Genomic DNA, 456351 nt, shown 5'->3' on the forward strand with positions numbered 1-456351 from the left:
ATGGCCAAGGCGAGGTCCAGATCATGTCGCGATGGCTGGGAAAACAGACGCAGCCGCTTGGCGCGCCCCATCATGACCATCTCGACGGCGGTGTAATTAAAGGCCGTATCGAACAACTGGGGAACGAACGCTATTTCGCCCTGACTGGTGATGTTTCCTTCTGACGGCTTCATCGCACCGATCAGCAGCTTTAGCAGCGTCGTCTTGCCTCTGCCGTTCGGACCCAGCACGGCGGCGACCCGACGTTTTCCGAAGCAGGCGTTGCAGCCGCGGACGATCCATTCTCCTGGCTGATAGGCATAGCTGACGTTGTTCAGCGTAACTGCGTTTTCGGTTGTTGAGATGTCATGCATCGATGCGCGCCGTTATCCTTTGAGAAGCGTGGACTATATACGATTCAGCCGCGTGAGGAATTGGGGGTAGGCCCGGGAGCGCCGTCTAGAGCCTTTCCGCTTCTGATGGAATCAGAAGCGGAAAAGGCTCTACATTTTGATTTGACGCGTTTTCTTGACGCGAACCGGTAGCCACTTCGCTTGAAAACGCTCTAGTTGCTGAACCGATCTTGTCCAGTCCTCAAGAAGCGCGCATACCCGGCCGATGCCCTGTTTTCCTCGTCGCGGAGCGCCCATGCGAGGTTCGTATCGTTCAAGGGGTAACCATAGACGGTTGCGTATGCCGTCGTATAGCTCTCCCGCGTATGTTCCTCGTTGCCTCCTGAACGGAAGACGTCAACCAGCCATTGCGCCAACAGCGGCTCGTCGACCGGGGCATTGTAGGTCGACTGTGTCGGCATGGTGTATACGCGTCTCTGCCGTACCGCGCGAACTGCGCGCCAAACGCGATTCTCATAGAACTCGGCCGGAGATGCACCGCCCGGTGTATTCAACAGCAGGATGACGTCGGGATCATAGCTGAAGATCTGTTCGGCATCGGCCGGACCATCCGTGGGTACGGCGGCAGCCGCATTCACGGCACCGATGAGGTTCAGCAGGCGGTTTAGGTAGAAACGGCCGCCGCCGACGCGCCAATGCCCGCGTATGGGAATGATCACAATTACACGCAAGGGCCGTGACGCCGCATATTCCGTTTCGATCGCGTCCATCCTTTGATGATAGGCATCCATCAGACCGTAACTTCGAGCCTGTTTTCGCAGAACCTGCCCCAAAAGCTGCCATGTCTCACGGAGAGCAGTCCCAACCTCGGCGCCGGGTCGGCGAATCTGCAGGACGTTCGGGAAGCCGATTTGTTTCAGATTACCGAGAACGCCTTGCCATGCAATGACGGTATCGACATTCAGAGCCATAATTCCCTCAGGATCGGGAATGGGGCTATTTCCTGTCGCGGAAATTGAGAGGAGAGAGGGGAAGACCCGGCTGATCAGGCTCTGCCGAACCCCGAGACGCAGATAGTCGGGCGCCGCGACAATACGCTTGGCGCTTTCGTCGATGGTTGCGATAGCTTCCAGGACAGACGCATAGGACACGATCCGATGCGGCGCGGCGATGGATGATGATCTGGCATCGTCACGCGCAAGATGCGGTACGGTTGGCGGGCGGAGCGCTATCCCCAACGCAAGGAGTGGAATGACGCCAAAGAGTGGTGGAAAAAGCTTCATTCCCGGTATCTGAACCTTTCCGGGGTGGGGCGGCTATCTGCAGCATCTTGATGCGCTCACGGACGGTCAAGCAAGGGCGTGTCGTCGTCCTTGACCCTTCGCTAATTGCCCAACTGCAGATGAGTGAGCTGACGCTCGAATTCGGTCGGATGCTCCTGTAAATGGCGGTCCAGCCACTTCATCTCAAGGCAACGCTCCAGCCCATAGATCATTGTTCCGTTGCGGTCGCCGTATCGTTCGCATAATTCCGATAGACCCGGAATGGCCGCATAAGCCGTCCGCGTACGCGTTTCGAGATCCCCAATGATTTCATCGCATGTCTGCTGTTCAAGACGTTCGATATTGTCTTCCGTCACGTTCAGAATGAGACCGTTCTTGCGCTGCGCGGGATCATTGCGAATGACTTCGATCCATTCGCGTTCCGACCGGCATTCCCCCTCGGCTGATCGTGCCTCGCGAAGCAGGCGATGCAGCCACGACGGCAACTCATCCCTTGTTCGCTCGTCGATGCGTTCCTCTTCGAGGCGGGATCCCCATCCGGCGTAGAAATACGGCACGGCATAACGGCAGTTATTCTGATGGTCCGGAAGGGTATCAAGGGTGTCATTCAGCTCCTGGAGCGTGGAAAGCGTGCTCTTCACGACAAAGAGCCGGGCGAGAATTGCCATCCCGATCTCGCCCGCGATACGCAGGGTCCGAACGATAAGATCGTAGTTCCCGCGCTGGCCGTTCCAATAGTCGTGCACTTCACCATGTCCCGCAAAGGATCCGTGCGCGGAGATGCATCCGAATTGTTGGCGTTCATGCAACCAGAGCCGCAGTTCTTCGTCCGTCCGTTTTCGCAGTCCTCCAAGCGAGATCCGCCTCAACGGCTCGTAGTCGCGCGGAAAGCGCTCGCTGAGATCCTTAAGATATTCGAGCGTAGCTCGATCATAGTCCGCGCTGTAATTGACGATATAGCCAATCCTCATGTCATGCGACGTCTCCCATTCCAGAAATCGCTCCAGGAGCGCGTGGAGTCTGCCAGGCTGAATCCGCGCAATCTTCTTTTTGCCCATCGAGCAGTACTTGCAGCTATGCGCACATGCCACGAGCTTGCTGTGGATATGAATGGCTTCGAATCGGATATGTTTTCCCATTCGCCTACCACTTTGGGTTAGAAACGCGTTTGCGCCGACAAGGCAAACGTGCGTGGTTGACCAACATAGCTCGGCGTCAGCCAGTAGTTCTCATTCGTGACGTTCTTCACGTCGAAGCGCAAAATAAGATCGTTGCCATAGGGCCTCAGCTTGGTTTGATAACGCAAGCCGAGGTCGGCGGTGACGAACGACGGTAGATATTCAGTGTTGAGGCGATCGACTGCTGCCCGTCCTGTGTAGTAAACGCCGCCGGTCAGCGTGAACCCGGGTGCGAAAGGCAGGTCATACTCTGCCGTGACCTTGGCGAGAGAATTCGCCACACCGGGCGGACGCAAGCCGTCGAGCGGGGGCATTGTCCGAGAGGACTGGCTCTGCGTGACCCGGGCATCGATCAGCGTGATTCCTCCGAACAGGCGGAAGCCGTCAAACACCGTGCCGATAGCGTTGAGCTCGATTCCGGTATTTTCCTGCCGGCCATTCTGGACGGCCGTGTAGGTCCCGTCGTTATTGTATTGATTGTATTGGAGCGCTTGATTGACCCTGAAGACGGCGAGAGTGACAAGCGTGCCGCCGATCTGTGTCTTTGCACCCGCCTCATAGGCCCGTCCTACATAGGGAGCGAGGATCTGGCCATTGTTGGTGAAGATCATCGAGCCGGCATTGCTGACCGGCTGCCCGCCCTGCAAGGACTCGCTGTACGTGACATACGTCGACACCCGCGGCAGCGGTTTGAAGATCAACGATGCGCTGGGTGACAATCTCGCCTGATCGTAGCCGGAGGTTTGCAGTCCTGTCGTCGTATTGAAGTTCCGGCCCGTCAGCATGGCATAGTTCGCGCCAATGAGCGCCGACCATTGGTCGGTGAATTTGATGTCGTCGCCGATGACGACGTTCCGGTTGTTGTTATAGCTGGATCGACGCACGGGCCCGACATTGGATGCGATGAAAGTCGGCTCGTTAACATAAGTAGGGGTCGTGAAATTGAAATTGTTGAACGTAAACGAATTGTAGCTCGTCGGCGCCTGACTCTGGGTAAAGTCATTTCCATAGAAGCCGGTCGTTACCTTGTGATGGACGGATCCGGTGTTGAAATCAGCGTCGAGGAATGTATAGCCGGTGTTTGCGCGATAGAAGAGGTCACTCCCATGCGTAACCGACTGAGAGTAGGTCCCGGTGTTGGCGTTGACGTTGTTGTTGACGAAGATATTGTCATGCACTGAAGCGTAGGCCGTTGCGATCGCGGACCTCAGCGTGAAAACGTCGTCTATCTTCCAGTTCAGATCGGCGCCGATCCGGTCCCGCTGCAGGTTGTAGCTGGTCCACGGCTGTCCAAAGTTCAAGGTGGGGTCGGGCGCGGTCGTGTGGAAGATTTTGCTCGACCCGTTAGGATTGGTCGCGAAGTTCCAGGCCGGATCGACGCCGTGCACGATCTGGTCGTGGTGCGAACCTATGACGGTGAGATTGAAATCTGAGTTTGGCTGGAAGGAAAATGCGCCGGTCACGAGATCGCGCCTGATCTTCTGGTTGTCGACGGCGGTCTCGCCGTCCTGTCCGAGCACGTTCAGCCGGTAAGAGAAATGGCCATCCTTGTCGATGGGTCCGCTGAAATCGCCATGAGCATAGCCGGAAAGCCCGCTGTAGTCGCCCAATGTGACGGATGCGTAGGGAACGGGAGTGGGCCGTTTGTAGACGTAGTTGATCAGCCCGCCGACGTTGTTGGCGCCATAGAGGAAGCTGGTGAGACCAGTATAGGTTTCGATTCGCGCCTTGTCTTCGAGAGGTTCCGCGAACAGGTTCTGAAACCTGAGCCCGTCCTCTGCGGTTCCGTTTCCATTCGGAACAAGAAATCCGCGCAAATAGGGATTGGCCGAGAAACCCCTGGTGCTCGTTGACGCCGTTTGAATGCTCGGATTGATCTTGTAGAAATCATCCTGTCGGAAGCTGAGCGTGTTCTCAAGCAGCGGAGCGGAGACCACATTGACCGAGTACGGGACATCCTCAATTTTCATTGTTCCGAGCGGTCCGACATTCGAGATCGTCGAGGGACGATATCCCGCAGCGACGCTTCCCTCGGCGGCTACTCCAGCCGGCGCAGTGACAGAGACATTGGGCGTCCGCTCCGCGTCGCGGCGCACTGCGCGCCCGGCGCGCTTTCGTTTTGCGTGGTGTCTCGAAGCCGATTGCGGAGTGACCGACGCTGACCGGTGGGAAGGTGATTCGACATAGACCGGTGGTAACGGCGGCTTCGACTGCTGTTCTTGACAGAAAGCGTGCCCGGAAAACGCCACGCTCATCACTGCGACGCAGGCCGTCTCAATACGCCGCGCGCTATCTCTGTATGATTTCGTCACTGAATCCCCCCCAAGCCCATTCTCGCGTTGACGCGGATTGGCACTTGGGAGGATAGCGCGCGGATCCATCGATGCGGCGCGCACATCACTCTTGAAATCAGCCGACCACTACTCCGCCTCCGCTGCGACGAACGCCATATGCGCTCGACTCGGCATCGACAGGAATGCGACCAGGTTAGCCTATCTAAACATGAAGTCAACATTATAATTGAAACCAGTGTGGAGATTCCTTCGCGACCCGCGATGGTGGCTTCGTTGTAGCACTGGCCTTTGGGGTTCAGACATGCGAAGCACCGGGGTCATCATGAGGCGATGCTTGGGGGTATTGCATGTCAATCTGGATGTTCCTCCGCATCGAGTGGGGATCCACGAATCCCGCGAATGAAATAATAGGTCCGCATCGAGCTAATATGCTCGAAGCCATCGACCGTCTTGGCTCGATATCGGCTGCGGCGCCGGCCGTCGATCTCAGCATTCGTCAGCTTCTGGCATCGGTGCATATCCTCAATTCGCTGTTTGATGAGCCGCTGGTGGAGCTCAGGCGCGGGCGCCATGGCGGCGGAGCGTCCCTGACCCCCATCGGCAAGGAAGTGCTGGCGAGATTTCGTGAGATGGAGCTGATCGCAAATAGGGCCCTGAAGCCCTACTTTCGCGCCTTTGAGAAACGGTTCGGGATCGATTCCACAACACCGCCGGCGATACCGCGCTACGCTCAAATCATCGGTCCGCACAATGTCCCTCCTTTGGCAAAGGAGCAGGCGCGGCAACGCAAACCGCGTCAGAAGACGAAGACGTCGGCGAAGCGCCTCTATTCCAGGAAGGAGGGGCGATAAGCCGATAAGAGCAGGGGACAATCTTCCCAACGGTGTGCTTATTCGTATATAACGTTGTTGTATAGCGTGAATGCGGTAGTATCGTAGGACGCTCGGTGGCGCCGTGAACGGAACGATGGCGGCCGCGCATCCGCCACCATCTCCTGCGGACATTTCCGGGGCAGCGTGACGATTCATTTCAACCTGGGGTGATGATGAGCACAGTGGATCTATCGCAGGCGGATTCTTATGTTCGCTCGACGATCCGGAGCGATCTGCTTCTGACCGTGCTGTTTCTGGCTCTCGTGGCGCTGATATTGATGTCGCTGACAATCGGGCGATATCCGGTGCCGATCGGCGAGGTGGCGCGAATCGCGTTCACGACACTGCCGTTTGATGCGGTCGGAAGTTATGACGACAAGAGCTGGGTTGTCGTCGAGATCATCCGGATGCCGCGCATTCTGCTGGTCACGATCTGCGGCATGGGACTTGCGCTGTCCGGAGCTGCAATGCAGGGCGTATTCCGCAACCCGCTCGTCGGTCCGGAAATCGCTGGCGTCACCTCCGGCGCGTCTCTTGGCGGTGTGATCGCGATAGTACTCGGATGGCCGACCGTTGCCCTGGTTGGGCTCGCGTTCGGCTCAGGTCTGCTCGCGCTGTTCTTCGCGTTCGCGCTGGCGACGCTCAGCGGGCGCGCCAGCACGCTGGCGCTGATTCTATCCGGGGTTATCGTGGGGGGCTTCTGCTCGTCGATCATCGGGCTTTTTCAAACTCTGGTCGATCCGACCGTCAAGTTACCCTCGATTCTCTATTGGCTGTTGGGCAGCTTTGTCGGCGCGACCTATGACAAGGTCGCCGTCGTTGCCGCCGTGACATTATTCGCGGGCACGTTGTTGCTTGCGCTGCGCTGGCGCATCAACCTTTTGTCGCTGGGCGAAGTGGATGCGCGGGCGCTCGGTGTCAACGTCGATGTGCTGCGCTGGGTCCTGATGGCTTTGGTTGCGCTGATTGTCGCGGCTCAAGTTTCCGTCAGCGGCGGCGTGGGTTGGGTCGGCCTGATCGTGCCGCATCTGGCGCGGCTTCTGGTTGGGCCCGATCATAACCGGTTGCTGCCGACAGCGGCCGTGCTTGGCGGCCTCTATCTTCTGGCGATGGACGATATCGCCCGCAGCCTGACCGATCAGGAAATCCCGATCGGCCTTCTCACCAGTGCGGTTGGAACGCCGATCTTCGCGTTCCTGTTCTGGCGCACCCAGGCGAAGGGATGGGTGGCGGATTGAGGGAGCCGAACGGCCAAACGGCGATGGTGGATTGGCATAGCGATGATCCTTCCCGTCTGTTGTGAGAATCTAGTTGGCAGCAAGCCAGTTGACTCTCAACCCGGCGATTTTCGATTTCGAGGTTGAGGGACCTTCCATTTGTGATTTCCAAGATGAGCGATACCATCGAGATCGTTTCCGGCGACGGTCGAAACCTTGATGCCCGCTATTGGCTCCGCGCGATCCCGGAGGTACAGGCCCGCCGACACCTAATTACCGAGCGGGCGGCATCGATCGCTCCGCGGCAATTTTCGACGGCATGCGGCGCCCTTGCGCCAGATGTTATTGCCTGCTCTCGCGCGATATCGATGCGAAATTGAATCACTAGTCCGTGAGAGACAATAAGAGGACGAACCGGAACGGTAGTCGGACCAACTACAAGCTAGGTCCTGCGGGACCATCAGCATGTTTAAGGGAGTCCTACCATGCCAGCCCATGCTATTCTTTTCGAGAACGTCGATTTTCAAGGCAACCACAAGCACGTATTCGACCATATCGAGAATCTCAGTACCCAAGTCGATCATTTCAATTTCAATGATAAGACGTCGTCGCTCGTTGTGCTCGAAGGCAACTGGCAGTTCTTCAGGGATTGGATGTGGCAGAACCCATGGCCGAAAATCGTAGGTCCAGGTGTTTACGTCACGCTCACCGAAGCGCTTGGTGTCAATGATGCCAACGACGCGATAACCGGCATGCGTCCGGTCGACTCGCTGGGCAGACCCATTCAAATTACGGGGTCGTCCCACAGCAGGTCACCTTAACGTCAGACAACAGCGCAGCGATACCCTCGTGTCCATAGATACACGAGGCGTACCGCAAAAATCAGGATTCGCTTCGCATGGCCTGAGTGCGGACGCGTCTACGCGGCACGCTTCTTTCTTCCGCGCGCTCTACGGACTTGCTTGCATCGATCACGCCGCGGCGATGGTCGGCCTTCATGCGCGGCCCCCCGCGTCAGGCGGCGTCATCGCCATGGCCGTCGCGATCCTGATGGCGACCATGTGCGCCAGCGGGGGCGCGATGTCGCCATCTATGCTCGGCGCGATCGGCGGAAGACGACGTAATCCGCGCCGCCGATCTGCCCGGCCCCCATGGCGTCGTGCTCCGCTGCTACGACCTGCGTCATGATGGTTTCCCGCATTTTCGTCCTCACGCCACCTTACCTTGACGTGTGCTTTCGCCGGGATGGTCGGAACTCCCCGAAAAGAAGAGGATCGTGAGCAGCAGCGATGTGTCTTCGATTCCCCGGATCGAGTGCGGGACGCCCCCTTCGAGATACACCCATTGGCCGCCTGAAAGTTCAAGTGTCGCTTCAGACAATCCGAGCAGAGCCCGGCCTTCCAGGCAATGCAGCGTGATGGGACCGTCAACTTGGTGCGTCTTGATATCCACGCCGGCGTGAACAATGAGGCGTACGACCTCGAATGCTTTCGATTTGACGATGGCGGTTGTCCGCGCGTCCTTCAGATTTGAACCCAATGGTGCGAGGTCAAAAACTTCTCCGGGGCGGGCATGGTGCATAGCCATTGCTGTCATCTCCCACTGCACCCGCCCTCGGCAGGTTTGCGCCGATCATTATCTTAGTTTCTCATTATGAGCAGTTTACTGGACGAAGGATAGGCTCGACGAATGGCCTAAGAGCGAGCCTAAGTCACCGGCACCCTTCGGCTACTCGATGCCCGACAGGCGCAAACTCGACCGCGTTATTGACCGTCGGCGTCTCGTCACGGCCCGCGTCAGCAGACGGCGATGTATGTTGACAGAAGAAAAACTAAGATGGGGAGGGAGTTTCTTCGCAAGTTGCGACGAAACGAAGCAAATGGCAGGGGGGAACGAGGGCGTCCAGAGGACGGAGTGGAGGCTGCTGCACGAGTGCTTGAAACAGGCAAGACTCGGCGCATCGAGCCAAGGGCCTCCTTACCGAAGGAGGCCGCGAGCGCGGCGCGCCATCTTCATCTTCACGACGCTGAGATGCCGATGCGTGCGGCAAAGGCGAGCGAAGAAGCTGGGAGACGGCACGGCGCCGCGGTCAGAAGCCCGAGTCCTAGGTCACTGACGTAAAAGCCAAGGCGGCAATCATTCCTCCGAAAGTTAGAACGACTCCGGCCACAAGCATTGGCACCAGGCTATCACCGGAACGTGGATCAGCCTGCTTGTTGGCGAAGTCTTCAGCGTCCTTTCGCGATTCGGCTGCTTTTTGAACTTGCTCGACGGTATTCATTGAAAACCTTTCTCGGTCCCTGTAGGGATCCGGCCGGTTTGGTACAGTGCATCAAACCAAGATCCCCGACCCAGGCAACCGTTTCAACTTCGTACCTCTGGATACAGAACGGGAGCGATCCGGTACCTACTGAACTCGTACCGGATCGCTTGGAAGTTTGCGGCGGGGGGAGGAACTCAGGACCCTCGCCACACGCAAACCCTACACCTCTCAAAAGAAATATCAAGAATATATCTTTACGACTTTCGTCTCCCCTCGTGCGTCATCTCCAGTAACCTCTTGCGCTATGCCGTCGCCATTTCCGCTTGCCTACAAGGTCGCGGCAGCCCCTTATCCGTCAGGGTAATCACGCCGCCTCTTCTGCCGTCCTGTTCACGACTCGGCCGCACTCCATTCATCGCCGCAGGCTGGACGATGAATGGAAAGCCTTGCCGGAACGAGACCTGTACAATTTTCGCTTATCGCGGCAATTCGAATGAACGCCCGCCGTGCTTGAATGCCGGTATGGCACGACTTGCGATACTAGTGTTGGTTGCTGCGGCGGCAGGCTTCACCGGGCAAGGCCTCTTGTCGGAGATGAGCAGCCATGCGGGCCATTCCGCGGTTGGAGCGACGAGCCTCGGCTGTAACATCAAAGGGAATATCAGCCTGAACACTGGCGAGCGCATCTATCACGTGCCCGGCCAGGAGTATTATTCCGCGGCGGTCATTACAACAAAGGAGAGCGCTGGTTCTGTTCAGAAGATGAGGCGCGCGCCGCCGGATGGAGGAAGGCAATGCGGTAGCTGCCTGGCTTCAGCCTGAGAGGGCGATATGGCAGGTTTTCGTACGTTATCTAGTTCAGGACGGACTTCGAGCGTTCAGGCGGCATTCATGGGCCCGGCGCTTTACTTCCCTCCGTTGTGATCCCGAAATTATATTTGCGTTCAGCCCGCCATGTCAGGCGGGCTTTTCGTGTCGACCGTTTGCGCTCAAGCGACCTTCGGGATTTTTCGCTGCCATGCGCAAGGAACCGGCCGCGGTCTCGTGCATTATCGACTCAGACGGGTACCAGTACCCCTCGTCTGGTAGGTGGAAGTCGACCCGCCGGTGACCCACATTGCCGGCGGGTTACGTCGTGCGTCGCCTGCGTTTGGTCCGAATTTTGGCCATGCCTCGCTTATGCCATGCCTCGCTCATGCGTTGTCCGGCCCGGACGGACGAGGCAATCCTCTTGCCGCTCGACGACAACGAATTCTCTTGAACTGGCGACTGCTCCCGAAACCAAAAAGAAAAAAGAGGGAAGCGTCAGGATGGAAATCGTGCATCGCTGTTGATCCGCGCCATCATTTCCTGCCGCCACACCGGCGCCTCTTCGGCATAAAGATTTATTTGCAATAAATGTTTAAAGCCCTAAGGTCATGTATCCCCCGAGCGTCGACGAAGAATCGATGGTGCATGGCTGTTGACGCCCGGCGTTGTTTGACAAGGAATCGAGAATGGCAAAGGCATTTGGCCCTCAGAAACTGGGGCCGCTAACGCCGCTGGTCGGCGAATGGGAAGGTGACGTTGGGGTCGACCTCTCGTATCACAACAAGGACGATGAAACGAGCAACACCACCTATTTTGAGAAAGCTTGGTTCAAGCCAATTCCAATCCAAGAAAACGGTCGACAGGAATTATGGGGGCTGAACTACGGAATGACCGCATGGCGCCACGGCGAAGAGGCGATGGACCCGTTCCATGACGAGGTCGGTTTCTTGCTATGGGACAAGGCCCATGGCGAAGTCATGCGTGCGGTCGTGTTCGGCCGTGGTATTGCGATCCTCGCGGGTAGCAGCGCTAAACCTCACGACAGAACGTTAACGTTCGACGCGAAGCCGGGGGCGCCGCACTACGGGGTCGTGCAGAACAAGTATCTTCTCGAACGCGCTGAAATCCGCGACTTCAAGAGCACTTTCACGATCAACGATGACGGGACTTTCAGTTATGTCTCCGATCTTGTTCTGAAACTCGCAGCGACCGAGGAAGAGATGCATCACACGGACAAGAATATTCTGCATCTTGTCAAGCGCTACCATCCCAGCGCTGAAACGCACACGGTGCGCTGAAGAACCATCGGTCACTCGACGCCCCGCATTGCTCGGTCTCCGGATCGCGAGGGATCGTTCGATCTCGCCTCGAGTTCGACCAACGACCGCGCGCGGGTTATCGCCGTCCATGATGCCGATGGTCGGGCGCGAGCGTATAGGCCCGCGTTGACGATGTGGACTGCTGCCGGTGGTCGCTGCTGCTCGTCCGCCCTCAACCTGAGGAGCGTGTCGCTCGTCTCGATCCGGCCGGACATGCGCGGCACGAAAGCTCGGGGGGCGTGCGCCGACAGGTACGGCCTGGCCTTGCAGTAGGAAAAACAGGCTGCGATCGAGAACCTTCTGAGGCAGCGATCACATTGGGGAGTTTTCTCTTATGCTCCGCGTCTGGTTGTTCACCAGGAAGTTGCGAAACGCCGAGGAACTGGACCCGGGAACTTTGCGTCGAAGTCTTTTGACCAATGTTGAACACAACGGATACCTGCGTCCCGCAAAACTGTGGTGACGCAAGTCCTTCATGTGAAAGTGAATGAATCTGCGACCGTGCAAAGGAGACCATTCTCCGTCCGGGACGTTGACCGTGCGACCAGAGGGGAGGGACAAATGGCCTATGCTCTATTTTATCACGATCAACGCATCGGGGCGGCGGCGCCGACCGAGATCGAGGCATGGAGGCGAGCGCTGCGTTCGGGACTGATCGCGGATATCCCGGTCTCGGACGAACGAGGCGGTCAGGTCTTGCCGCATGGTCTTCATGTGAAGCAGATTGTGCAGCCCGACCAGAGTGGCGGCCCGCGCGGGGACCAAGCCGGAGACCGCCCGGGCATTGAAGGGCGGGGCTAAGGCTGAGCTTGAACGGCCGACATTCGGGGACAGCGCGTATCACCAGGTGATACCTGCCGCTGGGGTTTGGGGGATTGCTGGCAGCACCCGCCGCGGCGCGGGGGCGCACGATGAATTATGCGCGCTGCAAAAAACCACGTTGGACGAAAGGTTTTTGAGCGTCGGCGTTCCTCAGGGTCTTTGTGTTGGGAAACGACCTGTTTCGGGCTCACGCTCCTGCCGCCAGAGCGAGCCTTTCCGCTTTCGATTCCATCAGAAGCGAAGAGGCTTCCAACGCGTATTAAGCGCGACAACGACTGCTGTACGTATCGGTTGTGCCGCTTGCGTCGTTACTGCAACGGCATCGGCGGCCGGGGGGCGCTGTCGTCGCCAGACGGCGGCGGAAGTCGGGAAGGCGCCGGTGCCCGTGCCGGGATGTAGGCGTTGCGTTGCTCGGGTTGTTGCGGGTGTATCCGCCCTTCGGCTGCCGGTCGCGGCGAAAGGACCGGGGGTGGACGGTGTGGAATTGATGCTTGAGGCGAGGTGCGTTGCCGTCGTGACGCAGCAGGCTTGGCCGGGTGCTGCACAGGCTTGGGATGCGCTTCGCGCTCGGCGGCCTTCGCAATCTCTCGACGCAATTGCTGTTCACCGGTCCGCAACTCGTCGACTGCCTGTTTTAGCGAGGCGATGTCGCTTTCCATTGTTTTGAGTGACTGTACCGTTTCGGCGGGAAGCGTGGCTTGGATGGGTGCAGCTTGCGTCGGAGCCGGGGCTGGATCTGTCGACGGTGTTGGCGGCTCGCGTGCAACCGTCGCGGCCGTTTGCGTGGGATCCGCTGTTGCGGTTGGTTGAGACGCGATCGCTTGAGCCGTCGCGCTCTGCGCTTCAGCCGCAGGAGTCTGCGTCAGAAAATGCGGTATAAAGCGTGAAAGGCTCTGTGTGGCCTGGTCGCGGTAGGAATGCCAGGCCATCGTCGCGGCAACGCCGGTACAGAGGGCCAGTAGCACGACGAAGATCCCGCGATGAGATCGCGCACGGGGAACTGCTACATTATGGAATGCATCAGCATTGTCATTCGACGGCGCGACCCGAACCGATGCGTCCTCAATTGACTGGGGTGCCGTTAAAGACGTCTCGTCATCTTGCGGCGTATGATTTTTGATCCGCGGAGCCAGATCACGCAGTTGTGCGATTATAACGTCGTGCGGATCGGCCTGAGAACCGGCAGCGGGTTGTGGTCTGAATAACATCGAAGCCCCCGAGTGACTTGTTACACGGCCGGGTTCCGACCAACCTGTCCCGTGAGAAGAAGACGCTGTGCTTTGACCTCAGCAAGGCAGCACAGGGGAAAGTGTAAGGCAGGAAAACGATGATCGCAGGCCGTTGGCCGCCAATGGCGTGCTGCGAGATAGATCTGATCGTTCACTGTGATGCTGTCACATAAGACGCAGTCCGCCGCTGGCGTGCTGCGGGAATCGGAAAAATTCAACTTATTTTGAGCCTATTTTGATGCCTCCCGCCGCTTGGGCTGGTCTAGTGTCCAGGCTGAGGCTCGCTCGCGAACCGGTCAGCAGAGGCGAAGTTTCGCGGGGATGCAACCCCGCACGAGATCAGATCGAGCATTCAACAACGCCTGGTTGAGACGATTGCTGGACGCCTATGACGATTGCTGGACGCCTATGATGTTCGCAGATTTGTTTGGGAACCGGAATGATTTGTCGTCCTACGACCTTCTGCAAAGAGTCCGGACTTCGAGTTCCGCTATTGGAACTACGGTTAGATTCCACCGAAAATTTGAACTTTCAGTTGGAAGGCCCCACTAAAACATTGTGGGTCGTTGGAAAAGGAGTGTCTTGCCGGCCCGCTACCTCTGCAGGAGTAGCCCCTAAGGAGTTTTTAAATCGATTTTCAAAGTTTCCAGTTGCGTGCTGACCAGGAGGGTCAAATGAGGAGGCATCAGTCCTTTGAAACATTTCTCATAGGAAAGAGCGTTTTAATGAGAGAAGGTATTGTCCGGATTTTACGCGCGGAGAACTTCCGTGTTCGGGCATCGGTATCATCTCCGGATGAATTGACAGGCACCTTTCGAGGACCTCAACTGCTGTTTCTGATCGTCCATACCGGAGATGATTTTGCTCTGGCGGTTGAACAGATCAACATTTTGAAAGATCAATATTCCAACGGGCGCATTGTCGTTGTGGTCGACGACTATAGGTCGACTGAACCGGATCTGGCGTTTCAGGTCGGCGCTGCGGGTTATCTCGTGAGCGCCATGTCCTGCGATGCCTTCGTAAAATCAATCGAATTGGTTATGATGGGTGAGGCGGTTTTCCCGCCCGTGTTCCAGACATCGGCGCCTAATGCCAGAAGTGAGCGTCAACGCAGTGCCGCGCCCCCTGACCAGGACACGATTTTCGTCACGTCGGAGGATGCGACTGCGCCGCAGCTTTCCCCGAGAGAGCTGGCGATTTTGCGTTGCCTTATCAGCGGCAACTCCAATAAGTGCATTGCGCGAAAGATCGATATCGCAGAAGCGACAGTAAAGGTTCACGTCAAGGCAATTTTGCGGAAGATACGAGTTCAGAATCGAACTCAGGCCGCGATTTGGGGAATGAATCATCCGCTGCTGGCACAGCCGGTAAATGGTCCCCCCCATCTTCCTGCCGCCAATGCAAACGAATCATTTTCAGATCCCGTCACGGTAATCTCCGCAATAAAGCGAATGGAGTCGTAAGACGGCAATTGGCGGCGGTATTTGATATTTGATGATTATGCGTCAGGCCGCATTGGCGAGCGGCCGCAACACGGTCAGCAATAAACAAGACTGGCCAATGAATGAATATCCGCTATCGCTCCCGTAGGGCGTCCTGCTTGTATCTTGCCAGCGGCGAGAGCAGGTAGCTGATGATCCTGCGTGAGCCTGTCTTGATCTCGACCGTCACGGCCATTCCGGGGCTTAACTTGACGCGCTTTTCGTCTATTTGCATCTCCGTGCGATCGAGCGAGACGCGCGCTGCATATTGTAATTCCTGCCCATGCGGTTCGCTGCTGCTTGTCGCCGCACCTTCAGCCCTGTCATTCGACCCGTTCGAAGGGTTGTCGCGAACGATGGCGTCGGAAGACAGACTGAGAACCTCGCCGTGAAGAAGTCCATAACGCGTAAAGTTGAATGTATCGACCTTGATTTCCGCTCTCTGGCCGGGATGGACGAACCCGATATCGCGATTTGACACCATGGCCTCGATCTCGAGAGGGGCTTTGGTGGGGACCACCACCGCAAGCACCTGGGCGGGGGTCACCACGCCTCCCACCGTATGAACGGCGAGTTGCTGCACAACCCCGTCGACCGGTGCGGTCAAGCTCTGGAGCTTGGTCCGCTGATCCGCCTTGATCACGTCTTGGGTGATGCTCGCGACCTTTTGCTCCGCCTTGGACAGCGCATCATAGACGGCGCGCCGATACTCCATGGCGGTCTTTTCTCTTGTCTCCCTCAGCAGAGCGATCGCCGCGTCGGCTTCACGCAGCTTGCTTTGCTGGACAGTGACGTCTTGTTGGAGTCCGACCAGATCCTGCAGTTCGGTAAGATAAACGACCTTCGACGCCAGTCCTTTGTCGAGGAGTGTCTTGTGAATGTTGACCCGTTCCTGCAATATCGGAATGGTAGCCTGGATTTTCGCGACGCTGGCGGAAATCGTCCCCCGCTCGGCTTCCTTCTGGTTTAGTTGACGTCCGATCTCCGAAAGCTTGGCGTCATGCTCGGCCTGCTCACTGATCAGTAGCTGGCGTTGTGTTTCGATTTTGGCGGGATCTGCGTCTCGAGGCGGATGGAACGCGGCGAGCGGATTGTCCGCCAGGGCAGCTCGACGCCGTGCGGCATCGAGTTCGGCGCCGACGAGATCGCTCTTTTGTCGCTCCCGGTCGGCGTCGGTCATCGTCGGATCCAGTTCAATCAGGACGTCGCCGGCCTTCACGGTCTGGCCGTCCCGCACGTGAATGGCACGGACGACGCCGGTCTCGAACGGCTGGACCAGCTTGGTTCGCCCTCCCGGCACGATCTTGCCAGTCGATGTGGCGACGATGTCGACGCTGCCGAGCGACGCCCATGCGAGCGCGACGCAGAAGATCGCGATGATGCTCGCTGCTATCGCGCGCCCGACCGGCGAGGGCGGCGTTTCCGCAATCTCGAGGGCCGCTGGCAGAAATGCGATTTCGGCCTCGCGACGGCGGATCATGGCTTTTGGAAAAGCGACAACGTTCTTGCTAGCTGGCGTCATGGATGCCCGCCTGTAGAAAGTGCAGCTTTGCGTACCGCCCGTTAGAGCGGATCAGGTCGTCGTGGCGGCCGTCCTCGACGATGCGGCCCCGCTCGATCGTAATGATGCGATCGGCCCGCCGCACCGTCGATAGCCGATGGGCAACGACAAAGACCGTCCGGCCTGCCGCGATGCGTTTCATATTCTGCTGGATTGCACGCTCGCTTTCGTAGTCGAGAGCGCTTGTCGCCTCGTCGAGAATGAGGATGCGCGGGTCCATGATGAGCGCGCGGGCGATCGCGATGCGTTGGCGCTGTCCGCCCGAGAGGCTGCTGCCTCGCTCGCCCACGACGGTGTCGTAGCCTTCGGGCAATTCGAGAATGAAGTCGTGAGCACCCGCAAGCTCGGCCGCTGCAATTATGCGCTCCATGCCGACGGCCGGATCAGCGAGGGCGATGTTCTCCCGAATCGAGCTGTTGAAGAGCACGTTCTCCTGGAGCACGACGCCGGTCTGTCGGCGCAGCCATGCGAGGTCCACCATGGCAAGATCGACGCCGTCGATCAGCACGCGCCCGCTTTCCGGCACGTAAAGACGTTGGATCAGCTTGGCGATGGTGCTCTTGCCGGAGCCCGATGAGCCGACCACGCCGACGACCTGACCGGGCTGGACGTTGAAGGACACGTCGTGCAGCACTTCGGGTCCGCCAACGCGATAGCGGAAGGTCACATGATCGAACGTGATCTGACCACGGATCGCCGGCAACGCGGCGCGTCCGGGGCTGAAGCTTGGCTCCGGTATTGTGTTGAGGATGTCGCCAAGCCGGTCGATCGACAGACGCGCTTGATGGAAATCCTGCCAGAGCTGCGCGAGCCGCAGCACGGGCATGCTCACGCGAGCGGCCAGCATGTTGAACGCGACAAGCTCACCCACGCTCATCTCGCCATCGATCACAAGCTTGGCGCCGAAGTAGAGTATTGCGGCGATGACCAGCTTGTTGATGGCCTGGACCGCCTGACTCGCTGAATTGTTCAAGCTGAGGACGCGAAAGCTTGCTGATACGTAAGCGGCGAGTTGCTCCTCCCAGCGGCGCTGCATCTGAGGTTCCACCGCCATGGCTTTAAGCGTTTCCACGCCGGTTACGCTCTCCACGAGGAAAGCCTGATTCTCCGCGCCGCGGTTGAATTTCTCGTCCAGGCGCCGGCGAAACAACGGCGCTGCACCAGCGGAAATACCGATATAGAACGGGAACGACGCCAAAACGACGAATGTCAACGAAATCGAATAATAGAACATCACTGCGAGAAAAACGAAGGTGAACAGGAAGTCTATCACGAGGGTCAGCGCCGAACTCGTCAGGAATTGGCGGATGTTCTCCAGCTCGCGCACGCGCGCGACTGAATCACCGACGCGTCTGGCCTGGAAATATGCGATCGGCAATGCCATCAGGTGCCGGAACAACCGGGCGCCGAGTTCGACGTCGATGCGGTTGGTCGTGTGCGCGAACACATAGACCCGAAGCGTGCCCAGAACGGCCTCGAAGATCGTCAACGAGACAAGACCGATGATCAGAACGTCGAGCGTGCTCATGCTCTGATGCACGAGTACCTTGTCGATGACGACCTGGAAGAAGAGGGGAGAGATGACGCCGAAAAGCTGAAGGAAGAACGAGGCGACGAGCACCTCGCCCAGAAGGCGACGGTACTTGTGAATTGCGCCGAGGAACCAGCTGATGTCGAAGCGTCGCGACAGGTCCGTTAACGACGCGCGCCGCGCCATCAGGATGATGTCGCCATCCCAGATGGCTTCGAGGTCGGCTTGCGTCATGGTTTCGGGCTGCGGAACCATTGGCCACTGGACCAGGAGCTTCTCGTCGGCGATTTTGCCGAGGATCAGGAATCCACCGTTTCGCAGAACCGCAATGCCCGGAAGCGGGGTGACGGAGAGCCGGCTCCAACTGGTCTTCTGTATCCGGGACTTGAGGCCGAAATCCTTGGCGCACCGCAACATGCTGGCGATGTCGACTCGCGTGACGCCAAGCTGGTGCCGAATTTGTGCTGGATCGGCCGCGACGCCGTGACACCGCAACAAGGTGACCAAGGCCATCAGTCCGGACTCGTCGTCTGCGTCGAAGTCTGCGGCGAAATCCGGCTCCGCGGCTTCGACGACAGTCTCGCTTCGGTCGAAGCGGTGCATCCGTTGACCCAGTCCGCGCAAGCGGTCGGCGAAGGCATGGCGAACCTGCGCTGCGAAGCTGCGTCCTCGTGTCGATATAACGCCAAGGACGAGCATCGCCAGGCTGCGCGCGCGGATAGCCGCATTGACCAGGGCATAACGAATACGCTGCATAAAGCTGATCGACCCGGCAAACACGACGCGGCCGTCCCAGATCGCTTCGAATTCCTCGCGCGTAATAAGCCTGGTATGCCCCGAGTTCGGATACCCCGACAATGGATGCATAACCAGCGCACCGTTGTCGTCTGCGCGTCCAAGAAGCAGAAATCCTCCGTCGCGCAACGACGCAATTCCGGGCAGCCGCATGCTGACCAGTTGCGTCCAATCCGTCCTGCGCGCGCCCATCGCGATCCCAAGCTGGGCGGCGCAACGGAGCATCGCCCGGATGCCTATCGTTGCCGTCGTTCCGCAGCGTTCGCGGATCTGGTCGATCGCGGCATTTACTCCTTGAAGACGCAGAAATAGCCAAAGGGCGAGAAGCCCGGCGTCCTCCGTCGCAGCGGTCTCATTGTGCGTCGCCATTCTAGCTCAGCTCTCAACAATGACATGGGGATTTCAAATGCCGCATGAATCGATGGCGCGCCCGGACACGAAATCCGTTCAGGGACGGAGCAGGGTGCCCGGGCGCGCCGGCTGGTTTAATGGCGAGGTCGGGTCAGGAACGACTCGTTCAGCCAGGCGGAGGCCTGTGAGAAGGCTGTCGCAATCTGACCGTGATCGATCTGCCCCGAGAATCCGCCGCCGGCCAGATACTGGTTCAGCAGAGCGAAGCTGTGATTTGCATGAGAATGCGAAGTCACAGGCGATGTAGCCGGAGGAGACGTCCCCGCGGATGAGGCCGGGGGATCGGTCACGGTGATGGTTTGTGCGGCCGATCTCGCGATGGCGCCCGTTGTAGGATCTTTTCCGGTTGCCGTTGCCGTGAGCGTCGCAACCGGGGCGCCGGAGCCTTTATAATCGGAATGCAGCGTCAATCCGCCATCGACCTGTGCGGCGGTCAAGGTGATATTGTCCCCCTTGAATGTATGGCCGTCGAGATTCGATGTTATCGTCTCGTATCGCGGCAGCCCCTTGATATTTACGGTCACGGTATCGTCCGGATCGGATGTCTTGACGCTGAGTCCCAGATCGACCGCGCCGCGAGCGTTCACCGACAGCGAGTGGTCCGCCACCGATAGAACAGGCGTGGAGACCGAAGGCTTGGTCGTTGGCGGCGTTGTCGTTGGCGGTGTCGTCACTCCGCCCGTTCCCTCTTCCGATGTGCTTACCGGCGACGGATCGACCTGAAGGCCGGAGAAGGTTTTCACCGCGCCAGAGAGGTTTGCGGAGAGGCCGTCCGCATCCTTGATGCTCGCACCGCTCGGAAGATTGACCTTTGTGATGGCGAGCGCGGAGGTGCTGGTGTTGGTGGCCGCCACGGTGGTTTGGAACGTGAGCGCGTTTGTTCCGGAGCCACCGACATAGGTGGCGGTGCCGCCGTCGTTGAGCGTCAGCGTGGGCTTGCCGGTCACTGTCACGGCTTCGCTGAAGCCGAGCGTCAGCGTGATCTTGTCGCCGACATGCTCAACACCGTTTCCAGGCGACGCCGTTGCCTGGGTCACCGTGGGCTGGGTTGCCGGCGGCGTGGTCACCGGAGGCGTGGTGACCGGCGTGGTTGTTTCGGGTGGCGAGGTCGATGCTGACGGGCTGACGTTGGCGCCCGTAACGGTGTTACCGCTGCCCGGTTTTTGATAGAGCTGGATTGAGTCGATCTGCATCTGCATCGACGACGGAGTCGAGTCGTTCAGGACCGTATGCCAGCCTGACGTGTTGGAATTAGCGACCTGATTGTCCAGAATCAGTTCCATCGGCTCGGTCGGAATCGGCACCTCGGCGCTGGTGACTTGCGCTATCTGCTTCCCGTCAAGATACCAGGTGATCGACTTGCCGGGTTCCCAGTCGATGGCATAGGTATGAAAGCCGGCTGTGAGATCGACGCCGGTGTCGACGACTTTGCCGAAAGTACCGTTCGGCGTGTGAAGATTGGCTGAGAATGCCTGATTTGCCGGTCCCTTGCCGGTGTACCCGCCTTCCTGGACATCGATCTCAAAATTGTCGCGGCTGTTGCCCGCGCCTTTACCCGGTAACAGCCAGATGCCCGGCCAGGCGCCGTCGCCGCTCGGCGCTTTCATGCTGACCTGAAGGTAGCCGCCCGTGAATTCGAAGTTGCCGTAGCTGCTGACAGCGCCGGATGTGATCGGGAAGGTCTGCGTCGTGCCCCGGTTATTGCCGGTTATGGGCGACTTGATCGCCGTGATGTTCAACGCGCCGTTGCTTACGGTTACCTGGCTCGGCATATTGTAGTCGGCGTCGTACTGCCCCCCCGGGCCGCTGCCGCCAGATCCGTTGCTATTCCAAGGTGCACCATTGGCGGCATTGCTCGTAATGTAATTGTGCCAGATGCTGTTGAGCGTCGTCCCGGAGAAGTCTTCCTGAAAAACCAAGTCGCTTGAGTCGTAGCCTGCAGGCGTAGATAGAGCCATCCCACTATCCCCATCGGTCTTTGAGCCCCCAATCCGCGACTGCTGTGGCCAGAAATGATGGCGACAAAATAATCGAGGAGAGTGGAAAATAAGGCGTCGATGCGGTCGGCTTCCGCGGGTGCAACGATCCGCTCCGGGCGAACCCGAAGCCGCCCGACGATTTCGTCTTAATTGAGAGAAGCTTGCGGTCCGGTCTTGTCGTTGCGGAGGAGGCTCGTGTGCCTGCCCTCGGAATCCGCTGCTTGATTTTTCGTCTTCAACTTTGATGTCAGCGGACTGAGCATCCAATCAAAAAGATAAGGCTGTGGATACCGGTTTGCGTGAGGAAAACGCGTCAAATCAAAACTTTAGAGCCCGCTCCTGGTTTTATCAGAAACGAAAAACGCGATGGAGGCCGATTCAACGAAGTTGGATCAGCCTTCAGGTATTCTGGTCCGGCACCGGATCGCTGGCAGTATGCAACGGCCTCAACCATTGACCGGTCGATTCCGCGTTTTCACTAACGCGCTGTTTTCAGGGGTGTGACGAGATACTCCAAAAGGGGTGCCCACAAAGGGGATTTGTGCTTCCGGTCCCGATACGTCAGCATGGCGAGCATAGAACGCCGCGCCTTACCCTTGCACCGCTTCGGGGCGGGTAAAGGCCACCGTAGAAAAATCGCCATAGCCAAAGAGGCGACGTGTCATGGGCGCCCAACGCGATTTCTTCCGAACCTGCCTTTCATCAATTTCATTATTGAAGGCGCCAAGAAGCATGTCCCCGTTAAATGCGTCTTCCCGCGGAAAAATAGTGAAGCCGGTTCTGCTCACGATCGGGTTGTACGGGCTTGGCTTCGTGCTGATGGACAGACCACTGCTGGACGGGGTTCTCATCGAGAGCAATAGGCTGCTCGGTAATATCTCAGGCGGCGTGGTGCAGAAAGTTCTTGCCGCCAGTCCGACCCCGCACGATCAGCCGCAGGAAGTGTTGGCTGGGTATGCCCCGCCCACCGTGGCGTCATCTGATAACCTGGTTCGTGTTGCAACCGATGCCGTCGCTGTCCAGCCCAGCCCCGAACCGGCCGGGCTGTCGTTCGGCGTCGGCGACAAGCTCAAGATCGCCTTCTACGAGCGGCTGAACGTCGAGGAGGACAGATGGGGTCGCCCCGCCTCTGCCTTGCGTGGCATCCAGGAGCGTCCGGAATTGAGCGGAGAATACACTGTCCAGGAGGACGGCACGGTTTCAATACCTTTACTCGGTTCAATTCCGGTCGCGGCTCGGTCGGCGCAGCAGGTGCATGCCGCCATGGACGCGGCTTTCGAGAAACTTCTGGGTCGCAAGGGGATGGTCAACATCGCGTTGGTGGAACGCGCGCCGATCTACGTTCTGGGGCCTGTGAAAAATCCGGGCTCTTTCAAATACGTGCCCGGCGCGACAGTGTTGCACGCCATCGCGATGGCCGGCGGCCTCGATCGCGGTGCGAACGATCCGTGGTCGAAGGTCGAAACCGTACGGGAAATCCAGAGGCGCAGCGGGGCCGCAGATTCGGTGGTGAAGCTCATGGCACGCGAGGCGGTTCTGAAGGCCGAACGCGACGGGACGGCGCCCAAGGTTCCGCTTCGGCTGATGGAGCTGGTCGGCGCGACTGCGGCGACACGCCTCGTCAATGAGCAAAGCAACGATCGCAAGGCCATCGTTCGGGCGCGTAAAGACCGCAGACGGGCGATCAAAAATGCTGTTGAGTCTGCCAAGCAGGATCTTCTTGAGTATGGCCACACGACATCGCTCGACAAACTCGTCAAGACGCGTCAGGACCGCGTCGACAACATGCGTGCGCTGATGGACCGCGGTGTTGCCACCAAGTCCCAGTTGAGCCAGGTCGAGGCCGAATTGGCCGATGCCGAGCAGCGTCGGCAGGATGCCATCAACCAATACGGGATGGCCAAGCAGCGGCTGGCCGCCCTCGAAGCGGAAGGGCTCAAGGTTCAGGCCGATCTTGAGAACGACGTCGCGGTTGAGATCGACGCGATCGACCGTCAGATCGCGGACAACGAGCGGGAGCTCAGCAGCAGCGAAGGAGTTCTGAAGAATTTGTCCGCGACAAGCGTTGCCTTCACGTCCTCGGAGGAGGCGAGCGGCGCCAGTTTTCAAATCGTGCGGCGGACGCCGAACGGGCCGGTCAACATCTCGGCCGATGGTATGACGCTGTTGCAGCCGGGCGATCTTGTCAATATCATTGTGGGAACAGGTGAGACAACCGGGCTGCCGGCGACGACGTTGGTTCCGTCAACGCCGGTCATGATCCCGCGCAAGAGACCACCGTCGGCCGGATCCAGTGCCAGCAATCAGAATGTCCGCGCCGTCGCGCAGGAGTAATGGCGAAGGGCGCCCCCCCCAAAAGACGATGCCGTCTCGGTTTATGGTTCAGGTTTTATGGGTTCGCAGCGTTAGAGCGTTTTCAAGCGAAGTGGCTTACCCGTTCGCGTAAAGAAAACGCATCAAATCAAAATCATAGAGCCCCGCTTGATTCCATCATAAGCGGGAAAGGCTCCAGGTGGCGCCTTAAGCGCTGCCTGAGCGCATCCATCGCAGCACATCTATCGCAGCACTTGGTAAGACGCTCCGCAAAATCGAAGATCTGATCGAGCGCTGCGTAGTTACCCACGCCGGGGCCATGCCGGTAGGCATGCGTTTTCGCCGTTCTGGAAGTTTCGTTTGAAGAGGCGGCGGGCTCCGTGGAGGCAAAGGCAACGCACGGAGGCCTTGCCGACAGATTTCACGTTTCAGGAATTGAGAGGTCGGGTTGCGACGATCAGAGTTGAAACGCCGAATTTTCGCAAGGGTGTCTTTTCGATCTGCGGCATGAGCCGTCGGTAGGCCGATATCACGCTCGCCGGTAGCCATTGGTAAAGTTCGAACACCGGCAACACATAGTCGACCTTTTGTATCTCGAAACCAGCCGCGGCCACGATGTTGCGCAGCTCATGGGGCCAGTAGTTCCGCGCGGCCATGGTGCGCGCGGTCCAAGAACTGGGCAGCCAGGGAAGGAGTGGGATCGGAAAGCCGAAATCACGGCCAAGAAGCCGCATGCCGTGCCCCTCGAACGGAAACCAGCGGTTCGGACTCATCACGACAAGATGGCCGCCGGGCCGCAGCACCCGCCGAATTTCATGCAACGTGGCTGCCTCATCGGCGACGTGTTCGAGAACCTCGTTCAACAGCGCCGCGTCGATGGACGAATCCGGCAGTGGAAAGTTATCTGTGCAGCAGTGATATTCGACAGCATCCCCCAGTCGAGTAATCTTTTCGTCGTTTGTCTGTTTGCGTGCGTTCGCCTCATCGATTCTTGATTGTTCGGGGTCGACACCAATGACTTTCTTCGCACCCCAGGCGACCAGGGCCTCGGTATAGCCGCCGTTCGCGCAGCCACAGTCGAGCCAGACGCCGTGCAGAAGTCCTAGGTCTTTCAATTTCCCGAGCCTGTAGGCGACATTGCTGCCGATCGCGGTTGAACTGCCGGGATGCGGGTAACGCGGCGCGGTACGCGCGCGCGACAGAGAAAGCTCGTTCGTCGTCATATGCCGGTTTCTCCCTTTGCGATGCTGGTCGAGCCAGATGATGATGTCTCCAGGCGCTCCAATTGCGGTCGATGATCTTTTGTCATGACGGGAGCTCCCCTAAATCCGGAGCGGCGGCGAGGCAACGAGTTCAGGAGAAGGGTTTGCGGAGATACCCAAGCTCGACGCAAAGGCCCAGAGGAGGCCCGCGAAAATCCCCTCGATGCTGACGGCGATTGTCCAGCCGACGACCAGGCCCTCAAGTCCGCCGAGTTTCGCTCCCGCGACCACGAGGCCCACCTCCAGCAACCCGCCGAGCGCGAACGGAAGGGACGCCCTGCGCATTGCATCACTCAATCGCGCCAGTGCGCAGGCATGGAATTTGAGTGTCGATCCCAGCAGACTGAAACCGAGGAGGCGCAGACTTGATCCCGCGATGTCCCGGTAGGCTGGATTGAAGATCTCCAGGATATTTTCCGAATAGACAAAGACGAAAACGGCACAAGCCAGCGAGAACAGCAACGACGCCGTGAGCGACACAAGGAAATGGCGCCGGGAGCTGTTTGGGCCTGCCCGGACGACGGGGAATAGAACCGTGGTCAGAACCGCGGGGATCACCGCGGCGGTAGAGACCAGCAGCCAAAGCGCTGAGAACGCCGCGGTCGCGGCCGGCGACAGGAGCACCAGCACGAGATAGGGCACGATGACGCTGGGGGCTTGCGACGTGACATCGAGCGCGTAGTGGCCAAATACTTTAAGTCGGAGCGTGTGAAGCAGGCGAAAGTCGGGAATTCCGACGAGACGCCGCGCGCCGCCTCTGGTCAGGAGGTCAAGCCCGATCCAAGATGCCAGCAGACCGGCTACCCAGGTCAGGATGATCGCAGTGCTGGAGGTCTGGCTGACGACGGCGGCGATGACGATCAGCATCAGCTTGAACACGGAGAAGAGCACCTGCTGGATCATTTTGCCGGCACTGTTCAGGCTGCCGACGAATGCCTGACTGACGACTACGGTGAAGGCGGTCAGAGCGCAGCCAAGCACGAACGCAACGCCTGCAGGCCATCCGTCGATCAGGTTGGCGGATCCGACGAGATGAGCCCCGGGAATGAAGGCCAGGGCCAGGACGACCGCCAGCGCGACTCCGATCGATGCCGCCGCGCCGACAAGGGCGGGCGCCTGCTTCGGATGGCGGACGATTTCGCCAATCAGCAGGGTGCCGAGCCCAGCGTCCCCGAGCAGGGCCACGAGACTGACGATAGACAGCAGGGCGGATGCGTTGCCGATCGCTGCCGGCGGAAATAGCCGGGCTGCCAGCCACCAATAGACAAAGCCGAGGCCAGCCGTTGCGACAGTACCGATCGCTAGGGCGCCCGAATTTATGACGAGCGTGGCGTTGTCCTGAAGCGCTCCGCGCACGCGCATCAAAGCCGCGGCGGCGATCATCCGCACGGTGGCCCTCCCGAGGTCTGGTGAACCGCCACCGGAGCTCGACGAGCCGCCGGGTGCAGAACGTTGCGGTAGACCTGCTCGATCCGGGTCACGACGGCGCTGGCCTTGAGACGCTCCACCCTGGCGAGGCTCGCCGCTCCCAGGCGTGTCAGCAGGGCGCGGTCATCGAGAAGCTGTTGCATCGCCTGGCGTAAAGCCAGCGTATCGCCGGCGGGTACGAGAAGACCTGTTTCGCCGCTGTCGACCAGGTCGGGCATGCCGCCAATATCGGTCGCGACAACAGCCTTGCCGCACGCCATCGCTTCCATGATGACCGTTGCGCAGGCTTCCGGCCCAACCGATGGTAAAACGCCGAACAACGAGCGCCGCCATGCGTGCATGATGGCGGAATGCGGCCACGTGCCGAGCGCATGGACGTTCGGGGGAAATTCGGCCGGCGTGTCGGGAGCTCTCCGCCCGAGGAGAATGAGAGGCGGTGCCCGCTTCAAGCCCGCATAAGCGTTCAGCAGAACGTCGATGCCTTTGAGGCGCATCATGTCGCCCACGAATAGAATGAAGCCTTCCGCAGGCAGTTGCGCGAGCAGAGGATCTTCCGGACCGGGCACGCCGACATCGTCGGGCACGAAGTTGGGGATGACCTCGTAAGGAATACGGCTCCCTGTGAGTCCTGTGTTGCGCGCGACCGCGTGGCTCACCGGGATGAAGCGGTCCACCATGCGCCGGGCTGCAAAGCTTGTCCCCATGTTGCCCAATGTGGTCACTGCCGCCTTCAAGGTGCCATAATGGCGCGCGGCGCAGGACAGGCACTTCGTCAGTGCCGGATCGCTGCACAGATGCGTGTCCTGGTGCATGAAGTTCTTCTTGGCGCAGACGAGGCCGTAATCGTGCAGCGTAACCACCAGCGGCGCGCCGCCGAGCGGCTTCACCGGAAGGAAGGAGGCGTAGATCCAATTGTGGGCATGGACAATGTCCGGCCTCTCTCGCACGACCAGCCGCTTCAAGGCTAACACCAGCTCGGGATCCGGGAATGGCGGAGCATGCCGCCGTTCGGAATCGGCATGAAGGTGGGACAGGCGCTGGAGCGTGCCGCGCAGGCGATGGACGCGCACCGCGCCATCCAATTCGATGTCCGGCGATCCGGGATGCATCGTGGTTCCGACGATCACGTCGTGTCCTCGTTGCGCCAGCGCGGCGCCGAGATTGCGAACGTGCCGCTCCTCACCTCCGATCACCGGAGGATAAAATTGAGAGAGCAGCAGGACGCGCATGAACCGATCTCCTTCAGCCTTTAACGCCAGGCACCAGCGCCGAGACGCTGCGATAGAGGCGGTTGTCTTTCGGCCGGTACAGTTTGGCTTCGGCTTTCTGGGTGGTAGCCAGGATGGGCACCGGAATATCCCGGGTCCAGGTGTCGCCTGGCGCGAGTACGAGCGAACGGAAGACAGCCAGCGGTTGCCCGTTGAGCGTGATTTCGAGATCGAACTGCTGGGTTTGAGCCTCGGCGCTGCGAACCCCGACCGAGAGTCGGGCTGGACCGGCATTGGCAGGCGGCAACATCCAGAGTTCGACGTATTTGAATTGCTGCTGGCTCGATTCGTCGCGGACGGCCAATGCATATGCTCCGGTCGTGACCAGCACCGCCAGAGCGAACGCAACCCCGTGCCATGGCCGAAGCCCCGCTTGTTGCGGCCATGACGGCAGATCGGCAATTTCGCGACGCTTCGCAGTTATCAACGACGCGCCGACCGTGACGGTCCAGAACCAGATCGCCCAGCCGAACGGGGTCAGGAAGCCCATGATGTTCAGGGCAAACCCGCCCGCGATTCCGGCGGCGAGACTTGTTCCGACGGCGTAGGCCAGGCGCTCGGCGAGCGACGTGGTTTTCACCCCGATGGCTCGCAGCAGCACATAGCCCGGAATGAAGAGCACCATGGGCACGCCTAGAATGGTGCGCCCCAGCACGCTGTCGGAAACCGTCACGGCCGCTACCAGCGCGGTCGCCCATACGCAGGCTGCCGAAAGGTCCCGATGGCTAGAAGCGTCCATGCAAACCCCTCACGTCGTAGATGACGATGTAGCCGTTGTCGTAAATGCGGGTGATGCCCTTGATGTTGTTGAATTTGAGCAGCGCGGCGGCGGACAGTGGCGTCGTGGGTTTTTGCTCCCACGGCTCGAAGTAGAAGCCGAGCACCGGGAGGTTCGTCGACAGCCGTAAATCCACCAGCAGGAATTCGATGTCGCCCTTCGCCAACGCCCAGTATTCGTCGGAGTCCAGTTTCGGCGCCCTGAACACGCGCCCGGCATCGACTCCTTGGGACACGGCGAGTCTCACGTCCTGCCGCCCGTAGCCCGCGAGCAGCAGACGGTTGATGCGGTCGGAGACGAAGCGATTGCCGGGGCCGAGCCAGGTCTTGGTCCAGCGCGCCGTTTCGATTCCCATGGGTTCGATGGACTGATCGTCGGCACCCACCTTGTAGCGGCCCTGGATGGGATTGAGCGTTGCACTTGTGATGCCGCCCAGAACGATGATCACAAGGGCAAGTGGCGGCGCGCTGCGGCGCCACCCATGCGACGGGCGACGACGCTGCCAGTAGTGGAGGATGCTCACGGCGACCACCAACCCGACGCCGAAGAATGCCAGCGTCCCCATGCGGTTGCCGACTTCCCAGCCGCCGCCGCTCAATCGGAAGGCGACCGAGACCGGGAATCCGAAGGCCAGGATGGTGAGGAATACAAGGCGGCTGTCTTGCCAACGCCGTCCGAGAATTTCCCTGATCGCAAGCCAGCCGGTCCGCCTCTCGCGCGGCGTCGCCAGGGCCAGCGACCGGAAGAATCCCGTCGCGAGCCCTGCGGCCGTCAGCAGGATCGCAAGCATGGTGATCAAACGCACGCCGAACGGCTGGTGCGGCACCGACGCAGTCTCGGTCACCCGATGCGTGGACAGCAAGCCATGGAGTATTCCAAGGACGTTTTTGACGCCGCCTTCGACGATCGGGCCGAGATAGTTGGCGATATGGGCACCACTAACCTCCATCCACAGGATCGGCAGGGCGACGGCAACGGTCGCAATGAAGACGGCGAACTTTGCCTCGGTCCGCGTCCATCCGTCCCGATGCATGATCTCGAGGAGCGCCACTGCTCCGAGATAGATGGCGGCATAGGCGGCCGAGAGGTGATGGGTCACCGCAAGCGCCGCCAGCAGCAAGACAATCAACCCGACGGCCTTCAATCTTGGCGGCCCTGCGAGAGTCCTGGAAGAGGCTTCGACCGCAAAGATCAGCGCACAGAGGACAATGCCGAGGCTCTCGTAGGAAAACATTGCCTCGAACAGGACGAAGGTCGAGCACCCCATGTAGACCAGACTGGCGATGGCTGCGAGGCGCGCCGATCCGGTGAGCTTTTCGTAAAACAGAAAGAGGGCCGCGACGAACGTTCCTCTCAGAACAGCCAGCAGCAACGTGCCGGCGGCAAAAATCGACAGTCCGGTCAGGTTGACGATCGCCGTCGTCAGGATTTCCAGAGCGGGATATGACGGTCCGATCTCGAGAAGCGGGTTGGAAAGGAACAAACGGCGCGCCGTCAGGAGATCGTCCGCCGCGATCCAGTGCAGGAACTCGTCATGGCCGACAAAGCTCGTCGGCGAATGCAGGATCTTGGAAAAGAACAGCGCTTCGACGAGCAGGAACAGAAGGAAGAACCGCTCGCCCCTGGCTACCCGCGGCCCAGCGATGCGCAGGCTGATCGGGATAACGAGGATGCCGACGCCGGACCAGAACAGCAGCAACGCCATCGTCCCGTCGCCGCGGCGCCCCGCCCCGTGTCCCTCCGCGATCAGGAGCAAGGCGGTAGCCGCCGTCAGACACAGGATGGCGATCAATCCGAAGTTTGCAGGCGGCGGCCGTGCATCGACGCCGTCCCCGTGAAGATCGGGGCCGATCACGGTGGAGACAAGCCGCACCCAGGTTTGAAAAGGCTTGGCGCCGTCGCCTGCGGTGAAATGGACCGGCATCAGCGGCATTGGGCGCCCGCCTCGGGAAGCCGCCGCGGAATGCCATGCGGCTCGGCTCGGCTCATAAGCCGACCGTTGAAGACATCTTCGTAAACGTCGCTCAGCGCTTGCGCGCAGTCATCCCAGTTCGGCAGCGCCAAATTCGGGATCTGGCGCCGGGCCTCCAGTTCATCGGCCATCGCGGCCGCGATGTCTTCGGGGTTGGCGTCGAGCGGAATCGCGCGGCAGAGACCTTTGTCGGCCAACTCTCCCAATCCGGACGTATCGCTGACGAGCACCGGCCGGCGGAGCGAGAGAGCTTCCATCACGGCGACCGGGTGGGCTTCGTAATCGCTGAACAGCACGAACAGTCCGGCGCTCGCCAGAAGGTCCGCCAGTTTCTGCCGCTCGGATCCGGGGATGGCTGCGATGGTGACGCGGTTCTCGAGTCCGAGTGAGTCGACAAGGCTGCGCAGCACTCTCTCGTAAGGGCCCGCTCCCGCGATATGCAGCCGCGCGTCAGGCACCCGGCGGATCAGATCCGGCATTGCCGCTATCGCCCGGTGATGGCCCTTGTAACGCTCCAGCCTGCCGCTCGAAACAATCAGGTTGGGTTCGACCGTGACATTCGAACTCGGAGCGGGCATGGCGGCGCCGTTCGGGATGACGGCGAAGCTCCTGCGGGGCACGCCCATCCTGGCGCTGAAGAAATCGGCTTCGAATTCGGAAACGCCGATCAGTCGCGCGGCTCTGGATATCATGGGACGTAGCAGCGCATGCTGGGTGCTGCGCACGGCGTTCCGCAGCCGCGAGGAATGTCCGCCGCTGTGAAAAGTCAGGACGAACGGAAGATCGCGGTGGAGCGTCGCCAGCAGCCCGATCGGCGTCACGAAAGTGCCATAGCCCTGAAAATGAACGAGATCCCAGGAGCCGCGATTGATCGCCGCAAAAATTCCCGGCGCCACGTAGAAGTCGCGATGCTTTGGCCATGCCGGCACGCGTTGCACGTTCATGCCCCGCACCGTCTCTTGAATCGGCCATTGGCCCGAAGGATCGGTGGTGAGCACATCAACCGTGTGGCCGCGCGCCACCAGGCGGGGACCTACCTCCTGGATGTGGGTTTCGATGCCGCCCACGAAGGGATGACACCGAGCGGCAACCATCAGGATGCGCATTGGCTCGTTCCATCCCCTCCCGGTCTCGATCGCCATCGCCGGCGCGACCAGCTTCCGCGCGATTGCGGAGCCGCGTCTACGGATATCCGTGTGAAACCAGCGAAACGGGCGAAAAAATCCTTTCGCGAAGGATCGTCTTGAAAACGCGCCAGCCGTCAGGAAGCGCGCGCAGATTGCTGAGGCCGCTGATGCGGGGGGCTTCGAAGCTCGCCACCTCGACGATCTTCAGCCGGTTCTTCAGAGCCCGCACGTTGATCAGCGTTTCGATCTCGAACCCGTCGCAGTCACAGTGAAGGGTCGCGACGTGCTTGGTCCAGAACGCGACATAGCCGTAGCAGAGATCGGAGAACGATCCTCCATAGAGCAGCCGCACCGCCCAAGTCAGCCCCCAATTGCCGAGCATTCGAAACAGCGACATGTCGTCGGTCCCCGCGCCCTGGAGAAAGCGCGAGCCCTTGACCATATCCGCGCCGGCCATGAGAACGCCGACGAAGACGATTGCCTCTTCCGGTTCCATCGATCCGTCGGCATCCAGCATCACGATGATGTCGCCCGTTACCGCATTGAAACCGGCCTGCAGGGCGGCGCCCTTGCCGCGCCTCGGCTCCATGACGATCTTCACATCGCTGCGCAGGCTGCGGGCGACCGCGACCGTGTCGTCGGTCGAGCGGCCATCGATGATGATGACCTCGTGAGCCCAGTCCGGAATGCGCGGTAGAAGCCAGGGCAGATTCTTGGCCTCGTTGAGCGTCGGCACGACGAAGCTGACCTTGGGCAGAGCCAGCGACCGCTCGGGCGGGAGCTTGATCGGCATTTGAACAGGCGTCGGCATGGCGCCGGCTTGGGCAAGAATACGCGGGACGGGAGCGTTCATGACAGCACCGTGCTTTCAACAGTTTTAAGTTTGGTCGTTGGTCGGATGCGGGGCGGGACTGCCGAGAGGTAGTGAGCGAGATGTCGGGCCGGGTGCGAGGCGCCGTACACGAACCGGCACACCGGACCGAAGCTGTTCGCAGCGACGGGGCCGATGAAATGCAGGCCGGGCACGGAGCTTTCATAGTGCGCCGACAGCAGAGGCGCTCGCTCGACGCGGCAGATCCGATTCAGCAGGCTTTCGTTCAGGAAAGCGAGCCGGGTGATGTCGATCTTGTATCCGGTCGCGAAGATGACGTGATCGGCCAGCAACGGCTGCCGTGAATTGCCGTCGTCCGCCACGAGGTCGAGCGCAACCTTGCCGTTGCGTGTCTCGAATCCCTGGATGGCTCGACCGAGCAACAGTGGTATTTTACCGACCACTCGGTCCTTCATGAACGCGCTGCTCGAAGGGCCGTGTATCTTGGAGTTTGCGAGGCGAACCCGCAGATCCTGGTTCAGGAGGCGGATCAATTGCGGATACTTGGCGCAGGCGGCCGTTGTCCAGCCATTGCCGATGCCGCTCATCGGGGCAGCGATACGTTCGAACAAGGCGCGCGGGCGAGGTCGGCAGGCGAAGTTCAGATACGACGCTCGCGTCACAAGCGAAACCGGGACGCCCTGCTCATGGAGCAGCGCCGCCAGATCGGTCGCGGACGATCCGGCGCCGACGACAATCACCTTTTTGCCCCGAAGCGATTCGATCGGGCCGTATTCGCCGCTATGCGAGCAAAGATCGGCGGGAAGATGCTCGGCCTCAGGCGGCAGGTGCTTGAAGGGATATAAACCGACCGCCACCACCACGCGGCGTGCATCGACTGTTTCGCCGTCGGCGAAACTCGCACGAAAGCCCGCCGGACCGGGCTCCAGCGCGGTCAACGTCTTGCGCTCCACGTTTGGCGCGTAACGCGCCTGGAAGGCCTCGCCGTATTCGACGAACCGGCTGAGAGGCAGCGGCATCAGTTCGTCGTGGTAGGGCAGGGCGCGTTCGGTGCAGTAGGTCCTGGCCGTGAACTCCAACCTCGGATCGGACAGGCTGGACGCCCAGGGATAGGATTTGAGCAGCATGCCGCTCGGCATGTTGCTCTTCCAGGGACCCATCGATTCCCCGAAAATCCGATGCTCGACGCCGCGCGATCTGAGATGCGCCGTCAGCGACAAGCCATAAGGTCCGGCTCCAATGACCGCTACATCGACGGAGCTGCCTAGTCTTGCCATACCGAAACTCCCGCAACCTCGCGTCGAAGCATCTCGGATGCTGCGCCGCATTGGAAGCGCGATAGGTGATTAGCTCCTTTGGGTTAGCTGTCCGTCCGACTCATCTTGGTTCCGCGCAGCAGGTCGGTTCCGCGCAGGGTGGCGCACACGCAGGATGCGCGGTGCCGATCTTGAAATTCGGGCGAACTGAGACGTCTTTAAGTCCGGAAGGATTCCAAGAGAGGTAACCCTTATAGGAGCTTCACTTTCGGTCGCTTACAACCGAAGCTCTCGATTGAAGCGCCGGCATTACCTGCGCGAGAAAGTTTCACGTCTCAGGCCATGAGAGGCGGTTAGCAGCTTGGCGTTGATTTTACCGGGGATCTGATCGTGTCATCCACATCTGCGGTCGACGCCGCGGTCCTTCACTTGCGGCCCACATTATCTCATGCATCGGGGGACGACCCGACCACACGTCACGATCGTGTCATCGACGTCAGCGTGGAGAGCCTGCGGGATCTTGCGGGAGTCGAGTCTTCATGGAAGGACCTCGAGTCGCGAGCCGATCACTCATTCTATTTGTCCTGGCTCTGGATCGGAACCTGGCTGAGGCATCTTCCGAAGGGGGTGAACCCGCATGTGGTCATCGCGCGGGCATCCGGCGCGATTGTTGGCTTGGCGATCGTCTGCCCGCGCAAGATATGGCACCTCGGGCCGCGCGAGCGGACTCGTTGGCTGCTGAATGAGACCGGAGATGCGAGCTTCGATCGGCTCTTTATCGAACATAATGGCGTTCTCGCGGACCGATCTTCGGCGGATCGTATCACGACGATCTGTCTTGAGGTCTTGACGCGCCGCTTGCGGTTCTCCGACGAACTGGTGCTGTCGGGCATTGGTCTGGAGGTCGAGACCATTGCCCGTCGCGCTGCCGCCGGACTTGCTATGGACGTCCGCGTAGCGGATAGCGCGCCGTGGATCGATTTTGCAGAAGTCCGCCGGAAGGGTGGGAACTATCGCGCCGCCCTGGGCCGCAACACGCGACAAGCCGTGAGCCGCGCCATGCGGCTTTACGTGGAGCGCGGGCCCATTAAGTACCTGACCATGGAAACGACGTCGGAGGCTCTCGCCGCGTTCGATGAACTCATTGACTTTCATTGGTCGCGATGGGGCCGCAAGGGGCCCTTCGCCAATCCGGGCTTTCGTCTGTTCCATGAGAATCTTATCGCGCAGGGAACTCCGATCGGTGCGGTACGAATCTCGCGGACCCTGGTCGGCGATCGGACGATCGGAATCCTGTATAATTTCGTGCATCGGGGCCATGTGTTCAATTACCAAAGCGGCTTTTTCTACGAAGACGACGGGCGGCTCAAACCCGGGCTCGTCAGTCACGTACTGGCTATCGAGGACAGCCTTCTGCGAGGCGAAGGTAGCTACGATTTCGGCGCGGGTCCTGCCGGGCATAAGTCTCGTCTCGCTAACGCGCAGCGTGCCATGACGTGGATCGCTGTCGGGAAAGACAGTCCGGAGCGTCGCATCGAGGCAAAGATTCGGCGAGCGCGGCAAAAGCTCCGAGCCATGGTGGCTGGCTGAGAGGACGGCCGGCCGTGCGCTCTTTGATAATTCCAGCTTGCGGCGGCTCGCCCACGCGATGAATGCTGGAGCCGAACCACGGGCGCATTCTGGCCAGAGCCGTAAGGAAATGCTCTCGATTAACAACTTGCGCGTATTACAAAACCGGTGTCCACGTTTGCAGAAGACGCGCTAGATCGCGATGATTTGGATCGAATCGATCCAAAGTCATGAACGTGATCGATTCCAATATTTTGAGAAGCGGGATGCGGGTGGAAAACCGCTCTAGGACCGTGTCGCCAGCCCAATGCCGAGTCCCGCCGGGAGCGCAGGTTCATCAACGGTCGCCGGGCTTCGCGTGTCTGATCCCAGCGGGACGTAAGAAACCGTGGCTTCCTGCAATCCGCCAACCTGACCGAAGATGTCGATGGTCTCGCAACCTGCGTGACGGTTATACGTGTGGCATCCGAATGATCCGGCTTCGATGCGACCAACCGGAACCTGGATGAAGTCGGAGAAGCTGATCGCGTCGATTCGGCAAAGTGTCACCGCCCCTCCATAGCCGCGAGAGCAGTCCTGAGCCGGGCGGAGGTAATGCCCATTCCGCTCGATCACGGCGCCGGCGGGGCGGCTGAACCTGGCGTCGATCAAAGCAGGCCCTGCGCCGTGACGGGTCCAGGATGCAGTCAGGCTGTCGGCATGGTAGAGATCAAGCATGTCCCAAGATGACGACGTCCACAGTCTGGGCGAGACGAAAAACCAGAAGCCGTCCTGATCGCGTAGCGGAGTGACGTCGTAACCTTCGATCTTCTCCATCAGACAGGCTTCGCGCGTCCACCGATACGGAAACTCGACGGCGCGATAGAGGGCGACATGACGGGCGGCTCCCGATTCGGGGATCATCCAGATCTGCCCCTCATGCGCGAACACGAACGGATAGGAGAGATGGTGCGACTCTTCCAATACGATACGGGGAGCGCTTGCTGCGCCGTTTCGGTCCAATGCAACCACCGCGATGCATCCGCGACTTTTCGAGTAAAGATACTGTTCGACGAATATGAAGTCTTGCCCGTTGTGTCGGAATGGAAAAGGGTCGGCGAGATAGCCGGAGGAGCCTCCGGAAAGAACTTGGAAGGGGGCTTCGCGCTTGTCGAAGAGGCTCGCCGTTTCATCGAAACGCCAACCGATCGCCCAGCACTTGCCACCCCGGATTATCTTGTCGAGAAGTCGTCCCGACTTCGCGGCGAAGCTGCTGGTTGCGAACCCAAGAGCCGACATTGGGCCGGATGAGCGTTTCGTCGATTTCGCGCGCGGAACGCCGTCGAAGTCCAATGATCCGTTTTCGTGGTGCAATGCCTTCAGAATCAGCGCGGTCGCGCAGGAAAGCGAAGCGTCGAGGCTTGCCGAGAACACCTCGCGATCTTGGCTGGCGGGGCGGGCCGTCCAGGGATTCGAGGGACGTGCCGTGTCGTGCAACTCGACGAGGAGATCCTGATCGTTCGCCAGCGCCGCCATGATTCCGATCTCGCTGGGCACTCCATTGAAGAAAGGCCTCAATATGCGTGGCGCTTCCGGAGAGGTTTCCTCTCCACTCAAATCGATGACGACGTCGGCCTGGCCAGCCTGCTGTAGCGGCAAGGACAGCAATGCAGATTCCATGCGATCCATGGCACCAAGTCCGCGAAAGCCATAGATCAAACGTTCGAGTTCGAACAGCAGCCGGCTGCCCGGCGGAAGCGGATAGCTAAGCGGGGCAAACGACCGCGATATCTGGCTGTCGGGCACTTCTGCGAGCGCGTGAGCCAACCACAAATGCCAGCGCAAGAGTCGGGATGGATCAAAATGCAGACAAATGCGCATGAGCGGTTGTTACCTTCCCCCGACGGATTCGCGTCTCCGGCCGTTGCCTCGTTGAAGTCCCGGATGAATCGTTGCGTTGCTCCGGTGACGGATAATTTACTGAAATGGTCCCGACGATATCAATTCTGTTAATATTGCAGCAGCCGTATCGAACCCACCATTACTCTAAAGAGAGAGGCTTGATTAAAACGGGGTCCGGACGGGGTAACTCATTTGTACTGTTGCATTCGGCGTCTGCCGTAGTCTGTTGACTCAATGAATATGAGTTGGCAGCGGCCGAAAGGCCGGTTGATCTCGGTAAGCATTTGTTCGCCGGGGCCTGATCTTATCGAACCGTGGAACGATCTCGCAGCACGCCTGGAAAGCAATGCATTCATGCATCCGGCGGCGTTACTCGCGGCGAAGGATACAGGTTTCGCGACGATTCATGTTTTTCTGGCATGGGACGAGGAAACCACGCCGCGACGCTGCGTCGGATTCTGGGCGTTGAGGGAACGGCACGATGTGCCGTTGATGCCGGCATTTCTGGAAGCGCTTCCCTACGACTACGCGTTTTCTTCGAACGCCGTGGTCGATTGTGATTGCGTCGACGACGTCGTGGCCGCCTTTTTCGATGCGATCAGGCGGGATGCGCGCCTGCCGAAGGTCGTAAGCTTGTCATGCTTCGAAGCTGATCCGATCGTCTACCCCGCGGTGCTCCGGCATTTATCGAGCACGGGGAAATATCGCGAGTTGTCTCGCGTCGAACGGCCGTTTGCAGATTGGTCGCTCGGACCTCGAAAAAAATCGACTTCGACTCGAAAGAAGCTGCGTCAGCTCTCATCGGTAGGAATTGTCGAGATTGTCAACGAGCGGACGCCGGACAGCACGCAGGCCGCGTTCGAGACGTTTCTGGAACTGGAGGCGGCGAGTTGGAAGGGGGAGGAGGGAACGGCGTTGCTGTGCGATGCGGGCGATGCCGCGTTCGCCCGTCGACTGATTGAGAATCTCGCGGCATTCGGTCTGGCTTCGGTCGCGCTGTTGTGCGTCGACGGCGAAGCGATTGCCGCTCAGGTCCTGTTTTACAGCGGCCAGCGGGCTTATACGTGGAAAACCGCGTTCAATGCCTCCTTCGCGCGATTTTCCCCGGGAGTCTTGTTGGCCGACAAGGCGATTCGAAACTTGGTTGAATCAGGTCAGATTGCAACAATCGATTCCTGCTCATTTCCCGGCGGATTCATGGCGCAGTTGCTCACCAGCCGAAGAATTCTGGTCGATGCGCTGATCGATGCTCGTCCGTGCAACTCATTGGCTTTCGCGGTGGAAGTGGCGCAGCACCAGGGCTACCGACTGTTTCGTCACGCGCGAAGGAGGGGGACTCGTGCAATCAAGCGATGGACGCGTCCGGGAGCGGAAATCTTCGCCCGCCATTCACAAGCCTAGGCTCGGTCCGCAAGATCACGAAAGCGCTGCGACCATCCTTCGGACGCGACGCGATCCGCGAGGGCGATCATGCCGAGCCGGCGAGCCGCGCCGATCGCTGCGCGGACGATGAATCGCAGGTTGCGCTTCAGCTTCCAGCTGAAACTGTCGTCGATCGACAGCGACCGCAATTGATAGGCAAATGATTCGGAGGCAGTGTCATAGCTGCGCTTGAGCGGATCGTCGTAGAACTGGGCGATCTTGCCCGCGGTCATGCCGGGACTTGCGAGCCAGTTCGGAATGTGAATGTTGCAAAGCCGCTCGACGTCGTTGAACAGCTTGCGTGTGCCTGACCCGGCGGCCGGACAGGACGTTGCGAATGCGTCCCCGACCAGGACGATGCCGGCCTGTCGATAACCTTTGCTGACATAAAGGTCGGCCGGCCGGATCTTGATCGGTCCGATAATCTCGATGTCTCCCGTGAGCCGCCGCAGTTTGGGCATCAGTGCGAACAGACTTCGCTCGGGGTCGTGGCGCACGTCCCGCAACCAGGGATCGTCCATGTTCCGATAGACCATCAGGTTCCCCCGCATCGATGCTCGAATGGGAAACAGCGTGAGATATGCCATCCGGTCGGTGGTGCGCTCGGGATAGTAGGTCAGGGCAGAGAAATCGAAAGCGCCATGACGCGGTTTGATGTCGAAGGCGAGGGTGATCGAATGACAGGGGCTGATAACGACCCGCTCGATGCCGATCTGATCCTTCAGGGCGACGCTCAATCCGTGAGCGAGCACGACCAGACGTGCGGAGATGCTGGCGCCATTCGACAGCAACACCTCCTGGCGATCGTCTCCCACCGTGATGCCGGTCGCCTTCGCAATAGTGAACGGCACGCTCGGGGGAATAGCGGCGCGCATCGCATTGACCAGGTCGTCGTAAAGGATGCCGTGCTGGCCACCCGGTTGCTTGTCGAGCAGGTATCCGGAGCGCGCGACCCAGGCCTTGCCGTCGCGGGTGTCGCCGTCGAACGTCGCTTTTGGCAAGATTGCATCGGCGAGGCCGGTCTTGCGCAAAATGGAGACCTGATCGTCGTCGAGTTTCTCGCAACGCAGGTCCGGTGGATAGACCTGATGAGGATCGATCAGCGCGGCGCGGATGCCCGCCCGCCCCAGCATGGCTGCGGCTGTCGAGCCGGCGAGGCCGCCGCCAATAATCACGACGTCGGTATCCGTGGTGGTGTCCGTCATGAGCAGGACCTGGGCCAGAGCCAATCAAGATTTCGAATGGCTGAACTCTGCTGATACTGGATCAGGCGCGGCCAGCCAATCACCCTGAAGAGGGTGGCGCCTGAAACCGGAAGGGGTAAGCCTTCCGTGCCGTTGCGCGCGGTCGTTGGAGGCGATCTCCTGCTCTGATGCAGAGACATTGGCAATGGGTGAAGAGATCGTCGCGCGGTTCTTGCCTTTTGCTGTTTGTGTTCATGTTCGCTTCGACTGCGGCAGCAAGTCGCCAGCCTGAAACCTCCTTCATCAAGACGTCCGGCACGATGTTTACCCTGGGTGGCCGGCCATTCTTTGTGACAGGCGTCAACAACCATTATCTCACTTTCGCATCGCCGAACGAAGTCACGCGCGTCCTGGACGACGCGGTGGCGATGGGCGCCAACGTCGTTCGCGTTATCCTCCAGCCGGTGATCGGCTCGCGGGACGGAAAGGTTCCCACGATTTGGGACTGGCGGAATCCGACCGCGGATGCGAGCAATCTCAACGTCGGCGGCACGATCCTGCTTTACTGGGATACAGAGAAGAACGCGATGGCGGTCAATGACGGCCCCAAAGGCATGCAGAAGGTCGACTTCCTCATCGCCGAAGCCGGAAAGCGCCATCTGAGACTCATCATCGCCTTTCTCGATTTCTGGGACTATACGGGCGGCGCCCAGCAGATGCGGGCCTGGTACGGAAGCACCGACAAGTCGACGTTCTTCTTCAGCGATCCGCGCACGAAGCGCGACTACAAAACCTGGGTCGCTCATGTCGTGCGGCGGGTCAATCCGCTCACGGGGCTTGCCTACCGCGACGATCCGACCATCATGGCCTGGGAACTGATGAACGAGGGCAATGCGCGGCCGGAATCCCTGAGGCTGGACTGGACCGCCGAGATGTCGGCTTACGTCAAGTCGCTCGACCCGAACCATCTGGTGAGTTCAGGGAACGCCAACGCTAAGGACGAGCCCAAAGTGGCCGACCTTACAATTCCCACCCTCGATTTCGGCACCTGGCACGGCTATCCGCTCTACTTCGGGCTCACCGTGAGCCAGTTCGGCAAGACGATCACCGATTACTGCCAGATCGCGGACCGTGTTCAGAAGCCTGTCCTTCTCGAGGAGTTCGGCTATGCGCGCTCCAACCGGGACTCCGCCGAAGCCTATGCGGGCTGGCTCGATACGCTCGTCCGCGACCCGGACTGCGCCGGCTGGCTCGTCTGGCGGCTGGTATCGCTGCAGGACCACGGCCACTATCCAGCGGACGAGCACGATCAGTTCGATGTTCACAACGATGCAAGCCCTATCTGGAATGTCCTTAAAGCCGCAACAGCTCGGGCGGCGAAGGTTCGCGGAACCGGTCCGATTCCAGCCAACAGCCTCCGGAAAACTCCATGATCGAAGCCTCCATCGTGATTTGCGCCCACACGCTCGAGCGCTGGGACGAACTTAACCGCGCGGTCGAATCCGTCCGCAACCAGACGCGCGCGCCACGGGAAATCATCGTGGTCGTGGATAATAATGAATCCTTGCGGGAACGCGCCGCGCGGGAGATCGAGGGCGTCACTGTCCTCGCAAACGCCAAGGAAGCCGGTCTGTCGGGCGGTCGCATGACCGGAGCGGAATGCGCGACGGCGCCGGTGATCTGCTTTCTTGATGACGATGCCGCAGCCGATCCGCGCTGGCTGGAGGAGCTGCTCGACGCTTACGAGGACCCGGCCGTGCTGGGCGCCGGCGGCCCGGTTGAGCCGCTCTGGCGCGCGCCGCCGCCCTCCTGGTTTCCTGACGAATTCCGCTGGGTCGTCGGTTGTACGTACGCCGGCATGCATGTGCGCGACGGGCGCATCCGCAACCCGATCGGCGCCAACATGTCGGTGCGCGCCGACGTGCTGCGCCACGCAGGCGGTTTCACGTCCGACCTCGGGCGCCGAAAGCTCGGCTTTTCGGTCAGCGGACGAGCCACGTTTGGCGGCAAGGCCGAAAGCTGCGAGGAGACGGAATTCTGTATCCGGGCCGCTCGCCTCCATCCCGGCGGCTATTTCGCGTATCGGACGGGAGCGCGCGTGCATCACGCCGTGCCGGTCCAGCGCATGACCTGGAGCTATTTCGTCCATCGTTGTCTGATCGAGGGCAACGCCAAGGCTGTCTTGGCTGGCCTTGCCGGATCAAGGGAGGGTCTCGGAGCGGAAGGGCGATACGTCCGCGAGGTGTTGCCGCGTGCCGTCATCAAGAATCTCACGGCGGCGATGCGCGGCCGGACCGGCGCCGCCCGGCAGGCCGGCGCGATCATCGCCGGGCTTGCCCTTACGGCCTTCGCCTACGCCAGAACACGCCTCGGCATCGCCGCCGAGGCTCGCTCCTCGCGTCCATTTTCGCGACGGGTGGGCGTCGGCCGTTGACGGCCCGACGGCTCGGTCGAGCCCGCGAATCATCGCTGTCTGTGATGCCGCCGTGTGATGCACGAACGCGTGACGCACGACTATGTATTTCTGATGGACCCGGCCGGGAAGTGATCCTGCCGGTTGCAGCATCCTACCTCCTCCTGACTACCTCAAGTGCCAAATCGACAAGCGACGGTAAACGGCGGTGTGATGATGCAAGTCATGCCTCGAAACCTGTGGCGCGATCCTTGCGACGGGAGATGCCAAGTTCTTCGACAGGAGATGCCAAGTGACGACATTGATCACTGGCGGCGCCGGGTTCATCGGCGGACATACGGTTCTGGCTTTCCTCGATCGGGGAGAAATTCCGGTTGTGCTGGACGATCTCTCGACCGGCCGCCGCGAGGCTGTGCCGTCGAACGTTCCTTTCGTTGTCGGCGACGTCGGAGATGCCGAGTTGGTATCGCGTCTTATACGACATTATAAGATTGACGCGATCGTGCATTTCGCCGCCAAGATCATCGTTCCGGAATCGGTCGCCGATCCGCTCAAGTATTATCTGAACAACACCGTCAAGACCCATACCTTGCTGCAAACTGCAGTGGAAGAAAACGTGAAGTATTTCGTTTTCTCTTCATCTGCGGCCATTTATGGCAACCCGATTTCCACCCCCGTGAGCGAGACAGCACTCCCGGCGCCGCTTTCGCCTTATGGAATGTCGAAGCTGATGTCGGAGCACATGCTGCGCGATACAAGCGCGGCATCCAGGCTGCGGCACGTGATCTTGCGCTATTTCAACGTCGCGGGCGCCGATCCGGCCGGGCGTCTTGGCCAGTCGACGCCCGGAGCGACGCATCTCATCAAAGTCGCGATTGAGACGGCGCTTCGCCGGCGTCCCTATATGAGCATCTATGGCAGCGACTACCCGACCCCGGACGGTACGTGCATACGAGACTATGTGCATGTTTCCGATCTGGCGCGTGCGCATCTCGTGGCCCTCGACCATCTGCGGAACGGCGGCGAGTCGCGGACGCTCAATTGCGGCTACGGACAAGGCTATTCAGTCAAAGAGGTTATCGAAGCGGTGAGGACGGTCACCGGAGCTGATTTTGAAGCGCGCCGCGCGCCGCGTCGGGCGGGAGATCCTGCCTCCGTCGTCGCAAACAGCGATCAACTCGTGAGCCTGGGATGGAAACCGGAATTGAATGATCTGCCGAAGATGATCGAGCATGCCTGCAACTGGGAGAAGGGGCTGGCATTCGTCGCGACGACCGGGCGCGGACGATCATCAAATGCAGCCAACGTCGAGAACCACGTCGGCCACGCTCCTGCAACTCCCTGATCTTCGTCTTCCGGATCCGTTGCTCTTGCGCCCATGATGTGCCGACAAGACCGGTCATGTCGCACCGCGGTATGTCCGACTCCTCGTGTGGGCGAGGGCCCCGTCTTTTCCCGGTCGTCCTTGTTGGCCGCTTTATTTACGAGCAATGATAATCAGCAAGATCGCGCGTGGGGTCGCCACGCTGTGACGAGAACTCTCGCAACGCCGGCGACCGGAGTCGTCTTCAGCGGTCAGTCGCAAATTGGCTGATGGCGGCCCATCCCCCTTGAAACAGACCGCATGCATGACGGCCGAAACACATTCCAAGGTCGATGCCGCTATCACGTTGTCGTACATAACGCTTTGAAAATAAAGGAGTTTATCTATTCTGGCGATTGACATGCATGTGGGGACGCCCCAATATTACCAGAGACGGGAGACTGATCCGTCGGGTCAATATGTCGGCTTGGAATTCCCTCTCGGGTCCTCAATAACGGCCGGGACCGCACGGCGTCCGTAAAGCCGATGGACTGACGAACGAACTCGATAACGAAAGGAAAGTCCCCAATGGCCAACACCACCGCGGAGCTAGAGGCGCTCCTTACGCAGCGTTCGCTGACCGACGCGCAGCTTCTGGCTGCGGCGGAGGCCGCGGCGGACTTCTCGATCCTGCCTGACGCCACGGTCCTCAAGATCGGCGGACAGAGCGTCATCGACCGCGGCCGCGCGGCGGTCTATCCGCTCGTGGACGAGATCGTCGCCGCCCGCAAGAACCACAAACTGCTGATCGGGACCGGCGCGGGAACCCGCGCTCGCCATCTTTACTCGGTCGCGGCCGGGCTCGGCTTGCCGGCGGGCGTGCTGTCGCAGCTCGGAGCTGCGGTCGCCAATCAGAACGCCGTCATGCTGGGGCAGCTTCTCGCGAAGTACGGAATATCGGCGGTCGACGGCGCCGGGCTTTCGGCTGTGCCGCTCTACCTCGCCGAGGTGAACGGCGTCGTCTTCAGCGGCATGCCGCCTTACGGCCTCTGGATGCGGCCTGCCGCCGAGGGCGTCATCCCTCCCTACCGGACCGACGCCGGATGCTTCCTTGTCGCCGAACAGTTCGGCTGCAAGGCGATGATCTTCGTGAAGGACGAGGACGGCCTCTACACGGCCAACCCGAAGACCTCGAAGGACGCCACCCTGATCCCGAAGATCTCCGTGGCCGAAATGAAGGCCAAGGGACTTCACGACTCGATCCTCGAATTCCGGATGCTCGACCTGCTCGAATCCGCGCGCCATGTCCGGCAGGTGCAGGTCGTGAACGGCCTCGTTCCCGGCAATCTGACCCGTGCGCTCGCCGGCGAGCACGTCGGCACTATCATCACCGCGAGCTAAGAGGGATCGTCATGGCCAACACAACCAACACCATCAAACACGTCGCCTCGCCGCTCGCGCGCCAGACCCTGCTCGACAGCGAACTCACCGATCCCGTCGCCGGCAAGCGGCCGATTAGGCTCCTGCCCTGGCTGCAGGTGGTGAAGATCGGCGGCCGCTCCATCATGGACCGCGGCCGGGACGCGATTCTCCCGATCGTGGACGAAATCCGGAAACTATTGCCCGAGCACCGTCTGCTGATCCTGACGGGCGCCGGCATCCGCGCCCGCCATGTCTACGGCGTTGGCCTCGATCTCGGCCTGCCGGTCGGGTCGCTCGCCCCGCTCGCCGCGACCGAGGCCGGACAGAACGGCCACATTCTGGCCTCGCTGCTCGCCCCCGAAAGCGTCTCCTATGTCGAGCACCCAACCATCGCCAACCAGTTGGCGATCCACCTTTCCGCGGCCCGCGCGGTCGTGGGAAGCGCTTTTCCTCCCTATCACCACCATGAATTCCCGGGCTCCCGGATTCCGCCCCACCGGGCGGACACCGGCGCGTTCCTGCTCGCTGACGCGCTCGGAGCGGCCGGTCTCACGATCGTCGAGGACGTCGATGGTGTGTATACCGCCGACCCTAACGGCTCCGACGGAAAGAAGGCGCAATTGCTTCGCGAAACGAGCGCCGCTGACCTTGCAAAGTTCAAGGGCACGCTGCCGGTCGACAAGGCGTTCGTCGAGGTCATCGCAACCGCGCGCCACATCGAGCACGTGCAGGTCGTGAATGGGCTCGTGCCGGGCCGGCTCACCGCCGCATTGCGCGGCGAGCACGTCGGCACCATCATTCACACAGGCGCGCACCAGGTCTGAGTTCGTTCCGCGTAGCGATCTGATGCCGCAGAACGGGTCGGAACAATCGTTCCGGCCCGTTTCCTGTTTGGATAAATTGTAGCGTTTTCAAGCGAAGTGGAATCCGGTTCGCGTGAAGAAAACGCGTCAAATCAAGAACCTGGAGTCTTTCACAGTTTACGTGAAACCGGGAAAAGCTCCGGGTTCGCCGATTTTGCCGCAAGCATTGACGGCCGGAGTTCCCTTCGGATGCCGGTGGCACCTTGCTTGCCGTTGAACGCCGCGCAGGCCAGCCGGCGTCCATGACTTTTCCGAAGCCTGATCGAACAACGAATCCCTGCTGCAAATCGACCTTTCGTTGCGCGGCAACGTGCGCTATCTATCACGGCTATATAACGCGAGCGAGCGTGGATGGCGATCGAAGCGCTTGTCACCTTGAAGAGCGAGAACCTTCCGGCCGTGGGTCGGGAGCGGCTGAAGCTGCTCGAGGCGGTCGCGCGCGAAGGCAGCATTTCGGCCGGCGCGCGGGCGATCGGCATTACCTACAAGGCGGCGTGGGACGGCCTCGATGCGATGGCCAATCTTTTCGGCAGGCCGTTGCTTGTCGGGCGCGCCGGCGGCCGCGCGGGCGGTGGCGCGACGCTGACGCCGACCGGTCATTCCGTCATCGAGGCTTTCAGAAGAATGGAAGCTGAGATGGCTCGCGTCTTGCGGACGATCGAGCCCGAACTCGCCGAAGCCGGCGTTTCTCCACTGGATCTTGTTTCGGGATTTCTGATGAAGACCAGCGCACGCAACGCGATCCGTGGCAGCATAACTAATATCGTGTCCGATACGCTGAGCGCCGAGGTCGAAATTTCGGTTTCGCCGGAAACGACGATCTATTCGCTTGTCACGCACGCCAGCATGGAAGATCTGGGACTCTGCCCGGGCCGATCGGTGACGCTACTGGTCAAGGCGCCGTTTGTAGCCATCGCCACAGGCAAGGCGGCGCCGAAGACGTCCGCACGCAATTGCATCAGCGGAATCGTAAGCCGATGCGAGACCTCCGCCGTAAGCGCCGAGGTCGTTCTCGATATCGGCGCCGGCAAGACGCTGGCATCGAGTATCACGGCGCAGAGCGCAAAATCGCTTCGCCTCTCTCCAGGAAAGCCGGCATTCGCTCTTTTCGATGCCGCGCACGTCATCATCGCCATCAACTGACACGAAGCCTTTCTAGAAAAATTATTTTTGCGCCGTCACGGAACGGCGCTGCTCATCGAGGCCAGCACCGTTTCCCGGTCCGAGAGACTTTCGCGCATCTTGCGACAGCCGGGCGCTATCGATGCGGTCGGCAGTAAAGCCGTTGCGCTTCTGCAAGATCAACACAACAGATCCCGACGCCTCCGCGGTGTTTTCCAGCAGGCGCTCCGACCCGTTTTAAGCAGGGCTCCGTTGTAGAATGGTTCTTGTCGGGACGGGGAGCAATCAAAACATCGAAAACTCATTCGGTGCCTTCATGCTGGGCGTTGCGAAGCCCGCTTTATCCGGTGCCGTGCCGCTCGATGCTCGCCGAATGAAACACGGCAAAGCCCGAAGTTGTCGCTTGCTTTGATGTGTCGATACCATATCTCATACTGTAGTGCCCAGGCTGGGAGCGAATTGTATGCTTAAAGATATTATTCTTCATCTGGAACACGACTCCTCTCGGGATATCGTTCGTGACTTTGCTGCTTCGATAGCTGAAACTTTCGCCGCGCATTTGACGGGAGTTGCATTCGCCTTCGCGGCAAACATTCCCGCAGATGCTCTTGGCGGTCTATTTGACGAAAGCGAAGCAGAGGCGCGGGGCGCGGTTGATCGCTTCGAGTTAGCCATGAAGCGCGACGATCTTTCGGCTGAATCGCGGCTTGTCCTTGGGACGCCCAGAACGTTTTCGGAGATGGCGCGGTGTTTCGATCTAAGCGTCATCATGCAATCGGACGATCGTAATGGCGTCGATAATAGCCTTCTGATCGAAGCCGCGCTATTTGACTCCGGTCGGCCGCTCATTATCGTTCCCAGCACCCAGAAGGATCGGTTGAAACTCGAACGGGTTGTGTGTTGTTGGGATGGAAGTCGCACCGCGGCGCGTGCCATCCATGATGCACTGCCGCTGCTGAAGAAAGCCAATGCCGTCGAGATATTTATTGTTGAAAATGAAAAGACCGCGAATGAGCACGTGCCGCGCGGGATCGAAATCAGCCGGCATCTCGCCCGACACGATATCAAGGTCGAGGTGAAAACGACGCTTGCTGCCGATTCCGATGTGGCGAACGCCATTCTGTCGCACGCTGCTGACGGCTCGACGAGCCTGCTTGTGATGGGCGGCTATGGACATTCCCGCCTCCGCGAATTCGTGTTTGGTGGAGCGACGCGCGGAATACTGTCGGCGATGACGATCCCTGTTTTCATGTCGCACTAGAACCTTTCGGCTTCTGATGGAATCAGAAGCGGGGCTCCGTGTTTTTGTTTTGACGCGTTTTCTTGACGCGAACCGGTAGCCACTTCGCTTGAAAACGCTCTAGCCGGCATCGGTCCAGAAAAGCCCCTCGGATCAATCTGGGGCGGGTTTCGTTCTATGCCAGTGCCACCAAAGCACGGCGCCGACCCCAAGCGACACGGATACAACCAGAACCACAATCAATGCGGAACTTTCAATCCACGCAATCGCCGGAATGCTCAGGGCCATGACGAATCCGAGAAGGCAGACCTGCCAAGAAGCGACATGGATGCCGGCGGTAAACGTACCAAGTGCAAGCACGGTGAAAATGGCAAGGCCGGTCACGTTGGCATTGAGGATCCTCTGCACGCTTGGTAGCAGCATCATGTTCATCACGAACAGAAATGCGCACCAATGCAGAACTTGCGTCCAGACCAACCGCCATCGCGCGTCTTTGTCGTCCGCGCTCTGCCATCCGGTGCCGACACAGACAATTCCAATCAGTACCGCCAGAACCTCCCAATAGAGGACGATCGGTTGTTTCAAGAAGCTCGTATAGGCGACGCCGAGGATGGTCAGCAGCAGAACGAGACTATAGGGCAGTTCTTTCATCCAAATGCTCGTCTGCCGCAACCCAACGGACATCATTCGTAGACCGGCCGGCGGCACCTGATGACTGCTCGCTTCTGCACGCATGTGTCCACTCCGTATCGAAGGTCATCGCCCGTTACGGTCAATTGAGGCCGGACAATATCCGCGCCTTTAGTGCCGGTGTCGCGTGTCCGGTCGGTCGTCCGCCCCTGTTAACGTCGGCATTCTCCGCGAGTTCCGGTCCCTGACGGTTGGGCTGAGGCTCTCAGAAATTTGTTTGAGGCGTCATATCATTTGTCGACGACGAAATTGAAAACTCATTCGCCGGACCGACGCGCGAATGTCCGGGGACGATTCAGACCGCGGGACGAAGCTATCGGTCCGACCGCTCGATGACGGCCATCAGTTCGGCGATCTTGCGGCGCTGATCGGCCTTGTTGCCGCTCGTGATCGCATGCTCGACGCAATGCGCCACATGATCCTTGAGCACTTCTTCCTCGACGCGCCGGAGCGCGGCGCGTACCGCCGAAATCTGCGTCACGATGTCGATGCAATAGCGGTCGTCATCGACCATTCGCGACAGGCCTCGCACCTGGCCTTCGATCCGGCTCAATCGTTTGCGGCAGGATGCCTTGAGGTTATCGCGCATACGCAGTATATACCCCTATAGGGTATTTGATGCAAGAGCCGAACGGGGAGAGTCCGGATGAACACAGCGGAACAGGCGGCGTCGAAGAAAGGCTGCGGCTGTGCGGATGAGACGCCGGCTGCACCGTCCGCCGGTGCATCGTCCGGATCGAGTTGCTGCGGCGGCGACGCCACGGCAGCCCACAGCCATGGTGCGCACGTACATCATGACGAGCAACACCAGCGTCACACCGTTGACGCGGATCAAGGAAAAGTCCTCGATCCCGTCTGCGGCATGAGCGTCGACCCGCAGACCAGCAAGCATCGCTTCGATCATCACGGCGCGACCTATCATTTCTGTTCCGCCGGCTGCCGGACCAAATTCGCCGCGTCGCCGCAGTCGTATCTCGACAAGTCCAAGGCGCCGCCGCCTCCCGCGAACCTGCCGAAAGGCACCATCTACACCTGTCCGATGCATCCGGACGTCCGCCAGGTCGGCCCCGGCGCCTGTCCGATCTGCGGCATGGCGCTGGAGCCCGAACTGGTGTCGCTGGATGATGCGCCCAATCCCGAACTTGCGGACATGTCGCGGCGTTTCTGGATCGGATTGATCCTCGCGCTGCCTGTGATCGTGCTGGACATGGGGGGACACATTGCGGGAGCGCATGGCTGGGTCGAACCGACGTTGTCGAACTGGATTCAGTTCGCCTTTGCGACGCCGGTGGTGGTCTGGGCCGGCTGGCCGTTCTTCGTGCGCGGCTGGCAGTCGCTGCTGACGCGCAACCTCAACATGTTCACGCTGATCGCGATGGGTACCGGCGTGGCCTATCTCTACAGCATTGCCGCCACCTTTGGGCCGGGACTGTTTCCGCCGGCCTTTCGCGGGCACGACGGCGCGGTCGCCGTCTATTTCGAGGCGGCGGCTGTCATCACGATCCTGGTGCTGCTCGGCCAGGTGCTCGAACTGCGCGCGCGCGAGGCGACATCGGGTGCGATCAAGGCGCTGCTCGATCTCGCGCCGAAGACCGCGCGCCGCGTCGACGAGTCGGGTGCGGACCACGACGTGGCGCTTGACGACATTGTCGTCGGCGACCGCCTCCGCGTGCGTCCCGGCGAGAAGGTGCCGGTGGATGGCGTCATCGCGGACGGCCGCCGTTCCTCGCTCGATGAGTCCATGGTGACCGGAGAATCGATGCCGGTCAGCAAGGAAGCCGGCGGCGAAGTGATCGCCGGCACCATCAACCGCTCGGGAAGTTTCGTGATGCGGGCCGAGAAGATCGGACATGACACGCTCCTGTCCCGGATCGTGCAGATGGTCGCGCAGGCGCAGCGGTCGCGTGCACCGATCCAGCGCCTGGCCGATCAGGTGGCCGGCTGGTTCGTGCCGGCCGTCATTGCCGCAGCCGTGGCGGCGTTCGCGGTCTGGGCTTTGGTCGGACCCGAACCGCGTCTCGCCTTCGGTCTGGTCGCCGGGGTGAGTGTGCTGATTATCGCGTGTCCCTGCGCGCTCGGCCTCGCGACGCCGATGTCGATCATGGTCGGTGTCGGGCGCGGCGCGCAGGCCGGCGTCCTGATCAGGAACGCCGAGGCGCTGGAGCGCATGGAGAAGGTCGACACGCTGGTGGTCGACAAGACCGGTACATTGACGGAAGGAAAACCCAGGCTCGTCGCCATCGAGGCCGCGGAAGGTTTTCACAAGGACGATCTGTTGCGGCTCGCCGCGAGCGTCGAACGATCCAGCGAACATCCTCTCGCGGACGCCATTATGGCCGCGGCGAAGCAACGCAATTTGGCGCTGAATGACTTGCAGGAGTTCGATGCGCCGGCCGGAAAGGGCGTGACCGGAAGGGTCGACGGCAGGACGGTACTGATCGGATCGGCCGCGTTTCTCGAATCCGCGCAGGTTGCCGTTGCCGCAATGACGCCCCGCGCCGAGCGGCTGCGCGCCGCGGGAGCGACCGTCGTCAACGTCGCAGTCGACGGCAAACTGGCCGGTCTGCTCGCGATCGCCGATCCAGTGAAGCCGTCAACGCCGGCGGCTCTCAAAGCGTTGGCCGACGACGGCATCAAGGTCGTCATGCTGACCGGCGACAATCGCACCACCGCCGATGCGGTCGCAAAGCAGCTTGGCATCGCCGAGGTCGAGGCGGATGTGCTGCCGGAGCAGAAGAGCGCCGTCGTCACCCGGCTTCAGAAGGAGGGACATGTCGTGGCGATGGCCGGAGACGGCACTAACGACGCTCCGGCGCTCGCTTCCGCCGATGTCGGCATCGCCATGGGCACCGGGACCGATATCGCCATGGAAAGCGCCGGCGTGACGCTGCTCAGGGGTGATCTCGGCGGCATCCTTCGCGCCCGTCGTCTCTCCGAGGCGACCATGCGCAACATCCGGCAAAACCTGACCTTCGCCTTCGTCTACAACGCCGCCGGCATCCCGATTGCGGCCGGCGTTCTTTATCCGGTCTTCGGCCTGCTGCTGTCCCCGATCGTGGCGGCGGCGGCGATGGCGCTGTCGTCGGTGAGCGTCGTCGGCAACGCGCTCCGGCTGCGCGCGACAGGGCTCTGAAGGCGGTGCCAGTCGATTCCGTTCTTCAGCGGTGGGAGCGCGTCCAGACTTCGCCGCCGCATAACCCGCCGACGCAGCCTTCCACGCGCAATGTGCCGGGCCCGGCGACAGAGATGTTACTGGCGTAGCTGTTGCCGTCGTCAGCGTTGTAGATCGTGCCCGACCATTTGTTGGGGCCGCTTTGCGACATGCCCTGGAACAGCGGCAGCCCGACCATCGGTCGCCGGGCCAGCGCCGGATTGCGGTTCTTGTCGTCGACGGCCGGCCGTCCGGTGGCGGGATCGATCGGGTTGCGCAGCCAGATCACCACGCCGCAAATTCCACCGCGGCATCGGCTGACACGAACCTTGGCGTCACCGGCTTGTGTCAACCAGACCCCGGTGGGGTCGGGCGCTGTCTGCGCATCGGCGACGGATAAGGCGGCGGCAAGGATTGCAACCGCAAAACCGGATCGCACGAGCATGACAACCTCCAGAGCCATCCGGTGTGCATAACAAAAAAACCGAGGCGTGCAACGCCCTATGGTTGGCGAAGCCATGTTCGCGACAGGATGTCTCAGCGATGGCGATATCGTATTTTCGAGCGAAGCGGCTACCGGTTCGTGAAGAAAACGCATCAAAATAAAATCATGGGCCTCGCTTCCGAATCCATCGGATTTCGAAAGGTTCTACCGGCGCGGCGGACATCGCCCGCGGCCGTGTGGCGTGGGGGCAACGGCAGTGTCGGGCGGGAGCAGATGTCGGCAGCCAGCCGCGCATCCCGTGAATACGCAGTCTGCAAGACTGGATACTCGGCGTTGACCGCCCTTATATTATGGTATGTAACGGCTATCGTAGTATCTACGGCGATGGAACCCTCATCGGAGTGGTCCCGTTACGCCCGCTAGCTCTCATCAATTCTTCCACCAATTCGGACAACAACCCATGACCTTCACGCTTCCGAACCTGCCTTATTCCTACGATGCGCTTGCGCCCCATATGTCCAAGGAAACCTTGGAATATCATCACGATAAACACCATCAGGCCTACGTGACCAACGGCAATAACGCGATCAAGGGGACCGAATTCGAGGGCAAATCGCTCGAGGATATCGTGAGGAATTCATACGGCAAGAGCGCGGCCGTGGGCGTCTTTAACAACGCCGGTCAGCACTACAATCACCTGCATTTCTGGCAGTGGATGAAGCCGAACGGCGGCGGCGGCAAGCTGCCCGGCCGCCTGGAGAAGAAGATCGCAGAGGATCTTGGCGGTCTGGAGAAATTCAAGGCCGCTTTCGCCGCGGCCGGCGCCGGACAGTTCGGCTCGGGCTGGGCCTGGCTGCAGGTGAAGAACGGCAAGCTCGAAGTCACCAAGACGCCGAACGGCGAAAATCCGCTGATTCACGGCGCGACCCCGATCCTCGGCTGCGATGTCTGGGAGCATTCCTATTACATCGACTACCGCAATCGCCGTCCCGATTACTTGAAGGCGTTCCTGGATCATTTGGTGAACTGGGAATATGTCGACGAGCTTTTGGGCAAGGCCACCTGAGGACACCTCCGTCGTAGTTGTGAGAATTCAAAAGGCGGCACGATGGTGCCGCCTTTTTTCATCGGCCCTTAAGCGCCTGATGGGGCGGCCGCCTTGCCGCGTCGAAGAATTTTCGGCAAGACACAACACACAAGACAATGATGACCGATTAGCGGGCGCGAGACTTTCAACGACAGGGACAAACGATGAACTATCTTCTGGTTTTTGTCGGCGGCGGTCTCGGCGCGACTTTTCGGCACGGAGTCAATTTATTGTGCGCCCGGGTTTTCGGGACGCATTTTCCGTTCGGCACGTTTCTCATCAATATTTCCGGTTCGATCGTGATGGGTTTGATCGCAGGCTATCTTGCGTTCAAGGGCAGCGCCGCGCAGCCGTGGCGGTTGTTCGTGATGACGGGGGTTCTCGGCGGCTACACTACTTTCTCGACATTCTCGCTCGATTCCGCGCTGCTGTATGAACGTGGCGAGATCGGCCTTGCTGCCCTCTATATGGTCGGCTCGGTCATGCTGGCGATCGCAGGGCTGTTTGCCGGCCTCGCGCTTGTTCGCCATCTGGCGTGAGGCCGGGGGCCCCACCGGACGCGGCTTGCGTCCCTGAGCTCCTTATGGACGTCCGGGAGCCCTTCTGCGCTGGACACCTGTGATGTTATAATATAACGATTACATCTGGATATTGGCGGTCTGACTCCTTGTCCCATTCCGGGATCGGAAAGCGTATCAAGTGCTCCATTCTCATGATCGCGACCATGGTCATGCCCACGACCATGGGCACACCCACGGTCCGTCCACGCCGCATCCGGCCCAGGCGGTGCCGTGGTCGATCCTGCGGATGGCGTTGATGATGCGGCTCGGCGCCGCGCTTGCGGTCAGCGCCGGGCTTTGGACCGCCGTGCTGCTGGCGATGAGGTGAGATGGCGGTACAACTGCAGTTCCGCGACGTCACCCTCGGCTATGACCGGCATCCGGCCGTTCATCACCTGAGCGGCGAAGTCGCGTCCGGCGCGCTGCTGGCGGTGATCGGTCCGAACGGCGCGGGCAAGTCGACGTTGTTTCGCGGCATCGTCGGCATCCTGAAGCCGTTGGCCGGGTCGATCTTGCGCGCCCAGCGCGACCTCCGCGACATCGCCTATCTGCCGCAGAGCGCCGAGATCGACCGCAGCTTTCCGATTTCGGTGTTCGATTTTACCGGCACCGGGCTGTGGCGCGTCACCGGCGCGTTCGGCGCATTGGGCCGGTCCGGGCGCAGCAAGATCGTGGAGGCGTTGGCGGCGGTCGGCCTCAACGGGTTCGAAAACCGTCCCATCGGCACGCTGTCGGGTGGGCAGATGCAGCGGATGCTGTTCGCGCGGGTGCTGTTGCAGGATGCGGCCGTGATCGTGCTGGACGAGCCCTTCAACGCGATCGACGCCAAGACGTCGGCCGACCTGCTCGCTCTGGTGCGGCGGCATGAAGAAAAGCGTACGGTGCTCGCGGCATTACACGACATGGATCTGGTGCGCGCGAATTTTCCGCAGACGCTGCTGCTCGCGCGCGGCGAGGTGGCGTGGGGCCCGACGGCGCAGGTGCTGACATCGGACAATCTCGCGCGCGCCCGGCAGATGTGCGAAGCCTTCGACGACGGCGCAGCCGCTTGCGCGGCGCACCTGCCGCCCCGCGCGGCCTGAGGCATTCATGGCCTACGACTGGCTGGTCGCTCCTTTCGCCGATTTCGAATTCATGCGCCGTGCGCTGGCGGCGTCGATCGCGCTCGCGCTCGGCGCCGCGCCGATCGGCGTATTCCTGATGCTGCGGCGGATGAGTCTCGTCGGCGATGCGATGGCGCATGCGATCCTGCCGGGCGCGGCCATCGGCTTCCTGCTGTCGGGCCTCAATCTGTTTGCGATGACAGCCGGTGGGTTGATCGCGGGATTCGCGGTGGCGATTCTGGCCGGCGTGGTGTCGCGCGTCACTGAATTGAAAGAGGATGCTTCGCTCGCGACCTTCTATCTTGCCTCGCTTGCGCTCGGCGTCACCATCGTGTCGGTCAAGGGCACCAACATCGATCTGCTGCATGTGCTGTTCGGCAATATCCTTGCGATGGACAATCAGACGCTGATCGTGATCGCGATCAACGCCACCGTGACGCTTGTGGTTCTCGCCGTGATCTATCGCCCGCTGGTGATCGAATGCGTCGATCCGCTGTTTCTGCGCACCGTGAGCCGCGCGGGCGCGCCGGCGCATCTGGCGTTTCTCGCGCTCGTCGTCGTCAATCTGGTCAACGGCTTCCACGCGCTGGGCACGCTGCTGGCGGTCGGGCTGATGGTGTTGCCGGCCGCCATTGCGCGGTTCTGGGTGCGCGACATCACCGGCATGATGATGGTCGCCGTCGTCAGCGCGATGCTGTCGGGGTACGCGGGACTGGTGCTGTCGTTCCACAGCAAGGTGCCATCGGGGCCCGCGGTCATTCTGGTCGCCACGGCGCTGTATGTGGTGTCGGTGCTGTTCGGCAGCGTCGGGGGAATGTTGCGGCAACTGTTTCCCGCGCCACATCTCGAAGCCTGAAGGTCGCCGTGATGCGGTTTCGCCGCTTCCTTTTCTGTGGACTGATCGTGTTCGTGCTGAACGGGCTTGCGCCGGCCCGCGCCGCGGATCGGATAGCCGTGGTCGCAAGCTTCTCCATCCTCGGTGATTTCGCCAAGGAAGTCGCAGGCGCGCGCGCCGATGTCACGACGCTGGTCGGGCCTAACGGCGACGTGCATATGTTTACCCCGACGCCGGCAGACGCTAGGAAGGTCGCAGCCGCGAAAGTTGTGATCGTGAACGGTCTCGGCCTTGAAGGCTGGTTGCCGCGGCTGGTGCAGGCGTCCGGCGGCCATGCGGCGATCGTGGTTGCCTCCGGCGGCGTCCGTTTGCACAGGGCCGATGGCGGGGATAGCCACGGCGCGCACCACGGCGAAGGGTCGCCGGATCCACATGCATGGCAATCGGTCGCCAACGCCAGGATCTACGTCGCCAATATTCGCGACGGCCTGATCGTGGCCGATCCCGCGGGTGAGGCGGTCTATCGGGCCAACGCCGCTGCCTACCTTTCAAAACTGGACGCGCTGGAGCGCGAGGTTCGCGATGCGGTGGAGCGGATTCCGCCTGAGCGGCGCAAGGTGATCTCGACCCATACTGCGTTCGGCTATTTCGAGGCGGCCTACGGTGTCGCTTTCATCGCCCCGCAGGGCGTCTCGACCGACAGCGAGCCGAGCGCGCGCGACATCGCCATGACGGTCAAGCAGATCAGAAATGCGAAGATCCCGGCCATTTTCCTGGAGAATCTCAGCGACGAACGGCTGATCCGCCAGATTGCGGCTGAATCCGGGGCGCGGGTCGGGGGGACTTTGTATTCCGACAGCTTGAGCGACGAAAAGGGCGACGCCCCCACTTACATTGCCATGGTCAGGCATAATATAAAGGCACTGACGAGCGCGCTGGCGGAATAATCGAGTGGTGCCTTCCTTGCCGTCCCTACCGGGAAGTCAGGGCTGTTCGCTGCTATCTGTGCGCGCCATTGAACCCCAACCTCTCCCGCAAGGGGAGGGGAGCAGCCGCGAGTTGAATTGATGTCCGATGTAAACGCCTCCGCTTCGACCAAAATCCCCGTGACCGTGCTCACCGGCTATCTCGGCGCAGGCAAGACCACGCTGTTGAACCGTATCTTGTCCGAAAATCACGGCAAGAAATACGCCGTGATCGTCAACGAGTTCGGGGAGGTCGGCATCGACAACGACCTGATCATCGGCGCCGACGAGGAAGTGTTCGAAATGAACAACGGCTGCGTCTGCTGCACGGTGCGCGGCGACCTCGTGCGCATTCTCGAAGGCCTGATGAAGCGTAAGGGCAAGTTCGACGCCATCATCGTGGAGACCACTGGCCTTGCCGATCCGGCCCCGGTGGCGCAGACCTTCTTCGTCGACGAGGACGTGCAGAACAATGCACGTCTCGACGCCGTCGTGACGGTGGCCGACGCCAAATGGCTGAGCGAGCGGCTCAAGGATGCGCCCGAGGCCAAGAACCAGATCGCGTTCGCCGACGTCATCGTGCTCAACAAGACCGATCTGGTGTCCAAGTCCGAACTGGCCGAGGTCGAAGGGCGGATACGCGGCATCAATCCTTACGCCAAGCTGCATCACACCGAACGCTGCCAGGTGGCGCTGTCGGATGTTCTGGAGCGCGGCGCGTTCGATCTCGACCGTATCCTCGAACTTGAGCCGGATTTCCTCGCCAAGGACGATCACGATCATCACCATGATCACGATCATCATCATGACCATCACGATCATGGTCACGACCACGACCATGATCACGAGCACGAGCACGGTCTGAAGCACTACCATGACGAAGAGATGCAATCGATGGCGCTGCGTTCGGACAAGCCGCTCGATCAGGACAAGTTCATGCCGTGGCTGCAGGAACTGCTGGCGGCGGAGGGGCAGAAGATCCTGCGCTCGAAGGGTATTCTGGCTTTCGCCGACGATGACGACCGCTATGTTTTCCAGGGCGTTCACATGATGCTGGAGGGCAGCCGCCAGCGCGGATGGAAGCCCGGCGAGAAACGCGAAAGCCGCGTCGTCTTCATCGGCCGCGAACTGCCGGAAGCGCTGATCCGCGAAGGCTTCCAGAACTGCATCGCCGCGTGATGACCGTCTCCAGCGCTCCGCAGCAGAACCCCATCACCACGGTCGGCGAACGCGTGCGTCCCCTCGCCATCGGCACGCCGGTTGCCGCCGTGTATTTCATCGGCGACCGCGCCGCCTTCGTCGGGGACGAGGAGACGATCACGCTGGTTTCCGGCGACGGCGAGAAGGTCGCGGCGACCGTTCACGGCGGCGCGATCCTGTCGTCGATTTCGGACGGCAAACGGATCATCACCGGGGGCGATGACGGCAAGGTTGTCGCGCTCGACATGAAGGGCGAGAGTTCGGTCCTTGTGACCGACGCGAAACGCCGCTGGATCGACAATGTTGCGGTTCATCCCGACGGCGCGATCGCGTGGTCGGTCGGCAAGACCGCGTTCGTGCGCGGGGCCAAAGGCGAAGACAAGTCGATCGACGCGCCATCGAGCGTCGGCGGACTCGCCTTCGCGCCGAAGGGCTTGCGGCTTGCGCTCGCCCACTACAACGGCGTCACGCTGTGGTTTCCGAATATGGTGGCGCAGCCGGAGCGGCTGGAATGGGCCGGCTCGCACCTCGGCGTCATGTTCAGCCCGGACAACAGGTTCATCGTCACCGCCATGCACGAGCCGGCGCTGCACGGCTGGCGGCTGGCGGACGCGCAGCACATGCAGATGACCGGCTACCCGAGCCGTGTCAAATCGCTGTCATGGAGCCCGGGTGGGAAGGCGCTGGCCACATCCGGAGCCGACCGGGTGGTGGTGTGGCCGTTCGCCAGCAAGGACGGCCCGATGGACAAGGAACCGCTGATGCTGGCGCAGTTGCAGGCGCGGGTCACCGCGGTCGCATTCCACCCCGCGCAGGACTTCCTCGCCGCCGGTTACGAGAACGGCACGATCCTGATGGTGAAGATCGCCAATGGCGCCAAGGTTGTGGTCCGCCGCGACGGCGATGCGCCTGTGGCCGCGCTGGCATGGAACGCCAAGGGCTCGATGCTGGCTTTCGCCCTGCAGAATGGCGATGCGGGATTGGCCGAGCTGTAGTAGCGCACCGGGACGAAACATTTCGATTATACCGTCATGGCCCGGCGTCGCGCGTCTTTGGTTCCGTGAGGAACTTTGCCAGCGCCGAGCCGTTGGTCCCGCGAAAAAGAAATTTGCGGTCAACCGATGCATGCGAACAAACGCGCCGATAGCGCCAGGAGACGTAACGCGAGAAAGGATCTGGCGGTCGCGACCCTGATCGTCGCGACCGGCATGGTTATGTCCGGCGTTTCCCTGATGCAACTCGCGCAAGGACAGACGCGGACGGAGATCGCGCAGCAGACTCCGCCGCAAATTTCCCCCGTCGTGCCTGCAGGCAAGCAGAACGGGCCAGCGGATGCCAAGCCGGGCGGCACGCGTCCGACTACGCCCGCGCCCGAGCCCGCACAACCCGATGCCGACGCGCAGAAGGCAGGCGCCCGACCGGCGCTCCCGCCTGCGCCGGCGGAGAAAACCGCGCCGCCGATCAAGGAAAAGTAGGCAGCGTCATTTCAGTGTTCCCGCGGACGTCGAAACACAAGCGCGATTCAGTATCCACGACCGTCATTCCGGAACGATACGCCAGCATCGAACCCGGTTTCCGGACCTGCGGGCAGCCACCCGCGTCCCGGAATTGACGATCATTGAATCACCGTACCAGAACGTTCCTGAACTGCCACGGATCCGAGCTGTCGATGTCTTCGGGGAAAAGACCCGGACGGTCGGCGAGCGGCGTCCAGTCGGTGTAGAAGCCTTTCACCGGACCGAGATAAGGCCGCTGGATTTCGAGGCAGCGGCGGAAGTCCAACTCGTCCGCCTCCACGATGCCGGCTTCCGGATTTTCCAGCGCCCAGACCATGCCCGCGAGCACGGCGGATGAGACCTGCAGGCCGGTCGCGTTCTGATAGGGCGCGACGCGGCGGGCTTCCTCGATCGAGAGCTGGGAGCCGTACCAGTAGGCGTTCTTGCCGTGGCCATAGACCAGCACGCCAAGCTCGTCGATGCCGTCGACGATCTCGGTCTCGTCCAGAATGTGCCACTTCGGCTGCATCCTGCCTTCGGCGCCGAACATCTCGTGCAGCGATAGCACGGCATCGTTTGCGGGGTGGTAGGCGTAGTGGCATGTCGGCCGGTAGATCACGTTCTGGCCATCGCGCACGGTAAAGTAATCCGCGATCGAGATCGATTCGTTATGGGTGACGAGAAATCCGTATTGCGAGCCCGGCGTCGGGCACCATGAGCGCACGCGCGTATTGCCGCCGGGTTGCAGCAGATAGATCGCGGCCTGGCATCCCGTTTCGTGCTTGCGGGCATTCTCCGGCATCCAGGTCTCGTGCGTGCCCCAGCCGAGTTCGGCCGGCTGCAGGCCCTCGGAGACGAATCCTTCGACCGACCAGGTGTTGACGAACACGTTCATCGGCTTCGGCGTCCTGGCGCGCTGGGTGTCGCGCTCGGCGATGTGGATGCCCTTGACGCCGAGCTTGTGCGCGAGCTGGCCCCAGCCTTCGCGGCTCTTCGGTTCGTTGAACTCCGTCCTGGTGTCGCGCGCGATATCGAGCAGCGCCTGCTTGACGAACCACGATACCATGCCTGGATTTGCGCCGCAGGTGGACACCGCGGTGGTGCCGCCCTCGCCCTTGCGCTTGGCGGCGAGCAGGGTTTCGCGCAACGCGTAGTTGGAGCGCTTCTCGGGACCGGCGCTCTTGTCGAAATAAAATCCAAGCCACGGCTCGACCACGGTATCGATGTAAAGCGATCCGATCTCGCGGCACATGGTCATCAGATCGACCGAACCGGTGTCGACCGAGAGGTTGACGCAAAAGCCCTGGCCGCCGCCCTGCGTCAGCAGCGGGACAAGGACGTCGTGATAGTTGTCGCGCGTGATGGCCTGCCTGATGAATTTGACGCCGTGCTTTTTCGCCAGCGTGTCGTCCGCGTGCGGATCGATGATGACGAAGCGCGACTTGTCGTATTCGAAATGCTTCTCGATCAGCGGCAGCGTGCCTTTGCCGATCGAACCGAAGCCGATCATCACGATCGGGCCGGTGATGCGCGCATGCACAGACGAAGCATTGGACGACATCGTGACTCTCCAGATTTTCGGGGATGGAGCGGGCAGCAAAAGCTTCCGCCGAGGCTCTCTTGAAAACGACAAAACGCGGATGAAATCAAGGTCTGGAACGTCGGTTCTGAGAGAATCAAACCGGCGTTCCAGATTTTTGTTTTGACGCATTTTCTTGATGCGAACCGAAATCCGCTTCGCTTGAAAACGCCATGAGCCGCTTTCGCGCTGTCATCGCACGGTCATATGAGCATGGACGTCATGTGATCAAACGACATGGTCGGGCGCGAGCGCGCAATCGACATCGTTCGATGTTTCGACTTGCAGCGTGGCGTGGCCGATGCCGAAACGTCGTTGCAGTTCACGGCAGGTTTCGATCAGGAACGCATCACCGGGGTTTTCCCCGGGCATGACAAGATGCGCGGTCAGTGCGATTTCGGTGGTGCTCATCGACCAGATATGGAGGTCGTGGATCGACGCAACGCCGCGATGCCCGGCGAGAAAAGCGCGCACCGCGGCCGGATCGATGCCGGAAGGCACGGCCGCCAGCGTCATTGCGGTGCTTTCGCGCAGCAGGCTCCATGTGCCCGCGACGATGACCGCGACGATGACGAGACTCATCGCCGGATCGAGCCAAAGCCATCCCGTCAACATGATCACCGCGGCCGCCAGAACGACGCCGAGCGAAACGGCGGCATCCGCCATCATGTGCAGATAAGCGCCGCGGATATTGAGATCGGTGTTGCGGCCCGATGCGAACAGCCACGCAGTGACGCCGTTGATCGCGATTCCGATCGCGGCGACGACCATCACCGTCGCGCTTGCAATCGGTTCGGGATGGATCAGCCGCTGGATAGCCTCGAGCAGGATCGCGCCGCATGCGACCAGTAGAAGGATCGCGTTCGCCAGCGCCGCCAGGATCGAGGTTTTGCGCAGGCCATAGGTCAGACGCGGCGTCGGCGGGCGTTTCGACAGCACGGCCGCGATCCATGCCACCATCAATCCCAGCACGTCCGACAGATTGTGCCCGGCGTCGGCAAGCAGCGCGGTGGAATTCGCTGCGAAGCCATAGGCTGCCTCAACGAGAACGAACGCGGTGTTGAGGCCGATCCCGATGAGGAACGCACGGCCGAAGTCCACGGTGTGAACATGACCGTGCGTGCCATGATGATGCCCATCAAGATCGCGTTCATGGCGCGCATGATCGTGATGGAGGTGGTCGTCGTGATGGTGGCCGCCATTCATGCACCGAGTCTAGGTCATCGACTCATTAAATCGCAACCAGATTCGGATTGAGGCGAGCTTGATGGCAGCGAGGAAGTTGTCGTCGCGCTTGTCGTAGCGGGTTGCGACAGCGCGATAATGCTTGATTTTGTTGAAGAAGCGTTCGACCAGGTTGCGCTTGCGATAGAGCCGCCTGTTGAACCTCAGGGCCATGACGCGATTTGGCATCGGCTTTACATTGGCTGTCGCGCCGCGCGCGGCCAGGGTCTGGCGCAGGGCGTTGGAGTCGTAGGCCCGGTCCGCCAGCAGCACGTCGCCGCGCCCAATCGTGTCGATCATGTCCTGCGCACTGCGCCCGTCATGCGCCTGGCCTTCGGTGATCTTGAGGACGATCGGCAAGCCGCACGCATCCACCAGCGCGTGGATCTTGGTGGTCAGCCCGCCGCGCGAGCGACCCATGCAACGGGATCGCGTCTGTTTTTTTGACCGTTGGCGGCGTGCTGGTGCACCCGGATCGACGATGAATCGATCATTTGAATGTCGCCCTCATAAGCCTTTGAAACCGCCGACAGAATTCGATCCCATACGCCGGCCTTGCGCCACCGGTTGAAGCGGTTCACGCAGGTCGTATGCGGGCCGTAGCGCGCCGGAATGTCCGCCCACGGCGCGCCGGTGCGCAGCCGCCAGAAAATCCCGTTCAGCACCCGTCGGTCGTCCACCCGTGCAACGCCGCGCGATTTGTTCGGCAACAGCGGCTGGATCACAGACCATTCAAAATCCGTCAGATCAAAACGCGCCATTCAATCCTCCCGTGCTTCGGAGATTGAATCACGCCTCCCGTCCAAACGGAATCCCATTTATGGGTTCGTGACCTAGCATCCGCCGCCGGCTCTGGCGACCGCGGCCGTGCGTCGTCATCGCGAAGATATTTTATAACGTAACGTGCTTCCCGTGCGCGCATGGATGAGCACGTCCTCGCCGCTATCCGTGACCCGGCGATGCCGGCCAGGACGATCCGACCCCGATCACCGTCAGCGAACGCCATCCGCCGGACGGCGTCTGAAACTCGATGCTCTGTCCCGCGGACAAGCCGATAAGGGCCGCGCCGATGGGCGTGAGGACCGAGATCCTGCCGGTGTCGACGTTGGCGTCTTCGGGATAGACCAGCGTGACCGTTCGCTTCTGGCCGCTGATGTCGTCAATGAACGTCACTTGCGACTGCATCGTCACGACGTTGCCCGAGGGCTGGTCGGCCGGAATGATCTCGGCGCGATCGATTTCGCGCGCCAGAAATTCCGCCGTCGCGGGATACTTTTCCATCGCAGCTTCGGCAAGATGGCGCAGGCGATCGATATCGCGCGCGCTGATGGCGATGGCGGGGAGGCGGGTCTGCAAATCGTCCAGCATGTTGTTCACCGGGGAATTGGCCGTGACGCGATCGATGCGATCACGACGCGGTTGGCACGGCTTGCGACGAACGACGCATCGCTCAACGTGCCGGGATGATGAAGTGTTCGGTTGGGGACGCAGTCGAATTATCCCGGACGGCACGGACGCGCGCGTCCGTCCGGGTCACCGTCCTGCTTGGAGGTGACCTGCGCGCAGCAACAAACGGTTATTGCAGCAAGCGTTCGACATCATCCGACAAAGGTAAGGCGGTCCGCGGGGAAGTCAATGCGCGGACCGCGACATCTTGGCGCGAGCAGCGGCGATCAAGGCATTGCTCGCCCATATCCGATGCCGTTCACGCCGCCCGCGTCAACGGCCGCCGGCGTGCATAATTCTTCCTTGCTCCCGGCGCCATAACACCGGTCGCTGTAATCAGGCCCGAGGCGCCTTCCAGCGCACCAGCGCGCAGTTCGAGCGCCAGCAGCCGCTCAGGCTCGAACGGGCCGGGCAGGGACAGATTGCCGGTCATAAGCGCGGAAAATCCGAAGCGCGAATAATACGGTGTATCGCCGAGCAGGATCACCGCGCCGTGGCCACGCGCCCGCGCGATATCGAGCGCGCGCGTCATCAACGCGGCGCCTGTACCAAGTTTGCGGCAGGATGCATCGACCGCCAGCGGCCCGAGCACCAGCGCCGGAACGCCTCCAGCGCTGACCTGCCACAGCCGCACGGTGCCGACCAGCCTGCCCCGACGCGTGGCCGTGAAGGCGAGACCATCGGCGGGCACACGTCCCTCGCGCAGGCGCTGGCAGGTGCGCGCGTGCCTGTTTTCGCCGAAGCTCGCGTCGAGCAGCGCCGCGCGCGCGGCGACGTCCGCAGGGCGCTCGGCGCGGATAACGAATGGAGCGGCATCGGTGTGATCGGCGATCTTGGTCAGAACAGCGGCCATGACGCATCAGTCCCCACTCCAGCGGACAGGTGACCGCGGAGTTGTCAGCAAAACGATTGTGACAGGGTGGAAGCCGGCGGCCCGGCTTCCGGTTCTCGTTCATCTCCCGCAACCGGGAGAGCTTGCGCCTCAGATGTGGTACGTCTTCAGCGGCGGGAAGCCGTTGAAGGCCACAGACGAGTAAGTCGACGTGTAGGCGCCGGTGCCTTCGATCAGCAGCTTGTCGCCGATCTCCAGCGTCACCGGAAGCGGATACGGCTGCTTCTCGTAAAGCACGTCGGCCGAATCGCAGGTCGGCCCGGCCAGCACGCACGGCGTCATCTCGGCGCCGTCATGCCGCGTCCTGATGGCGTAGCGGATCGATTCGTCCATGGTCTCGGCAAGGCCGCCGAACTTGCCGATGTCGAGATAGACCCAGCGGTTCTCGTCGTCGTCGCTCTTCTTCGAGATCAGGACGACTTCGGCCTCGATCACGCCGGCGTTGCCCACCATGCCGCGGCCCGGCTCGATGATGGTCTCCGGGATCTGGTTGCCGAAGTGCTTGCGCAGCGCGCGGAAGATCGACCGGCCGTACTGCACGACCGGCGGAACGTCCTTGAGGTACCTGGTCGGGAACCCCCCGCCCATGTTGACCATGGTCAGGTTGATCCCGCGCTCGGCGCAATCGCGGAACACCTGCGAGGCCATCGCGAGCGCGCGGTCCCACGCCTTCACCTTGCGCTGCTGCGAGCCGACATGGAACGAGATGCCGACCGGCTCGAGGTTCAGCCGCTTGGCCATATCCAGCACGTCGACCGCCATCTCCGGGTCGCAGCCGAACTTGCGCGACAGCGGCCACTCGGCGCCGGCGCAATCATAGAGGATGCGGCAGAACACCTTCGCAGCCGGCGCGGCGCGCGCGATCTTCTCGACCTCGGCGGTGCAGTCGACGGCAAACAGGCGAATGCCGAGCGCGTAGGCGCGCGCGATGTCGCGCTCCTTCTTGATGGTGTTGCCGAAGGAGATGCGGTCCGGAGTCGCGCCGGCGGCCAGCGCCATCTCGATCTCCGCCACCGTCGCGGTGTCGAAGCACGAGCCGAGCGAGGCCAGCAGGCTCAGCACCTCTGGCGCCGGGTTGGCCTTTACCGCGTAGAATACGCGCGAGTCGGGCAGCGCTTTCGCGAAGGTCTGGTAGTTGTCGCGCACGACGTCGAGGTCGACCACGAGGCAGGGCTCAGTGTCGTTGCCTTCGCTATGGCGGTTGCGCAGGAATTCCCGAATGCGTTCGGTCATAGCACCCTCCAAACGGTCCAGCGACGGACTCGTTCAAAATGATGTCGGTATGAACGTTCCGGCGGTGTCGCACGATGGAGGCGCGACAAGGCCTTGAGTTCAAACCAACTGTGCTGCCGTGGATTGGTTGGGATGATCCCGCCCGCACACCTGGCAATGAAGGACAAGCCTTTTCAGTAGCCCGCGCCGGCGGTGGAAGGCCGGTAGAGACCAAAAAAGCCCGCTCCGTCGTTGCTTTAAGTCGCGTCCCCCGTTGAGAGCGGGGTGCGCCGGTTCGCCTCCGGCTGCCAGTCACGGTTGCAAGGAGTGAAGTACCTTCGACGGCATCCCGGGAGAGAGATGCTGGCCACTCAGTCTCGATCGTTAAACCGACCTGAGCGGCCCTCGGCTCCTTCACCCTTGGCGGCTGTCCGGCCTCTTGTCCGGATACCTACCGACTGACACACGACCACAGGCACGTGCGAAATTGGGCAGAAGCGGAGATATGTCTTTTGACCGGGCTTCGCAACAACTTTCTTGGGTGGCGTGGTGAGGTTTCCCCACACGGCGGTGATATGACGCGCAGGGGTGCGCCGAAGATGAACGGATGTTAAAGTTGTTTAATGAACGATTAGGTGAGGACGCGCGCAGGCGGCAAGGTTAGCCCTGTGCCGCAGCGGTTTCTGTCAGGCGCGCCGCACGAAGGGTTCGACGCGCTTGGCGGCGCGGATGAAGTTGATCATCACAAATACGCCGACCGCGAACAGCACGGCCTGGAGGATGTGCGCTTCCATGTCGCTGAGCCCGAACAGGATGGCGAGCGCCCAGCCGCCGGCGAACGCCGCGCCAAAGACCTCCGCGCCGATCAGAATAGCCGCAGAGATGACGGTGATGACGCTTGGCCAGACGATCTGGCGCGAGGTCGAAGCGGAGGGTTGTGAACTCATCGTCAGGGGTCCCGTTGTCGGCGGCAATCTCTCCGAAAATGCCGCCCGCGGCAAGCGCCAATGGACCACAAAGGCGGCATCGCGTGTTATAAGTTTCGATGCCTTGCGGATAGCGGCAAAAATGTGCGGCAACGTTTAAGGCAATAACAGGAGCCTCATGTCAGACACGCCCCCATCGCCGCCTTCGACCTTAGCCCCGGATAACCCGCTGCTGAAGGCGTGGCAGACGCCTTTTCAGACCCCGCCGTTCGGCGAGATCGCGCCCGAGCATTTCCTGCCCGCCTTCGAGCAGGCGTTCGCCGATCATGCCGCCGAGATCGCCGCCATCACTCACGATCCCTCGGCGCCGGACTTCGCCAACACCGTCACCGCGCTGGAGCGCTCCGGCAAGCTGCTCGCGAAGGTGTCGGCGGTGTTTGACGGCCTGGTGTCGGCGCACTCCAATCCGGCGCTGCTCGAGATCGATCGTGATGTCGCCTTGCGGATGGCGCGGCACTGGAACCCGATCATGATGAACGCGGTGCTGTTCGGCCGCATCGCGCAGCTTCACGAGAATCGCGCGTCGCTCGCCCTGACGCCGGAACAGTTGCGTCTTCTGGAACGCACCTATGTCCGCTTCCGCCGCGCCGGCGCGGGCCTCGACGAGGCCGCCAAGACGCGGATGGCTGAGATCAACGAGCGTCTCGCGCAGCTCGGCACCACCTTCGGCCACAATCTGCTCGGTGACGAACAGGCCTGGTTCCTCGAACTCGGCGACGATGATCTCGACGGCCTGCCCGACAGCTTCGCCGCGGCGGCGCGCACTGCCGCCGAAGAGCGCGGGCTCTCCGGAAAGGCCGTCGTCACCACCTCGCGTTCCCTTGTGGAGCCGTTCCTCAAAAGCTCGCGCCGGCGCGATCTGCGCGAGAAAGTCTACAAGGCTTTCCTGGCGCGTGGCGACAACGGCAACGCTCACGACAACAATGCCGTGATTCCGGAAATCCTGGTGCTCCGCGAGGAGCGGGCGAAGCTCCTGGGCTACCCGACTTTTGCAGCCTATCGCTTCGAGGACTCCATGGCGCGGACGCCAGAAGCCGCCCGCAACCTCCTGGAGCGGGTCTGGAAGCCGGCGCGAAAACGCGCGCTCGCAGACCGCGACGCCTTGCAGGCTTTGATTACGAAGGAAGGCGGCAACTTCACCCTCGCGCCGTGGGACTGGCGCCATTATGCCGAGAAGCTGCGGCAGGTCCGCGCCGACTTCGACGACGATGCGATCAAGCCGTATCTGACGCTGGAGGGCATGATCGCCGCTGCCTTCGACTGTGCGCACCGGCTGTTCGGGCTCACCTTCTCCGAGCGCAAGGACGTCCCGGTCTGGCATCCGGATGTCCGGGTGTGGGAGGTGAAGAACGCAGCCGGCGAGCATCAGGCGCTGTTCTACGGGGATTACTTCGCGCGGGCGTCGAAACGGTCCGGCGCGTGGATGACGTCGCTGCGCGACCAGCAGAAGCTCGACGGCGACGTCGCGCCGCAGATCGTGAACGTCTGCAACTTCACAAAAGGCTCCGAGGGGGGACCGGCGCTGCTGTCGCCGGACGATGCGCGCACCCTGTTCCACGAGTTCGGCCATGGCCTGCACGGCATGCTCTCGAACGTTACCTATCCCTCGCTGTCGGGCACCAGCGTATTCACCGATTTCGTCGAGTTGCCCTCACAGCTCTACGAGCACTGGCAGGAGCAGCCGCAGGTGCTGCGGCAATTCGCCAGGCACTCCCGGACCGGCGAACCGTTGCCCGACGATCTGCTCAGGCGTTTCCTCGCGGCGCGGCAATTCAACCAGGGCTTCGCCACCGTGGAATTCGTCGCCTCGGCGTTTCTGGATCTTGAGTTCCATAGCCAGCCGGCATCAGCGGTTCACGATGTCCGGGCTTTCGAGCGTGCGGAACTGGAGAAGATCGGCATGCCCGTGGAAATCGCGATGCGGCATCGCCCGACCCAGTTCGGCCATATCTTCTCCGGCGATCACTATGCCGCCGGCTATTACAGCTACATGTGGTCGGAGGTGATGGATGCCGATGCGTTCGGCGCCTTCGAGGAGGCCGGCGACATCTTCGATTCCGAAACCGCGAAGCGGCTGCACGACGCCATCTATTCGTCGGGCGGTTCGCGCGATCCGGAAGAAGCCTACGTGGCGTTCCGCGGCCGCAAGCCGGAACCGGATGCGCTATTGCGCCGGCGTGGATTGCTCGAGACGCCGCGGGCGGCTTAGCGCCACTATGTATTATGTTGAGAGAGGCGTCCTAAGGTTGGTCATTGCCGGGCTTGACCCCGGCAATCCATCCTTCTCGAAAAGATGGATGCCCGGATCAAGTCCCGGTTTTGGCCGAGACTGACAAGCGGCAAGATCGGGTATCAATCGCGGGCCTATAGCCGGGTTTTCTGGTGTGGTCGATCCGGTCGAGGATGGTGCCAAGCTTGCCGTGCAGGGTGATGGAGAGGTCGCGACGCATTGGTTCGGGGGTAATGACGATGCGATCGATGATCTCGCGGATGGCTTCGGCTGCCTCAAGCGCGTTGTTGGGGTGTGCAAGCGCGGTGGTCAGGCGCTCGATCCTGCGCCGGTAGGTTCCCGCGATGCCTAGGTGGATGTCGGGGACGTCCTGCGGCGTGTCCGACAGCCAGGCTATGAGGCTGTCCTGTTTCGCTTCAAGCTCAGTCGGTCGGACAGGGCACGGTGCCAGCGCCTTGCTCGATGACGCGCACAATCTCGGCGATGGTCTTGGCCGTCTCGGCAAGCTCACGGCGCGTCGCGGCGGCCGTATTGCGGCGCTCGCGATTCAGCCGGTTGGTCTCTTGCGCATGGGCGCGCATCGCCTCTGCCACATATCCGGGGTCATCATGCGCTCGCGCAGGCTGGTTAGCGCGCAGGTCTCCAGAGCCCCGCGGGCGATGGTGCGGGCATTGTCGCAGCCGTTGCCGAGCACATGGTTGATGCAAGCGAAGCGATCCTGTCCACGCCGGGCATAGCTGTCGCCGCAACAGCCATAGAACAGTAGACCCGCCCAGGCCGTGCGACTCTCATAACCATTGCCCGCAAGATCGACGAAAGTGTTCGACGAGCTCAGTCGAGTAACATTGATGCCTTTACCGGCGAGGTCGAGAATGACGGGGCCGCGAGCTTGATCAGTCGTCCAGTCGCCAATACTTAAGGTAAAAATACGTGTATAGCGCTCCGCAGGCCGACCCTTCGGCTGCGAAGTAAATGCCTTCACTCAAAAGAAGCAAAGCAATGAACATCGCCCCCTTCGGCGCGAGAATATCGATAGGCGCTCCCCACTCCACGAAGTTGGCCGCAATCACAGGAACGATAAACAGAAGCACGCCAATCGCGATCGTTCCTCGGATTTGCGGCGGCCACAGTTTTTTTAATGCCCGTGGCGGCGGATGCTGCATCGAGTATTTATTTATGTTCCTTTTGAAGTAGGGAAGAACGCTGCAGAAGATCGATACAAAAAGACACGCTAGCAAGAACTGCGCGTTCTTAACCTGCTGATCAGACAACAATCCTTGTTTAAGCAAGATTTGAAAAACTCTCGTACTTTTTAATAGTTCCGCAGAAGGCAGCCAGCTCCATTTGTTCAACAATGCAAAGAACGGAAAGAGTAATGCCAGGACGAGACTGCACTGCCCCCAGCGGGAGTCGCCGGGTTTTGGAGCCACTAGATAGCCAGCTTCGTTATATTTGAGGCTATCTCCTGTGTTTGTGTGGTCGGGATCGATCATTATAGCTGACTTTCAGAAGGCTGAAGAACGCGTGACTCAATAACGCTGACAATTCATCTAGTCTATTTTGCCTCACACTCGATCGGCTTCTGTCCGGATTGGTAGCAACGCTCTGTCCTTGAACTCTCTGAATCTCACGTCCTTCAAGTTCGCGGGCTTGCACGCGTCCTTAATCTTTTGATCAATTCTGTCGTTTCGATCTTCGGTGGAGTCAGTCATGAACTCGCTCCCAAAAATTTAAGCTTCCGACCACTTACGTCCTAATGTCAGAGCAAATTGGACGCAGCCCAAAAGTCCCTCTGCTGACACGACCACACCGAAGACAAAGACGAACGCCTCCAGGCCGATTAACAATCGTGGAGACGAAAACAACATAAGCTTAGATAGAGGCATGGACTTTGCCATATCTACAGAAAGAGCTGTCCAGATGCTGCCAGGGCCAAGCAGCAGCACAATAAGTACAAATCTGAACCGAGATGAATTCGTCCTCTTGAGAATCTTTTGCCAATCAGTGAGATCGAAGAGAACAGGACCAGAAACCAATCGAAGCAAGGCTACAAAATTGAGAGGCAGGCAAACAACAGAAAAGTCTGTAATGAACATTGAGCTGATGGTGAAAGCAACGCATGCGTCGATAAGAATTCGTGCCAATCACTTAGGAAGAAAAACTTCGACGGCAGGAATTCACTTACTCCCGCAACTTCGATCGCAATCGGCCTCGCCAAGAGTAGCGCTAAGACAAGCACTGGAAACAACAGCATCTCAATAGCCAGCACGACTTTTGCGAATTTGCGAAACATCGATGTCGCCCTATAACTCAAAGGCCAAAATATGGTCTCGCATGTTTTCATTGATTAGATGGATCAGAAGAATGCTTCAACGGGTTTGCAAGCTTGAAAAGATAACCATCACAAGAAAAACAGCCGCCGCTATTTCCACCATCGCAACGAGCTGTTGCCTGGATAGGGCCAAGGCTTGAATCTCACTGTACCTGAATCGTTTCACCCAAAGCGCTGCTCGCTCTTTTATTAGCACCCCCACTAGGGTGTAGGCGAAATACCAACCTGAGTAGCGTTCCAGTCCTGCATCTTTTTTTTCGCTATCAAAATGTTGATATAAATCAGCGCGAAGCATGTGAACGCCAATGTTATGGGTAAGATGATCGACACTTGATTAGCGGACATAAAAAGAATCTTTGTTGAGCTGGAGAAAAGGGTAGTCGTCTGCGTGGTGAGATCGATGAACGGAATTCTCCAGTTGGCGCCGACTTGAACACCAGCATAGCCAATTCAATCGATCTCGCCCGTTGCTCCGTTAATAATAATGCCGCCCCCGAAGGAAGGGCCAAGCGAAATAACGTCTGGGAAAATCGAGAAGGGCACGGTACCGGTTAAAGCAAAATTATTGGCCATTTTAGCTCTCCTTTCTAGGAATTTGGCTTACCTCGGTCAGCGCGCAGCTACTTCTTGAACGAGAATCCCATGAGCAGGAAAAAGAGAAGGCCCCAACCGGCCACTATAAAAATAGCGACTCTGGTTTGTCGGCGCACAGCTAACACTTCGGTCGATAGATCGTCCGGCAATGGAGCAAAGATATCGACGTAATTAGGAAGCTGTCGAGCAAAAATTCGGATTTTGAAATTGGAATGAAAACCAATAATAACCGATATGCATCACTCGCGCCCCGAGCAGCTTATAAAGAGAGTACACCCTCCACTGCCAAAACGCCGCCGCGAGTATAGGAATAGGCAATGTGGTGAGGAAAATAGTTCCATTCATTGACATCGGTTATTCTCCAAATTCCAATGCCATCGGTTATCAGATATATTCGAAGCCAGTGCGCTGGCGATCGCAGAAGATCTCGAAGGCTTCACACGGCCTGTCCTTCGACAGCCCTGGGGATGCGTTCGTTCATCTCTCTCACCCCGCCTCGTCGCGATATCGCATCAAAGGCGATAGCAGATAGCTGATCACGCGCCGTTGCCCGATTTTGATCCCGGCAGTCATTGCCATGCCCGGCTCGAACAGCCTGAAGCCGTGCTCAATCTGGATGCCTTTCTCTGGAAGTGATACACGCGCAACGTAAGCTGTTTGCCGCCGCGCATTGATCATTCAGAAGATCGCCAAGCCGATCTACATCCTTGATACCGAAGTACACATTGCAAAAGGTCTCAGCCGGATGAAAGAAAACCACGCTACGGAAGTATACTTTCACGTACCGCCGCGCACGGCGGAAAACGGGTTCGGATTTATAGGTGTCCAAGTCGCCTCTGAGGCTTCCAAAGGTGCCGACTTTGTAAGAGACGCTCACATTCCCATAGCCCAAGGGGCCGGCATAGACACGAGCGCCGTTGAGATATCTCAAATCGTAGGCGGCGAAGCCATCCGCATCGGAAACTTTCTTGAAGTATTGAAATAATCTGACGAGCAATCTCGTCCGATCTACTTTTACCATCATCCGCTTCGTCGTAAGGATGTAGACAAAGGCGCCGCCCATGTACAGCGCGACAAAGTTAATAATGAAAGCAAAAAAGACTGTGAAACCGACCACCCCCCATCGCCACGCTATAAGCCCATCAATGGCGTACTGCGCGGCAGTTCGCACATAGAGACCGCGGTACAAGATGAACGCCGCAACGAGAACCGCTGGCATACCCCATGAATTTGTACAGAAAAAGCTGCTGAACCATCCTGGCGTGCCGATCCAGAGAACACGTTCGCCTTCACCCAGCTTGGGCGTGACTCCAGAGGCGTCGACCAGGTCATTAGGCGGATCGAAGATCGACAGGCCACGTTTAATCATTGATTGAGAGCTCGCGCTTAAAGGGCTTCCAGATAGGCTCAAGCATGCTCGCGATCTGCGGCGGATAGTTACTCTATGTGGGCCCCACAATAAGCTGAGTATCCAGCAGCATCCTGAGAATTTCCGTACGTTAGGCCGAACTGCTCGACTAAATCTATTCCGTAATAGGCAATGAAAACCTATTGGGGTTCATGTTGGATGACCCTCCCGAGTAAAAGGCTCCGACGCCGTCATTCTCTCGGCCACCAAATGCTGTAACCAGAACACCAGCGGATGCTGCACCGCTCGGTATTTGGCCGCCTAGACTAGACCATAAGAAAACCCAATTGGAGAATACGAAAGAGTTAAGCCTCGGAAAGCCATTGCGATCTCCATCCTTGCGTCTTTGGAAGCTATTCTCACTCAACCACTAGCCTTCATACGTTAGAGCTTTGCAGCCCATGATGATCGCCATGCTTATGAGAATCCAGAGGATCATCCCGAACCAACACAGCACCTGATATTTGGTTATGATTTTTGCCTGATCCTCGTCATACTCTCCCCACCGTTTCCATTTTTCAATTTGTCGTTGCCCAAAACTACCTAGCGATATGATGAATCAAACGTAGAGATTGCTATTCCATCTCGTTAACCTACGCTTGACCGCTGCGAGACAGGCCCAGATGACCAACCCCACCCGAAGAAACTCAGCAAAAAGCACAGGACAAGTAGACCGCCGTCGGACATCGAATTTTCCCTCCCTTCGGCCTGCTTTCCCGCCGCCTGCTTGTCGATCGAGGCCAGCTTCGCGGTGTGTTCGGCTGCCTGGGCTTCCATCTGACTAAGGAATGCTTCAGGAGAAGCCATGGCCAAGTACACTGCCGATGTGGTCTGGATGCTCGCTCCGGGCGACGACTTTCGCAGCGGACGCTATAGCCGCGGCCATAGCGTGAATTTCGATGGCGGCGTCACCGTGCCGGCTTCGGCCTCGCCGCATGTGGTCGGCAAGTGGGCGGTGGCCTCTGCTGTCGATCCCGAGGAGATGCTGGTCGCTGCGCTCTCGAACTGCCACATGCTGACGTTCCTGCATTTGGCGCGGCTGGCGGGCTTTAGCGTCACGTCGTATCGCGATCATGCCGAAGGCGTGATGGAGGAGATCGCGCCCGGCCGTCAGGCCGTCACTCATGTGACCCTCAGACCCGAGATCGCGTGGTCGGGCGAGGCGCCCAATGCGGCGCGGCTCGCGCAACTGCATCACGAAGCGCATGAGACCTGCTTCATCGCCAATTCGGTGAAGACCGAGGTGACGATTTGCTGATTTCGTATAGGGCCTTCCAGGGCGCATAGTCGCGAACCACAGATGCGCAATCGCATGTCTGTGATAGCTGCTTCGTGGCTTCCGGAAGTGACGATGAGATTTCCCGGCAGTCGTCAAGCCAACCAGCGGCGGAGCAGCGGCAGGAAGAAGATCGCGGTGTTGATCGCAAAGCCGAGGCCCCAGAGGATCGAGCGCAGCGTCGGCCGGTCGCCGATATAGGTGAAAACGTAGGCGGCGCGGACGATCAGGAACAGGATCGCCAGTTCGTCGATCAGATGCTGGGGCGCGGCGCGGAATTCCGCGAGCAGCACGGCGGCCGCGAAAAACGGAAACGCCTCGATGCCGTTGATGTGCGCCCCGAGCGCGCGGGCGCGCAGCGGATCGGCGTAGAAACCGGGGTCGCGCGGACGGGCGTTGTCGAAGCCGGGAGACCCCAGCGCCTTGAACGGCACGATCGTTACGAGGTACAGGACGACCGCCCCGAAGACGCACCATTCGGCGACCGTCATGGCAATTCCCTTCGCGGGCAGTTTCGAAGACAGTACCGGCAGATGCGCGGGCTTGACAAGACCGGGCAGGCGCGCGAATCCAGTCGGCATGACGGCCGTTATTCCTATCGAAAGAGCCAGGACCGCCGCGGGCGCGCCGCGCGGACGCGTCGGCGTCCTGCTTGTCAATCTCGGCACGCCGGACACCGCCGACGCCCGCGGCGTGCGCGTCTATCTGAAGGAATTTTTGTCCGATCCGCGCGTCATCGAGAAGCAGGGCCTGGTCTGGAAATTGGTGCTGAACGGCATCATTCTGAACACCCGTCCGCGCCGCAAGGCGCTCGACTACCTGAAGATCTGGAACACCGAGCAGAACGAGTCGCCGATCAAGACCATCACGCGCGCGCAGTCCGACAAGCTCGCGGCGGCGATCGCCGATCACGATCATGTCGTCGTCGACTGGGCGATGCGCTATGGCAATCCCTCGATGCAATCGCGCATCGCGGCGCTGACGGCCCAGGGTTGCGACAGGCTGCTGGTGGTGCCGCTCTATCCGCAATATTCGGCGGCGACCTCCGCCACCGTGTGTGACGAGGCATTCCGCGTGTTGAGCGACATGCGCGCGCAGCCGACGCTGCGGGTGACGCCGCCATATTACGACGATCCCGACTATATCGACGCGCTGGCGGTTTCGATCGAGAGGCATCTCGCCTCGCTCCCGTTCACGCCCGAGATCATCATGGCCTCGTTCCACGGCATGCCGCAGGCCTATATCGAAAAGGGCGATCCCTATCAGGGGCAGTGCGTCGCGACCACCGAGGCCCTGCGCAAGCGAATGGGGCTCGATGCATCCAAACTGATGCTGACGTTCCAGTCGCGTTTCGGTTTCGACGAGTGGCTGCAGCCCTACACCGACAAGACCGTCGAGAAATTGGCGAAGGACGGCGTGAAGCGCCTGGCCGTCGTCACGCCGGGCTTCTCGGCCGATTGTCTGGAGACGCTGGAGGAAATCGCGCAGGAGAATGCGCATATCTTCCGCCACAACGGAGGCGAGGAGTTCACTGCGATTCCATGCCTGAACGACAGCGATCCGGGAATGGACGTCATCCGGAAGCTGGTGCTGCGCGAGCTTCAAGGCTGGATTTAGAGCAGATTGTCATTAGCGGGGCGCGCGAGGCGCGACCCCGGATCCGGCCAGATCGAATGCGTCATTTGATCGCCGGATTCCGGATAGCCGCTCCGCGGCTTCCGGAATGACGGCGCTTTGTCGCCGCCCTCGTTTTTCTGCCAATCGAACCCTACATCTTTGAGCGGCGACCAACCAGCAATTCACCGCCTCGCGTTCCTCGAAGGGCGATCCTCCTGCGGAGATATTCATGACCGGGTTCGATATTTTCGCGATTGTTTTCGTGGCGCTTGTGATCCTGACGTTGCTGGCCGGCGTCAAGACCGTGCCGCAGGGCTACGACTGGACCATCGAACGGTTCGGCAAGTACACGCGGACGCTCGATCCCGGCCTCAATCTCATCGTGCCCTATATCGACCGCGTCGGGCGCAAGATGAACATGATGGAGCAGGTGATCGAAATTCCCAAGCAGGAGGTCATCACCAAGGACAACGCCACCGTCACCGTGGACGGTGTCACTTTCTATCAGGTGTTCGATGCCGCCAAGGCGAGCTATGAGGTGGCGAACCTCAACCAGGCGATCGTGACGCTGACCATGACCAACATCCGCTCGGTGATGGGCGCGATGGACCTCGACCAGGTGCTGTCGCATCGCGACGAGATCAACGAGCGGCTGCTGCGGGTGGTGGATGCCGCGGTGTCGCCGTGGGGCCTCAAGGTCAACCGCATCGAGATCAAGGACATCGTGCCGCCGGCCGACCTCGTGCAGGCGATGGGCCGGCAGATGAAGGCCGAGCGCGAGAAGCGCGCCGACATTCTTCAGGCCGAAGGCCAGCGCCAGTCGGCGATCCTCAAGGCGGAGGGCCAGAAGCAATCGCAGATTCTCGAAGCCGAAGGCCGCAAGGAAGCCGCCTTCCGCGATGCCGAGGCGCGCGAGCGGTCGGCGGAAGCGGAGGCCAAGGCGACGCGGATGGTGAGCGAGGCGATCGCCAAGGGCGACGTGGCGTCGCTGAACTACTTCATTGCCGACAAATACATCAAGGCCTTCGGTCAGCTTGCCAACTCGCCGAACCAGAAAGTCGTGATGCTGCCGCTCGAAGCCACCAGCATGCTGGCCTCCCTGGGTGGGATCGGCGAGATCGCCAAAGCGACTTTCGGCGAGAGCGCCGCGCCGGCTGCCGCCGCACGGCGAAGCGCGGTGCCGAACGCGGGCGCGCCGGCCCAGACCGTCCCGCCGCAGGGGTAGGATCAGGGAGCGTTTTTTATGGCCGACATGTTTGCGTCACTCGGAACCTGGAACTGGCTCATCTTCGGTCTCATCCTGATGGGACTCGAATTGCTGACACCGGGCGTGTTCTGGCTCGGCCTCGCCGCGTTCCTGGTCGGCGTGCTGTCATTCGCCCTCGATCCGGTGTGGCAGATGCAGATCCTGGCGTTCGCGGTTTTTGCCGTCGCGGCTGTGCCGCTGTGGCGGCGCATGGCGCAGGCCAAGCCGGGGGCCGACGACAACCCGTTCCTCAACAAGCGCGCCGACGCGCTGGTCGGTCGCGTCTTCACGCTGGAAAAGCCGATCGTCGACGGCACCGGCACCGTGCGCATCGACGATACCGTCTGGCGCGTGACGGGACCGGATGCGCCGGCGGGCAGCCGGGTGAAGGTCGTGAAGGCCGACGGCGCGCGTCTGACTGTGGCGGCGGCGTAGCAATCCAGCGCGGCGATTACGCCACGCCGGCGCGCAGCAGGTCGTGCAGATGCACGATGCCGACGGGCTTTTTTTCGTCGGTCACGATCAACGCGGTGATCTTCGACGAATTGAGGATTTCCAGTGTCTCGCCGGCCAGAAGGTCGCGTCCGATCGTCTTCGGATTTCGGGTCATGACATCGTCGACGCGCGCGGTTATCAGGTCCGGGCGCATGTGACGGCGCAGGTCGCCGTCGGTGACGATGCCGACGAGGTGCCCTCGGCCATCCACGATGCCGACGCAGCCGAAGCCCTTCGAGGTCATCTCGACCAGCGCCTCGGACATTTTGGTGCCGAGCGGCTTCAGCGGGACGGAGTCGCCGCTGTGCATGAGGTCGCGGGTGTATTTCAGCAGCGCACCGAGCTTGCCTCCGGGATGCAGCACGCTGAAGTCGACCGAGGTGAAGCCGCGGCCCTCCAGCAGCGCGATGGCGAGCGCATCGCCGAGTGCGAGCTGCATCAGCGAGGACGTTGTCGGCGCGAGATTGTGCGGGCAGGCTTCGCGCGCCTTGGGCTGCACCAGCACGACATCGGCGGCTTTGCCGAGCGTGGACTCGCGCTCGGCGGTCATCGCGATCAGGGCGATGCGAAAGCGCTTGGCATAGGTGATGAGGTTTTTCATCTCCGGCTGCTCGCCGGACCACGACATCGCCAGAATGACGTCGTCGGCGGTGATCATGCCGAGGTCGCCGTGACTGGCTTCTGCCGCATGGACGAAAAAGGCCGGCGTTCCGGTCGAGGCGAAAGTCGCCGCGATCTTGCGGCCGATGTGGCCGGACTTGCCGAGACCGGTGACGATCAGCCGCCCCTTGGCGCTGCGGATCATGTCGGCGGCAGCGGCGAATGCAGGACCGAGATCGGAGTTCAGGGCCGCGGCAAGCGCGCTCACGCCGCCGGCCTCCGCCTCGAGCGTTCGCAACGCGGACTCGATGGCCGCGTCCGCCTCTCCGGTGGTCGTCCGTGATTTGAGTGAGGTCATGCCCGTTCCATCGGGACGAAACAGCGTCGTTCGGCCCATGGGACTGTGCTTAGCACGACCGCTTGTGCGATGCGATGCGGCTTCGCCGTCTCAACGGCCCGTTAACCATAATTGTTTTAACTCCATTAACGCTAAGGTCCGCCGCGCCTGCCGGTGGGCCTTGTAAATCTATGCTTATGCTGGAGTTTTCGGATCGTGACTTGGGGTCCAGCGACGGGCCGCTGGCAACGCGCATCGACGTGGCGCGCGGTTTTGGCCTGCCTCGCCCTGATCGTTCTGGCGTGCCCGGCCGCCGAAGCGCAAACGCTCACCGGCGATCGCATAAGTCCGCTTCGTGGCGGCTTATTTCAGCCGCCGAATTCTGACCTGCGCCAGACCAGCGATGCCGGTAGCGATGATACCGCATCGGATTCGCCAACAATAGCTCCATCGCGCATCGGCAGCATTCCCACTTACGGCGTGTCCGCGGCGGCGGGAGCGGGCGACACCGGTTACGACGCGCTCAATCGCAAGCGCAAGAAGCCGAAGCCCTATCCCGGCACGCCGAAACCGAAACAGCCGCCGGGGCCGGGCAATTTCGTCGCCGTTCCACCGCCGCCGCCATTGTCGGTGCCGCCGTCGTCGACCGCGAACAAGCCTCCGGTCGCGCCGGCCATGGCGGGAAGCGTGGAGGGGCAGCCGGCGCGCCGCCGCCTGAAGCGTGACGACGATCCGTTCGGCGATGTGGGCAACTACGTCGGCGGTTTCCTCGTCAAGTCGGCGGTCGAACTGTGGGGCGGCTATGACACCAATCCCGGCCGATTCAACAAGCCGAAGGGTTCGGCATTCTATATGGTGTCGCCCGAATTCGTGGCCGCATCCGATTGGGAACGCCACTCGGTCATCGTTGATCTGCGTGGATCGTTCACCGGGTATGGCAGAACATTTCCGCCTGGCGTGGACAACTCCGGCCAGCCCGTCGTTTCGCCGGTGCCGACGAATGTGGATCGGCCCGATTTCACCGGCAAGGTCGATGGGCGTCTCGACGTGACGCACGAGACCCGCATCAATTCGGAGCTGCGATTGCGGATCGGCACCGACAATCCCGGCAGCCCCAATATCCAGGCCGGCCTCGAGAAGTATCCGCTCTACGCGACCACCGGCGGGACCGCCGGCATCGAGCACGATTTCAACCGGCTGCGGGTCTCGCTGGACGGGACTGCGGACCGCACGACCTATCAGGACTCGCGGTTGACGGATGGCACGTCGACGCCCAACGACGACCGCAACTTCAATCAATATGGCGCCGTGGCGCGCGCGAGCTACGATCTGCTGCCGGGCGTCAGGCCGTTCGCCGAGGTCGAGGCGGACACGCGCGTCCACGACACGCGGCTCGACCGCAACGGTTTCCAGCGCGACTCCAACGGCGGCTATGCCAAGGCCGGGACCAGCTTCGAGCTGACCCGCCTGCTGACCGGCGAAGCCTCCATCGGCTATGCCGCGCGGAGCTACGCGGACCCCCGCCTCAACCAGTTGACCGGCCTTCTCACCAGCGCGTCGCTGGTGTGGTCGGCGACGCCGCTGACGACAGCAAAATTCACCTCGATCACCTCGGTCGATGAGTCCACGCTCGCCGGTGTATCCGGCGTGCTGACGCGCACCTATACCTTCGAGGTCGATCACGATTTCCGCCGCTGGCTGACCGCGATCGGCAGGTTCACCTACGGCACGCAGGATTATCAGGGTTCAACCCGATCCGACAAGATCTACTCGATTTCCGGCGATCTCGTTTACAAGCTGACCCGGGAATTCCAGATCAAGGCCGAGGTACGCCGCGATATTCTGGCCTCGAACATTTCCGGCGCGGGTTCGGCCTCGACCGTGGTGATGCTCGGCGTCCGGCTGCAACGATAGAGACGATGGGGCATTCCAGCGTGTCATGGCAGCAAATAGCTCGAACAATGGAATCGCTTCGCTCGGATGGCTTCGTGTTTGAACGGAAACATCTCGATCACTGTCATTGCCAGGCCTGACCCGGCAATCGAAAGAAAGTGGTGCGCGGGTCATAGAGCGTTTTCGAGCGAAGTGGCTACCGGTTCGCGTCAAGAAAACGCGTCGAATCAAAATCATAGAGTCCCGCTTCTGATTCCATCAGAAGCGGAAAGGCTCTAGGCGCGCGAAAGCGACGCCGTTCTTCGAACGGGCTCGCGCATGACGGCCGAGATCAGACTGATACAATTACAACGGAAACGAATGTGGCTCTCCCGGCCCGCCGCCTCGCTTACGCGAGCCGCGACAGCGCCCGGCGATGTTCGTGCATCAATAGGAACGCACGATAGCGGCGCTCGAAGAAATCACGCGCCGCGGAGGCTGGCTGCACCGTGCGGCCGATCCGGGTCATCGTCGCCGCCGCGGCCGTAAGCGACGGATAAAGTCCGCAACCGGCGGCGGCGATACAGGCGGTTCCAAGCAGCACGCCGTCGGGTTGTTCGGGCAGGGACACCGCGACACCGGCGGCGTCGGCATAGAGCTGGACCAGCAGCGGGCTCGCCGCGTGGCCGCCGGTCAACCGGATCTGGTCAATGGCGTAACCGGCGCTATTCAGGGCGTCGATGATGTGTCGCGTTCCCAGCGCGATGCCGATTGCGGTTGCGAAATAGAGCCGGGTCAGCGAGCGCGCTGACGCATCGAGGCGCAGCCCGTGGATCACGCCGACTGAATCGGGATCGGCGAGCGGGGAGCGGTTGCCGTGAAAGTCCGGCAGCACGTGCAGGCCCGCGACGAATGCTAAACCGTCCGCGGCGCGTGCCGTCTCGATCCTTGCCGCCATCACCGCGTGCCGGTCCGCGCCGAGCGATTGTCCTTCCGCATGGAGGTCGAGGATGTAATCGAGCAGCGAGCCGGTGGCGGACTGCCCGGCTTCGTTCAGCCAGTAGCCCGGCAGCATCGCGTCGTAATAGGGACCCCATATGCCGGGGATTTGCCTGGGATCGGGCGAGGCCGCCATGTGGCACGAGGATGTGCCGGCGATCATGGCGAGCGTCCGGTTGAGGCCGGATGCGTCGAGCCCGCCCAGCAGGCCGATGCCGCCGGCATGCGCATCGATCGCGCCGACGCCGACGGCGCAGTCGGGCGGGAGTCCAAGTTCGCCGGCGCTTTGGGCGGTCAGGGGACCTGCGCTCGTTCCGATCGATTGCGCCGAGGCGGGAAGCGACGCCCGGTCCTGCAAGTCATCGAGCCCGACGCGCGACAGGAAATCGCTTTGCCAACCCGGCTTCTCGTGCGCGAGGTAGGTCCATTTGCATGTCACCGTGCAGGCGGAGATCGCGGCACGGCCCGTCGCCTTCCAGGTCAGGAAATCGGTGAGATCAAGCACGAGCCCGTAGCGGCGCCATGCATCCGGGCAATGCCGCTTCAGCCAGAGCAGCTTCGGAATTTCCATTTCCGGCGACATCACATTGCCGACGTGATCGAGCACGCGATGGCGGGTGGCCGTGATCTCGTCGGCTTCCGCGGCGGCCCGATGGTCGGCCCACATGATGACGTTCCAGCGATCCTCGCCGGTTACCGAAACCGTGACCGGCCGGCCGGCGCGGTCAAGGGCGACGAGCGAGCAGGTGGCGTCGAAGGCGATGCCCCTGACCTCTTCAGCAACGATATGTCCGGCTGCAAGGGCTCCGCGGACCGCATGGCAGACCGCGGTCCAGATTTCCTCCGAACTGTGCTCGGCGTGATCGGGTTGGGGATGAGCGGTTGCGAACGGAGCTTCGGCGCGCGCAAGCAGGACGCCACGCTTGTCGAACACGCCGGCGCGCGCGCTGCTCGATCCGACGTCCACCGCGATGACACGATCCGGCATGCCGGCATCTACAGATGAAACGCCGCCGCCGTGTCAAGGAAGTTATGCGGGCGGACACGCGGCCGTGCAGACGACGCCATCAGGGGAGAGGGCTCGCGGCTTTCCGGAACGGACGACTACTTGATGACTTCACAGACCGTCAAATGATCGGGTCGGCGCAGGCTGGTGTTGCGGGCCGACACCAGGTTCCACCATGCATCCAGCGATTCGCGGTCGCAGTGCAATTTGACCGTCATGCCGCCGGCGAATTTGATCCAGTCCGCGAAATAGTGGCTCGGCACCGCGATCACGACCGGGATATCGGCGCTGAGCGCATGGGCGATCAGATGAGCAAGACCCTTGCCCTCGCGCTCCTTCCGCCCGAAGCGGTTGACGACCAGGATATCCGCCCCTTCGTCGAGAATTCTCGCAATTCGCTCGCCGGCGCCCATCAACTGTCCGACGTCGAGCCGACAACCCGTCGAATAGGCGTTCATATCCTGAAATAGCCGAAGCTGCTCGCCGGTAGGCACCAGCGTTGCCGACAGGTCCGCATCGGGACAGTAGCGACCTAGCTGAACAATCCCCACGGCCCGGTGGCCGTTTGCGTTCAGATCGGAGGCGAACTCGTGTAAAATCTCGTCGGGATCCTGACCTTCCACATAAACCAAAGCGGCAAGATCGCACTGGGCGTCGAACATGGTCCGCCTCCTCTTCAAGGTCGCCGCGATGACGTCCTGCCAAGTCTGGAAAGACTGAAACAGGCGCCTGGCCTCTTCACCGTCACCCGGCTCGTGAACGATATATCTGCCTATATATCACGATGGAGAAAACCTGGCCATAGCGGCGTCAGTGGAAGCAAGGCAGGGACATGGAGGACGGCCGGACGGTCGGGCATGGCGCCGTCGACCGTTCGACATCGGGCTTGCTAACGGTCCGCGCCCTTTTTTGGGTGCCGGATATCGTTCCGCAGCGCTTCAAGCTCTTTATGAACCGCGTTTGCGGCGTCGCGCTCGATCTTGCGATAGCGTGCGACCAGGGAGACCCCGAACGGGGTCAGGACCGCGCCGCCGCCATTCTTGCCGCCGGTCTGCCGCGCGACCGCCGCTTGCCGGCAGATATGGTTTATCTCGTCGACGAGATCCCAGGCGCGCTTGTAGGACATCTCCATCGCACGCCCGGCGGCCGAAATCGAGCCGCAAGCCTGGATGCTCTCGAGCAATTCGATTTTGCCCGGTCCAATACGGCCCTTTGAATCGAGATCGATTCGCAAACTCAGCGAGGGTAGTGATCTGTTGGATGAAGCCTGCATTTCACGCCCGATGGGTATCTGGGAGATTGAAACTATACATCATTCCATATCGAACGTCAGCTTTCCAATAATCATATTGAGGGAGATTGCGTGAATTTAACCCATGGAAAGCACGGTCGTGCTGCAAAGACGGTTTCCTCGCGGCTCTTCCCAAGACGAGAGCGCAGGGCCGGACACTTTGATCGATTCGTGGCGTGGGTAGAGCCAGCCACAATCACTTTGCCGTGTGGGAGAACCGGTTCGCTCGAAGGTAACCGGCCCGCCTGTCTGTCCGGCCAGGCTGGACCGCAGTGACGGCGTTTTGCGGCGCTATGGTGCACCGGAGCGTTCGGCTCCGGCCAGTTCGCGCACGAGAGCTTCGATGCGATCGAGATCGCGCACATGCAGGTCCCTTTGAGGGTTTGGGAGGCCGATTCCCTCCTTGCGGAAGCGTTTGAGGATTTCGAGCCTGACCTCGTTGGCGGCGCCGGCGTCGATGCCGATATGCGCGACGTGAAAAAATACCGTGAACTCCAGGGCGTCGGCGCCGAAATTGCCGAGAACGGCAAACGGCTCGGGCGACTTCAGCGCGCGCGGATGGTGGGCGACGATATCGAGCAGGACTTCGATGACCTTGTCCGGATCGGCGTCATAGGAGGTGCCGACCGCCACCGACAGGCGGGCCGAATAGCTGCCATGCATCCAGTTGACCACCTGCCCGCTGATCAGGTCCGCGTTCGGCACGATCACCGAGACGTTGTCGTAGGTCGCGATCTCGGTGGCGCGCACGTTGATGCGTTTCACGACGCCCATGCGGGTGCCGACCTCGATGCGGTCTCCGACCTTGATCGGGCGCTCCACGAGGAGAATCAGTCCGGAAACGAAGTTGTTGATGATGGATTGCAGTCCGAAGCCGATGCCGACCGACAGCGCGCCGGCGACGATGGCGACGTTTTGCAGGTTGAGGCCGACATAGGACAGCGCGATCAGGGTGGCGAGAATGACGCCGGCATACCCAGCCCCCGTGCCGATCGAACTGCGAACGCCGACGTCGAGACTGGTTTCCGGCAGGAAGCGCTCCTCAAGCCATCGCTTGAGCGCGCGCGTCGCCGCGACGCCGATGATAAACACCGCAACCGCGCCTAGAATCACGGACGGCGCGATGGTGATATTGCCGATCTGGATGCTGAAGAACGCCGAAGACATCGACGCGACGAGGTCGTCGGAACGAATTCCCCAGGTGGTGAGCACGACGAAGGTTGTCAGTCCGATCAAGGACAGTTGGACAAGGCCGCCGAGCACCGCGGCGATCTGGCGGACCGCGCTGCTGCCCAGCCCCGCGGTTTGTCGCAAAAAGCGGCCGACCGCTCCATGAAACGCAAACGTCGTATTGACGAGAACCGCGGCGAACCGGCTCAGCAGCACGAAGCCCATCAGCGCGGCGATCACCACCACCATCTCGATCGTGATAAACCGGCCCAAGGCGACATATCCCGCGAGCGGTCCGAGAATCGCGGCCGTGGCCATCACCCAGCCGACCGGAATCAGCAGGCGCCACGCGGACTTGTTGACGGCGGTGGACGGTGACGGCGTGGTTTCGTCGGCCGCTTCGGTGGCGGCGGCAACGCGAAGCGCGCCCATGAAGAGCAGCGCCTTGGCGATGGCGATCACGCCCCGGCTTGCGATCGAAAGTTCGATCGGCGCCCTGATCGCGAGATTTATAGCGTCCACAACCACGCCGAACGCGATGACCATGGCGAGCAGCACCGCGAAGGATATCAGTCCATCGGCCGCGGCATTGTCCATTTCGATCAGACGCCAGGTCGGACGGCCCGGCGCCAGCACAGCGATCGTCAGGCGGACAAAGAAGAAGCCAAAAGTGATGCCGATGAACAAGGCGCGAACGATCGGGCTCACGTCGTCGGGCAGCACCCCGAGCATCACGAGCGCCTGATAGAGCACGAGCAGCGCGACGGCGGTGAGCGCGGTGTCCGCAAGGACGATGACGGTGGCGGAGCCGGTCTTCCGCAGCGGGCTCGGACTGGCGATCTCGGGGTCGCGTTTCGTCCAGCGCGACCACCAGCGCCGGCCCGGCGACAGGAAGAAACCGAGCACCACGAAGGCTGCGATCACGAAGCCCGATGCGGCGCGAAGCGGCTGTGACGCCAGCACGCGGGCCCATGTGGTGAGGAGATCGATGAACTGGCCCGCGGCAACCGGAACGGCGGTTGCGACCGTGACCCAGAATGTCGGATTGACCAGGCTTGCGGAGCGTTGCAGCACGGAATCGTTGAATATCGCACGACGTCGATCGGAGATCGCCTCGATTGTCTGCTGGGCCCGCACGTTGATAAGCTTGGCTTGCTGAATGATGCCCTGCCGGGCGGCAATTTCAGCCACCAGTTTGGCGCGCTCGAGCTTCACGTCGTCGGACTGCGGAGCATTCGCTTCGGGATTCGGCGCGAGTTCGGCGGCCCGCGCTGTCGCAGCCTCGAGTCGGGGCTGGATTTTAGATATCAGCTCGCGCGCTTCGCTCTGCGCCGCCGCGGTCCGATTCCGGAGTTCGTTCAGCATGGGATCGTAGATCACGCGCGCGCGCAGCGCCGCCTCGACCTGATCGAGCGTCTGCTTCCAGCCTTCGAGTTTCGACTGGGCTTTAGGGAACTGCGGCGGCGGTACGGACGGCAGATCTTCAGCCGGAGGTGGCGGTGGCGGGGGAGCGCCGACCGGGCTTGCCGGCTTGGAGGTCCCGGGTGCAGGCGTCGCGGCGTGCAAGGGCATCCACGAGAAAAACACGATGAAGAAAATTGCCGCGCGGATTGTCTTCATGACTCTCTTGCTTGTTGAAGCGGTGCAGGAATTGACGACGCGGCTCCGCAATGGCGGAGGATTTGCGCTGTCATTGGCCGTGCGCCGCACGTTAAGGGCGCTGTTTTGATTTTGCGGTACGATAAGCAGAAATCTGCCTATTGTGTGTATTGTGGCGCGGCCGCTGCCTTCCTGAATGACTCGGCCAACGGCGTCTCGTCAATGTTTGCATCGGTTCGTCAATACCTGGCCGATTCGCTGGCGCAGATAGCGGATCAGGGTCCGCGCCGCTGTTCCACCGGCAGGCGGGTTCGTCTTGTCGCGAATCGCGAGCGCATATCGCCCGTTCCGAACAAACATCTTTTTGATATTGCTACGATTTATTTGATTTTAGCTAAGTGATGAAGCTCACGGTTTTCCGGCCGCCGATCATCCAGGGTGCGGCATCGACAACGGCCGCGTCGTTCGCGGCCAACCCGAGGAGCTTCAGATGACCGTCGTTCGCACCGAGACCGTTCGTCAGATCGCCGCGACCCTGGCTGTCGCCGCCTCCCTCACCGCGCTGGCCAGCCCTGGTTATTCCTTCACCGCCGAAGCGCAGCGGCAGTGCACCGGCGATGCGTTCCGCCTGTGCAGCTCCGAAATCCCGAATATCAGCCGGATTACCGCCTGCATGGTCAAGAATCGCTCAAGCCTCAGCCCGGGCTGCCGCGTCGAACTCGACAAGGGTCTGGCTATGAAATCGCACAGGGTTGCCGAGCAGTAAGGCGGCCGAGCCTTTGGCGGGTTGCTGTCGGTTGTTGATCCTCGCCATACCCGCTAATAGTTGGTGAGTGGTCCGGTTCCAACATTCGCATCCCCTTTCAGCATGTGCCTTTGCGATGTTAGAGCCGCTGATCACCGGCGACTATGAGTTCTGGTGGAATCCTGGATTTGACGTTCGCATGGCACGTCCAAGGCGGGCGGCGGCGAATGTCAAATCCACTCCACGAGCGGCGTGGTTGCGAAGCTCGCTGCATTGTTCCGGCAATGCGGATAAGGGATCGTCAAATGGCAGGTATTGATTTCAGCCCGCCTGCGAATCCGTCGTCAGAACCGGATTCGAATGACGATTCCTATGCCGCCATGATGGCACGCGCGCGGTCGCTCGTGCCGCAATTGCGTGAGCGGGCCACGAGGACGGAAGAGTTGCGACGGCTGCCACCCGAGACCGAGAAGGATTTTCATGCGACCGGCTTGTTCAGGATTCTACAGCCCAAGCGGGTCGGCGGCTCCGAATTCGATTACGTGGCTCTCGTCGACTTCGCGGAAGTGATCGCCATGGCCGACGCATCCGCGGCCTGGACGCTGGCGAACCTTGCCAGCCATCACTGGATGCTCGGCATGTTCGACAGCCGGGCGCAGGATGCCGTCTGGAGCAAGGATGCAACCGCATTGATCGCCTCCTCCTTCGTGTTTCCTTCCGGCCGCGCCAGGAAAGTCGAGGGCGGCTACCGCCTGCACGGCGACTGGCCGTTTTCATCCGGAGTGGACTGCTGCGCCTGGAACATGCTCGCGGGAATCGTCTCATCCGACGATGAAGCCGATGGCATCGAGTACAGGATTTTTCTGCTTCCCCGCGAAGACTACCGCATCATCGATATGTGGAACGCCGCCGGCCTGAAAGGCACGGGCTCGAACGACGTCGCTGTCGAAGACGTTTTCGTTGAAGACTGGAAAACGCTATCGGTTGCGGACATTGCCGGCGGTCCGTCGCCCGGCAGCGCCGTCAATCCGAACCCCCTTTATGCGCTGCCGGTGTTTGCGCTGTTTCCCTTCGTGCTGTCCGGGGTGGCGCTCGGTAACGCCCAGGGCTGCCTCGATGACTACATCGAGGTCGCGCGCCACCGCGCAACCACCTACAGTCGCGCCATGCTCGGCGATCTTCAGTCCACGCAGATCAAGATTGCCGAAGCGTCCGCGAAGATCGACGCCGCGCGGCTCGTCATGCGTTCGACCTGCATCAAGGCGATGCAGGATGCCCGGCGTGGGCATATCCCGGACATGGCGGTCAAGACCGGATGGCGACGCGACGGTGCCTATGCGGTAAACCTGTGTACCGAGGCGGTGTCGCTGCTGGTTGCAGCGAGCGGGGCGCGGGGGTTGTTCGCCGGTTCTCCGCTGCAGCGGCAGTTCCGCGACGCGAACGCGATCAATTCCCATATCGCGTTCAGCTTCGATGCGGCGGGCACGGATTACGGGCGGGTTGCTCTTGGCCTGCCCTCGAAAAATCTGACTCTGTGAGGTCGTCTGATGGCGGGCGATCCTGAATTTTCCGGCGCGCCGGATCCGGCGAATGAACTGGCGAGCGGCGAGTCGTCCCTCGATCCGCGCGACTTCCGCAATGCGCTCGGAACCTATGCGACCGGCGTCGCCATCATCACGGCTGCCGACGACGCGGGAAAGCCTTATGGACTGACTTGCAACTCGTTCGCCTCGGTCTCGCTGAATCCACCGCTCGTGCTCTGGAGCCTGGTGGTCTATTCCCGCAACATGAGCGTCTTCCAGAACGCGAGCCATTTCGCCGTCAACGTGCTCGGCGCGTCGCAGCAGGCGCTGGCGGTCAAATTTGCCACGCCGTCGGGCTGCAAATTCGAGGGAGTCGATTGGAGGCCGGGCCTCGGCGGGGCTCCGCTTCTGTCTGGCACCGTCGCGCATTTTCAATGCCGAACCGTCGATCGCTACTATGGCGGAGACCACGTCATCTTCCTCGGCGCCGTCGAAGCCTACAGCTACAATCGGAACGACGCCCTGTTGTTTTCTCACAGCGGTTACGGCCGGTTCGTTGGCGAATGATGGCCGACGATTCTTGAGGCCATCGTGATCGATCCGATTCTGATTGTTGGAATTCCGCTCGATTTCATTCTCTTTGGGTTCATCCTGCTCGGCATTGCGCTGTTTCACCGCCATACGCTTCCGATCGCGCTGGTCGGCCTTGCTGTTATCATCGGCTACAAAATTGGCTTCACAGGGTTCAAGTCCGGCGCAGGGTGGGGCGGGTTCGGCCGCCACATGGCGCACGAGTGGGTCACGCTGGCGAACCTGTTCCTGCTGCTGATGGGGTTTGCCATTCTGTCGCGGCACTTCGAGGAAAGCCGGATACCGGACGAAATGCCCGCCGTGCTGCCCGATGACTGGAAAGGCGGCGTTCTTCTTCTCGTTATCGTTTTCGTGTTGTCGAGTTTTCTCGATAACATCGCGGGCGCGCTGATCGGGGGCACGGTCGCGCGCCACGTCTTTCGGGGAAAGGTCCATGTCGGCTATCTCGTCGCGATCGTCGCGGCCTCCAATGCCGGCGGAGCGGGAAGCGTGGTCGGCGATACGACGACGACGATGATGTGGATCGACGGCGTCAGCCCGCTCAGCGTCGTGGAGGCTTATGTCGCGGCCGTGGTGGCGCTCGCGATTTTCGCGGTTCCGGCCGCGATCAAGCAGCATCGCTTCTCGCCGATCGTGAAGAAGCCGCCGAGCGGATTGCGCGTGGACGGCGCCCGGGTCTTCATCGTAGCAGTCATCCTGATTGCTGCGCTGGTTGCAAACGTGACCGCGAACCTGAAATTCCCGGCGCTGCTCGATGCGCTTCCCGTGCTTGGGCTTGCAGTCTGGGCCGCGATTTTGCTGACCGCGTTCCTGCGCGCGCCGGATTGGACCATCATGCCCGAAACCTTCAAGGGCACGATCTTTCTTCTGGCGCTCGTGACCGCCGCCTCCGTGATGCCGGTGGAGACATTGCCGTCGGCGTCATGGCAAACGACGCTCGGCCTCGGCTTTGTGTCGTCGGTGTTCGACAACATCCCGCTTACCGCGCTGGCGCTCAAGCAGGGCGGCTATGACTGGGGGTTTCTTGCTTACGCCGTCGGCTTCGGCGGCTCGATGGTCTGGTTCGGCTCCTCGGCCGGCGTTGCGCTGTCGAACATGTATCCCGAGGCCAAATCGGTGGGCTCATGGCTCGGAAACGGATGGCCCGTCGCGGTCGCCTATGTCGCCGGCTTTTTCGTGATGCTGGCCGTGCTCGGCTGGCATCCCGACGCGCCCCATTGAAGGCGCCGTCATCGCTCAGACGTGGACGGGAGCGTGGACGCGGCCGGCATGTCCGAACACGCGCAGGTAGCGTTCGATCTCCGAGGGTTCGCCGGTCGCCTTCTCGGGATTGTCCGACAGTTTCACGGCGGGCCGGCCGTTGACCGACGTCACCTTGCAGACGATCGAGATCGGGTCGAGGTCCACGGTGCCGTCGGGCGAGCATCCCACGAAGTCGTTGGTCAGGTTGGTGCCCCAGCCGAAACTTAACCTGACGCGTCCGGCGAAATGCCGGTGCGTCTCCTCGATTGAATCCACGTCCATGCCGTCGGAAAACACCAAGAGCTTCTCCCTGGGATCGCGCCCCTTCTGCTTCCACCATTTAATGATCTCTTCGCCCGCCGCGACCGGCGGCAGGCTGTCCGGGCGGAAGCCGGTCCAGTCCGCCACCCACTCCGGCGCGTCCCGCAGAAAAGCCCGGGTGCCGAAGGCATCGGGCAGGGCGACCAGCAGGTTGCCCCCGTACGTGTGCCGCCATTGGTCGAGGATGCGATAGGGCGCCTGGCGAAGCGCGTCGTCGTCGTCGGCCAGCGCGGCCGCGACCATCGGCAGCTCGTGCGCGTTGGTGCCGATGGCCTCGAGATCGTTGTCCATCGCCAGCAGAACGTTCGACGTGCCGGTGAAAGCCGGCCCCAGCCCTTCCTTGGCGGCCTCGACGCACCAGCGCTGCCACAGAAAGCCGTGACGCCGCCTCGTTCCGAAGTCCGACAGCCACAAGTCGTCGAGCTTGCGCAATCGTTCGAGTTTGCCCCACAGCTTTGCCTTGGCGCGCGCATACAGCACATCGAGCGTGAAACGGCCCTGACCCCTGGTCACCTGGCGCGACCGCAACTCGTTGAGAATGGCGAGCGCCGGAATCTCCCACATCGTGGTCTGGGTCCACGGGCCGTGAAAATGCAGCTCGTACTGGCCATCGACCTTCCGCAATTCATATTCGCCAAGCTGGAACGTGGCGAGCCAGTTGATGAAGTCCGGCGAGAACATCTGGGTCTTGCCGTAGAAGGTATTGCCTGCGAGCCAGATCAATTCATTTTTGCTGAAGCGGATGCCGCGGGCATGGTCGAGTTGTGCGCGCAGTTCACCTTCGTCGATAACCTCGGCAAGCCGGACATGGCGGCTGCGATTGATGACGGAAAACGTCACATGCTCGTTCGGGTACAATTCACGGATCATCTGCAGCATCAGAAGCTTGTAGAAGTCCGTATCGAGCAGGCTGCGCACGATGGGATCGAGGCGCCAGCCGTGGTTATAGGTTCGCGTCGCGATATCCGTAACGGTCATGCCGTTAAACTATAATGCAGAAGAGTTTTTGCGAACAGGCCGGTTCTGCGGGACAAGGGAATTGACAGGGACAGTGCGGCAACATCTGTTAGTATTCGGGTTGCGTGGCCCGGGAGGTCGCGCGACGTTCGTTAAAACGCAGCCTTGATTGCCGGGCAGGAGACATAATGATGCGAAAGCTTTTGACGGTGCTGGCGGCGCTCGCCACCTTGAGCCTGACCAATTGCGGTTACAACGCCATCCAGTCGCAGGACGAGCAGATCAAGTCCGACTGGTCGGAGGTGGTCAATCAGTACCAGCGCCGTGCCGACCTGGTGCCGAACCTCGTCAACTCGGTGAAGGGCTTCGCGCAGCAGGAGAAGGACGTCCTGCTCGGCGTCACCAACGCGCGCGCCAAGGTCGGCAGCATCCAGGCGACGCCGGAAGTGCTCAACGATCCGGCTGCGTTCCAGAAATTCCAGGCCGCCCAGGGCGAACTCTCCAGCGCGCTGTCGCGCCTTCTGGTCGTCACCGAGAATTATCCGCAGCTCAAGTCGGATACGCTGTTCCGCGATCTGATGAGCCAGCTCGAAGGCACCGAGAACCGCATCACGGTCGCGCGCAACCGCTACATCAAGGCGGTGCAGGACTACAACGTCACCGTCCGTTCCTTCCCCACCAACCTGACTGCCATGGCGCTGGGTTACAAGGCCAAGCCGAACTTCACCGTCGGCAACGAGAAGGAGATCTCGACCGCGCCGAAGGTCGATTTCAATCCGGCGCCGGCAGCGCCGGCGAAGTAACCGGCACGGCCGGTGACGGTGATGCGCACCCTGAAGGCGGCGCTGCTGGCGCTGATGCTGTGCTGGATCGGCGCGGCGTTCGCCGATGTCGCGGTGCCGCCTTTGACCGGGCGCGTGGTCGATCTGACCGCGACGCTGAGCAGCGATCAGAAGGCGTCGCTCGAACAGGAGCTGAAGGCGTTCGAGGACCGCAAGGGCAGCCAGGTCGCGGTGCTGATCGTGCCGACCACCGCGCCGGAAACGATCGAGCAGTATTCGATCCGGGTCGCCGAACAATGGAAGATCGGCCGCAAGAAGGTCGATGACGGCGCGATCCTTGTCGTCGCCAAAAACGACCGCAAGGTGCGGATCGAGGTGGGCTACGGCCTCGAGGGCGCGCTGACCGACCTCACCTCGAAGCGCATTATCGACGAAGAGATCGTGCCGAAGTTCAGGAGCGGCGATTTTGCCGGCGGCATCTCCGCCGGCGTGGATCGCATGTTGCGCGTGATCGACGGAGAGCCGCTGCCTGCGCCGAAGCCGCAAGGACAGTATGCGAACAATTTCAGCATTGACGACCTTTTCAATCCGTTCGTCATCGTCGGCGTTCTCGTTCTCGGCGGGATCTTCCGGAGCGTCTTCGGCCGGCTGTTCGGCTCGACAGCGGTCGGCGGGATCGTCGGTTTCATGGCCTGGCTGTTCATCGGATCGCTCGCCGTCTCGGGTGCCGCCGGCGCGCTCGCGTTCGTCTTCACGCTGTTCGGCGACGCGATCGTCTCGGGCGTAGGCCGGGGCGGCGGCACCTGGATCGGCGGTGGCCGTGGAGGCGGGTCGTTTTCGGGCGGCGGCGGCTTTAGCGGCGGCGGCGGCAGTTTTGGCGGCGGCGGCGCGTCGGGGAGCTGGTAGGAATGGGCATCGGGCGAATCGGCAAGCATCTGCTCGGACATCGCTGGCGGGTGCGAAAGCATTTTCCGCCTGAGGCGATGGCCGCCATCGAACAGGCGATCCGTGCCGGCGAGACGAGCCATTCGGGGCAGGTGGTGTTTGCGGTGGAAGGCGCGCTCGACGGCATCCCCCTGTTCCGCGATCAACCGGCGCGCGAGCGGGCGCTCGACGTATTCGCGCATCTGAAAATCTGGGATACCGCGCATAACAACGGCGTCCTGATCTATCTGTTGCTCGCCGATAGCGATGTCGAGATCGTTGCCGACCGCGGCATTCACGCCAGGGTCGGTGCGGCGGTTTGGAAGACCATCTGTGCCGCGATGGAGGCCGAGTTCAAGCAAGGCCGCTTCGAAGTCGGCGTCGTCAAGGGCATCGAAGCCGTCTCACGGCGGCTTGCAGAACATTTTCCGAAGCAGGGGCCGGGTCCGAACGAACTGCCGGACGCGCCGGTTGTGATCTGACCGGTCGTGGACTCCTGAACGTCGGCCGCATGGCGGCGCGTCGAAGCCGATATCCGCTCTCCCGTCAGTCATTCTTGTAGATCACGCCGTCTTTCATGATGACCCGGAAGTTTTTCTGCGGATCGGCGAGGATGTCGATGTTGCTGAGCGGATTGCCCTCGACGAGGAGAAGGTCGGCGAGAGCGCCGACCTGCACGACGCCGAGCTTGCCGGGATAGGGCGCGCGCGGGCCGCTCAGCGCCAGCAGCCGGGCATTGTCGTAGGTCACCAAGCGGAGAATTTCGGCAGGGGAGAACCACGGCTTCAGCGACAGGATCAGGCGATTTTGTTCGGCGTTGAGATCCGGCTCGAAGAGGATGTCCGTACCCCATGCGAGCTTGACGCCGTACTTCTTCGCCAATGGCCAGATGCGCGCGTTGCCTTCCACGATGCCCTTGCGCTTTGCGCGCCGCTCCGCCGTCATGTTCGGCGAATCCGGGATCAGGTTCTGGGCGCTCAGCCAGACCCCTTTCTGAGCCATCAGCTTGATGGTCGGCTCGTCGAGCAATTGCCCGTGCTCGATGCACTTGACGCCCGCCTCCATCGCCCGGCGGACCGCGCGGGGCGTATAGGCGTGGACGGCGACATAGGTATTCCAGTCGGAGGCGGCATCGACCGCGGCCTTCATCTCGTCGAGAGTATATTGCGTGACGTCGATCGGATCGTAGGCCGACGACGTGCCGCCGCCGCCCATGATCTTGATCTGGCTTGCGCCCATTCGCAGGTTTTCACGCGTCGCGGTCAGGACCTCGTCGCGACCGTCGGCGATAAAGGTCGCGCCCTCCTCCTCGGCGCGGGAAGGCTTGCCGAAGAAGCGGCGCGATCGCTCGTCCGGCGTACGAAAGTCGCCGTGCCCCGAGGTTTGCGAGATGATCGCCCCCGATGGCCAGATGCGTGGCCCCCGAACCTTCCCGCTGTCGATCGCCCGCTTGAGCGGGAAGATCGGGCCGCCCATGTCGCGCACGGCGGTGAAGCCGCGCAGCAGCATGTCGGTCGCCGATTTCGCCGCGGCCGCGCCGAGCTGCTCGGCTGTCGTCTTCGGATCATGGAGTTCGCTCAGCAAAACCGCTCCGAACGTCAGGTGGACGTGCGCGTCGATCAGGCCCGGCATCAGCGTGCGGCCTTTGCCGTCGATGATTTCGGCCTTGGAATCGGCGTCCGCAGATGGTCCGATTGCGGCGATGGTATTGCCGAGGATCACGACGCTGGTCGGCGGGCCGAGACGACCGTCGACCACGTCCAGCACGCGCACGTTGCGGAAAATCGTCTCGGCCGGCGGTTGCTGTGCAACGGCGGGCGAGAGGGGCTGCGCGAGAAACGCGCTCAAGACCAGCGCGGCTCGACGATAGCGATCGATGCGCGATTTATCCAGAATGCCGACCATGCGCTCTCCCTGCCTGTGCTTCCTGTGGCCCGTATTGCCGCGTCACAAGCGGGCCCGTGCGCGTCTCGCCGGCCTTGGTAAAGCCGTCTTGTGAGTCGGAAAAAATCCTAAAATTTCCGCAATGGTCCCGAAAGTAAGGATTTTGCAAGCAATGAAAAGTTACCAAATGGTCAACCCTTTTTTGGAGTTTTTAACGTGAGCGACCATTCGTTTGATCGGACCAATCGCGGCCCCGCCGACAAATCTGCCGGGATGGAGATGTCGTCAGGCGCCAAATCTCCAGAGCTTGCGCCGGAGCAGGAATTATCCGCGCCGCCACCCGACGACATCGAGCCCGTGGCGCCGAAGGCGGAAGCACCCTTGACCGATTCCAGGATTGAGGCGGAGGCACCGAAGGCGGACGCATCTTTGATCGAGCCCAGGGTTGAAGCGAAGGCGGCGAAGGTGGATGCGTCCTTGATCGAGCCCAGGATTGATGCCGAACCTCCGAAGACGGAAGCGACCCGAATTGAGCCGGATGTTGAAGCTGAAACTCCGCAGACGGGTGCGTCGCGAGAAACCGGCAAGATCATGATCGTGCCGCCGTCACGCAACAAGTCTTGGGATGACAAGTCTTGGGATCGCGGGACCATCGATCAGGGTCGGGCGGCCGCCGGAGCTGCGCAGGCATCGGGCCGTTTCGGCAAACGGCGTCTCGCCGCAATTGCGGCGGTCGCGGCATTGGCTGCGATCACCGGTGCGATCGGTGGTTCGCTTGCGACATCCGGGCTCCGCCATAGCGTTGCGAGTGAACAGTCGTCGGCGACGGCTGGCCAGACCCAGGCTCTGGAAGCCACGATCAAGCAGCTCCGGTCCGAGGTTGCCACGCTGAAGACGGGCATCGACCGCTCGGCCAAGGGCGACGCCGGCCAGTTCGCCAGGATCAACGATCGCCTGGACCGGGTTGAAAAGGCGCATGCGGAGTCGGCGGTCAAGCTGACCAGGCTCCACGAGGCACTCGACAAGCAACATGCAGCCGCCGCGCCGGCTGCGCCTGCCGCGACGAACGTGACCGGGTCGATTCCGGCGACTGCCGCTTCAACTGCCGCCGCCGCTTCGGTGCCGCTGCCGGCGCCGAAACCGGCTGTCGCACGTCTGCCGGCGGTTGAAGGCTGGATCTTGCGCGATATCACCAACGGCGGCGCGTTGATCGAAGGGCGCGGCGGTCTCTATGAGGTCTACGCCGGCGATCCGGTGCCCGGGCTCGGCCGGGTCGATGCGATCCGCAAGCAGGACGGCCGCTGGGTCGTCGTCACCAGCAGGGGACTTGTCGTTTCGCACTGAAGGACGACAGCGCCTTGCGACCGGATCGGGCGCGCCGGAACTATTTCGTCCGTCGCGGTTTGATGCGCAACGATCTATCCGCGGGGCGCGCGCAGCGATGAACGAGCCGGAGCAGACCGAAAAAGAACGCAATCGCGAAATTGCTCAGAACGAGCGCGAGCGCGCGGCCGATAGTGCCGTGCGCCTCAGTTCGTGGGCCATCGGCGTTGCCGTTATTCTCGGGCTGATCGCGCTGGGTTTCGCGTGGCCGTGGTTGCGCCGCTAGAACGTTTTCAAGCGAAGTGGCTACCGGTTCGCGTAAAGAAAACGCGTCAAATCAAAATCATGGAGCCCCGCTTCTGATTCCATCAGAAGCGGAAGGGCTCGAGCGAAACTCCTTCGTCATTCCGGGGCGTCGCGAAGCGACGAACCCGGAATCCGGTAGTCAAATGATTCTGGGTTTACTGGATTCCGGATAGCCGCCATGCGGCTTCCGGAATGACGGAGAACTTTCGGTCATCGCTCGGGTAAACTCGCTCTCGCCACCGTCCCCGCGCACGCAGCGGTTTTGGCGTAGTCGTTGCCCCGATGGATGTTGGCTATCCTTCTCCGCTCATCAATGCGGCGTTGCCGCCGGCGGCTGCGGTATTCACCGTCACGGTCTGTTCGGTCGCAAAGCGCGCGAGATAGTGCGGGCCGCCGGCCTTCGGTCCGGTCCCCGACAGGCCGTGACCGCCGAACGGCTGCACGCCGACCACCGCGCCGATCATGTTGCGGTTGACGTAGATGTTGCCGACTTCGAGGCGGTCCACGATCGCTTCCACCGTGTCGTCGATGCGCGAGTGGATGCCGAGCGTCAGGCCGTAGCCGGTCTCGGCGATCGAGCGCAGAACCGCGTCGAGACCGGACGCGCGATAGCGCACGATGTGAAGGATCGGTCCGAACACCTCTTCGGTCAGTTGCCTGGCGTCGGCCAGCTCAAAGATGTGCGGCGCGACGAAAAGCCCGGACGCGGGCGCTCGCCCAGCGAAATGCACGCGGGCCTCGCGCGTCATGCGCGCGATATGCGCATCGAGCCGCTCCTTTGCCTCGCGGTCGATCACCGGGCCGACATGCGTGGCGGGATCGGACGGGTCTCCGATCTTCAGTTCGCGCGCGGCTCCCGCGATCGTCTCGATCATGCGGTCGGCCACGTCCTCCTGCACGAACAGCAGCCGCAATGCCGAACAGCGCTGCCCGGCCGAGCGAAACGCCGAGGTGACCACATCGTCGGCGACCTGCTCCGGCAGTGCGGTGGCGTCGGCGATCATGGCGTTGATGCCGCCGGTCTCGGCGATCAGCGGCACGATGGGGCCGTCCTTGGCGGCGAGCGCGCGATTGATCGACCGCGCCACTTCCGTCGACCCCGTGAAGACGACGCCGGCGATGTCGCGGTGCGCGACAAGCGCTGCACCTGTCCGTCCATCGCCCCGAAGCAGATGAAGCGCCGCTGTCGGAATGCCGGCCTGGTGCAGCAGGCGCACGGCCTCCGTTGCGACCAGCGGCGTCTGCTCGGCGGGTTTCGCGACCACCGTATTTCCCGCCATCAGCGCCGCCGTCACTTGTCCGGTGAAGATCGCCAGCGGGAAATTCCACGGCGAGATCGCGGCAAAGACGCCGCGCCCGCGCAATTGCAGCGTGTTGCGCTCGCCGGTCGGTCCGGGCATCGTTCGCAAGTCGCCGAACAGCTTGCGGCCCTCCGCGGCGTAGTAGCGGCAGAAGTCGGCCGCCTCGCGCACCTCCGAGACGGAATCGTCCAGCGTCTTGCCGCCTTCCCGCTGCAGCAGCGCGATGAAATGCGCCGCTCGCTGCTCCAGCAAATCGGCTGCGCATTCCAGCGCGGCTGCCCTGGCTGCAGCCGGCGTACGGCTCCATGCGGAAAAACCGTCGCGCGCCGCTGCAACGGTGCGGCTCACGTCCTCCGGCGCGTTGTGCTTCACCGTGATGGTGGACAATTTTTCCGCCGCGACGTCAGCGACCAGCCGGTTCAGCGCCATGCGCTCGCCGAATTCGATGCCCCGCGAATTGACGCGTTCGGGCCGGAACAGATCGCGCGGCAGCGGGATCGTCGCATTCGCCGCGCCGTCGGCATTGCCGACGATCTTGGCGGGCCGTCGAAGCAGCACGTTCGCCGATACATCTGGATCGGAGGCCATCGCGACGAAGGACGAGTTGGCGCCGTTTTCGAGCAGGCGTCGCACCAGATAAGCGAGCAGGTCGCGGTGACTGCCGACCGGCGCATAGATGCGGCAGGCGATGCCCGGGCGATCCTTCGCGAGCTGCGCGTAAAGCGCTTTGCCCATGCCGTGCAGCCGCTGGAATTCGTATCCTTCGTCGCCCTCGGTCAGTTCGAGGAGCGTGGCGACGGTGAGAGCATTGTGGGTCGCGAATTGCGGAAAGATCCGCGGCCGCAGCGCCAGCAGTTGCTTCGCGCAGGCGATGTAGTTCAGGTCGGTCATCGCCTTGCGGGTGAACACGGGATAGCCGTCAAGCCCGCGTTCCTGCGCGCGCTTGATCTCGGTGTCCCAATAAGCGCCTTTCACGAGGCGGACCATCATCCGCCGGTTCAGGCGTCGCGCGAGATCGTCGATATGGTCGATCACCGCCGAGGCGCGCTTCTGATAGGCCTGGATGGCGAGGCCGAAGCCGCTCCATCCGGCGAGCGAAGCGTCAGCGGCAACAGCGGCGATCACGTCGAGCGACAATTCCAGCCGGTCGGCTTCCTCCGCATCGACCGTGAAGGCGAGATCGCGCGCCTTGGCGCGCGCGGCGAGATCGACGACGCGCGGCACCAGTTCGGCCATCACACGTTGCCGGCTCACCGCCTCGAAGCGCGGATGCAGCGCCGACAGCTTGACGGACATGCCGGGACGGTCGGGCAGGGGGTCGTCGCCGGCGCGCTGGCCGATCGCCTCGATCGCGGCGGCGTAGGAGTCGAAATAGCGCTCGGCGTCCGCGGCCGTGCGCGCACCTTCGCCGAGCATGTCGAAGGAGTAGCGGGCGTGACCGGCCGAATGCGCGTGCGCCCGCTCCAGCGCCGCCTTGATGGTCTCGCCGAGCACGAAGTGATTGCCCATCAGCCGCATCGCCTGCCGCGTCGCCGCCCGCACCGCCGGAACGCCGATCCGCTTGGCGAGCCGACCGATGGTTCCCTGCGGCGTCTCGCCCGGCTGGATGACGAGCGCGGACAGTCCGAGCGCCCAGGCGGAGGCGTTGACAAGGAATGCGCTGGACCTGGTCTCGTGATGGATGAAGTCGCCTTGTCCGAGCTTGTCCTCGATGAACCGGTCCGCCGTTTCGGCATCGGGCACGCGCAGCAGCGCCTCTGCGAGCACCATCAGCGCGAGGCCTTCCCTGGTCGACAGTGAAAACTCGCGCAGCATGTCTTCGACGCCGCCGAGCGGATCGTCGTTCCGCCGGATGGCGTCGATCAAACCGCGCGCGGTGCGATCGATCCGCGCGTCGCGTTCGGGCGTTAGCTGCGCCTCGACCAGCAGCCGCTTCGCCATTGCTCGTTCGTCGGGGGCATAAGGAGCCGAAAACGACGATGGAAGAGGCGGCGGCATCGGCGATTCCTCGGCTTTGCGCAAAAACTGCCGTTTGAGAAGACCACGTGACTGCGCGTTCGCGACACACGAATCTGAAACGCTGTTGCGGCCGCGCGACCTTTTCTTCAACTCAATAAGCTAAGCTCGATCAGGCATAGCGCCAATGGGTCGAGCCAATGTGGGGCCGCCGGTATCGGCAATTTCATTGCGGGTTTTCAAATCGACGAATTGACGGATCGCACGCGTGCCGTATCTCACGGTTGTTTGCGACGGTGGCGATGCTGTTCATCGCGCCGGCCATGGACGGCTCCGTCGTGGCGGCCGAACTCAGCCCCGGCATTGCGCAGCTTTACACGTCCGTTTCAATCTATCCGCCGAGCGCGAAGTCCATGACAGTCTGCTACGGCTTCGTCTGCCGTCGCCGGAAGTCTCTCGATTTCACGTCCGCCGATCGCGGCGCGCTGACACGGATTCTGGCGGCAGGCCGGTCATCGGCTGCCGCGGAGCGCCGGGCGGTTCAAAAGGCGGTGGTCTGGTTCGACCGGCGCATGGGGCCAATCCTCGGGACCAACAGGCGTGTGGCACGGGCCGATTTCCGCGCCGGCGACGACAGCCACAACTTCGATTGCTGGGACACCACGCGCAACGTCACCAGCCTGTTGCTGGTCCTTCAGGATTGGGGACTTCTCAAGTTTCACAGCGTGGGAAATCCGCATTATCGCGGCAATACGCTCGTGTTGCAGACCCCGCATAATACCGCGGTGCTGGTCGAACGCGCCACGCATGCGCAATGGGTCGTCGACATGTGGCCGCGGGGTTACGCGCAACTGCCCGACGTCATGCCCCTGGATCGATGGATCAAGGAAAATTGATCGACGCGATGCCGCGCAGTCGCCGCTCGGGTGGCCGATCTTCGTCGCCGGCGGATCGAGTCCACGATGGCGCGGACCTGATTGCGTCGGCGGAGCCGATGTCGTTTGCCGCGGAGGGCGTCCCCATTGGTCGGGACGCGACTTTATCCGGGTCTTGAGGATCGCGTGGTCGCGTCAAACCTTGAGGTTTTCAGCCGAGGTCTTGCCGCGGTTGGCAACTTCCTCGAATTCAACCGTCTGACCTTCGTTGAGCGTTGAAAGGCCCGCTTTCTCGACGGCCGAAATATGGACGAATACATCCTTGCCGCCGCCAGCCGGCTGGATGAATCCATAACCTTTGGTCGGGTTGAACCACTTCACAGTACCCTTAGCCATTCCCAAGTCTCCGCAGGATTGAAACAGTCGTCGGTCCCCGGAAACCGGCTTGTCCGACAGCACACAAGATACGCGGTCTCGGCCCGGCTTGGTAGATCAAACACAAGGTTGAACTATCTGAACCAACTCTATCCCGAGGCGGTGCAATTTTGCCACAATTCTAGACATCTCACCCGTCAGGGACGGGCAAGGCAATGGCAATCCGCCGGCGGATTTCCGCTGGATTCGGCTTCCGACGTCAATAAGTCGCGGTCAGATAGTCCACGATCTTGCCGATATCGGCCTCCTCGATCTGCGCGCCATACACCTTGATCATCTTGTTGACCTCCGCCTGCCAGAAATCCTTCTTGAATTTCGGGCCGCGCGGTTGGGTCTGGATGTAGTCCGCCGAGTGACAGGCCGTGCAGTTGGCCTTCACAACGTCGAGATTGGGTCCGGGCTTGAACTCCGCCGCTTTATCCGGAAGCTTGTAGGAAATCGGCTTGGCGCTGGCCGCGGTGGGACCAAAAGCGCCGCTGCTCCCGGCCAGTCCGATGGCGGCGGCGAGAGCAAGAAGAGTTGGACGCTTCATGACTTTTCTCCCTCAGGCCGCCGTCACGTGGACGGTCTCGATGACGTTGCGCATGTAGCCGGCCGGATTCCATGTGGCCTCGGACGGTTGCACCTGGCCGCCGTTGCTGGTCGCGCGAACCTTCAATTCGTGCGGACCGGCGGTGAGCTTGACCGGAATCTTCCATTCGCGGAACGAGTATTTGCCGTAGTCCCGGCCGAGCCGCGCGGCCTTCCAGGTCTTGCCGCCGTCGATCGACACCGCGACTTCCCTGATTCCGGTGCCGCCGTCGAATGCGATGCCCTTCAGCAGCTTGCCGCCTGTCCTGAGTTTCGCACCGTCGGCGACATTGGTGATGAAGGAGCGGACGTTGAACCTGTTGATAGGGACAGTCGCCTTCGGCGCGGTGCCCGGCTCAACGCAGGCGCAGGCGTTGTCCGGAATGCGATAGGCCGTCTTCATCCAGAAATTGTCGTAGACGCTGTCGATGACGGTGATCCCGTTGAGATGCTTGACCCAGTAGGTGCCGTAATATCCGGGAACGACGAGCCGAAGCGGAAAGCCGTTCAAAAACGGCAAATCCCGTCCGTTCATGAGATAGGCCAGCATCACCTCGCCATCACGTGCATGATCGATGTCGAGCGCCTTGGCAAAATCCGGCGTCCTGTCGCTGACGGGACCGTCCATGCCGTCGAACACCACCTGCTTCGCGCCCTGTTGCACGCCGGCCTGATCGAGCACGGTCTTGAGCGGCACGCCGCGCCAGCGCGCGTTGCCCATCGCGCCATTGCCGGACTGGCCGCCGGCGACGCGCGGATTTGAGAATCCGCGGCTGTTGCCCGAACACTGATTGACGGCGACGATCTCCGTCGCCTTCATTTTTTTGATGTCCTTGAGCGACAGCTTGAGCGGACGGTCGACCTTGCCCTTGATCTCCAGCGTGAAGGTGTCGGGATCGATGTCGAGCGGAAGGCCGGCGAGGTGATAGCGGACAAAGAAGGCGTCGTTCGGCGTAATCGGGCCTTCGTTGAAAACCGAGAACGGCGTTTCGAGTTGCGGCGGCCGGCTGGTGAGGCCGATCATTACCCGCTTCTGCGGATACTTCACCAGCGGACGTTCGCCGTTTTCGAACGGCAGGGTCACGCTGTCGAGCGCAAAGGCCTTGAAAGGGGTCAGGCCGGCGGTTGCGCCGAGCGCCAGTCCGGCGCCGACGCGTTTCAGCATCTCTCGTCTGTCGAGCATGGCTTCCTCCGAAGCTTTACGGTCGAGACCCGTCATCACGGGTCATCGATCTGCGAAGTCTCGCACCGCGGGAGCGCAAGTCAATTGATGCTTTCGAGTGAGGGAAACGACGAAATTCGACGGCTTGCTCCGCCGGGTTTCTGCGCGGGCGGATGATACCGCCACCGACACGCAAAATCCCGGCGGCCGGGCAGCCGGGATTTTGACCGACCCAGTGGCGTGAATTGCCATTCGCGCCCCACCGGGCTGCGCGTCCCGGACGCGAATGTCAGATTCACGGCACTGGCAACTTATAATCGCTGGTGATCCTTCGATTCCAACATTCGCAACAAGGCTCGCTGGAAGCGGGATGCGAATGCCAGAATCGGAGCGCTAGAGCCATTCCGGCTTTGATGGAATCAAAGCCGGGCTCCAGCTTTTTGTTTCGACGCGTTTTCTTTATGCGAACCGGTATCCACTTCGCTTGAAAACGCTATAGATAGCGGATCAATCGCAGACGTTGATGGTGCGCAGACGGAAGCCGAACGGGGTCGGCACGCGCCGCACTACATAACAGCCGTCGTCATAGCCGCCGATATAGGCGATGCCGAAGTCGTGGCCGAAGTGATGACCGAAATGGCCGAAATGACCGAAGTGGTGATGACCAAAGCCGTGCGCGGAAGCGGCCGACGGCGCCAGCGCCATCGCACCGAGGGAAGCTGCGGCAACGAGTCCAAGAGCAAGTTTACGAGACATGGTCGTACTCCTTAAAGGAAGCGCGCGATGCGCGGGTTTGATTTCAAATCGAGTTCTGGTTTCCGTTTGCGGGCTTGTGCTGGTGTCGCTCTTGCCCGTCGCAAGTTCGTCGTACCCTCGAGGAATCGGGTTCGAACCGATGCAGTGCTAATTCGAAGAATTTTCTGAATGGATGTTCAGCCCTGCGATCGTCAGATTTGCGGCCCGCTCGGCCGGAGAACGGTGTAAGGAGGGCGCGACGAGGCGTAATCCCTTTCCGGACTCCAATGACGATCGCAGAGTCAGGCAATCCGCTACAGCCAGAGCGTCCGACGCTTTCGTCGCTGGCGTGGGTCGCGGCATTGATCGCTGCGATGACCGTGCTGCGATGCATCTTTGCCGCCACGCTGGATCTGCGGACCGACGAGGCCTATTACTGGACCTGGTCGAAGGAAAGCGCACTGTCCTTCCTCGATCATCCTCCGATGATCGCGTGGTTCATTCGTCTCGGCACCGCGATCTTCGGCGACACCAATTTCGGCGTCAGGTTCGCCGGACTGCTGGCGATGCCGATCTCGCAATTGCTGCTCGCCGATATCGTCCGCCGCGTCACCCGCGATATCCGCGCCGCCGTGCTGGCGGTTCTGATGATGGAAGCGGCGTTGTATTACGGCCTGCTGATGGCGAAGGTCGCGCCCGACGTCGCGCTGATCCCGTTCGAACTGGCGATGGTGTGGTCGCTGGTGCGGCTCACCGAGAGCGGCGACGCGCGCTGGTGGCTTGCCGCCGGTTTCTTCGGCGGCCTCGCGCTGCTGTCGAAGCTGACCGCATTGATGCTGGTCCCCGCCGTTGTTCTTTTCATTGTCGTGCCGGACTGGCGCTCACGTTGGCTGCGCAGTCCGTATCTGTGGGCCGCGCCATTGATTGCGGCTGCGGTGTTCTCGCCGGTCCTGATCTGGAATTGGATGCACGACTGGGCCTCGTTCAGGTTTCAGTTCGTGCGCGCGACCGCCGCGCATGGCGTCACGCTGCGCACGCTCGGCGACTATCTCGGCCTTCAGTTCGGTCAGGTCGGGCCGATCCTGCTGCCCGTGGTACTGGTTGGCGTGGCGGTCACGGCATGGCGCGGGTTTCGGCATCGCGATCCGGTTTCCGTGCTGCTGTCGGCGGCCGTGCTGGTGCCGTTCGGCTATTTTCTCTGGAAATCGCTGACGCTTCGCGTCGGCGACACCTGGCCGATGTTCATCTGGCCGCTGGGATTCGCCGCAACCGCAATCGACATCGCGAAGCGATCGCGCGAAAAATGGCCGGCGTGGATCGCAAGATCGTCCGCCTTCTGGGTCAACGCCGCGATCGCCTCGGGTCTCGTCCTCGTTGTCGCGGTGTTCCTCTATTACCGTCGTCAGCCCCTGGAATTTCATCGGCAAGACCGATCCGATCGGCGGCGAAGCCGGCTTCGCGCAGGTCGCGAGCCGCGCCGAAAGCGAATTGCAGGCCGCCGGGGCGACATGGATCGCGACCGACGATTACCGGACCTATGCGATGCTGCGCTGGCATCTGAAGGATCGCGTGCCGGTGATCCAGATCAACGAACGCAGCCGCTTCATGGGTTTCCGCGATCCCGGTTTCGAGCGGATTGCCGGGCATGCCGGGCTGTACATCGCCCGCGAGCAGGACGGTGCATCCCTTCTGGCCTCGACCGGCGCGGTGCTGACGCCGTTGGGTCGGGTTCAACGGACCTGGCGCGGCCGGATCATGGACACCTATGTTCTGGAAAAACTGACGGGCTGGACACCTGATCTCTCGCCGCCGCCGGATTCGCGGTTCTACAAATGGCGGCAACTGGCGAAGGGGACGACGCCGTCCGTTGAATCAGACTCTGGTCTCAAAATAAACCGCCATCGCCCGCGCAAGCGGACGATCCAGCAATCAGGGTGAGGCTGAGGGTTTCGTGCCGCTGCCGAATACGGGATGTTCCGCCTTCGCGGAGCACGACGGCTCTTATATCGCGACGCATGCGCCGCCGGTCACAGCACCTTGCGGGTCCAGTGGTGCGGGTCGGCCGCGCGGCCGTATTGTATGTCGACCAGCTTCTTGCGGAAGCCCATCGCGACCGGACCGGCGGCGCCGCCATTGATGATGAAATCGCCGTGCGCCGAGCATACCTTGCCGATCGGCGAGACGACCGCCGCGGTGCCGCAGGCGAATGCTTCCCGAAGCCTGCCGCTGGCGGCATCCGCGCGCCACTGGTCGATGGTATAGGGCTCCTCGCGCACGGGCGTGCCGGACTCCCTGGCGAGCGTGATGATCGAATCGCGGGTGATGCCCGGCAGGATGGTGCCGAGCGGCGGCGTCGAGAGCGAACCGTCGTCGAACACGAAAAAAACGTTCATGCCGCCGAGTTCCTCGATGTAGCGGCGCTCGATCGCATCCAGGAAAACGACCTGGTCGCAGCCGCGACCGATGGCTTCGGCCTGAGCACGCAGGCTGGCGGCGTAGTTGCCGCCGCATTTGACGGCGCCGGTGCCGCCGACCGCCGCGCGTGTGTAGTTTTCCGACACCCAGATCGAGACCGGCGCGGGGCCGCCCTTGAAATAGGAGCCGACCGGCGAGGCGATGACGGCGAAGATGTATTCCGCCGAAGGCTTCACGCCGAGAAACACCTCGTTCGCGATCATGAAAGGCCGCAGGTACAGACTGCCTTCGCCACCGGGAATCCAGTCGCGGTCCAGCCGCACGAGTTGCTCGATGGCCTCGATGAACAAGGGTTCGGGCAGCGGTGCCATCGCCATGCGCTCGGCCGAATTGCGGAAGCGTTTCGCGTTGGCGTCGGGGCGAAACAGGTTCACGCCGCCGTCGTCACGCTTGTAGGCCTTCAGGCCTTCGAAAATTTCCTGCGCATAATGCAGGACTGCGGTTGCGGGATCGAGCGGGAAACTGGCGCGGGATTCGACGCGCGCGCCGTGCCAGCCGTTTGCGTGATTGTAGCGCACCACGGCCATGTGGTCGGTGAACACCCGTCCGAAGCCGGGATCTGCGAGCTTTGCCTCGCGCGCGGTCGCGGGCGTCGGACTGGCCGTCGGCTGGACATCGAATGTCAACGACGTCGCGCCGTTGAACGTATCGAGCGAAACTCCCATGGATCTCCTCCCGCCTTTGCAGCAGTCCTCGTCCTGGCCCGCCCGTCCGAAGACCGGTTTCCGTTTTGGCGGAAGGCGCGAAGTCCAGTATGTTGACCGAAATGTCGCCCGACAATCATAGGACGATAGAGGTCTGGGCCGAACGGCCTTGTCGTTTCGAGTATCGGACTTTGTCGGGTCGATTCCGGACGATACGATATATTATTTCGTCTTGGATGGCGGACCTGTAACATTGAAACGCAAGATATGTCAATATGACTGACATAAATATCCCGGCCCGAACCGCTGTGATGGTCGCTTCCGGCTCGGAGGCGGCCGGGGCCCGGTCGTCGAGGACGCGCTGGGACATCATCGAGTTGCTGTTCTTCGCCTATCGCGATTTTGTCGGCGATCCCGATCATGTGCTGGAGGAATTTGGCTTCGGACGCGCGCATCATCGCGTGATGCATTTCGTCTACCGTTATCCCGGTCTCACAGTCGCCGACCTGCTCGACGTGCTGCGCATCACCAAGCAATCGCTGGGACGGGTTCTCAAGCAACTGCTCGACGAGGGCTATATCGTGCAGAAGGCCGGGGACGCCGACAGGCGCCAGCGCCTTCTTTTCGCCACCGCAAAAGGCGAGGCGCTGGTGGCGAAACTCGCAGGCCTGCAGACCGACCGCATCGTTCGCGCGCTGCAAGGCTTCGACGCGTCCGGCGCCGAGGCGGTGCGCAAGTTCCTGCTCGGGATGATCGATCACGACGATCCCGACAAGGTGCTGGAGGCGATCCTGCAGACCGACGGCGGAATGGTGAAGGCATGACGGTAACGCAAACGGCAGGGGTCGCGCGGTCGCTGGTGAAGCCGGCGGATGACGCCCCGCATCTGCTGCTGGTTGATGACGACCGGCGTATTCGCGATCTGTTGTCGCGCTTTCTGGCGGGGGAGGGTTACCGCGTCACCACCGCCATGAGCGCCAAGGCCGCCCGCTCGAAACTGCTCGGGTTGTATTTCGACCTTTTGATCCTCGACATCATGATGCCCGGCGAAACCGGTTTCGATCTCGCCCGCTTCATCCGCGCTTCGTCCTCGGTCCCGATCATCATGCTGACGGCGCGGCACGAGGCCGAGAACCGAATCGAGGGCCTGCAGATCGGTGCCGACGACTATGTCGCCAAGCCGTTCGAGCCGCGCGAGCTGGTGCTGCGGATCGGGAACATCCTCAAGCGCACGATGCCGCTGCCGACGGCGCGTACCGGATCGATCGCGTTCGGGCCTTACGTGTATCATCTGGAGCGCGGCGAACTGCGGCAGGGCGACGACGTCATTCATCTCACCGATCGCGAACGCGAGATGCTGCGGGTGCTCGCCGCCACGCCCGGCGAGACGGTTCGCCGCGGTGAGCTGAACGGCGGCGGTACCGTGAACGAGCGTGCCGTCGACGTGCAGATCAACCGGCTGCGTCGGAAAATCGAGCATGATCCGGCCAATCCGTTATTTCTCCAGGCTGTGCGCGGCGTCGGCTATCGTCTTGTCGCAGCGCCCTGAACTGCCGATCATGAGCACGCTCGGCGCCGGTCTGACGCTGATCCGCACGGCGTCCCGGCGTGTCTCGGTGGCCAATGGCCGGATCGGGCGAGCGTTCAAGAACTGGATGCCCAAGGGCCTCTATGCCCGCGCGCTGCTGATCATGATCGTGCCGATGGTGGTGCTGCAATCGGTGGTGGCTTTCGTGTTCATGGAGCGGCACTGGAACACGGTGACGCGCAGGCTGTCGGCGGCGGTGGTTCAGGATATCGCCGCGCTGATCGAGGTCTACAAAGATTACCCGCAGGACAAGGACCGCGCGACGATCAGGCGCATCGCGCAGCAGCGTCTCGGGCTCGTGGTCGATTTCCTGCCTTCGGGCGATATGCCGCCGCCCGGACCGAAGCCGTTTTTTTCGCTGCTCGATCAGTCGCTGTCGGTGCAGATCAGCCGGCAGATCGGCAAGCCGTTCTGGATCGACACGGTCGGCCGTTCCAGTCTGGTCGAGATCAGGATCCAGCTCGACGACGCGGTGATGCGGGTCTTCGCGCAGCGCAGCGCGGCCTATGCGTCGAACTCGGAGATTTTCATCTTCTGGATGCTGGGCACGTCGTCGATCCTGCTGTTCGTCGCGGTGCTGTTCCTGCGCAACCAGATCAAGCCGATCCTGCTGCTGGCGGATGCCGCCGAGCGCTTCGGCAAGGGCCGCGACGCGCCGAACTTTCGTCCGCGGGGCGCACGCGAGGTCCGCCGCGCCGCGCAGGCGTTCATCGAGATGAAGATGCGAATCGAGCGCAGCATCGAGCAGCGTACCGCGATGCTGGCCGGCGTGTCGCACGACCTGCGCACCATCCTGACCCGCTTCAAGCTGGAGCTGGCGCTGATCGGCGACAGTCCGGAAGTCGACGGCATACGCAAGGACGTCGACGAGATGCATGGGATGCTCGAGGCCTATCTCGCCTTCGCGCGCGGCGACAGCGGCGAGCAGGCGCAGCCCACCGACATGGCCGCTGCGCTGGAGGAGCTGCGCGGCGATGCCGAGCGCAACGGCCACTCCGCGACGACCAATTTTCACGGACTTCCCGTCGTCACCGTCAAGCCGGCCGCGCTCAAGCGCTGCCTCGGCAATCTGGTGTCGAACGCGGCGCGCCATGCCGACTCCATCGCGATCAACGGCCATCGCGATCACCGCTGGCTCACGGTCATGGTCGACGACGACGGTCCGGGCATCCCGCAGGACATGCGCGAGGAAGTCTTCAAGCCGTTTTTGCGGCTGGACCACGCTCGCAATCAGGACGAGGGCGGCTCCGGCCTCGGCCTCGCCATCGCGCGCGACATCGCGCGTTCCCATGGCGGCGACATCACGCTTGGGGACAGTCCGATGGGGGGCTTGCGCGCGATAGTGCGGGTGCCGGTGTAACGGCCGATTAGAGCGGGATGAGGTTTGATTGAATCGTCATGCCCGGCTTTATGCCGGGCATCCACGTCTTTGGAACTCTCAACCAAACAAGACCTGGATGGCCGGACGAGCCCGGCCATGACGGATTGAAAGGCTTCATCGTCAACTCATCCTGTTCTCGCGGCGGGTGGAGTCCGAGATCGATCGTTTGCCACTTTCCGGGACTATGCTCTGGCTTTCTCGCTTTGCCGCCCCACATTGTAATCAAGCCCGTTGCAACCAGGCCCGTTCCGGCGGGAGCGCGATCCTCTGCGGCCTCCGGACAGGTTCGAGTCGAGGGAGCGAGTGACATGGATGGCTCGGTTCAACTCGAAATGCGCTTCGGTGCCGCCAACTATGCGCCGATGCCGGTCACGCTCGCGCGTGGCAAGGGCGTCTATCTCTGGGATGAAAACGGGCGGCGCTACATCGACATGATGGGCGCCTATTCGGCGGCGAGCTTCGGGCACTGTCATCCGCGGCTGGTGCAGGCGCTTACCGATCAGGCGCGGCAACTCGACACTGTTTCCCGCGCCTATTTCAGCGATCGTCTCGGTGCCTTTCTCGGCCGTGCCTGCGCGCTGACCGGGATGGATCAGGCGCTGCCGATGAACAGCGGCGCGGAAGTGGTGGAGACGGCGCTGAAGGCCGCACGCAAATGGGCCTATGAGGTCAAAGGGGTGCCGGCCGACCGCGCCGAGATCATCGTGTGCGACGGCAATTTTCACGGCCGCACCATCGCCATCGTCGGCTTCTCGTCCGTACCGCAATATCGCGACGGGTTTGGGCCGTTTCCGGCCGGTTTCAGGTCGGTGCCGTTCGGCGACGCGGCGGCGCTTCGCGCGGCGATCACGCCGAACACGGCGGCCTTTCTGGTCGAGCCGATCCAGGGCGAGGGCGGCATCAACGTGCCGCTGCCGGGCTATCTTGCCGAGGTGGCGCGCATCTGCCGGGAGCATAACGTCCTTTTAATCTGCGACGAGATTCAATCCGGACTCGGTCGCACCGGACGGCTGCTGGCCTGCCAGCACGATGGCGTGAAGCCGGATGCGATGACGCTGGGCAAGGCGCTGGGCGGCGGTCTTCTGCCGGTGTCGCTGTTCCTGGCGCGCCGCGAGGTGATGCAGGTGTTCAAGCCCGGCGATCACGGCAGCACCTTCGGCGGCAATCCGATCGCCGCCGCGGTCGGGCTTGCGGCGCTTAATACGCTGATCGAGGAGAATTTGATCGAGCGCTCCGCCCGTCTCGGCGCGCATCTGCTCGCCCGGCTCCGCGCGATCAGGAATCCGATCATCCGCGAGGTGCGCGGGCGCGGGCTGTTCGCCGGCGTCGAGTTGAATCGCGATCTCGCCAGCGCGGCTGCGGTGGCGACGCGGCTGTTGCAGGCTGGCGTGCTGACCAAGGACACGCACCGCAACACCGTCCGCTTCGCGCCGCCGCTGATCATCGGGCAATCCGAGATTGATTGGGCGGTGGACCGCGTCGCCGAGGTGCTGGACGAATTCGCTCGCGCGGATGTTCATCCTTCGTGACATGAATACGACAATTCGCGGCGCCCGCTAGAGCCGTTCACGGCTTGATGGAATCGGAATGTCGATCTTCTTCACCTCTCCCCGCCGGGGAGAGGTCGGCACCATAAGCGCGGTTACGCGCGTCTTCGACGCGCTATGGTGCCGGGTGAGGGGGTTTCAAACTCGAGAGGTATTACCCCCTCACTTAACCCTCTCCGCATGGGAGAGGGAGTTCGCTATGCCCGGTGATGCGTTTTCATCTAAAGATGAATTTGCTCTAACCGATGTCGAAACGGACGCCCTGCGCGAGCGGAAGATCGTCGCCGTAGTTCACGGTGCTGGTGACGCGACGCATGTACGCTTTCCAGGCGTCGGAGCCGGCCTCGCGGCCGCCGCCGGTTTCCTTTTCGCCACCGAACGCGCCGCCGATCTCGGCGCCGGACGGACCGATATTGACGTTGGCGATGCCGCAGTCGGAGCCTTTCGCCGAAAGAAATTTCTCCACCTCGCGCATGTCGGTCGAGAAGATCGAGGACGACAGGCCGTGAGCGACGGCGTTGTGCTGCGCAATCGCCGCGTCGAGGTCGGTGTATGTCATGACGTACAGGATCGGCGCGAAGGTCTCGCGCAGCACCGGCCCGGTCTGCGCCGGCATGTCCACCAACGCCGGCCGGGCATAATACGCATCCGGAAACCGCTGCTCATCGACACGCTCGCCGCCGTGGACCCGCGCGCCGTGCGCGCGAGCCTCGTCGAGCGCCCGCTGCATGTTCCGGAATGCGGTTTCGTCGATCAACGGGCCGACCAGAACATCGTCGCTCGCAAGCGGGTCGCCGATCCGCACCGAGGCATAAACGCGTTTCAGTTTCGCCACGAACTCGTCGTGGATGCTGTCATGGACGAACAGCCGCCGCAGCGTGGTGCAGCGCTGGCCGGCGGTGCCCATGGCGGCGAAGGCGATGGCCCGCAGCGCCAGATCGAGGTTCGCCGAGGGGCAGACGATCGAGGCGTTGTTGCCGCCGAGTTCGAGAATGCTGCGGGCGAACCGCCGCGCAAGCTGTATTCCGACCTCGCGGCCCATCGCCGTCGATCCGGTCGCGGAGACCAGCGGCACCCGTGAATCGCCGACCAGGAGTTCGCCGACGTCGCGCCCGCCGATCAGCACCGTGGACAGGCCGTCCGGAATGTTGCCCGACTTTGCGGCGGCGCGCTCAAACAGCGCCTGCACCGCCAGCGCCGTCAGCGGGGTTTTTTCCGACGGCTTCCAGATCACCGGATTGCCGCAAACCAGCGCCAGCGCCGCATTCCACGACCACACCGCGACGGGAAAATTGAACGAGGTGATGACGCCGACCGGGCCGAGCGGATGCCATTGCTCCATCATGCGGTGATCGGGCCGCTCGCTGGCGATGGTGAGGCCGTAAAGCTGCCGCGACAGGCCGACGGCGAAATCGCAGATGTCGATCATTTCCTGCACCTCGCCACGGCCTTCCGAGACGATCTTGCCGGCTTCGATGGTGACCAGACGGCCCAACGCATCCTTGGCGGTGCGCAGTTCGTGGCCGAACAAGCGGACCACCTCGCCGCGTTGCGGTGGAGGGACCTGACGCCATTGGCGGAACGCTGCTTCGGCCAGCGCAATGGTCTCGGCGGCGCGCTGCGGACTTGCGTCATTGACGTGGGCGATGGTCTCGCCGGTCAGCGGCGATCGCACGGCGCGCGCGCCGCGCACGCGATCGGGAGCCACGCCGAGATGATCGAGCAGGGATGTAACCTCGTTTGCGAGCACGGCAGATTTTTTCTCGTCGAACGCTCGATGACTGCCGCCCCATGTTGCGGCATGTCACGACAATTCTTCAAGTCGGATGAACGTTCCGGCGGTATGTGGCGGAGAGACGTTACTTCGCCAGTTCCTTCGATCGCTCTGTCGCGGCGGCGACTGCGCGCGTCATCAAATCCTTCAGACCGCTCTCGCCCATCAGCACACCGAGTGCGGCTGCCGTTGTGCCGCCGGGCGAGGTGACGTTCTGGCGCAGCGTTGCGGCGTCGAGATCGGACCGGTGCAGCAGTTCGCCCGAACCCGCGACGGTCTCGCGGGCCAGCCGTGCGGCGAGATCGGCAGGCAGGCCGGCGGCGACGCCGGCGCGCGCCAGTTCCTCGGCGAGCAGAAAGACGTAGGCCGGTCCCGATCCCGAGACCGCAGTGACGGCATCCATCAGCGCCTCGTCGTCGATCCACTCCACTGTCCCGGTGGCGCGCAGCAGCGCGTCGGCGGTGGCGCGCTGCTGGTCGTTCACGCCCTTCGCTGCAACGGCGGCCGTGATGCCGCGGCCGATCGCGGCCGGCGTATTGGGCATCGCGCGGACGACGTTGCCGCCGCAGACGGTGTCGAGCACGGCGATCGTCGTGCCCGCCATGATCGATACGACAAGAGTCGCCGGTCCGATCAGCGGACGCAACGCCGGGCCGGCTTCGCCGAAGGTTTGCGGCTTGACCGCGAGCACGAGCGCCGCGACGTCGTCAGCCGTCATTGTCGCGGCGTTCAGCCGGACGCCGCGGGCGGCGAGCGCGCGGATCTCGTCGGAGGGATGCGGCTCGATCACGGCGACGCACTTCGGATCCAGCCCCTGCGCGAGCCATCCGCTCAGCAGCGCGCCGCCCATCTTGCCCGCACCGGCAAGAACCACGGTGCCGGAGATGTTTGCGAAAGAAGTTTGCGATTCAGCCATGACAATATTTCCGGCGCGAGCGAACAGCCGCTACACTATCACCGATATCTGCGTCATGGCCGGACTTGTTCCGGCCATCCACGTCTTTGACCCGGCGCTCAGGGCGAGAACGTCTGCGCAAAGGCGCGCTTCGCACCCAAGCCCAGTTGTGGAAAGGTATCTATTCGATGGCGCCGCCGGAGAAGGCTAAGCCTCGCCCTCGGTGTCGAACATCGCGGCGGTCATCGCTTCGGCCGCGGTCTTGCCGGCCCACACAACGAATTGCAGCGCCGGGTAATAGCGCTCGCAGGCATGGATCGCGCCGGCGAGCATATCCTCGCATTGTGCGTTCGACGCCGTCAGCCCGTCGGGAAGAACAAGCGCGTGGCGGTACATGATGGCGCCTGTCTGAGTCCAGATGTCGAAATGGCCGATCCACAATTGCTCGTTGATCGTGGCGATGGCGCGCTGGGCCTCGTTGCGGCGGGCCGCCGGAATCTTCATGTCGAAGGCGCAAGCGAGATGCAGCGCCTCGATCTCGCCCATCCAGGTGAAGGTGAGCTGATAGTCGGTCCAGTTGCCTTTCGAGACGATGGTGATCTCATCCTCGCCGGAACGCTCGAACACCCAGTTGTTGGTGGCGGCGATGTCCTCGACCACCGCCAGGGGGTTGTTTCTGGAATCGATAACGCCTTGGAGCAGCGACATGCCGTCCCGACCTTTGCTCTTGCTTGTGTTGATACGCACGCATAGGACGGCCGCGGTGCTGGCACGCCGCGGGACTTCGATCTCTGGCGATCCATCAAGCGCGTGGATCGGATGAAGACGATGTCCTGCGCGGATCAAGTGATGTGATTTGCGGAATCCGCGCAACGCCGCCCGGAGTCCGTCCACAGGCAAAGCGCGCGTCGTCCACAACTGATCAAACGGCGATACGACTTGCGGCCGTGAACAAAACGGAATCGGATTCGCGCCGTGCGAGTCCCGTGTCCCGGACTCGCTTGCCGCGAGTCTCGCATGATCGAGCCGGATGGAATCAGGGTTCGAGGCGGACCGTTTTTCAAAACGCGCGTTGCGAATGGCTGACGATCGTCGCCCGCATGCCCGCGTGTTCGTTTTAGATAAGCCCGCTCGATCGTCGGCCTTCGGGATTGACGCCGGGAGTTGAGAAGGGGACCCGTTGCGCCACAGGTTTCGTCGCGGTCCGTTGTTCCTGACGCCCGAGCGAGGCTCTCGCGACAGCCGGAGCCGGAAAGACCCTGCGGTTTCCTTGTTATTTCGGACGTTTTCGGCTAGAACGCCGCCACGTCACACGGCCCCCGCACCCCTGGAGGCTTGCCGGTGACGCGCAACGGGCCGCGATTGCGGCCTTTAACTTTTTGAAAAGCAAGGACTAAAACGATGGCGACCGTCAGGGAATTGAAGGCGACCGCGCGTCCGAAGAGCGGCAAGGGGGCCGCCCGGGCAGAGCGTCGCGCCGGCCGAGTGCCCGGTGTGATCTATGGAAACAACCAGCCCCCGGAGCCGATCTCGGTCGAGGAGGCGGAACTGCGTCAGCGCATTCTGGCAGGCCGTTTCCTCACCACGATCTTCGACGTCAGCCTGGAGGGCAAGAAGCATCGCGTGATTCCGCGCGACTTCCATCTCGATCCGGTCAAGGACATTCCGATCCATGTGGACTTCATGCGGCTCGGCGAAGGCGCCACCATCCGCGTCAGCATTCCCCTTCGCCTGCTGAAGGCGGACGTCGCTCCTGGCGTGAAGCGCGGCGGCACCGTCAACCTCGTGACCCACGCCATCGATGTCGAGTGCGCGGCCGACAACATTCCGCAGTTCATCGAGGCCGACGTCGGCGGACTGGAAATCAGCCACTCGCTCCATCTGTCCGATGTCAAGCTGCCGCCCGGCGTGAAACCGCTGGCGCGAGAGGACGTCACGCTGGTGACGATCGTGCCGCCGTCAGGTTACGCGGAAGAACTCAAGGCGGCTGCCGCTGCGGCCGCGGCCGGCACCGCGGCCCCTGCCGCCGGCGCGGCTCCCGCGGCGGGCGCGGCCGCCGCAGGAGCCGCTGCAGGCGCGAAGGCGCCCGCAGGCGGTGGCGACAAGAAGAAGTAAGCGACCGCTTGCGCCATGCGCCTGTTCGTCGGACTGGGCAATCCCGGCACGAAGTATCAGGGCAACCGGCACAATATCGGGTTCATGGCCGTGGACGAGATCGCGCGGCGTCACGGTTTCTCGCCGTGGCGTCGCCGCTTTCAGGGCGAGACGTCCGAAGGCACGCTCGATGGCGAGCGCGTCATTCTGCTCAAGCCCGCGACCTACATGAACGAGTCCGGCAATGCCGTGCAGGAAGCGGCGAGTTTCTTCAAGCTGGTGGAGGGTGACGTCGTGGTTTTTCACGACGAGATCGAACTGCCGCCGGCAAAAGTCCGCGTCAAGGTCGGCGGCGGCATCGCCGGGCACAACGGCCTGCGATCGATTTCGGCGCATATCGGCAACGACTATCGCCGCGTCCGGCTCGGCGTCGGCCACCCCGGCGTCAAGGACCTCGTGCATGCGCACGTGCTGAACGACTTCGCCAAAAGCGAGCGGCCATGGGTCGAGGCGCTGGTGGACGTCGTGGCGGAAAACGCAGCGCTTCTCGTCGCAAGCCGGGATTCGGCGTTCCAGAACAAGGTGCATCTTGCGATGCAGGCGAAGGGATTCGCCGAGAAGGGCGACAAGGACGATGGTGGCGGCAAATGAACGACGCCGTCATCGCCGGACCTGATCCGGCAATCCATCTTTTGAAGACGATGGATACGCGCCCCTCCTTGCACGAAGACGCACTTCGCGCTTTAGCCCGCGTATGACGCACTAACTCTGTTGTGCGATTTGCGCCAATCACCGGAATGAATCATGGGTTTCAAATGCGGTATCGTCGGTTTGCCCAATGTCGGCAAGTCGACCCTGTTCAATGCGCTGACGGAAACCGCGGCGGCGCAGGCGGCGAACTATCCGTTCTGCACGATCGAGCCCAATGTCGGCGCCGTGGCGGTGCCGGATCCGCGCCTCGACAAGCTCGCGGCGATCGCCAGATCGGCGCAGATCATTCCGACGCAACTGACGTTCGTCGACATCGCGGGCCTGGTGCGCGGCGCCTCCAAGGGCGAAGGACTCGGCAACCAGTTTCTCGCCAACATTCGCGAGGTCGACGCGGTCGCGCATGTGGTGCGCTGTTTTGAGGATTCCGATATCACGCATGTCGAAGGCAAGATTGCGCCGCTCGCCGACATCGAGACCATCGAGACCGAGCTGATGCTGGCCGATCTCGAAAGCCTCGAGAAACGGGTCGACAATCTTTCGAAAAAGGCCAAGGGCAACGACAAGGAGGCGAAGGAGCAGCTCGATCTGGTCGAGCGCGCGCTGAAACTGTTGCGCGACGGCCAGCCGACGCGCGGCATGGAGCGCAAGCCCGAGGAAGAGCGCAATTTCCGCATGCTCGGGCTGCTGACGTCAAAGCCGGTGCTCTACGTTTGCAATGTCGAGGAAGGCGCGGCGGCGAGCGGCAACGCCTTCTCGCAGGCCGTGTTCGAGCACGCGAAGAAGGAAGGCGCGGTCGCGGTTGCGATTTCCGCCAAGATCGAGTCCGAGATCGCCACGTTGTCGCGCGAGGAGCGCACCGATTTCCTCGAGACGCTGGGGCTGGAGGAAGCGGGTCTCGATCGGCTGATCCGCGCCGGCTACGACCTGCTTCATCTCATCACCTATTTCACCGTCGGGCCGAAGGAAGCGCGCGCCTGGACCGTCACTAAAGGCACCAAGGCGCCGGCTGCGGCCGGCGTCATTCACACCGATTTTGAAAAGGGTTTCATCCGCGCCGAGACCATCGCTTACGCCGATTATGTGGTGCTCGGCGGCGAAGCCGGCGCACGCGATGCCGGCAAGCTGCGGCTGGAAGGCAAGGAATACGTCGTCGCCGACGGCGACGTCATGCACTTCAGGTTCAATACGTAGTAAATCTGTTTCAATTCATCCGGTCATTCCGGGACGCGCGAGGCGACGGACGCTTGACGTTCGCGGCGATAGCGCGAACCCGGAATCCAGATAAGCGGGAATCCCTCAATTCTGGATTCCAGATCGGCTTGCATTGCAAGCCGTCCGGAAATGACGTCGAGGCTGTCTCTATCGCTTCGCGCCCTGATCGCGGATCGCGCCGAGATGCTCGTTGATGCGAAACACGATCAGGATGCATTCGGCCGCAATCCGCGAAAACACGATGCCAACCAGGATGCCGGCGATGTTCAAAAGGATCGTGATGAAGCCGCCGAATGGACTGACGGCCATCGCGGCGAGGCCCGAGGAGATGCCGGACAGTCCTGACAGGACAATCAGGGCAATGACCAGCCAGTAGAAGATCTTGATGATCGTGGGCGTGATGAAGCGATCCCACTGAAACAGATCCCGGAATTCAAACATCTGCCGCTCCCCCTCGCGTCGCGCCGCCGCCTTGAACCGGGCGGCGCTCCAACCCCATGACGGCCCGCCTCCCGGAAATCGCAGCCGCGCCATCCGGCGCATGGGTTGAGATTGCTGCAAATAACGGCCACAATCGGGCCGTACCTGTTACAGGTCCAGCCATGACCCTGACATTCGAGGATTTTCCCGTCGGCCGTTTCGGCACATTCGGGCCGCGGCATGTCAGCCGCGACGAAATCATTGCGTTCGCGTCGGAGTTCGATCCACAGCCCATGCACCTCGACGAGGAAGCGGCCAAGCGCTCCATGCTGCGCGGTCTGTCGGGCTCTGGCTGGCATTTGTGTTCGCTCATGATGCGGATGATGTTCGACGGCTATATCGGGCGGACTGCTTCGCTCGGCTCCCCCGGCGTCGATGAGGTGCGCTGGCTGGCTCCGCTGCGTCCTGGCGACGATCTGATGCTGGACGTCGACGTCGCTGCGGCGCGGTTGTCGCGCAGCCGTCCGGAGACCGGGATCGTGACCTTCGCGCTGCGCGTGCGCAACGCGTCCGGGCAGGTGCTGCTCGAGGCGGTGTCGCCGATCATCATCGGGCGGCGTGCGGCGGCGGCGGACCGCAGGGCTGACCCATGAGCTATTTCGAAGACATGGAAGTCGGACAGCGTCGCGATCTCGGGTCGTTTGTCTTCACCGCCGAACTTATCAAGGCGTTCGCGGCGCAATTCGATCCGCAGCCGTTCCATCTCGACGAGGAGGAGGGCCGCAAATCGCTGTTCGGCGGCCTGACGGCTTCCGGCTGGCATATCGCTTCGGTCTGGATGAAGCTGGCGGTGGCAGCCGGTCAGCGCGAGGCGGCGGACGCCCTGGCGCGCGGCGAGAAGCCTGCGGCGTGGGGACCGTCGCCCGGGTTTCGCGACCTGCGCTGGCTGAAGCCGGTACTGGCGGGCGACACCGTCAGCTATGCCAGCGAGGTCTGTTCGCTGAAAGCCTCCCGCTCGCGGCCGGAATGGGGCATCATGCAAATGCGCAATACCGGCACCAACCAGCGCGACGAGCTGGTGTTTTCCTTTCTGGGGGCGGTTTTCATACGGCGCCGGAATCCGCTGGATTGATGGCCCCGCTGGGTCCGGAGTCGTAATTTGGTGGTTCCGGCCGAATTTTCTTCAAGAAACCGGTATCCTATTAAGGAATCGTAAACCCTCAGCCGGTCTTGTCTATCCGCCTGGGGGGCAGGGGACGACAATGGCGGACCGCACCGGATTGAAAATCGTCGGCATTCTCTTCGCGACCGTGACGCTGGCTGTGACGCTGGCGACCTGGACGGTGGTCAAAGGTTATGCCGACGGCGTGTACTCACTTGAGAATGGCACGCCGGCGCGTATAGCGGTTCGCTGAGCCGGGCGGAAAGGTGAGCGGCTCAGCCGCCGCCGAGCCGGGCCTCGAGCGCCGCAATGCGCGTCTTCAGCGCCTCGTTGTCCTCGCGCGCGAGCCGCGCCATCTCCTTCACGGCCTCGAACTCCTCACGCTTGACGAGATCGAGATCGCGCATGATCTTCTCGGCCTGATTGCGGACGACCGCGTCGACCTCGCGCTTGACCCCCTGCGCCGCGCCGGCCGCGTCGTTCATCAGCCGTCCAATCTCGTCGAAGAACCGATTGCTGGTCTGGGTCATCTCACTGTCTCCGGTCGGCGGCATCGCCACGCGTCGACTTAGAGAATGGCAATCCGGACATGGCAGTTCAAGCCCGTTTGATGGTCCGCCCACGCCGCGAAGCCTTGTCAGTGCCGGATTTCCTTGCAATCGTGACCGGATCATTCAAGACGTGGATGCCCGCGGCAAGCGCGGACATGACGCTTTGGGTGGAATGACAACCGATGTTTCTCCTTATCACCTATCCGGTCTTCGATCCCGTCGCCATCTCGCTCGGCCCGATCGCGATCCGCTGGTATGCGCTGGCCTATATCGGCGGCATCACGCTTGGCTGGCTCTATGCGCGGGCGCTGCTCAAGAGCGAAAAGCTCTGGGGTGGACCGGCGCCGATCTCGGTGCTGCAACTCGACGACTTCATCCTTTGGGTGACGATCGGCATCATCCTCGGCGGCCGCACCGGCTATGTGCTGTTCTACAACCTGGATTTCTTCATCCGTCATCCCGCCGAGATCCTCGAACTCTGGAAGGGCGGCATGTCCTTCCATGGCGGCTTCATGGGCTGCGTCGTTGCGGTGATCCTGTTCTGCCGCAAGCACGGCCTGCCGGTCCTGTCGCTCGGCGACGTCGCCACCGCGGTCGGGCCGATCGGCCTGTTTCTCGGCCGCATCGCCAATTTCATCAACAGCGAATTGTGGGGCCGCCCGGCCGACCCGAACCTGCCGTGGGCGATGGTGTTTCCCAATGGCGGCCCGCTGCCGCGCCATCCGAGCCAGCTCTACGAGGCTACGCTCGAGGGTCTCGTTCTGTTCACGATCCTCGCGCTGATGATCCGGGCCGGCGCGCTGAAGCGGCCGGGCCTTGTCCTCGGCAGCTTCATCACGCTGTACGCGGTGGCGCGCATCACCGGCGAATTCTTCCGCGAGCCCGATCCACAGCTCGGGTTTCTGTGGGGCGGACTGACCATGGGAATGCTATTGTCGATCCCGATGATGATTGCCGGGCTCGCCGTTATTTACGCCGCATGGTCGCGCGGCTCGCAGGCGCCGGGCGCACAAACGATTTCGAATCCGGGCATTTCAACCAAGGCTGATCGTGACTGAAGCTTCTCCGCTGCTGGCCGAGATCAAAAAGCTGATCAAGACCTCCGGCCCGCTGCCGGTCTGGCGCTACATGCAGATCTGCCTGACCCATCCCGAACACGGCTACTACATTTCGCGCGATCCGCTCGGGCGCGAGGGCGACTTCATCACATCGCCCGAAGTCAGCCAGATGTTCGGCGAGCTGATCGGACTGTGGGCCGCGTCGGTGTGGCGCACGCTGGGTTCGCCGGCCATGCTGCAGTTGATCGAACTCGGGCCCGGCCGCGGCACCATGATGGCGGACGCGCTGCGGGCGCTGCGCGTGCTGCCGCCGATGTACGACGCGCTCAGCCTCCACCTGGTCGAGATCAATCCGGTGCTGCGGGAGAAGCAGAAGGCGACGCTGTCCGGTGCGCGGAACCTCCACTGGCACGCGAGCCTGGACGAGGTGCCGCAGGGGCCGGCGATCATTCTCGCCAACGAATATTTCGACGTGCTTCCGGTCCGTCAGACGGTCAGGTGTGACGACGGCTGGCATGAGCGCGTGGTCGATGTCGACGGCGGCGGCCAGCTCGTGTTCGGCACTGCCGCGGCGCCGATGCTGCGGTTCGACGTGCTGCTGCCGCCGTTGGTGCGCGCGGCGCCGGTCGGGGCCATTTTCGAGTGGCGGCCGGACGCGGAGATCATGTCCATCGGGACCCGCGTCCGCAATCAGGGCGGCGCCGCTCTGATCATCGACTATGGCCATGTGCGCAGCGATGCCGGCGATACCTTTCAGGCCATCGCAGGACACAGCTTCGCCGATCCGCTGAAATATCCCGGTCAGACCGACGTCACCGCCCATGTCGATTTCCAGGCGCTCGCCCGCGCCGCCGAGGATGTCGGCGCCCGCGTGCACGGCCCGGTGACGCAGGGAGCATTCCTGCAACGGCTCGGCATCGAGGCCCGCGCCGTCAGCCTGATGGCGAAGGCCAGCCCCGAAGTCTCGGAGAATATCGCGACCGCGCTGAAACGCCTGACCGAAGGCGGCCGCGGCGGCATGGGATCGATGTTCAAGGTGATCGGCGTCTCCGATCCCAGCCTCACCGAACTGGTGGGGCTGAGCGATCAGGAGCGGCGCGGCGGGGGCAGGGCGCCATGACGCTTGCATCCTCGCTGCTCTCCGCCGTTTCCGGCCTGCGGCACACATTTTTCACCCGCGAGGGTGGCGTCTCGCAAGGCATCTACCAGAGTCTGAATGCCGGCATCGGCTCGCGAGACGATCCAGCTCGCGTTGTCGAGAACCGGCGGCGCATGGCCGAGACCATGGGCGTTACGCCGGCGAACTTTCTCTCCCTCTACCAGGTCCACTCACCCGACGCCGTGATCGCCGACCGACCCTGGGACGCCGCGGCGCGGCCGCGCGCCGATGCCGTCGTCACGAAAACGCCGGGGCTTGCGATCGGCGTCACCGCGGCCGACTGCGGCCCCGTCCTGTTCGCCGATCCGCGGGCCCGCGTCATCGCCGCCGCACATGCCGGCTGGAAGGGCGCGCTGACCGGCGTGCTGGAAAAGACCGTCGATGCGATGGAAACGCTTGGCAGCAGACGCTCCGATATCGCCGTCGCCATCGGTCCGCTGATCCGGCAACGGAGCTATGAGGTCGGTGCCGAATTCGTGACGCGATTTACGGAGACGGATCGAGCGTATGCCGGGTTCTTCGTTCCGTCGGAGCGCGACGGCCATGCGATGTTCGATCTCGGCGGCTTCATCCGGATGCGGCTGGAGCACGCCGGCGTCGAGACGATCGATGATACCGGCATCGATACTTATTCGGACGAGCGTTTCTTCAGCTATCGCCGCTCGGTGCATCGCAAGGAGCCGGATTTCGGCCGCCACGTCCATGCCATCGTGCTGGAAGCCGAATGATTGAGCGGGCCGGACGCGACAGTCGAACGGAATCAGAACGTCGGCGCTGGCAAGCGGATTCTTCGCGCCGCCGCGACGCTCTGCCCTAGACGTTAACGCGTTTTAACGATATCGCTCGACGAAACGGGGACGTCAGCGAATGCCTTTCAAGAGCTTCCGTGCCGTTGCGCTTCTGGCGGCGCTGTGCGCGCTGGCGGGATGCGCGGGCAGCGGCAACGGCGGCGAGTCCTTCGCGCAAGCCGGCAGCGGCGCGACCCTCGCGTTCGAGTCCGTCGACGGACCGCCGCCGCAGGTGTTCGATCGCCTCGTCAACATCCTCAATTCGGAATCGCAGCTTCGCAATCTGTCCATCGTGTCGCGCGAGGCATCGGCCGCCTACCGGGTGCGCGCCTATCTCGCGGCTGAGGTCAACCGCGGCCGCACCACCATCGCCTGGGTGTTCGACGTCTACGATCGCAATCAGAACCGCGCCCTGCGCCTGAGCGGCGAGGAGCCCGGCGGCAAGGCTGGACGCGACGCGTGGGCCGCCGCCGACGATCTCACGTTGCGCAAGATCGCACAGGCCGGGCTGAGCGGATTGAGCAGCATGGTGAACGGCACGGCTCCGCCCGCGACGGAACCGGTGCCGCCGCCGTCCAGCGGCCCCGCAATCGCCAGCGCGGACGATCTTCCGCAAACGCCTGGCGCGCCGGTGAGCGCGCTCGGTTTCGCCGCGCAGTAAGCCATCCGTTTGCGCCGGAATCGACGGGGTTTTGCGCCGGAATCCGCGGGTCCCGTATTGCCAGACTTGGCTACTCCTTGATACACCGCCTCCGTCGGGGTCGGAGAGGTCTCTGGAGTCGGGATGTTGAACGTTGTATCCACCACATCGCGGGGAGACGCGTCGATGTCCGCCAAAAACGGCGCTATCAAGCTGGTCGCCGGCAACGCCAACCCGATGCTGGCGCGGGAAATCGCCAAATGGCTCGGGCTTGAACTCACCAAAGCCAGCGTGCGGCGTTTCGCCGACAACGAGATCTTCGTGGAAGTGCTTGAAAACGTGCGCGGCTCGGACCTGTACGTGATCCAGTCGACGTCGTATCCGACCAACGATCATCTGATGGAGCTTCTGATCATCACCGACGCGCTGCGCCGCGCGTCGGCGCGCCGCATCACCGCGGTCATTCCCTACTTCGGCTACGCGCGGCAGGACCGCAAGGTCGGCTCGCGCTCGCCGATCTCGGCCAAGCTGGTGGCCAACCTGATCACGCGCGCCGGAACCGATCGCGTGCTGACGCTCGATCTGCATGCCGGGCAGATTCAGGGCTTCTTCGACATCCCGACCGACAATCTCTATGCGTCGCCGGTGATGGTCCGCGACATCAAGGAGCGGTTCGACCTCGGCAACCTGATGGTGGTGTCGCCCGACGTCGGCGGCGTTGTTCGCGCGCGCGGTCTCGCCAAGCGCATCAATGCTCCGCTGGCGATCATCGACAAGCGCCGCGAGCGCGCCGGCGAATCCGAGGTCATGAACGTGATCGGCGACGTCGCCGGTTCGACCTGCATCCTGATCGACGACATCGTCGATTCCGGCGGCACGCTGGTCAATGCCGCCGACGCGCTGATCGCCAACGGCGCGAAGGACGTCTATGCCTACATCACGCACGGCGTACTGTCCGGCGGCGCGGCGGCGCGCATCGCCAGCTCAAAACTGAAAGAACTGGTCATTACCGACTCGATCCAGCCGACCGACGCCGTCAACAAGACCGCCAACATCCGCCTGCTGTCGATCGCCGGCCTGATCGGCGAGGCGATCAACCGCACCGCCGCCGAACAGTCGGTATCGAGCCTGTTCGACTGAGCGTTGTCTATGTGGAAGCGGCTGCTATGCGGCGGGTATAACTTGCGAAGTCCGCATCAATGCCTGTGGTTATAGCGGTTCGCTTCCCGACGGAAATACACGGATCGGTCATGGCCAGCCCTGTCCCGGCCATCCACGTCTTTCCTCGCTGAACTTCCAAAGACGTAGATGCCCGGCATAAAGCCGGGCATGACAGGTGATTCCGTCCGAGCCAAACCTGCTTTGAGCGACGCAAGCCTCGAAAATCGGAAACGTCAATCGTTACGCAGGTTCTCGGCGGTGCGCTTCCATTGCGCAACGTTCTCCGCGATCATCCGGGTCGACTTCATCGCAGCCTGGCTCAACTGGGCATAACCCGAGATTTCACGCTGGACTCGCTGTCCTTCCGCATGCAGCAGGTCGCGGAGGCTTTCAAGCTCGGTGACGAGATTCTCGATCTCGGCGAGCGAGGTTCCGGCCACGCGCTGAATCAGCGAGTTGACGTTGCTCACGGTCGCTTCCGTGCTCGGCTCCAGCTTGGTCTCGGTATTCGGAGTACCCGCGGCCGGCCGGCGCAGATAGGCGATGTCGTTGCGTACGAAATCGCGGATGCCCGCTTCGACTTCCGAGACGGCGGCGAGGTTGGTGTCGGCCTCGGTCGTGCTCGATTCGGTTTGTTCGGACGAAGTGGCTGGTGTGGCTGGAGTGGCGTTCATCGGCTTGTTCCCTGTTTCGCGTTGAGCGAGCGCGGATGTCCCCCCGCACGACGAGTCTCTAAATTCTATCAGTGCTGCCGATTTTGACAACATCGCGGCCGATCTGCGGCGGACCCCGTTCATACCCGGAAATCGGACGCGTCTTCGTTGCGCGTTCACCGGTTGCGTTTGAACGCGGCGATCGGGCTGGCGCTCAGGGAGCCGGCCGGCGTTTCGCTGATCGAACTGGCAACGCTGATCGGTTCGTACGAATTGGCGAGGGAATCGAGACGGAGCTGGTTTTCGCCGGTTTCGACGCCGCCATTTTGGAAGTTTTTTTCTTTGCCGCGGCCGGTTCTGCCGCGAGAGCCTCGGCCGCGCGCCGCATCGCGCGTGCGTAGCTGTCGGCGGCATTGTCGGCCGACATCTGCAACCGTCTTGCGGCCGCGGTGCCTTCCTCGAAGGCCTGCTTCGCCATCACGCGGAAGCGCTGCTTGCCGGCGGTATCCTTCGCCTTGGCGGCGAGGGCGAGGTAGCGTGCGCGCCGGGCCTTGACGGCCGCTGTCAGGCTTTTGTGCTGCTGCCTTGCAAGCTTGCGAATGATGACGTCGAGATCGGCGTCGGCCACGGTTTGAACCTCCTGATACGCAAGACGAGTTTTGTGATCCCCTATAGCGGTTTGGGTTTGATGGAAACACCCCGTTCCGTCATGGCCGGGCTCCGTCCCGGCCATCCACGTTTTTCTTCGCGTGGAAGATGTACGCGGATCACTCGCGGGCGGGTTGCCTGGTGAATGCGGCGGAGTGGCCTCGTTGACGATATGCGGCTTTACCTCTTCTTCCATCCGCCCCGCTTCCCGGGCGCGCCGCCTGAGGAGCGCGGTCGCGGACCGAATTCCGGGCCTGCTTCGCGGGATGAGGTCGGCTGATAGATTCGGCTTTCCGTGCCGGGTCCCATTTCGTCCAGCGTCGGTTTGCGCGGCTTCGGGCGTGCGCCGGTCGGCTTGACCTCGTGCCAGGTGGCGATGCCCATCTCGTCGAGCGATGGCTTGTGGATTTTCGACGAGGCGCGGGCCGGCAGGTTCGCCGCATCGCCATACTTCTTCTTGCCGGCGTAGCTGCCGGCTTTCGCCGCGACGCCGCGCTGCTTGATGGTGGGATCGTCCACCACCGCAAGTTCAGTGGCGCGCAGCCGCTTCACCTCGTCGCGCAGCCTTGCGGCTTCCTCGAAGTTGAGGTCGGCGGCGGCCTCGCGCATCCGCGTTTCCAGATCGGCGAGGACCGCCTCGAAATTGTGGCCGATCGCGATCGCGTCATCCGACCAGGAATTCCCCTTGCCGCCGTCGCCGATCTCCACCAGCACATGATCGCGCTCGTAGACGCTGTTGAGGATATCGCCGATGGACTTCTTGACGCTCTCCGGCGTGATGCCGTTGGCGGCGTTGTACTCCACCTGCTTCTCGCGGCGGCGATCGGTCTCGGCGATGGCGCGCTGCATCGATCCCGTCACCTGGTCGGCATAGAGGATGACGCGGCCGTCGACGTTGCGCGCCGCGCGGCCGATGGTCTGGATCAGCGAGGTCTCGCTGCGCAGGAATCCTTCCTTGTCCGCGTCGAGGATGGCGACCAGCGCGCATTCGGGAATGTCGAGACCTTCGCGCAGCAGGTTGATGCCGACCAGCGCATCGAACGCGCCCAGCCTGAGATCGCGGATGATCTCGATGCGTTCGATGGTATCGATGTCGCTGTGCATGTACCTGACACGAATGCCCTGCTCGTGCAGATACTCGGTGAGGTCCTCCGCCATGCGCTTGGTCAGCACGGTGACGAGCGCGCGATAGCCCTTGGCCGCGGTGGCGCGCACCTCGCCGACGAGGTCGTCCACCTGCGTCCGTGCCGGGCGGATGTCGACCGGCGGATCGATCAGGCCAGTCGGACGGATCACCTGCTCGACGAACACGCCGCCGCTTTCGTTCAGTTCCCATGCCGCCGGCGTGGCCGAGACCGCGACGGTCTGCGGCCGCATCATGTCCCATTCCTCGAAGCGCAGCGGCCGGTTGTCCATGCAGGAGGGCAGGCGGAAGCCGTATTCGGCGAGCGTCGCCTTGCGGCGGAAGTCGCCGCGGAACATGCCGCCGATCTGCGGCACGCTGACGTGGCTTTCGTCGGCGAACACCAGCGCGTTGTCGGGGACGTATTCGAACAGCGTCGGCGGCGGCTCGCCGGGCCGCCGGCCGGTGAGATATCGCGAATAGTTCTCGATGCCGGCGCAGCTTCCGGTCGCCTCCATCATTTCCAGGTCGAAGGTGGTGCGCTGCTCCAGCCGTTGCGCTTCCAGCAGGCGGCCCTGCGTGTGCAACTGGTCGAGCCGCTGTTTCAGCTCGACCTTGATGTTCTTGATCGCCTGCACCAGCGTCGGCCGCGGCGTCACATAATGCGAATTGGAATAGACCTTGATGAAGTCCAGTTCGTCCTGCTTGTGGCCGGTGAGCGGATCGAACTCCTCGATACTCTCGACCTCGTCGCCGAACAGGTTGACGCGCCAGGCCCTGTCCTCGTAGTGCGCCGGGAAAATATCGATGGTATCGCCGCGCACGCGAAACGTGCCGCGGGTGAAGTCGGCGCTCGTGCGCTTGTATTGCAGCGCCACGAGGTCGGCGATGAGCTGGCGCTGGTCGATGCGCTCGCCGCGCCTCAAGGCGAAGGTCATCGCGGTGTAGGTTTCGACCGAGCCGATACCGTAGATGCATGACACCGAAGCCACGATGATGACGTCGTCGCGTTCCAGCAGCGCCCGGGTCGCTGCGTGGCGCATGCGGTCGATCTGTTCGTTGATCGAGGAATCTTTTTCGATGTAGGTGTCGGTGCGCGGGACGTAGGCTTCCGGCTGGTAGTAGTCGTAATAGCTGACGAAATACTCGACCGCGTTGTCGGGAAAAAAGCTCTTGAACTCGCCGTAGAGCTGCGCCGCAAGCGTTTTGTTCGGCGCGAGGATCAGGGCCGGTCGCTGCGTCGCCTCGATCACCTTTGCCATGGTGTAGGTCTTGCCTGAGCCGGTGACGCCGAGCAGCACCTGAGTGCGGTCGTTGCGGTTGATGCCTTCGACCAGTTCGCGGATCGCCTGCGGCTGGTCGCCTTTCGGCTCATACTCCGACTTGATCTCGAAGCGGACGCCGCCTTCGCTTTTCTCCGGGCGCGGCGGGCGGTGCGGCGTCCAGACCTTCAGCGAGCCGTCGTCCTTTTTGAATTCGGGACGGCCGTCGCGCAGCAGCGCCTCCAGCGACTCGGCGGTCGCCTTGACGCCGAGGCCTTCCATCTTGCTGCGCGGCGGTCGCGCCAAAGCTTCTTCATCATCCTCCGCGGTCGGCAGACCGAGTTGCCGCGCCAGTTCCGGATCGAGTGCCGGAATCGTCGCTGAGGTGCCGTAAATTGCTTGTGGCGCCTCTCCGAAGCCGGGCCCGTTCTCCGTTGTCGCTTTGAAAGTTGCGCTCGTAGCTTCCCCCAGCCTCGACTCCTCGGCGCTCGCCTCTTCGCCCGTCGCCCCCCCGCCAAAGGGAGGGGAGGTAGCCGCATCCCGCTTCGCCGTCGCATCGCTCTTGCCGCGCGTCGATTTGCGCGCGCGGTGCGCCGCGGCTTCGCCGCCGGAGCGGCGATCCCAGGAATTATCCGGAGGCGGCTGCAAGCCGGTGCCGGAGCCGAGGCCGGCGTTGCCGCGGTTGATCGCCGGATTGAGCAATTCCGCGAGCGCAGGCCCGATCGGCTGCACTTCGGGACGATGCGCCTTCGATTTCGCGGGCTTGGATTTTGGACTCTTGGGCTCCGACATTTTGCCGGATTGCTTCGGGGAATCGGGAGTCTTCACCATGCCGGCAATATGGGGCGTCTCCGGCCCGCACGAAAGGGCACATTCCGGATGCGCCGACGCAGGTCATGCCTTCGGCGATGATGAATTAGCCGCAGCCGCCCTTCGCAGGCAGTCCCGGCACAGGCAATCGCCGCCTTGTGTCGGCATCGGCAGCCGCGCCGTTTCCTCGGCGCACCAGCAGTTCCCCGAGGGATCGCAGCCGAATTCCGTTCCGCAGCCGGAACATACGAGGCGGCGGGCAGTCTGCTGTCCAGTCTGATGTGTCATGAAGATGCCGGGTTCAGGAGAAATATACTGTCCGAATCGATGAAAATGAAATCCGATACTGCGTGAAGTTGGCGGCGCAAGGACGGCGACGGGCGTTGCCCGGTCACGCATGCATGGCCTTTAGTCAGAATCTGCGCGATTCCTCGCGTCAAACTTTCAAGGATGCGTGATGACGAGCATTGCAGAGAGCAATCTGAGCAAGGTGCCTGCGGTCACGTTGGGGTTCTGGGTTATCAAGATCGCCGCCACGACTCTCGGAGAGACAGCGGGCGACGCCGTGTCGATGTCGATGAATCTGGGCTATGCCATCAGCAGTACCATTTTCATCTGCATTTTTGCCGTGGCGGTCGCTATGCAAATCCGCATGCGCTCGTTTCATCCATTTTTGTATTGGGCCGTGATCGTTGCGACAACGACGGCGGGCACCACGATGGCGGATTTCGCGGACCGTTCGCTCGGCATCGGTTATGCGGGTGGCGCCTCTATCCTGTTCGTGCTGCTGATGGTGTCGCTTTATGTATGGCACCAGTTCGAGGGTTCCATTTCCGTCGACACCGTGACGACCCCACGCGTCGAGGGCTTCTACTGGGCCGCGATCCTGTTTTCCCAGACACTGGGCACGGCGCTTGGCGATTGGATGGCCGACACCAATGGATTCGGCTATGAGCGTGGTGCGTTGGTGTTCGGCGCGGCGCTGGTGGTGGTCGCGATCGGTTATTTCTTTACGAACATATCGCGCACGCTGCTATTCTGGGGTGCGTTCATCTTGACACGGCCACTCGGGGCAACCCTCGGCGATCTGCTCGACAAGCCCCTGAGCAAGGGCGGGCTCGACTTCAGCCGCTTCACCGCCTCCGCGGTTCTCGCGGTCTTTATTATCGTCTGCTTGCTGCTGTTGCCGCAGAGGGCCGGGCAGCATCCTGGCGAAAGCCCGAAGGCGCTTTAGTTTTGAAAGCCGGTTTTATGCTGCCGCTCGCGCTTGATGACATGTGCGTTGCAGTTTGCGAGCGAACGCTTCATTCCGCCGCGCGCAGATGATTGATCAGCGCGCGATGGCCATTGCCTCGCAGCGACAGATAGTAGTCGGCGTCGGCCGGGTCGTCGGTGCGACGCACGAGATCGGTCACGGGGGTATAGCTCAACATGCGGCCGCCGTCGGGGAGCGCCGTGCAACTGAAGCGCAGCACCTGGCCGTCCCTGAGCTTGATGTTGATCGGCGTCTGATCGCCCGCGCGCATCATCTTGGTGCGTTCGGCGATGAAATGGCTGAGTTCGTCCTCGGGCAATTCATACGCGCCGGTATCGCGTCCATGGTACATCAGCGCAATGAACGGCGGTTTGCTGTCGGCCTTCTCGTCCGGGAGCGAAAAAAAATTCCGGAAGGCGCGGTTGATGAATTCCGCGCGGGTGTCCGCGTCGAGCAGCACGATGCCGATGTCGATCTGGTCGAGGGCGGCGGACAGCCGTGCCGCCATCGCGTGCCGCTCGCGCCACCTGAGCGCATCCGCCAACCGTCGGCACCGCAATCCGACGATCGCTGCAACAACGCCGGTTGCCGCGGCCAGCAGCAGGAGGTGCGGAAGGGCTGGAAGTTCGGCGGGAAGCGCGGCCCCGTGACCCGACAGGAACAGGGCGGATGCAGCAACGGCGACGCCGGCGCTGACCAGGCCGGACGTCATTCCACCCAGCGATGCGGCGAGTGCGACAACGCAGACATACAGCGCCGACGGGTTCGGAATGGCAACGACATTACGATCGACAAAGATGGACGCGAGCGCCACCAGTGTCGCCAGAGCCGGGCCAGCCATCGTTCGCCAGTCAAAGCGCATCGTCTGTTTCCCGTAACGGGAATGAGGATAAGTCCGCTTTGATGACAAGTGGCTGCATCGCCGGAAGTCTTTTCGCTTCCAGCGTTAACGGCCACTCACGTGGCGAATGACGTTTTACGACGACTTGAAATCAAATACCGGAAATATTGCGGAACCTGTCGGTCCTCGTGGCTGAGAAGGAATCGCCCCGGCTCTGCAAGCCGGGGCGATCGACCGGGGCGATCTAATTCAAGCCCTCCCTGACCTGTAAGGGCATTTCCTAGAGCATGATCCCGAAAAGTGGAAACCGGTTTTCGGGAAAGATCATGCTCAAACAAAAAGATAAGCGACGAGTCTGATTCAACGCAGTTGAAACAGACTCTAGGGGCCGCCGCTGAACCCGGTATCCTGTTGACCCTTGGGATTCTTCGGATCGATTTTATCTTGCTCGACGGCCTTCCTGATGTCGGCCTTCCTCTGCTGATCGCTCGACTTTTGATTCTCGTCCTGTCGTTTCTCCTCAGATCTGTTCTGGTTGGGCATCTGGTTCGACATTGCAGATCTCCGGTTGCTTTTGTGAAACGCTTGCGGGTCCAACAGGTGAGCTTCGGTTGCGTTCCAACGAAATTGCGGTTTCATGTCGCGGATCCATGCGATCGACATGAGGCAAGCGATGCGTCATTCGCGACAGCGCGTTCGAAGGATCGGGTTGCGTCGCTCGCCGCAATTATGGCGTCCGTGTGACAGGTCCTCGCGCCGCGCGTTACATTCTGCAATGCTGTCGATCGGGAATCATTGTCGAGACGGGGATATCGATGAGCGGCCGGAACCTTCCATGGATACTGATGATCGCGACTACCTGCGTGTTGCGCTCTGGCGCGGCCCTGGCCCAGGACGTTCCCGGCATCGAAGTCTGCACCGCCGAAAAGAAGATGGAGCGGCGAACGAGCTGCCTGCAGAGCAACGTCAACTTCCTGCAAGCGAGCCTCAGCAGACTTGTCACCGATAGCGGACAGAAGATCGACGCCGCCGGCCGGCGGATCGCAGCGCTGGAGAGCACGGTCGCGGAACTGCAGAAGGCGGTTGCCGAACTCCGGGCGGCGCGGAAGAAACCGCCACAGTCGATGGAGAAGACAAAAGACGGCGTGAAGGAGAACGCGAAGTAGCTCGGGCAGTTTTGAAGTGATGGATTCAAGACCGGTTGTTAAGGTTCCACCGTCATAGTCCGGCTTTTCGACCGTCTGCGTATTCTTGCCGCCGGCCCGTCGCGACGCGGAGCCGGGTTCTCGCCCCTCGCAAATGACGGTACAAGTGTATGTAATGGAGTACACCATGGCCTGGCTGCAGCCCGTCACCCTCGAAGGGCGTCACGCGCGGCTCGAGCCGCTGTCCTACGATCACCGAGACGCGCTCGTCGAAGCGGTGAGAGACGGCGAACTCTGGAAGATCTGGTACACTTTTGTTCCCGCGCCGGAAAAAATGGGCCCCGAGATCGAGCGGCGGCTGTCCTTGCAAGCCGCCGGCACCATGCTGCCTTTCACGGTGCGGGACGCCGAGGGCAGGATCGCGGGCATGACCACCTACATGAACGTCGATGCCGCGAGCCGCCGTGTCGAGATCGGCTCGACCTGGTATGCGAGGCGGGTTCAGCGCACCGCCGTCAACACCCAGTGCAAGCTGCTGTTGCTCGCTCATGCTTTTGAAAAGCTGAACTGCATCGCGGTGGAATTCCGCACGCACGTTTTCAATCACGTCAGCCGCCGCGGCATCGAGCGGCTTGGCGCCAGGCAGGACGGCATCCTGCGCAACCATCAGATGTCGCCGAACGGGACGCTGCGGGACACCGTCGTCTACAGCATCCTTCCCGCCGAGTGGCCGACGGTGAAGGCGCATCTCGCCTACGAGCTAGATGAAAAGCCCCGATAGCCCGCCGCCAGCGGGCCCCGGGCGCCGCGCGCGGCAGAACGCGACAAGGCCAGGGGTCTTTTCGCTTCGGATGGAATCCGAGGCGACTCTAAGATTTTGAATTGACGCGTTTTCTCACGCGGACCGGCTCCATCCTCAGGGCAAGCCCGAGGACATGCTTCGCTCGAAAACGCTCGCAAGATGCGGTTCTTCCCCTCCCGTGCCGCTTGCCAAAATTGCGTGACCCGGGCAAAAGGCGACCGGTGTGCCCGTCCGGAGGCATTGCCGGAATGCCGGTGGCCGCACGGCACGGTTCAGGATGCCTTTCGTCATGACTGAAGTGGCTCGCGATCTGGCTGGGACTATCGAACAGCCGCTCGCGCCGCTCAGCGTTCGATCGAGAGCATTGCGCGGGTTGCGCATGATTGCCGGGCGGGATCTGTACGATCTCGGTTCGATCGTGCTGCTCGGCATCCTGGTGATCCTCGTCCTGACTACCTTCCGCAGCTATGCGATTACCAACGACGAATGGATTCAACATCGCTATGGCGAGCTGATCGTCGCCTACTACCGGAGTGGCTTCGCCGACCGTTCGCTTTTCCATCTGTACAATCTCTATCTCTACGGGGGGCTGTTCGATTCCGTCGCGGTCCTGCTCGACCGGGTCGTCCCCCTCGATGTCTTCGATCTGCGACACTTAATGAGCGCCCTTATCGGCGTCGGCGGACTCGGCGCGGCGCTGGCCACCGCGCGGCTGATCGCAGGTCCCCGCGCCGGATTTCTGGCGGGCGTGGCGCTGGCGGTGTGCGGATCGTGGTACGGCACCATGTTCCATCACACCAAGGATATTCCGCTCGCCGCGGCGATGGCCGGCGCGATCTACTTCCTGGCGCGGGCGGGGCGCGACCTGCCGCGTCCGCGGCTTCGACATGTGGTCGGCTTCGGCGCGCTGACCGGCGCGGCGCTCGGCATCAAGGTGCTGGCGCTCCTGCTCGTGTGTTACGTTCCCGTCGCGATCGCGCTCAATTCGCCAGCGCACTGCGCCCGCGCGCCTCGCGACGCGATATCATTCATGGCCGCATCGCTGCTGCGATTTGTGCCGGCCCTCCTGATTGCCTACGCGATCATGATCGTCGCCTGGCCGTGGTCGGCGCTGGCGCCGCTCAATCCGATCCGCGGGCTGATCAGCTTCGGCGATTTCTGCTACGACATCCGCACGGTGCTGGACGGGCATGTCTATCGCATGGCCACGGTGCCGCGCTGGTACGTGCCGGCCTATCTTCTCATCAAGGTACCCCTGCTGATGCTGGCAGGAACGGCGCTGGCGCTGATGTTCGCGGCCGTTCCCGTTTTTGTGCAGGAAGCAGCCTCGGATCGCCGCCGCCGCGACGTCGCGCTGATCGCATTCGCGGCCTTCTTCCCGCTGCTTTGCGAGGCGATCGCGCATGGCCCCGCATTCTGCGGTCTGCGTCACTTCCTGTTCGTGCTGCCGCCGCTGGCTGTTTTGACCGGGGTCGGGCTGGACACGGCGGTCGCGCGGGCCGCGGCCTGGCACCGACCGGTCGCGGCGGCGCTGCTGGCGGTGATCGCCGCCGGGTTTTCCTGGAATGCGCTCACGCTCTACCGGCTGCATCCCTATGAATACGTCGTTTATAACCCGCTCGTGGGCGGGCTCGCGGGCGCGTCGCGGCTCTATGCGACGGATTACTGGGCGACGATCATGCCCGAAGCGGTCGACGGACTGGAAGCCTATCTCGCCAAGACCGAGCCGGTCGCGAGCCGCGACGCGCATCATGTCTACACCGTGGCGTTCTGCGGCGAGCGCGCGGCGTTCCTGAAGAAGGCCAAGCCTCATCTGCATTGGGCGATGGTTTGGGAAACCGCTGATTTCTTCATCGCGCCGACACACATGAACTGCGATCTGAACAGCAAGGGCAGGGTGGTCGCCACCGTCCAGCGTCTCGGCGTGCCTCTGGGCTATGTGAAGGATCAGCGGGCGATGATCGCGCTGCGGCACAGGGGCTGAGCGTCGCGCTATTGTTTCTCAGGCGCGTTTGATGAGCGACACGACCAGGAGAACGATGATGGCGCCGATGGCCGCATTGATGATCTGAGCAAAAAAGCCGCCGCCGATCAGGATCCCGAACACCGGCAAAAGCCACCCGGCGACGATTGCGCCGATGATGCCGATGACGATGTTTCCGATCAGCCCGAAGCCTCCGCCTTTGACGATCACGCCGGCAAGCCAACCCGCGATCGCGCCGACAATCAACCATACGATAACGCCCATAAACCGCTCCTCCTAAAGCGTTTTCAAGCGAAGCATGTCCTCGGGCCTGACCCGAGGATGGATACCGGTTCGCGTAAAGAAAACGCGTCAAAACAAAAAGCTGGAGCCCGGTTTTGATTCCATCAAAGCCGGGATAGCTCTAAAATGCCGCTCTCGCCGGCATTTCCTCGATTATCGCTGCTCTTATATCGCGTTTGGCAACAGGAACGAGCAGGCTGCAGGCAATTCTAGAGAAAAAAAGCCGGACAGGTCCAGCAATTCGCTTATTGCGGTTACTTTACTTCCCAAGAGCGAGCATTGCGTTAAGCATGATGCCCTTCATACCGATCGTGCGAAGATGCTTCGCATCGTTCGTCCAATCCGAGCTTTTCCCCGTAACAATGGGAAAAGCAGTGGCCGGAGGTAAAAATGACCCAGACGATCACACGCGGCATCAAATCGTTGCTCGAGGAGGCGAACAAGGACATCGAGACCATGAGCGTGGCGGAGGTCAAGGCGGCGGTTGAACGCGGCGAAGCGATCCTCGTCGATATCCGCGATCCGCGCGAGCTCGAGCGCGAAGGGAGGATTCCCGGCTCGTTCTCCTGCCCCCGCGGCATGCTCGAATTCTGGATCGATCCTGAGAGCCCGTATGCCAAACCGATCTTCCAGGAGGACAAGACGTTCATCTTCCACTGCGCTTCGGGTTGGCGGTCGGCGCTGGCGGCGAAGACTGCGCAGGACATGGGCCTGAAGCCCGTCGCGCATCTCGGCGGCGGCTTCAAAGCCTGGCGCGATTCGGGGGAGGCGGTCGAGGATGTCGGGCCGAAGGCGAAGTCATAACATTATCCGTCATGCCCGGCACAAGGCCGGGCATGACGGCGGTTACACTGATAGTTTCGGCGCACGCTGGCTTGACCCGCGTGTCCATCCTTCGTGAAGATGGATTGCCGGATCAATCCGGCAATGACATGCAAGCGGAATACCTGACCATGATCTCCGCAGACGATCCCCTCGTATCCACCGAGTGGCTGGCCGCGCATCTCGGCGATGCCGGCGTCAAGGTCGTCGACGCCTCGTTCAAGATGCCGGGCGTGCGGCCGTTGCCGGTCGATGATTTTCTCGCCGCGCACATTCCCGGCGCGGTGTTCTTCGACGTCGATGCCGTGGCTGATCGTGCGTCGCCGTTGCCGCATACGTATCCGGATGCCGCGCAGTTCGCGCGCGATGTCGGCGCGCTCGGGATTTCCTCCGGCGATGCGGTCGTGGTGTATGACTCCGGCGGCTGGGTCGCAGCGCCACGGGCATGGTGGATGTTCCTGTCGTTCGGCCACGGCGATGTCCGGGTGCTCGACGGCGGTTTGAAGAAATGGCGCGCGGAGGGCCGCCCGGTCGCGTCCGGCAGGGCAACGCCGAAACCGGGCAAGTTCACCGCTGCGTTCGATCCGGCCTATGTGCGCAGCAAGGCGCAGCTCGTGAGCAACCTGTCGTCGCACCGCGAGCAGCTTGTCGATGCGCGCGCTGCCGGTCGTTTCGAGGGCAGTGTCGCGGAGCCGAGGCCGGGCTTGCGTTCGGGTCATATCCCCGGCAGCCGCAACTTGCCTTACAACGAGCTGTTCGATGCCGCGACCGGCATCATGAAATCGCTTGATGAATTGCGCGCCGCTTTTGCCGGCGCCGGTCTCGACCTGGCGAAGCCTGTCGTCACCACCTGCGGCTCCGGCGTGTCCGCCGCAGTGTTGACGCTTGCGCTTTACCGGCTTGGTGTGCGTGGCTCCGCGCTTTACGACGGGTCGTGGTCGGAATGGGGATTGCAGGACGGTCCCCCGGTCGCCACCGGATCTGCCTGAACAGGCTCAGTCCAAGGCGAATGGCGACGTTGAAGGCGGTGCCGGGTTCGGGGCAGCCGGTCGCGCGCGAACGGATCGGTGGACCTTGCGGTGACGATGGCGCTTGATGGTGCGTGGAGGCTTCGCCGACGACCGTCGGGCGGCCGGCGGCGTCGGAGCGGCGGTCCGTGCCGTCTGCGTGGGGCGGTTGCTCGGCAAGGGTGGCCTGAAGTGTTCCCCGAGCGGCGATGTCATCGTTTCGGAAACGTCGGATGCTCCGGTATCCGGTTTGGGAGCGTCGGATTTGGCGGCATCGGTTTTCGGGACTTGCAGTTTGGCCGCGTCACCTGTCCCGACGGATGTTTCAACCTCCGGCGGTGGTTCAGATGATTTTGCGCCGGCTGCATCGTTGGCGGGCATCGTGTCCGCCGCCGGCTTTGGCATGGAGTCGGACGGCGCCGGGGACGACGCGGGCGCAGCGCTGTCGGTCGCGGCGGAAAGTGCATCCGCGGCGGGTGGCGTGTCCGCCGCCGCAGGAGGCGCGGCGGTAGCGGGTTCCGGCTGTGCGTCCGGCGCCGCTGTCACGGGACGTTGTGCTTCGGCCTGGTCCGGCGCCGGCTCGCTGGCCGGTGTATCGACCTGCAACACCGCCAACGTGGGCTGTTCAACCGCCTCTCGCGACCCGAACATCACTTCAGGCATCTGCTTGAGAGGCAGGCTTGCGAACTCCTCGTGCGTTGCCCGTAGCAGAGCGGCTGCGCCGAGACCGAAAATCAGCATCGAGACGGCCAGGACGATCGCAACGGACAGGAAACGGAAGCCGGGCAGCATGGATATTGGGTTCCGTCTTTGCCGCGGCTTGAGACGGTGGTCGAGCCGGACGCGGTTGACGCACGCCTGATCGATGGATGCGCAAGCCCCGTCCTCCAGCGAATCAGGCATTGTGAGAATACCGCAACGGACCCGGCCGCGCGCCCCAAAAATCGCCGCGCAACGGCTGGCTTCGCCCCGGTGCGCCGGAACAGGTGCGGCATAGAGGTCACGCTTCGCCGCGATTTCGGAATTATGACTGGATATGGGGCGTTTTCGCCGGAATTGTCTTGAATGCGCCGCTATCCTGCGCGATGTGGCCATTAACGATCCGGTGTGTTGTTGGGCCTATACAAGGACGATGATGATCAAACGCATTCTGACGGTTTTTGCCGCGATCGTCGCCGGAGCGGCAGGAACCTCGCTCGCCTCGGCGCAGGGGTATCCGCCCGCACCGGGCACGATCTATTCGGCGCCCTCCGCATATCCGAATGAAGCATATCCGAGTGGAGATGAGCGTCCAGCCGCGATCGATAGGATTCCCGATTTCGATGCTGCCGACGACGACCAATCGCCGCGGCGGCAGAATTCCGCGGCGCTGCCCGCGCCGGGACCGATCATGTCGCCGGACGATCCGCGTTACGGTCGCCCCGATCCCGCGCTGGTCTATTCGGATCGCGGGATGGCGCAGCAGGGTCCGGTGATGTCGCCGGACGATCCCCGTTACGGTCAGCCTGGCCCCGCGCAATATCCGACACGCGGGTCGGAAACGGTTGCTTCGACGGGCGGGTCTGCCGCAGGTTTCGCGCCGCCGGCTCCTGTGGGGGCGGACGGCAGGCCGACCCCGCTGTCGGCCCTGCCACCGGACGAGCAGCCGGAGGTCGATCAGGGTGGCGAAAACCAGTTGGCGCCGAGACTGCGCCGGCAGGAAGTCAATTTCGTCACCAAGGAGCCCGCCGGCACTATCGTTGTCGATACCGCGAACACGTATCTGTATTATATTCTCGGCAACAATCGCGCGATCCGCTACGGCGTGCGCGTTGGCCGCGACGGTTTCACCTGGGCCGGCGTGCAGAAGATCAGCCGCAAGGCCGAGTGGCCGGACTGGCATCCGCCGCCGGAAATGATCGAGCGCCAGCCTTACCTGCCGCGTTTTATGGCCGGCGGCCCGGGCAACCCGCTCGGCGCGCGCGCGATGTACCTCGGCTCGACCGTCTATCGCATCCACGGCACCAACCAGCCGTCCACGATCGGGCACTTCGTTTCGTCGGGCTGCATCGGCATGCTCAACGAGGATGTGACGGATTTGTTCGATCGCGTGAAGGTCGGCACCCGCGTTGTGGTGCTGCCGGGCGGTCCGCCCCACACCGACACGACGGCTTCCACTCAACCGGCGTCGTCCGCTGAGCCGGCCCCGGGATCGAATGCAGCGCCGGCTCTGCTGCCGCCGCAGACGGCGAGCCTGCCCGAGACCCAGCCGACCGCCGTGGCGCCATTGCCGGCGCCGGTTACCATCCGCTAGAGCCTTTCCGTTTCTGATGAAATCAGAAGCGGGGCTCTATGTTTTTGATTTGGCGCGTTTTCTTTATGCGAACCGGTAGCTATCCTCGGGTCAAGCCCGAGGACATGCTTCGCTTGAAAACGCTCCAAGAACCGTTGATGCGGATCGCTTCGACTTGAGCGGACTCATTACGCGGCCATCACATATACTCTGAGGGCATCGCTAGCCGAAGTCGGGCATCGGCTCACCGCGTCTTTGCGCGCTCAACACCCGCACGATCAAGTCGGCGGCTTCGACGCGTGGCTTCTCCGGATACGTTCCCAAAAATGCGTTCGTAGAGATCGGCGCCGAAGCTCTGGGGGAGGGGCTTCGCGGTGATGAGACGGAAGGTTCTCACGCCGTCTTCCCCGCGGTCGGCGCGCAGGAACAAAGCTCGTTCATCGTCAAGAAACGAGCGCGCGAACTCGTACATATGCGAGACGAAAAAGATCGTGACGTTGTTCTCCAGAAGAGCCGTAACGATCTGGCGCGCGATCTCCGAGCCCTCGCGCTCGTGGGTGGCGGCGAAGGACTCGTTGAACAGCACCATCGCAGACCGGTGAATATCATCCGCAATTGCGTTCGTGCGCACGAGTTCCTCGTCGAACTTGCCGCTTCGCATGTCGCGATCTTCCTCCCGCTTGTAGTGCGTGAACAGGCCGGAATGAAGAGAGATTGCAAGCGCGTCCGCGGTGACGAACGACCCGCATTGCATCATCAGTTGCGCGAGACCGACACTGCGCAGGAATGTCGACTTGCCGCCGCGATTGGCGCCGGTAATGATGATGAGCTGCTTGCCTTCGGCATCGACATCGTTGCCGACCACCGGTCGTCCCATCGTCAGTGCCAGACAGGCGTCACGCAGATTCTTGCAGCGAAAGTGGCCCTGACTCTCCCGGGGCTCGGGAAATGCAACCGCTTCACCGATCTGCTCGAAGCGCTCTCCGAGGTTGAGGCAGCCGAGATAGAACGCGAGTTCGGCGCGCAGAGCCTTGATGAAATCGAGGACGTGCTCGGCCGACTGGTAGATCGCGTCCGAGATCAGACTGAGGCCGCGGTCTTGCAGTTCGCCGAAGGCCCGGGCTCCCGCGTCGTCGCGGGGATGAAGCTGGTACGTGAAACTCGGCTCTCCAGGTGTAAGGATGCGGCGCATCCAGCTCAGATCGCGTGGCTGCGGTTTTCGCAGCATCGTGCCGATCGCTTTGCCGCCGTCGCCGACCCGGGCGCTCAGCAACAGCCCGTTGTGGAATGTCAGGTTGTCGAGGTCGATACGCGCTGCTGCGAGGTAGGCGTCGTCAAGGTTCTGTTCGAGCGTCGCGAAGAACCGCCTGAAACCGGAAGATGTGAAGCGGTTGGCATGATGGATGCAGGTATCTCGCAGGCGGCCCAGGACATCGAGACTGCTTTGCAGGGTGTGCACGCCGCTACTCACCCTCGAGGCGGCATCCCTGCCGTAAAGGCTGAAGCTCCAACTATGATCCCGGCTGAACGGCTCGGTCGCGATCGCATAGAATTGCCGCACAACGGCCGGATTGGCGAGGCAGTCCTGCAGCACTGCTTGTCGATACAGCACGGTCGCAATGTCGTTTCCCCACGCATGGGCGCAGGCCTCGGCCATGATGTCGTGGAGATAGTGATCCCCTGCCGCTGCGGCGTTGAGCAGCACGTCGAGTCCGAGATCCTGTGCGCACGGGATCGGAGTCTTGGAGGAGGGCGGCTTAGCATCGAAGTCGCGGTCGGGGTGCATCAGGTGGACCTTCATGGACGCACCCTCTTGCGGAGCTGTTCGTAGGTTACCCCGTGCTTTTGCGCGAGCGAGAGCGCGTAAGCGAGGCCATCCGCCGGCTTGCGGACGATCTCGAAGGTGCGACGTGCGGAATCCTCGGGGTCGACCGTGCTTACCATGCTGACGGTCTTGTCGCTCAGCGTCGAGAGCGCGTCGATGAATGTCACGCACACGCCTATCGCGTCGGTCGCCAGGATCCGCTCGAGAACCCGGGTGCTGAGGAAGACCTGGTCATCCAGGCTTGTTGAATTGAAGATTTCATTGAGGACGATCACGCTGTCCGATGTCATGGTTTCGCAGCTTACGTGCAATCGAACGAGTTCATCCTCCAGTTTGCCTCGCAGATTGGTGATGTCTTCCTCTCGATCGAAATGCGTGAAGACGCGGTCGGGAAGAAACAAGCGTGCGGCCTTGCCGGGGACGGGGCAGCCGAGGCCCGCCAGGAAGTGCAACTGCCCGAACATCCGGGCAAAGGTTGTCTTGCCGCCCTGGTTCGGGCCCGAGACGACCAGCAACCGCTCGTGCCCGGAGAGGTGGAAGTCGTTGCGGACGACGGCGCCTTTTTCCTGGACGAGCTTTGCGGCGAGCGCCAGGTCGAAGCTGTCCTCCACCAACGTCTCCTTCGATGAAACGGATACTTCGGGGTGACAGAAGGGCAATCCGGTGCGTTTGAGAGGGTCGATAAAGTCGAGATACGCGACGTAAAACCCGATCTCGCGATCGAAGCGCGCGATCGTCTCGTCGATGAACTCGCTATGGCCGTCCACAAATTCGTCAAGGCGGCGAAACTCCACCGGAAAGAGACGGCTGACGAATTCGAGGATTGCCTGCTCGATGTGGTTCAACGAGAAACCGTCCGTGTTTTTGCGAGGCGCGGGCGGCTCCGCCTCTGTCTCTCTGAACTTCGCAAAGCGCTCGAGAACGGCGACGGTATAGTCGGGCTCGGAAGCGTATCTGCGCACGGTGACCTGATCGCCACGGAACAGCATGCCGTAGCTCAGATTTGACAGAAGCTCGTGGAGTGCGGCGGTCTCGCTGGCAAGTTGCCGGAACGAGGCTGACTCGGAATAGGCAGTGAGATAACTGAGAAAATCTCCCAATCCCGGCGACTGCGGAACGACGGATCGAAGATCGCGAAGCAGCGTTGTCACGCCCCGACAATAAAGGCCGACCGCACGCAGAAAAACCGTGTGCTTATGGCTGCGATAAGAGATTTGTTCTGCATAGCCAAGGTCCGCCCGGATGGATCGCATGGCCTCGCGGAAGACCGGAAACAGGGCGAACACATCGGGTCGCTCCAGATCAGCAAACACGGCTTGACGGTAGCGGACGATTTCTTCATTTCGATAACAAGAGTAAAAGATCGGTCGCAGGACCTCTTCGTCGCGCTTGGCCACCACCGCAGCGATCACCTGATCCAAGTTCAGGTCAATGAAGCAATCAGGCTCGTCGGCGCGATCGGGCCGCCGCTCCTCGAATCCGGGCGGGAACAGGATGCTGCCAAACGCAGCCACGGGAGCGGAGGCCGCCAGCGCAGCGTGCGTTGCGACTTTTTGGGAAGACCCGGATGCCTCGTATCCGCGAAGGTCCATGGCTGAATCCTTCATGTCAGCGACTGCCGCCGCCGCCCGAAAGGGGCCAGCGGGACCTCCGATGCAACCGGAGGCGGCCTGCAAAATCCTCGCTCGACAAGAGCGCGATATCGGGGATCGGGACGCTTGGCCCTCATGGCGGTCCTGCCTCGGCGCCTCGGTCTGGCGCATGATTCAATTGGCAGGAGTCATCAGCGATCAGGGCGTAAGAGGGGGACTCCATCCCTCTTCTGCATCTAGGTGGCCTCCTATAAAGCGTCAACCACCGAAACCTGCCACGACGCCGACGGCTGCGCTGGCGTCAATCGTCGGGAAGCCAAAGAAGGGCGTGACGTCGCGCTCGGTTTCGAACAGGTAATCTCGGGTGAGCGGGACGGCGCCGACGGCTTTGGCCAACTGGATCTGGAAGACCATGAAGCCGGCATAGCGGAAGCTCATTTCACTGGCGACGAGGTAATATTCCCACATGCGGCAGAACCGCTTGTCGTACAGTTTTTCGACGGCTTCGCGACTTTGCTGGATTCGCTCGCGCCAGAGCCGCAGGGTCTTGGCATAATGAAGCCGAAGGATTTCCAGATCCGTGAGCCAAAGCCCACACCGTTCGACGTGGGGAATAACCTGCGAGAGGGCGGGGATATATCCACCGGGAAAAATATACTTCTGCATCCAGCGACTGGTTATCGACGGTCCGTGCATGCGGCCGATCGCGTGCAAGACGGCGATCCCCGAGGGAGAAAGCAGCTTGCGGATCTGCTCGAAGAACGCTGCATAGTTGGGAGCGCCGACATGTTCGAACATCCCGACGGAAACGATCCGATCGAACGCATCTTTTTTAACGTCGCGGAAATCCATGAGCTTGAATTTGACCCGCCCGGACAAGCCAGCTTCACTGGCGCGTTGCCGCGCCACCTCAAGCTGCTCTCGGGAGAGGGTAATGCCGAGAACCTCCACATTCGCGGCTTCGGCGACCGACAACGCGAGGCCTCCCCACCCGCAGCCGATGTCGAGAACGCGCTGACCGGCTTGCAGTTGAAGCTTCGCGATCAAATGGCGTTTCTTCGCCGCTTGCGCGGCATCCAGCGTCAGATCGGGGCGCTTAAAGTATGCACACGAATACTGCAGGTCCTTGTCGAGGAAAAGCCGATATAGTTTATTGGAGAGGTCATAGTGGTGCGCGACATGTCGCCGGGCAAGTCGACGCGAATTGTGCTGGGTCAGGCTGCTAATCATTGGCCGCGCGAGCCGAAGCAGCCAACCATCGCGCTGCCCCGCAAGGTTTTTGCAGAGAAGGTCCATGAGATCCCACAACGTGCCGCGCTCAAGACGCAACGAGCCGTCCATGTAGGCTTCGCCAAGATAAAGGTAAGGATGAAGGGCAAGCTTCAGCGGCGTGAGCGGACCGTTCAGCCGTACCACCACCTGCGGGCGGTGCTCTTCGCCATAGCGAGCCTGACGACCATTCGGCCAGATAATACCGAGTGATCCGTTCCGAACGGACTGCCGAAGATATGCATCCAGCACGCGCCCTGCCTCCCGAACTGCGGTCGCAGGCGTCGTGCATACGCGCAAGCGACCTCCCACCGCACGATGTTGCGGCAGGAGTCATCAGCCCCGAGGCGGTTTGATTAAAGGGAGACTCCATTCCCCTTCTCATGCTCGTCTGCCGCCGGCGCGGCGTCAAGAGGCTTGGAGGTCAAGCCGGCCAATTCAAGCGCAGGAACAACACCCCCCTGAACGGATCCGTGAGGCGCGGCATTCGCCTGCCGGTTCAATGCATCATGAAAACCGGCAAGCGGGTGTGCCTGAGAACTTCGTGCGTCACGCCGCCGAATACCCACTCGAAAATCTGGCCGAAACGAAAGGCGCCCATGACGATGGCATCGGCCGCGACCGCTTCGGCCTCCGACAGTAGCCGCGCACCGATGTGCTGGCCCGGCTGGGTATGCACATGCCGGACCTCGGCCGAAATACCTTGTTCCTTCAGAAGCCCCACCGCTTCAGCGCAGCCCTGGCCGGTTCCGGATTCATCGACGGTGACGATCGTGAGTCGCTTGGCCGCTCGCAGCCAGGGCATCGTGCGCGTGATCGCCTTGCGCGCCTGGGTTCGCGGTTTCCACGCAATCACGATGTGCTCGCCCAATGTCGGCGGCAGGGCGCCCTCGGTGGGCACGAACAGGACCGGGCGGCCGGTATTAAAGATCGCTGCGTGCAGCGCATCGGTGGCGTCGAGATTATGCGGCTTTGCCACCGCGATGAGCCCGGCTCCCTTCACCTCGGCAACCAGGGAAGACGTGATATCACCGACGTGTTCGAGCCATTTGACGCGAGCACCGGAAAACGCCAGCCAGCCTTCGAATACATATCGGGCCTGACGCAACCGTTCCTGCGCAGTACCTTCGCGCAGCTTACGCATCATTTGAAGGTCGATCTCCTCGGCGGCTGCGATGAGCCTGGCCGGATCGACACAGATATGAAGGGCTATTAACGGAACATTCCCCGCGAGTTGCGCCGCGCGTTGTGCCACGGTCAGACACCGTTGGGCTGAAGAGGCCTCCTCGATCACTGCCACGACGTCGTGCCCCGAGGAAATCCCGGCAGTGTGGACATTATCGTTAGAGTGAACAGAGTGAACGTGATTTGCGGCAAAGGGAGACAGGTAGAAGCTTTGGCCGGCGACCTCGCGTTCGATTTCGAGCAGGCGATTGTACTTCGCCAGACGCTCGCCGCGGCAGGGTGCGCCGGCCTTGATCTGCCCGCCATTCATCGCGACGGCAAAATCCGCGATGAACGGATCGTCGGTTTCTCCGGAACGATGGGAGATGATGTAATTCCATCCCGCTGCCCGACACGCCGAAATGGCTGCGATCGTTTCGGTGACGGTTCCGATCTGATTGAGCTTGATCAGAGCGGCGTTCGTTGTTTTCTCGGCAGCTCCGCGCTCGATCAGCCTGGGATTTGTCACATACAGATCGTCACCGACGATCTGGATGGATTGTCCGAGTTCGGCCGTCTGGGCTTGGAACGCGGGCCAATCGTGCTCGTCGAACCCGTCTTCGATCGAGACAATCGGAAACCGCTTGATCCAGTCCCTGTAGAGCGCTTCGAGAGCGACGCTATCCATCGTTCCGGCACCGGACTTTTTCAGATCGTACGAGCCGTCGCGCCAGAACGACGACGCGGCCGGATCGAGTGCAAGGGCGATCTGCTCGCCGGGAATGAAACCGGCACGCTGGATGGCCTCAACGATCAGCGAACAGGCCGCATCGTTGTCCTCCAGGTTCGGCGCAAACCCGCCCTCGTCGCCGACGCCGGTGGTGAGACCTTTCTCGATGAGCAGGGCGCGAAGCGCGTGATAGGTCTCCGAACCCCAACGTATGGCCTCGCGGAACGATGGCGCGCCGTGCGGAACGATCATGAACTCCTGAAAGTCGAGAGAGTTCGCGGCATGAACTCCTCCATTGATGACGTTCATCATTGGAACCGGAATGCGATAGCCCGCTGCGTTCGCGAGGTAGGCGTATAGCGGCTTTTGGGAGACCTGCGCGCCGGCGCGAGCAACCGCCATCGACGCACCCACAATGGCGTTGGCCCCGAGCCGGGATTTCGTCTCGGTCCCATCCGTCTCGATGAGCAGACGATCGAGGTCAGCCTGTTTGGTCGGATCGCGGCCACGGATCACACGGCCGATTTCCTCCAGGTTGGCGATCGCCTTGAGGACTCCCCGCCCTCCATAGCGCTTGGAATGGCCATCGCGGAGTTCGTGGGCCTCGCCTTCACCCGTGGATGCCCCGGAAGGCACCGATGCGAAGGCGCTGATGCCGCTTTGCAGGCGAACCTCGACGCGCAGTGTCGGATAGCCGCGCGAGTCGAGTATTTCGTCCCCGAGTATCGCAGTAATTCTGTCCATGACGTCCTCCATCCCCTCGTTCGACCTCAAGGGCGCAAAATGAGGACCTCACGCAGGGGTCGCTGCGCCATAACGCTTGGCCGGCCAGGAAACGATGTGGCCTCCCGGAACCAGGTCGCCAAGGATCCCGATTGCGGCTTCGGCGACCTTCGGCACGTCGAAGAACTGGATCATGAGCGGCAGATCGACATTGAGACGCAGAATATCATCAGCGCGGACCTCGCCGCCGGCGCCGAAGCCGGCGATTCCGCGGAATACGGTGACGCCTTCGACGCCGTGCTGATCCTGAAGCAGCGTCAAGATCTCCTGCATCAAGGTTTTTCGACGTCCGTGATCGGCCTCGTGCAGGTAAACACGGACCATCAACACTTCCTCCGTCATGTCTCTCTCCTTACAGGTTGCGCGCGATGTAGGCTCCTCCAAATGCGGCCACGAAACCGAGGCCGACTGAAAGCAGGACATACAACCCGGCCTTCAGCGCCTCGCCGCCTTCGGCAAGCAGAAGCGTCTCCATTTCGAAGGTCGAAAATGTCGTATAACCGCCGATGAACCCTGTCAGGATTCCCGTACGCAGCGCCGGACCGAGCGTCAGGCGCTCCAGGGTTTCGACGAACAGAAATCCCATGAGGAAGCTTCCCATGATGTTGATGCTCATGGTGGCAAAGGGAAAGTCGCGGCCATAAACGGCTTGCACGAGATTGGTCTGCGCAAATCGCGCCCAGCAGCCAAGCACCCCGAAAACCGCAATCGCTCCGTAAGTCCACATCGTATCGTTAGCCTCTGCAAAGCCAGAGCGTTTTCCAGCGAAGTGGATACCGGTTCGCGTGAAGAAAACGCGTCAAAACAAAAATCAGACCAGCGTCAACCCGAGGATGAGCACCAGGAGAATCCCGATCAGGCCAAGGTAGAAGTTCAAGTGGCCAGATTGCAGCAGCCGCAGCTTACGCGCCAGAGCCTGGACGGCCCGCACCGCCGGCTGAAAGAGCAATGGCCCGAAGACCGGTGCGACGTCGTGCTCGAATACGAGCTTCCTGACAAAATATCCCTGGGCATCCCCGTCCTGCGCGGTATCGGCCGTTGGCCGATAGACGAAACTGTAGAAGGTGCGCATTGCATTGGAAAACGTCAGGGCCGTGGTGGAGGCGCGGATGGGATCGGGTGCAAGGCCGCCGTACCAGACCGGCGTCCGGCGGATCGGCCGGCGCCGGCTCAGGACAATAAAGGCGATCGGAATCAGCGCCAATAGCGGCATGACGACAATCAGGAGACTGGGCGAGATAAACGCGAACTTTGCTGTCAAGGGGACAAGTATCGGCCCGTCATGCATGAGATTTGTCACGACGCTGCCGAACAGCCGCGATGTCGCGCCACCTAGAGCCGGAAGCCAGAGCGGCATGCCGACGCCGAGTGCGAGGACGGCAAGGCCCATCAGACCAACCGAGATTGAGTAGGTGCTCTGAATAGGTGCGGGTCGCTTCGCATCCCGCCCCAGCACGCCAAGGCCGATGACCTTCACGAAGGTCGCGAACGCGATCGCCGCGGTGAGGGCCAGCCCCGCGCCGGTCAGCGCGAGCGTCAGACGGCCGCCGAGATAGGGAAGACTGAAACCCTGAAAAACGGTCTGGAAGACGTACCATTCGCTGACGAATCCGGCGACCGGAGGCATGGCGGCGAGACTCATCGCGGCCAGGACAGCACCGGCGCCGAACAGCCAATGACTTCCGGCGCCGCTATAGGCGATTGCGTAATTGCCGTTGGCGCGACGCAGGCCATCGGCGGCGATAAACAGCGTGCCCTTGGCCAGCGCGTGCCCGGCGAGATGCAGCAGCGCAACCGTCCAGGCAAGCCCGGCCAGGTCCAGGAGCTGATAGCTGCGAAAGAGCATCGATGCGCCGAGCGCCGCAACCGCGATCGAGGCGTTTTCAGCAGACGAAAAACTGAGGAGACAACGCCAGTCGTCCTGTTGGAAGGCATAGAGGATGGTCAGAATTGCACTGACTGTCGCCACGACGATCACGATCACGGCGAGTATCGGAAACCCGCCGTCCGGCCCGACCGGCAGCCATTCCATCAGCGATCGCGACAGAGCGAAAAATGCAGCGTTCAACACGACGCCCGAGAGAATTGCTCCCGATGCGCCGCTGCCCGACCCGTAAGCACCTGGAAACCACTCATAGAACGGTAACAGGCCGAGCTTGGCGCCGAACCCGATCAGGAGAAGGAGGCCAATGCCAATTACCACTGCATAGGATAGCGTGCTTGCCCCATGGATGAATGGCCCAAAACCGAGCGAGGAGGCGTGCAACCCCAAAATCGCGATAGCGAGGACCAACGCCACCGCGCCAACTTCGAGGAGCGCCAGCATGAACAGGACGGTCCGCCCCCGTGACGGGTCGAAGTTCTCCGACAGTATCATCACGGCGCCGCCGAGACTCATCAGCTCCCATGCGACGATCAGTGCTGCCCCATTCTGGAGACCGAAAACGCCGAGCGCGCCAAGAAGGCTGATAGCGGCGCCGAAAATCCAGCCTTGAGAGCCGCGTTCGGAGGGCGACATCAAAGCGCAGGCAAAGCCGGCCGGAACCAGACCGAAGCCCATAAGCCAGAGTGCTTCCGGGTCGAGGCGGAAGGCAACCGCCTCGCCCATGATTTGACCGGGGAGGACGAATGCGCGGGTTGCAGCAGGCAAGCCGATGATCGTCGGCAGAACGCCGATCGCGGTGCCGAGCGCCAGCAGGATGCGGCCAATTGTGATAAAACCGCTCAAGCCGGCAATCGCTCCGGCCAGCCAGAGGATCGCGCAAAGCAGCAAAAGTTGACTAGCCACTGATCTGTCCCCCTCGCACGCGTTGGGGAGCGCGATCAAGGAACATCAACAGTGCCTGCATGATCGCGGACGGGTTCGGCGGGCAACCCGGAAGATAGAGGTCAACCGGAAGGACACCCTCTAATCCGGTGCCGCATGCGTAATTGCCTCCGGGGATTCCTCCCGACACCGCGCAGGTTCCGACCGCCATGACCCAGCGAGGCTCCGGCATCGCCTCGTAGGCGGCCCGGAGCGGTTCGAACATCGCTCGGGTGACCGGCCCGGTCACCAGCAGAAGATCGGCAAATCGCGGTGATGGCGTAAAGAAGATCCCCAGTCGATGCAGATTGTAAAATGGATTGTTGAGTGCCTGAAGTTCGGACTCACAGCCGTTGCATGATCCGGCGTCGACATGACGGATATGCAGGCTTCGGCGAAATGCCTTTCGTTCAGTTCGGTTTGCAGCCGGATGGTTCATGCGATCGTTTGACCAGACGAGATCTGCCCGATCGCGGGCGCCGAATGCCCAATCGTGCGACGGCTCCATCGCGCCGCTCGGGCACGCCTCGGTGCAGAGTTGGCAGACCACGCAGCGTCCGTAGTCAACGGAAAGGCCGCCGTCCTGGAGTTGAATGGCATGGGTCGGGCATACGGCCGCGCATTCCTCGCAACCCTCCTGACACAGAGACGGATTGTAGCGCGGCATGCCGAGGACGCCGTCCTGCCCGTCGCTTGCCCCATCTTTTGGCCACGGCGTGGTTGCTTTTCCGCTCGTCAATCCAAACAACGTCCACAGCGCCATGGATGCCTCCTATCGGTCGCAGCCGGCGATGGTCAGGCCGAAGCTCGCCTCGTTGATTGCGTAGTCCATCATGTTCGTGTCGTGCACAGTGAAAGGGAAGGCTCGCCAGTTGGAGAACGACGGCGACTTGATCTTCACGCGGGCAAGACGTCCGTCGCTGCCGATATGGACGGCATAGAACAAGGAGCCGCGCGGATCTTCGGCCCAGCCCAGTCCCTGCGACAGCGGGGGCGGCACGCATTCGGTTCGTATAGGTCCGGGCTCCAACAGAAGCAGGACACGCTGGCAGAGTATGAACGATGCCTCCACTTCCGCCATGCGGACGCGCTCGCGTGCGTAAGCGTCGCCCTCTTTCAAAGAGCTTACCGTGAGCGGCAACTCTGCATATTGTGCATAGGGATGGTCGCGTCGAAGGTCTCGATCGAGACCGGAGGCCCGCTCGATCGGTCCCGTCGCGCCCTGGTCGAAGGCAATTCGCTCCGACAACGGTCCGGTCGTGATGAGCCGGTCAAGATGGCTCTCCGACGCCTCCAGACGTTCGACATAGGCGACGAACTCCTGGCGCAGAGTCTCGAGCGATGCACCGAACCATTTATCAGGCGCCAGATCCCGCCGGAGTCCGCCCGGCGTCAACAGGCTTCGCAAGAAGCGGCTGCCGGTCAGGCGGGCGATCAACTGCTTGGCCTTTTCCTCCAGCAGCTTGCCTTGCGCTTCGCCGACCTTGAGCGTCGTCGTGTGGCAGAGATGGCCGAGATAGTGGAGATGGTTGTAAATCCGCTCCAATTCCGCAAGCAGAACCCGCAACGCCTTTGCACGGGCTGGAACGGTGCATTCGGCGGCGCGTTCGATCGCCTCGCAATAGGCCAGCGCATGCGCCAGCGTGCCGACACCGGAGACCCGTTCGGCTATGACGACGGCGTGATCCGGCCGCTGTCCCTCGAAGCAGGATTCCATCCCGCGGTGTTTGAAGAAAAGCCGCGGCTGATAGTAGATGATGCGTTCCCCGATATAGAAAAACGTGAATTCGGCGGACTCCACGACGTCCGCGCGGATCGGTCCGAATGGCAATTGCTGGACATCGCCTGTTTCGATCGCCGGCAGATGCGCATGGCCGTTCGTCGGCGGATACGATTTGAGACCGCCGCCATTGATCTGGGTCGAGTCTCCATCGCGAAGGATCAACGGGTGGGGTTCAGGGTGCCCCTGGAATTCCACCTTTTGCAGATCCATCATTTCGCGCTCGTACCAGCCGAGCAGCGGCACGACAGGGGCAAGGCTCGGAAGCGTGCGTCCCGTGACTCTCCACACTTCGAAATCCCGCTGATCCGGAACTGCGCAGACATAGCGGACTTCGGTTTCCGATCCGCGCGGCGACCACGCATAGGCGAACTGAACGCGGCCACCGGATTTATGCAGCGCCTGCGCGGCCGCATGGAGCCCGTCCGCTGCCAGGGATTTGATCCGCATCCCGTTCATCGCGCGACCTCCGCCGGCGATGCCAGGGTCAGGGCATGCGCAATGGTCTGGAAGTGATCCCAAAGCGTCTGCGGCCACCACAGTCCCATGATCAGCAGGGGGACGAGCGCGAGCCACATCGGCACCACACACCAGGTGCTGACCGGCGGCACTTTCCTCGCGGGCACCGTGCCGTTATCGAAATACATTGCCTTGAAGTGATTGAGAAAGCCGACGAAGATGACGATGAGCAGAATGGCCAGCATCGCGACGAGGACATAGTTCGCGTCCGCAAGCCCTGCGCGAATGATGGACAACTCGCTGAGAAACAGCGCGAATGGCGGTGCTCCGGTGATCGCCACCGCGCCTGCCAGCCACAATCCGCCGAGCATCGGCAGGTTGCGAAGGACCCCACGAATTGCCGGAATCCGTTTTGTTCCGTATGCGCGCATGACGCTTCCCGCGCCGAAGAACATCGCGGACTTGTTCAGCGAGTGGTTCAGCATGTGATAAAGCGCGCCGGCGATGCCGAGAGATCCGCCAAAGCCGAACCCCAGCGCGATGACGCCCATGTGCTCAACGCTGGAATAGGCCATCAACCGCTTGACGCCTTTCTGTCGAACGATGAACAGCGCCGCGACCAGCAACGAGAAGGCGCCGAGCGCGAGAAGCGTTCCATGCGCCAGCGACCCGATCCCGGCCGCGTCGGCGATGACAAGATATCGGACGATGCCGACCATCGCGGTGTTGAGAAGGGCTCCCGACAACAACGCCGAAACGGGAGCCGGGCCTTCGCTGTGCGCGTCCGGCAGCCATGTGTGCATCGGCGCGAGGCCGACCTTCGTGCCATAGCCGATCAGGACCAGGAGAAAAGCCAGCGAGACCAAGGGCGGATTAAGGCGCGGCGCGACCTGCTGAAGGGTTTCCCAGGTCATATCGTAGCTCGGTCCGAGAACGAACGTGCCGCTCCAGTAGAACAACACGGTCCCGAGCAGCGCCAGGCTGATGCCGGCCGACACGACGATGATATATTTCCAGGCCGCCTCGATGCTTTCGGCCTCGCGTTCGAACGCGACCAGGAATGTGCTGATCAAGGTCGTGAGCTCGATCGCAATCCAGTAGAGGCCCGCATTGTTCATCATCGGGCCGACAAGCGTGCTCAAGGCAAAGCCCGCGAACATGGCGTAGAAGCGATAGAGCCGGCTCTCATCGCCGAGCAGCCGCATGTAGCCGATCGCGTAAATCGAAGCGAGAAAGTAGACGACGGCGGCGCATAGAATCGACCAGGTGCCAAGACCGTCGATGACGACGTAGCCGCCCCAGAACAGCGCCTTCGTGTCGCGCGCAAGAAGCAGGATCGCAAGAACAGAAACGAGTGAGATGGCGCTGGCAATAAGATTCAAGGCTTCGGCCACGCGCGGCCGGTGTACGATCACCATCAGGACGATAGCGACGGCCGGCGCTGCGGCGAGTGCCAGGGCAAAAGCGCCAACCGCGTTCATCGTCATCCCACCAGCCGTTTGAGTTGCAGGGAACTGGTCGTGCCGACGTGAGTCAAAAGGTACTGCACCAGGACCCCGAAGCAGGCGACGACGATGAGCAGGTCAAACAGGATGACGATTTCGAGCAGGAGAGGCATGCCGGGAACGAGAATTTGCGCTCCGAGAAAGACGCCGTTCTCAAGTACCAGCAAACCGAGAATCTGGCTGATCGCTTCATGCCGGACCGAAAGCATGAGGAAACCGATGAGTTTCATCGAAAGCATCACGGTCAGTGCGAGCACGACGATCGTTCCCGCAAGACCCAGGGCTGCGCCGATGCGATAGGAGACGGCCAACGCGAAAACGACCGCGAATGCGCCGATCACCAGGCTGGAACTGGCCTGCAGGATAACGTGAACCTCGCGGTGTGCTTCCAGACGCCTGATGATGCGCAGGATGAGGTAGGGAAGCAGCAGGCCCCGGAACGCCGCCGTCAGGATCGCGACGATATAGAGTTCGTCGTAGTTTCCGTAGTAGCCGACCGCGGCCGAAAGAATGGCGATAAGCCATGACTGCGCGGCAAAGGCGAAGAGATAGTGGCGGAGCCATCGCGAACCGAGCATCACGAAAGACAATAACAGGCTGCCGATCGCCAGGAGGCTGAACAGCGAGGCGGGCAGGGGATCGAGATGTGCCGCAAGCATGGGGCTAGCTCAGTTGGGTGCCGACGATCGCAAGGATCGCCAGCATGAAGGACGCTGCGAGGGGTTCCTGGTATCGGTAGAAGCGCAGCCGGGACTGTACGGTTTCGACGAGCACGACGACGCAGGCGACCAGGAGGAATTTGATCGCGAGGGCGCCGACAGATCCGGCGACTCCGATCGCCGTCCCCTGGACGGAGAGCGCCCAGGGAAACAACAGTACGTTGCAGAAGATCGTATAGAGGACGAATTGCTTCATCATCGATGCCCATCGAAGGATCGCGAGCATCGGGCCCGAATATTCGAGAATTCTCGCCTCTTCGATCATGTAGACTTCGATATGCGTGCTGGAATGGATCGGGAGCCGATCCGTCTCGACCAGGATCAACACGAAGAACGCCGCGACCAGAAACAGATGGGTCGGGCCCCAATAAATCCACGGCTGCGCGACGAGAAGATGGTTGACCACGAACGGCAGCATCGATTTCGCCAGCAGCGTGATGCCGACGAAGACCAGGATGAGCGTCGGCTCGGCAAGGATGGTGACCATGACCGAGCGGCTGGAGCCGATGCCGCCATAGGCGCTGCGCGTGTCGAGACCCGCGAGCGTGATCATGAATGATCCAAGCGTCAGGATCAGGCCGCCGCCGAGGATGTCTCCCATGTCGGAGAGCGGAAGCGGAAAGTTGGTGAGAACGGGGATCAGAATGGGAACGGTCAGCGTCGTGGTGAACGCGACGATCGGCGCCGCCCAGTACAGCCATGACGCGGTGTTGGGCGCGACGATCTGTTTGTGAAACAGCTTCCGGAGATCGCGATAGGGTTGAAAGATTCCCGGGCCCTGGCTGCGCTGGACCCGCTCCTGAAACTGCAGGATCACGCCCTGTAATAGCGGCGCGAGCAATAGTGTGGCGAGTACCTGGGAGATTTGAAGGAGGACGTCGCGCGCCGTCACGAACGACCTCCCGACACAGGGAAGGTCAATTCGACAGCTATTGACCGACGGCTTGTTTGAGGGGATCGTCTGAGCAAGGCGCATAACTCCCGTCTGCCTGAATTGGCTCGACAGGAGTCATCAGCCCCGAGGGCGGTTAAAAGGCGAACTCCATCGCCATGTACGAGGCTGGCCTTCCCTCTCCCGATTGTCAAGGGTCACAGGAGCTTCGCAGCGACTTAGTAGCGCATTTTCTCGGGAATGACCGCGCGTACGCCGCCAAGAGGATCAGGGACGTCGCCCTCGCGACGCGGAATGAGATGGACATGGCAGTGAAATATGGTCTGACCGGAAACCAAGCCGACATTCGCGCCGACGTTGAAACCCCTCACCAGGGGGTCGGCCTTCATGATCTCGGATCGAAGTTGTCTCAGCAACTCATTGGCTGCGGTCAGCTCCGATTCCGTCAAGTCGAAATATGTCGCGGCATGGCGATAGGGAAGAACCAGGGTGTGCAGGCGTGTCACCGGCGTCGTGTCGCGGACCGCGAAGGTCAACTCGTTTCGCATGACGACATCGGCGCCATCCCGCAAGGCGCAGAAAACGCAATCGGGCGCGCGCGCCTTTAAGTCCGGTTGCCTACTCTTTGCTTGTGTCATTTGGAGCGACCGCTTTTATTTTTGCATGGTTGCAGTCTGGCATTTTTGAGGGAGCGCCCCAAGAGGCGAGGTGAGACGGAATGAACATTCGCCAGTTGCTCCTTGACGTCGACAAGGCCGTTGCCCGGCCATCACTGCTCGAAATTGCGGCCGCACTCGACAGATGCACGGGAGTCGAGGCCGTGAACATCACGGTCGAGGAAATCGACATCGAAACCGTTGGCATGAACGTGTCGATCGAGGGCGACAACATGAATTACGATGAAATCACGCGGGCGATCGAAACAACCGGCGCCGTCGTCCATAGCCTGGACGAGATCGCGGTCGGCGAACGCATCATTCCACGGATCCCCCGTGTCCGATGAAGGCATTTGATTTTGTTTTCCACCCGAACAACCGTCTCGACATCGTCGCCGGACTGATTGACGGGATCTTGAATGCACTGACGTTGGCGGCCGGGCGCTTGATACACACCGCAGGTGAGGGCGCAATGGTAAGCCTCGCCCTGCGCATCAGCGTAGCTGCCGGCGCAACGACTATTTTCGTATTTTTTGTCGCGCACTATGCGCAGCTCCGCGTCGAACTGGTGCGACATGAGCGGGAATTGAATTTCATGGCGCACGGTAAGCTCGCCGCCACCAGCCTTGGCCGAAGCGTGTTTTTCGAATCGCTCTACAAGGCCCTGCTGGCAGGAGGCTTCAGTTTGGCGGGCGCGCTTTTCCCACTTATTCTTTGCGCCTGGTTGACGTCTCCGCCATGGCTTGGCCTGGCGATCACAATCATCGCGCTCGGCGGATTGGGGGCTTTGCTCGCCAAAACCTTCTATGGCTCTCCGCTCGCGTGGGGACTGTGTCTGTCTGCCGGTGGCATCGCACTGGCTTTTGTCGGCGTGAAACTCGACCTCGTAGGTTAGCTTGCAGTCGGCTTTCGGCACACGATCGATCATGCTGTCGTGAAGGCAAGCCTGTCTGTGATTAAAGGGAGATTCCAGTCTCTGCCTTTAATTCTCAGCGTTAATCCTCGGCGTTGCGCGGAGCGGCTCGATGACGACCGTCGCGATTAGCACAGAGGAGATGGTCGCGTCACGCATGGGTCGCGCCGTTGCAAAAACCGAGAACTCCAGTCTATGTTAGAAAATCATCTGGGATGGAGTCTCTCCAAACCGCCGCAAGGTGATGACTCCTACTGCGGTGTTGATCCGCGATGGGAGTGTTTACCCGAGCCCACCAGGTTGGTGGATTTTTGTCTGTCTGCGAATGAGCAGGCAGACTCTCGCCGCGATTAATTCTGTGCGCGGTAAACGACGGGAGGAATAGCACCTCCCGGCGAAGGGTATTCCGTTGGAGTAAGGAAAGGCGCGATGAGCGGTATCGATCTAACGGCTGGATGAGAACCTGCGACCGGACGAAAGACGAAATACGGCTCCCGTACTATGGCGGCTGATTTTACGGGTTACGTGCGCCGACGGCTGGATAGGCAGGTTCAAGACGCAGGTTAAAGAAACTGAGTGACGAAACGTGAGTGACGACAGGCCTCGCGGCCGGACGAACACACCGAGGAGACGTTGATGAGCTGGATACTGGACCTCGTTAATCCCCGAGAGCGCAAGTGGGAAGAGTTCTACCGCAACCGCTGGTCCCACGATAACGTCTTCCGCAGCACGCATGGCGTGAACTGCACCGGTGGCTGCTCCTGGGCGATCTACGTCAAGGACGGTATCATCACCTGGGAGATGCAGCAGACGGACTACCCGCTCCTCGAGCGCAGTCTGCCGCCTTACGAGCCTCGTGGCTGCCAGCGCGGCATCTCCGCCTCCTGGTACGTCTACAGCCCGATCAGGATCAAGTATCCGTACGTCCGCGGTCCGCTTTACGACATGTGGAAGGAAGCGAAAGCCTCGCATCCGGACCCGGTGCAGGCCTGGGCTTCGATCGTCGGAGACGAACAGAAGCGCCTGCGCATGCAGAAGGCGCGCGGCAAGGGCGGTTACCGCCGCGCCAAGTGGGAAGAGCTGAGCGAACTGATCGCCGCGGCTTGCTTGTATACCGCGCGCAAGCACGGACCGGACCGGGTGATGGGCTTCTCGCCGATCCCGGCGATGTCGATGCTGTCGTTCGCGGCCGGCACGCGCTTTTTGTCGCTCTTCGGCGGCGGGTTGATGAGCTTCTACGACTGGTACGCCGACCTGCCGACCTCGTTCCCGGAAATCTGGGGCGACCAGACCGACGTGTGCGAAAGCGCCGACTGGTACAACTCGAAGTTCATCGTTTCGATGGCGTCGAACATGAACATGACGCGTACGCCGGACGTGCACTTCATCGCGGAAGCCCGCACCGAGGGAACCAAGTTCGTCGTTCTCTCGCCGGACTTCAGCCAGATCGCAAAATACTGCGACGAGTGGATTCCGATCCAGGCGGGCCAGGACACGGCGCTGTGGATGGCGGCCAATCACGTCATCCTCAAGGAGTATTATATCGACCGCCAGGTTCCCTACTTCATCGATTACGTCAAGCGCTACACCGACCTTCCGTTCCTGGTGGAGCTGGAGCCCAACGGGAATACCTACAAGACCGGGCGTTTGTTGCGTGCCAAGCGCGTCGCGCGCTACCAGGACGTCGAGAACGGCGACTGGAAGATGCTCGTCATCGACGAGAAGAGCGGCGAGCCGCGTGCGTTCAAGGGGCAGGTCGGCGACCGCTGGGGCTCGACGCACGGCAAGTGGAACCTGTCTCCGGAGGATACGCTGGACAACAGTCCGATCGATCCGGTGCTGAGCTTCATCGATCATTCCGATGGCGTGGTGCAGGTCGGGTTCGACGACTTCGCGAACGGTCGCGTCGTCTCGCGCGGCGTGCCGGTGAAGCGCATCGCGACCGACAAGGGCGAGGTGCTTGTCGCCACCGGCTTCGACATCATGATGTCGCAGTTCGGTCACAGCCGCGGGCTGGAAGGCTCGTTTGCGACCAGCTACGATGACGAGGACGCGCCTTACACGCCGGCATGGCAGGAGCGTCACACCGGCATCGGCCGCGAAACCGCGATCAGGTTTGCCCGTGAGTTTGCGACCAACGCAGAGTTCACGAACGGCAAGTCCATGGTGATCGTGGGCGCCAGCGCCAACCACTTCTACTACAACAACCTCTGTTACCGGTCGGCGACGGTCGCCTTGATCCTATGCGGCTGCTGCGGCGTCAACGGCGGCGGCATCAACCACTACGTCGGCCAGGAAAAGCTCGCGCCGGTTGCGCCATGGGCTTCAGTGGCTCTGGCTCTCGACTGGTCCAAGCCGCCGCGCGTCGTGCAGTCGTCGACCTGGCATTATGCCCATAGCTGCCAGTGGCGCTACGAGGCGGAGTTTACCGAATACGGTTTGACGGCGCCGAATCCGCGCTGGGCCAAGGGTCATGCGATGGACCTCGAGGCGAAGTCGATTCGTTGCGGCTGGATGCCGTTTACGCCGAACTTCAACTGCCGTAACCCGCTCGATGTCGTGACTGAAGCCGAGCGAGCCGGTGCGAAGACGGCGGCAGATATTGAGACGTACGTCGCGGATCAGGTCGCGAGCAGGAAGTTGAATCTCGCGATCGAAGATCCCGATGCCGCGGAGAACTGGCCGCGCGTGTGGTTCATCTGGCGCGGCAACGCGATGCAGTCGAGCGCCAAGGGGCACGAGTTCTTCCTGCGTCACTACCTCGGTGCGCACGACAACATCATTGCGGAAGAGCGTGCCAAAGGCAAGACGACGGCGGTCAAGTATCACGAGACGGCCCCGCGCGGGAAGTATGATCTGGTGATCGACATCAACTTCCGGATGAACACGACGGGACTCTACTCCGACATCATATTGCCGACGGCGTTCTGGTACGAGAAGAACGACCTCAACACGACGGACCTGCACTCGTTCCTGCACGTATTGGGGCAGGCGGTTCCGCCGGTGTGGGAGTCCAAGACGGACTGGGAGATCTTCAAGCTGATCGCCAAGAAGGTCAGCGAGCTGTCTCCGCTGGCGTTCTCCAAGCCGGTGCGTGACATAGTCCTTCAGCCGCTCATGCACGATACCCCCGACGAACTGGCGCAGCCGGAGATTCTCGACTGGGCCGAGGGCGAGTGCAAGCTGGTGCCGGGCAAGACCTTCCCGCACGTGCGGGTGGTCGAGCGCGACTATGCGAACTTGTACAACAAGTTCATCTCGTTCGGACCGAAGGCGCGGGAGGATGGTGTCTCTTTTGTCGGCGTGCAGATTCCGATCAAGAAACAGTACGACCGGATGCTCGACAACCCCGTCATGCCGATGCCGGATGCAAGGCATATGCGGTGTGTGGAGTGGGGCGGCAAGCGGTATCCGAGCCTTGAGGACGTGCTCGATGCGTGCAACACGGTGCTGATGTGCGCGCCGGAGTCGAATGGTGAGGTTTCCTATCAAGGCTTCCTTAACGAAGAGCATCACGTCGGCCTTCCGCTTGCCGACTTGGCTGAGCCAACCAGGGGTGTCTCTTGCACGTTCTACGATCTGACGCGTCAGCCGAGGCGTCTGCTGACGAGCCCCTGCTGGACGGGTATGATCAACGACGGTCGCGCCTATTCTGCGTGGTGTATTAACGTCGAGCGCCTGATACCTTGGCGGACATTGACCGGTCGGCAGTCGCTGTACCTCGATCATCAGTGGTATCTCGACTTCGGCGAGCACATCCCGACCTACAAGCCGCGGCTGAACCCGCGCAAGACCGGCGATATCGTGAAGAGCCGGGTGGATGACCGCTCTCTGGTGCTGAACTACCTGACGCCGCACGGGAAGTGGAACATTCACTCCACCTACAAAGACAACCACCGCATGTTGATGCTGTCTCGCGGCATGGATCCTTGCTGGATCAATGACAGGGATGCCGAGAAGGTGGGTATCGAGGATAACGACTGGGTCGAGGTCTACAACGACAACGGTGTGGTCGTGACGCGTGCCAACGTGAGCCGGCGAATTCAGCCCGGCACCTGCATGTACTACCACGCGGTCGAGCGCACGATTTACATTCCGAAGTCGCAGGAGCGTAAGTGGCGTGGCGGCGGGCACAACAGTCTGACGCGTATCCGCATCAACCCGCTGTTCCTGGCCGGTGGCTATGCCCAGTTCACTTACGGCTGGAACTACTGGGGACCGACCGGAATCATGACGCGCGACACCCATGTCGTCGTGCGTAAGATGGAGAAGCTGGAATGGTAGGCAGCCCCGCGGACGCATGAGCATGAGTTCAAGTTCGCGCTCTGCGGATTAGTGGTTGCTCGCCAGAGCTTTCTGTGGCTCTCCGCGCGCGTGAGGACAAGGTAGGTTCCGTTCTGCCTTGAATCCTCAGCGTTGCGGGGAGCAGTTCTATGGTGACCATCGCAATCAGCATAGAGAAGATCGTTGCATCGCGAATGGAATGCGCCGCTGCATAGAGCGCTTTCGAGCGAAGTGGCTACCGGTTCGCGTCAAGAAAACGCGTCAAATCAAAAACGAGCTCCGCTTCTGATCCCATCGGAAGCGGAAAGGCTCTAAGTCCGGTGATCATCTCTGTTCCACCACCCACCCCCAAGAGCCTGAAACAGCGCGACCGTGTTGGCCAATTGCGAGGCCTCGGCATCGAGGTGCGCAAGGGATGTCTGCAGGTACGCCTGCTGTGCGGCCAGAAGGAGTGGAACGCTGATCTGTCCCTGATCCACCTGTTTGCGCACCAGCGACATGCTCTCGGATGCGGATCGCTCTGCGTCCGTTGCGGCGCTGATCGCGCGCGTGCCGGCCTGAAGGGCTCGCAGCACGTCTGCGACGTTCTGAAATGCTGCAAGAACCGTACTGCGATATTGAGCGAGAGACTCCTTGGCTTCTTCTTCTGCGGCAACCTGCTTGTTGGCCAACGCCCCCGCGTCGAAAATCGTTTGCGCCGCGCTTCCCGCTATCATCCAGAGCCCGGCTCCCGGTGTGGCCAGGTCCGCGAACCGGGCGGCTGCCGCGCCGACATTGCCGGTCAGGGTAATCTGCGGCAAACGATTGGCGATCGCGACTCCTATCATTGCATTGGTGGAATGGAGATTGGCCTCGGCGGCGCGAATATCCGGACGCTGCCTCACGAGATCAGCCGGAAGACTGAGGGGAAGACGGCGCGGCATCCGGAATGAACCCAGACTGAACGTCTCTCCTGGAGCGTCGCTTGACAGGCGCCCGGTCAAAAACGTCAACAGGTGACGCTGTTGCGCGAGCTGTTTTTCGAGCGGCGGCAACAGAAGCCTGGTTTGCGATACCGCGGTTTCCTGCGCGGCAACGTCGGTCAGGGCGATTTGTCCTTGCTCCTGTTGCTGCTTCAATAGCCTCAAGACTTCGGACTGCAGGCCAAGGACTCGGTGGGTTGCCGCAATCTGCCCACGCAGCCGGCCTTCCTCGATAGCAGCGAGCGCAATGTTGCTTGCCAGCGTCAGATAGACCCCCTCACGCTGAAACGCGCGCATTTCGGCTTGGGCGTCCGCGGACTCGACCATGCGGCGCGTCCCGCCCCATACGTCCGCGATATAGGAAACGGTCACCTGGCCAGTGTGCAAGTCGAAGATGTTGGCGCCGGACTCGAGAGGAGACGATAGATCGACCGCCACCCGCTGACGCGTCGCGTCGAAACCTCCCGCGATGCTGGGGAAAAGCGCGCCACGTTGAGCCAGCGCATTGGCTTGCGCCACTCTGACTGCGGCTTCCGCGGCAGCGAGGTCCGAATTGTGCGCGAGACCATCTTCCACGATGCGGTTCAGCGCGGGAGAGCGAAACAACTCCCACCACTGGGGAGGGATTTCCGCGTCGTGCACCATCGGGTGCCCCGGCACGCGATCCTCAGCCGGACCGGAAAGATATTTTGTCGTCGCCGGTGGAGGCTGAGGTTTGAAATCAGGCCCGACTGCGCAACCTGACAGCGCCTGCGAGACGACAAGCAATCCAGACAAGACCAGGAGACGCTCATGTGAGAGACGCGCATGGGAACGCGCCTGAGCGCTTTCCCAGCAACCGGACGCCAATGCTTTCTGCCAGCCTCCCCGCACCACTTGTCCTTTTCTACGATCGCCCACCGGGAGCCGATTTTTCTATTCTGCCGGTTCGAGCGCCGATTCGGCAGCCGTCGCGACCGCTTTTCGGTGGGAAAACAGTGCGATGAGCGCGGGCAGCACGACGAGGATGACAAGCGGGGCGACCATCATGCCGCCGACCACCACGACAGCAAGCGGCTTCTGCACCTGCGATCCGATCCCGGTGGACATCGCGGCCGGCAGCAGACCGATTCCCGCAATGACGCACGTCATCAGGACCGGGCGCATTTGGGCTTCGCCTGCCTGCACGATCGCGTCGATCCGCTGCAGGCCCGACTCGATGAGCTGGTTGTATTGCGACAGGATCAGGATGCCGTTCATCACGGAAATGCCGAACAGTGCGATGAAGCCGATGGCTGCCGAGACGCTGAACGGAATCCGGGTCACGAACAGCGCGAAGATGCCGCCGATCACGGCCATGGGAATGACGCTCAGCGCAAGCAGCATATCGCGCACCGATGTGAAATTGATCCACAACAGCAGTCCGATAATGGCGAGACTGAACGGGACGACGATCTGCAGTCGCCCGATCGCCTCCTGCAGGTTGCGGAACTCGCCGACCCACTCCAGATGCGTTCCGACCGGCAACCGCACTTCCCGCGCGATCCGCTGCTGGGCCTCCTTGATGGTGCTGCCGAGATCGCGGTCGCGAACACTGAACTTGATCGGCAGGTAGCGCTGCTGCTGCTCCCGATAGATGTATGAAGGGCCTGTCACGAGTTGGATACGCGCGACCTCGCTCAACGGGATCTGCGTAATTCCTTTCGGGCCGGAGGCTCCGATCGTCAGTTTGCTGATCGCCTCCGCGCTCTGGCGATATTGCGGAGCGAGCCGCACGACGATCGGAAAATGGCGATCGCTGCCCGGCTCGTAGACATCGCCCGCAGATTCGCCGCCCACGGCAGTCCGGATCACCGAATTGATGTCGCCCGGCGACAACCCGTAGCGCGCGGCCCGCTCACGGTCGATATCGATCTGTATTGTCGGCTGGCCGAGCGATGCGAAGACTCCCAGGTCCGTTATGCCCGGAACGGTCGCCAGCACCGCCTTGATCTTGTCGGCCGTGTCTGTCAGTTCCTGCAGATCGTTGCCGAACACCTTGATCGAGTTCTCGCCTTTGACGCCCGATATCTGCTCGGCAACGTTGTCCTGCAGATACTGCGAGAAATTGAATTCGATTCCCGGAAATTCACTCTCGAGCCGCGCCTGGATTTGTTCGGTCAGCTTTTCCTTGTCGAGTCCGGGTCGCCACTGGTCGATGGGTTTCAGCGGCGTGAAGAACTCGACGTTGAAAGAGCCGGCGGCATCCGTTCCGTCATCGGGCCGCCCATGCTGGCTGACCACCGTCTCAACTTCCGGGAAACTCCGGATCACCTTGCGCATCCGGTTTGCGTAACCATTCCCTTCCTGAAGCGAGATCGTGGCCGGCATGGTCGCGCGTATCCACAGGTTGCCCTCCTCCAACTTGGGAAGGAACTCAAGCCCCAAAAAGCGCATCGCGACGCTGGCCAGAATGAACACCGCCAGCGCGAGAATGGCCGTCGTCTTCCTGTTCGCGACGGCAAGCCGCAGAACCGGGCTATAGAGCCGATGCAGGGTGCGCACCAGCCGTGTCTCCGTTTCCTCCACATGCTCCGGCAGCAGGATCGCGCTGAGTGCGGGGGACACCGTGAACGTCGCGAGCAGACCTCCTGCGATGGCGTACGCATATGTTTTTGCCATCGGGCCAAAGATGTGTCCTTCGACCCCGCTCATGGTGAACAACGGAATGAACCCGGCGATGATGATTCCGGTCGCAAACAGGATCGAGCGATTGACGCTGGTAGCGGCGGTATAAATGGCGAGGAGCCTTCCGCCGAACCCGGATGATTCGCCGCTTGCGGGCGATGGAACGGAAGCATCATGCCCGAGCTGCCTGAATATTCGCTCCACCATGATGACTGTCGCATCGACGATCAGGCCGAAGTCGATCGCCCCGACCGACAACAGGTTGGCGGATTCGCCGCGCAGGACCATGATCCCGATGGCGAAGAACAGCGCGAACGGAATCGTCGCGCCCACGATCAACGCGCTTCGCAAGTTGCCGAGGAACAGCCACTGCAACACGAAGATCAGCAGGATGCCGGCCATCATGTTGTGCAAGACGGTATGCGTCGTAATATCGATAAGGTCCTGACGATCATAGATGCGCTCAATCCGAACGCCGGGCGGCAGGATGCCGGAGGTATTGATGCGCTCGACCTCGGCCTTCACCCGCTCGATGGTCGGGGTGCTTTGCTGACCGCGGCGCATCAGAACGATGCCCTCGACGATATCGTCGTCGTTGTCCTGGCCGGCGATGCCGAGCCGCGGCTGATGCCCGATGATGACTGTCGCGACGTCGCGCACCAGTACCGGATTGCCGCCGACCTGCGTCAGCATCGTATTGTTGATGTCGTCGATCGAGCGGATCAGCCCGACGCCTCGCACGACGGCCGACTGCGTGCCGAGATTGACGATGTTGCCGCCGACGTTCAGGTTGCTGTTCCGCAACGTCTGCAGCAATTGCGGCAGCGTCAGGCCGTGTGCGATGAGCTTGTCGAGATCGACCTGCAATTCGAAGGTTTTTGTCTTCCCGCCCCAGCCGACGACATCCACGATGCCGGGAACGGCGCGGAAGCGGCGCTGCAGAACCCAGTCCTGAAGCGTCTTCAGGTCGAGTACGCTGTAGCCCGGCGGACCGACCAGCCTGTAACGATAGATCTCACCGATCGGACTGACCGGGCTGATCGTGGGCTGGACCCCATCCGGCAATCCGGAGAGTTGCGAGAGGCGATTGAGAACCTGCTGGAGCGCCTCTTCATAGGTATAGATATAGGTGAATTGCAGCTTGACGTCAGACAGCCCGTAAAGGGAGATGGTTCGCATCACATGGAGGTTCGGCACGCCGGAGAGCTGCGTTTCGATCGGAATCGTGATGTAGCGTTCGATCTCTTCGGCCGAGAGCCCCGCGCTTTGAGTGATCACATCCACCATCGGGGGAACGGGATCTGGATAGGCTTCGATATTCAGCACCCTGAATGCCACGATGCCGCCGGCGAGGGTCATGATGAACATGACCAGCATGAGAATACGCTGCCTCAGCGCGAACGCGACGATCAGATGGATCATTGCGAGTTATCCGTCTTCATCAGCCCTGGCTGGAAGTCATCCGGTCAATGAACAGGCTGCCGCGCGTGACGATCTTCTCGCCAGGACGGAGTCCGTCCAGCACCTGGATGAGCCGGCCGTCCGATTGTCCGAGCCTGATTTGACGCAATTCGACGGATTGGTCGTCGCCGACGACCCAGACCCGGGCGATGCTTCCCTCATAGATCACCGCCTCGAGAGGCGCGGCGGGCGTCGGCGCGCCCTCGCTGGTGACGACCGTGACGCTCGCAAACATCTCGGGTTTAAGCAGCCCGTCCGCGTTGTCGATGCTGGCGCGGACCAGAAGCCTTCGACTGTCCGGATCGATGCTTGGCGCGACGTAGTCGATCCGCGTCTCGAATACATGGTCGGGCCGGGTCATGACCTTGAAAGTCAGACGTTCGCCAATTCGCACCTTGGCGACGTCGGCCTCGCGGACATAAGCCACGACCCAGACTTTCGACGTATCCCCGACCAGGAACGCCGGATCGCTATCGCCAGCTCCGGCGCTGACATATTGTCCGGGGCCGACCTTGCGTTGCAAAACGGTGCCGGCCAGCGGCGCGTACACCGGAGCATCCGGCGTGAGCGTGCCCGTTTTCTCGAAAGCATCGATTTCCGCGTCGGTTTTTCCGACCAGCCGCAATCGGTTGCGCGCGGCCTCGAGGGCGATTTCCGCTGAACGGGAATCATTCTCCGCGGCCGTAAGATTGGCCTGGGCTTCCTGCCATTCTCGCTGCGACGCTGCCTTGTCCTTCGCCAGGTTCGACATCCGTCGTTCGACGATCTGCGCGAGATTGACCTGGGAAGCCGCCTTGTTCCGGCTTGTCAGGGCGACAAGGAAATCCTTCTGGGCATCGACGGAGTCCGCCGCCGCAATCACAAAGAGAAGCTGTCCTTTCTGAACGTGGTCGCCGGGCGCAGCCATCAATTTTGTCACCCGGCCCGCATATGGCGCGAAGACGCGGGTTGACAGGTTCTGATCGATTGCGATCTTTCCTTCGGTGCGGAATTCGGAACGGAATGCATGCTGCTCGACGGGCTTCACCGTCAGGGTGCCCCATTGCGATGCCGTAAGATGCAACTTTCCGTCAGCCCGCTTGATTTCGCTGTCCAGCGCTGGATTGCGGGTGGCGCTGCCGCGATCGATCCCCAGGACGACCGCAGCCATCACGACCACGGCCAGTGCGGTCGTCAGGCCTATGACAGCTCGCGGGATTGTCCGCGCGCGCCGGAGTGACGCCAGACGACGCATTACTTCGTATCTCCACTGTTTCGCGCGCTATCGGATATCCCGAGGGCGGCCTGCTTCGTTCGGAATCGATAATTTTTATGTCGGCTCAAGATATCGCCCGTTCATGCAATAGGCTGACGGGCATGATACCTCAATCCGATGCGCGGCATATCTGCTATAGGAGTTGCATCTTACGGCAGCCTTACAGTGACGGTCATGTCAGCTACATTACACGCAGCTTACAGGCTGTCCCGCGCGAGGCCGAAATGACAGCAAGACCCGCTCTTCTGCGGTGGGTCACGCCGGCGACAGGATTGAGGAGGCCGTCGCACCCATGAGAGTGTTGATTGTCGAGGACAGCGAGGAGCTGGCCGATCTTCTGGCGCAGGGGTTGGGGGCGGCCGGATACGAGACCGACGTTCTCGCCAATGTCGCTGACGCTCTCAGTGCGCTTGGAACGACCCGTTACGCGGCTTTGATTCTCGATCTCGGCCTGCCTGACGGCGACGGCCTTTCGATCCTGCGTGAGCTGCGGCACCGCAAGGACCCCCTTCCGGTCCTCGTGCTCACGGCGCGGGGCGGCGTGGAGGATCGGGTCAGCGGGCTGCGCAGCGGCGCGGACGACTATCTTGTCAAACCCTTTTCCTTTGACGAGCTTGTGGCGCGTCTCGAAGCACTGCTCAGGCGCCCGGGGCATTTGCTCGGCAGTTCGCTGCATCTCGCCAACGTGACTTTCGATACCGAAGGCCGGCAGGCGTTTGTTGACATGGAGCCGCAGAACCTTTCCGCCCGGGAAATCGCGGTGCTCGAGCTGCTGTTGCGCCGGAAAGGTAGCGTCGTCTCCAAGAAACTTCTCGAGGACCAGATCTTCGGTCTCACCGGAGATGTCGCCTCCAACGCGGTCGAGGTCTATGTGCATCGCCTGCGCAAGCAGCTTCTGGATATCGGAGCAAAGGTAAGGATCACCACGGTTCGGGGAGTCGGCTATGTGATGATGGAGAGTGACTAGAGTTTCGCTTCCGAATGAATCGCAAGCGAAGCTCCGGATGTTGTTTTGATGCGTTTTCTTCACGCGAACCGATATCCATTCGCCCGAAAACGCTATGGTCAGGCGAACTTCTGAATCCGCACGGGTTGCCCCTTTGATTCCGAGGTTCGCATCGAAGGCTGCCGGAAGGACATGCGGACTTCGGAATCGGGACACTATAAATTTTCCAGTGCCCTTTCGAATCGGAAGTTCGCTCCGGAAGGCGCTGCACAATGAGGCCGAACTTCAGATTCAGGGCACGAGATGGCGCTGCGAAAATCCATCCTGTCGCGCATTGTCGCTCTTCATGTCGTCGCGGTGATTGCCGCGGCCGTTCTGCTGCGATCCGTGTTGCACTGGTCGCTGGCATCGGATGTCGCAGAACTCCAACTGAATACGATGGCGGCTCAGATCAAGATCTTCGCGAGCCACCTGAAGGTGCAGCCGGCGGGAGGATGGTCTTTGCGCCTTCCAGAGGGCGTGCGCGACCAGTATTCCGATAAATACGGTCGATACGCGTATGCGATCGTCGATGACGCGGGCGCGGTGATTTTCTCGTCGCGCCCGAACAAGCAGCCGCTGTTTGCCATTGATCGGAACGCGACCGGAATTGTCCCGCACAAAGCGCGAACTCCCGGCGGAGAAAAGACGATCGCCGGAGCCAGCAGCCGCAAGGATATTGACGGCCATTCCGTCTGGATACAGGTTGCGGAAGAATTGTCGCATCGCGACGTGATCGTCGACGACGTTCTCGCCAACTTCCTGCGGCAGGTCGTCTGGATAATCGTTCCGGTACTGCTTCTCCTGCTCGGCGCCGACCTCATTATTTTCCGACTGGCGATCAGGCCGCTACACAGGGCCTCGGACCGCGCGAAGCATATCAGTCCGACGCGCCTTGATGTCCGCTTGCCAATGGACGACATGCCTCGCGAGATTCTGCCTCTCGTCGAAGCGATCAATCAGGCTCTCGACCGGCTGGCGCTGGGTTTTCGCCGCCAGCGTGAGTTTGCCGCCGATGCGGCGCATGAACTACGGACGCCGCTCGCCATTCTCCGCACGAGGATCGAGACCCTCCCGCATAGCGATGCGAGCCGCGCGTTGGGGCGCGACGTCGAGAATATGAGCAGGGTGGTAGGCCAGTTGCTCGACGCGACGGAGCTTGAAACGGCGATCGTCGATCCGGAAGACGTCGCGGACCTTCACAATGTTTGTGTTGAGGTTGCAGAGTTCATCGCTCCGCTGGCGTTGAAGCGGGGCAAGAGCATCGAATTGACATGCGCTGACGAGCCCGTTCTCGTCAAGGGAAATGAGGAGATGATCCGGCGCGCGACGCGAAATGTCGTCGAGAACGCTCTCCATCACACCCCCGAGGGCACCGCCATCGAGATCATCGTCGGCTCCGAGGGATCTATCAGTGTTATCGACAATGGCGACGGTGTGCCTCTGGCGGATCGTGAATCGATCTTCCAGCGGTTCTGGCGAAGATCCTCGCGCGCAAGCGGGGGCGCGGGATTAGGATTGTCGATCGTCAAGAAGATTGTAGAAGCGCATTTTGGGAGCATTGCTGTCGAGGATGGCCCCGATCACGGCGCCAAATTCATCATGCGTTTTCCCCTCTCGCCGTCGGGAGGGATCGGCCGCTCCAGCTAGAGCCTTTTCGCTTCCGACGCCACGTCGCTTCCGACGCCACGATAGCTGAGACCAATCCGCCAGGACGGTCGTTGTAGACAATCTTCGTCATATTCAACTGTCGGGACGGCAGGTTAATCGAACTCGACCCCAATTCGCGTTTCCTTTCGCCAGACCAGGCGGCACTTATGGATATGGTCCCCCTTGAGGTGAAGATTAAACCTGTCCGGAACGCCTACGGAGCTTGCTACGTCGAGCGTCGCGCCTTTTTCGGAGAGATTCCGGATTGTGCAGTCGATTGCTCCGCCGCCGAACTCGATCGAGGCGCCCTTGAAAGTCCGGTGTCGAACTGCTTTTCGCCGCTCCAGCAAGATTACCTCCTGCAATAGAGAAACCGACAGGCCACGGAACCGCCGGCGACTAAGCGATCAAAAAAATGGCTGGAGTAGGACAGGGCGGCAAGCAGGCGGCGGCCCGTTGGCGACTGCGGAATACGGAAGCGCGGACAATCAGGCTCCGCGACGGCCGACCGTCCGGGACCGCCGGATTCATTAAGCCCGGTCGGTTCGACGACGCTGCGCCGGTCGGTGGAGGGGGCGAGGTATGAGCCGCGTGCCGTCAATCCTTTTGGAGCGCATCGTATGCGTGTGCGAAGAACACGACGAGACTGACGAACAGCAGGGCGGCAATTGTGGTTTCCATCATGGCGCTTCCCCTTATGGTTTTCGGGGACAATAGGCCGTCGAATGTTTCAACAGGACTTCGTCGGTCGGGTAAAATGGTTTCTTGACTACCAGTTTGCTACCACGGTCGTATCTTCCTATCCGCTGGACAAGAAAACAGGGCGGGCCCTCCCGGCCTTGGGATCGGTTTGATTGGAAAGAATGTGGCGCCGGCACTGCCGCAGGTTCCAATGGGATGACAACGCGGGCAGTTATAATGTCCCGAAGACGCCCGGCTGCGCCTGCATCCGCCATATTCCCGGGGATGCCCGGCCGGTCGGCGGGTGTCGGACGGCTTCGGATCAGGCCCTCCCAGGCCTGCGTTTCATCTCCGTCTCGATTTCACCGATGGCCTGGCGCAATGCGTACAGCGCTCGTTCATCGACCTCGAATGCGATGGCGCCAAGTTCGGTCGTCGCCAACTCGATGGCGTAACGGCCGTCGGGCCGGATCAACGGCCGCGAAGCGGTCACGACGACAACACTCAGTTGGTTGGGCATGATGTCCATCGGAAGGCCTTCGGATGGGATTGCGAGGGCGGTCAAATCAGGCCGATCATGCTTTTTCTACGGCGAAGAGTCGAGGGCGAAGGAATAGTCGTGGTTTGCCTGCTCCCAAGCAAAGTTCGCTTCGTCGAGGCCTGGAATCCTTCACTGTCTCATGGAAACGGTGAAGGACGCCTGGGTCTTGATCGGCGCGTTTTCGTCACGCGAACCGGTATCCGCTCCGCTCGAAGCGCTATAATTGGACGCGGCAGGCCACCTCGAGGAATGGGTAAGGAGATCGTAACCTCGTTCCTCTGCGAATGCGTCACGTTCGGATTTCTTGCATTGTATCGTTAATCTTCGTGTCGATTGTATCCGTGCGTCGGGGTCTTTGCGCGCGACCCCATCAGCATCGGTCGAAGCGTCGTCTCTGCAAGGGCTGTTGAAAGATGGGTGATCGAAAAAAGCCCCGCCGAAGCGGGGCAGAATTCTTTTAATTAAATTCATTTCATTAATCGGGCCATGACTGCTTGCCGTACCAGGCGTCCACTTCCTTCTTGATCTGGTCTTTCTGGTAGCCGTACCGCTGCTGCAGTTTACCTTCGAGCTGCTCGCGCCGGCCGGCGATCTGATTGAGATCGTCGTCGGTCAGCTTGCCCCATTGCTCCTGCAGCCAATAACAGAGGAGGCACCTTGCCCTTGATCTGCTTCCAGTTTCCTTCGACGCGGTTCCAATCCATTGGGTTATGGAAGAGAACTCGAATCGGCTCAAGCTTGTTCCGGGATTTTTTGTAAACGTCGCAAGGCGCGCGGGAAAGAACGGGTTGCGCGAGACTGGGTTGGACATCCGAAACCAACCGTCGTCTCGCGCGCCCCGGCGTGCAGACAGAGGGCTATGGTCCTCTCGCCGGATCTGTGTGGAAGCCGACGCCGACCGCGCCCTTGCGGATCGGGTAGTTATGCGACACCGGATCGAGTTGCGGGAACAGCGCATCGACCGCCGTCTCGCGCTCCATCGGCGGAACCACGAAGCGCTCCTCGAAGGTCGGCATCGACGTCAGCCGCCAGATCGCCTCGACCTCGGCCCCCGTGGTCTTGCCTTCGGCAAGCGCCCGCTGCACCTCCTCCTCCGGGATGTCCTTCACCTTCTTCGAACGCATGTACACCCGCACCGCGACAAGCTTCTTGTAGACTTCGCGGATGATCGCCTCGTTGCCGCCCGACAACAGACTCGCCATGTAGCGCAGCGGTATGCGCGACCGCTCGAGCGAACTCATCAACGGGCCCAGTCTCGATTCGGAGGCGACGTTGTCGTATACGCCGTTCGCCACCTTGGCGAGCACCGGCCCCAGCGGCGGCACGTAGAACAGCATCGGCAGCGTGCGGAACTCCGGATGCAGCGGCAGCGCGATGCCCCACTTCTTCACGAACTGGTATACGGGGGACTGTTGCGCGGCGGCGATCTTGGCATCGGGGATGCCGTTGGCCCTCGCGGCCGCGATGATCTCCGGATCGAACGGATCCTTGATGATGTTGCGCTGCGCCATCACCAGTTGATCCTGCGGCGCCTTGGCCGTCTCCTCGATCGCGTCCGCGTCGTAAAGCACCAGGCCGATATACCGGATGCGGCCCACGCAGGAGTGGAAGCAGGCCGGCGGCTGGCCGCTCTCAAGGCGCGGATAGCACAGGATGCACTTCTCGGCCTTGCCGGTCGACCAGTTGAAGTAGGTCTTCTTGTAGGGGCAGCCCGAGACGCACATGCGCCAGGCGCGGCAGCGCTCCTGGCTCACCAGCACCACGCCGTCCTCGCCGCGCTTGTAGAGCGCGCCCTGCGGGCACGCCGCAACGCAGCCCGGATTGAGGCAGTGATTGCAGATGCGCGGCAGATAGAAGAACACCGTGCTGTTGATCTCGTTGATCTGGCGCATCTCCTCGTCAGAGGCGCCGTCGAAGTTCGGATCGTTGTTGGCGTAGACCTGCGAACCGCCGAGGTCGTCGTCCCAGTTCGGGCCCGCCTCGATCGTGTCCATGTACTTGCCGGTCACCATCGAGATCGCGCGCGCGGTCGGCTGCTCGTCGGCCAGCGGCGCATTGATCAGGTTCTGGTAGTCGTAGGTCCAGGGCTCGAAATAGTCGTCGAGCGTCGGCAGATAGGGGTTGTAGAAGATGTTGGTCAGCGTGCCCCACTTGCCCTGCAGCCGCAGCCGCAGATTCTTCTGACGCTCCCCGTCGACCACCCAGCCGCCGCGATACTTGGTCTGGTCTTCCCAACGGGTCGGATAGCCGGTGCCCGGCTTCGTCTCCACGTTGTTCCAGTACATGTACTCGGTGCCCTTGCGATCGGTCCAGATGTTCTTGCACGCGATGCTGCAGGTGTGACAGCCGATGCACTTGTCCAGGTGAAAGACCATCGAAACTTGAGCTCGAATGTCCATGTGTCGTGCTCCTTCCGTCCTCTAACTAGCTTGTGTTCGTTCCTGAGTTCTATCGCTGCATTCGACTTTCCCGACTTTGCGAGATTTGTTTTTGCTTTCCTTTCCTGGAAGTTCCTTGAAGTCTTTTCGGGATGATATTCCCTGGATCTTTGGATTCTTTTTCGGATTCCCTTTTGTCTTGGGATTCCTTCGGACTTTTTGTCATGTGTTTATTATGTGCTGTACCGTTCTCGTCTCGCCGAACTTACCGGTGCCGGCTTCGCCAGAACCCGTCCAGTTGTCGACAAGAGCGACGGACTTGCTGCCGAGGGAGCGAAGTCCAAGTCGCCGACGCCAAGCTCAATCAAGTTTGGCGTAAAGCTTTTTGCGGCTGCAACGCAATCAATCCGCCTCTCGTCCGATGCCTGACGCCTAGGCGGCAGATCCGACCTTGGTTTCCTGCGTTTTCTCAGCGAGCTTCTGCGGCCGCGTCGTAGCGAGCGCGCCTGTCTCCACGCCCGCATCGACATCCGCGAGCGATGCGGCCTCGAGATCCGGCCTGCGAGAGGCGGTCAAACGCCGGAACGCCTGCGCCAATGCGGCGAAGAATCTTACGGCCGAACCGCGTAGCGTGTCCAATAACATCACCGTGCTCTCGCTCGGTATCAGGATGGACGCGATGCCAGAACCGACCGAGGCTCTATGCAAGACCAGGGGCGCGCGACAAGCAGCAGCCCTGGCTTCGAACTGTTCGTGATCATTATCATTATGCGGTATCGCCACCGGCAACTGCAGCACCGTGGCAGTTTGGCCCGGCGCCAACTTATTGATCTTCAAAATTTTTCCATCTGGAAATTCCAGCGCATCGTGTTGGACGTACGGATCGTTGGTATCGACCTGCCGGAAGCTTGCGACCTTGCAATCCACCTGGGCCTTGCCGAAAATTCTCGTGCCGAAAAGGCGTAAATGGAAAGCGCGATCGTATCGGACGTTGTCGTCGAACGCGAGTTCGGTTCCGGGCAACAGGCAGACCGCCATTTCCGGCGGATTGTCATGAATGACTAACCTGGAGCCGAGTTCGCCCACGGCGGCAAAACCCCGTGCTTTCGATCTCGCGAGTTCCATCGTAACCAGCTTGTCGGCGACCCTGGCGGGCCGTGAGGAGACGTGATGCAGGCTGTAATCGCACATGGAGCACTCCTCGTAATTCGAGCCGCGCATTTCAGGCCCTAACCTCGCCATGCCTGCTTGGTTCCGCGTCTTTTTCAGAATCCTGTCACTTTTCCGGGATCGCAGGGAACCGCGTTTCAAGCTCCAAAGCAGCCGCATCAATCGCAGGGGAGGGAGCCCTTTCCAATTGGCAGGCATAGGCTCGCAAAGGGTAAGAGCCGCTGACGGGATCATAGAATTCATTGCTGATCAGCTTGCTGAAGTTCAGAGAAATATCCCCCGCATCCGCCGTGCTATCCGGGCGGTCGGACCAGCCATACTGGGCGCAAATGACATCCTTTTCGAGGGCGCGATTGAATCTTGCGCGCGCGCGGATCGCGCCCTGGTGGGAACGGATGATCACCCAGTCAAGTTCATCGATGCCGCGGGCGCGCGCCGTATCGGGATGCACCTCGATGAGCGGATCCGGCATTTTGTCGCGCAGGCTGCGGAGATTGCGAAACTGGCTATGGCAGAAGTAGGTCCATTTGGCCGATGTCAGCCGCAACGGGAAGCGCTCGCGCCACTCCGGATGTCGTTCCGCGCTGGCGGCGGGCGCCACGTAATCCGGCAGGGCAGGCTGGCCGATATCGCGCAAGGCTTGCGAATAGATTTCGATGCGACGGGTGGGCGTGGCAAAGCCGTGCCGGGTGTATTTCCGGTATTCCGTCGAGAGCGGAAGCGCGACGCCTTCCGGATGCGCCCGCAGCGTTTCCAGCGTCACGTGCGACGACTCCAGCATACAGGACATGCCGGCGTCGATACTGCCACCGAAGAACCGGTCCTTGAGACCCAGCCGCTGCGCGAGTTCGAAAGCGATCCAGGTATCCGAACGGGATTCTCCGCGCGGTGGCACCACAGCCCTGCGCAATTGCAACAGTGCGTCTGCTTCCTGGCTGACGCGAAATCCGTCCGCGATCCCCTCGCGCTCCCATGCCGACGAGACCGGCAATACCACATCGGCTTCGGCGGCCATCGGCGTGAGAAACAGGTCGCAATGAACATAGAAATCAAGTTTTCGGAGCGCGCGCGTACCTTCATCCGGACTGGGACGGCTGTGCAGAAGGCTGGAACCGAAGGCCACCAACCCTTTGACGGGGTAGGGTCGTTCCTCGAGAATGGCGCGATACAGTTCACGCGTGGTGATCCAGCCGTTTTTCGCCGGGCCAAGCGGGCGTTCCGTCAATCCGAGCGTTTTTGCGCGCTGCGCGGGCGAAATAAAGTCGCGGCCGAACACGTTGTTGAGTTCTGGTTTGGCGAAATAAACATTCCCGCCCGGCGCGTCGATGTCGCCGGTCAGCGCATATAGAAGGCACATCGCGCGGTTGGTCTGCGTGGCATTGGTACTTTGTCCGACGCCCGACCATGCGTAGTAGGAGACAGGCCCGTGCGTGTGCAGTATTTCGGCGACCTGTCGCATCTGGTCGGCTGGCACGCCGGTAATCTGCTGCGTCCTCTCCGGGGAATAGGTCCGGCACAAGTCCGCATATAAATCAAACGCCGGCCGGCAGGCGATATTGCCGTGCAAGGTCTCGACGTCAAACGTGCCGGCGAGGGAAAGATGGCCCGACGAGGCGTTGTGTTGCGGCTCGCGACCGCAAACTGTGGGTCGCCCGGCCGCTTCGTCCCACGCTACGTAACGATCCGCGCCACCGTCTTTCTTCAGATCGGATTCGGCAAGGAAGCGTCCATTGTCATTCCGGATCAGGAAAGGGCCATTGCTCCACGCCGCGATGAAATCCCGATCGTACCATCCGCGTTCGATCATGATGCCGGCGATGCCCAATGCCAATGCGCCATCGGTGCCCTGCCGCACCCGCATCCATTGGTCGGCCTTGTGCGCCAGTCCTGCTTGCCGCGGGTCTATGACCACGAGCTTCATGCCGCGCTTCTTGGCCTCAGCGATTGCCGAGGCTTGCGCCAGCCAACAGGTTGTCGGGTTGAATCCCCACAACATCAGACATCCGGTGCGTTCGAAATCCGGCATGCCGCTGTCCGCGCCGAAGGTGAAGGCGGTGGCGAAATCCTTGTGCCAATTGCAGATATGAGCTGTCGCGACCGCGTTGGGGCTGCCGAAGCCATTGATCAGGCGATAGATCCAAGGCATCGCATCGCTGATGGCGGTGCCGCTGGAGGTGGTGACGCTGAAAGCGACCGACTCGGGCCCGTACCGCCTCGCCGCGTCTTTCATGTGCCCGGCGGTGAAGCTCAGCGCTTCCTCCCATGAAATAGCTTGCCAGCCAGCGTCCGGCTCGCCCTTCGGGCGGGTTCTCTTGAGGGGGGTCAACAGGCGATCCGGGCTGTTGACGAGTTCGGGCGCGGCCTTGCCCTTGATGCAGAAATTCCCGCCGGTCGGATGGCTTGGATCCGGTTCGACCTTGGTCAGAACACCATTCTCGACCGTGGAAATACAACCGCAATGCGAGATGCACAACGCGCAGTATCCGCGGATTCGCTGCAGAGTCATGGGTGTCGTCCGTGTAGATTTGCATGCAGGAAAGAGGGGTTTGTCGGGACGATCCAGGCGCCGGCATCTGGCAGAAAGTATCGACGAACCTTCCCCGGTGCGGGCGCCGGCTCCGTCGATCACAGCGCCATCCTGATCGGGGTCACCCTCAAACGAGATTGCACCTCTGTCCAGACCGGACAGCGTGGAACTGGTATGCGTCGCCACGGACGGTTCTCCTGTCCATCGCGAGCCATCAGCGGGTGCCAGCCGGTAGCGGGTTCGTGACGATCCCTCCACAGCATGGAGACTTGCTAAAGACGCTGGATAAGTTCATCTTTTCAAAAATGCTCACGTTCTGGCCACACGATTTGCTGGCGGCGGAATCCCGATGCGATTGACAAGCTTTTTCGACTATACGCTTCGCCTGCTGATGTATGCGGCGACCCATAGCGATCGGTTGATCACCATCGAGGAGACCGCGGGCGTCTACGGCATCTCGCGCACCCACCTTATGAAAGTCGCCAATCAACTTACGCGTTCGGGCTATCTCAAAGCGGTGCGCGGCAGGTCGGGCGGACTTATGCTTGCCAAACGGCCGAACCGGATCAAGCTCGGCGACGTTTTGTGCGCGACGGAGCCGGATTTCGCGCTTGTGGAATGTTTTTCAGCGAACAACCGCTGTCCGATCTCGTCGCGCTGCCGGCTGCGGACGCCGTTGAGGGAAGCATTGGCCGCATTCACGGCGACTCTTGATCGCTACACGCTCGCTGATCTTATCCTCAATCCGAAAGATTTCGGGATTCCGCCTGCCGCATAAAGCAGCCCGTGATCCGGCCCTATACCGACAAGCAACAATAGCGTGACGGCCTGGTCCGTCGCTCCGTTAAGGCGCCGGCGCGCCGGACGCTGTTGCCTTCACATCACGACCGTTTCCGAATTTTCAGTTTTTCGATTTTTGGACTGTACAAACATACATTCTAAGTACATGTTTACCCTCACGAGGCACAAGAGCCATTCGCAGCGTGGGGCATGAGCGAAGCACCTGTAAATCAAAAGCAGCGTTCCAGGAGATGGAGAAAGCTGTACGTCGCGTCCTCGGCTGCCGGAGTTATGGTCGGTGTTGCGGCCGCGTTGTGGTTCACGCATTTGCCGCCCCTGACGACTCACCACGTTACCGTGTCGCTGAACAGCGCGGCTACGGCGCCGCCGGTGCCGCTCGAAGGCTTGTCCGATTTGCCCAAGCTTGTGGACGTGAAGGATGCAAGCCGACCTTGGCAGATCGCGGGTGGCGCATTGCTGCAGATTGGACTTCCCCGGTTCAGCATTCCGATGCTTGAACGGGCGATTCAGCACGATCCGGACAACAACGTGCTTCATGTCGCATTGGGGGAGGCGCTCGCGTTGTCGGATGGCGGTTTGATATCGGATCGCGCCAAGGCCGAATTCGAGTTTGCGCTCCGAAATGATCCCAACGATCTGATTGCGCGATTCTATATGGGACTTTGGTTGCTGCAGAATGGCAAGGCAAAGCCCGCGCTGGTCAAATGGGTGGGCCTGATGCGGACAGTGGGAAGCGACCAGATGTGGAACGATCGGCTATGGATGGTGATGCCCGCTGCTGCGCAGGAAGTCGGCATCAACGAGCTTACGCTGCAAGCGTTGTGTACCGCAGCGATGTAGTGGACCGCATAACGATGAGAGACGGACCGCTCAAATCCGGCGCGATGATCCCGTGCGTAATTGATGTTCTGGTGAAGGCTCCATCGTTGGATTCTTTTTGGTGTAAAAGATGCATTTTAAATGTTGCTTTATGACCCCGAAGATGTCACCAATCGGCCGTTATCAGTTCTTGCGGGTTGGGGGCGCGTCGTGATCACCAGTACTGTTCGGCATCATCGGCGCCAGTACGACTGGATGCCCGACGGATAAGAGCCGCTCACTTTACAGTCGAGTTGATAGCGGTTTATCAAAAAACATCAATATGAAATGCATGTTATGTCCATGATCCAGGAACGCCGTGCGCTGCGCGCACGTCTCGCTAAATTCATCGTTGCCGCAAGCATCGCCGGCGCCGTCGCGAGTCCACCCGCCGCATCTGCCGAGACCCGTCATTTTTCAATGTCTATCGAGGACACGATCCTCAGGCTGGTCGGCAAGCAGACCTTTCACACCTTTTCCTTCAACAGCCAGACTCCTGGTCCGTTGATCCATGTGAAGGAGGGGGATGACGTCGAGGTCGAGGTCGAAAACAACACGACGCTGCCCCACACGATTCATTGGCACGGCATGTTTCAACGCGGCAGCTGGAAAAACGACGGCGTCCCCGACATTACGCAGCCGGCGATCCCGCCCGGCGAGACCTTCACCTATCGCTTCAAGGCCGAGCCGTCCGGCACCATGTGGTACCACTGTCACGTCAACGTCAACGAACACGTCGCGATACGCGGCATGTGGGGTCCGTTGATCGTCGATCCGAAAGATCCGCCGCCGATCGAAAAGGAAGTTACTAAAGATTACATCATGATGTTCTCCAGTTGGTCTTCTGCCTGGGCCAACAAGCCCGGCTACGGCGGCGTCCCCGGCGACGTAGAGGATTTCTTCACCATCAACGGCAAGGCTTTTCCCGACACCCAGCCATTGCGGATCAAAAAAGGCGATGTCGTCCGCATCCGCCTGATCGGCGCCGGCGACGAAATGCATTCCATCCACATTCACGGCCATGACTTCGAGGTCTATGCCAAAGACGGCCGGCCACTCGCCAATCCTTACCTCGCCGACACGATCCTGTTCGGACCGGGCGAGCGCTACGACCTGATTCTGCGCGCCGACAATCCCGGCATCTGGATGGTGCACGATCACATCGACAAGCACACGGTGAACGGCACTCAGCCGATGGGCGGCATGATGACGACCATCGAATACGCGGAAATCCCAGTGAAGGACCAGGCTTTCTATAAATGGAAAAACAAAAAGTTCGTGCCCGATTTTTATTACGAGGAGTCGATGAAAAAGCCGTACGGCATGTACGAGAGCCAAGCCCTCAAAGGCGATCCCGCGCCCTAGTTCCATCGAAAGGAGAGTAGATATGAAAGGGCTTTTACTCGTCGTCGCCGGTTTGACCGCGGCATTCCTGAGCAGCGCCAGCGCTGCCGATAAACTGGATCCGAGCTGTGGCAGTTGTCACGCGCTGGTCAAGCCGACCGACACGTCGCTGGACAGGCTGATGAACCTCAAGGGTCCAGACCTTTGGTATGCCGGCAGCAAGTTCAACAAGGATTGGCTGGTGTCCTGGTTGCAGGATCCCAAACCCATACGTCCTGCCGGCTTTCCGTATTTCAAGCACATCAAGAAGGGCGCCAAGCATGATGAGGTCGACCAGTCCACGATCCCGGCGCACCCGAAGCTGAAGAAGGCGGATGCCGAAGCGGCCGCGGCGGCGTTGATGGCTTTGAAAGCCCCTGCCGATCTCGTTCCGGCCGGCGCCTTCAAGGGCGATATGAAGGGCGCGCGCATGGGCTCGCTTGCGTTCGTCAAGTTTCGTGGCTGTGTCGCGTGCCATCAAGGCGACAAAGGCGAAGGCGGTCTTTCCGGACCGCGGTTGACCGATGCCGGAGCGCGGCTGCAGCCCGATTTCATCGCCGCCTACACGGCCAATCCGCAGCGTTTCGAACCGCACATCTGGATGCCGACGTCGAATTTGAAGGATCTGGATATCCAGCGACTAACCGCGTTTCTGGTGCAACTGGGCCAAGGAGGCAAGTGATGAAAACGCAAATGGTGGCGGCCATGGCCGGTCTGGTTGTGCTGCTCGCGTCATCGACGAGCCAGGCCGACCAGTCGAGCGAGCAGATCTACGGTGTCTATTGCGTGCAGTGTCACGGCCTCCAGCGCAACGGCACCGGCATCAACGTGCCCGCGCTTTCGGTGAAGCCGCGCGATCACACCGATGCCAAGAGCATGGGCGACACCTCCGATGACGAACTGGTCAAGGCCATCACGGAAGGGGGACTCGCCGTCAACAAGTCGGTGCTGATGCCGACCTGGGGTCACGTCCTGTCGAAAGACCAGATCAAAGGTCTGGCCAAGTATCTGAGGCAGGTTTGCAAATGCGGGAAGTGAATCAAACGGGGAAGCCGTACCAAATCATGAAGCGGAGAGCGATTGTGAAGGGGAGATCGATTTCAATGACGACTGCAGGTTTGAAGAAGAGCGCGATCACGGGGGGCCTCGCGGCCGCTCTCATACTGGCCGGCGCCGCGATCACCGCGGCCCAGGCCAAGACCGTCAAGGTCGAACTGACGGCCAAGGAGGTTACTTTGCCGGCCGATAACGAGGGCCACACGTTCGCCGCCTGGACCTACAACGGCGAGATTCCTGGTCCGCTGATCCGGGCGACCGAAGGCGATACCATCGAATTCACCTTGAAGAACGATGCCGCCAACAAGAAATCGCATTCCATCGACATGCACTCCGCGCGCGCCGATGTTCTGACGCAGTTTGCGCCGATCAAACCCGGCGAGACCAAGACCTTCTCGTATGTTGCAGAGCACCCCGGTGTATTCTTCTATCATTGCGGTGCTGATCCGATGATCCAGCATATTGCCCGCGGCATGATCGGGGCTGTCATCATCGATCCCAAGGATCCCAATGCTATGCCCAAGGCCGATCGCGAATACGTTCTGATCGAGCATCAGATGTTCGATAATCCTGAAGACGTCGACAGCATGATGGCGAACAAGTGGAAGCACGACGCCTTCAACGCCGTTCCGTTCCAGTATGACCCGGTGCATGATGAGCACGCGACGCAGACTCTCGAGGCCAAGCCTGGTGAGCGCGTGCGCATCTATATGGTCAATGCCGGTCCCAACGAGTTTTCCGGATTTCATCCGATCGCAGGCATCTGGGACAGGGTCTATCCCTCCGGCAACCCGAAGAACGTGCTGGTGGGGATGCAGAATTACACGCTTGCGCCGGGCGACGCCGCGACGTTCGATCTCATCTCGCCGAAGGAAGGCGCCTATGCGTTGGTGAACCATTCCATGCGGGCCGCGCTTTCCGGCGCGATCGCGATCATCATGTTCAGCAACAAGGCCGATCCCTCGATGGGTCATGGGGACAAGATCCTGGTGCGCTGACGCCAGGTCCCAGACGTGGAGCGTCTCGGCGCTCCACGTCAAAAGCGAACGTTGAATCGCGTGATTGTCGCGCGACATTGGACGCAAGGCGGCGGACGGTAGATATATCCGGTGCCGCGTTCATGTATCGGTAACAATAACCCGGATCGAACCGGCATCGCTGCGCCCGTGTGGAAGATGCGGCTCTGTTTGTGCGTCCGATTTAACCAACCTACAAGGTGACGGAACTATCCTTCTGCTGCGGAAGGAAGGGCCGTCGTACTTATGTTTGCGCCCAGCCGGTTGTAATTCGCAAGAGCCTGAAAGTCCGGGAGTTTCCCCTTTCAGTGCGTGGTGAAGGGTTGGGAAGGTTCATGTCCGGTGCGCCTGAGCGGAGCAAAATGTCTGTTGTCGCGAGCGAGGGGGCAACGTTAGCGTCAGATGGTTTGCAAATCGATCGAACAGGTTTGTGTTTCAACGACAGCATTTCCGCCCGGCTGAATTTCCTGAGCAAAGTCGTCGGATCGCTTCCCGCAGGGGTGACGGTTCAGGACGAGGAGGGAAATTTCGTTCTCGTGAATGCCGCCGCCGCGGCGCAATTCAATATGCCGGCACGTGACATCGTTGAAGCGACGTCGGGCACCCGTTTCCTTTCCGGAGAATTGAACAATCGCAGGCATCTTGCCCGGCGGGTGCTGCAATCGGCCAAGACCAGGATATCCGAAGAGCTGATCCAGACGGATCATGCGACAAAGTCCTATCTCACCACGCACAAGCCTGTCCTGATTTCGAACAGAAAACTCCTGCTTTCGAGTTCTGTCGATATCAGCCGGCAAAAGGCGATCGAGCAGGAGCTTTTTCGTTGCGCATACTACGACGAACTGACGGGGTTGCCGACCAGGCGGGTGATTGAGCAACACGCCAACAGTCTTATCCGTGAGGGACGATCGCCGGTCAGATTTGCGGTCGCATTTCTCGATATCGATAATTTCAAGCACATCAACGACTATTACGGCCATGCGTCCGGTGACGGGCTTCTCGTCGAGGTCGCCAGGCGTCTGGGTCTTGGTCTTCGTGCCACCGATATGCTGTCCCGGATCAGCGGCGACGAGTTTCTGCTTCTGCTGAACCCCGTCGAGAGCGACGCAGAGGTCGCCGAATACATCGAATTCGTGTTGCAGCGGCTCAAGGCGCCGTTTTTCATCGACGGATCGGAATTGTTCGCATCGGCATCGATCGGGGTCAGCATCTATCCGGATCACGGCAGCAGTTACGACGTGCTGCGCCAGAACGCTGACACCGCGATGTATCGCATCAAGAACGAAACCAAAGGCGCGGCCGCCATTTTCGATTCGGGGATGCAGCACGAGGCTTTGACCCGAATGGAGATCGAACAGTCGCTGCGGCTCGCGATTCTCGACAAACGCTTCTGTTGCGCGTTCCAGCCCAAGGTCGATATCGAGACCCGGCAGGTCAAGGGCATCGAGGCGCTGGTCCGGCTGCGCGATGACGAAGGGATCATACAGGAACCTGGTACGTTTATCGATCTCGCGGTCGAACTCGGGCTGATCGACGATCTGACGCATCTGGTCCTGGCCGAGATCATGAGATCCATCGATCTCATCGATGACACTTTCGGCGCCGGCGCAGGCATCAGCATCAATGTCGCCGCCAAGCAGGCCGGCAATGTGGCATTCATGACTTCCTTCGCGCGGGCGCTCGAAAGGACCGGCTGTCCGGCGCGGTTCATCGTCGAGGTCACGGAAGATGCGTTCGTGGCAAAAACCCGTTTCCAGACAGAAATCCTGCCGATCCTGCGAAGGCTCGGCGTTGGAATCTCCATCGACGACTTCGGTATCGGATATTCGTCCCTGTCGGCTCTTGCGGATATCACGGCCGATGAAATCAAGATCGACCGGTCGTTCATTGTCGATATCCACAAGCGTCCGCGCAGCCAGGGCATCCTGAAGGCGATCGAGTCTCTCAGCGAGGCTTTGGGAATGACGGTGATCGCGGAAGGCGTCGAGACCTTCGAGGAACTCGCTTATCTGCAAGCCGCGACCCGGATCAGATACGCGCAGGGATTCTATTTTTCCGAACCCGTCTTCCTCGAAGGACTGAAGCCCGGCAGGCGGACGGCCAGCGAAGGTCGCAAGAGTCCGGCCAGCAGGGCTGTTCAGGAAAGTCGCCCGGCCTATTCTCGCGCCACCGGCTATGGTCGCTAACCGGCGGGCGAGAGCTGCACTGTTCCGCGTCACCCCGGTCGCCGTGCGCGTGGGCTCCGGCGGCGTGGGTCTTTTCTGCACTCACATAAAATTGTTTCCACGAACAGGAAGCTCATGGGGTGGCCAACAGCCAGCCGATGGATAATACTGGCTAGAGCCTTTCCGCTTCTGATGGAATCAGAAGCGGGGCTCATTGGTTTTGATTAGACGCGTTTTCTTCACGCGCACCGGTATCCGCTCCGCTATAGTCTTCCAGTTTTATTCCGTCGAGCCCTGCCAATTGCCCAGCAATATCGAAGACTATGGAATCATCGGCGACGGCGAGACCGTCGCGCTTGTTGACCGCACGGGGTCGCTCGACTGGCTTTGCTGGCCGAGTTTCGATTCGGATGCCTGCTTTGCAGCCCTGCTGGGCGATGAGCGCAATGGTCGTTGGCGGATCGCTCCCGCGGGCGAGGTCGAGCGTTCGACCCGCGGCTACCGCGGTGACAGCCTCATCCTGGAGACCCGGTTCGAAACCGCCGACGGCGCCGTGACCCTGATCGATTTCATGCCTCCGCGCGGAACGGCGTCCGACATCGTCAGGCTGGTTCGATGCGATCGCGGCCGCGTGAAAATGCGCATGGATCTGGTGATCCGGTTCGGCTTCGGGAAAAACGTTCCTTGGGTTCGCCGCACGGAGGACAGGGCGCTCCTCGCCGTTTGCGGGCCCGACATGCTGGTGTTGCGCACCTCTGTCGAGACGCACGGCGAGGACATGACGACGGTTGCCGACTTCGAGGTGAGCGCCGGCCAGACGGTTCCGTTCGTCATGACCTACGGCGCATCGCATGTCGCCATTCCCCCGCCGATCGATGCGGCGGAAGCGTTGAAGGAGACGGAGACGTTCTGGCGGGAGTGGTGCGGCAAGTTCGACTATGACGGGCCGTATCGTGATATCGCGATGCGCTCGCTGGTCGCCCTGAAGGCGATGATCTACGCGCCATCCGGCGGCATCGTTGCCGCGCCCACGACTTCGCTTCCGGAAAAACTTGGCGGCGCCCGCAATTGGGACTACCGATTCTGCTGGCTGCGCGACGCGACGTTCACCCTGCTCGCGTTGATGAACAGCGGCTATTATGACGAGGCCTCGGACTGGCACGACTGGCTGCTGCGGTCCGTCGCGGGCTCGCCCGCCGATATGCAGATCATGTACGGCATTGTCGGGCAGCGGCGGCTGACGGAATGGGAGGCCGACTGGCTGCCCGGCTACGAAGGCGCGCAACCGGTCAGGATCGGCAACGCGGCGCATGCGCAGTTGCAGCTCGACGTCTACGGCGAGTTGATGGACGTGTTTCATCAATCGAGGGAGGCGGACCTCAAGCTGGGCCAGACCACCTGGGCGCTCGAATGCGAACTGCTCGAACATCTTGCAAAGATATGGAATGAGCCGGACGCCGGCATTTGGGAGATCAGGGGTCCGGGCAGGCATTTCGTCTCTTCGAAGGTACTGGTCTGGGTGGCGTTCGATCGCGGCATCAAGAGCGCGGAGCATTTCGGCTTCGACGCGCCGGTCGAGCGCTGGCGCGATCTTCGCGATACCATCCATCGCGACGTCTGCGAGAACGGCTTCGACCGCGAGCAAAACACATTCGTCGAATCCTACGGCTCGAAGGTGCTGGACGCCAGCACGCTTCTGATTCCATCGGTGGGCTTCCTGCCGCCGTCCGATCCGCGTGTGACGGGACTGCTGGCGGCGGTCGAGAAACATCTGATGCCGGACGGTTTCGTGCTCCGGCACGATCCGCGCGCGGTGTCCGACGAGCAGCCGCCGATCGAGGGAGCCTTTCTGGCCTGCACGCTCTGGCTCGCGGATGCCTATGTGCTGCGCGGCGACATTGAGCGCGCCGAGGCGCTGCTGAAGCGGGTTACTGCCGTGGCGAACGATCTCGGTCTGCTGTCGGAGGAATACGATACGTCGGCCCGCCGCCTGACCGGCAACTTTCCGCAGGCGCTGACGCACATCGCGCTTGTCAACACCATTCACAATCTCAATGCCGCGCAAAAGCCTGCGATGCAGCGGGCGAAGACGTAGCAGCTCACCGGTTCGAGCAGCTCACCCGTTCGAGTCTGTTTCAACCGCGTTGAATCAGACTCGTCGCTTATCTTTATTGTTTGAACATGATCTTTTCCGAAAACCGGTTCACTTTTCGGGATCATGCTCTAGCGATAATCCGATCGATCGCCTTTGCGAAACCATCGTTTTGATTGGTGTCGGTGACATGGGAGGCTTGCGCCTTTACGTCGTCGGTCGCGTTGCCCATGGCGAACGACAGGCCGCTTTTGCCGAACATGGCCAGATCGTTCTGCATGTCTCCGATGGTGGCGACGGCGCGCGTCGAAATATCGAGGTGCTCAGCCATCATTTCCACGAATGTCCCCTTGTCTCGTCCGGCAGGCGTGATGTCGAGATAGTAGCTTTGCGAACGGAAAGCCGCCGCCCGGCCGGCGAGCGCCGTCCGCACTGCGATCTCGCAACGGGCGAGTTTCTCGGGGTCGGCGCTGACGCCAACGATCTTGCAGGCGTCGTTTGTGAATTCGTCAAGGCTGGAAACGATGACGGGGGTCATCTTGATGGTGCGCTGCTCATGCGGGATGTAGCGCCCGTCGTCACGCGTGACGAACCAGCGATCCGCCGTGAACAGCCAGATATCGACGTCGGGTGCTTTCAGCGCGTCGATGGCCATCCGTGCTGCGGAAGCGGAAATAACCTCCTTTTGAAGCACCTTGAGGGTGGGATCGACGATCAGGCTGCCGTTGAAGGCGCCGAACGGCAGCCTGAGACCGAGCGGCTCGACCAGCATCCGCATCCCGAAGGCGGGGCGGCTGCTGGTGATCGTGAAGCCGATATCCCTGTCTGCGAGGTCTTTCACCGCCTTGATCGCGGCTTCCGTCAAACGCTTGTCAGGCGTCACCAAGGTGCCGTCGACGTCGGAGATCACAAGGGAGATGGGATTCATGAAACTGTCTGGCTCCGCTCGAGCACGGTCAGGATGCGATCGGCGATGTCATCCACTGTCGCGTCGACATCGACGACGATAGGCCGTTCGTCTTCTGTCGGCTCTTCCAGCGTCTGGAACTGGCTTTGGAGCAGCCCCGACGGCATGAAATGCGCGTTTCTCGCCCTGAGGCGATCCGCGATCAGGTTCTTGTTGCCGCGCAGATAGACGATGCGGGTATCGCGATGACCCTGTACGAGAATGTCCCGGTAGGCGCGCTTGAGCGCGGAGCACGCCATGATGATGCTCGTGCCGTTTGCGCGCTTGCGCCCGATCTCGGCGGCAACGGCGCGCAGCCACGACCAGCGGTCGTCGTCGGTCAAAGCAATGCCGGCGCTCATTTTCTCGATGTTGCTTTTGGAGTGAAACTGGTCGGCATCTTCCACGACCCATCCCAACCGTCGCCCCAGCGCGTCCGCGATCGTGCTTTTGCCGGATCCGGAGACGCCCATGACGATCAGCGCGCGGAAGGCGGGGTTCGGGTCGCTCATGCCGTTCGACCGGCCGCCGCCGCATCGGTCAGCCACGTCGTGATGCCGTTGGACTGGGCGCGCGCGCCGGGCAGATCGGCGTCCGCCATGATCTTTGACAGGATGTCGCGCTTGGCTTCGCCGCTGACGAGAAACAGCATCTCGCGGGAGGACGCCAGCGCCGGAAGCGTCAAGGTGACCCTGGGAACGAAAGGTTCGACATGGGCGTGATCGACGCCGACGGCCCAGCGCTCGGTTTCGCTGAGCGCCTTGTCGCCGGGAAACAGTGAAGCGGTGTGACCGTCCGGTCCGAGTCCCATCAGCACGAGATCGAACAATGGCTTCGTCGCATCCAGGCGGAGCGCGCCGTAAAAGGTCTGGAGTTCGCGCTCGTAAAGCCGGGCCGCCGTATCCGGATCGGGCGCATCGGTCGGGACGGGATGGATATTCTCGGGCGGAGCGCAGCGGTCGAGGAAAATGGCCCTGGCCATCGCCATGTTGTTGCGTGGATCGCCCGCGCTTACGAAACGCTCGTCCCCGATGAACCAGTGAACGCGATCCCAGGCGATGCGCGAGCGATAGTCCGGACTCCCCAGCAGCGCGTAGAGCGCTTTCGGGCCGGAGCCGCCGGTCAGGCAAATCGCCGGCTGGATTCGACTCTCGGCAATTCGGGCGATCAGATGCTCCGCGGCTTCGGTCGCGACTGCCTGCGCATCCGCCAGGACCTGAAACCTGCGGCCGGCTTCAGTCGAAGTCATGTCAGCTTGCGCCAATGGCGGCCGTCCCGCGCCAGCAGTTCGTCGGCCTCGGCCGGGCCTTCGCTGCCTGCCCGGTAACTGACCAGCCCGTCGGCGCCGGCCTTCTTCCAGGCGTCGAGAAACGGCTGAACTGCCTGCCAGCCGGCTTCCACGCCATCGGCGCGCTGAAACAGGATGTTGTCGCCGATCATGCAATCGTAGATCAGCGTCTCATACCCCGTGCTCGGCTCCGCCTTGAAGTAGTCCTTGTAGCGGAATTTCATCTCGACGCCGTCGATCGAGATCGTGGGGCCGGGCACCTTGGTGTTGAATTGCAGCGTAATGCCTTCGGCGGGTTCGATGCCGATGACCAGGTAGTTCTGCGACAGCCGATCGACCGGCGTGGAGCGGAACATCGCGAACGGCGCCTGCTTGAACTTGATCGCCACCTCGGTGCGCTTCAGGCCGAGCGCCTTGCCGGTTCGCAGGTAGAAGGGAACGCCGGCCCAGCGCCAGTTGTCGATCGTCAGCTTCAGCGCCACATAGGTTTCCGTGGTGCTGTCAGGTTTCACATCCGGCGTCTTGCGATAATCGCCGACCGCGTCATTGCCGTCTTGCCCGGCGCAATATTGCCCGCGCACGGAGTTGCCGAGCGCCTCCGCGGGGGTCTGGGTCTGGATTGCCGCAAGCACTTCCGCCTTTTCCGAGCGCACCGCGCTGGCTTCGAATCGTCTCGGCGGCTCCATCGTCACGAGCGACAGCAACTGGAACAGGTGGTTCGGCACCATGTCCCGCAGCGCTCCGGTCACGTCGTAGAAACTGCCGCGATGCCCGACCGCGAGCTTTTCGTCGACGGTGATCTGAATATGGTCGATGTGGTTGCGATTCCAGATCGGCTCGAACATCCCGTTGGCGAAGCGAAGCACGAGAATGTTCTGGACCGTTTCCTTGCCGAGATAGTGATCGATCCGATAGATCTGATGCTCGTCGGCGATCTTGAGCAGCTTGTCGTTGAGGGCTTTGGCCGACGCAAGGTCGGTGCCGAACGGTTTTTCGACCACCAGCCTGCGCCAGGCGCCGTGCTGTTCGCGGAGCAAGCCGACCCGGCCGAGTTGTTCGGCGATCGGCGCGAATGCGGCAGGGGGGACCGCAAGATAGAACAGGCGATTGCCGCACGTTCCCTTTTCGGTCTCCAGCTTTTCAAACGCCTTGCTCAACGTGTCGAACGAGGCGGGATCGGACGGATCGGCTTCCAGACAGGTCAGGCAACGAAGCACCCTTTGGGCAATGTCTTCTTTGACGGGCCGCGTGGCGTGCTTGTTCAATCCCTCCATCAGGCTTTGCCGGAGGTCGTCTTCCGACATCTGCTTGCGGACGATGCCGACGATGCAGAACTGCTCCGGCAGCAGGTCGGATTCGGCGAGATTGTAGAGGGCGGGAATGACGAGGCGATGGGTGAGATCGCCGGTAACGCCGAAGATGACGAAGCAGCAGGGCTCGGGCCTGCGCGGCTTGTTGCTTGCGTCCGTCATCAGCTCGCGGTCCTCTGCTTCGCGGAGGAGTCCACTTCTCCCGGCTCCTTGTGACCGCCGAATCCCTCGCGCATCGCCGAGAGGATTTTTTCGGCGAACGTATGTTGCCGGCGCGAACGGAATCGCGCGAACAGCGCCGCCGTCAGGACGTCGGCCGGGACGGCTTCGTCAATTGCGGCGTTGACCGTCCAGCGACCCTCGCCGGAATCCGCGACGAATCCCGAATAGGCTTCCAGCGTCTCGCTGCGGGCCAGCGCAGCCGCCGTGAGATCGAGCAGCCAGGAGGGAATGACGCTGCCGCGCCGCCAGACCTCGGCAACGTCGGCGAGATCGAGCTTGAAACGATGATCCTCCGGCAGGGCATCGACGTTCGCGTTCTTGAGAATGTCGAAACCTTCGGCATAGGCCTGCATCAGGCCATATTCGATTCCGTTGTGCACCATCTTGACGAAATGGCCGGCGCCGACCGGACCGGCGTGGAGATATCCCTGTTCGACGCGCGGATCGCGGCCGTCACGGCTCGGCGTTCTCGGAATGTCGCCGCGGCCGGGCGCCATTGTCGCGAAAATAGGATCGAGCCGGTCGACCACCGCCTTGTCGCCGCCGATCATCATGCAGTAACCGCGCTCAAGGCCCCAGACTCCGCCGCTGGTGCCGACATCGACGTAATGGATGCCTTTCTCGCGCAGTGTCCTCGCCCGCCGGATGTCGTCCTGCCAGAAGGTGTTGCCGCCGTCGATGACGACGTCGTCGCGTTCAAGCAGTCCGGCGATCGTCTCGATGGTGGACTCCGTGATCGCGCCGGCAGGCAGCATGACCCAGACGGCGCGGGGCTTTTCGAGCTTCCTGATGAAGTCTTCGAGATCGCTCGCGCCCGTCGCTCCCTCTGCGGCGACCGTGGCGACGGCCTGATCGTTTTTGTCGTAGACGACGGCCTGATGGCCTCCCTTTTTCATCAGCCGGCGAACGATGTTGGCCCCCATTCGCCCCAAGCCGATCATGCCTATCTGCATTCGTCCAATCCTCCATTCGGGCGCCGGCAGACGGAATGGGTATCCCAAACGCTGTCTGAGGCTAAATGATGCTTGCGTTTCAGGGTGTTGCGCAACACCGCCTTCGGAATGTGTTCAGGGGGATTGGACGGCGTTGAAGTCGGCGGTCGTCGAGGGAAGTGGTGAAGGGCATATGCACCAGAGGAATATTTGTTCCCGACGCGTCATCGCATTTGCGTGAGCGCGCCGGGCTTGCCGCCATCGCGAGAGCCTCGAGGGATGCCGATCAACTCAGAGCCTCGGTGATCGCGTCGCCGAGTCGCGACAGGCCGGATCGAAGATCGCCCTTCAGATGCACGTGCAGCGCTCGCCGTCCGCGCCCGGTGAGCACATCGAAATCGCCGCGCGCCTGCGCCGTTTTGATGATGCCGAAGCTTGTTTTCCGGCCGGGGATTTTCAGGTCTCTTGCGTCGTCGGCGGTGATCTGAAGGAAGACGCCGCTGTCGGGGCCGCCCTTGTAGGCCTGGCCGGTCGAATGCAGGAAGCGCGGGCCGAACTCGGCGCAGGTAGCGACTTTTTCCCGGTCGCGCACCGCGAGGCGCATCCGCTGCAGGTCGCCGATATGCTCGTGGTCACGCGCGATGTAAGCCAGCAGCGCGACGTAGTCGCCGGGCTCCGTGCGCGCGAAGTGCGCCTTGAGCCATGAGGGCAGATCGCCGTCTGCGCCTTTCTCGCGCAAGGCGCGTGCATTTTCAGCGTCGGTGTAGAGATCGAAACCGGCGGTGGAAACCGCGGGCTCCTCGTCCGGAAGCCTGCCGGTCTTTTCGAACGCGGCCGTCAACTCGCGGGTCCTGACCTTGGCGGCCTCGACGTCCGGCTGATTGAACGGATTGATGCCGAGGACCGCGCCGGCGACCGCGACCGCCATCTCGAACCGGAAGAACTCCTGGCCGATCTGATCGATCGACTTCATCACGATCCGGACCACCGGATGTCCGGCGTTCTCCAGCGCGCGCAGTTTTTCGTCATGGGCGACGTCGTCATCGCCGATGGTGCGGATGTCGATGAAGAAACGGTCGTTGCCGTAGAGGCTTGCATCGCCGAGCGGCTCGCCTTCGATCGGGATCAGGCCCTTGCCTTCCTTGCCGGTCGATTCGGCGATCAACTGCTCCGCCCATGCGCCGAAATCGGCGATTTTCCGTGACGACAGGATCGTGATCTTGTCGCGGCCTTCGCGCCCGGCGAGACCCATGGCCAGACCGAACTGGACGCCGGGATTGTCCTGCGGAGGCACGTCGGCGCCGCAGGACCGCGCCATGACGAGGGTGCTCCCGAGTAATCCCGTCACGTCGATTCCAGCCGTCGCGGCCGGGACCAGGCCGAACGGGGATAGCACCGAATAACGGCCGCCGATTGCGGGGTCGCCGTGAAACGTGCGGGCATAACCGAGCTTTGCCGCTTCCTTGTCGAGCGACGAGCCGGGGTCGGTGACCGCGATGAAGCGATGGCCTGCCTTGTCCGCGCCGACAGCCTTCGCCACACGCGCGTGAAAATAGTCCTTCAGCACATTCGGCTCGGTGGTGCCGCCGGACTTGCTGGATACGATAAAGACGGTCCTTGCGATATCGATGGCAGCCTCAAGCGCACGGATCTGGGCGGGGTCTGTGGAGTCCAGCACATGAAGTTTCGGGAAACCGGCGGCCTTCGCAAACGTCGTCGCCAGCACCTCCGGGCCCAGGCTCGATCCGCCCATGCCGAGAACGACCGCGTCGGTGAAGTGCTGCTTCTTCACCCGCTGCGCATAGTCCTCGTAGTCGGCCGCGCGGTCGAATTCCGCGGCGGGGCTCCTGAGCCAGCCCAGCCATTTGTTTTCGTCCGCGCCGGTCCAGACGGTCTTATCCCGCTGCCACAATTTGCGGACGGTACCGGCGGCCCGCCAGTCCTCCGTCTGCTCCGCGACGGATTTCGCCATGGCCGGGCCAAGGGACAGCGTCTGCTGGCCGAGGGTGGTGCCGAGAATTTTCGCCCGTTTGCGGGCGACGGCGCCGAGCAGCTTGTCGGCCGCATCGTCGAACAATTGCACGCCTTCCTTGACGAGATTCCGGGTGACCGCATCAAGCGAAATTCCCGCATTCGCGAGCGCGGCGAGCGTTTGCCGCGCCTCATCGAGATTGTCCTCGAGGCTGTCGCGCGGCCTGCCGTGATCGCGAAAGGCATCAAGAGTTGCCGGGGGGACGGTGTTGACCGTGTCCCTGCCGATCAGTTCCTCCACGTAGAGAACGTCGCTATAATCCTTGTTCTTGGTCCCGGTCGAGGCCCACAGCAACCGCTGCGGCCGCGCGCCCTTGGCTTCCAGCGCCTGCCAGGCCTCGCCCGCAAACAGTCGCTTGTAGTCCTGATAGGCGAGCTTGGCGTTGGCGATGGCGATCTTGCCCTTGAGCGATGCGAGGCGCTGCTTTTCCGCCGGATCGTTGGCCTGAGCGATCTTCTCGTCGAGTTGCTTGTCGACGGCGCTATCGATGCGGCTGACGAAGAAACTGGCGACGCTCGCGACGTGCGAGGGATCGCCGCCCTTGCGAATATACTCCTGAAGTCCCGCCAGATACGCCTCTGCGACCTCGATATAGACTTTCTGCGAGAACAGCAGCGTGATGTTGATGCTGATGCCTGCGGCGATCAGATGGCGGATGGCGGGCAGTCCCTCCGGCGTCGCGGGCACCTTGATCATCAGGTTCTTGCGGTTGACGGATTTCCACAGCCTCTCGGCCTCGATAATCGTCGCGTTTGTATCATTGGCCAGATAGGGCGAGACCTCCAGGCTGACGAAACCATCCCTGCCATCGAGTTCGTCATAGACGGGCCGCAGCACGTCGGCGGCGTGCTGGATGTCCTCGACTGCGAGCTGCTCGTAAAGGCCGGCCACGGACCTGTCGCCTTTTTCAAGAATGGCGGCGATGGCGCCGTCATATTCGTCAGAATTCCCGATGGCTTTCTCGAAAATCGACGGATTGGAGGTGACCCCGCGGACGCCGTCGGTCTCGACGAGATGTTTCAGGTCGCCCCTGGCGATGAAGCCGCGCGCGAGAAAATCGAGCCAGACGGCCTGGCCGTGACTTTGCAGTTCTTTGACAGGATTCATGATGTTCTTCTGTGTTCTGACGCCGCGCCGTCTGAAGGAATTTTCTGGCCCGCCAGCGAGGTTTGTCAAGTTGGCCGGCAAAAAATGGCCTCATCAAGGGCGAGCTTGCCACTCTCATAACGTTTTTGGCGGAATATTGATCCCGTCCGGAGGCTGCCGGGACCGGCTCGACGAGTCATGGCAAGTCCGTACGCATCGAATACGCAGCACGGTTCGCTTCGGCGTCGCCGCATAGGCTTGATCAGGAGTTCTTGAGGCGGGCGCAATTTGGCGACAGGATCAAGCCGATGGCGGCGCGGGTCTTGTCGTCCGATCCCGCCCTCGGATAAAGAACTCGTGAGAACAGCCGGCTGACAGGTTCACGCTCGGCCGTTAAAGGTTCGTCCATGCCCCGATATTTCTTCAACACCCGCATCGGAAGCGACCTGATCCTCGATCCCGAGGGCGAGGAGCTGCGCGATCCCGACCACGCCTGGCGCGCCGCGCGAACGACGATCCGGGAAATTCTCAAGGCGGACGGTGAACAGCGCGCCATTCTCAATGCCGTGCTGGAGGTTACCGACGCTGCCGGTGAAATCGTCCTCGAATTTCCGTTTACCGAAGCCATCCTGGATTCGGTTGATCGATCTTCGACGCGGCACTGAATTCGGAATGGTCGGTCGCGCCGGCGCCTGAACGGAAGGTTCTTATGTCTGGTGTCTTTGATTTTTCCGCCAACACGCTGGCCGGCGAGCCTTGCGCATTGAGGCAGTTCGAAGGCCAGGTCCTTCTGATCGTGAATACCGCGAGCGCCTGCGGCTTCACGCCGCAATACAAGGACCTCGAGGAACTCTATCGGGCCATGAAGCCGCGTGGATTTTCGGTGCTCGGCTTCCCCTGCAATCAGTTCGGCAAGCAGGAGCCGGGATCGTCCACTGATATCCGGCAGTTCTGCTCCACCAAGTATGACGTGACCTTTCCGATGTTCGAGAAGATCGAGGTCAACGGCGATCAGGCGCACCCGCCTTACAAGTATCTGAAGCGTGAGAAGTCCGGGTTGCTCGGCGCGTCGATCAAGTGGAATTTCACGAAATTTCTGGTAGATCGGCAGGGCAACGTCGTCGCCCGCCACGCACCGACGACAAAGCCGAAAACCCTGACCAAGGAAATCGAGGCTCTGCTGTGACCGACCAGACCGCGACCAATCAGTTGCCCGATCGTTTGTCGACCGACCCGCGCAGCCCCCATTACGACGCAGAGATTCTTTCGCGCGATATCGGCATCCGCTTCAAGGGCGTCGAGAAGAACAATGTCGAGGAGTATTGCGTCAGCGAAGGCTGGATACGTGTCGCCGCCGGCAATGCCAGGGACCGCCATGGAAATCCGCTGACCATCAAGCTCACCGGTACGGTCGAGCCTTATTTCCGGACCGGGAGTTGAGCCTTGGGCACTTCCGGTGCTGGTGTTTAAGAAGTTCGTGCAACATAGCGACCTCTCGCTTCACGTGGATACAGGGTGCGAACGGTCGTCGCTTTCCTCCGGCCATTTTCGAAAGCCGAAATCATGCCCTTCACGATCCCGTCGTGGCTTCTGCCGATCCTGATGCTGTTCTGTTCGAACGTTTTCATGACATTCGCCTGGTACGGGCATCTGAAATTCAAGGAGAGCCCGCTTCCTCTGGTCATTATGATCAGTTGGAGCATAGCTTTGTTCGAATACTGGTTTGCGGTGCCGGCCAATCGCTGGGGCAGCGCGGTCTATTCGGCGGCTCAACTGAAGACCATTCAGGAAGTGATTACCCTCATTGTGTTCGCCGGCTTCTCGGTGATGTATCTGAAGCAGCCGCTGGGATGGAATCATGCTCTCGGCTTTGCGTTCGTAGCGCTCGGCGCATTCTTCATTTTCCACAAGTGGTCGTGAGGCGTGAGCGAGCAGGTCAAGAGCGTTTTCGAGCGAAGTGGAATCCGGTTCGCGTGAAGAAACGCGTCAAATCAAGAAGCTAGAGTTTCACCGTTTCCATGAAACGGTGAAAGACTCTAGATCAACTGAACCCGCTGCAGTTCGGTAACCTCCGCTTTCTCGACCGCCGCACCATCGGCAAAGCCGCGCACCCGCTGCTCGCAGCGCCACGAATCGCCTTCGCGCGAGATCGAAAACAGGTTGTAGGCGGCGGCCGGATAGTTCCGGTGCGGCGTCGCCGACGCCGATGGCACGCCGATGGCCGGCACGCGGCCGAGCGGTCCCTCGAACCACATGGTGGAACGAACGTGATCGTGCCCGTGCAGGATCAGATCGACGCGATGCCGCTTGATGAGCGCCAGCAACGCGTCCGCATCGGTCAGCCGCTTGTACGAGGCTTTTGAAGACAGCGGATGATGGATCAGCAGCACGCGAAAGCTCGGCTCATCCGCGATCTGTGAAAAACCCTGCTCCAGCATATCGAGCTGGCTGCGTCTCAGCGAACCGGTGGCCATGAACGGCCGTGTCGGCACCGCGGACGACACGCCGATCAGCGTCAGCGGTCCTCTACGGCGCAGGAACGGAAACGAAAGCGGCGCTCCGGTGCCGGCGCTGTCGCCGCGCATATATTCGGCCCATTGGGAGGTCTGTTTTGTCGTCACGCGAACATAGGCATCGTGATTGCCGGGAACGAGGGTGACGTCGGCGGGCGCGCCGACGCTTTCGAGCCAGGCGCGTGCCTGCGTGAATTCGTCCGGAAGCGCGAGATTGACGAGATCGCCGGTGATCGCGATGTGGCCGGGCGATTGCGCCCTGAGATCGGCGACCAGCGTATCAAGCACGTCGCGCCGGTGAATCTTGTGGCGATCGCGTCGCCAGTTCAGATAGCCGAGGGCGCGCTTGCCCGCGAGCTGATGCAGCCGCGGCGCCGGCAGCGGCGCCAGATGCGGATCGGAGAGGTGTGCGAGCGTGAACGCGGTCATTATGGTGACACTATTATCGAACGGACAAACATCGTGGATTTTCTTATCGCATGATCTCTCCGGAAAACCGGTGCTCACTTTTCCGGATCATGCGCTAGGCGCTGCCGATCAGGATTCCGGCGAGAAACACCAGCGCGCCGCCGACCGCGATCTGGAACGTCGCCTGCAGCCACGGCGTATCCATGAAGCGGTGGCGCACCCAGGAGATGACGCCGAGTTCGACGATCACGACGGCGACCGCCAGCACCGTGGCCACGTAGAAATCCGGGATCAGGTAGGGCAGGGTGTGGCCGAGGCCGCCGACCGCCGTCATCAGCCCGCATACGCCGCCGCGGATCCATGGCGAGCCGCGGCCGCTCAGCGTGCCGTCGTCGGATAGCGCTTCGGCGAATCCCATGGAAATGCCGGCGCCGACGGAAGCCGCAAGACCGACTAGAAAAGTCTCGAACGGTTTGTGGGTTGCGAAGGCGGCCGCGAACAGCGGCGCCAGCGTCGAGACCGAGCCGTCCATGAGCCCGACAAGGCCCGGCTGCACATATTGCAAAACGAACGCGCGGCGCTCGCTGTCGGACTCGCCGGCTTTGACCTTCTCCGTCAGATGTTTCGCGGTGAGCTGCCCGGCCAGCGAATCGTGCCTGTCTTCCTCCTCGGCGAGGCCGATCAGCAATTCGCGGATCGATGCATCGCGCGTCGTTTCCGCAGCCTTGCGATAGAACCGCGCCGCCTCCTTCTCCATGCCCAGGACGTATTTGCTCGAGGCCGAGCGGCCGCGTCAGCCACAGCGGCTTTCGCTTGATGAAGCCCTTGACGTCGTGACGGCGGATCAGCGGCAGGCGGTCGCCGAATTTTTCGCGGTAGAGATCGAACAGCCTGCCGCGATGGCGAACTTCTTCCTCCGCCATGCCGGAGAGGACAGCGGCGGAAGCGGGGAACGGCTCGACCAGCCCTTCGGCGAATCCGTGGTAGATGCGGCTGTCTTCCTCTTCGTTGGAGATGGCGAGCGCCAGGATCTCCCGTTCCGTCAAATCCGCAAATCGCTTCACTGCTGCCTCGTGCCCCGGAATATTCTCAGGTTTTGGCAAGAGCGCCGCTATGATGCAAGGATCATGGGGATACGAACTGCGGCGAATCGCTGCGGCGGAGGTGCGCGCGTCATGACTGTCGGGGGATTGCGTCGCGGTTTCGAGCCCGTGCTGCGCCGGCTGCTTCACCTTTACTGGCGGTTTGCCCGCGGCATGACGCTCGGCGTGCGGGGTGTGGTGCTCGACGGCGACGACAGGGTGTTTCTGGTCCGGCACAGCTATGTGGCCGGCTGGCATCTGCCCGGCGGCGGCGTCGAGGTCGGCGAGGCGCTCGGCACGGCGCTGCGGCGCGAACTGATGGAGGAAGGCCGGATCGGGATATCCGGCGAACCCGCGTTGCACGGCATTTTTCTCAACAGCCATGTTTCGCCGCGCGATCATGTCGCGGTCTACGTCGTCAGGGACTTCCGGCAGGATTGCAAACCCGAGCCCAACCGCGAGATCGTCGATTGCGGCTTTTTCGCCGCGGATGCCCTGCCGGCGGAAACCACGGCCGGCACGCGGCTGCGGATCGCGGAAGTCCTCGACCATGCGCCGCCGACGGCTACCTGGCGGCGCTGATTCCGGTCGGTCGCATAACGGCGGCAGGCGATGGACCGCGCCCGTGGCAGGTGCTATCCGCCTCTCTCATGTCCGATCTGTCCCTCACCATCCTGACCGAGACCGCCAACGACGCGCAGGCCGTCGAGCGCCTGCACGAACGAACCTTCGGCCCCGGCCGCTTCGTCCTCAGCGCGTACCGGCTGCGCGAGCATGTCGATCACCTGCTTGAGTTGTCCTTCACCGCCCGCATCGGCACGCTGCTGGTGGGTTCGGTCAGGCTGTTGCCGGTCTGCATCGGCGACACGCCGGCGCTGCTGCTCGGGCCGCTGACGGTCGAGCCGCCGTTTCGCGGCCGCGGGATCGGCCGCGCACTGCTCGTTCGCGCGCTCGGCGACGCAAAAGCCGGGGGACATCGTCTTGTGGTTCTGGTCGGCGACGAACCCTATTACGGCCGCGTCGGCTTCAAGGTGATTCCGAAGGGACAGGTCGATATGCCGGGCCCGGTCGATCGGGCGCGGCTGTTGGTGTGCGAACTCGTCCCCGGCGCGTTCGAGGGCGTGTCGGGCATGATCCGTCCGGACTGGAGGTTCGCACGAGACGCCGCGCGATAGAGGCCGCATTTTTCGCGATGAGCGGGTAACCACCTCTGCCCATTGGGGAGAGATCGGATCGCTCGGCAGCCGCAATCGCGCGCCGGAGCGATCCCGGATGAGGGGGCCGATCGATATATCACGGCCGTAAAAAACATAGAGGCCCGCTTCTGATTCCATCAGAAGCGGAAAGGCTCCAAGAGCGTGCTCCGCTCGTCTCGATCCCATGGGAGAGGGAGCGATCCTCGTTGCGCGGTGAGGCTTTTCGCTGAATGGTCCACCTCAAAATTTCTGCGTGATGCCTGCATAGAATCCGCGACGCTGGCCGTATTGCGGGGCGAATACGCCGATGCCGGATCCGTTCCGGATCTGGTAGACGGTGTCGAACAGGTTGACGACATCGAACCGCAGCGTTGTCGGCTTGGTCGCGCTGACGATGTTGAAGTCGTGCGACAGGCCGAGATTGACCTGGGTATAGGCCGGAACGGTGCTTCCGTTCGGAATGCCGTTCACCTCGTCGTCCGCGCGCAGCCCGCTGCCGTAGATGAAGTCCGCGCTGAAGCGCGTGCCGCGCCATAGATAGGAGGCGCCGGCAGAGGCGGTCCAGATCTGGGAATGGTCGGTGTAGATGTAATGGCCGGCGATGTAGGCCAGATCGTCGGGACTGAACAGATACTGGTTCGAAACCACGTTGGTTGCGATCTGCTTGCCCCAGGCAACGTTACCGTAGGCGCGGAAATTGCCGTTGGTGTAGGTGGTCTTGAATTCGACGCCGGCATTTTCGCCGCGTGCATAGTTGAACGCCGTCAGCACATAGGCGGCGCCGAACTGGCCGTCGTCCAGCAGGTCCGTGGCTTTCTTGTAGTAGGCGTCAAGGCCGACTTCGAGACCGGGAACCGCATAGATCTTCTGCACGACGCCGACATCGAAGACGTGCGAACGTTCCGGCAGCACCGGATCGTTGGCGGAGACGGCAGGCTGCTGCGTGGTATTCTGCACCAGCGCGAGGTTGGTCGGCGCCGCAAGCACCTGCGGCGGCGGCGTGAAGTTGCGCGCATAACCGGCATGGAAGGTGGTGCCCTCGAAAGGTTTCCAGGTCAGGCTGATCCGCGGGCTGAGCTGGTTGGCGCTGATATATTGCTCCATATCGTCGAAGCGCAGGCCGCTGGTCAGCGTAAGGGTATTGGCGATCTTCCACTCGTCGGACACATAGGCACTGAACAGCCAGCCGGTCCTGGCGCTGGAATCGTCGATGCCGAACGGTGCGTCGAAGGGATTGCCGTCGCCGTCGAGCGGCAGCACGACCGAACCGTTGTTGACCAGCGATCGCTCTCCGGTGACGCCGAATCCGGCGCGCAGGGTGTGTGCATCGGTGAGCCGATAGGCGGTATCGGCCTGAATGCCGTTCGAGATGCTGCGTCGATAGACGTCGGACGCGACTCCGTTGAAGACGAGATCTCCGATCGTGTCCGGCATGAAGTGCAGCGTGCTTATGCGGTTGAAATAGGAGAGCTGCAGATCGAAGCCGTTGACGGATTTCTGGTACGCCAGCACGTTGAACTGGTTGAATTCGGTCTGCCGCTCGTTGAGTTGCGACGAGTCGAAGTTCGAGACTCCGTAGGCGGTGAAGGCCGGCGTCTGGCCCGGATTATTGGGGATCTGATAGGAGTTGTTGGAGACGCCGCTGATAAAGGTCAGGCGGCTGGTCGGATCGAGCACGGTCGAGAGATACAGGAAGCCTTTTTCCTGGTCGGTATGATCGTGAATCGCGCTCCTGGCCGCCGTCGGATTTTCCAGTCCAAGGTCGCTGCCGAAGTATCTGCCGGAGATGAAATACTGGGTCTGGCCGACTGTGCCGCCATACTGGATGCTCGGCGTGACAGTGCCGTGGCTACCGCCGTAAACACTGGCGCTGCCGCCGTTGTTGAAGGCGTCGGTTTTGGTCTGGATATCGACCACGCCGGCGGTGCGCAATCCGTATTGCGCCGGCAGCGCGCCCGTAATCAGCGACATGTTGCCGATCAGCGCGGTGTCGATGATCTGGCCGAAGCCGCCGACTCCGTCGGGGAGCGCGATGCCGTTGATGCGGTATTGCAGATTGGCATGCTCGTTGCGGATGTGGAGGTCGCCGCTGGCGGCGGAGTCCTGCGTCACGCCCGGCGCCTGCAGCAGCACCTTGTCCACGGTGGCGTTCGTGCCCTGCGGCATCGACTCGATCACCTGGTGGTTGAGCGTGTACGGCACGGCCCCCCCCGGCGCGGCGATGCGGGCCCGGGCATCGTCAAAAGTCGTGTTCTTCGCGGCCAGCACCTCGGCTTCGGTCGGCGGCGGGGTTTGCTGCTCCTGACGATGCCGATGGGTCGCGACGGATGTCGCGCGGCGGCCGGCCGTATGCGCAGGCCTGGCCCGGTGATGTCGCGCGTGGTGCGCGATCGGACTGGGCGCGTTGACCACGATATCGGGCAGCACGGTCTGAGCCGAGGCCTGATCCGGGATTGCCATGGCAAGGGCCGGAAGCGACGCTGCGCCGAGGCGCGCAATCGCCAGAAAACGATTGGAAGAAACTGACATTTGCTTGGTCCTGACGTGGCCGATATCGACCCGCAGCGGGCCGGCGGCCGTCGAAAATCGAGGGACGAGTGGCGAAACTCATCGGCAACGGCTACGCCAGCCGCGCGGGCGTCGCCGAGTGATCCACGTCAGGAGGCGGGTGGGGCGCGCGGTTGGGAAGCAATGCGCGGCGATTTGAGGTGATTGAATTCGGCGTAAGTCGTCTGATAGAGGAAGTGATACGCCTCGGGCAGCAGCAGGACCGGAGGTTCGGTGAACAGGACCGTTCCCGCGAGCGCCATGACGGCGCAAACCGCGCAGTGGTCGCTGCCCTGATCGTGATTTGACGCCGGTCCGTCAGGATTTGTGACCGACGCCTTGGCGGCATCCCTGACCGCGGAGTCTTTGGTCGCGAGAGTCTTGGCTGCGTCGGTCCTGCCGGCGTTGGTGGCCTGCATCGCGACGGCGGGGGCCGCGAGCGCCGCGCCGCCGTGATGATGTCCGAACGACAGCACAAACTGGATCGCAAGCGCGAGCAGGGCGAGCCGCGATCCATGTTTGATGTTCGACCGGAACCAGTTCATCGCAACGTGCCCCGCATCGCGCGCCGACCCCGGCATCGATGTTATAATATAACATCGATGTTTGCGGCCGATGTCAATGGCGACCTGCGGCGGCCGCCGGATGATCTCCGCAAATCGAGGGACTGTGGGTTTTTTGCAACGAAGCCTTCAGCGGCCCTCGCGCAGCCACGTCGCGGCGAGAGCGCCGAGCAGCAGCAACAGGCCGATCAGCCCTGCGAACACCGGCAGTACGCCGACGCCGCGCACCACGCTGGCGTCGCGCATCCGCACGCCCATCCAGCCGTCGCCGCGAAACACGCTCGAGGCGTGGACCGGAACGATGCGCGGAACGTCGACGCCCGAGCCGTCCGCGATCCGCCGGGCGTCGCCGCCGCTGGCCTGCGCGAGCGGCTTGAGTTCGTCGACGGTCGAGGTGACCTCGGAAAATTCCTTCGGATTGACCGGGCCGACATTGACCAGCGCTTTGAGCGTGCCGTCGGTCGCCTGCCACAGTCCGAGTTCGTCCGCCACCACCGACGCCTTCCACAGGCCGGGTTCGGCGGCGCCGAGCGTCAATTCGCGGATCTTGCCGGACGGCGATGTTACGGTAACCGGCGAGACGCTGTCGGCCATGGTCTGACGCTCCACCACGAGGTCCTTGCCGTGGACTTCGAGCCGCAACGCCTCTTCGTCGAGTTCGGGCTGCTTCATCAGCCAGTGCGACGTCCGCCGCAGCAGGTCGAGATACGGGCCGCCGCCCTCGTAGCCGCGCGCCCACAGCCAGATGTGGTCCGACAGAAGCAGCGCGACGCGGCCTTCGCCATAATGCGACAGCAACAGCAGCGGCTTGCCGTCGGCACCGGTCATGACCGGCGGCACCGACACGTTGCGGGTGTCGACCTCGCGGAAAAACCGGCTCCAGTGCGGCGGGTCGCTCGCGGACCCTTCGAGGTCGCGGGTGACCGGATGGCGCTTGCCGGCATCGCTCAGGCGCGCGTGGAACGGCTTGTCGGTGACGCCGGCGGGCTCGGCGGGCAGCACGGCGTCCAGCGGCGTCCGCCAGAGGCTGGTGGCCGAGGCGTAATCGGGACCGGCCGACACCAGCAACGCGCCGCCCGCGCGCACGTAACGCGCGATGTTGTCGAAATAGGCGATCGGCAGCACGCCCTGACGCGCGTAGCGGTCGAAGATGATGAGCTGGAATTCGTTGATCTTCTGCTGGAACAGTTCGCGCGTCGGAAAGGCGATCAGCGACAATTCGTTGATCGGCGTACCGTCCTGCTTTTCGGGCGGCCGCAGGATCGTGAAGTGCACCAGATCGACGCTGGGGTCGGATTTAAGCAGGTTGCGCCAGGTGCGTTCGCCCGAATGTGGTTCGCCGGATACCAGCAGAACGCGCAGCTTGTCGCGGACGCCGTCGATCGGCACCACGGCGCGATTATTCACCGGCGTCAGTTCGTTCGTCAGCGGCGAGGCCTCGATCGCGACGATGTTCTGGCCGGCATGCTTGATTTCGACGCCGACATCGACGGTTTCCCCGCTCGCAACCGTGCGCTCGCTGATGACCTCGCCGTCGCGGCGCACCACCACCTTTGCGTGCTCGCCGCTGACGCCCTGATCGTCGAGCCGATAGGTGATGGTCTGGGTCTGGCCGACAATGCCGAAACGGGGCGCTGCGACGATCGCGACGCGGCGGTCGCGCTCGTCCTTGTGGCCGGTGATCAGGGCATGCACCGGAGCCTTGAATCCGAGGGCGGCGACGTTGTCCGGAATATCGTGAACGCGCCCGTCGGTGATCAGGAACGCGCCGGCGACGCGGTCGGTCGGCACGTCGGACAGGGTAGAGGAAAGCGCCGAGAACAGCTTGGTGCCGTCGGTTTCGCCGTCCGCCTGGCCGGCATCGACGACACGGACCTCGAGTCCCTTGATCCGCTTGAGGCGGTCGACCAATTTCTCGCGTACTTTCGCGGTCTGGTCGGTGCGGTCGCCGAAATTCTGGCTCGGGCTCTTGTCGACGATAACGGCGGCCACCGACGACAGCGGTTCGCGCTCCTCGCGGGTGAAGGACGGATTGGCGAGCGCGAGCAGGATCAGCGCCAGCGCCGCCACGCGCATCGCGGTGCCCCGCGCGCGGCCGATCACGAGCATCACCGCGATCACGACGATCGCCGCGAGCGCGATCCACAGCACGACCAGGGGAACCAGCGGGGCGAAGGCGATGCCGTAGGTCATGCGCTATTCTTCCGTCGCGACAACCTGCACACCGCAGTTCCTGTCATTGCGAGGAGCGTAAGCGACGAAGCAATCCAGCCTGCACGCATGGCGCTGGATTGCTTCGCTTCGCTCGCAATGACGAATGAACGGTTCATGTTGGCCTCTACTGCCCCAGCCGTTCGATCAGCGCCGGCGCATGGACCTGGTCGGCCTTGTAGTTGCCGGTCAGCGTGTACATCACGATGTTGACCCCGGCGCGGAAGGCGAATTCGCGCTGACGCGGTTCGCCCGGCGAGAGCGGCAGCATCGGCTGGCCGTCGGGCCGCATCGCCCATGCGCCTGCGAGATCGTTCGAGGTGATGATGATCGGCGAGACGCCGTCGCCGCCACGCGCCGGCCGCGACGCCGCGTCGTCGTCCTCGTCGCGCGGCAACGCCTCGACCCAGGTCTGGCCGGTGGTGAAGCGGCCGGGAAAATCGTGCAGCAGATAGAACGTCTTGGTCAGCACGTGCTCGTGCGGCACCGGCTCGAGTTCGGGGACGTCGAGCGACGAAAGGATGGTGCGCAGTTCCTGCATCCCTGGCGTTCGCGATTCGCCGCCGCCCTCGCCCGGCAATGCGTCGATCGCATCGCGGGTATCGAACAGAACCGTGCCGCCGTGCTTCATGTAGGCGTCGATCTTGTCGAGGGCGCTTTGCGACGGCTTGGGCGCGCCCGGCACCACGGGCCAGTAGATCAGCGGAAAAAACGCCAGTTCGTCGCGCGCCGGATCGACGCCGACCGGATCGCCGGCTTCCAGCGCCGTGCGTTGCGCCAGAAACAATGTGAGCCCGCTCAAGCCGGCCTTGACGATGGTGTCGACGTCGGCATTGCCGGTCACGACATAGGCGAGATGGGTCTGCGAGGTGGCCTTCATCGCGAACTCGTCCTTCGCGCTTTCGGCGTGCGAGGTCGCGGGCATCACCGCGATCGTCGGCAGCGTCAGGGCGAGCAACAGCGCGGCATGGGCGGCGCGGCGACGCAGCAATGCGGCGAGGCCTCCGCCAAGCAGCGCCACGATAACGGCGTCGATCAAAAACAATGCAAGCGCCGACGACAACAGGATGCCCCTGAGATCGTGCGGTTCGGCATTGGTGAAACTCGCCCGGCGCGCCGTCAGTGTCGAGGTGTCGAGCGGCACGATCCGGTCGGTTGCCGCCAGCGTGTTGACCGCAACGGGGCCGTCGGCGGGCCCGTAGAATCCGGGCGGATGCTCGGCGGTGCCGCGGCCGCTGTAGTTGACCGGCAGGGGTCTGGCGGTCGCGGGCGGCGGTGTGAAGGCGCCGAAGCCGTCGAGCGTCCGCAGCGGCGCGACGGTTTCCGCCTTGGTGTGGGCGTCGCCGGCCTTGCCGGTGTTCGCCGTGTAGCCGGAGGCATCGACGATCCGTCGCAGCATCTCGACGAAGGTGCCGGACATCGGCAGATCGGACCAGCGCATGTCGGCGCTGACGTGGAACAGAACCAGCAGGCCCTTGCCGCGGCGTTCGCCGGTCACGAGCGGCGTTCCGTCGACGAGCGACGCCCAGCTTTTCGCCGCGAGCGCCGCATCCGGTTCGGCCAGCACCTGCCGGGTGACGGTGACGTCCTTCGGCACCGGCAGGCCCGCGAACGGTCCGTCCGCGGCGAATGCCGCAAGATGCTGCGGCTTTTCCCACGTCATGCTGCCGCCGAGACTGCGGTCGCCGTGCCGCAATTTCACCGGCACAAGGTCATCGTCGGCCTGCGCCAGGCGCGGCCCCGCGAACCGCACCAGCACGCCGCCACGGTCGAGCCAGGCGCCGATGCGCTGGCGCAGGTCCGGCGAGAGCGCGCCGACGTCGGCCATGACGATCATCGGCAGCTTCTGATCCAGGAACCGGCTGACCACCTCCTGCGGCGCGCCCTTGTCGCCGAGCCGGACGTCGGCGAACGGCGCCAGCGCGCGCGTCAGATAAAACGTCGAGGCGAGCAGCGGCTGCGCCGTATCCGCGCTCGATCCGCTGACCACGCCGATGGCGCGGCGACGCCAGCGCTTGTCGAGCAACTGCACCGCGCCCGCGGAGCGTTCGCCTGCGATCTCCAGCCGCGCGATATCGTTGCGCAACTCCAGCGGCAGGTCGAACGCGGCCTCGGTTTCGCGGCCCTGTGGCGGAAACGCAAACCTTGCCTCGCCGATCGGCGACCCTTTTTGGTCGAGCGCGCGGACGACGCCGGCCGGCGCGCCGCTCGCTGTGGCGCGCAAGACCTTCACGGTCATGTCGGCCGCCGCATTTTCCGCCGCGACCAGCGCATGCGCCGGCGGCGCGCCGCCCTCGACAATGGTCAGGGAACGCTCGCCGATCGCCTTGCGAAGGCCGTCGACGAAGTCCGCCCCGCGTCCGCTGTCGATGCCGTCTGACAGCCAAACGATATCGCTGTCGCCGGTCGCTTTCAGGAAGCGCTCGAGCGCCGGCAGCGTTTCGACGCGTTCGACGGCGTAGGGTTTCGGCGCGAGCTGGCGCAGCGCCACCCGTGCGGTTCCGGCCGGCATCAGCGTGATGTCGCGCGACGGTTCTGATAAGGGCACGATGGCGACGCCGCGCCGGTCGCCGTCGGCCTCCGCGATCAGTTCGTCCGCGGCCCTGATCCGCGTTTCCCAGCTCGATGCCGCGCTCCAGCCGTCGTCGAGCAGGATCGTCAATGGCGCGGTGCTGCGAGCGGCGCCGGCCTTTGGATTCCAGACCGGGCCGGCGGCCGCGAAGATCACCAGCGCCGCTGCCGCAAGCCGCAACGCTGTCAGCCACCACGGCGTGCGCGAAGGCGTTTCCTCCTTCGCGGCGATGTCGAACAAGAGCCGCGTCGGCGGAAAATCGATCCGCCGCGGGCGCGGCGGCATCACCCGCAACAGCCACCACAGCAGCGGCAGGCTGAGCAGGCCGAGCAGCATCAGCGGCTGGAGAAATGAGAGCGGAAGCGCCGACATCATGCCATGCGTCCGGCTTTGACGGAGGTCACCCCGCCGCTCTTGCTCGCCGTCATGCCGGCATGGAGGAACAGCAGCAGCTCCGCGGCGGAGCGGTCGGTCCTGTGGGTCGAGAACAGCCAGCCGAGCGCGTCGGTCTCCTTGCGGATCTCGTCGCGATGCAGCGCGACGCGCGCGACGTAGTCGCGGGACCATCGTTCGGCGCGGCCGGCGGTGATGACGCGCCCGTCTTCGGGTTCGACGAACTCGACGCGGCCCGAATAGGGAAACGTCTCCTCGGCGGGATCGACCACCTGCAGCAGCGTGCCGTGCGCGCCGGTCGCCGACAGCCCTGCGAGCATGGTCCGGATATCGGCGACCGGCGACCATAAATCCGACAGCACCACGATCTCCGATCGCGCCGCCGGCACGAACGACGGCGGCAGGCTGGCGCGCGCGAGATCGTCGTGCAGCATCGCCTGCGCCATCCTGTCGATGACGTTGCGGCTCGCCGTCGGATGCATCAGCCCGGGAACGCCGACGCGTTCGCCGCCCGTCACCAGCAGCTCGGCCAGCGCGAAGGTCACGATCAGGGCGCGTTCGAGCTTGCTGTCGCGCGCATCTCGGGAGGCAAAAGCCATCGACGCCGAGCGGTCGGGCCAGAGCCAGACGGTATGCGCGGCCTCCCATTCGTGCTCGCGGACGTAGAGGTGATCGTCGCGGGCGGAACGACGCCAGTCGACGTTCTGCGACGGTTCGCCGGACATGAAGCGGCGATATTGCCAGAAGTTTTCGCCTGAGCCGGCGCGGCGGCGGCCGTGCAGGCCGTGGATCACATTGGCGGCGATGCGGCGGGCTTCCAGCACGAGGCGCGGCAGCGACGCCGCCAGCGTGCGGCTTTCGCCATCGGCACGCCGGACTGCTTCGATCTCCCGCCTGACATGCTCGGCCGCTGCAACCATCAACCGATCCGCGTCTTCAGTTGTCCGATCACGTCGGAAATGGTGCGGCCTTCGGCGCGGGCCGAGAACGTCAGCGCCATGCGATGTTTCAGCACCGGCTCGGCCAGGTCGAGCACGTCGTCGATCGAGGGCGCAAGACGTCCGTCGAGCAGCGCGCGGGCGCGCACCGCGAGCATCAGCGACTGGCTGGCGCGCGGACCCGGTCCCCAGGCGATCAGTTTTCCGGCATCGCCGCTTTCCGGACCCGGGCGGGCGGAACGCACCAGCGACAGGATCGCTTCGACCACGCTGTCGCCGACCGGCAGCCGCCGCACCAGCCGCTGCGCGGCGAGAACGACATCGGCGTTCATCGCGGCCTTCGCCAGGGTTTCCTCGGCGCCGGTGGTTTCGAACAGGATGCGACGTTCGGCGTCGCGGTCCGGATAGTCGACGTCGATCTCCATCAGGAAGCGGTCGAGTTGCGCTTCCGGCAGCGGATAGGTGCCTTCCTGCTCCAGCGGATTTTGCGTCGCCAGCACGTGAAAGGGGTTCGGCAGGTCGTGGCGCGCCCCGGCGACGGTGATGTGCTGCTCCTGCATTGCCTGCAAGAGCGCCGATTGCGTGCGCGGGCTGGCGCGGTTGATCTCGTCGGCCATCAGGAGTTGTGCGAATACCGGTCCGGCGATGAAACGGAACGAGCGCTTGCCCGCGCTGCTTTCCTCCAGCACCTCGGCGCCGAGGATGTCCGACGGCATCAGGTCCGGCGTAAACTGGACGCGCCGGGCGTCAAGGCCGAGCGTGACGCCGAGCGTCTCCACGAGTTTGGTCTTGGCGAGGCCGGGAACGCCGATCAGCAGCGCATGACCGCCGGAGAGGATCGTCACCAGCGTGTTCTCGACGACCTTGTCCTGACCGAAGATCACGGTGGAAATCGCGTCCCGCGCCGCGCGAATTTGCCCGGCGAGCTGTTCGGCCGAGCGGACGATTACGTCCTCCAGTTTCTCGACGCCCATGTCCGAGTTCGCAGCCATTCCTCACTCCTTGCGCGCGGCCTGCCGCTTTGCGTCATCATGCCTGTCGAACATACGCGAGCGCAGTGCATCCTTGGAATTAAACTCTTGCCACAATACCGGATTTTCGAGCCATCGGATCACGAAGCGGCGAGATGTCGTGCCGGTTCCGGCGGCGGAGCCGCACCTCGTGCCCCGATTTTCGAAGTTGGCCGCGTTCGCTGCGAATGCGGCTCGGCGAAGGTCAAATCCACTTCACTGGCAACCTTATGTTTCTGGTATGGTTTGGATTCAGAACTTCGCTTGACCCGTCGGGCGCCGTGAAACGAAATTTCTGAACCACCAGACGAGTGGGCTTGCATCCCTCTTTGTGCAAGAACAGAGCGACCAAGGTCGGGATAAACCATGGCGAAGCAAGGGCGATCCGATCACCGGACGCTGGACGGGTTGGCGACCGCAGCGCGTGATGCCGCAGAACCGCCCGGCAAGGGTCTGCCGCCGGTGCATCTGTGGAATCCGCCGTTTTGCGGCGATCTGGACCTGCGAATCGCCGGCGACGGCACCTGGTTTTACATGAAAACGCCGATCGGCCGGCCGGCGCTGGTGCGGCTGTTTTCCACGATCCTGAAGCGGGAGGACGGCAAACACTTTCTGGTGACGCCGGTGGAAAAGGTCGGCATCCGCGTCGATGATGCGCCGTTCGTCGCCGTCGAGATGATCCATGATCGGAACGAGAACGGCCGCCTGTTGCGGTTCCGAACCAACGTCGGCGACTGGGTATCGTGCGATTCCGGGCATCGGCTGCGCTTCGAGCCCTCGGAGGGGGGCGGATTGAAGCCCTATCTGCACGTCCGGGCCGGCCTCTGGGCGAAGGTGACGCGGGCGTTGTATTACGATCTTGTTGACATGGGCGAGCAACGAATGATCGATGGACGGATGATGTTCGGGATCGAATCGGGCGGAGAGTTCTTTGCGATGGCGGATGCGGAGCAGGTGAGGGACGCAGGTTGAACGTGCCGGTGGATAAGACGGGTGCCGCGACCACCGGTGACGGCTCCGGAGATTTTTTCGACCGCGCCCGGACGCGGCTGCGTTTCGACATTCCCGCGGGGTTGACCGACGCCGGCGTCGCTCCGTCGACCGGCGATCAGGACCGCGATTTCATGCTCCAGGAGATCGCTCGGGACGAGCCGATGCGGGCGGCGGCGGTGCTGATTCCGGTGGTGGCGCGAGATCAGCCGACCGTGTTGCTGACGCGGCGCGCCGCCCATCTCAGCGATCACGCCAACGAGATCGCGTTTCCCGGCGGCAAGATCGACGCGGCCGATGCCTCTCCGGTCGATGCCGCGCTGCGGGAGGCATGGGAAGAGGTCGGCCTTCCCCAGGACTTCGTCGAGCCGATCGGATATCTTGACCTCTACGGCACGAGCGTCGGCTTCCGCATCCTGCCCACGGTGGCGCGGGTGAGGCCGGGATTTGACCTTCGCCTCAATGCGGGGGAAGTGGAGGAGGCGTTCGAGGTGCCGTTGTCGTTTCTGATGAACCCGGACAATCACAAACAGGGCTGGAAGCTGTCCCGCGGCAGGATGCGCTCGTTCTACGAGATGCCGTTCGAGGAGCGTTATATCTGGGGCGCCACCGCCGGTATCCTGCGCGTGCTGTATGAGCGAGTCTATCTCAAATGATACGTCCGGTTCTTATGGAGATCGGAATCTTCCTGGTTCCGTTCGCGATCTATGCTGCGTATCTGATCGCCAACCGTGTGGACTTCATGATCGCCGCGTCGTGGCCGGCGCACATCGTCTTGAGGCTCTCGCTTGCCGCGCTGGTACTGGTCGTCGTCAGTTTCATCCTGCTGGCGCATTTCTCGGGCGCACCGCCTGATTCGACCTACATTCCGGCGCATATGGAGAACGGCAGGCTCGTACCCGGAGCCGAGAGGTGAATACGGTCCGCTCGCTGCGCGAAGCGAGCTGGCTGAAATCAGGCCCTGCGGCGCGCGTTCTTGCGCTGCTCAATGAAAACGGCGAGGAGGCGCGCGTCGTCGGCGGCGCGGTGCGCAACGCCCTGATGGATCTGCCGGTCGGCGAGATCGACATCGCCACCACCGCGCTTCCCGAGGAAGTGGTCCACCGCGCGACCGCCGCCCGCATCAAGAGCATTCCGACCGGCATCGAGCACGGCACCGTCACCCTGGTCGTCGAGGGCAGACCCTTCGAGATCACGACGCTGCGCGAAGACGTCGAGACCTTCGGTCGCAAGGCCAGGGTCGCGTTCGGCCGCGACTGGGCGCGCGATGCCGAACGCCGCGATTTCACCATCAACGGCCTGTCGGTCGACAGCGATGGGACGGTCCACGACCATGTCGGCGGGCTCGACGACATCGCGGCGAGGCGGGTGCGCTTCATCGGCGATCCGGACCGGCGCATCGCCGAGGACTACCTGCGGATCCTGCGGTTCTTCCGCATCCACGCCGCCTATGGCGCGGGCGAGCCCGACCGGGCCGGCTATCTCGCCTGCATCCGCGGCCGTGCCGGACTTGCCACGCTGTCGGCCGAACGGTTGCGGGCGGAGATGCTGAAGCTGCTGGTCGCGGAGGGCGCCGTGGAGGCGGTGATCGCGATGGAGGATGGCGGCCTGCTGCTGGCTGTCCTCGGCGGCGTCGCCTATCGCGGGCCGCTCATGGCGATGATCGCCGTGGAGCGTGCGCTGGGGCTCGCGCCGGATCCGGTCCGTCGGCTCGCGGCGCTTGCGGTATCGGTCACCGAAGATGCCCGGCGGGTTGCGCAACGGCTGCGACTCTCCAATGCCGAAGCCAAGCAACTGGATTCGATGGGCCATCGCTGGTGGCGTTTGGGCAGCATGGACGAGGCGACCGCGCGGCGGCGAATCTACCGGCTCGGCGCGCCGCGCTTCTGCAACCGGCTGATGCAGGCGTGGGCCCGCGCGGGCCTCGACGCAGACCCCGCGCCGTGGCGAAACGTCGCAACCCTGCCGCAGCGCTGGCAGCCGCCGGCGTTTCCGTTGAAGGCGGAGGATTTCATCTCCCGCGGCATAGCGGCAGGTCCGGCGCTCGGTCATGTCCTGACGATCGCGGAGGATGCCTGGCTGGCGGCGGATTTCCCGCTCGATCCCGCGGAGCTTTCGGCGATCGCGGATCAGACCGTCGCGCGTTTCACCCGCGATCACCGGCTGTGAGCCCCGCCGTCACGGCCACTTCACCTCCGGCGGCATCGAGGACAGGATCGACTCGACGTTGCCGCCGGTTTTCAGCCCGAAGATGGTGCCGCGGTCGTAAAGCAGGTTGAATTCGGCGTAGCGTCCGCGCCGGATCAACTGCTCCTCGCGATCGGCCGCGGTCCACGGCGTGTTGAAGTTGCGGCGCACAAGCTCCGGATAGACCTTGAGCAGCGCCCGTCCGACGTCCTGCGTGAAGGCAAGGTCGGCGTCCCAGTCGCCGCTGTCGTGCCAGTCGTAGAAGATGCCGCCGATTCCGCGCGCCTCCTTGCGGTGCGGCAGATAGAAATACTCGTCGCACCAGGTCTTGTATTTGTCATAGTCCGCCACGGCGTGGGCATCGCACGCCGCCTTCATCGCGGCGTGGAACGCGACGCTGTCGGTGTCGTCCTGGGCGCGTCGCCGCATCAGCACGGGCGTCAGGTCGCCGCCGCCGCCGAACCACGCCTTCGTCGTCACCACGAAGCGCGTGTTCATGTGGACGGCGGGGACATGCGGATTGCGCATGTGGGCGATCAGGGAGATGCCCGACGCCCAGAATTTGGGATCGGCCTCGGCTCCCGGAATCTGCGCGCGAAACTCCGGCGCGAATTCGCCATGCACGGTCGAGCAATGCACGCCGACTTTCTCGAACAGCCGTCCGTGCATCATCGACATGACGCCGCCGCCGCCGGGTTCGCCGGTGTGATCGGTGCGCTCCCATTCGGTGCGGACGAAACGCCCGGCGTCGCCCGGATAAAGCTCGGCCGGCGCATCGTTCTCCAGCTTTTCGAAGGCCGCGCAGATATCGTCGCGCAGTTGTTCGAACCAATTTCGAGCGCGGGACTTGCGGTCGTCGAGAGAGGAGGTATCCATACCCGGTTCCTGGCAAATGCGTGTGGTAGGAAAGGTCGGTGGTCTACGGTCGTCATACGCCGCGAAGGCGGAGTACCCGGTACTCCCTGTCGACTCTGACTTCCCTCGCATCTTTTCGATTTACTGGATCGTCCGCTTTCGCGGACGATGACGCTCGATTTTCAGCACGGCTTCCTTTGCGCTTTGAGGTGACAGACTCGATCATTCCTGCGGTCCGAAATAAGTGCAGCTTTCGCCGCAACTGTCACGATGCACGCTGACGCGTGTCACATGGCCCGCGTGCTGGACATGGCCCCAGACGAAGCGCGCCAGGTTCTCCAGCGTCGGCGGGCCCAACCCCTCGACGTCGTTGAGCAGCTTATGATCGAGCTTGTTGCGGACCTCGTCCATGCCGCGCGCGAGCAGCCCGAGATCGAGCACCATGCCGGTTGCGGGGTCGGGCGTGCCGCGGACGCTCACCTCGGCGCGGAAGGAATGGCCGTGGATTTCCATGCTCGCGTTTCCCAACGTCGTTCCGGGCAGCGAATGCGCGGCCTCGAAGCGGAACGATTTCGTCAACTCCCACATTCGTCAAACCTGCTCCTGACAACCTGTCCCGGGCGCGAGGCGGCATTCTCGATGCCGCTTCGCAGAACCGGGATCGTTCCAAGCGCTCCCTTCATGACGGCCCCGGATCAGCAGCGCGCCGCGCCGCTGTTGGCGGCGTGATGCGCTGCGTCCGGGGCACCGACGGAGTCGCTCCCGTGTGCGCAATGTTGATGGCGCCGCTCGATTCCATCTTTACCTTATTCCCAGCGTCTTGTGCGTCTGCAGGCTGAGCCGCCACTGCGGATGCCGCAGGCAGTAGTCGATGGCGCGCGCGGTGTTGTCGGCCGCGTCCGGCCCGTCCATCGGCTGCAACGAGAACCGCTCGAAGGCGAGGTTCGCGAAGTCCTCGGGCCGGGCGTCCGCCTGCGGATAGACCAGCTTGAGTTCCTGCCCCCTGGTGATGCGCAGATCGGCGCCGGCCTTGGGACTGACGCACAGCCAGTCGATGCCGTCGGGCGGCGCGAGGGTGCCGTTGGTCTCGATGCCGATCTCGAAGCCGCGGGCGTGCAGCGCGTCCACCAATGCCTTGTCCACCTGCAACAACGGCTCTCCTCCCGTCAACACCGTGTAGCGCCGGGCGGCCGGGCTGGCCCATTGCGCCGCGACGCTATCGGCGAGCGCTTCGGCGGTGGCGTAGCGCCCGCCCAGCGTCCCATCCGTGCCCACGAAATCCGTGTCGCAGAACCGGCAGATGGCTGAAGCGCGGTCTTCCTCGCGCCCGCTCCACAGGTTGCAGCCCGCGAAGCGACAAAATACCGCAGCCCGGCCCGCATGGGCGCCTTCGCCCTGCAGGGTCAGAAAAATCTCTTTGACCGCGTAGCTCACGAAACCCTTTCCGGGATGGCCAACCCTGTCTGCCGCAGGGCCTCGCCCACCGCCATGGCGGCCGCCACCGCGACGTTCAGCGACCGTAATCCGGACCTTACAGGTATCACCAGACGCGCATCCGCGGCGTCGGCGACGGCGTCCGGGACGCCTGCGCTTTCGCGGCCGAACAACAGGATATCGGTATCCATATACTGATAATTGAGATAGGGCAGGGCGCCCTTGGTCGTGAAAAGCACCAGCCGCCCGCCGTTTCCGGTACGCCACTCCTGAAATTTCGGCCAGGAATCGTGCCGCACGATGGCGACCTGATCGAGATAGTCCATTCCCGCCCGGCGGAAATGGCGGTCCGAGACCGGAAAGCCGGCCGGCTCGATGATATGGGCTTCGATATCGAGACAGGCGCACAGGCGCAGGATCGTCCCGGTGTTCTGGGGGATATCGGGTTGAAAAAGCGCGATCCGCATCACCCTCGGGGCTTTCATGATGTGACTTCGCGGCAGCCGGCGGTCCGATGCACTGCAGTAATGTGACCGACAGCGCACTTGCGCTCACTCGGCGACGATGCCAATAGAACGGCCGCTCGCAAGATGCATCCCTGGAGTGGTTACACCAATAGCAACAAGCCGGCAGCGGAAAAAAGGGGGTTGGAATCGTGACGACATCGTCTTCGGCAGGACAGAGCCGCCGTGATTTCCTTTTCGTAGCGACCGGCGCCGTCGCTGCCGTTGGGGCGGCTGCCGCGGCGTGGCCGCTGGTGGCCCAATTGAACCCGGATGCGTCCACGGTCGCCGCCGGCGCGCCCATCGAGGTCGATCTCTCCCCGATCGCCGACGGGCAGGACATCAAGGTGTTCTGGCGCGGCAAGCCGATTTACATCATGCACCGCACCGCCAAGCAGATTAAGGAAGCGCAGTCGGTCAACGTGTCGAGCCTGCCCGATCCGCAGCCGGATTCGGCCCGCGTCAAGGAGGGCCATGACCAGTGGCTCGTCGTGATCGGCATCTGCACCCATCTCGGCTGCATCCCGATCGCGCATGAAGGCAATTACGACGGATTTTTCTGTCCGTGCCACGGTTCGCAGTACGATTCCTCGGGCCGCATCCGGCAGGGGCCGGCTCCGCTCAATCTCGCCATTCCGCCCTACGCCTTCGTGTCCGACAGCAAGATCAAGATCGGATAAGGCCGAAAAGACCCGAACCGAACGCGTCGTTTCATTCCTCAGGATCGCATCATGAGCGGACCATCGAACTACCAGCCGCGAAATCCCGTCCTCAAATGGATCGAGCGGCGCTTGCCGATCCTCGGTCTCGTGCACTCCTCGTTCGTCGCCTATCCGACGCCGCGCAACCTCAACTATTGGTGGACGTTCGGCGGCATCCTCTCGTTCATGCTTGCCGTGCAGATCGTCACCGGCGTCATCCTGGCGATGCATTATACGCCGAACGCCGCCCTCGCTTTCAACTCGGTGGAAGCCACCGTCCGCGACGTCGATTACGGCTGGCTGCTGCGCTATCTCCATTCCAACGGCGCCTCGATGTTCTTCATCGCCGTCTATATCCACATGCTTCGCGGTCTGTATTACGGTTCCTACAAGGAGCCGCGCGAGGTCCTCTGGATCCTCGGCGTCATCATCTACCTGCTGATGATGGCGACCGGATTCATGGGCTATGTGCTGCCGTGGGGCCAGATGAGCTTCTGGGGCGCAACCGTCATCACCAACCTGTTCTCCGCCATTCCCTATGTCGGCGACAGCATCGTAACGCTGCTGTGGGGCGGATATTCGGTCGGAAATCCGACGCTGAACCGCTTCTTCTCGCTGCACTACCTGCTGCCGTTCGTGATCGCGGGCGTGGTCGTGCTGCACGTCTGGGCGTTGCATGTCGCCGGGCAGAACAATCCGACCGGCGTCGAGCCCAAGACGGCGAAGGACACGGTGCCGTTCACGCCCTACGCGACCATCAAGGATGCGTTCGGCCTGTCGTGCTTCATTCTGTTCTATTGCTGGTTCGTCTTCTACATCCCGAACTATCTCGGCGATCCCGACAACTACATTCCCGCCAATCCGGGCGTGACGCCCGCGCACATCGTGCCGGAATGGTACTACCTGCCGTTCTACGCGATCCTGCGCTCGATCCCGAACAAGCTCGCGGGCGTGGTGGCGATGTTCAGCGCGATCCTCGTTCTCGCCTTCCTGCCTTGGCTTGATTCCGCCAAGACCCGCTCGCTGCGCTATCGTCCGCTCGCCAAGCAGTTCTTCTGGATCTTCGTCGGCGTATGTCTCGGCCTCGGTTATCTCGGCGCGCAGCCGCCGGAAGGCATCTACGTGATCGCCGGGCGCATCCTGACGGCGTGCTACTTTGTCTATTTCCTGATCGTGCTGCCGGTCCTGAGCCGCGTCGAGAAACCGCGTCCCGTCCCCAATTCGATCGCCGAGGACGTGCTGGGGAAGAAGAAAGGGGTGGTGGCTTCGCTTGCGGTGATGCTTGCCGTCGCCGGGCTGCTGGTGTGGGACAGCGGCTCGAAGGTTCAGGCGGCGGACCATGCGCCGACCCCGCCATCGGTGAGCTGGTCGTTCGCGGGCCCGTTTGGAAAGTTCGATCGGGGTCAGTTGCAGCGCGGCTACAAGGTCTACAAGGAAGTCTGCTCTGCATGCCATTCGATGAACCTCGTGCACTACCGCAACCTCACCGATCCCGGCGGCCCCGGTTTCACCGTCGCGCAGGCGACCGCGCTGGCTGCCGAGATTCAGGTGAAGGACGGTCCGAACGACGCCGGCGAGATGTTCGAGCGGCCCGGGCGTATCGCGGACAAGTTTCCGGCGCCGTTCCCGAACGAAAACGCGGCTCGCGCGGCCAACGGCGGCGCGGCGCCGCCCGACCTCTCGTTGATGGCCAAGGCCCGGGGGTATGAGCGCGGCTTTCCGCAGTTCATCTTCGATGCCTTCACCCAGTTCCAGGAAAAAGGCCCGAACTATATTCACGCCATCCTGACCGGTTTCGAGGACACCCCCCCGCAGGGGTTCAAGCTGCCGGAGGGCTCGTTCTACAACAAGTATTTCCCGGGTCACGCCATCAAGATGCCGAATCCGCTGTCGGACGACCAGGTAACTTACGACGACGGTACGCCGCAGAAGGTCGATCAGTACGCGAAGGACGTGGCCGCCTTCCTGATGTGGGCGGCCGAGCCGAAGCTCGAGGAGCGCAAGCGGATCGGGCTTCAGGTCATGATTTTCATGGTCGTCTTTGCCGGGCTGCTCTACTTCACCAAGAGGGCGGTCTGGGCAGACGCGCATTGAGGCGCAGCCGTCTCCAAGCCAAAAAGGCTCCCGCGAGGGAGCCTTTTTTGTTGCAACCAAACCTGTTCAAACAGCGAGGGATATTCTTTTTCGTCATGCCCGGCTTTATGCGGGGCAGTTTTTCTTTTTGTCGATTGCCAAGACGGGGATGGCCGGAACAGGTCCGCCATAACGGTGGCAGAGTGAATTGCCGCTCGCCTCTCGCATTCGCCCCGGACTGATGTCGATCAGCGCTTGAACAGGCCCATCACCGCCGATTTCGCCAACGTGTTGAAATGAAGCTGGAACCCGATCACCGCCGCCGAGGTGTCGGCGGTGGCGTTGATGTTGCCTCCGACGGCGTGCACGGTGAAGAAATAGCGGTGCGGGTGATCCCCTTCGGGCGGGCAGGGGCCGCCATAGCACGCGGAGCCGAAGTCGGTGCGGGTCTGCAGCGCCCCCCTCGGAAGCTTGCCGCTGTCGGGATTGCCGGCGTCAAGCGCAAGCTCCGTCACCGATGGCGGGATATTGATGACGACCCAGTGCCAGAAGCCGCTGCCGGTCGGCGCATCCGGATCGTAACAGGTCACCGCGAAGCTCCTGGTGCCTGCCGGCGCGCCGCTCCAGCGCAGGTGCGGCGACCGGTTGCCGCCCGCGCAGCCGTGACCGAAATCCGCCGACAGGATATGATCCTTGGCGAGGTAGTCGCCGTCCTTGAAACTGTCGCTCACGACCTTGAACGCCATGTTTTTCTCCCGGTTTTAGGGTGAACGGGAATCTAGAGCATTTCATGTTTTGACGGAAACGCTTCAGGCATAGCCATTCAAAGAACGCCGTCGTTTCGCTCGCCCGTGACGCCGGCAATCTGTCCGCTTTGAAGATGGATGGCATGACAAAGGTGATCGTCCCGAACGCTCTTGACATCGCACCATCGGAATGATGATTTCGCGGCCATGACCAGCACCGTCCGCCCGTTCCGTCTCTGGTGGCCCACCTTCTAAGGTGGCCGGTGCGATTTTGTTTCAATTCCGATCGTCGAAGGCCGTCATGCAGAAACGACGGCCTTTTTCGTTTGTCCTGTGTGGCGCTTCTTCCTCAGGTCTCGTAAGAGGACTCCATGAACAGGACCGTCTTTTCCCTTCCCGCGCAGAGCGAGTACGCGACCGCCGGCGGTCTCGCCGTCAGCCGGTCGATCGAGCATTTTACCGGCGGCAGGCGGCTCGACGACCTGATCGACCTGCTCGACCGCCGCCGTGGCCTGGTGCTGTCGTCGGGCACCACGGTGCCGGGACGCTATGAGAGTTTCGATCTCGGTTTTGCCGATCCGCCGCTCAGGATCGAAACCACGGGTCTGAATTTTTCCATTGAGGCCACCAATGCCCGCGGCGAGGTGCTGATCGCCTTTCTGGGCGAGGCCGTGAGCGAACCCTGCGCCGTCATCACCGAACGCACCGCGCTCCGCATCGCCGGCCACATCCTGCGCGGCGATGCGCCGGTGGAGGAGGATCAGCGCACCCGGCGCGCCAGCGTGATGTCGCTGGTGCGCGCGCTGGTGGCGGCGTTCGCATCAGACGCCGATCCCATGCTCGGGCTCTACGGCGCGTTTGCCTACGACCTCGTGTTCCAGATGGAAGACCTAGTGCGGAAGCGCGCGCGCGAAGCCGACCAGCGTGACATCGTGTTGTTCGTCCCCGATCGCCTGCTCGCCTACGACCGCGCCACCGGCCGCGGCGTCGTACTGTCCTACGATTTCGCGTGGAACGGCCGTTCGACCGCGGGCCTGCCGCACGACACGCCCGAAAGCGTCTACGCCAGGACGGGACGGCAGGGTTTCACCGACCACGCTCCCGGCGAATATCAGGCCACGGTGGAGACGGCGCGCGCCGCGTTCGCGCGCGGCGATCTGTTCGAAGCGGTGCCCGGGCAGTTGTTCGCCGAACCCTGCGAACGCTCGCCGGCCGAGGTGTTTCAGCGGCTGTGCCGGATCAATCCGTCACCCTATGGCGGGCTGGTCAATCTCGGCGATGGTGAATTCCTGGTTTCCGCTTCGCCGGAGATGTTCGTGCGCAGCGATGGCCGCCGGATCGAGACCTGTCCGATCTCCGGCACCATTGCGCGGGGAGCCGACGCCATCGGCGACGCCGAGCAGATCCGCGAGCTGCTCAACTCGCAGAAGGATGAGTTCGAGCTCAACATGTGCACCGACGTCGATCGCAACGACAAGGCGCGCATTTGCATGCCGGGAACGATCAAGGTGCTGGCGCGACGCCAGATCGAGACCTACTCAAAACTGTTTCACACCGTCGATCACGTCGAGGGCATTTTGCGGCCCGGCTTCGACGCGCTCGATGCGTTTCTCACCCACGCCTGGGCGGTGACGGTGACCGGCGCGCCCAAGAAGTGGGCGATGCAGTTCGTCGAGGACAACGAACGCTCGGCGCGGCGCTGGTACGCCGGCGCGTTCGGCGTCGTCGGGTTCGACGGCTCGATCAACACCGGTCTCACCATCCGCACCATCCGCATGAAGGACGGGCTCGCCGAGGTGCGCGTCGGCGCGACCTGCCTGTTCGACAGCAAGCCGGAGCTTGAGGACCGCGAGTGCCAGACCAAGGCGGCCGCGCTGTTCCAGGCGCTGCGCGGCGATGCGCCCAAGCCGCTCTCGGCGGTGGCTCCGGATGCGACCGGCTCCGGCAAGCGCGTGCTGCTGATCGATCACGACGACAGTTTCGTGCACATGCTGGCGGATTATTTCCGTCAGGTCGGCGCGCGCGTCACCGTGGTGCGCTATGTCCACGCGCAGGACATGCTGAACACGCAGACCTACGACCTGCTGGTGCTGTCGCCCGGTCCCGGCCGGCCCGAGGATTTCGGCATGGCCAAAACCATCGGCACCGCGCTGGAGAAGAAACTGCCGGTGTTCGGCGTCTGCCTCGGCGTGCAGGGAATCGGCGAGTATTTCGGCGGCCGGCTCGGCACGGCCGTCCCTCACGCGTGCAGAATCGCGGCGGACGCTTGATGCGCAATGGGCAGGTTGTTGCGAAACCTGCCCAACGAGATCGTGATCGGCCGCTATCATTCGCTCTATGTCGAGCGTGAGGGCATGCCCGACGTGCTGGAGGTGACGGCGACCACCGACGACGGCGTGCCGATGGCGATCGAGCACAGGACGCTGCCGGTCGGCGGCGTGCAGTTCCACCCTGAATCGCTGATGTCGCTCGGCGGCGAGGTCGGCCTGCGTATCGTGGAGAATGCGTTCCGGCTGGGGAGAGGGTGGCGCAACGCTAAATGACGTCATACGCGGGCTTGACCCGCGTATCCATCTTACCCAAAAGACGATGGATTGCCGGATCAAGTCCGGCAATGACACAGCAGATCAATCTCCCCTTGTTTCTCCGAGAGTAATTGCATGACCTTCGAAGACGATCTGCAAGCTTCCGTTCGCACGATTCCGGATTATCCGAAGCCGGGGATCATGTTCCGCGACATCACCACGCTGCTCGGCGACGCGCGCGCGTTCCGCCGCGCGGTCGATCTGCTGGTGCATCCATGGGCCGGCTCGAAGATCGACAAGGTCGCAGGCATCGAGGCGCGCGGCTTCATCCTTGGCGGCGCTGTGGCGCATCAGGTTTCCGCGGGCTTCGTGCCGATCCGCAAGAAGGGCAAGCTGCCGCACCAGACCGTGCGGATGGCCTACGCGCTCGAATACGGCACCGATGAAATGGAAATGCACGTCGATGCCATCGCGAAGGACGAGCGCGTCATTCTGGTCGACGACCTGATCGCTACTGGCGGCACGGCGGAGGGCGCGGTGAAGCTGCTGCGCCAGATCGGCGCCAATGTGGTCGCGGCCTGCTTCATCATCGACCTGCCGGACCTCGGCGGCGCCGCCAAGCTGCGCGCGATGGACGTTCCGGTGCGGACGCTGATGGCGTTCGGCGGGCATTGAATTCTTCGTCCTCGCCTGAACGGAATTATATACTTGACAAGTAGACCCTTCGGAATCAGCCACCCAAAGACATTTCCGAATGTATCTTGTACAACTTCAACAATGCCCTGATGCGTTCGGATGAACACCCGTTCTTGGTAATTTCACCTTTTACCGCAGCTTGTGTGGTGTTCTGAGCGGCAACTATTTTTGCCGACAAATCAGCGTCGCTCAAAGTTTGATTGCGCTCTTTTAGCGCTTGAATCGCCCTTATCGTAACGGCTTGGAGATTTGACAGGAATTTGGATTCTGTCGCCTTGTCCGCCGCATTGCAGCCTAGAGCAGCGACGCGACTGGCGAGGAAGTTTGAGTAAATTTGTACGATATCAACGCGTCCTCGTCCCAAGGACGCGGATAGAATGCAGAAAAACCCAAACACTGCCGCAAATGCTAAGACTGCTTTTTTCATATTCCGCTACTCCACGACAGAGTTCTTCATTCCCGCTGCCGCGCCAGTTGCTGCTCGATCTCGCGGAAACTGAAATAGTTGGTGCGGATCCACTGATGCAGTTCGGTGGACGTATCCTTTTCCGTTCGCAGGTAGTCGGTGAAGGAGAAGGTGAGGCGGTCGATGTAGCTCTTGAGGAACGCCGGGAGCGCTGCGATGCGCATCGTCCCACTGTGCATGAAGGTCTCGGGCAGGTCTCCGCGCAAGACGAATTCGTTGTCGACCGTGATGATCGCGCGGGGCGGCAGCGTTGCCCGTAGCGTTCCGAAGCCGCGCGCGGACACGCGATCGCTGTCGGCCACGAACAGGACGACCGGCGCCACGTCGCTCCGGACGGATTCCTTGACGAAACCGATTTCCTCGATCATCCGGAAGAATTCGTCGAAGGCGTGGTAGCCGAGGTCGATCACCTTGGCGAGTCCGTCATTAACGATCAGCCGATCCATCAGCGCCATCTTGCCGAAGGTGTCGTCGATGTCGGCGGTCTCGGTGAGACGCGGCAGGTAGTCGACCAGCGAAGGTTCCTTCTGGTTGACGTCGAAGGCAAGGACGTCGCCCCGCTGCAGGCGCAGAAACTCGCTGAGCTGCCGCGCGATCAGTGTCTTGCCGACCTGCGGGCGTGGCGAGCAAATGATATAGACGGGCGTTCGGGGCATGACTGACATACCGGAGAGACGGTCCCGATCTAGCAGGATGTCGAAAAACTCTCCACCGCCATTCTCGATACGCGAGTGCCAGCCGAGGACGTCGCTTGGCGGCGATCCGGAATTTCGAACTCTAATCGATAGTCGGGATGACCCGGCGTGCAATTGCGCATCCGAAGCTTGCGCTGTCGACGCGAATGCAAGGCATTCGTCGCCGGGCACGTCTCGGAATAACGGAACGGCCAGTTACTTGTTCGAGGAACGGGAACTGCCCTTCTCCTTCGAGGCAACGATGTCGGTGAGCTTGATGCGGTCGAACTCGCTCCAGACGTTGGCGAGCCAGTGGCGGACGTAGCCGCGCAGGACGAACGAGTAGTTCGCGGCCTCGTTCTTCTGTCCCTTGTTGGCCACGAACTTGAGGAACGGCACCGAGGATACCTCGACCTGCTCGTAGGCCATCTCGTTGAGCTTCGGGATGGTGATCTCGGTCGCGTCCTTGATCTTGCGGAAGTAGGCGTTGTAGGTCGCCTGATCCCATTCGAAGAAGCTCGTGTTGTTGATGAAGTTCTTCACCAGGAAATATTTGGCGCCGGACATGAAGTTCGCGGTCTCCGCGATCTCGTCGAGCGAGGCGATCGAGGGACCGAGGATATGGAATACCGCGAAGGTGATCTGCCCGGACTTTGCCGCATCGAGAAAACCGATGTCGCGGAGTGATGCCAGCGCAGGCGACATCAGCCCGGCGCGGACGTCGATCACGGTGACGCTGGCTTTGGCCGTGTTCAGCGTGTCGAAGATCTTCATCTGATCCGCGGTCGCTGTCATGTCGACGATCTCGGTGATGTCAGGATGGAAGCGCCTCAGTGTGCCGCGCGGCGATTCGGTGTCGAACGCGCGGGTGGGCACGTTGTTGGCGTTGAAATAGTCGAGCACGGTGCGCGAGACCGTGGTCTTGCCGACCCCGCCCTTGTCCGCGCCGACCACAATCACTGCTGGCTTCGCCATGAGACCCCTTTGAGCAAGCTGAAAGCCGGAAACCGCGCATGGTCGCGCGGACGGCATGTCCCCGATGTTTGCTTGGGGAGCGACCATGGCAGAAACGAGGGAGATTTCAATTCGATATGTTCAATCCGGCAAAATTCCTTAAGGGTTGAGCGGCCGCAGTCGCCGGATCCGGATGAGGAAAAGCGCGTGGCGGTTCCGCCCGCGTCGTGATCCGGTGCGCTGTGCAAGCCGGAACCGGCTTGGAAACGGCCGGGATCGGGGTGGTCGCCCCAGGGACCGGGGAGCCGGCGAAGGCGCGGTGGCCGGCGTCGCGGGGCCGCTTCATGGTCCTGGCGGGAAATCCTGCCCGCCCCGGTTGGTTTTGTGTCGACCGCATCGCGCTCCTGCTGAAATATGCGGAATCGGGCCGGGATCGTGGCCGCCGGCATATGTCACCGGCGCGCGCACCCGCGTCTCGATCGGCGGATGAGTGGCGAACGGATCGGCGAACCATGGCGCGGCTTGTCGGCGCACATTTCCATTACGGCCGAGGTCGCGCGCGGCAGTTTGCCGGCGAGCTGCTGGAAGTTGGCGTTGGCCTTGAGATCGGGATAGGCCTCCGACAGCGCGATCAAGCCGGGCGCGTTCTTGGCCGCGCCGACCTGCGCCGGACCCTGCGCCGACATCGCCACGTTGCGCGCCGTGACGACATCGTCCAGCGTCCCGCACGGCATACCTTCACGGTTTCGACGAGGTTCGGGATCAGGTCGTGACGCTGTTGATCTGCACGTCGATGTCGGCGAAGGCCTGGCCGACGCGCTGGCTGAGTGCGACCAGCCGTTTATAAGCGACAAGCGCGAACAAGGCGATGACGACAATGACGCCGAGAATGATCCAGCCGGACGACATGGGGGGAGCGCTCCTGAATAAGACGGGCGAGGCCTCTACCGTAGACGAAATGAGGTGCGAACAGCAGGAACCGCCGGGAAGGGCATCTCTTGTCTTGGAAAAGCCTTAGAGAAGTTCAAGTTGCCCGGTCCTTTGTTCTATGAAAGCATGAACCTTGCAGGACTTTTGATGGCGGACCAGGACGGCGAGGGAATGATCGCGGACGAGCAGTCTTTCGGCGCAGCGCGCGCCGTCGATCCGCGCGCCGCCACGCCGCGGATGATACGCTATGTCTTTCTGGTGCTGGGTATCGGGTTCGTCGCGCTCGGCTTTATCGGCGCGTTCCTGCCGGTGCTGCCGACGACGCCGTTCCTGATTCTGGCCGCCGCCTGTTTCGCGCGTTCATCGCCCCGACTGGAAAATTGGCTGTTGCGGCATCCGCGTTTCGGCCCGCTTTTGCGCGGCTGGCGCGAGCGTGGCGCGATCCCGGTCAAAGCCAAGCTGATGGCGCTGGGCGGCACGGCGCTCGGCTTCGTGCTGTTGTGGCTCGGCAGCCATCCGGGGCCATGGCTCATGGCGGCGGTGGCGCTCATCATGCTGACCGGGCTGGCCTACGTTTTTACACGTCCGTCATAGCTCGGGGGCTACGGCTCGCTCGGAACGATGGTGTCGCCCCAACTGATCCGGCGCAGACGGGCGTAGGCGGCCTTGTCGCGGCGGGGAAACGTCGCGAAGCTGGCGCTGCCGTCCGGCCGGCACAGTTTGATCCGCATTCCGGCCTTGCCGACGAGCGGCGGCGCCAGCACCCGCGGCAGACGTTGCCGGGCGGGCGTTCGCGCCAGCGCGATGTAGCTGAATTTCTCATCCTCGAAAGGAAGCTCCGCGCCCTTGAGGTGCTTGTGGGCGCGCGATCGCGGCAGCCGCTGCACGAAATGGCACCAGTCCGGCGCGGCTTTTTGTTTTGACGCGTTTTCTTCATGCGAAACGGTGCCAATTTCGCTTGAAAGCGCTATGAGCGGGCAGGCTGCGTCGTGCGGGCAGGGCGCGAGGATATGCGCGCCTTGCGCCACGAGCCGGCGGCGCAGGTCGAGAATGCGCCGGTAGCCGGCGTGCGTGCCGGGTTCGACGACCAGCAGCGTGTCGCGAGTCGCCGCCCACATGAGGTCGGCGAGTGCGGATTGCCGGTCGGCATTCATTTCGCCGATGACATAGCTTGCGACCACGAGATCGGCGCCCGCCGGCTTGTCGCGAAGTCCGGTCGACGCTTCGCTCTGTGCGTAGCGAAGCGCAGAGAGGCGTGAGTCGCCGCGCATAAGGTCGAGCGCGAGGGTGCGCAGCGCTGGATTGGCGTCGACAGCCGAGAACTCGTTGAGGGAATCGAACGTCTGCGCCGCCGCCCATGTCGCGGTGCCCGGTCCGGCGCCGACATCGAGCAGGTTTTGTGGTGCGAATTCCGGACGAATCTCACGGAGCGCATTGAGGCTGGCGACGACGGCCGCATAGGTCGCGGGCATCCGCGCCAGCGCGTAGGCGAGCGCGTCGGATTCACTCCGGATCGCAACCGAGCCGCCGCCGCGGCGATAGGTTTGCGAGATCGTCGCCGCGCGGACAGCGGCATCGCTGCGGGAGAGGCCGTGCGTCTCGCGATCGAGTGCGGCGCGCAGCGCGGCTGGAAGGGCAGGCGGGGTCATTTCAGAACAGACGCTATCTGTTATCTGCTATATGAAAATCGTCATGCCCGGACAGGTTTCGAGGAAGCCGACACTTGCTGTCTGTGGAGATTTGGGACCTATCATCTTGCAGGCACCTTGGGGACACCGCCTTATAGCACCAGATCAGTCAAAGTCAGCAAGCTTCGCAGCTTTTCATCAATCTCCAATGCCTCCATGACTTGATTGCGGTAGTAATGGACTCCAACATTGCCACTAGCGTTACAGTAGTCCGATGATGATGGCATTGTGACTTCTCATGACTAGCTTTTCATTCACTTACTTTAAAGATCTTGAGCCCGCTCCCCGTAGCTACTGCTAGTTCGCGTCCGCTTGGAGAGAACGCAGTTACATAGACGGATACAGGTCCGAACTGTTTGGTCTCCACAATCTCGCCGTTTGACGAATCGAGAATAGCCAGCGTGCGATCGCTTATGATCGCGGCTATGTATTTGCCCGCAGGACTCCAACTTAGGCTCTTCACAGAACCCGATTGTGAAGCTGCCTCTTTCGCTAAGTGATGTGTCGCAGTCTGCCAGAGTTTGATGGACGAATACTTCAGGCTCGCAGGAAGGGTGGAGCCTACGAGTGCGCCCGTCGCAATGTGCGAGCCGTCAGGGCTAAAGATGACCGCATCGACACCAATCTTCGATGATTGGTCGTAGGCAAAAAATTCTTCAGAAGACGGGTCGCGCGCGTTAGCAAACACTCTGACCAAACCATTTATATATCCGATTGCCAGTCCGTTGTTATTGGACGAGAATGCAAGCGACGAAGCTGTATTTTTTCTGGGGCTAGAAATAAAGATTGCGATTTCCGATGTTACCCGATCGAAGACTGTCACGGGAGAACCATAATCAGCAGTCGAAAAGGCAATTAGGTTTCCTTTCGGTGACAGACTAAATTTTGCTAGCCGATTCTTTCGAACCTCCGCGTGCCCTGCTGGACCCTCAATTCTCTCGATGACTTTCGAGGCCGATACATCCCAAAGATCGATTGTGTATTGATTGTCATTGCGGGATGCCATTGAAGCTGGCGTAAACAAACGCGTACCGCCCGCTGCAAACGCGATAGACGGACCCACATACTGGCTATCGTTGACAAAGAAACTATGGAGTTTCTGGCAATCATGGCTATCCCAAACCGTTACTTGCGTCCCATATGCGCTGTACCCAGCTATCAAACTTCCGTCGTCCGACCAGCCCACCCCCGTAACTTCCAGCGCAGGGGCAGTAGTCTGACCTGAAGCGGGCTGGCAAGTCCTGACTTCTCTCAACGAAAAGTGTTTCAGGTTGCTACTTCTCGCCGACAAGCGAGTATCTCCAAGGCCTGTCGTCAAAACTAAAATAGCCCCGCCTATCCGCAAGGACAGTCCAAAAGACTTTCGTATGGGAAAGCGGTTCCACAATGCCTTCATCATTCGCATTCACCCGCCAAGGCTAGAGCCTATTCAAAGAAAGTTGTGACGTTTCCTGCATACCGAACAATGACAACTCGCAAATATTACCCGCAGAATTGTTGGTGACGTGAAATTACCCGGCCCGTAATAGTCGCATAGACTAGGCTTGCGCACCTACCAACTCTGGTAGTGTTTGGAGACAAATTTGTGTGGGATGGGCTTTCCCGTCGACGCTCCTGGTGGAGTCCTCGTGGCCGCGTGGGTTTGGCCAACGAAAAATGCCAAAGCGACGGTCGACGCACTCGGACGTTGCGAGCTGCGCTTCCAGACTTACCCGCATATTTGTGAACTGCGTTGATAAGCTCCTGATTGGCGGTAGCACCGAATACGCCTTGATTGTTGATTATTTCGAGGGCGTCGGTCGCATACCCGCGGATCTCTGTCTGTGAACTATAGTAGAGGTTGATATAATTGAGGGCATTTTGCGTGTCTCCCGCTTGCAACGCAGCGTTGGCTCCATCGATATAGCTCTGCAAGGGTGACACCTGTTCAGATGTATATCCTGGCGTTGGAACATCCATGGATTGCGATGATGTTGATCCGATCATTTCCTAACGAAGGACATGACAAGAGCGCGTAGCTTTTCGTCGATGTCTGCCGCCTCGAGGAGATGATCACGACTGAAATTGTAGGTGACGCCGACATTATCACCGAGCGTCTCGCTCACTCTGCAAGACGGGTACTTCACGATGTTGAGGTCGTTCTGATTGTTGCAGGTAAACAGCAGCAGACCGTGAGGCGTGTTCGTCGTATAAATCTCATGGGGTACGTTGAAAGGCCGCTTGTAGAGCCGATATTTTCCACCGATCAATGTGAAGTCGTCCTCTGCGGACTTGGACGTCTGCAGATAAAATCTCAACAGATCCTCCGCTGAGCGCGGTGTGAATCTATACTGGACGAGCGCTCTTAACTGATCGTGCCACCCGATGAGATCGAGCGCGGGTGCCGTAGTTGGCGTTCTGGGCAGCAAACCAGGGAGCAGAACATAAAGCGTGAAAGAAGCGTTCGAGCTTCCATGGTTCGGCTTTGTTACGGCAATGAGATAATTGCGCGGGATTTCGTACTCTATGTCGCCAAATAGAACAACGACGGGTGCTCCGTCGAAGGACGGATGGTGATGAAGTGCCCGGTGAATTGTAGACTGATTAGTAACGTCGCGGTCGTATGCGTGTGCTGCAACCAAAAAGATCGGAATCAGCGCTAGAGTAACCGCAAGACAGAGCTGATTTGCCCGAAAGCGCGCGGCCTGCCTCGATGGCTTATTCGGAAGTGCAACGTTTGGATGAAAATATGTGCTATTGTGTGAGCTGCTTTGGTAAATTAGACGTCGACTGAAACGTATAAAGTCAAAAAATTTTAAGCTCTCGGAACTTAAGAGGCGAGCCACGCAAGAGATTGTTGTGTGTAAGCTCGCACCTATTCGGACCGAAGAGGCAATTGAGTTCTCGCGTAGAAAATAAATCATAGATCGCTAGTCCTATGGCGCTCGTAACCAGCGTCAAACCCATCTCGTGCATCGCCAGGATTTGACGGCTATTGATGTCGCTTGAACCGCTCCAGGCCGGAGGGTGGCCGGAAAGGGAAAGCGCGAGTCTGGAACGCAGCGGGGCTCCACAGCGCCAGACCGGCAGATTGCCAAGAAGCGGCATCGCGGAAAGCCCGAACGGCTGCGCTCCAGTATCATGCCCGCATCCTGGTCGCGAATTTGATCGCTGACCACCGATCGACTGCGGCACTTCGAGAAGGGACGTATTGGCCTTGGTCCGGGCCAGTGTCCGATGCGCGACGTAGCCGTCGATCGGGCCATTGCCTTGTCTGAGAGTGCCGACTCTTCCCCTCAAGGAGAGGGTATCACGCCACGTTCTGATCGAGGATCTTCACCGCGTTTTCAAGGTCGACCGACACCAGTTGCGAGACGCCGCGCTCGGCCATGGTCACGCCGAACAGCCGGTTCATCCGCGCCATGGTGATCGGATTGTGCGTGATGATGATGAAGCGCGTCTCGGTGGACCCGGTCATCTCGTGCAGCAGGTTGCAGAAGCGTTCGACGTTGTGGTCGTCGAGCGGCGCGTCGACTTCGTCCAGCACGCAGATCGGCGACGGGTTGGTGAGGAACACCGCGAAGATCAGCGCCAGCGCGGTCAGCGCCTGCTCGCCGCCCGAGAGCAGCGACAGCGTCTGCGGTTTCTTGCCGGGCGGTTTGGCGATGATCTCGAGGCCGGCTTCGAGCGGATCGTCGCTCTCGATCAGGTGCAGCGCCGCCTCGCCGCCGCCGAACAGCTCGGTGAACAGCCGCTTGAAGTGAGTGTTGACGGTTTCGAACGAGGTCAAAAGCCGCTCGCGCGCCTCGCGGTTGAGGCTCTGGATGCCGGTGCGCAGCTTCTTGATGGCTTCGACGAGGTCGTCGCGCTCGGTGGTGAGCGAGGTGTGCTGGGTCTCGACCTCGCGCAGTTCCTCCTCGGCGCGCAGGTTGACGGCGCCGAGACGGTCGCGATCGCGGCGCAGCTTTTCCAGCTCCGCCTCGATCTCCGGCAGCGGCGGCAGGTCAACCCCGTCCTGAATTTCGGCCAGAGAGGCCACCGCACCGGGCTCGACCTCGAGCATGTCGCGGATTTCCCGTTCGGTATCCTCCAGACGCCGCTTGCTGCCGTCCATGCGTTCCTCGGCGCGGGCGGTGGCCTCTCGCGCGCTCGACAGCGCCTCCAGCGAGATTTTCGCGGTGCGATCGGTGTCCGCCATCGCGGCCTCGGCGGCGGCGAGCGCATCGGCCGCGTCGCGACGGTCCTTCTCGGCGTGCTCGATCTCGCTGATGACGGCGCTGCGCTTCTCGGCGAACAGGGTCGGCGCATTCTCGAGCTCGGCGCGCTCGGCCTTCACGTCGGTGACGCGCGCTTCGACGGTCGCGATCTGCGAGGCCGCGCTCTGCTTGCGGGTCTGCCATTCGTTACGTTCGGCCGATATCGCCAGCAGGCGGCGGTCCGCAAGCTCGGCTTCGCGCGCCAGCGCCTGCGCTTCGGCGCGCACCTGCGCCGCAAGCCGGCGATGGCCATCGATCTCGGTCCGCACCTCGCCGAGCTTTGTTTCGGTATCGAGGCTCGGCGGCAACTCGCCAAGCGCGGCGGTGGCGGCTTCATGGGCGGCGGCGACTTCCGTGCGGTCGCTGGTCAGGCGGTTGTGCGCCTCCGTCAGCGCCGAGCGGCGCGCCGCATGGCGATTGATCTCGCGCTCGGCACTCGCATGGCGTTCGCGCGCGGCGTCGGCCTCACGCTGCGCCGCGCGCCACGCATTGCGCGCCTCGCTCTCGCCTGAGGCGGCAGCGGTGACGACGTGAGCGGCGGCGGCGACCGCCTGCTGGGCCGTCTCCAGCGCCTGTCGCCGCTCGGCAACTTCGGCGCGCGCGCGCTCGATCTCGCTCTCGATATCGGCAAGACGCGCGCGCTCGGCGAGGCGGCGCGCGGCCCCGGTCGGCGCATGGGCCGCGGTCACGAAGCCGTCCCAGCGCCAGACGTCGCCTTCGAGCGACACCAGCCGCTGGCCGGTTTTCAAATGCGCGACCAGCTCCGAGCCGCGCTCCCTGGCGACGACGCCGATCTGGGCCAGGCGCCGCGCCAGCTCAGGCGGCGCCTGCACATGGGCCGCAAGCGATTCAATACCCCCGGGCAACGCCGGGTCCTCGGCTGTCACGGCCGCGCCGGTCCAGCGCATCGGCGCGGACTGGTCCACCGGTGCGTCGAGGTCGTCGCCGAGCACGGCGCCGATCGCCTTCTCATAGCCCTTGTCGACGCTGATGCCGTCGATGATCGGCGGCCACAGGTTCTTGCTTTCGCCATTCAGGATCTTGGCGATGGTCTTGGCTTCGGTCTCGAGCCGCTGGGCCCGCTTGTCGGCCTCCTGCAACGGCCCGCGCGCCGCTTCGACGCCGGAGCGGGCGGCTTCGAGCTGCCCTCGCGCGGCGGCATGTTCGGCCTCGCGCTCGCGGCTCAGGCTTTCCGATTGCGCAAGCGCCTGCTGTGCGCGCTCGATCGCTGCGCTCAGCGCATCGAGATCGCCGAAGCCGCTGGTCTGTTGCGCCAGCGCCTCGGTCTCGCGCTGCACGTCCGCGATCTGCTGATCGATGCGCGCCAGACGATCGCGATGGGTGCGCACGTTCGATTCAAGCTGGTTGCGCTTCGCGGTAAGGTCGGCCAGCGCGCGGGTCAATTCCGCGAACGTGGCCTCTGTCGCGGCAAGCGTTGCTTCCGCCTGCGCCACCCGCTCGTCGACACCGCTGCGGGTCTCGACGCGTGACTTGATCTCCTCCTTCAGCTCGGTGTCCTCGGCGTCGAGCCGCCGCAAGGCGTCCTCGGCATCGGAGGATTGCCGCTGCTCGCGCTCGATGTCGGATGCAAGCTGCGTCAGCCGGCGATCGAGTTCGGCGGCGCGCTCCTTCGCGCGCTCCTCCTCGCGGTCGAGGGCTTCGCGCGCGCTGGTGAGGCGCTGCAGTCCGGCGGCGGCGCGGGCTTCCGCCTCGCGCAGCGCCGGCAATTCGGATGCGCGCTCCGCCTGGAGGCGGGCGGCTTCCGCCTGCTCGCGGGTGCGTTCGGCCAGTTCGCGGACGTTCAAATCGTGAATTCTGGCGGCTTCCGTCACCTCGGACTGGGCGTCCAGCCAGCGCAGGTGAAACAGCATGGCCTCGGCCTTGCGCACTTTCGCCGCGACGTCGCGATAGCGGATCGCTTGCCGCGCCTGCTTCTTGAGCCCCTCCATCTGGCCGGCGAGCTGGCCGATCACGTCCTCGACGCGGGTGAGATTGGTCTCCGCCGCCTTCAGCCGCAATTCGGCTTCATGACGGCGCGCATGCAGGCCGGCGACGCCGGCGGCGTCCTCCAGCACGCGGCGGCGCTGTTCGGGCTTGGCCTGGATGATCTCGCCGATCTTGCCCTGGTGAACCAGCGCCGGGGAGCGCGCGCCGGTGGCGGCGTCGGCGAACAGGATCTGCACGTCGCGGGCGCGAACGTCGCGGCCGTTGATGCGATAGACCGAGCCGGCCTCGCGCTCGATCCGGCGCGAGATCTCCAGTGTCTCGGAATCGTTGACGGCCGCAGGCGCGGAGCGATCGGTGTTGTCGATCGTCATCACCACTTCGGCGTGGTTGCGCGCCGGGCGGTTGCCCGAGCCTGCGAAGATCACCGCGTCCATGTCGGCGGCGCGCAGCGACTTGTACGACGTCTCGCCCATCGCCCAGCGCAGCGCTTCGACCAGGTTGGACTTGCCGCAGCCGTTCGGACCGACCACGCCGGTGAGACCCGGCTCGATCACGAAATCGGTGGGCTCGACGAACGACTTGAATCCGTGAAGGCGAAGGCGCGTGAGTTTCATGGGCACTCTGCTGTGCTGGCAAGACGCGAATCAGCCCACAGTGACAATACCATATGCAGTATTGACGCAGCCCCTGAGTCGCACCCCGCGGACACCCGACAATGACGAGGGCGCCGCGTCCCGGCAACCACCGGGACCGGCTTTTCCAGAGGCTTTTGCGGGAGTTAGGCAGAATATCGGTTGGTCGCGCGGGGCAGTTGCGGAAAAGTTCCCGAGCACCCTCTGCGCTGGTCTGAACGCGGCGGGGCAGCCAATACGAAAAATCGTCATACTCCGCGAAGGCGGAGTATCTGATATTCCGGACTGGCTCAGAACCCTCTCGCGGTTGCCTTGATTGCTGGATCGTCCGCTTTCGCGGACGATGACGCCTCCGGGGTACCGCGCCGAACGGGCAGTGCTTCAGCGTTTCAACAGCGGGTCGATCTTCGCCTTGAATTCCTCGAACGAGGTCTCGCCCTTCACCATCTCGCCATTGATGAAGAACGTCGGCGTCGAATTCACCTTCAGAACCTCGTTGGCGTATTTCTGGTCGGCCGCGATCTTGTCGAGCAGGGCCTGATCCTTCAAGCAGGTTTCGACTTCCTGTCCGCTGAGGCCGGCCTGCTTGCCGATCTGCTTGAGCGATTCCGTGGTCTTGGATCCGGTCCAGACATCCTGCGACTTGAACAGCGTGTCGATGACGGCGAAGTATTTTCCCGCGTCGTCCTTGGCGATGCAGCGGGCCAGCATCGAGCCGGCCGCCGCCTTGATGTCGAGCGGAAACTCGCGGAACACGTAGCGGACCTTGTTGGTGTCGATGTATTCCGCCTTGATCTTCGGGAACACGCTTTCAGCAAAGCGCGCGCAGTGCGGACAGGTCATCGACGCGTATTCGGTGATGGTGACGGCGGCATCCTTGGGGCCGAGCGCCATGTCCGGCAGCGAGACCGGTTTGGCGACGTCGGCGGCGGTGACGCTCTGGGCCATGGCCTCGCCGATCAGGCGCCAGGGCGAGAGACCTGCGAAGGCGGCGAGTCCGCTCAGCGAGAGGGCGGCATTGAAGGCGCGGCGCGTGATGATCAAGGGTTTTGCTCCCGAAACGGCGCATGGGCGCCTGAAAACACGTTTGTTCGCTAACTCGAAACCAGAATTGTGGCAATGCCGCGCCGGCGGCGGCCGGCGCGCCGACGGCGTCAATTTCGTTTGATCGAAGCGCCGAGCCGCGCCAGCGCCGCGCGCAGACCGTCGTCGTCGATCGATGACAACGTCCCGGCGACGCTGGCGATCTCCGCCTCGTCCGGCGGGCAGGCTGCCTTTCGCGGAGGCTTGCGTGACAACGGCGCCTGCCGCAAGGCCAGTCGGCCGACCGCGTTCCAGCCGAGGAAGCGGTTGACCCGTTGCAGGATGACCTCGGAGGCGTGCTGGACTTCCAGCGCTAGGGGACCTTCGACCCGCAGCACAAGCGTCGCCGGTCGCTCCGGCTGTCCTTCGACGGGGCGAGGCCACTGGATTTTCATCGGTTCGGAATGCGCTGCGATCTCGGGTCCGGCGATCTCCGCCCATCGCGTCACCAGTTCGCGCGTTGCAAATCCCTGCCGCGCATAGGCGTCGGAAAAGACATCGCCGAGCAGCGCGGACAACGGCTTGGCCGAAATCGGACCGGGCTTGGACATCCGCGCTTTATAGCATGTCGGCATCTGTTTGGGACACGATTGACGTTTGGGTCGCAATCGACGTTATGTCGTCGTCATGGCCGGATTTATTCCGGCCATCCACGTCTTTTGCGGCAATTTACAAAAAAAGACGTGGATGCCCGGCACGAGGCCGGGCATGACGTGGAGAGGTTGATTCCATCGACGAGAATGGCGCGATGGCAGGGGCGGCAACGGCGATACGTAACACGCACGAGATGCAAGGCGGAGACGGCAACCGTCCCGCGCGGCTGCTCGCCTGGTACGACCGGAACCGCCGCCGCCTGCCATGGCGTGCACTGCCGGGAGAAGCCGCAGACCCTTATCGGGTCTGGCTGTCGGAGATCATGCTGCAGCAGACCACGGTGAAGGCGGTCGGGCCGTACTTCGAAAAGTTCCTGGCGCGCTGGCCGGACATTGATGCGATGGCGACTGCGTCGCTCGACGATGTCTTTCGGATGTGGGCCGGGCTCGGCTATTACTCGCGCGCGCGCAATCTTCACGCCTGTGCCGTGGCGGTGCGGCGCGATCATGGCGGCGCATTTCCCGATACGGAAGAGGGCTTGCGCGCGCTACCGGGGATCGGCGCCTACACGGCGGCGGCGATCGCTGCGATCGCGTTCGGCCGCCACACCATGCCGGTGGACGGCAACATCGAGCGCGTGGTGTCGCGATTGTTCGCGGTTGGGGAGCCGTTGCCGAAGGCGAAGCCGCGCATCCGGGACCTTGCGGCGACGCTGCTCGGCGAGAGTCGCTCCGGCGACGGCAAGAGCCGCGCTGGAGATTCCGCACAGGCGCTGATGGATCTCGGCGCCACCATCTGCACGTCGAAGAAGCCGGCCTGCGCGCTGTGTCCGCTGGGCGATGATTGTATCGCACGGCTGCGCGGCGACCAGGAGACCTTTCCGCGCAAGACGCCGAAGAAGGCGGGCGAGTTGCGGCGCGGCGCGGCTTTCGTGGTGACGCGCGGCGATGACCTGCTGGTCCGGACGCGGCCGACAAAAGGCCTGCTCGGCGGCATGACGGAAGTGCCGACATCGGACTGGCTCGCCGCGCAGGATGATGCGGCCGCACGCAAGCAGGCACCGCTAATCGGCGCCGCGCGCTGGCGGCGCAAGACCGGCACGGTCACGCATGTCTTCACGCATTTTCCGCTGGAGCTTGCGGTCTATACCGCGACCGCGACCGCGCGCACCCGCGCGCCCGAGGGCATGCGCTGGACGCCGATCGCGACGCTGAAGGATGAAGCCTTTCCCAACCTGATGCGCAAGGTCATTGCGCATGGGTTGGAACATGATCCCGATCCGAAGGGCCGCGCCAGCGCAAAGCGGGAACCGGTTTTCGGACAAGATCATACTCAATCAAAAGCGCGCGAAAAAATCTGACGTCGTCGCCGTCTCGTCGCGCCGCGTAAGCAAAAGGCCCTCCGGCGTGCGCCGAAGGGCCTCGTTGCCGAAGATGAAAGCCGATCAGGCTACCTTGGTCGTCATGTGGCGGTAGAGGAAGCCCTTGGCTTCGTCGTCGTTCTCGGTCTTGAAGGTGAACTTGTCCTTCAGCGCGATCGCTCTCGTCGCGGCCGGGCGCGCCGACACCTCGTCGAGCAGCCGCTTGAAGTTCGGATATTTGGCGACGGCGCTTTCGCCGATCACGCGCGGCGCCATGCGCGCCCAGCCCCAGAACGCCATGTCGGCGATGGTGTAAGTGTCGCCGACCATGTAGCGGCTATTGGCGAGATGATCGTCGAGAACCTTGTAGTGACGATGCGCCTCGAACAGATAGCGGTTGACGGCGTAGTCCATGCCTTTCGGCGCATAGTCCTTGAAATGGATGGCCTGGCCGCCATAGGGCCCGAGGCCGCTGGCGATGAACATCAGCCACGACAAGAGTTGCGCGCGATTGGTGGGCGTGTTGGCCGGCATGAACTTGCCGGTCTTTTCGCCGAGATAAAGCAGGATGGCATTGCTGTCGAACACGAACACGCCGTCGTCGTCGATCGCCGGCACCTTGCCGTTCGGGTTCACCTTCAGGAATTCCGGCTTGAACTGGTCGCCCTTGCGGGTATCGACCGGCACCAGTTCGAAGGGCAGGCCGGTTTCTTCCAGGAACAGCGCGACCTTGTTCGGGTTCGGCGCGCCGTTGAAATAGAACTTGAGCATCAAAAAATCCTCTGTTTGGTCTTGAACTGAATGGGGACGCGGGCGGATCGCCGCGATGGGCCATTCCATGCTCGGATTTTTCGAACGATGCAACGGGCGAGTTTTGTCGGCGGCCGGGCGTTCGCCGCCCAGCCGTCCGCCGTCGGTTTGAAAGGCGATGGGGTGGCTCAGTCGGCGGCCATCCGGCTGCGGATTTCGGCGCGCAGCTCGTCGATCAGCCTGAGACCCTTGCTGGTTTCGATGTGCCAGTAGGTCCAGCCGTTGCACGCGCCCGCGCCTTGCGCCACCGCGCCGATGCGGTGGATCGACCCCACCTTGTCGCCGAGCATGATGGCGCCGTCGGCGCGCACCAGCGCGCCGTGACGCTTCTTCGCATCGACGAGTTTCGCGCCGGGCGAGATCATGCCGCGCTCGATCAGTTCGGAGAACGCGACGCGCGGCGCCTGGCGCGCGGTCATGAACGGAGCCAGCGTGGCTTCGGGCAGCGGTTCGACGGCCGCGATGCGTTGCTCGGCGGCGGCGGCGTAGGTCCGGTCGCGCTCGAACCCGATGTAGCTGCGGCCGAGACGCCTGGCGACGGCTCCGGTGGTGCCGGTGCCGTTGAACGGATCGATCACGAGGTCGCCCGGCCTGGACGACGACAACAAGACCCGCGCCAGCAAACCTTCCGGCTTCTGGGTCGGATGCACTTTCTTGCCGTCCTTGCCCTTCAGCCGCTCGTCGCCGGTGCACAGCGGAATCAGCCAGTCCGAGCGCGCCTGCACGTCCTCGTTGGCGGCTTTCAGCGCCTCGTAATTGAAGGTGTAGCCCTTGGCGTTCTCGTCGCGCGCCGCCCAGATCATGGTTTCATGCGCGTTGGTGAAGCGGCGGCCGCGGAAATTCGGCATCGGATTGGTCTTGCGCCAGACGATGTCGTTGAGGATCCAGAAGCCGAGGTCCTGCATGATCGCGCCGACGCGGAAGATGTTGTGATAGGAGCCGATCACCCAGATCGTCGCTTGAGGCTTCATGATGCGGCGGCAGGCGAGCAGCCAGGCGCGCGTGAAGTCATCATATGCGGCGAAAGACGAGAACTTGTCCCAGTCGTCGTTCACGGCATCGACGTGCGATTCGTCGGGCCGCTTGAGATCGCCCTTGAGCTGCAGATTGTAGGGGGGATCCGCGAAAACCAGATCGACCGATCCGGATGGAAGCTTCGACATCCCGGCGACGCAGTCGCCAACGACAATACGCGAAGCGGGAGAGTCAAATTTGGTGCGGGGCGCCTTTGCAGACGCCCCGCGACGCGACACGACCATGACTCACATACTCTGACTCAGGCGACGCTGTCGGCGACGCGGGACCAAACAACCGACTGGCGCTACAGTGACCTGCCAAAGTAAAAATCGACTTAATTGCAGATGCCTTTCGTTGATTGCAGACGCGTTTTCGCCACGTGGCGCGCAGAGCTTCGCAACGTGATGCGCAGAACCGATATCGTTTTCACTTATGTGCGCGTTGCGGTCGCGGTCTTCGTCGTCAACATCGTTGGACCGTACGTTGCGTGACGCTCAGACTGAGCGACGAGAAACAGGAGCGGCGGAGGCGTCGCCACCGGGGTTTTCGCAGCCCGCCGCGCTATCATGCGCGAACGCCGCGGTTCGGACTCGTTTCGATGGTCCGATAGATCGGTGAGGCGAACGTCCCAACCTGAACGGCACTAGGCAATTATTGCCGGGCAGGCTATTGATTAACGAAGGGGAAATTTTACGTTGGTGTCGCCGGGTCGCGGCGATGTCACGACCGGTCGGACACGAGGACGGGACGCCATGCGTGATGACGATTTTCGCCACAGCGACAACATCGACGACCGTCGTGACAGCAGCGGGTTGGGCGGAGGCGGCGGATTTGGATTCCCGATGCGAGGCGGCCTCGGTATCGGCACCATTCTCGTCCTCGGCCTGGTCGGCTATGCGTTCGGCATCGATCCGCGCATCCTGATCGGCGGCGCGGAAATCCTGACCGGCGGCGGCTCGGCGCCAAGCTATCAGACCGACAGCCGCCCATCGGGCAAAACCGGTGCGCCGTCGGATGAAATGGGCAGCATGATCTCCGGCGTGCTCGGCGAGATCGACGATCGCTGGAGCGAAATCTTCAGGGCCAGCGGGCAGAGCTATTCGGGACCGCGCATCGTGCTGTTCCGCAACGCCACCAACGGCGGCCGTTGCGGCATGGCGCAGTCGGCGATGGGCCCGTTCTATTGCCCGCCGGACCGGCAGATATTCCTCGACACCAGCTTCTTCAAACAGGTCGAAACGCGCTTCCACGGCTGCTCGGGCAATGCCTGCAGGTTCACCGCGGCCTATATCATCGCGCACGAGGCCGGACACCACATCCAGAACCTGCTCGGCATCCTGCCGAAGGTGACGCGATTGCAGCAACAGGCCGGCAGCAAGGCCGAGGCGAACGCGCTGCAGGTCAAGGTTGAACTGCAGGCGGATTGCCTCTCCGGCGTCTGGGTGAACCGCGAGGAGAGGAAACGTCCGAACTTTCTCGAGGCAGGCGACATCGATGCCGCTCTGACGACGGCTTCAGCAATCGGCGACGACACGCTGCAACGAAAGGCGACCGGCCATGTGGTGCCGGACTCGTTCACGCACGGCTCGGCGGCGCAGCGCAAGCGCTGGTTCATGACCGGCTACCAGCAGGGCACCGTGCAGGCCTGCAATACCTTCGCCGCGGATAGTTTGTGAGTTAGAAGCCGCCATGCCATGATGGTCGTGGCCGGGCGCGTCCCGGCTCTCCAAGTCTTTTTCGTCGGGAAGGTGTTGAAGACATGGATGCCCGGCGCAAGGCCGGGCATGACGGGAGTTCCGCCATGCCGTCCATCGACGAGACAAAACCATTCATCCCGCTCAATATCGCGGTGCTGACGGTATCCGACACGCGCTCGCTCGCCGATGACAAGTCGGGTACGACGCTGGCGGAGCGGTTGACGGCGGCCGGTCACAAGCTCGGCGCCCGCGAGATCGTCACCGACGACGTCGAGGCGATCCGCGCCGTCATCAAAAGATGGATCGCCGACGCGGGCATCGATGTCGTCATCACCACCGGCGGGACCGGGTTCACCGGGCGTGACGTCACCCCCGAGGCCGTCGAGCCGCTGTTCGAGAAGCGGATGGACGGTTTCTCGGTCGCCTTCCACATGATGAGCCACGCCAAGATCGGCACCTCGACCGTTCAGAGCCGCGCCACCGCCGGCACCGCGGGCTCCACCTTCATCTTCTGCCTGCCCGGCTCGCCGGGAGCCTGCCGCGACGGCTGGGACGGCATCCTCGCGCCCCAGCTCGATTACCGCACGCGTCCCTGCAATTTCGTCGAGATCATGCCGAGGCTCGATGAACACCTGCGCCGCCCGAAGGCCAAGGGGGCCTCGGCCTGACGGCGCGCAACGGCCGGGGATCGTGGAGATTTTGTTCTTGATTTGTTCTGAATGCATGTTATTTGTCCATGCATGAGCAGAGCGTCTTCTCTTGCCCGCAGGCATTCGCCGGTCACGCCGCCCCCCGGACCGGCGGACGCCGCGCCTCCCTTCGCCGAGCTCGAGGTCGCGATCGATCGCGAGCGGAGGAGGGGGCGCGGCGCGCAGTCCAATGCCAGCGGCCGATACGAGATCGAAGCGCGCACCGCCTTTGACGACGGCTGGCGGAGTCTCGACGAACTGCCGCCGTTCAAGACCACGGTCGCGATCGACACCGCGCGAAAAGTCATCACCCGGAACGACTCGCCCGACATCGGCTTCGACCGCTCGATCAACCCCTATCGGGGTTGCGAGCACGGTTGCGTCTATTGTTTTGCACGGCCGACCCATGCCTATCTCGGCCTTTCGCCGGGGCTGGATTTCGAATCGAAGCTGTATGCGAAGCCGGACGCCCCCGCCTTGCTGGAGAAGGAACTGGCGGCGGACGGCTACGAGCCGAAGATGATCGCGATCGGAACCAACACCGATCCCTACCAGCCGGTCGAACGCGACCGGAAGATCATGCGCGGCATTCTCGAAGTGCTGGAGCGTGCGTCGCATCCGGTCGGCATCGTGACGAAATCGGCGCTGGTGACGCGGGACATCGACATCCTGTCGCGCATGGCGAAGCGCAGCCTGGCAAAGGTTGCGATCTCGGTGACCTCGCTCGATCCCAGGCTGGCGCGCACGATGGAGCCGCGCGCATCGACGCCAATGAGGCGGCTGGAGGCGCTGCGGATGCTGTCGGAGGCCGGCATTCCGACCACGGTAATGGTGGCCCCTGTGATTCCGGCGCTGAACGACTGCGAGATCGAGCGGATCCTCGATGCCGCGGCCCATGCCGGCGTGAGGGAGGCGAACTATGTGTTGCTGCGCCTGCCGCTCGAGGTGCGCGACCTGTTCCGCGAATGGCTGATGGCGAACTACCCCGATCGCTACCGCCATGTCTTCACGCTGATCCGCGACATGCGCAACGGCCGCGACTACGATTCGCAATGGGGCGCGCGGATGAAGGGCTCCGGGCCAATGGCCTGGATGATCGGCCGCCGCTTCGAGATCGCTTGTGAAAAACTCGGTCTCAACAAAAAGCGTTCAAAACTGACGACGGACCATTTTGCAAAACCCAGACGCTGCGGACGGCAGTTGAGCCTGTTTTAGGGCATGGCCGCCGTTCGTCGCGTGGCCATGCCCGGCAATGAGGCCCCGGAATAGCGGGCATGGCGTCCGGTTCCCGGTTGCGCCGGCGGGTTGGTTTTCGCACCATCGCCGAATGATTCGGGATCCGTCCAGGGACAAGCCGGGAAGATCGAGCGTTGTCGCGCGGCCGAGCTTTCGGCGCGAGCGCACGCTCGTCAAGCGTGGCGTGTGGCCGGTCGCCGGTTGCGACGAGGTCGGGCGCGGGCCGCTGGCGGGACCGGTGGTCGCCGCCGCGGTGGTGCTCGATCCGAAACGAATCCCGAAAGGCATCGACGATTCCAAGCGCCTGACGGCGGCGCGGCGGGAGGAGCTGTTCGAGGAGATCACCGCGACCGCGTCTTTCGCGGTGGCCTGTGCATCGACCGCGCGGATCGACCGCGACAATATCCTGCGCGCGTCGCTGTGGGCGCTGGCGCGCGCGGTCCATGCGCTGCCGGACATGCCGCAGCATGTGTTCGTCGACGGCCGCGACCGGATCGAGATCGCTTGCGCGTGCGAGCCGGTGATCGGCGGCGACGGCCTGGTATTGTCGATCGCGGCCGCCTCGATCGTCGCCAAGGTCACGCGCGACCGGCTGATGTGCAAGCTGGCGCAGGACTGCCCCGGCTACGGCTTTGAGTCTCACAAAGGCTACGCGGTCCCCGAGCATCTCGCGGCGCTCGACCGTCTGGGGCCGAGTCCGCATCATCGCAGCTTCTTCGCGCCGGTCGTGGCGGCGCGCGAACGCCACCGCGCATCACCGATCCGGGAAAGCGTCCCTGCGAGTGAAACATCGGCCGGGATATCGATCGAAGCGGCAATCTGAGACGATCCGATTTGTCGGGCCGGTTGCCTAGCCGGCTGATGCGCCTTATCACTCGCAGCCGCCTCGCTCTCACGCACCCGGAATTTTGCAAGACCGCCGCCAATCAGGCCCTTCATGCGCTTCACCTCGCTGGTTGTCGAACTGATCCGCGCCCGGCCGTCGCTGGTGGTCTGGATCGTGGTGCTGTTGCAGGCGGCGATCTGGCTCACGGTGCCGCTGCTGCTGTACCGAGGTCCGCCGGGTGATCTCGCGACGGTGCTGGCGTTCGGCCGCGAATATCGGGTCGGAACGGATCTCGGGCCGCCGCTGGCGTTCTGGCTTGCCGACATCGCCTATCGCGCCGCCGGCCACCACATGTTCGGCGTTTACGTGTTGTCGCAGCTCTGCTTCATCGCTGCATTCCGGGTTCTGTACGAACTCGGTCGGACCATTGTCGGCGGTCCGCACGCGGTTCTTGCCGTCTTGCTGACCATGACGGTCACCGTGTTCGGCGCGCCCGGCCTGATATTCGGACCACTCGTGCTCGCATTCCCGCTGTGGGCGCTGCTGTTGCTGCATTCCTGGCAGATCATCGGACAGCATCGCCGGAGTGCGTGGTTCGCGCTGTCGATCGAAGCCGGTCTGCTGCTGCTGACCACGCCGGCCGCGGCCGGGTTGTTGCTGGCGCTGGCGATATTCGCTCTGGCGACGGAGCGCGGCCGAATCGCCCTTGAGTCGGCCGATTGGCTGTTCGCGCTGCTGGTGATCGTGGTGCTCGCGCTGCCTTACCTGATCTGGCTGGTGCGCGCCGACACGCTCGATGCGCTGCCTTGGCCTGACCTTGCCGAACTGCACCTGCGTCTCCTGCGCTGGGCTGAACTGCTCCTCTCTCTCATGATCGCAATGGCCGGCCTCATCGTGCTGGTCGTCCTCAACTCCGGTTTCATCAAATGGAAGCCTGAAGATGCGCCGGTGATCGTCCGGCCGCCGGTCGATTCGCTGGCGCGGAATTTCGTCTATGTCTTCGCGCTCGCGCCGGCGCTCGGCGGAAGTCTGGTTGCGGCGCTGTTCGGGGACGATCACATCATCGGAGGCGCGGCGATTGCGCTGTTGATGTCGGGTCTTGCGGTCGTCATGCTCTCCGGCGATCTGATTCATTTACGCCGCTTGCGTGTGTTGCGCGCGGCGTGGCTCGCCGCCGTCGTGGCTCCGGCGCTTGCGGTGATCGCGACGGTCGTTGTCCAGCCGTGGTTTGCGAGCACCGAGGTTGCGACATCCGTTCCTGCGTCGGCGATCGGTCGTTTCTTCGGCGAGAATTTCGAGCGTCGCACCAATCGTCCGCTGTCGGCGGTCGCCGGCGATCCGCAACTCGCCGCGCTCGTCGCGCTCGGTCCGTCGCGGCCGCATCTCCTGCTCGATGCGACGCCTGAGCGCACGCCGTGGATGACATTGGCGAAATTCAACGAACTCGGCGGCGTCGTGGTCTGGCGGGCGTCCGACACCGCGGGCACGCCCCCCGACGCTATCGCCAAGCGGTTTCCGGGTATCGTTCCGGAGATTCCGCGTGCGTTTGCGCGCCTCGTCGATGGCCGGCTGCCCCCGCTGCGGATCGGCTGGGCCATCGTCCGGCCGAAAGCGCCGTAACGATCACTTTCAAGTGGACGTCGACTGCTCCAGCGCCGTACCTTCCAGCGCCTTGGCGATCGCGCGCAGGTCGAGCCAGGCCATCCGCTTGTAGGACGGCGAGCGCAGAAGATACGCGGGATGGAACGTCGCCATCGCGCGGATCGTTCGCGTGCCGGTGTCGTAGTCGAACCATCTGCCGCGGGTTTTCATGATACCCTCGCGGGTCTGCAGCAGCGTCTGCGTCGAGGGATTGCCGAGCGTGACCAGAACGTCGGGGTTCACCAGTTCGATCTGGCGCCGGATGAAGGGCAGGCAGATCTGGGTTTCCTGCGGCGTCGGGGTCCGGTTGCCGGGCGGCCGCCATGGAATGACGTTGGCGATGTAGACGTCGCCGCGCTTGAGGCCGATCGCCGCGATCATCCGGTTGAGAAGCTGCCCTGAGCGGCCGACGAAGGGCAGGCCCTCGATGTCCTCGTCGCGTCCCGGCGCCTCGCCGACGAACATCAGCCGCGCCTGTGGATTGCCGTCGGCGAACACCAGCCGCGATGCGGTGAATTTCAGCGCGCAGCCCTCGAAGCTGTCGAGCAGGGTTCGCAACACGTCCAGCGAGGGGGCGGTGCGGGCGGCCTCGCGCGCGGATTCGATGGCAATCTCGGGCGGCGGCGCGATCGCGCCGCGAGGCGCTGCCGCGACCGCGCGTGTTGGCGGCTGCCGCGCTGGAACGGAAGAGGCCCCTGCCGGCGCGACGACCGGCCGATCGCGAGCGGTCAAGCGATCGACCGGTTCGTCTTCGAGCGCACAATCCACCCCCGTCTCCAGATAGAAGGCGATGAGGTCTCGGGCGGCGGGTGCGGAATCGGAACTCATGATGGCATCCACGGTGTTGCCGGACACTGACCCGAAGAAAGCGCTCGGCGTGGGGCGCCCGAGGGCGTTTTCCATGGTTGTTCTCGAGCAAAAAATCGGAAACAACAAGGCCTGAGAGCATGGCAGGCGCGACGATCGCCGGTTTGGAAGCAGATCATGAGCAGCGATGAATTGCCGCCCCGTGAATCCATGGATTTCGACGTCGTTATCGTCGGCGCGGGACCCTCAGGTCTTTCGGCGGCGATCCGGCTCAAGCAACGCGATGCCGGTCTCAGCATCGTCGTCGTCGAAAAAGGGTCCGAGGTCGGCGCGCATATTCTGTCCGGCGCCGTGATCGACCCGGCCGGGCTCGACGTCCTGATGCCGGACTGGCGCGATGACGCCGATTGCCCGCTCAAGACCAAAGTCAGGGACGACCGGTTCTTCTGGATGACTCCGCGCCGCGCGATCCGGCTGCCCAACTTCCTGATGCCGCCGCTGATGAACAACCATCATTGTTACATCGGCTCGCTCGGCAACCTCTGCCGCTGGCTCGCACAGAAGGCGGAGGCGCTCGGCGTCGAAATCTATCCCGGCTTTGCGGCGACGGAGGTGCTTTACGACGACAGCGGCGCGGTCCGCGGCATCGCGACCGGCGACATGGGCGTCGCGCGCGACGGCTCACGCAAGAGTTCCTACGTGCGCGGCATGGAGCTGCGAGGCAAGTACACGCTGTTCGCGGAAGGCGCCCGCGGCAGCCTTTCGAAGCAGTTGATCGCGAGGTTCGCTCTCGACAAGACCAGCCAGCCGCCGAAATTCGGCATCGGCCTCAAGGAAGTCTGGCAGGTCGATCCGGCCAGGCACAGCAACGGGCTGATCCAGCACTCGTTCGGCTGGCCGCTCGACAATTCCACCGGCGGCGGCTCGTTTCTCTATCACTATGACGATGATCGCGTGGCGGTCGGTTTCGTCGTGCACCTGAATTACGACGATCCCTACCTGTCGCCGTTCGAGGAATTCCAGCGGTTCAAGACGCATCCTGCGGTCCGCGGCGTGTTCGAGGGAGGCCGGCGGCTGGCCTATGGCGCGCGGGCCATCACCGAAGGCGGTTATCAGTCGGTGCCGCGGCTGACGTTTCCGGGCGGCGCGCTGATCGGCTGCGCCGCCGGATTCGTCAACGTGCCGCGCATCAAGGGCGTTCACAACGCCATGGGCAGCGCAATGCTGGCCGCGGAGCATGTCGCGGCGGCGATCGGCGCCGGACGGGCCAATGACGAGATCGCCGAATACGAGAACGCATGGCGCGATTCCGCCGTCGGCAAGGACCTGTTCAAGGTCCGCAACGTCAAGCCGCTGTGGTCGAAATTCGGCACCATTGCCGGCGTGGTGCTGGGCGGCCTCGACATGTGGACCAACACGCTGTTCGGGCTCTCGCTGTTCGGCACCTGGTCGCACGCAAGGCCGGATCGAAAGACGCTCGATCCAGCGAAAGCGCATGCGCCCATCGCCTATCCGAAGCCCGACGGCCGGCTGACCTTCGACAAGCTGTCCTCCGTGTTCCTCTCCAACACCAATCACGAGGAGGATCAGCCGGTCCATCTGGAGGTCGCCGACATGGCCCTGCAAAAGGCTTCCGAACACGACGTCTATGCCGGGCCTTCGAGCCGTTACTGTCCTGCCGGCGTCTACGAATGGGTCGAGGAGGGAACCGGCCCACGCTACCAGATCAATGCGCAGAATTGCGTCCATTGCAAAACTTGCGATGTGAAAGACCCGAACGGAAACATTACCTGGGTTCCGCCCGAGGGCGGCGGCGGACCCAACTATGAGGCGATGTGACCACAATTGCGTGAATGCCACGACCGCGCGGCTGGGCGCGGCGGCCACGATGCCGCCACAGAAGACGTGCTTTCGCAAAGACACTCGCGCAAAGCCGATGCGAATGTTAGAAGCGTGCGTCGCGATGCAGCCGGTCGGATTGCGCCATCAGAGACCGGCCAAGGGTCCGCCGTGAAACCTGGAGCTGAGCAAATCCCAATGTTGTCCATTCGTTTCAATTGTCTGGCGATTGCCCTGGCCGCCGCGACATCGCTCGTGCTGTCCGCCCCGCTGGCGGCGCAGACGCCCGAGCGACCGACCGACACCGCGAAATTTCCGAGCGCCCATGATTTGCGCACCATGACGATGGCGGGCAGCTATCTCGCCGCCCGCCATGCCAGCGTCGAGCGCGACGCCAAGTCCGCGGCCGAGTTCTATCGTTCGGCGCTGCGCACCGATCCGAAAAACAGCGAACTTCTGGATCGGGCGTTCATTTCCACGCTGGCCGAGGGCGACATCGATGCCGCCGTGAAGCTCGCCGACCGCATCCTGGCCGTCGATAAAACCAACCGCGTCGCGCGGCTGGTCATCGGCGTTCATAATCTCAAGTTGAAGAAATACGCCGCAGCCCGGAAAAACATCAACCAGTCCGTTCGCGGGCCGATCACCGATCTGGTGGCGACGTTGCTGTCGGCCTGGGCCGACTATGGCGCCGGCGAAACCAAGCAGGCCGTCGCCAACATCGACGCGCTGACCGGGCCGGAATGGTATCCCATCTTCAAGGATCTGCATTCGGGGATGTTGCTCGATCTGGCCGGCCGGGAAAAGGAAGCCGGCGTTCGTCTCGAGCGCGCCTACAAGCTCGACGATTCCGCGCTCCGCGTCACCGACGCCTATGCGCGGTGGCTGTCGCGCAACAAGGACGATGCGGCGGCGCTGGCCGTGTACGAGTCGTTCGACAAGAAGCTGCCGCGCCATCCTCTGATTCTGGAAGGCATCAGGGAGGCCAAGGCCGGCAAGAAACTGCCGCAGCTCGTCAGTTCGCCGCAAACCGGCGCGGCCGAAGCCCTATACGGCATCGGCGCGTCTCTGACCCGACGCGGCGGCGAGGACCTGGCGCTGGTTTACCTGCAACTCGCGCTTTATCTCGCGCCCAGTCATCCGATGGCGCTGCTATCGCTCGCCGATCTCTACGAGTCGGTGAAGAAGCCGGAGATGGCGATCGACGTCTATCGACGCGTGCCCGCCGACTCGCCGCTGAAGCGCAATGCGCAGGTTCAACTCGCGACCGACCTTGATGCCGTCGATCGCAGCGAGGAGGCGATCAAGATCCTCAAGGAGGTCACGGAGCAGGATCCGAAGGACCTGGAGGCCATCATGGCGCTCGGCAACGTCGAGCGGGGACACAAGAAGTTCGCCGATTGCGCAAAGACCTACACCAAGGGCATCGACGTGATCGCCGAGGCCAAGGACAAGCCGAACTGGGTCTATTACTATTTTCGCGGCATCTGCGAGGAGCGCTCGAAGAACTGGGACAAGGCGGAAGTCGACATGAAGAAGGCGCTCGAAATTCAGCCCGATCAGCCGCATGTTCTCAACTATCTCGGTTACTCCTGGATCGATCGCGGTCTCAATCTCGATGAAGCCATGAAGATGATCAAGCGCGCCGTCGATCAGCGGCCGGACGACGGCTATATCGTCGACAGCCTCGGCTGGGCCTATTACCGCACCGGCAACTACCAGGAGGCGGTCAAGACGCTCGAGCGCGCCATCAACCTCAAGCCCGAGGATCCGACGGTGAACGATCACCTCGGCGACGCCTACTGGCGCGTCGGACGGACGCTGGAGGCGAAGTTTCAATGGGCGCACGCGCGCGATATGAAGCCGGAACCGGAAGAACTGCCGAAGATCGAGGCCAAGATCGAAAACGGCCTGCCGGCGGACGACAACCCGGCGGCGGCTTCCGCTGACAAGAAGAAGGAAGACGGCAAGGGCGGCTGAGCGCGGCAGAAATCATTTGATTTCGCGCGCGGTTTTGGATTTGACATCCGCCATGGTCGTCACCGGCGCCTCCAACACGACATCGACAGCACCGGCGCTGAGCGAGACCGCGCGCGCCAAGGTGAACCTCACGCTGCGGGTTATGGGTCGGCGCGCCGACGGCTTTCATGATCTGGAGAGCGTGGTCGCGTTTGCCGATTGCTCCGATCGACTGACCCTGACGCCGGGCGCGGACCTGTCGCTCGCGGCCTGCGGTCCGCGCGCGCAGGAGTGCGGCGCGATTGCCGACAATCTCGTTCTCAAGGCCGCGCGCCTGCTTGGTGAGCGGGTCGCAAATCTGAAGACGGGCGCTTTCGCGCTGGACAAGCATTTGCCGGTCGCGGCCGGCATCGGCGGCGGCTCGGCGGACGCGGCCGCGGCGTTGCGGCTTCTTGCGAAGGTCAACGTCATCGCGATCGGCGATCCGCGGCTGATCGAGGCGGCGCGGCTGACCGGCGCCGACGTGCCGGTATGCGTCCGCTCGGAAGCCTGCGTGATGACCGGCGTCGGCGAGACGTTGCAGCCGGTGGGTTTGCCTGCGATGCCAGCCGTGCTGGTCAATCCGCGCGTTTCCGTCGCGACGAAGGACGTCTTCGCCGCGCTTGGCTTGCGCAGCGGCGAACGGCACGCCGTTGTCTCCGACGCGATCGCGTGGCCGAAAGCCGGCGCGCCGATGAACGATTGGCTCGCCATGCTCGCCGACAGCGCCAACGACCTCGAAGCGCCTGCGATCCGCGTTCAGCCTGTCATCGGCGAGGTGCTCGCGAGGCTGCGCGCAACCGGCGCGCGGCTGTCGCGGATGTCGGGCTCGGGCGCGACCTGCTTTGCGATCCTCGGCGACGAGGCGGACGCGCTCCGCGCCGCGCAGAGCATCCAACGCGATCATCCGCAATGGTGGGTCCATGCGGGGACGCTGAGTTAATTAAGGCTGTTGAAAAGTCTTTCAGGTCATTCCGGGGCGCGTGAAGCGCGAACCCGGAATCCGGCGACAAGAAAATCTGCGAATACTGGATTCCGGATCGCCGCCTTGCGGCGTCAGGAATGACGATTGCGGGAGTTGCCGGGATTTTTTCAGTGCGACCGCGCCAGGCAGAACGCCACGACCTGCTCCAGGGCGCTCTTCATCGGCGACGGCGGAAACAGCGCCAGCGCATCGACCGCCATCGCGCCGTAGTGCTGGGCGCGGTTGAGCGTATCCTCCAGCGCACGATGCTTGGTCATCAGCCCGATGGCGTGATTGAGATCGTTGTCGCCGATCTGGCCTTCCTCGAGCGCCCGCACCCAGAATTCACGCTCGCTATCGTTGCCGCGGCGGAACGCCAGCACCACCGGCAGCGTGATCTTGCCCTCGCGGAAATCATCGCCGACGTTCTTGCCGAGCTTCGCCGACTTGCCGCCGTAATCGAGAACATCGTCGACAAGCTGGAAGGCGATCCCGAGATTCATGCCGAAGGAAGCCGCCGCCGTCTCTTCGGCTTTCGGACGGCCGCCGAGCACCGGGCCGACTTCGCAGGCGGCGGCGAACAGCTCGGCGGTCTTGCCGCGGATGACGGCGAGGTATTCGTCCTCGGTGGTGGCGGTGTTCTTCGCCGCCGCGAGCTGCATGACCTCGCCTTCCGCGATGGTGGCGGCCGCCGCCGACAGGATGTCGAGCGCGCGCAGCGAGCCGACCTCGACCATCATGCGGAACGCCTGTCCGAGCAGGAAGTCGCCGACGAGAACGCTGGCCTCGTTGCCCCACACCATGCGCGCCGACAGCTTGCCGCGGCGCAGCTCGCTCTCATCGACCACGTCGTCGTGCAGCAGCGTCGCCGTGTGCATGAATTCAACGGAGGCTGCGAGCTTGACGTGCCCGTCGCCGGAATAGCCGGCAAGGTGCGCCATCGCCAGCGTCAGCATCGGGCGCAGCCGCTTGCCGCCGGACGAGATCAGGTGGTTGGCGACCTCCGGAATCATCGTGACGTCCGACCCGGTTCGCGACAGGATGGTGGCGTTGACACGTTCCATGTCGGCGGCGACGAGCGCCACGAGCTGATCGATGGAGTCCGTCGCGTGACTTTCGAATGGGACAATGACCGCCAAGAAAAATCTCCGGTTTTGCGCAATTCACGCCGCTTACAATAGAAAGCGGCGGTTGGCGCGGCAAGCGCAGGTAGCTGTTGACATGTGGCGGTTGACATGGGCCACAGGGGTGTGAAGCTGAGCGTGTCGGGAGAATATGACGTTGCGCGAATTGGTTCGAACCAACGACGTTGTGCTGGTGTCGGCGATCGGCGCGCTGCTGGACGGCGCAGGCATTTATCACATGGTGCTCGATCAGAACATGAGCGTCATCGAGGGATCGCTCGGCGTTCTGCCGCGCCGCATCCTGGTGCAGGACGACGACGACCGCGAGGCGCGGCAGCTTCTCACCGAGGCCGGGCTGGGCCATGAATTGCGGCCCGACGACGCCGGACGATGACCGGCAACCTGCCCGAATATGGAGAGGATGCGTTTCTCGGCGGACGGCTGCGGCTGTATCAACCCGTATCCGGGCATCGCGCCGGTCACGATGCGATGCTGCTCGCCGCCGCGACGCCGGGCAAGTCCGGCGATCATGTCGTCGATTTCGGTGCGGGTGTCGGCGCCGCCGGGCTCGCGCTGGCGACGCGCCTTGCCGGCATCGGCCTGACGTTGGTCGAGCGCGACGAGAACCTCGCCGATCTGGCGTGCCGCAACGCGATACTCAACGGCATCGAGGCGAGGATATGCGCCCTCGATATCGCGGATCGGGCAGAGGCTTTCGCGGCTGCCGGTCTTGGCCCCGACAGCGCCGACGTCGTATTGATGAATCCGCCCTTCAACGATCCGGTCCGCCATCGGCCGTCGCCGGACCAGAGCCGGCGCGCGGCGCACGTCTCGGAGCCTGCCATGCTCGAGGCATGGGTGCATGCGGCGCGGCGCGTGCTGAAACCCGGCGGGGTGCTCAGCCTGATCTGGCGCAGCGACGGCCTTGCCGAGGTGCTGGCGGCGCTCGGCCGTGGTTTTGGCGGGATCGCGATCCGGCCGGTGCATCCGGATGCGGGCAAGGCCGCGATCCGCATCCTGGTGCGCGCGGTCAAGGGCAGCCGTGCTCCGCTCAGGATTTGTTGGGGTTTGATGCTCAGCGACGAGGCGGGCCTTCCCGGCAAAGAGGCTCATGACGTTCTCGCAGGCGGCCAGATTCTCGCGTTCTGACAGAGGATGAGCTTGTGCCGGGCGATCGCGGACGTCTGTCTTTGCACGCGACTTGGAGCAGATGTGAAGTAAAAGGCCTTGAGAAGGCTACCAAAATCCTCACCAGCGCATACATCTTTGCCTGACTCCGGCAGTTGCATGTTGCAAAACTGCCGCGATGCAGGGAAATGGCATGAGAGCAGTCTTGATGAAACTGGTGCCCAAGCGGTGGCGCGGGACCCCGGTGGTGCCGGTGGTGCGATTGTCCGGCGTCATCGGCGCTGTGACGCCGCTCCGGCCGGGCGTCACGCTCGCAGGGGTTGCCAAAACGCTGGAACGGGCGTTCGCGATGGACAACGCCAAGGCCGTGGCGCTCGTCATCAATTCGCCGGGCGGCTCGCCGGTGCAATCGCGCCAGATTTACCTGCGAATCCGGCACCTCGCGCAGGAGAAAAAGCTTCCGGTGCTGGTGTTCGTCGAGGACGTCGCCGCCTCCGGCGGCTATATGATCGCCTGCGCGGGCGACGAGATTTTCTGCGATCCGTCGTCGATCCTGGGTTCGGTCGGCGTGGTCGGCAGCAGTTTCGGATTCACGGAGTTGATCAAAAAGATCGGCGTCGAGCGCCGGCTCTACACCTCCGGCGAACACAAGGCCACGCTCGATCCTTTCCTGCCTGAAAATCCCGACGATGTGGCGCGGTTGAAAGCCATTCAGCGCGAGATCCACGCCACCTTCATCGAACTGGTCAAGGCAAGCCGCGGGTCGCGGCTGAAGGAGACGGACAGCCTTTTGTTCACCGGTGAATACTGGGCTGGAGAACGATCGGTCGCGCTCGGCCTCGCCGACGCGATCGGCGATCCCCGCTCGACGCTGCGGGCGCGGTTCGGTGACAAGGTCTTGACGCCGCTGATCGCGCCTTCGACCGGTCTCCTGGCGGGGTTGTTTGGTCGCAAAGCGGGAGCCGGAGCCCTGACCTCGTTCGGCGGCCCCCTGGGGGTGCCCGACGAGTTGATCTCAGCCCTCGAGACACGTGCGATCTGGGCCAAATTCGGATTTTAGGCCTGGCTCTGCCGCCGAAGCCCTTCATTTGGGCTCGAAACAGCGATTGCGGGAACGATCGGGTTGGGAGAGAATAATGTCGATTGGGGGTAACGAACGAAGAGGATCGACCGATGCCGCCGCTGATTGCACTTGCAGCTACCCTGGGTGGGATGGTCGCGGTTCGCTGGCTTTATCAGACGGCCCGGCGGATCAATCAGGAACTCGAGGAGGCACGGATGGCGCGCGTCGCCGAGGCGCGCTCCCGTGATATTCCGACGCTGCGGCGCGACCCTCGCACCGGCGCCTACCGGCCTGACTAGAGCCTTTGCCGCTTCTGATGAATCAGAAGCGGGCTCTATATTTTTTGGTTTGACGCGTTTTCTTGACGCGAACCGGTAGCCACTTCGCTTTGAAAACGCTCTGGTGGATTCCGCTCTATACCCGGCCTTCCGGCGCTTGCGCCGGCTTTCGGGGGCGGGGCATCGCCCGGCGAAGCCGGCTGCAAGCTTGGAGGTACGCACGGCTCGTAGCCGCCGCGCCCGTCTCCGATAGCGGGCGAACCCTAACAGTCTCCAAGTGCGGCGGCCTGATCTGGCCTGCCGGTTAGCGCTCCCCGTCGCAAATCGCTCAATTGCCGGCAACACCGGTAACCGTTGTTCCGCCATCGCCTTGATTTGGGTTTCCCCGGCCGATACGGTCCCGCGCGTTCAGCCTCGCGAATCTCCGATCAAGGACAGATGGACTCCCTGCCTCCGCACATGCGCCCGGAACGCTCGTTCCAGGGCCTGATCCTGACCCTGCAACGGTACTGGGCGGACTATGGCTGCGTCATTTTGCAGCCCTATGACATGGAGGTGGGGGCGGGCACCTTCCATCCCGCGACCACGCTTCGCGCGCTCGGGCCGAAACGCTGGAACGCGGCCTATGTGCAGCCCTCGCGCCGTCCCAAGGACGGCCGCTACGGCGAAAATCCCAACCGCCTGCAGCACTACTATCAGTTTCAGGTGATCCTCAAGCCGTCGCCGCCGGACATTCAGGACCTCTATCTGAAATCGCTGGCCGCCATCGGCGTCGACAGCGCGCTGCACGACATCCGTTTCGTCGAGGACGACTGGGAAAGCCCGACGCTGGGGGCGTGGGGTTTGGGGTGGGAGTGCTGGTGCGACGGCATGGAGGTCAGCCAGTTCACCTACTTCCAGCAGGTGGCGGGCGTCGAATGCGCGCCGGTGGCGGGCGAACTCACCTACGGGCTGGAGCGGCTGGCGATGTTCGTGCAGGGCGTCGACCGCGTCTACGATCTCAATTTCAACGGCCGCGAGGGCGCCGACAAGGTGAGCTACGGCGACGTCTTTCTGCAGGCCGAGCAGGAATATTCGCGGCATAACTTCGAGCACTCCGACACCGCGATGCTGTTCGAGCAGTTCAGGATGGCCGAAGGCGCCTGCAAGACATATCTCGACGCGGGCTGGCGGGATGATCCGAAGCAGCCCGGCAAGCACGCGGCGCACCTGATGGCGCTGCCGGCCTATGACCAGTGCATCAAGGCGAGCCACGTCTTCAATCTGCTCGACGCGCGCGGCGTGATCTCGGTGACCGAGCGCCAAAGCTACATCCTGCGCGTGCGCGAACTGGCGAAAGCCTGCGGCGAAGCGTGGCTCCATACCGAAGCGGGTGGCGTCTGAGCGATGCCCGATCTTCTGCTCGAACTGTTCTCCGAGGAAATTCCCGCGCGCATGCAGGCGAGGGCGGCGGACGACCTGCGCCGGATGGTCACCGACAGGCTCGTCGCCGAGGGTCTGGTCTACGAGGGCGCGAAAGCCTTCGTCACGCCGCGCCGCCTCGCGCTCACGGTGCACGGCATTCCCGCGCGCCAGCCCGATCTCAAGGACGAACGCAAGGGGCCGAAGGTCGGCGCGCCCGACGCCGCCGTGCAAGGCTTCCTGAAAGCCGCAGGGCTGACGTCGCTGGATGAGGCCAGGATCCAGCGCGATCCGAAGAAGGGCGATTTCTACGTCGCGTTGATCGAAAAACCGGGCCGTCCCGCGATCGACGTGATCGCGGAATTCCTGCCGGTGATCGTGCGCACCTTCCCGTGGCCCAAGCAGATGCGCTGGGGCGAGCGCTCGGCAAGGCCCGGCGCGCTGACCTGGGTGCGGCCGCTGCATTCGATCGTCGCGACCTTCGGCATGGAGACCGAGGAGCCGGACGTGGTGCCGTTCGAGGTCGCCGGCATCAAAGCCGGGCAGGTGACGCGCGGTCACAGGTTCATGGCGCCGGGCGAATTCGGCGTGCGCCGCTTCGAGGATTATGAAGCGAAATTGCAGGCGGCGAAGGTCGTGCTCGATTCCGCCCGTCGCAAGGACATCATCCTGGCCGACGCGAAAGAACTGGCATTCGCGCAAGGCTATGAGCTGATCGAGGATCAGGTGCTGCTGGACGAGGTCGCCGGCCTCGTCGAATGGCCTGTGGTGCTGATGGGCTCGTTCGACGCCCCCTTTCTGTCGATCCCGGGCGAAGTGATCCGCGCCACCATCCGCAACAACCAGAAGTGTTTTGTCGTCAACGATCCCAAATCCGGCAAACTCGCCAACAAGTTCATTCTCGTCGCCAATATCGAGGCGAGTGACGGTGGCGCGGCGATCGTCGCCGGCAATGAGCGCGTCATCCGCGCGCGGCTGGCGGACGCGAAGTTTTTTTACGAGACCGACCTGAAGACCCGTCTCGAGGACCGCTTGCCGAAGTTCGAGCACATCGTGTTCCACGAAAAGCTCGGCACGCAGGCGGAGCGCATTGCGCGCATCGAACGCCTGGCTGCCGAGATCGCGCCGCTGGTCGGAGCGGATGTCGAGAAGGCGAAGCGCGCGGCGCGGCTGTGCAAGGCCGATTTGTTGACCGAAGTCGTCGGCGAATTCCCCGAGGTGCAGGGCCTGATGGGGAAATACTACGCGCTCGCGCAGGGTGAGGATGCGTCCGTCGCCGCGGCTTGCGAGGAGCATTACAAGCCGCAGGGCCCGAACGATCGGGTGCCGAGCGACCCCGTGAGCATTGCGGTTGCGCTCGCCGACAAGATCGACACGCTGGTCGGCTTCTGGGCGATTGACGAAAAGCCAACCGGCAGCAAGGACCCGTATGCGCTGCGGAGAGCGACGCTGGGGGTCATTAGGTTGGTGTTGGAGAACAGCCTGCGATTGTGCATTTGGCCTACCGCCCTTGAAGCACTTCTTCCATTTGTCTTGATGCGCATTCGGAAAGAGGCAGCAGAGAACAAGAGACCTCTGCAGGAACTCGCTGAGAAGATCGACGTTACGGCTATCCTTCCTGCTTGGGATGATCGTGTTTATGAGCAAGGTCAAAAGCTTCGTCCCGAAGAGGAAGGGCGAGCGCGAAGGCTTTGCAACGATCTCCTCTCCTTCTTCGCCGATCGCCTGAAAGTCCAGCTCCGCGAGCAGGGCGCGCGGCACGACTTGGTAGACGCGGTGTTTTTATTAGAGGGACAGGACGATCTCCTGATGATCGTCCGCCGCGTCGAGGCGCTCGGAAAATTCCTCGACACTGACGATGGCAAGAATCTGCTTGCCGGCACCAAGCGCGCGTCGAACATCCTTGCCATCGAGGAGAAGAAGGACAAGCGCAGCTTTGACGGTGCTCCGGAGGCGGCGCTGTATAGCCTCGGCGAAGAGAAAGCGCTCGCCGCCGCCATCGATCAGGTGAAGCGTGAGGCGAGCGCGGCCGTGGCGCAAGAGGACTTCGCCGCCGCCATGGCGGCGATGGCGAAACTGCGGCCCGCGGTCGACGCCTTTTTTGAGACGGTGAAGGTCAACGACGACGATCCGAAGATCCGTGAAAATCGCCTCAGGCTGCTCAACGAGATTCGCGCAGCCACGCGCACGGTCGCGGACTTTTCACGGATTCAGGATTGATGATCGCGGCAGCCCCTCTTGCCGGGTAGACCGGAAACCCCGTCCCTGGAGGTGGTGGGACGGGGTCCCGGCCGCCCGCGTGGCGGCGGCCCCGATCGTGCCGTTATCGCCTCGCGAACCGACACCCGCATCACTGAAAATACGCCCTCGGCGTGCACGACATGGCGCTTGGCGCAACCTATCAGTCGAGCACCTGCATGATGCGCCGCGTACGCGGCTCGACCAATACCGTTTCGCCGTTCACAACGGTGTAACGAAATGGTGTCGCGCCAAAACGCTGCGGCACGTCGTAAAAGGTCACTCCATCGTCGGCCAGGATGGTGCCGACCGCGATGTGTTGCTGGACGGTGAAAGAGGGAACGCGCTCGGTTACGACGTATTCGCGAAACGCCGGGCGCTGCTCGTAAGCAATTCCACCGTCGGGGGCGACTTCGACCGGCTGGGTGACGACCACGGTGGTCGATGGCGCGACGCCAACCGTGACGTCTTGCGCCTGCGCGGCGAAAGCTGTGCCGAGTGCGGTCACAAGCGTGGTGAGAGCCATGGCCGTGTTTCGCATGTTGCCTCCTTTGCGAATCAGATGCGCATCCCCGAATGCGCCTCGTTCGATGGTGTCATGCCAATTCATCCGGCCGCCCAACGTTCCCCCGTGCAAATTGGCATTTCCGGGGCGGTTTGCGGCAATGCCCCGGTGAAGTGGAACCCGCCGGGCTGCAAGATCGCTATCGTGAAGCCGGAACGACGGATAAAGTTTTTTGCGATTCGCAACTCGCACCAGCGGAGGTTTATCGATGACCATTACGGCAGCGCATATCCAGCCCATCGTGGCCCTGATCGCCGGCGTCCTGATCTTGCTGATGCCGCGCTTCCTCAATCTGCTCGTCGCTCTCTACCTCATCGTTGTCGGCCTTTCCGGCCTCGGCGTATTCAAGATGGTGCATTTCTGATTTCCAATAATGTCCTCCCGATGTCGGTCGCGGCGAGCGACGAGGCCGGCCGGGCGCGCGACGACGCGCGGACGACGGTTGCGTCCACGACCGGCATCGCATGGTCGATTTCTGTTCAGCGCGACAGACACGGCCGATGCGCAGCAGGCTCGCGAAGAACCCGGATCGCCGGCTCCACGACAGCAGCGGTCGGCTGATATGCAACATGGCGAAGCCGCTTGCCTTCCGGTCTGAATAGGTGTTCAGTTTTTCGCGGCGCTTCAACGCCGACGTCACGCAACCCTTTGAAGACAGTGCGTTCCGGCCAACGCCGCGGCGGTCGAGGACACAAAACGCGCATGGTTTATCGGCGGACTCATCAGGTCATGAAGCGCCTCGCGGCGCGTCGCAGCGCCATCCTGGCCGCGGCGCGCGATACGGCAAGCCACGGCGGCATGGCGGCGGTGCAGATCGCGCCGGTTGCGGTTCGCGCCAACGTCGCCGCCGGCACGGTCTATCGTTATTTTCCCTCGAAAGCCGATCTGATTTCCGAACTGATCGCGGAAGTTGCGCGCGATGAACTGATCGCGATACGCGGTGCCGCCGACGCAGCGCCGGGTCCGTCCTCGGCGCTCGCCGCCGCCCTCGGCACTGTCGCGCTGAATATGGTAACGCACGGGAAACTGGCCTGGGGCATCCTTGCCGAGCCGGTTGACGTTGACGTCGCTGCGACGCGGCTGGCAAGTCGCCGCGAAATTACCGGTGAGATTGAAACGCGCATCGTCGCTGCGGTGCGTGCCGGACATCTGCCGGCGCAGGATACGTCGCTGGCCGCGACCGCGCTGCTTGGCGCGCTGCATGAATCCCTTGTCGGTCCGCTGGCGCCCGACCACCTTGACGATCCAGCGAGACTCCGCGACGTCGTGCAGACCGCCACTCTGCTGGCCTTGCGCGCGGTCGGGGTGACGGATGCGCGCGCCCGCGGCCTTGTGGTGCAGGCTGCCCTGCCGGCCAGGATGCCGGCAGGGGAGCACGCGAGATGAAAGCGCGTTACTTCGCCTTGACCTTGCCGTCCTTGTCGAACTGCGAGACGTAGGCCCAGAGGTTGTCGAGTTCGCTCTGCTTGGTGATGCCGGCGAACACCATCTTGACGCCCGGCACCTTGGCCTTGGGGTTTCTGATGTATTCCTCGAACTCCTTCTGATTCCAGGTGATGCCGGAATTCTTCATGGCGTCCGAATAGGAATAGCCTGCTTCGGTACCGGCCTTGCGTCCGTCGAGGCCGTTGAGGTCAGGTCCGACCTTGTTCGCAGCGCCCGGGCCGATCATATGACAGGTCATGCACTTGTGGAAAGCTGCCTTTCCGGCCTCTACGTCCGCCGCGGACGAGCTGCCCACGCTAACGAGTGCGAAACCGAGGACGGTCAGTGCGGATATGGCGAACGTTTTCATGGAGGACCTCTGAGTTCCTAATGGTGGCTTCAGGCTGAAGCGATTGGGATTTTTCACCTCCCCGGAAAGGGGAGGACGTGAGGGTGTCTTGATACTGATGTTCGCACGCCGCAGCGACTATGATGCGAACCGCAGAATCGTAGGATAACACCAATCTTAGAACGATTCGAGTGTGATTTGGTTCCGTACCCTTGCCGGAGACCGATGGAATCCCCGGGTCAAGACCACGATCCGAAGGCTTGCGGTTCGATACAATGGTACCGCTCGCGCGACACCCGTCAATTGCGTTCGGCAGGCGGAGATCTACCCAAAACAGGCAAAATGTGTTTGATTTAAAAGGTTTTCCAGCGATTCCCGCGAGCGGGTCGCGATGCCGGAGCACCTCTCCATGACCGTCATGATGCCCGCATCGGATCGGATGGTCCTCGATCGCCGTAGCGCCATTGTCGCGGACTTGTGCGCGATCGTGCCAGGCGAGGGCGTGATCTCCAGCGCCGCCGAAATGCTGCCGTATGAATCGGACGCCCTGACCGCCTATCGCCAGCCGCCGATGGTTGTGGTGTTGCCGGAAACCACGGAGCAGGTGTCGCGCGTTCTGAAATACTGCTTCGACAACGGCATCAAGGTGGTGCCGCGCGGCTCGGGCACTTCGCTGTCCGGCGGCGCTTTGCCGCTGGAGGATGGGGTGCTGCTGGGCTTAAGCAAGTTCAAGCGCATTCGCGAGATCGATTTCGACAACCGCGCCGTGGTGGCCGAGCCCGGCGTCACCAATCTCGCGATCAGCCAGGCGGTGGCTCACGCGGGCTTCTATTACGCGCCCGATCCGTCGTCGCAGATCGCCTGCTCGATCGGCGGCAACATCGCGGAGAATTCCGGCGGCGTCCACTGCCTGAAATACGGCATGACCACCAACAACGTGCTCGGCTGCGAGATCGTGCTGATGTCGGGCGAGATCCTGCGCATCGGCGGCAAGGCGCTCGAGAGTGCGGGTTACGACCTGATGGGCATCATCACCGGCTCCGAAGGTCTGCTCGGCGTCGTCACCGAGGTCACGGTTCGTATCCTGAGAAAGCCGGAGACCGCGCGGGCGCTGTTGGTCGGCTTTGCGCAAGTCGAGGCGGCCGGGGAGTGCGTGGCGCGGATCATCGGCGCCGGCATCATTCCCGGCGGCATGGAGATGATGGACAAGCCGGCGATCCACGCCGCGGAAGCCTTCGTTCATGCCGGCTATCCGCTCGACGTCGAGGCGCTGCTGATCATCGAGCTTGACGGCTCTTCAATCGAGGTCGACGAACTCATCAAGCGGGTCGAGGCCATCGCGCTGGGTTGTGGATCGACCACATGCCGGATTTCCGGTTCGGAAGCCGAGCGCGACCTGTTCTGGGCCGGCCGCAAGGCGGCGTTTCCGGCGGTCGGCCGCATCTCGCCGGACTATCTCTGCATGGACGGCACCATTCCGCGCGGCGCGCTGCCGCGGGCGCTGGCGCGCATCCGCGAACTCGGCGAGAAATACGGCCTCGGCGTCGCCAACGTGTTCCATGCGGGCGACGGCAATCTTCACCCGCTTATTCTTTACGATGCCAACAAGCCGGGGGAGATGGACAAGGCGGAAGCGTTCGGCGCGGAGATCCTGCGCTGCTGCGTCGAGCTCGGCGGCGTGCTGACCGGCGAGCACGGCGTCGGCATCGAGAAGCGCGACCTGATGCCTCATATGTTCAGCGAGGTCGATCTCAACCAGCAGCAGCGGCTGAAATGCGCGTTCGACCCGCAAGGACTGCTCAATCCGGGCAAGGTGTTTCCGACGCTGCACCGCTGCGCCGAGCTTGGCCGCGTCCATGTCCACGGCGGCAAGCTGGCGTTTCCGGACCTGCCGAGGTTTTGATGATAAGACGACGTTTTCATCCGCATGCTTCGTCATGCCCGGCCTTGTGCCGGGTATCCACGTCTTCCTGCGGACTAAGACGTGGATGGCCGGGACGAGCCCGGCCATGACGAACGTGAAGGCTTCGCCGCATTGAGGCAGCCGTGAACATCCTGCAAATACGCGACGCCGCCGATGTCGAGGCCGCCGTGCGCGCCGGCATCGCCGGCGAGCAGCCGCTCGAGATCGTCGGCCACGGTTCGAAGCGGCCGATCGGTCATGCGATGGCGACCAATGCGGTGCTCGACGTCTCGGCGTTGAATGCGGTGACGTCCTATGAGCCGAACGAACTCATCGTCACGGCGCAGGCCGGCGCTGCGCTGGATGAGGTGCTGTCGCTGCTGGAGTCCAAGAATCAGGAGTTCGCGTTCGAGCCGATGGATACCGCCGCGTTGCTCGGCGTTCGCTCGGGTCGCGGCACTATCGGCGGCATGATCGGGGCCGCGCTCGCCGGCCCGCGCCGCATCAAGGCCGGTGGCGTGCGCGATCATCTGCTCGGCGTTCACGCCGTCTCCGGCTTCGGCGACAGTTTCAAGGCCGGCGGACGGGTGGTGAAGAACGTCACCGGCTACGATCTCTGCAAGCTATTGGCCGGATCGTGGGGCACGCTCGCGGTCATGACCGAGGTGACACTCAAGGTGATGCCTAAGGCCGAGGCGGAACGCACGCTGGTGCTGCGGGGCCTCGACGACGTCGCCGCCAACCGGGCGATGACGGCGGCGCTGGGCTCGCCTTATGACGTTTCGGGAGCGGCGCACGTCCCGTACTCCGCCGTCAAGGCGGGGTGGGGCGCGCGTCTCGCAGCGGCGGGAAAGGCCGCGACGCTGTTGCGGCTGGAAGGCATCGCCGCCTCGGTTGCTCACCGCGCCTCGGCGCTCGCAGCCGATCTTGCCTCGTTCGGAGCGGCCGAACTTATCGAGGATGCGGAGGCGGCTGCGCTATGGCGCGATATCCGCGACGTCACGCCGTTTGCGGCGGACGGCGCGCGGGGCGCGTGGCCGGTGTGGCGGATCGTTTGCCCTCCCGCGTCCGGCGGCGCCTTCGGTCAGGCGCTGGCGCGCGACACCGGCGGCGAGGTGATCTACGACTGGGGCGGCGGATTGCTCTGGGCGGCGCTGCCGCCCGCGGCCGATGCCCATGCCGCGCCGCTGCGCCGGCGGCTCGCCGCGATCGGCGGCCACGCAACCCTGCTGCGGGCCGACGAAGGAACGCGGCGCGCGGTCGATGTGTTTCATCCGCAGGCAAAGGGCGTCGCCGCATTGTCCGAGCGGGTGCGGCAGAGCTTCGATCCGAAAAGCATTCTCAATCGCGGCAGGCTGGCGCGGGCGCCGATCTCATGAAAACCGAATTCACGCTGGCCCAACTGGCCGATCCGGATATCGCCGAGGCCGATAAAATTCTCCGCAAGTGCGTGCATTGCGGATTCTGCACCGCGACGTGCCCGACCTATGTGCTGCTCGGCGACGAGCTCGACAGCCCGCGCGGCCGGATCTACCTGATCAAGCAGATGCTCGAAAAGAACGAGCCGCCGACCACCGAGGTCGTGAAGCATATCGACCGCTGCCTGTCGTGCCTCGCCTGCATGACGACGTGCCCCTCCGGCGTCAACTACATGCACCTGGTCGATCAGGCGCGGGTCAGGATCGAGACGGAATATGCGCGACCGCTTCCCGAACGACTGCTTCGAATGGTTCTCGCCTATGTGCTGCCGCGGCCGAAAGTCTTTCGAGCCGGCATGGTTCTGGCGCGCTTTGGCCGCCCCTTCGCGGCGCTGCTGCCGGGATCGAAAGCGGGCGCGACGACGCCGACGTTGCTTCGCCGAATCAAGGCCATGATGGCGCTGACGCCGGCGTCGCTGCCTCCTCCCGGAGCGGCCGCCGGCAGCGTCTTCCCGGCAAAAGGTTTGAGGCGCGGCCGCGTCGCGCTGCTGCAGGGCTGCGCCCAGCAGGTGCTGGCGCCGCGCATCAACGAGGCTGCGATCCGCCTTTTGACCCGTCACGGCGTCGAGGTGGTGCTGGTGGCTGACGAGCAATGTTGTGGCGCGCTGACGCACCACATGGGTGACGACCGGGATGCGCTGGCGCGGGCGCGGGCCAACATCAGGGCCTGGCTCACTGAAGCGGAGCGCGGCGGCCTCGACGCCATCGTGGTGACGGCGTCGGGCTGCGGCACCGTCATCAAGGACTACGGTTACCTGTTGCGGGAGGACCGCGATTACGCCGCCCCGGCCGCGAAAGTCTCGGGCCTGGCCAAGGACATCACCGAGTACGTCGCGGGCCTCGACTTGCCTGCGCCGCAGAGGCGCAGCGATCTTGTGGTTGCCTATCACTCCGCCTGTTCGCTTCAGCACGGCCAGAAAATCACGGGGCTTCCGAAAGATTTGCTTTCCAAGAATGGATTCGTGGTGAAAGATATACCCGAGAGTCATTTGTGTTGCGGTTCGGCGGGGACATACAACATTCTCCAGCCTGACATTGCGGACCGACTGCGTGACCGGAAGGTCGCCAATATCGCAAGCGTCAAGCCGGACATGATCGCTACCGGCAATATCGGGTGCATGGTCCAGATTGCCGGTGGAACGTCGGTCCCTGTTGTTCACACGATTGAACTTCTCGACTGGGCGACAGGCGGCCCCCGGCCCGGATGACTTGATGGGCGGCCACAGGAGGACACGATGGCTAAAAAAGCGAAGAAGGCGAGGGGCAAGAAGACCAAGAAAAAATCGGTAGCAACGAGAAAGAAGACCGCGAAGAGACCCGCGAAGAAGTCGGTGAACAAGACTTCGAAAAAGAAGGCTCCCAAGAAGAAGGCTGCCAAGAAGAAAGCCGCCAAGAAGAAAGCCGCAAGGAAGCAGGCTTCCGGCAGGGTTACGAAGAAGTCCGCGCCGAAAAAATCGGCCAAGAAGGCGAAGAAGGCTGTAGCCAAACGCAGGGCCTCCGCGAGAAAGACGCCTGCGAAACGGGCCTCCGTCGCAAAATCTCCCGCGCGGGCCGCGGCGGTCGAACCGGCTTCAGCGCCGAGTTGGGCCATGCCCGAACCCACCATCTCGACCTATGGCCATACCGATCGCGCCGGCGGGTCGGGAGATGACGGCAACTGAGAGCATGATGTTTTTTGACGGAATCAGCCTTCGTCATGCCCGGACTTGATCCGGGCATCGGCTATACCGGCGATGACGAGATAAAAGCGCTTCCGTCAAAACGCAGCAAACCATGACGAGGGTGGCCGATTGCGGTCGCCTTATCGGGTCTCTTGAATCGAGGGTCGCAGCGTTTCGCTGCGGCCCTTTTCATTGGAACAGCTGGCTCGTCGCGCCGGTCAACGAGGCGGCGGTCGGCCGGTCGCGGGTCGTTCGGCGCGGAAGCGGGCCGCTTGTCCGAGATCTGCAACACCGGCGGACGACGTGGTGCGAACAGGCCGGAGCGCCCAAATAGGCGGCAAATGCTCGCTATTTCGGCTTCCCGTTTTCCGGTGGCGGCCTCATGGTTAACGAAAGGGAAATGGTTTTCGCTCAGATATCGCATTCCGTGGTCTTCGAGACTTGAACTGTTGTTCGGCGGATGGGGGTTTGTTGTGAAGGAAATAGCCCTGGCGGCAACGGCGCTGATGATGACGGCAGGCTCGGCGCTGGCGGCGGATATGGCGGCGAAGGCCGACAAGGCGCCGCCTCCGGTCGCATTCGATCCGTGGGACATCGCCTTCGGCGCCGGCGTAACGAGCGACTACGTGTTCCGCGGCGTGACGCAGTCGAACCACAAGCCGTCGGTGACCGCTTATTTCGAGCCCCGCTACAACGTCACCAGGGACCTGCAGCTTTACGTCGGCTCGGCGGTCGAGAGCATCTCCTTCGCCAACCGTGCGGCGGCGGAGGTCGATATCTACGGCGGCATCCGTCCGACCTTCGGCGCTTTCGCCTTCGACTTTGGCGTCTGGGGCTACCTGTATCCAGGCGGCAACTGCGTTGATACTGCGGCCGCCGGTCTCGGCGCGCTTTGTCCGGGCGATACCGGTGCAATCGCTCTGTTCAACGGCAACGTCATGAAGAAGGACGTGAGCTTCTTCGAAGGCTTCGCCAAGGTGAACTACACCATCAACGACAACTGGGCGGTCGGCCTGAACGAATACTACTCCCCGAACTTCCTGAACACCGGCGCGTGGGGCGACTACGCGTCGATCACCGCCAAATACACCGCGCCCGCCACCGTCTTCGGCGCGAGCGGCGTCGGCATGTATGTGTCGGGCGAGTTCGGCCGTCAGTGGCTTGGAACGTCGGATCCGTTCTACGGCACCGGCTTCGCGGCCGCCGGCTTCGCGGGTCCGTTTCCGAACGGCATCAAATATGCCGATTACAACACCTGGAACATCGGTCTCGGCTTCACTTACAAGGTGTTCACACTGGATTTGCGCTATTCCGACAGCGACCTGTCGAAGGGAGACTGCAACGCCTTCACCTCGGACTTCACTGCCCCGCTCAACGGCAACTTCACCAACATCAATCCAAGCGGCGCAGGTTCTGATTGGTGCGGCGCGACGTTCATCGCCAAACTGTCGGCCGACCTGACCGCGATGACCGGCCTGAAATAGTCTAGCTTCAGGCTCATCGAGCCGCGTTCGCTGGACTGCCGCAGCGGGCGGAACCCGAGCCCGATAGCGCGGGCTTCACGTCGGCCGATCCGCACTGTACAACGGCGCATAGCGCAAGATCGGCGTCGCGATCATCGATTCAACGAGGGCAGATGGCAGCAAGGTTCGGCTTCCGGTCCGGTGTCATCGCGGCTGCGGCCGCGATCGGAAGCATCATCGGTGCATGGCCGGCTTCGGCGCAGGATGGGTTTCCGTTCGGCCTCGAGATGACGCTGGATGCGCCACCCCAGCCCGGCTCGAAGCGGGTGCCGTCGCTGGAAATCGGCGACAGCGGCGAGGCCAAGCTTGAGCTGTGGTGCAAGGGCGGCAGGGGTCAGTTCTCGGTTGCCGGCAACACGGTCATCTTCGCGGCCGGTCCGCTGGAGGACCGCTCCTGTCCGCCGGAGAAAGCCAAGGCCGATGACGATCTGGTCGCGGCGCTCTCGGCTGCGGGGACCTGGACGCGGGACGGCGACGAGGTCTCGTTCGTGGGTCCGACGACGTTGCGTTTTCATCTCAATACGAATTGAGAGCGGAGGCTCCGCTGAATCGCGGCGAACGACTTTTCACCTCCCGCTTGCGGGGGAGGCCGACCGGCGAAGCCGGGCGGGATATTCTTCACTAACGCTGCTTCCTTGAGTGCCCCCTCCCAACCCTCTCAGAGCGAGCTTCGCTCGTCTCGACCCGCGAGAGGGAGCCCGCTGTGCACTGATGATGCGTTTTCGCTCTGGATATGGCTCCGCGCGCGCGGATCGCAAATCTCGTGCTGCGGAGAGCGGGGTGCCTTATTTCCAGGCCGATTTGTCGGCGTCCCAGCGCTGCGCCTTGAACTGCTTCGCCAGCGCGTCGACCGCGCCGCTATCGTCGGTCTCGACGTCCTCGTCCTCGACCGAGGTCTCGTCGTCAACCAGGTTGAGCTTCGGCCCGTCGCTTTCGTCGGCGGTCGTCGTCGCGGGGACGCCGACCCAGAGCATGATGTGATCGGACCCACCCGGCTTGTCGGGAGCAGGCAACGCCGTCACCTCGACGGTGTCGGTCAGCTTGAGCGCCGGGACCACTTCGCTCGGGCGCTTGAAGATCAGTGTCAGCTTGCCGGTGTCATCGCTCCATTTTGTCGAGACGGGCTTTGCGTCCAGGGCCTTTTCCAGCACGCCGGAGATCGCGGTCGCGAGTTTGCCGCGGTCGAGCTTGCCGTTGGCGCGCCATTCCGCGGCCGGAAAGCGGATGGTGCGGTCCATGTCGAACATGCCCGCGCTCCAGCCGGCGGCAATCACGCCGGGCAATGCCTTCAACCGGGCGATGAGGGAGGGCGCGCGCTCCGGATCGACGTTGATATCGATGACCTGCGTGCCGGCCCGCAGCGCCTCGCAGGTCACATCGAGGCTGTTCAGCGCCACCTCGACATTCTGTCCTCGCAGCCCTTTGAGCAGGTCGGCTGCCGCGTCGAGTTTGACTTTCACGGCGACCGCCTCGGGAGACACCTCGGTGAAATCCTTCGGTGCAGCGATAATGCCGTCGTCGGTTGTCCGGCTGTCGTTAAACTCGGCCTCGCTGAGATCGGAATTGTCCGTCGACGTCACGGTGGTAACTGTCTGGCCGACGCTGACCCGGCCATCGAACTCGAACGTATCGCCGGTGGGCTTGCGGGTGAGCGTCACCGTGACGGGCAGCTTGTCGACCATGCTTTGGGTCGCGCCGGTCAGGGTCGAGCCGTTCACCGCGAGGTTGACGACGAAGCGGTCCTTGCGATCGGAGCCTTTTTCCGCGGGGTAGCAGACGTCGAGAACGGCGCCGGTGACGGTCTTGCCCTGGCGGGTCTCCTTGAGGATGACGTCGGCATTGCCTTCCATCAGTCCGTCGATCGAGGTGAAATACCGGACCTCCGCTCCGCCAGCCGTCGCCTTGGTGAGGGGTCTGTCCTGCGCGAGCAGACCCCCCGGCCAAGCGATCACCAGGCAGACCAAACACAGCCGTCGTGCGCGCATGGAGAATCCCCGTTCGTCGAATCGCCCGCCACCCTAAAACCCGGTTCGCCAAAAAAGAAGGCCGCCTGGAGGCGGCCTTCCGGCGAAGTCGTGCAGTTCGAAGGGCTCAATAGCCCATGCCGCCCATGCCGCCGCCCGGCATGGCCGGCGCGGGCTCGTCCTTCGGCAGTTCGGCGACCATGGCTTCGGTGGTCACGAGCAGGCCCGCGACCGACGAGGCATCCTGCAACGCGGTGCGCACGACCTTGGCGGGGTCGATGATGCCCTTGGCGACCATGTCGACATACTCTTCCTTCTGGGCGTCGAAGCCGAAGGTCTCGGCCTTGTTTTCGAGGACCTTGCCGACGACGATCGATCCCTCGAGCCCCGCGTTTTCCGCGATCTGGCGGATCGGGGCCTCCAGCGCCTTCAGCACGATGTTGATGCCGGCCTGGACGTCCGGGTTGTCGTTGACGATGCGGCCGACCGCTTTCCTGGCGCGCAGCAGGGCGGTGCCGCCGCCGGGCACGATGCCTTCCTGCACCGCCGCGCGGGTGGCGTTGAGCGCGTCCTCGACGCGATCCTTCTTTTCCTTCACCTCCACCTCGGTCGCGCCGCCGACGCGGATCACCGCGACGCCGCCGGCGAGCTTGGCCAGACGCTCCTGCAGCTTCTCGCGGTCGTAGTCCGAGGTGGTCTCCTCGATCTGCGCCTTGATCTGTCCGACCCGCGCCTCGATGTCCTTCTTCTTGCCGGCACCGTTGACGATGGTGGTGTTCTCCTTGTCAACCAGCACCTTCCTGGCGCGGCCGAGCATGTCCACCGTGACGTTCTCGAGCTTCATGCCGAGGTCGTCGGAAATGAGCTGGCCGCCGGTGAGGATCGCGATATCCTCCAGCATGGCCTTGCGGCGATCGCCGAATCCGGGCGCCTTGACGGCCGCGACCTTGAGGCCGCCGCGCAGACGGTTGACTACCAGCGCCGCCAGCGCCTCGCCCTCGATATCTTCGGCGATGATCAGCAGTGGCTTGCCCGACTTCACCACCGCCTCGAGCACCGGCAGTATGGCCTGAAGGCCGGACAGCTTCTTCTCGTGCAGCAGGACGTAGGCGCCGTCGAGTTCGACGATCATCTTCTCGGCGTTGGTGACGAAGTAGGGCGAGAGATAGCCGCGGTCGAACTTCATGCCCTCGACGATATCGACGTCGGTTTCGAGCGACTTGTTTTCCTCGACGGTGATGACGCCCTCGTTGCCGACCTTCTGCATCGCCTGCGCGATCATTTTTCCGATAGCTGCGTCGCCGTTGGACGAGATGGTGCCGACCTGCGCGACTTCGGCCGAGGATGCGACCGGCTTGGCGCGCTTCTCGATGTCCTTCACCACGGCCGCGACCGCGATGTCGATGCCGCGCTTCAGATCCATCGGGTTCATGCCGGCGGCGACCGCCTTGGCGCCCTCGCGCACGATAGACTGCGCCAGCACGGTGGCCGTGGTGGTGCCGTCACCGGCGGTGTCGTTGGTCCTGGAGGCGACCTCGCGCACCATCTGCGCGCCCATGTTCTCGAACTTGTCCTCCAGTTCGATCTCCTTGGCGACGGTGACACCGTCCTTGGTGATGCGGGGGGCGCCGAAGCTCCGCTCGATCACGACGTTGCGGCCCTTCGGGCCGAGCGTCACCTTCACGGCGTTGGCGAGAATGTCGACGCCGCGCAGCATGCGCTCGCGCGCGTCGCCGGAAAATTTGACGTCCTTGGCGGCCATTGAGTGTTACTCCTTTAAGGAAATGCTCCTGTTGTCGTCATGGCCGGACTTGTTCCGGCCATCTACGTCTTGTTTTCCGGTGGAAGGAAGAAGACGTGGATCACCGGGACAAGCCCGGTGATGACGCTTGGTGCAAAAGCCGGATCGTGCTCAGCTCAGCACGCCCATGATATCGGACTCCTTCATGATCAGGAGGTCCTGACCGTCGAGCTTGATCTCGGTGCCCGACCACTTGCCGAACAGCACCTTGTCGCCGACCTTGACGTCGATGGGAACCAGCTTGCCGGCTTCGTCGCGTCCGCCCGGACCGACGGCGATGACTTCGCCCTGGGACGGCTTTTCCCTAGCGGTGTCGGGAATGATGATGCCGCCCTTGGTCTTTTCTTCGGCATCGATGCGTTTGACCACGACACGGTCATGCAGCGGACGAAATTGGGTTTTAGCCATGGCGGCTCCTCCGGGGGTTCGCAGGACTCTGAATTGCCATCGACGGAATGCATTTCGCTCGGACTCGAAACGCCCGGGCGATTCGTACCTTTGGCAATCATGCTCCAAGAGTGCTAATCGTTGGCGGGGAATATGGCCTGGCAGCCATGCTGTCAAGCAAGCGCCTTAAGCCGTTGGTGAAAGGCGTATAGGATAAGGATAGTGCAAACCATGTCGTGGCGTCCTCGCGATCGCGTGTAAGGTTGGCGCGGCCACATTCTAAATCTGGCAGTCAGGGGCGCGGCGGCCGGGAATTAGGTCGGGAAAACATACGATGGCGAGACCAGAAGGCGGACGCGCGGCTTTGAACCTGGGGGTGGCTGCGGCCCTTGCGATGTTTCTCTGCGGGTGCGGATCAATCGGGTCGATCGGATTATCGCCGCAGCCCGCCGAGCCTCCCGCGCCGGCTGCCGAGCCCGAAGTTCCTGCCACCATCCGATCGGACGAACTCGTCGGTCGCTGGGGACTCGCATCCTATCAAAATCCGAACGACCGGGCGCGGACCGAGGCTGCGGCCAAGGCCCAGTGCAAGAACCCTTACGTGATCGGCGCCGGCAGTCATGGCGGCGTCATCATGCATCTCGCCGACGAGGCGACGCCGCAGGAACTGCGGCTGAAGGGCAGCCGGAGCGGAAAGAACTACATCGGACCCGAAGGCCCCCCCGCCGGCGAGAAGGATCGCGAAATCGTTTCGTTCGACGGCAACGTCCTGATCACGCGTTTCATCGACCCTGACGCGGCGACCCGCTATGGCAACATGGTCTATGTTCGTTGCGCGACCGCGGCCGCGTCGGCCCGCCACGCGGCGGCAAAGCCGCGCGCGCATTCGCATTAGAGCGTATTCAAGCGAAGTGGCTATTGGTTCGCGTCAAGAAAACGCGTCAATCAAAATCATGGAGCCCCGCTTCTGAGTGCATCAGAAGCGGAAGGGTTCTATGCGGGCTGCGCGCGACTTGCAGCCGATCGATGACGGCCGGGATGAGGGATGCGGCACTTCCTGGGGTCAGTCGAACAACGCGTCGATGTCGTCCTGGGAGGCGTGCCCCTCGTCGCCCTCGAGTTTGGGACCGTTCAGAAGCTTGGCATCGCCCACGCGATCGTCGATGATCGGCGGCGCGTGGGCCCGGATGGCGTCGACGCCGCCCCAGATGTCCATCATGACGTTGATATGATGCTCGATGAACTTCATGGTGTTCATCACCTTGGCGATACGCTGGCCGGTGAGATCCTGGAAGTTGCAGGCTTCGAAAATCGAAATCACCCGTTCCTGGATTTCCTCGCTCAACCGGGTCTGCTCCGCTGGCGTCGCCTTGGACAAGGCGCTGGCGGACTGGTCGATCGCCTCGGCCGCCTCCAGAATGCGTTGCGTCGCCTGCTCGGTGCCTCCCACCACGGCGCCGAGCTCGTCGGTCACCTTCGCCATCTCGTCGCCGCTGAAACTCTTGCCATGCAGAACCGCGATTTCCTGCTTGGTGCGGGTGATGGCGTCGTAGATCAGATCGAGTTCGGTCTTGAGCTTTTCACACTGTTCGATCTGTGCGCGGTAGGTCTGTAGCAGGGCCTGCGCATCGGCCACCTCGCGGTTGACGGCTTCACTGTCCGCCGCGACCGGCCCGGCCGCGCCGTTGCGGCGCGAAGCTCCCATCTGTTGGCGGATCGCCTGCAGCTCCGCCATGATCTCGCGATGTACCGGCATTGGCGTCTCCCCATGTTCGGCGGCTGCGATAACAGGCGCGCCGGCATTCAAAATCTCTTCGACGCGGAAGCGCTTGCGTTGAACAGCCATCAGATTCCCCAGCTTCACTCAAATCCATCACGCTATATCCATGCGTTGTATACCGGGGTGGTTTAACGCCGGGTTCACGCGAGGAACCGGACGGCGCGATCCGCACACCGGCGGTTAACCATGGCCGCGCCGGTTCATCGAAAATAAACGCTACCGGACAAAACCGCGTCGTATTGACGACGTGGTGAATCGAAACGCCGGTTCTGTTTACCAAACCGATGCGGTTTTGATTTTAATTCGCGTGCGTGGCGATGCGCTGCCCGCCGCACCTGCGGCGACCATCCACGGCGAAACAGTACAGAGTACGTCGATGTTCAGAAAACTATCCCTCGCGCTTCTCGCGGGCGTGTCGCTTGCTGGCCTCGGGGTCGAGCAGGCCTTCGCGAGAGAACCGCAAGCCCGGTTCTTCACCGAGCCGACCGTCATTTACGCCGATCAGGCCGCGCCGCAGCCTGAAGAGCAACGCGTCGCCTATGCCGAGCGGCCGAACCTCGGCGGCGGCTTCATCGAGTTCCTGTTCGGCGACGGCCAGCAACAGGGACCGCATTACCAGCAGCAGCCCTATAATCCGCGGCCGCTCTACGCGCCGCAGATGCAGCCGCAGCGGATCGTGCCCGAGCAGGACGCGAGCGAGGCGGCGCATCCCGCGTTCGATCCGAAGTTCGAAAAGCAGCTTGTCGATTATCACGGCAAGGAGGCGGCCGGCACCATCGTCATCGATACGGCGAGCAAGTTTCTTTATCTCGTGCAGGGCGACGGCAAGGCGCTGCGTTACGGCGTCGGCGTCGGCAAGCCGGGCTTTCTATGGGCCGGCGTCAAGACCATCACGGCGAAGAGGGAATGGCCGGACTGGACGCCGCCGTCGGAAATGCTGAAGCGGCGGCCGGATCTGCCGCGCCACATGGAAGGCGGGCCGCAGAACCCGCTCGGCGCCCGCGCCATGTATCTCGGCTCCTCGCTCTATCGCATCCACGGCTCCAACGAACCCTGGACGATCGGCACCAACGTGTCGTCCGGCTGCATCCGGATGCGCAACCAGGACGTGATCGATCTTTATGGCCGGGTCCACGTCGGCGCCAAGGTGGTCGTGATCTGACGCGTGTCAAACGGAATCAGACTGCCATCATCGCGAGGCGCTTCGCCTCGACTCGTTGGCTCGTTTGAATGTTGCAAAGTCTGAATGCTCCGAGACGGAAACGGCCGCCCGGTGGCGGCCGTCTGTCGTTGCAGAATTTGAAAACCTCAGGCGTAGTCGTCGCCGTCGTCGAAGTCCGCGAAGTCGTCCGAGTCCATATCCATCTCGTCGTTGTCGTTTTCGTTGTCGTCCTGATCCTGATCCTGGTCCTGATCGGCATCCGCCTGGGCTTGGTCGAACGAACTGGTTTGCGACGTGTCGCCGGGTTGTGACCCGATGTCCCCGACGCCGGCGTCGCGCGCCAGACTGCTCCCGGACTGATCGCCGCCGCCCCATGGGCTGTGCGAGCCGCCGAGGCCGCCCGCGTCGCCGAAGCTGCTGGCATGGGCGGGGCCACCCATCATGGAGCGGATGCTGTTCAGGAGCAGGCCGCCACCCACGGCGCCCGCCGCGGCCGCCGCCGCCGTTCCGAGAAACGAGCCGCCGCCCGCCTGCGGCTGCGGCGTGCCATACGGCTGACCGGGCTGACCGGCGGGTGCCTGATCGTAGCGTCCGGGCTGTCCGGCCTGCTGCAACGCTTCGCCGGTGTTCCAGACGGGCCGGCCCGTCGGCATCGGGGGAGGCTGGACGTTCGGAACCGAGCCGCGCTGCGGGGTTTTGCCAAGCAGGGTGTCGCGCATCTGGTCGAGGAATCCGCCGGAAGCAGCCTGATCGCCGGTTCCACCGCCGCCTTCCAGTTGCTGGATGCGATCGTGGGCTCGCTTGAGGGCTTCGTCCTGCACCAGAACCGTCTGGACCAGCGCGTAGAGCGCATTGGGCGCCCGCCGCAGGCCCTCGGCGATGGCGGCGGCGGCGGCCTGATCGCGCGGCGTGTTCTCGACGCCGGCGAGGCGGGTGAAGAGGTCGTCAACCAACTGGCGTTCTTGCGGCGTCATGGCGCTCTCCCGATAAGGTGGCGGGATGGGATGTAGGCGCGCTTTGTGTCGCCAACAGTATCGCGGCCGATTAAATTTCAGTGTGCGGGAAAAACGGCAGGGCTTGTGCCTCGGCGTATCAGTCCAGGGTCACCCGATTCGCCGCCAGCATGTCGCGAAAGCCGTCCCCCGAGAGGAACGCATATTCCTGCTCGCGCTGGCCGGTGAGGGGATCGAGCGCGGTCAGCGTGTCGTCCACGAAACCGGGATGGCACATGATCAGGCCGCCATCCGGCGAGCCGTCGAGAAATTCCTGCATCCGCGCGGCGAAGTCGGACTTCGTGAAATCGTAGGCTCCGGCGAAGGCCGGATTGAAGCGGACGCCGGCGCGCGCGGCCTGGCGGCGAAAGCCAGCGCTTAAAATATCCAAAAGCAGCGCCTTCGGCGCGCCGCGCCATCGCGCCGGCGGTTGGCGGCGGCCGCACTGACGCACCCACGCGCCGGGCGCGGCGCTGTTGACAGCCGACAGGAAGGCGCCGCGCACCTGCGGGAAGATCTGCACGTGCTGATGGCCGTCGACATGATCGGGCGCGCGGCCGAACCGTTCGGCAAACGCCGCGATTTGCGCCTTGACCTCGTCGAAAATCATCTCGGGCTCGAGCCGGCGCGACAGGCTCGCGCGCAGCATCTTCGAAAGCGGCGGAAACAGTCCGCCCTGAAGCGGCCGGTAATGCAGGGTGAGCGGATGAAACGGCGCGGTCAGGGTGACATGCAGGCCGATCACGCAATGCGGATTGCGCGCGGCTGCCGCCTCCAGCGCCTCGGCGTCTTCGCGTCCGGCGGCGGGGCCGACCACCATCACCGATGTTGCATTGATGCGCTCGCGCTCGATCAGATCGCGGATCGCCCGGTTGACGCCGGGGCTGATGCCGTAATCGTCAGCGCACAGTCGAATCCGCCGCTGCGGTCCGGTGCCGTTCATTCGGCGGCGTCCCGGCGCGGGTCGCCGGCAGCCGGTTCGCCCTCGGCCTGCTTCACACTGTGCTCCGCGACGAAGTAAATCGGCCGCGCCTTCAACTCCGAGAGAATCTTGCCGATGTATTCGCCCATGATGCCGATCATCAGGAGTTGCACGCCGCCCAGCGTCATCAGGCCGACCACCAGCGACGGATAGCCGGGGACCGTTTCGCCATCGACCCAGGTTTCCCACAGGATCGAGAGGCCGAACAGGAAGGCGGCAAGCGCCAGCAGCAGGCCGAGCAGGCTGGCGAGCCGCAGCGGCGCCACCGAAAACGACGTCAGCCCCTCGATCGACAGACCGAGCAGCCGCGCCGCATTGAACGTGGACATGCCGTGGGCGCGAGGTTCGGGCTCGTAGTCGACGCGGAATTGGCGGAAGCCGATCCAGCTTGCGAGGCCCTTGAAGAAGCGGTTGCGCTCGGGCATCTGGCGCAGCGCGGCGGCGGCGCGGGGCGACAACAGGCGGAAGTCGCCGGCGTCCTCGGGAATCCGCTGGCGCGCCCCCCAGTTGATGATCGCGTAGAAGCTGTGCACGCCGATCCGCCGCAGCAGCGATTCGTTCGTCCGATGCGCCTTCGCCGTGTAGATTACGTCGTAGCCGCCGTTGATCCAGTGATCCACCAGCCGCTCCACGAGGTCCGGCGAATGCTGGCCGTCGCCGTCCATGAACAGGAGCGCGCCGCGCCGCGCATGGTCCAGTCCCGCCAGCAAGGCGGCTTCCTTGCCGAAGTTGCGCGACAGCGACACAACCTGCACGTCCAGCGCGGCGGCGGGAAGCTTGCGCGCGATGTTCAGCGTCCCGTCGGTCGAGCCGTCGTCGACATAGACCACCTCGCAGGCGAGGCCGAAGCGCTGCCTCAGATTTGCCGCAAGCGCGCTGAGGTGCTCGTGGAGAGGGACGAGGCCGGCCGCCTCGTTGTAAATCGGGACCACGATCGACAGACCCTGCGCCGCTGCGTCCGCAGGCAGACCCGAAAGGCTCGGCGTTTGCGTCATCGAAGAGGTCCAGGTGGTCGATTCTGCTATGGTAGTGAGTGCGGCCGCGCGCTTCAACGGGCAGGCGCAGGGTTCTTTTACGCCCCGAGAAACGCTTCCAGCCTTACGAACAGCGGGTTTTCTCGATCGAACACATAGTCCAGCGACGCGATCGACACCGTTGCCGCGCCGTGCTGACGCAGAAAACTGGCCAGTGCATAAAGCCGGTCCGGCGGGCAGTGCAGCGTGATCATCCCCGACGACGTCGGCCCGCCGAACGGCAAGACCGCGCCGAAGCGATCCTGCGCCTCGGTGAGCAGCGCCGTATCGCAGCCTGTGAACCGGGTCCGCACCTCGCGATACTGGCTGGCGCGGGCGCGCGCGGCGATGTGGTCGAGAATGATCCGCGCGGTCTCGCGCGCGCCGTTCGACCAGTCGGCGTCGCGCGAGGCGACCAGGTTGGCCTGGCTGCGCAGGATGACGCCGTCGTCCAGCACCTTCAGGCCATTGGCGGCGAGCGTCGCTCCGGTCGTCGTGATATCGACGATCATCTCGGCGGTGCCGACGGCGGGGGCGCCTTCCGTGGCGCCCGCGCTCTCGACGATGCGGTAATCGACCACGCCGTGCGAGGCGAAGAACGCGCGGGTGAGGTTGATGTATTTGGTCGCGACCCGCATCCGCCGGTTGTGCTGCGCGCGAAATCCGGTGGTCACGTCGTCGAGGTCGGCCATCGTGCGCACGTCGATCCACGACTGCGGCACCGCGACCACGACGTTGGCGCTGCCGAAGCCGAGACCGTTGATCAGCGCCACGCGCTTGTCGGCATCAATGATGCTTTCGCGGATCAGGTCTTCGCCGGTGACGCCGAGATGCACCGAGCCGCGCGCGAGTTGCGCGGCGATCTCGCTCGCCGAGAGATAGGCGATCTCGACGTTGTCGAGCTGGACGATGGTGCCGCGATAGTCGCGCACCCCGCCCGGTTTCGCCAGCGTCAGCCCGGCGCGGGCAAAGAAGGCTTCGGCGTTTTCCTGCAGGCGGCCCTTCGACGGCACCGCCAGAACGAGGGGGGCGGTCATAACGCGCTCCCGCTGGCCCGGCGCGCTGAGGTCTCGCCCGCGCAACGCGTCAACGCCTCGATCCAGATCGAGAAGCCGACCGCGGGGATCGGCGCAGATGCGCCCAGTTGCGTCATCAAGCCGTCGTAACGGCCGCCGGCAATCAGCGGTTCGTCGCCGTTGCCCTTGCGCTGCAGTTCGAACTCGAAGCCCGTATAGTAGTCGACGCCGCGTCCGAACGAGGTGGCGAAGCTGATGCCGCCGGCCTCGACGCCGCGCGCGGCCATAAAGCCGGTGCGGCTTTCGACCTGATCGATCGCGGCGTGGATGTCGAGCCCGGCGTCGGCGGCGAGCGCGCGCAACTGTCTGATCGCATCGTCCGGATTGCCGGATATCGACAGGAAGCGCTTGATGATGGTCAGCGCGTCGCGCGGCAACGCGCCGCTCTTCAGCGTGGATTGTTCGAGAAAGCGGTCGGCGATCTCGTCGATGGTGCGGCCGCCGACGTTGGTTGCGCCCGCGATCGACATCATGTCGGTCACCAGCGCCAACGCCGCCTTGCGGTCCGATCCCGCCAGCGCCGCCAGCACGCCTTCGTATTCGTTGTGGCCCGGGCCGGTCGCAAGCGTCAGCCGCTCGATATCCTGCGCAAGGTTGATCCTGCGATTGAAGTCCTTCATCAGCCGCCGCCGCCAGACCGGATAAAGGTCGAGCGCATCGATCAGAGCGGTGAACAGCGCGACGTCGCCGGTGCGGATTTCCACATCGGTGATGCCGAAAGCCGCGGCGGCTTCCAGACCGAGCGCGAGCATCTCGGCGTCGGCGGCGGCGCGATCCTGCCGGCCGAACGATTCGATTCCGGCTTGCAGGAACTCGCTCGGCCGCCCCGCGCGATAGCGGAACACAGGCCCGAGATAGCAGTACCCGGCCGGCTGGCCGGCCTTGCCGGAGGCGAGATAGTCCCGCGCCACCGGGATGGTCAGGTCGGGACGCAGGCAGAGTTCCTCGCCGCCCGCGTCCGAGGTCAGATAGAGGCTTTTGCGGATGTCCTCGCCTGACAGGTCCAGAAACGGCTCGGCCGGCTGCAGGATCGCGGGCTCCGCCTTGACGTAGCCGGCCTGGGCGAATGACGACAACAGCCCGTCCGCCCAGGGGGGCGATCGGGTTGCAGGACTTTCCGCGCTGCGGCTCATATCGAAGGCCATGGATTCCAAGGTGTTTTCAGTCGATTTCGAGGCGAGGCTCCAGGAGGCAAGGCTCTAGCATGGCCGTTTGACGGTTTCGACCACGATCGGGGAAGTGGCTTAACGAGTTGGCTGTTTTTCGGGCTGCGTCCAGTCGCCAAGCTCCGCCTGGACCAGGGCAAGGGCGGCGACCGCCGCGGTATCGGCGCGCAGGATCCGCGGCCCCAGCGACAGCCGCAGGGTATTGGGCTGCTTAAGCAGGTTTGCCCGCTCGTCCTCGGCGAAGCCGCCTTCGGGCCCGACCAGGACGTCGATGCCGCGCGTGATGCCGCGCACGGGCTCCAGCGCCGCCACAGGATTTACCGCCGAGGCGGCCTCGTCGCAGAATACCAGCAGGCGCTCGGCAGCGCGCGCGCTCAGCCAGCGGTCCAGCGTCACCGGGTCCTCGACTTCGGCCAGGCTGAGAATGCCGCATTGCTCGGCGGCCTCGATGACGTTGGCGCGCATCCGTTCGCTGTTGACTCGCGCCACCTGGGTGAAGCGGGTCAGCACCGGCTGCAGCTTGCAAACCCCCATTTCCACCGCCTTCTGGATCATGTAGTCGAGCCGGGCGTGTTTCAGCGGCGCGAAGACGTAGTGCAGGTCGGGCAGGCGATCCTGAGCCCGGGTCGCGGCGACGATATCCAAATGTTCCGGGCGCTTGCGACCGGCAATCGCCGCTTGCCACTCGCCGTCGCGGCCGTTGAAGACCAGCACCTTCGCTCCCGTCCCAAGGCGCAGGACATTGCCGAGATAATTGCCTTGGTTGCGGTCGAGCGGAACCCTGCCGCCGGCGGCGAGCGGCGCGTCGAGATAGAGCCGGGGACTGCGAAAGTCCGTGTCGGGCATGGGAAGGACATCCTGCGAAACCGCTTCTAGAGCATGATGCCGAAAAGTGGAAACCGGGTTTCGTCATGCTCGATCAAGAGGATAAGCCAAAGTCCGATTCAACGCAGTTGAGAATCGGACCCTGGTCGAACACGATCGGGTCTCAAACCGTGCCCGGCAAGAACCAGGCCTGAAATTTGCGGTTTTTCCGGAAAAGATACGGCGCGGCCATGCGTCGCGCTCTTGCCCGATTCGTCGGGTTGTTAGGAATCGGCGGCGATCGTAAAATCGGAATCGTGGAAGCCCGTTCGTCGCGATGTCGCGGATCGTTGCCCGCTGGAGGAATGCTGTGATCGTCCCACGCCTGATTGTTCCATTGACGCTTGTGGTGTTTGCCATCGGCGCCTCGGACGCGCTGGGGCAGACCCCGTTCCCGGCGCCATTGCCCAACGGGGCGGTCGGAACGGTTAATGATCCGGCGTTTCCGCCGGTGCGAGGATCGGTGGGCACTCCCAACGATCCCGCCTTTCCGCCGGTCAACGGCGCGGCTGCGAAGCGGACCGCTACGTCGCGCCAGGATCCCGCGTTCCCGCCCGTTAACGGGACGACGTCGGCGACCATCGGCACGCCCGCTGCATTTCCTTCCGGCGGCGCGACTCCGCTGGGTGGGTTCGGGGGGCCACCTCCGCAACAGGCGGGCCCGCCCGGTGGCGCAGAGTGCATGAAGGAGTTCGCCCCCCTGCGCGAGGCGACGGAAAAACGCGGCAAGCTGATCCAGGCCGCAAGCGCTCGTCATGCGCCGCCGGACGAAGCCTGCAAACTGATCGCGCAATATTCGCAGGCCGAAGCCAAAATGGTCAGATTCGTCGATACGAATTCCCGGAAATGCGGGATTCCCGCCAATGTCGGGCAGCAGATGCACGCCAACCACAAGGCGACTGAGGCCATGCATCAGAAGGTTTGCGATGTGGCCAGGCAGGCAAAGATGCGCGGCCCCGCAGGCCCGAGCCTGAGCGAGGCTTTGGGGTCGGCCGGCGCGGGATTCCCGGAAGCGACCACGCCGAGGAAGGGCGGCAGCACCTTCGATACCCTGAGCGGCAACGTTCTCACCCGATGACGAACTTTCGATGAGCGATGCGATGGCACGCGTCGCCGACTCGGCCGGCAACTGGGTCGACAGTCGCGCTCCGCTATGGGCGCGGCCCTATCTCAGGCTCTCGCGGCTCGACCGGCCGATCGGGTCCTGGCTGCTGCTGCTGCCGTGCTGGTGGTCGGCCGCGCTGGCCGCGGGCGTCGCCCATGACGCGCGCAGGCTGCCTCTGGCCATCGTGCTGTTTTTCATCGGCGCGTTCGCGATGCGGGGCGCCGGCTGCACCTGGAACGACATCACCGACCGCGATCTCGACGCGCGCGTGGAGCGGACGCGATCGCGCCCGATTCCGGCGGGGCAGGTGACAGTCGCGCAGTCCGCGATATTCCTCGTGGCGCAGGCGCTGGTCGGGCTGGTCGTGCTGCTGCAGTTCAACCGCTTCGCCATCGCGACAGGAATCGCCTCGCTCATTGTCGTCGCGGTCTATCCTTTCATGAAGCGCATCACCTACTGGCCGCAGGTGGTGCTCGGCCTCGCTTTTTCGTGGGGCGCGCTGATGGGTTTCGCGGTGCTGCTGGGCCGTATCGATGCGGCCGCGCTGGCGCTTTATGCGGGGTCGATCGCATGGGTGATCGGCTATGACACGATCTACGCGCATCAGGACGCGGAAGACGACGCGCTGATCGGCATCAAGTCCACGGCGCTTCTGTTCGGCGGGCGCACGCGTCCGGCGCTTGCGGTCTTCTACGGGCTGGCCGTCGTTCTGATCGGCGTCGCGCTGGATCTGGCCGCCGCGCGATGGCCGGCATGGATCGGCCTTGCGGCTTTTGCCGCGCATCTCGCCTGGCAGGTGGTGCGAATCGACATCGGCGATTCCCGCCTCTGCCTGCGGATTTTCAAATCCAACCGCGACGCCGGGCTGTTGTTGTTCGCGGGTCTATTGGGTAGCGCGCTGCTTGCGGCGGTGGCCTGACTGAAAGCGGTTTGCGTTTCGATGGAAAACACATGATCCGTCTCTAGCTCCGCGCGATGATCTCGCGCTCTCCCCGATAGACGGCCGCCGGGTTGAGCAGATCGCCGCTGCGCCGCCGCATCAGGAAGCTGGGACGCCGTGCATTGATGGCGTTGCTCCGTCGCCGGCGTGGCGCCGGGTCGCGCCTGTTGTCGGCAAGTTGCGGAAGCGCGAACACCTCGCTCCAGACTTGCGACGCGGCGTCGCGCTCAACGGCGTCCTCGGTCACGAGAAGGGGAATGGTGAGCGACGGATCGCGATGAAGCAGAACAAGCGCCCGCCCGTCGGCGGTGTCGCGCACGCCGACGCCGATGAATTCGCTGATGCGCATATTGATCGTCATCTTCATGCCGTGTACGGCGCGTCGCAGCGTCACGCGCTCGCGGTCAAGTTCGATCTGCCGAACGCCGCCGTCGGCTCGGCTGTCGCGCGCAGCAAAACTGACGGGCAGCGAGAGAGGGTCGAGCCGCAAGTCGCGGCTCGACCCGGGCGGATTGATTCCGCCTGTTGCTGTTTGACGCCTCACGGCTTCAGTCTCCCCGCCGGGATTATGTTCCCGGTCGATGGGGCGATCATGCCGGAGCGAGGTCCGGATTCGCTTAAAAAGGCTGGTTAATCGAAGGTACCTCGCGTCTCACTCGCGCACATGATTGACAGACCCTTGGCCGACATGCTTGACGGGACCTTGCCGGGGGTGCGGATAATTGCGCGTTTCCGTGGCAATGAATGCTTGAAGTCCGCGTAAAATAAGCACATCTCATGATGGCGTCCGCCGTGCGCCGCTCCGCTCGAATTCCCGGGATTTTGTTCGTGATCTCTTCACCAAACGCATCATTACCGAAATCCGCCGAATCCGAACTCTTCGATCAATCCGCGCTCAGTGAACTCGCCGAACGGCTGGTTGAGGCCGCGAAGCGCGCGGGCGCGGATGCCGCGGATGCGGTCGCGGTGCGCGGCGTCTCGCAAGGCGTCGAGGTTCGCGATGGCCGCGTCGAGGAATCGGAACGCTCGGAGAGCGACGACGTCGGGCTGCGCGTGCTGGTGGGACGGCGGCAGGCCACGGTCTCGACCAACGATGTCGGCGGCGACAATGTCGCGAAACTCGCCGAACGCGCGGTGGCGATGGCGCGCGTCGCGCCCGACGATCAATATGTCGGGCTGGCCGATCCTGGATTGCTGGCGCGGAATTTTCCCGATCTCGACCTGCTCGATCGGGTGACGCCATCGACTGCGGAACTCGAGCGTCGCGCGGTCGAGGCCGAGGCGGCGGCTCTTGCGGTCAAGGGCGTCACCAAATCCGGCGGCGCCTCGGCGTCGGCCGGCATCGCCGGCATGGTGCTGGCGACGAGCACCGGCTTCCGCGGATCATATCTTCGTTCGAGCCATGGCATCTCGATGATGGCGATCGTCGGCGACGGCACCGCCATGGAACGCGATTACGATTTTTCCTCCGCGCTTCATGGCTCCGATCTCATGTCTCCGGCCAGCATCGGCCGCAGCGCCGGTGAACGCACGGTGGCGCGCGCTGGTCCGCGCAAGGTCGCCACCTGCAAGGTGCCGGTGGTCTACGATCCGCGCGTCGCGGGATCGCTGGTCGGCCATGTCGTCGGCGCGGCGAACGGCGCTGCGGTCGCGCGCAAGACGAGTTTTTTGAAAGACCGGCTCGGACAACAGTTGTTCGCGAAAGGGATCCGGATCGTCGACGATCCGCTGCGCGTGCGCGGATTGCGCTCGCAATCCTTCGACGCCGAAGGCGTGGTGACGAAGAAACTGGCGGTGATCGACGACGGCGTGCTGACGTCGTGGCTGCTGGATTCGGCAACCGCGCGCGAACTCGGCCTGACGACGACCGGTCATGCTCATCGTGGCGTCTCGTCGTCGCCCTCGCCGGGACCTTACAATCTGCATCTCGAGGCGGGGCAGATGACGCCGCGTGAATTGATCGCCGACATCGAGCAGGGCTTCTACGTCACCGACCTGATCGGCTCCGGCGTCAATGGCGTGACCGGCGACTACAGCCGCGGCGCGTCGGGATTCTGGATCGAGAACGGCGAGATCACCTATCCGGTGAGCGAGATCACCATCGCCGGACATCTGATCGAGATGTTCAAGTCGCTGACGCCCGCCAACGATCTCTCATTCCGCTACGCGACCAACGCGCCGACCGTGCGCATCGAAGGGCTGACGGTTGGCGGGCGCTAACGCCGACAGCAGCGACGACCTTTTGGCGCGGGACCGCGCTTTGTTGATCGAGACGGTGCGCGAGGCGGGAGAACTGGCGCGCGCGATGTTCCGCACCAGACTGCGGACCTGGACCAAGGGTATCTCGTCGCCGGTGTCGGAGGCCGACATCGCCGTCAACGATCTCGTCGAAAACAAGTTGCGCGCGGCGACGCCGGACTACGGCTGGCTGTCCGAGGAAAGCGCCGACGATCGCGCGCGGCTCGGCAGGCGGCGGGTGTGGGTCGTCGATCCGATCGACGGCACGCGCGGCTATATCGCCGGCCACGACGACTGGTGCGTCAGCGTCGCGCTGATCGAAAATGCCTCGCCGTTGCTCGCGGCCGTGTTCGCGCCGGCCACCGACGAGTTCTTCCTCGCCGCGCGCGGGCAGGGCACGACCTGCAACGGCATGCCGGTGCAGGCGGCGCCCGGCGACGATCTGGTTTTTTCGAAGATCGCGGGGCCGAAACCGCTTGTGGAAAAGCTCGACCGGTCGCGGAAGGACGTCGTCCTTTATCCCAGGATCGGTTCGCTGGCGCTGCGGCTGTGCCGCGTCGCGAACGGCCGTATCGACGCGGCCTTTGCCGGCGGCCAGAGCCGCGACTGGGATATCGCCGCCGCCGATTTGATCGTGCATGAGGCGAATGGTAGGATGACGTCGCTCGGGGGCGAGCCGATCCTCTATAGTCGCGCCGAGGTGACGCACGACGTGCTGGTGGCGGCGGGGCGTCTTCGCCACGCGCGCATTCTCGCCCATTTTCGCGGGCAGCCGTTGTCATAAGGGCCGGCTGCCGACTTTCGTGGTATTTGCCTGATGGCGGCAAAATCGTAAGACAATGCTCATGCCGGACGATCCGCCCCAGCAATTGCTCCATCTCGTGATCGGGGGCGAACTGGCCGATCTCGCGCAGACGACCTTCAAAAACCTCGATGAGGTCGAGATCGTCGGCCTGTACCCGAACTACGCATCGGCCTACGCCGCCTGGAAGGCGAAGGCGCAGCAGACGGTCGATAACGCCCATATGCGGTATTTCATCGTGCATCTCCATCGGCTGCTCGATCCTGATCAAGACGCGAAGCCCGCCCTTTGAGAAAGCTGCTCCGCAATCTGCTGCGCGCCCGCTGGTTTCAGCAGTTCGCAGGCCTCCTGGCCGCCGGTTTTCTCCGGCTGGTTTGGTCCACCAACAAGTTCAGCTATGATCCGGACGATGTCTACGACATCGTCGAGCCGCAGATGCCGGTCATCCTCGCGTTCTGGCACGGACAGCATTTCATGACGCCGTTTATCAAGCGGGCGCACCATCGCGGCAAGGTGCTGATCTCGCGCCATCGCGACGGCGAGTTCAATGCGCTGGCGGCGGAGCGGTTGGGCATCGAGACCATCCGCGGCTCCGGCGACCACGGCTCCGCGTTCAATCGCAAGGGCGGGGTCGGCGCCTTCAAGGAAATGGTTCGCGCGCTCGAAGAGAACTACAACGTGGCTCTCACCGCCGATGTGCCGAAGCGCTCGCGCGTCGCGGGCCTTGGCGTCATCATGCTGGCGCGCGAGTCGGGGCGGATCATCATGCCGTTTGCGATGGCGACCAGCCGCTGCATCCGCCTGAACAATTGGGACCACACCACCATCAACCTGCCGTTCGGGCGCGGCGCCCTGGTCGGCGGCGAGCCGATCTCGGTTCCTGCCGACGCCGACGCCGAGATGATGGAGCGGCTCCGGGCGCGGCTGGAGGCGACGCTGAACGACGCCACGCGCCGTGCTTACGCCAGGATCGGCCGGCCTGATCTCGAGGCGGGTCATGTCTAATTCATTGCCGGCGACGCTGCGCCTCTACCGCAGACTGTCCGCCGCCGCCGGCCCGCTGACGCCCGTTCTTTTGAAACGGCGCTTGAAGCAGGGCAAGGAAGATCCCGCGCGCAACGGCGAGCGGCAGGGCATCGCCCGACAGCCCCGCCCCGCGGGCCCGCTGGTCTGGATTCACGGCGCGAGCGTCGGCGAAGTGCTGGCCGCCGCCGCGCTGGTCGAACGCCTGCGGGCATTGAACATGCGCATTTTGCTCACGTCGGGCACCGTGACCTCGGCCGGCGTGGTCGCGAAGCGGTTTCCTCCGGATATCATTCACCAGTACGTCCCTTACGATTTGCCGCGCTTCGTGGCGCGCTTTCTCGATCACTGGCGGCCGAGTCTCGCATTGTTCATCGAATCGGATCTGTGGCCCAATCTGATTCTGGCCGGCGCGGCCAGGCGCATGCCGATGGTGTTGATCAACGGGCGGATGTCGCATCGTTCGTTTCCGCGCTGGCGCAGGATGTCGGGAACGATCGCCGCATTGCTCGAACGTTTCGATATCTGTCTCGTTCAGTCCGAAACCGATGCGGAGCGCTTCGCCGTGCTCGGCGGCCGCAATGTCGTCGTCACCGGAAACCTCAAGCTCGACGTGCGGGCTCCGCCGGCCGACGAGGCCAGGCTGGAGCGGCTGCTGTTCGTCACCCGCGGCCGCCCCGTGGTGGTGGCGGCATCGACCCATCCGGGCGAGGAGGAAATCCTGCTCGACGCGCACCAGACGCTGGCGGTTCACTTCCCGTCGCTGCTGACGGTGATCGTTCCGCGCCATCCCGGTCGGGGCGAAGCGATCGCCCGCATGATCGCCGCGTCCGGAGCGCAAGTCGCGCGGCGCTCGCTGGAGGAACTGCCGACGGCGAGGACCGACATCTATATCGCCGACACCATGGGCGAACTGGGACTGTTCTACCGGTTGGCGCCGATCGTTTTCATGGGCGGCTCGCTGGTGCCGCACGGCGGCCAGAATCCGATCGAGGCGATCAAGCTCGACGCCGCCATCGTGCACGGCCCGCATGTCTTCAACTTCACCGAGGTCTATGCCGCGCTCGACCGCGCAGGTGGTGCGCTGAGAGCCGGCGACGGCGATGCGCTGGTGAAGCAGCTCGGTTTTCTGCTGCGCGATTCCGCCGCCCGCGACGCCGCGACGGCTGCCGCCGCCGACGTGGTGGAGAGGCTCGGCGGCGCGCTGGATCGCACGCTGGCCGCGCTCGAGCCTTATCTTTTGCAGTTGCGGCTGGAAGGGGGAGCGGCCGATGCATGAGCCGGCCTTCTGGCGCAGGCCGTCGTCGCTGCTCTCTCGGTTGCTCATGCCCCTTGGCGCGCTTTACGGCGCGGTCGCCGCGCGGCGGCTGATGCGGCCTGGCGCGCGCGCCGGAGTGCCGGTCGTCTGCGTCGGCAACTACCATGTCGGCGGCGCCGGCAAGACGCCCGTCGTGATGGCGTTGGCCGGCATCCTTCGCTCGCTCGGCGAAACGCCGGTCGTGCTCAGCCGCGGCCATGGCGGACGGCTGCACGGCCCGGTGCGCGTCGATCCGCAAAAGCACACGGCTGCCGATGTCGGCGACGAACCGTTGATGATGGCGCGGACGATCCCCGTGATCGTGTCGCGGCAACGGGCGGCAGGCGTCGCGCCGGCCCTCGCGCTGGGCGCGAGCGTGATTCTGCTGGACGACGGCTTTCAGAATCCGGCGCTCGCGAAAGATATTTCGCTGATCGTGATCGACGGCGATCGGGGCCTTGGCAACCGGCGGGTGTTTCCGGCGGGACCGTTGCGCGCGCCGTTGCCTCCACAACTGGTCCGTACCGATGCGCTGGTGATCGTTGGCGATGGAACCGCGGCGGACGAGGTTGCGGCAAGCATCGACGCGCGGGGAGGTCTGGTCATGCGGGCGCGGCTCGTCCCGGATGACGAGTCGGTTGCGGCGCTGCGTGGCAGGCGTGTCTGTGCCTTTGCGGGCATCGGCGATCCGGCGCGATTCTTCCGCGGCTTGCGCGCCTGCGGCATCGACGTCGCCGCCGAGCGGGCATTTGGCGACCATCATCCGTTTTCGCAACGCGACATCGCAGAACTGCGAACCATCGCCGAACGGGATGATCTGACGCTGGTGACGACCGAAAAAGATCTGGCGCGGCTGCGCAACGGCGAAAGCCTGGCGGCGTTCGCCCGGGCCGTCGTTCCCTTCACGGTCGCGCTCGCGTTTGACGATGAACCGGTGCTGCGGTCGTTCCTGACCGACCGGATCGGTCGCGCGCGGCGATAGAGCTTGCCGGGTTCTCCGTGCAAGGGAAACCCTCACCCGGATCGCTCCGACGCGCAATGGCGCTGCCGAAGGATCAGACCTTCCCCCATGGGAGAGAGTGACGGAATGTGCAGCGGAGCTGTGGTTCGCCGAGTACTAGGACGAGCTTTTGAGTGCGCCTGGATAATGCCGCTGCAACACCGCGCTCGGGAGAGCGTAAGCCTCCTGCAATTCGACGCTCCAGTATTTCAGCTCGTCGAGAGGAATGCGGGCGTCGGTGACAGCGCAACGGACATAGGTTCCAGGCGAAATCACCCGGAAATCGCCATCGAGATACTGCACTCGCGCTTCGCCTTGGCCGGACTGGCCGAACTTGTTCAGCACCGCCTTGCTCCCGCATCTTCCGTCCGCAAACCGGCCGGCTGTTTATCGTCTCTACACATAGGTTCGCGGCGTCTCGGTTAAACCCACTGATTTGTGATGAATTGGCTTTCCGGCCACATGGTAGGTCTGGATCAAGAGTGCAGGTCTGGATTAAGAGTTCCTTTTTGCAGCATACCAGACGATCCGGCAAGATATATGCGCCTGCTGTCAGCATTTGTTTCGGCTGCGATGTTGGTTTCGGTTACCGCGACATTCGCAGCGTCGGGCCTACCTCCGCCGCCCGAACGGGTCGACATCCCGCGGGCTGGTGGTGTGCTGCACGGCCTGCTCTATAAGCCCGACGGCGACAGCCCGTTCGCAACTGTCATCGCCTTGCATGGCTGTAGCGGTCTTGAACACAGCGGGCAGATCCAGCCACGCTATCTGGATTGGGCCGAACGGTTGTTGAAGGCTGGCAACGCCGTGTTGTTTCCGGACAGCTATGGTTCGCGGGGCGCCGGCCAGCAATGCCAGTCCAAACATCGGACGATATTTGCTCGCCGCGAGCGCGTCGCGGATATACGCGCCGCCCAACAGTGGCTGAAGCATCAGCCCTGGGTTCGCCATGACCGCGTCGGCCTGCTCGGGTGGGACTCGGGCGCCAGCGCCGTGTTGTGGGCAATTCGTCCGCAGCTTGCACCGGCCGGCCGGCGTGACGATTTCCGCTCGGCCGTGGTGCTCTACCCGAACTGCCGGTTAGCGTCGCGCCTTGGCTGGAGCGCGCGCGTTCCGACGCTGGTGCTGATCGGTGCCGACGACAATCTCAGTTCGCCGTCCGCCTGCCGTCAAATGGTTGACGGCGCGCGCGGCCGCAGCGCGCTCGCCCGTATCGTTGTCTATCCCAACGCTCGCCATGGTTTCGACAGGGCAAGCGCGCCAATCCATGCTGTTGCCGGAGGAGGCGGCCACGTCGGAGCCGATTCCAAGGCGCGCGCGGACTCACAAAGCCGGGTCGCGGGCTGGCTGGCGCGTTAGAGACCTTTGGTCGTTCGATGGATGCGTGGATGTCCGGCATAAAGCCGAGCACGATGGCTGATTCCGTCTAAGAGGCCGTTTGGAAAGTCACCGGGCATCTCCCGGCCGTTCCCCGGACGCAGCGCAGCGTGAAACGGTGCGCTGCTGAGCCGGGGTCTTTCGCGAGGTTTCCTGCAACGATCCCGGGTCTGTGCGGCGTCACGTCGTGCCGCAGCGCGCCCGGGACACTCGGAAAGCAAACTTTTCAAACAGGCTCTAAGCAAACCTGCTCTAGAAAAGATTTCCCTGATCGCCGGGCTTCACCGTGCGCCGGGCGGGCGCCGGCTTGGGCTGGCATTTCGGGCCGGGCGATGTCGCAGCCAGCCGATCGTTATCGGCGGTCGCATTCACCCGTCCGTCTGCGAATTCGAGCGTGAGTCGTGCTCCGGGATCGACCGCCGATGCGCTCCGCAACGCCTGTCCGGCGTCGTCGCGGACCAGCGCGAAGCCGCGTGCGAGCACGCCGCGATAGGACACCGCCGCCAGCAACTGGCCGGAATGCGCGATGCGGGCCTCATGCCGCTGCAGCAAGGTGACGAGCGCCCGCCGAGCCCGCTCGGCGAGGCGCTGGGTGCGCTCGTTGGCGCGCGCGATCTGGGCGCGCTGCGCCTGCGCATTGGCGAGGCGCGAAGCCGTGAGCCGCACAGCCAGTCCGGTGAAGCAATCGCGGCGGTGGCGCAAGACCACCTGCGTGCAATGTGCGAGCCGCGCGCCGGCCGTGGCGACGGACTGCTTGGCGTGGCTGACCTGCGCGCGCAGCACGCGCAGCGTGAGTCCGCTTGAGATTTGCGTGAAGCGGCGATGATGCAGGTGCGTGCTCGCGCGCAAGGCACGCGGCAACGCGGCGGCGGCGCCGTCGAGCTTCTGGCGGGGGATCGCGAGCAGTTCGCCCGCTTCCGGCAGCGCGCGGGCGGCCGAGCGCAATTCGGTGCGCCGGTCGTCGTGACCGCGCCGCCATCCGACCATGGCGCGTGCCGCGAGGTTGGAGAGTTCAATAAACAGGTCGGCGCGAACCGGCACCGCCATTTCGGCCGCCGCTGTCGGCGTCGGGGCCCGCTTGTCGGCGGCGAAATCGATCAGCGTGATATCGGTCTCGTGGCCGACCGCGGAGATCAGCGGGATCATGCTGTTGGCGGCCGCGCGAACCACGATTTCCTCGTTGAACGACCACAGGTCTTCGAGCGAGCCGCCGCCGCGCGCGACGATCAGCAGATCGGGGCGCGGAATGCGTCCATCTTCCGGCAGCGCATTGAAGCCGTCGATGGCGGCCGCGATCTGTTCCGCCGATCCTTCGCCCTGCACCCGCACCGGCCAGACCAGCACGCGGCGCGGAAAGCGGTCTTCCAGCCGATGCAGGATATCGCGGATCACCGCGCCGGTCGGGGAGGTCACGACGCCGATCACCTCGGGCAGCCAGGGCAGCAATTGCTTGCGGGCTTCGTCGAACAGGCCTTCCGCCGCGAGCTTCTTCTTGCGCTCCTCCATCAGCGCCATCAGCGCGCCGATTCCGGCTGGCTCCAGCGCCTCGATCACGATCTGGTATTTCGACGAGCCGGGATAGGTCGTCAGCTTGCCGGTCGCGATGACCTCCAGGCCCTCCTGCGGCTTGAACCGCATCCGGCCATGAACACCTTTCCAGATCACCGCCTCGATCTTGGCGTTCTCGTCCTTCAGCGCGAAATAGCAATGGCCCGAGGCATGAGGCCCGCGAAAGCCGGATATCTCGCCGCGCACCCGCACATGGCCGTAGGTATCCTCGACGGTGCGCTTCAGCGCCGAGGACAGTTCGGAGACGGTATATTCCGGCGCGTTCGCCAGGAGTTGTGCAGGGCCTGCGGGCATTTGGATCACGTCTGTTGCGCCTCCGCCTTACCATGCTAAAGCGTCGGTCAACCATCGAAAATCCTTATCGGCAGTCGTTCATGAACATTCTCCTGCTCGGTTCCGGCGGCCGCGAACATGCGCTGGCCTGGAAAATCGCCGACTCCGTGTTGCTGACGAAACTCTGGTGCGCGCCGGGCAATGCAGGGATCGCGCGCGTCGCCGACTGCGTGTCGCTCGATGTCGCCGATCATGCCGCCGTGATCGCGTTCTGCAAGGCCAACAAGGTCGATCTGGTGGTGGTCGGGCCTGAAGCGCCGCTTGCCGCGGGTATCGTCGACGATCTCGCGGACGCCGGCATCAAGGCGTTCGGGCCGAGCAAGGCCGCAGCCCGGCTTGAAAGCTCGAAGGGCTTCACCAAGGATCTCTGCCGCGACAATAATATTCCAACCGCCGCCTATGAACGTTTCAGCGATGCCGGGGCGGCGAAGGCCTACATCGCCGCGAACGGCGCGCCGATCGTCATCAAGGCCGACGGGCTTGCCGCGGGAAAGGGCGTCGTCGTCGCGATGACGATCGAGGACGCGAACGCGGCGATCGACATGATGTTCGAGGGCGGTTTCGGCGCGGCCGGCGCGCAAGTGGTGGTCGAGGAGTTCATGCGCGGCGAGGAGGCGTCGTTCTTCGCGCTGTGCGACGGCGAGCACGCGCTGGCGCTGGCGACGGCGCAGGATCACAAACGCGCCTTCGACGGCGACAAGGGACCGAACACCGGCGGCATGGGCGCCTATTCGCCGGCACCCGTCATGACTAACGAGATGTGCCGCCGCACCATGGACGAGATCATCCTTCCGACATTGCGCGCCATGCGCGCGAAGGGCGTGCCTTTCAAGGGTGTGCTGTTCGCCGGCCTGATGATCACCGACGATGGACCGAAGCTGATCGAATACAACGTCCGCTTCGGCGACCCGGAATGCCAGGTGTTGATGCTGCGGATGATGGGGGACATCGTGCCGGCGCTGTTCGCCGCCTGCGACGGACAACTGAACCATTTCAGCCTGCGCTGGTTTCCCGATCCGGCGTTGACCGTTGTCATGGCGGCGAAAGGGTATCCCGGCGACTATGCAAAGGGGACGCCCATTGAAGGCCTCGACGCCGCCGCCGAGGTCGAAGGCGTGCAGATTTTCCAGGCGGGAACGAAGGAGGAGGGCGGACGCATCCTCGCCAATGGCGGGCGCGTGCTGAACGTCTGCGCCTCGGGCAAGACCGTCGCGGAGGCGCAGGCGCGCGCCTACGAGGCGGTGGATCGCATCAAATGGTCTGACGGCTTCTGCCGCCGCGACATCGGCTTCCGGGCGGTTAAGCGGGAGAGCGGCGGATAGTTTCATTCCCACGCGGGTTGTTGCGACGGGTTGCATTGGCGGCCGCAATCGTCTCGAATCCGCTCAGGCGCGTCCCGGCCCGGAGCGCGCCGAAGGGATGCCGGAGATGAAGGGATCAGCCATGCCCGACCTTGCCGATCTGTTTCCCGGTTACGCCTCCGAATGGATCAGCACGACCTCGGGCCGCATCTTCGCGCGCGTCGGAGGCAAGGGGCCGCCGCTGTTGCTGCTGCACGGTTTTCCGCAGACGCACGTGATGTGGCACAAGGTGGCGCCGCAACTCGCCGACGCCTTCACCGTCATCATTCCCGATCTGCCCGGCTACGGCTGGTCCGACATGCCCGAGAGCGATGCGGACCACACGCCCTATACCAAGCGCGCGATGGCGGAAACCTTGATCGAGGCCATGGAGAAACTCGGTCACGTGTATTTCGCGCTGGCGGGGCACGACCGCGGCGGCCGCGTCGCCTATCGGCTCGCGCTCGATCATCCCGGACGGCTGTCGAAACTCGCCGTGCTCGACATCCTGCCGACCTACGACTACTGGTCGCGCATCAATCGGCTGTCGGCGCTGAAAATCTATCACTGGGCGTTTCTCGCGCAGCCCGATCCGCTGCCGGAGAAGCTCATCACCGGGCAGCCGGATTTTTTCCTGAAACAGACGATGGCGAGCAAGACCGGATCCGGCACGCTCGATGCCATCGACCCGCGCGCGCTCGAGCATTATCTCGCGCCGTGCCGCGATCCTTCGCGGGTCCATGCGATGTGCGAGGACTATCGCGCCGGCGCCTATGCCGATTTCGAGATCGACAAGGCCGATCTTGAAGCGGGCAGGAAGATCACCATTCCGATGCTGGCGCTGTGGGGCGATGCGGGCATCGCCGCCGCGGCCTCGGCCACGCCGCTCAATGCCTGGCGGGTCTGGGCGGCCAAAGTGACGGGCGGTGCGCTGAATTCAGGCCACTACCTGCCGGAAGAAGCGCCGGACGAGACCGCGAAGGCGCTGAGGCAGTTCTTCACCGCCGCGCCTTGAAGAAATCCCGCAGCAGCGCCGCCGCTTGGTTTTCACCGACCGCTGGATACACCTCCGGCCGGTGATGGCAGGTCGACGCGGCGAAGAAGCGGACGCCGGAATCCACCGCGCCGCCTTTCGGGTCTGCCGCTCCGTAGTAGAGCCGCCGGATCCGCGCGAACGAGATCGCGGCCGCGCACATGGTGCAGGGTTCCAGCGTCACATAAAGATCGCAGCCGGTCAGCCTTTCGCTGCCGAGGGCGTGCGCGGCGGCCCGCAGGGCCAGGATTTCGGCATGCGCCGTGGGATCGCGGTCGGTCAGCGTGCGGTTTCCGGCCGATGCGATGACCTCGCCATTCCGCACGATGACGCAGCCGATCGGCACCTCGCCCGACTTTCCGGCCGTTTCGGCGGCTTCAAGCGCCAAATCCATGAAACTTGGTGCGGTCATGTCTGGTTTCCCGGGCGCATCCGCTTTTGCTGATCGCGCTCCGGTGAGAACCCTGTTAAGAGGCGCGTTCAAAACTTGAATTGGTTTTTCGCAAGACGGTGCTTCGGACAAGAGCCGCGCGCGAAACCGTTATGCTCATCCTCGGGGCCGGCGTCGCCGCCGGCCGGTTGCTTTTGCGAGAACATTCATGCCCCGCGATACCGATAAAGACAATGCACGTGGCCGGCGTGATCGTCCCCCAGGCGGCAAGCGCCGATCCGGCGCGGCGCGCGGCCCGGAAAAGAAGCTCGCCAAGCGCGGCCTTCCGGCGCGAGACGAAGGCAGCAAGCGTCCCTCAACCGGCAAGCGCGCCGGTGCGAACAAGGCTGCCGGTGCGAAACCCTATGCCAGGACGTCACAGGCGGGTGCGGGGAAACCCTATGCGGGCAAACGCGATGGCGGTGACGCCGCGCGGCCTCGCTTCAAGCGCGACGACGGCGGCGACAAGCGTGCCTACACGCCGCGCGGGGACTCGCCTCGCGGCGAGCGTCCAGCCTTCAAACGTGACGACCGCGCACCGCGCGCTGAGCGTGGCGACGCGCGCCCTGCGGGGCGCTTTGCCGACAAGAAATTCGGTGACAAGCGTCCCTACGCCCCGCGAGGCGAGGGTTTCCGGAAAGACGGCGGCCGTCCGCAGCGTGCGCGGCCGCAAGGCGACCGACCTTATGGCGCGCTTCCTCCGCGCGAGGGTGGCGGCGAGAAGCGCGCTTATGAGCCGCGCGGGGATCGCTCTGTCGGTGACAGGACGTTTTCACGCGGCGCGCCAGATCGCGGTTCGCGCGGGCCGCGCAAGGATTTCGGCGACCGTCCGGAGCGCGGCGAGTCCAAGCCGTGGGAGAAGCGCGACGCCCGCCCGCGCGATGATGTGCGACGCGGTTCCCGGCCCTCGCGCGATGACGCCGGACGTTTCGATAGGCCGCGCGATGATCGCGGCGGCGCAGCGCGTCCACGGTTCTCGAAATCGCGGGAAGATCGCCCCGAACGTGCTGCGGGCGGCGAGCGTGGCCCGCGCAAGTTTGATCGTCCGCAGGGCGAGCGGCCGCGTTATGACGGTCCGTCCGGGGATCGTCCTCGCTTCGATCGCCCACGGCGGGAGCGCCCGCGCCATGAAGGAGGCGACGATCGCCCGCGTCGTGACAATGAGGACGACAGCAAGGTCTTCGCGAAGCGTCCGGCGTTCGGAGGGCGCGGCGCCTATCGCGAACGCAGGCCTGACGACGACCGCCGCGGCGCGCGGCCCGAGCCGAAGCCGAAGAAGGCAGGCGAGCGCATCGCGAAGGTGATGGCGCGCGCCGGTCTCGCCTCGCGCCGCGACGCCGAGGAATGGGTCACGCAGGGCCGCGTCGCGGTCAACGGCCGCGTCATCAACTCGCCGGCGCTCGACGTCACCTCGCGCGACGTCATCACCGTGGATGGCCAGCCCTTGCCCGAGCGCGAGCGCACGCGGCTGTTCCTGTATCACAAGCCGCGCGGATTGATGACGACCCACGCCGATCCCGAGGGGCGGCCGACCGTGTTCGATAACCTGCCCGAAGGTTTGCCGCGGCTGATCAGCGTCGGCCGGCTCGACTTCAACACCGAAGGGCTGTTGCTGCTGACCAACGACGGCGGTCTGGCCCGCGCGCTGGAACTGCCCGACACCGGCTGGCTGCGACGCTATCGCGTCCGCGCACACGGCGAGGTGACGCAGGCGCAACTCGACGCGCTCAGGAATGGCGTCGAGGTCGATGGCGTCAAATACGGCTCGATCGACGCCACGCTGGAGCGCGACCAGGGCGCGAATGTGTGGCTGACGTTCGCGATCCGCGAGGGCAAGAACCGCGAGGTGCGCAACGTGATGGCGCATCTCGGGCTCGAGGTGAACCGGCTGATCCGCATCTCGTACGGTCCGTTTCAACTGGCGGAGATCGCGGAAGGCGAGGTCGAGGAAGTCAAGACCCGCGTGCTGCGCGAGCAGCTCGGCGACAAGATCGCCGCGCTTGCCAACGCGAATTTCGCCGGCGCCGCCGCCGAAGCCGATGCTCCCAAGCTCGGCCGCGACGGCACGCCGTTGCGTAGCAAGAAGGACAACAAGGCGAGAACGAAGCGCGCGCTGATCGAGGATCGCAAGGGCCGCAGCGTCGTGGTGCAGCGGACCGGCAGCGACGAGGCGCGGGCGCGCAACGAAGCCGAGGCCAACGGCTATGGTCCGCCGCGCCGGCCGAAGCGCGGCTATCACGGCAAGCGCGATCTGACGCCGCGGGACTGAACGATGCGCGTCGTCGGCGGACGGTTGAAGGGCCGCAACATCGCGTCACCTGCGTCGAATGCGATTCGGCCGACCCAGGATCGCCTGCGCGAGTCGCTGTTCAATATCCTCGTTCACGCCTACGCCAATCCGGTTGACGGCGCGCGCGTGCTCGATCTGTTCGCCGGCACCGGCGCGCTCGGCATCGAGGCGGTGTCGCGCGGGGCGAAGTTCACGTTGTTCGTCGATAACGGCGCCGAGGCGCGCGCATTGTTGCGCAACAATGTCGAGGCGCTCGGGCTTGGCGGCGTCACGAAAGTCTATCGCCGCGATGCGACGAATCTTGGCCCGGCGCATCCGATGGAGCCGTTCTCGCTGGTGTTCCTGGATCCGCCCTATGGCAAAGGTCTGGCCGACACGGCGCTGACCTCGTTGCGCGAGGGTGGATGGCTCGTGACGGACGCGCTGGTCGTTATCGAGGAAGCGACCGCGGCTGCGTTCGCCGCGCCGGACGGTTATGACGAACTCGAACGCCGCGCCTATGACGACACCGAGTTCGTGTTTCTACGGCCGAGCAGCAGGTAACTACGCCTTGGTCTTGCGCTTGAGAGCAGACGTGTTCAGTGCCACGGCAGCCCGAATGAGTGCCTTCAACGCTTTGTCGTCGATCTTGTCACCTTCATGAAGATCAATGGCGCGCCTGGTGTTGCCTTCGAGACTGGCATTGAACAGGCCGGATGGATCGTCCAGCGAAGCGCCCTTGGCGAAGGTCATCTTCACGGCGTTCTTGTAGGTTTCGCCGGTGCAGATGATGCCGTGATGTTCCCAAACCGGAACGCCGCGCATCGCGTTGGACGGTTTTTTCCATTTCACCTCTTCGACCACCTCGGGGTCGGCTTGCCTGATGATGAACCGGACGCGCGCAAGCATCTCGCCCCGCCAGTCGCCCAGCTCCTCGATCCGGGCGTCGATGAGGCGGGAGGGAGAATCCTTGTCCCCGGCTTCCTTCGCGCTGGGCTTCTTCATGCTTGCCGCCTTGAAACGGGATATCATCGCCGACCGAACAGCTTCTCGATATCGGCCAGCTTAAGTTCAACATAAGTCGGACGGCCGTGATTGCACTGGCCTGAATTGGGCGTCGCTTCCATGTCGCGCAGCAGCGCGTTCATTTCCTCGGGCTTGAGGATTCGTCCGGCGCGCACCGAGCCGTGACACGCCATCGTGGCCGCGACATGCATCAGCCGCCGTTCGAGCGGCAGCGCCTCGTCCCACTCGACCATGTGTTCGGCGAGATCGCGCAACAGCGCCGCCGCGTTGGTTTTGCCGAGCAGCGAGGGCGTCTCGCGCACGGCGACCGCGCCGGGTCCGAACGACTCGATGGCGAGACCGAATTTTTCGAGCTCCGTGGCGCGATCGATCAGCTTTTCGACGGTCGCCTCGTCCAGTTCGATGATGTCGGGTATCAGAAGAATTTGCCGCTGCACGCCGTCGCGCTCCAGCGCCGCCTTCAGCCGCTCATACACAATGCGCTCGTGCGCGGCGTGCTGGTCCACCACGATGAGGCCGTCGCGGGTCTGCGACACGATATAGGTTTCGTGAATTTGCGTGCGCGCCGCGCCGAGCGGCCGGTCGATCAGGTCAACTGCCGGACAGGCGTCGAATCGCACATCCGCGCTCGGCGCGCCGACATCGAATGCGGCCTGTCCGGGCTCCGCCAGGGTGGTCGCGGCCGCGTCGCCGGACCATGGCCGCGCACCGAGAGGCGAGGCGGGCGATTGCCGCCAGTCCCAGTTCGCCGGACGCGGCGCGGTCGCGGGACGAAATGCGGTGAGCACCGCGCCGTCGCCGTTGGCGGCTGTGCGACGACCCTCGCGCGCGAGAGCGTCCTTCAGCCCGTGCACGATCAGCGCCCGTACCAGGGCGGCATTGCGGAAGCGCACTTCCGTCTTGGCGGGATGGACGTTGGCGTCGACCTCCTGCGGCTCGGTCGTGACGAACAACGCCACCACGGGATGGCGGTCGCGCGGTAGGTAATCGGAATAGGCCGCGCGCACCGCGCCGAGGATCAGCTTGTCGCGCACCGGGCGGCCGTTGACGAACAGATACTGGCCGAGCGCGTTGGCGCGCGTCAGCGACGGCGCGGCGGCGAAGCCCTCCACGATCACGCCCTCGCGTTCGGCACGCGCCGCGATGGCGCTGCCGCGGAAGTCTGCGCCGAGAATGTCGCCGAGCCGTGTCAATTGTCCGGCCGCACCCGGCAGCGCCGCCGTCCACGTCACCGGCGCACGCCCTTCGCCGGCGAGCGTGAAGGCGATATCGGGCCGTGCCATCGCCAGTCGCCGCACCACCTCGCGGATCGCCTCAGCCTCGGTGCGGTCGGTCTTGAGGAATTTCAGCCGTGCGGGCGTCGCAAAAAAAAGATCGCCGACCTCGACGCGGGTGCCCTGCGTCAGCGCCGCCGGCGCGAGCGCGGATTTCCGCCCGCCCTCGACATTGAGCGACCACGCATGCGGCTCGCTCGAATGACGCGTCGTGATGGCGAGTTTCGCAACCGCGCCGATCGAGGGCAGGGCCTCGCCGCGAAAGCCCAGCGTGCGGATACGCAGCAGATCCTCGTCGTCGAGCTTCGAGGTGGCGTGGCGCTCCACCGCCAGCGCGAGATCGCCGCGCGTCATTCCGCCGCCGTCGTCGGTGACGCCGATCCGCCGCCGTCCGCCGCCGTCGGTGAAGATGTCGATGCGGCCCGCGCCGGCATCGACGGCGTTCTCCACCAGTTCCTTCACCACGCTCGCCGGGCGTTCGACCACTTCGCCGGCCGCGATGCGGTTGACGACGGTCTCGGGAAGCTGGCGGACGGGCATCGGGTAAGGCTCGACTCGGGCTGCGGCGGAGGCAGTTTAGAGCGTTTTCGAGCAAAGTGGCTACCGGTTCGCGTGAAGAAAACGCGTCGAATCAATGGGCAACCTTGAATGTCCTGGGTTACCCGGGGGAACGTCGTGTCCCGGATGTGATTGCGGTCCAGGTTCCTGCGTTCGCGGGAACGACGAAGGCAAACGCCTCAATCGTCGTAACGGGCCGCACCGCGCTTCGCCTTGACGTCGCTTCGGCGTTTCTTGCCTTCGAGGCGGCGCTGCTTCGAGCCGAGCGTTGGCCGCGTGGGTCGGCGCGGCGTGGGGCGGATCGCGGCTTTGCGCAGCAAATCGATCAGGCGGTCGATGGCGTCGGCGCGGTTGCGCTCCTGGGTGCGGAAGCGCTGGGCATGGATCACGATCACGCCGTCCCGCGTCATCCGTTGCCCGGCGAGACTCGCGAGCCGCGTCGCCACATCCGGGGCGAGCGTCAGGCGGCGGGTGTCGAAGCGCAATTGCGCGGCGGTGGCGAGCTTGTTGACGTTCTGGCCACCCGGACCCGAGGCGCGGACGAAGCCGATCTCGATGTCGTCGTCGTCGATCGCGATATCGCGGGTGATCCGCACTGTGGCACTCACTGTTTGTTCCCCCTTGCGGCGGGAATCAGACCGAGCACCATAACCGATATGTGCGCGTCAGTGCGCGGCCGGGTGCGGCGCGGGCTGGGCCGCCCCTGGCCGGGCGGCCGCCCCCGGCTGGGCTGCCGCCGGTTGCGTCGCCGCCTGCGTGCGTCCCACGACCACGGTCAGGAGCCCGTGCCCCCACAGCCGCTTCGCGACCGCTCTCGCCTGGTCGAGGGTGACGGCATCGACAATGGCGTTGCGCTTCTCGATATAGTCGATGGGCAGATTATCGGTCTGATACTGCAACAGGCCCCTGGCCAGCTTCGATGAGGTGTCGAGCTCCAGCATCTGCGATCCCTTGAGGTAGGATTTGGCTTCGTCCAGTTCTTTCTGGGTCGGCCCACTGTCGGCAAAACGCTGGATTTCCTTGTCGATGGCCTCGATGCTTTCGCTGGCGCGGTCGGCGCGGGTTCCGGTGGTGCCCGCAAACAGCGCCGAATGATCCATCCACAGCAGCGATTCCGAGACGGAATAGGCGAGGCCGCGCTTTTCGCGTATCTCCCGGTAGAGCCGGGATGACAGCGAGCCGCCGCCGAGAATGTGGTTGTCGACGTAGGCTGCCATGAAATCCGGATCGTGACGCATGATGCCGGGGCCGCCGAACATGACCACGGTCTGAGGCACGTCGAGCGGAACGAAGACGCGTTGCGGCGGCTTGGCGGCGACGACGTCTGCAACCGGCGTGAGGTCGCCTTTCGCGGGCAGTCCTCCGAAGGTCTGATCCAGCAGCTTTGCGAGCGCCGCCGGCTCGATGTCGCCCACGACCGCGATCTTCAATTTGTCCCTCGCCAGCACGTGATGCACGTAGGTCCTGAGGTCGTCGGTCTTGATCGTCGGAATGCTTTCGAGGGTGCCGTGCGAAGGGTGGCCGTAGGGATGATCGCCGAATGCGAGCTTGAGGAAATTGCGGCCGGCAAGTGCGTCGGGATTGGTCGAGTTGCGGCGGAGGTTGGACATGATCTGCGAGCGGATGCGCTCGACGTCGCTGGTGTCGAAGCGCGGCGCGGTCAGGGCGAGCCGCAGCAGGCCGAACGCTTCGTTGCTATGCTCCTTGAGCATCCGCAACGAGCCGCGGAGCCGGTCACGCTCGATGGTGAAGCTCAACTCGATGGCGTGACGGTCGAGCCGTTCATGGAAGGTCTTGGAGTCGAGGTCGGCGGCGCCTTCGTCGAGCAGGCTCGCGACCATGTAGCCGACTCCCGGCTTGTCGGCCGGGTCCTGCGTCGCGCCGCCCGCGAACGCGTATTCCATCGCCACCAGCGGCACCGTTGCATCCTGGACGAACCAGGCCTCGATGCCTCCCGGCGTCACAAGATGCTGGATCTTCGTTGCGGCGAGCGACGGGCTCGCGGCGAGGGCGGTCAATGCGAAGCAAGCCATGGCGAGCAGGCGGCGCGCCGCGCCGATCCGGATGCGTCTCACGACCGCTTCTCCTCGTGCGCCGGCGTGGTGTCCTTGATCAGATATCCCGTCACCGAGCGCGTCTTGACCAGCCATTTTTGCGCGGCCTCACGAACCTGCTCGGCGGTCACCGCGCGGACGCGGTCCGGCCAGCTCCTGATTTGGTCGACGCTCAATCCCACGGTCATGCCCGCGCCGTACCAGCGCGCCAGCGTCGTCTGACTGTCCTGGGCGTAGATCGCCTGCGCGATCAATTGCGTCTTCACGCGCTCGAGGTCTTCCGCGGGGACCGGGTTCTTGGCGAGGTCCGCGATCACGGCGTCGAGGGCCTGCTCGACCTTGGGGAAACCGACGCCCGGTTTCGGCGCCACCGCGATCGAGAACTGGGTCGGATCGACCGCGATGCCCGAATAGGATGCGTTGGTGTCGACGGCGAGCTGCTTGTCGACGACCAGCGCGCGGTAGAGATAGGCGTTGCTGCCTTCGCCCATCAGTTGCGCAAGCACATCCAGCGCGGGGCTTTCGCCGGCGGCGGCGGTGGTTGCGGAAGGCACGAGGTAATAACGCCGCAGCATCGGCTGCTCGACGCGAGGGTCGGCGAGCGTGACCGTCCGTGCCGCTATCGGCACCGGTTCCTGCGGACGGATGCGGACAGCCGGAATTGAGGGCTGTGGCGGCACCTGGCCGAATGTCTTTTCGATCTCGGGCCGTATTGTCTGCGCATCCACGTCGCCGGCGATCACCAGCGTCGCGTTGTTCGGCGCGTAGAACCGCTTGTAGAAGGCAAGCGCGTCCTGGCGGGTGAGCTTCTCGATCTCGTGGCGCCAGCCGATCACCGGGCGGCCGTAGGGATGGTTGAGATAGAGCGCCGCCATGATCTGTTCGGTCAGCCGCGCATCGGGATTGTTGGCGACGCGCATGTTGTATTCCTCGAGCACCACGTCGCGCTCGGGCAGCACGTTTTCGTCCTTCAGCACCAGTCCGGTCATGCGGTCGGCCTCGAACGCCATCATCGTCGCGAGTTGATCGCGCGGCACGCGCTGGTAGTAGCCGGTGTAGTCGAAATAGGTGAAGGCGTTTTCTTCGCCGCCGACGCGCAACACGGTCTTGGAAAACTCGCCGGCCGGATGCTTGGCGGTGCCCTTGAACATCAGATGCTCGAGGAAATGCGCCAGCCCGGACTTGCCGGGCGTTTCATCCGCCGAGCCGACCTTGTACCAGATCATCTGCGTGACCACCGGCGTCCGGTGATCGGGAATGATCACGACCGCGAGTCCGTTGGCCAGGGTAAACGTAGTCGGCGGTTGGGCGGTGATTGTCTGCGCCTGGGCCGCCTCGAAAGCAGGCGCGAGGCACAGGACCAGCGCCGTGAGGACGCGGGCGGCCAGTCGTCTGAGTGCTGTCATGACATGCACCGGCGGCAAGTTGTCTCTGTGGCTACGGATTGCCGTCAGTCCCTTTGCTGGAGCCAATCATTCGGTCGCGGCGTCGCCGGTCCGGATGATCACGAAACTAAGTCCGGCCCGCATCGTGTTGGACGACCCGGGCAGGATACGTCAGCCCGGCTTGTTCGTGCCGCCGGTTGTCGCCGTCATTCTTTGCGCTCCTTGCCGGTGTTGACATCGATATACGTGTTGCCGAGGGCTTCCTTCGGCCCGGTGCCGTAAGCGTAGTTCGGGGATGGGGTCTGGTATCCGGCCGGAGGCTGCGTCAGCTCTTCCCGTTCCGGCTCGCCCGTGAACGTTGCGGTCTGCGGCTTGTTGCCGCCGAACAGGTTGAGGAGCTTGCCGGTGAAACCGAGTTGCGAGGGGCTGAGCGACGGATCCGCGTCCGGCGGCTGGCCCGGCTGCTCGGTCTCGGCCCGTCGCTCGGTGCCGGAACCGTGCGTTGCGAGCTTGCTCGGCAGGATCGAGGCGCCCTCTTCTTCGGGTACCGGCTTTCTTTGCTTGCGGGCGGCGACCAATTCCTTGTGGCGCTGAGCGTCGGGATCCTTCGGCCAGTTCGGATCTCTGACCTCGGTCGCGGCGGAGCCCGGCGGCGGCAGGTCGATCTTGGGTGGAATCACCAGCGGCGACCGCTCGCGATAGTTGATGCCCTTGTTGTCCATGTTGGTGGCGCCGATGCCGCTCATGATATTCTTGATGATTTTTTCCTCGAAGGTGGAGTCGTCGTCGTCCTGAGCGCGGGCCACGCTCGACGACAGTACGACGGCGATGCCCGCGGCAACCGCGGCAAGACGAACGCCGCGCGGAAGCATTCCCGAAGCCCTGAGCACATCCCAACCGTTCTGTCCGGCTCTGCGCATCGCGCTTATCCTGTTCGGTTTTTTTCGAAGGATTGCGATCGGAAGCCGACCGCACTCCGAGCAGCCCCCTATCGTCCGGGATCAGGGCGCTTTTGCGGCGGACTTTCCGAAGAAGGAGTCATACAACAATGCTATCACCCCGGCAACGATGGCCACATCGGCGAGGTTGAACACGTACCAGCTATAGGTTTTTCCTGCGAAGCGGAGGTGAAACAGAGCGAAATCCACCACCGCGCCATAGGCGAAGCGGTCGATGGCGTTGCCGATGGCGCCGCCGATGATGAGACCGAGGCCGGTTGTCGCCAGGAGAGTATGCGATCGCGCCATCCAGATCGCCAGCAGCACCACCGCGACCGCTTTGATCGCGAGCAGGATCGCCGCGCCCGCCGGGCTGTCGGTCTGGAACCAGCCGTAGCTGATGCCGGTATTCCAGGCCAGCACCAGGTCGAAAAACGGCGTAACATTGACGGTACCGCGATGACCGATATCGAACACGAACAACAGCCAGAGCTTCGAGGCCTGATCGAGGATCAGTGCGAGGGCGGCTGCGATGAGGCCGGAACGGAGGGGAGTGGTCATGCGTCGGCCGCTCTGTTCCTTCTCCCCTCGGGGGAGAAGGTGCCTTCGCGAAGCGAAGACGGATGAGGGGGGCTGCGCATCCGCCGCCTCACCCGGCCGCCTGAGCCAGTCATCGGGCGGCGCCTCGCGCCGACCCGTTGGGCGTCCCTCTCCCGCCAGGGGAGAGGGTCGGAAAGCGCGATCGTCACGCGTTCACCCCCAGCGCCTTCCATTCGCGCAGCGCCTGCGCGTCGCGCGGCGATACGTCGGGATACTCCTTGTCGTCCCCGACGCTCGGCAGGATCTTCCACGACCGGGCGCACTTGGTGCCCGCAGCTTTCTCGACCACCACGGCGACGCCCTGGACGTTCGGCAGACGGAACGCGTCGGCCGGCGCATCGCCCTCGCGCACCTCATAGTTCGAGGTGATGCAGACCTCGGCGAGGTCGACGTCGAACAACGTGCCGAGCATCGCGCGGTCGGCGACATAGACGATCGGCGAGGCTTCCAGCGAGGAGCCGATCCGCTTGGCGGCGCGTTCGAGTTCCAGCGCGCCGGTGACGACGCTGCGCACCGCGCGGATGGTCTCCCACTTCGCGGCCAAAGCATCGTCGCGGAAATCGTCGAAACTCTCGGGGAACGTCGTCAGATGCACAGACGGCTCCGCGTCCGGACGATACAGCCGCCACGCTTCCTCGGTTGTGAACGACAGCACCGGCGCCAGCCATTTCAGGATCGAGTCGCACAGCAGATCGATCGTCGTCAGCGCCGCCTTGCGCGCCGCCGACGACGGCGGATCGCAATACAGCGTATCTTTGCGGATATCGAAATAGAACGCCGAGAGTTCGGTGTTCATGAAGGCCGCGAGACTTGCGATCACGATCTTGTAATCGAAAGCCGCGTAAGCCTTGCGCACCACCTCGCTCTGTGCCGCCAACTGGTGCAGCATCAACCGTTCCAGCTCGGGCATGTCGGCGACCGCGACCGCGTCGGCGCGATCGAAGTGATGCAGCGTGCCGAGCATCCAGCGGATGGTGTTGCGCAGCTTGCGGTAGGTCTCGATGGTGTTCTTGAGAATCTCGGGGCCGATGCGCTGATCGTCGGCGTAGTCGGTGGCGCAGACCCACAGCCGCAGGATGTCGGCGCCGGACTCCTTGATGACCTTCTGCGGATCGACCGTATTGCCGAGCGACTTCGACATCTTGCGGCCGTTCTCGTCGAGCGTGAAGCCGTGCGTCAGCACCACGTCGTAAGGCGCGCGGCCCCGCGTGCCGCAGCTTTCCAGAAGCGAGGAGTGAAACCAGCCGCGATGCTGGTCGCTGCCTTCCAGATACATCACGGTATCGCGGCCGCCGTCGATCGTGCGGACGATGTGGCCGAGCTGCGGGAAGTGCTGGCGATCCTCCAGCACGAAGGCATGGGTCGAGCCGGAATCGAACCAGACGTCGAGGATGTCGTCGACCTTGCGCCAGTCCTCATTGGCGCGGGGTCCGAGGAAGCGTTCGCGCGCGCCCTCGGCGTACCAGGCGTCCGCGCCTTCTTCGCTGAAGGCTTCGATGATGCGGTGATTGACGGCCTCGTCGCGCAGGATGTCGACCGAGCCGTCACCGCGCTCCTTGTAGAACAGCGCGATCGGCACGCCCCAGGCGCGTTGGCGCGAGATCACCCAATCCGGCCGGTTGGCGATCATGCCGGTGATGCGGTTTTGTCCGGCCGGCGGCACCCAGCGTGTCACCGAGATCGCGTGCAGCGCGCGGGCGCGGAGGGTGTCGCCGGGTTTCGCGTGGAGGGTGTTGCCTCCCTCCCCACCACTCGCCCCGCTCGCGGGGGGAGGGGAGAGGATCTCCCTGTCCATCGCGATGAACCATTGCGGCGTGTTGCGGAAGATCACCGGCTTCTTCGAGCGCCACGAATGCGGGTACTGGTGTTTCAGCCGTCCGCGCGCGAGCAGCATGTTGCGCGCGACCAGCACCTTGATGACCGCCTCGTTGGCGTCGCCCTTGTCGCCCTTGTCGTCGAGGACGCGCTTGCCTTCGAAGCCGGGCGCCTGCGCCGTCAGCGCGCCGTTCTCGTCGACGGTGTAGGGAATCGCGGTCGAGATGCCGCGCGCCTCAAGCTCGCGCGCATTGTGAGTCCAGATGTCGAAGTCCTCGCGGCCATGTCCCGGCGCGGTATGGACGAAGCCGGTGCCGGTATCGTCGGTGACGTGATCGCCTGCCAACAGCGGCACGGTGAAGTCGTAGCCGCCGGACAGGCCTTTCAGCGGGTGCGCGCATTCCACCGCATCCAGCGTATCGGCGGGAATGTCGCGGACCTTCTCGTAGGCCGTGACGCGCGCCTGCTTGAAGACGTCGGCGGCGAGTTTGTCGGCGAGCATCAGAAGATCGCCTGTTTTTGCCCAATTGTCGGCGGGCGCATCGGTGACCTTGTAAAGACCGTAGGCGATCTTGTTCGAGAAGCTGATGGCGCGATTGCCCGGCAGCGTCCACGGCGTCGTGGTCCAGATCACAACGCTCGCCTGCGCCAGCGCGCCGTGCGCCGGCGAGGTCACCGGAAACTTCACCCACACCGTATCCGAGGTGTGGTCCTCGTATTCGACCTCGGCCTCCGCCAGCGCGGTCTTCTCGACCACGCTCCACATCACCGGCTTGGAGCCGCGATAGAGCGTGCCGTTGGCGGCGAACGTCATCAGTTCGCGCGCGATCTGTGCTTCGGCCGGATAGGTCATGGTGGCGTAGGGATGCTCCCAGTCGCCGATGATGCCGAGGCGCTTAAACTCCTCGCGCTGCACGTTCAGCCAGTGCGCGGCATAGGCGCGGCATTCCTTGCGGAACGCGACCATCGCGGCCGGCTCCTTGAAGTTCGGCTTCGCCTTGCCCTTGGAGCGGTAGTTCTCCTCCTCGATCTTCCATTCGATCGGCAGGCCGTGGCAGTCCCAGCCCGGCACGTAATTGGAATCGTGTCCCAGCATCTGCTGGCTTTTGGTCACGACGTCCTTGAGGATCTTGTTGAGCGCATGGCCGATATGGATATGCCCGTTGGCGTAAGGCGGGCCGTCATGCAGCACGAATTTCGGCCGCCCCTTCGCGCGCTTGCGGAGTTGCTCGTAAAGATCGATCTCGTTCCAGCGCGCCAGAATCTCCGGCTCGCGCTGCGGCAGTCCGGCGCGCATCGGAAAGTCCGTCTGCGGCAGGTAGAGGGTTTTGGAATAGTCGGGGGTGGCGGTCGTCTGGGGCTTGTCGGACATGAAGGCTCTGGCTTGGCTCAAAGGGCGCGAAAACGCGGGGGATAGCGAATGAACTGGAACGGTCCCGGTCTTGCGCTTGAGCCAGGGCTCAGGCGGAAGCCGGGCTGCTAATCCGTATGGTGCGCCGCGCGAACATGGGCTTTTCCATAGCAGGCGGCCGGGGGGAGCGCAAAGGTCGAAAAACCTTTCCGGTCGTTCCGGACGCCGCGCCGTCGGCGATCCGGAATCCCAACATTCAACGATAATTCGTGAACGAGATTTCGGGGTTCGCGCCGCCGGCCTGCTCGGGGCATTACCCGATGGCGCCGAGTTTCGGAAACGCGTCGGGCGCGGCCGCGAGCATCGCCCGTGCGACGGCCGCATCGCCGTCCATCCGGCGCACCAGCGCCTTGACGCTGTCGAATTTCAGCTCGTCACGGATGAAGCCGATGAAGGCCGCGTCCAGCGTGGTCCCGTAGAGGTCGCCCGTGAAGTCGAACAGGAACACTTCGAGCAGCGGCGCGCCGTTGTCGAAGGTCGGGCGGCGGCCGAAGCTCGCGACGCCGTCGAAGCGCTCCATCCCCCGACCGACCCGCACGGCGTAGACGCCGTGCCTGAGGCCGCAATCCTTGTCGAGGCGGATATTGGCGGTGGGATAGCCGAGCCCCGCGCCGCGCTTGTCGCCATGGATCACCTCGCCGGTCACGAACCAGGGTCCGCCGAGCATGGCGGTGGCGTCCGCGATCTGGCCCTCCGCCAGCGCCATGCGGATCGCGCTGGACGACACGGGCCGCTCATCGATGTCGATATGGGGCTGCACGTCGACCTCGATGCCGAAGCGCGTCGCCTCGCTCGCCAAAAGGCTGGGCGAACCGACCCGGCCCTTGCCGAAATGGAAATCGTATCCGACGGCGATGCCGCTGACGCCGAGGCGATCAATCAGATCATGGTGAATGAAATCCTGCGCCGTGGTGCCCGCTCGCGCGGCGTCGAAGGTCATGACCACGGCCCCGGCGAGGCCCGCTCCAGCCAGCAGCCGCAGCTTGCTGGTCTCGTCGGTCAGGCGGAATTGCTGGGTGTTCGGGCTGAAGAACTTTCGCGGATGCGGCTCGAAGGTGACCGCAAGGGCCGGCCTGTTGCGGGAACGGGCCATCTGAAGCGCCGCCGAGATCACCGCGCGATGGCCGAGGTGAACGCCGTCGAAATTGCCCATCGCCACCACCGACCCTTTTGGGATCGTTTTGGCAGGGGCGGCGTCGCGGATGATGATAAATCGGGAGGTCATTACCGTTCGTTGATGTGTGGGGGACCGCGTGAAGTCAAGCGCGGCTCGCCGGCTTTCGCGCGCGGTCCGTCGGAATCCGCGTCCAGTTAACACCCTGTTTAACGGCTGGTGATAAGCATGAGGACCGACCCCGAGGTCAGGACCGGCCAACACCGGATGCTGTCCTCCAGGATCGCTCGCTCCGGCGGGCTTCGACGATTCCTCACACATAGAACGTGACGTGCAGGGGGGCTCAGCATGGCGGTTGATTTGTCAATGTCGGTTCTGGTGGTAGACGACTACAACACCATGATCCGCATCATCCGAAATCTTCTCAAGCAGCTTGGGTTCGAGAACATCGACGATGCCAGCGACGGGTCGGCGGCGCTGAACAAGATGCGCACCAAGAAATACGGTCTGGTGATTTCCGACTGGAACATGGAACCGATGACCGGCTACGATCTTCTCAAGGAAGTTCGCGCCGACGCCAATCTCGCGATGACGCCGTTCATCATGATTACGGCGGAGTCGAAGACGGAGAACGTCATCGCCGCCAAGAAGGCCGGGGTGAACAACTACATCGTCAAGCCGTTCAACGCGGCGACGCTGAAGAACAAGATCGAAGCGGTGTTCCCCGACAACGTCCCGGCGTAATCGCCGGCGGGTTTCGAGCTGACGTCGTTTCGATTCCTGCTCCGACGATATGGTGTCCGTCATGCCCGTGCTTGTCACGGGCATCCACGTCTTATCGGAATGTCGATCTTCTTTACCTCTCCCCGATGGGGAGAGGTCGGCACGCAGTGCCGGGTGAGGGGGTAAACTCGCGAGGCTTCACCCCCTCACCCCGACCCTCTCCCCGTGGGAGAGGGAGTTCGCTGTGCCCGCTGATGCGTTTCCATCTAAATATGAATTTGCTCTGGCGGTGGTTCAGCAAGAAAGACGTGGATGGCCGGGACCATAGGCGTTCGACAGAACGCCGTTCTTCGAACGGCCGAAAGCGCGTTTACGCGCGTCTTCGACGCGCTATGGCCGGCCATGACGAACGGAAATCGCAGCGTTCACCGAGAAGTCTCTCAGAAGCAAGTCCCTACCACTTCAGTTCGCGCATCAGCGCCAGCGGCGGATGGCCGAACAATTCCTTGACCGAGGCCGGATCGAGCTGGTCGACGCCGGCGAATTCCTCGGAATGGATGCCGCGCGTCAAAAACAGCAGGTCGATGCCGAAAGCGTGCGCGCCCGTCAGGTCCGTACGCACGGAATCGCCGATCGCGAGCACCCGGTCGAGCTGCGTATCCTTGCCGCGCCGTTCCCGCGCCAGCGCCATCGCGCGTTCGTAGATCGGCCGGTGCGGCTTGCCGTAAAAGATTACCTCGCCGCCCAGCTCGCGATAGAGTTCGGCGATGGCGCCGGCGCAATAGAGCAGCCGGTCTCCGCTTTCGACGACGATATCGGGGTTGGCGCAGATCAACGGCAGCCTGCGCTCGCGCGCCTGCATCAGCAGGGTGCGATAGTCCTCGGCGGTTTCGGTCTCGTCGTCGAACGGGCCGGTGCAGACGATGTAGTCGGCGTGCTCGATCGGCGCGAGCACCGGGTCGAGGCCGCGATAGATCGAGCTGTCGCGCTCGGGGCCGAGCCAGTAAACCGCCTTGCCCCGATGCTCGGCGACGTAGTTGCGCGCCAGATCGCCTGACGAAGCGATGGCGTCGTAGGTGTCGTCGGGCACGCCGAACTTGCGCAATTGCCGCTGCACGGCGTCGGCCGGGCGCGGCGCGTTGGTGATGAGGATGACGGCGCCGCCCTTGTCACGGAACGTTTTCAGCGCCGCGCAGGCCTCGGGAAACGACACGAGACCGTTGTGAACCACGCCCCAGATGTCGCTGAGCACCACGTCCCTTCCGGCCGCGAGGTCGCGCAGGTGGTCGACGTAACGAAGGGCCCTCATCTCGGAACGGATGCTTTCAGGCTGCGCCGCCGGCGCGGCGCACCAGTGCGGCGGCGCCGGTCAGGCGGGGCTGATAGTCGGACTTGATTGCGCCGGCCTTCGTCTTGTCGGCTGGGCTTGCGGCCGCATCCGGACGCAGCGGCCGGGGCGCGGCGAACAGGAAACCCTGGCCGAAGCGGACCTCGTAGTCGAGCAGATCGACCACAGCCCGTTCGTCTTCGATCCGTTCCGCGATCAGGTCGATGCCGAACCGTCCGAGCAGATCGGAAATGTCGGCCGGATGGATATCGGAGGCCGCCATTCGTTTCTGGTCCAGAAGGAGCGAGGCCGGCACCTTGATGAAGCGGACGCCGCGGTCGGCCAGTTCGCGCGGCTCCATGCGCAGGTCGTTCACATGGTCGATGGAGAACCGGTAGCCGCGCTGCGCCAGTGCGGCGAGGTGCTCGCTTTCGGTGGCGCCGAGACCGCGCAGCGTGCTGTGCCTGAATTCGAGGATCAGCGAAGGCGCCAGGGCGCGATTGGCCTCCAGAAATTCGAGACACTTCGCGAACGCGGCGCGATTGCCAAGCGTCGCCGCGGCGACGTTGCAGAACAGGGCGGCATCCTTGTTGCGCTGCTGAAGCCGGCGCAGCACCTCCGCGCAGCGCGCGATCACCATGTTGTCGATGCGTCCCATCAGACCGGCCGCTTCGGCGGCGGGAATGAAATCGCCGGCGGCAAGAGGTGCTCCGCTGGCATCGCGCAGCCGCACCACGGCTTCGTAGTAGCGCGTCTTGCGCTGTGGAAGCGTGACGATCGGCTGCAGGAAGATGTCGATGCTGTTGGCCTCGATGGCGTCCTTGATCGTCGTCAGGACGGGCGTGTCGTTGCGGTTTGGCGTGGAACTCGTTCCGGCCGGCCGGGCGGGAGCAGGCGCCGCAACCCATATCGGAGGCGGGGGGTCGACCGTCTGCGGCGGGGCAGCCGGCGGCAGCGCCGCCAGCATGTCCTCATGGACGGCAACCGAGGCCGCGAGCTGCCTGACCAGCCCGCCAAGCTCGCTGATTTCCCCGAGCGCGGACTGGAGTCCCGATTGAATGCGGTCGTGCGCGGCGGAATTGGGGGAGACCGTCCTGCTCTCGACCGCCGCGAGGCGCCGCCCGAACTCGCCGACCTGACGGGCGAGGTCGGCGATGCCCTGCGACAGATCTGCGATCTGGCCGTCGACGTCGCTGCGGTCGCGCATCCGCGTCGACACCGCGTTGTAGAGAATGAGGAAGGTCAGGGCGGCCAGCGCCACGACGGCGGCTTCAGACGCGCGCAGGTTCGTCAGCGAATAGAGCACGAGGCCGAGCGAGCCCGAGACCAGCACCATGCAGACGGCAACGAAAATCGTGGAGATACGGATCATCTGGCGCGATAAAGGCTCCCGCCGCCGGATGATTTCCGGCGCTTTCGGACCGTCACACTACCATTATTGGTGATTCGGCGGACAGTCTTCTACCTTTTCCGCCGGAATCGGACCAATCGCTCAGGCGACGGCGCGAATCACCCTGGCGACCTTGTCGATGATCTCGCCGATCTGGTCGTCGCTGACGATCAGCGGCGGGGTCAGCGCCAGCGTGTCGCCGGCGATTCGCATCATCACGTCGTGGTCATGAAACCCGCTTCGGAGCGCGGCGAAACCGCGGTCGCCGGGCCCGTTCTGGTTGGGCGCGAGATCGATGCCCGCCGTGATCCCGACGGTGCGGATGTCCACCACATTGGGCTCGTTGCGCAGGCTCATCACCGCGTCCGCGAATGTCGGCTCCAGGTCCCTGGCGCGCTCGAACAGTTTTTCGTCGCGATAGATGTCGAGGGTGGCGAGGCCGGCGGCGCAAGCCAGCGGGTGCGCCGAATAGGTGTAGCCGTGGAACAGTTCCACGGCGTTCGGCGGTCCGGCCATGAAGGCCTCAAAGACGGTATCGCGCACCAGTACGCCGCCCATCGGAGCCGCGCCGTTGGTGACTCCTTTCGCAAATGTGATCATGTCCGGCAGCACGCCGTAGCGCTCGGCGGCGAACGGGTAGCCGAGCCGGCCGAAGCCGGTGATGACCTCGTCGAAGATCAGGAGGATGCCGTGCTTCCGGGTGATCTCGCGCAGCCGCTCGAGGTAGCCCTTGGGCGAGGGAAGCACGCCGGTCGATCCCGCCATCGGCTCGACGATAACGGCGGCGATGGTGTTGGCGCCGTGCAGGCCGACGAGGCGTTCCAGTTCGTCGGCGAAATGCGCGCCGTAATCAGGCTCGCCCTTGCTGAACGCCTGCTTGTCGCGGTCGTAGGTGGATTGCAGATGGTCGACGCCGGTCAGCAGCGAGCCGAACATCTTGCGGTTGCTGACGATGCCGCCGACCGAGGTGCCGCCGAAGCCGACGCCGTGATAGCCGCGCTCGCGGCCGATCAGGCGGATGCGGCTGCCCTGGCCGTTGATCTGGTGATAGGCCAGCGCGATCTTCAGCGCGGTGTCGGCGGCCTCCGAACCAGAATTGCAGAAGAACACGTGATCGAGGCCCTTCGGCGCCAGCGCGGCGACGCGGTTCGCAAGCTCGAACGCCTGCGGAATGCCGAACTGGAACGGCGGCGCGAAGTCCAGCGCCTCGGCCTGCCTGCCGATCGCCGACGCGATTTCCGCGCGGCCGTGGCCGGCATTGCAGCACCACATGCCGGCGGCGCCGTCGATGATCTTGCGGCCGTCGGTTGAGAAGTAGTGCATGCCCTTGGCGCCGGCGATCAGCCGAGGCGCCGCCTTGAAGGCGCGGTTGGCGGTGAACGGCATCCAGAACGCGGCCAGATCGTTCGGCGCGGGCGGGGCGGGGCTCTTGTCTAGCATCGGAGGCCTCTTCTTTTCGGCTCGGCATGTTTGGCGGCAGCCTAACCCTTTTTTGCAAGGCTGCGAAATGCGGTTTGCCGCATCGAGCCATGTGCGCCCGAACGTTGCGCGAATCGTGCTCGGAGCGTCCGCGGCGCGCGCGGCTGCGGCGGCTCTGGAGCCGGAGAACCGTCCGCGCACGTATATACCATCTTTAGTATATGATACGTTCATTTACACTTAATGGTTGTGTGGCTTAGTACGCCGCATGACAGGCTTCGCACCACGTCCGGATTTTTTTGACCTTCGACGCTTTGCGCGCGGCTCCCATGGGGCATCCGCGGTCGAGTTCGCGATGCTGCTGCCGCTGTTCCTGGTACTGGTGTTCGGCATCGTCGTGTTCGGCGCCTACCTCACCATGGTGCACAGCGTGCAGCAGCTCGCCGCCGAGGCGGCGCGCTGCTCGGTCGCGGGCCTGAGCGAGAGCGAGCGCGTCAGCCTTGCCGAAAATTACGTCACCGCGAACGCCGGGTCCTATCCGCTGTTGCAGCCGAGCCATCTCACGGTGAGCGCGGCGATCTCGGGCAGCGACGTCTTCATCGTTACCGTCAATTACGACGCCTCGGGCAATTTCATCTACACGCTGCCGTTCGTGCCGTCGCCGCCGTCGACCATCGCTCGCTCGGCGGCGATCCCGTTCGGCGGCTTTTGAGGAGACGCACGATGCAAAACCTGCTTCGGCGCTTTGTCTCGGATACGCGCGGCAATTTCGCGACCCTGGGGGCCGCGTGCATGGTGCTGGTGATCGGCTGCGCCGCGCTCGGCGTCGACGTCGGTTCGATCTATGCCGACCGCCGCAAGTCGCAGAGCGCGGCGGACCTTGCGGCCATCGTCGCCGCCGGCAACCTCGGCAAGGCCGAGAGCGCGGCCGCCGCCACCGTGACAGCCAACGGCTATCCGGCGAGCGCACTGGTGTCGGTCGAACTCGGCAGCTACACGCCGGATGCCGCGCTAGCGCCGCAGGCGCGCTTCGTCACGCCCGCGACCGGGGTCGCCAATGCGGCGCGGGTGACGCTGCGCACCGAAACTCCGCTCTATTTCGCGCGCATGTTTACCGGAGGACGCAGCCACTTCGACATCACGACCAGAGCGACGGCTGCGAGCACCGCGCTCGCCTCGTTCGCGATCGGCTCGCGTCTGCTCGCGCTCAACGGCGGCCTGCTCAATGCGATGCTCGGTCCCATGTTGGGGACGACGCTGTCGCTGTCGGCGATGGACTATCAGGCGTTGATCGACGCCCACATCGATGCCTTCGATTTCTTGAACGCGCTGGCGACGCGGCTCGACCTGACAGGCGGCACCTACGACTCGGTGCTGTCGGGCGACGTGAAGGTCGCCGACATCGTTGCGGCCATGTTGAGCGCGCAGCAGGCGGCGAACGGCTTGAACGCCGCGACGACGGCGCTGTCGAACATCTCGCTGGCGCTCGCCGGGCTGACCACCACGATCGTGCCGGGGAAGCTGATCGACGTCGGCCCCTATTCGGCGATGACGGTCGGCTCGAAACCGAAAACCGGCGTCAGCGCGTCGCTGTTCGACCTGCTGTCGGCGACGGGCGCGATCGCCAACGGCGCCAACCAGATCGCGGCTTCGGTCGATTTCGGCCTGCCCGGCATCGCCGCCGTCTCGGTCGTGGCGACGATCGGCGAGCATCCGCAAGGCAGAAGCTGGATGACGGTGGGGACCGAAGGCGCAAGCGTTCATACCGCGCAGACGCGGGTCCTGGTGACGATCAGGCTGCTCGGCAGCGGCGCGGTGTCGGCCGTCAATTTGCCGGTCTATGTCGAGATCGCGTCCGGGACCGCAACGCTCGATAACGTGAGTTGCGGACGTCCGGATGTCACGGCTTCCAGCGTCGTCCTCGGCGTCACCCCCGGCGTCGTCGATGCCTGGATCGGCAACGTCTCAATGGCTGACATGACCAACTTCACCAGCAAGCCCGATCCGGGCGCGGCGACGCTGGTCAATCTCGGCGCGGTCACCGTGACCGGCCGCGCCCATGCCGGCATGGGAAACACCACGCCGACACCGGTGACCTTCAGTTATGCCGACATCGCCGCGCAGACCAAGAAGACCGTGACGACCACGGATTTCACCTCGTCGCTGACCGCGAGCCTGCTCGGCGATCTCTCGCTCAAGGTCAATGTCGGGCCGCTGGGCCTGCCGGTCCCCGGCCTCGGGCCGGCCGTGACGGGAATCATCGGCGGCGCCACAGCGTCGATCGATCAGGTGCTGGCGCAGGTTCTGGCGACGCTCGGCGTCGGCATCGGGCAGGCGGATGTGTGGGTCTCAGGCATCCGCTGCGACGGCGCGGTGCTGGTGAATTGAAATCGGTGGGAATGCTGTCATCGTCATGCCCGGCCTTGTGCCGGGCAGCCACGTCTTGAGGGTGATCAGCAAGGAGCTGGCCGGGACATAGGCGAGCGGAAGCGACGCCGTTCTTCGAACGGCTGGGCCCGGCCATGACGTATTGAGGCTTCTGCCTTGCCCGCCCGCGCTTCGGCTGCTAACCCCTGCGCTGTTCGTTGACAATTTACACAGGTGCTAATTGTCAACAATCGCCGGTGTGAAGTCATGTCCGACAAGAAACCGAAAAAGCCGCAGAAACTTCGCGCCCGCCTGCCGCGCGGGCTGGAGGATCGCGGCCCCGCCGCGATTGCCGCCACCCGCGCGATGACCGACAAGATCCGCGCGGTCTATGAGCGCTACGGCTTCGAGCCGGTGGAAACACCCGCGATGGAATACACCGATGCGCTCGGCAAATTCCTGCCCGATCAGGACCGGCCGAACGAGGGCGTGTTCTCCTTCCAGGACGACGACGAGCAGTGGATCAGCTTGCGCTACGATCTCACCGCGCCGCTCGCGCGTTACGTCGCGGAGAATTTCCAGAATCTCGCGCTGCCCTATCGCAGCTATCGCGCGGGCTACGTGTTCCGCAACGAGAAGCCCGGACCGGGACGCTTCCGCCAGTTCATGCAGTTCGACGCCGATACGGTCGGCAGCGCGTCGCCCGCCGCCGACGCCGAGATGTGCATGATGGCCGCCGACACCATGGAGGCGCTCGGCATCCCGCGCGGGCAGTATGTGGTGAAGGTGAACAACCGCAAGGTGCTCGACGGCACTCTTGAAGGCTTAAGCCTTGGCGGTGATGAACACGCACAAACGCGCCTTACAATTTTGCGCGCGATCGACAAGCTCGATAAATTTACCGAATTGGACGTTCATCTGCTGTTGACTATTGGTCGCAAGGACCCGTCGGGTGATTTCACTAAGGGCGCTGGTTTAATAGACGAGCAGGCGGAAAAAATCTTGAGCCGCCTGCGACGTAATAGCGACACGAACGAGCAGACGCTGGATAGTATTCGCGGGTCGGCGGACGAGACAGCAACCCACCAAACCGGTGTTCAAGAATTGGAAGAAATTGCAAAACTTCTGTACTCGGCGGGGTACAAGGAAGACCGCATCCGCATCGATCCCTCCGTCGTGCGTGGCCTCGAATACTACACCGGCCCGGTCTACGAAGTTGAGCTTCTGCTCGAGACCAAAGACGAGAAGGGCCGCCCGGTGCGGTTCGGCTCGGTCGGCGGTGGCGGGCGCTATGACGGCCTCGTCTCGCGCTTCCGCGGCGAGCCGGTGCCTGCAACAGGCTTCTCCATCGGCGTGTCGCGGCTGCAGGCTGCGCTCACGATGCTCGGCAAGCTGGACACCAGGCCGCAAGCAGGGCCGGTAGTCGTCACCGTGTTCGGCGGCGACATCGCGGGCTACCAGAAAATGGTGTCGGACCTGCGCAATGCGGGAATCCGCGCCGAGCTGTATCTCGGCAATCCCAAACATTCGCTCGGCCAGCAGATGAAATACGCCGACAAGCGCCATTCGCCGTGCGCGATCATTCAGGGCAGCGACGAAAAGGCCAACGGCAAGGTCCAGATCAAGGACCTGATCGCGGGCGCCGGGCTGACCTCGATCGAGGATCGCACCGAGTATCTGAAGAAGCAGGCCGAGGCGCAGATCGAGGTCGGCGAAAGCGATCTCGTCGCGGAGGTGCGCAAGATTCTTGATAAGCACGATGTGAAGTGGGGGTGATCGTGCCGGGCGTCCACCTTGCTGGATGTGAAGACCTGACAGAGAAAGACGTGGATGGCCGGGGTCCCATAGGCGAGCGAAGCGACGCCGTTCTTCGAACGGCTATAGGCGAGCGAAGCGACGCCGTTCTTCGAACGGCTATAGGCGAGCGAAGCGACGCCGTTCTTCGAACGGCTATGCCCGGCCATGACGTCGGAAGGTCGAGCAAAAGCCAGGGACCGTTCCCCCGCAAGGCGAGAGGAAGGGCGCGCGTGCGCTACTTCGGCGCCATCGACTTGAATTTTTCGAGGTCGCGCATGTTCATCTTGAAGCCGCCGGGCATGACGACATCGCCGGGCCTCTGACCTTCCTTGCAGGGGCCGGTCCATGTCGCCGCCATGGTGATCTTGCTGTCGCGGGTTCCGAACCTGCCGCCCTCGCTGCGCGAGGTGACGTTCACCGTATAGGCGGAGTTGAAATCGCCCGAGGTTTCGGCATGCGACGTCACGGTCGCGCCGGCCATGGTGCAGACCGAATCCATGACGTACCCGGTTGCCGTTTTCCGGACGTCGGTCTTCGAGCAGTTCTGCCTGGCGGAAGGGGCGAATTCCGAGGTGAACTCGCGGTCCACGGCTTCGCTGGTGCATTGCTGGATCGTCACGGCCGGCATCTTGGCGCCGTCGTGGTCGACCTTGATGTCCCATAGCCCGGCCTTGCGCAGCGGCAATTGCACGTCCGCCGATGCCGGCGCCGCGCAGAAAAGCAGCAGCGGCAGCAAGGAAATCGAGAATCGAAGAGACCGTCGCATCGCAGACTCCGTCAAAAGATCGGGGCTCGCAAACATAGGATCGGAGACCGGCTCAGTAACGGGTCCGCAGCGGAGGCTGGTCGGGGCCATAGGGCACCCAGCGGCAGGCGAACGAGATGTAGCCGCCCGGATAGGCCTGGACGCCGAGGAACTTCGCCACCTTGCCGTAGCGCGCGCAGTGATCGAGCGCGATCACGCGGACGTCGGCGGTCCCGGCCAGCGAATAGGAGATGATCCCGCCGGTGTCGTTACCCTTGACCGGCGGTACCCAGTCGGCCCGTGCCGGTCCGCAAACCAGCGCGCCTGTCATCGCCGTCAGCAAAGCCGCTCCGATCAATCGCATCGTGGTCTCCATCGTTGCCGGTCAACTCTAGAACGCCGCGCGGCCCATGAAAAGAACGACAGGCCGGCGATATGGAGTTAGGCGGCGGGTGTGGCCGCACAGCACTTGACCTTGCGCGGGCTTCGCGGCACCGTCTCGAGCCTCGGATCACCTGCGGATGCTCCCCATGCGCAACCTTATCACATCATTGACGAAAGCCGGCCTCGGCGTGGCACTTGGCGCAGCGTTGGGACTGTTTGGCGGCCTGCCGGTCGCGCAGGCGGTCAATTTCCCTGTGTTCGGGCCGGGCTACGAGGGACGGGTGGCGAGTTGCGAGGCCGCGCTGCCGATCATCACATCGGAGTTCTGGGAGAAGGAAAGCACCTTCTGGAATTCTCCGCTGCGAATCACGGCCTATGGCGGCGTCCACGAAACCGCGTTCCGGCCTCGGCAGTCCGACAATATCCCGCGCCGCTACTGCGCCGCCGATGCGATGGTCAGCGACGGCAGGATCCGCACCGTGTATTATTCGATCATCGAGGATGGCGGATTTGCCGGCATCGGGCAGGGCGTCGAGTGGTGCGTGGTCGGCCTCGACCGCAACTGGGCCTACAACCCGGGTTGCCGCGCGGCGCAGCCTTAGAGGCATTCCGGCCTTGATGGAATCAAGGCCGGGCTCCAGCTTTTTGTTTTGACGCGTTTTCTTTACGCGAACCGGCATCCGCTTCGCTCGAAGACGCTATGGAGTTTTCCCGGCCGCTTCGGTCCGCTATGGTGGGCCGATATCTGTGTTGGCCGGACTCTCCGGCCGGGCTGGGGGTTGGACGTCATGAACTCGGTGTCTCGCGCGGCGGCCGCGGCTGTTCTGTCGTGGCTGATCCCGCTGACGGGGTGGACGGGCGACGCGACGGCGCAGGACAGTCGCCAGAACGCGCCGGGTGCGTTCGACTTCTATGTGTTGTCGCTGTCGTGGTCGCCGTCGTTCTGTGCGGCTGCGGCCGAGCGCGGCAACACCAGTCGGTCGCAGCAGAGCCAATGTGGCGGGCGGCCGTACTCTTTCGTTGTGCACGGCCTCTGGCCGCAATACGAGCACGGCTTCCCCGATTATTGCCAGCGTCCTGCACCGCGGCTCGATCGTCGTATCATGAGTTCGATGCTGGATCTGATGCCTGCCCCCGGCCTGATCTACAGCGAGTGGGACAAGCACGGCACCTGCTCGGGCCTCGGTGCGCAGGCCTATTTCGAGACCGTCCGCAAAGCCCGCGCCGCCGTGAAGATTCCCGCGGAGTTCCTCCATCTCGCCGCGCCGAAGAGCATTGCTCCCGACGATATCGAGAACGCTTTCATCAAGGACAATCCCGGACTCAGTCATTCGGCGATCGCGGTGATCTGCGACCGGACCCGGCTCAGCGAGGTGCGGATCTGCATGAACAAGGATCTGCAGTTCCGCGCTTGCGAGGAAATCGACCGCCGTGCCTGCCGCAAGGACCAGGTCGTGCTGCCGCCGATGCGCGGAGGATAATATTTCGCTCGCTTGGACGCGTGTTGCATCGCCGCCGGCAATATGACGTCATTGCCGGGCATGGCCGTTCGAAGAACGGCGTCGCTTCCGCTTGCCTGTGCCGGCAATCCATCTTCTTTTCGAGAGAGGGATTGCCGGATCAGGTCCGGGCATGACGGGATTGATTCGACCAGCACCAAAGAATCCATCGCCCATGAACTACCGCCACGCCTTCCATGCCGGAAACTTCGCCGACGTCGTCAAGCATATCGTGCTGGTCCGCATCCTGACCTATCTGCACGGGAAGCCGGCGGCGTTCCGCGTCATCGACACCCATGCCGGCGCCGGCGTTTACGACCTCTCCGGTGCTGAAGCGGCGCGCGGCGGCGAGTGGCTGACCGGAATCGCGCGGCTGATGCAGGCTCGGTTTTCGGACGCCGCCGGTCCGTTGGTCGCGCCCTATCTCGATATCGTCAGGGCCTTCAATCCGCAGCGCGGCCTGCGATCCTATCCGGGGTCGCCGCTGATCGCGCGCGCGTTGCTGCGGCCGCAGGATCGTCTGGTGGCTTGCGAACTCGAACCCGTCGCCCGCAAGCATCTGATCGCAGCGCTGCGCCGCGACACCCAGGCCAACGTGGTCGATCTCGACGGCTGGATGGCGCTCTCCGCTTTCGTGCCGCCAAAGGAGCGGCGCGGGCTGGTGCTGATCGATCCGCCGTTCGAGCAAAAGGATGAGTTCGAACGGCTCGCTTCCGGATTCGCGGGCGCCTTCGCGAAATGGCCGACCGGCTGTTACCTGATGTGGTACCCGGCGAAAAGACGCCGGCCCGCGGACGATCTTGCCCACAGGGTCGGCGTCGCGGCCGGTGGCGACGCGGACAAATGCTTGCGATTGGAATTCAGCGTCGCGCCGCAGACCCCGGACGGGCCGCTCACCTCGGCCGGGCTCCTGATCGTCAATCCGCCATGGACGTTGAGATCCGAGCTCAAGGCCATCCTGCCCGAACTGGAGAAGCCGCTGGGGCAGGGCGGTGCCGCGCGGTTCAGGCTGGAGGCGGCCTGGGGTTGAGCAGATCGCAGGCTTCAATTTCCTCGTAGTCAGTTCGCCAGGAACCGTATTAAGCTGCCGCCACTGCGGCTTGGCTATACGTTCCGCGTTCGTCGATGGAGACGGCCGGGTGACGATGCCTCGGATGTATGCCCGGTCGAAACAGGTTGACGGCTGGCGATGATCGCGACGGCGGCATCGTCCGGAGTGAATGTCAGGTCTCGTCGATGCGCGGGGGCGCGGCGGCGAATGCAATGCGGCGAGAGGAGTTTTGCCGATGGCCATGACTGGAACGGTCAAGTTCTTCAACGGGGAGCGCGGCTACGGCTTTATCAAGCCCGACGATGGCGGCCGCGACGTCTTCGTTCATATCACGGCTGTGGAACAGGCCGGATTGAAGGAGTTGTCCGAAGGACAACGCGTCACATTCGAGATCGAGCCGGACAAGAAGGGCAAGGGCCCCAAGGCGGTCAATCTCGTGATGTCGTCCTGACCGGAGCCCGCGCCGCGCGGCGTTCGTTCTGCGAGGCGCGTGAACCGTGGCGTTTTCCGTCACGCAAAAAATCCCGGCCGTGGGGGCCCGGAGTTTGAAGCGGCTTATGTCTGATTGAACGCGCCGCCCGCGTCCGTCATGCCCGCACTTGTTGCGGACATCCACGCCTTTGCGTCCGGCTCTACAGGAAAGACGTGATTGCCGGGACAAGCCAGGCCATGACGAATCGGTTCGTTCCGTCAAACGCAAATCGCGAAACGCGTCAGAAATGATAGTTCACGCCCGCGCGGACCAGTCCGAACTGATAGCTGTTGGGAGCGCCGGTGATCGAGAAGTTGCTGCTCGACAGGTCGACGTAGAGATATTCAACCTTCGCGGTCCAGTTCTGGTAGATGCCGAATTCGGCGCCGACGCCCAGCGTCCAGCCCGCATTGGCGTGGGATTCCGACAGGCCGAAGGTTTCGGCGCGCAGTTCGCCGAAGGCGAGACCGCCGGTGCCATAGACCAGGACGTTGTTGAAGGCGTAGCCGAGGCGGCCGCGCGCCGTGCCGAACCAGGGATTGGAGAATTTCCACGGCGCAAAGGTATCGTCGGCGCCGCTCGCCTCGAGGTCGCCTTCGAGGCCGAACACCAGCGGCCCGCTCTGCCAGTTGTAGCCGGCCTGGACGCCGCCGAATACGCCGTCCGGCTTCGTGGCGCTGTTCTGGACGCTGCCCCAGGCATAACCGAGGTTGCCGCCGAGATAGGGACCCGCCCAGCTAAAGGCATTGAGCGGTTGATTGACCGTGTAGGGCGAGCGGTAAGAGAAATCCGCGGCCTGCGCGGTGCCGATCAGCGCCGTCGACGCCACGGCTGCCAATGCTGCGATCGTTATTCTGCTCATCTCGACTCTCCAACCCCTTGCCGTCGTTCCCGTCGCAACGCCGCGAGCCAATCCGTACGGTTACGAATTTCGAAACATCGTGCGTAGGATTTATCGAAAGTTTTAAGTTAAGCGGCTCTTAAGGCGGCGCCCCGGCCGTCTCTTGTTCTTAAAAAAGTGTTACCGCCGTGGCGGCGCCGGTAATCGGCGGCGCTGTCTTTGCACGCCGGTCCATCCGCCGTCGCTGGCATCGGTGGGTTTCATCGCTTAACTGGTATTCATGACGACCGATTCCTCCGATCCCGCCAAACCGGCCAGAGCCGGACAACCGCCTGGTTCCGGCGCGGACATGCCGCAGCAGGAGGGGCAGGCGACCGGGCCGGATGTCGATCCGGCGACCGTGATCGAGACGGAGGAGGACGACGAGGAGCGGCTGCCCGACATTCCGGACGAGCCGGCTGACGGTATCGCGGAGGGCCCGCTCGCGGTCGGCCGCGCGGCGATCGCGCGCGCCGTCCGCCATGCGCCCACTTCGCCGGGCGTCTACCGCATGATGAATGCCGCGCACGACGTGCTCTATGTCGGCAAGGCCAAGAACGTGCGAAAGCGCCTGTCGTCCTATGCGCGGCCGACGGGCCAGGTGATGCGCATCGCGCGCATGATCGCGGCGACGTGCGCTGTCGAGATCATATCGACGGGGACGGAAACCGAGGCGCTGCTGCTCGAAGCGAACCTGATCAAGCAATTGCGGCCGCGCTTCAACGTGCAATTGCGCGACGACAAGTCGTTTCCCTATATCCTGATCACCGGCGATCACTGGGCGCCGCAGATCCTCAAGCATCGCGGCGCGCAGTCGCGGCCGGGTCGCTATTTCGGACCGTTCGCGTCCGCCGGCGCGGTCGGCCGCACCATCACCGCGCTGCAGCGCGCGTTCCTGGTGCGCTCCTGCACCGACTCGTTCTTCGAAAGCCGGACGCGGCCGTGTCTTTTGTATCAGATCAAGCGCTGCTCCGGTCCTTGCACCGGCGAGATCGATTTCCCGGGCTATACGGCGTTGGTGCGCGAGGCGACGGACTTCCTGTCCGGCCGCAGCCGCGCCGTGAAGGAGGACCTCGCCCGCGCGATGGAGCAGGCTTCAAACGACCTCGCCTTCGAGCGTGCGGCGCTCTATCGCGACCGGCTTGCCGCTCTGTCGGCGATCCAGTCGCAGCAGGGCATCAACCCCCGCACGGTGGAGGAGGCCGACGTGTTCGCGATCCATCAGGACGGCGGCTATTCCTGCGTCGAGGTGTTTTTCTTCCGCACCGGACAGAACTGGGGCAACCGCGCCTATTTTCCGCGTGCGGAAAAATCGTTCACCCCGGAGGAGGTGCTGGGCGCTTTCCTTGCCCAGTTCTACGACGACAAGCCGCCGCCGAAGCTGATCCTGCTGTCGCACCAGATCGAGGAGAGCGAGTTGCTGGCCGATGCCTTGTCGATCAAGGCCGGTCACAAGGTTGCGGTCGCGGTGCCGCAGCGCGGCGAGAAGAAGGAGCTGGTCGCGCACGCGCTGACCAATGCGCGCGAGGCGCTCGGCCGCAAGCTGGCCGATACCGCGACGCAGTCGCGGCTGTTGCAGGGTTTGGCGGCCGCCCTGGGTTTGCCGCATAGCCCGCGGCGCATCGAGGTCTACGACAACAGCCACATCCAGGGCACCAACGCGGTCGGGGCGATGATCGTCGCAGGCCCGGAAGGCTTTCTGAAAAATCAGTATCGCAAATTCAACATCCGCTCCGGGAACCTGACGCCCGGCGACGACTACGCGATGATGCGCGAGGTGTTGGAGCGCCGCTTCAAAAGGCTGTTGACGCAGAAAGTTGCCGGTCGGGACAAGGCCGATGAATCGGAGAAGGATTCAGTGCCGCAATGGCCGGATCTCGTGATCATCGACGGCGGCCTCGGCCAGCTCAATGCCGTCCGCGGGATTTTCGATGCGCTCGGGTTGAGCGGCGTGTCGCTGATGGCGGTTGCCAAGGGACCGGACCGCGATGCGGGCCGCGAAACCCTGTTCCTCCCGGATCGCCCGGCCATCAAGCTCGAACCACGCGATCCCATTTTGTATTTTATTCAGCGATTGCGCGACGAAGCGCATCGATTTGTCATAGGATCGCATCGAAAACTCCGTAAGAAGGATATCCGTGAAGCCGGGCTGCAGGAGGTTCCCGGCATCGGCCCGGCGCGCAAGCGTGCGCTGCTGCATCACTTTGGAACCTTGAAGGAAATCGAGCGAGCCTCGGTGACGGACCTTGGCAAGGTTCCGGGCATCAGCGCTGAGAGCGCCCGCAGAATCTTCGATTTTTTTCACCCTGGGCCGGCATGAAGATCGAATTTGTTATAATGTTCGGCAGCTTTTTTCGTATAAAGATCAACGGGTCAGGTTGCCGCTGAGGCGAAGCTGGCAAATTGCGCCGTGTGGCCGGTTGACGTTCGCGCCACGACAGTATTGGTAAGACGAAATGAACACTGCCACCAGCCAGGCGACTGCGAAGCACATGCTGTCGCTTCCGAATATTCTCACCTATGCCCGGATTGCCGCGATCCCGGTGGTCGTGGGCTGCGTCTATGCGCAGTCGATCATGGACGGGCCGCTGCGGCTGCGCTGGGTGGCGTTGGGGGTGTTTGCCGCGGCGGGCATCACCGATTTTCTCGACGGCTATTATGCGCGAATCTGGGATCAGCAGTCCGCCTTCGGCAAGATGCTCGATCCGATCGCCGACAAGCTCCTGGTTGCATCCTGCCTGCTGATGCTGGCCGCCGACGGCATCATCCACGGCTGGACACTGTGGGCGGCGATCGTGATCCTGTGTCGCGAGATTCTCGTATCGGGACTGCGCGAATATCTGGCGGGATTGCGCGTCAGCGTGCCCGTGACCAAGGTCGCGAAGTGGAAAACCACGGTGCAACTGGTGGCGATCGGTTTCCTGCTGGCGGGCGAAGCGGGCGATCTGATATTTCCGTTCGTGACCCAGATCGGGCTTCTGCTGTTGTGGGTCTCCGCGATCTTCACCATCTATACCGGGTGGGACTATTTCCGCGCCGGCATCCACCACGTCATCAAGGAGGATGAAAAATGAAGGTGCTGTATTTCGCCTGGGTGCGTGAGCGGGTCGGCAAGGCCGAGGAGGCGCTCGATCCGCCGCCGGCTGTTGCGACGGTCGCCGATCTGATCGCCTGGTTGTCGCAGCGGGGTGATGAATATGCTTATGCGTTCGACAAACCGAACGTGATCCGCGCCGCGATCGACCGGATGCACGTCAAGCAGGACACGGCCATCGCGGGCGCGCGCGAGATTGCGTTCTTTCCGCCGATGACCGGCGGCTGATCTGTAACAAGCGGCGTCGCCATGACCGTTCCCGTCACCATTCGCCTGCAGGAAGCCGACTTCGACGTCGCGCGGGAAGTCGCGGCGCTGTCGCGCGGCCGCACCGATATCGGCGCGGTCGTGACTTTCAGCGGCATCTGCAGAAGCGACCAGGCTGGTGGCGATGGCGGTGATGCGATCGCCGCGCTGATGCTTGAACATTATCCGGGCATGGCGGAGGAAGAGATCGCACGTCATGCCGAGGAGGCGCTGGCGCGCTGGCCGCTCACCGGCCTCACCGTCATTCACCGTTTCGGCCGGATCGTGCCTGGGGAAAACATCGTGCTCGTGGTGACGGCGTCGTCGCATCGTGAGGCGGCCTTTCATGCGGCCGAGTTCCTGATGGACTATCTCAAGACGCGGGCGCCGTTCTGGAAACGCGAGGAGGGTACCTCCGGGGCCGGTTGGGTCGACGCCCATGATCGCGACGATACCGCCGCAGCGCGTTGGGCCAAGTCCTGATGGCGAAGACCGCCGCGCGCGGCGGACGATCGAAGGTCGCGACCCGTACTTCAGCCAGAAAAAGCGGACCGGCGCAGGCACCGGCAAAAGCTGTAGACTCCTTCGCCGTCCGGACCGCCGCTCCCGAACTCGCGACGATTTTCGACTATGTTCGCTTCGCCGCTGCAAGGCTCAAACGTGCGCGCGTCGTCTTCGCGCATGGCACCACCGATCCGGTCGCCGAGGCGGCGTTCCTGGTCGGCGAGGCCATGCGCCTGCATCCGGACGAGGTGGAGGTGAACGCCGCGCGGCGCGTGCCGAAGGCGGCAGGCCAACGCATCCTCGACTGGGTCGAGCAGCGCATCGCAACCCGCAAGCCCGCCGCCTACCTCGTCAACAGGATGTATATGCGCGGGCTGCCTTTCCATGTCGACGAACGCGTGATCGTGCCGCGTTCGTTCATCGGAGAGCTTCTGGACTCGCATTTCGGCGGGGACGATATGCTGCGCTTGCGCGATCCCGCAACAGTGACCAGCGTGCTCGATCTCTGCACCGGCTCGGGATGCCTTGCCATTCTGGCCGCGCGCGCGTTTCCGAATGCGAGGATCGATGCGGCCGATCTGTCGGAAGACGCGCTCGCGGTCGCCGCGCGCAATGTGCGCGAGCACGGTCTGGAAAACCGTATCACGCTGGCGCAGGGCGACCTGTTCGCGGCGGTCGGTGGCAAGCGATACGATCTCATCATCTCGAACCCGCCCTATGTGGACGCGCAGGGCATGGCGGGTCTGCCGCGCGAATGCCTTGCGGAGCCGAGGATGGCGTTCGACGGCGGCGCCGACGGCATCGATCTTGTGCGGCGGATCGTCGACGGCGCCAAAGCTCACCTTGCGTCCGGCGGCGGACTTTTGTGCGAGGTCGGCCGCTGCAAGCCGGCGATCGGGAAGGCGTACCCTCGTGCCGATTTGCTCTGGCTCGACACAGAGGAGTCCGAAGGCGAGGTGTTCTGGATCGAGGCGGCCGCGCTTTGCTGATATTGATACTATGTGCGCATGGCAGCCGGTCGGCGCGGCAGATCGCCTCGCGCCTCCGGTCTCTGGCAAAGTCGCCGGAGTTCACTTAATTAAGGGCGATCCAGCGAACGACGCACGAAACCTCCGCCGAATACCGTCGGAGGTTTCGTCGTCCTGATATCGTTCTTCTGCCCAGTTGCCGTGTTTGATGATTGTGCCGCCATGCTTTTTGACGCCCGCCAGAGCGCGCTGTCGCGCGATTCCTGGCTCGGAGAATTCCGGGCGACGCTGACGCTTGGCTGGCCGCTGGTTCTCACCAATCTCGCGCAGATCGCGCTGACGACAACCGATGTCATCGTGCTGGGCCGCGTCGGTCCCTCCGCGCTGGCCGCCGGAACCCTTGGCGTCAACCTGTATTTCGCGATCCTGATTTTCGGCATCGGCGTCGTCACCGCGACGTCGCCGATGATGGCCGAGGCGTTCGGTCGCAAGCTGCATATGGTGCGCGACGTACGGCGGACATTCCGGCAGGGGATATGGGCGTCGGTTCTGATTGCGGTGCCGAGCTGGCTGGTGCTCTGGCATACCGAGGCGATCCTCATTCTGTTCGATCAGGAACCGCAGCTAGCGTCGGATGCTCAGGTGTTCGTGCGCGCATTGCAATGGGGCATGTTGCCGACGCTGGGTTTTATCGCGCTGCGCTCGTTCTTCGCCGCGCTGGAGCGGCCGTTATCGGCCATGCTGGTGACCGCGGCCGCGATCCTGTTCAACATCGCCGCGAACTGGGCGCTGGTGTTCGGTCATCTTGGTCTGCCGGCCCTCGGCCTGAGCGGGTCCGGCATCGCGACGACATCCTCCAACACCTTCCTGTTCGTCGGGCTGGTGCTGGTGGCGAGTTTTGGCCGCAAGTTTCGTCGCTTCCATCTGTTCGGCAACTGGTGGCGCGCCGACTGGCCGCGTCTTGTCATGCTGTGGCGCGTCGGTCTGCCGATCGGCGCCGCGCTCGCTTTCGAGATCACGGTGTTCAATGCCGCGGTATTCCTGATGGGACAGTTCGGCACGGCCTCGATCGCGGCTCACGCCATTGCCATTCAGATCGCGTCGGTCTCCTTCATGGTGCCGATGGGACTGTCGCAGGCGGCGACGGTGCGCGTCGGCCGCGCTTACGGCGCCGGCGACCGCGACGGGATCGCCCGCGCCGGATGGACCTCGTTCGCGCTGGCGATTGCCTTCATGACCGCGACCAGCGTGTTGATGATCGCCGCGCCGCGATGGCTGATCGGCGCGTTCGTCGACGTCAACGATGCGGCGAATGTCGAGGTGGTCGGGCTCGCGGTGTCGTTTCTGACCTGCGCGGCGGTGTTTCAGATTGCGGACGGTGCGCAGGTGGTGGGCGCGGGGATGTTGCGCGGCTTGCAGGATACCCGCGTGCCGATGATCTATGCCGGTCTTGGCTACTGGGGCTTCGGCATGCCATTGAGTCTGCTGTTTGCCTTCAGGCTCGGATTTCAGGGCACCGGCATCTGGATCGGCCTGGCGTCGGGCCTCGCGGCCGTGGCCATCCTGATGATCTCGCGCTGGATCAGACGTGAGCGGCTCGGTCTGGTGCCTCGAAAGGATATGCGATATCGCGAGATCCTGGCTGCTTGAATCCATCCGGCAATTCAAAATGGTCAAGAGAGCCTGTGGGTGCTGTCCAAGCTAGAGCGTTTTCAAGCGAAGTGGCGACCGGTTCGCGTAAAGAAAACGCGTCAGATCAAAATCATAGAGTCCCGCTTCTGATTCCATCAGAAGCGGAAAGGCTCTAAGGGATCGTCTTCTGACTCTCGCCGTCGCGCGACAGTTCAGTCGTCGCTATCGCGCTTGCGCAACAAGTCTTTCACGAGATCGCCGAGCGCGGGCCGCGGCAGCGCGGTGAACGGCATCGGGCGGGTGACGTCGATTGCCGCAAGGCCGAGGCGCGCGGTCAATAGTCCGTTGAGGACGCCTTCGCCCAAGCGCGTCGACAGCTTCGCGGCGATGCCATGGCCGAGCATCTGCTGGATCAACGTGTCGCTGGCGGCCATGCCGCCGGTGATGGCGAGATGCGCAATGACGTGGCGTATCAGGCGGATCATCCCGAGCGTGCCGGGCCGTCCGCCATAGAGCCGCGCAAGCTGCCGCACCAGCCGCATCGCCGCTGCGAAAACGAACAGCACATCCACCACGGCGCGCGGGCTGACCGCGGTCACGATCGATACGCGCCGCGCCGCCACCGACACCAGCCGGCGGGCTTCCTGATCCAGCGGCGCCATCAGTTCGCGCTCGGCGAGCCGCACCAGATCGGCGCCGTCGATGATGTCGGTGCCGTGGCTCCGCAGCGCGGCCCGCGCCCGCGCAAGATGCGGATTGTCGTGGGCGAGTTTCACCAGATCGCGCACGACCGTTTTCGCTCCGGTGCGATCGTCGGCGGCGATGGCGGCCAGCGCGCGTCGATGCAGGTTCTCGATGGTGGCGAGACGGGCGAGAGCGGCGATCTCGCGCGCCGCGATGACGATCGATGCAACCACGAACAGCGCCGCCAGCATCAAGCCGAGGAAGCCAAGTCCCTCGCTGCGTGCGAACAGGTCATGGATCAGGTTGACGGCGCCGAGCACGGTGCCGAGCGCGATGAAGCCGGCCAGCGACGACCAAAACAGCACGCCCCAGCGAAATCCCCTTCGCGCGGGAACCGGAGGTGTCTCCGGCGCCTCTTCCTCGGGCAGTAAGACGGGCTCGGGCTCCGGCTCGGCTTCCGGCGTAATGCTGATGCTGCCGCGCGCAGGCCGGCTCGCCGCTTCTTCAGGATCCAGGACTACAACGAGCGGATCGTCGAGCTTGAATGTGACGGGGCGGCGCAGGCCGGAACGCTCACTCATTGCAGTCGGTCTCCGATCAGAAACTGAAGCGCCCGGTCGAGGCGGATATGGGGCAGGGAGGGATCGCCCGTTCCGTTGCCCTGAAGGCGGGGCGGACGAAAGCGCAGAAAGCGGAAATCGGCCTGGTCCATCGCCGACGTGGATAGCCCGCGGAACGCGCCGTTCCCGCTGAAAAGATCCTTGAGATCGGTCGGCAGGTCGCCCGGAAATGTCGCGACCTCGGTGTTGCCGTCGAAGGTCTGCCCGTTGGCGAATTCGCCGGCCAGGGGGGTGCCGAGGATGGACGGCAGGTTCTCGCGACCGCATCGCACCTGCGCCTCGCGGGTGGAGCGGACGGCTGCAAGCGCGACAACATCGATGGCGGCGCCGGCGACTTCGGCGCGTGCGACGGCGCGCTCGACGACGCGACGCAGGATCGCCTCGAGCCGGTCATGGCTGGTGTGGTGCAGATGATCGGCCTTGGTGGCGGCGAACAGGATGCGGTCGATCCGCGGCCGGAACAGCGTGCTCAGCAGCGTCGAGCGGCCGACGCGGTAGCAATCCAGAATTCCGGCGAGCGCGGCTTCGAGGTCGTACAATGCTTCCGGCCCGGCATTGAAGGCGGAGAGCGTATCGACCAGCACGACCTGGCGGTCGAGCCGCGAGAAGTGATCGCGGAAAAACGGCCGGACCACGAGGTCCTTGTAGGCTTCATATCGCCGCCGCATCATCGTCCAGAGCGATCCGTCGGGCGCGATCCCCCCGGCGGGCAGATCGAGCGGCGCGAAGGTGAGCGCGGGCGAGCCTGCGAGATTGCCCGGCATCAGGAAACGGCCGGGCGGCAGCAGGCTCATGGCGAAACGCTCGTCCCGGCAGCCCCGGAGATAATCGGTGAACAGCCGCGCGGCGGCGAGCGTCGCCTGCTCGTCCTCGCGCGCCGAGGGCCGCAGCGTTGCAAGATGCGCGTGCCATTCCTCCGCGAGCCGCGCGCGCGGCTGCTGCCGCGACAGCGCCAGGCTTTCCGCCGACCACTGTTCGTAGCTTTTGTCGAGCAGCGGCAGGTCGAGCAGCCATTCGCCGGGATAGTCGACGATGTCCAGCGTCAGCGTCTGGTCCGAGCCGTTTTGCCGCTGATAGCCGATCACGAGCCGCAACTCGCTGATATCGACCGTCGAGTTCGGCCAGCGCCGTTCCGTGACCAGCGTGTGGACGTGCTGCTCGTAATTGAAGCGCGGCACCGCGTCGTCCGGTTGCGGGGCGAGCTGCGCGCGCGCGATGCGACCGCTGGCGAGCGATTCAAAAACCGGAAACCGGCCGCCACGCGACAGGCCATGCACCAGCGCGGTGATGAACACCGTTTTGCCAGCGCGCGACAGCCCCGTTACGCCGAGCCTGACCGTCGGGTTGAAGAAGTTCTCGCCGTAATCCAGCAGCGCGCGGGCCGACAGACGCGCTTCTTCAACGATATCGGAAAAGCTGGAAGCCATGTCGATGCAAAGTCGATCCCGGAGTATGGATTGGCGTGCAAATCGTGCCTGCGCAACCGGAAAGTGGCGATTGTCGGTCGAAAATCAAGTTTCGGTGTTGAAACGAGCCATACATCATTTGTGTTCAGATTTCGTTGACGTGGACCGGCAGTCATTCTAGCGCCTTTCCGCTGGCGCATGACACTGGAAATCCTCCTATGGACCAGAGTTGATGACGTTGTCGGGCCCGAAAGCAAGCCTGTCCGGCGAATGCCGCAGCCCATAACGGCGGTTAACATGATCGGGGCCGAAGCGACGATCAGTCGGCGCGGCCGTGCCTGCCGTGCGCGCCAAGGCGATCTTCTCTCCGCCGTCTCGCCGTGGCATGGTTTCCAGAAATAAAACGCGATCGAGTCTGCGGTCGCGCCTGCGGGAGAGCTCGCGTGACCCTTTCCAATGCTTTCGGCGCTTTCAATTTCGACCTCGGCGAAACCGCGGACGCGGTCCGCGAGACGGTTCGCGACTTTTCCGCCAACGAGATCGCGCCGCGCGCTGCCGAGATCGACAGGACCAACCAGTTCCCGCGCGACCTCTGGCCCAGACTGGGTGCGCTCGGACTGCACGGCATCACGGTCGAAGAGGATTATGGCGGCGCCGGTCTCGGCTATCTCGAGCATTGCATCGCCATGGAGGAAATCTCGCGCGGTTCGGCTTCGGTCGGATTGTCCTATGGCGCGCATTCCAATCTCTGCATCAATCAATTGCGCCGCAATGGCAGCGAGGCGCAGAAGCGCAAATACCTGCCGAAGCTGATGTCCGGCGAACACGTCGGTGCGCTGGCGATGTCCGAGACCGGCGCCGGTTCGGACGTCGTGTCAATGAAGACCCGCGCCGACAGGAAGGGCGACCGCTACATTCTCGACGGCAGCAAGATGTGGATCACCAACGGACCCGTCGCGGATACGCTGGTGGTCTACGCCAGGACCGACGTCGCGGCGGGCGCGCGTGGCATCACCGCCTTCATCGTTGAGAAGGGCTTCAAGGGATTTTCGACTGCGCAGAAGCTCGACAAGCTCGGCATGCGCGGCTCCGACACTTGTGAACTGGTGTTTGAGGATTGCGAGGTGCCCGAGGAAAATGTGCTCGGCAAGATCGACGGTGGCATCGGCGTCCTGATGTCCGGCCTCGATTACGAGCGCGCCGTGCTCGCCGCCGGACCGCTCGGCATCATGCAGGCCTGCATGGACGTGGTGATGCCCTACGTGCACGAGCGCAAACAGTTCGGCCAGCCGATCGGAAGTTTCCAGTTCGTGCAGGGCAAGGTCGCCGACATGTACGTCACCATGAATGCGTGCCGCGCCTACGTCTATGCGGTGGCGAAGGCTTGCGATCGCGGCGAGACCACGCGCGAGGACGCGGCAGGGGCGATCCTCTATGCGGCGGAGAAGGCGACGCAGTGCGCGCTGGACGCGATCCAGTTGCTTGGCGGCAATGGTTATATCAACGACTATCCGACCGGACGTCTGTTGCGTGACGCCAAGCTCTATGAAATCGGCGCCGGCACCAGCGAAATTCGCCGCATGCTGATCGGCCGCGAGCTGTTCGAGAAGAGCGCAGAGCGATCCGTCATTCCGGGGTGAGACGCAGTCGCAAACCCGGAATCCAGCACCGAAGCAGGTGTTGTGTTGCGTCATTTCGGATAGCCGCTGACGCGGCTTCCGGAATGAAGGGGGATTCGCGATAAAAAGCCCCTCACTCCAGCGGCAGGTCGTTGACCTTCGCAACCCATGCCCGCACGTCGATCATGACCTGCGGCAGCACCGCCCTGGTCTCCTGCACGGTCATGCCGGCCTTGATGCGCGGATCGTAGAGGATGTTGAGGATGTACTGGTCGTAGATGTCGAAGAAGCCCATCTGGACGTCATCGTTGAACATGGTCCACGGCACGGAGCTGGTGTCGTTGATGGGGCCGAGCGATTGCAGCAGTTCCTCGTAGGCGCAGTCGAGGAAAATGAAGTCGCCGTTGTCGACGGTCAGGATCACGTCGGAATGCTCGATCTCGAACCTCTCGTTCTTGCGGAAGCCGGACAGGCATTGAGGATCGAGCGAGGCGTGAATCTCGCGCGCGCGTCTGGCGCCGTAGAGCGCGGAGATGGTGCGATTGAGGTCGCGGTCGCGGACCAGCCGGACGGTTACGTTGGCGGCATCGGCGCTGTCCGCCATGGCAATGTCCAGATGACGAACGCGCCTTGCGATGTCGGCGACAACTTTCGCCAGTTGCGCCTTGCGGTCGGTGCGATTGCGGCCCTCCGCGAACACGCGCACCGGCCCGTCGTACTTGCGGATGCGGTCGACCCGGCCGGCCAGATGGTACTCCGCGCCGAACGCGGTTTTGAAGAATCCGTCGAGAATCTCTCTGTCCGTGAATGCCCTTCGCTCGTCATGTTGACGCGCAGCGGCGCCCGCAAACTCCGCGCTGGCGGGCTGCATGGCGATGCGCGCGCAGAGCGCTGCCATCAGGATGGCGGACGCAAGCCTGAGCGAAGCGATATGCATCGCGGTCCGCCTCCCTCAGCCGGCGCGCGGGCACGGAAGCTGTTTTCTTCGCGCCCGCATTCTCTGTCGGCGCTCCGCCTGCGCCTGTCTAGTTCTGGACCACGACCATGGTGCCGACCGACACGCGATCATAAAGGTCCTTCACGTCTTCGTTCGTCATGCGGAAGCAGCCGGAGGAAACCGCGTGACCGATCGTCTCCGGTTCGTTGGAGCCGTGGATGCGATAGAGCGTCGAGCCGAGATACAGCGCGCGCGCGCCGAGCGGATTGTCGATGCCGCCTTTCATGAACCTCGGCAGATCGGGACGCCTGCGCAGCATTTGCGCCGGCGGCGTCCAGCTCGGCCATTCCTTCTTGGCGCTGATGCGGTGGACGCCGCCCCAACGGAAGCCGTCGCGACCGACGCCGATGCCGTATCGCAGCGCCTGGCCGTTGGGGAGAACGAGATAGAGCCGCCGTTCTCTCGTGCTGATCACGATGGTGCCCGGCGCATATCGGCTCTGAAAATAGACGACCTCTCGCTGGATCGGACTGGCGGAGGTAAAATTGGGGCCGAAACCCATGATGTCGCGCGTATCGACCATCTGTGCGAAAGCGGACTTGGCATGGAAAACAAAGGCGGCGGCAATCAAAAGAATCAAAACGCGCGTCATGGTGACCTCGCATCAGTCGATCTGGTGCGAGACAGGCCATAATTCGTCCGGTTTCGCAAGCCGCGCTCGCCGGAGGAGCGTTTTCCCTTACAAACGTTGCGAAAAGGTATCAGCCTTCCGACATCCGGCTGACGCCCCGCGGGTCGCCTTGATGCCATGCGCGGGTAAACCTTTGACGCGCGGCTGGAACGATGTTGATCTCGGATTCGTTCGAAAGGCCGGAGCGGAGCGCAGGGATGAACGGTGCCGAAAGCCTGGTGCGGACATTGGTCAAGGGCGGCGTCGAGGTCTGCTTCGCCAATCCGGGCACCTCCGAGATGCATTTTGTCGCGGCGCTGGATCGGGTGGAGGGCATGCGTTGCGTGCTCGGGCTGTTCGAAGGCGTGGCCACCGGCGCGGCCGACGGCTATTTCCGCATGACGGGCAGGCCTGCCTGTACGCTGCTTCATCTCGGCCCCGGTCTCGCCAATGGACTCGCCAATCTTCACAATGCCGGGAAGGCCGGTTCCGGCATCGTCAACATCGTCGGCCAGCACGCGGTTGACCACATCGCATACAATGCGCCGCTGACATCGGATATCGAGGGGCTGGCGCGGCCGATGTCGGGATGGGTCCGTACCTCGCCGGATTCGAAATCGGTCGCCTGCGACGGCGCGGCGGCGATCGCGGCTGCGAAAGACTCGCCGCCGCAGATCGCGACGCTGATCCTGCCCGCCGATACTGCGTGGAACGAAGCGGACGGTATCGCCGCGGTGCCCGAGAATTCGCAGGAACCGGGCTATTCGCAGCCGGCGGTCGATGCCGCGGCGAAAATCCTGCACAGCAACGGCCGAGAGACTCTGATGCTGCTCACAGGCGGCGCGCTGGGCGAGCGGGGACTGGCGCTGGCCGGCATGATCGCGGGCAGGACCGGCTGCAAGGTGATGGCGCAGACCTATAACGCGCGGATGGCGCGGGGCCGTGGTCGCTTTTCCATCGACCGGATTCCCTATGTGGTCGAGCAGGCATTGCGCGTTCTGAAGCCTTTCAGGACCATCATACTGGTCGAGGCCGACGATCCCGTCGCGTTCTTCGCCTATCCGGACAAGCCGAGTCTCTTGAAGCCCGAGGGCTGCGGCGTGCATCGCATGACGGCGCGCGGCGACAATTCGGTGGCCGCGCTGGAAGCGCTGGCGGACGCCGCAGGCGCGAGGCGAGCGGATATGAAGCCGCAGAAGCCGGCTGAACTCGTCGCGCCCACCGGACAACTCGATCACGCTTCCATCGCGCAGGCGATCGCGATGGCCATTCCGGAAAATGCAATCGTCGTCGACGAATCGATCACGACGGGCCGCGGATTCTTTCCACCGACCGCCGCTGCTGCCCCCCATGACTGGCTGCAGAACATGGGCGGCTCGATCGGCTTTTCCACGCCGGCAGCGACCGGCGCGGCGGTGGCCTGTCCCGATCGCAAGGTGATCTGCCTGGTCGGCGACGGCAGCGCGATGTACACGCTGCAATCGTTGTGGACGCAGGCGCGCGAGGGCCTCGACGTCACCACCGTCGTTTTCTCAAATCGCATGTATCAGATCTTGCGCGGCGAGTTCGACGGCGTCGGCGCCGGCGAGCCCGGCGAGCGCGCGATGGACATGCTGAGCCTCGATCGCCCAAGCCTCGACTGGGTGTCGCTTGCCAGGGGCATGGGCGTGCCGAACCGGAGCGTGACGACGGCGGGCGACTTCAACAAGGCGTTGGCGGAGGCGATGGCCGAGAAAGGACCGCGCCTGATCGAGGTACGGATGTGAGATGCTGTGGAGCGCGTCGGTAAAGATCGGCCCGTTTTCTTCACGCGAACCGGTATCCACTTCGCTTGAAAACGCTATAAACGCGACAGGGACGCGCTATACGTGCGAGAGCCCCGATGAGTCTGACCTATGTCATTCCCGACATTCATGGCCGCTTCGATCTGCTGTGCGAGGCGTTGCACCGGATTCATGCCCACGCCGCCGGCAACGGCGGCACGTTGGTGATGCTCGGCGATTATGTCGACAAGGGGCCGGACAGCAGCAAGGTTATCGCAAGGCTGCGGCGCGGAATGCCGGACGGCTGGACCTTCGTTCCGCTCAAGGGAAACCACGATGCGATGATGGTCGCCGCGTGGCGCGATCCGGCACAGATGACGCGATGGCTGGAGCACGGCGGCGACGCGGTTCTGGAATCCTACGGCGGCGATCCTTTCGTCATTCCGGAGGCGGACATCGCCTGGCTGGAGGCACGGCCGCTCATGCATGTCGATGCGCACAGGGTCTATGTTCACGCCGGGCTCGATCCCGGCGTCGTGCTCGAAGCGCAGCTCGAGGCCACGCTGCTCTGGAAGCGCTATCCCAAAGGCGATGCGGCGGGCTTCGAGGGCCGCCATGTCGTGCATGGACACAATTCGTTCGTTCAGGGGCCGGAGTTGTACCAGGGCCGCACCAATCTTGACACCCGGTCATGGCGAACCGGTCGCCTCGTGACCGGTGTGTTCGACGACGCACTGCCCGGCGGACCCGTCGATTTCATCGTCGTTCACGGTCCGCGCCGGGCTCCGGCTGTTCCCGCCGCAACAATTGATTGAAATTGTGCCCGGCTTGTTTTGTGGGATACCTGATTGTTTGTCTTGACGACCACGCGCGGCGCAGGTCTTTCGTGTGGCATGGACAAGGTCTCGGACTCGGTCACGAAACTGCAGGCGACGTTCCGCATCAAGGTGAACGGCGAGTCCGTCGCTATCTCCACGGTGGGGCAGGCCTATGATTTCATCACGCGCCTCAGCACCGCCGAATGGGGTGAGTTTCGCGCTCTGCACGAGGAGGCGCGCGCCGCGCTCGAAGCCGCCGCGGGCGATGCGATGCTCAGCCGCAAGGCCACCGACGCGTTGCGGGCCCTGTTCGCGCGAACTCATCTTTTGTGAGAGACGAGGCCGAACCACGACGGGCCGGATCACAATGGCGCCGCGGCCGCGATCCGCTGCCAGGCAAATGGTGGGCGCACAAGGGATCGAACCTTGGACCTCTCCCGTGTGAAGGGAACGCTCTCCCGCTGAGCTATGCGCCCTAAGTGCTGTAACAGCCGGAGTTTCTTACAGAATACATTGTGTATGTCCAGAGCCTTTTCGCTTCTGACGGAATCAGAAGCGGGTTCTAAGATTTTGATTTGACGTGCGTTTTCTTCATACGGACCGGCACCCGCTTTGCTCGAAAACGCCATGGCCTGAAACCGGCACAAACCCGCACTCTCCGCGTGGAATCGCGTCGAGTCCGAAGCTGATGTTAGTGTTTAGGCGCTTCGGCCAGGCTCTCAACGATCTTCGTGACGCAATCGTTCTTGGACAATTCGCTGGTATCCAGCACTAAACGAGGGCTGGCCCACGTTTCGTAGTCGCGGCTTTGAACGCATTTCCAATCTGGCAGGTCAAGACCGACGATATCGCTTCGACGCGCCTCTATCCGCCGTCTGTGCTCAACCTGGTCTGAGCACACAATTTCCACGTTTAACAACTGTGCACTGCAGGTCTCTGCCACGTCAGACCACCACCTCCTCGTAAGCTCGACAGGATTCACGGTGTCGGCAATAACGTCGAGGCCGATTGTCAGATTGTCTTTCGCAACCGCGACGGCTGCTAGGTATCCAGCATCTTCGGCCGGATGGATTTGCAAGCTACTGCCTTTCAGCGCTGTCTCGATAGAGTCCACGCGTATATAGACTGCGCTGATTTCTTGCGCCAAGGCCCGGGCAACAGTCGTTTTGCCGACCCCTGGCAATCCTGAAAATGAGATCAAAACAGACACAACGTATCCAATAAAGACCGCCGGATCGGCAATGTGACCACGCAGGCTGGTCCTTTAGAATTAACGCCCGCCGCGGGAGGTCTGGGATTGCAAGGCCCGGATGCGGTCGGCCAGAGAGCCGGCAGAGGGCATTGCGCCGTTGCCGCCTGCGCCGTTCGCGGCTTTCGCCGTCCTGGCCGGCGCTGCGTCAGCCGCCAAAATGGCCTTGATCGGGGAATCCGGTCCCTCGATGGTCATGGCCAGCCTGGCGACCTCGGCGGCGATGTCGTTGATGCGCTCGCGCAACAGCGCGTTTTCCATCTGTTCGGCCGTACCGGAGGATTTCGCCTGCTGCTGGATCACATTGATATCGCGCTGAAGTTTGGCCCGCTCGTCGTGAGCAGCGCGCAGCGCCCGTTCGGCTGCGATCATTTCGTTGCGCAGCCCATCGATGAGCGGAGACTTGCCGCCGGTTAGAGACGCGATTTCCTCGCGCAATTCGCTGATGGTGAGTTGCGCGGTCGCATTCGCCTTCCGTAGCGGACCGCTCTCCTGCTCACGCTCGGCCAGCATTCTGGTCTGGGCGGCGAGATGGCCTTCGAGCTCTCGGACACGGTTGCCGAGCCTTTCCGCGTCCTTGGCCTTGTCGATGAGCTGGCTGTCGATTTTGACGATGCGCTGGCTCAAATTCTCAATGTGGTTGCGCGCGTCGTCGCGCTCCCGGGCGGTGGCGGCCGTTTCGCCGCGCTGCCGCTCCAGCAGCGCTTGCGTGGCCGCGAAATCCTTTTCGACATCGTTGATGCGGTTTTGCAGCCGCTCGACCTGGGCGCGCACCACGAACAGTTCGGCCTGGCGGCTCTCCGCCGTCAGTGAGCGATCCGACAGTTCCTGGCGGAGCCGGCCGAGCTCGGCCTGGCTTTGGGCGAGGGTCTGCTCGGCGCTCTGCAATGTTTCGGCCTTTGCGGCAAGCTCCTGTTCGGTGGACTGCAAATGCGCGCCGACCTTCTGCTCGTGCCCCTCGAGCTTGAATATCGCGGCGTTCTTGTCGCCGAGTTCGACCTTCAACCGGTTGATTGCGTCGGCCTTTTTGCCCAGTTCGGCGGACTGGCTGGCGGTCTTTCTCTTGAGCTGTTCGACGCTCATTTCCAGACGCCGCGCCGACATCGCGAATTCGGCCCGCAACTGATCCTTATCGGCCTGGATTTCGGCCATCGACAGCGGGGTCTCCGCTTCGAGGCGCTTGATGGTAAGGCGGACGGCGCGGTTGTGCACGAGCGGCATGATCATCAGTCCGCACAGCATCGAAACCAGAAAACCGATCGCCAGATACATGATCGACTCGACCATGGGCAACGCTCCACTAGATCACGATGATTTTGGATCGAATCGATCCAAAATCATGAACGTGATCGATTCTAATAGTTTGAGCGGGATGCGGGCGGAAAACCGCACCACACTTTTCCTCATCCCGCTCTGGCCCGGATAAGGATTCGGCTACCATGCCACGAGCGGCCGGCAAAACGCCAGCGTCCCGCCTCGTGGCGCATTTTCCAGCGAGGTGGAATCCGGTCCGCAGGAAACGAGGGCGAAGCCGTCGGGAGTTCAGAACGGGTTCCAGGTCGCCCGCGGCGTGAATTTCAGGTAGCCGATACTGGCGCCGAGTCGTAGTCCGAGGCCGGAGCGGATCGGCACCAGCACGATGTTGTTCGCGGTCAGCGCCGTCATCCCGAAGCCGCCGACGATGTAGGCGGAGCCGTCGATGCCCGCGAAGCGCTGATAGATCGCGTTCGTCGCCGGCAGGTTGTAAACCAGCGTCATGGTGCGGGCACCGTCGCCGCCCCAGTCGAAACCGACCGACGGGCCCTGCCAATAGACTTTGAGGTCACCGGCATTCTTGGTGTAGAGGGTGCCCTCGCCGTAGCGCAGGCCGGCGACGAAAGCGCCCGAGCCTTCCTCGCCCAGGATATAGCCGTTCGGCAGGCCCCATTGGCTCACGGCGCGCTCGATGACCGAGGCGAGGCCGCGAGAGACGTTGCCGAAGAAGCGGGTGCCGGATCTGAGCAATTCGTCAGACGAATAATTGCCGGGACCGGCGTGCCGTTGTGGCGGAGGCAGCTGCTGCCCCTGAGGTGCTTCGTATGGCGGCGCCGATTGTTGGGCGGAGGCCGAAATGATCCAGAACGTCGTCACCCCAGCGAGCGCGACCGCTGCAAGACGCGGAATGAAGGTCATGAAAATCCCCCCAAGATAGCGAAACTTGTGGCCGCGCCCTTAACCCGATGCTGACGGGCGGCCAGTATGATGCAGCGATCGTCCCCTCGACTCGCACGTTATCCGCACCAACTATGACGGCACGGCGGCAGGAAGGAAACGGCTTGCGCCTCGGAATAGTCGTGATTGCCTTGCTGGGGTGCGGGTTGGCCTGCTCCGGGGTCGACTTTGCGGCCAGGGCCGCCACCTCCGAGCGGGTCGTGATCGACCGCTACACAGGTCTGGCGATCAGCGGGTTCGATCCCGTGGCTTTCTTTACCGACGCCCGCGCGGTGCAGGGCGACCCTGCCTTTGAGGTGTGGCAAGGCGGAGCCATCTGGCGCTTCAGCAATCCCGACAATCGAGCGTTTTTTGTCGCCAATCCGGACGTCTATAGTCCACGTTTCGGCGGCTATGATCCTGTAGACATCGCGCGGGGCGTGACTTTCGCCGGAACCGCCCGGCTCTGGCTGATTGTCGGCCAGCGCCTTTATTTATTCGGCCATGAGGACAGTCGCGCGGCGTTCGCAGCCGATCCGGTGCGTTATCTGCATGACGCCACGCGTCGCTGGGTCGTGTTGAAGGAAACGCTGGCGCAGTAGGGGCGGTTCAGCTTGCAAGTTCGGGTTACGGCGCGACGGTGGGGTCGCCCCAGGCGATAAACTCCGGCACCAGAAATCCCGTGCGCGCTTCGCTGAAACGCAAGGGAACGCCAGCCCCGTCCGTGACCTTGCCGCCGGCGGCAACGACCAGGGCGTGACCGGCCGCGACGTCCCATTCGCAGGTCGGGGCGAGACGCGGATAGATATCGACTTCGCCCTCCGCGATCCGGCAGAACTTGACGGCGGAGCCGAGCGGCCGGCGTACCGCACCGGGCCGGCTGTCGATGAAGGCGTCCGAGCGGCTGTCGCCGTGAGAGCGGCTGACGGCGGCGATCCATGCGCCATGAGCGGGAAATGGCCGGGTTGCGATCGGCTCGGCTGCGCCGACGCGGCCGTCGGCCGCGACCGCGAGGCGCTGCGCGCCATGGCCGACAAGACCTCGCCAGATCGTACCCAGCGCGGGCGCGCCGATGATGCCTAACAGCGGCATGCCGTCCGTCACGATCGCGAGATTGACGGTGAATTCCTCGCGGCCGGCGATGAATTCCTTAGTGCCATCGAGCGGATCGATCACGAAAAGGCTGCCGGCATAAGGCGGCGCGGCAAGATGCACGCGCTCCTCCGACAACAGCGCAATATCGGGACGAAGCCGCGCGAGCCCGTCTGCGATGATCCGGTCGGAGGCGAGGTCCGCCTCGGTCACGGGAGAGCCGTCAGCCTTGCCGCTGATCGTCATGCGATCGCGGCTGACCGAGAGAACGGCAGCGCCCGCTTTCGCCACCAGTGCGGTGAGGGCATTCATCAGCGCCGCAGCCGTTTGAGCGTCGATCACCGGCACGTTCGAGGGGTCCTTGCACGGCACGGCAGAGCGGCGGTGACCGCCTTGCGGTGGCAGCACAGGCTCCGGCAGTGTATCAAGCCACCAAGGTCATTTGATTCGCCGGGTCCGCGCGCTGCGAATCCGGTTGCTGTGGATTTGCCGAAACGGATCCCAGGAGCAGGTATTATGTCTGGCACGTCGTCTCCCGGTCCCGTTCCCGATATGCTCGAACTCGCGGCACTGCTGTGTTCGCGCGTCTGTCATGACCTCATTAGTCCGGTTGGCGCAATCGTCAACGGGCTTGAGGTGCTGGACGACAATCCGAAGCCGGACGATCGCGAATTCGCCCTCGATCTGATTCGCAAGAGCGCCAAAACCGCCTCGGCGCGGTTGCAGTTCTGCCGTCTCGCATTCGGCGCTGCGGGCTCGGCCGGCGCGCAGATCGATCTCGGCGATGCGCAGGCCATGGCGAAGGGCCATTTCGAGGATGGCAAGATCACGATCGCCTGGAATCTCCCGCGCCTGCTGTTGCCGAAGAACAGGGTGAAACTGCTGCTCAACTTGTTGGTGATCGCGCAGCAGATGATTCCTCGCGGGGGCGTGTTGAGCGCCGATCCGCTTGGCGAGGGCGAGGCGATGGGCTTTCAGATCACCGCCGCCGGAATGAACGCCCGCATCTCGCAGAATGTCGTTGATCTTCTCGCGTCCGGCGCCACCGGCACCGTCGATGCGCATGCGATTCAGCCCTACTACACCCGCCTGCTTGCTGAGGCCTGCGGTATCACCGTCGCGGTCGTCGCGGAGAGCGAGAAAGTGGTTGTGAGCGCCCGTTGAGTTCGGCGTCGCCTGATAAGGTGAACGAATGGTTTCCAGGCTCGTCGAGATCAGCGCCAAGATTTTAATCCGGTTACCAGGTGCGCTCCTTTTCGTTGCTAAATCAACGTCAAACGCCCTGGCTCCGCATCGGCGAAAATCCCGACAGATGCAGCGAGATCGTTCGCCGGCGTTGCGCGGCGAGTCCACCGTACCGATCGTCGGGCGTATTCTTTTCCGTTTGCTCAACCAATATTAAATGCTTTGGGTTGAAATTGGCCCGGCCGAGAAGAGGCGCGACGACGTCGCCCCGGCAGTTCGAGGGCCAGAAGGCAATGGATGATCTCCTCCGCGAATTCCTGACCGAGACCAACGAGAGTCTTGATACCGTCGACAATCAGCTCGTCAGTTTTGAGCAGGATCCGAACAACGCGAAGATATTGGATAATATCTTTCGGCTGGTCCATACCATCAAGGGCACGTGCGGCTTTCTTGGCCTTCCGAGGCTGGAGGCGCTCGCCCATGCGGCGGAAACGCTGATGGGCAAGTTCCGCGACGGCATGCCGGTGACCGGCGAGGCCGTGACGCTCATTCTCTCCACCATCGACCGCATCAGGGATATCCTGGGTCAGCTCGAGGCGACCGAAACCGAGCCGGAGGGATCGGATACCGATCTGATCGAGTTGCTGCATCACATGGCGGAGCACGGCGCTGCGGACGCCGCGCCCGCTCCCGAACCCGCCGCCGAACCGCCCGTCGCCGAGACTGCGGGGACGCTCACCTATCAGGTCCTCGAACGCCAGCTCCGTCCCGGCGAGGTTTCGCTCGATGATCTCGAGCGCGCGTTCCGGGAAACGGAGGTGGAGGCGGCCGCGCCAGCGTCACGTCCCGCGCCGGCCCCGCAGCCGGCGTCCGGGGCGCCCGCGCCGGCCGCCGCTCCGAAGGCTGCCGTCAAGGCGGCGCCGAAGAAAGCGGAAGATACTCCGGAAAGCGATCGGGTTTCTCACCAGTCGATCCGCGTCAACGTCGATACGCTCGAGCATCTGATGACGATGGTGTCCGAGCTTGTGTTGACGCGCAACCAGTTGCTCGAGATCAGTCGCCGGCACGAAGACAACGAATTCAAGGTGCCGTTGCAACGGCTGTCCAACGTCACCGCCGAATTGCAGGAAGGCGTCATGAAGACGCGCATGCAGCCGATCGGCAACGCCTGGCAGAAGCTGCCGCGCATCGTGCGCGACCTGTCGAGCGAACTCGGCAAGCAGATCGAACTCGAGATGCATGGCGCCGACACCGAGCTTGATCGTCAGGTTCTCGACCTGATCAAGGATCCGCTGACGCACATGGTGCGCAATTCCGCCGATCACGGCCTGGAAACGCCGGCCGAACGGGTCAAGGCGGGCAAGCCGGAGCAGGGCACCATCCGCCTTCTGGCCTATCACGAAGGCGGTCACATCATCATCTGCATCGCCGACAATGGTCGCGGCCTCAACACCGAGCGCATCAAGGCCAAGGCGATTCAGAACGGCCTCGCCACCGAGGCCGAAATCGAGAAGATGACCGAGGCGCAGATCCACAAGTTCATCTTCGCGCCGGGATTCTCGACCGCGACAGCCGTGACCAGCGTTTCCGGACGCGGCGTCGGCATGGACGTGGTGCGCTCCAACATCGACCAGATCGGCGGCACCATCGACGTCAAGTCGGTAGCCGGAGAGGGCTCGAGTCTCACCATCAAGATTCCGCTGACGCTGGCGATCGTGTCGGCGCTGATCGTGGAGGCCGCCGGCGATCGGTTCGCGATACCGCAGCTTTCGGTGGTCGAACTCGTGCGGGTGCGCGCCAATTCTGATCACCGCATCGAACGCATCAAGGACACTCCGGTGCTGCGGCTGCGCAACAAGCTTCTCCCGCTGATGCATTTGAAGAAGCTTTTGAAGATCGATGACGGCGTCGCCAGCGATCCGGAGAACGGTTTCATCGTGGTCACGCAGGTCGGAAACCAGACCTTCGGCATCGTTGTGGACGGCGTATTTCACACCGAGGAAATCGTGGTCAAGCCGATGTCGACCATGCTGCGGCATATCGGCATGTTCTCGGGCAACACCATTCTCGGCGACGGTGCCGTGATCATGATCATCGACCCGAACGGCATCGCGCACGCGCTGGGCGCCTCGGTTGCTTCTCAGCAGGAGGTTTCCGACGAGAATGAGGCGAGCGCCGGCGGCACCGACGAGATGACGTCGCTGCTGGTGTTCCGAGCCGGGTCGAATCAGCCCAAGGCCGTGCCGCTCGCGCTCGTCACCCGGCTCGAGGAGATCGGAGTCGCCAAGATCGAAGTCGCCGACGGCCGCTACATGGTGCAGTACCGCGATCAACTCATGCCGCTGGTGCAGATGGAAGGCGTTTCGGTCGGGACCGAGGGCTCGCAGGCCGTCCTGGTCTTCGCTGACGACGGTCGCGCTGTCGGACTGGTGGTCGACGAGATCATCGACATTGTCGAGGAACGCCTGAACATCGAGGTTGCGAGCAGCCGGCAGGGCATTCTCGGTTCCGCCGTCATCAAGGGCCGGGCGACGGATGTGATCGATATCGGTCATTTCCTGCCGATGGCCTTCGCCGACTGGTTCAAGCGCAAGGAAATGAATTCGGCGGCCGCAACGCGATCGGTGCTGCTGGTGGATGACAGCGCCTTCTTCCGGAACATGCTGGCGCCTGTTCTCAAGGCCGCAGGCTATCAGGTTCGGCTCGCGACCAACGCGCAGGAGGGTCTCGGCGCATTGCGGTCGGGCCAGGAGTTCGACGCGATTCTCACCGATATCGAGATGCCCGATATGAACGGCTTCGAGTTCGCGGAGACGGTGCGTTCGGATCGTCGCCTGTCCGGCACTCCGATCATCGCGCTGTCGTCGATGATTTCCCCGGCCGCGATCGAGCGAGGCCGTCAGGCCGGTTTCCACGACTATGTCGCCAAATTCGACCGGCCCGGCCTGATTGCCGCGCTGAAGGAACAAACCGCCGAAATAAACCGGGCGACGGCGGCATGAAGGATCAGAACATGACCACCGTAAATCAAGACGGCAAGAGCGCGTTCACCGAATACGTGACCACGACGATCGGCGGGCAGTTGTTCGGGCTGCCGATCTCACGGGTGCAGGACGTGTTCAAGCCGGAACGGTTGACCCGTGTGCCGCTGGCGTCGAATGATGTCGCGGGCGTCTTGAATCTGCGCGGCCGCATCGTCACCGCGATCGACATGCGCGCGCGATTGGGCCTGCCGACGGCGGAGGACGATCGTCCGCCGATGGCCGTTGGCGTCGAACTGCGCGGCGAGTCCTATGGGCTTTTGATCGATTCGATCGGCGAGGTCATGACGCTTCCTGACGAAGGCTGCGAGATCAATCCGGCCAACCTCGATGCGCGGATGGCGGAGATGTCGGCGGGCGTGCACAGGCTGGATGGACAACTGATGGTCGTTCTCGATGTCGATCGGGTTTTGGAGATCGTGCCTGACAAGCTTGCGGCCTGAGACCGGCGGCAGGTACCGGTCGTCGGGAAGCGTCCCGTCGTGAAGGTTGAAAAGAGACGGAGTCCGAAATGAAAACGTGTCTGGTCGTGGACGATTCAAGCGTTATCCGTAAGGTCGCGCGGCGTATCCTGGAAAGCTTCAATTTCCATATCGTCGAGGCGGAAGACGGCGAGAAGGCGCTCGACGCCTGCAAGCGCGAACTGCCGGACGCCGTGCTGCTGGACTGGAACATGCCGGTCATGGACGGTTATGAATTCCTTCGCAACCTGCGCCGGATGCCGGGCGGCGATCAGCCGAAGGTGGTGTTCTGCACCACGGAGAACGATGTCGCGCATATCGCCCGCGCGCTTCATGCCGGCGCCAACGAATACATCATGAAACCGTTCGACAAGGATATCGTGACGGCGAAGTTTCAAGAAATCGGTCTGATATGAAGTTTGCCGCGCCGGGAGCAGATCCCGGGCTGCGCAAATATTTCTTTTGTTGTTAGTCGCGTCTGGTGAGTTAATGAGTACTGCTTTGGCAAGTCCGGCGGCCGCGGATTCGGGAGGGCAGGAACCGCTGCGTGTCATGGTGGTGGATGATTCAGTCGTCATTCGCGGCCTGATCTCCCGGTGGATCGAGGCGGAGCCCGACATGATGGTCGCGGCCTCGCTGCGCACCGGGCTCGATGCGGTCAGCCAGGTCGAGCGCACCAATCCCGACGTCGTCATCCTCGATATCGAGATGCCTGATCTCGACGGCATCTCCGCGCTGCCGCAACTGCTGGCCAGGAAACCCAATCTCATCGTCATCATGGCCTCCACGTTGACCCGCCGCAACGCTGAGATCAGTTTCAAGGCGCTGTCACTCGGCGCCGCCGATTACATCCCGAAGCCGGAGAGCACGCGCGAGATCGCGGCGGCCGATATCTTCAAGCACGACCTTATCCAGAAAATCCGGCTCCTTGCCGCAAAACGCCGTCGTCCGGCGGTGGCTGCCTCGCCGCCGCTGGCGCCGCGAGAACAGGAACCGCGCCTTACCCAGGCCGCTGCTGCGTCCGTGCATCCCGCGCCTGCGCTGCGTTCCTTCAGCTCGCAGCCCCCGCGCGTGCTGCTGATCGGCTCGTCCACCGGCGGGCCGCAGGCTCTGATAACGCTTGTTGCCGGGATAGGTCCCGTAATCGACACTGTTCCGGTTCTGATCACGCAACACATGCCGCCGACGTTCACGACCATTCTCGCGGAGCATCTGGCGCGGGCCGCCGGACGCCCGGCGCGCGAAGGCGTGGATGAGGAGACCGTGAAGCCCGGCCATGTCTATCTCGCGCCCGGCGGTCGCCATATGCGGGTCGCCAGAAAGGGCGCGGGTGCCGTCATCGCGCTCGACGACGGCCAGCCGGTGAATTTTTGCAAGCCGGCTGTCGATCCGCTGTTCACGTCGGCGATCGACGTTTGGCAGGGAGGAGTCCTCGCCGTCATCCTGACGGGGATGGGGTCGGACGGAATGCGCGGCGGCAAGCAGATCGTTGCGGCGGGCGGAAGCGTCATCGCGCAGGACGAAGCGAGCAGCGTCGTGTGGGGAATGCCAGGCGCGGCCGCCCAGGCCGGGATTTGCGCGGCCGTTTTGCCGCTTCAACAAATTGCACCGAAGCTCGTTCGGCTGTTTGCGGGAGGCCATTCGTGACGCCGCTTGATTTCGAGTATCTGCGCAAGTTTCTAAAGGATCGATCCGGGCTCGATCTCGCCCCCGACAAGCAATATCTGGTCGAGAGTCGTCTGCTTCCGCTTGCGCGCAAGGCCGGTCTTTCGGGCATCAGCGACCTCGTGCAGAGAGTGAAGAACGGTGCCGAGGCGTTGACGATCGACGTCGTCGAGGCGATGACCACCAACGAAACCTTCTTCTTTCGCGACAAGACGCCGTTCGACCATCTGCGGGACACCGTGATCCCGGCGCTGGTGCAGGCTCGCGCGGCTCGCCGCAGCCTGCGGATCTGGTGCGCCGCCGGCTCGACCGGACAGGAGCCCTATTCGATCGCGATGTGTCTCAAGGAATACGGTGCGGCGCTGACGGGCTGGCGCACCGAGATCGTCGCCACCGATCTGTCGAACGAGGTGCTGGAAAAGTCGCGAGCCGGTCTCTACAGTCAGTTCGAGGTGCAGCGCGGGCTGCCCATCCAGTTGCTGATCAAGTATTTCAAACAGGCCGGCGAACTCTGGCAGATCAACGCGGACATTCGCGCGATGGTTCAGCATCGCCAGCTCAATCTGCTGCAGGATTTTTCACACCTCGGCACCTTCGATGTGATCTTCTGCCGCAACGTGCTGATCTATTTCGATCAGGAGACCAAGGTCGGCATCTTCATGCGGCTTGCGAAACGGATGGAAGCCGATGGCTTCCTGGCGCTCGGCGCCGCGGAGACCGTGGTCGGGCTGACCGACGCGTTCAAGCCCCATCCGGACAAGCGCGGTCTCTATCGGCCCAATCACCTCAGCTCGCCGCCGCTGGTTCCGGGCATGCCGGCGGCCAAGTCCGCCGTGAGAGCCTGATCCGCTTCAATGTCATTCCGGGGCGCGCTGGTTGGCGCGAACCCGGAACCAGCTTCCTCCGTCTTTGTCGCGCCGGATTCCCGATCGGCGCTTCCGGCGCGAACGCAACCAAATCCTGACCGCGGAAGGTCGGCAGGGCGCACGCCCTCACATACAAAAACCCCGCCGTTTGCGGCGGGGCCAGTCCGGGAGGAACGGTAAATTCCGGTGTCAGGCCGGGATGCGGACGTCGTCCTCGTGCGGTTCGCGCAGCACGTAGCCGCGGCCCCACACCGTCTCGATGAAGTTGCGGCCCTCGGAGGCGTTGGCGAGCTTCTTGCGCAGCTTGCAGATGAAGACGTCGATGATCTTCAGCTCCGGCTCGTCCATGCCGCCGTAGAGGTGGTTGAGGAACATTTCCTTGGTCAGCGTGGTGCCCTTGCGCAAGCTGAGCAGCTCCAGCATCTGGTATTCCTTGCCCGTGAGGTGGACGCGCTGGCCGCCGACTTCCACCGTCTTGGTGTCGAGATTGACCACGAGATCGCCGGTCTGGATCACCGACTGGGCATGTCCCTTGGAGCGGCGCACGATCGCATGAATGCGGGCGACCAGTTCATCCTTGTGGAAGGGCTTCGTCATGTAGTCGTCGGCGCCGACGCCGAGACCCTTGACCTTGTCCTCGATGCCGGCGAGGCCGGAGAGGATCAGAATGGGTGTTTTGATCTTGGAGACGCGAAGCTGCTTGAGCACGTCATAACCGGACATGTCGGGCAGGTTCAGGTCGAGAAGGATAATGTCGTAGTCGTATAGTTTGCCGAGATCGACGCCTTCTTCGCCGAGATCCGTCGTATAGACGTTGAAACTCTCGGATTTGAGCATCAGCTCGATCGACTGCGCGACGGCGCTGTCATCCTCAATCAGCAAAACGCGCATGCCAGTCCCCTAATCGTCGCCGCGCCGGGCGTCAGGCCGGCCGCAATACTTGCGGCACTGGAAACGCCTTTAAGCAACTGATTCGGATCCTGACGGCCCATGGTTAACAAAAACTGATTCTGTTGCGCAAGATCAAACGGTGCAATTTTTATCGAATCGACCTAAGATGTTGCACAGAAGCAGCTTTTCCTATCCGTTTGCGCTCAGGTTCCACATTAAAAGTCAGACCTAACCGACTCCCGCGACTCGCCTTCGTCCTGAAGACAGGCGCGCTCAGTCACCAAAGACAAGTGACGCAATGATTAACGATGCGGGTAAACACGAAGTTAAAGGGGGTTCGCTAATGCGCGGAAACTTAAGGTTTTCGCGATGAAGGGCCTGGCCGAGCAGGTCGGCGATCTCGAACGCGTCAATATTTATGGCCGTGTCGTGGGCGTGCGTGGCCTCATGGTCGAGATCGCCGGCCCCATTCATGCGATGTCGGTCGGAGCCCGCATCGTGATCGAGGCCGGTGGCGGCCGTGTCATCCCGGCGGAGGTGGTCGGCTTCGACGGCGACAACGCCGTGGTCATGCCGTTCGCCGGCCTTGACGGGGTGCGTCGCGGCTGCCGCGCCGTGATCGCCAATGCCTCCAGCCAGGTGCGCCCCGCCGCCTCCTGGCTCGGCCGCGTTCTCAATGCCATGGGCGAACCGATCGATGGCAAGGGGGCGTTGCCACAGGGACCGGTGCCGGTGCCGTTTCGTAACTCGCCGCCTGCGGCGCATTCGCGCAAGCGGGTCGGCAAGCCGCTCGATCTCGGCGTTCGCGCACTCAATACGTTTCTGACCTGCTGCCGCGGCCAGCGGCTCGGCATCTTCGCCGGTTCCGGCGTCGGCAAATCGGTGCTGCTGTCGATGCTGGCGCGCAACGCCGACGCCGACATTTCGGTGATCGGACTGGTGGGCGAACGTGGCCGCGAGGTGCAGGAATTTCTTCAGGACGACCTCGGCGAAGAGGGGCTCGCGCGATCGGTCGTCGTGGTCGCGACCTCCGACGAGCCAGCCTTGATGCGGCGGCAGGCCGCCTATTTGACCTTGGCGGTGGCGGAGTATTTCCGCGACCAGGGCAAGGACGTCATGTGCATGATGGATTCGGTGACGCGGTTTGCGATGGCGCAGCGCGAAATCGGATTGTCCACCGGCGAGCCGCCGACAACGAAGGGCTACACGCCGACGGTGTTCACGGAACTGCCGAAGCTTCTGGAGCGCGCCGGTCCCGGCTCCGACAAGGGGACCATCACCGGGATTTTCACGGTGCTGGTGGACGGTGACGATCACAACGAGCCAGTAGCCGACGCGGTGCGCGGCATTCTCGACGGTCACATCGTGATGGAGCGCTCAATCGCCGAGCGCGGCCGCTATCCCGCGATCAATGTTCTCAAGTCGGTGTCGCGCACCATGCCGAAATCCGCCGATCCGGCCTTCCTGCCGGTCATCACCCGCGGGCGGCAGGTGATGGCCACCTATTCCGACATGGAGGAACTGATCCGCCTCGGGGCTTATCGGCCCGGTTCCAACGCCGAGGTCGACGAGGCTATTCGTCTCAATCCTGCCCTGGAAGACTTCCTGCGCCAGGCCAAGGACGAGGTGACCAGCATCGACGACGGCTATCGGCGGTTGCAGCAAATCCTTAAGACCTTGGAAACGGAAAGCTAACTTTGTCGGGCCATCATTGGAGCCTCATTAGGGGAGTGCGGGCGTCGTGCGCAGCAGGTGCCAGTGGTGTCCTGATCAGATTGGGGCTTCCGGGAGTACGAGTCGATGAAGTCGCGTGATACGCTGATCCGCCTGAAAAAGTTTCAGGTCGAGGAGAAGCGACGAAGAGTGGCTCAGATCGAGAGCATGATCGCTGATTTCCAGCGCATGACCGTCGATCTGGAGCGTGAAATCGAAATCGAGCAGGAGCGGGCCGGGATCAACGATCCGGCGCATTTCGCCTATCCGACCTATGCCAAGGCGGCGATCCAGCGCCGCGAAAATCTGACCCGATCGGCGGACGAACTGCGCGTCCAGCTCGAAGACGCCAAGATCAATCTTGCGGAAGCCTTCGAAGAACTGAAGAAGGTCGAATTGCTGGACGAGCGCGACCAGGCGCGCGAGCGCGCTGAAGAAAATGCGCGCGAGCAGGCCGACCTCGACAGCATCGGCCTGATGCGGGCGCGCGTGAGTGCCATCATCGCCTGAACCATGCGTCGACAACTCGTATTCATCGAACCCGGGCCGCGTCGCCCGGGTTTTGTTTTCGGGCAACATCAGGCGCAGGCCGTCATGCGCTCGGGGCCAATGAAGGCGGACCATACATGCCGCTTGGTCTGGAATTGGACCGAAGACGGCGGTGCGATGCGATTCATTGGCGCAAAAGAAAACGCCCGTGGGGGGCGGGCGTTTTCCATCGTAGTCCACTTGGGGTTAGTGGGGTCCTCTACGACTCACGCGGCGACTTCGGGGGGCAAATGTAAAGAAGCCTCGTGATTCCTTAAATTCATCAGCGAACCACCATAGCGTCGGAGCTGGTGAGCGCCATCGGCTTGCCGGCCTTGATGACGCGAGCAGTTTGCGTATAGCCATCGTCGGCATTCACGCGCGCAGAAATGGCGAAGCCGGCAACCGCGATCCCTGCGACCAGAGCGACAACCACGATCTTCAGGTGGGTCATCCGATCCGCGCTGTAAATCGAGTGGTTCATTGGAAGCTCTCCTGCCGTTAACTCCCTTTGGAGATTTGTCTCGGTCGGCCGTCCCCAGGTTCATGGTTTCGCGTCCTGAAAACGTAGGAAGCGCCCTTGCCGTTCCGTAGGCCGCATCACAAAGCCGTGAAATAGTGTGAACCGGTGCGATCAAGCCTGCGCCGAAGCATGCTGAAAAATCCAGAGTTTTACAATTCTGTCAGTGTTTTAACGTTAAACGTCCGTTCGGCCGGCGTCGCCGGCGCTGGATTTACGTGTTCAGACTTAAACCACTTGTCTGATGCCAAAATGCCGCAGCCGCGGCGGCGTGATTCGGTGGAAGATCAGATGCTGCCGACCGTCTTGAGCCGGGCGCGGGGATGGATTTCGGCCTGAGACAGCACCGAGGTCTGGGCGCGGAACCGCTCGACCAGCGAGCGGACGAACGGCCGAATCGCGGCTGACGTCACCAGCACCGGCGCTTCGCCCTCGCGCGCGGCCTGTTCGAAACGGTCGCGCACCGCGGCCATGAATTCGGACAGCTTCGAAGGCTGCATCGCCAGGCTGCGTTCCTCGCCTTGGCCGATGATGGACTCGGCAAAGGCCTGTTCCCATTTCGCCGACAGTGCGACCAGCGGCAGGTAACCGTTGGCCGAAGTGTTCTGGGCGCAGATCTGGCGCGCAAGACGCGCGCGCACATGTTCGACCAGCGTCGCCGGATTGCGCGAGAAGGCCAGCGCCTCGGCGATGCCTTCGAGAATGGTGGAGAGATCGCGGACCGAGATGCGTTCGGCGAGCAGGAGCTGCAGCACGCGCTGGATGCCGGAGATCGTGATCTGGCTCGGCACGATGTCCTTGACCAGTTCGCCCTGTTCCTTTGGCAGATCCTTCAAAAGTTTCTGCACCTCGCCATAGGACAGCAGGTCCGACATGTTGGTCTTGAGAAGTTCGGTGAGGTGGGTCGAAACCACGGTCGCGGAATCGACGACTGTGTATCCTTTCAGCGAAGCCTCTTCCTTCAGCGAAGCATCGACCCACGTCGCCGGCAGACCGAAGGTCGGTTCGGTGGTGTGGATGCCGGGGATATCCACCCGGTCGCCCGCGGGATCCATCACCATGTACTGGTTCGGCCAGATCCGGCCCGACCCGGCGTCGACCTCCTTGATTTTAATGATGTACGTGTTGGCCTCGAGTTGCACGTTGTCGAGAATCCGCACCGCCGGCATCACGAACCCCATCTCGATCGCGAGCGAGCGTCTCAGCGCCTTGATCTGTTCGGTGAGGCGATCCTGGCCGCCGGGGCCGTTGACCAGCGGCAACAGCGCATAACCCAGTTCGATCTTCAGATCGTCGATCTTCAGCGCCGCCGAGATCGGCTCCTCGGCCGCCGCCTGAGCCGCTGCGGCATTGGCTTCGGACGATGCCGCCGTCTTGGCTTCGACAGCCGCGGCAAGCTGATGCTTTCGTGAGGTCCAGGCCAGCGCTGCGGCGCCGCCGCCGAGCGCGAGGAACGGCAGCATCGGAATGCCCGGCAGCAGTCCCAGCACCAGCATCACGCCGGCCGACATGCCGAGCGCCTGCGGATAGGTGGACAATTGTTTCATCAGCGCCTTGTCGGCGGCGCCGCTGACCGCGGCCTTCGACACCAGAAGGCCCGCGGCGGTCGAGACGATCAGCGCCGGGATTTGCGTGACGAGACCGTCGCCGACGGTGAGCAGGGTGTAGCTGTGCGCCGCGTCGGCAAAGCTCAGGCCCTGCTGCGCGATGCCGATGATCATGCCGCCGATGATGTTGATGAACACGACGAGCAGGCCGGCGACCGCATCTCCGCGCACGAACTTCGAGGCGCCGTCCATGGCGCCGAAGAAGCCGCTTTCGTCTTCCAGCGCCTTGCGGCGTTCCTTGGCGGTCTTTTCATCGATCAGGCCGGCGGACAGGTCGGCGTCGATCGCCATCTGCTTGCCGGGCATGGAGTCGAGCTGGAAGCGCGCCGCGACCTCGGCGATGCGACCCGAGCCCTTGGTGATGACCACGAAGTTCACGATCACCAGGATCGCGAACACGATGATGCCGATCACGAAGTTGCCGCCCATGACGAAGTTGCCGAAGGCCTCGATGACGTGGCCGGCGGCGGACGAGCCTTCATGCCCGTGTGACAGGATCAGCCGGGTCGAGGCCAGGTTGAGCGACAGCCGCAGCATCGTCGCAATCAGCAGAATGGTCGGGAAGGCGGAGAATTCCAGCGGCGTCTGGATGAACAAAGCGGTCATCAGGATCAGAATCGACAGCGTGATCGAGATCGCCAGAAAGAGGTCGAGGACCACCGACGGCAGCGGCAGGATCAGGACGACAAGAATAGTCAGAATGCCGAAGGCGAGCGCGAGATCGCCGCGTCGCAGCATGGTTCCGATCTCGCTGAAGCTCGGAAAACCCGAGACCGACGCGCCCGCGCCCTGACCCGCCGTGATGCCCGTCATCGTCGCCGTTTCCCCCCGCGAATGCCGGTCGCGCGCGCCAAGCGCTTGCGCGGCGGCCGAAGGGCCGCCGTTCCGAAAGTGAGGCACCGCACTGGCGTCCACGGGATCCTCCCCGTTTTACGCGGCTGACGACACTGACTTCACCCGGATTCTGCTCGGCAAAAATTGCCCGGTGTATGGTTAGCAAAGAGTTAACGGAGCCCTGTAGGCGGCTGATTTCCGGCCAATTTCGGCCGCCAGCAAAAGCCGGGCTGGCTGAGGAGGCGGCAACCCGCCGTTCTGACATCACGGGCCGAACGACTGACCTCGCCGTCGCGGGTGGCCCCGCCGCCACACTCCCGGGCTTTCGAGCGCGCCATCGTTATATTTGCGTCAATATGCCGCGATCCCGGACTTCCGCTCGGCGTCAGCACCGAGATATTCTAACAAATATTACGATCCATAAGGCAAATTCCGATTCAGGTTCATAAGGGGGCTGGTGTGGGGCGATCAACGGCGGTCATTGGCAAGAATTCATTCCTGTCATCGGTGGCGATTTTGGCGATGACGGTGGGCGCGGAGGCGCAAGATCTGCAAGAGCGCGGCGGGGTTTATCAGCTCGGCGAGATTTATGTTTCCGGCGCGCGGCAGGACCAGGGAGGCGGCGTCGGCGGTTCGACCATAACGCGCGACGAGACGTGGACATTCGAGAAGCAAACGCTCGACCAGGCTGTGAACCTCGTACCTGGAGTCGTCAGCACACAGTCGACCGCCGGGCAGCGCAACGAGACCGACATTTTCGTGCGCGGCTTCGGACGTTGGCAGGTTCCGCTGATGATCGACGGCGTGCGTGTCTATCTGCCCGCCGACAACCGGCTGGATTTCAGCCGCTTCCTCACCGGCGATGTCGCCGAAATCCAGATCCAGAAGGGCTACGCCTCGGTGCTCGACGGTCCGGGAGGCATGGGAGGCGCCATCAATCTGGTGTCGCGCAAGCCGGTGAAGCCGTTCGAGGGCGAATTCAGCAGCGGCGCCTCGTTCGATAATCGCGGTTCGTTCCAGGGCTGGAACAGCTATGCGATGCTGGGCTCGCGCCAGGAGAAATTCTACGTTCAGGGCAGCGCCAACTATCTCAACCAGGATTTCTGGTCGCTGTCGCGGGACTACTCGCCGTATCCGGCGCAAGGACCCTATGCCGGATCGCTTGAGGACGGCGGCCGGCGCAACGGTTCCGATACCCGCGACTGGCGCGTCAACCTCAAGGCCGGCTTCACGCCGGACGGCGACGAATACAGCATCAACTTCATCAAGCAGTCCGGTGAAAAGGGCGCCCCGCTCAACGTCTACAACAACCCGCCGTCGAGCCAGAACAGCTACTGGCGCTGGCCGGCCTGGGACGTGCAGAACCTCGCATTCATGTCGAACACCCAGCTCGGCGACGCCTCCTACGTCAAGACCAAGCTTTACTACAACACATTCTACAATCTGCTCTCGGCCTACGACGACATCAGCTATACGACGCAATCGAATAACGGCCGCTTCGACAGCTATTACGACGACAACGCGCGCGGCGGCTCGGTCGAGGCCGGCACCGATCTGATCCCGATGAACACGCTGAAGGCGGCGTTCCACTACCGTGAGGATTTTCACACCGAGTGGAACGACAACCGCCCGACCAACCCTGTCTTCCATTCCACCGAGCCGAAGCAGAATCAGGCACAGACGACATGGTCGGTTGCGATGGAAGACACTTTCCACGTCAGGCCGAACTTCGATCTGGTGGGTGGCATCAGCTACGACAAATACTGGATCGACAAGGCCGAGGAGTATAATAGTGGCGGCAGATTCATCTACGAATACCCCAAGGGTGGATCCGATGCCTTCAACTGGCAGACGGCGGCGATCTGGCGCTACAGTGAGACCGCACAGCTTCATTTCAGCGTATCGGACCGCACGCGCTTTCCGACGATCTTCGAGCTTTACAGCCAGCGCTTCGGCACCGCGATCCCGAATCCCAACCTTGGCCCCGAGCGCGCCACCAACTACGAACTGGGCTGGAAGGGTCGCGTCGCCCCCGACCTGCGCGGCTCAGCGGCGGTCTTTTATAGCGACGTGCGCGACCTGATTCAGGCAGTCCGTGTCAGCCCGACGCAGTCGCAGACGCAGAACATCAATCAAGGCCATTTCTACGGTTTCGAGATGTCGCTTGAGGCGCAAATCTCGCCGCAGCTTGCGCTTGGCGGCAACTACACTTTCATCCAGCGAATCGTCAGTGACGTATCCGTTCCGGGGTTCCAGCCGAGTGGGGTGCCGACCCATAAGGCGTTTCTCTATGCCAGTTGGCGTCCGCTCGATCGGTTGACGATCACGCCGAGCCTGGAGATCGCCAGCGACCGCTGGAGCGACGTCGTCGTCGGCACCCAGGCAGCGAACGCACCCATCCTGGCCGCCTTCCCCGATCCCTATATCCGCACCGGGGCCTATACGCTCGCCAACGTCAATGTCAGCTATATGCTGATGGAAAATGTCGAGCTGGCGGGCGGCGTCAAGAACCTGCTCGACCAGAACTACGAACTGGCCTGGGGACTGCCGCAGCCGGGCCGCACGTTCTACGTAAAAGCCCGAGCCACCTTCTAGTGCGGTAGTCGCGGAGGAGGAGATGCGCGCCGCTCGATCCGGCGCGCATCTCCGCACCGGTTGTACTTCGTCAAAAATCCCCGAGTGCCGATTGCCGTGCGGCGCCTGACCCTGTAAGGGATGCCAGCGCCGAGGGCGGTTGCATGTGCAATCTCCGGCCCGGGCCTGTAGCTCAATGGTTAGAGCCGGCCGCTCATAACGGTCTGGTTGCAGGTTCGAGTCCTGCCGGGCCCACCAGCAAAATCAGATAGTTGCCACTACCGCTGGGCGCCGCGTGTGCTTACCGCCCCAGTTATCGCCCCAGAAACGATTCCGTTTTCGGTTGGCTTTCGTTCGATCTTCGTTTCGTGTTTTGCGATCTTCTCCACCGCGTCGGACAGATAATGAGGGTGGTGATGACCATAGGTGTTGAGCAGCACGTCGAGCGACATGCCCAGATAGCCTGCGGCTTGCCATGGATCGGCACCGCGCTGCATCAGCCAGGTCGCCGCGGTGTGTCGAAGCGTGTGCGGCGAGATTCCTCGCCCCAGATCGGCAAGCTGAACAGCATTCTTGAATGCCGTTTTCACCGATGCGATGGCTTGACCGTTGTATGTAACGAAATGATCTGCTGTAGGTGCGGTCCTGTGCCAACGGCGAAGATGCGCCAGCAACCGCCGCGGAAGGGGAACAGGCGGCTGTCGCTTGTTGGTCCGCGCATCTCCTTGCTTCAGTCGATAGTAGATGCCCCGCTCGAGATCGACATAGGAACGGCCTATAGACGGTATCGGCGAAGCCGCGGCAATCGCACTGGCGCGCGTACCGGTATAGACACCTATCAAGATGAAACGCGCGAGATGACGGAGCGGCCGCTTATCCGTGGCAACCTTTTGTCCTTTCCGCTCGCCACGATGAACGGTCTGGATTTCGCGATAGCGCCAGCAGATCCAAATCAACTTCGCAGCATCGGACCGTGTCAGCCATTTGTCGCGAGGTTCGCCCCTGGAAGGCAGCGTCACTTTGACGATGCCGCGATGATACCCCTCATTAGCATGATAATTGATGGCCGATCTCAGATCTTCCAGATCGCGCCGAGCGCCACCCTTTCTTCCGCGTTGTTTCGCGTAGCGTCGGCATTGCTCTCCGTCCACCTCTGCAAGCATCTTGGCGCCCCACCAATCATTCAGGCGACCGATCCGTTTCTTGAATTTACGAATGGCTGGGATGCTGTCTTCGGCTTCTTCGGTAGCCTTGAAGCGGTCTCGCAGAACGTCCAGTTGCACGTCGAGATAGATCGACAATACGTCGCCAATTGGAATCGTCTCGATGTCCTGTGCCTTACGTTTCGGCTCATATTTCGAGACAATATACTCCTTCAGTTTCTTTTCCGCGGCCGCAACTTCATTTGCAGCGCAGCCCGTGCCGATATCCCGTCCGTTGTCGCGGATACGCCAGGTTGCTTGATGTGTAATGTTTCCCGATCGGTCTCGTCGCGCTGCTCTGAGTTCGAGCCGGGCACCTTTGCTTCGACGCGGCATAGCTCTCGCATCCGTTCAATGTGCGCCAGCGTTGTAAATTCCTTGCCGGCAATTCTTTCGACGATGAGCCGCTTGCGGTCGCGTTCGCGGCGAAGTCCAGACACCGTCATCCCGCCATGAGGGAACGCGATGTTAATCGCATCTGCAAGTCTTAACGGAGTATCGTGCGTAACTTGTCGAATTTTTTGATTTGCCATCGCACGAACCTGAACGGAGTCGGAAATGAGTGGCTAAATTCTCCTCTTGATAGTGTGACAAACATAGACTCGAAAATAAACGTGAACGCCTTTTGCTTCGGCGCGCGTTGTCGTGCGCGAGCGTTGTCGCGCGATGTTCTTCGTAAAGGTTGGATGAGAGCAGAGAGCGTCGTCGAAAAAATACTTGCGCAAGCGAAGATCGTTTCAACTGATCATAGGGGCACCATCGGGCCGTGTTTCGCTTAGCCCTTCAGACTACGAATCTGGGGGTCAGGAGTTCGAATCTCTTCGGGCGCGCCACCTATATCACTGATAAAACACCATTTTTCAGATCATCGCGAGCGCGCCGCAGATTAGAAAATCCAATTAGTCTGCGATTTAGTCTGCGGAAGTTCCCGAAAGGTTATCGTCGCTATTTGCGATTTCCATCTGCACTCACAGTTGGTGCAGCGCGGGCTGCGCTTGCTTTTTTGATGCTGCATCGGCGTATGCAGGGTTGACCGGCACCGCCGAGCCTGGCCGCATAACTGAGCGTGTCGCCGCCGCCGATGGCGATCAGGTGTTCGATGCCGAGCCCCGACAGGTTCGCAAGCACCTGGCCAGTCAGGTCCCAGCTTCTGGCTTCAATGCCGCCGTCGGTATTCGTGGTAACTGGGAGGTCAATGCCGACGAGATGGTCGGGTAGGGGCATTCACGTGACAAAGAGTGTTGCGCTCCAGCCTTCGGTTAACAGAGGAGCCGCTCCATGCGGACACGACATCGCTTTCCACAGAACCCCAGAACGCTTTATCGACGCCTGAACGAAGACGCGCAGCGCCTGCGTAAAGAGGCAATGGGGACCCAGCCAGGCGTTGGACGCGATCGGCTAGTCCGCAGAGCGCGGCGGGCGGAGATCGCCTCTCTCACGACCGAGTGGCCATCATCGCCGGGCTTGGAGACCCCGAAATGACCGCGAAAATGAATCACTTATCTCGGGGTCTATCGTCTATCCATTCCAATCGAGCATTCTTGATTGCGCAGTTCTTGCTCGGCCCGATGCTCAAACTCCTTATCCCTGCCTTTTGGAAAGCCAGCTTGCTGCCATAGCTCATAGGTGCGTCACTCGATTTGCTCTCGGGTTGGTGCCCATGCACGTACTCCCAAGCGTGCATGGCCGCGCTTATCCATTGCGACGCCTTCGGGCGGCATCCTCAGCGAGCACGTTCCAATCGGCGGCGAGCTTTAGCCATGCTTCCTTGTCGAGCACATATCTGGCGTGCTCGGCGTGCGCATGGCATTCGTCTGCTATTGCTCGGTAGCGTCCGATGTTCTGGTCGGACATCCATTTGGGATTGTCCGCGCCGTCCATCGGATCACCGCATGCTCTCGGAGCCCGGAGCGGGGCTCTCGAAGCTTTGGAGATGGGCGTACGCGCCCGTCCGGTAGAGGTTTCGCAAACCTCTGGCTAGTTGGCGGAGGTCATTCCTCGCCGCACTGACGGGGAGCTTGCGTGCGCGCCGAAGCGCATCGATCGCGTGCAGCAGGATCGGGGCTTGGGGTCTGCCGATCATGTCGGCGGCCGCAATCCGGGGGATGAGAGCCATTTCTCCAGGCGCGAAGCCGCCTCAAGCTGGCTGACTCTGCGCAAAAGGAGGTCCCGGTACGCGTCGGAAGGAGTTGTCGCGGCCTCCCGCTCAAGGCGTCTGACCTCTTCGCTGAGGCGCTCTTGGAAGGTCTTGTCGTGCTCGGCGCGGATACGCTGACTCATGACGCTGTTCCTTTCCTGGGAGGAAGGCGGAGCGCAATTCAGAGCGTTTCGTCACATACGAAAGGAGAGTGCAGGAGTGTGCGCCGAAAATTGACAAAGCGCGAATCTTTTTTGAGGAGACGAATTAGATTCTTTTTACGGGTCGCCGAACGAGCAAATTAATTTCTCTTTGTAAGCGCCTTGAGGAGTTTTCTGCGTCGCAATGCTAGACCGCCCGCCTTCCCGACGCGGGGCGGTTAAGTGCCAACGAGCACGCACAGGTGGTGAGCCGGACTTGCAGCGATTCTTGCTTAGTGCTCATGATGGTTGATCGTCCAAAAGGGAGTGCGGCAGTGGCAACTGGTACTGTGAAGTGGTTCAACGGGCAGAAGGGCTGTGGCTTCATCCAGCCCGACAGCGGCGGCAAGGATGTTTTTGTCCATATCTCGGCGGTTGAGAAGGCTGGCCTTCGCTCACTCAATGAAGGCGCTGTCGTATCCTACGAGGTTGTCTCAAATCGCGGCAAGGAATCGGCAGAAAACCTGCGGGTGGGATGATCTTTTCGCCCGCCGGTCACGGCCGGCGGGATTTTCTATTTCTGTCGTCCCTGCACACAATCGCGAACAAATTGCCTTTTTGCGCTTCGTTCCAACTCACCGGCGGCTCTGGTAAAAGCCGCGCCATTTCGCGCTTTAGGGCTGATGCCAGGTGCTATAGATCGCTGTATAAACTGCCTTGTCTTTTGCGGCTCTAATTTCGCTTGCGGCTTTGAGCGCCCGGCGCAGAAACGGGTCTTCCGTCTCTTTGGTCAGAGTAATCAGCTTGTTGCAGTTGCTGCAATTGACCTGCGCTTCGTCGCGGACGCGACTGGACATCTCTCTGAAAATACGAGTACAGGCCGGACAACGGATTTTCACTTTGTCATCCACGACTATATCCCCTGTGAGATAGGGCATTGTTGCGTAATGGGATTACAAAATTCTGAAAATGATCGATAGCAATGCGCCTTCTTATCGCGCGTTCGCATCATCCGAGCACCCGCTAGGCCGACCGCCATTCCTGATGCAAGCCCGATAGCTCCACGGCACAACGTAACTGCTCGCCCATATGCCACGGCCGGCGCGTTCCGCTTCTTTACTGAGCGCCAGTATACTTTCCATTTGAGTATCGAGGCCAATCGAACGCGAAGCCATTGCGCACAAGCCAGTCCGCTACGTCTTCGCGATCGATCGAGCATACCGCGACCATGCGCCCATACTGATCCCCGCGACAAAGCTGGTCGGACTCGGGCGCGTCGATACCCGACAAGCGAATGCGCTGTCCGTGAATTTCGAGCGTGTCGCCATCAACGATGGATGCCTGACCGACGATTGCTTCCGCGAGCGCTGGCGAGAAAGCGAGCGTGACAAGTACTGCGATCAAGAGATCGTGGGCGATCACTTCGCTTGATCCTTAGCTTTCCATTTGCCGTCGCGGATCGCCAGCATGACTTGAGCCTGGGGCGTGAGAATGGGATTTTGCTTGCTAGCTGCGAGCGCTTCGACTTCATCCCAATCGATTAGTACGGTGCCGTCGTCCTTCACTTCATAAAGCGCGGTATTGTTGAGCGATTGCGTGACTTTGACAGTCTTGACGGTTTTGGGCTCTTGGGCGGAGGCGGCGGCCGCAAACGCAAGCGCTAGAAATATAACGATAAAGCGAGCCATATCTGACATCTTCAGCCTGTGTGATCTATCTCACGGCGCTTGCTGGGGCAAAAGATCACTCTCCTACCTGATGGTGAGATGGTTTCACCGCCCGAGAGGAGACTAACCCATGAAACAGCAGAATAGCGAGCTTCGCGAGCTTTCGCCCGAAATGCTGGACGCCGTGAGCGGCGGAATAGTGCGCGACCATACAGATCAGTCCGGCAAATGGTCCAATACCATTGGCTTGCCTTGCTTCGAGGGCTGCGAGGGCGAAGGAGGTCTTAATTTAGGTGCGCAACCGGCCCGGAACCAGGACCACAGTACCGGAGGTGGCACCCCACAGGTGAACGATCATCGGACAGGCCACTAGATCACGAAGCTAGAACCTTTCCTGTCTGCTAAAGCCCGTCGCTTGCAAGCCGACGGGCTATTTTCTCACCGGTCGTCTTCCCAACCGATCTGTATCAGCCGCGTTCATCTGCGGCAAACTTGTCGGCCGATCCAGTCTCAGCCGCCTCAAGCCGTCACGTAGACGATGAGCACGACAAAGCCGCTGATCGCGAGCGTGGCGTGAATGCCGATCAGCGTGCCCGAGAGCCTTCTCCGTATCAATGTCCGCAAGGCGGCGGTTTTCGTCGGCATCGAGTGTTGGGTTCATGACACATCCGTTGCAAACGGTGTCGCACGACTATGACAATAGCGAATGCCCGATCTGCAGCGGAGATGGCGTCATCGCGGCGGGTTCGTCCTACATTGGGTAGAAAACATCGTTGAATACAGCATCGCCACCGATCTGGACGGCACGAAATCTCGGATCGCTAAACTAGCCATTCAACAGAGTAAGACAGAGCGTCCTTATTCCGACGAGAATCAGCGCCGCACAATAGAAGCCGAACTCCAACAAGCGCATTGCTAGATTTAGAACCGTCAAACTCGCAGATCAAGACATCTTCAGGAAGGTGACTGCGGAACACCGCTTACCGAAATATCGATACCCAATAGACGAATGGAGCGGATTCGATGGATCGAACATCGGTCTGCGGCTTGGAAGCCACCGCTCTGCCACTGAGCTAAATCCGCATAATACGAAGCCGCCGAGCGGAATATGATCGATCGACGACTTCGCCGAGGGTGGACCCGGACTTAGGGCAATGTCCGGTGAGAGAAGGGTAGCGCCGCGTAAGGCACGCGCAACAACAGGTTGGAATTAAGCTTTACGTCGGCGTTTCGGGTTAATTCTGGAACTCGTCGCAAGAGATCGATCGATGGAAATCACTACTGCATACTGAGAGAAACACCGATGGTATGCGCCTTGGCTGCCGTTGCGCCTGGTGTTCGCTTCAACGTCTTTGCAATTTTCGCGACACCAGCCTTTTGCTTCGCAAGCGTCTTGAGAGTGCGAACGTCGTCCTTCGACCATTCGCGGCGAACAGATGCTTTCTTCTTGGGCAAATCTTCACTCCTTCAATCATAAAACGCGCGGTTTAGCAGATCGCACGTTGTGTGCAAGCTAACCTCTCACACGAGGACGCTGTTGTGTTGCGGGCATTTGGTGACGTGCCGGATGATTTGAGTGAATTGTGACGGAAAGTCTGATGGTCACTCCTTCGCCAACGTCGTAGGTTCATTCATGACATGCATGCGAATAGCTCTCTCGCTATTGATGATGCTGTCTGTCAACGTGGGTATGCAGGGCGGAAGGTGAAGATAGTTTTCCGCAGCAGTAAACAGCCAAAGCGGCGCAACGAACTAGCTAAAGGGCCGAAAGCTCGGCCAGTTTAATCAGCTCAGATTTGTGCCCGTTAGCAGGGGACAAAGCTTGTCAGAGAACTTGCAATTGACGTTACACCCGGACGGTGTTGCTGCTCCTGCCCTGAGGGCGGCCGCAACTTGCCGGGAAATCATAGACTTCTATTTCAATGCCTTGGCAGGAGCCGATCTATCCAAGCCGCAGGAAGTAGAACCTGGCACTGGACCGTTGTTCCGCCTTCAATTCAACGGTGCGGAATTAAATGCAGAGGAACGCCGGCAGCGTCATGAATCGTGGATTCTGTCGAAGGCTTTTCAAGACTTAATGCGCGGCGTTCGGGCATCTCTGGAAGAGGCCTATTTTTTCATTCGACTGATGGATCTTGGAAGCTTCAGAGCTGAGATTTCCAGTACTCTTGACGAGATACTTCGGCCGTTCCGGGAAGAGGCCGCAAGCATGAAGTTTCCGCCGCTTCTTGATGCTGTTAACGCCCGATTAGATAAACCTTTGGTGTTCGGTCAAGCCTATCAGTCTTTGCAGGATGCCCGGAATTGTTTGGAGCATCGAAATGGTATTGTCGGTCAGAGGGACGCGAAGTCTGATGGGAAGCTGATACTGCAGTTCCCCAGGATGTTGCTATTTGTCCAGCGCGATGGGCAGCGGATCGAAATACTGCGCGGACACATTTCTAAAGGTGAGATGTTGAAGCTCAAGATGGAGTTGAGAAAACGAGAATACAAGATCGGCCAACGATTAGAAATCTCGGCTGGGGATTTTGAAGAAATCGCGTTTGCCTGTTGGCACTTTGCGGGAGAACTCGCTCGCAATCTTCCAAAGCAGCCCGGCAACTGTGCATCTGTTAACGACTAGACCAGGACGATCCTCATGGTATACCCAACCGGGGTCATAACCGCTGTTGTTGCCCCATGCGGTATCGGCGAGGTCCTCCGCCGTAGTGACGATGCGCACCGAGGTCAGACCCAGATCGCCAAAAACAAGTTCCTTGAGAGCGCTTCCGATATCGCGACCTATCTTCTCCTCGATTTTCTGGCGAACGAACAAGTAGCCAACGTTCGGATATCGCCAGCCATGGCCCGGCTCGAAGTCGAGGCGGTCAGCCCCAACGCGGTCGAGCAACTGCCCGACATCCCACGGGTTTTCACCGCGCCGAACGGCCTCGTGATAAGAGGGAATGCTACCGTAATCGGGTACTCCGGCCTGGTGCTGAAGCAACTGCCGCAGTGTGTAAGGCCGCCCCTCGAAAGGTTCGTCCAATTCCGCGCCCATCAACGGAGGTTGATGATCAACATCTCGAACTATCCGCGCGGCGGCATAGCTGTCGGTCGGCGTATAGAATCGATACGACGCACATATTTCAGGTGTGCTGAAGCGTACCGTGCGGACTGAGTGCGTCGATGACTGCCGGCAAGTGCTTAGCCAGAAACCCAAAAATTTGATCCGGTGGCATATTAAGTTCGGTTGAGATTTTGTCGACGACACCATCGCCCAGCGCTTTCTCCAATTGCTCCGCCGTGATGTGTTGGTTCGAACCACTCCCGAGCCATGAAGCGATCTGAGGGCCGAGCCCCGATTGACTCAGTTTATCGAGCAGCCCCTGCAGCGAACCCAAACTCGTTTGCGCTAAAGCTTTGGACAAAAGACCAGGAAGCAACTGCGCCTCAAGCTGTCCAAGGACACCGCCGGTCAAATTATCAAAAATTCCCATCGATTATCCCCCAACCAACCTCATGAACGCTGCGCCTGCGCCGAACAGGGCGGCCTTGCGATCTGCCACGGTGCAGGTTCGGGCCTGCGGGTCTCGGCCGCGAACTTGCGCAACTCTTCCTGGGCGCGCTCGATATGGGCGATATGCTCTTGAACGTTCACGGTCGCGGTCTTCGGCACCTGCACGCCTATCTTACCGGAGTTTGGGGCGAATACTACGCCCCAACGAGCAGGGGTGGTGGCCTGCCGCCGGGGTGCCCCCACCGCGCCAGCCCGATTCATGTTTTTTCCCTTGCGCGCCTGCTCTTAAGTCGTGCTCGGCGTTGCTTCGGAGCCTCGCTCATCATCGTCTTCGCCGAGCGTGGCAAAGAAATCATCGATTGTCTTCGGAAGCGTCAGGAAGCCCGCCAGAGGCCGGGATCAGTTGAGCGACAATATCGGCAACGGTTCGTATTACCTTATTGAGAGGCGAATCCCGCCACGCCTTCGCGAGCATGGCCAGCGCGGGGGCGCTGTTGCGGACCTTCATCTGCTCCACCTCTACATGTGCCATCGGGCCAAGCCGTTCCTTAAGCCACATGTGCGCCTCGGGCTCGGTCTGCGGCCCGCGCGGGAGCGCGATTGCGGTGGCCGCGTTATTGCCCTGCCAGTGCTTCCATCTCAAGGACGGGCGGCAGCAACCGGCCGATCACGATCAGGCCTGCGACGTTCTCGAAATCGTTCAGGCCGGACAGATTGCCGAAGTAAGCCAGCCGCACGTTGTCGGGCAGACCACCGGCCCGCTGCCACTCCTCCACGAGTGCCTTGTACGTGATGACACAGACGTCGCCATGGATCAGTCCGGCGCGCGCCTGAATGAATCGCAGAATGTCGGCCCGGTTTCGCTTGCCCTCGTCAACGATCACGCTCTTGCCGGTCTTTTTGTCGGTTCGGATACCTCCTTCACGCCTCAGTCTTAAGCCGCACGACGTTCGACTCGCGCTTCGTGGTCAGACTGGTAACGTGGTCTGCCCATAGGTTGAGGCTACCTCCCGGGGGCCGCGCGGTCTTCACTCATGTTCCGCCCTCCGCGCACAAACCTTCCCGCCGATCTTGAACGTCGGCATTCTCTTCGTGAGGTGATAGACCTGTGCCTCGGTCAAGTTGAGGTATCGCCTCATGTTGCTGCCGCGGCGCCCGGTTTGAAAGCGACATGACGCAGATGCAGACCTTGAAGGGCCTACAGTATACGAATGGTCGCAGACTCACCTGGGCACTCGAAGTCGCGTTCGTTGGTTAGTTCGTAGTTCTCTTGTGGGAGCCAACCCATCATTGTCATCCTGAATAGCGCCGGCCGTATCTCACGCCGCCCGGTGGCCGTGCGAGATTTGCGATTCTAGAAACTCATTCGCCACAATCCTATCGCTAAATGTCATGTGTAGGCCAGTTACAGGTACTGGAGCGATGTTAAAAACGGGCAGGGTTTGATCCAAATACGGAGAAGCCCAATGCCCGTTTTAAAGTCCCGTAGCATCGCGAGAATCGGAGGCTAGATGAGCGGGTGATAAAAGCTCTTGGTAGCGAAAACCCGCCGGGCTGATGGAAGCGTCGGCGGGTTAGGACGGGTCTTTAGGGCATCTGGCGATGGCCCGTCCTGATAGGTAACCCGTAGGGGGAGTGTTCACGGCAAAAGAAAACCCGCCGGCAATGTGGGTCACCGGCGGGCCCCGGCCGGAGACCACAACCCAACCTCTCTAACACGTGGATTGAGCTGCAGGCCCGTCCAGACTAACAACGCAGTGAGTGGAGGCATTCCTATGGGAAACCCGCGGCCGGGCGAGCGGGCGGTAGCGATTTGAAGCGCACCAGCGCATAGGCATCACTAGGTTCACTTCGGCGGCTGCAATCCCGGTGAATTGACCCACTTCTCAAGTATTATGGCGTTATCAGCCTGCCAGATTGCCTTCAGTAGTGCGGATCGCTCAGGTCCATGTGGAAGCGAGCCAACCTTTTCGCGAGCATCATCCGCAAGTTCTGTCAGGACAGATTTGGAGGCAGGGTTGACCATTTTGATGCTCCATACGCTATCTCCTAATAAATATATCGTAACGGGCTCGAGATGTCTATGCCGCTGGCATGTGCCATGGCCTACCGAAATTTAGCTATACGGCCTCCAAATATTACGATATATACATACAAATACGACGGATAGTTGCTCATCTTCCGTTCGTAGTCAGTCGCGAGGCGGCTGTCGGTGACCGGTCCAGGTCGCTAACGTTTCCCAGGACTTCCCGCGCCATGCACCAAAAATGAATGGCGCGGTTTTTTCTAAATGCTATGCGAAGGTGCAACGTGTGGCCTATGCGCTTTGGCGGCATTTTCCTTATTCTTGCTCTCCGTCTCTCGTCAGCCGCGCTCCCAAAACGCCTTCCAGGCAATAAGCACCAGCACAATGGCAATTGCCAAATCTGAGATCATAGCCATCGTCCGCTTTGAATTGCCTCGCGCATGAGGGATGTGGCCTATGCCTGCGAGCGCATAGTAGATTCCACCAACAAACGCCCCGCCGAACAGTAATTGAGGCCAGACGAGCGAAAGCGCGCCAAGTGCGCCCATCGCGAAATTGGCGAATCCGAGTTCTCTCACGATGCCAAAAGCAGACCGATCTTCAATGTGGAAGATATCTCGTGCAGTGAATGCAGGCTGCATAACTTGACGGATGCCAGCAATGAGCAATCTCAGCATTGGCCAGAAGACAAACCATTTCATGGCTGACGTGGAGAGCGTGTGACCAAATGCGAGCGCCTCGATAGCGGTCGAAGCGATCGGAAAAATCAGCAGAAGCAAAAGAATGGTGATGAAATACATTTGAGATATTCAAGCGCGACTTAGAAGGGAGAGCAAGTAACGTTCATCGTGTTGGGTGCTATCTGTCTCGGGCCGCTACGGCATGCAGAACATCTTTCGGCGTTGAAGGGTTCGATTCCCGCTTGATGGAGCCTGAACAGCCGTTCGATGTGACGCGAGAAAGCGCACTTCCGATCGTTGTCGCCAGATCGCATTTTCCTTTGGCTGTCTTTTCACGCCACGCCTCAAGGGCGTCCTTGATTGGTTTGGTCTAACCGAAGACCGGCGACGAAGCGCGTCGCCTCGATCTTAAACCTGCAACACGCCGCCTGCGGCTTTTTTCCGCCGCCGGCCAGGGCCGGCTTTGCACCGCGAAAATCAAAAAAGTCCTCGTCGGGTGCTGCACGCCGATCGTCCCCGGTCCATCGACCATCATCGAGGCCGCGACGGGCGCGGCCCGATCAGCAGAAGGAAAATTGCATCATGGCTACGATCGGCACTTTCTCACGCGTCGGCAACGGATTCACTGGCTCGATCAAGACCGCTACCCTCAACATCAAGTCGGTGACCTTCGCGCCGGCCGAAAGCGACACCGAAAACGGTCCCGCCTTCCGCGTCCTCGCCGGAACCACCGCGTTCGGTGCGGCATGGAAGAAGACCTCGCGCGAGTTGCGCGAGTATCACTCGGTCAAGCTCGACGATCCGTCATTCCCGGCCCCGATCTACGCGAGCCTGGTCGAGACGGACACCGAGGGCGAGTTCGCCCTGATCTGGTCGCGACGCCGCGCCGCCAACTAGGTGAGACTACCGGCAAAGCCCCGCTCGCAAGAGCGCGGCTTTGCCATGCTCATGTCCGCCGCTTTTCAGGACATACGGAGATCGGGATTGCACGGCTTTTCCGGATTTCAGATTTTCAGCATCCCGATCGGATCTTTTCCCGGCGTCCGCTGAAGCTCCCGCCGGAATTGTTGCTCAGGGCGCTGCCCTCGCGCGGCACAAGAAAACTCTCCGGCCTTTCGCGGCAAAAACGGCCGCCTCCCCGTAAACGGGTCCCCTCCATTTATTCCACGGTGCCAAAGACTTTTCTGGCGCCTTGCTTCCCCGGTCTCGCCGACGGGCAAGGGTTCAGGAGCGACGCTTCGCTTCTCTGAACCCCAAACCCGAAGGAATGGAAACATGACCGATAACGCAAACGCCCCCCGCAACGTGATTTTCAATGCCGATTGCATCGACGTGATGCACTCTTTCGACAGGAGCATGGTTGATTTCATTCTGACGGACCCGCCTTATGTGACCCGTTTCCACGACCGCGAGGGCCGGACCGTCGCCAATGACGACAACGGGCGTTGGCTGCGCCCCGCCTTCAACCAGATGCACCGCGTTCTGAAAGACGGCGGCTTTGCCGTTTCGTTCTATGGCTGGAATAAGGTGGATTTGTTCATGGACGCATGGAAGTCCGCAGGCTTCCGCGTTGTCGGGCACCTGATTTTTCGCAAGCGTTATGCGTCGGCGGTGCGCTTTCTTCGCTATGAACACGAACAGGCTTATTTATTGGCGAAGGGCAATCCTGCCCGGCCTGAACGGCCTATCTCCGACGTGCTGGACTTTCCCTATACCGGAAACCGGCTGCATCCCACACAGAAGCCCATCGAAGCGTTGGTACCGTTGATCGAGACTTTTACGAACTCCGGTGACCTTGTGCTGGACCCGTTTTGCGGCAGCGGTTCGACATTGGTGGCCGCGCAGCAGCTTGGCCGGGAGTGGACCGGAATCGAACTGGACAACCAGCACTATCGCACGGCCAGCAAGCGGCTGGCATCCCCGCAACATCACCGGGCGGCAGCATAAGCCGTCCTTCTTGCGGCACATGCGCGTCTGTCCGTAGGACAGGCGCTGCAAGCCCGGACATTTAACACGAGAACCCGGATTAGCGGCGGGGATCGAGCGGCGGCTGCCAACCATCGCGAGTTGAAGTCATGAGTTCCGATGCTGCCGCGGGTGAAATGCGACGGAATCGAAGCGACTTGACCATCAGCGCTTGCGCAAGCGGATCAGGTCACAGGGATCGACGCCGAGCGCCACTGCGAGCTTGCCCAGGACGCTCACGCTTGCTGATACTGCGCCGCGCTCGATCGAGCCGACGTAGCGCATGCTCAAGCCCGCGCGCTCGGCAAGTTCCTCTTGCGTCAGTTTCTTGTCATAGCGCAGCCGACGCATGTTGATCGCCATGACCTCCTTCAGGTCCATGGCGCACCCGAGGCAGAGTCGGAACGATCGTTCTAGGAATGATCGTTCCTATTCGGTATAGAAGGGATCAGATCCGACAGGAAAGTGATCGTGATACCGGGTCCTGTTGCCGCATCCGCCGCATAGCGATATTCCGATTATGTGGCAGGAGTTGCCGTCTAAGTCCTGTTGCGAGCGATGCGGATCATCTATTTGAAGCTAAGTCGCCGAAACTTGGAAACACGTCGATGAACAAGCCCACCTTCAAGGACAGCCCACCGCTGACCGAGCGGGTGAATGCTTACGACGAAGCACATCTCGCGACCTATCTGCGCCTGCTTGATGCCGCCGAGGAAGGTGCTGACTGGCGTGAAGTGGCGGCGGTCGTCTTTGGCCTGGACGTTGACGCCGATCCTGATCGAGCGAAGCGTATCCACGATAGCCATCTCGCCCGCGCGCGCTGGATGACCGAGAAGGGATACCGCCACTTGCTCGAATCGCGAATGCAATAATGCATAAATCATTCATATATGCGGTAACCGGGCTTCGGTGCTGCCGCTGAGTCCTGCATTCTGATTATCGCTCTTCCGGCTCGTCCCACATTGCGAATAAGCGAGTCGCTATCACTGCGCGGGGAGGCAGACATGGAGCCGCTTCAGGACTGGCGATCGCCGCAATTCGAGAATGAGCTCGGCCGCCTTGATCGTGGCGGCGTCAGCTTCGAGTTTCTCCGTCGCAACAGGCAATATCGGCGGGATTATGCCAAGGCGCTGACGGAGATTGCCGCGGGCGGCACGACCAAAGCCGAAGCCATCGCTCGACTCTCACGCCGTTGGGGGCTTGCCTTTCCCGGCGGACCCCGCTGTATCGGCCATAACCGCCCGTCCGATCTGGGAGCCGATCCACTCCCCCGCGGTGCTCACTGTCACGGCTGCTCCCAACGGCTTTGCAGCGTGTTCGCTTCCTGATCCGCGCGCGCTCTCTGTTCTTGGCGAACTGACTGGCGATGGTTTCCACGCGGTCGCCGCCGATAGCGAGGGCGATCACCAACTCTGCTTCGCCGCCGGCGCGAAAGCGGTCCGCGCGGCCATCCTGCTACCGGTCGATCCGCATTTCTGGTGGCGCTATCGCAATGCCGGTCGGCTGATGCGACGGCTGGAGGGAAAACGCGCTGGGCGCTGGCCGCGTGACCAGCGCTTGTCCGCCTTCCAGCTTCATCGTGCTGCATTGATGCTGCGTGCCTGGGACGGCATGGAATCCGGCGCATCGCGTCGTTTCATCGCCGGCATTCTTCTCAACAAGGACGTCGAGGGGTTGCGCGCCATCGATTGGAAGAATGCGCCGGAACGACGCCGGCTCGCGCGTATCCTAATGGCCAGCCGCACCATGATCGGGGGCGGCTATCTGCGCTGGCTCGCCGGTGCCGGGCGAATAGTGTAAATATCAGCGCTGACGAAACACTCGGCGGTATTCTTCGCCAAGCCCGGTGAGCCCAATCAACGCTTGACCCGGCCCTTGGGGCCGCTCCCATAAACCGGCGTTCGTGGAATGGAGCTTATGACAACGCGCATGCCTTTTCGAACCGCTACTGAGACAGCCCGCCTCCTCGGTGTCACTGTCAAGGCGCTCCGCGTCTTTGAGCGTCATGGATTGGTGCAGGCGCAGAGAACGGCGGCAGGCTGGCGGGTTTACGGCCCGAATGAGTTGCTTCGTCTCTACCAAGTTATCTGGCTGAAACGTCTCGGCCTGAAGCTCGTTCAGATCGGTGCCATCTTGCATGACCCAGGCGTCGATCTCGATAGGCTTTTGGCTCTGCAGGAGGATGTTCTGCGCGATCGCAAGCGCTCTGTCGATGACGCGTTGCGGTTGGTTGGAAAAGCCCGGGCCAAACTGAAGCGTGGCGAATCTCTATCCGCGAACGAGTTGATCGCTTTGACAACGGAGACAGCCATGACCACTGACGCACCCGATTGGGCCAAGAAGATTTCACCGATTGTCGACCGCCATTTGTCGGAACCCGACAAGGAAGAACTCAAGAAGCGTTATGATGGCGAGGCTTGGGGACGCCTCATTGCAGAGTCAAAATCTCTGCTGGGCACGGACCCAGCGGCACCTGCTGCACGGGCACTTGCCGGCCGATGGAAAGAGCTGACTGCCACAGTCACGGGCGGCAATCAGAAAATAAAAGAGAAACTCGCAAGTATCCAGCGCGATGCCTGGGCAGATGCGCAAACAGCGCAAACATTCCCTGTCACCCCTGACGTCCTGAAGTTCATCAGAGCCGCCGTCGCAAAGCTCGACGAGCAAAAGCATTGACCGATATCGGTAGATCCAATCGGTCCAGAAAGGCATTCGATAGAAGGCGTTTGCGAACCTATCGGTCGCGCAAATCTTAAGACCTGGAACTGGCGGACGAAGCCAGGCTTCCGGTCTTTTTCGTATCCCACGTCTTTGTCGCAAATTTCAGCATCACTCCGCAGGGGGGACACTTCCTTAGAGCCCCGATTTTTGTCACTCCGCCGGGGCGCGAATTTTTCGCCATCGTCGCAACCGACTCGCCGCCATGGCGGCGGTTGCGACGGAGGCCCGCAATGCCGGAGAAAACCGAAAAGACTTGGCCGAGCTTCGTGCGCACGCCCGAGGCCGCGCGTCTTCTCGAACTCTCCCCACGCACGCTGGAGAAACATCGCTGCGACGGCACCGGGCCGATCTATCACAAGCTTGGCGGGCGCGTGGTCTACGCGGTCGTCGATCTTCAGGCATGGATCAAGGACTGTGCGCGGCGGTCCACCTCCGAGGCGGCCTCCGGATTCTCGGACCTGTCGGCGTCTGATAACGCCGATACGGCGGCCTGATCGCGGCCGCACCGATGAGAACCCTTCGCACATATGAAGATCGGCAGCTCGAACTGTTTCGCGCGCGTCCCGGCGACATCGCCGCGCGCGACGCGCAGGACCTAATGTCCTGGCCGTTCTTCTCTCTGGCCAAGTCCCGCCGCGTGACGCCAATCGACTTCCGCATGGGCGAGGTGGCGATCCGCGTCGAGGCGACCGTCGAGCACGGCATGGCGACCATCTGGGACGCCGATGTCCTGATCTGGGCCGCGTCGCAAATCGTCGACGCGCGCGACCGTGGCCTACGCACCTCGCGCCTGATGTCGGCAACACCTTACGAAATCCTGGCCTTCATCAACCGCGACGATTCCGCCCGCAGCTATGAGCGGTTGAAGGCCGCGCTCGATCGCTTGCAGTCCACCACCATCGTCACCTCGATCCGCCAGCCATCCGAACGGCGGCAACATCGCTTCTCCTGGATCAACGAATGGAAGGAACGCCTTGATGCGACGGGGCGGCCACTCGGCATCGAACTGATCGTGCCGGACTGGTTCTATGCCGGCGTTCTCGACGATGCGCTGATCCTCACCATCGATCGCGCCTATTTCGATTTGAAGGGTGGGCTGGAACGCTGGCTGTATCGTCTCGTGCGCAAACATGGCGGACGGCAGACACACGGCTGGAGCTTCGACCTGCCGCATCTGCATCTGAAGTCCGGCAGCCTCTCGCCGCTCAAGCACTTCGCCTACGATCTGCGCGCCATCGTCCAGCGCCAGCCGTTGCCCGGCTATCGCCTGACGCTCGTGACCGATCTCGGTGGCCGCATCCGCCTGATCTTTCAACCCACTCCAATCGACCCGCTGTCGGCGGGCGCACGTCGTGCGCCGCGCCGGCGTGCGGCCGGACTGTGAGCAGCCTGTGGACAGACCCGTGCTATCGAGGACCACATGGCCCGTGCTATCGGGGACCGGATTCCCGTGCTATCGGGGACCGCACCGCCGGTCATCCCTCGGATTCAGCAGGCGGAATCCGCTCCCCTCTAACGCTGCTAACTTAGAGTCCTTCGGACTCTTGCTAACGCAGCCCGTCGTTCCGCGACATTGTGCATGTCGGCGCTGCGCCGAGTCGCGCGACGGATCGTGCTGTCTCTTGCGCATCGCGTCGGTGCTGTCATTCACCGAGGGAGCGCAGCCATGACGGCGGGACTGCGCGCGATCGGTCAATCGGATGACCACACGCTGGTCGAACTGACATGGCGCGAGAAGCGCATCGAGCACCGCATCCGGTTCGGCCGCATCGCTGACGACCAGCGTCTCGACCGTCATCGGCGCATCGTCAGCTTCGCACCGGGCAGCGTGTTCGCCTTCGTCCGTTGGGCCGCCAACGAATACGGCACGATCATTTCACGGATCGATATCGTGCGCGCGGTCGGAGAGGGCGAGCCCTATCAGACGCTGCCCTTCGTGCGGCCCGGAGGCGAAATTCTGTTGCGCATTTCGGGGTGGCCGAAGGTGGAGCGCGTGCTTGGCGCGATCGATGCCATTGAGGTGCTCGGCATCGACGCCGCCGATGTCGCGCTGGAGCACTGGCGGCATCTCAACCATCGCATCAGCGTCAACGAGCCGTTCCGCGTCTATTCCTTGGCACAGCATCGCGCCTGGCTGTTGCAGCGTAAGGTGTCGCCATGACCACGCGCCGCCTGACGCTGCTTTTGATGCTCGCCGGCACGACGCTGATCGTTTTGCCGACGTTGAGCCCGCCGGAAGTTCGTTTCATCTGGAACGCCTCCGCCAGCGTGCCGATCGGGCTCTATCGCATCGTGTCTGGCGGTCATGTCGACGTCACCGATCTTGCCGTCGTCATGCCGCCCACCGATCTTGCGGCTTTTCTTGACGAGCGCCGCTATCTGCCGCGCGGTCTCCCGCTCATCAAGCGCGTGCTGGCGCTGTCCGGCACGACTGTCTGTCGGCGCGGCCACGCGATCCTTGCCTATGGCGCGACCTACGGACCGGCGCTTGCGCACGATACGCGCGGCCGTCCGCTGCCGGACTGGCAGGGCTGCCGCACACTCCACGACGGCGAAGCCTTCTTCATGAACTGGGACAGCCCCGACAGCTTCGACAGTCGTTACTTCGGTCCGCTTCCCCTTAGCACCATCGTCGGTCGCGCGATTCCGGTCTGGACCGCCGACGACACCGATCCGGTCACGGAATCCCTCCGCGAGCCGGTTTCCGACGGGCCGTGACGGCTCGCTTCTCCCCCCAACGAAAGGACGATCACGATGCCTCAGATTGGCGCCTTCAATCGCAAAGACGACGGCTTCTTCGGCCGCATCCACACTCTCAACCTCGACGTCGAAGTCAGTATCCTGCCGGTCGAGGAATCGGATACAGAAAACGCGCCGAACCATCGCGTCTTCTGCAACGGCATGGAAGTCGGCGCGGCCTGGGATCGCACCGGCGACAAGGCCGGCGCTTACCTCTCCGTGACCATCGACGATCCGACGTTTTCCGATTCGATCCGCGCCCGGCTGTTCGAGTCCGGCGCCAAGAAGAACGTCTGGCACCTGCACTGGGCGCGCCGGAAAAAGCACGACGACGAGGCTTAAACGTCATGTGCCGCCGTCTTGCCCGTGAGCCTTCAAGCTCAATCCCTTTGATCGATCGGATCGCGGATCATCCCTCCGACCCGATCGCCCATCAGGCGGCCGTCGCGCGCAGCGGAGGTGAAGGACGTTGGCAAGTTTTCCGGGCGCGCGGCCTGTCATTAGATGATGTCCGTCCGGAAAACGCCAGCCGGCGGCGCAGCCTTGTCCTTGACCGCAGCGAGCACGGTGGCAGGCTGATGGCGCAAGGGGAGGGTAGTTCTTGCGTCGTCCTGTCGTCGATCATGGCGACGTTGATCGCGTGCGGCGCGGTCCTTGCCGCCGCGGCTTCCGCATCGGCCGATCCCCCGCCGCCACGTCGCGTCGCGATAATCGCGGCGTCTGATCCGTGGACGGCGGATGTCGCCGAGGCGGCGCAGCGCTTCACCATTCCCGAGCGCTGGATACGCGCGGTCATGGCCGTCGAAAGCGCCGGCGACCGGACCGCGCGATCGCACAAAGGCGCGATCGGCCTGATGCAGATCATGCCGAGAACGTGGGACGAGTTGCGCGCACGCCACGCACTCGACGGCGACCCCTGGCAGCCGCGCGCCAATATTCTGGCTGGCGCGGCTTATCTCCGTGAGATGCACGATCGCTACGGCTCGATCGCCGCGATGCTCGCCGCCTATAACGCCGGGCCGACACGCTACGATCAGCATCTGGCGAGCGGCCGCGCGCTGCCGGCCGAGACCGTCGCTTATGTCGCGAGGATCGCGCCGATGATCGACAGCAAGACCCCCGACATGCGTTTGGCCGGCGTCGCATCGCGCGCATCATGGTCGCGCGCGCCGCTCTTTGTCGGGCGCTTCAGCATCCAGTTCGACGGCGGTTTGGCGGCAGCCGATCCTTCGTCCGGCCGACCAACAAACGCGCCAATGATCGTCGATCTGTCGGCGCTCGTGCCGCCGTCCGATGGCATCTTCGTGCGAAGGCCGGACGCGAGTGGAGAACTGCGATGAGCATCGTGTGTCCACGCTGCGCGGGAAACGTAATCGTAGACATGACGGAGGGCTGCGGGGCAGCGAAGGCATCAACCGTTCGAGGGCGGGATAAAAAGCCGCGCATCGCGGCTCGGTCGGTCGGTTGTTTGGATTACGTTTTCTGGAATTTTTCGCACATCGCGAGAACGGCCCACGAGGTGCGCGCCTGTGTTTTCACCAACGCCTTCAACGAAAATCGCACATCGCGGAAACAGCCATGACGCGCGACGACGATTTTCACATTCGGCCAGGCCGCATCCGTTCCTCGAAAGCGCAGCGGGCAAAGCCCTTCGTCGCCCAGGCGCTCGCTGCCGCGCAGAGAGCCGGGGGCTGCATCTCGCGCTCCGGCAAGATCACGTCGGGACGTGGCTCGCGCTTCGGGCGCGGCCGCGTGGCAAGCATCCGCGCCAATCGCCTTATCAATAGCCGCTCACGCGGCGCGGTCATCAAGACCCGTGTGGTCCGCCACACGGCACGCTCCGCTCCGCTCACCGCCCATCTCAATTATCTCCGCCGCGACGGCGTCACCCGCGACGGCGAGAAAGCCCGCATGTTCGGGCCAGAAACCGAGGACGCCGACGTCAAGCACTTCGCCGAGCGCTGCAAGGACGACCGGCATCATTTTCGCTTCATCGTCTCGCCCGACGACGCCGTTGAAATGTCCGATCTCAAGACCTTCACCCGCGAACTGATGACGCAGGTTGAAAAGGACCTTGGCACGAAACTCGATTGGGTCGCCGTCGACCACTGGAATACGGAGCATCCTCACGTCCACGTCATCCTGCGCGGCCGCGCCGATGACGGCCAGGACCTCGTGATCGCACGCGACTACATCAAGGAGGGCATGCGCAACCGGGCGCAAGATCTCATCACGCAGGAACTCGGCCAACGGACCGACCTCGATATCCGCCGCGCGCTGGAGCGCCAGGTTGCGGCCGAACGCTGGACCCAGCTCGACCGCCAGCTTGCGCGCGATGCCGACCGGAGCGGTATCATCGATCTCGCGCCCGTCTCGGACCAGAAGCCTGACCAATATCTCACCCTCAAGGTGGGTCGGCTGCGCCATCTCGAAAGTCTAGGCCTCGCCGAGTCGATTGGCGCTGGCCAGTGGGCGATAGCGGAGGGGGCGGAGTCGACGTTGCGTGAGTTGGGTGAGCGCGGCGACATCATCAAGCGGATGCACCGCGCCCTGACCGAGCGCGGCATTGATCGCGGCTTGACGGACTATGTGGTCTCCGGAGAAACCCACGGTCAGCCCATCATTGGCCGGCTGGTCGATCGCGGCCTCGACGACGAATTGCGCGGGTCGGCCTATGTGGTTGTCGACGGCATTGACGGCCACACGCACCACATCAAGCTCCCCGATCTCGATGCCGCCGGCGACAGCGCGCCGGGCTCGATCGTCGAGCTACGCACCTTCGAGGACACGCGCGGCGAGCGCCGCGTGGCGTTGGCGACGCGCAGCGATCTATCGATCGAAGCCCAGACCACGGCCAGCGGCGCGACCTGGCTCGATCGCCAGCTTGTCGCCCGCGATCCCGTCGATCTCGGCGGCGGCTTCGGTCTGGAGGTGAAGCAGGCGATGGAAGCGCGCGCCGGACACCTGATGCAGGAGGGGATGGCGCGGCGCGATGGCGAGCACATCCTGTTCAGCCGAAACCTCCTCGGTACGCTCCGGCAACGCGAACTGGACACCCTCGGGGACAGGCTTGCGGCCGAGACCGGCACGCTGTTCCAGAAATCTGCCGACGGAGAGTATGTCGCCGGCATCTACCGGCAGCGCTTCGCGCTCGCCTCCGGCCGCTTCGCCATGATCGATGACGGGCTCGGCTTCAAGCTGGTGCCCTGGACGCCTTCGATCGAGAAGCATATCGGGCAACACATTTCCGGGGTCGCCCGCGCCGACGGCGGCGTCGACTGGTCGTTTGGCCGCAAGCGAGGGCTGGGATTGTGAGCGATCGTGCGATAGGAAGCCCAGACTCGCGGCATGGAGGTGCATCATGAGCGTCACGACTTCAACCAGCCCTGAGCAGAACCACGACGGCCGCCCGCGCCAGAGCGGCAAGCGCCGCAGCCTCGTGGACTCTCTCGCGATGCCCGGCCTATCGGACATCGATTTCGATCCACCGCGCGTCGAGATTGCGCTGCGTGCGACTTTCGCCGTCAGAGATCAATGATCCTGTCGTCGTCGCCGCGGCCGTCCCTCAGTTTCGGTCGCGGCGGCGGCATCGGCTGATAGTAGATCACTTTCGGCTCCAGCTCCTCCATCTTCGGCGGCGGCCGAGGCGTTGGCTGCGGTTCGGGCTGCGGCTCCGGCCGGACCTGCGCGAGTTGTTCCATCATCGCCGGCAAGCGCACATAGGCCATTAGCCCGAACAGGATCGCCCCGAACCCGCCGGCGAGCAGCGGCCAGAACGTGCCTTCCGCCCCGGTCTGGATCGCCATCGCGCGTGTCGCGATCGCGCCAGCCCACATCGGCGGCACGAGATAAATGACCATCCCGATCCATCGCAGCGTCGGCCTGCGCGCGGAGATGGTCGCGAACAGCAACACGAACGCCGCAACCCCGCCGAACACCGTCACGCCGAGTGCGACGAGGCCGCCTGCGCCATGTCCGTAGGCCAGCCAGCCGAGTCCTATCCCGGCCAATACCGGTACGAACCAGATCATCAGCCGGAACAGCAGCACCAGCGCCACGACGACAAGGATGGTCTGGAAGATGATTGCCATGCGAGCCTCCTGCGTCAGCGTCCGCCGGACGCCTCCACGGCGTGCCTGCCTAGTCCTCTTTGCGTTCCCCAGGCAGATGCCGCGCAAGGTCCATACTGTCGTGCAGGATGCGGAGAATCTGGATGCGGTTCTCTGTGTTCGTAGTGAACAGGATCAGGTGGCGGCCGCGCCGTCCGTGCCGAGCGACATGCAGCGATTTGAGGCCGCGGCCGAGTTCAGCGCGATCCCGAACGCCTGCGGCCTCCGGGCCGTCATCGAGATTGCGAAAGGCGGCGAAAATCGTCGCTCTGTAGCGGCGCGCCTGCTCGACGCCGAAATGCTCGACCGTCCAGAGGAAGATCGCGCGCACGTCCGCCTCGGCGGCGGCGGCGAGTCGAACCTTCCAGCGCGGCCCAGGCATGTGGCTCAGCGCGGCCGGGAGGCCAGCTCATCCTCGGTCGCGCGGGTCAGATGGTCCTCAAGCTCATCGACCGAGGCGAAGTCACGGTACCTCCCGGCCTCCAGATCGGCGAGGCCGACATTGGCGGCATCCCGCAGCGCCTTCAGCCTGGCGGCATCCTGCTGTTCCCGCTGCTCGATCATGCGCAGGCCCTCGCGCATCACCTCGCTGGCGTTCTGGTAGCGGCCGGACTTCACCAGCCGGTCGATGACCTTCTCATGATGGTCCGTCAGGACGACATTGCGTGTCGGCATCGGCATGGTCCTTCAGATGACAGCCGCAGCATAGCACGACTAGCATATTATGCCAATTGCCACAGCAGCTCTTTTGGGTCACCCAGCGGGAGCCAGAAAAGGCCGAAGGTTGGTCCATTGACTTGCCGGCGGCGCTCGACCGCACTGGGAGAAAAGTCATCGTCCAGCAACTTCATGCGCCGCAACGCGCAAGTATTATTTCGACGGCCTACGCTGCGCTACGCGAAGCGACAATCACACAGTTGAAACCTCCACAGTTCTTGCCCTTCTTCGCAGCATTGCAATGCGCAAGGAGGGTTGTGCGCTGTGTCCGCCAGCCGTGTCGTATGGGGCCAGATCGTTGTCGTGTTTGCGATCGTGCTGCTCGCGGTCTGGATCGCGACCCAGTGGATCGCGTGGCGGCTCGGCTTTCAGCCGCAACTTGGCGCGCCCTGGTTCGCGCTTGCCGGATGGCCTGTCTATCCGCCGCCGGCCTTTCTGTGGTGGTGGTTCTTCTACGATGCCTATGCGCCGCACGTCTTTCTGGAGGGCGCGGGGATTGCCGCCTCGGGCAGCCTCGTTGCGATCACCATCGCCATCTTCATGTCGATCTACCGGGCGCGCGAGGCCAAGGACGTGAGCACCTTCGGTTCCGCCCGTTGGGCCGGGCCGAATGAGATCAAAACCGCGGGCCTGCTCGGGGATGACGGCGTCGTGCTCGGTAAACTCGATCGCGACTATCTGCGCCACGACGGTGCCGAGCATGTCCTGTGCTTCGCACCGACGCGAAGCGGCAAGGGCGTCGGTCTCGTGGTGCCGACGCTGCTGACCTGGCCCGACTCCTCGATCGTCCATGACATCAAAGGAGAAAATTGGGAATTGACCGCGGGCTTTCGCGCCCGCTTCGGCCGCGTGTTGTTGTTCGATCCCACCAACGCAAACTCCGCCGCCTACAATCCGCTGTTGGAGGTGCGCAAAGGCGAATGGGAGGTGAGGGACGTCCAGAACGTCGCCGACGTGTTGGTCGATCCGGAGGGCTCATTGGAAAAGCGCAACCACTGGGAAAAGACGTCCCATTCGTTGTTGGTCGGCGCGATCCTCCATGTCCTTTACGCCGAGGCCGACAAGACGCTCGCCGGCGTCGCGGCTTTTCTGTCAGACCCACGCCGGCCAATCGAGTCGACGCTGTCCGCCATGATGATGACGCCGCATCTCGGCGAGAAGGGGCCGCATCCCGTTATTGCGAGTGCGGCGCGCGAACTGCTCAACAAGAGCGACAACGAACGGTCGGGCGTGCTGTCGACCGCCATGTCATTCCTTGGGCTGTACCGCGATCCCGTCGTGGCAAGCGTCACCGCCCGTTGCGATTGGCGCATCAGTGATCTCGTGTCGGGCGAAAAGCCGACGACGCTTTATCTCGTTGTGCCGCCGTCCGACATCAGCAGAACCAAACCGCTCGTGCGTCTCGTGCTCAATCAGATCGGCAGGCGGTTGACGGAAGATTTGCACGCGAAGGGCCGGCGACACCGTTTGTTGCTGATGCTCGACGAGTTTCCGGCCTTGGGGAGATTGGACTTCTTCGAGTCCGCTTTGGCCTTCATGGCCGGCTATCAGATCAAGGCATTTCTCATCGCTCAATCTTTGAATCAGATCGAGAAAGCCTACGGACAGAACAATTCCATCCTCGATAACTGCCACGTCAGAGTCAGCTTCGCGACCAACGACGAGCGCACCGCAAAGCGCGTGTCGGATGCGCTTGGCACCGCGACGGAAATGCGCGCCATGCAGAACTATGCGGGGCATCGTCTCGCCCCGTGGCTCGGGCATCTGATGATCTCGCGCTCCGAGACGGCGCGACCGCTGCTCACCGCCGGCGAGGTGATGCAGCTTCCGCCCGACGATGAGGTTGTCATGGTCGCCGGCATCCCGCCGATCCGCGCCAGGAAGGCGCGCTATTTCGAGGACGCGCGGTTCAAGGAACGGTTGCTGCCTGTCCCGAAAGACCCAAGGGCCAGTCTCGCGCCGAAGCCTGACGATTGGTCGGCGTTGAAACCCGTCGCCGCGCCGCCGGGCAAGAACGTCGTCGGCCCGCGGCCTGTGCTCGTGACGAACAGCAAGGCCAAGCCGGACGACGATCCGGCCAACGGTGGCGTTCGCCGCGAACCTGGGCTCGAGCGGCATAAGGACATCACGCCGGAGCCAGTGAAGGCTCCCGTCAATGAGTTCGATCCCGATGCCGATAAGCCGCAGCGTGACGCCGACACGAATCAGACAATGGTACGTGAGATGCGGCTGATGGCGCGGCGGATCGCGATGGACCGCGGCGACGGCATGGAGCTGTAGGCCATGCCCGGACGTCCCGATGCCCTCACACCGGCCGGAAAGAAGCGGCGACTCTCCATCTATCTCGATCCCGATTTGATGCGACTGTTGGCCGATTATGCGGAACGGCGCGAGCAATCGCGCTCCATGATCGCCGAAGCGGCCATCGCCTCGTTCCTGTCGCCGGATGCCGATGAACGCCGGGAGGCGGCGATTGCCAAGCGCCTTGACCGGATCGACCGCACCGTTCAGCGGCTGGAGCGCGACACCGGCATCGCCAATGAAGCCTTCGCCATCTTCATCCGCGCTTGGCTCACATCGACCGCATCCCTGCCGGAAACAGCCCAGGCCGCCGCCCATGCCAAGGGCGGTGAGCGCTACGACAAATTCCTCGAAGCGCTGGGGCGTCGACTCGCCAGGGGACCGAAGTTGCGGCAGGAGATTGGGGACGACGTTGATAGATCAACGCCTGACCCATGACTCATGATTGAGTCACGCGACGCGTCGACACCTTGAGATTACATCTGCGACCTCGTCAATTCATCTCTGAGTACGCTGGACGATTGGCTTGGCGTCAACGCTGACGCTCGATGTTACTGACTCAGTAGCATCGATCGCGCTGCGGTGATGTTCAGAGGTCATGCGCGGCGCCCCTTGCGCCGGATGCTACCGCGTACCCTCGCGCGAGCGACCAGGTGCGCGCTTCGTAGCCCGCGTCTTCGCCTTTTTGTTCGACGCACGCTTGACGGCGGGTTGGCGCGTCTTGGTACGTTTTTTCGTCGGTTTGACGATCATGTCCGGGTCGATCACCTGCGCAAGGCGGGGGATAAACGGCGGCGTGGTGGAATCGATGCCGACCAGCGCCTCGAATTCACGATAGTGCTTTTCAAGCGTGTCATTGGTGATGCGCTCCATTTCTCGATAGCGTCGGACCACCTCCTTGCCCAAGGGTGTCAGGACCACTCCGCCGTTGCGCCCGCGTCGTCGGGTCTCGATGACCGGCTCCTTGAAATTCGTGTTGTATTTCTGCACTTGCTTCCAGAGATGTCGGAATTTGACGCCGACAGCAGGAGCGGCAGCCGAGATCGAGCCGTATCGGTCGATTGCTTCGAGGACGCAGGCTACCCAAGGACCCAGTGCCACTCTGGGCCCGAACTCCGGTATTGCCGAGACGCTCACCCGCTCGAACTCGATACGAAAACAGAGCCAAATTGACATACCCACCTTCCGTCTAGCGATTCCAAGAAGATCGACACGCTATCATTGATCCTGGCGCTCCGAAAAACCGGTCTCTAAAGCATCGAACTCTCCAAAACTTAAATTATGGTGCTTGACGACATATTAGAATCTTGCTTAGTTACGCTGTATCTGTGTGGGAATAACGTACATGTCACCCACTCGGGACACGCGGGGTCGTCTGGCGAGGCGTTGCATATCGTTGTGATCGACATGAGCGCGATTACTGCTCATCGTTATATTATATTGGATATAATGTATCTCATTTACCAGTCTGACCAACAACACGTCGGAAACGGAAACGCAAATTCCAACTCAGGTCCAAGAAAGGGCCAGCAACAACAAGGAAGCAGAGGCGTGAAGATGAACGGGGCGACGGGGAATTTCCTCAAGGTAATTGGCCTTGGGGCGGTGAGTTCGATTGCGTTGATGGCTGGCGATAGCGGACCAGCCTTCGCGCAACAACAGCAAGAGCAGCAACGACAGCAGCCGGACCTTCCCGCGATTCATATCGAAGAGCCTCACCGTACGACGCATCGTGCTCGTCCTGCCCGCCGCGTCGCGACAAGCCACCCGCGACCTTCGCACGTGCGGCAACACGTTGAGGTGCGTCCGGTCACGAGAAGGGATACAGTCTCATCCGATGACCGGCATGAGGGCACGGCGGCGCAGGGCTACAAGGTCGAGACCGCCAAAACCACCGGTCCCTGGGGCGACAAGCCTATTCTCGATACGCCTTATTCGATCAACGTAACGTCAGCGCAGTTGATGGAAAACATGATCACCGGGGCGGGCGATCAGGCCATCAAGTTCAATCCCGTCGTACAACCCTATTTCCCTTCCATCTTTGCCGGCTACACGAGCAGCACCATAAGGGGCTTTACTCAGAATCTTACTTCTCTGGACGGCATACCCATTCGCGATACCTGGCTCAGCAGCGACACGGAAGAAATGGAGCGCATGGAAATCTTCTCCGGGCTCTCCGGCTTTCTTTACGGCGCGGCCAATGTAGGCGGAATGGTGAATTTTGTCACCAAACGTCCGACGGCGACGCCTCTCTTCAATTTCACGGTCGGCAACTATGGCGGTTCTCAGTATTTCAGTCATCTCGACCTCGGCGGCCCGTTCGACAGAGAAGGGAAGTTCGCCTACCGCTTCAACGCGCTCTACCAGAACGGCGATAACCCCATTGGTATTGGTCTCAGGAGAGCCAATTTCAACGGCGCGGTGGATTGGAATGTGACAGATTCTCTCAAGGTCTCGATCACTGCCGGGCACAACGACTATCTGCGTACGGGGACCGGCGGCTTAGGCATAGTTTTTAACGCGCCAGGACCAGTTCCATCCGCGAAGGATTTCGACAACACAAGACCAGTGCCGCCGAATTGGGGCTTCAATCATCTGACGCAAGACCGAGTGGGCGGAACAATCCAGTGGGATATCGACAACGACACGACATTGCGGACGGCTGCCATCTATCTCAGGCAGACGAGGGTTGCCGAGTCGTCAAATCCAATAGTGATCCAACCCAACGGGTCGTACTTGCTTTCTGGCTTTTCAAACGTCTATCCCATGCCATCCAATGATACGGGCGGCTATCTCTATGTCGACAGGAAATTCGATACGTTCGGCATTCGGCATAAGGTGACGGTCGGGGCAAATTTCAGCGGATACGACAGGTTCCTCCCAACCGATTATGCATCCAACATTAGCGCTGTATTCCCAACTCTTGCCGCGGCCCAAAACGCTGCACCGTTCGCATTCGCTCCCGTCGGTCTAGGCCCGACATACCTTTCGAACCATTTCATGAACACCAATATTGTTCTTGGAGACGACATCACCCTCAATAGATATTTCTCGATTCTGGCCGGCGTGAATCGCTCGACGCTCGAGACGAAAAATTACAATAGCACGGGCGTCGTGACCGCCGGCTATGACAAGTCCGCCGTCACTCCGACCGCGTCGCTGATTTTCAAGCCGACATCCAGCGTCTCACTCTACGGCACCTACATCGAATCTCTCGAGGCGGGCGGCATCGTTTCCCTGACGAACATTCCGCCCTTTACCAACGCTGGAGAGATTCTCCCACCGACGATCAGCAAGCAGGTCGAGTTCGGGGCGAAGGCCAACGTGGGCGGTACCCTTCTCACCCTTGCGGCCTTTCAGATCGACAAGGCAAACCTCTACAATACCGTCAACCCGGACGGCACGTTGACGCGGAATCAGGACGGCCGGCAGATCAATAAAGGGATCGAGCTGACCGCGACCGGCAAAGTGACCGACGACCTGACGATCAGAGGCGGGGGCACCTATCTCGATGCGGAAACAACAAAGACCAACAACGCTGCTATCCTCGGCAAGCGACCACAAGGCGTGGCAAGCTGGAGGTGGTCGCTCTGGGGCGAATACAGGTTGCCTTTCCTTCAGACGCTCTATCTGACCGGAGGCGTGAGCTATGTCGGATCGTCCTATCTTGACGGACCAAATACGATTCTCATTCCGGCCTACACCGTCGGTGATGTGGGACTGCGTTATGAGACCTCCATCAGCGGCACGCCAGTGATCATGCGCCTCAACGTGCAGAATGTCGCCGACAACCACTACTGGCAGAACGCCGGTGCTACCTTGAACCTCGGCGCGCCGAGGACCTACACCTTTTCGACCACCGCTAAGTTTTAGGACGTTTGTGTAAGGATCTGATGTCCGACGTGCGAAGCGAGGAGTTTGTGTATCGTTTCAATGATCCTCGTGCTTGGCGCAGGGGCTGCTCTGATGAGTGACCCCGCGCGGGCGGAGCACGAAGCCAGTGTGCGCTGTCGCGTGATCATTCTGGCGAAGGCTGGCTGGCGTATCGGCGTCCTCTGGTTCCATTCGGAGGAGCGATGGGGGGCTCGAGCGTTATTGACTGGGGTGGTCGCGCTCAACCTTGCCGGCGTCGGCGTAGGGGTGGCGTGGAGCTATTGGAACGCCGCCTTGTTCGACGCGCTCGGCGCCAAGGATTGGGATGCATTTCAGTTCCAGCTCCTCGTGGTCCTCAATTGCATCACCATCGCGGCCGTTGTTCTTGCATTCGGGAGTATCACGCTCAACAAATGGCTCACGATCTGCTGGCGGCGCTGGCTTACCGGCCGCTATCTCGATTCCTGGCTTACGGACAGCGCTCATTATCAAGTGCAGCTTTCCGGCAAAGCACCGGACAATCCTGACCAGCGCATTGCAGAGGACGTCAGCCTCTATGTCACCTATGCGATCTCGACCGGCCTCGGCTTTCTGACCACGGTGGTCGCGCTGGCTTCCTTCACCACCATCCTGGCGACGATCCCGGCTAACTCTCCGATCAAACTGATGGGCATTGCGGTTTCCATGCCGTGGTTACTGGCGACGACGTCGTTTATCTACGCCGGTATTAGCACCTGGGTAACCCATCTCGTCGGCCGCTCGCTGGTCGGTCTTGATGCCACGCAGCAGAAGGCGGAAGCCGATTTTCGCTTTTCGCTGGCGCGACTGCGCGAGAACGCTGAGGAGGTCGCGCATTTCAACGGCGAGCCGGCCGAGCGCGCCGAGCTTGATCGACGCTTCGGTTCCATCATCACCAACTGGTACGCCTTGTTGTCGCGGCAGCGCTGGCTGAGTGTTGTCGGAACAGCCTTCGACCGTTTCTCGGCGATCTTTCCTTATATGATGACGGCGCCGCTCTACTTCTCAGGCGCGATGCCACTCGGCGGAGTGACGCAGACTTCACAGGCTTTCAACCGCATCCGATTTGAGCTCTCGTTCTTGATGAACAACTATGCCAAGCTCACCTATTGGGGCTCGGTGATCGACCGGCTGTCGGGCTTCGAGGAGGCGCTTGCGACGCTGCAGGAGCACGCAGGCAGTCGGATCACACACACGGCAAACGATGATTGCAGCGCGGTGTTGGTTGCCTGCGATCTCGTCGTGCGGCGGCCGGACGGCGTTGCCATCGCCGCTGCCACTCATTTCGCATTGGCTCCCGGCGAGCGCGTGCTGCTCCGCGGTCCCTCGGGCGTCGGCAAGACCAGCCTGATCCGAGCACTGGCCGGGATTTGGCCGTTCGGCGAAGGCAGCGTGAGCGTCAGGCAGGGCGTCCGCCTGATGGCGCTGCCGCAACGCGGCTATCTGCCGCTCGGCCGGCTGCGCGACGCGCTCGCCTATCCCGGCCTTGCGAGTCCGATGCCGGATAATGTGCTGCGCGACATGCTGGTTGCAGTCGGGCTGCCGGCGCTCGCAGATCGGCTCGACGACGATGTCTCATCCGCCGCCGGCCTATCCGGCGGCGAGCGGCAGCGCATCGCCTTCGCCCGCGCTTTGTTGCACCGGCCCGACATCCTGTTGCTCGACGAGGCGACCTCGGCGCTGGACGAGGAATCCGAGGCCGCGCTCCATCGCCTGCTCGCCGGGCGCCTTCCCGGTGCGGCGATCCTGTGCGCCGGACATCGTGCCTCGCTCGCCGCCTTTCATACCCGCATTATATGCCTCGCCCCGGGCGAAGACGGGTCGCGACTTGTCAATCGTGCTGTCGCTCACAGGCCGATCGCAATCGTTCGGGCCGCTGTCGCTGAATGAACCCTTCCCGACTGACCGAAAGGACCGCTTTGTTATGAACCTTCCGATCCCATCCTCCCTCTTCGCACACGGCCACCCCTCCGCCGCCGCACCGGCCGAGCTGTCGCCGACCCAGGCGGGTGCCCTCGAGCAGCTGCGCGAGACCGTCCGCGCCGTTCCCGTGACCGTGCTTATCGGCGGCGTCGGGGCCGGCAAGACCACCTTGGTCAACAGGCTCGCTCAGGAATTCGGCGGCGTCCGTATCTCCTGCCGCGACGTGCTGCACGCCTCCGAAGGGGCGAACCATCCGTGTTACGAGGAAGAACTGCACCGGCTGGTCGACGCCGCACTCGACAGGGCCGATATCGTCTATGTCGAGGAACTCGATCTCTTGTGCAATACGACCAGGTTTTCGATGGCCTATCCGCGCCCATATTATCTTCAAACGACATTGCAGGCGCTGTTGGAGACCACCCGCGCCAGGGGCAAGCGGCTGGTGTTCACAGCCACTGATCGCAGACTTTTGCTGCCCCAGCTCGACGGGCGCGCGGTGTTCCTGCCGCTCGGCGCGCTGACGCCTGAGGACTACAGCTTCTTCCTGGAACGCAACCTCGGCGCGGAGCGGGCCAAGAGGCTCGACGTCAAACGCATCTTCAGTTTCGCCTCCAAGCTCTCGATCTATCAGCTCAACGAGGTCTGCGCGCTGATCCGCGACGATGCCGCGGCCAATGATCAGACCGTGCTCGACCTGCTCGACACCCGCATGCTGAGCAGCAATGTCTCGCTTGGCGAGGTCGCCAAGGTGGATTTTTCGAGCCTGAAGGGCTTCGAGGAGATCGCCGAGAAATTGCAGACCTTCATCGTCAATCCGATGCTGTTCGATTCCCGCTTCGCCGATCTCGGCCTGATGCCAAAGAAGGGCATCCTCCTTTATGGCCCGCCCGGCACCGGCAAAACCAGCGTCGGCCGCGCGCTCGCCCATCGCATGAAGGGCAAGTTCTTCATGATCGACGGTACCATCTTCAGCGAGTCACCGGATTCGTTCTATCCGAAAGTTCGGAACGTGTTCGAGCAGGCCAAACTCAGCACGCCGTCGGTGATCTTCATCGACGACGCCGACGTGCTGATGCAGAGCGAGCGGGTGCATGGATTGAACCGCTACCTTCTTACGATGCTCGACGGGCTGGAGACGGAAACTGCCGGCAAGGTCGCGGTGATCCTGACGGCGATGGACCCCAACCAGATGCCGGCCGCATTGCTGCGCGCAGGCCGCGTCGAACTGTGGCTGGAGACCAAACTACCCGACGCTCGCGCCCGCCAGGAGATCCTCGAGAGCAACCTCGCCAAACTGCCGGAGAGGCTCGGCTCCTATGACGTGGAGCGCGTCAAGGCGGCGACCGAGGGCTTCAACGCCGCCGACATCAGCCGCGTCGTATCCGACGTCAAGGCACTCTATGCCGCCGATGTAATCCGCGACATCAAGCCTGCGTCGCTCGACAACTATTTTGACCGTGCCGCCGAAGAAATCCGCCATACCAAGGAGCTGATCGCCTCGGCCCAGGCCGGGACGCTCGAGACCTCCGAGCCGCACGGCAACTTCTACGGATCGAAGTCGCGGAAGCGAGCTGATCAGACCGTCGTCTGAATTCGGGATGGCGCAATGCTTGCCTCGACAACGCAGGCATCGATAGCCGTGGGACCCAGACCCCAGCTATCGCAGGATTGACCTGAAGCGGATTGTGATATGCACCAGCACACGACATCCCCGCCGTCCCTGTCTCTTCGCATCGATCTTGCGATGAATGCTCGAATTGGTCCCGGCAAAATACAACTGCTCGAGGCCATTGCGGCCTGCGGCTCGATCTCGGCGGCCGGACGCGCGATCGATATGTCGTACAAACGAGCCTGGGATTTGGTCGACGAGATCAATCACATCTGCGGTTGCAAAGCTGTGGCCCGGCGAATCGGTGGTAAGAACGGCGGCGGAACAGTACTGACGCCGTTCGGCACTTCCCTGGTTGCGCGCTATCGGAAGATCGAATGCATCGCGGCACGCGCCGTCCGGCAGGATCTTCTGGAACTGCAATCCGATATCGGACCTGTGAGGAAGCCGCGGGCCGGCAAAAGCACATCATTCTAAATCGGACGACGGGGTTGGGCAGCTTCGCCGATGCCCAATCGCTGATCGCAATAGAGAGAAATCCGAGCAAGCCACACAGGAATATCGTGAGACGAACCAAGTTATGAGTCCCCCGCTCACGCGGCTGATCAAGAGCCGGATGGAAAAGGTAGCAAGCGATTGGACCTGCGCCACCTTCGTTATATCGTCGCCAGTGCCCGCAACGGCAGCTTCAGCGCCGCCGCACACGAGTTCAATGTCAGGCAGCCAATCGTCAGCAAGCGCATCAAGGAGGTGGAGGACGAACTTGAGGTCAAGCTGTTTGTTCGATCGACCGCAGGCGCCCGCCTGACGCCGGCTGGCGAGGCCTTCGTCATCGAGGCGCGCCGCATCATCGAGGACTTCGATCGCCTTGCCGAACGCGCCAGAGCGAGTGGCGCCGGCAAGCTGGGACGGATCGTCGTCGGCCTGTACATATCGCTCTCGCAAGGCGCACTGCGCACATTCATCGACGACTTCCGCGAGCGCTATCCTGACATCGATCTCGAACTGCTCGAAGTGCCGTTCGCCGAGATGATTGCCGGCCTTCATTCCGGAAGGATCGACGCGGCTCTCATCCTCGGCGATCCCGGCAAGTGTGAGGTCCTCGATTCCCTGGCGCTCTGGTCGGAGCACCTCGTTGTGGCCCTGCCACAGGGCCATCGCCTTGCCGACAAGTCGGTCGTCTATTGGCCCGAACTGAAGGGCGAACGCTTTCTCATCGGCCATAACGATCCCGGCCCTGATATTCGGAACATCCTGCTCCGCCATCTGGCAGCACCATCCGATCATCCCCAGATCGACACGCTCCGTCTCAACCGCGATAATATCCTCAGCGAGGTCGGCAGCGGTGAGGGCATCAGCCTGCAATGCGAATCCGCGTCCGGCTTGACCGGGCTCGGCGTGGTGTTCCGTCCCCTGCATGACGGCAACGGCGCCACGCGGCTTGGCTTTATCGTTTGCTGGAAGCCGGACAACATCAACCCGGTGCTGCAAACGCTGCGCAATGCTTTCAAGGAGGCCATGTTGATTCGGCCGTGACGTTGTTCTGAGGTACCATCCGACGCTGTAAGCGCCACCGAACATTTCAAGTATTTTTTCGAGCGCCTACGATGAGCTACGGCGTTCTACGAGCTCCCAAATAAATGCTGTTGCCGATCTGTAAGTTCTGCCTTTCTTGATTGTCCCCGTCGCCATCCGACCGTGTTGCGGATGGCAGGAGCGGGGGCATGATGGCGGGTCATCATCACAGCAATGAAGGTTTGTCACGCGGCGCGCGCATGCTGCGCACGGCACTCGGCCCGGCGATCGCCCGCTATCTCGAAGACCCCGCCGTCGTCGAAGTGATGCTGAATCCCGATGGCCGGCTCTGGGTCGATCGGCTGCGCGAAGGTCTGGTCGCCACTGACGATGTGCTGATCCCGGCTGATGGCGAGCGCATCGTGCGCCTGGTCGCCCATCACGTCGGCGCCGAGGTGCATCCCGGCCGCCCGCGCGTCTCGGCCGAACTGCCCGAGACGGGCGAGCGCTTCGAGGGCTTGTTGCCCCCGGTGGTGATGGCGCCCACCTTCGCGATCCGCAAACCGGCAGTCGCGGTGTTCACGCTCTCCGATTACGTGGCAGCGGGCATCATGAGCGCGACACAGGCCGATGTACTGCGGCTCGCAGTCGAGCGCCGCAAGAACATCCTCGTCGCGGGCGGCACCTCGACCGGCAAGACGACCTTGACGAACGCCTTGCTGGCGGAGGTGGCGAAGACCTCCGACCGCGTGGTGTTGATCGAGGATACCCGCGAACTGCAATGCGCCGCGCCAAACCTTGTCGCGCTGCGAACAAAAGACGGCGTCGCCTCGCTGTCCGATCTCGTGAAGTCGTCCCTGCGTCTGCGGCCCGATCGCATTCCGGTCGGCGAAGTGCGCGGCAGCGAAGCGCTCGACCTCCTCAAAGCGTGGGGAACCGGACATCCCGGCGGTGTCGGCACCATTCACGCCAACACGGCGCTCGGCGCGTTGCGCCGGCTGGAGCAGCTTGTGCAGGAGGCAGTCGTTACGGTCCCGCGCGCCCTTATCGCCGAGACCATCGGCATTGTTGCCGTTCTCTCCGGCCGCGGCTCCCAACGCCGCCTTGCCGAGATCGCCCATGTCGACGGGCTCGATCCGGCCACCGGCGATTACCGCACGCTCAATGCGCTGCTCCCATCCCGACATCCCGCAAATGGAGATTCCGAATGACCCGACTAGCCTTGTCTCGTATTCGCCTGCGCCTTGCCGAGGCGACGGCGCTCGCCGCGATCACGCTGCTGATGGCAGCACCGGCCCATGCCTCCGGCTCATCAATGCCGTGGGAGGAGCCCTTGCAAAAAATTCTCGAAAGCATTGAAGGGCCGGTCGCGAAGATTGTCGCGGTCATCATCATCATCACCACGGGACTCACGCTGGCCTTCGGCGACACCGGCGGCGGCTTTCGCAAGCTGATCCAGATTGTGTTTGGCCTGAGCATCGCCTTCGCGGCCAGCTCATTCTTCTTGTCGTTCTTCTCCTTCGGCGGCGGAGCGGTGGTCTGATGGAGGAGGATGTCCGCGGCTTCTTCGCGCCGGTCCATCGCGCGCTCACCGAACCGATCCTGCTCGGCGGTGCGCCGCGCACGGTCGCCATCGCCAACGGCACGCTCGCCGGCGCGGTCGGCCTCGGCCTGCGCCTGTGGATCGCCGGCCTCGTGATCTGGGCGATCGGACATGTCGCGGCCGTGTGGGTGGCGAAGCGCGACGCGCAGTTCGTCGATGTCGGCCGCCGGCACCTGCGCTACCCCGCGCACATGGACGTGTGAGGTGCGCCGATGCTGAACCTCGCCGAATACCGCAAGAAGAATGCGCAGCTCGCCGACTTCCTGCCCTGGGCGGCATTGGTCGCACCGGGCGTCGTTCTCAATAAGGACGGCAGCTTTCAGCGCACCGCGCGGTTTCGCGGCCCCGATCTCGACAGCGCCACGCCGGCCGAGCTGATCGGCACGACCGCGCGGCTCAACAATGCGCTGCGGCGTCTCGGCTCCGGCTGGGCGATCTTCGTCGAGGCGCAGCGCCATCCCGCGACCGACTATCCGGACAGCCTGTTTCCGGACCCCGCATCCGCGCTGCTCGACATCGAACGGCGCGAGCAATTCGAGGACTCCGGCGTCCTGTTCGAGTCGAGCTACTTCCTCACCTTTGTCTGGCTACCGCCGGCCGAGGAAGCCTCACGCATGGAAGCCTGGCTGTACGAGGGGCGTGAGCATAGCGGCGTCGATCCGTGGGAGCTGCTGAAGGGCTTCGTCGATCGCACCGACCGTGTGCTCAACCTGGTCGAGGGTTTCGTCCCGGAAGCCGGATGGCTCGATGACGCGGAGACGCTGACCTACCTGCATTCGGCCGTTTCGACCAAACGTCATCGCGTGCGCGTGCCCGAGACGCCGATGCACCTCGACGCGCTGCTGGCCGATCAGCCGCTCGCCGGCGGGCTGGAGCCGCGGCTTGGCGACTTCCATCTCCGCACGCTCACCGTCATCGGATTCCCGACCACGACATTCCCCGGAATCCTCGACGACCTCAATCGGCTCGCCTTCGTCTATCGCTGGTCGACGCGCGCCATCATGCTCGACAAGACGGATGCGACGCGGCTGGTCACAAAAATCCGCCGACAGTGGTTTGCAAAGCGCAAATCAGTCGCGGCGATCCTGAAGGAGGTGATGACCAACGAAGCGTCGGTGTTGCTGGACACCGACGCCGCCAACAAGGCCGCCGACGCCGACGCGGCGTTGCAGGACCTCGGCTCCGATCAGGTCGGCGAAGTCTATGTCACCGCCACGGTGACGGTCTGGGGTGCTGACCGCGCGATCGCCGACGAGCGGCTACGCCTGGTCGAGAAGGTCATTCAGTCGCGCGACTTCACCTGCATCGTCGAAGGCGTCAACGCCATCGAAGCCTGGCTTGGCTCGATCCCCGGTCATACCTACGCCAACGTCCGCCAGCCGCCGATCTCGACGCTTAATTTGTCGCACATGATGCCGCTGTCGGCGGTCTGGGCCGGGCCGGCGCGGGACGAACATCTTGCCGCACCGCCGCTGCTCTATGCCAAGACCGAAGGCGCGACGCCGTTCCGTTTCGCGCTCCATGTCGGCGACGTCGGCCACACCATGCTGGTCGGCCCGACCGGGGCGGGCAAGTCGGTGCTGCTCGCACTGATGGCGCTCCAGTTCCGCCGCTATGTCAATTCGCAGGTGTTCGTCTTCGATTTCGGCGGCAGCATTCGCGCGGCGACCTTGGCGATGGGCGGGGACTGGCAGGACCTTGGCGGCTCGCTGACCAAGGATACGGAATCCGCCTCCTCCGTTCAGCTCCAGCCGCTGGCTCTCATCCATCGTGTCCCCGAACGAGCCTGGGCCGCTGACTGGCTGGTCGACGTCCTTCTGCGTGAAGGCGTCACGATCACCCCGGACGTCAAGGAATACATCTGGGCCGCACTGACCTCGCTCGCCTCGGCGCCGGTCGAGGAACGGACCATCACCGGTGTGAGCGTGCTGCTGCAGTCATCAGTGCTGAAGCAGGCGCTGCGACCCTATTGCATCGGCGGCGCGCATGGCCGGCTGCTCGATGCCGAGCATGAGTATCTCGGCACGGCGAATGTCCAAGCGTTCGAGACCGAAGGGCTGGTCGGCACCAAGGCGGCACCGGCCGTCCTCTCGTATCTGTTCCACCGCATCGAAGCACGCTTCGACGGACGGCCGAGCCTGCTCATCATCGACGAAGGCTGGCGCGCGCTCGACGACGGTGGCTTCGCCGACAAAATCAAGGAATGGCTCAAGACGCTGCGCAAGAAGAACGTCAGCGTCGTCTTTTCCTCACAGTCGCTCGCCGACATCGAGGCGTCATCGATCGCGCCGGTCTTGGTCGAGAGCTGCCCGACACGCATCTTCCTCGCCAACGAGCGTGCCATCGAGCCGCAGATCACCGCCGTCTATGAGCGCTTCGGTCTCAACGCCCGCCAGATCGAGATCATCGCACGGGCGACCCCCAAACGTGACTATTACTGCCAGTCGCGACGCGGCAATCGCCTGTTCGAGCTTGGTCTTGGTTCCGTCGCGCTCGCACTCTGTGCATCGTCCGACAAGGCCACACACGCGCTGATCGACGAGCTGCTGCGCGACGGGGCGCGGCCGTACTTCCTCGAAGCCTGGCTCTACGCCAACGACCTCGCCTGGGCCGCCGACCTCGTTCCCAATCTCACCAACGTCATCGACCCGTCCGCTGCGGCGGGCCGGCCGGCTTCCATCGACTCATCAGAACAGGAGACGTCGTCATGAAGGAAATGTCTCGATCCGCCTGCCTGCGGCGAATGCTGGCCGCCAGTGCGATCGCGATTGCGCTGAACGCCGCGCCGGCTTCGGCGCAGATCGTGTTCGATCCGTCGAATTACGCGCAGAACGTCCTGACGGCCGCGCGCGCCCTGCAACAGATCAACAACCAGATCACCTCGCTCGCCAATCAGACGCAGATGCTCCTCAACCAGGCGAAGAATCTCGTCAACCTGCCGACCTCGGCTCTTTCCCAGATCGAAGGCAATTTCTCGAAAATGAAGAGTCTGATGGGTGAGGCGCAAAAACTTGCCTACAACGTCCAGAACATCGAGCAGCAGTTTCAATCCACCTATCAGAACTTCGCGTCGAACAAGACCAGCGCGCAACTCGTCGAGGGCGCCCGCCAACGCTGGCAGGACTCCCTTTCCGCCTACGAGCACGCGCTGAAGGCCGGCGCGACCGCCGTCGACAATATCGACAGCACGCAAAGCCAGACGAGTTCTCTGGTGAGCGCCAGCCAATCGGCAACTGGCGCGCTGCAAGCGACGCAGGCGGGCAATCAACTTCTCGGCGTCCAGGCGCGGCAGCTTGCCGATCTCACCGCGATGCTCGCGGCGCAGGGCCGTGCCGACGCTCTTGAGAAATCCCGCAAGGCCGCGGCGCAAGAGCAATCCCGTGAGCAGTTCAGCCGCTTCCTGGCGGGGAGCAGCTACAGCCCGACCAACGTCCGCATGTTCCACGACTGAGGTGGCGCATATGGATTGGAAAATCGCCACCAAAGTCATTGCTGTCCTTGCCATCTGTGCTGTCATGGTCGCGTGCACCATTGCGCTGCGCCCCGATCCCCCTGAGGAAGTTCCGGCTCCCATCGCTCAATCGCAGAGCGGGGAGCCTGCATCCAGCGAATTGCTCCGCTGCCGCGAGATCGGCGCCGCCGCGCTCGACGATGCCGCTTGCCGGAAAGCATGGGCCGACAGCCGCCGTCATTTCCTCGAAGGCGACGCAGGACGCGCACGACCATGAACACCGGCGTCATCGACCGCTTTCTGGAGACCTTCACACGCTATATCGACTCGGGCTTCGGCCTGCTCGGCGGCGAGATCGGATTCCTCACCTCCACGCTGATCGTGATCGACATTATGCTTGCGGGCCTGTTCTGGGCCTGGGGCGCCGACGAGGACGTGCTGCAGCGCCTCATCAAGAAGACACTCTATATTGGCTTCTTCGCCTTCATCATCGGCAACTTCAACCGGCTCGCCGCCATCGTCTTCCAGTCCTTCAGCGGCCTCGGGCTGAAGGCGGGCGGATCGTCACTCACGGCAGCCACGCTGCTTCAGCCCGGCCGGGTCGCGCAGGTCGGCATCGACGCCGGCAATCCCATCCTCAAGGCCGCCGGCGATCTGATGGGCTATATCTCCTTTTTCGAGAACTTCATGCAGATCATGGTTCTCATGATCTCGTGGGCGATCGTGCTCATCGCCTTCTTCATCCTCGCCGTACAGATCTTCATCACACTGATCGAGTTTAAGCTGACGACTTTGGCCGGGTTCGTGCTGATCCCGTTCGCGCTATTCAACAAGACCGCGTTCCTCGCTGAAAAGGTTCTCGGCAATATCGTCGCCTCGGGCGTCAAGATACTCGTGCTCGCCGTCATCGTCGGCATTGGCTCCGGCCTGTTCAGCGAGTTTACGACCGGCTTCTCCGGCACGCCCACCATCACCGACGCCCTGGCGCTCGTGCTCGGCGCGCTGTCGTTGATGGGCCTGTCGATCTTCGGACCCGGTATCGCGACCGGACTCGTTTCTGGCGCGCCGCAGCTTGGCGCGGGCGCTGCCGTGAGTACTGGCCTTGCCGTCGCCGGTATCGGTGCGGCCGGCGTGATGGGAGCGACAGCGGGCCTTTCCGGCACGGCAAGCGTGATCGGTGCCAGCGGCCGGACGTCGGCCGCCGCGGCGCGGGGCGGCGCTTATCTTGCCGGCAGCACATCGGGCGCATACGGCGTCGGCGCATCCGGCCACAGCGGTATGGGTGCCGTGGCCGGCGGTCTCAGTGGGATTGCGAGAGCCGGCGCATCCGCCGCTGTCCGGCCCGTGCGGGAAGCCGCATCGCGCGCCTCCGCATCGCTCAAATCGAGCTACGCAGCCGGCCACGCCGCCACCACGGGCGGGCAGTCCGCGGGACAGACATCCGCAGGCGCTTCGGCTGCCTCATCTGCCACGGCGTCCGGCGCACCGCCGGCCTGGGCCGCGCGCATGAAGCGCAGCCAGACCATGAGTCACGGCGCGACCGCCACCGCCCACGCCGTGCGCTCCGGCGATCACGGCGGCGGCTCCATGTCCGTTTCTCTCCATCAGGATGACCACAAATGAATCTGTTCCGCCGACCTTCGGTGCGCTACGCGCGCACGCCCGAATCTGAGACCCCTTATCTCAAAGCCGCGCAAGTCTGGGATGAGCGCATCGGCTCCGCGCGCGTTCAGGCCAAGAACTGGCGGCTGATGGCGCTCAGTTCGCTGGCGCTCGCCGGGAGTTTCGCGGCCGCGCTGGTCTGGCAATCGGCGCAAGGCACCGTCGTTCCCTGGGTGGTGCAGGTCGACAAGTTTGGCGAGGCGCAAGCCATCGCGTCCGCCGTTTCCGATTATCGGCCGACCGATCCGCAGATCGCTTGGCATCTGGCGCGCTTCATCGAGCAGGTACGTAGCATTCCGGCCGATCCGGTCATCGTGCGCCAAAATTGGCTCCGTGCCTACGACTACACGACCGATCGCGGCGCGATCGCATTGAACGATTCCGCGCGCGCCAACGATCCCTTCACCAAGGTCGGCAAGCAGCAGGTCGCGGTCGAAATCTCCAGCGTCATTCGCGCCTCGCCGGATTCGTTCCGCATCGCCTGGCTGGAGCGCCGCTACGAAAACGGCCAGCTCTCCGGCTCTGAGCGCTGGACCGCCATCGTGAGCGTCGTGATCCAACAGCCGCGCACCGCCGACAAGCTGCGCGCCAATCCGCTCGGAGTGTTCGTCAACGCAATCAACTGGTCGAAGGAGATGGGGTAATGGGGGATATTATAGAGAGTGCTCGCATTGGCTTACGTCGGTCATCGGCGCTGCTCGCTGTCATGCTGGCGACGACGGCGCTGGCCGGCTGCGCCAACAAATTCATTCCGCCGGATATCGATTACGACGATGCCGCGCCCGCGGTGCTCAGCGCCGAGCCGGTCAGGCCGGTGCAGGTGGTCGAGTTGCCGAAGCCGTTGCCGCTGCCCGGCCAGTTGAAGCCGGTCAAGGCCGGAAAAGCCAAACCCGAGGCGACCGATCCGAAGAAACGTGTTGCGCAAGCCAATGAAGCGGCGCGGATGCAGCCGGTGCGCAACGGCTTCATCAACGCGGTGCAGGTCTATCCCTTCGTCGTCGGCGCGCTCTATCAGGTGTATGCAGCACCCGGACAAGTCACCGACATCGCGCTTCAGCCGGGCGAGCAGCTTGTCGGAGCCGGTCCCGTCGCCGCCGGCGACACTGTGCGCTGGATCGTCGGCGACACGCTCAGCGGTTCCGGCCAGACCGCCCAGGTCCATATCCTTGTCAAACCGACGCGGCCAGACCTTCAGACCAATCTTGTCATCAATACCAACCTGCGCACCTATCACATGGAGCTGCGCTCCACCGAAAAGACCTACATGGCCTCGGTGTCGTGGCAATATCCGCGGGATCAGTTGATCGCGTTGCGCCGGCAGAACGCGCAAGCCGCGCTGACGCAGCCGGTTGCCTCCGGCGTCGATATCCCGAAGCTGAATTTCCGCTACGAGATCGAGGGCGACAGCGCGCCGTGGCGGCCGCTCCGCACCTTCGACGACGGCAACAAGGTCTATATCGAGTTTCCGTCGGGCATTGGCCAGGGTGAGATGCCGCCACTCTTTATTATAGGCCCGTCCGGCAACTCCGAGCTGGTCAACTATCGCGCCCGCCAGAACTACTACGTCGTCGATCGTCTCTTTGCCGCCGCCGAACTCAGGCTAGGCGACAAGGGCAGCGAGAAGCGCGTGCGCATCGTGCGCACCGACGGGCGGCCGGGACATAGCCCGAGGTTGTTCTGATGACAGACGCACCGACCCCATCCCCCGGTGACATCCGCGCCGAACTGCGCTTGCGGCCCGAGCAGCCGCGCGTCACCCGCCTGTCGCGCAAAGTTCTGATTGGCCTCGGCGGTGTCAGCGCCATCGCCATCATGGCCGCGCTGTTCTGGGCGCTCGATGTCAATCGCCGCGCCAGCCAATCGCCGACCGAACTCTACAGCACCGAGAACCGCACGCCGGCGGATGGGCTCGCCGGCCTGCCGAAGGACTATACCGGCATCCCCAGGCTTGGCCCGGCGCTGCCGGGCGACCTCGGCCGTCCGATCGTGAGTGCGCAGGATGAAGGCAAACACGTCGTCGTCCCGGATATCCGGACGCCGCGCGCTGATCCGGCCGAACAGCGCCGTCTCGCCGAGATCGAAGCCGCGCGCGTCGCCAAGGTGTTCACCGACAGCCGCGGCGTGCAGGCGACGGTCACAGCGGCGGCCGCGCCCGCTGTGGGCCGCGTCGATCCGGCCACGGGCCTGACGCTGCCGACCGAGACGCCGCCGCTCGATCCCGGCGCGGCGCAGAACATGCAGGATCGCAAGCTCGCCTTCGTCAACGCGACGGTCGATCGGCGCACTGTCACGCCCGATCGGGTGCAAGAAAAGGCGTCGCCCTATGTCGTGCAGGCCGGCACCGTCATCCCGGCAGCGCTTATCACCGGCATCAAGTCCGACCTGCCCGGAACGATCACCGCGCAGGTGACGGAGCAGGTTTACGACACGCCGACCGGCAAGCAGCTTCTCATCCCGCAAGGTGCCCGCCTGATCGGGCAGTATGACAGCCAAGTCGCGTTCGGGCAGTCGCGGGTGCTGCTGGTCTGGAATCGCATCATCATGCCGAACGGCACGTCGATCGTGCTCGAACGGCAGCCCGGCGCTGACGCCGAAGGTTACTCCGGGCTCGAGGACGGCGTTGATTATCATTGGGGTCAGCTTTTCAAGGCGGCATTGTTGTCGACGTTGCTCGGCGTCGGCACCGAGATCGGGTCGAGCAGCAACGAGAACGAGATCGCACGCGCGATCCGCCAGAGCAGCCAGGACACGGCGTCCGATGTCGGCCGCCAGCTCATCCGCCGCCAGCTCAACATTCAGCCGACGCTCACGATCCGGCCGGGCTTCCCCGTCCGCGTGATCGTCAATCGCGACTTGATATTGCAGCCCTATGGGGCCGCGAAGGAGCCGTCATGACCAAGCTCAGACTCCCGGCGCTCCCCGATGACAAGCCGGTCAAGATCACGGTCGAACTGCCGGCGGCCGTCCACCGCGACCTGGTCGCGTATGCTGAGATCTTGGCCCGGACCTGGGGCAAGACCACGCCGGCCGAACCCGCAAAGCTGGTCGCGCCTATGCTCCAGCGTTTCATGGCGACCGACAAAGGATTCAGTAGGGCAAAACGAGGGGCGGCCAGGGATGGCGCAGAGTAGGTCGGAATGGCGAGGTGCCCAAGGTTTAGAATGATACGAATTATCGTAGTTGGGCTACGATATTGACGTAGAATTCAAGCTTGCTTAATTTGGGAAGATTAATATAATCGTAGTATGGCTACGATACGGAGAGATAAGCTAAACACACTTTATACTTGCCTTGCGCCTGGAACGCCGTTGTCCTCAGAGGACCTTGCCGCTCTTGGGATATCGGCTGACCTTGCAGTCCATTATGTCCGGGCAGGCTGGTTAGAGCGGCTGGCACGCGGCGTCTACTGCCGCCCGAATGATCCGCCCGCCTTGCACCCGAGTGTGGTGCTGCTGCAACGAAACTTCGACGGCCTACACGTCGGCGGCAAATCTGCGCTCGACTGGCATGGTATCCGCCACTACGTGTCGCCGCGGCCCATCCTTCATCTCTACGGCTGGCGGGCAGGGCGTCTGCCAGAGTGGTTCAGCGAACGCTTTCCGGCCGAGTATCACCGCAAGCGACTGTTTGAGGAGCGCCCCGACGCGCTGCTACATGTCCGACCCTTCGAGAACCAAAAAGGCGCACCGCTCGTCTCAGCGCCGGAGCGCGCATTGCTGGAGGTGTTGAGCGAAGTCGGCGTCCGGCAGCCGCTGCAAGAAGCACGCGAACTGGTTGAAAGCACTTACAGCCTGCGTGCCGACGTGCTGCGCGACCTGCTCAAACGCTGCACCAGCATCAAGACCGTGCGCCTGTGCTTGCAGCTTGGCCGCGAACTCTCGCAGCCCTGGGCTGGCAAGCTCGATCCGTCTGAGTTGCCCAAAGGTAGCGACCGACCGTGGGTGTCCCGTTCCGGCGATGGACTCCTGGTGCTGAAGCCATGAACCATATCTATCTCGACAGCGCACGGCTGCTGACGCGCGTCGCGCCGCTCGTATTCGTCGATGATACGTTCGCGCTCAAGGGCGGCACCGCGATCAACTTGTTCGTGCGCGACATGCCACGACTCTCGGTTGACCTCGACCTGGTGTTTCCCGACCATACGCTGCCGCGCGAGCAGGCGCTCCGCCGCATTAGCGAGGTCATTCGCCAGTCCGCAATGCGCCTACAGAAGCAAGGCTTCCAGACCCATACGCCGGCCGCGGCGGATTCCGGCGAGACCAAACTCCTGGTGCGGCGGGGCAACATAGAGGTCAAGATCGAGGCCAATTTTGTCATGCGCGGCACCGTTCGTCCGGTCTGCACGGCGTCGCTGACACAAGCCGCGCGCGAGACACTGCAGGCAGACCTGGAAATCCCCGTCGTGTCGCTCGAGGACATGTATGGCGGGAAGTTGGTGGCCGCGATGGACCGGCAGCATCCTCGCGATTTGTTCGATGTCGGGCAGCTTTTCGTGCATGAGGGGATCACCGACGGCATCCGCCGCGCTTTCGTCGTCTACCTCGCGAGCCATAATCGGCCGGTCCACGAGGTGCTGTTTCCATCGCTGCGCAATATCCGCCAGGAATTCGAGCACAATTTTGCGGGCATGACGGCCGAACCCGTCGAGTTCGATGCGCTCTTGGCTGTGCGCGAGCGTATGATGCGTGAGTTGCAGCAGGGTTTGAACGCCGATGAGCGCCGGTTTCTGCTGTCATTGGTTGCCGCAGAACCTGAATGGTCGCTGCTGAACGTGCCGCATCTGGAACAACTCCCAGGACCGCTCTGGAAGCTGCAAAACCTGGAACGGCTTCGGAAGGCTAACGCGCGAAAATTCGCCGAGCAATCGGACGCGCTCGCACGATTGCTCGGCTGATTGCGAGTTGCGGGAACTACGTGGATGCGCTGTCCGTGTGAGCTATCGCGCCAAGTGGACGCGATAGCTCACACGATGGGTCAGACTCGATGCCCTTTCATCGGCCGCGTCTTACGCAACCGAACATCTGGAGATGGTGCCTTCCTGATGCGACCAGCCTCGCTGTCCTTGCGGCGCTGCCGAAGCCAAGCCTCGACTTCGTCAAGGTCCCATACGACGCATCGAGGTGTGAGATAGTAACGGAGCGGGAATTCACCCCTGATCTCCATCTCGTAGATAGTGGTATCGGCAAGCGGAACGATCATATGCAATTCGTGCCGACGAATTGTCCTCGGTAGTCCAGCTAGAACTGCGGTTGGGCCGGCCTGCTTGGGCGGAGCGGCTGGCCTATCGATTTCGTAGGAGCCCATGAGCATATGAACGCGATCTGGGTTTCTGGTCATGTCTATTCTCCATTCTTGCAGAGGAGATGACATGACAGTCGAGTCGTCTGGCCTTGTCGATATACAGGTAAAGAGGACGGCGAGGTCCTCATTGTCCACGTGTGCCACGGGCACGAGGATTGGGCCAGCGAAGTGGCACGGTAGGCGTTATCGCTCACGCAGCCGCCTTCAACTCCTGCTCGGGCAATACCGGCAAGGTGACCACCTTGCTCTTATAGAACCAGCTTAGATCAGGCCCATCGCCCTTGCCTTTGGCGCTGTCGATGATGACCGTCGAGATGCGCTCCTGTTGCTGGCGCAAATGGTCATGCAGCAGGCTTGTCGCGCGTGATGTAGCCCGCGTTCACGCCGGGCAGCGAATGGTTCATCAGAAGATGGAGGTTGAGTTCGGACACCCCCGCCGCCTGCGCCAGCGTCCGATAGCTCTGGCGAAGGTCGTTGCCCCATTTCGACAAAACGTCCCGCCCTTCCTTGTGCTCGATCAGATGTCCGTTGTCGCTGTCTGCCGGGAACAGCCAGAACTCGCTCTCCCCGAGCATGAGCAGCGCATGATCCGCGACGGCCAACGCATGATGGGGATGATGTGTCGTAAAAACCACGGTGAGACCGTCCTCCTGCGCGAGGCGGCTGATCCAGTCGAGTACGAGAGCCTGATTCTTGAGGTCGAGCGATGAGGTGGGCTCGTCGAGAATCACAATCGGCGCTTCCGCCACCAGCGCGCGGGCGAAGATCACCATCTGCCGTTGACCGCCCGAAAGTTCGTGAAACGGACGCGGGGCGAGATCGGCGAGTCCGAAACGGTCGAGAGCGGCCAAGGCCGCCGCTTCGTCTTCGCGTCTGGGCTGGGAAAACAGGCCGAACTTCCTGCTGCGGCCCATCAATACCATATCGAGCACGGAATAATCGAAACTTACCTGGAAGAGCTGAGGCACGAACGCCACCCGATTCTTAATAGCGACATGGCCTTCCGATGCATCGAGTACGCCGAGCAGTATCTTGAGCAGAGTAGTCTTGCCGCGGCCGTTTGGTCCCAGAAGCGCAAACACGCATCCTTCGGGCACTGCAGCGCTGTAGGAGCGAAAGACCCAGCACTCCGGATGATAGGCGTGGCCAAGCCCCTTCGAACGACAAAGCAACGCCTGGCATCGGTCCTCCCGCACATCTTCCACGAGCCGCTATATTTCAATAATTGTAGCGATGGCGCAATGCATTGTCGCCGTGTGTGCGCTGCAATGCCATCAGGAACGGAACTGCGTACTTAACGGTGAAAAAGGCCGATAGCCCAATTTGACAACGTTATATTTGTATAGATATATCATTTAGGCGCTGCAGACGTGATGTCCGCGAAGAGAATGATTTGAGACCGCCTGTTTCGGTAGGCTCACCGGGATGGCGATGCCGGTCATGTCGTTCGCTACGTATAATGGTCAGGAGAGCCGGGCATGCGCGGGGTGTTGGTGCATGAGCTACAGCGGTCGGAGGAGATGCGCCTCCGGCGGTTCTTCATGCGTCGCTTTCGTAACGCCGCTGAAGCGGCCGATGCCACGCAGGAAACGTTCCTGCGTATGCTCGACGCGCCGCCAAAAACGATTATCGAGAACCCGCAAGCCTATCTGTTCCAGATCGCGAAGTCGGTCGCCCGCATTACGGCGGCCCGTCTTGCCGCAGATTCGGACCTGTTTCTGCCGGCGATCGCCGGCGAGAACCAGGCGACGGATGTGCCGGACCAGGAGCGGATCGTCAACGGCCACCAGTGCCTGATCCTGCTGGCGAGGGCAATCGAGAAGTTGCCGAACCGTTGCCAGGAGGTCTTTATTCTGAGCCGCCTGCACGGCCTAGCGAATGGCGAGATCGCAGACCGGCTCGGCATTTCGCGCAACATGGTGGAAAAGCACATCATCAAGGCGCTGATTCAGTGTCGGAAGATACGCTCCGAGATTTTTCTTTAATAGCGACGTCAGGTAATACCCGGCTTACGACTCTAATTAAGGTAGTAGCGGTCTTTGGCCGATGCGGGCCGAAAATGGACTGCCGGGGCGAATATGCCGGACAGGTTTTCGCAGCACATCGACGATCGGATTGCCGAGGAAGCGGCCGGCTGGGTCGCGCGCCTGCAATCCAGCGATGCGACCGAGCAAGATCGTCAGGAATTCCAGCTTTGGCTCAAGCGTGACGCCGCGCACCGGGCGGCTTACGACGAGTTCAAGCATCTTTGGGCCGACCTGAAAGACGTTCCGATCCCGTCGGATCGCCTGAAGAAGTTGCGGATGTCCAGGCGCGCGGCGGTGCGAAACATTGTCGCGATCGGCATCATCGCGACCCTGTCCGTCGCGCTCTACCGCATGGGTTTTGTGGATCGCATGCGGGCAGACTATTACACGGCCATCGGTGAAGTGCGCAGCATCACGCTTGCCGATGGTTCTCGCGTCGACCTGAACACGGACTCGGCGATCGTTGTTCGCTATTCGCAAGGCGAGCGGCGAATTCAACTTTTGCGCGGCGAGGCCTTCTTCGATGTCGCTCGCAATCCGGAGCGCCCGTTCGTCGTCGTCGACGCTTCCCTGAAGGCAACTGCTCTCGGCACGCAGTATGGCGTGCGTGCCGCGTCGGACGCTTCTCTCGGAGACGTGCGGGTCGAACAAGGCCGCGTGGAAGTCACTAGCAGCCGGGATCAGGTCGTGCTTGAAGCCGGCGGCGTGGCGAGCCTAACAACGCAGGGCCGTCTTGCGGTGACGACAGCCGATGTCGCCAATGAGACGGCGTGGCGAAGCGGAAAGCTGGTGTTTTCCGGCCAACCTCTCCGCGACGTGCTCGCGACCCTAGAACGCTATCGTCATGGGCGCATCATGGTGCTTGACAGCGCTGCGGCAGAGCAGCGAGTCTCCGGTATCTTCGACCTGAACGATACCGATCAGGCGCTTCAGGTGCTCGAGGAAAACCTGCCGGTGAGCGTGACGCATCTGACCGGCCTCATGGTCGTTGTCCGCTCTCGTTAAAGAGATTTCGAAAACAGCGCGCTTGGACAGGCGCTGTGAGAAGCCCTTCAACTTTTTTCGAGATCGACGTCAGGAGGCACCCCCCCTTTTGACTCTGAGTCAGTAAGGGGCGCGTGCCTATTGCCGCCCCGACTGCTTTTGGGGACATTGGGGGCGGACATGGCGTTTGGAAGTGTCTGGGGAATGGCGGGCAGCAGGATTGCAAAGGTTGCGCTCGCTGGAGTTTCGCTTGCTTCGATTAACACGACGCTTCATGCACAGACGGCCGATCCGCAAACCGCGGCAGTCCAATCCGCCGGCACGGTGAATGTTTCCGTCCCCGCGGGCTCGCTGGAAAGTGGCCTCCTGGGCCTCGGGCGTCAGACCAATCTTCGAATGGTTTATCGGAGCAATCTGACGGCCGGCAAACGCACCGCTGGCGTTAGCGGGCAGATGACCCCGCCACAGGCGGTGAGGCAGCTTCTCGCCGGTACTGGTCTGAGCGCTGCATTCACGACTGCGAACACGGTGCAGGTTTACGATCCGTCGGCACCTGTCGATGTTGGCGCGCTGCCATCGGGTGCAATCCCGCTGCCCACGATATCGGTGACAGGCCAGGGAGAGGGCACCGCCGAACACGGCTACAGGGTCGAGACCGCCAAGACCACCGGTCCCTGGGGCAACAAGCCGATCCTCGATACGCCTTATTCGATCAATGCGACGTCGTCAGAACTGATGCAAAACAGGATCGTCGGATCGAACGATGAACTCTTCAAATTCAACCCTATGGTACAGCTCACGCGACCTACCTCAGCGTTTGGCGCTCCGACAGTCATGATAAGAGGTTTGGATCAGACCACTGCAAGTGGTTTTGTACTAGACGGCGTTCCCGTCCGCTATTCCTGGCTTGGCGGCGGTATGGAAGACATGGAGCGCATAGAAGTCCTCTCCGGGCTTTCCGGCTTTCTTTACGGTGCGAACAATGTCGGCGGAATGGTGAATTATGTCACCAAGCGCCCGACGGTGACGCCTCTCTTTAATTTCACGGTCGGCAACTATGGCGGCTCACAGTATTTCGAGCATCTCGACCTAGGCGGCCCGCTCGATAAGGAAGGTAAGTTCGCCTACCGGTTCAACGCGCTCTACCAGGACGGCAATGACGCCATTGGTGTCGGTCAGAGGAGAGCCAACTTTAGCGGCGCGGTGGACTGGAATGTGACCGACTCTCTCAAGGTCTCGATTACCGCCGCACACGATGACTATCGGCGTACGGGGACTGGCGGCGTAGGCATAAGCTTCAGCACGCCGGGACCGATTCCCTCCGCAAAGGATTTCGACAACACGAGGCCGCTAACGCCCAATTGGGGTTTCAACTATCTGAAACAAGACCGAGTAGGCGCCAATGTCCAGTGGGATATCGACGATGAGACGACGCTAAGGGCGGCGGCTCTCTATCTCAAGGAGACGAGATTTAGCTCGTCGCCGCAGCCGATGGGAGTCCTAGCTAATGGGACATATTCTTTCCAAGCCTTTCGCGTTTTCGGCCCCGAATCCAATATTAATGGCGGCTATCTCTACGTCGACAGAAAGTTCGACACCTTCGGCATTCGTCACAAGGTGACGTTCGGGACAAATTTCAGTGGATACGACCAATACACTTTCCAGAACCCCCCGGGGGCCAGTGGTACATTTCCAACTCTTGCTGCTGCCCTGAACTCCGCGCCGCTCGTATTCAATTCCGTTTATCCATTCCCGGGACACCGGGCAGTTAATTTCAAGAACACTAATATTGTTCTGGGAGACGACATCACCCTCAATCGATATTTCTCGATTCTGGTCGGCGCAAACCGCGCGACGATCGAGACATACAATTATAATACCACGGGGGCCACGACCGCCGCCTATGACAAGTCGGCGGTCACGCCGTCCGCATCGCTGATTTTCAAGCCGACGTCCAACGTCTCGCTCTATGGCACCTATATCGAATCGCTCGAGAGTGGCGGAACCGTTTCCCTGACGAACATCCCGCCCTATACCAACGCCGGAGCGGTTTTGCCGGCGACGATCAGCAAGCAGGTCGAGGTCGGGGCCAAGGCCAACGTGGGCGGCGTTTTCCTTACCCTTGCGGCCTTTCAGATCGACAAGGCGAACCTCTATGATACCGCCAATCCCGACGGCACATTGACCAGGAACCAGGACGGCCGCCAGATCCACAAGGGGATCGAACTGACCGCGACTGGCAAAGTGACCGACGACCTGACGATCATGGGCGGCGGCTACTATCTTGATCCGGAGGTAACAAAGACCAATAACGCCGCCCTTCTTGGCAAGGAACCACAACGTGTGTCGAGGTGGAGGGGCTCGCTGTGGGGCGAATACCGGCTGCCGTTCCTTAAGACGCTGTTCCTGACCGGAGGCGTGAGCTACGTCGGCTCGTCTTATGTTGACGCTCTGAATACGATTCTCGTTCCGTCCTACACAGTCGGGGACGTGGGGCTGCGCTACGAGACGGCTGTCAACGGTACGCCGGTGGTTATGCGTCTGAACGTGCAGAATGTCGCCGACAACCACTACTGGGTAAATGGCAGTGTTTTGTACCAGGGATTACCGAGAACCTATTCGTTTTCGGCCACCGCCAAGTTTTGAGCCGCGCGTGTAGGAGATAGATCTCTTGGGCGCGAGGAGCGAGGAAGTCACGCATCGATTTGATGGTCTTCTGTCATCGTTTCCCGGCGTTTGGTGCAAGGGCAGCTCTTATGGGTGACTCTGCACAGGCGAGGCACGAAATGCGTTCGCGCCGTCGCGTGATCCTGCTGGCGAAGGCCGGCTGCCGTATCGGCTCCCTCTGGTTCTGTTCGGAGGAGCGCTGGAAGGCGCGGGCGTTGCTGGCCGGAGTGGTCGCGCTCAACCTTGCCGGCGTCGGCACGGCGGTGGCGTATAGCTATTGGAACGCAGCACTGTTCAACGCGCTCGGCGCCAGGGACTGGAATGCCTTCCTGTTCCAGCTCCTGGTGGTCTTCAGTTGTATTACTATCGTCAACGTTGTTCGTGCGTTTGGGAACGTCACGCTCAACAAATGGCTCACGATCCGCTGGCGGCGCTGGCTCACGGGACGCTATCTCGATGCCTGGCTCGCGGACGGCGCGCATTACCGGGTGCAGCTTGCCGGCGACGCGCCTGACAATCCGGACCAGCGCATCGCCGAGGACGTCAACCTCTATGTCACCTATGCGATTTCGACCGGCCTCGGCTTTCTGACCACGCTGGTGACGCTGGCCTCCTTCGGCACCATCCTGGCGACGATTCCAGTCAACGCTCCGTTTGAGTTGATGGGCATCGCGCTCCCGATACCCGCGATTCTCGTCGTGATATCGTTCATCTTTGCGGGTCTCGGCACCTGGGTAACGCATCTCGTTGGCCGCTCGCTGGTCGGCCTCGATGCTACGCAACAGAAGGCTGAAGCTGACTTCCGCTTCTCGCTGGCGCGGCTGCGTGAGAACGCCGAGGAGGTGGCGCATTTCAGCGGCGAGGCGGCCGAGCGCGCCCAGCTTGACCGACGCTTCGGTGCCATCATCACCAATTGGTACGCCTTGCTGTCGCGGCAGCGCTGGCTGAGCGCTGTCGCGACTGCGGTCAACGGCATTGCGAACATGTTTCCTTACATGATGTCGGTGCCGCTTTACTTCGCCGGCGCGATGCAACTCGGCGGCGTGACGCAGACCTCGGGGGTATTCCTGCGCGTCCGCTATGAACTCTCATTCCTGATGCGCAACTACACCGATCTGACCTATTGGGGTTCGGTGATCGACCGGCTGTCGGGCTTCGAGGAGTCGCTTGCGACGCTGCAGGAGCACGCAGGCAGCCGGATCGCGCACACTGCACACGATGATTGCGGCGCGGCGTTGCTCGCGCGCGATCTCGTGGTGCGGCGGCCGGACGGCGCTGCCATCGCCGCTGCCGCTTACTTCGCCTTGGCCCCTGGCGAGCGCGTGCTGATCCGCGGCCCCTCGGGCATCGGCAAGACCAGCCTGATACGGGCGCTGGCCGGGATCTGGCCGTTCGGCGAAGGCAGCGTGAGCGTTAAGCAGGGCGCGCGCCTGATGGCGCTGCCGCAACGCGGTTACCTGCCGCTCGGCGCACTGCGCGACGCGCTCGCTTATCCTGGCCTTGCCGGCACCATCTCTGACGAGATGCTGCGCGACGCGCTGGTTGCAGTCGGGCTGTCGGCGCTTGCCGACCGGCTTGACGACGATATCGCATCCGCATCCGGCCTGTCCGGCGGCGAGCGGCAGCGCATCGCCTTCGCGCGCGCCCTGCTGCACCGGCCCGACATCCTGCTGCTCGACGAGGCGACCTCGGCGCTGGATGAGGAGTCCGAGGCCGGCCTCCATCGCCTGCTCGCGGAGCACCTTCCACTTGCGGCGATCCTGAACGCCGGGCACCGTGCCTCGCTCACCGCCTTTCATACCCGCACCATATACCTCGCCCCAGGCGAAGACGGGTCGCGACTCGTCCGCCGTGCCGCCATCGACAGGTCGATCGCCATCGTTCGTGTTGCCGTCGCTGAATGAACCCTGCCAAACCGACTGAAAGGACCACCTTCATGAACCTGTCGATTCCATCTTCCATCTTCGCGCATGGCCATCCTTCCGCCGCCACGCCGGCCGAACTGTCGCCGACCCAGGCTGCCGCCCTCGAGCGATTGCGCGAGAACGTTCGCAGCGTGCCTGTGACGGTGCTTCTCGGCGGTGTCGGGGCAGGCAAGACCACGTTGCTTAACAGGCTGATCGAGGAATTCGGTGGCATCCGCATCGCCTGCCGCGACGTGTTGCAGGCTGCGGAAGGAGCGAACCATCCCGCCTATGAAGAAGGGCTGCACCGGGTGGTCGACGCCGCGCTCGACAAGGCCGACATCGTCTTTGTCGAGGACCTTGACCTGTTTTGCTTCACGAACAAGTTTGCAATGGCCTATCCGCGCCCGTACTATTTGAACACAACATTACAGGCGTTGTTGGAGACCGCCCGCGCCAAAGGCAAGCGGCTGGTGTTTACCGTCACAGATCGCCTTAAGCTGGTTCCCCAGCTCGACGGGCGCGCGGTGTTCCTGCCGCTCGGCGCGCTGACGCCGGACGACTACAGCTTTTTCCTGGAGCGGAATCTGGGCGTGGAACGAGCTAGGCAGCTCGACGTCAAGCGCATCTTCAGTTTCGCATCCAAGCTGTCGGTCTATCAGCTCAACGAGGTCTGTGCATTGATACGCGACGATGCCGCGGCCAATGATCAGACCGTGCTCGACCTGCTCGACACCCGCATGCTGAGCAGCAACGTTTCGCTCGGCGAGGTCGCCAAGGTCGACTTCTCCAACCTCAAGGGCTTCAAGGAGATCGCCGAGAAACTGCAGACCTTCATCGTCAACCCGATGATGTTCGATTCCCGCTTCGCCGATCTCGGCCTGATGCCGAAGAAGGGCATTCTCCTTTATGGCCCGCCCGGCACCGGCAAAACCAGCGTCGGCCGCGCGCTTGCGCACCGCATGAAGGGCAAGTTCTTCATGATCGACGGCACCATCTTCAGCGAGTCGCCGGACTCGTTCTACCCGAAGGTGCGGAACGTGTTCGACCAGGCCAAGCTCAGCACGCCGTCCGTGATCTTCATCGACGACGCCGACGTGCTGATGCAAAGCGAGCGGGTGCACGGATTGAACCGCTACCTTCTCACCATGCTCGACGGATTGGAGACGGAAACCGCCGGCAAGGTCGCGGTGATCCTGACCGCGATGGACCCCAACCAGATGCCGGCGGCTTTGCTGCGCGCCGGCCGCGTCGAACTGTGGCTGGAGACCAAACTACCCGACGCGCGCGCCCGCCAGGAAATCCTCGACAGCAACCTTGCCAAGCTGCCGGAAAGGCTCGGCGCTTATGACGTGGAGCGCGTCAAGGCCGCGACCGAAGGCTTCAATGCCGCCGATATCAGCCGCGTGGTGGCCGACGTCAAGGCACTCTACGTCGCCGATGTGATCCGCGACATCAAGCCGGCGACGCTCGACAGCTATTTCGACCGTGCCGCCGAAGAAATCCGCCGCACTAAGGAGCTGATCGCCTCGGCCCAGGCTGGCACGCTCGAAACCTCCGAGCCGCGCGGCAACTTCTACGGACCGAAGTCGCGGAAGCGGGTCGACCAGACCGTCGTCTGAATTCAGTAAGACACGATGTCCGGCTTGCCCAGGCAACGCCGGCATCGATGGCTGTGAGTGCCCTGCTGGGAGGCTGTTTGGTTTGATGCTGGCGTTAAGGCTGCGCCGCTCGGTCTAGTCGTAGCGCTGGCGAGTCCATAGGAACGAGGAACGCGAATAATGACGGGATTTGCAACAGGGGCGACACGTCTGGGGTTTGTCGTCATGCTCGCCGTTCTTGCTGCTGTGACGCAGGCAGGAGCGCAGCAGCAGAACGGCAACAGCGCTAGTTCTGCAACGCCGATGTCATCGACGCCATCGGCGATCACGCCTGGGCCAGCGCCTGTTGTCGCGCCGCAAAGTCTAACAACAACATCGCCTGCATCGGACGCGGCGGCGACCGCTGCGCCAGCATTCGGCGAAACGTCGGCGTCACCGGCGCCTGTTGGTGCCTCGCAGCAGTTTCCGCCTGCATCATCCCCCACGTCTGACTCGACTGAAGCGGGTGCGCTGCCGGCTCGATCTGTGTCCGCATCTGCTCCGTCTGTGGCGTCGGCGTCACCTTCTACGCTGCCGCAAGACCTCTCGCCGTGGGGGATGTTAATGCAGGCGGACGTGGTTGTGAAGGCGGTGATGATCGGGCTTGCGTTCGCCTCGCTGGTGACGTGGACGATCTGGCTGGCGCGGGGGCTGGAGCTTGCGGCGACGCGGCGGCGGGCGCAGAGCTGCGTGCGCAAGCTGATGCGCGCGGACAGTCTTGGAGCGGCGCGCGCCGCGATCGCGGAAGGCTGGACCGGCAAGGGCCCGGTGGCGGAACTGATGGCGGCGGCGGAGCGCGAATGCAGCCGTTCGAACGATCTGTCGGCGGAAGGCATCAAGGAGCGCCTCGCCATCGCGCTGTCGCGGATCGAGGCGAAAGCGGGCCGCGACATCGCCCGCGGCACCGGGCTTCTGGCGACGATCGGCGCGACCGCGCCCTTCGTCGGCCTGTTCGGCACGGTGTGGGGGATCATGAACGCCTTCATCGGCATCTCCCATTCCCGGACCACCAATCTTGCGGTGGTGGCGCCGGGCATCGCCGAGGCGCTGCTCGCCACCGCGCTCGGTCTTGTGGCCGCGATCCCGGCGGTGATCATCTACAACGTGTTCGCGCGCGCGCTGGCGAGCTACCGGGCGCTGCTGTCGGACGCCTCCGGCGAGATCGTCCAGCACATCTCGCGCGACCTGGAGCGGCAGGCGCGGGGACTGGTCTCCTCCGTGGTGCCGCTGTCGCGCGCCCGCCCCGCCGCGGAGTGATGCGCCATGGCGGTATCGCTCAAGAACCTGCAGGACGGCGGCATCGACGAGCTGAGCGAGATCAACGTCACGCCCTTCATCGACGTGATGCTGGTGCTCTTGATCATCTTCATGGTGGCGGCGCCTTTGTCGACCGTGGACGTCGCGGTCGACCTGCCGGTGTCGAACGCGCAGCCGCAGCCGCGCCCGGACAAGCCGGTGTTCCTGACCGTGAAGCAGGACCTGACGCTGGCGCTCGGCAATGACGAGGTGCCGCGCAACGCATTGCAGGCGACGCTCGATCAGCAGACCGGCAACGACCGCGAGCAGCGGGTGTTCCTGCGCGCCGACGGGACGGTGGCCTACAGCGAGTTGATGGCCGTGATGAACCTGTTGCGCGGCGCCGGCTATCTCAAGATCGCGCTGGTGGGGCTGGAGGATACCGGGCAGGGGGCCGATCCTCCTGCGCCGGTGGCGGCGACGCAGCCATGAAGATCGACTGGCGCGATCCGGACGGGCGGGCGCAAGGCACGGTCAGCGCGACCGCGGCGCTGCGCTGGACCGCGGCCGGGTTCGCCGTGGTTGCGCTGCATGCCGGCGGCATCTGGCTGGCGCTGAACTGGCCGGCCGCGGCCGAGCCGCCCGGCGATCCGCCGGCCGCGATCATGATGGAGCTCGCGCCGCTCGCGGTCGCGCCCGAGGTGCCGCAGCAGGACATCGCGCCGGGGCCGCAGATGGACGAGGCCGAGGACCAGCCGGAACCGGAGAAGCCGGTTGAGGAGAAGGTCGAGCCAGAGCCTGAACTGAAGCCGGTGAAGACCAAGATCAAGCCGCCCGAGCTGCCGAAGTTGGAGAAGGCGGAAGTGGTGCTGCCGCCCATGGAGCGGCCGAAACCGAAACCGAAGAAAAAGCTGAAGAAGAAAAAACAGAAGAAGGCGCCGCGCACCACCGCGCCGCCGAACTCGCAGGTGCAACGTGCGGACCGTGCTGCTGCGCCAGCCGAAGGCATGGAATCGTCGATGTCGCCGGCCTCGTGGAAGGGCGCACTGATGGCCCATCTCAACCGTTACAAACGCTTCCCGCCAGGTGCAGCCAGCACCGGCATCGCCATGGTCGCGTTCACGATCGACCGTTCGGGTCGCGTACTTTCCGCGCGTCTGGTGCGCTCGGCCGGCGACGGCGCGCTCGATACTGAAGCCGTGTCCTTGCCGCGCCGCGCCAGCCCCGTTCCCGCCCCGCCGCCCAACATCGGCGGCGGCTCGATCACGCTCGCCGTCCCCATCAGGTTCACACGATGACCCCCTTCAAACGTCCATCGTCCGCTTCCCTCGCCGCGCTCGCAACTGCGCCGCATCTGCGTGACCAAGTTGCGATTCTGTGCATGATTAACTTCGATCATGTGATAATTGAAAAAAGACCTAGTGGATATCAACACAGAGAACGCGCGCATCTTAGCTCACAAGATCAAAAAAGCCCCAGCGCGGCTTACTCGCCATACCTCAGATGGCGCCGGTCATGCCGCTAATCTTGGGACGACTTGTTCTATCAATCGTAAGAATTGGTAACTGGCCATTTCCACAGATACCGGCGGTTCCCCGCTTTGAGGGGAGTCGAATCTATTCGCAGGGATCGGGGGGTGTAACGCTTCCCCGCAATCACTCACTGCGATCCGCAGAGAGCGATCCCAACCATTGCTCCTTGCCCGAGGGTAAAGGAGGCGCCAAGGCTGGAGGAAGACCGCCCCAGTTTCGCCCCAGAAACCATGACGATAGACGTCGATGGATGCGATCGAACGGCAACAAACTGCAAGAAAATCAACGCCCGGGCGTTTTTCCCCGGCGCTCATAACGGTCTGGTTGCAGGTTCGAGTCCTGCCGGGCCCACCAGTAAAATCTGATAGTTGCCACTACCGCTACGCGCCGCGTGTGCCCCACCGTCCCGGTTATCGCTCCATATTGCGGCGTCCGATCTTTTCAGCCATTTTGTCGCGTGGCTCGCCCTGGGATGGCGGCGTTACTTGACGACGGGTTCGCGTGCGAGACTTTCACCCGGGTAACGTAAAAAAGCTCTCGCCAGTTTCGCGGCGGAGACCGGTCACCACATCTGACGATAGTCGGGAAATTTCCGCAGCGTCGTGTCATAGCGCGCCGGAACGATCCATGGCAGCGCCTGCCGCATGATCCGGTTGGCGGTCGGCGAGACGTGCCGTACATAAAGATCGATCGGGTCCAGCCGATGGCGCAGGTGCAGCTTGGGATCGTAATTCAGTCCGCTGCTGCGGAAACGCTTGTAGCCATGTGTCATCGCCCAGGCGATCACGTCTCGAGAAATGTAGTGATAGAGATGGAGGTCGAGGGCGAAGTCGTAATCGAGGCCGATATATTCGGCGAAGATATCCTCGCCCTCCACCATGCACAGCGCGAAGGCCATCAGGGTATTTCCGCGATACCAGATGAAGAAACGAGTCTTGTCACTCATCTCGCAGCCGAGACGACGGAAGTAGTCCTTGGTCAGCTTCTCGAAATGAAAGTGCGAGCGCTCGTAGGTCTGCAGATAGAGCGGATAGAGCTCGTCGATGAAGCTCGCCGCGTTATCGGTTACCGTCATTTCAAGGTCGGACCTCTCGGCGGCATGGAATTTCTTGCGCAGATCACGGCGCGTCTTCGCGCTTAATGCGCTCTGCATGTAGTCATCGAAACTGTTGTAGTCGATGTCGAGCGTAGTCATCGGCATGCTTGGCGCGCGACCGAACCCCTCACGCTCGAAATACGCCAGGTCGCGGCGATCATTGCGTGGAAATTCCTTGAGAACAATCATCTGTGCGCCCAACGCATGCGCCTGTGCAACGATATTTTGCGCCAGGGCCCTGGCGACGGCCGCGGACGAAAGATACGCACTGGCCGCAAGATGCCCTTCGCCCGCCGTGCAACCGAGCATCAACGTACGCAGTTTCAAAAAACGTGGATAGCGGCAGCGGATACGTCCGACGAGCGACGAACGATCGGGCTTGATGCCTTCCAGCACGTCCTGGTCGAGCAGGAAATATGGTTGCACCGCCAGCACGCGGCCTGACGGATCGCGGATCGCGAAACAGCCGTACTCGAAGTGATCGCGGACCGTGTCCGCAATGATCTCGTAATAGCGGTGATCCTTGCGCTGGCCGGCGAAGGCGATCCGCCACGCCTCGCAGGTTCGCAGCTCGTCGCGGCCGATCGGCGCGACCGAAAGGAATTCAGGATCGGGTATGCGCCGTTCCAACCTATGTCCGCCCAACCTACGTCCGCCTGTTCAAGGCTCCTAAGATGCCGATGAGCGCTCTGAAGGCCGTCACCGGCGTCAAAGGGACGAGCAATGGCCTTGCGGCCCCAAAGCATATCAGAACGAAAAGGGTGACGGAGCAAATCCGCGTGAAGCTTTCAGATCAGCATGACATGGTCAAGCTACGCTTCCCGTTTCGGGGAATCGGGAAACAAATAAGGGGTCGATCATCGACCCCGACGATTTCCTAAGTAAGGCGGCCGTAGTAGTCGTCGACCGCCTTGGTGCTGCCCGGCTCTTCCCAGTCCCAGCCGCTCTCGGACGCGTACCTCGGCGCGCGGTTGAGCTGGTCTACGGTAAGCCCGGTGCGATAGCCTCCCACCCGGGTGTCGTATTTCAAGGCGTTCCAGGGCAGCGGATAATGATCGTTGCCGATCCCCAGGAATCCGCCGAAACCCAGCACTGCATACGATACGCGCCCGCTGGTCTTCTCGATCATGACGCGCTCGATCGTTCCGATCTCACGGTCGTCGGCGCCGTAGACCGCGGTTCCTGCAACCTTGTCGCTGCCGATCAGCGTGCTTGTTTCTCTCGCTTCGGTGGCCATGCATTCTCCTTTCGGTGGGATATAGAAGCGGCTGGCGTGGTAAATGTTCCCGGCACGAGAAGCTCTGTCCGGCACGCGCGCCGTATGAAAAGAAAGAAGCAACAGCAGCAACGCGATCAGTACGATCAAGCCGCTCGCTATAACGATGATGAAATAACGCGACATATATTGCCAACGCCGCCGCTAAAAATTCGTTTCGGCTTGCGGCCCGGACTATTTGGGCGGCTGCAGTTCCGGCGAGTTTGCCCATTTGTAAAGCGTCGCAGCAGCCCGGGCCTTGTCAATTTTATTCAGCAGATCGTCTCGTTCCGGTCCGGGCGGAAGTGAGCCGGCCTTGCCGCTTGCATCGGAGATGAAGTCAAAAAGGCGCTGATCTTGAAACGGTTTTTTGAAACAATTTCGTATGCCCATGGCGCGCTCCTTTCCGTGGGAGGAAGGCGGGAGCGCAACCGGCGTTCTCATCACCGGTGGATACCTAGAGCCTTGCGGTGACGCAGGGCCAATGTACGGCGCCACTTATCGTTCCAAAGTTTTCCTGCGGGATTGTTGCAGGTACAGGAGGAAAGGCTTTCCCAGACAGGAACATGTGGTCCGTCTCTTCGTTGGCGTTCCTTCGTTGGTTCGGATGGAGCAAGACATGTTGAAAATTGTGCCGTTAGCGATTTTGGCCATAGGAACATTGATAAGCGCCGGCGCGTTGTTGTTCTCGCAAAATGGGGCTTACTGCTTGCAGGGCCCAAAGTGGGGTTATCCTGGTCGCTGCGAATTCTCGACCTATCGGCAGTGCACGGCAGCCGCCATAGGGAAAGACGCGGCGTGCGCTATAAATCCGAAAGTAAGGTAACAAGGATAAAACCCGGACGCCAGGATGGGCTCCAGTCAGCCTCATTCCCGCAAATTGCCCGCCCGCAAATAGCCGGGTCGTCCTTGACGTCTTTCCACAAAGCGAGTCAGCCTCTCAATGGGAGGTCTGCCATCGGCCCGGTGCCGCTACTTAATCTGGCGGGCTCGACCCTGCCGGCACCACGCTCAACCGCATTCGCCGCTAACGCGACCGCAAGGCAGCTAAGCACGTTACCACGTCCGCTCGCGGCGCGTGGAAGCGGCGCCTGGCGACATTATGGTGCTCGACTCGTCCGCCGCCGTCGCGCGCACGACACCGTGCGGAAGCTGCAGCACGGTTGCGATCTGGCCTTCGACCAGGCGGGTAAGCAGCACGGTCTCGCCGTTGGCGAATTCCAACGCGTCATGATGCGCCGTCGGCTTTTCGAGAGCAACCTGACGGAAACGCGCCAGCCGCTCGCCGATCCGCCGCTTCGGCATCAAGGGAAAGTTCGGCTCGGCCCTGACCTCGCGATCAAACGCAACTTCCGTACCGGGAAGCAGGCATATCGCGACGCCTGGCTCTCCGATTTCGGTGAAGCCGCGCGTCATGGACGTAGGGAACCGGGTCGTCACCAGTCGCTGGCCGGCGGCGGCGGAACGTGACGCAATGTGTTGCAAGCTGTAATCGCACATCAGAAGCCTCCATTTTGAACGAGACCCGATCTGCAGTCCTGATCATCCCCAACACATTCGATTGAATTAAGTTTCGAGCAGGCGGAAGGAATATTTCGTCTGAATCACTCGATGTGACTGGGCGGCGGCTTGCTCGTGCCAGCATCCGGGCCGGTCTTCGATCATCCGTAGCGATGGCAAGCTCGCTTACGGGAGTGGGAGCAGCGGCTCGGTGAGAGCGGCATCTCGAGTCAGGCGTTTCTTCATGCGAACCGGATTCCCCTTCGCTCGAAAACGCCAATTATTAGAAGACAAAACCCGCCGGTACTTTGTGGGGTCTCCGGCGGGTCTATGCTCTCTAGGGAGTGGACGAGGTGTGCTGAACTCGTCCGATTCGATAACGCGCATTGCCGGGAAAGGGTTCGGCATGCCGCACAAAAATCCGCCGGTGAGGGGGCGGCACCGACGAGTCCCGCAGCCTCTTCCGGGAGGCGATTGGAATGCCAGGGCCGTCCTTTCGCGACTGATGCGCGGTGCTGACGTTTGTTCCGATGGTTGCGGCCGGCGCGTGCACAAATCCGCCAGTGACGGAGATCACCGGCGGGTTACTCGGACGGGCGCGACGGTTGGTGAAACCGCCGGCCGGACAATGCGAATGATCGGCGATTCCAGCCGGAATAGCGGCTCAGTTCGCAACCAACGGATTTCGCGGACTATCGCCCGGTTCTTGACCGGGCCCTTACATTCCAGCATCCGTTTCGTTATGGAAAATTAAGGCGATAATCGCAAGGCGGTCCGTTTCAGTGTGATAGGATCGTACAAGCGCCGAATTGTCGCTGCTTGGGTGGACAGGGGGCAGGGTTTGAGTCCGTTTCAAGACCTGCAACTGCCCGAGCTTTCGTTTGCCTCTGTGCAAGGTTTGTGAACACCTCGACAGCGAACTCATGGACCGGCCTGTAGATCCCCTTCACGAATCCCAGCTTGCCGAGCCTGCGCAGGTCAGCCCGCACAGGTCGCGCCGGCGTCTCGTATGGCTCGTTCTGCTGATTCTATTGGTCGGCGCCGGCGTCCTGCTGTGGCGACAGCATCGGGCACCGTCGGCGACAAACGGCCGCGTTGTGCCGCCTACATCGGTGGCGGTTGCAGTTGTCGGCAAGGGCGATATCGGCGTCAACCTCAATGCTCTCGGCACGGTTACATCGCTGGCCACGGTTACCATACGGACCCAGATCAGCGGCTACCTGATGAAGATCGATTTCAAGGAAGGCGAGGAGGTCAAGAAAGGTGACCTGCTCGCGGAAATCGATCCGCGCCCCTACGAGGCCGCGCTGGCGCAGGCCAATGGCAACCTGACCCGCGACCAGGCACTTTTGAAAGGCGCACAGGTCGATCTGACCCGCTATCGGGGATTGGCGGCCCAAAACGCCGTGCCGCACCAGACGCTCGATACCCAGGTGGCGTTGGTCGCTCAATATCAAGGCACTGTCGAAGCCGATCACGCGGCCGTGAAAGCTGCCGAAGTCAACCTGCAATTCTGCCACATCGTCTCGCCGCTCGACGGCCGCGTCGGATTGCGGCAGGTCGATCAGGGCAACTACGTGACGCCGGGTGACACCAACGGCCTGGTCGTCATCACGCAACTGCATCCGATCAGCGTGCTTTTCACGGTTCCGGAAGACAACCTCCAGGCGATCGCAAAGCGTCTCCAGGCGGGGGCCACCCTGCCGGCGACCGCCTACGACCGCAGTGGCGCCAACAAGATCGCCGACGGCACGCTGCAAACCTTCGACAGCCAGATCGACCCGACAACCGGCACCATCAAGCTGCGCGCGCGGTTCCCAAATGATGCGCGCACGCTTTATCCGAACCAGTTCGTCAACATCCGACTCCTGGTCGATACTCACAGCAACGTCACGGTCATGCCGACGGCCGGCGTTCAGCGCGGCGTGCCGGGCACCTTCGTCTATCTCGTCAACGCCGACAACACCGTGTCCGTCCGCAAGGTCGACCTTGGCGTCACCGACGGTGTCCATGTCGAGGTCTTGTCCGGGCTCAACCCCGGCGATCGCGTTGTCATCGACGGCGCCGACAAGCTGCGCGACGGCGCCAAGATCGCCGTACGCGCGGAAGCCGGCCAGGGCGGCAACCCGGCGTCGACGACAGAGCAGAGCGGCCACGGCGCCAAAAAACAGCGACCGGACGGTGGCCAAAAGCAATGAGCCCGTCGCGACCATTCATTCTGCGGCCGGTCGCTACCACGCTCCTGATGTCGGCGATCATGCTGTCCGGTCTGCTCGCCTTCCGCTTCCTGCCGGTCGCAGCGCTTCCCGAAGTCGATTACCCGACCATTCAGGTGCAGACGTTCTATCCTGGCGCGAGCCCGGACATCATGACGTCTTCCGTCACCGCACCGCTGGAAGTGCAACTCGGCCAGATGCCGAACCTTACGCAGATGAGTTCGGTGAGTTCGGCCGGAGCTTCGGTCATCACCCTGCAATTCGGACTCAGCATTTCGCTCGACATCGCCGAGCAGGAGGTACAAGCCGCGATCAATGCGGCGGGCAATCTGCTGCCTTCCGATCTGCCCGCGCCGCCGATCTACGCCAAGGTCAATCCCGCCGACGCGCCGATCCTGACGCTGGGACTGACCTCGAAGACGATGCCGCTGACGCAGGTGGAGGACTTCGCCGACACGCGGATCGCGCAAAAGATTTCGCAGCTTCCCGGCGTCGGACTGGTCAGCATCAGCGGCGGTCAACGTCCGGCCGTGCGCATCCGCGCCGACGTTCGCAAGCTCGCCGCCTACGGGCTGAACATCGACGACCTGCGCACCACGCTCGGCAACGCCAACGTCAACACGCCAAAGGGCAACTTCGACGGGTCGATGCGCGCCTACACCATCAACGCCAACGACCAGATCCGCAAGGTGGCCGATTACAAGTCGCTGATCGTCGCTTACAAGAATGGCTCGCCGATCCGCCTCTCCGACGTCGGCGACGTCGTGGACGGCGCGCAGAACGACAAGCTCGGCGCCTGGATGAACCGGGAACCCGCGATCATTCTCAACGTGCAACGACAACCGGGCGCCAATGTGATTTCGGTGGCCGCCGGCATCAAGGAGCTTCTGCCGCAGTTGCAGGCCTCGCTCCCGAGCGCGATCGAGGTCAACATTCTCACCGACCGCACCGTCACCATCCGCGCCTCGGTGCATGACGTGGAATACGAGCTGACGCTGGCGGTTATCCTGGTCGTGCTGGTGATCTTCGTGTTCCTGCGCAGCACGCGCGCGACGCTGATCCCGAGCCTCTCCGTGCCGTTGTCGCTGGTCGGAACGCTCGGCGCGATGTACCTGTTCGGATTCAGTCTCAATAATCTGTCCCTGATGGCGCTGACGATCGCGACCGGCTTCGTGGTCGATGACGCGATCGTCGTGATCGAGAACATCTCGCGCTATATCGAGGCGGGCGAGACGCCGCTGCAAGCCGCGCTACGCGGTTCCGAGCAAATCGGCTTCACCATCATCTCGCTGACGGTTTCGTTGATCGCCGTGCTGATCCCGTTGCTGTTCATGGGCGATGTGGTCGGTCGGCTGTTCCGCGAATTTGCGATCACGCTCTCGGTCACGATCCTGATCTCGGGCATCGTGTCGCTGACGCTGGTGCCGATGGCCTGCGCGAAGCTTCTGAGGCCGGCGACCGAGGAGAACGAGAACGCCTTCCAGCGTTACAGCCGCGAAGGCTTCGACCGGCTGATCGTCATCTACGGCCGCGCCCTCAACTGGGTGCTCGACCGCCAGACCATGGTGCTGCTGGTCGCGCTCGGCACCTTCGCGCTCACCGGCGCGCTCTACATCCTCATTCCCAAGGGATTCTTCCCGCTGCAGGACACCGGCGTCATTCAGGCGATCTCGGAGGCCCCGCAATCGGTGTCCTTCACGGCGATGGCGGAACGCCAGCAGCGATTGGCCTCCGCCATCCTCGAAGATCCGGACGTCGCCAGCCTGTCCTCGTTCATCGGCGTTGACGGCGCCAACACGACGCTCAACAGCGGCCGCATCCTGATCAATCTCAAACCGTTCGATCAGCGCCGCTCGGGCGTTGTCGCGGTGATGCGGCGTATCAAGGCTCGTGCAGCCGCCATTCCAGGCATCAACCTCTACATGCAGCCGGTGCAGGATCTCACGATCGAAGGCACGGTCAGCCGGACGCAATACCAATTCTCGCTTCAGGATGCCGACGCCGCGCAGCTCTCCGAGTGGACGCCGAAGCTGGTCGACAAGCTGAACCGGCTTCCCCAGCTTGCTGATGTCACCAGCGACGTCTCGGCGCGGGGGCTTTCGGTGTTCGTCGATATCGATCGCGATCAGGCGGCGCGCTTCGGCATTACGCCCGCGACCATCGACAACGCGCTCTACGATTCCTACGGGCAACGGATCGTCTCGACGATTTTCACAAATTCGAACCAGTATCGCGTGATACTCGAAGCCGACCCGTCGTTGCAGAACTCCTTGCAGGCGCTGTCGTCGATCTATCTACCATCCTCGGTCGGCAGCACGCCGGTGCCGCTGTCGGTGCTGGCGAAAATCCGCGAAGAGACCGCGCCGTTGCAGGTCAGCCACCTCGGGCAGTTTCCTGCGGCCACGATCTCGTTCAACCTCGCTCCAGGCGCCTCGCTGGGTGAGGCGGTAACCGCGATCAAGCAGGCGGAAGCCGACCTCGGGCTGCCGGCGAGTGTCATCAGCACCTTTCAGGGCGCGGCGCTGGCGTTCCAATCCTCGCTCTCGAACCAGATATTCCTGATCCTGGCCGCGATCGTCACGGTCTATATCGTGCTCGGCGTGCTCTACGAGAGCTTCGTCCACCCGCTCACGATTCTTTCAACGCTGCCGTCCGCCGGCATCGGCGCGCTGCTCGCACTGATGGCCGCCGGGCAGGATCTCACCATCGTCGCGATCATCGGCATCATCCTGCTGATCGGCATCGTGAAGAAGAACGCGATCATGATGATCGACTTCGCGCTCGACGCCGAACGCAATGCGGGCAGGGCACCGCGCGACGCGATTTATCAGGCCTGCCTGTTGCGGTTCCGTCCCATCCTGATGACCACGATGGCCGCGGTGCTCGGCGCGCTTCCGCTGATGCTCGGTACCGGCGCAGGCTCGGAGTTGCGACACCCGCTCGGCATCTCGATCGTCGGCGGCCTGCTTGTCAGCCAGTTTCTGACGCTGTTCACGACGCCCGTGATCTATCTCTGGTTCGACCGCCTCGCACTGCGTATCTCCGGGCAATCGCTTAGCGGCCGAAACGTTGCCGGCGGAGCCGAGCCGTGAGTCTCTCGACTCCGTTCATCCGCCGCCCGGTCGCGACAACGCTGCTCACGATCGGGCTCGCGGTGGTGGGCGTCGCCGCGTTCTTCAAGTTGCCGGTTTCGCCGCTGCCGCAGGTCGACTTTCCGACCATCTCGGTGCGGGCGACCTTGCCCGGCGGCAGTCCGCAGGACGTCGCCACCACCGTCGCCAGTCCGCTGGAGCGCCACCTCGGCCAGATCGCCGACGTCACCGAGATGACGTCGGCGAGTACCGTTGGATCGACGCGCATTACGTTGCAGTTCGGGCTCAGCCGCAACATCGACGGCGCGGCACGCGATGTGCAGGCTGCGATCAATGCCGCCCGCGCGGATCTCCCGACCAGCCTGCGCGCCAACCCGATCTATCGCAAAGTCAACCCCGCCGACGCGCCGATCATGGTGCTGACGCTGACCTCCGACACGCTGGAACGCGGCCGGCTTTACGATGCCGCGTCCACCGTCCTGTCGCAGAAACTCTCGCAGGTGGAAGGAATCGGCGAAGTCACCGTTGGCGGAAGTTCGCTGCCGGCCGTGCGCGTGGAACTCATTCCGCAGGCGCTCTACAAATATGGCATCGGTCTCGAAGACGTCCGCGCCGCGATCTCCAGCGCCAATGCCCATAGCCCGAAGGGCGGCATCGACGTCGGCGAGCGGCGTTATCAGATTTACGCCAACGATCAGGCCAACAAGGCGGAGCAATACAAGTCGCTGATCGTGGCCTATCGCAACGGCGCAGCCGTTCGTCTCTCCGATGTCGGCGAAGTGACCGACTCGGTCGAGAACCTTCGTAACGCGGGTCTTGCCAACGGCAAGCCTGCCGTCCTCATCATTCTTTACCGGCAGCCCGGCGCCAACATCATCGGCATCGTCGATCGCGTGATTGCGCTGCTGCCGCAATTGCGCGCGTCGGTATCGCCGGCCATCAGCCTCAACGTCGCGGTGGACCGATCGACCACCATTCGATCATCCCTGCATGATGTCGAAATCGCGTTACTGCTGGCCGTCTTTTTGGTGGTTGTCGTGGTTTTCGTCTTTCTGCGCAACGGCCGCGCGACGCTCATTCCCGTCGTCGCGGTATCCGTCTCGCTGGTCGCGACCTTCGCGGTCATGTACCTGGTGGGCTACAGCCTCGACAATCTGTCGCTGATGGCGTTGACGGTCGCCACCGGCTTCGTGGTCGACGATGCCATCGTCGTTCTCGAAAACATTACGCGCCACATCGAGGCCGGGATGCCCCGCCTCGACGCCGCGCTGCTCGGCGCGAAGGAAGTCGGATTCACCGTGCTTTCAATGAGCGTGTCGCTGATTGCGGTCTTCATCCCGATTCTTCTGATGGGCGGCATCGTGGGACGGCTGTTCCGTGAATTCGCGATGACGATCTCGATCGCGGTGGTCATTTCATTGGTGATATCGCTAGCGACCACACCGGTGATGTGCGCCATGCTGTTGCGCCGCGATGCCGACCGCGCTCACGGTCGGCTCTATCAGGCCAGCGAGCGGATTTTCAACGCAATGCTGAACGGCTACCGGCGCACGCTCGCGGTCGCGCTGCGCCACCCGCGCTCGGTGATGGCGGTTTTGTTCATGATACTCGGCCTCAATTTTTACCTCTACGATATCATTCCGAAAGGCTTCTTCCCTCAGCAGGACACCGGACGGATGATCGGCATCGTCCAGGCGGACCAGAGCATCTCGTTTCAACTGATGCAGCAGAAACTCACGCAGTTCGTCACGATCTTGAAGAAGGATCCCGCGGTCGAGACCGTGGTTGGCTTCACCGGCGGCGGCCAGACCAATTCCGGCTTCATGTTCGTTTCGCTGAAGCCGCGCAGCCAGCGCGGGATTTCCGCCGACCAGGTCATGGGCCGCCTGCGCCGCGAGATGGCCGTGGTGCCCGGGGCGACGCTCTTCCTCCTGGCCGTGCAGGACATTCGCGCCGGCGGGCGCGCCAGCAACGCGCAATATCAATATACGCTGCAAAGCCCGTCGTTGGAGGAACTCAATGAATGGACGCCGAAGATCACCGCCGCGCTCCAGAAGGAGTCTGATCTTGCCGACGTCAACAGCGACCGGCAGAACAAGGGCCTCGAATCCAATGTCGTGATCGACCGCGACGCCGCCGCGCGACTCGGCATTACGGTCAGCCAGATCGACAACACGCTGTACGACGCCTTCGGTCAGCGTCAGGTATCGACGATTTACGTCGCGCGCAACCAATATCACGTCATCATGGAAGTGGCGCCACGCTTCTGGCAGAATCCGGAAACGCTGAAGGATGTCTTCATCAGCACCTCGGGCGGTTCGGTGGGCGGCTCGCAGGCGACCAATGCGGTCGCCGGAACCATCGTTGCGCCGGGCCAATCGGCATCGGCGAATTCCGCCAACGCCCAGGCCGCCCGCAATCTCGCGACCAATTCGATCGGCGCCACCGGCAAGGGCGCATCCTCGACGGGCTCGGCGGTGAGCACCAGCCAGGAAACGATGATCCCGCTGTCGGCCGTCGCACGATTTGCACAGGGCGCGACGCCACTCGCGGTCAACCATCAGGGACTGCTGGTCGCCAATACCATTTCGTTCAACCTTCCGCCGAACGTCTCGCTCAGCACAGCCGCCGCCACGATCGAGGCGACGATGGATCGGATCGGCGTCCCGGCGACGATCCACGGCGGCTTCCAGGGCACCGCGAAGGTGTTCCAGGAATCGCTCAACAACCAGCCTTTCCTGATTCTCGCCGCGCTGCTGACGATCTACATCGTCCTCGGCGTGCTCTACGAAAGCTACGTGCACCCGCTCACGATCCTGTCCACGTTACCGTCGGCGGGTGTCGGCGCGCTACTGGCGCTGATGGCGTTCAATATAGAGTTCAGCATCATGTCGCTGATCGGCGTCATCCTGCTGATCGGCATCGTGAAGAAAAACGCGATCATGATGATCGACTTTGCGCTTGAGGCCGAACGCGCGCGCGGCCTGTCCTCATCCGAAGCGATCTACGAAGCCAGCCTGCTCCGGTTCCGGCCGATCATGATGACGACCATGGCCGCGCTGCTCGGAGCGCTGCCGCTCGCGATCGGCATGGGCGAGGGCAGCGAATTGCGGCGGCCGCTCGGTATCGCCATCGTCGGCGGCCTCATCCTGAGTCAGATGCTGACGCTCTATACGACGCCTGTCATCTATCTCTATCTCGACCGGTTCCGGCTGTGGTCGAAGCGTCTTAAGGCCGGCCGGCAGCACAGGCTGCCGCCGCAGGCCCAGCCCGGGGAATGACAGCGCATGTGGCCTATCGACAACACAAGGAGACGACATGGCGATGCATGCCGTGGTAATCGGTGAGGTCGCCCCCTTGTAAGTGCTAAGACACGACTACGTCGACAAAGCGTTTGGGGCCCTGATGCACAGCGAGATTAAGAGGTCTATCCGCACGGCCGCACGAGACGGCCGCGCGCGGCCTGTCGCGCCGCTGGTCTCGCTCGCGCTGCTTGCGCCGGTCCTGTGCGGATGCATTCTCGGCAGCGAGCGTCCGGCGCTCGATCTCCCAATTCCAGGGAAATACCGCGAAGCATCGTCGGCCGCGCCGGACGCGGCTGTGCCTTCGATCGACTGGTGGCGCGGGTTTCGATCCAGCGAACTGACCTCGCTGATGGAAGCAGCGCAGACTGCCAACCTGGACATTGCCGTGGCTTACGCGCAGATCGTCCAGGCCGACGCGCAGGTCGGGATCGCGGGCGCGCCGCTGTTGCCATCGATCACCGGAGCGGCGAACGCCGAGCGCGTGCGCAGCGCGGCGTCCTCGACCGGCGGCACCGCGTCGCCTTCGTTCCAGTTTTCGCAATTTAGCGCCGGACTTACCGCGAGTTACATGCTTGACTTCTGGGGCAAGAACCGCGCCACGCTCTACGCGTCCGAGGAAAATGCGACGGTCGCCCGCTACAACCGCGACGTCGTAACTCTCACAACGGTCGTGACCGTCGCCAATACCTATTTCCAGATCCTGGCAGCGCAGGATCAACTGCGCGTCACCCGCCGCAATCTCGCGGCCGCCGAGCGCATTCTCGATCTCATCAGGAAGCAGTTCACCGGCGGAACAGCTTCGCAACTCGATGTTTCGCAACAGGAAGCGCTGGTGGCGACGCAGCGCGCCGCGATTCCGCCGCTTGAAGTGACGCTGCGACAGAACATTGCCGCCCTTGCAGTCCTCATTGCGCGCGCGCCCGCCGATTTCAAGGTTAGCGGGGGAACGACGACACAAATCACGGTCCCGCGGATTACGCCCGGCCTGCCTTCGGAACTTCTGTATCAAAGGCCTGACATCCGCCTGGCAGAAGCGCAGCTTGCGTCGTCCAATTTCAGCGTCGAAGCGGCGCGCGCCGCCTTTTTCCCGCAGATTCAACTCACCGGCCAGACCGGCTCGCAAAGTGCGGCGCTGGCATCGCTATTCGGACCGGGTGGGTGGTACTACACGCTTGCGGCGAGTTTGACGCAGCCAATCTTCGACGGCTTGCTGCTCGAGAACCAGTTAAAGCAGGCGAAGGGCGTCCAGCTACAATATCTGCAAACCTATCGCAAAGCCGTGCTGTCGGCTTTCGCCGATGTCGAAAAGGCCCTCGTCGCTCTTCACCAATATACTCGGCAGGAGCGGCTGCAGGCTGAAGTCGTGGCGGCGTCGCGCAAGGCGTTCGATGTCGCCGAAACCCAGTTGCGCGGCGGCACGGTCAACCTCATCACGGTGCTGCAAGCCCAGCAGACGCTTTTCACCGCGGAGAACAACCTGGTCCTGGTGCGACTGACGAAGTTGCTCGCAGCCACCAGCTTGTTTCAAGCGCTCGGCGGCGGCTGGATCCCCGAGCGGGCGACAGCCCTCGGCGCATATCGCCCATCCCATCTGTAGGGGCCCGTTCGCCGACATGCTCGTGGACCCGAGGGCGGCAATCCAATGAAGCTCGACGCTGAAGGCGTTCCGGGATCTGCCAGGCCTCGTCCAATGGCGCGGTCGTCGGCGTGAGTTGATTTTTGAGAAGGGGCTTCCCCGCGAAGGACCGTTCCGTTTAGAGCATTTCCTATTTAGGTAGAAGCGTATCCTGCGTTGATGAAGTAGTTTTGGCATTCTGCTGGCTGGATGGCTTGGACGAGTTCGCCGAGGGTGCGGCAGACATTGTCGATGGTTCGCCTTTGCGCGATGCGCATCCAATGCTTGATCTTTGCGAAGGTCTGCTCGATTGGATTGAGATCGGGAGAATAAGGCGGCAGATACCAGAGCCTGGCTCCTGCGGCGTTGATCATGCGGCGCAGTTCTGCGGATTTGTGGCTGCCGAGATTGTCCATGATGACGATGTCGCCGGATTTGAGAACCGGCACGAGTTGCTGGGCGACATAGGCGCGGAAGCACTCGCCGTTGATTGGCCCGTCGAAGACGCAAGGGGCCGTGAGGCGATTCCAGCGCAGCGCGCCGAGGAAGGTCAGTGTGCGCCAGTGACCGTGCGGTGCGAAGGCCCGCAGGCGCTCGCCCTTTGGAGCCCATCCGCGCAGCGGCGCCATGTTGGTCTTGATCCAGGTCTCGTCGATGAAGACCAGCCGGCGAGGATCGAGGCCCGCTTGCCATGATCGCCAGCGTCGACGTCTGCGCAGGACGTCGGGCCGGCCCTGCTCAAGGGCGAACAGTGTTTTTTTTGAACCGTAATCCCTCGCGCCGCAGGAACAGCCAGATCGTATTATGCCCGACCTTGATGCCGCGCGCGGCCAATTCGTCCCTGAGCTGGTGCAGCGTCACATGAGGCGTCTGGCGGATCCGGGCCGCGATAAAGGCGCGATGCGCTTCCAGCACCGCCTTGCGATGGCCGCCCATCTGGCCCGGCGCAACGGACCCGGTCGCACGATAGCGTTGAGACCACTTCACGACCGAGGAAATCGCAACCCCGAACCGTGAGGCAACCGAGCGGCAGCTCTCACCTTTCGAGACCGCTGCCACAACCCGCCGTCGAAGATCGCCAGAAAGTGGTCGTCCCATCCTTGCTGGCCTCCAATCCAGCAAGAATCTTGAATCAGAAGACCCCTGATTTGAAAACCAAAATCCGATTCCGCCTAAACAGGAACCGGTCTAAAGCGTTTTCGAGCGAAGTGGGGACCGGTTCGCGTGAAGAAAACGCGTCAAATCAAAATCATAGAGCCCCGCTTCTGATTCCGTCAGAAGCGGAAGGCTCTAACCGGCGCATTGGCGAAGCGCTTCGAGATCCAGAACGTCGATGTGGCGGTGCGAGGAAATCCGAATCACTCGGACGTGCCGCAGCCGCGTGAGCTCGCGCGAAACTGTTCCAATCGTCAAGCCGAGAAAGTCGCCAATTTCGGCGCGCGTCAGCGGAAGATCGAAAGCCGTAGCGGCGTCGCCTCCTGCAGACGGATCGAGCTGCCGAACCATCATCATAAGAAAGCTCGCCACCTTTTCGCGTGCCGTCTTTCGTCCAAGCGCCAGCATCCACTCCCGGCCCTGATCGACTTCGCGAAGGGCTTGATGCAGCAATCTCGCTTCGAGGGTCGGATTTTCTTCGAGCATCTTCTGCAGCGCGTTCCTGGTTACGCTGCAGATATCGACATCCGAACAGGCTTCGACCCGGACAGGGCTCTCGTCTTGATGAAGTCGTCCGACGAAATCGGGCGCGAATTGAAGTCCGACGATTTGTTGGCGACCATCGGCCAGAGTCTTGGTCAGCTTGAGCACGCCACGCATGACATTGGCATAGGACCCGATCGGCCCCTGCTCCTGCAAGAGAACGTCGCCGGCGGATACCCTCACGACACGCGTGAATTGGGCGAAATCCACCAGTTCGTCGGCGTTGAGCGCGCCGCACATACCCTTGTGCCGTACCTCACAGCTCTGACAGAGCTTCGGCACGTTGGAGTTATGGATGTCCTTCCGGGGCGTGTTCATACTGCTCCAGCTTGAGGGTACCCGTCTGCCGAGCCGAGATACCCTCCCTTTATCGACGAGTTACTGATTCTCTAGACGGATTCTGCATCCCACAACGTTTTCTGTCTTTGCGATCGCGCAAAGGCGGACCCGAATTGTTGCGCTACCGCAATCTCAAAAGTTTGAGCGATGAGCGGCGATTGCGAGCGCGCGATTTTCTGGGCTGACGAGTGAACGGCAAGGCCCGATTGCACCTCTCACGGCACTGGCCGTTGTCGGTTCACGATGGCGGCGGCTGGGCGGAGATCGGGGCGCAGGGCTTCATCTTGCTGTTCGCCATCGGGCTCATCTTCTACGTCATATCTTCTACGTCATATCCGAATATCGCATGATTAGAACGCGCCCGAACTCAGGACCTCCAAAATTTTCCGCGTCTTTGCGCTAGATCATAACATGCATGTGATTTGAATGTATTCTTGGCTCGTCGAAACCAAAAAGGGGAGATCGACATGCCAACCGAGACAATCATTGTGACCGCGCTTGTTACCGGCGTCATAACCATATTCTCTCTGGCTATAGCTTATGGTCAACGTCAGACCACCGCTTACCGTCGCGAACACCCGCAAGGATAAGCCCGCAGAACCGCATGAATGGGCGGCGACCGCGGGCAGCTATATGTCTCACCGATCGCCGTCGCGAGAGGCGCAAGATCAACAGTATCTTGGAGACTTGACATGTCCGATCATAGCGAAATTGTGTATTCGACGGCGGAAGGAATGGATTACCCGGCGCACGAGCAGCAGTATAAGACGTTCCTCAAGATAGGGATGTTGGGCACGGCGACCGTCGTCACTGTGGTCGTGTTGCTGGCAATTTTCCTTATCTGATACCAGCCGCCGTTTTGGATTTTCGTTTGCAATGTGGTTGGTGCTTTAGTTGTGCGTGGTCGACGGCCTGCCTGCCGACCACGTTGTAGTACTGATCGACGCCGCTAACTGCGGTCCGGCGCGCCAGCTTGCCGATGGAATTTCAAACCGTTGCCGGCGGTTTTTTTGCGCCGAAGCGCTGCGAGAGCTCGTTCTAGCTAGAGGCGGGTTTTTGACCAACCAAACCCGACGACGACGCCTCGTGATGTAACTCATCCGCAATCCTCCGACGGGAATTCGGGTCTCGGATCTTCCGAAATTCGAGACGTCCCAGATTCGAATTAAGATGCGTCCGGGTTCGGACGTAATTTCCGTCAACGACGAGACTCGGTTGTGTCTTCTTCAGCGTATCCAGCAATCTGACTTGATCCAGCGTCGCGGCTGCATTGTTGTTCACCAAAAGCCGTATATGGGAGTCGCCATTACCGAATTTTAATCGAACTGCGCCATCCTGTTTCCGATACGCATGAGAGCTCGAGACCCCGGTAAGCCACAGAAGGTGCCTCCGCGATGGTTCACTTGTCCCAGATGTCACGAGCTTTGATGTGCGTTCTTCCCAGGTAAGCTTTTGAGGGCGTCGCTACCGGTTTCTGCTCACGCAATTCCTCGCGAATCGCGTCATGGCAGCGCATCGGACGTAACGCTTGCTTCAACCCCACCAGATCGACGAGCATCCCCGTGCGCAAAAATTTTCCGGTTACCGATGACGAATATCCCGTCTCCGACGAAACGCTGATCGTTTCCAGGACTGATCTCAAAGGTCGTCTTACCTACGTCAATGAGGATTTCATCGACGCAGCCGAGTTCTCGCTCGAAGAATTGATGGGCAAGGCGCACAACATCGTCCGCCACCCGGACATGCCGCCGGAGGCGTTCGAAGATCTCTGGGATACCCTGAAGGCGGAGAAGCCCTGGGTTGGCGCGATCAAGAATCGCCGCAAGAACGGTGGCTTTTACTGGGTTTTGGCGACGGCTTCGCCGATTCGCGCGAACGGACAGGTCACCGGCTACACCTCGATCCGCACCAAGCTTGCCGCCGACCAGCGCGCCCTGGCGGAAGACGTTTATGCCGCCATTCGCGAAAAGCGGCCGCATCCGTACCGGATCGATGCCGGCATCATCCGGAAACGATCGTTCTTCGATCGTTTCGGGCTGTTCACCCGCACGGTGCGGGCGAGAATGACGACGCTGATTACGCTGCAGGCCGCTTTTCTGCTCACATGCGGCGTGTTGTGCGGCGCCATGGCCGGTGGAACATGGGGCCTCGCTTCTGGGCTCCTCGCCGTTGCCGGGGTCGCCGCCGGAGGCATTGTCGGGCGCCAGACGCTTCGCGCATTCGAAGAGCCGATGCACCATCTGAGCGAAACGATGCTGAACCTCGTCCATGACAAGTTCGACAATCGCATCGAGATCAAGCGCGACGACGAAATCGGCATGGCGCTCCGCAACCTTCAGACCGTGCAGACGCTGATTCGCTTCAGCCGGGAAGAAGTCAATTCCATGCAGCGCCAGGCAGACGCCCAGCGCAAGACGGACATGACAAAGATCGCGGATTCCTTCGAGGCGGCGGTTGGCGAAATCGTTGAGGCTGTTGCGACGTCGGCGACAGAACTGGAGGCTTCCGCAACCACGCTCGCGTCGAATGCCGACAATGCAAAGGATTTTGCCGCACGCGTCGCCAACGGTTCGAACGAAGCCTCCTCGAATGTCAATTCGGTGGCCTCGGCCACGGAGGAGATGACCGCTTCGGTTCGCGAAATCAGCCATCAGGTGCAGGAATCGGCGCGCATGGCGGGCGATGCCGTCGATCAGGTTCATGCGGCGACTGAGCGCGTCAGCGCGTTGTCGAGCGCGGCGTCGCGCATCGGCGACATCGTCGAGATCATCAACAGTATCGCGGGTCAGACCAACCTTCTCGCCCTGAACGCCACCATCGAGGCAGCGCGCGCCGGGGAAGCCGGCCGCGGGTTTTCAGTCGTTGCAGCGGAAGTGAAGGCGCTCGCCGAGCAGACCGGCAAGGCCACCGGCGAAATCGGTCAGCAGATCAGCGGCATTCAATCCGCCACGCAGGAATCCGTCGCGGCAATCAACCAGATCCGCAATTCCATCGAAAAGCTTTCGGGAATCTCCTCCGCGATCGCGTCCGCGATCGAGGAACAGGGCGCGACCACCCAGGAAGTCTCCCGCAACGTGCAGCACGCTGCGCAGGGGGCGCAGGAAGTCTCCTCGAACGTCGGCAATCTCCAGCGCGGCGCGGCGGAAACCGGAACTGCTTCGTCCCAGGTGCTGTCCGCGGCCCAGACGCTGTCGCGCGACAGCTCCCGGCTCAAGGCAGAGGTGAGCAACTTCCTGAACTCCGTTCGCGTCGCGTAGACTAGAGCCTTTCCGCTTCTGATGGAATCAGAAGCGGGACTCTATGATTTTGATTTGGAGCGTTTTCTTGACGCGAACCGGCAGCCACTTCGCTTGAAAACGCTCCAGCGACGGACTGACGGGTGATGTTCTCCGTCCCCGTGTTCTGGTTAATTCGATCGACCGGAGGCGGCGCGACGGGGATGTTTCGGTTTCCCGTCTCGGCCGTTATCGATTCGGTCCCGCGAATTGCTTCAAGCGCGATCTCGCCCGGAATGGAAGGCACATGGCTTTCGCGGGAGGGAAGGGCAGGGCGTTGTTGGGCTTCGCAAAAACATCAATCGATGATACAAAGCGCGGAACAATGAGACGTTCCGTTTCCTTCACCGCACGTTACGATAAAATCTATCGGCAGAGTGAACGGCGTTCCGGCTGCGAATAAGCGCTGCAAAGAATAGAGGATGACGAGCGGGAGATCCAAATTCGCCCACGAGGATCGGGACCGATCGTGGGCACTTATCTCATTCTGGGGGAATAGGGAATAGCGCTGCCGGATACGGTTCTCACGGCATTTCGCCGCATGTTAGCGATAACAATATTCCATCGGATGTTGATTACCATCGGATGTTGATTAAATGGGTTTCGACTGCGGCGATTGGCAGATATGGTTTGCCGATCGCATGTTTTACGTTGCAGTGCAGCTAACACCAATGACTAACTTGCGCCGAGAGCGGATGATGGCCGACACTCATCCGGCACCGGACTGCTAAATATTTCTGTGGTGGCGCTATTTTTAGGTGAGTATTAACTTAGGTTCTGGCGTCGGCTCGAGATGGTTTGTCGGGGGACAGCCATTCGAGCGTATTGGGCGGGAAGATGAAGAAACATTCGCACGAGGAAATTCTTTTGAAGCTTGCCCGGGCAGACGAGCTTGCTCGCGCAGGCAATTCCCAGGTGGACGTTTGCAAGGCGCTTGGCGTTAGCGTCATGACGCTTCACCGGTGGCGGAAACTGCCTTTGCCCAAGCCTGAAGCACATATTCTCCGACATCGCGCCGACGACCGCGAGCCGCCAGCCAGCCCGCCAGCGATCGAAGAGATGCGCCACGTCCTGGAAGAGCTTAAGCTCGAGAACCAGCGCCTCCGAAAAATAGTCACGGATCTCTTGCTTGAGAAAATGAGACTGGAAGAAGCCGCAGTCACTGCCTCATCCCGTCAGTCGGGAAAGCAAGGCACGCTTCAGGCTCTGCTCGGCCCGGCCGATTCCAGATAGCTGCCTGCCAACGTCGAGAAACGACGGCGGTCGTCGCGCTATTGCTCTCGCACGGTTTGTTCGATCGCATCCGTGAGCTGCTGGATTTCCCGGTCGGCGGCATCTCCCGGCATGAAACTCGCGACCGATTGACCGCTGGTGAAGCAGCGGACGAAGGCTGCCCGGCTGGCGATCGGCGGCGCGACGATCTCGCCGAATCCGCCCAATTCATCGATCAACTGTCGTCCTTCCAGGGTGCGGCGGTCGAGTCTGTTTGGCACCAGAATCACCTTGATCTGGTCCTTCCGATGCTGCCGCGCCGCGTCGATGATCGCCAGAGTCTGCAATGTTGCGTCTAGATCGAGGCCCGACGGCGTGCAGGGAACCAGAATCAGATTGGCCAGGGCGATCGAAGCTCCCATTTCGCGCGCATTGGGAGCGGTATCGATGACCACGACGCCGGCTCGAATGCCGCGCACTTCCTGTGCCCAGACGGATACCGGCACTTGCTCCAAGGCCATTTCATAGACAGGAAATTCGAGATTACCCGGCTCCGCCCACTGCGAGGCGGAACGTTGGGGATCGCTGTCGACCAACGCGACGTCATGTCCGCGGCGGGCGAGCGCGGCGGCGGCGCACACCGCGATCGTGGTTTTGCCGACGCCGCCTTTGCGCTGGGTAACGGTGATAATCCTCCGGATCGGTCCGGGAGCGTTCATGTGGCCGCCATGATAACCAGACTCTAACATTTGATAGTAAAACACCTGGCGACGTTACCATTTCTTAATGGGCGGTCACAATCGAGGAATCGACCGCCAGGGCTGCGGCGTAGCCTGGCGCGGTCCCCCGCCATCGAATCCCGAATGACCCGTTTTTAGTTGAAATGGCGAGAATTCCTACAAATCAAGGCTCGGGCGCTGCCGCTTACTCATCAATGATAATATCGGTCAAATTGTGGGTTTGGCAGCGCGTGAATTTAACCTTGACTTGAGTGGGCGCCCGCCACTAACATACGTATAACAGATAGCGCGCTGCATCATAACAAATGATGTGAATGATGCAGTGGTGTCGGCGTGATCATTTCGTTCTGGTTCAAGCTATAGCACCTTCGAGCCGCAGCATATTAGCGTCGATCGGCGTCGACCGGGTATCTGCCTCGCCATAGATCTCGTGAATCCAGTCAGAGGGTACCATGGCCGTTTCCTACTTAACGAAGACCGAGCTGGATCATTTTGTCCAGCATAACGGGAACATCGAAGCGGGGGTGAGATCAGCGCTGATCGACTCGCTCGAACAAAGCGGCGTCTTCCACGACACTGAGGACGGCACAAGGGGATGGCTGGAGTCCGGGCCGTTTCACGGCGGCGCGGTTCCACCGGTCGTTCAGATCCTGGACGTGTCGCAGTCGACGAGCGTCCAGACGAATCCCAACCTGAAGGCGATCATCCTGGACGATCACAGCGGCCGGCTGGATGTGACCGGAGGCGACAACAACATATTCGTCGCGGCGGGGAAAGGGTCGGACACCATTAACCTGCACGACAGCGGCAACGACACGGTCTATGGCGGCAGTGGCAACGACGTGATCCGTGGAGGTCATGGTGACAGTTCGCTGTTCGGCGGCGCCGGCAATGACAGCATCTTCGGCGGCACCGGCAACGACACGTTGGATGGCGGCTCCGGGAACGACTACCTGGTATCGGGAGCGGCGCTGGCCTCGGGAACAGGCGGCCGCGCGCCCGATGCCAATGCGGGCGGTCATCAGCGCGTTGCCAGCGCGGACGACCAGGTCTTCGGGAGGGGCCATGGCGGTGACCAGGATCGTGGCGATGACCATTGGGGTGGTCGTGGTCATGGGAATGGCCAGGGCGGCGGCCACGGAGATAACCATGGCGGCGGTCAGGGGCCTGGCGATCATGGCGGTGGTCAGGGATCCGGCGGCGCCATGGAGGGGCACAGCACGCTTATAGGCGGCGCTGGTAATGATACGCTGGTTGGCGTGCAGGGCGATGTCATGCAAGGCGGCGCGGGCAACGACCAGTTCTGGATTTCCGGCGGCGCCCCGGGCGCCAATTCGACGCTGGAGGGCGGCGCCGGCAATGACACCTTCCACATTCAGTCGCACCAGGGCAACGATACGATCTTCGGCGGCGACGGCAAGGACTCCGTCGATTTCGTCGGTCGTTCGTTCTTTGATGTCACCAAGATCGACGTCGATTCGAACACAAACACCTACACGCTTCACTTCAGCGATGAACAGACGATTGCTGTCAGCGGAGTTGAGGATCTTCACTTCACCGATCAGGTCGTCAACCTGCCGAAGCTCTCATGATCTGATTGCTAGAGAGGAATCATTTGTGAAAGCCCCACTTTCAAGTGGGGCTTTTGCTCTGAAACCTTTCCATTGACGGCATCAAAGCTTGTCAGATGCCGACATGATAGGCGTTTCGTCGTTTGACGGGATGACGGCTTGGCTGGCGTTGTCCGGCGGGCGCGACGCCGTTTCTTCCAAGCAGGCGAACCTTTCATCACGAGTCGTCGATGAAAATGCGACGCTTTCAGAAGCGGAAAAGCTTTAGCGATGCGAAGAGAGATTGAGAGGAGGTTATGCCTTCGTGAGGCCACATCGATAGCGTGATGGTAGTCGGCTCCCGGAGTCGTACGTTCAACCGCTTCCGATCGCTCCGGGCGGGAATGTTTAGGAGCCGCTTTTGCCATCCAGCTTCAAGCGCTTGCTCAATGCGGGCTCCGGACCGGGATCCGCGCGACGAATCGCTCGAATGGTGCGCGAGCAAGATCTGACAGAGGTGCGCTTCGACATCGATCCCGGTGTCCAGCCCGACGTCGTCGGCTCGATCCTCGACCTCGGAAAGTCCTTCAAGCCACAGTCGTTTGACGTGATATGGTCGTCGCACGTCCTTGAACATCTCTACGCGCACGATGTTTTTCCCGCGCTGCGCCAATTCCATCGGATCCTGAAGCGGGACGGATTCGCTTTGATCATGACCCCGGATCTCGAGGCCGTGGCTCGGTTCATCGTCGAGCAAGGTGTTGCGACCGTCGCCTATCATTCTCCGTCAGGTCCTATCAGGCCGCTCGACATGCTCTACGGTCATTCCCGTGCGATAGAGGAGGGGCACGCGCATATGGCCCATCGCACCGGATTTACCGCCGAGCGGCTTGGCAATCTGCTGTTGATGGCGGGTTTTCTCACGGTGTCCGTGGCGACGGAAAACTTCGAGGTCCGTGCGCTGGCGCTGATGCCCGAGGCCGACGATACGGCCATCAAGAAGACATTGTTGGAAAGCGGCTTCAACTTCCAGGAAGCCTCGGCCTAGCACCCCGATTCCGATGGTTGCATGCTCCTGAAGCAACCTTTGATGAGAACTTCGAAATCGACGGGATGCTCGCAACCTTATGATTGTAGTGTGATTTGGACGAAGCGAACTTTTGAACCCCCACCTAAATTTGCGTTATCACACTCAGGGCCGTCCGGCCGACGGCCGCTTGAACGTTCGTGTTTCCGTCACTTTTATTATGTCTAATGTTATTGATAAGAGAGTGTTATCATTCAAGCTTGAATGATAATGTCTCGTGGCGGAAACAGATAGATCGAGCTTTCATGATCGCGCAAGCCATCGCCGAGCAAGCCTTTGCCGAGAATGCCGATATCGATCCCGTGCCTCCGTCCGGGCTCGAATGTCTGGTTATTGTCGCGCGACAGTATGGGCTGGATCTCACCTCGACGCAGTTGATCAAGGATAACCTTCTTGCCGGCGGAGAAGTCGCTCCCAACCAGCTCGTCGGCTGCGCCGAGAAGGCCGGTATGCGATCGAAGCACGTCAAACTCGATTGGGACGGACTTTCTCATCTCAAGAAGGCGCTTCCGACCATCGTCAGCCTGCGCGACGGAAGCTACATGGTGCTGTTGCGCGTCGATGGAGACGCCAACAACATCCGCGTTGCGTTGAGGGATCCGAACGCGGCGGAAGACGCGCTTCTCGTCATCGATCGGCCTCGCTTCGAAGACATCTGGTCGGGGGACGTCGTTCTCGCCAAGCGCAACTACGAAATCTCCGACGAATCGCAGCCGTTCAGTTTAGGTTTCGTCGCAGCATTGATATTCCGCGAGCGTCGGATCGTCCGGGATGTCGCGATCGCAGCGCTGGTTCTCGGATTTCTCGGCCTGGCGCCGATCATGTTCTGGCGTCTGTTGTCGGACAAGGTGATCTTCTATCACGCGTACAACACTTTCTACGTGCTTTGCCTGGCGATGCTGGTCATCATTGCCTTCGAGGCGATGTTCGCGTTCCTCAGGCAAATCCTTGTTCATCGTCTGACGACCAGGCTTGACGTCAAGCTGTCCACCTACGTTTTCGAGAAGGTCCTCAATCTTCCCATCGACTATTTCGAGCAGACCGCGGTCGGACTCGTCGCGCGCGACATCCGGGAAGTGTTCCGCATTCGTTCGTTCCTGATGGGTCAGTTGTTCGGCACGGTGCTGGATTCAACGACGCTGATCTTCTTTCTGCCGGTCATGTTCTTTTTCAGCCCGATCATGACTTTGATGGTTCTGGCGTTGTCCGGGGTGATCGTCGGGTGGCTCATCCTGATGCTGCCGGTCTATCGCAAGGCGTCGAACGCCGTTCTGTCCGCCGAAGGCGATCAGGGCGCGTTTCTGATTCAAACCCTCAACGGCATTCGGACGGTGAAATCGCTGGCGCTCGACGCGCGGCAGCGCCACTTTTGGGACGTGCTGGTTGCGCGTGTCGCCAAGGCGAGACTCGCGGAAGGGATGACCGGAAACGCGATCCAGGCGGTGGTGCGCCCGCTGGAGCGGTTGGCGGTGAGCGGTTCTTATGCCGTCGGCGTGTATCTCGCGCTGACAAACAGTGATCCCGTTTTTATCGGAGCGTTGTTTGCCTTCCTGATGCTGTCGCAGCGGGTGTCTGCCCCGTTGATGCATATGGCGCAGTTGATCAATCAATATGATGAAGCGCGCAGCGCGGTCGCCACCGTCCGCAACCTCGTGAACCAGCCGGCGGAGGAGGGACGCTCCGGGCATGGCGTCCGTTCGGCGATCGAGGGGAAAGTGGAGTTTTCCAACGTCACCTTCAGGTATAAAGGCGCCGTCTCCCCGACGCTGAACGGCGTTTCCTTTGAAGTCACCAGGGGAAGGACGCTCGGCGTGATGGGCAAGAGCGGCTCCGGCAAGACCACGATCACCCGACTCCTGCAGCGCTTGCATTCCGACTACGACGGACTGATCAAGATCGACGGGATCGACGTTCGTGAATACGACGTCGATCATCTGCGCAGGAATGTCGGCATCGTTCTGCAGGAAAACTTCCTTTTTAGCGGGACGATCCGCGAGAACATCTGCGCGGCGGTGCCGGATGCCACCTTTGACGACGTCGTCAAGGCGGCCCGACTGGCGGGCGCGGAGGAATTCATCGACAAGCTGCCGCGTGGCTACGAAACCCGTGTCTACGAGGGATCGCCCAACCTCTCCGGGGGTCAGCGGCAACGGCTCGCGATCGCGCGGGCGCTGATCGTCGATCCGCCGATTCTCATCCTCGACGAAGCCACGAGCGCGCTTGACGCCGACAGCGAGGCCATCGTGAACGGCAACATCACGCGGATAGCGAATGGCCGGACGTTGATCATCATTTCTCACCGGCTGTCGTCGCTAACGACGGCGGATGCCATTCTCGTGCTCGACCGCGGGATAGTCGACGATATCGGACGGCACGAGGAGTTGCTGGAGCGGAATGATATCTACAGCTCGCTCTGGTACCAGCAGAACACGCATCTCGCGCCGACGGTCCGCAGCGACAAGCCGAAACTCCGGAGCCCGACCCTTGTCCCATAGCCAGGCTTCGCTCGCGACCGTTCGCCAATTTCAGTCGGAGACCGATGCAATCCGCGAGGCCGCCGAACCCCTGGCCGCGCGCGCCACCCTGTTCGTGCTCTCCGCCTTCCTGGTTTCGATGGTCGCGATCCTGTGTCTGACGCGGATCGATCGCGTCGTAACCAGCCTCAGCGGCAACATCGTGCCGGTCGGTCATGTCAATGTCTTGCAGGCGCTGGATCCATCGATCATCAAGACGATCGACGTGCACGAGGGCGAGCAGGTGAAAACGGGGCAGTTGCTCGCCACGCTCGATGCGACTTTCACCTCCGCGGACCTGACGCAGGCGAAGTTGCAGATCGCAAGCCTCGAGACGCAGGTGGCGCGTGACGAGGCCGAGCTGAATCAGAAACCGCTCGTATTTGCAAACAAGTCGGACCCCGATTTCCAGAAATACGCGGCCCTGCAGAAGGCGCTCTACGGGCAACGCGTGGCTCAATATAACGCCCAGCTCAACAGTTTCGACTCGAAGATCAAGGAGACCCAGGCGTCGATCGAAAAATATCGTGGCGACGATGTCCGATATCGACAGCGCGACGACGTTCTGGAGAAGATCGAGAAGATGCGCACCACGCTCGCCGAGCACGGCACGGGATCGCAGCTCAACATGTACATTTCTCAGGACGCGCGGCTGGAGTTGCTGCGGACACTGGAGAATACGCACAACAGTCTGATCGAGGCGCAAAACACGTTGGGATCCATCATCGCCGACCGAGATGCATTCAAACAGCAGTGGTTCGCGCAATTGAGCCAGGATCTGGTGACGACGCGCAACAAGCTCGACGATGCGAGAGCGACTTATGAAAAGGCGCTCAAGCACCAGAATCTCGTGCGCTGGACCGCTGCCGAACCCTCGGTTGTATTGACGATGGCTAGGCTCTCGGTCGGCTCTGTGCTCAAGCCGGGAGACCCCTTCATCACGCTCATGCCGATCGACACCAGGCTGGAAGCTGAAATCAGGATCTCTTCGCGGGATATCGGGTTTATCCGTGCCGGCGATCCCTGCACTATGAAGGTCGATGCCTTCAATGCTGCGGAGCATGGTGCGGCGACCGGAAAGTTACGTTGGATCAGCGAGGGAGCATTTACGACGGACGATGACGGCAAGCCTCTCGACTACACTTATTACAAGGCGAGGTGCTCGGTGGACACGTCCAATTTCAGGGACGTGCCGAGCAATTTCCGTCTGATTCCCGGCATGACCCTTCAAGGAGACATTAATGTCGGAACCCGATCCGTCGCGATGTATCTGCTCGGTGGAATGCTAAGGGGCGTCCGCGAGGCCATGCGCGAACCATGATGCTTTCTTCGCGATCGCTTCTCGAATGGCTTCGACCAGCTTCGGCAATTGTCCGCGGCGGCGGTCCTTTTGAACATGGAACGGCTGCCTACGAGCGCGGTCGGTATCTTGAAGCGATGAAGTTTTGGAAGCTCGCGTCGGAGTCCGGCGAAGCTGCGGCTGGTTATCGAATAGGAACGCTTTATGTGAAAGGCGAAGGAGTCGTCAGGAGCGTGCCCGATGCTGTCGTTTGGTACGAGTGGGCGGCTCAGCTCGGCAATGTCGATGCGCAGTTTCAGCTCGGCCTGATCCTGCTTCAGGGGGACAAGCCGCCGCTCGGTCCCTGTCGGCATGAAACATGGCGTCAGTCCTCCGCTATTCGACTCGGTGAAAGGGCATCGAACATCCATCATCTCGTATTTCCGCACGGAACGAGCGTGGAGAGGAATGTCGACGCTGCTTTCGGCTGGATATCGGCCGCGGCGGAAAGTGGCAAAGCGGAAGCGCAGACGGTCCTTGGCAACATGTACTGCGAAGCAGTCGGCTGCGAAAGGGACTTCCACGCGGCGCTCGGATGGTACCGGCTCGCGGCTGACCAGAACTGCGCCGCGGCTGAATTCGCGCTTGGCGACGTCTACTATCAAGGCAAAGGGGTTCCCGTCGATTTCGAGCAGGCGGCAGTTTGGTATCGCAAGGCAGCCGAACAAAAACATGTAAGGGCGCAGGTGGCGCTTGCATTCATGAACTTGAAAGGAACGGGCGTGCCGGAGGCGCCCGCCGAAGCCGCCCGCCTGTTCCAGGGCGCCGCCACTCAAGAGGATCCGATCGCACTCTACAACATCGGCCTGTTGCGATTGAAAGGTCATGGCGTCGCCAAGGATATCGACCGAGCCGAAACCGCGTTGCGCAAGTCTGCGCGCAAGGATTACTTTCCGGCAATCCAGGCCCTGGCCGATTTTTATTCGCACGGCGCCGGCTCGGAACCCGATTTGCGGGAGGCCGCGGTCTGGTACGAGAAGGCCGCGGAGCGGGGGGATGTGCAGGCGCAGTTTTTCATGGGCCGTTTCTGTGCGACGGGCACGGGCGTTGGTCCGAACATCCGTCAAGCCGCGAAATGGTTCGAACGCGCGGCGGAGAACGGTCATGCGACCGCCGCCTTCAATATCGCCATCTTCTATCTCAACGGATCCGGCGTCGAACGTAATGTTGAGGTCGCGATCGAATGGTTCGAGCGCGCGTCCGAAGGTGGCATCCGCGCTGCACAGTTGCAACTCGGGAGGCTTTATTCGGCGGGTAACGGGGTTCCGCGCGATCATGCCCGGGCGGGGGAGTGGCTCAGCAAGGCGGCTGACGGCGGGGAACCGGACGCCAAGACGACCTACGCGCTTTTCCTGCTTCACCAAAACGGATCGACCGAACGGCTCGAGCAGGTGAGGCCGCTGTTGACCGAAGCGGCGGAAGCCGGTCACGCGCCGGCTGCATTTCATCTCGGTGTGTTGGAAATGGGAAGGTTTGGCGGCGTCGCGAATGTCGAAGCCGCCGCTTCGTGGTTCTCCCGCGCCGCCGACGCCGGCCATGTCGAGGCGCAATATACCCTGGCGCTTCTGTATCTCGATCCGGGCAGCGCGGTGAGCGATGCGAAAGCAGCGGCATCTTGGATGGCACGAGCCGCGCATGCAGGCCATTCGGGGGCGCAGTTTCAACTTGCCGTGATGCATTGCACCGGTGCAGGCCTGGCCCAGGATATCGCGCAAGGCGCGCACTGGTATGAGGCCGCGGCGCGACAGGGACACAGGGTAGCGCAGTTCAACCTTGCGGTGATGCTTGGGAAAGGGCAGGGGCGCGAGGCGGATCCCGTGAAGGCAGCCGAATGGTTCGAGAAGGCGGCCGAGCAGGATATGGCGGAAGCGCAGGTTGCGCTCGGAGATGCGTTGATGTCGGGAAACGGCGTCGCCAAGGATCGGGACGCGGCGGTGCACTGGTATCAGCAGGCGGCGCGGCAAAGCCATGAAGGAGCCGTGCGCCGTCTGGATGCGATTGGCGTGATAGTTGTCGATGGTTGAGCGTCGCCCCGGAAGGCGATTTCGGGTCAAGCACGCGCATTTCATCATGCGATCGACAGCTATCGAAACAGCTCCGAATGGTGCGCTTTCATCGATGCCGATGAGCTTCTCCATCCCGTCGAGGGCAACGGCATCGAGGATGTGTTGAAAGGCGTCTCGTCCGCGCCGGCTGTCGTTCACTGGCTGAATTTTGGATCCAATGGTCATGAGACCATACCGCAAGGGCCTGGCATCGAGTCGTTACGCGGCGGGCGATTTTCCAAACCGCCATGCGATGAAGTCGATCGTGCGTCCCGATGCGATCGTGGCCTATCTCCATCGGCATCAGGCTCTTGTATGTCTGTCGTTACGCGTCTCGGACTTGCCGTGGACGCAACCCATGCATGGATTTCAGTCTCCGGGCGCCCGGCAAGGCGCATGGCCGAAACCGTCTCTTCCTATATTGCGTGGTTTCGGCCGCAGCGATCATCCGCGCGAGCGCCGTTCGCTCAACGCGCTAACGCATCCGCCTTGCCGCCTCCACCATGTTGACGAGCGCCGGCTTGACTTCCTCCCACTTGCGGGTCTTCAGCCCGCAATCCGGATTGATCCAGAGCTGCCTGTCGGAAAGGCGCTGGCGCGCGAGTTTGAGCAGGCCGGTCATCTCGTCCACCGCCGGCACGCGCGGGGAGTGAATGTCGTAGACGCCGGGACCTATTTCGTTGGGATATTCGTAGTTCCTGAAGGCGTCGAGCAGCTCCATCTTGGAGCGCGACGTCTCGATCGAGATCACGTCGGCATCCATCGCCGCGATCGCGGCGATGATGTCGTTGAATTCCGAATAGCACATATGGGTGTGGATCTGCGTCGCATCAGCGACGCCGCTCGCGCACAGACGGAAACATTCGACGGCCCAGTCGAGATACGCCTTCCATTCGGATCGACGCAGCGGCAATCCCTCGCGCAGCGCGGCCTCGTCGATCTGGATCATCGACGCCCCGGCCGCTTCCAGGTCGGCGACCTCGTCGCGGATCGCGAGCGCGATCTGCCGGCAGGCGAGGCTGCGCGGCACGTCGTCGCGCACGAAGGACCAGTTGAGGATGGTCACGGGGCCGGTGAGCATGCCCTTCATCGGCTTTGTCGTCAGGGATTGCGCGTATGTCCACCAGCCAACGGTCATCGGGTTGGGCCGGGACACGTCGCCGAACAGGATCGGCGGACGGACGCAGCGCGAACCGTAGCTTTGCACCCAGCCGTGCCGGGTGAAAGCGAATCCGGAAAGCTGCTCGCCGAAATACTGCACCATGTCGTTGCGCTCGAACTCGCCGTGCACGAGCACGTCGAGGCCGATGTCGTCCTGCCATTTGATGGTTCGCGCCGTCTCCTCCCGCAGAAATCTCTCGTAGTCGGCATCGCTCATTGCGCCCTTGGCATGGGCCGAACGCGCCTTGCGCACCTCGACGGTCTGCGGGAACGAGCCGATGGTTGTCGTGGGGAACGACGGAAGGCCGAAGCGGTCGCGTTGTAACTTCGCGCGGTGGGAAAAGACGTTCTTGCGCCGGGCCATGCCGGGCGTCGCCGCTTCAATTCGTGCCGCAACAGCGGCGTCGTGAACCTTCGGCGACGCCTTGCGCGCCGCCGCAGCCTCCGCAGACGCGTCCAGCGCATCGGCGACCGACGCGCGGCCTCCAATCAAGGCTTTGCCCAACGTCGCGAGCTCTCCCATCTTCTGCACCGAAAACGCGAGCCAGCTTTTCAGCTCGGCATCGAGATCTGTTTCCAGCAATACGTCGATCGGCACATGCAGAAGCGAGCAGGACGGCGCGAGTTGCACGCGATCGACGCCGCGCCTAGCGACCATGGGTTCGAGACGGTCAAGCAATGCGGGAAGATTGGCGCGCCAGATATTGCGGCCGTCGATCACGCCGAGCGACAGAACCAGATCGCGCCGCGCTTTTGCCGCCGCGGTGTCGAGTTGTTCGGGAGCGCGGACGAGATCGAGATGAAGACCCGCGACCGGCAGCGACAACGCGGTATCGAGATTGTCCCCGATGCCGCCGAAATAGGTGGTCAGCATGATCTTCAGATTCGGCAGTGCGCCCGCAAGCTGTTCATATGTCGCGCGCAACGCCTTGCGGGTCGCATCGTCGAGATCGAGCACGAGACAGGGTTCGTCGAGCTGCACCCACTTCGCGCCTTCCGCGGTGAGGCGCTTCAGCACGTCGATATAGACCGGCAGCAGGCCGGGAAGCAGCGACAGGGAATCGAGATTCGCGTCCTTGCTCTTGCCGAGTTTCAGATAGGTCACGGGCCCGAGCAGCACCGGCCGGGTCTGGTAGCCCAGCGCCTTGGCCTCGCGATATTCATCGACGGCCTTGAGCGAGGAGAGTTCGAACCGTTGGCCCTTGCTGAATTCGGGGACCATGTAATGATAATTGGTGTCGAACCACTTGGTCATCTCCTGCGCCGGCGCGCCGCGAGCGTGACCGTCCCTACCACCGTGCGCGCAGCTTGAATCGTGATCTTCGCCCTGCGCGCCACGCGCCATCGCGAAGTAAGTGGCGAGCGGCACGGGCCCGCTTTTCCATCCGTAGACGTCCGGGATCGCGCCGACCATGACGCTGGTGTCGAGCACGTGATCGTAGAGCGTGAAATCGTTCGACGGGATGACGGTGACGCCGAGCGACTTCTGGCGTGCCCAGTTCGCGGCGCGCAAGCCGGCCGCCGTTTCAAGCAGCGCGGATTCGCCGGACTTGCCTGACCAGTAGCTTTCGAGCGCGATTTTCAACTCGCGACGCGGGCCGATGCGCGGTGTGCCGAGCGTGGCGACAGGGAGAGAGGAAACTGACATTGGCTTTACCCCATGTGTTGGGGGCTGGGCCTTAGCGACGCGGCAGGGGAATCCTGGCGGCGCGCGCCATGAAAACCGCAAGCGCACCACCGGGACACCCCGCCCGAGGACGACTATGTTGCCGGGGCAGGTTTCCTGGCTCGCGGGTCTCGGCTTCGGTCCGGCCTTCCCGGGATTGCTCCCAGTGACACTGATGGACCACAGCTCGCCGCTTACAGTTGCGGGGGCAGCGCCGGCATTGCCCGGATCCATGGACGAAGGCCCATCGACCAGAGCGCACCGGCTTCCCTCTTAGCTCCGGGCTTGAATGTCCCGGAGAACCTCGACCGCCCATCCTATGGGCCAGCGTGTGGGGGCCGTCAACCGCGCCTTTGGCGAATCTTTATGAAAGAATTTTATCCTTGCTAGGATTGCTATACCACGATGCGTCGGAACGAGGCTGAGGTCACAGCCCAAGCATGACACCGGAAAAGTTCGACACGATGACGTTTCAGAAGAGGAGGCGCTCTTGTTAGCTTTGTTTCGCTGCGATGTCGTTGCGAATGCTCGCGATGTTTTTAGTCGAGCGGTTCTGTTTGCCCCACGAAATAGAACTCTACTCAAATTGGCGGCAGTCCTGGTTTGCTTTCTTGAGGCTGGATGTATCCACGCTTACGCATCCAATGCGTCTCGGCTGCAAAAGCTGGTTACAGGTGGCTACTTGACTGCGTCTTCGACGAACGCGGCCTTTTATGTCGAGACGAGCTCTCGGACTGACGACGTCATACTCATCGACTTTAAGTCAAAGGCACTCAAGAAGCTAAGTAGCCATGGGAGAAGACTGGGATATCCATCACTCTCGCTTGATGGCGAGAGGCTTCTTTTGGTCAGACAGGATCCACACACGGGTGAATCGGAGCTTCTATCATGCGAGATAACGAATTTGATTTGTCGACGGCTTTTTGCCACGAAGCTTTCGATTGTCGACCCGGTTGGGATAGGTGCGGATAGGATCGTTTATGTTTCGAGCGATCCTGGCGCTCGTTTCGATTACGCCGACAATGATCTCTGGCTGTTTGAAACGGGAAAAGAGCCACGTCCAATTACCGATCTGCAATTTCATGTGCTGACGCGGCTGAGCGTTACCTCAAGTCACATTTATTTCTCGGCGCTGGGACCTCATCCGGGAAAGGAGGCTATTCCAAAGTACAAGCCGCTTGAGGATGCATCGAGCAGTATTTATAGGCTGCCTTTCGATAGCCACACCGGCGTCGTCACGGTTCCAGCTACTCAACTGTCTCCGCTTTTTGTGGCCGAACGCAGCAAGTCAAATTCGCCAAGCATTGCGTTCGATGAAACGTTTGCCGCGTTTCTACGTACAGACAGATATCGGAAAGGTGGGTTTCGTTTCGATCTGGTCGTTCAGAGCCTGACGACCTCAGCAAGTATATTATTCAAGTCGGCCGGGATCGGCTTCTCGCGACCAGTCGTCGTCGGGAGCACCGTCGTCGCGAACGATCTGCTTGACGACAGATACATCATCAAGCGCCTATTGCCGGGTAAGACCTCGCTCCAGACTGAGATTGAAGTCACCGACGACGAAATCGCACGTCTCCCCGCCACCGAAATAATAATCGAAAACGAAAGCCGATAACGATGCCCTATAATTATACGAATTCGTTCCCCGATTTTTGGGTCGGCATTCCTACGTATGCTAATCTCACTCCGGGAATACCACAAAATGTATTCAATCCAGGCATACCCAGCCACGTTAATTTCGATAAGCCTTTCTTTCATTTGCCGGTAGTTGGAACAAGCAGGAAAGCCTGCGAGAACGACGACGCTTTCCGTCAAACTAACGAGTGCAATATCCGTTTTTATTTGCGTCGATCGTCGTTCTCTTTACTCTTTGCTGTTTTCTTTCTCCACGTCGCAAACAATCCTTCTACAAACCGAGAAAACCCGTTGTAGGTCTACCCATTGGATTAACTGGTCGGAGAAGTGATGATGTGTGTTGGCATTACCGTCATCCATCTTATCGTTAATTTTCGCCATTGGTTTCCGTTGGTTGGCAAGAAGAGATGGATCAATCCCGCAGTACTCGCACTTTGTATAGTATTCTCCTATCGGGTGGCTTGTGAGGCTGCAGAATCGCGTGCTAATCGCGATTACAAACTCACGACTGGAGCATATTTTTCAGCATCAGAAGAAAAGACTGCATTTCATTTGTTCACAGGTCCGCGCAGTTCGGACGCAGTAATAGTCGATCGAAAATCGAAGACCATCAAGAGATTGACAAGCCGTGGAACGAGACTCTTATACCCATTCCTATCGATTGACGGTCAACGACTGCTCCTTGTTAGGCAGCATGCCGATACGGGGCAATCAGAATTGCTATCATGTGTAGTGGACAGTTATGTGTGCCGTGAACTATTTAACTCAGCCGATTCGATTGCAGACCCAGTTGAACTAGATAAAGATAGAGTGGTCTATATCTCTAGTCCATTGAGCGAGTTTAAGCAGCGACGGTCGAGATACGTTCGACATGATATTTGGCTGTTCAATGGAGAACGTTCTCGCCGGATTGCTGACCTTCAATTTTACGAACTGAGGACCCTGTGCTTCACATCCAGCAGCGTCTATTTTTCCGCAATGGGACCTCGGTCAGGGAAAGAGATTATTCCCGAGTCGATTGCATTGCAGCCTGCGTCGAGTGACATCTATAGCTTACCTTTTGATCGAAGCACTGGATCAATCGCTATTCCGGATAAGCGTCTGTCGCCTCTCTTTATGGCGAAAGGAATATCAACATCCGTAAGCGTGGTGACTGATGAATCGTTTGCCGCATTCCTCCGTGCAGATAGAACTCGCGTAGGCGGCTACCGATACGATCTCATCGTGCAAAATCTCAAAACTGGGGCGTCTCGGCCCTACGAATCCAAGGGGTTCGGCTTTTCGCGACCGGTTGTCGTTGGGCACACGGTTGTCGTGAACGATCTGCTTGACGACAGGTACGTCATCAAGAGCCTTTTGCCGGAAATTGCCTCGCTCAAGACTGAGGTCGAAGTTACCGACGACGAAATCGCACGTCTCCCTGTCACCGAAATAACAGTCGAAAACGAAAGTCGATAACGATGCCCTTTGGAAGATTTGTCGCGCAGTCATGACGGTGCGTAGGCTCGCTCCGGAATGCCCAGGAACCTTTATCTGAACCTTTATCTTATCTGCTAATCTTAATCGCTCTCGTTCCGGTAGAATTGCGTGCCGATCACGATGGGCGGACGGCCCTGATCCCGGCGGTGTTGATTGGTGTCGCGTAGCGAATAGACGCAGCCGCAATATTCCTGCTGATAGAATTCCTCGCGCTTGCTGATCTCGATCATCCGCTGCGCGCCGCCGCCCTTGCGCCAGTTGAAATCCCAATACGACAGCCCTTCATAACGACCGGCCGCGCGATGGCCGCAGTCATTGATCTGCGCCATGTTCTTCCACCGGGAGATGCCGAGGCAAGACGTCATCACCGGAAACCCGTGCTCGTGCGCATAGAGCGCGGTGCGCTCGAAGCGCATGTCGAAACACATGGTGCAGCGCGCGCCGCGTTCCGGCTCCCACTCCATTCCCTTGGCGCGGGCGAACCAGTTATCCTTGTCGTAATCGGCATCGACGAACGGCACGCCGTGCTTCTCCGCGAAGCGGACGTTTTCGTCCTTGCGAAGGAGGTATTCTTTTTGCGGATGAATGTTCGGATTGTAGAAGAAGATCGTGTAATCGATCTCCGAGGCCAGCATCGCCTCCATCACTTCGCCGGAGCATGGCGCGCAGCAGGAATGCAGCAACACCTTCTTCTGCCCGTTCGGGGGCGTCAGGTTCGGTCGGACGAAGTCGTTCACGATCAGGCTCGGCGGTTGAGCCGCGAGACACAGGGCGCGGCGTATCCGTGGAGATAAAGGTCTGAACGGCCGGAGCGTCAAGAGCCGGGCCGAGCGGTGAGCCCGTTTCGCCCCGCTGTGGATTGCGAATATTCCGCGTCGGGATTCGAAAACGATGTATTGACACTTAGGTCGATCACCATACTAGATATGGTGGTCACGGTCTCTCGAGTCGCAACACCGAGAGCTAAGAGGGAAGCTGGTGCGCTTGGGCCATGACCCAGCAATGCCGGCGCTGCCCCCGCAACTGTAAGCGGCGAGCCGAAGTCCATTTATTGTCACTGGGATCGCAAGGTTCCGGGAAGACCGGACGGACGCTGGGACCCGCGAGCCAGGAGACCTGCCGCGACAGCAAAACGTCCCTGGGCGGGGGTCCCGGCGGGTCGCTTGTCAGGTGCCGCGTCTGCCGCGGCGTTCCTGCGCGCGTCTCCGCACGACCCCGCTCGCAACAAGCCGGGGTTTGAGCGATGTCCGTCGCAACTGAAGCTGCATCCTTTGCACGTTCCGTGCGTCCGTCTTTCTCGGCTTCTGCCGCGACGCCGTCCAGTGAGCCCGCGTATCAGGTGATCCGGCGTAACGGATCGGTTTCGCCATTCGATTCCGCGAAGATCGCGGTCGCGCTGACAAAAGCGTTCCTCGCGGTCGAGGGCAGCAGCGCCGCCGCTTCGCGCCGGGTCCACGACATCGTCACTGAGCTGACCGGCCAGATCGTCGCCAGCCTGGCCCGGCGCACCGATGCTGGCCGCACCTTCCACATCGAGGACATTCAGGACCAGGCCGAACTCGCGCTGATGCGGAGCGAGCATCACAAGGTCGCGCGCGCCTACGTGCTCTATCGCGAGGAGCGCGCGCGCGAACGCGCGAAGGCGCAGGAATCGAAGGCAAAAAAGGGCAACGCGGTAGCCGCTACACCCGCGTTGCGGATGAAGTCGCCCGACGGATCGTTGACGCCTCTCGACACCGGACGTCTCGCCACTGTGGTGAAGGAAGCGTGCGCCGGACTGGATGGCGTCGCTGCCGGGGTAATCCTGAGCGAAGCGCATCGCAACCTCTATGACGGCATCAGCGCGGATGAACTGGCGCTGGCGCCGATTCTCGCGGCGCGCACGCTGGTCGAGACCGATCCGGACTACGCCAAGGCCAGCGCGCGCCTGTTACTCGACAAGCTGCGCCGCGAGGCGTTGAGCTTCATTGCCGGGCAGCCGGAACAGGCGACCCAGGCGGAGATGGCGGAGCGCTATGCGGACTATTTCCGCACCTATGTGCAGACCGGCATTTCCAATGAACTGCTCGATCCGGAGATCGGCCGTTTCGACCTCGACCGGCTTGCGGCCGCGCTGAAACCGGAGCGCGACTTGCAGTTCGACTATCTCGGACTCCAGACCCTCTATGATCGCTACT

The 456351-nt window shown here is 62.4% G+C and carries 409 protein-coding genes, 3 tRNA genes, 11 pseudogenes and 5 riboswitches (2 of these 428 running past the window's edge); of the genes and pseudogenes, 225 read left to right on the top strand and 198 right to left on the bottom strand.

Features of this window, described 5'->3' with window-relative positions; all coding sequences use genetic code 11:
- From ACMDCM_RS00515 to ACMDCM_RS00530, 4 genes are all read right to left on the bottom strand, one after another.
- Positions 1–353, bottom strand: partial view of an ABC transporter ATP-binding protein gene (locus ACMDCM_RS00515; protein ID WP_412771730.1) — the 5' portion only. The gene continues 427 nt to the left of window position 1, outside the view; the window shows 353 of its 780 coding nt (coding positions 1–353); it begins with the start codon at positions 351–353; the stop codon falls past the left edge of the window.
- A gap of 191 nt (positions 354–544) precedes the next feature.
- Positions 545–1615, bottom strand: a complete 1071-nt coding sequence (locus ACMDCM_RS00520; RefSeq protein WP_412771731.1) for an ABC transporter substrate-binding protein — start codon at positions 1613–1615, stop codon at positions 545–547.
- Positions 1616–1716: 101 nt separating this feature from the next.
- Positions 1717–2673, bottom strand: a complete 957-nt coding sequence (locus tag ACMDCM_RS00525; protein WP_412771732.1) for a hypothetical protein — start codon at positions 2671–2673, stop codon at positions 1717–1719.
- Between the two features lie 98 nt (positions 2674–2771).
- Positions 2772–4889, bottom strand: a complete 2118-nt coding sequence (locus tag ACMDCM_RS00530; protein ID WP_412771733.1) for a TonB-dependent receptor — start codon at positions 4887–4889, stop codon at positions 2772–2774.
- Positions 4890–5515: 626 nt separating this feature from the next.
- Between ACMDCM_RS00530 and ACMDCM_RS00535 the strand changes: the two genes are divergently transcribed.
- The 3 genes from ACMDCM_RS00535 to ACMDCM_RS00545 all read left to right on the top strand — a co-directional run bounded on the left by ACMDCM_RS00535 (position 5516) and on the right by ACMDCM_RS00545 (position 7997).
- The gene (locus tag ACMDCM_RS00535) at positions 5516–5938 is read left to right on the top strand and encodes a winged helix-turn-helix domain-containing protein (protein WP_412771734.1); all 423 of its coding nucleotides are present in this window, start codon (positions 5516–5518) and stop codon (positions 5936–5938) included.
- A 194-nt stretch (positions 5939–6132) separates the two neighbouring features.
- Positions 6133–7197, top strand: coding sequence for a FecCD family ABC transporter permease (locus tag ACMDCM_RS00540; protein ID WP_412771735.1), 1065 nt, complete (start codon positions 6133–6135; stop codon positions 7195–7197).
- A 464-nt stretch (positions 7198–7661) separates the two neighbouring features.
- Entirely contained in the window at positions 7662–7997 is a 336-nt protein-coding gene (locus tag ACMDCM_RS00545) for a beta/gamma crystallin-related protein (protein ID WP_412771736.1), read from the top strand.
- Between the two features lie 388 nt (positions 7998–8385).
- Here ACMDCM_RS00545 and ACMDCM_RS00550 read toward each other — a convergent pair whose 3' ends face one another.
- Both ACMDCM_RS00550 and ACMDCM_RS00555 read right to left on the bottom strand, forming a co-directional pair.
- Positions 8386–8763, bottom strand: coding sequence for a cupin domain-containing protein (locus ACMDCM_RS00550; protein ID WP_412771737.1), 378 nt, complete (start codon positions 8761–8763; stop codon positions 8386–8388).
- A 517-nt stretch (positions 8764–9280) separates the two neighbouring features.
- On the bottom strand, positions 9281–9457 hold the full coding sequence (locus tag ACMDCM_RS00555; protein ID WP_412771738.1) for a hypothetical protein: 177 nt from the start codon (positions 9455–9457) through the stop codon (positions 9281–9283).
- Positions 9458–9961: 504 nt separating this feature from the next.
- On the opposite strand from ACMDCM_RS00555, the pseudogene ACMDCM_RS00560 reads away from it, so the two are divergent.
- The 4 genes and pseudogenes from ACMDCM_RS00560 (at position 9962) to ACMDCM_RS00575 (ending at position 15082) form a co-directional block, all read left to right on the top strand.
- A pseudogene (locus ACMDCM_RS00560) lies at positions 9962–10242 on the top strand (sunset domain-containing protein).
- Between the two features lie 693 nt (positions 10243–10935).
- On the top strand, positions 10936–11547 hold the full coding sequence (locus tag ACMDCM_RS00565; protein WP_412771739.1) for a heme-binding beta-barrel domain-containing protein: 612 nt from the start codon (positions 10936–10938) through the stop codon (positions 11545–11547).
- 582 nt (positions 11548–12129) lie between these two features.
- Positions 12130–12369, top strand: a complete 240-nt coding sequence (locus ACMDCM_RS00570; RefSeq protein WP_412771740.1) for a hypothetical protein — start codon at positions 12130–12132, stop codon at positions 12367–12369.
- A 1924-nt stretch (positions 12370–14293) separates the two neighbouring features.
- Entirely contained in the window at positions 14294–15082 is a 789-nt protein-coding gene (locus ACMDCM_RS00575) for a LuxR C-terminal-related transcriptional regulator (protein WP_412771741.1), read from the top strand.
- Positions 15083–15194: 112 nt separating this feature from the next.
- On the opposite strand, the gene ACMDCM_RS00580 is transcribed toward ACMDCM_RS00575, so the two are convergent.
- The 4 genes and pseudogenes from ACMDCM_RS00580 to ACMDCM_RS00595 all read right to left on the bottom strand — a co-directional run bounded on the left by ACMDCM_RS00580 (position 15195) and on the right by ACMDCM_RS00595 (position 21644).
- A complete protein-coding gene (locus ACMDCM_RS00580; protein WP_412771742.1) occupies positions 15195–16622 on the bottom strand; it encodes an HlyD family type I secretion periplasmic adaptor subunit in 1428 nt (475 codons plus the stop codon).
- Entirely contained in the window at positions 16609–18705 is a 2097-nt protein-coding gene (locus ACMDCM_RS00585) for a type I secretion system permease/ATPase (protein ID WP_412774620.1), read from the bottom strand. The genes ACMDCM_RS00580 and ACMDCM_RS00585 overlap by 14 nt, the downstream gene beginning before the upstream one ends.
- A 321-nt stretch (positions 18706–19026) precedes the next feature.
- Positions 19027–19356 (bottom strand): annotated as a pseudogene (locus ACMDCM_RS00590) (cysteine peptidase family C39 domain-containing protein); the annotation flags it as partial.
- A gap of 116 nt (positions 19357–19472) precedes the next feature.
- Positions 19473–21644 (bottom strand): glycoside hydrolase family 16 protein, encoded by a 2172-nt coding sequence (locus ACMDCM_RS00595; protein ID WP_412771743.1) that lies wholly within the window; start codon positions 21642–21644, stop codon positions 19473–19475.
- 501 nt (positions 21645–22145) lie between these two features.
- Between ACMDCM_RS00595 and ACMDCM_RS00600 the strand changes: the two genes are divergently transcribed.
- On the top strand, positions 22146–23711 hold the full coding sequence (locus ACMDCM_RS00600) for a polysaccharide biosynthesis/export family protein (RefSeq protein WP_412771744.1): 1566 nt from the start codon (positions 22146–22148) through the stop codon (positions 23709–23711).
- 407 nt (positions 23712–24118) lie between these two features.
- On the opposite strand, the gene ACMDCM_RS00605 is transcribed toward ACMDCM_RS00600, so the two are convergent.
- The 8 genes from ACMDCM_RS00605 to ACMDCM_RS00640 form a co-directional block, all read right to left on the bottom strand.
- The gene (locus tag ACMDCM_RS00605) at positions 24119–24913 is read right to left on the bottom strand and encodes a class I SAM-dependent methyltransferase (RefSeq protein WP_412771745.1); all 795 of its coding nucleotides are present in this window, start codon (positions 24911–24913) and stop codon (positions 24119–24121) included.
- A gap of 99 nt (positions 24914–25012) precedes the next feature.
- Positions 25013–26341: an MATE family efflux transporter gene (locus tag ACMDCM_RS00610; RefSeq protein WP_412771746.1), complete on the bottom strand. Its 1329-nt coding sequence runs from the start codon at positions 26339–26341 to the stop codon at positions 25013–25015.
- On the bottom strand, positions 26332–27609 hold the full coding sequence (locus tag ACMDCM_RS00615; RefSeq protein ID WP_412771747.1) for a glycosyltransferase family 4 protein: 1278 nt from the start codon (positions 27607–27609) through the stop codon (positions 26332–26334). The genes ACMDCM_RS00610 and ACMDCM_RS00615 overlap by 10 nt, the downstream gene beginning before the upstream one ends.
- Before the next feature lie 13 nt (positions 27610–27622).
- Positions 27623–28387 carry a hypothetical protein gene (locus tag ACMDCM_RS00620; RefSeq protein ID WP_412771748.1) on the bottom strand — a complete coding sequence of 255 codons (765 nt, stop codon included), beginning with the start codon at positions 28385–28387 and terminating at the stop codon, positions 27623–27625.
- A complete protein-coding gene (locus ACMDCM_RS00625; RefSeq protein ID WP_412771749.1) occupies positions 28374–30359 on the bottom strand; it encodes a hypothetical protein in 1986 nt (661 codons plus the stop codon). The genes ACMDCM_RS00620 and ACMDCM_RS00625 overlap by 14 nt, the downstream gene beginning before the upstream one ends.
- Positions 30350–31504 (bottom strand): glycosyltransferase family 4 protein, encoded by a 1155-nt coding sequence (locus tag ACMDCM_RS00630; RefSeq protein WP_412771750.1) that lies wholly within the window; start codon positions 31502–31504, stop codon positions 30350–30352. The genes ACMDCM_RS00625 and ACMDCM_RS00630 overlap by 10 nt, the downstream gene beginning before the upstream one ends.
- A gap of 76 nt (positions 31505–31580) precedes the next feature.
- Positions 31581–32378, bottom strand: coding sequence for a glycosyltransferase family 2 protein (locus ACMDCM_RS00635; RefSeq protein WP_412771751.1), 798 nt, complete (start codon positions 32376–32378; stop codon positions 31581–31583).
- Positions 32375–33634 (bottom strand): NAD(P)-binding domain-containing protein, encoded by a 1260-nt coding sequence (locus tag ACMDCM_RS00640; RefSeq protein ID WP_412771752.1) that lies wholly within the window; start codon positions 33632–33634, stop codon positions 32375–32377. Before ACMDCM_RS00640 ends, ACMDCM_RS00635 begins: the two co-directional genes overlap by 4 nt.
- Before the next feature lie 369 nt (positions 33635–34003).
- Between ACMDCM_RS00640 and ACMDCM_RS00645 the strand changes: the two genes are divergently transcribed.
- On the top strand, positions 34004–35203 hold the full coding sequence (locus ACMDCM_RS00645) for a GNAT family N-acetyltransferase (RefSeq protein WP_412771753.1): 1200 nt from the start codon (positions 34004–34006) through the stop codon (positions 35201–35203).
- Positions 35204–35467: 264 nt separating this feature from the next.
- Here the strand turns inward: ACMDCM_RS00645 and ACMDCM_RS00650 are convergent, their stop codons facing one another.
- Positions 35468–36988 (bottom strand): glucosamine inositolphosphorylceramide transferase family protein, encoded by a 1521-nt coding sequence (locus ACMDCM_RS00650; protein ID WP_412771754.1) that lies wholly within the window; start codon positions 36986–36988, stop codon positions 35468–35470.
- Positions 36989–37555: 567 nt separating this feature from the next.
- Here ACMDCM_RS00650 and ACMDCM_RS00655 point away from each other — a divergent pair.
- Positions 37556–38464 (top strand): GNAT family N-acetyltransferase, encoded by a 909-nt coding sequence (locus ACMDCM_RS00655; RefSeq protein ID WP_412771755.1) that lies wholly within the window; start codon positions 37556–37558, stop codon positions 38462–38464.
- Here ACMDCM_RS00655 and ACMDCM_RS00660 read toward each other — a convergent pair.
- Positions 38461–39690, bottom strand: a complete 1230-nt coding sequence (locus ACMDCM_RS00660; protein WP_412771756.1) for an FAD-dependent oxidoreductase — start codon at positions 39688–39690, stop codon at positions 38461–38463. The genes ACMDCM_RS00655 and ACMDCM_RS00660 overlap by 4 nt on opposite strands.
- Positions 39691–39923: 233 nt before the next feature.
- On the opposite strand from ACMDCM_RS00660, the gene ACMDCM_RS00665 reads away from it, so the two are divergent.
- From ACMDCM_RS00665 to ACMDCM_RS00695, 7 genes are all read left to right on the top strand, one after another.
- Positions 39924–41102 carry a glycoside hydrolase 5 family protein gene (locus ACMDCM_RS00665; protein ID WP_412771757.1) on the top strand — a complete coding sequence of 393 codons (1179 nt, stop codon included), beginning with the start codon at positions 39924–39926 and terminating at the stop codon, positions 41100–41102.
- On the top strand, positions 41099–42103 hold the full coding sequence (locus ACMDCM_RS00670) for a glycosyltransferase family 2 protein (protein WP_412771758.1): 1005 nt from the start codon (positions 41099–41101) through the stop codon (positions 42101–42103). The genes ACMDCM_RS00665 and ACMDCM_RS00670 overlap by 4 nt, the downstream gene beginning before the upstream one ends.
- 271 nt (positions 42104–42374) lie before the next feature.
- Positions 42375–43427: a UDP-glucose 4-epimerase GalE gene (gene galE, locus ACMDCM_RS00675; RefSeq protein WP_412771759.1), complete on the top strand. Its 1053-nt coding sequence runs from the start codon at positions 42375–42377 to the stop codon at positions 43425–43427.
- Positions 43428–43973: 546 nt separating this feature from the next.
- The gene (locus ACMDCM_RS00680) at positions 43974–44786 is read left to right on the top strand and encodes an amino acid kinase family protein (protein ID WP_412771760.1); all 813 of its coding nucleotides are present in this window, start codon (positions 43974–43976) and stop codon (positions 44784–44786) included.
- Between the two features lie 11 nt (positions 44787–44797).
- Positions 44798–45631, top strand: a complete 834-nt coding sequence (locus ACMDCM_RS00685; protein WP_412771761.1) for an amino acid kinase family protein — start codon at positions 44798–44800, stop codon at positions 45629–45631.
- Positions 45632–46021: 390 nt separating this feature from the next.
- Positions 46022–46813 carry a TOBE domain-containing protein gene (locus tag ACMDCM_RS00690; RefSeq protein WP_412771762.1) on the top strand — a complete coding sequence of 264 codons (792 nt, stop codon included), beginning with the start codon at positions 46022–46024 and terminating at the stop codon, positions 46811–46813.
- 442 nt (positions 46814–47255) lie between these two features.
- The gene (locus ACMDCM_RS00695) at positions 47256–48053 is read left to right on the top strand and encodes a universal stress protein (RefSeq protein ID WP_412771763.1); all 798 of its coding nucleotides are present in this window, start codon (positions 47256–47258) and stop codon (positions 48051–48053) included.
- A gap of 132 nt (positions 48054–48185) precedes the next feature.
- On the opposite strand, the gene ACMDCM_RS00700 is transcribed toward ACMDCM_RS00695, so the two are convergent.
- Both ACMDCM_RS00700 and ACMDCM_RS00705 read right to left on the bottom strand, forming a co-directional pair.
- Complete coding sequence (locus tag ACMDCM_RS00700) at positions 48186–48767, bottom strand: hypothetical protein (RefSeq protein WP_412771764.1); 582 nt, start codon at positions 48765–48767, stop codon at positions 48186–48188.
- A gap of 268 nt (positions 48768–49035) precedes the next feature.
- Complete coding sequence (locus tag ACMDCM_RS00705) at positions 49036–49311, bottom strand: metal-sensitive transcriptional regulator (RefSeq protein WP_412771765.1); 276 nt, start codon at positions 49309–49311, stop codon at positions 49036–49038.
- Positions 49312–49368: 57 nt separating this feature from the next.
- Here ACMDCM_RS00705 and ACMDCM_RS00710 point away from each other — a divergent pair, with 57 nt between their 5' ends.
- Positions 49369–51855 (top strand): heavy metal translocating P-type ATPase, encoded by a 2487-nt coding sequence (locus tag ACMDCM_RS00710; protein WP_412771766.1) that lies wholly within the window; start codon positions 49369–49371, stop codon positions 51853–51855.
- 25 nt (positions 51856–51880) lie between these two features.
- Here the strand turns inward: ACMDCM_RS00710 and ACMDCM_RS00715 are convergent, their stop codons facing one another.
- The gene (locus tag ACMDCM_RS00715) at positions 51881–52318 is read right to left on the bottom strand and encodes a DUF2147 domain-containing protein (protein ID WP_412771767.1); all 438 of its coding nucleotides are present in this window, start codon (positions 52316–52318) and stop codon (positions 51881–51883) included.
- A 460-nt stretch (positions 52319–52778) separates the two neighbouring features.
- Between ACMDCM_RS00715 and ACMDCM_RS00720 the strand changes: the two genes are divergently transcribed.
- From ACMDCM_RS00720 to ACMDCM_RS00760, 9 genes are all read left to right on the top strand, one after another.
- A complete protein-coding gene (locus ACMDCM_RS00720) occupies positions 52779–53384 on the top strand; it encodes a superoxide dismutase (protein WP_412771768.1) in 606 nt (201 codons plus the stop codon).
- A gap of 185 nt (positions 53385–53569) precedes the next feature.
- On the top strand, positions 53570–53944 hold the full coding sequence (gene crcB / locus ACMDCM_RS00725; protein WP_412771769.1) for a fluoride efflux transporter CrcB: 375 nt from the start codon (positions 53570–53572) through the stop codon (positions 53942–53944).
- Between the two features lie 160 nt (positions 53945–54104).
- On the top strand, positions 54105–54293 hold the full coding sequence (locus tag ACMDCM_RS00730) for a hypothetical protein (RefSeq protein WP_412771770.1): 189 nt from the start codon (positions 54105–54107) through the stop codon (positions 54291–54293).
- 1 nt (position 54294) lies between these two features.
- Complete coding sequence (locus ACMDCM_RS00735; protein WP_412771771.1) at positions 54295–55047, top strand: metal ABC transporter ATP-binding protein; 753 nt, start codon at positions 54295–54297, stop codon at positions 55045–55047.
- Positions 55048–55054: 7 nt separating this feature from the next.
- A complete protein-coding gene (locus ACMDCM_RS00740; RefSeq protein WP_412771772.1) occupies positions 55055–55924 on the top strand; it encodes a metal ABC transporter permease in 870 nt (289 codons plus the stop codon).
- An 11-nt stretch (positions 55925–55935) separates the two neighbouring features.
- A complete protein-coding gene (locus tag ACMDCM_RS00745; protein ID WP_412774621.1) occupies positions 55936–56850 on the top strand; it encodes a metal ABC transporter substrate-binding protein in 915 nt (304 codons plus the stop codon).
- Positions 56851–56970: 120 nt separating this feature from the next.
- Positions 56971–58047 (top strand): CobW family GTP-binding protein, encoded by a 1077-nt coding sequence (locus tag ACMDCM_RS00750; protein ID WP_412771773.1) that lies wholly within the window; start codon positions 56971–56973, stop codon positions 58045–58047.
- The gene (locus ACMDCM_RS00755; RefSeq protein ID WP_412771774.1) at positions 58047–59063 is read left to right on the top strand and encodes a WD40 repeat domain-containing protein; all 1017 of its coding nucleotides are present in this window, start codon (positions 58047–58049) and stop codon (positions 59061–59063) included. Before ACMDCM_RS00750 ends, ACMDCM_RS00755 begins: the two co-directional genes overlap by 1 nt.
- A gap of 126 nt (positions 59064–59189) precedes the next feature.
- A complete protein-coding gene (locus ACMDCM_RS00760; RefSeq protein ID WP_412771775.1) occupies positions 59190–59543 on the top strand; it encodes a hypothetical protein in 354 nt (117 codons plus the stop codon).
- A gap of 148 nt (positions 59544–59691) precedes the next feature.
- Here ACMDCM_RS00760 and ACMDCM_RS00765 read toward each other — a convergent pair whose 3' ends face one another.
- From ACMDCM_RS00765 to ACMDCM_RS00795, 7 genes are all read right to left on the bottom strand, one after another.
- A complete protein-coding gene (locus tag ACMDCM_RS00765) occupies positions 59692–61125 on the bottom strand; it encodes a homospermidine synthase (RefSeq protein WP_412771776.1) in 1434 nt (477 codons plus the stop codon).
- A 246-nt stretch (positions 61126–61371) separates the two neighbouring features.
- Complete coding sequence (locus ACMDCM_RS00770) at positions 61372–62349, bottom strand: cation diffusion facilitator family transporter (protein WP_412771777.1); 978 nt, start codon at positions 62347–62349, stop codon at positions 61372–61374.
- A 9-nt stretch (positions 62350–62358) separates the two neighbouring features.
- A protein-coding gene (locus ACMDCM_RS00775; protein WP_412771778.1) for an IS5 family transposase occupies positions 62359–63128 on the bottom strand; the annotation gives its coding sequence in 2 pieces (ribosomal slippage) (positions 62359–62792 and positions 62792–63128; 771 coding nt in all).
- 181 nt (positions 63129–63309) lie between these two features.
- The gene (rnk, locus tag ACMDCM_RS00780; RefSeq protein ID WP_412771779.1) at positions 63310–63735 is read right to left on the bottom strand and encodes a nucleoside diphosphate kinase regulator; all 426 of its coding nucleotides are present in this window, start codon (positions 63733–63735) and stop codon (positions 63310–63312) included.
- 337 nt (positions 63736–64072) lie between these two features.
- Positions 64073–64666: a GNAT family N-acetyltransferase gene (locus ACMDCM_RS00785; protein WP_412771780.1), complete on the bottom strand. Its 594-nt coding sequence runs from the start codon at positions 64664–64666 to the stop codon at positions 64073–64075.
- A gap of 129 nt (positions 64667–64795) precedes the next feature.
- A complete protein-coding gene (locus tag ACMDCM_RS00790) occupies positions 64796–65938 on the bottom strand; it encodes a type III PLP-dependent enzyme (protein WP_412771781.1) in 1143 nt (380 codons plus the stop codon).
- A 665-nt stretch (positions 65939–66603) separates the two neighbouring features.
- Positions 66604–66864 (bottom strand): hypothetical protein, encoded by a 261-nt coding sequence (locus ACMDCM_RS00795; protein ID WP_412771782.1) that lies wholly within the window; start codon positions 66862–66864, stop codon positions 66604–66606.
- A gap of 157 nt (positions 66865–67021) precedes the next feature.
- On the opposite strand from ACMDCM_RS00795, the gene ACMDCM_RS00800 reads away from it, so the two are divergent.
- Complete coding sequence (locus ACMDCM_RS00800; protein ID WP_412771783.1) at positions 67022–69112, top strand: M3 family metallopeptidase; 2091 nt, start codon at positions 67022–67024, stop codon at positions 69110–69112.
- 97 nt (positions 69113–69209) lie between these two features.
- On the opposite strand, the gene ACMDCM_RS00805 is transcribed toward ACMDCM_RS00800, so the two are convergent.
- The 6 genes from ACMDCM_RS00805 to ACMDCM_RS00830 all read right to left on the bottom strand — a co-directional run bounded on the left by ACMDCM_RS00805 (position 69210) and on the right by ACMDCM_RS00830 (position 73428).
- Positions 69210–69608: a hypothetical protein gene (locus ACMDCM_RS00805; RefSeq protein ID WP_412771784.1), complete on the bottom strand. Its 399-nt coding sequence runs from the start codon at positions 69606–69608 to the stop codon at positions 69210–69212.
- The gene (locus tag ACMDCM_RS00810) at positions 69556–69726 is read right to left on the bottom strand and encodes a hypothetical protein (RefSeq protein ID WP_412771785.1); all 171 of its coding nucleotides are present in this window, start codon (positions 69724–69726) and stop codon (positions 69556–69558) included. Before ACMDCM_RS00810 ends, ACMDCM_RS00805 begins: the two co-directional genes overlap by 53 nt.
- 300 nt (positions 69727–70026) lie before the next feature.
- Entirely contained in the window at positions 70027–70626 is a 600-nt protein-coding gene (locus ACMDCM_RS00815; protein WP_412771786.1) for a hypothetical protein, read from the bottom strand.
- A gap of 876 nt (positions 70627–71502) precedes the next feature.
- Positions 71503–71760 (bottom strand): hypothetical protein, encoded by a 258-nt coding sequence (locus ACMDCM_RS00820; RefSeq protein ID WP_412771787.1) that lies wholly within the window; start codon positions 71758–71760, stop codon positions 71503–71505.
- 155 nt (positions 71761–71915) lie between these two features.
- Positions 71916–72038 (bottom strand): hypothetical protein, encoded by a 123-nt coding sequence (locus ACMDCM_RS00825; protein ID WP_412771788.1) that lies wholly within the window; start codon positions 72036–72038, stop codon positions 71916–71918.
- Positions 72039–72666: 628 nt separating this feature from the next.
- Entirely contained in the window at positions 72667–73428 is a 762-nt protein-coding gene (locus ACMDCM_RS00830; protein WP_412771789.1) for a hypothetical protein, read from the bottom strand.
- A gap of 844 nt (positions 73429–74272) precedes the next feature.
- On the opposite strand from ACMDCM_RS00830, the gene ACMDCM_RS00835 reads away from it, so the two are divergent.
- Positions 74273–74725 carry an OsmC family protein gene (locus ACMDCM_RS00835; protein ID WP_412771790.1) on the top strand — a complete coding sequence of 151 codons (453 nt, stop codon included), beginning with the start codon at positions 74273–74275 and terminating at the stop codon, positions 74723–74725.
- A 113-nt stretch (positions 74726–74838) separates the two neighbouring features.
- On the opposite strand, the gene ACMDCM_RS00840 is transcribed toward ACMDCM_RS00835, so the two are convergent.
- The gene (locus ACMDCM_RS00840) at positions 74839–75234 is read right to left on the bottom strand and encodes an MAPEG family protein (RefSeq protein WP_412774622.1); all 396 of its coding nucleotides are present in this window, start codon (positions 75232–75234) and stop codon (positions 74839–74841) included.
- Positions 75235–75322: 88 nt separating this feature from the next.
- Between ACMDCM_RS00840 and hemH the strand changes: the two genes are divergently transcribed.
- The 3 genes from hemH (at position 75323) to ACMDCM_RS00855 (ending at position 78041) form a co-directional block, all read left to right on the top strand.
- Positions 75323–76360, top strand: coding sequence for a ferrochelatase (hemH, locus tag ACMDCM_RS00845; protein WP_412771791.1), 1038 nt, complete (start codon positions 75323–75325; stop codon positions 76358–76360).
- Positions 76361–76589: 229 nt separating this feature from the next.
- Positions 76590–77585 carry an SPFH domain-containing protein gene (locus tag ACMDCM_RS00850; protein ID WP_412771792.1) on the top strand — a complete coding sequence of 332 codons (996 nt, stop codon included), beginning with the start codon at positions 76590–76592 and terminating at the stop codon, positions 77583–77585.
- Positions 77586–77603: 18 nt separating this feature from the next.
- Complete coding sequence (locus ACMDCM_RS00855) at positions 77604–78041, top strand: NfeD family protein (protein ID WP_412771793.1); 438 nt, start codon at positions 77604–77606, stop codon at positions 78039–78041.
- Positions 78042–78057: 16 nt separating this feature from the next.
- Here the strand turns inward: ACMDCM_RS00855 and ACMDCM_RS00860 are convergent, their stop codons facing one another.
- A complete protein-coding gene (locus tag ACMDCM_RS00860) occupies positions 78058–79059 on the bottom strand; it encodes a KpsF/GutQ family sugar-phosphate isomerase (RefSeq protein ID WP_412771794.1) in 1002 nt (333 codons plus the stop codon).
- Between the two features lie 195 nt (positions 79060–79254).
- Here ACMDCM_RS00860 and ACMDCM_RS00865 point away from each other — a divergent pair, with 195 nt between their 5' ends.
- Entirely contained in the window at positions 79255–80952 is a 1698-nt protein-coding gene (locus ACMDCM_RS00865) for an outer membrane beta-barrel protein (RefSeq protein WP_412771795.1), read from the top strand.
- 367 nt (positions 80953–81319) lie between these two features.
- Here the strand turns inward: ACMDCM_RS00865 and ACMDCM_RS00870 are convergent, their stop codons facing one another.
- The 4 genes from ACMDCM_RS00870 to ACMDCM_RS00885 form a co-directional block, all read right to left on the bottom strand.
- A complete protein-coding gene (locus ACMDCM_RS00870) occupies positions 81320–82897 on the bottom strand; it encodes an FGGY-family carbohydrate kinase (RefSeq protein ID WP_412771796.1) in 1578 nt (525 codons plus the stop codon).
- A gap of 116 nt (positions 82898–83013) precedes the next feature.
- Complete coding sequence (locus tag ACMDCM_RS00875; RefSeq protein WP_412771797.1) at positions 83014–83577, bottom strand: DUF2478 domain-containing protein; 564 nt, start codon at positions 83575–83577, stop codon at positions 83014–83016.
- Positions 83578–83804: 227 nt separating this feature from the next.
- Positions 83805–84188 carry a winged helix-turn-helix domain-containing protein gene (locus tag ACMDCM_RS00880; RefSeq protein ID WP_412771798.1) on the bottom strand — a complete coding sequence of 128 codons (384 nt, stop codon included), beginning with the start codon at positions 84186–84188 and terminating at the stop codon, positions 83805–83807.
- 309 nt (positions 84189–84497) lie between these two features.
- Complete coding sequence (locus ACMDCM_RS00885; RefSeq protein ID WP_412771799.1) at positions 84498–86996, bottom strand: DUF3772 domain-containing protein; 2499 nt, start codon at positions 86994–86996, stop codon at positions 84498–84500.
- 201 nt (positions 86997–87197) lie between these two features.
- Between ACMDCM_RS00885 and ACMDCM_RS00890 the strand changes: the two genes are divergently transcribed.
- The 5 genes from ACMDCM_RS00890 (at position 87198) to ACMDCM_RS00910 (ending at position 91055) form a co-directional block, all read left to right on the top strand.
- Entirely contained in the window at positions 87198–87377 is a 180-nt protein-coding gene (locus tag ACMDCM_RS00890; protein WP_412771800.1) for a hypothetical protein, read from the top strand.
- 88 nt (positions 87378–87465) lie between these two features.
- The gene (locus ACMDCM_RS00895) at positions 87466–87741 is read left to right on the top strand and encodes a hypothetical protein (RefSeq protein ID WP_412771801.1); all 276 of its coding nucleotides are present in this window, start codon (positions 87466–87468) and stop codon (positions 87739–87741) included.
- Positions 87742–88025: 284 nt separating this feature from the next.
- Positions 88026–89258: an acyl-CoA dehydrogenase family protein gene (locus ACMDCM_RS00900; RefSeq protein ID WP_412771802.1), complete on the top strand. Its 1233-nt coding sequence runs from the start codon at positions 88026–88028 to the stop codon at positions 89256–89258.
- A gap of 9 nt (positions 89259–89267) precedes the next feature.
- Positions 89268–89810 carry a flavin reductase family protein gene (locus ACMDCM_RS00905; RefSeq protein WP_412771803.1) on the top strand — a complete coding sequence of 181 codons (543 nt, stop codon included), beginning with the start codon at positions 89268–89270 and terminating at the stop codon, positions 89808–89810.
- A 24-nt stretch (positions 89811–89834) separates the two neighbouring features.
- Positions 89835–91055 carry a citrate transporter gene (locus ACMDCM_RS00910; protein WP_412771804.1) on the top strand — a complete coding sequence of 407 codons (1221 nt, stop codon included), beginning with the start codon at positions 89835–89837 and terminating at the stop codon, positions 91053–91055.
- A 15-nt stretch (positions 91056–91070) separates the two neighbouring features.
- Here the strand turns inward: ACMDCM_RS00910 and pncB are convergent, their stop codons facing one another.
- On the bottom strand, positions 91071–92375 hold the full coding sequence (gene pncB, locus ACMDCM_RS00915; protein ID WP_412771805.1) for a nicotinate phosphoribosyltransferase: 1305 nt from the start codon (positions 92373–92375) through the stop codon (positions 91071–91073).
- Between the two features lie 170 nt (positions 92376–92545).
- Between pncB and ACMDCM_RS00920 the strand changes: the two genes are divergently transcribed.
- The 3 genes from ACMDCM_RS00920 to ACMDCM_RS00930 are packed head-to-tail and all read left to right on the top strand — an operon-like array spanning position 92546 to position 94542.
- The gene (locus tag ACMDCM_RS00920; protein ID WP_412771806.1) at positions 92546–93157 is read left to right on the top strand and encodes a LemA family protein; all 612 of its coding nucleotides are present in this window, start codon (positions 92546–92548) and stop codon (positions 93155–93157) included.
- Positions 93158–93178: 21 nt separating this feature from the next.
- Entirely contained in the window at positions 93179–94042 is an 864-nt protein-coding gene (locus ACMDCM_RS00925; RefSeq protein WP_412771807.1) for a TPM domain-containing protein, read from the top strand.
- 2 nt (positions 94043–94044) lie between these two features.
- On the top strand, positions 94045–94542 hold the full coding sequence (locus ACMDCM_RS00930; protein ID WP_412771808.1) for a TPM domain-containing protein: 498 nt from the start codon (positions 94045–94047) through the stop codon (positions 94540–94542).
- A 64-nt stretch (positions 94543–94606) separates the two neighbouring features.
- On the opposite strand, the gene ACMDCM_RS00935 is transcribed toward ACMDCM_RS00930, so the two are convergent.
- Entirely contained in the window at positions 94607–95965 is a 1359-nt protein-coding gene (locus ACMDCM_RS00935; RefSeq protein WP_412771809.1) for a metal-dependent hydrolase family protein, read from the bottom strand.
- Positions 95966–96160: 195 nt separating this feature from the next.
- Here ACMDCM_RS00935 and ACMDCM_RS00940 point away from each other — a divergent pair, with 195 nt between their 5' ends.
- Both ACMDCM_RS00940 and ACMDCM_RS00945 read left to right on the top strand, forming a co-directional pair.
- Positions 96161–97288 (top strand): hypothetical protein, encoded by a 1128-nt coding sequence (locus ACMDCM_RS00940; RefSeq protein ID WP_412771810.1) that lies wholly within the window; start codon positions 96161–96163, stop codon positions 97286–97288.
- 97 nt (positions 97289–97385) lie between these two features.
- The gene (locus ACMDCM_RS00945; protein ID WP_412771811.1) at positions 97386–97553 is read left to right on the top strand and encodes a hypothetical protein; all 168 of its coding nucleotides are present in this window, start codon (positions 97386–97388) and stop codon (positions 97551–97553) included.
- 313 nt (positions 97554–97866) lie between these two features.
- On the opposite strand, the gene putA is transcribed toward ACMDCM_RS00945, so the two are convergent.
- Positions 97867–100872, bottom strand: a complete 3006-nt coding sequence (gene putA / locus ACMDCM_RS00950; RefSeq protein ID WP_412771812.1) for a bifunctional proline dehydrogenase/L-glutamate gamma-semialdehyde dehydrogenase PutA — start codon at positions 100870–100872, stop codon at positions 97867–97869.
- 260 nt (positions 100873–101132) lie between these two features.
- On the opposite strand from putA, the gene ACMDCM_RS00955 reads away from it, so the two are divergent.
- The gene (locus ACMDCM_RS00955; RefSeq protein WP_412774623.1) at positions 101133–101726 is read left to right on the top strand and encodes a hypothetical protein; all 594 of its coding nucleotides are present in this window, start codon (positions 101133–101135) and stop codon (positions 101724–101726) included.
- Between the two features lie 174 nt (positions 101727–101900).
- Here ACMDCM_RS00955 and ACMDCM_RS00960 read toward each other — a convergent pair whose 3' ends face one another.
- From ACMDCM_RS00960 to ACMDCM_RS00975, 4 genes are all read right to left on the bottom strand, one after another.
- Positions 101901–102101: a cold-shock protein gene (locus ACMDCM_RS00960; protein WP_011511778.1), complete on the bottom strand. Its 201-nt coding sequence runs from the start codon at positions 102099–102101 to the stop codon at positions 101901–101903.
- A gap of 238 nt (positions 102102–102339) precedes the next feature.
- Positions 102340–102672: a SorB family sulfite dehydrogenase c-type cytochrome subunit gene (gene sorB / locus ACMDCM_RS00965; protein ID WP_412771813.1), complete on the bottom strand. Its 333-nt coding sequence runs from the start codon at positions 102670–102672 to the stop codon at positions 102340–102342.
- A gap of 12 nt (positions 102673–102684) precedes the next feature.
- The gene (gene sorA, locus ACMDCM_RS00970; protein ID WP_412771814.1) at positions 102685–103893 is read right to left on the bottom strand and encodes a SorA family sulfite dehydrogenase catalytic subunit; all 1209 of its coding nucleotides are present in this window, start codon (positions 103891–103893) and stop codon (positions 102685–102687) included.
- A 486-nt stretch (positions 103894–104379) separates the two neighbouring features.
- Complete coding sequence (locus ACMDCM_RS00975; protein ID WP_412771815.1) at positions 104380–104628, bottom strand: hypothetical protein; 249 nt, start codon at positions 104626–104628, stop codon at positions 104380–104382.
- 266 nt (positions 104629–104894) lie between these two features.
- On the opposite strand from ACMDCM_RS00975, the pseudogene ACMDCM_RS00980 reads away from it, so the two are divergent.
- A pseudogene (locus tag ACMDCM_RS00980) lies at positions 104895–106545 on the top strand (glycosyltransferase family 39 protein).
- Between the two features lie 89 nt (positions 106546–106634).
- Here ACMDCM_RS00980 and ACMDCM_RS00985 read toward each other — a convergent pair.
- Positions 106635–107747 carry a branched-chain amino acid aminotransferase gene (locus tag ACMDCM_RS00985; protein WP_412771816.1) on the bottom strand — a complete coding sequence of 371 codons (1113 nt, stop codon included), beginning with the start codon at positions 107745–107747 and terminating at the stop codon, positions 106635–106637.
- Between the two features lie 254 nt (positions 107748–108001).
- Between ACMDCM_RS00985 and ACMDCM_RS00990 the strand changes: the two genes are divergently transcribed.
- The 4 genes from ACMDCM_RS00990 to rocD all read left to right on the top strand — a co-directional run bounded on the left by ACMDCM_RS00990 (position 108002) and on the right by rocD (position 112224).
- Positions 108002–108550: a MarR family winged helix-turn-helix transcriptional regulator gene (locus ACMDCM_RS00990; RefSeq protein ID WP_412771817.1), complete on the top strand. Its 549-nt coding sequence runs from the start codon at positions 108002–108004 to the stop codon at positions 108548–108550.
- Positions 108547–109275 carry a response regulator gene (locus ACMDCM_RS00995; RefSeq protein WP_412771818.1) on the top strand — a complete coding sequence of 243 codons (729 nt, stop codon included), beginning with the start codon at positions 108547–108549 and terminating at the stop codon, positions 109273–109275. The genes ACMDCM_RS00990 and ACMDCM_RS00995 overlap by 4 nt, the downstream gene beginning before the upstream one ends.
- A 10-nt stretch (positions 109276–109285) precedes the next feature.
- A complete protein-coding gene (locus tag ACMDCM_RS01000; protein WP_412774624.1) occupies positions 109286–110674 on the top strand; it encodes an ATP-binding protein in 1389 nt (462 codons plus the stop codon).
- A 329-nt stretch (positions 110675–111003) separates the two neighbouring features.
- Entirely contained in the window at positions 111004–112224 is a 1221-nt protein-coding gene (rocD, locus tag ACMDCM_RS01005; protein ID WP_412771819.1) for an ornithine--oxo-acid transaminase, read from the top strand.
- A 256-nt stretch (positions 112225–112480) separates the two neighbouring features.
- On the opposite strand, the gene amaB is transcribed toward rocD, so the two are convergent.
- From amaB to ACMDCM_RS01020, 3 genes are all read right to left on the bottom strand, one after another.
- Positions 112481–113992 carry an L-piperidine-6-carboxylate dehydrogenase gene (amaB, locus tag ACMDCM_RS01010; RefSeq protein WP_412771820.1) on the bottom strand — a complete coding sequence of 504 codons (1512 nt, stop codon included), beginning with the start codon at positions 113990–113992 and terminating at the stop codon, positions 112481–112483.
- A 109-nt stretch (positions 113993–114101) separates the two neighbouring features.
- Complete coding sequence (proC, locus tag ACMDCM_RS01015) at positions 114102–114932, bottom strand: pyrroline-5-carboxylate reductase (protein ID WP_412771821.1); 831 nt, start codon at positions 114930–114932, stop codon at positions 114102–114104.
- Positions 114933–115118: 186 nt separating this feature from the next.
- Positions 115119–115619, bottom strand: coding sequence for a type III secretion system chaperone family protein (locus ACMDCM_RS01020; protein ID WP_412771822.1), 501 nt, complete (start codon positions 115617–115619; stop codon positions 115119–115121).
- Between the two features lie 693 nt (positions 115620–116312).
- Here ACMDCM_RS01020 and ACMDCM_RS01025 point away from each other — a divergent pair.
- From ACMDCM_RS01025 to ychF, 3 genes are all read left to right on the top strand, one after another.
- Complete coding sequence (locus ACMDCM_RS01025; RefSeq protein ID WP_412771823.1) at positions 116313–117026, top strand: 50S ribosomal protein L25/general stress protein Ctc; 714 nt, start codon at positions 116313–116315, stop codon at positions 117024–117026.
- A 15-nt stretch (positions 117027–117041) separates the two neighbouring features.
- On the top strand, positions 117042–117656 hold the full coding sequence (gene pth, locus ACMDCM_RS01030) for an aminoacyl-tRNA hydrolase (protein WP_412771824.1): 615 nt from the start codon (positions 117042–117044) through the stop codon (positions 117654–117656).
- Positions 117657–117809: 153 nt separating this feature from the next.
- Positions 117810–118907, top strand: a complete 1098-nt coding sequence (ychF, locus tag ACMDCM_RS01035; RefSeq protein ID WP_412771825.1) for a redox-regulated ATPase YchF — start codon at positions 117810–117812, stop codon at positions 118905–118907.
- A gap of 168 nt (positions 118908–119075) precedes the next feature.
- On the opposite strand, the gene ACMDCM_RS01040 is transcribed toward ychF, so the two are convergent.
- Positions 119076–119369 carry a DUF4282 domain-containing protein gene (locus ACMDCM_RS01040; protein WP_412771826.1) on the bottom strand — a complete coding sequence of 98 codons (294 nt, stop codon included), beginning with the start codon at positions 119367–119369 and terminating at the stop codon, positions 119076–119078.
- 161 nt (positions 119370–119530) lie between these two features.
- Between ACMDCM_RS01040 and ACMDCM_RS01045 the strand changes: the two genes are divergently transcribed.
- The 3 genes from ACMDCM_RS01045 (at position 119531) to ACMDCM_RS01055 (ending at position 120763) form a co-directional block, all read left to right on the top strand.
- The gene (locus ACMDCM_RS01045; RefSeq protein WP_412771827.1) at positions 119531–120001 is read left to right on the top strand and encodes a MaoC family dehydratase; all 471 of its coding nucleotides are present in this window, start codon (positions 119531–119533) and stop codon (positions 119999–120001) included.
- Complete coding sequence (locus ACMDCM_RS01050; RefSeq protein ID WP_412771828.1) at positions 119998–120480, top strand: MaoC family dehydratase; 483 nt, start codon at positions 119998–120000, stop codon at positions 120478–120480. The genes ACMDCM_RS01045 and ACMDCM_RS01050 overlap by 4 nt, the downstream gene beginning before the upstream one ends.
- Before the next feature lie 130 nt (positions 120481–120610).
- Positions 120611–120763: a hypothetical protein gene (locus tag ACMDCM_RS01055; RefSeq protein ID WP_412771829.1), complete on the top strand. Its 153-nt coding sequence runs from the start codon at positions 120611–120613 to the stop codon at positions 120761–120763.
- A gap of 22 nt (positions 120764–120785) precedes the next feature.
- On the opposite strand, the gene ACMDCM_RS01060 is transcribed toward ACMDCM_RS01055, so the two are convergent.
- Complete coding sequence (locus ACMDCM_RS01060) at positions 120786–121040, bottom strand: accessory factor UbiK family protein (RefSeq protein ID WP_412771830.1); 255 nt, start codon at positions 121038–121040, stop codon at positions 120786–120788.
- Between the two features lie 203 nt (positions 121041–121243).
- On the opposite strand from ACMDCM_RS01060, the gene lgt reads away from it, so the two are divergent.
- The 5 genes from lgt (at position 121244) to ACMDCM_RS01085 (ending at position 125846) form a co-directional block, all read left to right on the top strand.
- Positions 121244–122119 (top strand): prolipoprotein diacylglyceryl transferase, encoded by an 876-nt coding sequence (gene lgt, locus ACMDCM_RS01065; RefSeq protein WP_412771831.1) that lies wholly within the window; start codon positions 121244–121246, stop codon positions 122117–122119.
- On the top strand, positions 122112–123239 hold the full coding sequence (locus ACMDCM_RS01070) for a class I SAM-dependent methyltransferase (RefSeq protein ID WP_412771832.1): 1128 nt from the start codon (positions 122112–122114) through the stop codon (positions 123237–123239). The genes lgt and ACMDCM_RS01070 overlap by 8 nt, the downstream gene beginning before the upstream one ends.
- Positions 123236–124006, top strand: coding sequence for a peptidoglycan editing factor PgeF (pgeF, locus tag ACMDCM_RS01075; protein ID WP_412771833.1), 771 nt, complete (start codon positions 123236–123238; stop codon positions 124004–124006). Before ACMDCM_RS01070 ends, pgeF begins: the two co-directional genes overlap by 4 nt.
- Positions 124007–124145: 139 nt before the next feature.
- Positions 124146–124727 carry a hypothetical protein gene (locus tag ACMDCM_RS01080; RefSeq protein WP_412771834.1) on the top strand — a complete coding sequence of 194 codons (582 nt, stop codon included), beginning with the start codon at positions 124146–124148 and terminating at the stop codon, positions 124725–124727.
- 165 nt (positions 124728–124892) lie between these two features.
- Positions 124893–125846 carry a ribose-phosphate pyrophosphokinase gene (locus ACMDCM_RS01085; protein WP_412771835.1) on the top strand — a complete coding sequence of 318 codons (954 nt, stop codon included), beginning with the start codon at positions 124893–124895 and terminating at the stop codon, positions 125844–125846.
- 254 nt (positions 125847–126100) lie between these two features.
- Here ACMDCM_RS01085 and ACMDCM_RS01090 read toward each other — a convergent pair whose 3' ends face one another.
- The 4 genes from ACMDCM_RS01090 to ACMDCM_RS01105 form a co-directional block, all read right to left on the bottom strand.
- Positions 126101–126541 (bottom strand): hypothetical protein, encoded by a 441-nt coding sequence (locus ACMDCM_RS01090; RefSeq protein ID WP_412771836.1) that lies wholly within the window; start codon positions 126539–126541, stop codon positions 126101–126103.
- Positions 126542–126734: 193 nt separating this feature from the next.
- Entirely contained in the window at positions 126735–127148 is a 414-nt protein-coding gene (locus ACMDCM_RS01095; protein ID WP_412771837.1) for a hypothetical protein, read from the bottom strand.
- Positions 127149–127348: 200 nt separating this feature from the next.
- Positions 127349–130384, bottom strand: coding sequence for an excinuclease ABC subunit UvrB (gene uvrB / locus ACMDCM_RS01100; RefSeq protein WP_412771838.1), 3036 nt, complete (start codon positions 130382–130384; stop codon positions 127349–127351).
- A gap of 63 nt (positions 130385–130447) precedes the next feature.
- The gene (locus ACMDCM_RS01105) at positions 130448–130651 is read right to left on the bottom strand and encodes a hypothetical protein (RefSeq protein WP_412771839.1); all 204 of its coding nucleotides are present in this window, start codon (positions 130649–130651) and stop codon (positions 130448–130450) included.
- 169 nt (positions 130652–130820) lie between these two features.
- On the opposite strand from ACMDCM_RS01105, the gene ACMDCM_RS01110 reads away from it, so the two are divergent.
- A complete protein-coding gene (locus ACMDCM_RS01110) occupies positions 130821–131597 on the top strand; it encodes a COG4705 family protein (protein ID WP_412774625.1) in 777 nt (258 codons plus the stop codon).
- 70 nt (positions 131598–131667) lie between these two features.
- Here ACMDCM_RS01110 and ACMDCM_RS01115 read toward each other — a convergent pair whose 3' ends face one another.
- Both ACMDCM_RS01115 and ACMDCM_RS01120 read right to left on the bottom strand, forming a co-directional pair.
- Positions 131668–132480: a PAS-domain containing protein gene (locus ACMDCM_RS01115; protein WP_412771840.1), complete on the bottom strand. Its 813-nt coding sequence runs from the start codon at positions 132478–132480 to the stop codon at positions 131668–131670.
- Positions 132481–132840: 360 nt separating this feature from the next.
- Complete coding sequence (locus ACMDCM_RS01120; RefSeq protein WP_412771841.1) at positions 132841–133014, bottom strand: hypothetical protein; 174 nt, start codon at positions 133012–133014, stop codon at positions 132841–132843.
- A gap of 260 nt (positions 133015–133274) precedes the next feature.
- Here ACMDCM_RS01120 and ACMDCM_RS01125 point away from each other — a divergent pair, with 260 nt between their 5' ends.
- The 3 genes from ACMDCM_RS01125 (at position 133275) to ACMDCM_RS01135 (ending at position 136390) form a co-directional block, all read left to right on the top strand.
- A complete protein-coding gene (locus ACMDCM_RS01125; protein WP_412771842.1) occupies positions 133275–133625 on the top strand; it encodes a hypothetical protein in 351 nt (116 codons plus the stop codon).
- A gap of 166 nt (positions 133626–133791) precedes the next feature.
- The gene (locus tag ACMDCM_RS01130; RefSeq protein ID WP_412771843.1) at positions 133792–134385 is read left to right on the top strand and encodes a GNAT family N-acetyltransferase; all 594 of its coding nucleotides are present in this window, start codon (positions 133792–133794) and stop codon (positions 134383–134385) included.
- A 310-nt stretch (positions 134386–134695) separates the two neighbouring features.
- Positions 134696–136390 carry an ArnT family glycosyltransferase gene (locus ACMDCM_RS01135; protein ID WP_412771844.1) on the top strand — a complete coding sequence of 565 codons (1695 nt, stop codon included), beginning with the start codon at positions 134696–134698 and terminating at the stop codon, positions 136388–136390.
- An 18-nt stretch (positions 136391–136408) separates the two neighbouring features.
- Here ACMDCM_RS01135 and ACMDCM_RS01140 read toward each other — a convergent pair whose 3' ends face one another.
- Positions 136409–136654, bottom strand: coding sequence for a GlsB/YeaQ/YmgE family stress response membrane protein (locus tag ACMDCM_RS01140; RefSeq protein WP_412771845.1), 246 nt, complete (start codon positions 136652–136654; stop codon positions 136409–136411).
- A 408-nt stretch (positions 136655–137062) separates the two neighbouring features.
- Between ACMDCM_RS01140 and ACMDCM_RS01145 the strand changes: the two genes are divergently transcribed.
- Together ACMDCM_RS01145 and sseA are read left to right on the top strand one after the other, a co-directional pair.
- Positions 137063–137476 carry a rhodanese-like domain-containing protein gene (locus ACMDCM_RS01145; protein ID WP_412771846.1) on the top strand — a complete coding sequence of 138 codons (414 nt, stop codon included), beginning with the start codon at positions 137063–137065 and terminating at the stop codon, positions 137474–137476.
- A 149-nt stretch (positions 137477–137625) separates the two neighbouring features.
- Positions 137626–138483 carry a 3-mercaptopyruvate sulfurtransferase gene (gene sseA / locus ACMDCM_RS01150; RefSeq protein ID WP_412771847.1) on the top strand — a complete coding sequence of 286 codons (858 nt, stop codon included), beginning with the start codon at positions 137626–137628 and terminating at the stop codon, positions 138481–138483.
- 6 nt (positions 138484–138489) lie between these two features.
- Here the strand turns inward: sseA and ACMDCM_RS01155 are convergent, their stop codons facing one another.
- Positions 138490–139293 carry a hypothetical protein gene (locus ACMDCM_RS01155; protein WP_412771848.1) on the bottom strand — a complete coding sequence of 268 codons (804 nt, stop codon included), beginning with the start codon at positions 139291–139293 and terminating at the stop codon, positions 138490–138492.
- 340 nt (positions 139294–139633) lie between these two features.
- On the opposite strand from ACMDCM_RS01155, the gene ACMDCM_RS01160 reads away from it, so the two are divergent.
- Positions 139634–140794: a L,D-transpeptidase gene (locus ACMDCM_RS01160; protein WP_412771849.1), complete on the top strand. Its 1161-nt coding sequence runs from the start codon at positions 139634–139636 to the stop codon at positions 140792–140794.
- Positions 140795–141017: 223 nt separating this feature from the next.
- Here ACMDCM_RS01160 and ACMDCM_RS01165 read toward each other — a convergent pair whose 3' ends face one another.
- From ACMDCM_RS01165 to ACMDCM_RS01230, 14 genes and pseudogenes are all read right to left on the bottom strand, one after another.
- Positions 141018–142574: a MutS-related protein gene (locus ACMDCM_RS01165; protein ID WP_412771850.1), complete on the bottom strand. Its 1557-nt coding sequence runs from the start codon at positions 142572–142574 to the stop codon at positions 141018–141020.
- Positions 142571–144274: a MutS-related protein gene (locus ACMDCM_RS01170; protein WP_412771851.1), complete on the bottom strand. Its 1704-nt coding sequence runs from the start codon at positions 144272–144274 to the stop codon at positions 142571–142573. Before ACMDCM_RS01170 ends, ACMDCM_RS01165 begins: the two co-directional genes overlap by 4 nt.
- Before the next feature lie 174 nt (positions 144275–144448).
- Complete coding sequence (locus ACMDCM_RS01175; RefSeq protein WP_412771852.1) at positions 144449–145711, bottom strand: class I SAM-dependent methyltransferase; 1263 nt, start codon at positions 145709–145711, stop codon at positions 144449–144451.
- A gap of 68 nt (positions 145712–145779) precedes the next feature.
- A riboswitch (Fluoride riboswitch) is annotated at positions 145780–145845 on the bottom strand.
- Between the two features lie 113 nt (positions 145846–145958).
- Positions 145959–146606 carry a universal stress protein gene (locus ACMDCM_RS01180; RefSeq protein WP_412774626.1) on the bottom strand — a complete coding sequence of 216 codons (648 nt, stop codon included), beginning with the start codon at positions 146604–146606 and terminating at the stop codon, positions 145959–145961.
- Positions 146607–146846: 240 nt separating this feature from the next.
- Positions 146847–148097: pseudogene (eno, locus tag ACMDCM_RS01185) on the bottom strand (phosphopyruvate hydratase); the annotation flags it as partial.
- Between the two features lie 48 nt (positions 148098–148145).
- Positions 148146–148478, bottom strand: a complete 333-nt coding sequence (locus ACMDCM_RS01190) for a DUF190 domain-containing protein (protein ID WP_412771853.1) — start codon at positions 148476–148478, stop codon at positions 148146–148148.
- Positions 148479–148488: 10 nt separating this feature from the next.
- Positions 148489–148863, bottom strand: a complete 375-nt coding sequence (locus ACMDCM_RS01195; protein WP_412771854.1) for a fluoride efflux transporter FluC — start codon at positions 148861–148863, stop codon at positions 148489–148491.
- Between the two features lie 84 nt (positions 148864–148947).
- Positions 148948–150924 carry a proton-conducting transporter transmembrane domain-containing protein gene (locus tag ACMDCM_RS01200; RefSeq protein ID WP_412771855.1) on the bottom strand — a complete coding sequence of 659 codons (1977 nt, stop codon included), beginning with the start codon at positions 150922–150924 and terminating at the stop codon, positions 148948–148950.
- On the bottom strand, positions 150917–151705 hold the full coding sequence (gene nuoB / locus ACMDCM_RS01205; protein ID WP_412771856.1) for an NADH-quinone oxidoreductase subunit NuoB: 789 nt from the start codon (positions 151703–151705) through the stop codon (positions 150917–150919). The genes ACMDCM_RS01200 and nuoB overlap by 8 nt, the downstream gene beginning before the upstream one ends.
- Before the next feature lie 9 nt (positions 151706–151714).
- Positions 151715–153172, bottom strand: a complete 1458-nt coding sequence (locus ACMDCM_RS01210) for an NADH-quinone oxidoreductase subunit D-related protein (protein ID WP_412771857.1) — start codon at positions 153170–153172, stop codon at positions 151715–151717.
- Between the two features lie 5 nt (positions 153173–153177).
- The gene (locus ACMDCM_RS01215) at positions 153178–154668 is read right to left on the bottom strand and encodes a proton-conducting transporter transmembrane domain-containing protein (protein WP_412771858.1); all 1491 of its coding nucleotides are present in this window, start codon (positions 154666–154668) and stop codon (positions 153178–153180) included.
- A complete protein-coding gene (locus ACMDCM_RS01220; RefSeq protein WP_412771859.1) occupies positions 154665–155345 on the bottom strand; it encodes a hypothetical protein in 681 nt (226 codons plus the stop codon). Before ACMDCM_RS01220 ends, ACMDCM_RS01215 begins: the two co-directional genes overlap by 4 nt.
- A gap of 4 nt (positions 155346–155349) precedes the next feature.
- A complete protein-coding gene (locus tag ACMDCM_RS01225) occupies positions 155350–156297 on the bottom strand; it encodes a respiratory chain complex I subunit 1 family protein (RefSeq protein WP_412771860.1) in 948 nt (315 codons plus the stop codon).
- A 104-nt stretch (positions 156298–156401) separates the two neighbouring features.
- Positions 156402–156464: riboswitch (Fluoride riboswitch) on the bottom strand.
- A gap of 51 nt (positions 156465–156515) precedes the next feature.
- Positions 156516–156935 carry an HIT family protein gene (locus ACMDCM_RS01230; protein WP_412771861.1) on the bottom strand — a complete coding sequence of 140 codons (420 nt, stop codon included), beginning with the start codon at positions 156933–156935 and terminating at the stop codon, positions 156516–156518.
- Positions 156936–157015: 80 nt separating this feature from the next.
- On the opposite strand from ACMDCM_RS01230, the gene ACMDCM_RS01235 reads away from it, so the two are divergent.
- The 3 genes from ACMDCM_RS01235 (at position 157016) to ACMDCM_RS01245 (ending at position 162150) form a co-directional block, all read left to right on the top strand.
- Positions 157016–157300: a DUF211 domain-containing protein gene (locus ACMDCM_RS01235; protein WP_412771862.1), complete on the top strand. Its 285-nt coding sequence runs from the start codon at positions 157016–157018 to the stop codon at positions 157298–157300.
- The gene (locus ACMDCM_RS01240) at positions 157297–157848 is read left to right on the top strand and encodes a hypothetical protein (protein ID WP_412771863.1); all 552 of its coding nucleotides are present in this window, start codon (positions 157297–157299) and stop codon (positions 157846–157848) included. Before ACMDCM_RS01235 ends, ACMDCM_RS01240 begins: the two co-directional genes overlap by 4 nt.
- 220 nt (positions 157849–158068) lie before the next feature.
- Positions 158069–158127, top strand: a riboswitch (Fluoride riboswitch).
- Positions 158128–158502: 375 nt separating this feature from the next.
- Entirely contained in the window at positions 158503–162150 is a 3648-nt protein-coding gene (locus ACMDCM_RS01245) for a nitrate reductase subunit alpha (protein WP_412771864.1), read from the top strand.
- 311 nt (positions 162151–162461) lie between these two features.
- Here the strand turns inward: ACMDCM_RS01245 and ACMDCM_RS01250 are convergent, their stop codons facing one another.
- The 3 genes from ACMDCM_RS01250 to ACMDCM_RS01260 are packed head-to-tail and all read right to left on the bottom strand — an operon-like array spanning position 162462 to position 168453.
- A complete protein-coding gene (locus ACMDCM_RS01250; protein WP_412771865.1) occupies positions 162462–164012 on the bottom strand; it encodes an efflux transporter outer membrane subunit in 1551 nt (516 codons plus the stop codon).
- Positions 164013–164027: 15 nt separating this feature from the next.
- Positions 164028–167180 (bottom strand): efflux RND transporter permease subunit, encoded by a 3153-nt coding sequence (locus ACMDCM_RS01255; RefSeq protein ID WP_412771866.1) that lies wholly within the window; start codon positions 167178–167180, stop codon positions 164028–164030.
- A 19-nt stretch (positions 167181–167199) separates the two neighbouring features.
- Positions 167200–168453, bottom strand: coding sequence for an efflux RND transporter periplasmic adaptor subunit (locus ACMDCM_RS01260; RefSeq protein ID WP_412771867.1), 1254 nt, complete (start codon positions 168451–168453; stop codon positions 167200–167202).
- A 313-nt stretch (positions 168454–168766) separates the two neighbouring features.
- Between ACMDCM_RS01260 and ACMDCM_RS01265 the strand changes: the two genes are divergently transcribed.
- Together ACMDCM_RS01265 and ACMDCM_RS01270 are read left to right on the top strand one after the other, a co-directional pair.
- Entirely contained in the window at positions 168767–169441 is a 675-nt protein-coding gene (locus ACMDCM_RS01265) for a response regulator transcription factor (RefSeq protein WP_412771868.1), read from the top strand.
- A gap of 282 nt (positions 169442–169723) precedes the next feature.
- On the top strand, positions 169724–171109 hold the full coding sequence (locus ACMDCM_RS01270) for a sensor histidine kinase (protein WP_412771869.1): 1386 nt from the start codon (positions 169724–169726) through the stop codon (positions 171107–171109).
- A gap of 113 nt (positions 171110–171222) precedes the next feature.
- Here the strand turns inward: ACMDCM_RS01270 and ACMDCM_RS01275 are convergent, their stop codons facing one another.
- The 6 genes and pseudogenes from ACMDCM_RS01275 to ACMDCM_RS01300 all read right to left on the bottom strand — a co-directional run bounded on the left by ACMDCM_RS01275 (position 171223) and on the right by ACMDCM_RS01300 (position 178592).
- Positions 171223–171474, bottom strand: a complete 252-nt coding sequence (locus tag ACMDCM_RS01275) for a PilZ domain-containing protein (protein WP_412771870.1) — start codon at positions 171472–171474, stop codon at positions 171223–171225.
- A gap of 638 nt (positions 171475–172112) precedes the next feature.
- Positions 172113–172310 carry a hypothetical protein gene (locus ACMDCM_RS01280; RefSeq protein ID WP_412771871.1) on the bottom strand — a complete coding sequence of 66 codons (198 nt, stop codon included), beginning with the start codon at positions 172308–172310 and terminating at the stop codon, positions 172113–172115.
- 496 nt (positions 172311–172806) lie between these two features.
- Positions 172807–173035 (bottom strand): annotated as a pseudogene (locus ACMDCM_RS01285) (CsbD family protein).
- Positions 173036–173188: 153 nt separating this feature from the next.
- Positions 173189–174730: a nitrate reductase subunit beta gene (narH, locus tag ACMDCM_RS01290; protein WP_412771872.1), complete on the bottom strand. Its 1542-nt coding sequence runs from the start codon at positions 174728–174730 to the stop codon at positions 173189–173191.
- A 411-nt stretch (positions 174731–175141) separates the two neighbouring features.
- Positions 175142–175795 (bottom strand): hypothetical protein, encoded by a 654-nt coding sequence (locus tag ACMDCM_RS01295; protein WP_412771873.1) that lies wholly within the window; start codon positions 175793–175795, stop codon positions 175142–175144.
- A 190-nt stretch (positions 175796–175985) separates the two neighbouring features.
- Complete coding sequence (locus ACMDCM_RS01300) at positions 175986–178592, bottom strand: molybdopterin-containing oxidoreductase family protein (protein ID WP_412771874.1); 2607 nt, start codon at positions 178590–178592, stop codon at positions 175986–175988.
- Positions 178593–178755: 163 nt separating this feature from the next.
- Here ACMDCM_RS01300 and ACMDCM_RS01305 point away from each other — a divergent pair, with 163 nt between their 5' ends.
- The 8 genes from ACMDCM_RS01305 (at position 178756) to ACMDCM_RS01340 (ending at position 187780) form a co-directional block, all read left to right on the top strand.
- The gene (locus ACMDCM_RS01305) at positions 178756–179184 is read left to right on the top strand and encodes an RrF2 family transcriptional regulator (RefSeq protein WP_412771875.1); all 429 of its coding nucleotides are present in this window, start codon (positions 178756–178758) and stop codon (positions 179182–179184) included.
- Positions 179185–179576: 392 nt separating this feature from the next.
- Positions 179577–180047 (top strand): tetratricopeptide repeat protein, encoded by a 471-nt coding sequence (locus ACMDCM_RS01310; RefSeq protein WP_412771876.1) that lies wholly within the window; start codon positions 179577–179579, stop codon positions 180045–180047.
- 306 nt (positions 180048–180353) lie between these two features.
- The gene (locus ACMDCM_RS01315) at positions 180354–181430 is read left to right on the top strand and encodes a multicopper oxidase domain-containing protein (protein ID WP_412771877.1); all 1077 of its coding nucleotides are present in this window, start codon (positions 180354–180356) and stop codon (positions 181428–181430) included.
- A gap of 22 nt (positions 181431–181452) precedes the next feature.
- A complete protein-coding gene (locus ACMDCM_RS01320; protein WP_412771878.1) occupies positions 181453–182130 on the top strand; it encodes a c-type cytochrome in 678 nt (225 codons plus the stop codon).
- The gene (locus ACMDCM_RS01325; protein WP_412771879.1) at positions 182130–182486 is read left to right on the top strand and encodes a c-type cytochrome; all 357 of its coding nucleotides are present in this window, start codon (positions 182130–182132) and stop codon (positions 182484–182486) included. The genes ACMDCM_RS01320 and ACMDCM_RS01325 overlap by 1 nt, the downstream gene beginning before the upstream one ends.
- 65 nt (positions 182487–182551) lie before the next feature.
- Positions 182552–183502, top strand: a complete 951-nt coding sequence (locus ACMDCM_RS01330) for a multicopper oxidase domain-containing protein (RefSeq protein WP_412771880.1) — start codon at positions 182552–182554, stop codon at positions 183500–183502.
- Positions 183503–183855: 353 nt separating this feature from the next.
- Positions 183856–185706: an EAL domain-containing protein gene (locus ACMDCM_RS01335; protein ID WP_412771881.1), complete on the top strand. Its 1851-nt coding sequence runs from the start codon at positions 183856–183858 to the stop codon at positions 185704–185706.
- Positions 185707–185986: 280 nt separating this feature from the next.
- Positions 185987–187780: a glycoside hydrolase family 15 protein gene (locus ACMDCM_RS01340; protein WP_412771882.1), complete on the top strand. Its 1794-nt coding sequence runs from the start codon at positions 185987–185989 to the stop codon at positions 187778–187780.
- Between the two features lie 121 nt (positions 187781–187901).
- Here ACMDCM_RS01340 and ACMDCM_RS01345 read toward each other — a convergent pair whose 3' ends face one another.
- The 7 genes from ACMDCM_RS01345 to ACMDCM_RS01375 form a co-directional block, all read right to left on the bottom strand.
- On the bottom strand, positions 187902–188705 hold the full coding sequence (locus ACMDCM_RS01345; protein WP_412771883.1) for an HAD family hydrolase: 804 nt from the start codon (positions 188703–188705) through the stop codon (positions 187902–187904).
- Positions 188702–189235 carry a gluconokinase gene (locus ACMDCM_RS01350; RefSeq protein WP_412771884.1) on the bottom strand — a complete coding sequence of 178 codons (534 nt, stop codon included), beginning with the start codon at positions 189233–189235 and terminating at the stop codon, positions 188702–188704. The genes ACMDCM_RS01345 and ACMDCM_RS01350 overlap by 4 nt, the downstream gene beginning before the upstream one ends.
- The gene (gene pgl, locus ACMDCM_RS01355) at positions 189232–189972 is read right to left on the bottom strand and encodes a 6-phosphogluconolactonase (RefSeq protein WP_412771885.1); all 741 of its coding nucleotides are present in this window, start codon (positions 189970–189972) and stop codon (positions 189232–189234) included. The genes ACMDCM_RS01350 and pgl overlap by 4 nt, the downstream gene beginning before the upstream one ends.
- Positions 189969–191483, bottom strand: a complete 1515-nt coding sequence (gene zwf, locus ACMDCM_RS01360) for a glucose-6-phosphate dehydrogenase (RefSeq protein ID WP_412771886.1) — start codon at positions 191481–191483, stop codon at positions 189969–189971. Before zwf ends, pgl begins: the two co-directional genes overlap by 4 nt.
- Complete coding sequence (gene gnd, locus ACMDCM_RS01365) at positions 191483–192496, bottom strand: phosphogluconate dehydrogenase (NAD(+)-dependent, decarboxylating) (protein WP_412771887.1); 1014 nt, start codon at positions 192494–192496, stop codon at positions 191483–191485. Before gnd ends, zwf begins: the two co-directional genes overlap by 1 nt.
- 265 nt (positions 192497–192761) lie before the next feature.
- On the bottom strand, positions 192762–195614 hold the full coding sequence (locus ACMDCM_RS01370; protein WP_412771888.1) for a bifunctional transaldolase/phosoglucose isomerase: 2853 nt from the start codon (positions 195612–195614) through the stop codon (positions 192762–192764).
- 241 nt (positions 195615–195855) lie between these two features.
- Complete coding sequence (locus ACMDCM_RS01375; RefSeq protein WP_412771889.1) at positions 195856–196002, bottom strand: hypothetical protein; 147 nt, start codon at positions 196000–196002, stop codon at positions 195856–195858.
- On the opposite strand from ACMDCM_RS01375, the gene ACMDCM_RS01380 reads away from it, so the two are divergent.
- From ACMDCM_RS01380 to ACMDCM_RS01395, 4 genes are all read left to right on the top strand, one after another.
- Entirely contained in the window at positions 196001–196258 is a 258-nt protein-coding gene (locus ACMDCM_RS01380) for a DUF6894 family protein (protein ID WP_412771890.1), read from the top strand. The two genes, ACMDCM_RS01375 and ACMDCM_RS01380, sit on opposite strands and share 2 nt — an antisense overlap.
- Positions 196259–196302: 44 nt before the next feature.
- A complete protein-coding gene (locus ACMDCM_RS01385; RefSeq protein WP_412771891.1) occupies positions 196303–196779 on the top strand; it encodes a glutathione peroxidase in 477 nt (158 codons plus the stop codon).
- Positions 196776–197033: a DUF3297 family protein gene (locus ACMDCM_RS01390; RefSeq protein WP_412771892.1), complete on the top strand. Its 258-nt coding sequence runs from the start codon at positions 196776–196778 to the stop codon at positions 197031–197033. Before ACMDCM_RS01385 ends, ACMDCM_RS01390 begins: the two co-directional genes overlap by 4 nt.
- A 123-nt stretch (positions 197034–197156) precedes the next feature.
- Positions 197157–197513: a DMT family protein gene (locus tag ACMDCM_RS01395; protein ID WP_412771893.1), complete on the top strand. Its 357-nt coding sequence runs from the start codon at positions 197157–197159 to the stop codon at positions 197511–197513.
- A gap of 116 nt (positions 197514–197629) precedes the next feature.
- On the opposite strand, the gene ACMDCM_RS01400 is transcribed toward ACMDCM_RS01395, so the two are convergent.
- Together ACMDCM_RS01400 and mbfA are read right to left on the bottom strand one after the other, a co-directional pair.
- Positions 197630–198535, bottom strand: coding sequence for a metallophosphoesterase family protein (locus ACMDCM_RS01400; RefSeq protein ID WP_412771894.1), 906 nt, complete (start codon positions 198533–198535; stop codon positions 197630–197632).
- Between the two features lie 94 nt (positions 198536–198629).
- A pseudogene (mbfA, locus tag ACMDCM_RS01405) lies at positions 198630–199578 on the bottom strand (iron exporter MbfA).
- Between the two features lie 111 nt (positions 199579–199689).
- Here mbfA and ACMDCM_RS01410 point away from each other — a divergent pair.
- Both ACMDCM_RS01410 and ACMDCM_RS01415 read left to right on the top strand, forming a co-directional pair.
- Complete coding sequence (locus ACMDCM_RS01410; protein ID WP_412771895.1) at positions 199690–200178, top strand: NUDIX domain-containing protein; 489 nt, start codon at positions 199690–199692, stop codon at positions 200176–200178.
- 68 nt (positions 200179–200246) lie between these two features.
- Positions 200247–200771: a GNAT family N-acetyltransferase gene (locus tag ACMDCM_RS01415; protein WP_412771896.1), complete on the top strand. Its 525-nt coding sequence runs from the start codon at positions 200247–200249 to the stop codon at positions 200769–200771.
- A 261-nt stretch (positions 200772–201032) separates the two neighbouring features.
- On the opposite strand, the gene ACMDCM_RS01420 is transcribed toward ACMDCM_RS01415, so the two are convergent.
- From ACMDCM_RS01420 to ACMDCM_RS01445, 6 genes are all read right to left on the bottom strand, one after another.
- Positions 201033–203321, bottom strand: coding sequence for a TonB-dependent receptor (locus ACMDCM_RS01420; protein WP_412771897.1), 2289 nt, complete (start codon positions 203319–203321; stop codon positions 201033–201035).
- A gap of 128 nt (positions 203322–203449) precedes the next feature.
- Entirely contained in the window at positions 203450–203884 is a 435-nt protein-coding gene (locus tag ACMDCM_RS01425) for a DUF2946 family protein (protein ID WP_412771898.1), read from the bottom strand.
- Between the two features lie 147 nt (positions 203885–204031).
- A complete protein-coding gene (locus ACMDCM_RS01430) occupies positions 204032–206095 on the bottom strand; it encodes a hypothetical protein (RefSeq protein ID WP_412771899.1) in 2064 nt (687 codons plus the stop codon).
- A gap of 145 nt (positions 206096–206240) precedes the next feature.
- Complete coding sequence (locus ACMDCM_RS01435) at positions 206241–209057, bottom strand: DUF4159 domain-containing protein (RefSeq protein WP_412774627.1); 2817 nt, start codon at positions 209055–209057, stop codon at positions 206241–206243.
- Positions 209057–209998: a DUF58 domain-containing protein gene (locus ACMDCM_RS01440; RefSeq protein WP_412771900.1), complete on the bottom strand. Its 942-nt coding sequence runs from the start codon at positions 209996–209998 to the stop codon at positions 209057–209059. Before ACMDCM_RS01440 ends, ACMDCM_RS01435 begins: the two co-directional genes overlap by 1 nt.
- Positions 209998–211008 carry an AAA family ATPase gene (locus tag ACMDCM_RS01445; protein ID WP_412771901.1) on the bottom strand — a complete coding sequence of 337 codons (1011 nt, stop codon included), beginning with the start codon at positions 211006–211008 and terminating at the stop codon, positions 209998–210000. Before ACMDCM_RS01445 ends, ACMDCM_RS01440 begins: the two co-directional genes overlap by 1 nt.
- Positions 211009–211392: 384 nt before the next feature.
- Here ACMDCM_RS01445 and ACMDCM_RS01450 point away from each other — a divergent pair, with 384 nt between their 5' ends.
- The 4 genes from ACMDCM_RS01450 to ACMDCM_RS01465 are packed head-to-tail and all read left to right on the top strand — an operon-like array spanning position 211393 to position 214185.
- Entirely contained in the window at positions 211393–211998 is a 606-nt protein-coding gene (locus ACMDCM_RS01450) for a DUF1285 domain-containing protein (protein ID WP_412771902.1), read from the top strand.
- Entirely contained in the window at positions 211995–212672 is a 678-nt protein-coding gene (locus ACMDCM_RS01455) for a CoA pyrophosphatase (RefSeq protein ID WP_412771903.1), read from the top strand. Before ACMDCM_RS01450 ends, ACMDCM_RS01455 begins: the two co-directional genes overlap by 4 nt.
- Positions 212669–212932, top strand: a complete 264-nt coding sequence (locus tag ACMDCM_RS01460) for a DUF6111 family protein (RefSeq protein ID WP_412771904.1) — start codon at positions 212669–212671, stop codon at positions 212930–212932. The genes ACMDCM_RS01455 and ACMDCM_RS01460 overlap by 4 nt, the downstream gene beginning before the upstream one ends.
- The gene (locus tag ACMDCM_RS01465) at positions 212929–214185 is read left to right on the top strand and encodes a CCA tRNA nucleotidyltransferase (RefSeq protein ID WP_412771905.1); all 1257 of its coding nucleotides are present in this window, start codon (positions 212929–212931) and stop codon (positions 214183–214185) included. Before ACMDCM_RS01460 ends, ACMDCM_RS01465 begins: the two co-directional genes overlap by 4 nt.
- A 9-nt stretch (positions 214186–214194) precedes the next feature.
- Here the strand turns inward: ACMDCM_RS01465 and hemF are convergent, their stop codons facing one another.
- From hemF to ACMDCM_RS01485, 4 genes are all read right to left on the bottom strand, one after another.
- The gene (gene hemF, locus ACMDCM_RS01470; RefSeq protein WP_412771906.1) at positions 214195–215079 is read right to left on the bottom strand and encodes an oxygen-dependent coproporphyrinogen oxidase; all 885 of its coding nucleotides are present in this window, start codon (positions 215077–215079) and stop codon (positions 214195–214197) included.
- 201 nt (positions 215080–215280) lie between these two features.
- On the bottom strand, positions 215281–215646 hold the full coding sequence (locus tag ACMDCM_RS01475) for a 6-carboxytetrahydropterin synthase (protein ID WP_412771907.1): 366 nt from the start codon (positions 215644–215646) through the stop codon (positions 215281–215283).
- A gap of 213 nt (positions 215647–215859) precedes the next feature.
- The gene (queE, locus tag ACMDCM_RS01480) at positions 215860–216492 is read right to left on the bottom strand and encodes a 7-carboxy-7-deazaguanine synthase (protein WP_412771908.1); all 633 of its coding nucleotides are present in this window, start codon (positions 216490–216492) and stop codon (positions 215860–215862) included.
- Positions 216489–216959, bottom strand: a complete 471-nt coding sequence (locus tag ACMDCM_RS01485; protein WP_412774628.1) for a tRNA (cytidine(34)-2'-O)-methyltransferase — start codon at positions 216957–216959, stop codon at positions 216489–216491. Before ACMDCM_RS01485 ends, queE begins: the two co-directional genes overlap by 4 nt.
- Positions 216960–217147: 188 nt before the next feature.
- Between ACMDCM_RS01485 and petA the strand changes: the two genes are divergently transcribed.
- Positions 217148–217675: a ubiquinol-cytochrome c reductase iron-sulfur subunit gene (gene petA, locus ACMDCM_RS01490; RefSeq protein WP_412771909.1), complete on the top strand. Its 528-nt coding sequence runs from the start codon at positions 217148–217150 to the stop codon at positions 217673–217675.
- 51 nt (positions 217676–217726) lie between these two features.
- Positions 217727–219790 (top strand): cytochrome c1, encoded by a 2064-nt coding sequence (locus tag ACMDCM_RS01495; RefSeq protein ID WP_412771910.1) that lies wholly within the window; start codon positions 217727–217729, stop codon positions 219788–219790.
- A gap of 227 nt (positions 219791–220017) precedes the next feature.
- On the opposite strand, the gene ACMDCM_RS01500 is transcribed toward ACMDCM_RS01495, so the two are convergent.
- Positions 220018–220515: a YbhB/YbcL family Raf kinase inhibitor-like protein gene (locus ACMDCM_RS01500; protein ID WP_412771911.1), complete on the bottom strand. Its 498-nt coding sequence runs from the start codon at positions 220513–220515 to the stop codon at positions 220018–220020.
- A gap of 371 nt (positions 220516–220886) precedes the next feature.
- Between ACMDCM_RS01500 and ACMDCM_RS01505 the strand changes: the two are divergent.
- Together ACMDCM_RS01505 and ACMDCM_RS01510 are read left to right on the top strand one after the other, a co-directional pair.
- Positions 220887–223058 (top strand): annotated as a pseudogene (locus ACMDCM_RS01505) (anthranilate synthase component I).
- A 117-nt stretch (positions 223059–223175) separates the two neighbouring features.
- Positions 223176–223715: an adenine phosphoribosyltransferase gene (locus tag ACMDCM_RS01510; RefSeq protein ID WP_412771912.1), complete on the top strand. Its 540-nt coding sequence runs from the start codon at positions 223176–223178 to the stop codon at positions 223713–223715.
- A 55-nt stretch (positions 223716–223770) separates the two neighbouring features.
- Here the strand turns inward: ACMDCM_RS01510 and ACMDCM_RS01515 are convergent, their stop codons facing one another.
- The 4 genes and pseudogenes from ACMDCM_RS01515 to ACMDCM_RS01530 form a co-directional block, all read right to left on the bottom strand.
- Entirely contained in the window at positions 223771–224163 is a 393-nt protein-coding gene (locus tag ACMDCM_RS01515; RefSeq protein ID WP_412771913.1) for a hypothetical protein, read from the bottom strand.
- 26 nt (positions 224164–224189) lie between these two features.
- Positions 224190–224858 (bottom strand): hypothetical protein, encoded by a 669-nt coding sequence (locus tag ACMDCM_RS01520; protein WP_412771914.1) that lies wholly within the window; start codon positions 224856–224858, stop codon positions 224190–224192.
- A 234-nt stretch (positions 224859–225092) separates the two neighbouring features.
- Positions 225093–225851 (bottom strand): P-loop NTPase family protein, encoded by a 759-nt coding sequence (locus ACMDCM_RS01525; protein WP_412771915.1) that lies wholly within the window; start codon positions 225849–225851, stop codon positions 225093–225095.
- A gap of 542 nt (positions 225852–226393) precedes the next feature.
- Positions 226394–226739 (bottom strand): annotated as a pseudogene (locus ACMDCM_RS01530) (LemA family protein); the annotation flags it as partial.
- A gap of 258 nt (positions 226740–226997) precedes the next feature.
- On the opposite strand from ACMDCM_RS01530, the gene ACMDCM_RS01535 reads away from it, so the two are divergent.
- Positions 226998–227354, top strand: coding sequence for a YbaN family protein (locus ACMDCM_RS01535; protein WP_412774629.1), 357 nt, complete (start codon positions 226998–227000; stop codon positions 227352–227354).
- Between the two features lie 8 nt (positions 227355–227362).
- On the opposite strand, the gene ACMDCM_RS01540 is transcribed toward ACMDCM_RS01535, so the two are convergent.
- The 6 genes from ACMDCM_RS01540 to ACMDCM_RS01565 form a co-directional block, all read right to left on the bottom strand.
- Positions 227363–228409 (bottom strand): small ribosomal subunit Rsm22 family protein, encoded by a 1047-nt coding sequence (locus ACMDCM_RS01540; RefSeq protein ID WP_412771916.1) that lies wholly within the window; start codon positions 228407–228409, stop codon positions 227363–227365.
- 289 nt (positions 228410–228698) lie between these two features.
- A complete protein-coding gene (locus ACMDCM_RS01545; protein ID WP_412771917.1) occupies positions 228699–229847 on the bottom strand; it encodes a WD40 repeat domain-containing protein in 1149 nt (382 codons plus the stop codon).
- Positions 229848–230430: 583 nt separating this feature from the next.
- Positions 230431–230745 carry a hypothetical protein gene (locus tag ACMDCM_RS01550; RefSeq protein WP_412771918.1) on the bottom strand — a complete coding sequence of 105 codons (315 nt, stop codon included), beginning with the start codon at positions 230743–230745 and terminating at the stop codon, positions 230431–230433.
- Between the two features lie 992 nt (positions 230746–231737).
- Positions 231738–235244: a chromosome segregation protein SMC gene (gene smc, locus ACMDCM_RS01555; protein ID WP_412771919.1), complete on the bottom strand. Its 3507-nt coding sequence runs from the start codon at positions 235242–235244 to the stop codon at positions 231738–231740.
- A 399-nt stretch (positions 235245–235643) separates the two neighbouring features.
- Complete coding sequence (locus tag ACMDCM_RS01560) at positions 235644–236306, bottom strand: DsbA family protein (protein ID WP_412771920.1); 663 nt, start codon at positions 236304–236306, stop codon at positions 235644–235646.
- 110 nt (positions 236307–236416) lie between these two features.
- The gene (locus ACMDCM_RS01565) at positions 236417–236896 is read right to left on the bottom strand and encodes a DUF721 domain-containing protein (RefSeq protein WP_412771921.1); all 480 of its coding nucleotides are present in this window, start codon (positions 236894–236896) and stop codon (positions 236417–236419) included.
- A gap of 197 nt (positions 236897–237093) precedes the next feature.
- Between ACMDCM_RS01565 and mutY the strand changes: the two genes are divergently transcribed.
- On the top strand, positions 237094–238299 hold the full coding sequence (mutY, locus tag ACMDCM_RS01570) for an A/G-specific adenine glycosylase (RefSeq protein ID WP_412771922.1): 1206 nt from the start codon (positions 237094–237096) through the stop codon (positions 238297–238299).
- Between the two features lie 84 nt (positions 238300–238383).
- Here mutY and ACMDCM_RS01575 read toward each other — a convergent pair whose 3' ends face one another.
- Both ACMDCM_RS01575 and ACMDCM_RS01580 read right to left on the bottom strand, forming a co-directional pair.
- On the bottom strand, positions 238384–239070 hold the full coding sequence (locus ACMDCM_RS01575; RefSeq protein WP_412771923.1) for a glutathione S-transferase family protein: 687 nt from the start codon (positions 239068–239070) through the stop codon (positions 238384–238386).
- A 167-nt stretch (positions 239071–239237) separates the two neighbouring features.
- A complete protein-coding gene (locus ACMDCM_RS01580; protein ID WP_412771924.1) occupies positions 239238–240368 on the bottom strand; it encodes a site-specific DNA-methyltransferase in 1131 nt (376 codons plus the stop codon).
- 510 nt (positions 240369–240878) lie between these two features.
- Between ACMDCM_RS01580 and ypfJ the strand changes: the two genes are divergently transcribed.
- The 5 genes from ypfJ (at position 240879) to ACMDCM_RS01605 (ending at position 246194) form a co-directional block, all read left to right on the top strand.
- The gene (gene ypfJ, locus ACMDCM_RS01585) at positions 240879–241802 is read left to right on the top strand and encodes a KPN_02809 family neutral zinc metallopeptidase (protein ID WP_412771925.1); all 924 of its coding nucleotides are present in this window, start codon (positions 240879–240881) and stop codon (positions 241800–241802) included.
- Between the two features lie 125 nt (positions 241803–241927).
- On the top strand, positions 241928–242491 hold the full coding sequence (gene moaB / locus ACMDCM_RS01590; protein ID WP_412771926.1) for a molybdenum cofactor biosynthesis protein B: 564 nt from the start codon (positions 241928–241930) through the stop codon (positions 242489–242491).
- Positions 242492–242563: 72 nt separating this feature from the next.
- The gene (locus ACMDCM_RS01595) at positions 242564–243727 is read left to right on the top strand and encodes a PA0069 family radical SAM protein (RefSeq protein ID WP_412771927.1); all 1164 of its coding nucleotides are present in this window, start codon (positions 242564–242566) and stop codon (positions 243725–243727) included.
- Between the two features lie 112 nt (positions 243728–243839).
- Positions 243840–244571, top strand: a complete 732-nt coding sequence (locus tag ACMDCM_RS01600) for a ribonuclease HII (protein WP_412771928.1) — start codon at positions 243840–243842, stop codon at positions 244569–244571.
- Positions 244572–244685: 114 nt separating this feature from the next.
- Positions 244686–246194, top strand: coding sequence for a glycosyltransferase family 39 protein (locus ACMDCM_RS01605; RefSeq protein WP_412771929.1), 1509 nt, complete (start codon positions 244686–244688; stop codon positions 246192–246194).
- 9 nt (positions 246195–246203) lie between these two features.
- Here the strand turns inward: ACMDCM_RS01605 and ACMDCM_RS01610 are convergent, their stop codons facing one another.
- Positions 246204–247043 carry a uracil-DNA glycosylase gene (locus ACMDCM_RS01610; RefSeq protein WP_412771930.1) on the bottom strand — a complete coding sequence of 280 codons (840 nt, stop codon included), beginning with the start codon at positions 247041–247043 and terminating at the stop codon, positions 246204–246206.
- A gap of 156 nt (positions 247044–247199) precedes the next feature.
- Between ACMDCM_RS01610 and ACMDCM_RS01615 the strand changes: the two genes are divergently transcribed.
- From ACMDCM_RS01615 to ACMDCM_RS01625, 3 genes are all read left to right on the top strand, one after another.
- Complete coding sequence (locus ACMDCM_RS01615) at positions 247200–248861, top strand: electron transfer flavoprotein-ubiquinone oxidoreductase (RefSeq protein ID WP_412771931.1); 1662 nt, start codon at positions 247200–247202, stop codon at positions 248859–248861.
- Positions 248862–249059: 198 nt separating this feature from the next.
- Positions 249060–250841, top strand: coding sequence for a tetratricopeptide repeat protein (locus ACMDCM_RS01620; RefSeq protein WP_412771932.1), 1782 nt, complete (start codon positions 249060–249062; stop codon positions 250839–250841).
- A 52-nt stretch (positions 250842–250893) separates the two neighbouring features.
- Positions 250894–251802, top strand: coding sequence for a 4-(cytidine 5'-diphospho)-2-C-methyl-D-erythritol kinase (locus ACMDCM_RS01625; protein ID WP_412771933.1), 909 nt, complete (start codon positions 250894–250896; stop codon positions 251800–251802).
- A gap of 149 nt (positions 251803–251951) precedes the next feature.
- Here ACMDCM_RS01625 and ACMDCM_RS01630 read toward each other — a convergent pair whose 3' ends face one another.
- Positions 251952–252962, bottom strand: coding sequence for a polyprenyl synthetase family protein (locus ACMDCM_RS01630; protein WP_412771934.1), 1011 nt, complete (start codon positions 252960–252962; stop codon positions 251952–251954).
- A 142-nt stretch (positions 252963–253104) separates the two neighbouring features.
- Here ACMDCM_RS01630 and ACMDCM_RS01635 point away from each other — a divergent pair, with 142 nt between their 5' ends.
- From ACMDCM_RS01635 to glyS, 6 genes are all read left to right on the top strand, one after another.
- Positions 253105–253341, top strand: a complete 237-nt coding sequence (locus ACMDCM_RS01635) for a putative signal transducing protein (protein ID WP_412771935.1) — start codon at positions 253105–253107, stop codon at positions 253339–253341.
- Entirely contained in the window at positions 253338–254096 is a 759-nt protein-coding gene (locus tag ACMDCM_RS01640; protein ID WP_412771936.1) for a tRNA1(Val) (adenine(37)-N6)-methyltransferase, read from the top strand. The genes ACMDCM_RS01635 and ACMDCM_RS01640 overlap by 4 nt, the downstream gene beginning before the upstream one ends.
- Positions 254097–254268: 172 nt before the next feature.
- A complete protein-coding gene (locus tag ACMDCM_RS01645) occupies positions 254269–255135 on the top strand; it encodes a S49 family peptidase (RefSeq protein ID WP_412771937.1) in 867 nt (288 codons plus the stop codon).
- Between the two features lie 113 nt (positions 255136–255248).
- On the top strand, positions 255249–255437 hold the full coding sequence (locus tag ACMDCM_RS01650; RefSeq protein WP_412771938.1) for a hypothetical protein: 189 nt from the start codon (positions 255249–255251) through the stop codon (positions 255435–255437).
- A 417-nt stretch (positions 255438–255854) separates the two neighbouring features.
- The gene (locus ACMDCM_RS01655; protein WP_412771939.1) at positions 255855–256799 is read left to right on the top strand and encodes a glycine--tRNA ligase subunit alpha; all 945 of its coding nucleotides are present in this window, start codon (positions 255855–255857) and stop codon (positions 256797–256799) included.
- A 3-nt stretch (positions 256800–256802) separates the two neighbouring features.
- Positions 256803–259037, top strand: coding sequence for a glycine--tRNA ligase subunit beta (gene glyS / locus ACMDCM_RS01660; RefSeq protein ID WP_412771940.1), 2235 nt, complete (start codon positions 256803–256805; stop codon positions 259035–259037).
- Positions 259038–259218: 181 nt separating this feature from the next.
- Here the strand turns inward: glyS and ACMDCM_RS01665 are convergent, their stop codons facing one another.
- On the bottom strand, positions 259219–259596 hold the full coding sequence (locus ACMDCM_RS01665) for a DUF1236 domain-containing protein (RefSeq protein WP_412771941.1): 378 nt from the start codon (positions 259594–259596) through the stop codon (positions 259219–259221).
- A gap of 232 nt (positions 259597–259828) precedes the next feature.
- Here ACMDCM_RS01665 and ACMDCM_RS01670 point away from each other — a divergent pair, with 232 nt between their 5' ends.
- Both ACMDCM_RS01670 and ACMDCM_RS01675 read left to right on the top strand, forming a co-directional pair.
- Positions 259829–259984, top strand: coding sequence for a DUF3096 domain-containing protein (locus ACMDCM_RS01670; RefSeq protein ID WP_412771942.1), 156 nt, complete (start codon positions 259829–259831; stop codon positions 259982–259984).
- 338 nt (positions 259985–260322) lie between these two features.
- On the top strand, positions 260323–261006 hold the full coding sequence (locus tag ACMDCM_RS01675) for a TetR/AcrR family transcriptional regulator (protein ID WP_412771943.1): 684 nt from the start codon (positions 260323–260325) through the stop codon (positions 261004–261006).
- Positions 261007–261013: 7 nt separating this feature from the next.
- Here ACMDCM_RS01675 and ACMDCM_RS01680 read toward each other — a convergent pair whose 3' ends face one another.
- Positions 261014–261415 carry a c-type cytochrome gene (locus tag ACMDCM_RS01680; protein ID WP_412771944.1) on the bottom strand — a complete coding sequence of 134 codons (402 nt, stop codon included), beginning with the start codon at positions 261413–261415 and terminating at the stop codon, positions 261014–261016.
- A 388-nt stretch (positions 261416–261803) separates the two neighbouring features.
- On the opposite strand from ACMDCM_RS01680, the gene ACMDCM_RS01685 reads away from it, so the two are divergent.
- From ACMDCM_RS01685 to glcF, 3 genes are all read left to right on the top strand, one after another.
- On the top strand, positions 261804–263297 hold the full coding sequence (locus ACMDCM_RS01685; protein ID WP_412771945.1) for an FAD-linked oxidase C-terminal domain-containing protein: 1494 nt from the start codon (positions 261804–261806) through the stop codon (positions 263295–263297).
- Between the two features lie 152 nt (positions 263298–263449).
- On the top strand, positions 263450–264676 hold the full coding sequence (locus tag ACMDCM_RS01690; protein WP_412774630.1) for an FAD-binding protein: 1227 nt from the start codon (positions 263450–263452) through the stop codon (positions 264674–264676).
- Positions 264673–265983, top strand: coding sequence for a glycolate oxidase subunit GlcF (gene glcF / locus ACMDCM_RS01695; RefSeq protein ID WP_412771946.1), 1311 nt, complete (start codon positions 264673–264675; stop codon positions 265981–265983). Before ACMDCM_RS01690 ends, glcF begins: the two co-directional genes overlap by 4 nt.
- Here glcF and ACMDCM_RS01700 read toward each other — a convergent pair.
- Complete coding sequence (locus ACMDCM_RS01700) at positions 265932–266366, bottom strand: hypothetical protein (RefSeq protein ID WP_412771947.1); 435 nt, start codon at positions 266364–266366, stop codon at positions 265932–265934. The genes glcF and ACMDCM_RS01700 overlap by 52 nt on opposite strands.
- A gap of 543 nt (positions 266367–266909) precedes the next feature.
- Between ACMDCM_RS01700 and ACMDCM_RS01705 the strand changes: the two genes are divergently transcribed.
- Together ACMDCM_RS01705 and ACMDCM_RS01710 are read left to right on the top strand one after the other, a co-directional pair.
- Positions 266910–267920, top strand: coding sequence for a TorF family putative porin (locus ACMDCM_RS01705; protein ID WP_412771948.1), 1011 nt, complete (start codon positions 266910–266912; stop codon positions 267918–267920).
- Between the two features lie 152 nt (positions 267921–268072).
- Positions 268073–268489, top strand: coding sequence for an META domain-containing protein (locus ACMDCM_RS01710; protein WP_412771949.1), 417 nt, complete (start codon positions 268073–268075; stop codon positions 268487–268489).
- Between the two features lie 255 nt (positions 268490–268744).
- Here the strand turns inward: ACMDCM_RS01710 and ACMDCM_RS01715 are convergent, their stop codons facing one another.
- From ACMDCM_RS01715 to groES, 3 genes are all read right to left on the bottom strand, one after another.
- Positions 268745–269944, bottom strand: coding sequence for a hypothetical protein (locus ACMDCM_RS01715; protein ID WP_412771950.1), 1200 nt, complete (start codon positions 269942–269944; stop codon positions 268745–268747).
- 106 nt (positions 269945–270050) lie between these two features.
- Positions 270051–271685, bottom strand: coding sequence for a chaperonin GroEL (gene groL, locus ACMDCM_RS01720; RefSeq protein WP_412771951.1), 1635 nt, complete (start codon positions 271683–271685; stop codon positions 270051–270053).
- Positions 271686–271835: 150 nt separating this feature from the next.
- Positions 271836–272132: a co-chaperone GroES gene (gene groES / locus ACMDCM_RS01725; protein ID WP_412771952.1), complete on the bottom strand. Its 297-nt coding sequence runs from the start codon at positions 272130–272132 to the stop codon at positions 271836–271838.
- 313 nt (positions 272133–272445) lie between these two features.
- On the opposite strand from groES, the gene ACMDCM_RS01730 reads away from it, so the two are divergent.
- Positions 272446–273006, top strand: coding sequence for a hypothetical protein (locus ACMDCM_RS01730; RefSeq protein ID WP_412771953.1), 561 nt, complete (start codon positions 272446–272448; stop codon positions 273004–273006).
- Positions 273007–273174: 168 nt separating this feature from the next.
- Here ACMDCM_RS01730 and ACMDCM_RS01735 read toward each other — a convergent pair whose 3' ends face one another.
- Positions 273175–273957, bottom strand: a complete 783-nt coding sequence (locus tag ACMDCM_RS01735; RefSeq protein WP_412771954.1) for a protein phosphatase CheZ — start codon at positions 273955–273957, stop codon at positions 273175–273177.
- A gap of 310 nt (positions 273958–274267) precedes the next feature.
- On the opposite strand from ACMDCM_RS01735, the gene ACMDCM_RS01740 reads away from it, so the two are divergent.
- Positions 274268–275053, top strand: a complete 786-nt coding sequence (locus tag ACMDCM_RS01740) for a L,D-transpeptidase (protein WP_412771955.1) — start codon at positions 274268–274270, stop codon at positions 275051–275053.
- A 146-nt stretch (positions 275054–275199) separates the two neighbouring features.
- Here ACMDCM_RS01740 and ACMDCM_RS01745 read toward each other — a convergent pair whose 3' ends face one another.
- From ACMDCM_RS01745 to ACMDCM_RS01770, 6 genes are all read right to left on the bottom strand, one after another.
- Positions 275200–276027 (bottom strand): DUF2076 domain-containing protein, encoded by an 828-nt coding sequence (locus ACMDCM_RS01745; protein ID WP_412771956.1) that lies wholly within the window; start codon positions 276025–276027, stop codon positions 275200–275202.
- A gap of 118 nt (positions 276028–276145) precedes the next feature.
- Positions 276146–276988 (bottom strand): ChbG/HpnK family deacetylase, encoded by an 843-nt coding sequence (locus tag ACMDCM_RS01750; protein WP_412771957.1) that lies wholly within the window; start codon positions 276986–276988, stop codon positions 276146–276148.
- Positions 276985–278022 (bottom strand): glycosyltransferase family 2 protein, encoded by a 1038-nt coding sequence (locus ACMDCM_RS01755; RefSeq protein WP_412771958.1) that lies wholly within the window; start codon positions 278020–278022, stop codon positions 276985–276987. The genes ACMDCM_RS01750 and ACMDCM_RS01755 overlap by 4 nt, the downstream gene beginning before the upstream one ends.
- Positions 278023–278099: 77 nt before the next feature.
- Positions 278100–279077, bottom strand: a complete 978-nt coding sequence (hisG, locus tag ACMDCM_RS01760; RefSeq protein WP_412771959.1) for an ATP phosphoribosyltransferase — start codon at positions 279075–279077, stop codon at positions 278100–278102.
- Positions 279074–280261 (bottom strand): ATP phosphoribosyltransferase regulatory subunit, encoded by a 1188-nt coding sequence (locus ACMDCM_RS01765; RefSeq protein WP_412771960.1) that lies wholly within the window; start codon positions 280259–280261, stop codon positions 279074–279076. The genes hisG and ACMDCM_RS01765 overlap by 4 nt, the downstream gene beginning before the upstream one ends.
- Positions 280262–280360: 99 nt before the next feature.
- Positions 280361–281128, bottom strand: coding sequence for a 16S rRNA (uracil(1498)-N(3))-methyltransferase (locus ACMDCM_RS01770; RefSeq protein WP_412771961.1), 768 nt, complete (start codon positions 281126–281128; stop codon positions 280361–280363).
- A gap of 331 nt (positions 281129–281459) precedes the next feature.
- On the opposite strand from ACMDCM_RS01770, the gene ACMDCM_RS01775 reads away from it, so the two are divergent.
- Together ACMDCM_RS01775 and ubiA are read left to right on the top strand one after the other, a co-directional pair.
- Positions 281460–282224, top strand: a complete 765-nt coding sequence (locus ACMDCM_RS01775) for a hypothetical protein (protein WP_412774631.1) — start codon at positions 281460–281462, stop codon at positions 282222–282224.
- A 10-nt stretch (positions 282225–282234) separates the two neighbouring features.
- Positions 282235–283170, top strand: coding sequence for a 4-hydroxybenzoate octaprenyltransferase (gene ubiA / locus ACMDCM_RS01780; RefSeq protein WP_412771962.1), 936 nt, complete (start codon positions 282235–282237; stop codon positions 283168–283170).
- 43 nt (positions 283171–283213) lie between these two features.
- Here the strand turns inward: ubiA and ACMDCM_RS01785 are convergent, their stop codons facing one another.
- Positions 283214–283735 carry a DUF6101 family protein gene (locus tag ACMDCM_RS01785; RefSeq protein ID WP_412771963.1) on the bottom strand — a complete coding sequence of 174 codons (522 nt, stop codon included), beginning with the start codon at positions 283733–283735 and terminating at the stop codon, positions 283214–283216.
- A 284-nt stretch (positions 283736–284019) separates the two neighbouring features.
- Here ACMDCM_RS01785 and ACMDCM_RS01790 point away from each other — a divergent pair, with 284 nt between their 5' ends.
- The 6 genes from ACMDCM_RS01790 (at position 284020) to lpxK (ending at position 289533) form a co-directional block, all read left to right on the top strand.
- A complete protein-coding gene (locus ACMDCM_RS01790) occupies positions 284020–285411 on the top strand; it encodes a TldD/PmbA family protein (RefSeq protein ID WP_412771964.1) in 1392 nt (463 codons plus the stop codon).
- Complete coding sequence (locus ACMDCM_RS01795) at positions 285398–286213, top strand: inositol monophosphatase family protein (protein WP_412771965.1); 816 nt, start codon at positions 285398–285400, stop codon at positions 286211–286213. The genes ACMDCM_RS01790 and ACMDCM_RS01795 overlap by 14 nt, the downstream gene beginning before the upstream one ends.
- Before the next feature lie 61 nt (positions 286214–286274).
- Positions 286275–286523, top strand: coding sequence for a DUF4170 domain-containing protein (locus ACMDCM_RS01800; RefSeq protein ID WP_412771966.1), 249 nt, complete (start codon positions 286275–286277; stop codon positions 286521–286523).
- Entirely contained in the window at positions 286520–287236 is a 717-nt protein-coding gene (locus ACMDCM_RS01805; protein WP_412771967.1) for a lysophospholipid acyltransferase family protein, read from the top strand. The genes ACMDCM_RS01800 and ACMDCM_RS01805 overlap by 4 nt, the downstream gene beginning before the upstream one ends.
- Positions 287229–288533 (top strand): 3-deoxy-D-manno-octulosonic acid transferase, encoded by a 1305-nt coding sequence (locus tag ACMDCM_RS01810; RefSeq protein WP_412771968.1) that lies wholly within the window; start codon positions 287229–287231, stop codon positions 288531–288533. The genes ACMDCM_RS01805 and ACMDCM_RS01810 overlap by 8 nt, the downstream gene beginning before the upstream one ends.
- Positions 288526–289533, top strand: a complete 1008-nt coding sequence (gene lpxK / locus ACMDCM_RS01815; protein ID WP_412771969.1) for a tetraacyldisaccharide 4'-kinase — start codon at positions 288526–288528, stop codon at positions 289531–289533. The genes ACMDCM_RS01810 and lpxK overlap by 8 nt, the downstream gene beginning before the upstream one ends.
- 135 nt (positions 289534–289668) lie before the next feature.
- On the opposite strand, the gene ACMDCM_RS01820 is transcribed toward lpxK, so the two are convergent.
- Positions 289669–289896, bottom strand: a complete 228-nt coding sequence (locus tag ACMDCM_RS01820) for a DUF2093 domain-containing protein (protein ID WP_412771970.1) — start codon at positions 289894–289896, stop codon at positions 289669–289671.
- A gap of 195 nt (positions 289897–290091) precedes the next feature.
- On the opposite strand from ACMDCM_RS01820, the gene ACMDCM_RS01825 reads away from it, so the two are divergent.
- A complete protein-coding gene (locus ACMDCM_RS01825) occupies positions 290092–290910 on the top strand; it encodes a dienelactone hydrolase family protein (protein ID WP_412771971.1) in 819 nt (272 codons plus the stop codon).
- Positions 290911–291180: 270 nt separating this feature from the next.
- Here the strand turns inward: ACMDCM_RS01825 and xseA are convergent, their stop codons facing one another.
- Positions 291181–292791, bottom strand: coding sequence for an exodeoxyribonuclease VII large subunit (xseA, locus tag ACMDCM_RS01830; RefSeq protein WP_412771972.1), 1611 nt, complete (start codon positions 292789–292791; stop codon positions 291181–291183).
- 80 nt (positions 292792–292871) lie between these two features.
- Here xseA and purD point away from each other — a divergent pair, with 80 nt between their 5' ends.
- Positions 292872–294152 (top strand): phosphoribosylamine--glycine ligase, encoded by a 1281-nt coding sequence (gene purD, locus ACMDCM_RS01835; protein WP_412771973.1) that lies wholly within the window; start codon positions 292872–292874, stop codon positions 294150–294152.
- 121 nt (positions 294153–294273) lie between these two features.
- The gene (locus ACMDCM_RS01840; protein ID WP_412774632.1) at positions 294274–295185 is read left to right on the top strand and encodes an alpha/beta fold hydrolase; all 912 of its coding nucleotides are present in this window, start codon (positions 294274–294276) and stop codon (positions 295183–295185) included.
- On the opposite strand, the gene ACMDCM_RS01845 is transcribed toward ACMDCM_RS01840, so the two are convergent.
- On the bottom strand, positions 295169–295615 hold the full coding sequence (locus ACMDCM_RS01845; RefSeq protein ID WP_412771974.1) for a nucleoside deaminase: 447 nt from the start codon (positions 295613–295615) through the stop codon (positions 295169–295171). The genes ACMDCM_RS01840 and ACMDCM_RS01845 overlap by 17 nt on opposite strands.
- Before the next feature lie 187 nt (positions 295616–295802).
- Between ACMDCM_RS01845 and ACMDCM_RS01850 the strand changes: the two genes are divergently transcribed.
- On the top strand, positions 295803–297902 hold the full coding sequence (locus ACMDCM_RS01850; protein WP_412771975.1) for a pseudouridine synthase: 2100 nt from the start codon (positions 295803–295805) through the stop codon (positions 297900–297902).
- Between the two features lie 3 nt (positions 297903–297905).
- A complete protein-coding gene (gene rsmD / locus ACMDCM_RS01855; protein ID WP_412771976.1) occupies positions 297906–298466 on the top strand; it encodes a 16S rRNA (guanine(966)-N(2))-methyltransferase RsmD in 561 nt (186 codons plus the stop codon).
- Here the strand turns inward: rsmD and ACMDCM_RS01860 are convergent, their stop codons facing one another.
- From ACMDCM_RS01860 to ACMDCM_RS01900, 9 genes are all read right to left on the bottom strand, one after another.
- The gene (locus ACMDCM_RS01860; protein ID WP_412771977.1) at positions 298467–298907 is read right to left on the bottom strand and encodes a DUF1801 domain-containing protein; all 441 of its coding nucleotides are present in this window, start codon (positions 298905–298907) and stop codon (positions 298467–298469) included.
- A 23-nt stretch (positions 298908–298930) separates the two neighbouring features.
- The gene (mutL, locus tag ACMDCM_RS01865; protein WP_412771978.1) at positions 298931–300742 is read right to left on the bottom strand and encodes a DNA mismatch repair endonuclease MutL; all 1812 of its coding nucleotides are present in this window, start codon (positions 300740–300742) and stop codon (positions 298931–298933) included.
- Positions 300743–300939: 197 nt separating this feature from the next.
- The gene (gene arfB, locus ACMDCM_RS01870; RefSeq protein WP_412771979.1) at positions 300940–301368 is read right to left on the bottom strand and encodes an alternative ribosome rescue aminoacyl-tRNA hydrolase ArfB; all 429 of its coding nucleotides are present in this window, start codon (positions 301366–301368) and stop codon (positions 300940–300942) included.
- 57 nt (positions 301369–301425) lie between these two features.
- Positions 301426–302793, bottom strand: a complete 1368-nt coding sequence (locus tag ACMDCM_RS01875; RefSeq protein ID WP_412774633.1) for a M16 family metallopeptidase — start codon at positions 302791–302793, stop codon at positions 301426–301428.
- A gap of 38 nt (positions 302794–302831) precedes the next feature.
- Positions 302832–304220 carry a M16 family metallopeptidase gene (locus ACMDCM_RS01880; RefSeq protein WP_412771980.1) on the bottom strand — a complete coding sequence of 463 codons (1389 nt, stop codon included), beginning with the start codon at positions 304218–304220 and terminating at the stop codon, positions 302832–302834.
- Positions 304221–304405: 185 nt separating this feature from the next.
- Positions 304406–305119 carry a hypothetical protein gene (locus ACMDCM_RS01885; protein WP_412771981.1) on the bottom strand — a complete coding sequence of 238 codons (714 nt, stop codon included), beginning with the start codon at positions 305117–305119 and terminating at the stop codon, positions 304406–304408.
- Between the two features lie 81 nt (positions 305120–305200).
- Positions 305201–305698 carry a signal peptidase II gene (gene lspA, locus ACMDCM_RS01890; RefSeq protein WP_412771982.1) on the bottom strand — a complete coding sequence of 166 codons (498 nt, stop codon included), beginning with the start codon at positions 305696–305698 and terminating at the stop codon, positions 305201–305203.
- A gap of 184 nt (positions 305699–305882) precedes the next feature.
- Complete coding sequence (gene ileS, locus ACMDCM_RS01895) at positions 305883–308924, bottom strand: isoleucine--tRNA ligase (protein ID WP_412771983.1); 3042 nt, start codon at positions 308922–308924, stop codon at positions 305883–305885.
- A 292-nt stretch (positions 308925–309216) separates the two neighbouring features.
- Positions 309217–310188, bottom strand: coding sequence for a bifunctional riboflavin kinase/FAD synthetase (locus ACMDCM_RS01900; protein WP_412771984.1), 972 nt, complete (start codon positions 310186–310188; stop codon positions 309217–309219).
- 237 nt (positions 310189–310425) lie between these two features.
- Here ACMDCM_RS01900 and ACMDCM_RS01905 point away from each other — a divergent pair, with 237 nt between their 5' ends.
- A complete protein-coding gene (locus ACMDCM_RS01905; RefSeq protein ID WP_079447564.1) occupies positions 310426–310821 on the top strand; it encodes a response regulator in 396 nt (131 codons plus the stop codon).
- 433 nt (positions 310822–311254) lie between these two features.
- Here ACMDCM_RS01905 and ACMDCM_RS01910 read toward each other — a convergent pair whose 3' ends face one another.
- From ACMDCM_RS01910 to aptA, 3 genes are all read right to left on the bottom strand, one after another.
- Positions 311255–312109 (bottom strand): TIGR01459 family HAD-type hydrolase, encoded by an 855-nt coding sequence (locus ACMDCM_RS01910; protein WP_412771985.1) that lies wholly within the window; start codon positions 312107–312109, stop codon positions 311255–311257.
- 16 nt (positions 312110–312125) lie between these two features.
- Entirely contained in the window at positions 312126–313499 is a 1374-nt protein-coding gene (locus ACMDCM_RS01915; protein WP_412771986.1) for an EAL domain-containing protein, read from the bottom strand.
- A 120-nt stretch (positions 313500–313619) separates the two neighbouring features.
- On the bottom strand, positions 313620–314957 hold the full coding sequence (gene aptA / locus ACMDCM_RS01920) for an omega-aminotransferase AptA (protein WP_412771987.1): 1338 nt from the start codon (positions 314955–314957) through the stop codon (positions 313620–313622).
- A 247-nt stretch (positions 314958–315204) separates the two neighbouring features.
- Here aptA and ACMDCM_RS01925 point away from each other — a divergent pair, with 247 nt between their 5' ends.
- From ACMDCM_RS01925 to hisS, 3 genes are all read left to right on the top strand, one after another.
- Positions 315205–315648, top strand: coding sequence for a TadE/TadG family type IV pilus assembly protein (locus tag ACMDCM_RS01925; protein ID WP_412771988.1), 444 nt, complete (start codon positions 315205–315207; stop codon positions 315646–315648).
- 11 nt (positions 315649–315659) lie between these two features.
- The gene (locus ACMDCM_RS01930; RefSeq protein WP_412771989.1) at positions 315660–317324 is read left to right on the top strand and encodes a TadG family pilus assembly protein; all 1665 of its coding nucleotides are present in this window, start codon (positions 315660–315662) and stop codon (positions 317322–317324) included.
- 246 nt (positions 317325–317570) lie between these two features.
- Positions 317571–319079: a histidine--tRNA ligase gene (gene hisS, locus ACMDCM_RS01935; RefSeq protein ID WP_412771990.1), complete on the top strand. Its 1509-nt coding sequence runs from the start codon at positions 317571–317573 to the stop codon at positions 319077–319079.
- Between the two features lie 256 nt (positions 319080–319335).
- Here hisS and ACMDCM_RS01940 read toward each other — a convergent pair whose 3' ends face one another.
- Both ACMDCM_RS01940 and ACMDCM_RS01945 read right to left on the bottom strand, forming a co-directional pair.
- Positions 319336–319866, bottom strand: coding sequence for a DUF3617 domain-containing protein (locus tag ACMDCM_RS01940; protein ID WP_412771991.1), 531 nt, complete (start codon positions 319864–319866; stop codon positions 319336–319338).
- A 52-nt stretch (positions 319867–319918) separates the two neighbouring features.
- Entirely contained in the window at positions 319919–320209 is a 291-nt protein-coding gene (locus ACMDCM_RS01945; protein WP_412771992.1) for a hypothetical protein, read from the bottom strand.
- Positions 320210–320375: 166 nt separating this feature from the next.
- Here ACMDCM_RS01945 and ACMDCM_RS01950 point away from each other — a divergent pair, with 166 nt between their 5' ends.
- From ACMDCM_RS01950 to ACMDCM_RS01965, 4 genes are all read left to right on the top strand, one after another.
- Entirely contained in the window at positions 320376–320831 is a 456-nt protein-coding gene (locus ACMDCM_RS01950) for a hypothetical protein (RefSeq protein ID WP_412771993.1), read from the top strand.
- A 186-nt stretch (positions 320832–321017) separates the two neighbouring features.
- Entirely contained in the window at positions 321018–321710 is a 693-nt protein-coding gene (locus ACMDCM_RS01955; RefSeq protein WP_412771994.1) for a ribonuclease T2 family protein, read from the top strand.
- 193 nt (positions 321711–321903) lie between these two features.
- Positions 321904–322758, top strand: a complete 855-nt coding sequence (locus ACMDCM_RS01960; RefSeq protein WP_412771995.1) for a 23S rRNA (adenine(2030)-N(6))-methyltransferase RlmJ — start codon at positions 321904–321906, stop codon at positions 322756–322758.
- A 256-nt stretch (positions 322759–323014) separates the two neighbouring features.
- Positions 323015–323230, top strand: coding sequence for a cold-shock protein (locus tag ACMDCM_RS01965; protein ID WP_412771996.1), 216 nt, complete (start codon positions 323015–323017; stop codon positions 323228–323230).
- Between the two features lie 262 nt (positions 323231–323492).
- Here the strand turns inward: ACMDCM_RS01965 and ACMDCM_RS01970 are convergent, their stop codons facing one another.
- Positions 323493–324113, bottom strand: coding sequence for an outer membrane protein (locus ACMDCM_RS01970; RefSeq protein ID WP_412771997.1), 621 nt, complete (start codon positions 324111–324113; stop codon positions 323493–323495).
- A gap of 259 nt (positions 324114–324372) precedes the next feature.
- Here ACMDCM_RS01970 and uvrC point away from each other — a divergent pair, with 259 nt between their 5' ends.
- The 6 genes from uvrC (at position 324373) to ACMDCM_RS02000 (ending at position 330593) form a co-directional block, all read left to right on the top strand.
- Positions 324373–326451: an excinuclease ABC subunit UvrC gene (gene uvrC, locus ACMDCM_RS01975; protein ID WP_412771998.1), complete on the top strand. Its 2079-nt coding sequence runs from the start codon at positions 324373–324375 to the stop codon at positions 326449–326451.
- 136 nt (positions 326452–326587) lie between these two features.
- The gene (gene pgsA, locus ACMDCM_RS01980) at positions 326588–327205 is read left to right on the top strand and encodes a CDP-diacylglycerol--glycerol-3-phosphate 3-phosphatidyltransferase (RefSeq protein WP_412771999.1); all 618 of its coding nucleotides are present in this window, start codon (positions 326588–326590) and stop codon (positions 327203–327205) included.
- Positions 327202–327453 carry a molybdopterin converting factor subunit 1 gene (moaD, locus tag ACMDCM_RS01985; protein WP_412772000.1) on the top strand — a complete coding sequence of 84 codons (252 nt, stop codon included), beginning with the start codon at positions 327202–327204 and terminating at the stop codon, positions 327451–327453. Before pgsA ends, moaD begins: the two co-directional genes overlap by 4 nt.
- Before the next feature lie 21 nt (positions 327454–327474).
- Positions 327475–327954, top strand: coding sequence for a molybdenum cofactor biosynthesis protein MoaE (locus ACMDCM_RS01990; protein WP_412772001.1), 480 nt, complete (start codon positions 327475–327477; stop codon positions 327952–327954).
- A complete protein-coding gene (gene prmB, locus ACMDCM_RS01995; RefSeq protein WP_412772002.1) occupies positions 327954–328964 on the top strand; it encodes a 50S ribosomal protein L3 N(5)-glutamine methyltransferase in 1011 nt (336 codons plus the stop codon). Before ACMDCM_RS01990 ends, prmB begins: the two co-directional genes overlap by 1 nt.
- Before the next feature lie 201 nt (positions 328965–329165).
- Positions 329166–330593: an MATE family efflux transporter gene (locus tag ACMDCM_RS02000; protein WP_412772003.1), complete on the top strand. Its 1428-nt coding sequence runs from the start codon at positions 329166–329168 to the stop codon at positions 330591–330593.
- A 194-nt stretch (positions 330594–330787) separates the two neighbouring features.
- On the opposite strand, the gene ACMDCM_RS02005 is transcribed toward ACMDCM_RS02000, so the two are convergent.
- Both ACMDCM_RS02005 and ACMDCM_RS02010 read right to left on the bottom strand, forming a co-directional pair.
- A complete protein-coding gene (locus ACMDCM_RS02005) occupies positions 330788–331840 on the bottom strand; it encodes a YcjF family protein (RefSeq protein ID WP_412772004.1) in 1053 nt (350 codons plus the stop codon).
- A complete protein-coding gene (locus ACMDCM_RS02010; protein ID WP_412772005.1) occupies positions 331837–333306 on the bottom strand; it encodes a YcjX family GTP-binding protein in 1470 nt (489 codons plus the stop codon). The genes ACMDCM_RS02005 and ACMDCM_RS02010 overlap by 4 nt, the downstream gene beginning before the upstream one ends.
- Positions 333307–333728: 422 nt before the next feature.
- Between ACMDCM_RS02010 and ACMDCM_RS02015 the strand changes: the two genes are divergently transcribed.
- A complete protein-coding gene (locus tag ACMDCM_RS02015) occupies positions 333729–334925 on the top strand; it encodes an isovaleryl-CoA dehydrogenase (RefSeq protein WP_412772006.1) in 1197 nt (398 codons plus the stop codon).
- Between the two features lie 112 nt (positions 334926–335037).
- Here the strand turns inward: ACMDCM_RS02015 and ACMDCM_RS02020 are convergent, their stop codons facing one another.
- Together ACMDCM_RS02020 and ACMDCM_RS02025 are read right to left on the bottom strand one after the other, a co-directional pair.
- Positions 335038–335841, bottom strand: coding sequence for a DUF2927 domain-containing protein (locus ACMDCM_RS02020; protein WP_412772007.1), 804 nt, complete (start codon positions 335839–335841; stop codon positions 335038–335040).
- Positions 335842–335929: 88 nt separating this feature from the next.
- Positions 335930–336493: a L,D-transpeptidase gene (locus ACMDCM_RS02025; RefSeq protein WP_412772008.1), complete on the bottom strand. Its 564-nt coding sequence runs from the start codon at positions 336491–336493 to the stop codon at positions 335930–335932.
- 236 nt (positions 336494–336729) lie between these two features.
- Between ACMDCM_RS02025 and ACMDCM_RS02030 the strand changes: the two genes are divergently transcribed.
- The 3 genes from ACMDCM_RS02030 to ACMDCM_RS02040 all read left to right on the top strand — a co-directional run bounded on the left by ACMDCM_RS02030 (position 336730) and on the right by ACMDCM_RS02040 (position 339425).
- A complete protein-coding gene (locus tag ACMDCM_RS02030; RefSeq protein WP_412772009.1) occupies positions 336730–338277 on the top strand; it encodes an acetolactate synthase large subunit in 1548 nt (515 codons plus the stop codon).
- A 116-nt stretch (positions 338278–338393) separates the two neighbouring features.
- On the top strand, positions 338394–339089 hold the full coding sequence (locus ACMDCM_RS02035) for a metallophosphoesterase (protein WP_412772010.1): 696 nt from the start codon (positions 338394–338396) through the stop codon (positions 339087–339089).
- A gap of 78 nt (positions 339090–339167) precedes the next feature.
- Positions 339168–339425, top strand: coding sequence for a hypothetical protein (locus tag ACMDCM_RS02040; protein ID WP_412772011.1), 258 nt, complete (start codon positions 339168–339170; stop codon positions 339423–339425).
- Positions 339426–339493: 68 nt separating this feature from the next.
- On the opposite strand, the gene ACMDCM_RS02045 is transcribed toward ACMDCM_RS02040, so the two are convergent.
- The 4 genes from ACMDCM_RS02045 to ACMDCM_RS02060 form a co-directional block, all read right to left on the bottom strand.
- Positions 339494–339568, bottom strand: a tRNA-Val gene (locus tag ACMDCM_RS02045).
- Positions 339569–339783: 215 nt separating this feature from the next.
- Positions 339784–340302, bottom strand: a complete 519-nt coding sequence (locus tag ACMDCM_RS02050; RefSeq protein ID WP_412772012.1) for an AAA family ATPase — start codon at positions 340300–340302, stop codon at positions 339784–339786.
- A gap of 60 nt (positions 340303–340362) precedes the next feature.
- Positions 340363–341628 (bottom strand): coiled-coil domain-containing protein, encoded by a 1266-nt coding sequence (locus ACMDCM_RS02055; RefSeq protein WP_412772013.1) that lies wholly within the window; start codon positions 341626–341628, stop codon positions 340363–340365.
- A gap of 255 nt (positions 341629–341883) precedes the next feature.
- Positions 341884–342513 carry a DUF1134 domain-containing protein gene (locus ACMDCM_RS02060; protein ID WP_412772014.1) on the bottom strand — a complete coding sequence of 210 codons (630 nt, stop codon included), beginning with the start codon at positions 342511–342513 and terminating at the stop codon, positions 341884–341886.
- A 113-nt stretch (positions 342514–342626) separates the two neighbouring features.
- Between ACMDCM_RS02060 and ACMDCM_RS02065 the strand changes: the two genes are divergently transcribed.
- Positions 342627–343133 (top strand): YHS domain-containing (seleno)protein, encoded by a 507-nt coding sequence (locus ACMDCM_RS02065; RefSeq protein WP_412774634.1) that lies wholly within the window; start codon positions 342627–342629, stop codon positions 343131–343133.
- A gap of 25 nt (positions 343134–343158) precedes the next feature.
- Here ACMDCM_RS02065 and ACMDCM_RS02070 read toward each other — a convergent pair whose 3' ends face one another.
- On the bottom strand, positions 343159–343971 hold the full coding sequence (locus ACMDCM_RS02070) for a 3'(2'),5'-bisphosphate nucleotidase CysQ family protein (RefSeq protein WP_412772015.1): 813 nt from the start codon (positions 343969–343971) through the stop codon (positions 343159–343161).
- Between the two features lie 168 nt (positions 343972–344139).
- Between ACMDCM_RS02070 and chpT the strand changes: the two genes are divergently transcribed.
- From chpT to ACMDCM_RS02100, 6 genes are all read left to right on the top strand, one after another.
- Positions 344140–344787, top strand: coding sequence for a histidine phosphotransferase ChpT (gene chpT, locus ACMDCM_RS02075; RefSeq protein ID WP_412772016.1), 648 nt, complete (start codon positions 344140–344142; stop codon positions 344785–344787).
- Positions 344788–345101: 314 nt separating this feature from the next.
- Entirely contained in the window at positions 345102–347810 is a 2709-nt protein-coding gene (locus ACMDCM_RS02080) for a hybrid sensor histidine kinase/response regulator (protein WP_412772017.1), read from the top strand.
- Positions 347811–347821: 11 nt separating this feature from the next.
- Complete coding sequence (locus ACMDCM_RS02085; RefSeq protein ID WP_412772018.1) at positions 347822–348292, top strand: chemotaxis protein CheW; 471 nt, start codon at positions 347822–347824, stop codon at positions 348290–348292.
- A 68-nt stretch (positions 348293–348360) separates the two neighbouring features.
- Positions 348361–348726 (top strand): response regulator, encoded by a 366-nt coding sequence (locus ACMDCM_RS02090; RefSeq protein WP_412772019.1) that lies wholly within the window; start codon positions 348361–348363, stop codon positions 348724–348726.
- Positions 348727–348799: 73 nt separating this feature from the next.
- Complete coding sequence (locus tag ACMDCM_RS02095) at positions 348800–349957, top strand: protein-glutamate methylesterase/protein-glutamine glutaminase (RefSeq protein WP_412772020.1); 1158 nt, start codon at positions 348800–348802, stop codon at positions 349955–349957.
- Positions 349954–350820, top strand: coding sequence for a CheR family methyltransferase (locus ACMDCM_RS02100; RefSeq protein ID WP_412772021.1), 867 nt, complete (start codon positions 349954–349956; stop codon positions 350818–350820). Before ACMDCM_RS02095 ends, ACMDCM_RS02100 begins: the two co-directional genes overlap by 4 nt.
- A 210-nt stretch (positions 350821–351030) precedes the next feature.
- Here the strand turns inward: ACMDCM_RS02100 and ctrA are convergent, their stop codons facing one another.
- Positions 351031–351732 carry a response regulator transcription factor CtrA gene (gene ctrA / locus ACMDCM_RS02105; protein ID WP_412772022.1) on the bottom strand — a complete coding sequence of 234 codons (702 nt, stop codon included), beginning with the start codon at positions 351730–351732 and terminating at the stop codon, positions 351031–351033.
- A 369-nt stretch (positions 351733–352101) separates the two neighbouring features.
- On the opposite strand from ctrA, the gene fliI reads away from it, so the two are divergent.
- Both fliI and fliJ read left to right on the top strand, forming a co-directional pair.
- Positions 352102–353427 carry a flagellar protein export ATPase FliI gene (fliI, locus tag ACMDCM_RS02110; protein WP_412772023.1) on the top strand — a complete coding sequence of 442 codons (1326 nt, stop codon included), beginning with the start codon at positions 352102–352104 and terminating at the stop codon, positions 353425–353427.
- Between the two features lie 105 nt (positions 353428–353532).
- Positions 353533–353955, top strand: coding sequence for a flagellar export protein FliJ (gene fliJ, locus ACMDCM_RS02115; RefSeq protein ID WP_412772024.1), 423 nt, complete (start codon positions 353533–353535; stop codon positions 353953–353955).
- A 301-nt stretch (positions 353956–354256) separates the two neighbouring features.
- On the opposite strand, the gene ACMDCM_RS02120 is transcribed toward fliJ, so the two are convergent.
- Together ACMDCM_RS02120 and flhA are read right to left on the bottom strand one after the other, a co-directional pair.
- Complete coding sequence (locus tag ACMDCM_RS02120; protein ID WP_412772025.1) at positions 354257–354457, bottom strand: hypothetical protein; 201 nt, start codon at positions 354455–354457, stop codon at positions 354257–354259.
- A gap of 323 nt (positions 354458–354780) precedes the next feature.
- Positions 354781–357015 carry a flagellar biosynthesis protein FlhA gene (flhA, locus tag ACMDCM_RS02125; RefSeq protein WP_412772026.1) on the bottom strand — a complete coding sequence of 745 codons (2235 nt, stop codon included), beginning with the start codon at positions 357013–357015 and terminating at the stop codon, positions 354781–354783.
- A 441-nt stretch (positions 357016–357456) separates the two neighbouring features.
- On the opposite strand from flhA, the gene ACMDCM_RS02130 reads away from it, so the two are divergent.
- Both ACMDCM_RS02130 and ACMDCM_RS02135 read left to right on the top strand, forming a co-directional pair.
- A complete protein-coding gene (locus ACMDCM_RS02130; protein WP_412772027.1) occupies positions 357457–359529 on the top strand; it encodes a TonB-dependent receptor plug domain-containing protein in 2073 nt (690 codons plus the stop codon).
- 161 nt (positions 359530–359690) lie between these two features.
- Positions 359691–359766, top strand: a tRNA-Ile gene (locus ACMDCM_RS02135).
- Positions 359767–359786: 20 nt separating this feature from the next.
- Here ACMDCM_RS02135 and ACMDCM_RS02140 read toward each other — a convergent pair.
- On the bottom strand, positions 359787–361046 hold the full coding sequence (locus ACMDCM_RS02140; protein WP_412772028.1) for a tyrosine-type recombinase/integrase: 1260 nt from the start codon (positions 361044–361046) through the stop codon (positions 359787–359789).
- Positions 361047–361739: 693 nt separating this feature from the next.
- On the opposite strand from ACMDCM_RS02140, the gene ACMDCM_RS02145 reads away from it, so the two are divergent.
- The gene (locus ACMDCM_RS02145) at positions 361740–361928 is read left to right on the top strand and encodes a hypothetical protein (protein WP_412772029.1); all 189 of its coding nucleotides are present in this window, start codon (positions 361740–361742) and stop codon (positions 361926–361928) included.
- A gap of 293 nt (positions 361929–362221) precedes the next feature.
- Here ACMDCM_RS02145 and ACMDCM_RS02150 read toward each other — a convergent pair.
- From ACMDCM_RS02150 to ACMDCM_RS02160, 3 genes and pseudogenes are all read right to left on the bottom strand, one after another.
- Positions 362222–362323: pseudogene (locus tag ACMDCM_RS02150) on the bottom strand (hypothetical protein); the annotation flags it as partial.
- A gap of 79 nt (positions 362324–362402) precedes the next feature.
- Positions 362403–362591 (bottom strand): hypothetical protein, encoded by a 189-nt coding sequence (locus ACMDCM_RS02155; RefSeq protein ID WP_412772030.1) that lies wholly within the window; start codon positions 362589–362591, stop codon positions 362403–362405.
- A gap of 198 nt (positions 362592–362789) precedes the next feature.
- Entirely contained in the window at positions 362790–362990 is a 201-nt protein-coding gene (locus ACMDCM_RS02160) for a hypothetical protein (protein ID WP_412772031.1), read from the bottom strand.
- 332 nt (positions 362991–363322) lie between these two features.
- On the opposite strand from ACMDCM_RS02160, the gene ACMDCM_RS02165 reads away from it, so the two are divergent.
- A complete protein-coding gene (locus ACMDCM_RS02165; RefSeq protein WP_412774635.1) occupies positions 363323–363526 on the top strand; it encodes a cold-shock protein in 204 nt (67 codons plus the stop codon).
- Between the two features lie 135 nt (positions 363527–363661).
- On the opposite strand, the gene ACMDCM_RS02170 is transcribed toward ACMDCM_RS02165, so the two are convergent.
- The 4 genes and pseudogenes from ACMDCM_RS02170 to ACMDCM_RS02185 form a co-directional block, all read right to left on the bottom strand.
- Entirely contained in the window at positions 363662–363898 is a 237-nt protein-coding gene (locus tag ACMDCM_RS02170) for a hypothetical protein (RefSeq protein ID WP_412772032.1), read from the bottom strand.
- Between the two features lie 81 nt (positions 363899–363979).
- Positions 363980–364409 (bottom strand): annotated as a pseudogene (locus tag ACMDCM_RS02175) (thermonuclease family protein).
- Complete coding sequence (locus ACMDCM_RS02180; RefSeq protein ID WP_412772033.1) at positions 364406–364675, bottom strand: hypothetical protein; 270 nt, start codon at positions 364673–364675, stop codon at positions 364406–364408. Before ACMDCM_RS02180 ends, ACMDCM_RS02175 begins: the two are co-directional and overlap by 4 nt.
- 498 nt (positions 364676–365173) lie before the next feature.
- Positions 365174–365299 carry a hypothetical protein gene (locus ACMDCM_RS02185; protein ID WP_412772034.1) on the bottom strand — a complete coding sequence of 42 codons (126 nt, stop codon included), beginning with the start codon at positions 365297–365299 and terminating at the stop codon, positions 365174–365176.
- A 61-nt stretch (positions 365300–365360) separates the two neighbouring features.
- On the opposite strand from ACMDCM_RS02185, the gene ACMDCM_RS02190 reads away from it, so the two are divergent.
- Positions 365361–365573, top strand: coding sequence for a hypothetical protein (locus ACMDCM_RS02190; RefSeq protein ID WP_412772035.1), 213 nt, complete (start codon positions 365361–365363; stop codon positions 365571–365573).
- A gap of 91 nt (positions 365574–365664) precedes the next feature.
- On the opposite strand, the gene ACMDCM_RS02195 is transcribed toward ACMDCM_RS02190, so the two are convergent.
- Positions 365665–365737: transfer RNA gene (locus ACMDCM_RS02195), tRNA-OTHER, on the bottom strand.
- A 195-nt stretch (positions 365738–365932) separates the two neighbouring features.
- Positions 365933–366109 (bottom strand): hypothetical protein, encoded by a 177-nt coding sequence (locus ACMDCM_RS02200; protein WP_412772036.1) that lies wholly within the window; start codon positions 366107–366109, stop codon positions 365933–365935.
- Between the two features lie 367 nt (positions 366110–366476).
- Between ACMDCM_RS02200 and ACMDCM_RS02205 the strand changes: the two genes are divergently transcribed.
- Complete coding sequence (locus tag ACMDCM_RS02205) at positions 366477–367277, top strand: hypothetical protein (RefSeq protein ID WP_412772037.1); 801 nt, start codon at positions 366477–366479, stop codon at positions 367275–367277.
- Here the strand turns inward: ACMDCM_RS02205 and ACMDCM_RS02210 are convergent.
- The 6 genes from ACMDCM_RS02210 to ACMDCM_RS02235 form a co-directional block, all read right to left on the bottom strand.
- A complete protein-coding gene (locus ACMDCM_RS02210; protein WP_412772038.1) occupies positions 367161–367694 on the bottom strand; it encodes a serine hydrolase in 534 nt (177 codons plus the stop codon). The genes ACMDCM_RS02205 and ACMDCM_RS02210 overlap by 117 nt on opposite strands.
- An 88-nt stretch (positions 367695–367782) precedes the next feature.
- Entirely contained in the window at positions 367783–368133 is a 351-nt protein-coding gene (locus tag ACMDCM_RS02215) for a YidB family protein (protein WP_412772039.1), read from the bottom strand.
- Positions 368134–368153: 20 nt separating this feature from the next.
- Positions 368154–368318 carry a hypothetical protein gene (locus tag ACMDCM_RS02220; RefSeq protein ID WP_412772040.1) on the bottom strand — a complete coding sequence of 55 codons (165 nt, stop codon included), beginning with the start codon at positions 368316–368318 and terminating at the stop codon, positions 368154–368156.
- A gap of 187 nt (positions 368319–368505) precedes the next feature.
- A complete protein-coding gene (locus tag ACMDCM_RS02225; protein WP_412772041.1) occupies positions 368506–368712 on the bottom strand; it encodes a hypothetical protein in 207 nt (68 codons plus the stop codon).
- 55 nt (positions 368713–368767) lie between these two features.
- A complete protein-coding gene (locus ACMDCM_RS02230) occupies positions 368768–369037 on the bottom strand; it encodes a hypothetical protein (protein ID WP_412772042.1) in 270 nt (89 codons plus the stop codon).
- 1480 nt (positions 369038–370517) lie between these two features.
- A complete protein-coding gene (locus tag ACMDCM_RS02235; RefSeq protein WP_412772043.1) occupies positions 370518–370979 on the bottom strand; it encodes a hypothetical protein in 462 nt (153 codons plus the stop codon).
- A 462-nt stretch (positions 370980–371441) separates the two neighbouring features.
- On the opposite strand from ACMDCM_RS02235, the gene ACMDCM_RS02240 reads away from it, so the two are divergent.
- Both ACMDCM_RS02240 and ACMDCM_RS02245 read left to right on the top strand, forming a co-directional pair.
- The gene (locus ACMDCM_RS02240; protein ID WP_412772044.1) at positions 371442–371756 is read left to right on the top strand and encodes a DUF736 domain-containing protein; all 315 of its coding nucleotides are present in this window, start codon (positions 371442–371444) and stop codon (positions 371754–371756) included.
- 378 nt (positions 371757–372134) lie between these two features.
- Positions 372135–372806, top strand: coding sequence for a DNA methyltransferase (locus ACMDCM_RS02245; protein WP_412772045.1), 672 nt, complete (start codon positions 372135–372137; stop codon positions 372804–372806).
- Between the two features lie 183 nt (positions 372807–372989).
- Here ACMDCM_RS02245 and ACMDCM_RS02250 read toward each other — a convergent pair whose 3' ends face one another.
- Entirely contained in the window at positions 372990–373205 is a 216-nt protein-coding gene (locus ACMDCM_RS02250) for a helix-turn-helix domain-containing protein (protein ID WP_412772046.1), read from the bottom strand.
- A 227-nt stretch (positions 373206–373432) separates the two neighbouring features.
- Between ACMDCM_RS02250 and ACMDCM_RS02255 the strand changes: the two genes are divergently transcribed.
- The 12 genes and pseudogenes from ACMDCM_RS02255 to ACMDCM_RS02310 all read left to right on the top strand — a co-directional run bounded on the left by ACMDCM_RS02255 (position 373433) and on the right by ACMDCM_RS02310 (position 381822).
- Positions 373433–373696, top strand: a complete 264-nt coding sequence (locus ACMDCM_RS02255) for a DNA -binding domain-containing protein (RefSeq protein ID WP_412772047.1) — start codon at positions 373433–373435, stop codon at positions 373694–373696.
- A gap of 132 nt (positions 373697–373828) precedes the next feature.
- Positions 373829–373975, top strand: a pseudogene (locus ACMDCM_RS02260) (transcriptional regulator domain-containing protein); the annotation flags it as partial.
- Between the two features lie 49 nt (positions 373976–374024).
- Positions 374025–374624 carry a DUF2285 domain-containing protein gene (locus tag ACMDCM_RS02265; RefSeq protein WP_412772048.1) on the top strand — a complete coding sequence of 200 codons (600 nt, stop codon included), beginning with the start codon at positions 374025–374027 and terminating at the stop codon, positions 374622–374624.
- 117 nt (positions 374625–374741) lie between these two features.
- Positions 374742–375500, top strand: coding sequence for a MerR family transcriptional regulator (locus tag ACMDCM_RS02270; RefSeq protein WP_412772049.1), 759 nt, complete (start codon positions 374742–374744; stop codon positions 375498–375500).
- 275 nt (positions 375501–375775) lie between these two features.
- Positions 375776–376039, top strand: a complete 264-nt coding sequence (locus ACMDCM_RS02275) for a helix-turn-helix transcriptional regulator (RefSeq protein WP_412772050.1) — start codon at positions 375776–375778, stop codon at positions 376037–376039.
- Between the two features lie 14 nt (positions 376040–376053).
- Positions 376054–376929, top strand: a complete 876-nt coding sequence (locus ACMDCM_RS02280; RefSeq protein WP_412772051.1) for a replication initiator protein A — start codon at positions 376054–376056, stop codon at positions 376927–376929.
- 282 nt (positions 376930–377211) lie between these two features.
- Complete coding sequence (locus tag ACMDCM_RS02285) at positions 377212–377706, top strand: DUF2840 domain-containing protein (RefSeq protein WP_412772052.1); 495 nt, start codon at positions 377212–377214, stop codon at positions 377704–377706.
- A complete protein-coding gene (locus tag ACMDCM_RS02290; protein ID WP_412772053.1) occupies positions 377703–378263 on the top strand; it encodes a S26 family signal peptidase in 561 nt (186 codons plus the stop codon). The genes ACMDCM_RS02285 and ACMDCM_RS02290 overlap by 4 nt, the downstream gene beginning before the upstream one ends.
- 36 nt (positions 378264–378299) lie before the next feature.
- Positions 378300–378626 carry a DUF736 domain-containing protein gene (locus tag ACMDCM_RS02295; RefSeq protein ID WP_412772054.1) on the top strand — a complete coding sequence of 109 codons (327 nt, stop codon included), beginning with the start codon at positions 378300–378302 and terminating at the stop codon, positions 378624–378626.
- Positions 378627–378862: 236 nt separating this feature from the next.
- On the top strand, positions 378863–379624 hold the full coding sequence (locus ACMDCM_RS02300; RefSeq protein WP_412772055.1) for a lytic transglycosylase domain-containing protein: 762 nt from the start codon (positions 378863–378865) through the stop codon (positions 379622–379624).
- Positions 379625–379862: 238 nt separating this feature from the next.
- Positions 379863–381599 carry a relaxase/mobilization nuclease domain-containing protein gene (locus ACMDCM_RS02305; RefSeq protein WP_412772056.1) on the top strand — a complete coding sequence of 579 codons (1737 nt, stop codon included), beginning with the start codon at positions 379863–379865 and terminating at the stop codon, positions 381597–381599.
- 46 nt (positions 381600–381645) lie between these two features.
- Positions 381646–381822 (top strand): hypothetical protein, encoded by a 177-nt coding sequence (locus ACMDCM_RS02310; RefSeq protein WP_412772057.1) that lies wholly within the window; start codon positions 381646–381648, stop codon positions 381820–381822.
- Here the strand turns inward: ACMDCM_RS02310 and ACMDCM_RS02315 are convergent.
- Genes ACMDCM_RS02315 through ACMDCM_RS02325 form a run of 3 tightly spaced genes read right to left on the bottom strand, consistent with a single transcriptional unit; the run spans position 381809 to position 383068 of the window.
- Positions 381809–382375 (bottom strand): hypothetical protein, encoded by a 567-nt coding sequence (locus tag ACMDCM_RS02315; RefSeq protein WP_412772058.1) that lies wholly within the window; start codon positions 382373–382375, stop codon positions 381809–381811. The genes ACMDCM_RS02310 and ACMDCM_RS02315 overlap by 14 nt on opposite strands.
- Before the next feature lie 49 nt (positions 382376–382424).
- On the bottom strand, positions 382425–382775 hold the full coding sequence (locus tag ACMDCM_RS02320; protein ID WP_412772059.1) for a type II toxin-antitoxin system RelE/ParE family toxin: 351 nt from the start codon (positions 382773–382775) through the stop codon (positions 382425–382427).
- Between the two features lie 5 nt (positions 382776–382780).
- Positions 382781–383068: a type II toxin-antitoxin system ParD family antitoxin gene (locus ACMDCM_RS02325; RefSeq protein ID WP_412772060.1), complete on the bottom strand. Its 288-nt coding sequence runs from the start codon at positions 383066–383068 to the stop codon at positions 382781–382783.
- A 306-nt stretch (positions 383069–383374) separates the two neighbouring features.
- On the opposite strand from ACMDCM_RS02325, the gene ACMDCM_RS02330 reads away from it, so the two are divergent.
- Both ACMDCM_RS02330 and ACMDCM_RS02335 read left to right on the top strand, forming a co-directional pair.
- Complete coding sequence (locus ACMDCM_RS02330; protein ID WP_412772061.1) at positions 383375–385390, top strand: conjugal transfer protein TraG; 2016 nt, start codon at positions 383375–383377, stop codon at positions 385388–385390.
- A gap of 3 nt (positions 385391–385393) precedes the next feature.
- Positions 385394–385849: a ribbon-helix-helix protein, CopG family gene (locus tag ACMDCM_RS02335; RefSeq protein WP_412772062.1), complete on the top strand. Its 456-nt coding sequence runs from the start codon at positions 385394–385396 to the stop codon at positions 385847–385849.
- 186 nt (positions 385850–386035) lie between these two features.
- Here ACMDCM_RS02335 and ACMDCM_RS02340 read toward each other — a convergent pair whose 3' ends face one another.
- Positions 386036–386587: a winged helix-turn-helix domain-containing protein gene (locus ACMDCM_RS02340; RefSeq protein ID WP_412772063.1), complete on the bottom strand. Its 552-nt coding sequence runs from the start codon at positions 386585–386587 to the stop codon at positions 386036–386038.
- Positions 386588–386968: 381 nt separating this feature from the next.
- Between ACMDCM_RS02340 and ACMDCM_RS02345 the strand changes: the two genes are divergently transcribed.
- The 18 genes from ACMDCM_RS02345 to ACMDCM_RS02430 all read left to right on the top strand — a co-directional run bounded on the left by ACMDCM_RS02345 (position 386969) and on the right by ACMDCM_RS02430 (position 405959).
- Entirely contained in the window at positions 386969–389284 is a 2316-nt protein-coding gene (locus ACMDCM_RS02345; protein WP_412774636.1) for a TonB-dependent receptor, read from the top strand.
- A gap of 93 nt (positions 389285–389377) precedes the next feature.
- On the top strand, positions 389378–391192 hold the full coding sequence (locus ACMDCM_RS02350) for an ABC transporter ATP-binding protein/permease (protein ID WP_412772064.1): 1815 nt from the start codon (positions 389378–389380) through the stop codon (positions 391190–391192).
- Between the two features lie 34 nt (positions 391193–391226).
- Positions 391227–392816 carry an AAA family ATPase gene (locus ACMDCM_RS02355; RefSeq protein WP_412772065.1) on the top strand — a complete coding sequence of 530 codons (1590 nt, stop codon included), beginning with the start codon at positions 391227–391229 and terminating at the stop codon, positions 392814–392816.
- 99 nt (positions 392817–392915) lie between these two features.
- Complete coding sequence (locus ACMDCM_RS02360) at positions 392916–393311, top strand: winged helix-turn-helix domain-containing protein (protein ID WP_412772066.1); 396 nt, start codon at positions 392916–392918, stop codon at positions 393309–393311.
- Positions 393312–393470: 159 nt separating this feature from the next.
- On the top strand, positions 393471–394370 hold the full coding sequence (locus ACMDCM_RS02365) for a LysR family transcriptional regulator (protein WP_412772067.1): 900 nt from the start codon (positions 393471–393473) through the stop codon (positions 394368–394370).
- Positions 394371–394561: 191 nt separating this feature from the next.
- The gene (gene trbB / locus ACMDCM_RS02370; RefSeq protein ID WP_412774637.1) at positions 394562–395560 is read left to right on the top strand and encodes a P-type conjugative transfer ATPase TrbB; all 999 of its coding nucleotides are present in this window, start codon (positions 394562–394564) and stop codon (positions 395558–395560) included.
- Complete coding sequence (locus ACMDCM_RS02375; RefSeq protein WP_412772068.1) at positions 395557–395892, top strand: TrbC/VirB2 family type IV secretion system protein; 336 nt, start codon at positions 395557–395559, stop codon at positions 395890–395892. Before trbB ends, ACMDCM_RS02375 begins: the two co-directional genes overlap by 4 nt.
- Entirely contained in the window at positions 395892–396155 is a 264-nt protein-coding gene (locus ACMDCM_RS02380; RefSeq protein ID WP_412772069.1) for a VirB3 family type IV secretion system protein, read from the top strand. Before ACMDCM_RS02375 ends, ACMDCM_RS02380 begins: the two co-directional genes overlap by 1 nt.
- 9 nt (positions 396156–396164) lie before the next feature.
- The gene (gene trbE, locus ACMDCM_RS02385; protein WP_412772070.1) at positions 396165–398663 is read left to right on the top strand and encodes a conjugal transfer protein TrbE; all 2499 of its coding nucleotides are present in this window, start codon (positions 396165–396167) and stop codon (positions 398661–398663) included.
- Entirely contained in the window at positions 398660–399403 is a 744-nt protein-coding gene (gene trbJ / locus ACMDCM_RS02390; protein ID WP_412772071.1) for a P-type conjugative transfer protein TrbJ, read from the top strand. The genes trbE and trbJ overlap by 4 nt, the downstream gene beginning before the upstream one ends.
- A 64-nt stretch (positions 399404–399467) precedes the next feature.
- On the top strand, positions 399468–399680 hold the full coding sequence (gene trbK-alt, locus ACMDCM_RS02395; protein WP_412774638.1) for a putative entry exclusion protein TrbK-alt: 213 nt from the start codon (positions 399468–399470) through the stop codon (positions 399678–399680).
- Positions 399677–401026 (top strand): P-type conjugative transfer protein TrbL, encoded by a 1350-nt coding sequence (trbL, locus tag ACMDCM_RS02400; RefSeq protein WP_412772072.1) that lies wholly within the window; start codon positions 399677–399679, stop codon positions 401024–401026. Before trbK-alt ends, trbL begins: the two co-directional genes overlap by 4 nt.
- On the top strand, positions 401023–401709 hold the full coding sequence (gene trbF / locus ACMDCM_RS02405) for a conjugal transfer protein TrbF (RefSeq protein ID WP_412772073.1): 687 nt from the start codon (positions 401023–401025) through the stop codon (positions 401707–401709). Before trbL ends, trbF begins: the two co-directional genes overlap by 4 nt.
- A complete protein-coding gene (gene trbG, locus ACMDCM_RS02410) occupies positions 401709–402746 on the top strand; it encodes a P-type conjugative transfer protein TrbG (RefSeq protein ID WP_412772074.1) in 1038 nt (345 codons plus the stop codon). Before trbF ends, trbG begins: the two co-directional genes overlap by 1 nt.
- On the top strand, positions 402746–403960 hold the full coding sequence (locus ACMDCM_RS02415) for a TraB/TrbI/VirB10 family type IV secretion system protein (RefSeq protein ID WP_412772075.1): 1215 nt from the start codon (positions 402746–402748) through the stop codon (positions 403958–403960). The genes trbG and ACMDCM_RS02415 overlap by 1 nt, the downstream gene beginning before the upstream one ends.
- Positions 403957–404196, top strand: a complete 240-nt coding sequence (locus ACMDCM_RS02420; protein WP_412772076.1) for a DUF2274 domain-containing protein — start codon at positions 403957–403959, stop codon at positions 404194–404196. Before ACMDCM_RS02415 ends, ACMDCM_RS02420 begins: the two co-directional genes overlap by 4 nt.
- Before the next feature lie 114 nt (positions 404197–404310).
- Positions 404311–405048 carry a type IV toxin-antitoxin system AbiEi family antitoxin domain-containing protein gene (locus tag ACMDCM_RS02425; RefSeq protein WP_412772077.1) on the top strand — a complete coding sequence of 246 codons (738 nt, stop codon included), beginning with the start codon at positions 404311–404313 and terminating at the stop codon, positions 405046–405048.
- Positions 405045–405959 carry a nucleotidyl transferase AbiEii/AbiGii toxin family protein gene (locus tag ACMDCM_RS02430; protein WP_412772078.1) on the top strand — a complete coding sequence of 305 codons (915 nt, stop codon included), beginning with the start codon at positions 405045–405047 and terminating at the stop codon, positions 405957–405959. Before ACMDCM_RS02425 ends, ACMDCM_RS02430 begins: the two co-directional genes overlap by 4 nt.
- 80 nt (positions 405960–406039) lie before the next feature.
- Here the strand turns inward: ACMDCM_RS02430 and ACMDCM_RS16970 are convergent, their stop codons facing one another.
- The 3 genes from ACMDCM_RS16970 to ACMDCM_RS02445 form a co-directional block, all read right to left on the bottom strand.
- A complete protein-coding gene (locus ACMDCM_RS16970; RefSeq protein ID WP_458575139.1) occupies positions 406040–406435 on the bottom strand; it encodes a helix-turn-helix transcriptional regulator in 396 nt (131 codons plus the stop codon).
- Between the two features lie 121 nt (positions 406436–406556).
- Positions 406557–406703, bottom strand: a complete 147-nt coding sequence (locus ACMDCM_RS02440; protein WP_412772079.1) for a hypothetical protein — start codon at positions 406701–406703, stop codon at positions 406557–406559.
- Positions 406704–406707: 4 nt separating this feature from the next.
- A complete protein-coding gene (locus ACMDCM_RS02445) occupies positions 406708–407571 on the bottom strand; it encodes an ATP-binding cassette domain-containing protein (protein WP_412772080.1) in 864 nt (287 codons plus the stop codon).
- Between the two features lie 273 nt (positions 407572–407844).
- Here ACMDCM_RS02445 and ACMDCM_RS02450 point away from each other — a divergent pair, with 273 nt between their 5' ends.
- The 8 genes from ACMDCM_RS02450 (at position 407845) to ACMDCM_RS02485 (ending at position 418122) form a co-directional block, all read left to right on the top strand.
- Positions 407845–408351, top strand: a complete 507-nt coding sequence (locus tag ACMDCM_RS02450; RefSeq protein WP_412772081.1) for an RNA polymerase sigma factor — start codon at positions 407845–407847, stop codon at positions 408349–408351.
- Between the two features lie 93 nt (positions 408352–408444).
- The gene (locus ACMDCM_RS02455) at positions 408445–409398 is read left to right on the top strand and encodes a FecR family protein (protein WP_412772082.1); all 954 of its coding nucleotides are present in this window, start codon (positions 408445–408447) and stop codon (positions 409396–409398) included.
- A 183-nt stretch (positions 409399–409581) separates the two neighbouring features.
- Positions 409582–412023 carry a TonB-dependent siderophore receptor gene (locus ACMDCM_RS02460; protein ID WP_412772083.1) on the top strand — a complete coding sequence of 814 codons (2442 nt, stop codon included), beginning with the start codon at positions 409582–409584 and terminating at the stop codon, positions 412021–412023.
- 140 nt (positions 412024–412163) lie between these two features.
- A complete protein-coding gene (locus ACMDCM_RS02465) occupies positions 412164–413948 on the top strand; it encodes an ABC transporter ATP-binding protein/permease (RefSeq protein ID WP_412772084.1) in 1785 nt (594 codons plus the stop codon).
- A 32-nt stretch (positions 413949–413980) separates the two neighbouring features.
- Positions 413981–415570 (top strand): AAA family ATPase, encoded by a 1590-nt coding sequence (locus ACMDCM_RS02470; RefSeq protein WP_412772085.1) that lies wholly within the window; start codon positions 413981–413983, stop codon positions 415568–415570.
- A gap of 159 nt (positions 415571–415729) precedes the next feature.
- Positions 415730–416845 (top strand): tonB-system energizer ExbB, encoded by a 1116-nt coding sequence (gene exbB, locus ACMDCM_RS02475; RefSeq protein WP_412772086.1) that lies wholly within the window; start codon positions 415730–415732, stop codon positions 416843–416845.
- A 6-nt stretch (positions 416846–416851) separates the two neighbouring features.
- Positions 416852–417316: a TonB system transport protein ExbD gene (exbD, locus tag ACMDCM_RS02480; RefSeq protein WP_412772087.1), complete on the top strand. Its 465-nt coding sequence runs from the start codon at positions 416852–416854 to the stop codon at positions 417314–417316.
- Positions 417313–418122 carry an energy transducer TonB family protein gene (locus ACMDCM_RS02485; protein ID WP_412772088.1) on the top strand — a complete coding sequence of 270 codons (810 nt, stop codon included), beginning with the start codon at positions 417313–417315 and terminating at the stop codon, positions 418120–418122. The genes exbD and ACMDCM_RS02485 overlap by 4 nt, the downstream gene beginning before the upstream one ends.
- A gap of 796 nt (positions 418123–418918) precedes the next feature.
- Here the strand turns inward: ACMDCM_RS02485 and ACMDCM_RS02490 are convergent.
- The 3 genes from ACMDCM_RS02490 to ACMDCM_RS02500 all read right to left on the bottom strand — a co-directional run bounded on the left by ACMDCM_RS02490 (position 418919) and on the right by ACMDCM_RS02500 (position 421100).
- Complete coding sequence (locus ACMDCM_RS02490; RefSeq protein WP_412772089.1) at positions 418919–420082, bottom strand: GNAT family N-acetyltransferase; 1164 nt, start codon at positions 420080–420082, stop codon at positions 418919–418921.
- Between the two features lie 247 nt (positions 420083–420329).
- Positions 420330–420689 (bottom strand): PRC-barrel domain-containing protein, encoded by a 360-nt coding sequence (locus ACMDCM_RS02495; protein WP_412774640.1) that lies wholly within the window; start codon positions 420687–420689, stop codon positions 420330–420332.
- A 213-nt stretch (positions 420690–420902) separates the two neighbouring features.
- On the bottom strand, positions 420903–421100 hold the full coding sequence (locus ACMDCM_RS02500; protein ID WP_412772090.1) for a hypothetical protein: 198 nt from the start codon (positions 421098–421100) through the stop codon (positions 420903–420905).
- A gap of 226 nt (positions 421101–421326) precedes the next feature.
- Here ACMDCM_RS02500 and ACMDCM_RS02505 point away from each other — a divergent pair, with 226 nt between their 5' ends.
- A complete protein-coding gene (locus ACMDCM_RS02505; RefSeq protein ID WP_412772091.1) occupies positions 421327–421533 on the top strand; it encodes a DUF3551 domain-containing protein in 207 nt (68 codons plus the stop codon).
- Positions 421534–421763: 230 nt separating this feature from the next.
- Here the strand turns inward: ACMDCM_RS02505 and ACMDCM_RS02510 are convergent, their stop codons facing one another.
- Positions 421764–422207: a hypothetical protein gene (locus ACMDCM_RS02510; RefSeq protein ID WP_412772092.1), complete on the bottom strand. Its 444-nt coding sequence runs from the start codon at positions 422205–422207 to the stop codon at positions 421764–421766.
- A gap of 923 nt (positions 422208–423130) precedes the next feature.
- Between ACMDCM_RS02510 and ACMDCM_RS02515 the strand changes: the two genes are divergently transcribed.
- From ACMDCM_RS02515 to ACMDCM_RS02530, 4 genes are all read left to right on the top strand, one after another.
- Entirely contained in the window at positions 423131–424405 is a 1275-nt protein-coding gene (locus tag ACMDCM_RS02515) for an MdtA/MuxA family multidrug efflux RND transporter periplasmic adaptor subunit (RefSeq protein ID WP_412772093.1), read from the top strand.
- A complete protein-coding gene (locus tag ACMDCM_RS02520; protein ID WP_412772094.1) occupies positions 424402–427515 on the top strand; it encodes an MdtB/MuxB family multidrug efflux RND transporter permease subunit in 3114 nt (1037 codons plus the stop codon). Before ACMDCM_RS02515 ends, ACMDCM_RS02520 begins: the two co-directional genes overlap by 4 nt.
- On the top strand, positions 427512–430796 hold the full coding sequence (locus ACMDCM_RS02525) for an efflux RND transporter permease subunit (protein WP_412772095.1): 3285 nt from the start codon (positions 427512–427514) through the stop codon (positions 430794–430796). Before ACMDCM_RS02520 ends, ACMDCM_RS02525 begins: the two co-directional genes overlap by 4 nt.
- Before the next feature lie 124 nt (positions 430797–430920).
- Positions 430921–432417 (top strand): efflux transporter outer membrane subunit, encoded by a 1497-nt coding sequence (locus ACMDCM_RS02530; RefSeq protein ID WP_412772096.1) that lies wholly within the window; start codon positions 430921–430923, stop codon positions 432415–432417.
- 173 nt (positions 432418–432590) lie between these two features.
- Here ACMDCM_RS02530 and ACMDCM_RS02535 read toward each other — a convergent pair.
- Both ACMDCM_RS02535 and ACMDCM_RS02540 read right to left on the bottom strand, forming a co-directional pair.
- Positions 432591–433533 (bottom strand): IS630 family transposase gene (locus tag ACMDCM_RS02535; RefSeq protein ID WP_412772097.1). Its coding sequence is split into 2 segments (ribosomal slippage): positions 432591–433196 and positions 433198–433533, totalling 942 coding nucleotides; the frame shifts between segments, so codons are not numbered across the junction.
- A gap of 192 nt (positions 433534–433725) precedes the next feature.
- Positions 433726–434451, bottom strand: a complete 726-nt coding sequence (locus ACMDCM_RS02540) for a Crp/Fnr family transcriptional regulator (RefSeq protein ID WP_412772098.1) — start codon at positions 434449–434451, stop codon at positions 433726–433728.
- 713 nt (positions 434452–435164) lie between these two features.
- On the opposite strand from ACMDCM_RS02540, the gene ACMDCM_RS02545 reads away from it, so the two are divergent.
- Positions 435165–435317 (top strand): aa3-type cytochrome c oxidase subunit IV, encoded by a 153-nt coding sequence (locus ACMDCM_RS02545; protein ID WP_412772099.1) that lies wholly within the window; start codon positions 435165–435167, stop codon positions 435315–435317.
- Between the two features lie 554 nt (positions 435318–435871).
- Here ACMDCM_RS02545 and ACMDCM_RS02550 read toward each other — a convergent pair.
- A complete protein-coding gene (locus tag ACMDCM_RS02550; RefSeq protein WP_412772100.1) occupies positions 435872–436030 on the bottom strand; it encodes a hypothetical protein in 159 nt (52 codons plus the stop codon).
- 4 nt (positions 436031–436034) lie between these two features.
- On the opposite strand from ACMDCM_RS02550, the gene ACMDCM_RS02555 reads away from it, so the two are divergent.
- Positions 436035–437729, top strand: coding sequence for a methyl-accepting chemotaxis protein (locus tag ACMDCM_RS02555; RefSeq protein WP_412772101.1), 1695 nt, complete (start codon positions 436035–436037; stop codon positions 437727–437729).
- A gap of 855 nt (positions 437730–438584) precedes the next feature.
- The gene (locus tag ACMDCM_RS02560) at positions 438585–438980 is read left to right on the top strand and encodes a transposase (RefSeq protein WP_412772102.1); all 396 of its coding nucleotides are present in this window, start codon (positions 438585–438587) and stop codon (positions 438978–438980) included.
- A gap of 38 nt (positions 438981–439018) precedes the next feature.
- Here ACMDCM_RS02560 and ACMDCM_RS02565 read toward each other — a convergent pair whose 3' ends face one another.
- A complete protein-coding gene (locus tag ACMDCM_RS02565; protein WP_412772103.1) occupies positions 439019–439678 on the bottom strand; it encodes a nucleotide-binding protein in 660 nt (219 codons plus the stop codon).
- Positions 439679–440151: 473 nt separating this feature from the next.
- Between ACMDCM_RS02565 and ACMDCM_RS02570 the strand changes: the two genes are divergently transcribed.
- The 7 genes from ACMDCM_RS02570 to ACMDCM_RS02600 all read left to right on the top strand — a co-directional run bounded on the left by ACMDCM_RS02570 (position 440152) and on the right by ACMDCM_RS02600 (position 448743).
- On the top strand, positions 440152–441291 hold the full coding sequence (locus ACMDCM_RS02570; protein ID WP_412772104.1) for a calcium-binding protein: 1140 nt from the start codon (positions 440152–440154) through the stop codon (positions 441289–441291).
- A gap of 103 nt (positions 441292–441394) precedes the next feature.
- The gene (locus ACMDCM_RS02575; RefSeq protein WP_412772105.1) at positions 441395–441538 is read left to right on the top strand and encodes a hypothetical protein; all 144 of its coding nucleotides are present in this window, start codon (positions 441395–441397) and stop codon (positions 441536–441538) included.
- Positions 441539–441691: 153 nt separating this feature from the next.
- Positions 441692–442297, top strand: coding sequence for a class I SAM-dependent methyltransferase (locus tag ACMDCM_RS02580; protein ID WP_412774641.1), 606 nt, complete (start codon positions 441692–441694; stop codon positions 442295–442297).
- 284 nt (positions 442298–442581) lie between these two features.
- Positions 442582–444831: a peptidase domain-containing ABC transporter gene (locus ACMDCM_RS02585; protein ID WP_412772106.1), complete on the top strand. Its 2250-nt coding sequence runs from the start codon at positions 442582–442584 to the stop codon at positions 444829–444831.
- Entirely contained in the window at positions 444821–446170 is a 1350-nt protein-coding gene (locus tag ACMDCM_RS02590; RefSeq protein ID WP_412772107.1) for an HlyD family type I secretion periplasmic adaptor subunit, read from the top strand. Before ACMDCM_RS02585 ends, ACMDCM_RS02590 begins: the two co-directional genes overlap by 11 nt.
- Positions 446170–448212, top strand: a complete 2043-nt coding sequence (locus tag ACMDCM_RS02595; RefSeq protein ID WP_412772108.1) for a tetratricopeptide repeat protein — start codon at positions 446170–446172, stop codon at positions 448210–448212. The genes ACMDCM_RS02590 and ACMDCM_RS02595 overlap by 1 nt, the downstream gene beginning before the upstream one ends.
- A 51-nt stretch (positions 448213–448263) precedes the next feature.
- Entirely contained in the window at positions 448264–448743 is a 480-nt protein-coding gene (locus tag ACMDCM_RS02600) for a glycosyltransferase family protein (protein ID WP_412774642.1), read from the top strand.
- On the opposite strand, the gene metE is transcribed toward ACMDCM_RS02600, so the two are convergent.
- Positions 448709–451042, bottom strand: a complete 2334-nt coding sequence (gene metE / locus ACMDCM_RS02605) for a 5-methyltetrahydropteroyltriglutamate--homocysteine S-methyltransferase (RefSeq protein WP_412772109.1) — start codon at positions 451040–451042, stop codon at positions 448709–448711. The two genes, ACMDCM_RS02600 and metE, sit on opposite strands and share 35 nt — an antisense overlap.
- Before the next feature lie 108 nt (positions 451043–451150).
- A riboswitch (cobalamin riboswitch) is annotated at positions 451151–451382 on the bottom strand.
- A gap of 168 nt (positions 451383–451550) precedes the next feature.
- On the opposite strand from metE, the gene ACMDCM_RS02610 reads away from it, so the two are divergent.
- Positions 451551–452675, top strand: a complete 1125-nt coding sequence (locus ACMDCM_RS02610; protein WP_412772110.1) for a hypothetical protein — start codon at positions 451551–451553, stop codon at positions 452673–452675.
- Between the two features lie 350 nt (positions 452676–453025).
- Entirely contained in the window at positions 453026–454153 is a 1128-nt protein-coding gene (locus ACMDCM_RS02615; protein WP_412772111.1) for a hypothetical protein, read from the top strand.
- 101 nt (positions 454154–454254) lie between these two features.
- Here ACMDCM_RS02615 and ACMDCM_RS02620 read toward each other — a convergent pair whose 3' ends face one another.
- Positions 454255–454911: an epoxyqueuosine reductase QueH gene (locus ACMDCM_RS02620; RefSeq protein ID WP_412772112.1), complete on the bottom strand. Its 657-nt coding sequence runs from the start codon at positions 454909–454911 to the stop codon at positions 454255–454257.
- A gap of 182 nt (positions 454912–455093) precedes the next feature.
- Positions 455094–455312: riboswitch (cobalamin riboswitch) on the top strand.
- Positions 455313–455417: 105 nt separating this feature from the next.
- On the opposite strand from ACMDCM_RS02620, the gene ACMDCM_RS02625 reads away from it, so the two are divergent.
- On the top strand, positions 455418–456351 hold the beginning of the coding sequence (locus ACMDCM_RS02625; protein WP_412772113.1) for a ribonucleoside-diphosphate reductase subunit alpha. It continues 1976 nt past the right edge of the window; 934 of the gene's 2910 nt are visible here — the first part of the coding sequence; the start codon lies at positions 455418–455420; its stop codon lies beyond the right edge, outside the window.

This window comes from Nitrobacter sp., from assembly GCF_047149785.1.
In the GTDB taxonomy this organism is placed as follows: domain Bacteria; phylum Pseudomonadota; class Alphaproteobacteria; order Rhizobiales; family Xanthobacteraceae; genus Nitrobacter.

Bases quoted from the DNA above. Each gene is read 5' to 3' on its own strand.
- ACMDCM_RS00520 (WP_412771731.1), bottom strand. From the start codon at position 1,615: ATGAAGCTTTTTCCACCACTCTTTGGCGTCATTCCACTCCTTGCGTTG.
- ACMDCM_RS00525 (WP_412771732.1), bottom strand. From the start codon at position 2,673: ATGGGCAAAAAGAAGATTGCGCGGATTCAGCCTGGCAGACTCCACGCG.
- ACMDCM_RS00535 (WP_412771734.1), top strand. From the start codon at position 5,516: ATGCTCGAAGCCATCGACCGTCTTGGCTCGATATCGGCTGCGGCGCCG.
- ACMDCM_RS00540 (WP_412771735.1), top strand. From the start codon at position 6,133: ATGAGCACAGTGGATCTATCGCAGGCGGATTCTTATGTTCGCTCGACG.
- ACMDCM_RS00545 (WP_412771736.1), top strand. From the start codon at position 7,662: ATGCCAGCCCATGCTATTCTTTTCGAGAACGTCGATTTTCAAGGCAAC.
- ACMDCM_RS00550 (WP_412771737.1), bottom strand. From the start codon at position 8,763: ATGGCTATGCACCATGCCCGCCCCGGAGAAGTTTTTGACCTCGCACCA.
- ACMDCM_RS00555 (WP_412771738.1), bottom strand. From the start codon at position 9,457: ATGAATACCGTCGAGCAAGTTCAAAAAGCAGCCGAATCGCGAAAGGAC.
- ACMDCM_RS00565 (WP_412771739.1), top strand. From the start codon at position 10,936: ATGGCAAAGGCATTTGGCCCTCAGAAACTGGGGCCGCTAACGCCGCTG.
- ACMDCM_RS00570 (WP_412771740.1), top strand. From the start codon at position 12,130: ATGGCCTATGCTCTATTTTATCACGATCAACGCATCGGGGCGGCGGCG.
- ACMDCM_RS00575 (WP_412771741.1), top strand. From the start codon at position 14,294: ATGAGGAGGCATCAGTCCTTTGAAACATTTCTCATAGGAAAGAGCGTT.
- ACMDCM_RS00580 (WP_412771742.1), bottom strand. From the start codon at position 16,622: ATGACGCCAGCTAGCAAGAACGTTGTCGCTTTTCCAAAAGCCATGATC.
- ACMDCM_RS00585 (WP_412774620.1), bottom strand. From the start codon at position 18,705: ATGGCCTTGGTCACCTTGTTGCGGTGTCACGGCGTCGCGGCCGATCCA.
- ACMDCM_RS00605 (WP_412771745.1), bottom strand. From the start codon at position 24,913: ATGACGACGAACGAGCTTTCTCTGTCGCGCGCGCGTACCGCGCCGCGT.
- ACMDCM_RS00615 (WP_412771747.1), bottom strand. From the start codon at position 27,609: ATGCGCGTCCTGCTGCTCTCTCAATTTTATCCTCCGGTGATCGGAGGT.
- ACMDCM_RS00620 (WP_412771748.1), bottom strand. From the start codon at position 28,387: ATGGACGCTTCTAGCCATCGGGACCTTTCGGCAGCCTGCGTATGGGCG.
- ACMDCM_RS00625 (WP_412771749.1), bottom strand. From the start codon at position 30,359: ATGCCGCTGATGCCGGTCCATTTCACCGCAGGCGACGGCGCCAAGCCT.
- ACMDCM_RS00630 (WP_412771750.1), bottom strand. From the start codon at position 31,504: ATGCGCATCCTGATGGTTGCCGCTCGGTGTCATCCCTTCGTGGGCGGC.
- ACMDCM_RS00635 (WP_412771751.1), bottom strand. From the start codon at position 32,378: ATGAACGCTCCCGTCCCGCGTATTCTTGCCCAAGCCGGCGCCATGCCG.
- ACMDCM_RS00640 (WP_412771752.1), bottom strand. From the start codon at position 33,634: ATGGCAAGACTAGGCAGCTCCGTCGATGTAGCGGTCATTGGAGCCGGA.
- ACMDCM_RS00655 (WP_412771755.1), top strand. From the start codon at position 37,556: ATGCCGGCATTTCTGGAAGCGCTTCCCTACGACTACGCGTTTTCTTCG.
- ACMDCM_RS00660 (WP_412771756.1), bottom strand. From the start codon at position 39,690: ATGACGGACACCACCACGGATACCGACGTCGTGATTATTGGCGGCGGC.
- ACMDCM_RS00665 (WP_412771757.1), top strand. From the start codon at position 39,924: ATGTTCGCTTCGACTGCGGCAGCAAGTCGCCAGCCTGAAACCTCCTTC.
- ACMDCM_RS00670 (WP_412771758.1), top strand. From the start codon at position 41,099: ATGATCGAAGCCTCCATCGTGATTTGCGCCCACACGCTCGAGCGCTGG.
- ACMDCM_RS00680 (WP_412771760.1), top strand. From the start codon at position 43,974: ATGGCCAACACCACCGCGGAGCTAGAGGCGCTCCTTACGCAGCGTTCG.
- ACMDCM_RS00685 (WP_412771761.1), top strand. From the start codon at position 44,798: ATGGCCAACACAACCAACACCATCAAACACGTCGCCTCGCCGCTCGCG.
- ACMDCM_RS00690 (WP_412771762.1), top strand. From the start codon at position 46,022: ATGGCGATCGAAGCGCTTGTCACCTTGAAGAGCGAGAACCTTCCGGCC.
- ACMDCM_RS00695 (WP_412771763.1), top strand. From the start codon at position 47,256: ATGCTTAAAGATATTATTCTTCATCTGGAACACGACTCCTCTCGGGAT.
- ACMDCM_RS00700 (WP_412771764.1), bottom strand. From the start codon at position 48,767: ATGCGTGCAGAAGCGAGCAGTCATCAGGTGCCGCCGGCCGGTCTACGA.
- ACMDCM_RS00705 (WP_412771765.1), bottom strand. From the start codon at position 49,311: ATGCGCGATAACCTCAAGGCATCCTGCCGCAAACGATTGAGCCGGATC.
- ACMDCM_RS00710 (WP_412771766.1), top strand. From the start codon at position 49,369: ATGAACACAGCGGAACAGGCGGCGTCGAAGAAAGGCTGCGGCTGTGCG.
- ACMDCM_RS00715 (WP_412771767.1), bottom strand. From the start codon at position 52,318: ATGCTCGTGCGATCCGGTTTTGCGGTTGCAATCCTTGCCGCCGCCTTA.
- ACMDCM_RS00720 (WP_412771768.1), top strand. From the start codon at position 52,779: ATGACCTTCACGCTTCCGAACCTGCCTTATTCCTACGATGCGCTTGCG.
- crcB (WP_412771769.1), top strand. From the start codon at position 53,570: ATGAACTATCTTCTGGTTTTTGTCGGCGGCGGTCTCGGCGCGACTTTT.
- ACMDCM_RS00735 (WP_412771771.1), top strand. From the start codon at position 54,295: ATGGCGGTACAACTGCAGTTCCGCGACGTCACCCTCGGCTATGACCGG.
- ACMDCM_RS00740 (WP_412771772.1), top strand. From the start codon at position 55,055: ATGGCCTACGACTGGCTGGTCGCTCCTTTCGCCGATTTCGAATTCATG.
- ACMDCM_RS00745 (WP_412774621.1), top strand. From the start codon at position 55,936: ATGCGGTTTCGCCGCTTCCTTTTCTGTGGACTGATCGTGTTCGTGCTG.
- ACMDCM_RS00750 (WP_412771773.1), top strand. From the start codon at position 56,971: ATGTCCGATGTAAACGCCTCCGCTTCGACCAAAATCCCCGTGACCGTG.
- ACMDCM_RS00755 (WP_412771774.1), top strand. From the start codon at position 58,047: ATGACCGTCTCCAGCGCTCCGCAGCAGAACCCCATCACCACGGTCGGC.
- ACMDCM_RS00760 (WP_412771775.1), top strand. From the start codon at position 59,190: ATGCATGCGAACAAACGCGCCGATAGCGCCAGGAGACGTAACGCGAGA.
- ACMDCM_RS00765 (WP_412771776.1), bottom strand. From the start codon at position 61,125: ATGTCGTCCAATGCTTCGTCTGTGCATGCGCGCATCACCGGCCCGATC.
- ACMDCM_RS00770 (WP_412771777.1), bottom strand. From the start codon at position 62,349: ATGAATGGCGGCCACCATCACGACGACCACCTCCATCACGATCATGCG.
- rnk (WP_412771779.1), bottom strand. From the start codon at position 63,735: ATGCTGGACGATTTGCAGACCCGCCTCCCCGCCATCGCCATCAGCGCG.
- ACMDCM_RS00785 (WP_412771780.1), bottom strand. From the start codon at position 64,666: ATGGCCGCTGTTCTGACCAAGATCGCCGATCACACCGATGCCGCTCCA.
- ACMDCM_RS00790 (WP_412771781.1), bottom strand. From the start codon at position 65,938: ATGACCGAACGCATTCGGGAATTCCTGCGCAACCGCCATAGCGAAGGC.
- ACMDCM_RS00795 (WP_412771782.1), bottom strand. From the start codon at position 66,864: ATGAGTTCACAACCCTCCGCTTCGACCTCGCGCCAGATCGTCTGGCCA.
- ACMDCM_RS00800 (WP_412771783.1), top strand. From the start codon at position 67,022: ATGTCAGACACGCCCCCATCGCCGCCTTCGACCTTAGCCCCGGATAAC.
- ACMDCM_RS00815 (WP_412771786.1), bottom strand. From the start codon at position 70,626: ATGATCGATCCCGACCACACAAACACAGGAGATAGCCTCAAATATAAC.
- ACMDCM_RS00820 (WP_412771787.1), bottom strand. From the start codon at position 71,760: ATGCTTCGCGCTGATTTATATCAACATTTTGATAGCGAAAAAAAAGAT.
- ACMDCM_RS00825 (WP_412771788.1), bottom strand. From the start codon at position 72,038: ATGGCCAATAATTTTGCTTTAACCGGTACCGTGCCCTTCTCGATTTTC.
- ACMDCM_RS00830 (WP_412771789.1), bottom strand. From the start codon at position 73,428: ATGATTAAACGTGGCCTGTCGATCTTCGATCCGCCTAATGACCTGGTC.
- ACMDCM_RS00835 (WP_412771790.1), top strand. From the start codon at position 74,273: ATGGCCAAGTACACTGCCGATGTGGTCTGGATGCTCGCTCCGGGCGAC.
- ACMDCM_RS00840 (WP_412774622.1), bottom strand. From the start codon at position 75,234: ATGACGGTCGCCGAATGGTGCGTCTTCGGGGCGGTCGTCCTGTACCTC.
- hemH (WP_412771791.1), top strand. From the start codon at position 75,323: ATGACGGCCGTTATTCCTATCGAAAGAGCCAGGACCGCCGCGGGCGCG.
- ACMDCM_RS00850 (WP_412771792.1), top strand. From the start codon at position 76,590: ATGACCGGGTTCGATATTTTCGCGATTGTTTTCGTGGCGCTTGTGATC.
- ACMDCM_RS00855 (WP_412771793.1), top strand. From the start codon at position 77,604: ATGGCCGACATGTTTGCGTCACTCGGAACCTGGAACTGGCTCATCTTC.
- ACMDCM_RS00860 (WP_412771794.1), bottom strand. From the start codon at position 79,059: ATGACCTCACTCAAATCACGGACGACCACCGGAGAGGCGGACGCGGCC.
- ACMDCM_RS00870 (WP_412771796.1), bottom strand. From the start codon at position 82,897: ATGCCGGATCGTGTCATCGCGGTGGACGTCGGATCGAGCAGCGCGCGC.
- ACMDCM_RS00875 (WP_412771797.1), bottom strand. From the start codon at position 83,577: ATGTTCGACGCCCAGTGCGATCTTGCCGCTTTGGTTTATGTGGAAGGT.
- ACMDCM_RS00880 (WP_412771798.1), bottom strand. From the start codon at position 84,188: ATGCAGGCTTCATCCAACAGATCACTACCCTCGCTGAGTTTGCGAATC.
- ACMDCM_RS00885 (WP_412771799.1), bottom strand. From the start codon at position 86,996: ATGAAGACAATCCGCGCGGCAATTTTCTTCATCGTGTTTTTCTCGTGG.
- ACMDCM_RS00890 (WP_412771800.1), top strand. From the start codon at position 87,198: ATGTTTGCATCGGTTCGTCAATACCTGGCCGATTCGCTGGCGCAGATA.
- ACMDCM_RS00895 (WP_412771801.1), top strand. From the start codon at position 87,466: ATGACCGTCGTTCGCACCGAGACCGTTCGTCAGATCGCCGCGACCCTG.
- ACMDCM_RS00900 (WP_412771802.1), top strand. From the start codon at position 88,026: ATGGCAGGTATTGATTTCAGCCCGCCTGCGAATCCGTCGTCAGAACCG.
- ACMDCM_RS00905 (WP_412771803.1), top strand. From the start codon at position 89,268: ATGGCGGGCGATCCTGAATTTTCCGGCGCGCCGGATCCGGCGAATGAA.
- pncB (WP_412771805.1), bottom strand. From the start codon at position 92,375: ATGACCGTTACGGATATCGCGACGCGAACCTATAACCACGGCTGGCGC.
- ACMDCM_RS00920 (WP_412771806.1), top strand. From the start codon at position 92,546: ATGCGAAAGCTTTTGACGGTGCTGGCGGCGCTCGCCACCTTGAGCCTG.
- ACMDCM_RS00925 (WP_412771807.1), top strand. From the start codon at position 93,179: ATGCGCACCCTGAAGGCGGCGCTGCTGGCGCTGATGCTGTGCTGGATC.
- ACMDCM_RS00930 (WP_412771808.1), top strand. From the start codon at position 94,045: ATGGGCATCGGGCGAATCGGCAAGCATCTGCTCGGACATCGCTGGCGG.
- ACMDCM_RS00935 (WP_412771809.1), bottom strand. From the start codon at position 95,965: ATGGTCGGCATTCTGGATAAATCGCGCATCGATCGCTATCGTCGAGCC.
- ACMDCM_RS00945 (WP_412771811.1), top strand. From the start codon at position 97,386: ATGAACGAGCCGGAGCAGACCGAAAAAGAACGCAATCGCGAAATTGCT.
- putA (WP_412771812.1), bottom strand. From the start codon at position 100,872: ATGCCGCCGCCTCTTCCATCGTCGTTTTCGGCTCCTTATGCCCCCGAC.
- ACMDCM_RS00955 (WP_412774623.1), top strand. From the start codon at position 101,133: ATGCTGTTCATCGCGCCGGCCATGGACGGCTCCGTCGTGGCGGCCGAA.
- ACMDCM_RS00960 (WP_011511778.1), bottom strand. From the start codon at position 102,101: ATGGCTAAGGGTACTGTGAAGTGGTTCAACCCGACCAAAGGTTATGGA.
- sorB (WP_412771813.1), bottom strand. From the start codon at position 102,672: ATGAAGCGTCCAACTCTTCTTGCTCTCGCCGCCGCCATCGGACTGGCC.
- sorA (WP_412771814.1), bottom strand. From the start codon at position 103,893: ATGCTCGACAGACGAGAGATGCTGAAACGCGTCGGCGCCGGACTGGCG.
- ACMDCM_RS00975 (WP_412771815.1), bottom strand. From the start codon at position 104,628: ATGTCTCGTAAACTTGCTCTTGGACTCGTTGCCGCAGCTTCCCTCGGT.
- ACMDCM_RS00985 (WP_412771816.1), bottom strand. From the start codon at position 107,747: ATGGGAGTTTCGCTCGATACGTTCAACGGCGCGACGTCGTTGACATTC.
- ACMDCM_RS00990 (WP_412771817.1), top strand. From the start codon at position 108,002: ATGACTGACATAAATATCCCGGCCCGAACCGCTGTGATGGTCGCTTCC.
- ACMDCM_RS00995 (WP_412771818.1), top strand. From the start codon at position 108,547: ATGACGGTAACGCAAACGGCAGGGGTCGCGCGGTCGCTGGTGAAGCCG.
- ACMDCM_RS01000 (WP_412774624.1), top strand. From the start codon at position 109,286: ATGAGCACGCTCGGCGCCGGTCTGACGCTGATCCGCACGGCGTCCCGG.
- rocD (WP_412771819.1), top strand. From the start codon at position 111,004: ATGGATGGCTCGGTTCAACTCGAAATGCGCTTCGGTGCCGCCAACTAT.
- proC (WP_412771821.1), bottom strand. From the start codon at position 114,932: ATGGCTGAATCGCAAACTTCTTTCGCAAACATCTCCGGCACCGTGGTT.
- ACMDCM_RS01020 (WP_412771822.1), bottom strand. From the start codon at position 115,619: ATGTCGCTGCTCCAAGGCGTTATCGATTCCAGAAACAACCCCCTGGCG.
- ACMDCM_RS01025 (WP_412771823.1), top strand. From the start codon at position 116,313: ATGGCGACCGTCAGGGAATTGAAGGCGACCGCGCGTCCGAAGAGCGGC.
- pth (WP_412771824.1), top strand. From the start codon at position 117,042: ATGCGCCTGTTCGTCGGACTGGGCAATCCCGGCACGAAGTATCAGGGC.
- ychF (WP_412771825.1), top strand. From the start codon at position 117,810: ATGGGTTTCAAATGCGGTATCGTCGGTTTGCCCAATGTCGGCAAGTCG.
- ACMDCM_RS01040 (WP_412771826.1), bottom strand. From the start codon at position 119,369: ATGTTTGAATTCCGGGATCTGTTTCAGTGGGATCGCTTCATCACGCCC.
- ACMDCM_RS01045 (WP_412771827.1), top strand. From the start codon at position 119,531: ATGACCCTGACATTCGAGGATTTTCCCGTCGGCCGTTTCGGCACATTC.
- ACMDCM_RS01050 (WP_412771828.1), top strand. From the start codon at position 119,998: ATGAGCTATTTCGAAGACATGGAAGTCGGACAGCGTCGCGATCTCGGG.
- ACMDCM_RS01055 (WP_412771829.1), top strand. From the start codon at position 120,611: ATGGCGGACCGCACCGGATTGAAAATCGTCGGCATTCTCTTCGCGACC.
- ACMDCM_RS01060 (WP_412771830.1), bottom strand. From the start codon at position 121,040: ATGACCCAGACCAGCAATCGGTTCTTCGACGAGATTGGACGGCTGATG.
- lgt (WP_412771831.1), top strand. From the start codon at position 121,244: ATGTTTCTCCTTATCACCTATCCGGTCTTCGATCCCGTCGCCATCTCG.
- pgeF (WP_412771833.1), top strand. From the start codon at position 123,236: ATGACGCTTGCATCCTCGCTGCTCTCCGCCGTTTCCGGCCTGCGGCAC.
- ACMDCM_RS01080 (WP_412771834.1), top strand. From the start codon at position 124,146: ATGCCTTTCAAGAGCTTCCGTGCCGTTGCGCTTCTGGCGGCGCTGTGC.
- ACMDCM_RS01085 (WP_412771835.1), top strand. From the start codon at position 124,893: ATGTCCGCCAAAAACGGCGCTATCAAGCTGGTCGCCGGCAACGCCAAC.
- ACMDCM_RS01090 (WP_412771836.1), bottom strand. From the start codon at position 126,541: ATGAACGCCACTCCAGCCACACCAGCCACTTCGTCCGAACAAACCGAA.
- uvrB (WP_412771838.1), bottom strand. From the start codon at position 130,384: ATGGTGAAGACTCCCGATTCCCCGAAGCAATCCGGCAAAATGTCGGAG.
- ACMDCM_RS01105 (WP_412771839.1), bottom strand. From the start codon at position 130,651: ATGACACATCAGACTGGACAGCAGACTGCCCGCCGCCTCGTATGTTCC.
- ACMDCM_RS01110 (WP_412774625.1), top strand. From the start codon at position 130,821: ATGACGAGCATTGCAGAGAGCAATCTGAGCAAGGTGCCTGCGGTCACG.
- ACMDCM_RS01115 (WP_412771840.1), bottom strand. From the start codon at position 132,480: ATGCGCTTTGACTGGCGAACGATGGCTGGCCCGGCTCTGGCGACACTG.
- ACMDCM_RS01120 (WP_412771841.1), bottom strand. From the start codon at position 133,014: ATGTCGAACCAGATGCCCAACCAGAACAGATCTGAGGAGAAACGACAG.
- ACMDCM_RS01125 (WP_412771842.1), top strand. From the start codon at position 133,275: ATGAGCGGCCGGAACCTTCCATGGATACTGATGATCGCGACTACCTGC.
- ACMDCM_RS01130 (WP_412771843.1), top strand. From the start codon at position 133,792: ATGGCCTGGCTGCAGCCCGTCACCCTCGAAGGGCGTCACGCGCGGCTC.
- ACMDCM_RS01135 (WP_412771844.1), top strand. From the start codon at position 134,696: ATGACTGAAGTGGCTCGCGATCTGGCTGGGACTATCGAACAGCCGCTC.
- ACMDCM_RS01140 (WP_412771845.1), bottom strand. From the start codon at position 136,654: ATGGGCGTTATCGTATGGTTGATTGTCGGCGCGATCGCGGGTTGGCTT.
- ACMDCM_RS01145 (WP_412771846.1), top strand. From the start codon at position 137,063: ATGACCCAGACGATCACACGCGGCATCAAATCGTTGCTCGAGGAGGCG.
- sseA (WP_412771847.1), top strand. From the start codon at position 137,626: ATGATCTCCGCAGACGATCCCCTCGTATCCACCGAGTGGCTGGCCGCG.
- ACMDCM_RS01155 (WP_412771848.1), bottom strand. From the start codon at position 139,293: ATGCTGCCCGGCTTCCGTTTCCTGTCCGTTGCGATCGTCCTGGCCGTC.
- ACMDCM_RS01160 (WP_412771849.1), top strand. From the start codon at position 139,634: ATGATGATCAAACGCATTCTGACGGTTTTTGCCGCGATCGTCGCCGGA.
- ACMDCM_RS01165 (WP_412771850.1), bottom strand. From the start codon at position 142,574: ATGAAGGTCCACCTGATGCACCCCGACCGCGACTTCGATGCTAAGCCG.
- ACMDCM_RS01180 (WP_412774626.1), bottom strand. From the start codon at position 146,606: ATGATGCGTAAGCTGCGCGAAGGTACTGCGCAGGAACGGTTGCGTCAG.
- ACMDCM_RS01190 (WP_412771853.1), bottom strand. From the start codon at position 148,478: ATGACGGAGGAAGTGTTGATGGTCCGTGTTTACCTGCACGAGGCCGAT.
- ACMDCM_RS01195 (WP_412771854.1), bottom strand. From the start codon at position 148,863: ATGTGGACTTACGGAGCGATTGCGGTTTTCGGGGTGCTTGGCTGCTGG.
- nuoB (WP_412771856.1), bottom strand. From the start codon at position 151,705: ATGGCGCTGTGGACGTTGTTTGGATTGACGAGCGGAAAAGCAACCACG.
- ACMDCM_RS01210 (WP_412771857.1), bottom strand. From the start codon at position 153,172: ATGCGGATCAAATCCCTGGCAGCGGACGGGCTCCATGCGGCCGCGCAG.
- ACMDCM_RS01215 (WP_412771858.1), bottom strand. From the start codon at position 154,668: ATGACGATGAACGCGGTTGGCGCTTTTGCCCTGGCACTCGCCGCAGCG.
- ACMDCM_RS01220 (WP_412771859.1), bottom strand. From the start codon at position 155,345: ATGCTTGCGGCACATCTCGATCCCCTGCCCGCCTCGCTGTTCAGCCTC.
- ACMDCM_RS01230 (WP_412771861.1), bottom strand. From the start codon at position 156,935: ATGACACAAGCAAAGAGTAGGCAACCGGACTTAAAGGCGCGCGCGCCC.
- ACMDCM_RS01235 (WP_412771862.1), top strand. From the start codon at position 157,016: ATGAACATTCGCCAGTTGCTCCTTGACGTCGACAAGGCCGTTGCCCGG.
- ACMDCM_RS01240 (WP_412771863.1), top strand. From the start codon at position 157,297: ATGAAGGCATTTGATTTTGTTTTCCACCCGAACAACCGTCTCGACATC.
- ACMDCM_RS01245 (WP_412771864.1), top strand. From the start codon at position 158,503: ATGAGCTGGATACTGGACCTCGTTAATCCCCGAGAGCGCAAGTGGGAA.
- ACMDCM_RS01255 (WP_412771866.1), bottom strand. From the start codon at position 167,180: ATGATCCATCTGATCGTCGCGTTCGCGCTGAGGCAGCGTATTCTCATG.
- ACMDCM_RS01260 (WP_412771867.1), bottom strand. From the start codon at position 168,453: ATGCGTCGTCTGGCGTCACTCCGGCGCGCGCGGACAATCCCGCGAGCT.
- ACMDCM_RS01265 (WP_412771868.1), top strand. From the start codon at position 168,767: ATGAGAGTGTTGATTGTCGAGGACAGCGAGGAGCTGGCCGATCTTCTG.
- ACMDCM_RS01270 (WP_412771869.1), top strand. From the start codon at position 169,724: ATGGCGCTGCGAAAATCCATCCTGTCGCGCATTGTCGCTCTTCATGTC.
- ACMDCM_RS01280 (WP_412771871.1), bottom strand. From the start codon at position 172,310: ATGCCCAACCAACTGAGTGTTGTCGTCGTGACCGCTTCGCGGCCGTTG.
- narH (WP_412771872.1), bottom strand. From the start codon at position 174,730: ATGGACATTCGAGCTCAAGTTTCGATGGTCTTTCACCTGGACAAGTGC.
- ACMDCM_RS01305 (WP_412771875.1), top strand. From the start codon at position 178,756: ATGCGATTGACAAGCTTTTTCGACTATACGCTTCGCCTGCTGATGTAT.
- ACMDCM_RS01315 (WP_412771877.1), top strand. From the start codon at position 180,354: ATGCATGTTATGTCCATGATCCAGGAACGCCGTGCGCTGCGCGCACGT.
- ACMDCM_RS01320 (WP_412771878.1), top strand. From the start codon at position 181,453: ATGAAAGGGCTTTTACTCGTCGTCGCCGGTTTGACCGCGGCATTCCTG.
- ACMDCM_RS01325 (WP_412771879.1), top strand. From the start codon at position 182,130: ATGAAAACGCAAATGGTGGCGGCCATGGCCGGTCTGGTTGTGCTGCTC.
- ACMDCM_RS01330 (WP_412771880.1), top strand. From the start codon at position 182,552: ATGACGACTGCAGGTTTGAAGAAGAGCGCGATCACGGGGGGCCTCGCG.
- ACMDCM_RS01335 (WP_412771881.1), top strand. From the start codon at position 183,856: ATGTCCGGTGCGCCTGAGCGGAGCAAAATGTCTGTTGTCGCGAGCGAG.
- ACMDCM_RS01345 (WP_412771883.1), bottom strand. From the start codon at position 188,705: ATGAATCCCATCTCCCTTGTGATCTCCGACGTCGACGGCACCTTGGTG.
- ACMDCM_RS01350 (WP_412771884.1), bottom strand. From the start codon at position 189,235: ATGAGCGACCCGAACCCCGCCTTCCGCGCGCTGATCGTCATGGGCGTC.
- pgl (WP_412771885.1), bottom strand. From the start codon at position 189,972: ATGACTTCGACTGAAGCCGGCCGCAGGTTTCAGGTCCTGGCGGATGCG.
- zwf (WP_412771886.1), bottom strand. From the start codon at position 191,483: ATGACGGACGCAAGCAACAAGCCGCGCAGGCCCGAGCCCTGCTGCTTC.
- gnd (WP_412771887.1), bottom strand. From the start codon at position 192,496: ATGCAGATAGGCATGATCGGCTTGGGGCGAATGGGGGCCAACATCGTT.
- ACMDCM_RS01370 (WP_412771888.1), bottom strand. From the start codon at position 195,614: ATGAATCCTGTCAAAGAACTGCAAAGTCACGGCCAGGCCGTCTGGCTC.
- ACMDCM_RS01380 (WP_412771890.1), top strand. From the start codon at position 196,001: ATGCCCCGATATTTCTTCAACACCCGCATCGGAAGCGACCTGATCCTC.
- ACMDCM_RS01375 (WP_412771889.1), bottom strand. From the start codon at position 196,002: ATGGACGAACCTTTAACGGCCGAGCGTGAACCTGTCAGCCGGCTGTTC.
- ACMDCM_RS01385 (WP_412771891.1), top strand. From the start codon at position 196,303: ATGTCTGGTGTCTTTGATTTTTCCGCCAACACGCTGGCCGGCGAGCCT.
- ACMDCM_RS01395 (WP_412771893.1), top strand. From the start codon at position 197,157: ATGCCCTTCACGATCCCGTCGTGGCTTCTGCCGATCCTGATGCTGTTC.
- ACMDCM_RS01400 (WP_412771894.1), bottom strand. From the start codon at position 198,535: ATGACCGCGTTCACGCTCGCACACCTCTCCGATCCGCATCTGGCGCCG.
- ACMDCM_RS01410 (WP_412771895.1), top strand. From the start codon at position 199,690: ATGACTGTCGGGGGATTGCGTCGCGGTTTCGAGCCCGTGCTGCGCCGG.
- ACMDCM_RS01415 (WP_412771896.1), top strand. From the start codon at position 200,247: ATGTCCGATCTGTCCCTCACCATCCTGACCGAGACCGCCAACGACGCG.
- ACMDCM_RS01420 (WP_412771897.1), bottom strand. From the start codon at position 203,321: ATGTCAGTTTCTTCCAATCGTTTTCTGGCGATTGCGCGCCTCGGCGCA.
- ACMDCM_RS01425 (WP_412771898.1), bottom strand. From the start codon at position 203,884: ATGAACTGGTTCCGGTCGAACATCAAACATGGATCGCGGCTCGCCCTG.
- ACMDCM_RS01430 (WP_412771899.1), bottom strand. From the start codon at position 206,095: ATGACCTACGGCATCGCCTTCGCCCCGCTGGTTCCCCTGGTCGTGCTG.
- ACMDCM_RS01435 (WP_412774627.1), bottom strand. From the start codon at position 209,057: ATGTCGGCGCTTCCGCTCTCATTTCTCCAGCCGCTGATGCTGCTCGGC.
- ACMDCM_RS01440 (WP_412771900.1), bottom strand. From the start codon at position 209,998: ATGGTTGCAGCGGCCGAGCATGTCAGGCGGGAGATCGAAGCAGTCCGG.
- ACMDCM_RS01445 (WP_412771901.1), bottom strand. From the start codon at position 211,008: ATGGCTGCGAACTCGGACATGGGCGTCGAGAAACTGGAGGACGTAATC.
- ACMDCM_RS01450 (WP_412771902.1), top strand. From the start codon at position 211,393: ATGGCGAAGCAAGGGCGATCCGATCACCGGACGCTGGACGGGTTGGCG.
- ACMDCM_RS01460 (WP_412771904.1), top strand. From the start codon at position 212,669: ATGATACGTCCGGTTCTTATGGAGATCGGAATCTTCCTGGTTCCGTTC.
- hemF (WP_412771906.1), bottom strand. From the start codon at position 215,079: ATGGATACCTCCTCTCTCGACGACCGCAAGTCCCGCGCTCGAAATTGG.
- ACMDCM_RS01475 (WP_412771907.1), bottom strand. From the start codon at position 215,646: ATGTGGGAGTTGACGAAATCGTTCCGCTTCGAGGCCGCGCATTCGCTG.
- ACMDCM_RS01485 (WP_412774628.1), bottom strand. From the start codon at position 216,959: ATGCGGATCGCGCTTTTTCAACCCGATATCCCCCAGAACACCGGGACG.
- ACMDCM_RS01495 (WP_412771910.1), top strand. From the start codon at position 217,727: ATGAGCGGACCATCGAACTACCAGCCGCGAAATCCCGTCCTCAAATGG.
- ACMDCM_RS01500 (WP_412771911.1), bottom strand. From the start codon at position 220,515: ATGGCGTTCAAGGTCGTGAGCGACAGTTTCAAGGACGGCGACTACCTC.
- ACMDCM_RS01510 (WP_412771912.1), top strand. From the start codon at position 223,176: ATGACCTTCGAAGACGATCTGCAAGCTTCCGTTCGCACGATTCCGGAT.
- ACMDCM_RS01515 (WP_412771913.1), bottom strand. From the start codon at position 224,163: ATGAAAAAAGCAGTCTTAGCATTTGCGGCAGTGTTTGGGTTTTTCTGC.
- ACMDCM_RS01520 (WP_412771914.1), bottom strand. From the start codon at position 224,858: ATGCCCCGAACGCCCGTCTATATCATTTGCTCGCCACGCCCGCAGGTC.
- ACMDCM_RS01525 (WP_412771915.1), bottom strand. From the start codon at position 225,851: ATGGCGAAGCCAGCAGTGATTGTGGTCGGCGCGGACAAGGGCGGGGTC.
- ACMDCM_RS01535 (WP_412774629.1), top strand. From the start codon at position 226,998: ATGATACGCTATGTCTTTCTGGTGCTGGGTATCGGGTTCGTCGCGCTC.
- ACMDCM_RS01540 (WP_412771916.1), bottom strand. From the start codon at position 228,409: ATGACCCCGCCTGCCCTTCCAGCCGCGCTGCGCGCCGCACTCGATCGC.
- ACMDCM_RS01545 (WP_412771917.1), bottom strand. From the start codon at position 229,847: ATGATGAAGGCATTGTGGAACCGCTTTCCCATACGAAAGTCTTTTGGA.
- smc (WP_412771919.1), bottom strand. From the start codon at position 235,244: ATGAAACTCACGCGCCTTCGCCTTCACGGATTCAAGTCGTTCGTCGAG.
- ACMDCM_RS01565 (WP_412771921.1), bottom strand. From the start codon at position 236,896: ATGTCCAAGCCCGGTCCGATTTCGGCCAAGCCGTTGTCCGCGCTGCTC.
- mutY (WP_412771922.1), top strand. From the start codon at position 237,094: ATGGCAGGGGCGGCAACGGCGATACGTAACACGCACGAGATGCAAGGC.
- ACMDCM_RS01575 (WP_412771923.1), bottom strand. From the start codon at position 239,070: ATGCTCAAGTTCTATTTCAACGGCGCGCCGAACCCGAACAAGGTCGCG.
- ACMDCM_RS01580 (WP_412771924.1), bottom strand. From the start codon at position 240,368: ATGGTCGTGTCGCGTCGCGGGGCGTCTGCAAAGGCGCCCCGCACCAAA.
- ypfJ (WP_412771925.1), top strand. From the start codon at position 240,879: ATGCGTGATGACGATTTTCGCCACAGCGACAACATCGACGACCGTCGT.
- moaB (WP_412771926.1), top strand. From the start codon at position 241,928: ATGCCGTCCATCGACGAGACAAAACCATTCATCCCGCTCAATATCGCG.
- ACMDCM_RS01595 (WP_412771927.1), top strand. From the start codon at position 242,564: ATGAGCAGAGCGTCTTCTCTTGCCCGCAGGCATTCGCCGGTCACGCCG.
- ACMDCM_RS01600 (WP_412771928.1), top strand. From the start codon at position 243,840: ATGATTCGGGATCCGTCCAGGGACAAGCCGGGAAGATCGAGCGTTGTC.
- ACMDCM_RS01605 (WP_412771929.1), top strand. From the start codon at position 244,686: ATGCGCTTCACCTCGCTGGTTGTCGAACTGATCCGCGCCCGGCCGTCG.
- ACMDCM_RS01610 (WP_412771930.1), bottom strand. From the start codon at position 247,043: ATGAGTTCCGATTCCGCACCCGCCGCCCGAGACCTCATCGCCTTCTAT.
- ACMDCM_RS01615 (WP_412771931.1), top strand. From the start codon at position 247,200: ATGAGCAGCGATGAATTGCCGCCCCGTGAATCCATGGATTTCGACGTC.
- ACMDCM_RS01620 (WP_412771932.1), top strand. From the start codon at position 249,060: ATGTTGTCCATTCGTTTCAATTGTCTGGCGATTGCCCTGGCCGCCGCG.
- ACMDCM_RS01625 (WP_412771933.1), top strand. From the start codon at position 250,894: ATGGTCGTCACCGGCGCCTCCAACACGACATCGACAGCACCGGCGCTG.
- ACMDCM_RS01640 (WP_412771936.1), top strand. From the start codon at position 253,338: ATGACCGGCAACCTGCCCGAATATGGAGAGGATGCGTTTCTCGGCGGA.
- ACMDCM_RS01645 (WP_412771937.1), top strand. From the start codon at position 254,269: ATGAGAGCAGTCTTGATGAAACTGGTGCCCAAGCGGTGGCGCGGGACC.
- ACMDCM_RS01650 (WP_412771938.1), top strand. From the start codon at position 255,249: ATGCCGCCGCTGATTGCACTTGCAGCTACCCTGGGTGGGATGGTCGCG.
- ACMDCM_RS01655 (WP_412771939.1), top strand. From the start codon at position 255,855: ATGGACTCCCTGCCTCCGCACATGCGCCCGGAACGCTCGTTCCAGGGC.
- glyS (WP_412771940.1), top strand. From the start codon at position 256,803: ATGCCCGATCTTCTGCTCGAACTGTTCTCCGAGGAAATTCCCGCGCGC.
- ACMDCM_RS01665 (WP_412771941.1), bottom strand. From the start codon at position 259,596: ATGCGAAACACGGCCATGGCTCTCACCACGCTTGTGACCGCACTCGGC.
- ACMDCM_RS01670 (WP_412771942.1), top strand. From the start codon at position 259,829: ATGACCATTACGGCAGCGCATATCCAGCCCATCGTGGCCCTGATCGCC.
- ACMDCM_RS01675 (WP_412771943.1), top strand. From the start codon at position 260,323: ATGGTTTATCGGCGGACTCATCAGGTCATGAAGCGCCTCGCGGCGCGT.
- ACMDCM_RS01680 (WP_412771944.1), bottom strand. From the start codon at position 261,415: ATGAAAACGTTCGCCATATCCGCACTGACCGTCCTCGGTTTCGCACTC.
- ACMDCM_RS01685 (WP_412771945.1), top strand. From the start codon at position 261,804: ATGACCGTCATGATGCCCGCATCGGATCGGATGGTCCTCGATCGCCGT.
- glcF (WP_412771946.1), top strand. From the start codon at position 264,673: ATGAAAACCGAATTCACGCTGGCCCAACTGGCCGATCCGGATATCGCC.
- ACMDCM_RS01700 (WP_412771947.1), bottom strand. From the start codon at position 266,366: ATGGCCCAACTCGGCGCTGAAGCCGGTTCGACCGCCGCGGCCCGCGCG.
- ACMDCM_RS01710 (WP_412771949.1), top strand. From the start codon at position 268,073: ATGGCAGCAAGGTTCGGCTTCCGGTCCGGTGTCATCGCGGCTGCGGCC.
- ACMDCM_RS01715 (WP_412771950.1), bottom strand. From the start codon at position 269,944: ATGCGCGCACGACGGCTGTGTTTGGTCTGCCTGGTGATCGCTTGGCCG.
- groL (WP_412771951.1), bottom strand. From the start codon at position 271,685: ATGGCCGCCAAGGACGTCAAATTTTCCGGCGACGCGCGCGAGCGCATG.
- groES (WP_412771952.1), bottom strand. From the start codon at position 272,132: ATGGCTAAAACCCAATTTCGTCCGCTGCATGACCGTGTCGTGGTCAAA.
- ACMDCM_RS01730 (WP_412771953.1), top strand. From the start codon at position 272,446: ATGGCGAGACCAGAAGGCGGACGCGCGGCTTTGAACCTGGGGGTGGCT.
- ACMDCM_RS01735 (WP_412771954.1), bottom strand. From the start codon at position 273,957: ATGGCTGTTCAACGCAAGCGCTTCCGCGTCGAAGAGATTTTGAATGCC.
- ACMDCM_RS01740 (WP_412771955.1), top strand. From the start codon at position 274,268: ATGTTCAGAAAACTATCCCTCGCGCTTCTCGCGGGCGTGTCGCTTGCT.
- ACMDCM_RS01745 (WP_412771956.1), bottom strand. From the start codon at position 276,027: ATGACGCCGCAAGAACGCCAGTTGGTTGACGACCTCTTCACCCGCCTC.
- ACMDCM_RS01750 (WP_412771957.1), bottom strand. From the start codon at position 276,988: ATGAACGGCACCGGACCGCAGCGGCGGATTCGACTGTGCGCTGACGAT.
- ACMDCM_RS01755 (WP_412771958.1), bottom strand. From the start codon at position 278,022: ATGACGCAAACGCCGAGCCTTTCGGGTCTGCCTGCGGACGCAGCGGCG.
- hisG (WP_412771959.1), bottom strand. From the start codon at position 279,077: ATGACCGCCCCCCTCGTTCTGGCGGTGCCGTCGAAGGGCCGCCTGCAG.
- ACMDCM_RS01765 (WP_412771960.1), bottom strand. From the start codon at position 280,261: ATGGCCTTCGATATGAGCCGCAGCGCGGAAAGTCCTGCAACCCGATCG.
- ACMDCM_RS01770 (WP_412771961.1), bottom strand. From the start codon at position 281,128: ATGCCCGACACGGACTTTCGCAGTCCCCGGCTCTATCTCGACGCGCCG.
- ubiA (WP_412771962.1), top strand. From the start codon at position 282,235: ATGAGCGATGCGATGGCACGCGTCGCCGACTCGGCCGGCAACTGGGTC.
- ACMDCM_RS01800 (WP_412771966.1), top strand. From the start codon at position 286,275: ATGCCGGACGATCCGCCCCAGCAATTGCTCCATCTCGTGATCGGGGGC.
- ACMDCM_RS01810 (WP_412771968.1), top strand. From the start codon at position 287,229: ATGTCTAATTCATTGCCGGCGACGCTGCGCCTCTACCGCAGACTGTCC.
- lpxK (WP_412771969.1), top strand. From the start codon at position 288,526: ATGCATGAGCCGGCCTTCTGGCGCAGGCCGTCGTCGCTGCTCTCTCGG.
- ACMDCM_RS01825 (WP_412771971.1), top strand. From the start codon at position 290,092: ATGCGCCTGCTGTCAGCATTTGTTTCGGCTGCGATGTTGGTTTCGGTT.
- xseA (WP_412771972.1), bottom strand. From the start codon at position 292,791: ATGCCCGCAGGCCCTGCACAACTCCTGGCGAACGCGCCGGAATATACC.
- purD (WP_412771973.1), top strand. From the start codon at position 292,872: ATGAACATTCTCCTGCTCGGTTCCGGCGGCCGCGAACATGCGCTGGCC.
- ACMDCM_RS01840 (WP_412774632.1), top strand. From the start codon at position 294,274: ATGCCCGACCTTGCCGATCTGTTTCCCGGTTACGCCTCCGAATGGATC.
- ACMDCM_RS01845 (WP_412771974.1), bottom strand. From the start codon at position 295,615: ATGACCGCACCAAGTTTCATGGATTTGGCGCTTGAAGCCGCCGAAACG.
- ACMDCM_RS01850 (WP_412771975.1), top strand. From the start codon at position 295,803: ATGCCCCGCGATACCGATAAAGACAATGCACGTGGCCGGCGTGATCGT.
- rsmD (WP_412771976.1), top strand. From the start codon at position 297,906: ATGCGCGTCGTCGGCGGACGGTTGAAGGGCCGCAACATCGCGTCACCT.
- ACMDCM_RS01860 (WP_412771977.1), bottom strand. From the start codon at position 298,907: ATGAAGAAGCCCAGCGCGAAGGAAGCCGGGGACAAGGATTCTCCCTCC.
- mutL (WP_412771978.1), bottom strand. From the start codon at position 300,742: ATGCCCGTCCGCCAGCTTCCCGAGACCGTCGTCAACCGCATCGCGGCC.
- ACMDCM_RS01875 (WP_412774633.1), bottom strand. From the start codon at position 302,793: ATGGCTTGCTTCGCATTGACCGCCCTCGCCGCGAGCCCGTCGCTCGCC.
- ACMDCM_RS01880 (WP_412771980.1), bottom strand. From the start codon at position 304,220: ATGACAGCACTCAGACGACTGGCCGCCCGCGTCCTCACGGCGCTGGTC.
- ACMDCM_RS01885 (WP_412771981.1), bottom strand. From the start codon at position 305,119: ATGCGCAGAGCCGGACAGAACGGTTGGGATGTGCTCAGGGCTTCGGGA.
- lspA (WP_412771982.1), bottom strand. From the start codon at position 305,698: ATGACCACTCCCCTCCGTTCCGGCCTCATCGCAGCCGCCCTCGCACTG.
- ileS (WP_412771983.1), bottom strand. From the start codon at position 308,924: ATGTCCGACAAGCCCCAGACGACCGCCACCCCCGACTATTCCAAAACC.
- ACMDCM_RS01900 (WP_412771984.1), bottom strand. From the start codon at position 310,188: ATGACCTCCCGATTTATCATCATCCGCGACGCCGCCCCTGCCAAAACG.
- ACMDCM_RS01905 (WP_079447564.1), top strand. From the start codon at position 310,426: ATGGCGGTTGATTTGTCAATGTCGGTTCTGGTGGTAGACGACTACAAC.
- ACMDCM_RS01910 (WP_412771985.1), bottom strand. From the start codon at position 312,109: ATGAGGGCCCTTCGTTACGTCGACCACCTGCGCGACCTCGCGGCCGGA.
- ACMDCM_RS01915 (WP_412771986.1), bottom strand. From the start codon at position 313,499: ATGATCCGTATCTCCACGATTTTCGTTGCCGTCTGCATGGTGCTGGTC.
- aptA (WP_412771987.1), bottom strand. From the start codon at position 314,957: ATGCTAGACAAGAGCCCCGCCCCGCCCGCGCCGAACGATCTGGCCGCG.
- ACMDCM_RS01925 (WP_412771988.1), top strand. From the start codon at position 315,205: ATGACAGGCTTCGCACCACGTCCGGATTTTTTTGACCTTCGACGCTTT.
- ACMDCM_RS01930 (WP_412771989.1), top strand. From the start codon at position 315,660: ATGCAAAACCTGCTTCGGCGCTTTGTCTCGGATACGCGCGGCAATTTC.
- hisS (WP_412771990.1), top strand. From the start codon at position 317,571: ATGTCCGACAAGAAACCGAAAAAGCCGCAGAAACTTCGCGCCCGCCTG.
- ACMDCM_RS01940 (WP_412771991.1), bottom strand. From the start codon at position 319,866: ATGCGACGGTCTCTTCGATTCTCGATTTCCTTGCTGCCGCTGCTGCTT.
- ACMDCM_RS01945 (WP_412771992.1), bottom strand. From the start codon at position 320,209: ATGCGATTGATCGGAGCGGCTTTGCTGACGGCGATGACAGGCGCGCTG.
- ACMDCM_RS01950 (WP_412771993.1), top strand. From the start codon at position 320,376: ATGCGCAACCTTATCACATCATTGACGAAAGCCGGCCTCGGCGTGGCA.
- ACMDCM_RS01955 (WP_412771994.1), top strand. From the start codon at position 321,018: ATGAACTCGGTGTCTCGCGCGGCGGCCGCGGCTGTTCTGTCGTGGCTG.
- ACMDCM_RS01960 (WP_412771995.1), top strand. From the start codon at position 321,904: ATGAACTACCGCCACGCCTTCCATGCCGGAAACTTCGCCGACGTCGTC.
- ACMDCM_RS01965 (WP_412771996.1), top strand. From the start codon at position 323,015: ATGGCCATGACTGGAACGGTCAAGTTCTTCAACGGGGAGCGCGGCTAC.
- ACMDCM_RS01970 (WP_412771997.1), bottom strand. From the start codon at position 324,113: ATGAGCAGAATAACGATCGCAGCATTGGCAGCCGTGGCGTCGACGGCG.
- uvrC (WP_412771998.1), top strand. From the start codon at position 324,373: ATGACGACCGATTCCTCCGATCCCGCCAAACCGGCCAGAGCCGGACAA.
- pgsA (WP_412771999.1), top strand. From the start codon at position 326,588: ATGAACACTGCCACCAGCCAGGCGACTGCGAAGCACATGCTGTCGCTT.
- moaD (WP_412772000.1), top strand. From the start codon at position 327,202: ATGAAGGTGCTGTATTTCGCCTGGGTGCGTGAGCGGGTCGGCAAGGCC.
- ACMDCM_RS01990 (WP_412772001.1), top strand. From the start codon at position 327,475: ATGACCGTTCCCGTCACCATTCGCCTGCAGGAAGCCGACTTCGACGTC.
- prmB (WP_412772002.1), top strand. From the start codon at position 327,954: ATGGCGAAGACCGCCGCGCGCGGCGGACGATCGAAGGTCGCGACCCGT.
- ACMDCM_RS02000 (WP_412772003.1), top strand. From the start codon at position 329,166: ATGCTTTTTGACGCCCGCCAGAGCGCGCTGTCGCGCGATTCCTGGCTC.
- ACMDCM_RS02005 (WP_412772004.1), bottom strand. From the start codon at position 331,840: ATGAGTGAGCGTTCCGGCCTGCGCCGCCCCGTCACATTCAAGCTCGAC.
- ACMDCM_RS02010 (WP_412772005.1), bottom strand. From the start codon at position 333,306: ATGGCTTCCAGCTTTTCCGATATCGTTGAAGAAGCGCGTCTGTCGGCC.
- ACMDCM_RS02020 (WP_412772007.1), bottom strand. From the start codon at position 335,841: ATGCATATCGCTTCGCTCAGGCTTGCGTCCGCCATCCTGATGGCAGCG.
- ACMDCM_RS02025 (WP_412772008.1), bottom strand. From the start codon at position 336,493: ATGACGCGCGTTTTGATTCTTTTGATTGCCGCCGCCTTTGTTTTCCAT.
- ACMDCM_RS02030 (WP_412772009.1), top strand. From the start codon at position 336,730: ATGAACGGTGCCGAAAGCCTGGTGCGGACATTGGTCAAGGGCGGCGTC.
- ACMDCM_RS02035 (WP_412772010.1), top strand. From the start codon at position 338,394: ATGAGTCTGACCTATGTCATTCCCGACATTCATGGCCGCTTCGATCTG.
- ACMDCM_RS02040 (WP_412772011.1), top strand. From the start codon at position 339,168: ATGGACAAGGTCTCGGACTCGGTCACGAAACTGCAGGCGACGTTCCGC.
- ACMDCM_RS02055 (WP_412772013.1), bottom strand. From the start codon at position 341,628: ATGGTCGAGTCGATCATGTATCTGGCGATCGGTTTTCTGGTTTCGATG.
- ACMDCM_RS02060 (WP_412772014.1), bottom strand. From the start codon at position 342,513: ATGACCTTCATTCCGCGTCTTGCAGCGGTCGCGCTCGCTGGGGTGACG.
- ACMDCM_RS02065 (WP_412774634.1), top strand. From the start codon at position 342,627: ATGACGGCACGGCGGCAGGAAGGAAACGGCTTGCGCCTCGGAATAGTC.
- chpT (WP_412772016.1), top strand. From the start codon at position 344,140: ATGTCTGGCACGTCGTCTCCCGGTCCCGTTCCCGATATGCTCGAACTC.
- ACMDCM_RS02080 (WP_412772017.1), top strand. From the start codon at position 345,102: ATGGATGATCTCCTCCGCGAATTCCTGACCGAGACCAACGAGAGTCTT.
- ACMDCM_RS02085 (WP_412772018.1), top strand. From the start codon at position 347,822: ATGACCACCGTAAATCAAGACGGCAAGAGCGCGTTCACCGAATACGTG.
- ACMDCM_RS02090 (WP_412772019.1), top strand. From the start codon at position 348,361: ATGAAAACGTGTCTGGTCGTGGACGATTCAAGCGTTATCCGTAAGGTC.
- ACMDCM_RS02095 (WP_412772020.1), top strand. From the start codon at position 348,800: ATGAGTACTGCTTTGGCAAGTCCGGCGGCCGCGGATTCGGGAGGGCAG.
- ctrA (WP_412772022.1), bottom strand. From the start codon at position 351,732: ATGCGCGTTTTGCTGATTGAGGATGACAGCGCCGTCGCGCAGTCGATC.
- fliI (WP_412772023.1), top strand. From the start codon at position 352,102: ATGAAGGGCCTGGCCGAGCAGGTCGGCGATCTCGAACGCGTCAATATT.
- fliJ (WP_412772024.1), top strand. From the start codon at position 353,533: ATGAAGTCGCGTGATACGCTGATCCGCCTGAAAAAGTTTCAGGTCGAG.
- ACMDCM_RS02120 (WP_412772025.1), bottom strand. From the start codon at position 354,457: ATGAACCACTCGATTTACAGCGCGGATCGGATGACCCACCTGAAGATC.
- ACMDCM_RS02130 (WP_412772027.1), top strand. From the start codon at position 357,457: ATGACGGTGGGCGCGGAGGCGCAAGATCTGCAAGAGCGCGGCGGGGTT.
- ACMDCM_RS02140 (WP_412772028.1), bottom strand. From the start codon at position 361,046: ATGCCGCGTCGAAGCAAAGGTGCCCGGCTCGAACTCAGAGCAGCGCGA.
- ACMDCM_RS02155 (WP_412772030.1), bottom strand. From the start codon at position 362,591: ATGGACGGCGCGGACAATCCCAAATGGATGTCCGACCAGAACATCGGA.
- ACMDCM_RS02160 (WP_412772031.1), bottom strand. From the start codon at position 362,990: ATGAGTCAGCGTATCCGCGCCGAGCACGACAAGACCTTCCAAGAGCGC.
- ACMDCM_RS02180 (WP_412772033.1), bottom strand. From the start codon at position 364,675: ATGGCTCGCTTTATCGTTATATTTCTAGCGCTTGCGTTTGCGGCCGCC.
- ACMDCM_RS02185 (WP_412772034.1), bottom strand. From the start codon at position 365,299: ATGCCGACGAAAACCGCCGCCTTGCGGACATTGATACGGAGAAGGCTC.
- ACMDCM_RS02190 (WP_412772035.1), top strand. From the start codon at position 365,361: ATGCCCGATCTGCAGCGGAGATGGCGTCATCGCGGCGGGTTCGTCCTA.
- ACMDCM_RS02210 (WP_412772038.1), bottom strand. From the start codon at position 367,694: ATGGGCGCGGAATTGGACGAACCTTTCGAGGGGCGGCCTTACACACTG.
- ACMDCM_RS02215 (WP_412772039.1), bottom strand. From the start codon at position 368,133: ATGGGAATTTTTGATAATTTGACCGGCGGTGTCCTTGGACAGCTTGAG.
- ACMDCM_RS02225 (WP_412772041.1), bottom strand. From the start codon at position 368,712: ATGTGGCTTAAGGAACGGCTTGGCCCGATGGCACATGTAGAGGTGGAG.
- ACMDCM_RS02235 (WP_412772043.1), bottom strand. From the start codon at position 370,979: ATGTATTTCATCACCATTCTTTTGCTTCTGCTGATTTTTCCGATCGCT.
- ACMDCM_RS02240 (WP_412772044.1), top strand. From the start codon at position 371,442: ATGGCTACGATCGGCACTTTCTCACGCGTCGGCAACGGATTCACTGGC.
- ACMDCM_RS02245 (WP_412772045.1), top strand. From the start codon at position 372,135: ATGACCGATAACGCAAACGCCCCCCGCAACGTGATTTTCAATGCCGAT.
- ACMDCM_RS02250 (WP_412772046.1), bottom strand. From the start codon at position 373,205: ATGGACCTGAAGGAGGTCATGGCGATCAACATGCGTCGGCTGCGCTAT.
- ACMDCM_RS02255 (WP_412772047.1), top strand. From the start codon at position 373,433: ATGAACAAGCCCACCTTCAAGGACAGCCCACCGCTGACCGAGCGGGTG.
- ACMDCM_RS02270 (WP_412772049.1), top strand. From the start codon at position 374,742: ATGACAACGCGCATGCCTTTTCGAACCGCTACTGAGACAGCCCGCCTC.
- ACMDCM_RS02275 (WP_412772050.1), top strand. From the start codon at position 375,776: ATGCCGGAGAAAACCGAAAAGACTTGGCCGAGCTTCGTGCGCACGCCC.
- ACMDCM_RS02280 (WP_412772051.1), top strand. From the start codon at position 376,054: ATGAGAACCCTTCGCACATATGAAGATCGGCAGCTCGAACTGTTTCGC.
- ACMDCM_RS02285 (WP_412772052.1), top strand. From the start codon at position 377,212: ATGACGGCGGGACTGCGCGCGATCGGTCAATCGGATGACCACACGCTG.
- ACMDCM_RS02290 (WP_412772053.1), top strand. From the start codon at position 377,703: ATGACCACGCGCCGCCTGACGCTGCTTTTGATGCTCGCCGGCACGACG.
- ACMDCM_RS02295 (WP_412772054.1), top strand. From the start codon at position 378,300: ATGCCTCAGATTGGCGCCTTCAATCGCAAAGACGACGGCTTCTTCGGC.
- ACMDCM_RS02300 (WP_412772055.1), top strand. From the start codon at position 378,863: ATGGCGCAAGGGGAGGGTAGTTCTTGCGTCGTCCTGTCGTCGATCATG.
- ACMDCM_RS02305 (WP_412772056.1), top strand. From the start codon at position 379,863: ATGACGCGCGACGACGATTTTCACATTCGGCCAGGCCGCATCCGTTCC.
- ACMDCM_RS02310 (WP_412772057.1), top strand. From the start codon at position 381,646: ATGAGCGTCACGACTTCAACCAGCCCTGAGCAGAACCACGACGGCCGC.
- ACMDCM_RS02315 (WP_412772058.1), bottom strand. From the start codon at position 382,375: ATGGCAATCATCTTCCAGACCATCCTTGTCGTCGTGGCGCTGGTGCTG.
- ACMDCM_RS02320 (WP_412772059.1), bottom strand. From the start codon at position 382,775: ATGCCTGGGCCGCGCTGGAAGGTTCGACTCGCCGCCGCCGCCGAGGCG.
- ACMDCM_RS02325 (WP_412772060.1), bottom strand. From the start codon at position 383,068: ATGCCGACACGCAATGTCGTCCTGACGGACCATCATGAGAAGGTCATC.
- ACMDCM_RS02335 (WP_412772062.1), top strand. From the start codon at position 385,394: ATGCCCGGACGTCCCGATGCCCTCACACCGGCCGGAAAGAAGCGGCGA.
- ACMDCM_RS02340 (WP_412772063.1), bottom strand. From the start codon at position 386,587: ATGTCAATTTGGCTCTGTTTTCGTATCGAGTTCGAGCGGGTGAGCGTC.
- ACMDCM_RS02345 (WP_412774636.1), top strand. From the start codon at position 386,969: ATGAACGGGGCGACGGGGAATTTCCTCAAGGTAATTGGCCTTGGGGCG.
- ACMDCM_RS02350 (WP_412772064.1), top strand. From the start codon at position 389,378: ATGAGTGACCCCGCGCGGGCGGAGCACGAAGCCAGTGTGCGCTGTCGC.
- ACMDCM_RS02355 (WP_412772065.1), top strand. From the start codon at position 391,227: ATGAACCTTCCGATCCCATCCTCCCTCTTCGCACACGGCCACCCCTCC.
- ACMDCM_RS02360 (WP_412772066.1), top strand. From the start codon at position 392,916: ATGCACCAGCACACGACATCCCCGCCGTCCCTGTCTCTTCGCATCGAT.
- trbB (WP_412774637.1), top strand. From the start codon at position 394,562: ATGGCGGGTCATCATCACAGCAATGAAGGTTTGTCACGCGGCGCGCGC.
- ACMDCM_RS02375 (WP_412772068.1), top strand. From the start codon at position 395,557: ATGACCCGACTAGCCTTGTCTCGTATTCGCCTGCGCCTTGCCGAGGCG.
- ACMDCM_RS02380 (WP_412772069.1), top strand. From the start codon at position 395,892: ATGGAGGAGGATGTCCGCGGCTTCTTCGCGCCGGTCCATCGCGCGCTC.
- trbE (WP_412772070.1), top strand. From the start codon at position 396,165: ATGCTGAACCTCGCCGAATACCGCAAGAAGAATGCGCAGCTCGCCGAC.
- trbJ (WP_412772071.1), top strand. From the start codon at position 398,660: ATGAAGGAAATGTCTCGATCCGCCTGCCTGCGGCGAATGCTGGCCGCC.
- trbK-alt (WP_412774638.1), top strand. From the start codon at position 399,468: ATGGTCGCGTGCACCATTGCGCTGCGCCCCGATCCCCCTGAGGAAGTT.
- trbL (WP_412772072.1), top strand. From the start codon at position 399,677: ATGAACACCGGCGTCATCGACCGCTTTCTGGAGACCTTCACACGCTAT.
- trbF (WP_412772073.1), top strand. From the start codon at position 401,023: ATGAATCTGTTCCGCCGACCTTCGGTGCGCTACGCGCGCACGCCCGAA.
- trbG (WP_412772074.1), top strand. From the start codon at position 401,709: ATGGGGGATATTATAGAGAGTGCTCGCATTGGCTTACGTCGGTCATCG.
- ACMDCM_RS02415 (WP_412772075.1), top strand. From the start codon at position 402,746: ATGACAGACGCACCGACCCCATCCCCCGGTGACATCCGCGCCGAACTG.
- ACMDCM_RS02420 (WP_412772076.1), top strand. From the start codon at position 403,957: ATGACCAAGCTCAGACTCCCGGCGCTCCCCGATGACAAGCCGGTCAAG.
- ACMDCM_RS02425 (WP_412772077.1), top strand. From the start codon at position 404,311: ATGGCTACGATACGGAGAGATAAGCTAAACACACTTTATACTTGCCTT.
- ACMDCM_RS02430 (WP_412772078.1), top strand. From the start codon at position 405,045: ATGAACCATATCTATCTCGACAGCGCACGGCTGCTGACGCGCGTCGCG.
- ACMDCM_RS16970 (WP_458575139.1), bottom strand. From the start codon at position 406,435: ATGTCATCTCCTCTGCAAGAATGGAGAATAGACATGACCAGAAACCCA.
- ACMDCM_RS02450 (WP_412772081.1), top strand. From the start codon at position 407,845: ATGCGCGGGGTGTTGGTGCATGAGCTACAGCGGTCGGAGGAGATGCGC.
- ACMDCM_RS02455 (WP_412772082.1), top strand. From the start codon at position 408,445: ATGCCGGACAGGTTTTCGCAGCACATCGACGATCGGATTGCCGAGGAA.
- ACMDCM_RS02460 (WP_412772083.1), top strand. From the start codon at position 409,582: ATGGCGGGCAGCAGGATTGCAAAGGTTGCGCTCGCTGGAGTTTCGCTT.
- ACMDCM_RS02465 (WP_412772084.1), top strand. From the start codon at position 412,164: ATGCGTTCGCGCCGTCGCGTGATCCTGCTGGCGAAGGCCGGCTGCCGT.
- ACMDCM_RS02470 (WP_412772085.1), top strand. From the start codon at position 413,981: ATGAACCTGTCGATTCCATCTTCCATCTTCGCGCATGGCCATCCTTCC.
- exbB (WP_412772086.1), top strand. From the start codon at position 415,730: ATGACGGGATTTGCAACAGGGGCGACACGTCTGGGGTTTGTCGTCATG.
- exbD (WP_412772087.1), top strand. From the start codon at position 416,852: ATGGCGGTATCGCTCAAGAACCTGCAGGACGGCGGCATCGACGAGCTG.
- ACMDCM_RS02485 (WP_412772088.1), top strand. From the start codon at position 417,313: ATGAAGATCGACTGGCGCGATCCGGACGGGCGGGCGCAAGGCACGGTC.
- ACMDCM_RS02495 (WP_412774640.1), bottom strand. From the start codon at position 420,689: ATGGCCACCGAAGCGAGAGAAACAAGCACGCTGATCGGCAGCGACAAG.
- ACMDCM_RS02500 (WP_412772090.1), bottom strand. From the start codon at position 421,100: ATGGGCATACGAAATTGTTTCAAAAAACCGTTTCAAGATCAGCGCCTT.
- ACMDCM_RS02505 (WP_412772091.1), top strand. From the start codon at position 421,327: ATGTTGAAAATTGTGCCGTTAGCGATTTTGGCCATAGGAACATTGATA.
- ACMDCM_RS02510 (WP_412772092.1), bottom strand. From the start codon at position 422,207: ATGTGCGATTACAGCTTGCAACACATTGCGTCACGTTCCGCCGCCGCC.
- ACMDCM_RS02515 (WP_412772093.1), top strand. From the start codon at position 423,131: ATGGACCGGCCTGTAGATCCCCTTCACGAATCCCAGCTTGCCGAGCCT.
- ACMDCM_RS02520 (WP_412772094.1), top strand. From the start codon at position 424,402: ATGAGCCCGTCGCGACCATTCATTCTGCGGCCGGTCGCTACCACGCTC.
- ACMDCM_RS02530 (WP_412772096.1), top strand. From the start codon at position 430,921: ATGCACAGCGAGATTAAGAGGTCTATCCGCACGGCCGCACGAGACGGC.
- ACMDCM_RS02540 (WP_412772098.1), bottom strand. From the start codon at position 434,451: ATGAACACGCCCCGGAAGGACATCCATAACTCCAACGTGCCGAAGCTC.
- ACMDCM_RS02545 (WP_412772099.1), top strand. From the start codon at position 435,165: ATGTCCGATCATAGCGAAATTGTGTATTCGACGGCGGAAGGAATGGAT.
- ACMDCM_RS02550 (WP_412772100.1), bottom strand. From the start codon at position 436,030: ATGCTCGTCGATCTGGTGGGGTTGAAGCAAGCGTTACGTCCGATGCGC.
- ACMDCM_RS02560 (WP_412772102.1), top strand. From the start codon at position 438,585: ATGAAGAAACATTCGCACGAGGAAATTCTTTTGAAGCTTGCCCGGGCA.
- ACMDCM_RS02565 (WP_412772103.1), bottom strand. From the start codon at position 439,678: ATGAACGCTCCCGGACCGATCCGGAGGATTATCACCGTTACCCAGCGC.
- ACMDCM_RS02570 (WP_412772104.1), top strand. From the start codon at position 440,152: ATGGCCGTTTCCTACTTAACGAAGACCGAGCTGGATCATTTTGTCCAG.
- ACMDCM_RS02575 (WP_412772105.1), top strand. From the start codon at position 441,395: ATGATAGGCGTTTCGTCGTTTGACGGGATGACGGCTTGGCTGGCGTTG.
- ACMDCM_RS02585 (WP_412772106.1), top strand. From the start codon at position 442,582: ATGATCGCGCAAGCCATCGCCGAGCAAGCCTTTGCCGAGAATGCCGAT.
- ACMDCM_RS02595 (WP_412772108.1), top strand. From the start codon at position 446,170: ATGCTTTCTTCGCGATCGCTTCTCGAATGGCTTCGACCAGCTTCGGCA.
- metE (WP_412772109.1), bottom strand. From the start codon at position 451,042: ATGTCAGTTTCCTCTCTCCCTGTCGCCACGCTCGGCACACCGCGCATC.
- ACMDCM_RS02615 (WP_412772111.1), top strand. From the start codon at position 453,026: ATGATGTGTGTTGGCATTACCGTCATCCATCTTATCGTTAATTTTCGC.